Annotated in this window: 444 protein-coding genes, 5 tRNA genes and 3 riboswitches (2 of these 452 running past the window's edge); of the genes, 247 read left to right on the top strand and 202 right to left on the bottom strand. The window is 70.2% G+C overall.

Translation table 11 applies throughout. The annotated features are described in order from the left end of the window. On the bottom strand, positions 1-1,139 hold the 5' portion of the coding sequence (gene metX, locus BLP38_RS08130) for a homoserine O-acetyltransferase MetX (RefSeq protein WP_091355730.1). The gene continues 64 nt to the left of window position 1, outside the view; the window shows 1,139 of its 1,203 coding nt (coding positions 1-1,139); the start codon lies at positions 1,137-1,139; its stop codon lies beyond the left edge, outside the window. A gap of 163 nt (positions 1,140-1,302) precedes the next feature. On the opposite strand from metX, the gene BLP38_RS08125 reads away from it, so the two are divergent. Then, complete coding sequence (locus BLP38_RS08125) at positions 1,303-2,109, top strand: hypothetical protein (protein WP_091355726.1); 807 nt, start codon at positions 1,303-1,305, stop codon at positions 2,107-2,109. Positions 2,110-2,377: 268 nt separating this feature from the next. Here BLP38_RS08125 and BLP38_RS08115 read toward each other — a convergent pair whose 3' ends face one another. Beyond that, positions 2,378-2,851, bottom strand: a complete 474-nt coding sequence (locus BLP38_RS08115; protein WP_231916463.1) for a hypothetical protein — start codon at positions 2,849-2,851, stop codon at positions 2,378-2,380. Positions 2,852-2,937: 86 nt separating this feature from the next. Continuing rightward, positions 2,938-4,260, bottom strand: a complete 1,323-nt coding sequence (locus BLP38_RS08110; protein ID WP_091355720.1) for a bifunctional o-acetylhomoserine/o-acetylserine sulfhydrylase — start codon at positions 4,258-4,260, stop codon at positions 2,938-2,940. 165 nt (positions 4,261-4,425) lie between these two features. Here BLP38_RS08110 and BLP38_RS08105 point away from each other — a divergent pair, with 165 nt between their 5' ends. Continuing rightward, positions 4,426-5,211 carry an SDR family oxidoreductase gene (locus tag BLP38_RS08105; protein WP_172824680.1) on the top strand — a complete coding sequence of 262 codons (786 nt, stop codon included), beginning with the start codon at positions 4,426-4,428 and terminating at the stop codon, positions 5,209-5,211. 6 nt (positions 5,212-5,217) lie between these two features. Here the strand turns inward: BLP38_RS08105 and BLP38_RS08100 are convergent, their stop codons facing one another. Beyond that, entirely contained in the window at positions 5,218-6,663 is a 1,446-nt protein-coding gene (locus BLP38_RS08100; RefSeq protein WP_091359673.1) for an MFS transporter, read from the bottom strand. A 106-nt stretch (positions 6,664-6,769) separates the two neighbouring features. Between BLP38_RS08100 and BLP38_RS08095 the strand changes: the two genes are divergently transcribed. The 3 genes from BLP38_RS08095 to BLP38_RS08085 are packed head-to-tail and all read left to right on the top strand — an operon-like array spanning position 6,770 to position 8,611. Then, positions 6,770-7,288 (top strand): phosphoribosyltransferase, encoded by a 519-nt coding sequence (locus BLP38_RS08095; RefSeq protein WP_231916462.1) that lies wholly within the window; start codon positions 6,770-6,772, stop codon positions 7,286-7,288. Further along, positions 7,285-7,971 carry a uracil-DNA glycosylase gene (locus tag BLP38_RS08090; RefSeq protein WP_091355715.1) on the top strand — a complete coding sequence of 229 codons (687 nt, stop codon included), beginning with the start codon at positions 7,285-7,287 and terminating at the stop codon, positions 7,969-7,971. Before BLP38_RS08095 ends, BLP38_RS08090 begins: the two co-directional genes overlap by 4 nt. A 16-nt stretch (positions 7,972-7,987) precedes the next feature. Continuing rightward, positions 7,988-8,611: a GNAT family N-acetyltransferase gene (locus BLP38_RS08085; RefSeq protein WP_091355711.1), complete on the top strand. Its 624-nt coding sequence runs from the start codon at positions 7,988-7,990 to the stop codon at positions 8,609-8,611. Here the strand turns inward: BLP38_RS08085 and BLP38_RS08080 are convergent. The 8 genes from BLP38_RS08080 to BLP38_RS08045 form a co-directional block, all read right to left on the bottom strand. After that, positions 8,589-8,915 carry a protealysin inhibitor emfourin gene (locus BLP38_RS08080; protein ID WP_091355708.1) on the bottom strand — a complete coding sequence of 109 codons (327 nt, stop codon included), beginning with the start codon at positions 8,913-8,915 and terminating at the stop codon, positions 8,589-8,591. The genes BLP38_RS08085 and BLP38_RS08080 overlap by 23 nt on opposite strands. After that, positions 8,899-9,957, bottom strand: coding sequence for a M4 family metallopeptidase (locus BLP38_RS08075; protein WP_091355704.1), 1,059 nt, complete (start codon positions 9,955-9,957; stop codon positions 8,899-8,901). The genes BLP38_RS08080 and BLP38_RS08075 overlap by 17 nt, the downstream gene beginning before the upstream one ends. A 41-nt stretch (positions 9,958-9,998) precedes the next feature. Beyond that, positions 9,999-10,751: an ABC transporter ATP-binding protein gene (locus BLP38_RS08070; RefSeq protein ID WP_091355700.1), complete on the bottom strand. Its 753-nt coding sequence runs from the start codon at positions 10,749-10,751 to the stop codon at positions 9,999-10,001. 41 nt (positions 10,752-10,792) lie between these two features. Continuing rightward, positions 10,793-11,584 (bottom strand): ABC transporter ATP-binding protein, encoded by a 792-nt coding sequence (locus tag BLP38_RS08065; protein WP_091355697.1) that lies wholly within the window; start codon positions 11,582-11,584, stop codon positions 10,793-10,795. Further along, complete coding sequence (locus BLP38_RS08060) at positions 11,581-12,462, bottom strand: ABC transporter permease (protein ID WP_091355693.1); 882 nt, start codon at positions 12,460-12,462, stop codon at positions 11,581-11,583. Before BLP38_RS08060 ends, BLP38_RS08065 begins: the two co-directional genes overlap by 4 nt. After that, a complete protein-coding gene (locus tag BLP38_RS08055; protein ID WP_091355690.1) occupies positions 12,462-13,412 on the bottom strand; it encodes an ABC transporter permease in 951 nt (316 codons plus the stop codon). The genes BLP38_RS08060 and BLP38_RS08055 overlap by 1 nt, the downstream gene beginning before the upstream one ends. Continuing rightward, positions 13,409-14,917 (bottom strand): ABC transporter substrate-binding protein, encoded by a 1,509-nt coding sequence (locus BLP38_RS08050; RefSeq protein WP_091355687.1) that lies wholly within the window; start codon positions 14,915-14,917, stop codon positions 13,409-13,411. Before BLP38_RS08050 ends, BLP38_RS08055 begins: the two co-directional genes overlap by 4 nt. A gap of 104 nt (positions 14,918-15,021) precedes the next feature. Next, positions 15,022-15,975 (bottom strand): alpha/beta fold hydrolase, encoded by a 954-nt coding sequence (locus BLP38_RS08045; RefSeq protein WP_091355683.1) that lies wholly within the window; start codon positions 15,973-15,975, stop codon positions 15,022-15,024. 43 nt (positions 15,976-16,018) lie between these two features. Here BLP38_RS08045 and BLP38_RS08040 point away from each other — a divergent pair, with 43 nt between their 5' ends. Further along, positions 16,019-16,501 carry a carboxymuconolactone decarboxylase family protein gene (locus BLP38_RS08040; protein ID WP_091355680.1) on the top strand — a complete coding sequence of 161 codons (483 nt, stop codon included), beginning with the start codon at positions 16,019-16,021 and terminating at the stop codon, positions 16,499-16,501. After that, the gene (locus BLP38_RS08035; protein ID WP_091355676.1) at positions 16,498-17,211 is read left to right on the top strand and encodes a tyrosine-protein phosphatase; all 714 of its coding nucleotides are present in this window, start codon (positions 16,498-16,500) and stop codon (positions 17,209-17,211) included. The genes BLP38_RS08040 and BLP38_RS08035 overlap by 4 nt, the downstream gene beginning before the upstream one ends. Before the next feature lie 7 nt (positions 17,212-17,218). Here BLP38_RS08035 and BLP38_RS08030 read toward each other — a convergent pair whose 3' ends face one another. From BLP38_RS08030 to BLP38_RS08015, 4 genes are all read right to left on the bottom strand, one after another. Continuing rightward, positions 17,219-17,662 carry a Fe-S oxidoreductase gene (locus BLP38_RS08030; RefSeq protein ID WP_091355673.1) on the bottom strand — a complete coding sequence of 148 codons (444 nt, stop codon included), beginning with the start codon at positions 17,660-17,662 and terminating at the stop codon, positions 17,219-17,221. After that, on the bottom strand, positions 17,659-18,471 hold the full coding sequence (locus BLP38_RS08025; protein ID WP_091355670.1) for an arginase family protein: 813 nt from the start codon (positions 18,469-18,471) through the stop codon (positions 17,659-17,661). The genes BLP38_RS08030 and BLP38_RS08025 overlap by 4 nt, the downstream gene beginning before the upstream one ends. Before the next feature lie 68 nt (positions 18,472-18,539). Next, a complete protein-coding gene (locus BLP38_RS08020) occupies positions 18,540-19,274 on the bottom strand; it encodes a PspA/IM30 family protein (protein WP_065569950.1) in 735 nt (244 codons plus the stop codon). A 62-nt stretch (positions 19,275-19,336) separates the two neighbouring features. Then, a complete protein-coding gene (locus BLP38_RS08015; protein ID WP_091355666.1) occupies positions 19,337-21,307 on the bottom strand; it encodes a TPM domain-containing protein in 1,971 nt (656 codons plus the stop codon). Positions 21,308-21,472: 165 nt separating this feature from the next. Between BLP38_RS08015 and BLP38_RS08010 the strand changes: the two genes are divergently transcribed. The 5 genes from BLP38_RS08010 to BLP38_RS14325 all read left to right on the top strand — a co-directional run bounded on the left by BLP38_RS08010 (position 21,473) and on the right by BLP38_RS14325 (position 24,773). Beyond that, entirely contained in the window at positions 21,473-22,306 is an 834-nt protein-coding gene (locus BLP38_RS08010; RefSeq protein WP_091355664.1) for a DUF3097 family protein, read from the top strand. 59 nt (positions 22,307-22,365) lie between these two features. After that, the gene (gene trmB, locus BLP38_RS08005; protein WP_091355661.1) at positions 22,366-23,112 is read left to right on the top strand and encodes a tRNA (guanosine(46)-N7)-methyltransferase TrmB; all 747 of its coding nucleotides are present in this window, start codon (positions 22,366-22,368) and stop codon (positions 23,110-23,112) included. After that, positions 23,112-23,963 (top strand): CPBP family intramembrane glutamic endopeptidase, encoded by an 852-nt coding sequence (locus tag BLP38_RS08000; RefSeq protein ID WP_091355658.1) that lies wholly within the window; start codon positions 23,112-23,114, stop codon positions 23,961-23,963. The genes trmB and BLP38_RS08000 overlap by 1 nt, the downstream gene beginning before the upstream one ends. 83 nt (positions 23,964-24,046) lie before the next feature. After that, entirely contained in the window at positions 24,047-24,529 is a 483-nt protein-coding gene (locus BLP38_RS07995; RefSeq protein ID WP_091355655.1) for a pyridoxamine 5'-phosphate oxidase family protein, read from the top strand. An 88-nt stretch (positions 24,530-24,617) separates the two neighbouring features. Beyond that, the gene (locus BLP38_RS14325; RefSeq protein WP_165971374.1) at positions 24,618-24,773 is read left to right on the top strand and encodes a hypothetical protein; all 156 of its coding nucleotides are present in this window, start codon (positions 24,618-24,620) and stop codon (positions 24,771-24,773) included. Positions 24,774-24,784: 11 nt separating this feature from the next. Here the strand turns inward: BLP38_RS14325 and BLP38_RS07990 are convergent, their stop codons facing one another. The 3 genes from BLP38_RS07990 to BLP38_RS07980 are packed head-to-tail and all read right to left on the bottom strand — an operon-like array spanning position 24,785 to position 25,806. Further along, positions 24,785-25,348 (bottom strand): GNAT family N-acetyltransferase, encoded by a 564-nt coding sequence (locus BLP38_RS07990; RefSeq protein WP_091355652.1) that lies wholly within the window; start codon positions 25,346-25,348, stop codon positions 24,785-24,787. A gap of 21 nt (positions 25,349-25,369) precedes the next feature. Then, the gene (locus BLP38_RS07985) at positions 25,370-25,552 is read right to left on the bottom strand and encodes a hypothetical protein (RefSeq protein ID WP_091355649.1); all 183 of its coding nucleotides are present in this window, start codon (positions 25,550-25,552) and stop codon (positions 25,370-25,372) included. A gap of 56 nt (positions 25,553-25,608) precedes the next feature. Then, entirely contained in the window at positions 25,609-25,806 is a 198-nt protein-coding gene (locus BLP38_RS07980; protein WP_091355646.1) for a hypothetical protein, read from the bottom strand. Positions 25,807-25,880: 74 nt separating this feature from the next. Here BLP38_RS07980 and BLP38_RS07975 point away from each other — a divergent pair, with 74 nt between their 5' ends. The 3 genes from BLP38_RS07975 to BLP38_RS14320 all read left to right on the top strand — a co-directional run bounded on the left by BLP38_RS07975 (position 25,881) and on the right by BLP38_RS14320 (position 27,252). Further along, entirely contained in the window at positions 25,881-26,585 is a 705-nt protein-coding gene (locus BLP38_RS07975) for a tyrosine-protein phosphatase (RefSeq protein ID WP_091355643.1), read from the top strand. A 39-nt stretch (positions 26,586-26,624) separates the two neighbouring features. Beyond that, a riboswitch (guanidine-III (ykkC-III) riboswitch) is annotated at positions 26,625-26,689 on the top strand. Positions 26,690-26,701: 12 nt separating this feature from the next. Further along, positions 26,702-27,019: a DMT family transporter gene (locus tag BLP38_RS07970; protein WP_165971383.1), complete on the top strand. Its 318-nt coding sequence runs from the start codon at positions 26,702-26,704 to the stop codon at positions 27,017-27,019. Positions 27,020-27,105: 86 nt separating this feature from the next. Further along, positions 27,106-27,252, top strand: a complete 147-nt coding sequence (locus tag BLP38_RS14320; RefSeq protein WP_172824678.1) for a hypothetical protein — start codon at positions 27,106-27,108, stop codon at positions 27,250-27,252. 57 nt (positions 27,253-27,309) lie between these two features. Here the strand turns inward: BLP38_RS14320 and BLP38_RS07965 are convergent. Then, positions 27,310-27,382 (bottom strand) — tRNA-Arg (locus BLP38_RS07965). Between the two features lie 71 nt (positions 27,383-27,453). Here BLP38_RS07965 and BLP38_RS07960 point away from each other — a divergent pair. Continuing rightward, positions 27,454-28,179, top strand: a complete 726-nt coding sequence (locus tag BLP38_RS07960; protein WP_091355637.1) for an NUDIX hydrolase — start codon at positions 27,454-27,456, stop codon at positions 28,177-28,179. On the opposite strand, the gene BLP38_RS07955 is transcribed toward BLP38_RS07960, so the two are convergent. After that, entirely contained in the window at positions 28,167-29,162 is a 996-nt protein-coding gene (locus BLP38_RS07955) for a DUF2510 domain-containing protein (protein ID WP_091355634.1), read from the bottom strand. The two genes, BLP38_RS07960 and BLP38_RS07955, sit on opposite strands and share 13 nt — an antisense overlap. A 135-nt stretch (positions 29,163-29,297) precedes the next feature. On the opposite strand from BLP38_RS07955, the gene BLP38_RS07950 reads away from it, so the two are divergent. Further along, positions 29,298-29,942: an NAD(P)-dependent oxidoreductase gene (locus BLP38_RS07950; protein WP_091355630.1), complete on the top strand. Its 645-nt coding sequence runs from the start codon at positions 29,298-29,300 to the stop codon at positions 29,940-29,942. Positions 29,943-29,954: 12 nt separating this feature from the next. Here the strand turns inward: BLP38_RS07950 and BLP38_RS07945 are convergent, their stop codons facing one another. Continuing rightward, the gene (locus BLP38_RS07945) at positions 29,955-30,746 is read right to left on the bottom strand and encodes an SGNH/GDSL hydrolase family protein (RefSeq protein ID WP_091355626.1); all 792 of its coding nucleotides are present in this window, start codon (positions 30,744-30,746) and stop codon (positions 29,955-29,957) included. Between the two features lie 100 nt (positions 30,747-30,846). Here BLP38_RS07945 and BLP38_RS07940 point away from each other — a divergent pair, with 100 nt between their 5' ends. From BLP38_RS07940 to prfA, 10 genes are all read left to right on the top strand, one after another. Continuing rightward, positions 30,847-31,671 (top strand): transglutaminase-like domain-containing protein, encoded by an 825-nt coding sequence (locus tag BLP38_RS07940; RefSeq protein ID WP_091355622.1) that lies wholly within the window; start codon positions 30,847-30,849, stop codon positions 31,669-31,671. A 63-nt stretch (positions 31,672-31,734) separates the two neighbouring features. Next, positions 31,735-32,907: a sensor histidine kinase gene (locus BLP38_RS07935; protein ID WP_231916461.1), complete on the top strand. Its 1,173-nt coding sequence runs from the start codon at positions 31,735-31,737 to the stop codon at positions 32,905-32,907. Positions 32,908-32,937: 30 nt separating this feature from the next. Beyond that, complete coding sequence (locus BLP38_RS07930; protein ID WP_091355615.1) at positions 32,938-34,605, top strand: arginine--tRNA ligase; 1,668 nt, start codon at positions 32,938-32,940, stop codon at positions 34,603-34,605. A 1-nt stretch (position 34,606) separates the two neighbouring features. Continuing rightward, complete coding sequence (locus BLP38_RS07925) at positions 34,607-35,383, top strand: LmeA family phospholipid-binding protein (protein WP_091355611.1); 777 nt, start codon at positions 34,607-34,609, stop codon at positions 35,381-35,383. Between the two features lie 108 nt (positions 35,384-35,491). Then, positions 35,492-36,916 (top strand): diaminopimelate decarboxylase, encoded by a 1,425-nt coding sequence (gene lysA, locus BLP38_RS07920; RefSeq protein WP_091355606.1) that lies wholly within the window; start codon positions 35,492-35,494, stop codon positions 36,914-36,916. Then, on the top strand, positions 36,913-38,250 hold the full coding sequence (locus BLP38_RS07915; protein ID WP_091355603.1) for a homoserine dehydrogenase: 1,338 nt from the start codon (positions 36,913-36,915) through the stop codon (positions 38,248-38,250). Before lysA ends, BLP38_RS07915 begins: the two co-directional genes overlap by 4 nt. 1 nt (position 38,251) lies before the next feature. Then, positions 38,252-39,334 (top strand): threonine synthase, encoded by a 1,083-nt coding sequence (thrC, locus tag BLP38_RS07910; RefSeq protein WP_091355600.1) that lies wholly within the window; start codon positions 38,252-38,254, stop codon positions 39,332-39,334. Continuing rightward, positions 39,331-40,263, top strand: a complete 933-nt coding sequence (thrB, locus tag BLP38_RS07905; protein ID WP_091355596.1) for a homoserine kinase — start codon at positions 39,331-39,333, stop codon at positions 40,261-40,263. Before thrC ends, thrB begins: the two co-directional genes overlap by 4 nt. Positions 40,264-40,425: 162 nt before the next feature. Next, complete coding sequence (gene rho / locus BLP38_RS07900; RefSeq protein ID WP_091355592.1) at positions 40,426-42,474, top strand: transcription termination factor Rho; 2,049 nt, start codon at positions 40,426-40,428, stop codon at positions 42,472-42,474. Positions 42,475-42,484: 10 nt separating this feature from the next. Continuing rightward, complete coding sequence (gene prfA, locus BLP38_RS07895) at positions 42,485-43,564, top strand: peptide chain release factor 1 (RefSeq protein ID WP_091355588.1); 1,080 nt, start codon at positions 42,485-42,487, stop codon at positions 43,562-43,564. A gap of 6 nt (positions 43,565-43,570) precedes the next feature. On the opposite strand, the gene epsC is transcribed toward prfA, so the two are convergent. After that, the gene (gene epsC / locus BLP38_RS07890; protein WP_091355583.1) at positions 43,571-44,176 is read right to left on the bottom strand and encodes a serine O-acetyltransferase EpsC; all 606 of its coding nucleotides are present in this window, start codon (positions 44,174-44,176) and stop codon (positions 43,571-43,573) included. A gap of 29 nt (positions 44,177-44,205) precedes the next feature. Further along, complete coding sequence (cysK, locus tag BLP38_RS07885; RefSeq protein ID WP_091355580.1) at positions 44,206-45,141, bottom strand: cysteine synthase A; 936 nt, start codon at positions 45,139-45,141, stop codon at positions 44,206-44,208. A gap of 130 nt (positions 45,142-45,271) precedes the next feature. Here cysK and prmC point away from each other — a divergent pair, with 130 nt between their 5' ends. The 13 genes from prmC (at position 45,272) to BLP38_RS07820 (ending at position 56,348) form a co-directional block, all read left to right on the top strand. Continuing rightward, the gene (gene prmC, locus BLP38_RS07880; protein WP_091355577.1) at positions 45,272-46,162 is read left to right on the top strand and encodes a peptide chain release factor N(5)-glutamine methyltransferase; all 891 of its coding nucleotides are present in this window, start codon (positions 45,272-45,274) and stop codon (positions 46,160-46,162) included. 69 nt (positions 46,163-46,231) lie between these two features. Then, positions 46,232-46,927, top strand: a complete 696-nt coding sequence (locus BLP38_RS07875) for an L-threonylcarbamoyladenylate synthase (protein ID WP_091355574.1) — start codon at positions 46,232-46,234, stop codon at positions 46,925-46,927. Then, positions 46,924-48,084, top strand: a complete 1,161-nt coding sequence (locus BLP38_RS07870) for an MraY family glycosyltransferase (protein WP_091355571.1) — start codon at positions 46,924-46,926, stop codon at positions 48,082-48,084. The genes BLP38_RS07875 and BLP38_RS07870 overlap by 4 nt, the downstream gene beginning before the upstream one ends. Beyond that, on the top strand, positions 48,081-48,575 hold the full coding sequence (locus tag BLP38_RS07865) for a hypothetical protein (RefSeq protein WP_091355567.1): 495 nt from the start codon (positions 48,081-48,083) through the stop codon (positions 48,573-48,575). Before BLP38_RS07870 ends, BLP38_RS07865 begins: the two co-directional genes overlap by 4 nt. Positions 48,576-48,705: 130 nt before the next feature. Further along, complete coding sequence (atpB, locus tag BLP38_RS07860) at positions 48,706-49,497, top strand: F0F1 ATP synthase subunit A (protein WP_091355564.1); 792 nt, start codon at positions 48,706-48,708, stop codon at positions 49,495-49,497. Between the two features lie 46 nt (positions 49,498-49,543). Then, entirely contained in the window at positions 49,544-49,777 is a 234-nt protein-coding gene (gene atpE, locus BLP38_RS07855; RefSeq protein WP_018188628.1) for an ATP synthase F0 subunit C, read from the top strand. 30 nt (positions 49,778-49,807) lie between these two features. After that, entirely contained in the window at positions 49,808-50,362 is a 555-nt protein-coding gene (locus tag BLP38_RS07850) for a F0F1 ATP synthase subunit B (RefSeq protein ID WP_091355561.1), read from the top strand. Further along, positions 50,362-51,150 carry a F0F1 ATP synthase subunit delta gene (locus BLP38_RS07845; protein WP_091355557.1) on the top strand — a complete coding sequence of 263 codons (789 nt, stop codon included), beginning with the start codon at positions 50,362-50,364 and terminating at the stop codon, positions 51,148-51,150. The genes BLP38_RS07850 and BLP38_RS07845 overlap by 1 nt, the downstream gene beginning before the upstream one ends. 74 nt (positions 51,151-51,224) lie before the next feature. Further along, positions 51,225-52,865, top strand: coding sequence for a F0F1 ATP synthase subunit alpha (gene atpA, locus BLP38_RS07840; RefSeq protein WP_091355553.1), 1,641 nt, complete (start codon positions 51,225-51,227; stop codon positions 52,863-52,865). A gap of 23 nt (positions 52,866-52,888) precedes the next feature. Then, the gene (locus BLP38_RS07835; protein ID WP_091355550.1) at positions 52,889-53,785 is read left to right on the top strand and encodes a F0F1 ATP synthase subunit gamma; all 897 of its coding nucleotides are present in this window, start codon (positions 52,889-52,891) and stop codon (positions 53,783-53,785) included. 22 nt (positions 53,786-53,807) lie between these two features. Beyond that, complete coding sequence (atpD, locus tag BLP38_RS07830) at positions 53,808-55,256, top strand: F0F1 ATP synthase subunit beta (protein WP_091355546.1); 1,449 nt, start codon at positions 53,808-53,810, stop codon at positions 55,254-55,256. A gap of 1 nt (position 55,257) precedes the next feature. Continuing rightward, positions 55,258-55,518: a F0F1 ATP synthase subunit epsilon gene (locus BLP38_RS07825; RefSeq protein ID WP_018188622.1), complete on the top strand. Its 261-nt coding sequence runs from the start codon at positions 55,258-55,260 to the stop codon at positions 55,516-55,518. Positions 55,519-55,583: 65 nt separating this feature from the next. Next, positions 55,584-56,348, top strand: coding sequence for a YaaA family protein (locus BLP38_RS07820; RefSeq protein WP_091355539.1), 765 nt, complete (start codon positions 55,584-55,586; stop codon positions 56,346-56,348). Here the strand turns inward: BLP38_RS07820 and BLP38_RS07815 are convergent. Further along, positions 56,338-56,925, bottom strand: coding sequence for a DUF4870 domain-containing protein (locus tag BLP38_RS07815; RefSeq protein ID WP_091355535.1), 588 nt, complete (start codon positions 56,923-56,925; stop codon positions 56,338-56,340). The two genes, BLP38_RS07820 and BLP38_RS07815, sit on opposite strands and share 11 nt — an antisense overlap. Before the next feature lie 176 nt (positions 56,926-57,101). Here BLP38_RS07815 and BLP38_RS07810 point away from each other — a divergent pair, with 176 nt between their 5' ends. Together BLP38_RS07810 and BLP38_RS07805 are read left to right on the top strand one after the other, a co-directional pair. Continuing rightward, a complete protein-coding gene (locus tag BLP38_RS07810; RefSeq protein WP_091355532.1) occupies positions 57,102-57,920 on the top strand; it encodes a PP2C family protein-serine/threonine phosphatase in 819 nt (272 codons plus the stop codon). Between the two features lie 66 nt (positions 57,921-57,986). After that, the gene (locus BLP38_RS07805) at positions 57,987-60,710 is read left to right on the top strand and encodes an FtsK/SpoIIIE domain-containing protein (protein WP_157681082.1); all 2,724 of its coding nucleotides are present in this window, start codon (positions 57,987-57,989) and stop codon (positions 60,708-60,710) included. Between the two features lie 18 nt (positions 60,711-60,728). On the opposite strand, the gene BLP38_RS07800 is transcribed toward BLP38_RS07805, so the two are convergent. Continuing rightward, positions 60,729-61,718: an asparaginase gene (locus BLP38_RS07800; protein ID WP_091355524.1), complete on the bottom strand. Its 990-nt coding sequence runs from the start codon at positions 61,716-61,718 to the stop codon at positions 60,729-60,731. Positions 61,719-61,779: 61 nt separating this feature from the next. Between BLP38_RS07800 and BLP38_RS07795 the strand changes: the two genes are divergently transcribed. Next, positions 61,780-62,250, top strand: coding sequence for an OsmC family protein (locus tag BLP38_RS07795; RefSeq protein WP_091355521.1), 471 nt, complete (start codon positions 61,780-61,782; stop codon positions 62,248-62,250). A 21-nt stretch (positions 62,251-62,271) separates the two neighbouring features. Here BLP38_RS07795 and BLP38_RS07790 read toward each other — a convergent pair whose 3' ends face one another. After that, positions 62,272-63,051: a lysophospholipid acyltransferase family protein gene (locus tag BLP38_RS07790; RefSeq protein WP_091359670.1), complete on the bottom strand. Its 780-nt coding sequence runs from the start codon at positions 63,049-63,051 to the stop codon at positions 62,272-62,274. A gap of 144 nt (positions 63,052-63,195) precedes the next feature. On the opposite strand from BLP38_RS07790, the gene BLP38_RS07785 reads away from it, so the two are divergent. Both BLP38_RS07785 and dxr read left to right on the top strand, forming a co-directional pair. Next, complete coding sequence (locus BLP38_RS07785) at positions 63,196-64,155, top strand: FKBP-type peptidyl-prolyl cis-trans isomerase (protein WP_091355517.1); 960 nt, start codon at positions 63,196-63,198, stop codon at positions 64,153-64,155. A 43-nt stretch (positions 64,156-64,198) separates the two neighbouring features. Further along, positions 64,199-65,281, top strand: a complete 1,083-nt coding sequence (gene dxr, locus BLP38_RS07780; protein ID WP_091355511.1) for a 1-deoxy-D-xylulose-5-phosphate reductoisomerase — start codon at positions 64,199-64,201, stop codon at positions 65,279-65,281. Positions 65,282-65,288: 7 nt separating this feature from the next. On the opposite strand, the gene BLP38_RS07775 is transcribed toward dxr, so the two are convergent. The 3 genes from BLP38_RS07775 to BLP38_RS07765 all read right to left on the bottom strand — a co-directional run bounded on the left by BLP38_RS07775 (position 65,289) and on the right by BLP38_RS07765 (position 68,235). Continuing rightward, positions 65,289-66,863 (bottom strand): Mur ligase family protein, encoded by a 1,575-nt coding sequence (locus tag BLP38_RS07775; protein WP_091355507.1) that lies wholly within the window; start codon positions 66,861-66,863, stop codon positions 65,289-65,291. Between the two features lie 40 nt (positions 66,864-66,903). Continuing rightward, the gene (locus BLP38_RS07770) at positions 66,904-67,578 is read right to left on the bottom strand and encodes a DUF1775 domain-containing protein (protein ID WP_091355503.1); all 675 of its coding nucleotides are present in this window, start codon (positions 67,576-67,578) and stop codon (positions 66,904-66,906) included. A 78-nt stretch (positions 67,579-67,656) separates the two neighbouring features. Then, on the bottom strand, positions 67,657-68,235 hold the full coding sequence (locus tag BLP38_RS07765) for a hypothetical protein (protein WP_091355500.1): 579 nt from the start codon (positions 68,233-68,235) through the stop codon (positions 67,657-67,659). Positions 68,236-68,319: 84 nt separating this feature from the next. Here BLP38_RS07765 and BLP38_RS07760 point away from each other — a divergent pair, with 84 nt between their 5' ends. Then, positions 68,320-69,636, top strand: coding sequence for a M50 family metallopeptidase (locus BLP38_RS07760; RefSeq protein ID WP_091355497.1), 1,317 nt, complete (start codon positions 68,320-68,322; stop codon positions 69,634-69,636). 7 nt (positions 69,637-69,643) lie between these two features. Here the strand turns inward: BLP38_RS07760 and BLP38_RS07755 are convergent, their stop codons facing one another. Next, the gene (locus BLP38_RS07755) at positions 69,644-71,548 is read right to left on the bottom strand and encodes a chorismate-binding protein (protein ID WP_091355494.1); all 1,905 of its coding nucleotides are present in this window, start codon (positions 71,546-71,548) and stop codon (positions 69,644-69,646) included. A gap of 226 nt (positions 71,549-71,774) precedes the next feature. Between BLP38_RS07755 and ispG the strand changes: the two genes are divergently transcribed. Both ispG and BLP38_RS07745 read left to right on the top strand, forming a co-directional pair. Further along, positions 71,775-72,905: a flavodoxin-dependent (E)-4-hydroxy-3-methylbut-2-enyl-diphosphate synthase gene (gene ispG / locus BLP38_RS07750; protein ID WP_091355490.1), complete on the top strand. Its 1,131-nt coding sequence runs from the start codon at positions 71,775-71,777 to the stop codon at positions 72,903-72,905. Between the two features lie 261 nt (positions 72,906-73,166). After that, positions 73,167-74,054 (top strand): hypothetical protein, encoded by an 888-nt coding sequence (locus tag BLP38_RS07745; protein WP_157681081.1) that lies wholly within the window; start codon positions 73,167-73,169, stop codon positions 74,052-74,054. 23 nt (positions 74,055-74,077) lie between these two features. On the opposite strand, the gene BLP38_RS07740 is transcribed toward BLP38_RS07745, so the two are convergent. From BLP38_RS07740 to BLP38_RS07730, 3 genes are read right to left on the bottom strand one after another with little or no spacing between them, the layout of a single operon-like run. Then, positions 74,078-75,097 (bottom strand): 1-aminocyclopropane-1-carboxylate deaminase, encoded by a 1,020-nt coding sequence (locus BLP38_RS07740; RefSeq protein ID WP_091355483.1) that lies wholly within the window; start codon positions 75,095-75,097, stop codon positions 74,078-74,080. Next, positions 75,094-75,756, bottom strand: coding sequence for a GntR family transcriptional regulator (locus tag BLP38_RS07735; protein WP_091355480.1), 663 nt, complete (start codon positions 75,754-75,756; stop codon positions 75,094-75,096). Before BLP38_RS07735 ends, BLP38_RS07740 begins: the two co-directional genes overlap by 4 nt. Positions 75,757-75,803: 47 nt before the next feature. Continuing rightward, the gene (locus BLP38_RS07730) at positions 75,804-77,237 is read right to left on the bottom strand and encodes an RNB domain-containing ribonuclease (RefSeq protein ID WP_231916460.1); all 1,434 of its coding nucleotides are present in this window, start codon (positions 77,235-77,237) and stop codon (positions 75,804-75,806) included. Between the two features lie 89 nt (positions 77,238-77,326). Between BLP38_RS07730 and BLP38_RS07725 the strand changes: the two genes are divergently transcribed. Continuing rightward, entirely contained in the window at positions 77,327-78,217 is an 891-nt protein-coding gene (locus BLP38_RS07725; RefSeq protein ID WP_091355472.1) for a cation-transporting ATPase, read from the top strand. Positions 78,218-78,230: 13 nt separating this feature from the next. Here BLP38_RS07725 and pcp read toward each other — a convergent pair whose 3' ends face one another. Beyond that, positions 78,231-78,866: a pyroglutamyl-peptidase I gene (gene pcp / locus BLP38_RS07720; RefSeq protein WP_172824677.1), complete on the bottom strand. Its 636-nt coding sequence runs from the start codon at positions 78,864-78,866 to the stop codon at positions 78,231-78,233. A 47-nt stretch (positions 78,867-78,913) separates the two neighbouring features. Between pcp and BLP38_RS07715 the strand changes: the two genes are divergently transcribed. After that, on the top strand, positions 78,914-80,707 hold the full coding sequence (locus tag BLP38_RS07715; RefSeq protein WP_091355469.1) for a proline--tRNA ligase: 1,794 nt from the start codon (positions 78,914-78,916) through the stop codon (positions 80,705-80,707). A 72-nt stretch (positions 80,708-80,779) separates the two neighbouring features. Next, complete coding sequence (locus BLP38_RS07710) at positions 80,780-81,859, top strand: TIGR00730 family Rossman fold protein (protein ID WP_091355466.1); 1,080 nt, start codon at positions 80,780-80,782, stop codon at positions 81,857-81,859. A gap of 10 nt (positions 81,860-81,869) precedes the next feature. On the opposite strand, the gene BLP38_RS07705 is transcribed toward BLP38_RS07710, so the two are convergent. Beyond that, positions 81,870-82,670, bottom strand: coding sequence for a DUF1206 domain-containing protein (locus BLP38_RS07705; protein WP_091355463.1), 801 nt, complete (start codon positions 82,668-82,670; stop codon positions 81,870-81,872). Between the two features lie 119 nt (positions 82,671-82,789). Between BLP38_RS07705 and nusA the strand changes: the two genes are divergently transcribed. The 4 genes from nusA to rbfA all read left to right on the top strand — a co-directional run bounded on the left by nusA (position 82,790) and on the right by rbfA (position 87,458). After that, on the top strand, positions 82,790-83,779 hold the full coding sequence (nusA, locus tag BLP38_RS07700) for a transcription termination factor NusA (RefSeq protein WP_091355459.1): 990 nt from the start codon (positions 82,790-82,792) through the stop codon (positions 83,777-83,779). Positions 83,780-83,788: 9 nt separating this feature from the next. Continuing rightward, positions 83,789-84,055, top strand: a complete 267-nt coding sequence (locus BLP38_RS07695; RefSeq protein ID WP_091355455.1) for a YlxR family protein — start codon at positions 83,789-83,791, stop codon at positions 84,053-84,055. Positions 84,056-84,147: 92 nt separating this feature from the next. Next, complete coding sequence (infB, locus tag BLP38_RS07690) at positions 84,148-86,886, top strand: translation initiation factor IF-2 (protein ID WP_172824676.1); 2,739 nt, start codon at positions 84,148-84,150, stop codon at positions 86,884-86,886. Between the two features lie 137 nt (positions 86,887-87,023). After that, complete coding sequence (gene rbfA / locus BLP38_RS07685) at positions 87,024-87,458, top strand: 30S ribosome-binding factor RbfA (protein WP_091355447.1); 435 nt, start codon at positions 87,024-87,026, stop codon at positions 87,456-87,458. Between the two features lie 19 nt (positions 87,459-87,477). On the opposite strand, the gene BLP38_RS07680 is transcribed toward rbfA, so the two are convergent. Further along, positions 87,478-88,344: an adenine glycosylase gene (locus BLP38_RS07680; RefSeq protein WP_091355443.1), complete on the bottom strand. Its 867-nt coding sequence runs from the start codon at positions 88,342-88,344 to the stop codon at positions 87,478-87,480. Between the two features lie 23 nt (positions 88,345-88,367). On the opposite strand from BLP38_RS07680, the gene truB reads away from it, so the two are divergent. From truB to BLP38_RS07660, 4 genes are read left to right on the top strand one after another with little or no spacing between them, the layout of a single operon-like run. After that, positions 88,368-89,264, top strand: a complete 897-nt coding sequence (gene truB, locus BLP38_RS07675) for a tRNA pseudouridine(55) synthase TruB (protein WP_091355440.1) — start codon at positions 88,368-88,370, stop codon at positions 89,262-89,264. After that, positions 89,261-89,629, top strand: a complete 369-nt coding sequence (locus BLP38_RS07670; protein ID WP_091355437.1) for a hypothetical protein — start codon at positions 89,261-89,263, stop codon at positions 89,627-89,629. Before truB ends, BLP38_RS07670 begins: the two co-directional genes overlap by 4 nt. A 58-nt stretch (positions 89,630-89,687) precedes the next feature. After that, positions 89,688-90,152 (top strand): hypothetical protein, encoded by a 465-nt coding sequence (locus tag BLP38_RS07665; protein WP_091355432.1) that lies wholly within the window; start codon positions 89,688-89,690, stop codon positions 90,150-90,152. Further along, positions 90,149-91,108: a bifunctional riboflavin kinase/FAD synthetase gene (locus tag BLP38_RS07660; RefSeq protein WP_091359664.1), complete on the top strand. Its 960-nt coding sequence runs from the start codon at positions 90,149-90,151 to the stop codon at positions 91,106-91,108. The genes BLP38_RS07665 and BLP38_RS07660 overlap by 4 nt, the downstream gene beginning before the upstream one ends. A gap of 30 nt (positions 91,109-91,138) precedes the next feature. On the opposite strand, the gene deoC is transcribed toward BLP38_RS07660, so the two are convergent. Beyond that, the gene (gene deoC / locus BLP38_RS07655) at positions 91,139-91,849 is read right to left on the bottom strand and encodes a deoxyribose-phosphate aldolase (RefSeq protein ID WP_091355429.1); all 711 of its coding nucleotides are present in this window, start codon (positions 91,847-91,849) and stop codon (positions 91,139-91,141) included. 231 nt (positions 91,850-92,080) lie between these two features. Between deoC and BLP38_RS07650 the strand changes: the two genes are divergently transcribed. From BLP38_RS07650 to BLP38_RS07640, 3 genes are all read left to right on the top strand, one after another. Further along, positions 92,081-94,237 carry a DEAD/DEAH box helicase gene (locus BLP38_RS07650; protein ID WP_091355426.1) on the top strand — a complete coding sequence of 719 codons (2,157 nt, stop codon included), beginning with the start codon at positions 92,081-92,083 and terminating at the stop codon, positions 94,235-94,237. Positions 94,238-94,330: 93 nt separating this feature from the next. After that, positions 94,331-95,359: a 6-phosphofructokinase gene (locus BLP38_RS07645; protein ID WP_091355422.1), complete on the top strand. Its 1,029-nt coding sequence runs from the start codon at positions 94,331-94,333 to the stop codon at positions 95,357-95,359. Between the two features lie 9 nt (positions 95,360-95,368). Further along, entirely contained in the window at positions 95,369-96,322 is a 954-nt protein-coding gene (locus BLP38_RS07640) for a DMT family transporter (protein ID WP_091355419.1), read from the top strand. A gap of 13 nt (positions 96,323-96,335) precedes the next feature. Here BLP38_RS07640 and msrB read toward each other — a convergent pair whose 3' ends face one another. Then, positions 96,336-96,746 (bottom strand): peptide-methionine (R)-S-oxide reductase MsrB, encoded by a 411-nt coding sequence (gene msrB / locus BLP38_RS07635; protein WP_091355415.1) that lies wholly within the window; start codon positions 96,744-96,746, stop codon positions 96,336-96,338. A gap of 88 nt (positions 96,747-96,834) precedes the next feature. Between msrB and BLP38_RS07630 the strand changes: the two genes are divergently transcribed. The 5 genes from BLP38_RS07630 (at position 96,835) to BLP38_RS07610 (ending at position 100,576) form a co-directional block, all read left to right on the top strand. After that, positions 96,835-97,095, top strand: a complete 261-nt coding sequence (locus BLP38_RS07630; protein WP_091355412.1) for a DUF3263 domain-containing protein — start codon at positions 96,835-96,837, stop codon at positions 97,093-97,095. 9 nt (positions 97,096-97,104) lie between these two features. Further along, positions 97,105-97,737: a LytR C-terminal domain-containing protein gene (locus BLP38_RS07625; protein ID WP_091355408.1), complete on the top strand. Its 633-nt coding sequence runs from the start codon at positions 97,105-97,107 to the stop codon at positions 97,735-97,737. A 132-nt stretch (positions 97,738-97,869) separates the two neighbouring features. After that, a complete protein-coding gene (locus BLP38_RS07620; RefSeq protein ID WP_036311856.1) occupies positions 97,870-98,073 on the top strand; it encodes a cold-shock protein in 204 nt (67 codons plus the stop codon). Between the two features lie 458 nt (positions 98,074-98,531). Then, a complete protein-coding gene (groL, locus tag BLP38_RS07615) occupies positions 98,532-100,151 on the top strand; it encodes a chaperonin GroEL (protein ID WP_091355405.1) in 1,620 nt (539 codons plus the stop codon). Between the two features lie 227 nt (positions 100,152-100,378). Next, the gene (locus tag BLP38_RS07610) at positions 100,379-100,576 is read left to right on the top strand and encodes a hypothetical protein (RefSeq protein ID WP_091359661.1); all 198 of its coding nucleotides are present in this window, start codon (positions 100,379-100,381) and stop codon (positions 100,574-100,576) included. 71 nt (positions 100,577-100,647) lie between these two features. Here the strand turns inward: BLP38_RS07610 and BLP38_RS07605 are convergent, their stop codons facing one another. From BLP38_RS07605 to BLP38_RS07595, 3 genes are all read right to left on the bottom strand, one after another. Continuing rightward, the gene (locus BLP38_RS07605) at positions 100,648-100,935 is read right to left on the bottom strand and encodes a WXG100 family type VII secretion target (RefSeq protein ID WP_091355402.1); all 288 of its coding nucleotides are present in this window, start codon (positions 100,933-100,935) and stop codon (positions 100,648-100,650) included. A 114-nt stretch (positions 100,936-101,049) separates the two neighbouring features. Beyond that, the gene (locus BLP38_RS07600) at positions 101,050-102,693 is read right to left on the bottom strand and encodes a sensor histidine kinase (RefSeq protein WP_091355398.1); all 1,644 of its coding nucleotides are present in this window, start codon (positions 102,691-102,693) and stop codon (positions 101,050-101,052) included. An 88-nt stretch (positions 102,694-102,781) separates the two neighbouring features. After that, entirely contained in the window at positions 102,782-103,474 is a 693-nt protein-coding gene (locus BLP38_RS07595) for a response regulator transcription factor (RefSeq protein ID WP_091355396.1), read from the bottom strand. Positions 103,475-103,573: 99 nt separating this feature from the next. Between BLP38_RS07595 and BLP38_RS07590 the strand changes: the two genes are divergently transcribed. Further along, a complete protein-coding gene (locus tag BLP38_RS07590; RefSeq protein WP_091355392.1) occupies positions 103,574-105,022 on the top strand; it encodes a CPBP family glutamic-type intramembrane protease in 1,449 nt (482 codons plus the stop codon). A gap of 9 nt (positions 105,023-105,031) precedes the next feature. Here the strand turns inward: BLP38_RS07590 and BLP38_RS07585 are convergent, their stop codons facing one another. The 3 genes from BLP38_RS07585 to BLP38_RS07575 are packed head-to-tail and all read right to left on the bottom strand — an operon-like array spanning position 105,032 to position 108,689. Beyond that, positions 105,032-106,675, bottom strand: a complete 1,644-nt coding sequence (locus BLP38_RS07585) for a DNA repair helicase XPB (RefSeq protein WP_091355389.1) — start codon at positions 106,673-106,675, stop codon at positions 105,032-105,034. Between the two features lie 27 nt (positions 106,676-106,702). Beyond that, positions 106,703-108,409 carry a helicase-associated domain-containing protein gene (locus BLP38_RS07580; RefSeq protein ID WP_091355386.1) on the bottom strand — a complete coding sequence of 569 codons (1,707 nt, stop codon included), beginning with the start codon at positions 108,407-108,409 and terminating at the stop codon, positions 106,703-106,705. Position 108,410: 1 nt separating this feature from the next. Then, positions 108,411-108,689, bottom strand: coding sequence for a multidrug ABC transporter ATPase (locus tag BLP38_RS07575; RefSeq protein WP_091355383.1), 279 nt, complete (start codon positions 108,687-108,689; stop codon positions 108,411-108,413). A 105-nt stretch (positions 108,690-108,794) separates the two neighbouring features. Between BLP38_RS07575 and BLP38_RS07570 the strand changes: the two genes are divergently transcribed. Then, complete coding sequence (locus BLP38_RS07570; RefSeq protein ID WP_065570028.1) at positions 108,795-109,178, top strand: cold-shock protein; 384 nt, start codon at positions 108,795-108,797, stop codon at positions 109,176-109,178. Further along, positions 109,171-109,965 (top strand): DUF3027 domain-containing protein, encoded by a 795-nt coding sequence (locus BLP38_RS07565; RefSeq protein WP_331710073.1) that lies wholly within the window; start codon positions 109,171-109,173, stop codon positions 109,963-109,965. The genes BLP38_RS07570 and BLP38_RS07565 overlap by 8 nt, the downstream gene beginning before the upstream one ends. A gap of 71 nt (positions 109,966-110,036) precedes the next feature. On the opposite strand, the gene serC is transcribed toward BLP38_RS07565, so the two are convergent. Continuing rightward, a complete protein-coding gene (gene serC, locus BLP38_RS07560) occupies positions 110,037-111,155 on the bottom strand; it encodes a phosphoserine transaminase (RefSeq protein ID WP_091355379.1) in 1,119 nt (372 codons plus the stop codon). 108 nt (positions 111,156-111,263) lie between these two features. On the opposite strand from serC, the gene BLP38_RS07555 reads away from it, so the two are divergent. The 3 genes from BLP38_RS07555 (at position 111,264) to BLP38_RS07545 (ending at position 113,870) form a co-directional block, all read left to right on the top strand. Next, positions 111,264-111,968: a metal-dependent transcriptional regulator gene (locus BLP38_RS07555; RefSeq protein WP_091355375.1), complete on the top strand. Its 705-nt coding sequence runs from the start codon at positions 111,264-111,266 to the stop codon at positions 111,966-111,968. Positions 111,969-112,329: 361 nt separating this feature from the next. After that, positions 112,330-113,067, top strand: coding sequence for a M23 family metallopeptidase (locus BLP38_RS07550; RefSeq protein ID WP_307461923.1), 738 nt, complete (start codon positions 112,330-112,332; stop codon positions 113,065-113,067). Between the two features lie 305 nt (positions 113,068-113,372). Continuing rightward, positions 113,373-113,870 carry an HNH endonuclease gene (locus tag BLP38_RS07545; protein WP_065570032.1) on the top strand — a complete coding sequence of 166 codons (498 nt, stop codon included), beginning with the start codon at positions 113,373-113,375 and terminating at the stop codon, positions 113,868-113,870. Positions 113,871-113,894: 24 nt separating this feature from the next. Here BLP38_RS07545 and BLP38_RS07540 read toward each other — a convergent pair whose 3' ends face one another. Beyond that, on the bottom strand, positions 113,895-115,103 hold the full coding sequence (locus BLP38_RS07540) for an MFS transporter (protein WP_091355368.1): 1,209 nt from the start codon (positions 115,101-115,103) through the stop codon (positions 113,895-113,897). A gap of 53 nt (positions 115,104-115,156) precedes the next feature. On the opposite strand from BLP38_RS07540, the gene BLP38_RS07535 reads away from it, so the two are divergent. Then, on the top strand, positions 115,157-115,756 hold the full coding sequence (locus BLP38_RS07535) for a sugar O-acetyltransferase (protein ID WP_091355364.1): 600 nt from the start codon (positions 115,157-115,159) through the stop codon (positions 115,754-115,756). Further along, complete coding sequence (locus BLP38_RS07530) at positions 115,740-116,297, top strand: TetR/AcrR family transcriptional regulator (protein ID WP_091355358.1); 558 nt, start codon at positions 115,740-115,742, stop codon at positions 116,295-116,297. The genes BLP38_RS07535 and BLP38_RS07530 overlap by 17 nt, the downstream gene beginning before the upstream one ends. Here BLP38_RS07530 and cynS read toward each other — a convergent pair whose 3' ends face one another. Further along, positions 116,298-116,768, bottom strand: a complete 471-nt coding sequence (gene cynS / locus BLP38_RS07525; protein ID WP_091355354.1) for a cyanase — start codon at positions 116,766-116,768, stop codon at positions 116,298-116,300. It lies immediately after the preceding gene. Positions 116,769-116,924: 156 nt separating this feature from the next. On the opposite strand from cynS, the gene BLP38_RS07520 reads away from it, so the two are divergent. From BLP38_RS07520 to BLP38_RS07505, 4 genes are all read left to right on the top strand, one after another. Further along, positions 116,925-117,620 carry a helix-turn-helix transcriptional regulator gene (locus tag BLP38_RS07520; RefSeq protein ID WP_091355351.1) on the top strand — a complete coding sequence of 232 codons (696 nt, stop codon included), beginning with the start codon at positions 116,925-116,927 and terminating at the stop codon, positions 117,618-117,620. A gap of 243 nt (positions 117,621-117,863) precedes the next feature. Then, positions 117,864-118,550 carry a hypothetical protein gene (locus tag BLP38_RS07515; RefSeq protein ID WP_091355347.1) on the top strand — a complete coding sequence of 229 codons (687 nt, stop codon included), beginning with the start codon at positions 117,864-117,866 and terminating at the stop codon, positions 118,548-118,550. Then, positions 118,550-120,133 carry a DNA polymerase Y family protein gene (locus BLP38_RS07510; RefSeq protein WP_091355343.1) on the top strand — a complete coding sequence of 528 codons (1,584 nt, stop codon included), beginning with the start codon at positions 118,550-118,552 and terminating at the stop codon, positions 120,131-120,133. Before BLP38_RS07515 ends, BLP38_RS07510 begins: the two co-directional genes overlap by 1 nt. Continuing rightward, positions 120,133-123,543, top strand: a complete 3,411-nt coding sequence (locus BLP38_RS07505) for an error-prone DNA polymerase (RefSeq protein ID WP_091355340.1) — start codon at positions 120,133-120,135, stop codon at positions 123,541-123,543. The genes BLP38_RS07510 and BLP38_RS07505 overlap by 1 nt, the downstream gene beginning before the upstream one ends. Positions 123,544-123,564: 21 nt before the next feature. On the opposite strand, the gene BLP38_RS07500 is transcribed toward BLP38_RS07505, so the two are convergent. Beyond that, positions 123,565-124,599 (bottom strand): GTP-binding protein, encoded by a 1,035-nt coding sequence (locus tag BLP38_RS07500; RefSeq protein WP_091355337.1) that lies wholly within the window; start codon positions 124,597-124,599, stop codon positions 123,565-123,567. Positions 124,600-124,665: 66 nt separating this feature from the next. On the opposite strand from BLP38_RS07500, the gene ykgO reads away from it, so the two are divergent. Then, positions 124,666-124,788, top strand: a complete 123-nt coding sequence (gene ykgO, locus BLP38_RS07495) for a type B 50S ribosomal protein L36 (RefSeq protein ID WP_018188560.1) — start codon at positions 124,666-124,668, stop codon at positions 124,786-124,788. Positions 124,789-124,953: 165 nt separating this feature from the next. Here ykgO and BLP38_RS07490 read toward each other — a convergent pair whose 3' ends face one another. Both BLP38_RS07490 and BLP38_RS07485 read right to left on the bottom strand, forming a co-directional pair. Next, positions 124,954-126,378: a PepSY-associated TM helix domain-containing protein gene (locus BLP38_RS07490; RefSeq protein WP_231916459.1), complete on the bottom strand. Its 1,425-nt coding sequence runs from the start codon at positions 126,376-126,378 to the stop codon at positions 124,954-124,956. Positions 126,379-126,476: 98 nt separating this feature from the next. Next, a complete protein-coding gene (locus tag BLP38_RS07485; RefSeq protein WP_091355330.1) occupies positions 126,477-127,073 on the bottom strand; it encodes a hypothetical protein in 597 nt (198 codons plus the stop codon). Positions 127,074-127,189: 116 nt separating this feature from the next. On the opposite strand from BLP38_RS07485, the gene BLP38_RS07480 reads away from it, so the two are divergent. Next, complete coding sequence (locus BLP38_RS07480; RefSeq protein WP_091355326.1) at positions 127,190-127,474, top strand: hypothetical protein; 285 nt, start codon at positions 127,190-127,192, stop codon at positions 127,472-127,474. Between the two features lie 31 nt (positions 127,475-127,505). Then, a complete protein-coding gene (locus BLP38_RS07475; protein WP_091355323.1) occupies positions 127,506-127,865 on the top strand; it encodes a hypothetical protein in 360 nt (119 codons plus the stop codon). 85 nt (positions 127,866-127,950) lie between these two features. On the opposite strand, the gene BLP38_RS07470 is transcribed toward BLP38_RS07475, so the two are convergent. Next, positions 127,951-128,232 (bottom strand): Fe-S cluster assembly protein HesB, encoded by a 282-nt coding sequence (locus BLP38_RS07470; protein ID WP_091355320.1) that lies wholly within the window; start codon positions 128,230-128,232, stop codon positions 127,951-127,953. Between the two features lie 190 nt (positions 128,233-128,422). On the opposite strand from BLP38_RS07470, the gene BLP38_RS07465 reads away from it, so the two are divergent. Beyond that, positions 128,423-128,860 (top strand): hypothetical protein, encoded by a 438-nt coding sequence (locus tag BLP38_RS07465; protein WP_091355317.1) that lies wholly within the window; start codon positions 128,423-128,425, stop codon positions 128,858-128,860. A 3-nt stretch (positions 128,861-128,863) separates the two neighbouring features. Here BLP38_RS07465 and BLP38_RS07460 read toward each other — a convergent pair whose 3' ends face one another. Further along, positions 128,864-129,754 (bottom strand): AraC family transcriptional regulator, encoded by an 891-nt coding sequence (locus tag BLP38_RS07460; RefSeq protein ID WP_091355314.1) that lies wholly within the window; start codon positions 129,752-129,754, stop codon positions 128,864-128,866. A gap of 120 nt (positions 129,755-129,874) precedes the next feature. Here BLP38_RS07460 and BLP38_RS07455 point away from each other — a divergent pair, with 120 nt between their 5' ends. After that, entirely contained in the window at positions 129,875-130,663 is a 789-nt protein-coding gene (locus tag BLP38_RS07455; protein ID WP_020096879.1) for an SDR family NAD(P)-dependent oxidoreductase, read from the top strand. Here BLP38_RS07455 and BLP38_RS07450 read toward each other — a convergent pair. Then, complete coding sequence (locus BLP38_RS07450) at positions 130,615-131,019, bottom strand: hypothetical protein (protein WP_155900278.1); 405 nt, start codon at positions 131,017-131,019, stop codon at positions 130,615-130,617. The genes BLP38_RS07455 and BLP38_RS07450 overlap by 49 nt on opposite strands. Here BLP38_RS07450 and BLP38_RS07445 point away from each other — a divergent pair. Together BLP38_RS07445 and BLP38_RS07440 are read left to right on the top strand one after the other, a co-directional pair. Further along, entirely contained in the window at positions 131,018-131,311 is a 294-nt protein-coding gene (locus BLP38_RS07445; RefSeq protein ID WP_020096881.1) for a hypothetical protein, read from the top strand. The genes BLP38_RS07450 and BLP38_RS07445 overlap by 2 nt on opposite strands. A 19-nt stretch (positions 131,312-131,330) precedes the next feature. Continuing rightward, a complete protein-coding gene (locus BLP38_RS07440; protein ID WP_091355311.1) occupies positions 131,331-132,227 on the top strand; it encodes a TolB family protein in 897 nt (298 codons plus the stop codon). Positions 132,228-132,233: 6 nt separating this feature from the next. Here the strand turns inward: BLP38_RS07440 and BLP38_RS07435 are convergent, their stop codons facing one another. After that, positions 132,234-132,935, bottom strand: a complete 702-nt coding sequence (locus BLP38_RS07435; protein ID WP_172824675.1) for a hypothetical protein — start codon at positions 132,933-132,935, stop codon at positions 132,234-132,236. A gap of 182 nt (positions 132,936-133,117) precedes the next feature. On the opposite strand from BLP38_RS07435, the gene BLP38_RS07430 reads away from it, so the two are divergent. Both BLP38_RS07430 and BLP38_RS07425 read left to right on the top strand, forming a co-directional pair. Beyond that, the gene (locus BLP38_RS07430) at positions 133,118-133,396 is read left to right on the top strand and encodes an ArsR/SmtB family transcription factor (protein ID WP_091355304.1); all 279 of its coding nucleotides are present in this window, start codon (positions 133,118-133,120) and stop codon (positions 133,394-133,396) included. Beyond that, a complete protein-coding gene (locus tag BLP38_RS07425) occupies positions 133,393-133,779 on the top strand; it encodes a VOC family protein (RefSeq protein WP_091355301.1) in 387 nt (128 codons plus the stop codon). Before BLP38_RS07430 ends, BLP38_RS07425 begins: the two co-directional genes overlap by 4 nt. Positions 133,780-134,089: 310 nt before the next feature. Here BLP38_RS07425 and BLP38_RS07420 read toward each other — a convergent pair whose 3' ends face one another. Genes BLP38_RS07420 through BLP38_RS07405 form a run of 4 tightly spaced genes read right to left on the bottom strand, consistent with a single transcriptional unit; the run spans position 134,090 to position 136,503 of the window. Beyond that, positions 134,090-135,235: a GDSL-type esterase/lipase family protein gene (locus BLP38_RS07420; RefSeq protein WP_091355298.1), complete on the bottom strand. Its 1,146-nt coding sequence runs from the start codon at positions 135,233-135,235 to the stop codon at positions 134,090-134,092. After that, on the bottom strand, positions 135,232-135,789 hold the full coding sequence (locus BLP38_RS07415; RefSeq protein WP_091355296.1) for a TetR/AcrR family transcriptional regulator: 558 nt from the start codon (positions 135,787-135,789) through the stop codon (positions 135,232-135,234). Before BLP38_RS07415 ends, BLP38_RS07420 begins: the two co-directional genes overlap by 4 nt. A gap of 31 nt (positions 135,790-135,820) precedes the next feature. Beyond that, a complete protein-coding gene (locus tag BLP38_RS07410) occupies positions 135,821-136,108 on the bottom strand; it encodes a transcriptional regulator (RefSeq protein ID WP_091355290.1) in 288 nt (95 codons plus the stop codon). Then, a complete protein-coding gene (locus tag BLP38_RS07405; RefSeq protein WP_091355286.1) occupies positions 136,105-136,503 on the bottom strand; it encodes a hypothetical protein in 399 nt (132 codons plus the stop codon). Before BLP38_RS07405 ends, BLP38_RS07410 begins: the two co-directional genes overlap by 4 nt. Before the next feature lie 144 nt (positions 136,504-136,647). Here BLP38_RS07405 and BLP38_RS07400 point away from each other — a divergent pair, with 144 nt between their 5' ends. From BLP38_RS07400 to BLP38_RS07390, 3 genes are all read left to right on the top strand, one after another. Beyond that, on the top strand, positions 136,648-137,328 hold the full coding sequence (locus BLP38_RS07400) for a hypothetical protein (protein WP_157681079.1): 681 nt from the start codon (positions 136,648-136,650) through the stop codon (positions 137,326-137,328). Between the two features lie 25 nt (positions 137,329-137,353). Next, positions 137,354-138,304: a hypothetical protein gene (locus BLP38_RS07395; RefSeq protein ID WP_157681078.1), complete on the top strand. Its 951-nt coding sequence runs from the start codon at positions 137,354-137,356 to the stop codon at positions 138,302-138,304. A gap of 74 nt (positions 138,305-138,378) precedes the next feature. Continuing rightward, entirely contained in the window at positions 138,379-138,615 is a 237-nt protein-coding gene (locus BLP38_RS07390; protein ID WP_091355273.1) for a hypothetical protein, read from the top strand. 5 nt (positions 138,616-138,620) lie between these two features. Here BLP38_RS07390 and BLP38_RS07385 read toward each other — a convergent pair whose 3' ends face one another. The 3 genes from BLP38_RS07385 to BLP38_RS07375 form a co-directional block, all read right to left on the bottom strand. Beyond that, the gene (locus BLP38_RS07385; RefSeq protein ID WP_091355270.1) at positions 138,621-139,592 is read right to left on the bottom strand and encodes a CPBP family intramembrane glutamic endopeptidase; all 972 of its coding nucleotides are present in this window, start codon (positions 139,590-139,592) and stop codon (positions 138,621-138,623) included. A gap of 128 nt (positions 139,593-139,720) precedes the next feature. Continuing rightward, entirely contained in the window at positions 139,721-140,218 is a 498-nt protein-coding gene (locus tag BLP38_RS07380) for a DUF2199 domain-containing protein (RefSeq protein WP_091355267.1), read from the bottom strand. 50 nt (positions 140,219-140,268) lie between these two features. Next, entirely contained in the window at positions 140,269-141,084 is an 816-nt protein-coding gene (locus BLP38_RS07375; protein WP_091355265.1) for an endo alpha-1,4 polygalactosaminidase, read from the bottom strand. A gap of 47 nt (positions 141,085-141,131) precedes the next feature. Between BLP38_RS07375 and BLP38_RS07370 the strand changes: the two genes are divergently transcribed. After that, a tRNA-Arg gene (locus BLP38_RS07370) sits at positions 141,132-141,203 on the top strand. 235 nt (positions 141,204-141,438) lie between these two features. Here the strand turns inward: BLP38_RS07370 and BLP38_RS07365 are convergent. The 4 genes from BLP38_RS07365 to BLP38_RS07350 are packed head-to-tail and all read right to left on the bottom strand — an operon-like array spanning position 141,439 to position 150,539. Further along, positions 141,439-144,588 (bottom strand): restriction endonuclease, encoded by a 3,150-nt coding sequence (locus tag BLP38_RS07365; protein ID WP_091355262.1) that lies wholly within the window; start codon positions 144,586-144,588, stop codon positions 141,439-141,441. A 4-nt stretch (positions 144,589-144,592) separates the two neighbouring features. Next, on the bottom strand, positions 144,593-146,596 hold the full coding sequence (locus BLP38_RS07360; RefSeq protein WP_091355258.1) for a site-specific DNA-methyltransferase: 2,004 nt from the start codon (positions 146,594-146,596) through the stop codon (positions 144,593-144,595). Beyond that, positions 146,593-147,375, bottom strand: coding sequence for a DUF4391 domain-containing protein (locus BLP38_RS07355; RefSeq protein ID WP_157681077.1), 783 nt, complete (start codon positions 147,373-147,375; stop codon positions 146,593-146,595). Before BLP38_RS07355 ends, BLP38_RS07360 begins: the two co-directional genes overlap by 4 nt. Continuing rightward, positions 147,372-150,539: a helicase-related protein gene (locus BLP38_RS07350; RefSeq protein WP_091355250.1), complete on the bottom strand. Its 3,168-nt coding sequence runs from the start codon at positions 150,537-150,539 to the stop codon at positions 147,372-147,374. Before BLP38_RS07350 ends, BLP38_RS07355 begins: the two co-directional genes overlap by 4 nt. Positions 150,540-150,744: 205 nt before the next feature. Between BLP38_RS07350 and BLP38_RS14220 the strand changes: the two genes are divergently transcribed. The 5 genes from BLP38_RS14220 to BLP38_RS07330 all read left to right on the top strand — a co-directional run bounded on the left by BLP38_RS14220 (position 150,745) and on the right by BLP38_RS07330 (position 153,814). Continuing rightward, on the top strand, positions 150,745-151,212 hold the full coding sequence (locus tag BLP38_RS14220) for a hypothetical protein (RefSeq protein ID WP_157681076.1): 468 nt from the start codon (positions 150,745-150,747) through the stop codon (positions 151,210-151,212). 265 nt (positions 151,213-151,477) lie between these two features. After that, positions 151,478-151,786 carry a hypothetical protein gene (locus BLP38_RS07345; protein WP_091355244.1) on the top strand — a complete coding sequence of 103 codons (309 nt, stop codon included), beginning with the start codon at positions 151,478-151,480 and terminating at the stop codon, positions 151,784-151,786. 79 nt (positions 151,787-151,865) lie between these two features. After that, entirely contained in the window at positions 151,866-152,687 is an 822-nt protein-coding gene (locus BLP38_RS07340) for an SDR family NAD(P)-dependent oxidoreductase (protein WP_091355240.1), read from the top strand. Positions 152,688-152,731: 44 nt separating this feature from the next. Then, positions 152,732-153,007 carry a DUF6412 domain-containing protein gene (locus BLP38_RS07335; protein ID WP_091355236.1) on the top strand — a complete coding sequence of 92 codons (276 nt, stop codon included), beginning with the start codon at positions 152,732-152,734 and terminating at the stop codon, positions 153,005-153,007. A gap of 84 nt (positions 153,008-153,091) precedes the next feature. Beyond that, entirely contained in the window at positions 153,092-153,814 is a 723-nt protein-coding gene (locus BLP38_RS07330; RefSeq protein ID WP_091355232.1) for a YidC/Oxa1 family membrane protein insertase, read from the top strand. A gap of 31 nt (positions 153,815-153,845) precedes the next feature. Here the strand turns inward: BLP38_RS07330 and BLP38_RS07325 are convergent, their stop codons facing one another. After that, positions 153,846-154,469, bottom strand: a complete 624-nt coding sequence (locus BLP38_RS07325; protein ID WP_020096907.1) for a cyclodeaminase/cyclohydrolase family protein — start codon at positions 154,467-154,469, stop codon at positions 153,846-153,848. A gap of 122 nt (positions 154,470-154,591) precedes the next feature. Between BLP38_RS07325 and BLP38_RS07320 the strand changes: the two genes are divergently transcribed. The 8 genes from BLP38_RS07320 (at position 154,592) to BLP38_RS07285 (ending at position 162,732) form a co-directional block, all read left to right on the top strand. After that, on the top strand, positions 154,592-156,952 hold the full coding sequence (locus BLP38_RS07320; protein ID WP_231916458.1) for a glycoside hydrolase family 65 protein: 2,361 nt from the start codon (positions 154,592-154,594) through the stop codon (positions 156,950-156,952). A gap of 369 nt (positions 156,953-157,321) precedes the next feature. Continuing rightward, positions 157,322-158,170 carry an Ltp family lipoprotein gene (locus BLP38_RS07315; protein ID WP_157681075.1) on the top strand — a complete coding sequence of 283 codons (849 nt, stop codon included), beginning with the start codon at positions 157,322-157,324 and terminating at the stop codon, positions 158,168-158,170. A gap of 71 nt (positions 158,171-158,241) precedes the next feature. Beyond that, positions 158,242-158,643: a hypothetical protein gene (locus tag BLP38_RS07310; RefSeq protein ID WP_091355221.1), complete on the top strand. Its 402-nt coding sequence runs from the start codon at positions 158,242-158,244 to the stop codon at positions 158,641-158,643. A 44-nt stretch (positions 158,644-158,687) separates the two neighbouring features. Further along, the gene (locus tag BLP38_RS07305; protein ID WP_091355218.1) at positions 158,688-159,590 is read left to right on the top strand and encodes an oxygenase MpaB family protein; all 903 of its coding nucleotides are present in this window, start codon (positions 158,688-158,690) and stop codon (positions 159,588-159,590) included. Between the two features lie 33 nt (positions 159,591-159,623). Then, a complete protein-coding gene (locus BLP38_RS07300) occupies positions 159,624-160,028 on the top strand; it encodes a VOC family protein (protein ID WP_091355215.1) in 405 nt (134 codons plus the stop codon). A gap of 52 nt (positions 160,029-160,080) precedes the next feature. Next, positions 160,081-161,391, top strand: coding sequence for an HNH endonuclease signature motif containing protein (locus BLP38_RS07295; protein ID WP_091355211.1), 1,311 nt, complete (start codon positions 160,081-160,083; stop codon positions 161,389-161,391). A gap of 168 nt (positions 161,392-161,559) precedes the next feature. Beyond that, positions 161,560-162,381, top strand: coding sequence for an SDR family NAD(P)-dependent oxidoreductase (locus tag BLP38_RS07290; RefSeq protein ID WP_091355207.1), 822 nt, complete (start codon positions 161,560-161,562; stop codon positions 162,379-162,381). A 15-nt stretch (positions 162,382-162,396) separates the two neighbouring features. Further along, positions 162,397-162,732 (top strand): YciI family protein, encoded by a 336-nt coding sequence (locus tag BLP38_RS07285; RefSeq protein ID WP_091355204.1) that lies wholly within the window; start codon positions 162,397-162,399, stop codon positions 162,730-162,732. 8 nt (positions 162,733-162,740) lie between these two features. On the opposite strand, the gene BLP38_RS07280 is transcribed toward BLP38_RS07285, so the two are convergent. From BLP38_RS07280 to ribB, 8 genes are all read right to left on the bottom strand, one after another. Next, positions 162,741-163,535, bottom strand: coding sequence for an SDR family NAD(P)-dependent oxidoreductase (locus BLP38_RS07280; protein ID WP_442922924.1), 795 nt, complete (start codon positions 163,533-163,535; stop codon positions 162,741-162,743). A gap of 54 nt (positions 163,536-163,589) precedes the next feature. Then, positions 163,590-164,372 (bottom strand): nuclease-related domain-containing protein, encoded by a 783-nt coding sequence (locus BLP38_RS07275; RefSeq protein ID WP_157681074.1) that lies wholly within the window; start codon positions 164,370-164,372, stop codon positions 163,590-163,592. Between the two features lie 406 nt (positions 164,373-164,778). After that, complete coding sequence (locus BLP38_RS07270) at positions 164,779-165,615, bottom strand: alpha/beta fold hydrolase (protein WP_091355198.1); 837 nt, start codon at positions 165,613-165,615, stop codon at positions 164,779-164,781. A gap of 88 nt (positions 165,616-165,703) precedes the next feature. Further along, complete coding sequence (locus BLP38_RS07265; protein ID WP_157681073.1) at positions 165,704-166,657, bottom strand: MmyB family transcriptional regulator; 954 nt, start codon at positions 166,655-166,657, stop codon at positions 165,704-165,706. Positions 166,658-166,703: 46 nt separating this feature from the next. Further along, positions 166,704-167,117 (bottom strand): SRPBCC family protein, encoded by a 414-nt coding sequence (locus tag BLP38_RS07260; RefSeq protein WP_157681072.1) that lies wholly within the window; start codon positions 167,115-167,117, stop codon positions 166,704-166,706. After that, positions 167,117-167,662, bottom strand: coding sequence for a hypothetical protein (locus BLP38_RS07255; RefSeq protein WP_091355190.1), 546 nt, complete (start codon positions 167,660-167,662; stop codon positions 167,117-167,119). The genes BLP38_RS07260 and BLP38_RS07255 overlap by 1 nt, the downstream gene beginning before the upstream one ends. Continuing rightward, entirely contained in the window at positions 167,659-168,888 is a 1,230-nt protein-coding gene (locus tag BLP38_RS07250) for a 1-acyl-sn-glycerol-3-phosphate acyltransferase (protein WP_091355188.1), read from the bottom strand. Before BLP38_RS07250 ends, BLP38_RS07255 begins: the two co-directional genes overlap by 4 nt. A 1-nt stretch (position 168,889) precedes the next feature. Further along, complete coding sequence (gene ribB / locus BLP38_RS07245) at positions 168,890-169,525, bottom strand: 3,4-dihydroxy-2-butanone-4-phosphate synthase (protein ID WP_165971366.1); 636 nt, start codon at positions 169,523-169,525, stop codon at positions 168,890-168,892. A gap of 229 nt (positions 169,526-169,754) precedes the next feature. Between ribB and BLP38_RS07240 the strand changes: the two genes are divergently transcribed. Both BLP38_RS07240 and BLP38_RS07235 read left to right on the top strand, forming a co-directional pair. Next, positions 169,755-171,938: an MMPL family transporter gene (locus BLP38_RS07240; protein ID WP_172824674.1), complete on the top strand. Its 2,184-nt coding sequence runs from the start codon at positions 169,755-169,757 to the stop codon at positions 171,936-171,938. 112 nt (positions 171,939-172,050) lie between these two features. Next, the gene (locus BLP38_RS07235; protein ID WP_091355182.1) at positions 172,051-172,563 is read left to right on the top strand and encodes a MarR family winged helix-turn-helix transcriptional regulator; all 513 of its coding nucleotides are present in this window, start codon (positions 172,051-172,053) and stop codon (positions 172,561-172,563) included. 6 nt (positions 172,564-172,569) lie between these two features. Here BLP38_RS07235 and BLP38_RS07230 read toward each other — a convergent pair whose 3' ends face one another. After that, the gene (locus tag BLP38_RS07230) at positions 172,570-172,851 is read right to left on the bottom strand and encodes a hypothetical protein (RefSeq protein WP_231916457.1); all 282 of its coding nucleotides are present in this window, start codon (positions 172,849-172,851) and stop codon (positions 172,570-172,572) included. A gap of 66 nt (positions 172,852-172,917) precedes the next feature. After that, complete coding sequence (locus tag BLP38_RS07225; RefSeq protein ID WP_091355179.1) at positions 172,918-173,526, bottom strand: TetR/AcrR family transcriptional regulator; 609 nt, start codon at positions 173,524-173,526, stop codon at positions 172,918-172,920. Between the two features lie 81 nt (positions 173,527-173,607). Here BLP38_RS07225 and BLP38_RS07220 point away from each other — a divergent pair, with 81 nt between their 5' ends. The 4 genes from BLP38_RS07220 to BLP38_RS07205 are packed head-to-tail and all read left to right on the top strand — an operon-like array spanning position 173,608 to position 176,870. Next, positions 173,608-174,981, top strand: a complete 1,374-nt coding sequence (locus BLP38_RS07220; protein ID WP_091355176.1) for a glycoside hydrolase family 30 protein — start codon at positions 173,608-173,610, stop codon at positions 174,979-174,981. Positions 174,982-175,000: 19 nt separating this feature from the next. Further along, a complete protein-coding gene (locus BLP38_RS07215; RefSeq protein WP_091355174.1) occupies positions 175,001-175,393 on the top strand; it encodes a VOC family protein in 393 nt (130 codons plus the stop codon). A gap of 35 nt (positions 175,394-175,428) precedes the next feature. Continuing rightward, the gene (locus BLP38_RS07210; RefSeq protein WP_091355171.1) at positions 175,429-176,472 is read left to right on the top strand and encodes a DUF1266 domain-containing protein; all 1,044 of its coding nucleotides are present in this window, start codon (positions 175,429-175,431) and stop codon (positions 176,470-176,472) included. Continuing rightward, positions 176,469-176,870, top strand: coding sequence for a GNAT family N-acetyltransferase (locus BLP38_RS07205; protein WP_091355168.1), 402 nt, complete (start codon positions 176,469-176,471; stop codon positions 176,868-176,870). Before BLP38_RS07210 ends, BLP38_RS07205 begins: the two co-directional genes overlap by 4 nt. A gap of 35 nt (positions 176,871-176,905) precedes the next feature. Here BLP38_RS07205 and BLP38_RS07200 read toward each other — a convergent pair whose 3' ends face one another. Continuing rightward, positions 176,906-177,202, bottom strand: a complete 297-nt coding sequence (locus BLP38_RS07200; protein WP_020096921.1) for a rhodanese-like domain-containing protein — start codon at positions 177,200-177,202, stop codon at positions 176,906-176,908. 62 nt (positions 177,203-177,264) lie between these two features. On the opposite strand from BLP38_RS07200, the gene BLP38_RS07195 reads away from it, so the two are divergent. Genes BLP38_RS07195 through BLP38_RS07170 form a run of 7 tightly spaced genes read left to right on the top strand, consistent with a single transcriptional unit; the run spans position 177,265 to position 183,488 of the window. Next, on the top strand, positions 177,265-178,143 hold the full coding sequence (locus BLP38_RS07195; RefSeq protein WP_091355165.1) for a hypothetical protein: 879 nt from the start codon (positions 177,265-177,267) through the stop codon (positions 178,141-178,143). 44 nt (positions 178,144-178,187) lie between these two features. Further along, entirely contained in the window at positions 178,188-178,820 is a 633-nt protein-coding gene (locus BLP38_RS07190; protein ID WP_091355161.1) for a LysE family translocator, read from the top strand. 42 nt (positions 178,821-178,862) lie between these two features. Continuing rightward, the gene (locus BLP38_RS07185) at positions 178,863-179,732 is read left to right on the top strand and encodes an aldo/keto reductase (RefSeq protein ID WP_091359647.1); all 870 of its coding nucleotides are present in this window, start codon (positions 178,863-178,865) and stop codon (positions 179,730-179,732) included. A gap of 48 nt (positions 179,733-179,780) precedes the next feature. Next, complete coding sequence (locus BLP38_RS07180) at positions 179,781-180,101, top strand: hypothetical protein (protein WP_231916455.1); 321 nt, start codon at positions 179,781-179,783, stop codon at positions 180,099-180,101. Positions 180,102-180,140: 39 nt separating this feature from the next. Next, on the top strand, positions 180,141-180,305 hold the full coding sequence (locus BLP38_RS14315) for a hypothetical protein (protein ID WP_172824673.1): 165 nt from the start codon (positions 180,141-180,143) through the stop codon (positions 180,303-180,305). A gap of 36 nt (positions 180,306-180,341) precedes the next feature. Further along, a complete protein-coding gene (locus BLP38_RS07175) occupies positions 180,342-181,136 on the top strand; it encodes an MOSC domain-containing protein (RefSeq protein ID WP_091355154.1) in 795 nt (264 codons plus the stop codon). 42 nt (positions 181,137-181,178) lie between these two features. Beyond that, the gene (locus BLP38_RS07170) at positions 181,179-183,488 is read left to right on the top strand and encodes an acyltransferase family protein (RefSeq protein WP_091355151.1); all 2,310 of its coding nucleotides are present in this window, start codon (positions 181,179-181,181) and stop codon (positions 183,486-183,488) included. Between the two features lie 5 nt (positions 183,489-183,493). On the opposite strand, the gene BLP38_RS07165 is transcribed toward BLP38_RS07170, so the two are convergent. Beyond that, a complete protein-coding gene (locus BLP38_RS07165) occupies positions 183,494-185,296 on the bottom strand; it encodes a hypothetical protein (protein ID WP_091355148.1) in 1,803 nt (600 codons plus the stop codon). A 48-nt stretch (positions 185,297-185,344) separates the two neighbouring features. Here BLP38_RS07165 and BLP38_RS07160 point away from each other — a divergent pair, with 48 nt between their 5' ends. Both BLP38_RS07160 and BLP38_RS07155 read left to right on the top strand, forming a co-directional pair. After that, positions 185,345-186,361 carry a Gfo/Idh/MocA family protein gene (locus tag BLP38_RS07160; protein ID WP_091355145.1) on the top strand — a complete coding sequence of 339 codons (1,017 nt, stop codon included), beginning with the start codon at positions 185,345-185,347 and terminating at the stop codon, positions 186,359-186,361. A gap of 35 nt (positions 186,362-186,396) precedes the next feature. Then, the gene (locus tag BLP38_RS07155; protein ID WP_091355142.1) at positions 186,397-186,696 is read left to right on the top strand and encodes a Dabb family protein; all 300 of its coding nucleotides are present in this window, start codon (positions 186,397-186,399) and stop codon (positions 186,694-186,696) included. 18 nt (positions 186,697-186,714) lie between these two features. On the opposite strand, the gene BLP38_RS07150 is transcribed toward BLP38_RS07155, so the two are convergent. The 5 genes from BLP38_RS07150 to BLP38_RS14215 form a co-directional block, all read right to left on the bottom strand. After that, complete coding sequence (locus BLP38_RS07150; protein ID WP_091355138.1) at positions 186,715-187,806, bottom strand: alkene reductase; 1,092 nt, start codon at positions 187,804-187,806, stop codon at positions 186,715-186,717. Between the two features lie 46 nt (positions 187,807-187,852). After that, a complete protein-coding gene (locus tag BLP38_RS07145) occupies positions 187,853-189,892 on the bottom strand; it encodes an ABC transporter ATP-binding protein (RefSeq protein ID WP_091355132.1) in 2,040 nt (679 codons plus the stop codon). After that, positions 189,889-191,616: an ABC transporter ATP-binding protein gene (locus BLP38_RS07140; protein ID WP_091355127.1), complete on the bottom strand. Its 1,728-nt coding sequence runs from the start codon at positions 191,614-191,616 to the stop codon at positions 189,889-189,891. Before BLP38_RS07140 ends, BLP38_RS07145 begins: the two co-directional genes overlap by 4 nt. A gap of 75 nt (positions 191,617-191,691) precedes the next feature. Then, positions 191,692-192,066 carry a response regulator gene (locus BLP38_RS07135; protein ID WP_231916585.1) on the bottom strand — a complete coding sequence of 125 codons (375 nt, stop codon included), beginning with the start codon at positions 192,064-192,066 and terminating at the stop codon, positions 191,692-191,694. Between the two features lie 48 nt (positions 192,067-192,114). Beyond that, positions 192,115-192,585 carry a hypothetical protein gene (locus tag BLP38_RS14215; protein ID WP_157681071.1) on the bottom strand — a complete coding sequence of 157 codons (471 nt, stop codon included), beginning with the start codon at positions 192,583-192,585 and terminating at the stop codon, positions 192,115-192,117. A 129-nt stretch (positions 192,586-192,714) separates the two neighbouring features. Here BLP38_RS14215 and BLP38_RS07130 point away from each other — a divergent pair, with 129 nt between their 5' ends. The 3 genes from BLP38_RS07130 (at position 192,715) to BLP38_RS07120 (ending at position 195,374) form a co-directional block, all read left to right on the top strand. Beyond that, positions 192,715-193,182, top strand: a complete 468-nt coding sequence (locus BLP38_RS07130) for an SRPBCC family protein (RefSeq protein WP_091359644.1) — start codon at positions 192,715-192,717, stop codon at positions 193,180-193,182. Between the two features lie 94 nt (positions 193,183-193,276). Then, entirely contained in the window at positions 193,277-194,977 is a 1,701-nt protein-coding gene (locus BLP38_RS07125; protein ID WP_091355119.1) for an AAA family ATPase, read from the top strand. 7 nt (positions 194,978-194,984) lie between these two features. Next, the gene (locus BLP38_RS07120) at positions 194,985-195,374 is read left to right on the top strand and encodes a hypothetical protein (RefSeq protein ID WP_157681070.1); all 390 of its coding nucleotides are present in this window, start codon (positions 194,985-194,987) and stop codon (positions 195,372-195,374) included. Here BLP38_RS07120 and BLP38_RS07115 read toward each other — a convergent pair whose 3' ends face one another. Further along, positions 195,375-195,548: a DUF1272 domain-containing protein gene (locus BLP38_RS07115; protein WP_231916600.1), complete on the bottom strand. Its 174-nt coding sequence runs from the start codon at positions 195,546-195,548 to the stop codon at positions 195,375-195,377. A 114-nt stretch (positions 195,549-195,662) separates the two neighbouring features. Between BLP38_RS07115 and BLP38_RS07110 the strand changes: the two genes are divergently transcribed. Continuing rightward, positions 195,663-196,505, top strand: a complete 843-nt coding sequence (locus tag BLP38_RS07110; RefSeq protein WP_091355109.1) for a hypothetical protein — start codon at positions 195,663-195,665, stop codon at positions 196,503-196,505. On the opposite strand, the gene BLP38_RS07105 is transcribed toward BLP38_RS07110, so the two are convergent. Next, positions 196,506-196,775: a hypothetical protein gene (locus tag BLP38_RS07105; protein ID WP_091355107.1), complete on the bottom strand. Its 270-nt coding sequence runs from the start codon at positions 196,773-196,775 to the stop codon at positions 196,506-196,508. It lies immediately after the preceding gene. Between the two features lie 105 nt (positions 196,776-196,880). Then, positions 196,881-197,762: a LysR family transcriptional regulator ArgP gene (locus BLP38_RS07100; RefSeq protein WP_331710088.1), complete on the bottom strand. Its 882-nt coding sequence runs from the start codon at positions 197,760-197,762 to the stop codon at positions 196,881-196,883. A gap of 85 nt (positions 197,763-197,847) precedes the next feature. On the opposite strand from BLP38_RS07100, the gene BLP38_RS07095 reads away from it, so the two are divergent. Next, positions 197,848-198,507 carry a LysE/ArgO family amino acid transporter gene (locus tag BLP38_RS07095; RefSeq protein ID WP_172824672.1) on the top strand — a complete coding sequence of 220 codons (660 nt, stop codon included), beginning with the start codon at positions 197,848-197,850 and terminating at the stop codon, positions 198,505-198,507. Between the two features lie 24 nt (positions 198,508-198,531). Here BLP38_RS07095 and BLP38_RS07090 read toward each other — a convergent pair whose 3' ends face one another. Continuing rightward, positions 198,532-198,894 carry a histone-like nucleoid-structuring protein Lsr2 gene (locus BLP38_RS07090; RefSeq protein WP_091355094.1) on the bottom strand — a complete coding sequence of 121 codons (363 nt, stop codon included), beginning with the start codon at positions 198,892-198,894 and terminating at the stop codon, positions 198,532-198,534. A gap of 28 nt (positions 198,895-198,922) precedes the next feature. Continuing rightward, a complete protein-coding gene (locus BLP38_RS07085; protein WP_091355089.1) occupies positions 198,923-199,771 on the bottom strand; it encodes a LuxR C-terminal-related transcriptional regulator in 849 nt (282 codons plus the stop codon). Positions 199,772-199,896: 125 nt separating this feature from the next. Here BLP38_RS07085 and BLP38_RS07080 point away from each other — a divergent pair, with 125 nt between their 5' ends. Together BLP38_RS07080 and BLP38_RS07075 are read left to right on the top strand one after the other, a co-directional pair. Beyond that, positions 199,897-200,247, top strand: coding sequence for a DUF485 domain-containing protein (locus tag BLP38_RS07080; protein WP_172824671.1), 351 nt, complete (start codon positions 199,897-199,899; stop codon positions 200,245-200,247). Then, positions 200,244-201,863: a solute symporter family protein gene (locus tag BLP38_RS07075; protein WP_091355086.1), complete on the top strand. Its 1,620-nt coding sequence runs from the start codon at positions 200,244-200,246 to the stop codon at positions 201,861-201,863. The genes BLP38_RS07080 and BLP38_RS07075 overlap by 4 nt, the downstream gene beginning before the upstream one ends. Before the next feature lie 59 nt (positions 201,864-201,922). On the opposite strand, the gene BLP38_RS07070 is transcribed toward BLP38_RS07075, so the two are convergent. Further along, entirely contained in the window at positions 201,923-202,447 is a 525-nt protein-coding gene (locus BLP38_RS07070; RefSeq protein ID WP_091355084.1) for a methylated-DNA--[protein]-cysteine S-methyltransferase, read from the bottom strand. A 192-nt stretch (positions 202,448-202,639) separates the two neighbouring features. On the opposite strand from BLP38_RS07070, the gene BLP38_RS07065 reads away from it, so the two are divergent. Beyond that, entirely contained in the window at positions 202,640-206,332 is a 3,693-nt protein-coding gene (locus BLP38_RS07065) for an ATP-binding protein (protein WP_091355082.1), read from the top strand. Further along, positions 206,322-206,498, top strand: a complete 177-nt coding sequence (locus BLP38_RS14310) for a hypothetical protein (RefSeq protein WP_172824670.1) — start codon at positions 206,322-206,324, stop codon at positions 206,496-206,498. Before BLP38_RS07065 ends, BLP38_RS14310 begins: the two co-directional genes overlap by 11 nt. A 4-nt stretch (positions 206,499-206,502) precedes the next feature. On the opposite strand, the gene mscL is transcribed toward BLP38_RS14310, so the two are convergent. Genes mscL through BLP38_RS07050 form a run of 3 tightly spaced genes read right to left on the bottom strand, consistent with a single transcriptional unit; the run spans position 206,503 to position 207,875 of the window. Further along, positions 206,503-206,961, bottom strand: coding sequence for a large conductance mechanosensitive channel protein MscL (gene mscL / locus BLP38_RS07060; RefSeq protein WP_091355079.1), 459 nt, complete (start codon positions 206,959-206,961; stop codon positions 206,503-206,505). 36 nt (positions 206,962-206,997) lie between these two features. Beyond that, complete coding sequence (locus BLP38_RS07055) at positions 206,998-207,270, bottom strand: FmdB family zinc ribbon protein (protein ID WP_091355078.1); 273 nt, start codon at positions 207,268-207,270, stop codon at positions 206,998-207,000. 14 nt (positions 207,271-207,284) lie between these two features. Further along, complete coding sequence (locus BLP38_RS07050; RefSeq protein WP_091355075.1) at positions 207,285-207,875, bottom strand: 5-formyltetrahydrofolate cyclo-ligase; 591 nt, start codon at positions 207,873-207,875, stop codon at positions 207,285-207,287. Between the two features lie 76 nt (positions 207,876-207,951). Here BLP38_RS07050 and galU point away from each other — a divergent pair, with 76 nt between their 5' ends. The 5 genes from galU (at position 207,952) to BLP38_RS07025 (ending at position 211,333) form a co-directional block, all read left to right on the top strand. Then, a complete protein-coding gene (gene galU / locus BLP38_RS07045) occupies positions 207,952-208,830 on the top strand; it encodes a UTP--glucose-1-phosphate uridylyltransferase GalU (protein ID WP_091355072.1) in 879 nt (292 codons plus the stop codon). Positions 208,831-208,852: 22 nt separating this feature from the next. After that, a complete protein-coding gene (locus tag BLP38_RS07040; RefSeq protein WP_091359637.1) occupies positions 208,853-209,473 on the top strand; it encodes a GNAT family N-acetyltransferase in 621 nt (206 codons plus the stop codon). Positions 209,474-209,545: 72 nt separating this feature from the next. Next, positions 209,546-210,541 carry a large exoprotein gene (locus BLP38_RS07035; RefSeq protein WP_231916584.1) on the top strand — a complete coding sequence of 332 codons (996 nt, stop codon included), beginning with the start codon at positions 209,546-209,548 and terminating at the stop codon, positions 210,539-210,541. Positions 210,542-210,595: 54 nt separating this feature from the next. Beyond that, positions 210,596-210,671, top strand: a tRNA-Ala gene (locus BLP38_RS07030). 191 nt (positions 210,672-210,862) lie between these two features. Continuing rightward, a complete protein-coding gene (locus BLP38_RS07025) occupies positions 210,863-211,333 on the top strand; it encodes a hypothetical protein (protein WP_157681069.1) in 471 nt (156 codons plus the stop codon). A 7-nt stretch (positions 211,334-211,340) separates the two neighbouring features. On the opposite strand, the gene BLP38_RS07020 is transcribed toward BLP38_RS07025, so the two are convergent. The 4 genes from BLP38_RS07020 to BLP38_RS07005 are packed head-to-tail and all read right to left on the bottom strand — an operon-like array spanning position 211,341 to position 214,822. Beyond that, positions 211,341-211,751, bottom strand: a complete 411-nt coding sequence (locus tag BLP38_RS07020; protein ID WP_157681068.1) for a hypothetical protein — start codon at positions 211,749-211,751, stop codon at positions 211,341-211,343. A gap of 28 nt (positions 211,752-211,779) precedes the next feature. Further along, complete coding sequence (locus BLP38_RS07015; protein ID WP_091355060.1) at positions 211,780-213,342, bottom strand: glycerol-3-phosphate dehydrogenase/oxidase; 1,563 nt, start codon at positions 213,340-213,342, stop codon at positions 211,780-211,782. Beyond that, a complete protein-coding gene (locus tag BLP38_RS07010) occupies positions 213,339-214,151 on the bottom strand; it encodes an aminoglycoside phosphotransferase family protein (protein ID WP_091355056.1) in 813 nt (270 codons plus the stop codon). Before BLP38_RS07010 ends, BLP38_RS07015 begins: the two co-directional genes overlap by 4 nt. Continuing rightward, complete coding sequence (locus BLP38_RS07005) at positions 214,148-214,822, bottom strand: class II aldolase/adducin family protein (protein ID WP_091355051.1); 675 nt, start codon at positions 214,820-214,822, stop codon at positions 214,148-214,150. The genes BLP38_RS07010 and BLP38_RS07005 overlap by 4 nt, the downstream gene beginning before the upstream one ends. Positions 214,823-214,868: 46 nt before the next feature. On the opposite strand from BLP38_RS07005, the gene BLP38_RS07000 reads away from it, so the two are divergent. Then, complete coding sequence (locus BLP38_RS07000; RefSeq protein WP_091355045.1) at positions 214,869-215,507, top strand: TetR/AcrR family transcriptional regulator; 639 nt, start codon at positions 214,869-214,871, stop codon at positions 215,505-215,507. An 84-nt stretch (positions 215,508-215,591) separates the two neighbouring features. Here the strand turns inward: BLP38_RS07000 and BLP38_RS06995 are convergent, their stop codons facing one another. From BLP38_RS06995 to BLP38_RS06975, 5 genes are read right to left on the bottom strand one after another with little or no spacing between them, the layout of a single operon-like run. Further along, positions 215,592-216,749 carry an MFS transporter gene (locus BLP38_RS06995; protein ID WP_091355039.1) on the bottom strand — a complete coding sequence of 386 codons (1,158 nt, stop codon included), beginning with the start codon at positions 216,747-216,749 and terminating at the stop codon, positions 215,592-215,594. Between the two features lies 1 nt (position 216,750). Beyond that, positions 216,751-218,016, bottom strand: a complete 1,266-nt coding sequence (locus tag BLP38_RS06990) for an aminotransferase class III-fold pyridoxal phosphate-dependent enzyme (protein ID WP_091355035.1) — start codon at positions 218,014-218,016, stop codon at positions 216,751-216,753. Next, positions 218,013-218,792: a hypothetical protein gene (locus BLP38_RS06985; protein ID WP_091355031.1), complete on the bottom strand. Its 780-nt coding sequence runs from the start codon at positions 218,790-218,792 to the stop codon at positions 218,013-218,015. The genes BLP38_RS06990 and BLP38_RS06985 overlap by 4 nt, the downstream gene beginning before the upstream one ends. After that, positions 218,773-219,399 (bottom strand): TetR/AcrR family transcriptional regulator, encoded by a 627-nt coding sequence (locus BLP38_RS06980; RefSeq protein WP_091359633.1) that lies wholly within the window; start codon positions 219,397-219,399, stop codon positions 218,773-218,775. The genes BLP38_RS06985 and BLP38_RS06980 overlap by 20 nt, the downstream gene beginning before the upstream one ends. Positions 219,400-219,407: 8 nt before the next feature. Next, a complete protein-coding gene (locus BLP38_RS06975) occupies positions 219,408-220,181 on the bottom strand; it encodes an SDR family NAD(P)-dependent oxidoreductase (RefSeq protein ID WP_091355027.1) in 774 nt (257 codons plus the stop codon). A gap of 122 nt (positions 220,182-220,303) precedes the next feature. On the opposite strand from BLP38_RS06975, the gene BLP38_RS06970 reads away from it, so the two are divergent. Genes BLP38_RS06970 through BLP38_RS06960 form a run of 3 tightly spaced genes read left to right on the top strand, consistent with a single transcriptional unit; the run spans position 220,304 to position 222,633 of the window. Next, positions 220,304-220,666 (top strand): PadR family transcriptional regulator, encoded by a 363-nt coding sequence (locus tag BLP38_RS06970; protein ID WP_091355024.1) that lies wholly within the window; start codon positions 220,304-220,306, stop codon positions 220,664-220,666. Continuing rightward, positions 220,663-222,051, top strand: a complete 1,389-nt coding sequence (locus BLP38_RS06965) for a hypothetical protein (RefSeq protein ID WP_091355020.1) — start codon at positions 220,663-220,665, stop codon at positions 222,049-222,051. Before BLP38_RS06970 ends, BLP38_RS06965 begins: the two co-directional genes overlap by 4 nt. Next, the gene (locus BLP38_RS06960) at positions 222,052-222,633 is read left to right on the top strand and encodes a hypothetical protein (RefSeq protein WP_091355017.1); all 582 of its coding nucleotides are present in this window, start codon (positions 222,052-222,054) and stop codon (positions 222,631-222,633) included. 39 nt (positions 222,634-222,672) lie between these two features. On the opposite strand, the gene BLP38_RS06955 is transcribed toward BLP38_RS06960, so the two are convergent. Further along, positions 222,673-223,746 carry a Glu/Leu/Phe/Val dehydrogenase family protein gene (locus tag BLP38_RS06955; protein ID WP_091355013.1) on the bottom strand — a complete coding sequence of 358 codons (1,074 nt, stop codon included), beginning with the start codon at positions 223,744-223,746 and terminating at the stop codon, positions 222,673-222,675. Positions 223,747-223,855: 109 nt separating this feature from the next. On the opposite strand from BLP38_RS06955, the gene BLP38_RS06950 reads away from it, so the two are divergent. Together BLP38_RS06950 and BLP38_RS06945 are read left to right on the top strand one after the other, a co-directional pair. Then, positions 223,856-224,659, top strand: a complete 804-nt coding sequence (locus tag BLP38_RS06950; protein ID WP_091355009.1) for a methyltransferase domain-containing protein — start codon at positions 223,856-223,858, stop codon at positions 224,657-224,659. Positions 224,660-224,662: 3 nt separating this feature from the next. Further along, entirely contained in the window at positions 224,663-225,139 is a 477-nt protein-coding gene (locus tag BLP38_RS06945) for a YbaK/EbsC family protein (RefSeq protein ID WP_091355006.1), read from the top strand. A 7-nt stretch (positions 225,140-225,146) separates the two neighbouring features. On the opposite strand, the gene BLP38_RS06940 is transcribed toward BLP38_RS06945, so the two are convergent. From BLP38_RS06940 to BLP38_RS06910, 7 genes are read right to left on the bottom strand one after another with little or no spacing between them, the layout of a single operon-like run. Next, on the bottom strand, positions 225,147-225,491 hold the full coding sequence (locus tag BLP38_RS06940) for a UBP-type zinc finger domain-containing protein (protein WP_018188459.1): 345 nt from the start codon (positions 225,489-225,491) through the stop codon (positions 225,147-225,149). Positions 225,492-225,509: 18 nt separating this feature from the next. Further along, positions 225,510-227,135, bottom strand: coding sequence for an FAD-dependent oxidoreductase (locus BLP38_RS06935; RefSeq protein WP_091355001.1), 1,626 nt, complete (start codon positions 227,133-227,135; stop codon positions 225,510-225,512). Positions 227,136-227,166: 31 nt separating this feature from the next. Then, positions 227,167-228,999: a Na+/H+ antiporter NhaA gene (gene nhaA, locus BLP38_RS06930; RefSeq protein WP_091354997.1), complete on the bottom strand. Its 1,833-nt coding sequence runs from the start codon at positions 228,997-228,999 to the stop codon at positions 227,167-227,169. Between the two features lie 57 nt (positions 229,000-229,056). Further along, the gene (locus BLP38_RS06925) at positions 229,057-230,961 is read right to left on the bottom strand and encodes a glycogen debranching N-terminal domain-containing protein (RefSeq protein WP_091354992.1); all 1,905 of its coding nucleotides are present in this window, start codon (positions 230,959-230,961) and stop codon (positions 229,057-229,059) included. Next, positions 230,958-231,872 carry a carbohydrate ABC transporter permease gene (locus tag BLP38_RS06920; protein WP_091354985.1) on the bottom strand — a complete coding sequence of 305 codons (915 nt, stop codon included), beginning with the start codon at positions 231,870-231,872 and terminating at the stop codon, positions 230,958-230,960. Before BLP38_RS06920 ends, BLP38_RS06925 begins: the two co-directional genes overlap by 4 nt. Further along, positions 231,869-232,990: a carbohydrate ABC transporter permease gene (locus BLP38_RS06915; protein ID WP_091354979.1), complete on the bottom strand. Its 1,122-nt coding sequence runs from the start codon at positions 232,988-232,990 to the stop codon at positions 231,869-231,871. The genes BLP38_RS06920 and BLP38_RS06915 overlap by 4 nt, the downstream gene beginning before the upstream one ends. A 1-nt stretch (position 232,991) precedes the next feature. Further along, entirely contained in the window at positions 232,992-234,251 is a 1,260-nt protein-coding gene (locus BLP38_RS06910; RefSeq protein ID WP_091354975.1) for a sugar ABC transporter substrate-binding protein, read from the bottom strand. 137 nt (positions 234,252-234,388) lie between these two features. Here BLP38_RS06910 and BLP38_RS06905 point away from each other — a divergent pair, with 137 nt between their 5' ends. Then, positions 234,389-235,396, top strand: coding sequence for a LacI family DNA-binding transcriptional regulator (locus BLP38_RS06905; protein ID WP_091354973.1), 1,008 nt, complete (start codon positions 234,389-234,391; stop codon positions 235,394-235,396). 309 nt (positions 235,397-235,705) lie between these two features. Here BLP38_RS06905 and BLP38_RS06900 read toward each other — a convergent pair whose 3' ends face one another. Further along, a complete protein-coding gene (locus BLP38_RS06900; protein ID WP_442922941.1) occupies positions 235,706-236,527 on the bottom strand; it encodes an IclR family transcriptional regulator in 822 nt (273 codons plus the stop codon). A gap of 52 nt (positions 236,528-236,579) precedes the next feature. Here BLP38_RS06900 and hutH point away from each other — a divergent pair, with 52 nt between their 5' ends. Genes hutH through hutI form a run of 3 tightly spaced genes read left to right on the top strand, consistent with a single transcriptional unit; the run spans position 236,580 to position 241,115 of the window. Beyond that, entirely contained in the window at positions 236,580-238,220 is a 1,641-nt protein-coding gene (gene hutH / locus BLP38_RS06895; RefSeq protein ID WP_091354970.1) for a histidine ammonia-lyase, read from the top strand. Then, on the top strand, positions 238,217-239,881 hold the full coding sequence (gene hutU, locus BLP38_RS06890) for a urocanate hydratase (RefSeq protein ID WP_091354967.1): 1,665 nt from the start codon (positions 238,217-238,219) through the stop codon (positions 239,879-239,881). The genes hutH and hutU overlap by 4 nt, the downstream gene beginning before the upstream one ends. Position 239,882: 1 nt before the next feature. Next, positions 239,883-241,115, top strand: coding sequence for an imidazolonepropionase (gene hutI / locus BLP38_RS06885; protein WP_091354965.1), 1,233 nt, complete (start codon positions 239,883-239,885; stop codon positions 241,113-241,115). On the opposite strand, the gene BLP38_RS06880 is transcribed toward hutI, so the two are convergent. From BLP38_RS06880 to BLP38_RS06860, 5 genes are read right to left on the bottom strand one after another with little or no spacing between them, the layout of a single operon-like run. Further along, positions 241,102-241,584: a SixA phosphatase family protein gene (locus tag BLP38_RS06880; protein ID WP_091354962.1), complete on the bottom strand. Its 483-nt coding sequence runs from the start codon at positions 241,582-241,584 to the stop codon at positions 241,102-241,104. The two genes, hutI and BLP38_RS06880, sit on opposite strands and share 14 nt — an antisense overlap. Beyond that, on the bottom strand, positions 241,581-242,459 hold the full coding sequence (locus tag BLP38_RS06875; protein WP_172824669.1) for an arginase family protein: 879 nt from the start codon (positions 242,457-242,459) through the stop codon (positions 241,581-241,583). The genes BLP38_RS06880 and BLP38_RS06875 overlap by 4 nt, the downstream gene beginning before the upstream one ends. 2 nt (positions 242,460-242,461) lie before the next feature. Next, positions 242,462-243,733, bottom strand: coding sequence for a DUF445 domain-containing protein (locus BLP38_RS06870; RefSeq protein WP_091354958.1), 1,272 nt, complete (start codon positions 243,731-243,733; stop codon positions 242,462-242,464). A gap of 41 nt (positions 243,734-243,774) precedes the next feature. Then, positions 243,775-244,932 (bottom strand): acyl-CoA dehydrogenase family protein, encoded by a 1,158-nt coding sequence (locus tag BLP38_RS06865; protein WP_172824668.1) that lies wholly within the window; start codon positions 244,930-244,932, stop codon positions 243,775-243,777. Continuing rightward, positions 244,929-245,702 (bottom strand): alpha/beta fold hydrolase, encoded by a 774-nt coding sequence (locus BLP38_RS06860; protein WP_091354951.1) that lies wholly within the window; start codon positions 245,700-245,702, stop codon positions 244,929-244,931. Before BLP38_RS06860 ends, BLP38_RS06865 begins: the two co-directional genes overlap by 4 nt. Positions 245,703-245,754: 52 nt before the next feature. On the opposite strand from BLP38_RS06860, the gene BLP38_RS06855 reads away from it, so the two are divergent. Next, positions 245,755-246,159 carry a pilus assembly protein CpaE gene (locus BLP38_RS06855; protein ID WP_091354948.1) on the top strand — a complete coding sequence of 135 codons (405 nt, stop codon included), beginning with the start codon at positions 245,755-245,757 and terminating at the stop codon, positions 246,157-246,159. Between the two features lie 9 nt (positions 246,160-246,168). Here BLP38_RS06855 and BLP38_RS06850 read toward each other — a convergent pair whose 3' ends face one another. After that, on the bottom strand, positions 246,169-247,374 hold the full coding sequence (locus tag BLP38_RS06850) for an MFS transporter (RefSeq protein ID WP_091354944.1): 1,206 nt from the start codon (positions 247,372-247,374) through the stop codon (positions 246,169-246,171). Between the two features lie 456 nt (positions 247,375-247,830). Between BLP38_RS06850 and nrdH the strand changes: the two genes are divergently transcribed. The 4 genes from nrdH to nrdF are packed head-to-tail and all read left to right on the top strand — an operon-like array spanning position 247,831 to position 251,648. Next, entirely contained in the window at positions 247,831-248,064 is a 234-nt protein-coding gene (gene nrdH, locus BLP38_RS06845) for a glutaredoxin-like protein NrdH (RefSeq protein WP_018188439.1), read from the top strand. Between the two features lie 3 nt (positions 248,065-248,067). Beyond that, on the top strand, positions 248,068-248,505 hold the full coding sequence (nrdI, locus tag BLP38_RS06840) for a class Ib ribonucleoside-diphosphate reductase assembly flavoprotein NrdI (RefSeq protein ID WP_091354941.1): 438 nt from the start codon (positions 248,068-248,070) through the stop codon (positions 248,503-248,505). A 5-nt stretch (positions 248,506-248,510) separates the two neighbouring features. Beyond that, the gene (nrdE, locus tag BLP38_RS06835; RefSeq protein WP_091359623.1) at positions 248,511-250,643 is read left to right on the top strand and encodes a class 1b ribonucleoside-diphosphate reductase subunit alpha; all 2,133 of its coding nucleotides are present in this window, start codon (positions 248,511-248,513) and stop codon (positions 250,641-250,643) included. A 27-nt stretch (positions 250,644-250,670) separates the two neighbouring features. Beyond that, the gene (nrdF, locus tag BLP38_RS06830; protein ID WP_091354938.1) at positions 250,671-251,648 is read left to right on the top strand and encodes a class 1b ribonucleoside-diphosphate reductase subunit beta; all 978 of its coding nucleotides are present in this window, start codon (positions 250,671-250,673) and stop codon (positions 251,646-251,648) included. A gap of 196 nt (positions 251,649-251,844) precedes the next feature. Here nrdF and BLP38_RS06825 read toward each other — a convergent pair whose 3' ends face one another. The 6 genes from BLP38_RS06825 to BLP38_RS06800 form a co-directional block, all read right to left on the bottom strand. Further along, positions 251,845-253,134 carry an RNA polymerase sigma factor gene (locus tag BLP38_RS06825; protein ID WP_231916583.1) on the bottom strand — a complete coding sequence of 430 codons (1,290 nt, stop codon included), beginning with the start codon at positions 253,132-253,134 and terminating at the stop codon, positions 251,845-251,847. Between the two features lie 4 nt (positions 253,135-253,138). Continuing rightward, the gene (locus BLP38_RS06820) at positions 253,139-253,471 is read right to left on the bottom strand and encodes a YciI family protein (protein ID WP_091354933.1); all 333 of its coding nucleotides are present in this window, start codon (positions 253,469-253,471) and stop codon (positions 253,139-253,141) included. A 155-nt stretch (positions 253,472-253,626) separates the two neighbouring features. Then, entirely contained in the window at positions 253,627-254,550 is a 924-nt protein-coding gene (locus BLP38_RS06815; RefSeq protein WP_091354930.1) for a carbohydrate ABC transporter permease, read from the bottom strand. After that, positions 254,547-255,503 carry a carbohydrate ABC transporter permease gene (locus BLP38_RS06810; protein WP_231916582.1) on the bottom strand — a complete coding sequence of 319 codons (957 nt, stop codon included), beginning with the start codon at positions 255,501-255,503 and terminating at the stop codon, positions 254,547-254,549. Before BLP38_RS06810 ends, BLP38_RS06815 begins: the two co-directional genes overlap by 4 nt. A 63-nt stretch (positions 255,504-255,566) precedes the next feature. After that, entirely contained in the window at positions 255,567-256,913 is a 1,347-nt protein-coding gene (locus tag BLP38_RS06805; protein ID WP_172824667.1) for an ABC transporter substrate-binding protein, read from the bottom strand. Positions 256,914-256,943: 30 nt separating this feature from the next. After that, positions 256,944-259,049, bottom strand: coding sequence for a beta-galactosidase (locus tag BLP38_RS06800; protein WP_091354926.1), 2,106 nt, complete (start codon positions 259,047-259,049; stop codon positions 256,944-256,946). A gap of 107 nt (positions 259,050-259,156) precedes the next feature. Here BLP38_RS06800 and BLP38_RS06795 point away from each other — a divergent pair, with 107 nt between their 5' ends. Continuing rightward, the gene (locus BLP38_RS06795; protein WP_091354923.1) at positions 259,157-260,155 is read left to right on the top strand and encodes a LacI family DNA-binding transcriptional regulator; all 999 of its coding nucleotides are present in this window, start codon (positions 259,157-259,159) and stop codon (positions 260,153-260,155) included. Between the two features lie 48 nt (positions 260,156-260,203). Here BLP38_RS06795 and BLP38_RS06790 read toward each other — a convergent pair whose 3' ends face one another. Continuing rightward, complete coding sequence (locus tag BLP38_RS06790) at positions 260,204-260,686, bottom strand: hypothetical protein (protein WP_091354920.1); 483 nt, start codon at positions 260,684-260,686, stop codon at positions 260,204-260,206. Then, positions 260,686-261,858 (bottom strand): hypothetical protein, encoded by a 1,173-nt coding sequence (locus tag BLP38_RS06785; protein ID WP_091354916.1) that lies wholly within the window; start codon positions 261,856-261,858, stop codon positions 260,686-260,688. The genes BLP38_RS06790 and BLP38_RS06785 overlap by 1 nt, the downstream gene beginning before the upstream one ends. A gap of 84 nt (positions 261,859-261,942) precedes the next feature. On the opposite strand from BLP38_RS06785, the gene BLP38_RS06780 reads away from it, so the two are divergent. The 3 genes from BLP38_RS06780 to BLP38_RS06770 are packed head-to-tail and all read left to right on the top strand — an operon-like array spanning position 261,943 to position 263,281. Continuing rightward, positions 261,943-262,368 carry a MarR family winged helix-turn-helix transcriptional regulator gene (locus tag BLP38_RS06780; RefSeq protein WP_231916581.1) on the top strand — a complete coding sequence of 142 codons (426 nt, stop codon included), beginning with the start codon at positions 261,943-261,945 and terminating at the stop codon, positions 262,366-262,368. Continuing rightward, the gene (locus BLP38_RS06775; RefSeq protein WP_091354909.1) at positions 262,365-262,778 is read left to right on the top strand and encodes a DoxX family protein; all 414 of its coding nucleotides are present in this window, start codon (positions 262,365-262,367) and stop codon (positions 262,776-262,778) included. Before BLP38_RS06780 ends, BLP38_RS06775 begins: the two co-directional genes overlap by 4 nt. A gap of 41 nt (positions 262,779-262,819) precedes the next feature. Next, entirely contained in the window at positions 262,820-263,281 is a 462-nt protein-coding gene (locus tag BLP38_RS06770) for a DUF3817 domain-containing protein (protein WP_091354907.1), read from the top strand. A gap of 3 nt (positions 263,282-263,284) precedes the next feature. On the opposite strand, the gene BLP38_RS06765 is transcribed toward BLP38_RS06770, so the two are convergent. Beyond that, on the bottom strand, positions 263,285-264,415 hold the full coding sequence (locus tag BLP38_RS06765) for a class I SAM-dependent methyltransferase (protein ID WP_091354904.1): 1,131 nt from the start codon (positions 264,413-264,415) through the stop codon (positions 263,285-263,287). Between the two features lie 59 nt (positions 264,416-264,474). On the opposite strand from BLP38_RS06765, the gene BLP38_RS06760 reads away from it, so the two are divergent. Next, positions 264,475-264,855 carry a DoxX family protein gene (locus tag BLP38_RS06760; protein WP_172824666.1) on the top strand — a complete coding sequence of 127 codons (381 nt, stop codon included), beginning with the start codon at positions 264,475-264,477 and terminating at the stop codon, positions 264,853-264,855. A 66-nt stretch (positions 264,856-264,921) separates the two neighbouring features. On the opposite strand, the gene BLP38_RS06755 is transcribed toward BLP38_RS06760, so the two are convergent. The 8 genes from BLP38_RS06755 to BLP38_RS06720 form a co-directional block, all read right to left on the bottom strand. Next, positions 264,922-266,190, bottom strand: a complete 1,269-nt coding sequence (locus BLP38_RS06755) for a sugar ABC transporter permease (RefSeq protein WP_091354899.1) — start codon at positions 266,188-266,190, stop codon at positions 264,922-264,924. Beyond that, on the bottom strand, positions 266,187-266,975 hold the full coding sequence (locus BLP38_RS06750) for an ATP-binding cassette domain-containing protein (protein ID WP_091354896.1): 789 nt from the start codon (positions 266,973-266,975) through the stop codon (positions 266,187-266,189). The genes BLP38_RS06755 and BLP38_RS06750 overlap by 4 nt, the downstream gene beginning before the upstream one ends. A gap of 87 nt (positions 266,976-267,062) precedes the next feature. Continuing rightward, on the bottom strand, positions 267,063-268,151 hold the full coding sequence (locus tag BLP38_RS06745; RefSeq protein ID WP_091354893.1) for a sugar ABC transporter substrate-binding protein: 1,089 nt from the start codon (positions 268,149-268,151) through the stop codon (positions 267,063-267,065). Positions 268,152-268,310: 159 nt separating this feature from the next. Continuing rightward, a complete protein-coding gene (locus BLP38_RS06740; protein ID WP_091354889.1) occupies positions 268,311-269,498 on the bottom strand; it encodes a sugar ABC transporter permease in 1,188 nt (395 codons plus the stop codon). After that, entirely contained in the window at positions 269,495-270,334 is an 840-nt protein-coding gene (locus BLP38_RS06735; RefSeq protein ID WP_091354886.1) for an ATP-binding cassette domain-containing protein, read from the bottom strand. The genes BLP38_RS06740 and BLP38_RS06735 overlap by 4 nt, the downstream gene beginning before the upstream one ends. Before the next feature lie 11 nt (positions 270,335-270,345). Beyond that, the gene (locus tag BLP38_RS06730) at positions 270,346-271,398 is read right to left on the bottom strand and encodes a substrate-binding domain-containing protein (protein ID WP_091354882.1); all 1,053 of its coding nucleotides are present in this window, start codon (positions 271,396-271,398) and stop codon (positions 270,346-270,348) included. Then, positions 271,395-272,576, bottom strand: a complete 1,182-nt coding sequence (locus BLP38_RS06725; RefSeq protein ID WP_269457024.1) for an ROK family transcriptional regulator — start codon at positions 272,574-272,576, stop codon at positions 271,395-271,397. Before BLP38_RS06725 ends, BLP38_RS06730 begins: the two co-directional genes overlap by 4 nt. A gap of 59 nt (positions 272,577-272,635) precedes the next feature. After that, a complete protein-coding gene (locus BLP38_RS06720; protein WP_091354875.1) occupies positions 272,636-273,499 on the bottom strand; it encodes an NYN domain-containing protein in 864 nt (287 codons plus the stop codon). A gap of 82 nt (positions 273,500-273,581) precedes the next feature. On the opposite strand from BLP38_RS06720, the gene BLP38_RS06715 reads away from it, so the two are divergent. Continuing rightward, positions 273,582-273,944 (top strand): PLD nuclease N-terminal domain-containing protein, encoded by a 363-nt coding sequence (locus tag BLP38_RS06715; protein WP_091354871.1) that lies wholly within the window; start codon positions 273,582-273,584, stop codon positions 273,942-273,944. A gap of 7 nt (positions 273,945-273,951) precedes the next feature. Here BLP38_RS06715 and BLP38_RS06710 read toward each other — a convergent pair whose 3' ends face one another. Next, positions 273,952-274,932 carry a Gfo/Idh/MocA family protein gene (locus tag BLP38_RS06710; RefSeq protein WP_091354868.1) on the bottom strand — a complete coding sequence of 327 codons (981 nt, stop codon included), beginning with the start codon at positions 274,930-274,932 and terminating at the stop codon, positions 273,952-273,954. Between the two features lie 48 nt (positions 274,933-274,980). Here BLP38_RS06710 and BLP38_RS06705 point away from each other — a divergent pair, with 48 nt between their 5' ends. Then, on the top strand, positions 274,981-276,324 hold the full coding sequence (locus tag BLP38_RS06705) for a M20/M25/M40 family metallo-hydrolase (RefSeq protein WP_091354864.1): 1,344 nt from the start codon (positions 274,981-274,983) through the stop codon (positions 276,322-276,324). Between the two features lies 1 nt (position 276,325). On the opposite strand, the gene hrpA is transcribed toward BLP38_RS06705, so the two are convergent. The 12 genes from hrpA to BLP38_RS06645 all read right to left on the bottom strand — a co-directional run bounded on the left by hrpA (position 276,326) and on the right by BLP38_RS06645 (position 298,349). After that, positions 276,326-280,198 carry an ATP-dependent RNA helicase HrpA gene (gene hrpA / locus BLP38_RS06700; RefSeq protein ID WP_091354861.1) on the bottom strand — a complete coding sequence of 1,291 codons (3,873 nt, stop codon included), beginning with the start codon at positions 280,196-280,198 and terminating at the stop codon, positions 276,326-276,328. Positions 280,199-280,274: 76 nt separating this feature from the next. Then, the gene (locus BLP38_RS06695; RefSeq protein WP_231916579.1) at positions 280,275-281,021 is read right to left on the bottom strand and encodes a hypothetical protein; all 747 of its coding nucleotides are present in this window, start codon (positions 281,019-281,021) and stop codon (positions 280,275-280,277) included. Further along, a complete protein-coding gene (locus BLP38_RS06690; protein WP_091354858.1) occupies positions 281,021-281,563 on the bottom strand; it encodes a hypothetical protein in 543 nt (180 codons plus the stop codon). The genes BLP38_RS06695 and BLP38_RS06690 overlap by 1 nt, the downstream gene beginning before the upstream one ends. Beyond that, on the bottom strand, positions 281,556-282,407 hold the full coding sequence (locus tag BLP38_RS06685) for a PP2C family protein-serine/threonine phosphatase (protein ID WP_091354854.1): 852 nt from the start codon (positions 282,405-282,407) through the stop codon (positions 281,556-281,558). Before BLP38_RS06685 ends, BLP38_RS06690 begins: the two co-directional genes overlap by 8 nt. Further along, entirely contained in the window at positions 282,404-283,621 is a 1,218-nt protein-coding gene (locus BLP38_RS06680) for an FHA domain-containing protein (RefSeq protein WP_091354850.1), read from the bottom strand. Before BLP38_RS06680 ends, BLP38_RS06685 begins: the two co-directional genes overlap by 4 nt. A gap of 48 nt (positions 283,622-283,669) precedes the next feature. Then, positions 283,670-286,147, bottom strand: a complete 2,478-nt coding sequence (locus BLP38_RS06675) for a hypothetical protein (RefSeq protein WP_091354846.1) — start codon at positions 286,145-286,147, stop codon at positions 283,670-283,672. Then, positions 286,144-287,493, bottom strand: coding sequence for a DUF58 domain-containing protein (locus tag BLP38_RS06670; RefSeq protein WP_091354842.1), 1,350 nt, complete (start codon positions 287,491-287,493; stop codon positions 286,144-286,146). Before BLP38_RS06670 ends, BLP38_RS06675 begins: the two co-directional genes overlap by 4 nt. After that, complete coding sequence (locus BLP38_RS06665; RefSeq protein ID WP_091354839.1) at positions 287,490-288,482, bottom strand: AAA family ATPase; 993 nt, start codon at positions 288,480-288,482, stop codon at positions 287,490-287,492. Before BLP38_RS06665 ends, BLP38_RS06670 begins: the two co-directional genes overlap by 4 nt. A 41-nt stretch (positions 288,483-288,523) precedes the next feature. Continuing rightward, positions 288,524-294,424: an Ig-like domain-containing protein gene (locus BLP38_RS06660; RefSeq protein ID WP_157681067.1), complete on the bottom strand. Its 5,901-nt coding sequence runs from the start codon at positions 294,422-294,424 to the stop codon at positions 288,524-288,526. A 30-nt stretch (positions 294,425-294,454) separates the two neighbouring features. Continuing rightward, positions 294,455-295,612, bottom strand: a complete 1,158-nt coding sequence (locus BLP38_RS06655; protein WP_091354834.1) for a serine/threonine-protein kinase — start codon at positions 295,610-295,612, stop codon at positions 294,455-294,457. Further along, entirely contained in the window at positions 295,609-296,730 is a 1,122-nt protein-coding gene (locus BLP38_RS06650) for an FHA domain-containing protein (protein WP_091359608.1), read from the bottom strand. The genes BLP38_RS06655 and BLP38_RS06650 overlap by 4 nt, the downstream gene beginning before the upstream one ends. Before the next feature lie 26 nt (positions 296,731-296,756). Continuing rightward, complete coding sequence (locus BLP38_RS06645) at positions 296,757-298,349, bottom strand: dolichyl-phosphate-mannose--protein mannosyltransferase (protein ID WP_091354831.1); 1,593 nt, start codon at positions 298,347-298,349, stop codon at positions 296,757-296,759. 23 nt (positions 298,350-298,372) lie between these two features. On the opposite strand from BLP38_RS06645, the gene rsmI reads away from it, so the two are divergent. Beyond that, positions 298,373-299,203 (top strand): 16S rRNA (cytidine(1402)-2'-O)-methyltransferase, encoded by an 831-nt coding sequence (gene rsmI, locus BLP38_RS06640; RefSeq protein WP_091354827.1) that lies wholly within the window; start codon positions 298,373-298,375, stop codon positions 299,201-299,203. Here rsmI and BLP38_RS06635 read toward each other — a convergent pair. The 4 genes from BLP38_RS06635 to BLP38_RS06620 form a co-directional block, all read right to left on the bottom strand. Then, positions 299,193-300,122, bottom strand: coding sequence for a sugar ABC transporter permease (locus BLP38_RS06635; protein WP_091354823.1), 930 nt, complete (start codon positions 300,120-300,122; stop codon positions 299,193-299,195). The genes rsmI and BLP38_RS06635 overlap by 11 nt on opposite strands. Further along, positions 300,122-301,729 (bottom strand): ABC transporter permease subunit, encoded by a 1,608-nt coding sequence (locus BLP38_RS06630; protein WP_091354819.1) that lies wholly within the window; start codon positions 301,727-301,729, stop codon positions 300,122-300,124. Before BLP38_RS06630 ends, BLP38_RS06635 begins: the two co-directional genes overlap by 1 nt. A 67-nt stretch (positions 301,730-301,796) precedes the next feature. Further along, complete coding sequence (locus BLP38_RS06625) at positions 301,797-303,044, bottom strand: sugar ABC transporter substrate-binding protein (RefSeq protein ID WP_091354815.1); 1,248 nt, start codon at positions 303,042-303,044, stop codon at positions 301,797-301,799. A 143-nt stretch (positions 303,045-303,187) separates the two neighbouring features. Beyond that, a complete protein-coding gene (locus BLP38_RS06620) occupies positions 303,188-305,209 on the bottom strand; it encodes a beta-galactosidase (RefSeq protein ID WP_091354812.1) in 2,022 nt (673 codons plus the stop codon). A gap of 181 nt (positions 305,210-305,390) precedes the next feature. Between BLP38_RS06620 and BLP38_RS06615 the strand changes: the two genes are divergently transcribed. From BLP38_RS06615 to BLP38_RS06605, 3 genes are all read left to right on the top strand, one after another. Beyond that, positions 305,391-306,404 carry a LacI family DNA-binding transcriptional regulator gene (locus BLP38_RS06615; RefSeq protein WP_091354808.1) on the top strand — a complete coding sequence of 338 codons (1,014 nt, stop codon included), beginning with the start codon at positions 305,391-305,393 and terminating at the stop codon, positions 306,402-306,404. Positions 306,405-306,467: 63 nt separating this feature from the next. After that, a complete protein-coding gene (metG, locus tag BLP38_RS06610) occupies positions 306,468-308,036 on the top strand; it encodes a methionine--tRNA ligase (protein ID WP_091354805.1) in 1,569 nt (522 codons plus the stop codon). Next, positions 308,033-308,935, top strand: a complete 903-nt coding sequence (locus BLP38_RS06605; protein WP_091354801.1) for a TatD family hydrolase — start codon at positions 308,033-308,035, stop codon at positions 308,933-308,935. The genes metG and BLP38_RS06605 overlap by 4 nt, the downstream gene beginning before the upstream one ends. On the opposite strand, the gene BLP38_RS06600 is transcribed toward BLP38_RS06605, so the two are convergent. Then, entirely contained in the window at positions 308,914-309,942 is a 1,029-nt protein-coding gene (locus tag BLP38_RS06600; RefSeq protein ID WP_091354798.1) for a LacI family DNA-binding transcriptional regulator, read from the bottom strand. The genes BLP38_RS06605 and BLP38_RS06600 overlap by 22 nt on opposite strands. Next, positions 309,939-311,210 (bottom strand): glutamyl-tRNA reductase, encoded by a 1,272-nt coding sequence (locus BLP38_RS06595; RefSeq protein WP_091354794.1) that lies wholly within the window; start codon positions 311,208-311,210, stop codon positions 309,939-309,941. Before BLP38_RS06595 ends, BLP38_RS06600 begins: the two co-directional genes overlap by 4 nt. Before the next feature lie 128 nt (positions 311,211-311,338). On the opposite strand from BLP38_RS06595, the gene hemE reads away from it, so the two are divergent. The 8 genes from hemE to hemL are packed head-to-tail and all read left to right on the top strand — an operon-like array spanning position 311,339 to position 319,631. After that, positions 311,339-312,391 carry a uroporphyrinogen decarboxylase gene (hemE, locus tag BLP38_RS06590; RefSeq protein WP_231916599.1) on the top strand — a complete coding sequence of 351 codons (1,053 nt, stop codon included), beginning with the start codon at positions 311,339-311,341 and terminating at the stop codon, positions 312,389-312,391. Beyond that, on the top strand, positions 312,388-313,749 hold the full coding sequence (locus BLP38_RS06585; protein WP_091354791.1) for a protoporphyrinogen/coproporphyrinogen oxidase: 1,362 nt from the start codon (positions 312,388-312,390) through the stop codon (positions 313,747-313,749). The genes hemE and BLP38_RS06585 overlap by 4 nt, the downstream gene beginning before the upstream one ends. Beyond that, positions 313,739-314,422 (top strand): hydrogen peroxide-dependent heme synthase, encoded by a 684-nt coding sequence (hemQ, locus tag BLP38_RS06580; RefSeq protein WP_091354787.1) that lies wholly within the window; start codon positions 313,739-313,741, stop codon positions 314,420-314,422. Before BLP38_RS06585 ends, hemQ begins: the two co-directional genes overlap by 11 nt. Beyond that, positions 314,419-315,657, top strand: coding sequence for a ferrochelatase (locus tag BLP38_RS06575; protein ID WP_091354783.1), 1,239 nt, complete (start codon positions 314,419-314,421; stop codon positions 315,655-315,657). The genes hemQ and BLP38_RS06575 overlap by 4 nt, the downstream gene beginning before the upstream one ends. Beyond that, complete coding sequence (hemC, locus tag BLP38_RS06570) at positions 315,654-316,571, top strand: hydroxymethylbilane synthase (RefSeq protein ID WP_091354780.1); 918 nt, start codon at positions 315,654-315,656, stop codon at positions 316,569-316,571. The genes BLP38_RS06575 and hemC overlap by 4 nt, the downstream gene beginning before the upstream one ends. Next, positions 316,568-317,338, top strand: coding sequence for a uroporphyrinogen-III synthase (locus tag BLP38_RS06565; RefSeq protein ID WP_091354776.1), 771 nt, complete (start codon positions 316,568-316,570; stop codon positions 317,336-317,338). Before hemC ends, BLP38_RS06565 begins: the two co-directional genes overlap by 4 nt. Beyond that, the gene (gene hemB, locus BLP38_RS06560) at positions 317,335-318,330 is read left to right on the top strand and encodes a porphobilinogen synthase (protein WP_091354773.1); all 996 of its coding nucleotides are present in this window, start codon (positions 317,335-317,337) and stop codon (positions 318,328-318,330) included. Before BLP38_RS06565 ends, hemB begins: the two co-directional genes overlap by 4 nt. Then, complete coding sequence (gene hemL, locus BLP38_RS06555) at positions 318,327-319,631, top strand: glutamate-1-semialdehyde 2,1-aminomutase (protein ID WP_091354768.1); 1,305 nt, start codon at positions 318,327-318,329, stop codon at positions 319,629-319,631. The genes hemB and hemL overlap by 4 nt, the downstream gene beginning before the upstream one ends. Positions 319,632-319,724: 93 nt before the next feature. Here hemL and BLP38_RS06550 read toward each other — a convergent pair whose 3' ends face one another. Then, the gene (locus tag BLP38_RS06550) at positions 319,725-320,147 is read right to left on the bottom strand and encodes a YkvA family protein (protein WP_091354765.1); all 423 of its coding nucleotides are present in this window, start codon (positions 320,145-320,147) and stop codon (positions 319,725-319,727) included. A gap of 54 nt (positions 320,148-320,201) precedes the next feature. On the opposite strand from BLP38_RS06550, the gene rsmA reads away from it, so the two are divergent. Beyond that, positions 320,202-321,041: a 16S rRNA (adenine(1518)-N(6)/adenine(1519)-N(6))-dimethyltransferase RsmA gene (rsmA, locus tag BLP38_RS06545; RefSeq protein ID WP_091354761.1), complete on the top strand. Its 840-nt coding sequence runs from the start codon at positions 320,202-320,204 to the stop codon at positions 321,039-321,041. 153 nt (positions 321,042-321,194) lie between these two features. After that, positions 321,195-322,109, top strand: a complete 915-nt coding sequence (locus BLP38_RS06540; protein WP_091354758.1) for a phosphodiesterase — start codon at positions 321,195-321,197, stop codon at positions 322,107-322,109. Here the strand turns inward: BLP38_RS06540 and BLP38_RS06535 are convergent. Further along, positions 322,069-323,637, bottom strand: coding sequence for a stealth conserved region 3 domain-containing protein (locus BLP38_RS06535; protein ID WP_091354755.1), 1,569 nt, complete (start codon positions 323,635-323,637; stop codon positions 322,069-322,071). The two genes, BLP38_RS06540 and BLP38_RS06535, sit on opposite strands and share 41 nt — an antisense overlap. A gap of 93 nt (positions 323,638-323,730) precedes the next feature. Between BLP38_RS06535 and mgrA the strand changes: the two genes are divergently transcribed. Genes mgrA through BLP38_RS06510 form a run of 5 tightly spaced genes read left to right on the top strand, consistent with a single transcriptional unit; the run spans position 323,731 to position 329,209 of the window. Next, complete coding sequence (gene mgrA / locus BLP38_RS06530; RefSeq protein WP_091354752.1) at positions 323,731-324,804, top strand: L-glyceraldehyde 3-phosphate reductase; 1,074 nt, start codon at positions 323,731-323,733, stop codon at positions 324,802-324,804. Then, positions 324,801-325,727, top strand: coding sequence for a 4-(cytidine 5'-diphospho)-2-C-methyl-D-erythritol kinase (locus BLP38_RS06525; protein WP_091359602.1), 927 nt, complete (start codon positions 324,801-324,803; stop codon positions 325,725-325,727). The genes mgrA and BLP38_RS06525 overlap by 4 nt, the downstream gene beginning before the upstream one ends. A gap of 38 nt (positions 325,728-325,765) precedes the next feature. Continuing rightward, the gene (locus BLP38_RS06520) at positions 325,766-327,076 is read left to right on the top strand and encodes a GNAT family N-acetyltransferase (protein WP_091354749.1); all 1,311 of its coding nucleotides are present in this window, start codon (positions 325,766-325,768) and stop codon (positions 327,074-327,076) included. A 2-nt stretch (positions 327,077-327,078) separates the two neighbouring features. Next, positions 327,079-327,390 (top strand): hypothetical protein, encoded by a 312-nt coding sequence (locus BLP38_RS06515; RefSeq protein WP_091354746.1) that lies wholly within the window; start codon positions 327,079-327,081, stop codon positions 327,388-327,390. A 10-nt stretch (positions 327,391-327,400) separates the two neighbouring features. Then, positions 327,401-329,209: an ABC-F family ATP-binding cassette domain-containing protein gene (locus BLP38_RS06510; RefSeq protein ID WP_091354743.1), complete on the top strand. Its 1,809-nt coding sequence runs from the start codon at positions 327,401-327,403 to the stop codon at positions 329,207-329,209. Here the strand turns inward: BLP38_RS06510 and BLP38_RS06505 are convergent, their stop codons facing one another. Then, positions 329,210-330,124 (bottom strand): pseudouridine synthase, encoded by a 915-nt coding sequence (locus BLP38_RS06505; protein WP_231916598.1) that lies wholly within the window; start codon positions 330,122-330,124, stop codon positions 329,210-329,212. It abuts the gene before it with no gap. 13 nt (positions 330,125-330,137) lie between these two features. Then, entirely contained in the window at positions 330,138-330,635 is a 498-nt protein-coding gene (locus BLP38_RS06500) for a MarR family winged helix-turn-helix transcriptional regulator (RefSeq protein ID WP_091354740.1), read from the bottom strand. An 86-nt stretch (positions 330,636-330,721) separates the two neighbouring features. On the opposite strand from BLP38_RS06500, the gene BLP38_RS06495 reads away from it, so the two are divergent. The 7 genes from BLP38_RS06495 to BLP38_RS06465 all read left to right on the top strand — a co-directional run bounded on the left by BLP38_RS06495 (position 330,722) and on the right by BLP38_RS06465 (position 340,021). Continuing rightward, complete coding sequence (locus BLP38_RS06495; RefSeq protein WP_091354737.1) at positions 330,722-334,330, top strand: glycosyl hydrolase 53 family protein; 3,609 nt, start codon at positions 330,722-330,724, stop codon at positions 334,328-334,330. A 68-nt stretch (positions 334,331-334,398) separates the two neighbouring features. Then, positions 334,399-334,470, top strand: a tRNA-Gln gene (locus tag BLP38_RS06490). Position 334,471: 1 nt separating this feature from the next. Further along, entirely contained in the window at positions 334,472-335,944 is a 1,473-nt protein-coding gene (gene glmU / locus BLP38_RS06485; RefSeq protein ID WP_091354733.1) for a bifunctional UDP-N-acetylglucosamine diphosphorylase/glucosamine-1-phosphate N-acetyltransferase GlmU, read from the top strand. Next, on the top strand, positions 335,916-336,953 hold the full coding sequence (locus BLP38_RS06480) for a ribose-phosphate diphosphokinase (protein WP_091354730.1): 1,038 nt from the start codon (positions 335,916-335,918) through the stop codon (positions 336,951-336,953). The genes glmU and BLP38_RS06480 overlap by 29 nt, the downstream gene beginning before the upstream one ends. Before the next feature lie 178 nt (positions 336,954-337,131). Then, positions 337,132-337,608 carry an FMN-binding protein gene (locus tag BLP38_RS06475; RefSeq protein WP_091354726.1) on the top strand — a complete coding sequence of 159 codons (477 nt, stop codon included), beginning with the start codon at positions 337,132-337,134 and terminating at the stop codon, positions 337,606-337,608. After that, on the top strand, positions 337,605-338,471 hold the full coding sequence (locus BLP38_RS06470) for an FAD:protein FMN transferase (protein ID WP_091354723.1): 867 nt from the start codon (positions 337,605-337,607) through the stop codon (positions 338,469-338,471). Before BLP38_RS06475 ends, BLP38_RS06470 begins: the two co-directional genes overlap by 4 nt. Next, entirely contained in the window at positions 338,447-340,021 is a 1,575-nt protein-coding gene (locus tag BLP38_RS06465; RefSeq protein ID WP_231916578.1) for an FAD-dependent oxidoreductase, read from the top strand. The genes BLP38_RS06470 and BLP38_RS06465 overlap by 25 nt, the downstream gene beginning before the upstream one ends. 79 nt (positions 340,022-340,100) lie before the next feature. Here the strand turns inward: BLP38_RS06465 and BLP38_RS06460 are convergent, their stop codons facing one another. The 4 genes from BLP38_RS06460 to gndA all read right to left on the bottom strand — a co-directional run bounded on the left by BLP38_RS06460 (position 340,101) and on the right by gndA (position 344,420). After that, the gene (locus BLP38_RS06460) at positions 340,101-341,579 is read right to left on the bottom strand and encodes a sensor histidine kinase (RefSeq protein WP_091354717.1); all 1,479 of its coding nucleotides are present in this window, start codon (positions 341,577-341,579) and stop codon (positions 340,101-340,103) included. Further along, positions 341,576-342,301 carry a response regulator transcription factor gene (locus tag BLP38_RS06455; RefSeq protein WP_091354714.1) on the bottom strand — a complete coding sequence of 242 codons (726 nt, stop codon included), beginning with the start codon at positions 342,299-342,301 and terminating at the stop codon, positions 341,576-341,578. The genes BLP38_RS06460 and BLP38_RS06455 overlap by 4 nt, the downstream gene beginning before the upstream one ends. A 50-nt stretch (positions 342,302-342,351) precedes the next feature. Further along, positions 342,352-342,738, bottom strand: a complete 387-nt coding sequence (locus BLP38_RS06450) for a VanZ family protein (RefSeq protein ID WP_231916577.1) — start codon at positions 342,736-342,738, stop codon at positions 342,352-342,354. 92 nt (positions 342,739-342,830) lie between these two features. Then, positions 342,831-344,420 (bottom strand): NADP-dependent phosphogluconate dehydrogenase, encoded by a 1,590-nt coding sequence (gndA, locus tag BLP38_RS06445; protein ID WP_091354707.1) that lies wholly within the window; start codon positions 344,418-344,420, stop codon positions 342,831-342,833. Positions 344,421-344,908: 488 nt separating this feature from the next. On the opposite strand from gndA, the gene BLP38_RS06440 reads away from it, so the two are divergent. From BLP38_RS06440 to mfd, 3 genes are all read left to right on the top strand, one after another. Continuing rightward, complete coding sequence (locus tag BLP38_RS06440; protein WP_091354704.1) at positions 344,909-345,538, top strand: 50S ribosomal protein L25/general stress protein Ctc; 630 nt, start codon at positions 344,909-344,911, stop codon at positions 345,536-345,538. Between the two features lie 66 nt (positions 345,539-345,604). Next, entirely contained in the window at positions 345,605-346,189 is a 585-nt protein-coding gene (gene pth, locus BLP38_RS06435) for an aminoacyl-tRNA hydrolase (protein WP_091354701.1), read from the top strand. 54 nt (positions 346,190-346,243) lie between these two features. Then, on the top strand, positions 346,244-349,831 hold the full coding sequence (mfd, locus tag BLP38_RS06430; RefSeq protein WP_172824664.1) for a transcription-repair coupling factor: 3,588 nt from the start codon (positions 346,244-346,246) through the stop codon (positions 349,829-349,831). 78 nt (positions 349,832-349,909) lie between these two features. On the opposite strand, the gene BLP38_RS06425 is transcribed toward mfd, so the two are convergent. Together BLP38_RS06425 and BLP38_RS06420 are read right to left on the bottom strand one after the other, a co-directional pair. Next, positions 349,910-352,582 carry a phosphoenolpyruvate carboxylase gene (locus tag BLP38_RS06425; protein WP_091354694.1) on the bottom strand — a complete coding sequence of 891 codons (2,673 nt, stop codon included), beginning with the start codon at positions 352,580-352,582 and terminating at the stop codon, positions 349,910-349,912. 72 nt (positions 352,583-352,654) lie between these two features. After that, positions 352,655-354,085: a basic amino acid/polyamine antiporter gene (locus tag BLP38_RS06420; RefSeq protein WP_091354691.1), complete on the bottom strand. Its 1,431-nt coding sequence runs from the start codon at positions 354,083-354,085 to the stop codon at positions 352,655-352,657. Between the two features lie 63 nt (positions 354,086-354,148). Here BLP38_RS06420 and BLP38_RS06415 point away from each other — a divergent pair, with 63 nt between their 5' ends. From BLP38_RS06415 to BLP38_RS06400, 4 genes are all read left to right on the top strand, one after another. Beyond that, positions 354,149-354,799: a MazG family protein gene (locus BLP38_RS06415; RefSeq protein WP_091354689.1), complete on the top strand. Its 651-nt coding sequence runs from the start codon at positions 354,149-354,151 to the stop codon at positions 354,797-354,799. Between the two features lie 57 nt (positions 354,800-354,856). Beyond that, a complete protein-coding gene (locus BLP38_RS06410; RefSeq protein WP_231916597.1) occupies positions 354,857-356,113 on the top strand; it encodes a histidine--tRNA ligase in 1,257 nt (418 codons plus the stop codon). Positions 356,114-356,144: 31 nt separating this feature from the next. Next, on the top strand, positions 356,145-356,597 hold the full coding sequence (locus tag BLP38_RS06405; protein WP_091354683.1) for a YdeI/OmpD-associated family protein: 453 nt from the start codon (positions 356,145-356,147) through the stop codon (positions 356,595-356,597). A gap of 77 nt (positions 356,598-356,674) precedes the next feature. Then, positions 356,675-357,553 carry an SGNH/GDSL hydrolase family protein gene (locus tag BLP38_RS06400; RefSeq protein ID WP_231916576.1) on the top strand — a complete coding sequence of 293 codons (879 nt, stop codon included), beginning with the start codon at positions 356,675-356,677 and terminating at the stop codon, positions 357,551-357,553. On the opposite strand, the gene BLP38_RS06395 is transcribed toward BLP38_RS06400, so the two are convergent. Continuing rightward, positions 357,459-358,706 carry an APC family permease gene (locus BLP38_RS06395; RefSeq protein WP_091354675.1) on the bottom strand — a complete coding sequence of 416 codons (1,248 nt, stop codon included), beginning with the start codon at positions 358,704-358,706 and terminating at the stop codon, positions 357,459-357,461. The genes BLP38_RS06400 and BLP38_RS06395 overlap by 95 nt on opposite strands. Positions 358,707-358,768: 62 nt before the next feature. On the opposite strand from BLP38_RS06395, the gene BLP38_RS06390 reads away from it, so the two are divergent. From BLP38_RS06390 to BLP38_RS06350, 9 genes are all read left to right on the top strand, one after another. Next, positions 358,769-359,125: a GntR family transcriptional regulator gene (locus BLP38_RS06390; protein WP_091354672.1), complete on the top strand. Its 357-nt coding sequence runs from the start codon at positions 358,769-358,771 to the stop codon at positions 359,123-359,125. Continuing rightward, a complete protein-coding gene (locus BLP38_RS06385; protein ID WP_091354669.1) occupies positions 359,115-360,125 on the top strand; it encodes a DUF1648 domain-containing protein in 1,011 nt (336 codons plus the stop codon). Before BLP38_RS06390 ends, BLP38_RS06385 begins: the two co-directional genes overlap by 11 nt. A gap of 8 nt (positions 360,126-360,133) precedes the next feature. After that, positions 360,134-360,814 carry an O-methyltransferase gene (locus BLP38_RS06380; protein ID WP_091354666.1) on the top strand — a complete coding sequence of 227 codons (681 nt, stop codon included), beginning with the start codon at positions 360,134-360,136 and terminating at the stop codon, positions 360,812-360,814. Positions 360,815-360,908: 94 nt separating this feature from the next. Beyond that, positions 360,909-362,189, top strand: a complete 1,281-nt coding sequence (gene eno / locus BLP38_RS06375) for a phosphopyruvate hydratase (protein ID WP_091354659.1) — start codon at positions 360,909-360,911, stop codon at positions 362,187-362,189. Positions 362,190-362,231: 42 nt separating this feature from the next. Then, positions 362,232-362,735 carry an FtsB family cell division protein gene (locus BLP38_RS06370; RefSeq protein ID WP_091354655.1) on the top strand — a complete coding sequence of 168 codons (504 nt, stop codon included), beginning with the start codon at positions 362,232-362,234 and terminating at the stop codon, positions 362,733-362,735. A gap of 87 nt (positions 362,736-362,822) precedes the next feature. Further along, complete coding sequence (locus BLP38_RS06365) at positions 362,823-363,293, top strand: DUF501 domain-containing protein (RefSeq protein ID WP_091354650.1); 471 nt, start codon at positions 362,823-362,825, stop codon at positions 363,291-363,293. Next, positions 363,290-364,570: a S8 family serine peptidase gene (locus BLP38_RS06360; RefSeq protein ID WP_091359596.1), complete on the top strand. Its 1,281-nt coding sequence runs from the start codon at positions 363,290-363,292 to the stop codon at positions 364,568-364,570. Before BLP38_RS06365 ends, BLP38_RS06360 begins: the two co-directional genes overlap by 4 nt. A gap of 32 nt (positions 364,571-364,602) precedes the next feature. Further along, positions 364,603-365,997: an NAD(P)/FAD-dependent oxidoreductase gene (locus BLP38_RS06355; protein WP_091354646.1), complete on the top strand. Its 1,395-nt coding sequence runs from the start codon at positions 364,603-364,605 to the stop codon at positions 365,995-365,997. 89 nt (positions 365,998-366,086) lie between these two features. Next, positions 366,087-366,159: transfer RNA gene (locus BLP38_RS06350), tRNA-Leu, on the top strand. A 5-nt stretch (positions 366,160-366,164) separates the two neighbouring features. Here BLP38_RS06350 and BLP38_RS06345 read toward each other — a convergent pair. Next, the gene (locus BLP38_RS06345) at positions 366,165-366,977 is read right to left on the bottom strand and encodes a hypothetical protein (protein ID WP_091354643.1); all 813 of its coding nucleotides are present in this window, start codon (positions 366,975-366,977) and stop codon (positions 366,165-366,167) included. A gap of 110 nt (positions 366,978-367,087) precedes the next feature. On the opposite strand from BLP38_RS06345, the gene BLP38_RS06340 reads away from it, so the two are divergent. Genes BLP38_RS06340 through ilvA form a run of 3 tightly spaced genes read left to right on the top strand, consistent with a single transcriptional unit; the run spans position 367,088 to position 370,138 of the window. After that, a complete protein-coding gene (locus tag BLP38_RS06340; protein WP_091354640.1) occupies positions 367,088-367,654 on the top strand; it encodes a LemA family protein in 567 nt (188 codons plus the stop codon). Between the two features lie 55 nt (positions 367,655-367,709). Continuing rightward, on the top strand, positions 367,710-368,894 hold the full coding sequence (locus BLP38_RS06335) for an AI-2E family transporter (protein ID WP_091354637.1): 1,185 nt from the start codon (positions 367,710-367,712) through the stop codon (positions 368,892-368,894). Further along, positions 368,891-370,138: a threonine ammonia-lyase gene (gene ilvA, locus BLP38_RS06330; protein ID WP_091354634.1), complete on the top strand. Its 1,248-nt coding sequence runs from the start codon at positions 368,891-368,893 to the stop codon at positions 370,136-370,138. Before BLP38_RS06335 ends, ilvA begins: the two co-directional genes overlap by 4 nt. 19 nt (positions 370,139-370,157) lie before the next feature. On the opposite strand, the gene greA is transcribed toward ilvA, so the two are convergent. Together greA and BLP38_RS06320 are read right to left on the bottom strand one after the other, a co-directional pair. After that, entirely contained in the window at positions 370,158-370,637 is a 480-nt protein-coding gene (gene greA / locus BLP38_RS06325) for a transcription elongation factor GreA (RefSeq protein WP_091354631.1), read from the bottom strand. A 71-nt stretch (positions 370,638-370,708) separates the two neighbouring features. Then, positions 370,709-371,113, bottom strand: a complete 405-nt coding sequence (locus tag BLP38_RS06320) for a DUF4307 domain-containing protein (RefSeq protein ID WP_091354628.1) — start codon at positions 371,111-371,113, stop codon at positions 370,709-370,711. Between the two features lie 60 nt (positions 371,114-371,173). Between BLP38_RS06320 and BLP38_RS06315 the strand changes: the two genes are divergently transcribed. After that, positions 371,174-371,464: a hypothetical protein gene (locus tag BLP38_RS06315; protein ID WP_091354624.1), complete on the top strand. Its 291-nt coding sequence runs from the start codon at positions 371,174-371,176 to the stop codon at positions 371,462-371,464. On the opposite strand, the gene trhA is transcribed toward BLP38_RS06315, so the two are convergent. After that, positions 371,436-372,140, bottom strand: coding sequence for a PAQR family membrane homeostasis protein TrhA (gene trhA / locus BLP38_RS06310; RefSeq protein WP_091354621.1), 705 nt, complete (start codon positions 372,138-372,140; stop codon positions 371,436-371,438). The genes BLP38_RS06315 and trhA overlap by 29 nt on opposite strands. 119 nt (positions 372,141-372,259) lie before the next feature. Between trhA and BLP38_RS06305 the strand changes: the two genes are divergently transcribed. The 3 genes from BLP38_RS06305 to BLP38_RS06295 all read left to right on the top strand — a co-directional run bounded on the left by BLP38_RS06305 (position 372,260) and on the right by BLP38_RS06295 (position 375,802). Further along, the gene (locus BLP38_RS06305; protein WP_091354618.1) at positions 372,260-373,045 is read left to right on the top strand and encodes an isoprenyl transferase; all 786 of its coding nucleotides are present in this window, start codon (positions 372,260-372,262) and stop codon (positions 373,043-373,045) included. A gap of 70 nt (positions 373,046-373,115) precedes the next feature. Then, the gene (locus BLP38_RS06300) at positions 373,116-374,264 is read left to right on the top strand and encodes an aminotransferase class V-fold PLP-dependent enzyme (protein WP_091354615.1); all 1,149 of its coding nucleotides are present in this window, start codon (positions 373,116-373,118) and stop codon (positions 374,262-374,264) included. 179 nt (positions 374,265-374,443) lie between these two features. Then, positions 374,444-375,802 (top strand): PhoH family protein, encoded by a 1,359-nt coding sequence (locus tag BLP38_RS06295; protein WP_091354611.1) that lies wholly within the window; start codon positions 374,444-374,446, stop codon positions 375,800-375,802. A gap of 66 nt (positions 375,803-375,868) precedes the next feature. Here BLP38_RS06295 and BLP38_RS06290 read toward each other — a convergent pair whose 3' ends face one another. From BLP38_RS06290 to xseA, 7 genes are read right to left on the bottom strand one after another with little or no spacing between them, the layout of a single operon-like run. Further along, positions 375,869-376,525 (bottom strand): response regulator transcription factor, encoded by a 657-nt coding sequence (locus tag BLP38_RS06290; RefSeq protein ID WP_091354606.1) that lies wholly within the window; start codon positions 376,523-376,525, stop codon positions 375,869-375,871. Continuing rightward, positions 376,522-377,502: a sensor histidine kinase gene (locus BLP38_RS06285; protein ID WP_091354604.1), complete on the bottom strand. Its 981-nt coding sequence runs from the start codon at positions 377,500-377,502 to the stop codon at positions 376,522-376,524. Before BLP38_RS06285 ends, BLP38_RS06290 begins: the two co-directional genes overlap by 4 nt. A 10-nt stretch (positions 377,503-377,512) precedes the next feature. Further along, the gene (locus BLP38_RS06280) at positions 377,513-378,910 is read right to left on the bottom strand and encodes a class II fumarate hydratase (protein WP_091354601.1); all 1,398 of its coding nucleotides are present in this window, start codon (positions 378,908-378,910) and stop codon (positions 377,513-377,515) included. 47 nt (positions 378,911-378,957) lie between these two features. Beyond that, positions 378,958-379,596, bottom strand: a complete 639-nt coding sequence (locus BLP38_RS06275; protein WP_091354600.1) for a carbonic anhydrase — start codon at positions 379,594-379,596, stop codon at positions 378,958-378,960. Next, positions 379,593-380,216, bottom strand: coding sequence for a DUF4245 family protein (locus tag BLP38_RS06270; protein ID WP_091354597.1), 624 nt, complete (start codon positions 380,214-380,216; stop codon positions 379,593-379,595). The genes BLP38_RS06275 and BLP38_RS06270 overlap by 4 nt, the downstream gene beginning before the upstream one ends. Beyond that, positions 380,216-380,437: an exodeoxyribonuclease VII small subunit gene (locus tag BLP38_RS06265; RefSeq protein WP_091359593.1), complete on the bottom strand. Its 222-nt coding sequence runs from the start codon at positions 380,435-380,437 to the stop codon at positions 380,216-380,218. Before BLP38_RS06265 ends, BLP38_RS06270 begins: the two co-directional genes overlap by 1 nt. 10 nt (positions 380,438-380,447) lie before the next feature. Next, positions 380,448-381,737 carry an exodeoxyribonuclease VII large subunit gene (xseA, locus tag BLP38_RS06260; RefSeq protein ID WP_091359590.1) on the bottom strand — a complete coding sequence of 430 codons (1,290 nt, stop codon included), beginning with the start codon at positions 381,735-381,737 and terminating at the stop codon, positions 380,448-380,450. 85 nt (positions 381,738-381,822) lie between these two features. Between xseA and BLP38_RS06255 the strand changes: the two genes are divergently transcribed. From BLP38_RS06255 to BLP38_RS14425, 3 genes are all read left to right on the top strand, one after another. After that, the gene (locus BLP38_RS06255; protein ID WP_091354594.1) at positions 381,823-382,857 is read left to right on the top strand and encodes a 4-hydroxy-3-methylbut-2-enyl diphosphate reductase; all 1,035 of its coding nucleotides are present in this window, start codon (positions 381,823-381,825) and stop codon (positions 382,855-382,857) included. After that, on the top strand, positions 382,854-383,378 hold the full coding sequence (locus BLP38_RS06250; protein WP_091354591.1) for a DUF6264 family protein: 525 nt from the start codon (positions 382,854-382,856) through the stop codon (positions 383,376-383,378). The genes BLP38_RS06255 and BLP38_RS06250 overlap by 4 nt, the downstream gene beginning before the upstream one ends. Positions 383,379-383,487: 109 nt before the next feature. Continuing rightward, a complete protein-coding gene (locus BLP38_RS14425) occupies positions 383,488-384,699 on the top strand; it encodes a peptidoglycan DD-metalloendopeptidase family protein (protein WP_091354587.1) in 1,212 nt (403 codons plus the stop codon). Positions 384,700-384,765: 66 nt separating this feature from the next. Here the strand turns inward: BLP38_RS14425 and fbaA are convergent, their stop codons facing one another. After that, positions 384,766-385,797, bottom strand: a complete 1,032-nt coding sequence (gene fbaA, locus BLP38_RS06240; protein WP_091354584.1) for a class II fructose-bisphosphate aldolase — start codon at positions 385,795-385,797, stop codon at positions 384,766-384,768. 183 nt (positions 385,798-385,980) lie between these two features. On the opposite strand from fbaA, the gene glpX reads away from it, so the two are divergent. Together glpX and BLP38_RS06230 are read left to right on the top strand one after the other, a co-directional pair. Continuing rightward, entirely contained in the window at positions 385,981-386,970 is a 990-nt protein-coding gene (gene glpX, locus BLP38_RS06235; RefSeq protein ID WP_091354581.1) for a class II fructose-bisphosphatase, read from the top strand. A 135-nt stretch (positions 386,971-387,105) separates the two neighbouring features. Further along, a complete protein-coding gene (locus BLP38_RS06230) occupies positions 387,106-387,387 on the top strand; it encodes a hypothetical protein (RefSeq protein WP_091354578.1) in 282 nt (93 codons plus the stop codon). On the opposite strand, the gene BLP38_RS06225 is transcribed toward BLP38_RS06230, so the two are convergent. Together BLP38_RS06225 and BLP38_RS06220 are read right to left on the bottom strand one after the other, a co-directional pair. Next, positions 387,365-388,684, bottom strand: coding sequence for a DNA recombination protein RmuC (locus tag BLP38_RS06225; RefSeq protein ID WP_091354573.1), 1,320 nt, complete (start codon positions 388,682-388,684; stop codon positions 387,365-387,367). The genes BLP38_RS06230 and BLP38_RS06225 overlap by 23 nt on opposite strands. 29 nt (positions 388,685-388,713) lie before the next feature. Then, positions 388,714-389,304 carry a 3'-5' exonuclease gene (locus BLP38_RS06220; protein ID WP_091354569.1) on the bottom strand — a complete coding sequence of 197 codons (591 nt, stop codon included), beginning with the start codon at positions 389,302-389,304 and terminating at the stop codon, positions 388,714-388,716. A 110-nt stretch (positions 389,305-389,414) separates the two neighbouring features. Between BLP38_RS06220 and ychF the strand changes: the two genes are divergently transcribed. Then, the gene (ychF, locus tag BLP38_RS06215; protein ID WP_091354564.1) at positions 389,415-390,488 is read left to right on the top strand and encodes a redox-regulated ATPase YchF; all 1,074 of its coding nucleotides are present in this window, start codon (positions 389,415-389,417) and stop codon (positions 390,486-390,488) included. Positions 390,489-390,497: 9 nt separating this feature from the next. Beyond that, entirely contained in the window at positions 390,498-391,271 is a 774-nt protein-coding gene (locus tag BLP38_RS06210) for an alpha/beta fold hydrolase (RefSeq protein WP_091354559.1), read from the top strand. Between the two features lie 15 nt (positions 391,272-391,286). Here the strand turns inward: BLP38_RS06210 and BLP38_RS06205 are convergent, their stop codons facing one another. Beyond that, positions 391,287-392,219 (bottom strand): helix-turn-helix transcriptional regulator, encoded by a 933-nt coding sequence (locus BLP38_RS06205; RefSeq protein WP_091354555.1) that lies wholly within the window; start codon positions 392,217-392,219, stop codon positions 391,287-391,289. A 17-nt stretch (positions 392,220-392,236) separates the two neighbouring features. Beyond that, on the bottom strand, positions 392,237-392,569 hold the full coding sequence (locus BLP38_RS06200) for a DUF7882 family protein (RefSeq protein ID WP_091354551.1): 333 nt from the start codon (positions 392,567-392,569) through the stop codon (positions 392,237-392,239). 144 nt (positions 392,570-392,713) lie between these two features. Here BLP38_RS06200 and BLP38_RS06195 point away from each other — a divergent pair, with 144 nt between their 5' ends. Then, positions 392,714-393,637 (top strand): helix-turn-helix domain-containing protein, encoded by a 924-nt coding sequence (locus BLP38_RS06195; RefSeq protein ID WP_091354547.1) that lies wholly within the window; start codon positions 392,714-392,716, stop codon positions 393,635-393,637. Between the two features lie 25 nt (positions 393,638-393,662). Here the strand turns inward: BLP38_RS06195 and BLP38_RS06190 are convergent, their stop codons facing one another. Further along, entirely contained in the window at positions 393,663-393,866 is a 204-nt protein-coding gene (locus tag BLP38_RS06190) for a hypothetical protein (RefSeq protein ID WP_091359588.1), read from the bottom strand. A 134-nt stretch (positions 393,867-394,000) separates the two neighbouring features. Here BLP38_RS06190 and BLP38_RS06185 point away from each other — a divergent pair, with 134 nt between their 5' ends. Continuing rightward, positions 394,001-394,567, top strand: a complete 567-nt coding sequence (locus tag BLP38_RS06185) for a copper resistance CopC family protein (RefSeq protein ID WP_091354543.1) — start codon at positions 394,001-394,003, stop codon at positions 394,565-394,567. A 30-nt stretch (positions 394,568-394,597) separates the two neighbouring features. On the opposite strand, the gene BLP38_RS06180 is transcribed toward BLP38_RS06185, so the two are convergent. Then, on the bottom strand, positions 394,598-395,146 hold the full coding sequence (locus BLP38_RS06180) for a type 1 glutamine amidotransferase domain-containing protein (protein WP_091354540.1): 549 nt from the start codon (positions 395,144-395,146) through the stop codon (positions 394,598-394,600). Positions 395,147-395,233: 87 nt separating this feature from the next. Here BLP38_RS06180 and BLP38_RS14300 point away from each other — a divergent pair, with 87 nt between their 5' ends. Beyond that, entirely contained in the window at positions 395,234-395,371 is a 138-nt protein-coding gene (locus BLP38_RS14300) for a hypothetical protein (protein WP_165971348.1), read from the top strand. A gap of 17 nt (positions 395,372-395,388) precedes the next feature. Here the strand turns inward: BLP38_RS14300 and BLP38_RS06175 are convergent, their stop codons facing one another. Continuing rightward, on the bottom strand, positions 395,389-396,861 hold the full coding sequence (locus BLP38_RS06175) for an MDR family MFS transporter (protein ID WP_091354537.1): 1,473 nt from the start codon (positions 396,859-396,861) through the stop codon (positions 395,389-395,391). 143 nt (positions 396,862-397,004) lie between these two features. Between BLP38_RS06175 and BLP38_RS06170 the strand changes: the two genes are divergently transcribed. Beyond that, positions 397,005-398,882, top strand: a complete 1,878-nt coding sequence (locus BLP38_RS06170) for an ABC transporter ATP-binding protein (protein WP_091354533.1) — start codon at positions 397,005-397,007, stop codon at positions 398,880-398,882. A 4-nt stretch (positions 398,883-398,886) separates the two neighbouring features. Here the strand turns inward: BLP38_RS06170 and BLP38_RS06165 are convergent, their stop codons facing one another. Genes BLP38_RS06165 through BLP38_RS06140 form a run of 6 tightly spaced genes read right to left on the bottom strand, consistent with a single transcriptional unit; the run spans position 398,887 to position 405,394 of the window. Then, positions 398,887-399,849 (bottom strand): glycosyltransferase family 2 protein, encoded by a 963-nt coding sequence (locus tag BLP38_RS06165; protein ID WP_091354529.1) that lies wholly within the window; start codon positions 399,847-399,849, stop codon positions 398,887-398,889. Next, positions 399,849-400,988, bottom strand: coding sequence for a cysteine desulfurase family protein (locus BLP38_RS06160; RefSeq protein WP_091354526.1), 1,140 nt, complete (start codon positions 400,986-400,988; stop codon positions 399,849-399,851). The genes BLP38_RS06165 and BLP38_RS06160 overlap by 1 nt, the downstream gene beginning before the upstream one ends. A gap of 1 nt (position 400,989) precedes the next feature. Next, the gene (gene nadC / locus BLP38_RS06155; protein ID WP_091354522.1) at positions 400,990-401,844 is read right to left on the bottom strand and encodes a carboxylating nicotinate-nucleotide diphosphorylase; all 855 of its coding nucleotides are present in this window, start codon (positions 401,842-401,844) and stop codon (positions 400,990-400,992) included. After that, on the bottom strand, positions 401,844-403,376 hold the full coding sequence (nadB, locus tag BLP38_RS06150; RefSeq protein ID WP_091354519.1) for an L-aspartate oxidase: 1,533 nt from the start codon (positions 403,374-403,376) through the stop codon (positions 401,844-401,846). The genes nadC and nadB overlap by 1 nt, the downstream gene beginning before the upstream one ends. Continuing rightward, positions 403,373-404,701 (bottom strand): quinolinate synthase NadA, encoded by a 1,329-nt coding sequence (nadA, locus tag BLP38_RS06145; RefSeq protein ID WP_091354516.1) that lies wholly within the window; start codon positions 404,699-404,701, stop codon positions 403,373-403,375. The genes nadB and nadA overlap by 4 nt, the downstream gene beginning before the upstream one ends. Positions 404,702-404,716: 15 nt before the next feature. Further along, positions 404,717-405,394, bottom strand: coding sequence for an NUDIX hydrolase (locus BLP38_RS06140; protein ID WP_172824663.1), 678 nt, complete (start codon positions 405,392-405,394; stop codon positions 404,717-404,719). A 140-nt stretch (positions 405,395-405,534) separates the two neighbouring features. Between BLP38_RS06140 and BLP38_RS06135 the strand changes: the two genes are divergently transcribed. From BLP38_RS06135 to gcvP, 5 genes are all read left to right on the top strand, one after another. Beyond that, positions 405,535-406,704, top strand: coding sequence for a MarP family serine protease (locus BLP38_RS06135; protein WP_091354510.1), 1,170 nt, complete (start codon positions 405,535-405,537; stop codon positions 406,702-406,704). Positions 406,705-406,766: 62 nt separating this feature from the next. Continuing rightward, positions 406,767-406,852, top strand: a riboswitch (glycine riboswitch). Position 406,853: 1 nt separating this feature from the next. Next, positions 406,854-406,945, top strand: a riboswitch (glycine riboswitch). 74 nt (positions 406,946-407,019) lie between these two features. Beyond that, the gene (locus BLP38_RS06130; protein WP_091354507.1) at positions 407,020-408,384 is read left to right on the top strand and encodes an L-serine ammonia-lyase; all 1,365 of its coding nucleotides are present in this window, start codon (positions 407,020-407,022) and stop codon (positions 408,382-408,384) included. 11 nt (positions 408,385-408,395) lie between these two features. After that, entirely contained in the window at positions 408,396-409,514 is a 1,119-nt protein-coding gene (gene gcvT / locus BLP38_RS06125) for a glycine cleavage system aminomethyltransferase GcvT (protein WP_091354505.1), read from the top strand. After that, the gene (gene gcvH / locus BLP38_RS06120; protein ID WP_091354502.1) at positions 409,511-409,891 is read left to right on the top strand and encodes a glycine cleavage system protein GcvH; all 381 of its coding nucleotides are present in this window, start codon (positions 409,511-409,513) and stop codon (positions 409,889-409,891) included. The genes gcvT and gcvH overlap by 4 nt, the downstream gene beginning before the upstream one ends. A 53-nt stretch (positions 409,892-409,944) precedes the next feature. Then, positions 409,945-412,734, top strand: a complete 2,790-nt coding sequence (gcvP, locus tag BLP38_RS06115; RefSeq protein ID WP_231916596.1) for an aminomethyl-transferring glycine dehydrogenase — start codon at positions 409,945-409,947, stop codon at positions 412,732-412,734. A gap of 255 nt (positions 412,735-412,989) precedes the next feature. On the opposite strand, the gene BLP38_RS06110 is transcribed toward gcvP, so the two are convergent. Further along, on the bottom strand, positions 412,990-414,012 hold the full coding sequence (locus BLP38_RS06110) for a hypothetical protein (RefSeq protein ID WP_091354497.1): 1,023 nt from the start codon (positions 414,010-414,012) through the stop codon (positions 412,990-412,992). A 216-nt stretch (positions 414,013-414,228) separates the two neighbouring features. Further along, complete coding sequence (locus tag BLP38_RS06105) at positions 414,229-415,011, bottom strand: CPBP family intramembrane glutamic endopeptidase (protein WP_091354495.1); 783 nt, start codon at positions 415,009-415,011, stop codon at positions 414,229-414,231. A gap of 208 nt (positions 415,012-415,219) precedes the next feature. Between BLP38_RS06105 and BLP38_RS06100 the strand changes: the two genes are divergently transcribed. The 17 genes from BLP38_RS06100 (at position 415,220) to BLP38_RS06020 (ending at position 434,020) form a co-directional block, all read left to right on the top strand. Beyond that, entirely contained in the window at positions 415,220-416,848 is a 1,629-nt protein-coding gene (locus BLP38_RS06100) for a peptide ABC transporter substrate-binding protein (RefSeq protein ID WP_091354492.1), read from the top strand. Between the two features lie 187 nt (positions 416,849-417,035). After that, positions 417,036-417,965, top strand: a complete 930-nt coding sequence (locus BLP38_RS06095) for an ABC transporter permease (RefSeq protein ID WP_091354488.1) — start codon at positions 417,036-417,038, stop codon at positions 417,963-417,965. Further along, positions 417,955-418,896, top strand: coding sequence for an ABC transporter permease (locus tag BLP38_RS06090; RefSeq protein WP_091354485.1), 942 nt, complete (start codon positions 417,955-417,957; stop codon positions 418,894-418,896). Before BLP38_RS06095 ends, BLP38_RS06090 begins: the two co-directional genes overlap by 11 nt. Next, positions 418,893-420,614: an ABC transporter ATP-binding protein gene (locus BLP38_RS06085; protein ID WP_091354481.1), complete on the top strand. Its 1,722-nt coding sequence runs from the start codon at positions 418,893-418,895 to the stop codon at positions 420,612-420,614. The genes BLP38_RS06090 and BLP38_RS06085 overlap by 4 nt, the downstream gene beginning before the upstream one ends. Continuing rightward, entirely contained in the window at positions 420,611-421,222 is a 612-nt protein-coding gene (locus BLP38_RS06080; protein WP_091354476.1) for a PH domain-containing protein, read from the top strand. Before BLP38_RS06085 ends, BLP38_RS06080 begins: the two co-directional genes overlap by 4 nt. Positions 421,223-421,451: 229 nt before the next feature. Next, the gene (locus BLP38_RS06075) at positions 421,452-422,435 is read left to right on the top strand and encodes an ABC transporter permease (RefSeq protein WP_091354473.1); all 984 of its coding nucleotides are present in this window, start codon (positions 421,452-421,454) and stop codon (positions 422,433-422,435) included. Position 422,436: 1 nt separating this feature from the next. Beyond that, positions 422,437-423,363: an ABC transporter permease gene (locus tag BLP38_RS06070; RefSeq protein ID WP_091354470.1), complete on the top strand. Its 927-nt coding sequence runs from the start codon at positions 422,437-422,439 to the stop codon at positions 423,361-423,363. After that, positions 423,356-425,485 (top strand): ABC transporter ATP-binding protein, encoded by a 2,130-nt coding sequence (locus BLP38_RS06065; RefSeq protein ID WP_091354467.1) that lies wholly within the window; start codon positions 423,356-423,358, stop codon positions 425,483-425,485. Before BLP38_RS06070 ends, BLP38_RS06065 begins: the two co-directional genes overlap by 8 nt. A gap of 65 nt (positions 425,486-425,550) precedes the next feature. Then, positions 425,551-427,236 carry an ABC transporter family substrate-binding protein gene (locus BLP38_RS06060; protein ID WP_197672428.1) on the top strand — a complete coding sequence of 562 codons (1,686 nt, stop codon included), beginning with the start codon at positions 425,551-425,553 and terminating at the stop codon, positions 427,234-427,236. Positions 427,237-427,363: 127 nt separating this feature from the next. Beyond that, entirely contained in the window at positions 427,364-429,277 is a 1,914-nt protein-coding gene (gene typA, locus BLP38_RS06055; RefSeq protein ID WP_091354461.1) for a translational GTPase TypA, read from the top strand. Between the two features lie 2 nt (positions 429,278-429,279). Further along, entirely contained in the window at positions 429,280-429,984 is a 705-nt protein-coding gene (locus tag BLP38_RS06050; RefSeq protein ID WP_091354458.1) for an AzlC family ABC transporter permease, read from the top strand. Continuing rightward, a complete protein-coding gene (locus BLP38_RS06045) occupies positions 429,981-430,295 on the top strand; it encodes a branched-chain amino acid transporter AzlD (protein ID WP_091354454.1) in 315 nt (104 codons plus the stop codon). Before BLP38_RS06050 ends, BLP38_RS06045 begins: the two co-directional genes overlap by 4 nt. 26 nt (positions 430,296-430,321) lie before the next feature. Further along, on the top strand, positions 430,322-430,714 hold the full coding sequence (locus tag BLP38_RS06040; protein ID WP_091354450.1) for a DUF6113 family protein: 393 nt from the start codon (positions 430,322-430,324) through the stop codon (positions 430,712-430,714). A 9-nt stretch (positions 430,715-430,723) separates the two neighbouring features. Further along, entirely contained in the window at positions 430,724-431,044 is a 321-nt protein-coding gene (gene fdxA / locus BLP38_RS06035) for a ferredoxin (RefSeq protein ID WP_018188277.1), read from the top strand. A gap of 7 nt (positions 431,045-431,051) precedes the next feature. After that, positions 431,052-432,164, top strand: coding sequence for a succinyldiaminopimelate transaminase (gene dapC / locus BLP38_RS06030; protein ID WP_091354447.1), 1,113 nt, complete (start codon positions 431,052-431,054; stop codon positions 432,162-432,164). Positions 432,165-432,288: 124 nt separating this feature from the next. Then, positions 432,289-433,560 carry a citrate synthase gene (locus BLP38_RS06025; protein WP_425312248.1) on the top strand — a complete coding sequence of 424 codons (1,272 nt, stop codon included), beginning with the start codon at positions 432,289-432,291 and terminating at the stop codon, positions 433,558-433,560. A gap of 28 nt (positions 433,561-433,588) precedes the next feature. Beyond that, on the top strand, positions 433,589-434,020 hold the full coding sequence (locus tag BLP38_RS06020) for an SHOCT domain-containing protein (protein ID WP_231916575.1): 432 nt from the start codon (positions 433,589-433,591) through the stop codon (positions 434,018-434,020). A 5-nt stretch (positions 434,021-434,025) separates the two neighbouring features. Here the strand turns inward: BLP38_RS06020 and dapD are convergent, their stop codons facing one another. Further along, positions 434,026-434,970, bottom strand: a complete 945-nt coding sequence (dapD, locus tag BLP38_RS06015) for a 2,3,4,5-tetrahydropyridine-2,6-dicarboxylate N-succinyltransferase (protein ID WP_091354442.1) — start codon at positions 434,968-434,970, stop codon at positions 434,026-434,028. 37 nt (positions 434,971-435,007) lie between these two features. On the opposite strand from dapD, the gene dapE reads away from it, so the two are divergent. From dapE to BLP38_RS06000, 3 genes are all read left to right on the top strand, one after another. After that, positions 435,008-436,084 carry a succinyl-diaminopimelate desuccinylase gene (gene dapE / locus BLP38_RS06010; RefSeq protein ID WP_091354439.1) on the top strand — a complete coding sequence of 359 codons (1,077 nt, stop codon included), beginning with the start codon at positions 435,008-435,010 and terminating at the stop codon, positions 436,082-436,084. After that, the gene (locus BLP38_RS06005; RefSeq protein ID WP_091354435.1) at positions 436,066-437,265 is read left to right on the top strand and encodes a hypothetical protein; all 1,200 of its coding nucleotides are present in this window, start codon (positions 436,066-436,068) and stop codon (positions 437,263-437,265) included. Before dapE ends, BLP38_RS06005 begins: the two co-directional genes overlap by 19 nt. Before the next feature lie 93 nt (positions 437,266-437,358). After that, positions 437,359-437,532, top strand: a complete 174-nt coding sequence (locus BLP38_RS06000; protein ID WP_064506455.1) for a DUF3117 domain-containing protein — start codon at positions 437,359-437,361, stop codon at positions 437,530-437,532. Positions 437,533-437,597: 65 nt separating this feature from the next. On the opposite strand, the gene BLP38_RS05995 is transcribed toward BLP38_RS06000, so the two are convergent. Continuing rightward, complete coding sequence (locus BLP38_RS05995) at positions 437,598-438,236, bottom strand: O-methyltransferase (RefSeq protein ID WP_091354430.1); 639 nt, start codon at positions 438,234-438,236, stop codon at positions 437,598-437,600. A 74-nt stretch (positions 438,237-438,310) separates the two neighbouring features. On the opposite strand from BLP38_RS05995, the gene BLP38_RS05990 reads away from it, so the two are divergent. After that, on the top strand, positions 438,311-438,697 hold the full coding sequence (locus BLP38_RS05990) for a Sec-independent protein translocase TatB (protein WP_091354426.1): 387 nt from the start codon (positions 438,311-438,313) through the stop codon (positions 438,695-438,697). Positions 438,698-438,716: 19 nt separating this feature from the next. On the opposite strand, the gene BLP38_RS05985 is transcribed toward BLP38_RS05990, so the two are convergent. The 3 genes from BLP38_RS05985 to BLP38_RS05975 are packed head-to-tail and all read right to left on the bottom strand — an operon-like array spanning position 438,717 to position 441,645. After that, entirely contained in the window at positions 438,717-439,850 is a 1,134-nt protein-coding gene (locus BLP38_RS05985; RefSeq protein WP_091354422.1) for an Mrp/NBP35 family ATP-binding protein, read from the bottom strand. Then, positions 439,847-440,383 (bottom strand): DUF1003 domain-containing protein, encoded by a 537-nt coding sequence (locus tag BLP38_RS05980; protein WP_091354419.1) that lies wholly within the window; start codon positions 440,381-440,383, stop codon positions 439,847-439,849. The genes BLP38_RS05985 and BLP38_RS05980 overlap by 4 nt, the downstream gene beginning before the upstream one ends. Next, positions 440,383-441,645: a magnesium transporter MgtE N-terminal domain-containing protein gene (locus BLP38_RS05975; RefSeq protein WP_091354415.1), complete on the bottom strand. Its 1,263-nt coding sequence runs from the start codon at positions 441,643-441,645 to the stop codon at positions 440,383-440,385. The genes BLP38_RS05980 and BLP38_RS05975 overlap by 1 nt, the downstream gene beginning before the upstream one ends. A gap of 72 nt (positions 441,646-441,717) precedes the next feature. On the opposite strand from BLP38_RS05975, the gene BLP38_RS05970 reads away from it, so the two are divergent. Both BLP38_RS05970 and BLP38_RS05965 read left to right on the top strand, forming a co-directional pair. Continuing rightward, on the top strand, positions 441,718-442,428 hold the full coding sequence (locus BLP38_RS05970; RefSeq protein WP_091354411.1) for a general stress protein: 711 nt from the start codon (positions 441,718-441,720) through the stop codon (positions 442,426-442,428). Further along, positions 442,425-443,096, top strand: coding sequence for an alpha/beta hydrolase family protein (locus tag BLP38_RS05965; protein WP_091354407.1), 672 nt, complete (start codon positions 442,425-442,427; stop codon positions 443,094-443,096). The genes BLP38_RS05970 and BLP38_RS05965 overlap by 4 nt, the downstream gene beginning before the upstream one ends. On the opposite strand, the gene BLP38_RS05960 is transcribed toward BLP38_RS05965, so the two are convergent. From BLP38_RS05960 to BLP38_RS05950, 3 genes are read right to left on the bottom strand one after another with little or no spacing between them, the layout of a single operon-like run. Further along, on the bottom strand, positions 443,078-444,856 hold the full coding sequence (locus tag BLP38_RS05960) for a gamma-glutamyltransferase family protein (RefSeq protein ID WP_091354403.1): 1,779 nt from the start codon (positions 444,854-444,856) through the stop codon (positions 443,078-443,080). The genes BLP38_RS05965 and BLP38_RS05960 overlap by 19 nt on opposite strands. A 10-nt stretch (positions 444,857-444,866) precedes the next feature. After that, positions 444,867-446,285 carry an aminopeptidase P family protein gene (locus tag BLP38_RS05955; RefSeq protein WP_091354399.1) on the bottom strand — a complete coding sequence of 473 codons (1,419 nt, stop codon included), beginning with the start codon at positions 446,283-446,285 and terminating at the stop codon, positions 444,867-444,869. A gap of 31 nt (positions 446,286-446,316) precedes the next feature. Next, a complete protein-coding gene (locus BLP38_RS05950; RefSeq protein ID WP_091354395.1) occupies positions 446,317-447,330 on the bottom strand; it encodes an endonuclease/exonuclease/phosphatase family protein in 1,014 nt (337 codons plus the stop codon). A gap of 56 nt (positions 447,331-447,386) precedes the next feature. Here BLP38_RS05950 and BLP38_RS05945 point away from each other — a divergent pair, with 56 nt between their 5' ends. Next, positions 447,387-448,265 (top strand): PHP domain-containing protein, encoded by an 879-nt coding sequence (locus BLP38_RS05945; protein ID WP_091354392.1) that lies wholly within the window; start codon positions 447,387-447,389, stop codon positions 448,263-448,265. An 11-nt stretch (positions 448,266-448,276) separates the two neighbouring features. Here the strand turns inward: BLP38_RS05945 and BLP38_RS05940 are convergent, their stop codons facing one another. Then, positions 448,277-449,797, bottom strand: coding sequence for a DEAD/DEAH box helicase (locus BLP38_RS05940; RefSeq protein WP_091354387.1), 1,521 nt, complete (start codon positions 449,795-449,797; stop codon positions 448,277-448,279). Between the two features lie 144 nt (positions 449,798-449,941). Between BLP38_RS05940 and BLP38_RS05935 the strand changes: the two genes are divergently transcribed. Then, complete coding sequence (locus BLP38_RS05935) at positions 449,942-450,676, top strand: ferritin-like fold-containing protein (RefSeq protein WP_091354383.1); 735 nt, start codon at positions 449,942-449,944, stop codon at positions 450,674-450,676. A gap of 16 nt (positions 450,677-450,692) precedes the next feature. Here BLP38_RS05935 and BLP38_RS05930 read toward each other — a convergent pair whose 3' ends face one another. Further along, complete coding sequence (locus tag BLP38_RS05930; RefSeq protein ID WP_091354378.1) at positions 450,693-450,983, bottom strand: hypothetical protein; 291 nt, start codon at positions 450,981-450,983, stop codon at positions 450,693-450,695. A gap of 1 nt (position 450,984) precedes the next feature. Next, positions 450,985-451,206 carry a DUF3107 domain-containing protein gene (locus BLP38_RS05925; protein ID WP_091354373.1) on the bottom strand — a complete coding sequence of 74 codons (222 nt, stop codon included), beginning with the start codon at positions 451,204-451,206 and terminating at the stop codon, positions 450,985-450,987. 165 nt (positions 451,207-451,371) lie between these two features. Between BLP38_RS05925 and BLP38_RS05920 the strand changes: the two genes are divergently transcribed. Further along, positions 451,372-452,544 carry the 5' portion of an ATP-dependent helicase gene (locus tag BLP38_RS05920; protein WP_091359580.1) on the top strand. 1,905 nt of this gene lie beyond the right edge of the window, so the window shows 1,173 of its 3,078 coding nt (coding positions 1-1,173); its start codon is at positions 451,372-451,374; its stop codon lies beyond the right edge, outside the window.

The raw sequence follows: 452,544 nt of genomic DNA, 5'->3' as shown, positions 1-452,544 counted from the left end.
TGACCGAAGTCGCTCGAGAGGACGACCGTGTCGTCGTGGATGGTGGTGCGGATGCCGCGGCTGATGCGGTGCTGCCCCTCCACAGGGAACAGGCGGTCGCTGTCGACCCCGAGCACGAGGGTGCGCGCCGTCACCCGGGCGAGGGCCTCCTCGACGCCGCCCCGGTCGCGCCCGACGTCGTGCGAGTTCATCGCCTCGACGAGGGTCAGGTAGGAGTTCGCGTCGAACCGACGGGTGAAGCGGTTGCCGTGGAAGTCGAGGTAGCTCTCGACGGCGTAGCGACCGCCTTCGCCGAAGGGGCTCTTGTCGGACTGCCAGGACCGCTGGAAGCGCTGGTTCAGCTCCGTCGGGGTGCGGTAGTTCAGAAGCGCCATGCGTCGCGCGAGCGAGAGCCCCCGGTGGGGGCCGTCGCCGTCGGGAGCGTCGTAGTAGTTGCCGCCCGCGAAGCGCGGATCCATCTGGATCGCCGCGAGCTGGACGGAGTTCAGTGCGACCTGGTCGGCCGTCGTCGTCGGCGGCGAGCACAGCACGCCGAGACGCTCGACCCGCTCCGGGTGCCCGACCGCCCACTCCAGGGCGTGCATGCCGCCCATCGATCCGCCGATCACTCCCGCCCAGACGTCGATGCCGAAGGCGTCCGTCAGCATGACCTGTGCGGCGACCTGGTCGCGGATCGTGAGGAACGGGAAGCGGGAGGCCCACTCGTAGCCGTCCGGGGCGATGCTCGCGGGACCGGTCGACCCCTGGCATCCGCCCAGCATGTTCGGCGCCACGACGAACCAGCGGTCGGTGTCGATGGCCCTTCCGGGGCCCACGACATCTCCCCACCAGCCGTCGGTCGCGTGACCGGGGACGGCGTCGCCGCGCACGTGGCTGTCGCCGGTGAGGGCGTGCAGGATCAGCACGGCGTTGTCGCGGGCGGGGGAGAGTTCGCCCCACGTCTCGTAGGCGAGACGGATGCCGGGGAGGCTCGCCCCGCTCTCGGTGGTGAACGCGCCGAACCGCGCGAACCTGCGCTCCCCGATCGGGTCGCCGTCACGCCAGGCGCCGGTCGCCGGTGGGCGCCCGAGGAGCGACCGGGCGTCTGCCTCGGTCACCGGAGCCGAGGGCACCGTGTCTTCCGAGGTCTGCCAGTCCATACGACTATTCTCCCGGCCGATGGGGAGGGTCAGCGCAGTGTTACGGGGGCACGGACACCTTCGAAAGTTTCCGCCGAAAGGCGGGCGCGGGACCTTCGGACCCGTCGTTAGCTTCGGGAGATCACCATTCTGTGACCTGATCGCTCCACCGGAAGAGACCCTGATGACACGTTCCTGGCGCCGCACCGCCTCCCTCACGATGGTTACAGCGCTCCTGGCGTCGACCATCGTGGCATCCCCCTCCATCGCATCGGCGGACGACGAGGTCGACGCGGCCTCGATCGCCGTCGCTGCGCAATCACTGGCGAATCTGGATGAGTCACTGCTCCTTGCTGCATCCGATGGAGCCGGGACCGGGACGGTGCAGACCAGCCAGGGCACCATCGGTGTCCCGTCGCGGTTGACGGACGGGGTGTCTATACACTCTCCCGGGCGGTCGCCCTTGACGATCGATCTTCCCGAGGCGGACGCGGCGGGCGATGCCGTCCTCCTCCAGGGTGGGGCGGTGACCTACCCGGGTGAGTCCCTGACCAATTCTGTGATCGTCGGTGACGCGGGTGTGCAGATGCTGACGACGATCACTTCCGCCGACGCGCCGGAGCATCTCGAGTACGACGTCGACCTCGGCGTCGGCGAGTCGTTGCGATCGACCGAGGACGGCGCCGCGGTCGTCGCCGCTGACGGCACTGTCCTCGCCGTGGTCGCGGATGCCTGGGCACTCGACGCGGACGGCGACCCTGTCGCGACGCACTACGAGATCGAGGGCTCCACGCTCATCCAGGTCGTCGATCACCGCGCGGCGGGGGTCGCCTACCCGGTGGTGGCGGATCCGATCTGGATCGCTCCGTGGGTGTTCAAGTGCCTCCTGGGCCTCGGGCTCAAGGGGCCGCAGATCACGCAGGCCTTCGCCACCGGCACGATCTGGGGTGGCCTCGGCGCGGCCGCGCTCGCCTGCGCACTGGGCAAGTGATCGCCGTGCAACCTGAGGAGCTGGCACGGAGGATCGCGAAGGTCGATTCTCAGATCGCGGCGCACCCGCTGTCGAGCGAACGCGTTACGCAGGCGCATGCCGTCATCGAGGCGCACGGGGGCACGGACGACTCCGATGCGATCTCGCGCGAGTTGGCCTCTCGAGGGCTCCCGAGTCTGGTGGAGCTCGGCCGTATCCAGGCGCGGAGCTCGTTCAGCTGGTGGCGGCTCCACCGCAAGCGGCGAGCACTGCTCCGTCGCGCGGATCGCTAGGCGACCCGCGCGCGGCGGACCGAGGAGACGATCGAGTCCAGCACAGCGTTCGACTGACGCAGCAGCGGGCGGGACGCGGCATCCTCGACCAGACGGTCCATGAGCAGCTGGGTCCTCGACACGATGGGATGCCAGTAACCGCCGGGGTGGTGCCGGTCCAGATCCAGGCGCAGTGACCCGTGGTCCGTCGTGAGCACGGCGGTGCCGGGCGCCAGGTCGAGGTCCGGGTCGGTCTGCGTGATCATGACCAGGACGGAACTCCACAGGCCCGAGAACGCGCCGGGGAACGGGAACCGTGTGGTCCTCAGGTCCAAGGCGGCACCCCGGATCTCGGTCCAGTCGACCTGCTGCGTCACGGCGGGTCCATCTCGGTGACTGATGGTGTCCACGCCGAGGACGAGGTGACGCCGACCGGGATCGCCGATCGCGAGCCCGTCAGGCACAGCGTGAAGAGGTCCGTAGCGTTTCATCGTCTCCCCTCGAGCGTATCGGGCCGGACGCGCGACACCCCGCCGCGGTGACCCGGACGGGGTGTCGTTCTCCTGAGGAGGGGAGGTCAGGCGCGCGCGGCCTCGGAGTGGCGGCGCGCGGCGGCGAGGGCCTGGTCGAGGTCGGCCTTCAGGTCTTCGATGTTCTCGAGGCCCACCGACAGGCGGACGAGACCCGGGGTGACGCCCGAGGTGAGCTGCTGCTCCGGTGTCAGCTGCGAGTGCGTCGTGGACGCCGGGTGGATGACGAGCGAGCGGACGTCGCCGATGTTCGCGAGGTGGCTGAACAGGCTCAGCGCGTTGACGAACTCGCGGCCGGCGGAGACACCGCCCTTCAGCTCGAACGACAGGACCGCGCCGACACCCTTCGGGGCGTAGCGGTTCGCCGCGGCGTACCAGGGCGAGGTCGGAAGGCCCGAGTAGTTCACCGAGGCGACGTCGGGGTGGTTCTCGAGCCACTCCGCGATCTCCTGCGCGTTCTGCACGTGACGCTCGATGCGCAGCGACAGCGTCTCGACGCCCTGGATGAGGTTCCACGCGCTCTGCGGCGAGATCGCGGAGCCGAGGTCGCGAAGCAGCTGCACGCGCGCCTTGATGATGTAGGCGAGGGCGTCGCCGACCGCTGCGGTGTAGACGGCGCCGTGGTACGACTCGTCGGGCGTGGTCAGGCCGGGGAAGCGCTCGGAGTGCTCCGACCAGGGGAACGAGCCGCCGTCGACGATGACGCCGCCGATGGTCGTGCCGTGGCCGCCGAGGAACTTGGTCACCGAGTGGACGACGATGTCGGCGCCGTGCTCGAACGGGCGGATCAGGTACGGGGTCGCGATGGTGTTGTCGACGATGAGCGGCACACCGGAGGCGTGGGCGACGTCGGCGACCGTCCGGATGTCGAGGACGTTGATCTGCGGATTGCCGATCGTCTCGGCGAAGAAGAGCTTCGTGTTCGGGCGGACCGCACGGCGCCATTCTTCGGCGTCGTCCTGGTTCTCGACGAACGTCGTCTCGATGCCGAGCTTGGCGAGCGTGTACTTGAAGAGGTTGTAGGTACCGCCGTAGATCGAGCTCGACGAGACGATGTGGTCGCCCGCCTGTGCGATGTTGAGGATGGCGAAGGTCGAGGCCGCCTGGCCGGACGAGACGAGGAGGGCGCCGGTGCCTCCCTCCAGGCCCGCGAGGCGCTGCTCGAGCACATCCTGCGTCGGGTTCTGGATGCGCGTGTAGATGTTGCCGAACTCGGCGAGGGCGAACAGGTTCGCGGCGTGGTCGGCGTTGTCGAAGACGTACGACGTCGTCTGGTAGATCGGCGTGGCGCGGGCCTTCGTCACCGGGTCCGGAGCGGCGCCGGTGTGGATCTGCTTGGTCTCGAAGCGCCAGTTCTCGGGTGCGGACATGACATGGCTCCCTGCGTGGGTGGTCGGGTGGGTGGTCTGCGGCGACGGATGCCGCGGGCCCGACACCGACGTTACGAGCCGCGCCGCGGGAGGACAACGGAAGGGGACACGGAGCGTAACCTGCCGTGGTCCGCCGGCGCCCCGTGAGTCACTACCGTTGAGCGCATGGCGAATCGACGTGCAGTGGTGACCGGTGCGAGCTCGGGGATCGGTGAAGCGGTCGTCCGTGCGCTCCGCGAGAGTGGGTGGGACGTCGTCGGCGTCGCCCGTCGCGCGGCCCGGCTGGAGGCCCTCGACGTCGAGGTCGGGTCCCGGTCCTACGCCGCAGACCTCGCGAGCGAGGCGGATGTCGAAGCGCTCGCCGCGCACCTGGAGGACACCGGACCGGTCCACGCTCTCGTCCACGTCGCCGGCGGTGCGCGCGGAACCCAGCGCGTCGAGGACGGCGACCCGGACGACTGGCGCTGGATGTTCGAGGTCAATGTGCTGTCGGCGCAGCTCGTGACCTCCGCCCTCCTGCCGCACCTGCGCCGTGCGGCCGATGCCGATGGTCACGCCGACGCCGTCTACGTCACCTCGACCGCCGCTCAGACCGCCTACCCCGGCGGGGCCGGGTACAACGCGGCGAAGGCGGGCGAGGCGATGCTCGTGCACGCCCTGCGCCTCGAGCTGAACGGCGAGCCGATCCGCGTCGTCGAGGTCGCACCCGGCATGGTGCACACCGAGGAGTTCTCGCTCAACCGTCTCGGCGGCGACCGCGCGGCTGCCGAGAAGGTCTACGACGGCGTCGATCAGCCGCTGGTGGCCGCGGATGTCGCTGATGTCATCGCGTACGCGCTGAACGCCCCCGGCCACGTCAACCTCGACCTCATCACGATGCGTCCGGTCGCGCAGTCGGCGCAGCACCTGCTGGCCCGCGGGCCGCTGCGCCCGCGCACGGTCGAGAGCTGAGCCGCGTCAGCCTGCAGGGGGCGCGTCCGCGAACGCGACCTTCGGGACGAGGAGCAGCAGGAGAGCGGCGAGGAACCCGCCGGCCGCGCAGACGGCCCACACGGTGAGGTAGCCGCCGAGCGAACTGGCCGTCTGCCCGGCGACGGCACCGGCGCCCGCGGCGAGTACGACGCCGAAGACGGCGGACGAGAACGCGCCGCCGATCGTCTTCGTCGTGTTCGTCATCCCCGATGCCTCGCCCGTCTTGCCGAACGGTGCGGCCGCGGCGGCGGCTGCCGGCATCGCTCCTACAAGGGCGCCGCATCCGATGCCTGCGATCGAGAGGTTCAGCAGCACCTGCCAGACCTCCCCGTGGAACGGCAGGAACAGGGCGTAGCCGACGCCGACGAGCGCGGCCGCGGCGATGAGCGCGACGCGGGGACGCATGCGCCGCGACGTGATCGCGAACAGCACTGCACCCACGATGAGCGAGACGAGGTACAGCCCGATCACGTAGGAGCGTTCGGTGGCGTCGAGGCCCAGACCGTAGCCCAGGGACGAGTCCGTCCCCGCGTAGGTCGAGAGCGGTCCCTGGGCTCCGAGCAGGCTGATGCCGATGAGGAACGCGGTGGCTTGGACGGGCCACATGTCCGGCCGGGCGAGGACGCGCATGTCGATGACGGGATGCCGGTGCCTCAGCTCGTGACGGACGAACCACACGAGCACGCCGACGCCGAGCAGGAACAGTGCGGCGACGCCGAGCCAGGTCCCCGCGCCGAGCCCGAGCTCCCCGATGAGCCTCATCCACGCGAGGGCTCCGGTCACGAGCAGCAGCCCCCAGGCGAGGAGGATCACCCCGACGGTGTCGAGGCGCCGTTCGCCGCTCGGGGTGGACTCGGGCACCCACAGCCAGATGACCACCACGACGAGGGAGACGGCGGCGGCGGGCGCCATGAGGGTGAGCGCGAGGTCGCCGGTCGCCGCGTAGATGCGTCCGGCCGCGAGGGCGCCGACGATGGCCCCCGCTTCGAGCCCGACGACGAGCAGCCCCGCCGCGCGTCGGGTGAGGGAGACGCCGCGGTTCTGCTGCCTGCCGCGCTCGAAGATCAGGGCGACCTCGAGGGGCAGCCACACGACGTAGAAGCCTTGGAGCGACCAGAACAGGAGGAACGTCCAGAACGAGTCCGCGAAGACGAGTCCCCACGAGGCGAGGGCGGTCAGGACCGCGGCGACGAGCAGGATGCGCTTGTGCCCGAACATGTCGCCGAGCTTGGCGAGGATCGGGACGACGAGGGCGCTCAGCAGGAGCTGACCCGCCTCGAACCAGTTCACGTCCGCATCCCGGATCCCGAGGTGGATGACGATGTCGCTGAACAGGGGGACGTAGAACCCCTGCAGAATGCCGCTGACGATCTCGACGACGATGAACCACCCGATGAGTCCCGCCGTGATCCCCGCGGCGGAGGAACGCAGGGCGGACGAGCGCAGCAACGGTGCGGAGGAGGGCGGGATCCCGGTCACGAGCGCGAGCCTAGCGCTGGAGCGGGCCGCCGTCCCGCAGGTCGTAGTCTGAGGATCCATGGACGAAGGGATGCCGGTGGCCGCCGAACGCGAGACGTTGACCTGGGATGATTTCGGCGGGGCGACCCGCGACCTGGCGCGAGGCATCGTCGCGGACGGCTTCGCGCCCGACATCGTCGTCGCGATCGCTCGAGGCGGCCTGCTGCCGGCGGGGGCGGTCGCGTACGGCCTCGGAGTCAAGAGCTGCGGGGCGCTCAACGTCGAGTTCTACACGGGGATCGGGACGGTGCTCGATGCGCCCGAGATCCTGCCTCCCGATCTCGACCTCGGCGCCCTCGACGGCAAGCGCGTCCTCCTGGTCGATGACGTGGCCGACAGCGGCCGGACCCTCGCCCTCGCGGTGCAGCTGATCCGGGACGCCGGTGCCGACGTCCGCTCGGTCTGCATCTACACGAAGCCCGGCTCCGTCGCGTCGCCCGACTACTCGTGGCGTGAGACGGATCTCTGGATCGACTTCCCCTGGTCGTTCCGCGGCTCCGTCGCCGAAGAGGACGCGGGCCTGCCCGCGGGGGCATGAGCGGTCGGTCGCTCGACGAGCTCGCCGCCGGCGGGCTGATACACCCCGAGTGGGCCGAGGCGCTCGCCCCCGTCGCCTCCGACATCGCGGCGCTGGGGGACCGGCTGCGCGCCGACGAGCGCGGCTACCTGCCCGCCGGTGATCACGTGCTGCGCGCGTTCACGCGCCCGCTCTCCGCGGTGCGGGTGCTCATCGTCGGCCAGGACCCCTACCCCACCCCGGGGCATCCGATCGGTCTCTCGTTCGCCGTCGACCGGCACGTGCGTCCGCTGCCGCGGAGCCTCGGCAACATCTACGCCGAGCTGTCGAGCGATCTCGGCATCCCTCCGGCGTCGCACGGCGACCTGTCGGCGTGGACGGAGCAGGGCGTCGTGCTGCTCAACCGCGTCCTGACCGTCGCGCCCGGTGAGGCCGGCTCGCACCGCGGCTGGGGGTGGGAGCGCGTCACGGCGCACGCCATCTCGACACTCGTCGCCCGCCCCGAACCGCTCGTGGCCGTGCTCTGGGGCAAGGATGCCGCGAGCCTCGTCCCGATGCTCGGTGACACCCCGCGCGTCGAGTCGGCGCATCCGTCCCCGCTGTCGGCGCGGCGCGGCTTCTTCGGCTCGCGACCCTTCTCGCGGGTGAACGCGCTGCTCGAGGCGCAGGGGGCCTCTCCCGTCGACTGGCGACTGCCCGCCTGAGCCGTATGCTGGCGGCATGCTGGAGGACGAATACGAGCGCGATCGCCGTCGCCTTCCCCGCCACCTCCGTCGTCGTCCCGAACCCGAGCGGGAGTTCTCGTTCGAACTGCGCCCCGCCGTCCGCACCGACATGGCCGACGTGCGCGAGATCTACAACCACTACGTGGCGAACTCGGTCGTCACCTTCGACGAGAAGCGCTGGTCCCACAAGCAGTGGGTCGAGAAGTTCGACTATCTCTCGAAGCTCGGTCTGCCGTTCCTCGTCGCGGTGTCGCCGACAGGGCAGATCCTCGGCTACGGTCTCGTCTCGCCGTGGGCGGGCAAGAGCGGGTTCCGCTACACCGTCGAGAACTCGATCTATCTGGGACAGGCGGCGACAGGAAAGGGCCTCGGCCGGGCCCTCTTGGAGGGGCTCATCGCCGCGTGCGAGGAGAAGGGCATCCGCGAGATGGTCGCCGTCGTCAGCGACAAGGGAGCCGAAGCCTCCCTCGCCCTGCACGAGCGGCTGGGTTTCGTCGAGGTCGGCCGCATGGGCAAGGTGGGTTTCAAGTTCGGGCGCTCGCTCGGCACGATCTACCTGCAGAAGCACCTGAACCCGAAGAAGAAGGACACGCTCCTCACCCGCCTGCGTTCTCGCTGAGGTCGGCGGGACGCACGGCCGCACCGTCGGCCTGTACGCGGTCGATGAGCGCGCGCCAGGGACCGGTGGCATCGCCCACCACCGCCCGGCGATCCGTGTCGCCGTGGATGGCCGCGACCTCCCACGAGAACCGGTCCGCGCCGGGAGCGGATGCCGGGGGTTCCTCCCACGGGCACGCGTCGACGAGCGGCAGCCAGGCCTCCGCGTCGGTCCCCGCGACCTCGACGCGCCACGCGCGACGGAGTCCGGCGAATCCGCCGGTGCGGACGACGACGATCGTCAGCGGATCAACAGGGTGCAGCATCCTCCACGACTCCGACGCTCGCCCACGCGGTGCGGACGGCGACGGCCTCCTCAGAGTCTTCACCGTACTCCCGCGCCGCCGTCTCGGCAGTGGCGGAGGCGAACTGCGCGAAGGTGGCGGCGGCGGAGAGGGTGCCCGAGACGAGGGTGAGGTACCAGATGCGACCGGCGCGCTCCCAGGCGTAGCCGCCGAGAGCGGTCGCAACGAGGTGGAATGCTTTGTTCGGGATGCCGGAATTGATGTGCACTCCGCCGTTGTCACCAGAGGTCTCGACGAAATCGCGCATGTGCGAGGGCTGCGGGTCCTTGCCGAGCACGTCGTCGTCATACGCGGTGCCGGGGGCGGCGAGGGAGCGGAGGGCGGAGCCCGTGACCGCGTCGGTGAAGATCTCGGCGCCGACGAGCCAGGTGGCGGCATCCGCTGTCTGTCCCTTGTGGTGCTGATCGGTGAGCGCACCGAACACGTCGGCGATCGACTCGTTGAGCGCGCCGGACTGACCCGAGTAATCCAGGCCGCCGGCCGATTCGATGACACCGTGGCCCAACTCGTGCGCGATGACGCTGAGCGAGCGGGTGAAACCGGCGAACACCTCGCCGTCGCCGTCGCCGAACACCATGCGCTCGCCGTCCCAGAACGCGTTGTCGTAGGCGCGACCGTAGTGGACCGTGGCGGCGAGCGAGCCGCTGCGTCCGTCGAGACCGACGCGCTCGAAGGCCTCCCACAGGAACGTGAACGTCGCGCCGAGGCCGTCATAGGCCTCGTCGACCGCCGCGTCGCCGGTCGCGTCCGCCCCCTCGGCGCGGGCGGGCCGGCCCGGCAGTTCCTCGCGGTTCTCGGCGTCGGAGATGAGCCGGTCGGGATCAGGAGCGGCCGAGACGACGAGCGAGTCCCCTTCGACCGACAGATCGAGGTGGCCGCGCATCGGCGCGTAGGCGCGGGGGACCGCGAGGGTCGCGCGGGCGGCGGCGACGGCGTGCGGGAATCGTTCGGCCGGAGCGGCCGCGAGACGGGCGAGCAGGTACGGCGGGACGATGGCGTGCATGTCGCCACGCTAGCGCCCGCCGCCGACAGCGTGACGTCTCGTCACCGGTCCCGCGGGTCGATGACCGGGATCGAGGCGAGCAGCCGGCGCGTGTAGGCGACCTGCGGTTCGAGCAGCACCTTCTCGGTCGGGCCCTCCTCGACGACGCGGCCCTCGGTCATGACGACGACGTCGTCGCAGAGGTTCTGCACCACCCCTATGTCGTGCGAGACCATCACGAGCGTGAGGCCGTCCCTCCGGCGCAGCTCGCGGATGAGGTCGAGGATCTGCGCCCGGACCGTCACGTCGAGGGCGGACAGCGGCTCGTCCCCGACGAGGACGTCGGGGCGGTGGACGAGCGCGCGAGCGAGAGCGATCCGCTGACGCTGACCGCCCGAGAACTCGTGCGGGAACCGCTCGGCGGCATCGGCGGGCAGGCCCACGTCGCTCAGCACCTCGCGGACGCGCGCACGGTGGTCGCCGGCGATCTCGAGTGCGGAGAGAGGCTCTGCGACGATGCGCCCGACGCTCATCCGGGGATCGAGCGACCCGTACGGGTCCTGGAAGACGATGCCGGTGCGCCGGCGCAGCCAGTGGAGCGAGCGGGCCGACGCCGACCCGTCGACGGGACGGCCGTCGAACTCGACGGTTCCGGCGCTCGGTACATCGAGACCCAGGAGCAGGCGCACGAGCGTCGACTTGCCCGAGCCCGACTCGCCGATGATCCCGAGGGCGTTGCCTGCGCGGACGTCGACGTCGACGTCGTCGAGGGCGGTCGTCCACCGAGCCGGCTCGAACGGTCGGGACCGCGGCATCCGGTGTCTGCGCGTCAGTCCGCGCGCTCGCATCAGTTCGCTCATGCGCGGCCTCCCGGTCGCCAGAGGGTGGCGGTCGCGTCGCGGAGCAGTGCCTGGGTGACGGGGGACGCGGGGGAGCGCAGGAGGGTTCGGAGCGGCCCCGACTCGACGACGCGGCCGGTGTCGAGGACGACGGCATGGGTCGCGATCTGGGACAGCACGGCGAGATCGTGCGTGATGAACACGAGCGACATACCGTCCTCGTCGACGAGGTGGTGGAGCAGGTCGAGGATCTCGGCCTGGATCGTGACGTCGAGCGCGGTGGTCGGTTCGTCCGCGATCAGGAGCCGAGGACGGCAGGCGAGGGCCATCGCGATGGCGACGCGCTGCCGCTGCCCGCCCGAGAGCTGGTGCGGGTAGCGGCGGACGATGGCCTCGGGGTCGGGGAGTCTCACCCGACGCGCCTCGTCGACGGCCCGCGCCCACGCCTCGGCGCGCGAGATGCCGCGCTGATGGATGCGGATCGACTCGGCGATCTGCCGGCCCACCGTCCGGATGGGGTTGAGCGCTGTCTGGGGCTCCTGGAACACCATGCCGATCTCGTCGCCGCGCAGCCGCGCGAGGTCGCGATCCGGCATCCCGATCAGCTCCCGGCCGTCCCAGCGGACGCTGCCGCCGACCCGGGCGCCGTCGGGGAGCAGGCCGAGGATCGCGAGGGCCGTCAGGGATTTGCCGGATCCGGACTCGCCGATCAGGCCCACGCGCGCGGCGTCGCCGACCTCGAGGTCGATCCCGTCGACGACGCGACGACCGGCGATGTCGATCGTGAGTCCGGAGAGCGAGAGCGTCATGCCGTCACCGCCGCGGGAGGTTCGGCGCCGCGCGGTGCTGAGCCGCGGGACAGGGTGGGATCCGTGGCGTCGCGGAGCGCGTCGCCGAGGAGGTTGAAGCCGAGGACGGTCAGCGTGATGGCGAGACCCGGCCAGAGAACCGACAGCGGATGGACGCTGATGAAGCGCTGCAGGTCGGCCAGGAGCAGTCCCCAGGACGGCTGGGTCAGCGGCGCGCCGAACCCGAGGTACGAGAGACCGGCTTCGGCGAGCACCGCGACGGCCATGCCCCACGACAACTGCACGATGAAGACGGGGGCGACGTTCGGGAGCAGGTGGCGCCAGAGGTTCTGCGTCGGGGTCAGCCCCGAGGCGCGCCCGGCGAGGACGAAGTCGCTCCGGAGGATGCGACGCAGCTCGGGACGGGTGACGCGGGCGATGTTGACACCGAACCCGATGCCGACCGACACGATGACGACGAGCAGCGATCCGCCCCACACCGCCGAGATCATCATCGCGATCAGCAGCACCGGGAAGGCGATGAGGATGTCCACGATCACCGTGACCCCCTCGCGGACGGGCCGTGGCGTGAGCGCGCCGAGGGCGGCGAGCACGAGTCCGATGACGGTCGCGATGACACCCGCTCCCACGGCGACGAGCACCGTCGTCCGAGCCCCCGCCATCAGGAGGCTCAGGATGTCGCGTCCCGATCCGTCGGTCCCGAGCAGGTGCGCGGCGCCCGGCCCCGCCCAGCGGTTCGCGATGTCGACCCGTTGCGGGTCGAAGGGGGTCCAGAACAGGGAGACGAGCGCCGTCGCGGCGATCACGAGGACCACGATGACCCCGAACCGGCCGGTCCCCGACGCCCAGACGCGCCTCGCCCACTGCAGTCGTCGCATCACTCGGCCTCTCGCTGGCGCGGATCGAGGACGCGGTGCACGAGGTCGACGACGAACCCGATGACGAGGACGAGACCCGTGAGGACGAGGAGTTCGCCCTGCACCTTGACGAGGTCGCGGTTGCCGGTGTCCTCGACGAGCATCCGCCCGATCCCGGGCAGGCTGAACAGCTGCTCGATGACGACGGCGCCGACCATGATCCCGGCGACCTGAACGCCCAGCACCGTGATGACCGACAGGCCGACGCTCGGGAGCCCGTGACGAAGGAGCGCCTGCGTGCGCGTGAGACCCTTGGCGGCGGCGGTCCGCACGAAGTCCTGGCCCATCGCCTGCAGGGTCGCCGAGCGGACGAACCGCAGCAGCACGGCGCCCTCCACGACGCCGATGGTGACGGCGGGGAGGATCAGTGCACGCAAGGCCGCCGCAGGGTCCGCCCAGCCCGCGCGAGGGAAGCCCTGCGCCGGGAGCCACCCCAGGGACACCGCGAAGACGACCACGAGCATCATGCCCGCCCACACGACGGGCACGGCGGCGAGGGCCTGCGCGCCGACCGACACGGCGACGCCGTCCGGACGGTGCCGGCGCACCGCCGCGTGCACGCCGAAGGGGAGTGCGACGAGCAGAGCGATGACGAACGAGAGGATGCCGAGGGGCACCGTCACCTCCGCCTTCTGCAGCAGCTCAGAGACGACGGGCGTGCCGGTGAGCTGGGACTGCCCGAGGTCGCCGGTCAGGACCCCGCCGATCCACTGGCCGTACTGGACGGGGAGCGGCCGATCGAGTCCCAGCCGTTCGCGGATGCCGGCGAGCTGTTCCGGGGTGGAGCCCACCCCGGCGATCAGCTGCGCGATGTCACCCGGCAGGATCCGGAGGGTGGTGAAGATGAGCGCGCTGGCGACGAACAGGCCCAGCACCAGCAGGGCCAGTCGCGTCAGCGCGTAGCGGATCACCCCTCGCTCTTGGCCAGCTCGGCGACGTTCAGGCGCTCGTTCACGTTGACCGTCGGCATCCCGCTGACGTCCGACGCGACGGCGAGGACGGACTGCCCGTTGTAGAGCCAGTCGGCCGCGTCGTCCTCGGAGACGATGCGGGCGGCCTGCGTCAGCAGATCGGCGGCGGCTGCGTCGTCGGTCGAGGCGACGGCCTCGGCGTAGAGCTTCTGCACCTCGGGGTTGTCGTACGTGAAGTAGTAGTCGGGGTTCGCCCAGTTCTCGAAGTCGCGTGCCTCGGTGTGGAGGACGAAGCTCAGCTGGTAGTCCTTGTTCACGTACACGTCGTTGACCCAGGTGGGGAACTCGACCGGGTTCACTTTCAGGGTGATGCCCACGTCGCGCAGGTTCGAGACGAGGATCTGCGGGACCGTCGTGCCGTACGCGGAGGGGATCGTGAGAGTCAGGGACAGGTTCTCGGCCCCCGCCTCGGCGAGGAGCTGCCGTGCGGCCTCGGGGTCGAAGGGAGCGACGGTAGACAGGTCTTCGTAGCCCGGGTCGAGCGAGGGGATCGGACCGTACATCGTCTTCCCCGCGCCGAGAGCCTCGACGATCGAGTTCTTGTCGATGGCCTGCCGGATCGCCTTGCGCACGCGCGCGTCGGCCAGCGGGCCCGAGGCCTGGTTGAAGGCGAGCGTGCCCTTGTCGGTCGAGTCGCCGAGTTCGAGCGAGAAGTCGCCGGTGGCCTCGACCTGATCCTTCAGGTTCGCGTCGAAGCCGCTCAGGACGTCGAACTCGCCGGCGAGGGCGCCGCTGAGCGCGGCCTGGTTGTCGCTCACATACGAGAAGACGACCTCGGCGGCGGACGACGGGGTTCCCCAGTAGTCGGCGAACCGTTCGAAGACGATACTGTCGCCTTCCCGCCAGTCGGCGAGCCGGAACGGGCCGGTACCGTTGGCCGCGGTCTTACGGTCGATGGAGTCGCCCTCCTTGAGGATCAGACCGGCGCGGCCGGTCAGGCTCCAGAGCAGGGTCGAGTCGGGGGCCTTCAGCGTCAGCGTGATCTTCTGACCGTCGGCGGCGACGTCCGAGACGTTCGCCAGGCGCGCCGAGTCGCGGTACGTCGGGGTGTCACGCACCTGCGTCAGCGACCAGACGACGTCCTGCGGGGTGAGCGGCTGACCGTCGTGGAAGGTCACGCCCTCGCGCAGCGTGAAGGTGTAGGTGAGCTTGTCGGCCGAGACCTCGTAGTCGCTGGCGAGCGCGGGCACGATCTCCTGGTCGGGCGTGCGGGAGACGAGGCCCTGGTACACGTTGTCGATCAGGATCTGGTCGAGGGCGGACCCCGCGGTCTCGCGGATGTCGAGGTTGCCGGGCTCGAGCACGAGGCGAACGTTGACGGTCGCGTCGGGGTCGGGGGTTCCCGCCGATCCGGAGGGAGCCGGCTGCGAGCCGGTGCAGCCCGACAGGAGCAGGGCTCCGGCGGCGAGGAGCGCCGTGGCGGCCAAAGCGGTGCGGCGAAGCATGTGAGTGGGGGGTCCTTTCGGCGTCGATGGGCGTCGACGTCGACGCCGGCCCATCGCGGTGCTCGGTGCGCGTTACAGCCTAGAGTCCCGCGCGAGGAGTTCGGTCACGGGCCGTCATGAGTCGACCGCACGAGCGCCGCGAGGTCCTGGGGTCGCTCCTCGTGGACGTTGTGCGCCGTGTCGAGCTCGACGTGGCCGGCCTGGGGAACGCGGCGCAGGAACTCGGCGCGGTCGGCGTCGGTGAGGAATCCTCGGGTTCCCGTGACCAGGGTGAGGGGCGCGGTGACGGCGGCGAGGTCGTCCCAGCCGGCGGACGAGAGCACGCCGGCCTCCGCGCGCTGCGCGGCATCGACCGCGCTCGCCGCGTCGGGGTCGCCGGCGAGCCGGTTCGCGAGGCGGGCGAAGTGATGCTTCCACTCGACGCGGCCGTCGGGGCGGACCCGCGAGTTCAGGAAGACACCCCGGGTGGCCGCCTCGCGCGTGCCGCCGAGGCCGAACGACAACGCGCGGGCGACGAGTTCGTCCCGGTTCGCCCAGTCGGTCGGACCGGCGAAGAACGCCCGGATGGAGGACGCCGCGCCGTTCGGATCGATCCCGGGGGAGATGTCGACGACGACGAGCGAGCGGACGAGGTCCGGATGCCGCGCCGCGAGCGCTGCGGCCGTGAGGCCCCCGAGCGAGTGACCGACGAGGACCTGTCCGCGGCCGTTCGTCCATTCCCGGACGGCGGGCGCGATGTCGGCGGCGATGCTCTCGCCGGTGTACCGCGCGTCGTCCCGCCAGGAGGAGTCGCCGTGGCCCGGCAGGTCGAGGGCCAGTGCGGGCAGGCCCAGGTGCAGGATCGTCGTGTCCCACGTGTGCGCGTTGAGCCCCGCACCGTGCAGGAAGGTGACCTCCGGTGCGGCCTCCGGATCGCCGAAGCGGAGTGCGCTGATCTCACGGCCGTCGGACAAGCGGTGCGTCACACGGTGCGTCGCGGGCACGGGCACGCCGATGTCAGCCGCCTGTGCGGGGAGGAAGGAGAACTCGTCGAAGGCGGCGTCGCTCACGGTCCCCATTGTGACCGATGCCGGGTGCGGATGCCGCGACTAGGGTGACGACATGAGCGATCACCACCGTGTGCACCTCGCCCGGGCCGCGCGCCCGGCGTACGACGCCCTCGAAGCGTTCGCGAAGACCGTCGGGGATCTCGCAGCCGAGGCGGGGATAGATGCCCGGCTGCGCGAGCTCGCGCTCATCCACGCATCCCAGCTCAACGGCTGCGCGTACTGTGTCCGCGTCCACTCCGATCGGGGTGCGAAGGCGGGGCTCACCGTCGACGTCGTCGCGCAGCTCCCGGTGTGGCGCGAGTCCGGTGTCTTCAGCGAGCGTGAGCGCGCGGCGCTCGAGCTGACGGAGTCGTACGTCTTCATCCATGACGACGGCGTCTCGGACGACGTGTACGACCGCGTCGGCGGCATCCTCTCCGAAGAGGAGTACGTCGCGCTCAGCTGGCTGCTCGTCTCGATCAACGCGTTCAATCGCATCGCGATCGCCGGCCGCTACCCGGTTCCCGAGCGCCGCGCCGCGTCGCCGGCTCCGTGAGCGTCCTCGACGTCCCCGGCGCCTTCAACTTCCGCGACGTCGGGGGACTGTCGGCGGGGGAGGGGCGCACCCGGTCCGGCGTGCTGTTCCGCTCCGGCAACCTCGGCCACCTGACGACGGCGGGAAGGGACCGCGTGGCGAGCCTCGGCATCCGTCGCATCGTCGACCTGCGCGACGACGAGGAGCGGCGGTTCGAACCCTCCCAGGTCGACGACCTCGGGATCGAGACCGTGCATCTGCCCATGTTCGCGGGGTCGGCGTCGTCGTTCTTCGCCGACGACCTGTCCCTCGACGACGTGTACCGCGCTCTCGTCGACGGTTCCGCATCGCGGCTGGTCGATGCGGCGCGTGCCGTGCTCGAAGTCCAGCCCGTGCTCGTGCACTGCACCGTCGGCAAGGACCGCACGGGGCTCTCGGTGGCGCTGATCCTCGCGGCCGCCGGCGTGGACGAGGATGCCGTCATCGCCGACTACGCGCGGACCGAAGAGCTGCTCCCCACGGCGCGGAACGAGGGCGTTCTGCGTTATCTCCGGCAGCGGCATCCGAGGGCGCGTCACCTCGAGGATCTCGTGACCCGGTCGCCGGCGCAGGCGATGCGCGCCGTGTTCGACGACCTCCGGCTGCGGTACGGCGGCCCCGTCGAGTACCTGCAGGCGTACGGTCTGACGACCACCGAGACCGCGGAGCTCGGTCGAGTGCTCGTCGCGTGATGGATCGTCAGCGGGGGATGTAGCGTCCGTCGGCGAGACCCGCCTCGATCTCGAACCGGTTCGTCAACGGGTTGCGGCCCGCGAGCAGGTAGAGGACGGGCATGAGCATGCCGTAGCGCCGCCACTGTTCGCGGTGCACGGCTTCGTGGCGCAGCAGGCGGTCGTCGATGCGGCCGTCGCCGGTGAGGAAGCACCCGCCGACGCAGACACCGCCGCGGCCGAACGTGACCCCCGGCATCCCTCGGAACACCCAGAGCCCCGCTCGCCGTTCGATGCGGCCCGTCGACCACAGCGTCCCCCACGCGAAGCCGAACGCCGTCCCGGCGAGGTATCCCAGGCGGCTGAGAGGGGAATCGAGCAGGATGCCGGGGATCCAGCGGTCGAACCGTCGCCCGCGCGCCACGGCGCGCTCCGCTCGCGCCTCCCATCCCGCCGGAGGGACCGGACTCATGCGAGGGCCCCGAGCAGGCGGAGGATCGTGCCGAGATCCTCGACGGCGGCGTCGCGGGTCGCGGGGGCGAAGCCCGACAGCGATGCGCCGACCAGCGGCATCCGCTCGCGCAGTCGGGCGATCGACGCGGTGATGTGTGCAGGGTCCGCACCGAAGGGCACCGGCTCGAGGACTCCCACGACGGCCGCCGGGTCGAGGACGTCGAGGTCGATGTGGACGTAGACGGCGTCGGCGCCGGTCGCGGCGACCGCGTCCGCGAGAGCGGCAGGGTCGGCGAGGGCGCTCGCCGAGACCGTCGCGATCTCGGAGGTCTCCAGGAGGGCGGCCTCGGCGTCGTCGAGGTCACGGGCGCCGACGAGGACGCTGCGGGCGGCGGGGACGAGCGGAGTCGCGACGAAGGGCCCGGCCTCGATCGCGGCGCGCAGCGCCATGCCCGCCAGCGCGCCCGAGAGAGACGACTCCGGGGTGTGCAGGTCGCCGTGCGCGTCGAACCACACGACCGCGACCGACGGATGCCGCTCGGCGGCCGCGGCGATCGCCGGAACCGCGACCGCGCAGTCACCGCCGATGACGACGGCGGGCTCGTCACTGGAGGCGAGGACCTCGGCGAGGGCGTCGCGGACGCGGGTGAGGGTGCTGAAGCGACGGATGCCGGTGCCCACCGCCTCGCCGGCTTCGGCTGGGACCTCGACGCGCGTGAGGGCGGAGCGCGGCAGGTCGTCGGCGATCGCCTCGGCGCCGTCGATGAGGCGCATGGCGCGGGCGGACGGCGAACCCTGCCACTGCGGGACGACGAGGAATCGGGTCATGGGCACCTCCGGGGGAGCACGGCGGCGCCGGACCCTCGGGGTCCGGCGCCGCGTATCGCGTGCGGGTCTCACTGCTCGATTGCGCCGGCGTTGCCGCCGGTCTTCAGCGCGGCCAGGCGCGCCTCGACCTCGGTGAGCTCACCGAGATCCTCGAGCTGGTTGAACTGGGCGTCGATCGTCGAGGCGGCGATCTCGGCCTTTCCGGCGGCGAGGGCCTCTTGGCGGCGGACCTTGTCCTCGAACCGGCCGAGCTCGCTCGTGGGATCGAGCACGTCGATCGACTTCACGGCGTCGTGCACCTTGTTCTGCGCCTCGGCCGTCTTCGCGCGGGCGAGCAGCTCGGAGCGCTTCGAGCGAAGCTGGTCGAGCTTCTGCTTCATACCGTTGAGGCCGTCCTTGAGCTTCTCGACGACCTCGGTCTGCGCGGCGATCGAGGGGGCGATGGCGCGGGCCTCGTTCTCCTCGCTGATCTGACGCTGCAGCGCGATCTTGGCGAGGTTATCGAACTTGTCGGCATCCGTCGTGTTGCCGGCGGAGCGCAGCTCGTCGGCCTTGCGGCTGGCGGCGATGGCCTTGTTGCCCCACTCGGCCGCGGCCTTCACGTCCTCATCGTGGTCGCGTTCGAGCAGGCGCAGGTTGCCGATGGTCTCGGCGATGGCGGTCTCGGCGTCGGCGATGTTGTTGGTGTAGTCGCGGACGAGCTGGTCGAGCATCTTCTGCGGGTCCTCGGCGGAGTCGAGGAGGGCGTTGATGTTCGCCTTCACGAGAGTGGAGATGCGGCCGAAGATGGACTGCTTTGCCATCGGGTTTCCTTTCGATACGAGAGGTCGTGCTGTCGAGGTCTGTGAGGTCCGGCGTCGGAAGATCAGAAGCGACCGCCTCCCCTGCGGGAGCGGGAGCCGCCGCTGCTGCGCCCGATCGATCCGCCGCCGAAGCCGCCGCTGCGGCGGGAGGACGAACCGCCGAAACCGCTGCCGAATCCGCCGGAGGACCGCCTTGATCCGCCCCCGCCACCGAGGAGGGAGCCGAGGATGATGCCGCCCAGCATGCCGCCGAAGTCGCCCCCGCCGCCAGTGTTTCCGCCGCCGGCGAACGATCCGACGTCGCCCTGCGCGCGCTGCATCGCCTCGCCCGCCAGCGCGGTGGAGCGGTGCGCGAGGTCGAGGGCGCGCTCGGGGTCGCTCTGCTGCAGCTGGGTCGCCTGCACGAGAGCGGCGCCGGCCTCGGCCAGGCGGGTGCGGGCCGTCGCTCCGACGGCCCCTCGCCGGGCGCTGATGAAGTCCTCGGCGGCCGACACCTGTGCCTTCGCCTGCAGCAGCGTCTGAGACAGCACGCTGCGCGCGCGGTCGGCGCGCTGCTGGGCGTCGCGCACCTGGCCGAGGGCGCCGTCGATCGCCGTGTTCGCCTTCTCGAGGAGGTCGACGGCCGAGAGGGGATCGCGTGCCTGACCCGTCAGCTTCTCGCGCGCGGCGTCGAGGTTCTGTCGTGTCGAGGCGATGACCGGTGCGAGACGCGATTCGGGGTCGGGCGTCGCGGCGGCGGCCGCCAGGTCGGCATCGAGTTCGGTGACGAGGGCGGCGCCCTCCTGCTCGGCCGCGGACAGGTCGGCGGCGAGCTTCTCGACGGCATCCTGCAGACGGGTCGCCTGGTCGACGGCCTGTTCCGCGGCACGGATGCCGACGGCCGCCCCTGCGCCATCGCCTGCCGCGAGCTCGGTCTGAGCCTCGGACAGCCGGGCGTCGGCGAAGCTGAGGCGATCGCGTGCCTGAACGGGGTTGTCGGCGACGGCGGCGAGGGCCTCGGCGCGGTACGCCGCTCGGAGCTCGCTGAGACGGGCGTCGATTCCGTCGAGACGGGCACCCGCCTCGGCCCGGCGCTGCTGCACGCGGGCGAGGGCTTCCGGAGCGTTCTTCGCGAGATCGCGCAGGGCGTCGAAGGCCTCCGCCTTCTCGGTCAGCGTCTCCTCGGCACTCCGGCAGAGGCTCAGGATCTCCTCGTACCAGGCGCGGCGCTGGTCGGGGGAGTCGGGCGTCTCGTCGTCCATCTGCTGCTGCAGCGAGAACGCGCGCTCAAGCGAGGTGCGCGCCGTCGCGATCGCCTGCTCGAACTCGGCGGTGGCGGCACTTCCGAACTCCGCCGTGGCGAAGCCGAGTTCTTGCGCGCTCGTGGTGATCGCGTCGTCGGTCCGCACGAGTGCGGCACCGGCCTGGCGTTCGAGCTCCTCGAGCGGAACTCGTCGCGTGTCGGCGTTCGTGCCGGCCGCCGCGCGGCGGCCCCGCACGACCGCCCAGACGACGAGCCCGGCGATCGCGGCGACGACGAGGAGGACGACCCAGATGAGGCCGCCGCCCCCACCGGAGCGCGCGTCCTCGAGTCCGTCGGCCGCTGCGACTCCGGCGCCCGCCCAATCGTCCTGTCGCAGGGCGGGGAGCACGCGGTCCTGCTCGATCGCCGTGATGCGGTCGTCCGAGACAGGCCCCGACGAGTCGGAGGAGAGGTAGTAGGCGCGTCCCTCCGTGGCGATCGCGAGGAGGTACTGGTCGGGTCCGAGGTTGTTGAGATTCGCGGTGTCTTCGGCCCACTGCTGGGCGCCGGTCGGATCGGTGAACCTGTCGACGTAGACGACCCAGAGGTCGAGCCCGATGTCGTCGGTGAGGCGCTCGAGGCGAGCGTCGAGGCTGGCCTCCTGCGCGTCTGTCAGGACGTCGACCTGATCCCAGACGCGGCTCTCGCCGAGCGTGACGGGCTCGGTCGCCGAGGCTGGTGCGGCGAGGGTGACAGAGCCGATGGCGACCGCGAGCGAGGCCGCGACGACGGACGTCAGGCGGGATCGCATCGGTGAGTCCTCCGGGAGTCGCTCGGTGGGTCGCTCGGCGGTCGCAACCGCTCGTCGCGAGTCTATGCCGCGGTCCGTATGTCTCGATACCGGGTTGCCGTCGGAGCGCCTGTGCGTTCCCTTTGCGTTGCTCGCTTAGGCTTCCCGAGGTTTCAGGAGGTGCGTGTGGACGATCGGTACGGCAGCGATGTGCTCGCCGCGGGGTGGCGTGACAAGGGACGGCCGACGGTGACGACCGTTCCCGCCGACAGGGGTCTCGTCGTCGAGGTCGCCCTCGACGACTTCGTCGGCGCGGTGACGGGGGTGACCGCCGGCCACGTCGAGCTCGAGGACCGACACGGCCGCGTGCGGCTGTTCCCGATCGGCGGCGGCTTCCTCGTCGACGGCAAGCCCGTCCAGCTCGTCCCGCCGCGCACCGCGGCGCCCGCCGGACGTACGCGCACCGCATCGGGGTCGTTCGCCGACCCGCAGGCCCGTGCCCGCGTCGCCCGTGCGTCCCGCATCCTCGTCGAGGGCCGCCACGACGCCGAGCTCGTCGAGAAGGTGTGGGGCGCCGACCTCCGCATCGAGGGCGTCGTCGTCGAATACCTGCAGGGCGTCGACCTGCTCGAGGACCTGCTCCGCACCGAGCCGCCGAGCGCCGAGCGTCGTTACGGGGTGCTCGTCGACCACCTCGTCCCGGGGTCCAAGGAGACGCGGATCGCCGAGCAGATCCTCCGCGGCCCGCACGGTGCGCACCTCAAGATCGTCGGACACCCGTACATCGACGTGTGGCAGTGCGTGACGCCCCGAGCCCTCGGGATCACGGCATGGCCGGAGGTTCCGCGAGGCATCGAGTGGAAGAAGGGCGCCAGCCGCGCCCTCGGCTGGCCGGCGGAGGATCAGACCGACATCGCCGAGAACTGGCAGCGCATCCTGGGGTCGGTCACGACGTTCCGCGACCTCGACCCCGCCCTCCTCGGCCGCGTCGAGGAACTCATCGATTTCGTGACCTCGTGAGCGGGCGACGCCGAGGCCGGCCCGCGGGGGCCCCGGATGCCGCGGGATACCCTGGTCGCATGCCCGATCCCGACGCGCCCGAGTCCGCGCCGCGCTTCCGTGACAAGCCCGTCTCGTTCGTGCGTCGGAGCGGCCGGATGAGCGATGCGCAGGAGCGTGCCTGGGACGATCTGTCGAGCACGTACCTGCTCGAGGTGGAACGGGATGCCGCGGCCACCAGCATCCGTCCCGGTTCCACGATCGACCCGGTCGCGGAGTTCGGTCGAGAGGCGCCGCTGGTCGTCGAGATCGGCTCGGGGCAGGGGCATGCGATCGTGCACGCCGCCGGGGAGTCGCCGGAGCGCGACTTCATCGCCGTCGAGGTCTTCCGCGCGGGACTCGCCCGCACGATGCTCGACGCGGATCGCGAGGGGGTTCGGAACCTCCGGCTCGTCGAGGCGAACGCACCCGAGGTCCTCGAGCACCTGCTGCCCGAGGCATCCGTCGACGAGGTCTGGATCTTCTTCCCGGATCCGTGGCACAAGACCAAGCACAACAAGCGCCGACTCATCGCCGACGGGTTCCCCGCGCTCGCCGCGCGTGTTCTGCGCGACGGCGGGACGTTGCGGCTGGCGACCGACTGGGAGGACTACGCGCTGCAGATGCGCGACGTGCTTGCGGACGCTGCCGACTTCGCCCCGTCCTTCGAGGGTGAGTGGTCGGACCGCTTCGACGGCCGCATCATGACGGCGTTCGAGCGCAAGGGAATCGCGAAGGGCCGCGACATCCGCGACCTGACCTACCGCCGCCGTCCCCGGTCGGCGTGATGGTCCGCGCGGGCGGCGGGACGCGTCCCGTCCTCGACGTTCGCGTCGTGCCGGCTCTGCTCGTGTGCCTGGCGGCGCCCGCGTTCTTCGTGCTGCTCACGCCCTGGCTCGGCTGGGCGCTGCTGGCGGCAGGACTGGCCGTCGCGGTGATCATCGAACGACGGGATGCCGCGGCATCCGACCCGTCGATCACCCGCGACCTCTCGCTCATTGCCATCGGCCTGCTGATCGTCAGCGTCATCCCGCTGAAGGCGGAGCTCGACAACGCGGCCATGATCCGGTTCACGCTCGCCCTCGGCGGGGCGGTGCTGGTGCCGTACCTCGTGTCGCGCTTCGTCTACCGCGATCATGCGATCCGGTTCCCGTGGCGGGGCGGCGGTCGCTGGACGGCGTGGCAGTGGGCGTGGCTCGTCGCCGTCCTGGTGCTCGGATGGCTGCTGTTGCCGTTCTACTTCATCACGTCGGGCGTCTACGAGAACTGGCCCGTCGTCGACACCCCCGACCTCATCGCGCGCCTGTTCGTCGGGGTCGGGGCCGTCGGCATCTGGGATGAGCTGTTCTTCATCTGCACCTGCTTCGCGCTGCTGCGGCGTCACTTCGCGGACGCGACCGCGAACGTCCTGCAGGCGATCGTGTTCGTCTCGTTCCTGTGGGAGCTGGGCTACCGGGCATGGGGGCCGGCGCTGACGATCCCGTTCGCTCTCCTGCAGGCGATCATCTTCCTGCGGACGAAGTCCCTCGCGTACGTGGTGACCGTTCACCTCCTGTTCGACGCCGTGGTCTTCGGCGTGCTGGTGCATGCGCACAACCCGGGCCTTCTGGACGCGATCTTCCTCGTTCCTTCGCCCTGAGACGCGCGTTCCCGCGACCTGTCAACCCCGACAGCGGATGCCGCGCCCGGTGCGAGCCTGGGGCGGAGACGAAGGAGGGCCCCATGGCCACCGAGAAGGATCCCCACGCGACGCTCATCGACCTCCTGCCGAAGTTCCGCTTCGCGATGGTCACGACCATGAACGAACAGGGGGCGCACGTCGCGCGCCCGTTGACGGTGCAGGACCGCGAGTTCGACGGCGACCTGTGGTTCATCGTCGGTCGCGATTCGTCCGTCGTGGCGCATGTCGCCGCGCAGCCCGCGGTCGGCGTCGCCCTGAGCACGAACGACGCCTGGGTCTCGCTTGCCGGCAACGCCGAGGTGGTCGATGACCTCGAGCGTCTGCGGGAGTACTGGTCGCCCGCCGTCGAGGCGTGGTTCCCCGATGGGCCCGAGGACCCGAACGTGACGCTCCTGAAGATCGACGCCGTGTCGGGCGAGTACTGGAGCAGCCCGGGCGGGGTCGTCGCGTCGATCGTCAGCCTCGTGAAGTCGAAGGTGACGGGTGAGCCCTACGAGGGCCGCAACGACACCGTCGAACTCTGATCCGACGCGACTGTCAAGGCCCTCTGCGCGGCGGGGCAGCATGCGTACCGTCGCCCGCACGTGACCGACAGCGACCGGAAGGACCGCGATGAGCGACACGAACGGCTCGGATGAGCACAACACCCACGGTGTCCCCGACGACCAGGCCGATGCCGACACGGCGTCGGGTGGATCACCCGATGAGAACCCGCCGGTGACCACGAACGAGGACGGGACTCCCATCGAGAACCCCTCGGGGGGCTGAGCCCTCCGAGGTCAGGTCTGCCGTCGCGCGGGGATGTCCGTCCTCAGCGCGACGGCAGTTTCTCGTTCCGGCGGCCGGGGGTCGGTCGCCAGTCGGGCGTGGGTTTCGACGTCGTGACGCTCGTCGCCGTAGCGGAGCTTGTCGCGCTCGACTCCTTCGGCGAGGTACCCGGCAGCGTGAGCGACCCGACAGGATGCCGGGTTGTTCACCCGATGACCGAGCTCGAGCCTGTGCAGCCCGATGCGGAACGCCCAATCGCTGACCCGCGCCAGGGACGCCGCTGCGACGCCACGCCCTCGGGCGGACGGAGCGAGCCAGTACGACATCCACGCGGTCTGGTGTCGGAACTCGATGCCGGTGGCCGCCACATTCCCGACCGCACGGCCGTCGATCTTGATCGCCCAGTTCTTGGCGGCGTCGTCGAAGCGCAGGTGGCGCTCGATCAAGCCCTGCGCCGCAGAGACGCGGGTCAGGTCGGTGCCGCCGAACTGTGGCCCGAGGTCGTCGCCGGCGCGAGCGGCTCGGCTGAGGTCGTCGGCGTCGGCGGGCGTCCAGGGGCGCAGGAGGATGGGCATCTCCGGCATCCTCTCAGGCGGTCAGAAAAGCGAGAGCAGCGACGGGCCGAACGCGACGAGGAGGGCGACGGGAACGACCAGCAGGCTCGTCGCGGCGATGCCGATCGCGAGGACGGTGCCGAGGACCGACAGGACGGCGGCGCGCGTCGTGGTGCCCACGGAGGCGCGGGAGCGTGGGGTGGTGGTCAGGGTCGCGGTAGCCATATCTCGACGCTACGAATCGCGGGAGATCCGCGCGTCAGCCCTGGGGCTGGCGCGTGTCATCCTTCGGGATGATCTCGATCAGAACGGTGGTGGGTCGGTGGTGAACTGCGGATCGCGTCATCCCACAACTCGACGATGCACCGGTACCGCTGCGCGGCGTGGATGGTGGCCATGTCCGCGCCCATCACGACCCAGTCCAGGGTCGTCGGGATCCCCTCGGGAACCTCGTCGATGAAGGGAGCTGAACTGGACATAGTCCCAGACGAGAAGGGGGTTCCGACATCAGTTCCGGCGCCCTGGTACACGAGCGGCGTGGCAGGATCGGGGCATGCAGACGCCTCTCGAGATCGACGGTCTGGCCAATGCTCGAGATCTCGGCGGACTCGAACGGTCCCACGGACCGTCGACCCCGGCGGGGGTCCTCATCCGCGCCGAAGTGCTCGACCGCATCACCGAAGCGGGATGGAACCGCCTGCGCGCATACGGCGTGCGGACCGTCATCGACCTGCGGCGGCCGAGCGAGCGGACGGACTCCGTTCCGAGCGACATCGCCAGCCGGCACATCGACCTCGACGGCGACGAACGGCACTTCTGGCAGTCCCGCGAGCAGGACGGGCAGTGGGGGACCCCGCTGTACTACGTCGACCACGTCACCGAACTTCCGCACCGGCTCGCGGGTGCCCTCGGCGAGATCGCGCGAGCCCGGACCGGCGGCATCCTGTTCCACTGCGGCGCGGGATGGGACCGCACCGGCCTGCTTGCTGCGGTCCTGTTGAAGGCCGTCGGCGTGACGGAGGATGCCGCGACTCGGGACTACCTCTCGTCGTTCGCGAACGCCGAGGGCATGACACGGCTCCACGGACGATCGTTCGACGTCGACGAGCGCCTGACCGTCCTGGGCCGCCTCGGGCACACCCCCGAGTCCGCGTTCCGCGCCGTGTACCGCCGGCTCGACATCGACGCCTGGCTGGCGGCCCACCTCGATGCCGACACCGCGTCTGCGATCAGGACCTGGCGCGGCAGCGTCAGCTGATCTGCACCGGCTCTGCCCAGCGAGCGTCGATAGACTCGCGGCGGGCCCTCGACCGGGCTCCCGGACGAGGGTTCAGTACCCGGTGAGCGACAAGACTGGCCAGGAGGTCAGTCATGCTGTCGTGGATCGTTCTCATCGTCGCCGGGTTGCTCGAAGCCGTCTGGGCCACTGCGCTCGGCCGCTCCGAAGGCTTCACCAAGCTGTGGCCGACCGTCACCTTCGGTATCGCGCTCGTCGCGAGCATGGGAGGGCTGGCCTTCGCGCTCCGTGAGATCCCGACCGGGACCGGGTATGCCGTGTGGGTCGGAATCGGAGCATCCCTCACCGTGGTCTGGGCGATGGTCACCGGCGCGGAGTCGGTGTCGGTCGTGAAGGTCCTCCTGATCCTCGGACTCGTCGGCTGCATCATCGGCCTGAAGCTCGTCTCCGACTGACGGATCCCCCTGTCAACCCCCGGCGGTCGCCCGCACGGCGCAGTACCGTCGCGTGCACACGGACGACACCGATCACGGAGGACGACATGTCAGGTGAGGAACGCGGTACCGACGAGAACGCCTACGAAGGGCCCGACGTCGAACTGCCCACCCATGACGGTGCGGTGCCCGGCGGCATCCCGCCGTTCGGTCACCCCGTGGACCCGGACGGCGACGCCGCGAACGAGGATTGACCCGATCAGGGGACGACGAAGGGGACCCGGCGATGCCGAGTCCCCTTCGTGTACCTGTGCCCCCGGAGGGATTCGAACCCCCGACTTCTGGTACCGGAAACCAACGCTCTATCCCCTGAGCTACGGAGGCGTACCGATCGAGACTATCACCGGTGCAGCCGGTCTCGCGCCCATCCGAAGCCCGTCGCATAGCCTGATCCCATGACCCTGTCTGCGCCCGTCCCCGCCGCCCGGGCACAGCTGCAGCAGCTGGTCGAATCGACCGCGAGCGGTGCGGTCCAGCCCGGTTTCGAGATCCTCCGCGCGCTGCCCGAGGTGCCGGATGCGCGCGCAGCTGCGGTCCTCATCCTCTTCGGGGTCCTCGACGATGTGCCCGCAGATAGGGAGCCTCCCGCGCGCACGGTCTCCCGCGACCTCGACGTGCTGCTGCTGTCGCGGGCCGAGACGCTCCGGTCGCATCCGGGTCAGGTCGCGTTCCCGGGTGGGCGGGTGGATGACGAGGATGCCGACGCGGTCGCGGCATCCCTCCGAGAGGCGCGGGAGGAGACCGGACTCGACGTGGCAGGCGTCGACGTCCTCGGCACTCTCGAGCCCATCCCGCTCGAGTACTCGCGCCACCTCGTCACCCCGGTGCTCGCCTGGTGGCGGCGTCCCTCGCCGGTCCACGTGGTCGACGAGGCGGAGTCGGCGGACGTCTTCCGCGCGCCCGTCGCCGACCTGCTCGATCCGGCGCACCGCGGAGTGACCGTCGTCCGAACCGATCGCGGCGAGTTCCGCGGTCCCGCCTTCCTGATCCCGACGACGCGCGGCGACCGGCTCGTCTGGGGGTTCACCGCGATGATCCTCGACGGCTTGTTCTCACGGCTGGGATGGACCGAGCCGTGGAACCGGGACCGCATCATCCCGCTCCCGGGTCAGAACGCGTAGTAGCTCGCCAGGTCGGTCAGCAGGAATTCGGTCGCGTCTTCCGGGACGAGATACGCCACGATGCCGGTGGCGCTCTCGCCCTCGGCGATCGTCCCCGCATCGCGCAGCAACGTCGTGTCGTCGTTCGGGACGACGAAGGCGTAGGGGTAGACCCCGCCGTCGACCGTCGCGAGAGAGAGGTCGTACGTCGGGAACGATGCGGGCAGGCCCAAGGAGTCCGTGCTCGTGACGGTCATCTCGACGAGGACGTAGCGGTACCCGTCGGTGCCGCCGCCATTGAGCGAGCTCCAGGAGAGCACCTCCTCGGTGGCATCCTCATCGACGATGCGGACCTCCGCGGTGTACTCCGTCCCCGACGCCGTCTCGCGGACGTACGGCAGGGAGAGCGGCTCGTCGATCGATCCCGGGCCCGTTTCGGGGGCGTAGGGCTCGAGCTCGGGGGCGGCCGGCGAGCCGGGGTCCTCCGGTGCCGAGCCGTCATCGTCGCCGCTGTCGTAGCTGTAGTCGTCGGCCGTAGGGCTCCAGACGAACGACAGGACGGAGAACGTCATGAGGCACGCCAGCACCAGGCCGACCCCCGAGAGGATCGTTCCGGTGAGCGCGAGAGGTTTCGGCTGACGGCGGACGAGCGCGATCGCACCGAAGACGGCCCCGGCGAGAGCGATGACGAATCCGAGGAAGGGGATCCAGCCGAGGACGATCGCCGCGATGCCGAGCGAGAGCGCGGTGACGCCGAGAGCCACGGGTCGGGACGGCGGGAGGGATCCCCCGGGGTAGGGCGGGTACCCGTTCGGCGCGCCCGGCGCCGACGCGTACGGCGGCAGCACCGGGCCGGCGGGGGAGGAGGAGGGGATGCCGGGGGCTCCCGGCGTGCCGGCGGGAAGGTACGCGGGTGCCGCATGCCACGCCGTTCCATCCCAGTAGCGCAGCTCGTTCCCCGCGTGCGGAGCCGGATACCACCCGGCCGGAATCGTGTCGCTCACGTCTGTCTTCCCCCTCGTGCGTGTGATCGCGGAAGCGGACCCGAGCCCTCTTCCACGTCGAGGGTACAAGCGCAAGGGCAGGTCGGTCGGCGGTCCGCGGACGTAACGTCGGGTCCCGACGAAAGGAGCCACTTCATGGCGAACATCACGATCATCGGCGGACACGGCAAGGTCGGCCTCCTCCTCGCGCCCCTCCTGGTCGAGGCCGGGCACGACGTGACCTCCGTCATCCGGAACCCCGACCACAGTGACGACATCACGGCCACGGGCGCGACCCCGCTCGTGGCGGACGTCGCGGCATCCACCACCGACGAGATCACCGAACTCCTCGCCGACAGCGATGCGGTCGTCTGGTCGGCCGGAGCCGGCGGCGGATCTGCGGAGCGCACCTACGCGGTCGATCGGGATGCCGCGATCCGCTCGATCGACGCGGCGGTCGCCGCGGAGGCGCGGCGCTACGTGATGGTCTCCTACTTCGGTGCCGGACCCGACCACGGTGTCGACCCGTCCGACGACTTCTTCGCCTACGCGGAGTCCAAGGCGGCCGCGGATGAGCATCTCCGCGCGGCGGAGCTGGACTGGACGATCCTCGCGCCCTCGGCGCTGACCCTCGACGAACCGACCGGACGGATCGATGCGAACGCCGAGAAGGGTTCGTCGGTCTCCCGCGCCGACGTCGCTGCGGTGGTCGCCGCGGTCCTCGCAGACCCGAGCACCATCCGGCGGACGATCTCCTTCAACAACGGCGACGAGCCGATCGCCGACGCGATCCGCGCCTGAGCGCGGTCGCCGTCAGGGGACGACGAGCGCCGGTGCATCCTCGCGGGTCGCACCGGCGTCCGTCGTGACGCTGCGTTCGTGCAGCGCGGCGAGCAGCTTCTCCGCCAGATAGGTGTGACCTCGGTCCGAGGGGTGCTTGCGCCCCTTGCCCGTGTCGATCATCTCGCGGTAATTGGCACGCGTGATCCACTGCTCCTGCAGTGAGGAGATGTACCACCAGTGGCGATCGGCCGCAGCGGCCCTCAGGTCGGAGTCGATGCGGGACGTGCCCTCGTCAACGGGGAACTCGTGGGGCGTCGGGCCGAAGATCACGATCTGCGCCTTCGGGAAGAGCCGCTCGAAGGTGTCCCACGTCGCCTCGACGGCGTCGCGGTATCCGCGCTCGCCCTGCTGCCTGTCGTTGATGGACCCTTGGATGATGATGAGGTCGTAGTCGGCGGTCGGGTCGAGCGTCAGAGCCCGGCGGCGGAAGTCGGGCCCGTCCCACCCGGGCCTCATGTATCCCGAGCCCCGTACACCGTCGACGGTGACGTCCCATCCGCTGAGCCGGCCGAGCTGGTAGGCGTACCCGTCGGTCGGGACTGTGGCGGCGGACCCGTAGGTCCATGAATCGCCGAAGACGAGGACCTTCGCGTCGGCGGGGACGGACAGCGGCTCGATGTCGGCGATCGAGCCGACGGAAGTCGCCGCGTCGACGGTGGGCGTCGTCCGCCATGGCTGCCACGCAGACAGGGCGACGATCGCTGCCACACCGGCGGCGACGACGCCCAGCCCCCAGCTGCGGGCGCGTCGTACAGAACTCATGCGATGAGGGTAAGCGATCCCGGAGAATCCGACCGCACTTGTTCACGCGACCGATACACGGACCCCGCTCGAGGTCTCCGGTGCGTGCGAGGATTGCCCGGTGCAGCGCGTCGTCAGAGCCGAACTCGACCTCCTCGTCGAGGGGGAGCTCGACCTCATCCTCTCCGTTGCCGTCGCCGCAGGAGTCCCCCTCGGGCACGAGCGACTGTCGCTCACGCGAGACGGGCGGGAGCTCGCCCTCACCGAGGTGACGGATGCCGCCGGTTCGCGGCTCCACCGGGTCCGCGTCGACCCGGGGCCGCTGCAGCTCCGGTACGACGCTCTCGTCCGCGGCGGGGCGGAGGTCGTCCCCGCGTCCGATCTGGACACCGCGGTCTATCTGCGGCCCAGCCGGTACGCCCCCTCGGATTCGGTCTTCGCCCAGGCGCGGCGGCAGTTCGGCGGCCGGCGCGGCATCGACCTCCTCGCCGCCGTCGAGGCGTTCGTCGCCGAGACAGTCACCTACTCGCCGGGCCTCTCCCTCGGGACGGACTCTGCCGTGACGACGCTCGCGACGGGTCAGGGCGTCTGCCGCGACTACGCGCACCTCGTCATCGCACTGCTGCGCGCGATGGACGTCCCGGCGCGCTACGTCGCCTGCTACGCGCCGGGACTCGTCCCGATGGACTTCCACGCCGTCGCCGAGGCGTGGATCGACGGCCGCTGGCTGGTCGTCGACGCCACCCGCCTCTCGAACCGTCGCGGCCTCGTCCGGATCGCGACGGGAAGGGATGCCGCCGATTGCGCGTTCCTCAGCTATTACGGCGCGAACCTGTCGCTGCAGCGGATGCTCGTCGATGCGCGAGTCGAAGGTGAGGCCGCGGTCGTGGCCGCGGCATCCGATCCGCTGCAGGATGATCGCGCGTCACCCGTCACGATCGGGTGACGTGCGGCGCGACCCGATGCGTGCAGGGTCATTAGGGTGGGCTAGGAACTCGGGGAGCTGAATGTGAAGACCGCTGACGACGCCATCCGGCGCGCGATCATCGAGGACTACGGCGTGCTCGGTCGGGCGACCGAGCCCGATCTCCAGGGACTCGTCCAACTCGCTGCGACGGTGTGCAGCGTTCCGACCGCGGTCATCAACATCATCGACGACCGGTCCCAGCATCAGATCGCCGCCGTGGGCTTCGAGCCGGCCGTCTGCAGCCGTGAGGACTCGATGTGCGCGGTCGTGTTCCGCGAGCCCGGCCACACCGTGGTGCGGGATGCGACGCTCGACGACCGTTTCGCCGGGAACCCCTTCGTCACCGGTGAGGTGGCCAACGTCAGGTTCTACGCGTCGAGCCCGCTCATCACCCCGTCGGGAGTGCCGATCGGGACGGTCTGCATCTTCGACGAGGAGCCGCGTGAACTGCCCGAGGACGAAAGCGCAGCCCTCGCCCTCATCGCGCATCAGATCGTCGACGTGCTCGAACTGCGCCGCCTGACGCGCGAGCTCGGCGAGTCCAACGCGCAGCTCGAGAACTTCGCCGCGCAGGTGGCGCACGATCTGCGGAACCCGCTGACGGCACTGACGGGCTACATCGAGCTCGCCTCGGAGGTGCCGGAGGTCGCGGAGGTGCCCGCCGCCTCCCGTGCGCTCGCGCGCGCCGAGTCGGTGGCGGACCGGATGTCGGGCATGATCGCCCGCCTGCTCGACTACGCGAGCGTGGGCGGCGCACCCATCCGCCGCTCCGCGGTGGATGTCGGCCCGGTCGTCGCATCGACGATGGAGGACCTGCGCAGCGGAGGTCTCGACAACGGCGCAGACGTGACTGTCGAGGCATCCGTCCCCGTCCCGGCCGATCCCACCCTCCTCGGCGTCCTGATCCAGAACCTCGTCGGCAACGCGGTGAAGTTCGCCGGTGCGGGGGAGCGCACACCCGCCATCACGGTGACGGTCGGCGCCGTCGTCGCGGGGGTGCGCATCACGGTCGATGACAACGGGCCCGGTGTTCCGGCCGCCGAACGCGAGGTCGTCTTCGAGCCCTTGGAGCGCGGCTCGAACGTCGCCGTGCCGGGGTTCGGCATCGGCCTGGCGACCTGCAACCGGATCGTGGAGTCGCACGGTGGCCGCATGGGCATCGACGAGTCGCCCGCCGGCGGTGCTCGCGTGTGGGTCGTCCTCCCGTCGGCGTGAGGACCCCCCGAAACGTAGACTTGACCCGCTATGACTCCAGAAGCCCTTTCCGCAGCCCTTCTCGCCGTCGTCTCCCCGCTCGTGGAGGCGCGACGACCCGGCTCCGCTGAGGCGCTCACGATCGCCGACTTCCCCGTCGAGCGCCCGAAGAACCGCGACCACGGCGACTGGGCGTCCAACGCCGCGCTGAAGCTGTCGAAGCAGGTCGCCGCGAACCCGCGCGAGTTCGCGGCCGAGGTCGCCGACGCGCTCGCCGCCGTCGACGGCATCGCGTCGGTCGAGGTCGCCGGTCCCGGGTTCATCAACATCCGACTGGACGCCGCCGCTGCCGGCGCGCTCGCGAAGACGATCGTCGAGGCGGGCACCGCCTTCGGTCGCGGCCGCAGCCAGGAGGGCAACACGATCAACCTCGAGTTCGTCAGCGCGAACCCGACCGGTCCGATGCACATCGGGCACACGCGCTGGGCGGCGCTCGGCGACGCGATCGCGCGCCTGCTGCTCGCGAGCGGCGCGACCCTCGTCCGCGAGTTCTACATCAACGACGCCGGCGCGCAGATGGATCGCTTCGGCCGCTCGGTGCTGGCACGCATGCAGGGCGAGCCTGCTCCCGAGGACGGCTACGCCGGCGCGTACATCGACGACCTTGCGAAGCGCGTCGCCGAGGCCGAGCCGGGCATCGCCGACCTGCCCGAGGACGAGCGCGTGGCCGCGGCCCGCGACAAGGCCTACGAACTGCAGCTCGCGGAGCTCCAGGGATCCCTCGAGAAGTTCAACGTCCACTTCGACGTCTTCTTCAGTGAGCGGACGCTGCACGCGAAGACGGCGGACGGCGGCCCGAGCCTCGTCGACGAGGCCGTCGACCGCCTGCGTGCTCAGGGACACGTCTTCGACGCCGAGGGCGCCGTCTGGGTGCGGACGACCGACTTCGGCGACGACAAGGACCGCGTCATCCGCCGCTCCAACGGCGAGTACACGTACTTCGCCGCCGACGCCGCGTACTACCTGAACAAGGGCGACCGCGGCTTCGCGCACAAGATCTACCTGCTCGGCGCCGATCACCACGGCTACGTGCATCGCCTCAAGGCGCTCGCCGGCGCCGCCGGCGACGACCCCGAGAAGGACATCGAGGTGCTCATCGGGCAGCTCGTCTCGGTGAACGGGGCGCGACTGTCCAAGCGCGCCGGCAACATCATCGAGCTCGACGACCTGCGCGAATGGCTCGGGACCGATGCGCTCCGTTACTCGCTCGCGCGCTACCCGGCGGATTCGCCGCTGACGCTCGACCCCGAGATCCTGCAGAAGCGCACGAACGACAACCCGGTCTTCTACGTGCAGTACGCCCACGCGCGCACGCACAACGTCGGCCGGAACGCCGCCGACTCCGGCGTCGCCCGCGACGCGTTCGCGCCGGAGCTCCTCACGCACGAGACCGAGTCCGCGCTCCTGGGCGCGCTGCAGGAGTTCCCGCGCCTCGTGGCCTTCGCCGCCGAGCTGCGCGAACCGCACCGCATCGCCCGCTACCTCGAGGAGCTCGCAAGCCTGTACCACCGCTGGTACGACTCGTGCCGCGTCACCCCGCTCGGCGACGAGGAGGTCACGGACGTGCACCGCACGCGCCTGTGGCTGAACGACGCGACGGGCCAGGTCCTCCGCAACGGACTCGACCTGCTCGGCGTGAGCGCGCCCGAACGGATGTGACATGGCGACCGTGACCGGGGCGCGTCGGCGGCCGCGTCGGTGGATCGCCGTCGTGGTGGTCCTGGCCGTCGTCGCGGTCCTGCTGGTCGCGGCCGAGGTCGCCGCGCGCGCGATCGTGCCTCAGGTGGTCCGGTCGCAGATCGTCACCAACCTCGGGCTCGCCCAGGATCAGGAGATCGACGTCCGGATCCCGGGGCTCGTCCTGCCGCAGCTGATCGTCGGTTCGATCCCGCAGATGGATCTCACCGCCGACGACGTCGAGGTGCAAGGCGTCTCGGGAGACGTCCGCGTCGACATCCAGGACGCCCCCGTCTGGGGCGGCGGCGACTGGAGCAGTGCGAAAGCCGTCGTCGATCTCGACGAGAACCAGCTGCGGGCCGTTCTCGGCCGCGTCGACGGCTTCCCGGTCGACGCCGTGACCCTGCGACCGCCCGAGGTTGCCCTCGACACCGAGTTCTCGGTCTTCGGGGTGTCGGTTCCGCTGGGCGTTCAGCTCTCCGCCTCGGCCGAGGACGGCGACCTCGTCCTCTCCCCGACGCAGCTCCGCCTGGGCGGCGTCGACGTGTCCGCCGACGCCCTGCGCCAGCAGGTCGGCCCGCTCGCCGGGTCCTTCGCCGAGAACTGGCGGGTGTGTCTGGCCCAGTATCTGCCGCGCGCCCTGACCCTCACGGGCGTGACGATCGAGGGGCGCCACGTCTCGGCATCCTTCGACATCGACAGTGCCATCCTCCGCGACAAGGGCGCGCAGGAACCCGGTTCCTGCGCCGACGGCCGCTAGTCGTCACGGAGCCGGGTGGCTCCGTCCCGGTGCCCTAGACTGTGGGCACCGTCGGGGCGTGGCCACACCGCCCGACGTACCCGTTCCCACCCCGATTGGTGCCCCTGCGTGTCCACCACCTCCGACCGTCCCGCCGTGCCCGGCTGGCTGACTCAGCCGCATGATGCGAACGCGCTCGTCGAGGCCGTGTGGCCCGAGGGAGCCGCGCGCGACGACGCGGGGGCGATCGTCTTCGGGGGCGTGCCCGCGACGGAGCTCGCCGCGCGCTTCGGGACGCCGCTCTACGTCGTCGACGAGGACGTGGTCCGTGCCCGCGCCCGGGAGGTGCTGACGGCGTTCCAGGATGCCGCGGCTCGCCACGGCGGCACGGCCCGGGTCTACTACGCGGGCAAGGCTCTGCTCACGACCGACGTCGTGCGCTGGGTGACGACGGAAGGCCTCGGCGTTGACGTCGCCAGCGGCGGCGAACTCGCTGTGGCTCTCGCCGCCGGCGCGGATCCGGCGCGACTCGGCCTCCACGGCAACAACAAGCTCCTGCCCGAGATCGCCCGTGCCGTGCGCGTCGGCGTCGGCTCGATCGTCATCGACTCGCTCGTCGAGATCGAGCGGATCGCCGCCGAGGCCGAGACCCAGGGCGTTGTGCAGAGCGTGCTCGTCCGCGTCAACAGCGGCGTCCACGCCGAGACGCACGACTTCCTCGCGACGGCGCACGAGGATCAGAAGTTCGGTTTCACGCTGTCGGATGCCGAGGCTGCCGTCGCCCGCATCCGAGAGCTGCCGTCGCTCCGCTTCGTGGGCCTCCACTGCCACATCGGCTCTCAGATCTTCGGGACCGCCGGCTTCGCCGAGTCCGCCGCGCGCGTCGTCGAGCTGCACGCGCGTCTTCTCGCGGGCGGCGACGTCCCGCTCCTGAACCTCGGCGGCGGCTTCGGGATCGCCTACACGTCGAAGGACGACCCGACCCCGATCGCTGAGCTCGCCGACGGCATCGTCGCGGCCGTCGCTCGCGAGTGCGAGAGCCGCGGCATCCCTCTTCCCGAACTCGCCTTCGAGCCGGGACGCACCATCGTCGGACGCGCCGGCGTGACCCTGTACTCGGTCGGCACCGTGAAGCCGGTGCGCGTCTCGGACGACCTCGAGCGGCTGTACGTGAGCGTGGACGGCGGCATGAGCGACAACGCGCGCACGGCCCTGTACGGCGCGGACTACAGCGCGCGGATTGCGAGCCGCCGCAGCGACGCCGCCCCCGCCCTCACCCGGGTCGTGGGTCGCCACTGCGAGGCCGGCGACATCGTGGTGTCGGACGAGTACCTGCCCGGAGACGTCCAGCCCGGCGACCTCGTCGCCGTCGCCGCGACGGGCGCGTACTGCTTCTCGCTCGCGAGCAACTACAACTACCTGACCCGACCTCCCGTCGTGGCCGTCAGTGCCGGCACCGCCCGGCTGATCGTCCGCGGCGAGGACGAGAACGACCTGCTGGCGCGCGACCTCGGCGTCGCACCGGCATCCCGCACCTCCGAGGAGTCCGCATGATCGAACCCCGCCGCCTGCGCGTCGCGCTGCTGGGAGCCGGCGCCGTCGGTTCCCAGGTCGCCCGCCTTCTGCTGACGCACGCCGACGAGCTCGCCGACCGTGCCGGCGCACCGCTCGACCTCGTGGGGATCGCCGTCCGCGACGTGGACGCCCCGCGCGAGACCGATCTGCCCCGCGACCTGTTCACGACGGATGCCGACACCCTCATCGCCGGCGCCGACATCGTCATCGAGGTCACCGGCGGGCTCGAGCCCGCGCGGACCCGGATCCTCCACGCCCTCTCGTCGGGCGCCGACGTCGTCACGGCGAACAAGGCGCTCCTCGCGACCCACGGCAGCGAGATCTTCGACGCCGCCGACCAGGTCGGTGCCACGGTCGCGTACGAGGCCGCCGTCGCCGGCGCGATCCCGATCATCCGGCCCCTGCGCGACTCGCTCGCCGGCGACCGCGTGCGACGGATCATGGGCATCGTCAACGGCACGACGAACTACATCCTCGACCGGATGGACCGCGAAGGTCTCGGTTTCGACGAGGTGCTCGCCGAAGCGCAGCGGCTCGGGTACGCCGAGGCCGACCCGACGGCGGATGTCGAGGCGTACGACGCCGCCCAGAAGGCGGCGATCCTCGCGAGCCTCGCCTTCCACACGACCGTGCCGCTCGACGCCGTGCACCGCGAGGGCATCACGTCCGTGGATGCCGGCGTCATCGAGGCCGCCCGCAAGGCCGGCTACGTCGTCAAGCTCCTCGCCGTGTGCGAACGGCTCGTCGACCAGCCCGATGCCGCACCGCACGGCGAAGCGATCTCGGTCCGCGTCTACCCGGCCCTCGTTCCCCGTGAGCACCCGCTCGCCTCGGTCCACGGCGCGAACAACGCCGTCTTCGTCGAGGCCGAAGCCGCCGGCGACCTCATGTTCTACGGCGCGGGTGCCGGGGGAGTGCAGACCGCGTCCGCCGTCCTCGGCGATGTCGTCTCGGCCGCCCGGCGTCACGTCGCAGGCGGGCCGGGTGTCGGCGAGTCGACGCGCGGAGGGCTGCCGATCGTCCCGATCGGCCGCATCCGGACAAGCTGCCAGATCACGCTCGAAGTCGATGACCGACCGGGCGTCCTCGCCACCGTCGCCGGCATCCTCAGCGACGGGAACGTGTCGATCGCGACCGTCGAACAGACCACCTCGGGCGGCGCCGTCGCCCAGGGGAGCGGGGATGCCGTCGCGCACCTCGTCATCGGAACCCACACGGCCCGGGAGCAGGACCTGGCCGACACCGTCGAGCGCCTCGCTGCCACCAGCGCGGTGCGTCGGGTGGTCTCGGTCCTGCGGGTAGAAGGAGACTGACATGGCACACGTCTGGCGCGGAGTCCTCCGCGAGTACGCCGACCGACTGGGCGTCACCGACGCCTCGACCGTCGTGACGCTCGGCGAGGGCGGCACCCCGCTCATCCCGGCGGCATCGCTGTCGCGCATCACCGGTGCCGATGTCTACATCAAGTTCGAGGGCATGAACCCGACGGGCTCCTTCAAGGACCGCGGCATGACGGTCGCCCTGTCCCGCGCCGTCGAGCACGGGGCCGAGGCCGTCATCTGCGCCTCGACCGGCAACACCTCGGCATCCGCTGCCGCCTACGCGGCGCATGCCGGCATCACGGCCGCCGTCCTCGTCCCCGAGGGCAAGATCGCGATGGGCAAGCTCAGCCAGGCCGTCGCCCACAATGGCAAGCTCATCCAGATCCGCGGCAACTTCGACGACTGCCTCGAGATCGCGCGCGAGCTCGCCGGCGGCTACAAGGTGCACCTCGTCAACTCGGTCAACCCCGACCGCATCGAAGGTCAGAAGACGGCGGCGTACGAGGTCGTCAGCCAGCTCGGCGACGCCCCCGACTTCCACTTCATCCCCGTCGGCAACGCCGGCAACTACACCGCGTACTCGCGCGGCTACCGCGAAGAGGCCGAGCGCGGCGTCGCGACGCGGGTGCCCCGCATGTTCGGCTTCCAGGCCGAGGGCTCCGCACCGCTCGTGCGCGGCGAGGTCGTCAAGAACCCCGAGACGATCGCCTCCGCCATCCGTATCGGCAACCCCGCCTCGTGGGACCTCGCCCTCGAGGCCCGCGCGGCGACCGACGGCTGGTTCGGCGCGATCGACGACGAGCGCATCCTCGCCGCGCAGAAGCTCCTCGCCGGCACCGTCGGCGTCTTCGTCGAGCCGGCCTCGGCCATCAGCGTGGCCGGTCTGCTCGACCGCGCCGAGGCCGGGGTCATCCCGAAGGGCGCGAAGGTCGTGCTGACGGTCACCGGCCACGGCCTGAAGGACCCGCAGTGGGCGCTCCGCAACCCCGACGGCTCGCAGGTCGAGCCGCTCGTCGTGGACGCGGCGACCAGCGAGGTGGCCTCCGCGCTCGACCTCACCCGCGTGGCGGGATGACGCCCGCGGGGCGCTCCGTCGCCGTTCGCGTCCCGGCGACGAGCGCCAACCTCGGCCCCGGCTTCGACACGCTCGGTCTCGCTCTGAGCGTCCACGACGAACTCGTCGTGACGGCGCTGGACGGTCCGGGCCTCGAGATCGAGGTCTCGGGGGAGGGGGCCGCCGACGTCCCGACGGATGCCTCGCACCTCGTGATCCGCTCGATGGCATATGCGTTCGAGGCGGCCGGCCGGCCGATGCCCGGCATCCGTCTGCGCGCGCACAACGTCATCCCGCACGGCCGGGGGATGGGATCGTCCGGAGCCGCCGTCGTCGCGGGGCTGCTGGCGGCGCAGGGGCTGCTCGAGGGAGACGTCACCCTCGGCCCGGAGACGCTGCTGCGCCTGGCGACCGAGATCGAAGGGCACCCCGACAACGTGGCGCCCGCCCTCTTCGGCGGCCTCACGATCGCGTGGATGGACGAGTCGGCGCCGCAGCACAAGAAGCTCGCCGTCCACCGCGGGGTCTCGCCACTCGTCTTCGTCCCCGAGTTCACGATGTCGACCTCGGTCGCGCGCGGTCTCGCGCCGCTCCACGTCACGCGCGAGGACGCCGTCTTCAACGTGTCGCGGTCGGCCCTCCTCATCGCAGCGCTGACGCAGAGCCCCGAACTGCTGATGGCGGCCACGGAGGACAAGCTCCACCAGTCCTACCGCGCTCAGGCCATGCCGGCGACCGACGCCCTCGTCCGAGGGCTGCGGTCCGCCGGGTTCGCCGCCGTCGTCTCGGGTGCAGGACCCAGCGTCCTCGTCCTCGCCGACGGGCCGGGCCGCCGTCTCGAGGCGGTGGAGTATGCCGCAACGACGACGGACACGCCATGGAAACCTCTTCTGCTGGCCGTCGATGTGCGGGGTGGTACAGTGAGGGATCATACGGAGGATGCCACGTGATCACGTGAATCTGCCCTCCATCGCAATCTGCGAACCACCGCACACCCCTCCTGACGGGCCTGCGCAACTCTGAGCCTGCGCGTACACCCCGCTGAGGAATCGGATCCGTCGTGGACGGAACCACCTGCGGTTATGACTTTCCACATCTGAAAGGGAGAACTCGTGGAGTCCATCTCCGAGATCCAGACCGGCGACGACGTCGCCACCGGCGGCGCCGCTGCCGACGAGACCACCACGGCCGCCGCGCAGGACGCGACGACGGATGCCGCTGCGGACACCGTCGTCGAGGCCGCGCCCGCCGACGACGAGGCCGCGCCCGCCGCCGACGAGGCGACCGCGTCGTCCGACGACGAGGCCGCTGCACCCGCCGCCGAGCCCGTCCGGGCGAAGCGTCCGGCCCGCCGGACGTCCGCGAAGAAGGCCGCTGCTGCTGCCGAGCCCGCCGCCGAAGAGCCCGTCGCCGAGGATGCCGCGCCGGCAGCCGAGGCAGTCACCGGCGAGGCATCTGCCGACGAGAAGCCGGCCAAGGCGCCGCGCAAGCGTGCACCGCGCCGCGCCAAGAGCGGCGACACCCCCGCCGCCGAGGCTGCGCCCGCCGCCGACGCGGAGCCGACCGAGACCGCCGCTGACGCCGCGCCCGCGGACGCTTCGGCAACCGAGACCAGCTCCGCCCCGGCCGCAGCCGAGGCGCCCGCCGAGCAGGCATCCGACGACGCGAACGCCTCTGCGTCGAGCGACGCGAACGCCTCGGCATCCGGAGACGACTCCGAGGGCTCGAGCGAGGGGACTGGACGCAGCCGTTCGCGTAGCCGCAGCCGGAGCCGCAACCGCAACAAGGGCGAGAACGGCCAGAACGGCCAGAACGGCCAGAACGGCCAGAACGGCAGCCAGGGCGGCCAGAACGCCCAGAACGGCCCCGCCGACAAGCCCGCCGCGGAGTCCTCGTCGGACGACGAGCAGGGCCAGGGTCGCGGCCGCCAGCGCAACAAGCGCCGCGGACAGAGCACCGGTGACGAGTTCGACACCGAGATCGGCGAGGACGACGTCCTCATCCCGATCGCCGGCATCCTCGACGTGCTCGACAACTACGCCTTCGTGCGCACCACCGGGTACCTCCCCGGGCAGAGCGACGTCTACGTCTCGCTCGGCCAGGTCAAGAAGTACAACCTGCGCAAGGGCGACGCGGTCGTCGGCGCGATCAAGCAGCCCCGCGAGGGCGAGCAGTCGAGCCGCCAGAAGTACAACGCGCTCGTCAAGGTCGACGCCGTCAACGGCCTCTCGGTCGACGATGCCGCGACGCGTGTCGAGTTCGGCAAGCTGACGCCCCTCTACCCGCAGGAGCGCCTGCGCCTCGAGACGGCCCCCGAGAAGCTCACGCAGCGCATCATCGACCTCGTCGCTCCCATCGGCAAGGGCCAGCGCGGCCTGATCGTCGCGCCGCCCAAGGCCGGCAAGACGATCGTCCTGCAGCAGATCGCGAACGCGATCGCGACGAACAACCCCGAGGTCCACCTCATGGTCGTCCTCGTCGACGAGCGTCCCGAAGAGGTCACCGACATGCAGCGGACGGTCAAGGGCGAGGTCATCGCCTCGACCTTCGACCGCCCCGCCGAGGACCACACGACGGTCGCCGAGCTCGCCATCGAGCGCGCCAAGCGCCTCGTCGAGCTCGGTCGCGACGTCGTGGTCCTGCTGGACTCGATCACCCGTCTCGGCCGCGCCTACAACATCTCGGCGCCGACCTCGGGGCGCGTCCTCACCGGTGGTGTCGACGCCTCGGCGCTCTACCCGCCCAAGCGCTTCTTCGGCGCGGCGCGCAACATCGAGAACGGCGGATCCCTCACGATCCTCGCCACGGCGCTCGTCGAGACCGGCTCCAAGATGGACGACGTCATCTTCGAGGAGTTCAAGGGCACCGGCAACAGCGAGCTGCGCCTGTCTCGTCAGCTCGCCGACAAGCGGATCTTCCCCGCCGTCGACGTCAACGCGTCGAGCACGCGTCGCGAGGAGATGCTCCTCTCGGCCGATGAGGTCAAGATCACGTGGAAGCTGCGTCGCGCCCTCGCCGGGCTCGACCAGCAGCAGGCCCTTGAGGTCGTCCTCGGCAAGCTGAAGGAGACGACGTCCAACGTCGAGTTCCTCGTGCAGATGCAGAAGTCGATGCCGGCCCCCGCCGCCGGCGGCCACGCGCACGAGAACAGCATCCGCTGAGCCTCGAGCCGTGTTCGAATCCGTCCAGACGCTGATCGACGAGCACCGCGCGGTCCAGGAGGAACTCTCCGACCCCGCGGTGCACGCCGACGCGTCGCGCGCCAAGCGCGTCAACCGGCGGTACGCCGAGCTCTCGCGCATCGTCGCCGCGTATGACGCGTGGCGCGGTGCGGAGGAGGACCTCGCTGCGGCGCGGGAGCTCGCGAAGGAGGACGACGCCTTCGCCGAGGAGGTCCCGGCGCTCGAGCAGCGTCTGGCCGACGCGCAGGAGAAGCTCCGACGCCTGCTGATCCCGCGCGACCCCGATGACGCGCGCGACGTGATCCTCGAGATCAAGGCGGGGGAGGGCGGAGCCGAGTCCGCGCTGTTCGCGGCGGACCTGCTGCGCATGTACCTGCAGTACGCGGCATCCCGCGGCTGGAAGACCGAGCTCCTCGAGCGCAACGAATCAGACCTCGGCGGGTACAAAGACGTCCAGATCGCGATCAAGGGCGCCTCGAGCGACCCGGCGCAGGGCGTCTGGGCTCACCTGAAGTACGAGGGCGGTGTGCACCGCGTGCAGCGCGTGCCCGCGACCGAGTCGCAGGGGCGCATCCACACCTCGACGACCGGCGTTCTCGTGTTCCCCGAGGTCGACGAGCCCGAAGAAGTGCAGATCGATCCGAACGACCTCAAGATCGACGTCTTCCGCTCGTCCGGGCCGGGTGGTCAGTCCGTCAACACGACGGACTCCGCCGTCCGCATCACGCACGTGCCGACCGGCATCGTCGTCTCGATGCAGAACGAGAAGAGCCAGCTGCAGAACCGCGAGGCCGGCATGCGGGTCCTCCGCGCGCGCCTGCTCGCCAAGCAGCAGGAGGAGCGGGATGCCGCGGCCTCCGACGCGCGCAAGTCGCAGATCCGCGGCATGGACCGCTCCGAACGGATCCGCACCTACAACTTCCCGGAGAACCGCATCGCGGATCACCGGACCGGGTACAAGGCCTACAACCTCGACCAGGTGATGGACGGTGCGCTCGGTCCCCTCATCGATTCCGCGATCGCCGCGGACGAAGAGGCGCAGCTGGCCGCGGTCGGCTCGGAGGCCTGAGCCGGGTCAGATGTGGTATTCGGGCGCCATGAGGATCGCCCGGGTGTCCTCGCTCGCCGTGCGCCGACGCGCGCGAGCCGGGACGCCCACCAGGACGGAGTCCGCGGGGGCATCCTTCGTCACGACGGCGTTCGCTCCGATCACGGAGTGCGCCCCGATCACGACGGGGCCGAGGATCTTCGCACCCGCGCCGACGGCCACGCCGTCCTCGAGGGTGGGATGCCGCTTGCCCCCGTCCCGGGTCCGGCCGCCCAGCGTCACCCCGTGGTACAGCATGACGTCGTCGCCGACCTCGGCGGTCTCGCCGATGACGACGCCCATGCCGTGATCGATGAAGAACCGGCGCCCGATGCGCGCCCCCGGGTGGATCTCGATGCCGGTCAGCCAACGGGTCACCTGAGAGATCGCCCGCGCGGGGAACCTTCTGCCGCCGCGCCACAGCGCGTGCGCCACCCGGTGGCTCCACACGGCGTGGAGCCCCGGGTACAGCAGAGCGATCTCGACGCCGCCGCGCGCCGCGGGATCGCGCAGCTTCGCGGCGGCGACGTCCTCACGGATCGACCGTGCGGCGGCGGCGAGGCCGCGGACGAGGGAGGAGGCGATGCCGGGCACGGCGGACCTTTCGGGTGTCGGCGTGCGGGTCAGTCGCGGAATTCCTCGAACAGCGCCGTCGACAGGTACCGCTCGCCGAACGAGGGGATGATGACCACGATGTTCTTGCCTTCGGCTTCGGGGCGCGCGGCGACCTGCAGCGCCGCCCAGACGGCCGCACCGGACGAGATGCCGACGAGGATGCCTTCGCTGGTCGCGACCTTCTTGGCGGTCTCGATGGCGTCGTCGAAGGTCACGTCCTGGACCTCGTCGATGACGCCCTGGTCGAGGATCGGGGGGATGAAGTTCGGGCCGATGCCCTGGATCTTGTGGGGTCCCGGCTTGCCCTCGGTCAGCAGCGGCGAGTCCTTGGGCTCGACGGCGACGACCTTCGCGGACGGCACGCGCTCCTTGAGGACCTGGCCCACACCCGTGATGGTGCCGCCGGTGCCGATGCCCGCGACGAAGTAGTCGACGGCGCCGTCGGTGTCGCGCAGGATCTCCTCGGCGGTGGTCTTCCGGTGGATCTCGACGTTGGCCTGGTTGGCGAACTGCTTCGCGAGCACGGCGCCGGGCGTCTCCGCGGCGATGCGCTCCGCCTCGCCGACGGCGCCCTTCATGCCGAGCGAGGGGTCGGTCAGGACGAGCTCGGCGCCGTAGGCGCGCAGCAGCATGCGGCGCTCGGTGGACATCGACGACGGCATCGTCAGGATGACCTTGTAGCCCCGCGCGGCCCCCACCATCGCGAGTGCGATGCCCGTGTTGCCGCTCGTGCCCTCGACGATCGTCCCGCCGGGCTTCAGCTCGCCCGAGGCTTCGGCGGCGTCGACGATGGCGATGCCGAGGCGGTCCTTGACCGAGGATGCCGGGTTGTAGAACTCGAGCTTGGCGAGGATCGTCCCGGGCAGGCCCTCCGATACGCGGTTCAGTCGGACCAGGGGAGTGTTGCCGAATGCGCTGGTGATGTCGGAGTGGATGCCGGTCATGGGATGCCTTCCGTGCGGATGGAATACGTAGGTCGCGGCTCAGGTGCCCGCGATGCGGTTTCAGCCTACGGTCCCGCCGCGGGCCGCGGCCCTGTGTGACGATGCCGGGCACGGTATCCTGGACGTTCCCATGACGATCTCACGGACTTCCGCCGCGCCCGCGGGCAGCGACCTCGCGCCCCTCGTCCGCGCAGCCGGTCAGCGGCTCGCCGACGCCGGCGTCCCCTCGGCCGACGTCGACGCCGAACTCCTCGCCGCCCATGTCCTGGGGGTCGGCCGCGGTGAGCTCGCCGCCGCGATGCTGCGGGGGGATCGGATGCCGGAGCCCGAGGCGACACGGTTCGCCGAGCTCGTCGCGCGCCGAGCCGCCCGCGAGCCTCTCCAGCACCTGACGGGCCGCGCGCCGTTCCGGCACCTCGAACTCCGCGTGGGTCCCGGAGTGTTCGTCCCGCGGCCGGAGACCGAGATGGTCGCGCAGCTCGCCATCGACGCTCTTCGCGAGGCCCCGGGTCCCGACCCCGTCGCCGTCGACCTCGGGACGGGGAGCGGCGCCCTGGCTCTCGCCCTCGCGACGGAGGTGCCGCATGCGCGGGTGCATGCGGCGGAGAACTCGGTCGACGCGTTCATCTGGGCCAAGGAGAACTTCGCCGAGCACGCCCCGCACGCGCGTCTCGCCTTCATCGACCTCGCCGACGCGTTCCCCGAACTCGACGGCACGGTCTCGGTCGTCGTCTCCAACCCGCCCTATGTTCCCGATGACGCCATCCCGCGCGACCCCGAGGTGCGCCATTGGGATCCGCCCGCCGCGCTGTACGGCGGGCCCGACGGCCTCGACGTCGTCCGTGTCCTCTCAGGCGTCGCCCTGCGCCTGCTCCACCCCGGGGGGACGCTCGTCATCGAGCACGGCGAGTGGCAGGGCGCCGGCATCCGCCAGCTCCTCACCGCGGACGGCTGGCGCGGCGCCGCCACGCACCCCGACCTCACCCGGCGCGATCGCGCGACGACCGCCCTTCGCCCGTAACCCGTCCGACGGTCCGTCCCGCCCTTTCGCAGGCGCGGCGAGGCCCTCTCCTCGTAGAATGCTGCGGATATGTCTCCCGTCCTCGACTGTCGTGACGCCGACCAGTTACTGCCTGCTCTCCGTCAGGCGCGCCAGGCCATCGGCCGCGGCGAACTCATCGTGATGCCGACCGACACCGTGTACGGCATCGCCGCCGACGCCTTCAACGCCTCCGCGGTCGCACGTCTCCTCGCGGCGAAGGGGCGCGGACGCCAGTCGCCCCCGCCCGTCCTCGTCTCCGGCCCCGACACGATGCGCGCGCTCGTCGCCGAGGTGCCCGAGGCCGTCGAGCGTCTCGTCGAGCGCTTCTGGCCCGGCGGGCTGACCATCGTGCTGCCCGCTCAGCCGTCGCTGCGCTGGGACCTCGGCGAGACGCGGGGGACTGTCGCGGTGCGCATGCCGGACGACAGGTTCGCCCTCGAACTCCTCGAGGAGACCGGCCCGCTGGCCGTCTCGAGCGCCAACCTGACGGGCAAGCCCGCGGCGATCGAGATCGAGGGTGCGATCTCGATGCTCCGGGACAGCGTGTCGGTCTACCTCGACGGCGGCCTCGTCCCGACCGGCGTCGCCTCGACGATCATCGATGCGACCGGACTCGTCGGTCGCGACCAGCGCCCGGTCGCCGTTCTGCGCGAGGGGGCCGTTTCACGCGCCGACCTGCGCGACGTGCTGGGCGACCTGCTCGAACCCGACCCGATCGAGCCCGACGAATCCGACGCCGCGTGAGGGATTACCTGTTCGCGTTCGTCATCACCGGCGGCCTCACCTTCGTCTTCTCGTGGGTCGTCTGGCGCGTGGCGATGAAGTTCGGGCTCCACCCGGCGATCCGCGAACGGGACGTCCACAAGAACCCCACTCCGCGCCTCGGCGGCGTCGCGATGTTCATCGGGATGCTGGGCTTCTTCGTCCTCTCCTCTCAGCTGCCGGCGTTCGCGATCGTCTGGCAGGAACCGTCGATGGTGTGGTCCCTCCTCGGCGCCGCCGCGCTCATGGTGGTAGTGGGGGTCGCCGACGACCTCTGGGACCTCGACTGGATGATCAAGCTCGGCGCGCAGTTCGTCGCCGCGTGGATCGTCGTCTTCCTCGGCGGCATCCAGATCTTCTATCTGCCCTTCGGACAGCAGGTCGTCGTCTCCAGCTGGGTCAGCATCGGTCTGTCGATTCTTGTGATCGTCATCGTCATGAACGCCGTCAACTTCATCGACGGCCTCGACGGTCTCGTCGCCGGCGTCTGCCTCATCGCCAACGCGGTCTTCTTCGCGTATTCGGCGATGCTCGTGCGCGACTTCGACAACAGCGAGCAGAGCAACACCGGAGTATTCATCGCGATCGTGCTCCTCGGCATGTGCGCGGGCTTCTTGCCGTTCAACTGGAACCCCGCGCGGATGTTCATGGGGGATGCCGGTGCGCTCCTGCTCGGACTGATGATGGCGTCCTCTGCGATCGTCGTCACGGGCAACCTGCCGCCCAATCTCCTGAGCGACAACGACCTCTTCGGTCGCTCTCAGCTCCTCGGAGCGTTCATCCCGGTGATCCTGCCGGTCGTGATTGTCCTCCTCCCGCTCCTCGACTTCGGACTCGCTGTCGTCCGGCGCATGGCGCAGGGCAAGTCGCCCTTCTCGCCGGACCGCAAGCACCTCCACCACCGCATGCTCGACATGGGACACACCGATCGGAACGCCGTCTTCGTGTTCTACGCCTGGACGGCCGTCGTGTCCCTGTCGGTGCTTCTCATGTACATCGGCACGACCAAGGGGTGGCCCGGCCGGTACTGGCCCGGGGTCGCCTTCCTCGTCATCGGGTGCATCGCCTGTGTCATCGTCACCCTCCCCCCTGCCCGACGCGCCCGTGCCGTCGCGCCCGAGCGAAAGGCCCTCTCATGAGCGCCCTGTCCTCCACCCGACTTCTGCGCACCGCTCTGGTGTGGTCCGGCATCGTCGCCCTCATCCTCGCCGTCGCTGGGGGAGTGGTCGGCCTGCTCGTCGCGGGGACCTCCGGGCTCTGGAGCGCCCTGGTGGCCGTTCTCATGGGAGCGGTGTTCCTCGCCTTCACCATCGTCTCGATCCTCATCGCCAACCGCTTCTACGGCGACCCCCTGTTCGTCCCTATCTTCTTCGGAACGGTCATGGGCGGGTGGATCCTGAAGTTCGTCGTCTTCCTGATCGTTCTGTTCGTCCTCCGCGACCAGCCGTGGCTGACTCCCGTGGTCTTCTTCGTCGCGCTTGTCGCGAGCATCGTGGCGTCGCTCGTGGTCGACGTGGTCGTCATGATGCGCATGCGGATGCCGACCGTCAGCGACACGACGCTGCCCACCGCGGCCGACATCGAAGCGGGCGAGCGCCGCCCTGGGGACTCGATCACGCCTGAGGGCTGATAGGCTGTTTCCTGAGCCCGCCTGAACCCCGACGGGAACGTCTGCGGAGTCAGCTCACCGACCATCGTCGCCCGATCTTTAGATCGACGCCCCGAAGCTGGAGCCAGCGCTGTTTACTCAAGCTGCGACCCTGATCGCTACTGCCGCCGAAGAATCCCCTGACGAGTTCCATGGACCGTCGATCTCGGAGTTCTTCCCCGAGGCGGTCTTCACGATCGGCCCCCTCGTCGTCAACCGGATCCACCTGATCCAGATCCTCGCGACGATCGCCATCGTCCTGATCTTCTGGCTCGGCACCCGACGCATGACGGTCGTCCCCGGTCGTTTCCAGAGCGTCGTCGAGATGGGGCTGGACTTCGTCCGGGTCAATATCGCCGAAGACCTGCTCGGCAAGAAGGATGGACGCCGGTTCCTGCCGATCCTCACCACGATCTTCTTCATGGTGCTGTTCATGAACATCACGGGTGTCATCCCGTTCCTGAACATCGCAGGCTCGTCGATCGTCGCGGTGCCTCTGCTCCTCGCGCTCGTCGCGTACGTGACCTTCATCTATGCCGGTATCAAGGCGAGCCCCGGGAACTTCTTCCGCAACTCGCTGATGCCTCCCGGGCTGCCCTGGTTCCTCTACATCCTGATCATCCCGCTCGAGTTCCTCTCGACGTTCATCATCCGCCCCGTCACACTGACGCTGCGACTGCTGATGAACATGATCGTCGGGCACCTCATGCTCGTGCTGTTCTTCGCAGCGACGCAGTTCTTCCTCATCACCCTGGGCGGCTGGTTCTCGGCGCTCGCGGCCGGAACGCTCGCCTTCGGGTTCGCGTTCACGCTGTTCGAGATCTTCGTCGCCTTCCTCCAGGCATACGTCTTCGCCATCCTCACCGCGGTCTACATCCAGCTCGCGGTGGCAGAAGAGCACTAAGCGGTCCGGCGCACGCCGAGCCATCCAACCGAAAGGAAACACCTCCGTGGACGCAACTACGGTTCTCGCCGCCCTCGAGGGCAACGTCGCGACGATGGGTTACGGCCTCGCCGCCATCGGCCCCGCCATCGGTGTGGGCATCGTCGTGGGCAAGACGATCGAGGGCGTGGCCCGTCAGCCTGAGCTGGCCGGTCGCCTGCAGGTCCTGATGTTCATCGGTATCGCCTTCACCGAGGCGCTCGCCTTCATCGGCATCGCGACCTACTTCATCTTCCAGTAAACCGCGACTCAGATCACTAAAGGAGACAGGATGCTGAACGCTCTTGTCGCGTACGCAGCCGAAGAGGGCGGGTCCCACAACCCGCTGATCCCGGCCTGGTACGACATCATCTGGTCCGGGGTCTGCTTCGTCGTGATCCTGTTCATCTTCTGGCGGGTCGCCCTCCCGAAGATGCAGGTCCTGCTCGACCAGCGCGCTGCTGCCATCGAGGGCAACATCGCGAAGGCCGACGAGGCTCAGCGCAAGGCGGAAGCCGCTCTCGAGGAGTACACGGCCCAGCTGGCCGAGGCTCGCAAGGAGGCCGGCGAGATCCGCGAGACTGCCCGCGAGGACGGCAAGAAGATCGTCGCCGAAGCCAAGGACAACGCATCGGCCGAGGCCGCGCGTCTGACCTCTGCCGCGCACAATCAGATCGAGGCCGAACGCCAGACGGCGCTCGTCTCGCTGCGGAGCGAAGTGGGCACGCTCGCCCTCGACCTCGCCGGTGGTGTCATCGGCGAGACGCTCTCCGACGACGCCAAGGCCAAGGCCGTGGTCGACCGTTTCCTTGCCGACCTCGAGTCCTCCGAGAAGGCGGCGAAGTAATGGGTAGCGCGACCACTCAGGCCCTCGGGGCGACGACGTCGGCCCTCACGGCCGCGCCGGGCGTCGACCTCGGTGTCGCCCGCGAGCTCTTCGCCGCGGTGCGCACCCTGGCCGACTCGTCGCAGCTGAGCGGCGCGCTCTCGGATGCCTCGGTGCCCGCCGAAGCTCGACGTGCGCTCGTCTCGCGCGTCTTCGGCGGGTACTCGGCTGCGACGCTGTCGGTCCTCGACGCGGCCGTCGCCGAGCGCTGGTCCTCCGGGGACGACCTGATCTCGGGCATCGAGGAGGCCGGCGTCCGCGCCGCCGCCATCGCCGAGCCGCAGGTCGACCTCGAGGGCGAGCTGTTCTCCGTGGCCCGCACAATCGCCGCGAACTCCGAGCTCGAGCTCGCGCTGGGCAGCAGGCTGGGTGACGCCGCCGCGAAGGGGGCTCTCATCGAGAGCCTGATGAACGGTCGTGCCGCCGAGTCGACGGTCATCGTCGTCTCGTCACTGGTCCAGGTCCCGCGTGAACGCCGCGTCCGTTCGATGCTCAGCCGTGCGCTGCGTGTCGTCGCGGAGCAGCGCGGTCGCGCAGCGGCCACGGTGTACGCGGCCACCGCTCTGACCGAGGACCAGTCGTCGCGTCTGCAGAGCACACTCGCAGCCCGGTACGGCACCGAGGTCTCGCTGAACGTCGTCGTCGACCCCGCGGTCGTCGGCGGTGTCCGCATCGAGATCGGCGACGACGTGATCGACGCCACCGTCTCGTCCCGACTGGGCGATCTCCGCCAGCGCCTGGCGGGCTGATTCTTCCCGCTCCACCGAGGAGCGGACCCGGCAGGCCAGGTGCCCGCCACAAGACCTCACCAAGAAGGAAGACCATGGCAGAACTGTCCATCAGCCCCGACGTCATCCGTGACGCGCTGAAAGACTTCGTCGCCGCCTACGAGCCCACCGGGGCAGCGGCGACCGAGGTCGGCACCGTCGTCGACGCCGCGGACGGCATCGCCCACGTCGAGGGCCTGCCCGGCGTCATGGCGAACGAGCTCGTGCGCTTCGATAACGGCGTCGAGGGCCTCGCGCAGAACCTCGACGAGCACGAGATCGGCGTCGTCGTCCTCGGCGACTTCGCCGGCATCGAAGCCGGCCAGAAGGTCACCCGCTCCGGCGAGGTCCTCTCGGTCGGTGTCGGCGAGGGCTACCTCGGCCGCGTCGTCGACCCGCTCGGCAACCCGATCGACGGTCTCGGCGAGATCGCCACGACCGGCCGCCGTGCCCTCGAGCTCCAAGCGCCCGGCGTCATGCAGCGCAAGTCGGTCCACGAGCCGATGCAGACCGGCATCAAGGCCATCGACGCGATGATCCCCGTCGGCCGCGGCCAGCGTCAGCTAATCATCGGCGACCGCCAGACCGGCAAGACGGCCATCGCGATCGACACGATCATCAACCAGAAGGCCAACTGGGAGTCTGGCGACGTCACGAAGCAGGTCCGCTGCATCTACGTCGCGATCGGCCAGAAGGGCTCGACCATCGCTTCGGTGAAGGGCGCGCTCGAGGACGCCGGTGCCATGGAGTACACGACGATCGTCGCAGCCCCGGCATCCGACCCCGCCGGCTTCAAGTACCTCGCTCCCTACACCGGCTCGGCCATCGGCCAGCACTGGATGTACGAGGGCAAGCACGTCCTGATCATCTTCGACGACCTGTCGAAGCAGGCCGAGGCCTACCGTGCCGTGTCGCTGCTCCTCCGCCGCCCGCCGGGCCGCGAGGCGTACCCCGGTGACGTCTTCTACCTGCACTCGCGTCTGCTCGAGCGTTGCGCGAAGCTGTCCGACGAGCTCGGCGCCGGTTCGATGACGGGTCTGCCGATCATCGAGACCAAGGCCAACGACGTCTCGGCGTACATCCCGACCAACGTCATCTCGATCACCGACGGCCAGATCTTCCTGCAGTCCGACCTCTTCAACGCCAACCAGCGTCCCGCGGTCGACGTGGGTATCTCGGTCTCCCGTGTCGGTGGCGACGCGCAGGTCAAGTCGATCAAGAAGGTCTCGGGAACGCTCAAGCTCGAGCTCGCCCAGTACCGCTCGCTCGAGGCCTTCGCGATGTTCGCGTCCGACCTCGACGCCGCGTCGCGCCGTCAGCTCGCCCGTGGTGCACGTCTGACGGAGCTTCTGAAGCAGCCGCAGTACTCGCCGTACCCCGTCGAGGAGCAGGTCGTCTCGATCTGGGCGGGCACCAACGGCAAGCTCGACACGATCGAGGTGGAGGACGTCCTCCGCTTCGAGCGCGAGCTGCTCGACCACCTGAAGCGCAACACGTCGATCCTCGACACCCTGCGCGAGTCGAACGTCCTCGACGACAACACCGTCGGCGAGCTCGACAAGGCGGTCGACGCCTTCGTCCTCGAGTTCCAGGGCGGCAAGGGTCAGGCACTCGGCACGCCGGGTCACGAAGAGGTCGCTGCTGCGGACGTCGACGACGTGAACCAGGAGAAGATCGTCAAGGGCCGCCGCGGCTGACGCCGACGGGAGACTCATAACCAATGGGCGCACAACTCAGGGTCTACAAGCAGAAGATCTCTTCTGCTCAGACGACCAAGAAGATCACGAAGGCGATGGAACTCATCGCGGCTTCGCGCATCCAGAAGGCGATGGCACGCGTCCGCGCGTCCAACCCCTTCGCGCGTGCCGTGACGCGTGCCGTCTCCGCCGTGTCGACGCACTCGAACGTGCAGCACCCGCTGACCACCGAGCGGGAGCAGATCCGACGGTCCGCCGTCGTCGTCTTCGGCTCGGACCGGGGCCTGGCCGGCGCGTTCAACTCGCAGGTCATCCGCGAAGCGATGCAGCTCGGCGAGCTGCTACGCAGCCAGGGCGTCGAACCCGTCTACTACCTCGTGGGTCGGAAGCCCGTCGGCTTCTTCCAGTTCCGTCGTATCGCGTCGGCGGGGGAGTGGATCGGCGACACCGACACCCCCGCGTTCTCGACGGCCGAGGAGATCGCGGCGGCGCTGATCGCCGCGTACGAGCTCGGCGGCGGTGAGGGCGGCGTCGACGAGATCAACCTCGTCTACAACCGCTTCGTCAGCATGATGACGCAGACGCCCGAGACGACTCGTCTCCTGCCGCTCGAGGTCGTCGAGGCGGAGGACACGGCATCCAGCCAGGTCTACCCGCTCTACGAGTTCGAACCGGATGCCGAGACGGTGCTCGATGCGCTTCTCCCGGTGTACGTGCAGAGCCGCGTCTTCAACGCTCTGCTGCAATCGTCCGCCGCGAAGCAGGCCGCCACGCAGAAGGCGATGAAGTCCGCCAGCGACAACGCCGACAAGCTCATCACCGACTACACCCGCCTGCGCAACAACGCGCGTCAGGCGGAGATCACGCAGCAGATCGCCGAGATCGTCGGCGGCGCCGACGCGCTGGCGTCGGGCAAATAGACCACACGAAAGAAGAGAAGCCATGAGCCTCACCGCTGAGAAGACGGAGACCTCCGTCGTCGGTCGCGTCGCGCGCGTCACCGGCCCGGTCGTCGACATCGAGTTCCCGCACGACTCGATCCCCGAGATCTACAACGCCCTGAAGACCACCATCACGATCGACGGCGAGTCGACCGAGATCACGCTCGAGGTCGCGCAGCACCTCGGCGACGACCTCGTCCGCGCCATCTCGCTGAAGCCCACCGACGGCATGGTCCGCGGCCAGGAGGTGCGCGACACCGGCGGCCCCATCACGGTCCCCGTCGGCGACGTCACCAAGGGCAAGGTCTTCAACGTCACGGGTGACGTCCTGAACGCCGCCCCGGGCGAGACCATCGAGGTCACCGAGCGCTGGGGCATCCACCGCCAGGCGCCGAACTTCGACCAGCTCGAGTCCAAGACGGAGATGTTCGAGACCGGCATCAAGAGCATCGACCTGCTCACCCCGTACGTTCAGGGTGGAAAGATCGGCCTCTTCGGTGGTGCCGGCGTCGGCAAGACCGTCCTCATCCAGGAGATGATCCAGCGCGTCGCGCAGGATCACGGTGGTGTGTCGGTGTTCGCCGGTGTCGGTGAGCGCACCCGTGAGGGCAACGACCTCATCGGCGAGATGGAAGAGGCGGGTGTCTTCGACAAGACGGCCCTCGTGTTCGGCCAGATGGACGAGCCGCCGGGGACGCGTCTGCGCGTCGCCCTGTCGGCGCTGACGATGGCGGAGTACTTCCGCGACGTCCAGAAGCAGGACGTCCTCCTGTTCATCGACAACATCTTCCGCTTCACGCAGGCCGGCTCCGAGGTCTCGACGCTGCTGGGCCGCATGCCCTCCGCCGTCGGTTACCAGCCGAACCTCGCCGACGAGATGGGTGTGCTCCAGGAGCGCATCACGTCGACCCGCGGTCACTCGATCACCTCGCTGCAGGCGATCTACGTCCCCGCCGACGACTACACCGACCCGGCTCCGGCGACCACGTTCGCCCACCTCGACGCGACCACCGAGCTCTCGCGTGAGATCGCATCGAAGGGTCTGTACCCCGCGATCGACCCGCTGACCTCGACGAGCCGCATCCTCGACCCGCGCTACATCGGTGAGGACCACTACCGTGTGGCCACCTCGGTGAAGCAGATCCTGCAGAAGAACAAGGAGCTACAGGAGATCATCGCGATCCTCGGTGTCGACGAGCTCTCCGAAGAGGACAAAATCGTCGTGTCGCGCGCACGTCGCATCCAGCAGTTCCTCTCGCAGAACACCTACATGGCCAAGAAGTTCACCGGTGTCGAGGGCTCCACGGTCCCGATCAAGGAGACCATCGAGTCGTTCGACGCGATCGTCAAGGGTGACTTCGACCACGTCGCCGAGCAGGCCTTCTTCAACGTCGGTGGCATCTCCGACGTCGAAGAGAAGTGGGCGCAGATCCAGAAGGAGAACGGCTGAGATGGCGCTGACCGTCACCCTCGTCTCCGCTGAGGCGGAGGTCTGGCACGGCGAGGCGAGCCTCGTCGTCGCCAAGACGGTCGAGGGCGAGATCGGCTTCATGGCCGGTCACGAGCCCGTGCTCGCCATCCTCGCCGAGGGACAGGTCCGCATCACGCAGTCCAACGGCGAGAAAATCGTCGCGACCGCGGAGGACGGCTTCCTCTCGATGGAGAACGACGAGCTCACCATCGTGGCCGGGAACGCAGCCCTGCAGTCCTGACACCCTTTCACGCAGCGCCGCCCGGTTCGCCGGGCGGCGCTGCGCTTTTCCCTGGAGGTCGCACCGTGCTGATCCTGCTTCCGCCGTCCGAGACGAAGCGCCCGGGTGGCGACGGGCCGCCGTGGCGGGCTGACTCCGTGCGCTTCGGTGGCCTCAGCGCAGAGCGCGAGCGAGTGATCGACGCCCTCGTCGCGCTGAGTGCAGAAGAGCACACCGCGGCCCGCGTGCTGAAACTCTCCGAGCGACAGCGGTCCGAGATCACTGTCAACGCCGCGCTGCGCAGCTCACCGACCCTTCCCGCGGCCGACCGCTACACCGGGGTCCTGTTCGACGCCCTCGACGCACCGTCGCTCGACGCGTCCGCACGGCAGTGGCTCGCATCCCACGTCGCCATCCACTCCGCGCCGTTCGGCATCGTCGGGGCGCTCGACCCGCTGCCCGCCTACCGTCTGGGCGCGGGCATCCGTGTTCCCGGCTTGCCCTCGATGCGATCGGTGTGGGCGGATGCCGTGGGTGCCGCGATCGCCGCGGCATCCCCCTCGTTCGTGCTCGATCTGCGTTCCGAGGCGTATGCGGCCTTGGGTCCGGTACCGACCGGCATCCCGCACGCGTATGTCCGCGTGGTCTCGGAGGGTCCTGACGGTGCGGTCCGTGCGCTCAACCACTTCAACAAACACGCGAAGGGGGAGCTGGTGCGCCGGCTGGCTCTCACCCGGCCGGTCGTGACGGACACCGCCGCGCTCATGCGATGGGCGCAGGACGAAGAGATCGTCCTGCGCCCATCGGCGGTCGGCGAGCTGGAACTCGTCGTGCCGTCGATTACGAGATGAGGCGGAGCGTCACCGGGTAGCGATAGCTCCCGCCGGCGTTCACGCGCACTCCTCCCAGGATCGAGAACACGATGTTGACGACCCAGATGGCGAGGGGGAGGAGCCCGATGATCCATCCGATGACCGGGATCCAGCCCAGCACCAGCGCGGCGATGTTGGCGACGATGATCGCGATGGTGAACGTGATCTGCCAGTTGAGGGCTTCCTTCCCCTCGGTGTTGGTGCGCGGCCCCCGGTCCTTGAAGACCAGCCAGATGATCAGTGCCGGCAGGAACCCGATGATGCCGCCGAAGTGGGCGAAGGATGCCCACTGCTTGTCCTGGTCGGGAGGCAACGGCGCGCCGGCGGGTGCCTGTGCGTACGGCTGCTGGCCGTAGGGCTGCTGGGGCTGCTGGCCATACGGCTGCTGCGGCTGCTGGCCATACGGCTGCTGCGGGGGAGGCTGCTGCCCGTACGGCTGCTGCGGAGGAGGCGGGGCGGAGTATCCACCGGGGCTCTGGCCCGTCGGGGGCGTCGGGGCGCCTGCCGGAGGGGGAGACGCGGGGCCGTCACTCGGCGGCGTGTTCGGGTCTGACATCGATGTGCCCTTCTTTCGGCGACGCCGCTGCGGCGACGTTCAGCGCGTTCGCGCTGGCTCAGCGAAACCGTACTGGGCGTATCGAGTCGATGGCAACGGGTTGTGCCGCATGATGACGGGGGCGCCGTCGACTAGAGTGTGAGGACGCTGCGCCGATCAGGAAGAAGGGTGGGAGCGTGCCCGAAGCCGTCACCTCATCCCGCGTCGTCCGTACGGGCGCGGGTTCCATCGAGGTGCGCTGGGCCGAGGTCACCCATCAGGGGCGTCGTCGCGAGAACAATCAGGATGCCGTGCTGTCGGCGTTCCCGCTGTTCGTCGTCGCCGACGGCATGGGCGGTCACATCGGCGGCGAGATCGCGAGCTCGCGGACGGTCGAGCGCCTGTCCGCGGCGGTCGAGCGGGGCACTGTGTCGCCCGACGTGATCGAGGACGCGCTCGAGCGCGCGGTCGACGACATCGCGTCGCATGCCGAGACGACCGACGACGGTACCGGGACGACGGTCACCGGCGTCTATCTCGACCTCACCGGCGACGAACCGACGTGGGTCACGCTCAACATCGGCGATTCACGCGTATATCTGATGCGTGACGGTGCGCTCGCACAGGTGACGACCGATCACTCCGTGGTCCAAGAACTCATCGCGGCGGGTCGCCTCAGCCCCGAAGAGGCCGAGAACCATCCGTACGGCAACGTCATCACCCGTGCCGTGGGTCCGAGCGACGGAGTGGTCCCCGACTACGTCCGGCTCGAAGTCGTCGACGGCGACCGCTTCGTCGTCTGCAGCGACGGGCTCACGAAGGAGCTGACCGACTATGGCATCCTCCACTTCCTGCTGCAGAACGACGACCCGGCCGCAGCGGTCGATGCGATGCTCGAGGCGGCGCTGGAGAACGGCGGCCGCGACAACGTCACGATCATCGTCGTGAGCGCGCGCGTGCTGTCGGCAGACGACGACACCGCCACGGCCGAGATCTCCTCCCCGGCCGGCACCTGACCGGATCCGTCCACAGGTCGTGGCCTCGCGCAGCGGCCCCCTCGGTACTCCGCGCATCGTGGACGGGTGTCCACCCTCACTCGCGATGACCCGCTGACCCTGCCACGTCGTGCTGCCCCGACACCCCGACCGCCGCTCCCGGTGATGACGGCGGTCGTCCCCGTCATCGGGGCCGTCGTCCTCTGGGCGGTGACCGGCTCCGCCTACGCGCTCCTGTTCGCCGCGCTCGGGCCACTCATCGCGATCGCGTCCGTCGCGGACGCGGCGCGGACGTCCCGCCGCACGGCGCGGAAAGACGCGGTGGCGGTGTCGCGCGAACTGGCGGCGGCCGAGGCTGAGGTGGCCAGACGCCATGACGAGGAGCGCGAGCAGCGGTGGGCGACGCATCCCGACGTCTCACGATTCCTCGCGCGGCCCGAGTCGATCTGGCGCGCTGTCCCCGAGCGCGAACACATGCTCGTCGTCGGCTCCGGGGAGGACACCAGCACGATCCGCGTCTCGGGTGGTGACGGCGACGACGACGCCACTGCGCTCCGACGCAGCGCCGGCGTCGTCGAGGACGTCCCGGTCCTCGTCTCCATCGACACGGGCGTGGCTGTGATCGGCCCACCCGTCCTAACCGCCTCGGTCGTCCGCGCGCTCGCGCTGAACGTTCTGCTGTGTCTGGCGCCGGGCCGCGTGCGCCTGGGCGACGACGGACCCGCATGGACGGATGCCGCGCCCCACCGCTCCGCTGCGATCGGCCCCCTGCTGCAGATCCTCGAGGCGGGAGGTGTCGTGGGCGGCGATGTCGACATCCCGCTCGTCGTCGTCCCCGAGGGCGCCCCGCCCCCGCCTCGGTGCGGCGCCGTGCTCCGGATGACGAGCCCGACGACGGCGCGCCTCGACCTCGAGGGGCGCACCCGCGAGGTGACCGTCGGCCTCGTCGGCGCTACACAGGCTGCCCGTGTGGCACAGCTCCTCGCCGATCGTGCGGCCCGTGCACTCGGACACACGGCCGATGACGCGCTCACGCTCCGCGACGCACTGCAGGCGGCGCCGATCGCCCGAGCGGGGACGCTCCCCGCGGCGTTCGCCGGCGCGGGCGGGGTCGCCTTCCCCATCGATCTCGTCGCCGACGGGCCGCATGCCGTCGTGATCGGGATGACGGGGGCGGGAAAGAGCGAACTGCTCACGTCCTGGGTCGTGGCGCTGTGCGCCGCCCACACGCCCGCCCAGCTCGGGTTCCTCCTCGTCGATTTCAAGGGAGGTCGGACGTTCGACCACCTCGCGCCGTTGCCGCATGTCACCGGGGTGCTGACCGACCTCGACGAGCCGACGACGCTGCGAGCGATCGAGAGTCTTCGCGCCGAAGTGCGGTACCGCGAGCGGACTCTCGCCACCGTCGGCGCACGTGATGTCGACGAGGCGGGCGAGGTCCTCGGGCGCCTCGTGATCGTCGTCGACGAGTACGCCGCGCTCGTCGCCGCACACCCGGTCCTGCACGACGTGTTCGGCGATCTCGCGGCCCGGGGACGCGCCCTCGGCATCCACTTGATCTTGGCGGCGCAGCGTGCGAACGGCGTGTTCCGCGACGCTGTCCTCGCCAACGCCCCCCTGCGGATCGCGCTTCGCGTCGCGGACGGTGCGGACTCCCGCGCCGTGCTCGGCGTCGACGACGCGTGTCGGCTGTCCGGCCGTCCCGAGTCGCGCGGCACGGCTCTCGTCCGCCGGAGTCGAGACACCGCGCCGCACGTGGTGCGCGTCGCGCTGTGCGAGCCCGATATCGTCACGGCGTCCGCGGAACGCCATCGGGGCGCGCGTGCCCGAAAGCCGTGGCTCCCCGCCCTGCCCGCGCACATCCCGCTGGAGTCATCTCAGGCGCGCGACGGCGTCCTGCTCGCCGTGGCGGATGAGCCGGACCAGCAGCGGCAGCAGGAAGTGGTCTGGCGTGATCCTGCGCTGGTGGTGATCGGGGGTCCCGGCAGTGGGCGGACCGGAGTGGTGCGGGCAGTGGCGGCCCAGACGGCCGTGTTGAGGGTGCCTCCGGATCCCGAGGGGGCGTGGGATGCCCTCGTCGCGCTCGAGCGCACTCCGCGCGGCGCGACGGTGGTCGTCGACGACCTCGATGCGGTGCTGTCGGGGCTGCCCGGCGAGTACGGGGCGGCGGCGGCCGATGCGCTGGAGCATGGGCTGCGCGGAGCGCGTGCACGCGGCATCCGGATCGTGATCACGACCCAGCGGGTGGGAGCGGGCGTCGGGCGCCTGCTCGATCTCGTGCCGCGGCGACTGATCCTGGGGACCGCGTCCCGCGCTGATCATGTCGCAGCGGGCGGGGAGGCAGCGGATTATCTTCCGGATCTCCCTCCCGGTCGCGGTCGTCTCGGGCGCACCCTCGTGCAGGTCGTCGATGCGGCGGGAGCTGACGAGGTTCCGCAGGTGCCGACGCCGGCACCGTGGCAGCCGGGTCGGCGTCCGGCTGCCGTCATCCTGCCCACCGGTCCGCGGTCACGCCGGCTGACCGCCGCGTGGGAACGCTTGGGGGTCGCCGTCACACCCGTCGATGCGAGCGCGACCCTCGAGCGTGGCGGTGTGCTGGTCGGTTCACCCGATGCGTGGCTCGCGCAGTGGCGTCTGCTCGCGGCGGCCCGGGCCGATGCGGACCTCGTCATCGACGCCGCGTGCGCGAACGAGTACCGCTCCCTCGTCGGATCCCGAGATCTGCCGCCGTTCGTGCTGCCGAGCGCAGGGCGCGCGTGGCTGCACGCTCCCGAGCGCGCGGTGCGTCGTGTGCTGCTCGAGGACGAGTGACAGTAGCGCCGGCGCGGCTCAGACGGTGGGACGGATGACGCCGACGTCCCGGCCCCCGCCGGCGACGGTCAACGGGAGCTCGCCGAGCGTGCGGGCGACATCCGCGGCCTGCAGAGCGCCCGCGCGGACGAGGAGGGTCAACGCCGTGACGACGCCCGCGCGATTGCTGCCGTCGAGCATCTTGAGTACCACGGTCGTCCCGTCGGGAGCGACCATCGACATGACCCCTTCTGCGCCGTGCTTGGCGAACACGCCCAGCCGTTCCGTCACGATCGAGTCCGGCTGACCGGGGCCTTGGATCACCCACGGGTTCTCACGGACCGCCCGCACGAGGGCGCCGGCGCTGCGGTGCAGAGCGAACGGAGACCGCTCGGAGGAGGCCCCGATGCGGTGCACGGCCCGGGCGAGCGCGGCGAGACTCATCGCGTGCACCGGCGCGCCGCATCCATCGACCGCCGTCGCCGTGATCTTCGTGCCGGTCAACCGTTCCACGACCTCGCGGGTGTGGACCTGAAGCGGATGCTGCGGGTCGAGGTAGGTCGCCATGTCCCAGCCGTTGACGTGGCAGGCCAGCAGCATCGCCGCGTGCTTGCCCGAACAGTTCATCCTCACCCGCTGAGGGCCGAGGAGCTCGCGCGTCATCTCGTCGCGGGCAGCGGCATCACCGGGCCACGAGGGTGGACACAGCAGCGCATCCTCGGCGACACCCGCCGCGCTCAGGATGTCGGTCACGAGCGCGACGTGGCGGTCGGTGCCCGAGTGGCTCGCCGTCGCCACGGCGAGGTGCACCCCTTCGAGGTGAGCTCCCGCCGAGACACTGGCGAGCGCCTGCATCGGCTTGAGCGCGGATCGCGGCAGTATCGCCGCTTCGACGGCGCCGAGAGACGACACGACGCCTCCGTCGGGGTCGAGCACGATCGCCGAACCCGCGTGGCGGGACTCGACGAAGCCGCTCCGCTCGACGACGGCGAGTTCGACGGCATCCGTCACAGCGAAGGTCTCAGGCACCCGCCCAGCCTACCCAGCGCTCTCGGCCCGCCCGCGGTACCGCCCATGCGAGACTGGCCGCGTGCACGACGAACACCACTACCGAGTGAACACACGATGGACCGGAGACCGGGGCACGGGAACAAGCGGATACCGCGACTACGACCGCGACGTCACCCTGCGCGTCGACGGGAAGCCGGAGCTCCTCGGCTCGAGCGATCGACCGTTCCGCGGCGACCGGACGCGGTGGAACCCCGAGGATCTGCTTCTCGCAGCGCTGTCCGAGTGCCACCTGCTGTCCTACCTCCACGCCTGCGTCACGGCGGGCGTCGTCGTCACGTCCTACGAGGACGACGCGACGGGAACCATGGTGCTCGACGGCATGGGCGGGGGCGCCTTCCGCGAGGTCACTCTCCACCCGCGGGTGACCGTCGCCGACGAGGGCATGATCCCCGCGGCCGAAGCCGCCCACCGTCAGGCGAACGAGTGGTGCTTCATCGCGAACTCCGTCAACTTCCCCGTGCGCCACGAAGCGGTCGTCACCGCCGGATGAGCTCCGGCCTTCACCGGCCGCTCAGCGGCGCTCGTGGGGGAGGACCTGCTTGAGGCGTTCGACGGGGTTCTGCGCCGGCACCTCGTTGTACGCGCCTGCGAGCTCCTGACCGGAGAGCGCGTGGATCGCGGACATGATGTCATCGGTCGCCTGACGCCTGGCCCGCCCCGACGCAGCCGAGCCGTGGGACGACAGGTCGATCGGCTCGCCGTACCGGATGGTCACGCGCGGCGACACTCGCGGCCACTTGGCGCCGACCGGCATCGCGTCGTTGGTCCCCACGATCCCGACGGGGACGACCTTCGCCCCGGTCTCGAGCGCGAGGAAGGCGACACCGGTGCGACCCTTGTACAGACGTCCGTCCAGCGAGCGCGTGCCCTCGGGGTAGAGCGCGATGGCCTTTCCCGACTGCAGGATGCGGCGCTGCTGGTCCAGTGCGTCGAGGGCGGCCTGCCCGGCCCCGCGCTGGACGGGCGTGGCGCCGAGAGCGCGGAAGAAGCGGTTGCTGAACCAGCCCTTCACACCGCCGCCGTCGAAGTAGCTCGACTTGGCGAGGAAGTACACGGGGCGCGGTGCGAACAGCGGCAGCACGAACGAGTCGATGAAGCTCAGGTGGTTGCTGGCGAGGATGATCGGGCCGGACCGGGGGATGTTGTTCGCTCCCTCGATGCGGGGGCGGTAGATCAGGCGGGCGAGCGGTCCGATTCCCCAACGTACGAGGTAGTAGAGGCCGCCGGCGCGGGCGAGTTCTTCGGCGGACGACTCGGCGGAGGTCTCGGGGGGAGTCGGCGCTTCGGTCACCACAAGAGGGTACTGCCAAACCCATGCACCTCCCGACATGGCGGATGCGCCGGTCCGCGGACGAATCGGGACCCGACTCACACCCCGGACAAAAGAACCTGAGGGAGGATGGAGCGACTCCCCGTATCTCTGTGAGGTTCTTCCGTGCGTCTTCGTCCCCTTGCCGCCTTGTCCGCCGCCGCTGCGGCCGTCCTCATCCTGGCCGGGTGCGCCTCCGGTCAGGGCTCCGCTCAGCCCACCGGGACTGCGGCTGCCGACCTGTGCGCTGCGGCGGCGCCTTCCGGCTCGGCATCCGACTCCGTCAAGGTCGACGGTGAGGCCGGAAAGCCCTCGAAGGCGACGTTCTCGACCCCGCTGGAGCCGAAGGAGCTCGAGGTCACCGTGCTCGACGAGGGCAAGGGCGCTGCCGTCAAGCCCGGCGAGTTCGTCTCGTACGCGATGACGGCGTACAACGCGAAGACCGGCGAAGAGCTCGCCACCGTCGGTTACACGCCCGGCGAATTCCTCCCGTCGCAGCTGTCGGCCAACTCCGTCCTCGGTCAGGTGTTCGGATGCGGCAAGATCGGCACGCGCGTCGTCGCCACCTTCCCCGCCACGGACAAGGCTCAGGCCGAGGTCTACGTACTCGATCTGCTCGGCACCGTCCCGACGGCGGCATGGGGTGAGCCCCAGGGCGCACCCGCTGGCTTCCCGACGGTGGCTCTCGCCGACAACGGAGCACCGAAGGTCACGATCCCCGAGGGGCAGGATCCGCCCGCGAAGACCGAGGTCGCCGTCCTGAAGAAGGGCGACGGCTACACCGTCAACAAGGGTGACTACGCCCTCATCCAGTACACGGGCGTGCGCTGGTCGAACGGTGCGACGTTCGACTCGACGTGGGAGAAGGGCTCGCCGATCGCGTACCCCACGACGCAGTACGTGCCGGGATTCCAGAAGGCCCTCGAAGGCCAGACCGTGGGTTCCCAGGTCCTCGTCGTGATCCCGCCGGCCGACGGGTACGGCGAGGGCAAGATCAACGAGACCGACCTGAAGGGCGAGACGATCGTGTTCGTGGTCGACATCCTCGGCGCGCAGTCTCCCACCGCGGGTTCGCCCGAGGAGTGATCCATCGGCGGGAGCTTCGGCGCCCGCCGATAGGGTGAGGGCTATGCGACGCATCCTGATCCTGGGTTCCACCGGCTCGATCGGAACGCAGGCACTCGATGTCATCCGCGCGAACCGCGATCGTTTCGAGGTCGTCGGCCTGGCCGCCGGGCGTGATCGCGACGGGATGCAGGCGCAGGCCGACGAGTTCGGGGTCTCCGAGACGGCTCTGGGCTCGGCTGAGGCCGAACGGCTGGTGCGAAGCGTCGAGGCCGACGTCGTCCTCAACGGCATCACCGGATCCGTGGGGCTCGGGCCGACGCTCGCGGCTCTCGAGACCGGAGCGATCCTCGCGCTCGCCAACAAGGAGTCCCTCATCGTCGGCGGGCCGCTCGTGACGAAGCTCGCGGCCCCCGGTCAGATCGTCCCGGTCGACTCCGAGCACTCCGCCATCGCGCAGTGCCTCCGGTCGGGCGATGCCGTGGAGGTGCGCCGGCTCGTCCTCACCGCTTCGGGTGGACCGTTCCGCGGGCGTTCACGCGATCAGCTGCATGGTGTGACGCCCCGCGAGGCCCTTGCGCATCCGACCTGGGACATGGGGCGCGTCGTGACGACCAACTCCGCGACGCTCGTGAACAAGGGGCTCGAGGTCATCGAGGCGCACCTCCTCTTCGACGTCCCCTACGACCGCATCGATGTCACCGTCCACCCGCAGTCGATCGTCCACTCGATGGTGGAGTTCATCGACGGGTCGACGATCGCTCAGGCATCCCCGCCCGACATGCGCCTCCCCATCTCCCTCTCCCTCGATTGGCCGCACCGGGTCGCCGGCGTCGGCGCTCCGCTGGACTGGACGACGGCGTCGACGTGGACCTTCGAGCCCCTCGACGTCGACGCCTTCCCGAGTGTCGCGCTCGCCAAGCAGGTCGGCGTCGCCGGTGCGACCTATCCCGCCGTCTTCAACGCCGCCAACGAGCAGGCCGTCGACGCCTTCCACGAGGGTGCGCTCCCGTTCCTCGGCATCGTCGACACGATCTCCCGCGTCGTCGACGCCCATGAAGCCCCGAGCGAACTGACCCGCGAATCGTTGGCCGACGCCGAGAGGTGGGCCCGGGCGACGGCCGATCGGATGATCGCCGAGCGCTGACCTCGCCTCAGCCGGCGACGGGCCACCCGGCTCGGCGGAGGGCGTCCTGCGCGGCGCCCGTAGCGTCGAACGGCGTCCGTACGCCGCGGATCTCCCGGTAGTGCTGGTGCCCCGGCCCCGCCCACAGGATCGCATCGCCGTCGCCGGCCAGCGAGACGGCCGTCGCGATCGCCTCCTCCGGGGGAGTCACCTCGTGCACGACGACGTCGGGCCTTGCCGCGCGGGCGCCGTCGATGAGGGCACGACGGATCAGGGCGGGATCCTCGGAGCGGGGATGCTGGTCGGTGATGACGAGGATGTCACTCCCGAGGGCCGCGACGGCGCCCATGTCGGCTCGCTTGGTCGTGTCGCGGTCGCCGTTCGCTCCGCAGACCATGATGACGCGACCGGCTGTGACCCGTCGCACCGCGTCGAGCGTCTTGGCGAACGCGTCGGGGGAGTGACCGAAGTCGAGGTAGAGCGCGGGACCGCGGTCGCCGGACAGTCGCTCGATGCGGCCGGGGAGGTGAGCCTCGATGCGACGACCGTGGAGGAGCCCCGTCAGCGCCGTCCACTCCCACCCGGCCTCGAGCAGCATGACGATCGCGAGGCCCGCGTTCGAGGCCATGTGCGGGCCGATGACCGGGACGGTCGTCGTCAGCGCGCCCGAGGGGCCGGTCAGCGTGAAGGTGGTGCCCTCGGGGGTCTCCGAGATGATCTCGACCCGCCAGTCCGCGCCGACGGCCGGGTCTTCCGCGATCGCGGGGGTGAGGACCGTCGTGACAGGGATGCCGGCGGTCGCCGCGATCTCCATTCCCGCCGGCTGGTCGACGCAGATCACGGCCCGCCGCGCGCGTGCCGGCGTGAAGAGCGCGGCTTTTGCCGCGAGGTACTCGGTCATGTCCCCGTAGTCGTCGAGGTGGTCGTGCGAGAGGTTGGTGAAACCCGCGACGTCGAAGTGGAGTCCATCGACGCGATGCCGAGTGAGAGCCTGAGCGCTGACCTCGACGAGGATCGCGTCGACTTCGCGCTCGCGCATGAGCCCGATGAGCGCATGCATCTCGGATGCCTCGGGTGTCGTCAACCGCGACGGGATCACCTCTCCGGCGATGTGGCGCTCCGCCGTCGACGAGAGCCCCGTGACGACGCCGAGGCCCTGCAGCATCCCCTCCATGAGGTGGGTGACGCTGGTCTTGCCGTTCGTGCCCGTCACCGCCAGAAGAGGGGGGAGGGAAGCTCCCGCTCCCGTGCCGTAGACGAGCGAGGACAGGTTGCCGAGGATCGCGCGCGGGTCCTCGACCACGAGGACGGGGACGCCGGGCTCCGGCAGGAGTTCGGCGCCGGCGGCATCCGTCACGATCGCGACGGCGCCCTGCGCGATCGCATCCCCCGCGAACTCGGCCCCGTGGCGGTGCACGCCGCGGACGGCGACGAAGAGCTCGCCGGGGCGGAGGTCCGCCGTGGCGAGCGTCACGCCGCGGACGGCGACACCCTCGACGTCCGCGCGCCGGTCGAGACCCAGATGGGCCGCGACGTCGGCGAGGGGCACGGCCTTCGGAGCCGAGGGCCGGAGGACGGGGGGCGGAGCGGAGGGGTTCTGCATGGTCCCTCCATCATCGCACCCGGCCTCCGGCCGGCCCGGGTCAGACCTTGCGGCGGTTCAGGATCGCGACGACGAGCGCGGCGGCTCCGAGGACGAGGGCTCCGCCGCCGAGCCACGTGGCGATCGGATCCGTGGAGGTCGCCGCCGCCGCCGGTGCGGCGGCGGCGGCGTGGTCATCGTCGTCGTGATCCGACGAAGCCGCGGAGGCGGCGCCGACCGCGACGACGGGGGCGGGCGACTCCAGCGTCTCGGGGTCTTCGCCGTCCTTCACGATCTGGTTCCACTCGGTCTCGCCCGTCGCACACTGCTGCGTGACGGGGAAGGCGACGTCGGTGCCGCCGACCTTGGACGAGAAGAGGGCATCGAACGAGGCCGAGGCCGCGAGGCCGTCCTCGATCGGGGTGATCGCGGTGTAGGTGACCTGGGTGGGCACGTTGTTCTCGCCGAGGACGCGACTGACCTTCCACACGCCGTCGACGACGGGGGTGACGTTGTCGACTCCCTGGGGGATGTCGAAGACGAGGGCGGTGGTCGCCGCGCCGTCGCAGCCGTGGCTGAAGGAGAAGTCCAGCCGCGAGGTCGCGCCGGCGGCGGCACCGTCGGCGTGGACGTGGACGTGGGCGGATGCCGCCATCGGAGCGGCGAGGACGAGGGCGCCGCCGAGGGCGAGGCCGGTGAGGGTGAGCGCCGAACGGCGCGCAGGACGAGTGGTCATGATGGGGGTCTCCCTGAAAGAGGCGGATTCGTGTCCGCCGGTGGATGGTGAGCGTGGGCCGCGGGTGCCGCGGCAGGCTCAGCGGGGAGGCCCGCGTCGGGAGAGGTCGGCGAGGACGAGTCGCGGCCGAAGGCGCAGCGGTTGCGGGAGGGCCGCCGCGGGCGCCGGTATCGGGGAGAGCGGCGCAGGTGCGGTGGGGCGCAGGAGGTGCCGGATGCCGCGGGCTACGGCGCGCAGCATCCGTTCGCCGTGGCACACCGCCACTGCGGTCGCGATGCCCGCGATGACGTGGGCCGCCAGCATGTCGGTGCCGGTCGCCATGCCTGTTCCCGTGGACGGGTCGAGGATCAGCAGGCCGTGGTGGTGCGTCGACGCACCCGCCTGCGGGACCGCGTCCCCCACCAGGGCGAACGCACCGTGCAGGATCGCCTGAGCGGTCACGACCGCCAGGCCCGTACGGAATGCTCCCGGGCGCGAGCCCACGATCGCGAGGGCGACGGGCCAGGCCAGCAGTGCCACGGTGAGCACGAGCCACGGAGCGGGTGGTGTGCCGCCTCCGAGCGTGTGCGCGGCCGATGCGGTGAGCGTCGCGATCGCCGCGGCACCGCCCGCTCGCGCGACGCGTGCGCGGCGAGGGTCGGCGGGGCGGGGGATCACCCCTCCAGCCTAGATCGGTCGCGGGCAGACCTCGGCGGGCGTCGGTCATCGCCGGTTCATAGTGAGCGGGGGTAGCGTCGGCTCGTGACCGTTCTCGCATTCATCATCGGCGTCCTCGTGCTGGTGGTCGGACTCGCCGTGTCGATCGCCCTCCATGAGGTCGGACACCTGGCGCCGGCGAAGGCGTTCGGCGTCCGTGTCGGCCAGTACATGATCGGCTTCGGTCCCCGGATCTTCTCCCGGAGGATCGGCGAGACGGAGTACGGGTTCCGCCTCCTGCCGCTCGGCGGATTCATCTCCATGGCCGGGATGTACCCTCCCTCGAAGGCCGCTGCCGAGGGCGAGCCCGAGACGGGAACCCCCCGTCGCCGCCGGTTGTTCGAGTCGATGATCCAGGACGCCCGCGTCGTCAACGACGAGACGCTCAAGGGCGACGGCGGTGAGCGCGCCTTCTACCGCCTGCCCGTCTACAAGCGGGTCATCATCATGCTGGGCGGACCGGCCATGAACCTCATCCTGGCGATCATCCTGTTCGCGATCATGTTCTCGGGGATCGGTGTGCAGACCGCCACCACGACGGTTGCCGCCGTGAACGAATGCGTCCTCCCCGCCCAGACGTCGAAGACCGCCTGCGCGGCCGGTGATCCGGTGTCGCCGGCGGCGGCCGCCGGCATCCGTCCGGGAGATGTCATCGTCTCGGTCGACGGGACCGCCGTCGACACCTTCGCCGAGGCGTCCGCGATCATCCAGAAGTCTCCCGAGAAGACGCTTCCGATCGTCGTCGACCGCGATGGTGTGCGGCAGACCCTCGAGGTCACCCCGGTCCTCGCGACGCGCGAGGTGCCCGCGGCGGACGGCACCATGGCGACCGCGGAGGTGGGGTTCGTGGGCATGTCCGCCACCGTCGCGTACGTCCCTCAGCCGATCTGGGAGGGGCCGCAGGCAGCGATCGAGCAGACCGGCCGTGTCATGGGCATCATCTGGCAGCTACCCGCCCGCGTGTACCAGACCGCGGTGGACACGTTCACCGGTGCCGGTCGCGACCCGAACGGTCCCCTCTCTGTCGTGGGCGCCGGGCGTCTCGCGGGTGAGGTCGCCGCGACCGACGCACCGATCCTCAACCGCGTCTCGGGCATGCTCGCGCTGCTCGGCTCGTTGAACATCGCCCTGTTCGTCTTCAATCTCGTGCCGCTGCTGCCGCTGGACGGCGGCCACATCGTCGTCGCGCTCTGGGACGGACTCAAGCGCGTGTGGTCGCGGCTGACGGGGCGTCGCGCGCCGCGACCGGTCGACGCCACGAAGCTCATTCCGGTGACCTACATCGTCGTGATCGGTCTCGTCCTCATGGGCGGCACGCTGATCCTCGCCGACATCGTCAACCCGGTCCAGCTGTTCGGCTGACGCCGGTTCAGCCCTCGACGGGGCTGAGGGCGTGCGTGACCAGCCGGTCGAGGGTCGTCAGGCCGTCCCGCGACAGGATCGACTCGAGGTGGCCCTGCACGGACGCGTACCCGGGCCCTCGGAGCGCGTAGACATCGCCCGTCACGGCGTCCGCGGCCACGTCGGTCGCGCCCACCCGGTCGGTCCCCGGCGCGACGCGTGCCGTGAAGGTGTTGTAGAACCCGATGGATGCCGCGGCCCCGAACACGTCGACGGTCTTCTGGAGCCCCTGGTGCGGGCTCGCCAACGGCGCGAGGTCGATGCCCAGCCGGTCGGCGAGGACCTGATGGCTCAGACAGACGGCGAGGAGGGGCGCGCGCGCGTCGAGGCGGGCTCCGACGACCTCGCGCAGGCGCGCGATCCGATCGCTGTCCGCATCGCGGGGGTCGCCGGGCCCGGGGCCCGAGACCACCAGGTCGGCCGCCGCGACGGCATCCGGCGTCGCCTCCGACCAGTGCGCGATCGTCACGGCGAAGCCGAGGTGGCGGAGCTGGTGGGCGAGCATCGTGGTGAAGCGGTCCTCGGCGTCCACCACGAGAGCGGTCCGTCCGGCCAGCGGTCCCCGGCTCGGTTCGCCCTGCGGGTTGAGCCAGAATGCGGCGAGGCGGGCGTTGCGTGAGGCGAGGAGCTCAGCGATCGCCGGGTCCTCGCCGAGAGGCCGGCGCGCCGCGGCGGGTGCATCCTCGTCGACCGGGGAGGCGACGACCGTGTCACGGGGGATGGCGCCGATCGCACCGAGGACCCCGGCGGCCTTGCCGTGCGTCTCGCCCACCTCGCCGTAGGGGTCGGAGTGGCGCACGAGCGTCGCCCCGACCGGGACGCGCAGGCGGCCGTCGACGACGTAGGCGGTGCGGATGAGGATGGGCGCATCGAGGTCGTGACCGCCGTCCGCGCGCGGCGTGAACAGTGCGGCGACCCCGGAGTAGTAGCCGCGGGGGCTCTGCTCGTGCCGCGCGATGACCGTGCAGGCGTTCTGCATCGGCGAACCGGTGACGGTGGGCGCGAACATCGTCTCGCGCAGGATGTCGCGGGGGTCCATCGTGCTCGTGCCGCGCAGCATGTACTCGGTGTGCGTGAGGCGCGACATCTCCTTGAGGTGCGGCCCCGTGATGCGGCCGCCGTCGCTGCAGACGGCCGACATCATCTTCAGTTCCTCGTCGACCACCATGAACAGTTCCTCCGTCTCCTTCGTGGAGGAGAGGAACTCGGTGAGCGTCTCGGCGGTCGCGCCGCCGGCGGGGTGCCGGAAGGTCCCCGAGATGGGGTTCATCGTCACGATGCCGTCCTGGGCGCTCACGTGCGCCTCGGGACTCGCGCCGACGGCGAGGTGGTCCGGCGTCGAGACGAGGAACGTCCAGTACGCGCCCCGTTCGTGCTCGAGGAGTGCGCGGAACCAGGTGAGGCCCGCGGTGAGCGGGTCGCCGTCGACGCCCGCGACGTAGTCGCGGCGGATGACGAAGTTGGCGCCCTCACCGCGGCCGATCTCGTCGGCGATGACGCGGCGGACGATGTCGGCGTACGACTCGTCGTCGATGTCGAAGCCGGCATCTTCGAGCGGGATGCGGGCCGTCGGCAGTTGCGCGAGGGCGTCGGCCAGGGGGAGGGCGCGGCGCTCGCCGACGACGAGACAGCGGAGGGGGGCCTCGTCGTCGTGGCACGCGAATCCGCGCTCGACGACCTGGCGGAACGGCACGAGGGCGAGGACCTCGCGCCCTGCGCCGGCGTCATCGGTGAGGGGGATGTCGGCGAGCAGTTCGACGTCGATGACGTCGCCCGTGAGTACCTCGACGGTTTCGCCATCGCGGGCGAGGAGGGCGAAGGGGACACCGCGGGCGGCGAGGTCGGCGAGGATGATCGGGGCGGTGCCGGTCATGGTGGTTCTTCCGTTCGGGGCGGTCGCCGGTAAAACGAGAAACGACCGCCGGGCGTTCAGCTCAGGCGGTCGTCGAATGCTCGCAGCGTCCGCCTCAGGCGGGGCGCCACCACGTGCGGTTCGCGAACATGGGGCGAACCTACCACAGGCGGCTTTCGCGGCTGCCTACCGTGCCGCGCGCTCCCCAGCGGCTTAGGCTGGAGTCGTGCCAGCAGTCAACATCGGGATGCCCCGCGTGCCGGAGACCCTCGCGCCTCGCCGCAAGAGTCGTCAGATCAAGGTCGGCAAGGTCCTCGTCGGCGGCGACGCCCCCGTCAGCGTCCAGTCGATGACGACGACGCCCACGACGAACATCAACGCCACCCTGCAGCAGATCGCCGAGCTCACGGCCTCCGGCTGCGAGATCGTCCGTGTCGCCGTGCCCCACCAGGCTGACGCCGATGCGCTCAAGATCATCGCGATGAAGAGCCAGATCCCCGTCATCGCCGACATCCACTTCCAGCCGCGGTACATCTACAGCGCGATCGACGCCGGCTGCGGTGCGGTGCGCGTGAACCCCGGCAACATCCGCGAGTTCGACGGTAACGTCGGTCAGATCGCCGCTGCGGCGAAGGCCGCCGGGGTGTCGCTGCGCATCGGTGTCAACGCGGGCTCGCTCGACAAGCGACTGCTCGAGAAGTACGGCAAGGCGACGGCCGAGGCCCTCGTCGAGAGCGCCGTGTGGGAGGCATCCCTCTTCGAAGAGCACGACTTCCACGACTTCAAGATCTCGGTCAAGCACAACGACCCCGTCGTGATGGTGAAGGCCTACCGCATGCTCGCCGAGCGGGGCGACTGGCCGCTCCACCTCGGCGTGACCGAGGCCGGACCCGCGTTCCAGGGCACGATCAAGAGCGCGACGGCCTTCGGCATCCTGCTCGGCGAGGGCATCGGCGACACCATCCGCGTCTCGCTGTCGGCGCCTCCCGCCGAAGAGGTCAAGGTCGGCCACCAGATCCTGCAGTCGCTGAACCTCCGCGAGCGCAAGCTCGAGATCGTCTCGTGCCCGTCCTGCGGTCGCGCGCAGGTCGACGTCTACTCGCTGGCCGACAACGTCACCGAGGGTCTCAAGGACATGACGGTCCCGCTGCGCGTCGCCGTCATGGGATGCGTCGTCAACGGTCCCGGTGAGGCGCGCGACGCCGACCTCGGTGTCGCCTCGGGTAACGGCAAGGGTCAGATCTTCGTCAAGGGCGAGGTCGTCAAGACCGTCCCCGAGGAGGACATCGTCGCGACTCTCATCGCCGAGGCGAACCGTCTCGCCGACGAGATGGGCCCGGACGCTCCGCTGGGAACGGCGCAGGTCGTCACCTCCTGACGTCCGCAGCCGACGACGTATACCGGCCACGAAATGGGCGATGTCCAATCGATGTCGGAACTGACTGCTCCCGTGGGGCACGCCTGACAGGATGTAGCCATGCGTCTGAGCTCGGCCCTGGTAGTCGTCACGCTGTCCTTCTTGACATTGACCGCCTGCGCGGCACCCGAGGCGACGCCGACCGCGCCTCCCATCGAGGTTACGGAACCGGCCGCGACGCCGTCGCCCTCACGGTCGGAGACTGCCAGCCGTACCGAGCCGGTGCGGTATTACGAAGGAGACTGTTCACGTGTCCTCGACGCGACGCAACTCGACGACCTCGTCGGCGAGGGATGGCTGGACGAGGACGAGTTCATAACAAGAACGGGGGCGGACATGTACGTCGACCCGGAGCCCGAGGGAACCCTCGGCGGCCTCTCCTGCCGATGGCTCACGCCGGAAGAGCAGAACCTCACCGTCCTGGTGCTTCCAGAAGCCGAGGTGACGGAACGGCTCGCGGGTGCATTCGATTCCCGCCAGTGCGCCCCTTCCTACGACGCGGTGATCTGCCGCGTCGCGCGGTCGGTCGACGGACGGTGGATCCTCGCCTCTTCGTACGGTCGCTCAGACCTGCTCCCGTCCGAGGATACGTTGCTGCAAGCGATCGATTCGGTCGGTCGGTCGGCGTCATCGGGGGCGGGAACGGCCGAGCCGGTGACGCGGACCGACTCGTGGTGGAACGAGCCCGCGTGCGACGTATTCGCGACCGCCATGCGCTTCGACGAGTTAGCCGAGGGCGGATTCGAGCTCGGCTTCTACGAGGGATCGGAGCAGGCGGAGCAGACGATGTTCGCCGAGGCGGGAGTCGCGCAGCTGTGTCCCTTCTACTCTGCGCATGAGCGGATGGCGCCCGACGAGGAGTTCCGGCTCTTCTCGGTCGTCACATACCCGGGCGGCGGGTGGATGTTCGACGCGCTGGCCAGGTCGCCGCATGTTGAGCCGGTGGACGTTGCGGGCGCGACCGAGGCGGTCATCCATCCGGATGGCGATGCACATGGACTGCTGTATGCGACCGACGGCGTCAACGTGCTCGAGGTGATCGGGGGCCCGGATGACGACTTCTCCCGGGACGTCGCGGAACGTGCCCTCGCCGTGCTCGGTTCGCGCTGAGGCGGAGCCGACCGACCACGTTCTCAGCTCCAGAGCGAGTGGTAGGCGTTGATCGCCGGCTGCCCGCCGAGGTGCGCGTAGAGCACGGTCGAGTCCTTCGGGATGTCGCCGCTCTGCACGAGGTCGATGAGCCCGGCGAGCGACTTGCCCTCGTAGACCGGGTCGGTGATCATCGCCTCGAGCTGTGCTCCGAGCGCCATCGCCGACATCGTCGAGTCGACGGGGATGCCGTAGAGGTCGCCCGCCCAACCTTCCAGCACCTGGATCTCGTCGTCGCGCAGATCCCGGCCGAGCTCGATCAGTTCCGCCGTGTTGCGGGCGATGCGTGCGACCTGGTCGCGCGTCTTCTGCAGCGTGGCGGACGCGTCGATGCCGATGACGCGGCGCCGCACGCCGGTGAGCTCTTCGAGGGCGGCGAAGCCGGCGATCATTCCCGCGTGGGTCGATCCGGTCACGGTGCAGACCACGATCGTGTCGAAGAAGACGCCGAACTGCTTCTCCTGCTCGGCGACCTCGAAGGCCCAGTTCGCGAATCCGAGACCGCCGAGGCGGTGCTCCGACGCGCCGGCGGGGATCGGGTAGGGGGTGCCACCGGCATCCTCCACGTCCTGCAGTGCCTGCTTCCAGGAGTCCCGGATGCCGATGTCGAAGCCGGCGTCGTCGAGGCGGGAGTCCGCGCCCATCATGCGCGACAGCAGGATGTTGCCGACCTTGTCGTTGACCGGCTCGTCCCACGGGACCCACTTCTCCTGCACGAGACGCGCCTTGAGGCCGAGGTGCGCGGCGACGGCCGCGACCTGGCGGGTGTGGTTCGACTGGTAGCCGCCGATCGAGACGATCGTGTCGGCGCCGCTCGCGAGCACGTCGGGCACGATGTACTCGAGCTTGCGCGTCTTGTTGCCGCCGAAGGCCAGGCCGCTCGAGACGTCCTCGCGCTTGGCCCACACCTGCGCGCCGCCGAGGTGCTGCGTCAGTCGCTTCAGATGCTGGAGGGGGCTCGGCCCGAAGGTCAGCGGGTGGCGGGGGAACTGGTCGAGGATCACGGGGTCTCCTGGGGTGTGGTGTCGGTGAGGAGGTCGAGCCAGAGGCCTTCGGCGACGGATGCCGCGGCGTGGGCGTCACGGGCGGTGCAGTGTCGGATGAGGTCGGCGTGTCGGGATGCGGATGCGGATGCGTCGTGAGATCCGAAACGCAGCCGCTCGGCGCGTTCGAGGACGGGGCCGTAAAGCGCGAGGACGGTGCGCACCGCCGCGTTCGACGCACGCTCCACGGCGACGGCGTGGAACGCACGATCCGCAGCGAGGGCTGCGTCGGTGTCACCGGCGGCGTGCGCAGCGACGAAGGCGTCATTGGCCTCCTGCATCCGCTGGATGTCGCCGTCGGTGAGCAGCGGGGTCGCCTCGACGACCGCGACGCGATGCATGGCGGCGACGACCGCGGCGGCGTCCTGCACGTCCCGACCCTCGACGGGGGAGACGACGGTCGACCGCCCGGGGAGCGCCTGGACGAGCCCGGAGCGGGCGAGGTCGAGGAGCGCCTCGCGGACGGGGGTGCGGGAGACGCCGAGCCAGACGGCGAGCTCGGCGTCGCGGAGCTGCTCGCCGGGCGCGAGAGTTCCGTCGACGATGGCTTCACGGAGGCGCGTGCGGACCTCATCGCGCAGCAGCGGGCGCGGCGGCGAAGCAGTGGCAGGGACCGGCATGCAATATATTGCAGCGGGTTCGGGGTCCGAATGCAACTCGGGCCGCCTCAGACCGCCGTGAATTCCGTCGTTCCCGTGGCGATGTCGGTCCGCGTCAGGCGCACCCGCACCAGGCTCCCCGGTGCGCCCTCGACTGCTGCCACCGTCGCCTCGACGGGCGGTTGCGTCAGCGCGACACGCGCGCCGTCGTCACGGCGCCGGAGGACCACGGCCTCGAAGACCTCGCCCTCCCGGCCGTGCAGGAGCGCGGCCTCGACACGATCGACCGCACCGGCGTCCAGACGCCCGGCGAGCTGCGACGACCGCCCCATGATCGAGGGCAGTTCGTCGAGGGTCGACCGCACCTCGTTCGGGACCTCCCGCCTGTTCGCGAGCGCCTCGCACACCAGCAGCGCCCAGCGATCGACGAGACGTCGCAGCGGTGCCGTCACGTGCGCGTACGGGGCGGCGATCGCCGCCTGCTCCGTGAGCTCGGGCAGCTCGCCGTCGAATGCGGCGTAGCCGGCGCCTCGGAACAGCCCCGCGGCGTGCTCGCGGACGACGCGGCCGAGCGGCGTCCGCGGCAGGTCCCGGAGGTAGTCGCCGTACGAGACGCCCTCGGCCCACGGGAGGCCGAATCCGACGGTCTGCGCACGGAAGGCCGCGACGTCCTCATCGGATGCCGGGGGCATCGTCCGGAGGATCCCCACCCGTCCCGCGATCATCAGCTCGGCGGCCGCCATGCCGGTCATGAGCGAGACCTGCGCGTTCGCGTCCTCGAGGGGGACGCCCTCGTCGACGTCGAGCGTGTAGCCGTCCGTCGTCGGGGCGATGCGGGTCTCGGGGAGATTCAGGCTCGCCCCGCCCCGCTCGCTCTCGCGACGCGCTCGCTCCTCCCCGAACCAGACGAGGTGCCTCAGCGTGTCGGGCGCGGTCCCGTCGTCCACCGCGCGCTGGGCGTCGACGTACGACCACTGCGCCCGAGACCGGACGACTGCTCGGGTGAGAGTCGTCGTTGTGGGGCGGGCACCGGCATCCAACTCGAAGCGCCATACGAAGGCGCGGCGGTCGCGGTCCGGCAGGAGGGAAGCGGCGTCTTCGCTCAGGACGGCGGGATGCAGGGGCACGCGGCCGTCCGGGGCGTAGATCGTCTGCCCCCGTCGGCGGGCCTCGGCATCCACCGCGCCCCCGAAGGTGACGTAGGCGGGGACGTCGGCGATCGCGTAGTGCAGGACCGCGCCGTCGCCGGCGCGCTCGATGTGCATCGCCTGGTCGAGGTCGGTAGAGCCCTCCGGGTCGATCGTCAGGAACGGGATGCCGCGCAGGTCGACGAGCCCCGCCGCCGCCGGATCGGTCGGCACGGCGGTCGCTGCGTGCTCGGCTTCGGCCTGCACGTCCGAGGGGAAGGCGTCCGGCAGCGCGAGCTCGTCGCGGAGGGCGCCGAGCGCGTCCTTCAGCTCCGACTGGGCGGGGGAGACGAGGCGAGCACGACGGTGGGGCACGCGGCCAGTGTAGGACTCGGGATGCGATCGGAGGCGATTGAGGTCGTCCGTCCAGCCGGTCCATAACGGGGACGCATACCGTCGTCGGCATGAGCAAGCTCTCTCGACTGATCGGCATGGCCTCGAAGGCTCTCGACAAGACATCCGGCTCGTCCTCCGCAGGCGGCACGTCCGGTGCGTCCGGAGACTGGCGATCGGTCGTCCGGTCCGCCGCAGACGCCATCACGGGCGACGGTCGATCCCAGGGCGCCGCGCCGGCGCAGGGGAACACGTCGCCCGGCTCGCGGGGCGCGTACACCCCGCCGCCCGCGCCGGCGGCATCCGCTTCGCACGGCCGCTACACCCCGCCGCCCGCGCCCGGCTCGGTCGGCGCTCTCGCGCCGGCGGACCGTCAGGCGATCGCGCGGTACGACTACCTCATGCAGACCGCCGACCCGCAGCAGGTCGAGCAGATCCACCGCGAGGCCTTCGGGCGGCTGACCCCGGAGCAGCGAGCGCACGTGCAGGCGCGGATGGCGGCGGAGCTCCCGGCGCACGAGCAGCCGCGTTCCGCCGACCCGACTGATCTGGCGCGCGCCGCCGCGCGGACCGAGGCCTCTCGGCCAGGGATGCTGAAGGGGCTGTTGGCCCGTGCGAGCGGCCGCGGGGGCACCGGTTCCGGCATGGGACGCGTCGCCGGCGGCGCCGCCATCGGTGCGGGCGCAGGCATCCTCGGCGCCGTCGCGGGCGGTGCGATCGTCACCGCCGTCGCGGGGCCGCTGCTCGCGCAGGCCGCCGGGCTCGGGGTCGACTTCGACGCGCTCGCGCAGGGTGTCGACCTCGATGCGCTCGCACAGGGCGCCGATCTGGAGGGCCTCGCGGGGGACGCGCTCTCCGGCGTCGGCGACCACGTCTCGGGTCTCGGCGAGCAGGTCTCGGGCTTCGGCGAGAACCTCGGCGGCTTCGAGATCCCAGGCCTCGGCGACATCTTCGGGCGCTGAGCGCGGCCGCTCGTCAGGACACCGACCCGCCGGGGCCGGTTGCGTCGACCTCGACGTCGAGGCACACGCGGACGGCGATCATGAGGGCGTCGACGATCTCATCGAAGGGGAGCGAAGGCATCCCCTCGGGCGCCGTCTCCGCGGCCCAGGGCACGTGGACGAAGCCCGCGCGCACGGACGTCCCCGCGGTCGCGTGGAGCGCGGCGTACATCGTCGCGTTGCAGACGAACGTGCCGGCGGTGTGCGAGACCGCTGCGGGGATGTCGGCACCGCCGATCGCGGCCCGGATCGCCTTGACGGGGAGGGTGGCGAAGTAGGCCGCCGGGCCGCCCTCGACGACCGGCGCATCCTGCGGACGGGCGCCGGCGTTGTCGGGGAGCCACGCGTCGGCGAGGTTGACCGCGACGCGCTCGGGGGTCACCGCGTGGCGCCCGCCCGCCAGTCCCGTGGCGACCACGACGTCGGGTCGGTGCTCGTCCAGCAGCGCCGCCATGCGGGCAATGGCGCCCTCGAAGGTGACGGGCAGAACGTCCGCGACGAGACGCTCAGAGCCGGTCCAGCGATCCGCGACCACGCGGACGGCGTCACCGGACGGATTGACGGTGTCGCCCGCGAACGGTTCGAATCCGGTCAGCAGCACAGTCGGCATCCCTCCAGTCTAAGCGCGCCCGGCCCGCGCACCTAGACTTGACCCTCGTGGTCACCCGTCTCTCGACATACTTCCTCCGCACGCTCCGCGAAGACCCGGCCGACGCCGAGGTCACCAGCCACCGCCTGCTGGTGCGCGCCGGCTACATCCGCCGCGCCGCGCCCGGCATCTTCACCTGGCTGCCGCTGGGCCTGCGCGTGAAGGCGAAGCTCGAGCAGATCATCCGCGATGAGATGGCGAACGCGGGCGCGTTCGAGGTGCACTTCCCGGCCCTCCTGCCGCGCGACCCCTACGAGGAGTCCGGGCGCTGGACCTCCTACGGCGACGGCATCTTCCGCCTGCAGGACCGCAAGGGCGCCGACTACCTGCTCGCACCCACCCACGAGGAGATGTTCACCCTCCTCGTGAAGGACCTGTACTCGTCGTACAAGGACCTGCCGCTGACGATCTACCAGATCCAGGACAAGTACCGGGACGAGGCGCGCCCCCGCGCGGGCCTGCTGCGCGGCCGCGAGTTCACGATGAAGGACGCCTACTCGTTCGACTACACGGACGCGGGTCAGGATGTGTCGTATCAGTCGCAACGCGACGCCTACGAGCGCATCTTCACGCGGCTGAACATGGAGTACGTCATCGTCGCCGCCGACAACGGCCTCATGGGCGGTGCGCGCAGCGAGGAGTTCCTCCACCCCATCGCGGTCGGCGAGGACACCTTCGTCCGCTCCGCCGGCGGCTACGCCGCCAACGTCGAGGCCTTCACGACCGTCGTCCCCGACGCGCTGCCGATCCCCGAGGGTGCGCCCGTCGTCTTCGACTCGCCCGCCACGCCGACCATCGAGACCCTCGTCGCGCACACGAACGCTCATCTCGAGGCTCCCGCAACCGGCATCGCCGGCCCTGCGACCGACGGTGCGACGCAGTGGACCGCCGCGCACACCCTCAAGAACGTCGTGCTCGCACTGACTCACCTCGACGGCACGCGCGAACTGGTCGTCGTCGGACTCCCGGGCGACCGCGACATCGACGACAAGCGTGTCGAGGTCGCCTTCGCCCCCGCCGAGGTCGAGGCCGCCACCGAGGCGGACTTCGCGAAGCACCCCGGTCTCGTCAAGGGCTACATCGGGCCTTGGTCCGCGAGCGGCGCGGTGCTGGGTGAGGAATCGACCACCGGCATCCGCTACCTCGTCGACCCCCGCGTCGTCGCGGGCACCGCGTGGGTCACGGGCGCCAACGAGCACGAGAAGCACGCCCACTCCGTCGTCTACGGTCGCGACTTCACGGCCGACGGCGTCGTCGACGTCTCGAACGTCCGCGCCGGCGACCCGGCGCCCGACGGGTCGGGCCCCGTGGAGCTCGCCCGCGGCATGGAGATCGGCCACGTCTTCCAGCTGGGACGCTTCTTCGCCGAGAAGCTCGGCCTCAAGGTCCTCGACGAGAACGGCAAGCTCGTCACCGTCACGATGGGCTCGTACGGCATCGGCGTGACACGCATCCTCGCGATCCTCGCCGAGCTCAACAACGACGACCGCGGGCTCGTCTGGCCCGAGTCGATCGCACCGTTCGACGTCCACGTCGTCGCGACGGGACGGGATGCCGCGGCTTTCGACCTCGCTGAGAAGCTCGCCGCCGACCTCGAGTCGGCCGGGCGCGACGTGCTCCTCGACGACCGGCCGAAGGTCTCACCCGGCGTGAAGTTCGGCGATGCCGAGCTCGTCGGCGTGCCGAAGATCCTCATCGTCGGTCGTGGCGCCGCCGAGGGCCAGGTCGAGCTCTGGGACCGCCGGTCGGGCGAGCGCACGACGCTCGCCGCCGCGGAGGCGGTCGCGGCGCTGACCGCCTGAGCGGCGGCATCCGTTACTGGCAGAAACCCTGCCGTTCACCCGTCGGATGCCGGATCGTGACAGCCTGGTGACATGTCGCCGAGCTCCACGTCCTCCCTCGACGGTGACGTCACCGACGCCGTCCGCACCCTGCTGTCCGATGCCGGTGTCGAGGAGGACGTCGACCTCGTCGCCCGCATCCTCATCACGGGAGTGGGACTCGGTGTCGACGACACGGACCGCCTCGACCTGAAGATCGCGTCGGCTGCGCTGTCGGAGATGCGCTCGGCGTTCGCGCTGTTCGCCCCGTACCGGTCGTCGCCGAAGGTCACCATCTTCGGGTCCGCACGCACCCAGCCGCACGACCCCCTATACCTCGCGGCGGCCGACATCGCGCGTGCTCTCGCCGAACGCGGCTGGATGGTCGTGACGGGGGCGGGGCCCGGCATCATGCAGGCCGCCGCCGAGGGCGCGGGACCCGATCGGTCCCTGGGCGTCTCGATCCGGCTGCCCTTCGAGGAGAAGCCGAATGCCGTGATCGCCGAGGCGGACCGCGTCGTCGCGATGAAGTACTTCTTCACGCGCAAGCTGATGCTCGTCAAGGAATCCCGCGGGTTCGTGGCCGTCCCGGGCGGCTTCGGCACCCTCGACGAGCTGTTCGAACTGCTCACGCTGCAGCAGACCGGAAAGGCGGAGCCGACGCCGATCGTGCTCCTCGACGCCCCGGGCGGCACGTTCTGGCGAGGCCTGGAGCGGTTCGCGCAGGAGCAGCTGATCCCCTCCGGCGTCATCTCTCCCGACGATCTGGATCGCGTCCTCATCACGGATTCGGTCGCCGAGGCGGAGTCGGAGATCACCGGGTTCTGGCGGAACTACGACTCCCTGCGCTGGATCGGTTCGCGACTCGTCCTGCGCCTGTGCGCCGAGCCGACCGACGCCGAGGTCGCCGAGCTCTCGCGGCGCTTCTCGCATCTGCTGACCGGCGGTCGGATCGAGCGCACGGCACCCTTGCGACGCGAGCGCCAGGACGAGGACCGACTCGACATGCCGAGGCTGCTCATGGACTTCGACCGTCATCGCGTCGGCGAGCTCCACCACCTCATCCGCGCCGTCAACGCGTTGGCCTCCGCTCCGCCGGCCACCCCGCCGAGCGAACCGCACGCCGTGTCGTGACGGGCTGGCCTCAGAGCTTCGCGTACCGAGCGCGGAGGAAGCTGAAGGCCGCGTAGACGACGAGCCCGAAGCCGATCAGGAACACGAGGAGCGGACCGAGCAGCTGCTCGAGGAGCGCCTCGATGGCGGCGTCGAACCCGCCCGCTGCGGCAGCCTCCTGTTTGACGGCCGCGACGATGAGCAGCACCCCGACGATCGCCACGGACAGGCCCTTGCCGAGGTAGCCGACGACCCCCGTCACGGTGACCGCCGTGCCCATAGCCCCGCGCGGGACGCGGACCTGCTTGTCGAAGGAGCGGCGCACCCCGATCGAGGCGAACACGAGGCCGCCGACGGCGAGTCCGACCCCCGCCGCTGCGACCACGAAGACGCCGCCGGGGGTCTCGAGGAGCCAATGGGTCACCTCCTGCGCGCTGCGGTCGCCGTCGAGCCGAGCGCCGAGCGCGACCGTCACGGCGATCGCCGCCAGGGCGAGGTAGACGACCGCCTGCCCGGCCGCCGACGACCGGCGTCCCCAGGCCGCGGCATCCGTCCCCTTCGCGAGGAAAGCCCGCAGCACCTGGAACAGGCCCAGCGCTCCGAGCAGCAGAGCGAGCAGCCACACGAGCGCGAGCCCGAGCGGTGCGTCGAGGATCGCGCGGAAGACGCCCGCCTGGTCCGATTCGCCGCGCCCGCCGAAGGAGATGACGATGACGATCACCCCGAAGAGCAGGTGCACGACGCCGTTCGCGGCGTACCCGCCGCGGGCCATCCCGCGTGCGATGGGGGAGCGGCGCACGCTCCGCGCGGCGTCCTCCACGGCGTCGGTCATCCCTCGATCTTCTCAGGTCGGGATCCCTTCGATCGGGTAACGTTGACGGGATGCCGCGACGCGCCGGGAGACCGGGTGCGAGCGGCGCCGTGTTGAGCAACTGAAAAAGGGAGGCACCTATGGACATCGACCTGGGGCTGCTGCGGACCGTCGAACGCGAACGGGAGATCCCGTTCGAGGAACTGATCCGGATCATCGAGCAGGCCATCCTGACGGCTTACGCGAAGCACACGTCCCCCGACGGTGAACTCCCCGAGGGCGCGCGCGCCCACCTCGACCGCAAGAGCGGACACGTCGCCGTGTACATCCCGCTGCGCGACGAAGAAGGCGCCGTCATCGGCGAGGAGGAGTCGACACCCGACGACTTCGGCCGCATCGCCGCGTTCGCCGCGAAGCAGGTCATCAGCCAGCGCCTCCGCGACATCGCCGACGACGCCGTGCTCGGCGAGTTCAAGGGCAAGGAAGGCGACATCGTCGCCGGCGTCGTCCAGCAGGGACCGAACCCCCGCATGGTGCACGTCGACCTCGGCACGATCGAGGCGATCCTGCCCCCCGAGGAGCAGGTCCCCGGCGAGGACTACGCGCACGGTTCGCGTCTGCGCGTCTACGTCACCTCGGTCTCGAAGGGTCTCAAGGGGCCGCAGATCACCGTGTCGCGCACCCACCCCGGTCTCGTCCGCAAGCTGTTCGCCCTCGAGGTCCCCGAGATCGCCTCGGGCGTCGTCGAGATCGTCTCGCTCGCCCGCGAAGCCGGTCACCGCACGAAGATCGCCGTCAAGGCGAACGACCCCGCGGTCAACGCGAAGGGCGCCTGCATCGGTGAGCTCGGCCGCCGCGTGCGCGCCGTCACCGAGGAGCTCGGCGGAGAGAAGATCGACATCGTCGACTACGACGAGACGCTGCCGAAGTTCGTGGCGAACGCGCTGTCGCCCGCCAAGGTGACCTCGAGCTTCGTGCTCGACCAGGCCACGAAGGCGGTTCGCGCACTCGTTCCCGACTACCAGCTCTCGCTCGCGATCGGCAAGGAAGGTCAGAACGCCCGGCTCGCGGCGAAATTGACCGGCGCGAAGATCGACATCCAGCCCGACAGCATTCTCGACGAGTCCTGACGCGGTAGGATGGAACCTGTTCGAACGTGTGTGGGATGCCGCACGCGTGCCCCCCGGTCCTCGTTGCTCCGCATCGTGGCCAGGGACGGCGCCCTCGTCATCGACGAGAAGGCCGTCCTCCCGGGTCGGGGCGCGTGGGTGCATGACACGGACCGTTGCGTGAGCACAGCTCTCCAGCGTCGCGCGTTCGGACGAGCACTACGGGTAGCCACTCCGCTGGACACAGCGGCACTGGATGCGCGGACCACCAGAGAATCCCTCCAGCGAAACGGCTGAACGGCTATGGACACAAAGTGAACGGCTCGAAATGAGACCCGTCCGCGAATGACGGTCCGCCCTGTCCGGGGCGGGCCCCAGACAGGAGAATTGTGGCAAAACCACGCGTGCACGAGATCGCTTCCGAGCTCGGCGTCGACAGTAAAGTCGCCCTCGCGAAGCTGAAGGAGCTCGGCGAATTCGTCAAGAGCCCTTCGTCCACCATCGAGCCCCCCGTGGCTCGCAAGCTCCGCGCCGCCCTCGAGGCGGAAGGCGTCAAGGCACCTGCCGCCGCGCCCGCGAAGCCCGCCGCCAAGGCACCGGCATCCGGCGCAACACCCGGACCCCGCCCGTCGGCACCCAAGCCCGCTCCGGCTCCTGAGCCGGCGGCCCCCGAGGCTCCCGCTCAGCCTGCAGCGGAGAAGCCCGCCGCAGCGGCGCCGTCGGCCGCACCCGAATCGGGCGCTCCGAAGCCCGGCGCTCCCGCACCTGCGGCCACGCCCGGCAAGCCCGGCGCTCAGCCGCCGCGTCCCGGTGGCGCGCCGCGCCCCGGCAACAACCCGTTCGCCAGCTCGCAGGGCATGGGGCAGCGCCCCGCCGGCCCCCGTCCGGGTAACAACCCGTTCGCGTCGGCTCAGGGCATGGGTCAGCGGCCCAACCCCGGCAACATCCCGCGTCCCCAGGCTCCGCGTCCCGGTGCCCCTCGCCCCGGCGCTCCGCGTCCCGGCGGCGCGGGTCGTCCCGGTGGCGGTCGTCCCGGCGCACCCTTCCAGCAGCGTCCCGGCGGCCCCGGCCGTCCCGGCGGCGCCGGCGGCTTCGGCGCCGCGCGTCCGGGCGCTCCGGCCGGCGGTTTCGCCGGTCGTCCCGGTGGCGGCGGTGGCCGCGGTCGTGGCCCCGGCGGTGGTACCGCAGGTGCCTTCGGTAAGGGTGGCGGCAAGTCCAAGCAGCGCAAGTCGCGTCGGGCGAAGCGGCAGGAATTCGAGATGCGGTCGGCGCCGGTCGTCGGCGGCGTCAACGTCTCCAAGGGCAACGGCGAGATCATCCGCCTGCGTCGCGGTGCGTCGATCTCGGACTTCGCCGACAAGCTCGAGGCCCTGCGCGGGTACAACGTCCAGCCCGGCACCCTCGTGACGATCCTCTTCAACCTCGGCGAGATGGCCACGGCCACCGAGTCGCTGGATGAGGCGACGTTCGAGATCCTCGGTGAGGAGCTCGGCTACAAGATCCAGATGGTGTCTCCCGAGGACGAGGACAAAGAGCTCCTCGAGGGCTTCGGTCTCGACCTCGAGGCCGAGCTGGAGGCGGAGAGCGAGGACGACCTCGAGATCCGTCCTCCCGTGGTCACCGTCATGGGCCACGTCGACCACGGTAAGACGCGACTGCTCGACGCGATCCGTCAGACCAACGTCGTCGCCGGTGAAGCGGGTGGCATCACCCAGCACATCGGTGCCTACCAGGTGTGGACCGAGCACGAGGGCATCGAGCGTGCGATCACCTTCATCGACACCCCGGGTCACGAGGCGTTCACCGCCATGCGTGCCCGTGGCGCGCAGGTGACCGACCTCGCGATCCTCGTGGTCGCGGCCGACGACGGCATCATGCCGCAGACGGTCGAGGCGCTGAACCACGCTCAGGCGGCGAATGTCCCGATCGTGGTCGCGGTCAACAAGGTCGACAAGCCCGACGCGAACCCCGCGAAGGTCCGTCAGCAGCTCACCGAGTACGGTCTGGTCGCCGAGGAGTACGGCGGCGACGTCATGTTCGTCGACGTGTCGGCTCGCCAGGGCACCAACATCCAGGAACTGCTGGATGCCGTCCTCCTCACCGCCGACGCGGGTCTGGACCTCACGGCCAACCCGAACAAGGCGGCCCGTGGTGTCGCGATCGAAGCGAAGCTCGACAAGGGTCGCGGTTCGGTCGCCACGGTGCTGATCCAGTCCGGAACGCTCCGCGTCGGTGACGCGATCGTCGCAGGCACGGCCTACGGCCGCGTCCGCGCCATGATCGACGAGAACGGCGATGCCGTGGACGAGGCCTACCCGTCGCGCCCCGTGCAGGTGCAGGGTCTGAACTCCGTGCCCCGCGCCGGTGATGTCTTCATCGTCACCGAAGAGGACCGCATGGCCCGCCAGATCGCTGAGAAGCGCGAAGCGGTCGAGCGCAACGCCCAGCTGGCCAAGGCCCGCAAGCGCATCTCGCTCGAGGACTTCACCCGCGCGCTCGAAGAGGGCAAGGTCGAGTCGCTCAACCTCATCATCAAGGGTGACGTCTCGGGTGCCGTCGAGGCCCTCGAGGAATCGCTCCTCAAGATCGAGGTCGACGACAGCGTGCAGCTGCGCATCATCCACCGCGGTGTGGGTGCTGTCACCGAGTCGGACATCAACCTGGCGACGATCGACAACGCGATCGTCATCGGCTTCAACGTCCGGCCCGACACGAAGGCCCGCGAGCGTGCCGCCCGCGAGGGTGTGGACGTCCGGTTCTACTCGGTCATCTACAACGCGATCGACGACGTCGAGCAGTCCCTCCAGGGCATGCTCAAGCCGGAGTTCGAAGAGGTCCAGTCGGGTGTCGCCGAGATCCGCGAGGTGTTCCGCTCCTCGAAGTTCGGCAACATCGCCGGTGTCATCGTCCGTTCGGGAACGATCACGCGAAACGCCAAGGCGCGGGTCATCCGCGACGGCGTCGTGCTCGCCGACGGCCTGGCCATCGAGTCGCTGCGCCGCTTCAAGGACGACGTCACCGAGGTCCGTACGGACTTCGAGGCCGGTATCGGTCTCGGCAAGTACAACGACATCCAGATCGGTGACGAGATCGAGACGACCGAAATGGTGGAGAAGCCGCGCGGCTGATCCTCAGGTTGCTACGGACTCGGATGTCCGTCCTCGGCAAGAGCGGGGCCCCTACCCCGATTGCCTCGGACGGACATCCGAGTCCTCCGCAGTTTCCGGCCCGCCGTATCGCGGGCCGGGTAGAGAAGGAGAAGGACATGGCCGGAGAACGGCAGGCACGGCTGGCGGACCGCATCCGCGTGCTCATCGCGGAGCGCCTCGACAAGGGGCTGCGCGACCCGCGGCTCGGATTCGTCACGATCACCGACGTGCGCGTCACGGGTGACCTGCAGCACGCGTCCGTCTTCTACACGGTCTACGGCGACGACGACGCGCGCACCGACTCGGCCGCTGCCCTCAAGGCGGCGACGGGGATGCTGCGCAGCGAAGTCGGGCGTCAGCTCGGCACGCGTCTGACCCCGACCCTCGAGTTCATCCTCGATGCCCTTCCCGAGAACGCGGGGCACATCGAGGACCTCCTGCGCGAGGCCCGCGAGCGCGACGCGCAGGTCGCGGGGATCGCCGCGTCCGGCACCTACGCCGGTGACGAGGACCCGTACGTGAAGCCCCGCGAAGAGGGCGACGAGGACTGACGTGCCCGCCTGTCGCGCTCTAGCGCGGCAGCTGCAGCATCCCGTCGACGGCCTCGACCAGGCCGTCGACGATGAGTGAGTCGATGGCCCGGTCCCGCTGCTGCGGGTCGGGCCATTCGGCGATCACGGCGGCGGCGGGCGCGACGTGGCCGTCGGCATCCCTCAGCACTTTCATGACGGCGCCGCGCGCTTGGCGGTCGCTGCCCTCGTAGCGTGCCTGCTTTCTGCGGTCGTCGCCCGTGTCGGGGTATCCGGCGGCGCGCCAGGCGCACATCTCCGCCAGGGGGCACGCCTCGCATCGCGGCGCCCGTGCCGTGCAGACGACGGCGCCGAGCTCCATGGCGGCCGCGTTGACGACCGCGGAGTCCTCGTCGTCCTCGGGGAGTATCGCGGCCATCGCGGCGAGGTCGGCCTTCGCCGGAGGCCCCGGCTGCGAGCGTCCCTCGACGGCGCGGGCGAGGACGCGTCGCGTGTTCGTGTCGACGACGGGATGCCGGTCGCCGAACGCGAACACCGCCACCGCTCGGGCGGTGTAGTCGCCGATCCCGGTGAGCGCGAGCAGGGCGTCGACGTCGCGGGGGACGACCCCGTGGTGCCGGTCGCGGATCTCGGTCGCCGCGCGGTGCAGCCAGAGGGCGCGTCGCGGGTAGCCGAGGTTCGCCCAGAGGCGGACCGCGTCGGCCGGGGGAGCGGCGGCGAGGTCGGCCGGTGTCGGCCAGCGTGCGAGCCACTCCTCGAGGCGGGGGATCACCCGGGCGACGGGCGTCTGCTGCAGCATGAACTCGCTCACGAGGGTGCCCCAGGCGCCGAACCCCTCGCGTCGCCACGGCAGGTCCCGGGCGTTCTCGCGGTACCACGCGATCAGCGGTGAGGCGAGGTCGGGCACCGCTCCAGCCTAGGCTGGAAGCCATGCACCAGAGTCAGGCGAGCGGCGGGATCCTCCTCGTCGACAAGCCCGGGGGCGTCACGAGTCACGACATCGTGGCCCGCGCCCGTCGCGCGCTGAACACCCGCAAGATCGGCCACGCCGGCACCCTCGACCCCATGGCGACGGGCCTCCTCGTCCTCGGGATCGGTCACTCCACGCGACTGCTCACCTACGTCGTCGGCCTCGACAAGACGTACGAGGCCACGATCCGCCTCGGCGTGACGACGGACTCCGACGACGCCGACGGCGTCGAGACGTCGCGGACGGATGCCGGTGGTGTCGCCGACGACGCGATCCGCGTCGGCATCCGCTCACTGACGGGACCCATGGCGCAGGTGCCGAGCACCGTGTCGGCGATCAAGGTCGGCGGACGTCGCGCCTACGACCTGGCGCGCGCGGGGGAGCAGGTCGAGCTGAAGGCGCGAGACGTCGTCGTGAGCCGGTTCGAGGTGCGGGGGATCCGCCGCGGCGACGGCGTCATCGACGTCGACGTCATCGTGGACTGCTCGAGCGGCACCTACATCCGGGCGCTCGCGCGGGACCTCGGCGCGGACCTCGGCGTCGGCGGCCACCTGACCGCCCTGCGCCGCACGCGCGTCGGCCCGTTCGACGTCGCCGACGCCGTCGCAGAACTCGCCCCCGAGGTGCCGTTGAAGGATGCCGCCGAGGTCGCGGCATCCCTTCTCGGCGCGTTCCCCGTCACGGTCGACGAGGCGCGAGACCTGCGACACGGCAAGCGTCTGCTGGGTGCGGCGGAGCGCCTCGAGGCGGAGACGCCCGCCGCCATCGCACCGGACGGCGCCCTGGTCGGCATCGTCGGACGCCGCGGGGTCGACGTGAAGAGCCTCATGAACATGCCCGAGGAGCAGCAGCCGTGATCGCCTGGTTCACCGTCGCCGTCATCGCCGTCGCCTGCGCGGCCGGGCTCCTGTGCACCGTCCTGGGCCTCGCGGGTCGACGACCGAGCGACCTGTCGGTCGGGACGCAGGCGCTCATCCTCGTGCTGCTCATCGTTCAGGTTGTGATCTCGATCATCGCGCCCCTCGCCGGCAACCCGCCGTCGGGCGACCTGCTCGAGTTCTGGGTCTACCTCGTGTCTGCCGTGCTGATCCCGCCGGCCGCCGTTATCTGGGCCCTCATCGAGCGGAGCCGGTGGAGCACCGTGGTGATGGGCGTCGCGGCGTTCGCGATCGCGATCATGGTGTGGCGCATGAACGTGATCTGGACCATCCAGGTCGCCTGATCCGCTCACCCGGGTGAGCGGCGAGCTGAGCTCGCGCCGGTCGTAGGATTGAGATGCCATGCCTGAGACCGTGCCGACCTCGACCGCTTCGTCGGCCGCATCCACCCCGCCCCCTCGTCGGATGACCGGTGTCGGCCGGGTCCTCGTCGTGGTCTACGCGATCATGGCGCTCGGAGCCACGGGGCGTTCCTTCGTCCAGATCGTCCGCGAGTTCGACGATGCGCCGCTCGCCTACTCGCTGTCGGCGCTGTCGGCGCTCGTCTACATCCTCGCGACCCTGGCTCTCGTCTTCAGCGCGTCGGAGCGCTGGTACCGCGTTGCGTGGGCGGCGATCGTGTTCGAGCTCGTCGGCGTCCTCGTCGTTGGCACGCTCTCGTTGACCCATCCCGAGCTCTTCGACCACCCGACGGTGTGGTCCGGCTACGGCATCGGATACGTGCTGATCCCGCTCGTGCTGCCGTTCCTCGGCCTCTGGTGGCTCATCGCGCACCGCCGGCGCCGCCCGACGGCGGTGTCGGCATGATCGTCTTCCGCGACCCGGCCGAGATCCCCGGCGGGTTCGGTCCGAGCGTCGTCGCGATCGGCAAGTTCGACGGCGTCCACTCCGGTCACCGCGCCGTCATCGACCGGGCGCGTGTGACCGCGACGGATGCCGGGGCCCGCGTCGTCGCGGTCACGTTCGATCGCAACCCCCTGAGCCTCCTGCGGCCCGAGATCTGCCCCGAGTCGCTCGTGAGCGTCGAGCAGAAGATCGCCCTGCTCCGCGACGCCGGGGTCGACGCCGTCCTCGTGCTCCGTTTCGACGAGGCCCTCGCGGCTCTCGCCCCCGAGACGTTCGTCGAGCGGATCCTCGTGGACGCCCTGGGAGCGGTCCGGGTCATGGTCGGCGCGGATTTCCGCTTCGGTCGCGGGGGAGCCGGCACACCGGAGTTCCTCGTGGACTCCGGCCGATCCCGCGGCTTCACCGTCGACATCGTCGGCGACGTCCAGGGCGGCGGTCGCCGCGTGTCGTCGACGTGGGTGCGCGAGCTGCTCGCCGCGGGCCAGGTCGAGGACGCCGCCCGGTTGCTGGGCCGCCCGCACGCCGTGCGAGCCGAGGTGGTCCACGGACTCAAGCGCGGTCGCGAGCTCGGTTACCCGACGGCGAATCTCGCTACCGACGCCGAGGGGTTCATCCCCGCCGACGGCGTCTACGCCGGCTGGCTGGTCGATGAAGGGACGGATGCGGGCGGCTATGCGCCCGCGACCCGGTACCCCGCCGCGATCTCCATCGGCACGAACCCGACGTTCGACGACGTCCTCGTCCGGCAGGTCGAGGCCTACGTCCTCGACGAGACGGGTCTCGATCTGTACGGACACATCGTTCAGGTGCAGTTCGTCGCGCGTGTCCGCGGCATGGTGGCCTTCGAGGGCATCGAGAAGCTGATCGCGCAGATGGATGCCGACGTCACGGATGTCCGCAGGGCGCTCCGGTCCTGAGGCTGCACCCTCCGCGCGGAGCCCGCAGGCTCAGTACGAGGTGTCGTCGACGGCGCCGGTCGCCGAAGCCCCGGCATCCACTCGTCGTGCCTCGCCGAGGATGACGGCGCTGCCGCTCGTGCCGAGCCGCGTGGCACCGGCCTCGAGCATGGCGAGGGCGTCGGCGTAGCTGCGGACGCCGCCCGAGGCCTTCACCTCGACGCCCGCACCGACCGTGCGACGCATGAGCTCGACGTGGGGGACCGTCGCCCCGCCGCCGGCGAACCCGGTGGAGGTCTTCACGAAGTGCGCGCCGCCGGCCTCGGTGAGGCGGCTGCCGCGCTCGATCTGCTCGTCGTCCAGGAGCGCCGTCTCGAGGATGACCTTGGTGACGCGACCGTCGGCCGCCGCGACGACCGCCCGGATGTCGCTGACGACGACGTCGTCGAACCCGGAACGGAGGGCGGCGATGTTGACGACCATGTCGACCTCCGCGGCGCCATCGGCGATCGCCTGGCGGGTCTCGGCGACCTTGGCCGCCGTCGACGTGGTGCCGTGCGGGAAGCCGATGACGGTGCCGACCGCGACGCCCGTGCCCGCGAGACGCTCGACGGCATGAGGGATGTCGCTCGGCCGCACGCAGACACTGAAGACGCCCCACTCGGCCGCGATGTTGAACTCGGCGTCGACGTCTGCCCGGGTGAGCTCGGGCTTCAGGATCGCGTGGTCGATGGCGGCGGCGAGTTCGCGTTCGGTGGGCATGACACCCAAGCGTACGCGCCCGGATAGGACGCGACGTGTCGCGGGCCCCGGACGCGCTAGACTGGGGGCGAAGGAACCTTCCGTCGCCGCAGCTCGCAGAAGCGAGTGCCCGCAGCCGGGGGATCCGGGGAACACATTCTCACCGCGGCCGTACCGTCGCGGTCCCGTAAGAACGTCGTCATCCATCGACGGCGATCGCCGGCATCCGCCGGTGTCACGCTCAGGAGGAGCATGCCGACCACGGCAGCCACCGCCCCCAAGACCGCCGCTCGGCGTCGTCGGGGATCATCGTCGCGTCGAGACGACGAGGCACCCCTCATCCCGATCCTCGCCCGCAAGGTGCGCGAGGTCGAGGCCAAGGCGCAGCGCGGGAAGCTGGGGCCGACCAACCGGGTGAAGTTCCAGGTCATCGCCTTCCTCGTCCGCGAGGAGCGCGCCCGCGTCAAGGCGGCGACCGACATCGCCGACGGCGCCCGCGCCGAGCTGCTCAAGCGCCTCGACGGCGTCGCGACGATCCTCGCCAAGACCGCCGCCCGCGACACGTCGCTCATCCAGCTGCTCGAGGTCGACCAGGCGACGTCGCCCGTCGCCCGTCGCATGCGGCGCGACTGGCTCATCGAGTCGGGCGCCGACCTGCCCGAGGACGAGCTGATCATCACCGACGCGAAGCCCGCGCAGGCCCCCGTGGTCCCCGAGGGTGTCGCCGACCGCCAGGTCGTGCCGCCGCAGGTCGAGGCGCGCAAGGAATCGAACCCGTTCCTGGCGCCCGACGTCGCGATGCGTGTCGCCGGTCCCACACCGCGCCGCCGCCTCGACGGGTGGGAGCTCATGGGCCCCCTCTACAAGGCGTTCGAGACGGGCGCCGGCGGCGGTGCCGCCTCGATGGACCTGCCCCCGGTTCCCGAGTTCGACCGGCTGTCGCCCAAGAACCTCGAGGTCATGCCGCACCAGTCCCGGTTCCTCGAAGCCGTCCGCGCGGGGCACCGCAGCTTCCTGCTCGCCGACGAGCCGGGTCTCGGCAAGACGGCGCAGTCGGTGCTCGCGGCATCCGTCGCCGACGCCTTCCCGCTCCTGGTCGTCGTCCCCAACGTCGTGAAGATGAACTGGGCCCGCGAGGTCGAGCGGTGGACGCCGCAGCGTCGCGCCACCGTCATCCAGGGCGACGGCGAGACGATGGACGCCTTCGCCGACGTGTTCATCGTCAACTACGAGATCCTCGATCGTCACCTCGCCTGGCTCAGCTCCATCGGGCTGAAGGGCATGGTCGTCGACGAGGCGCACTTCATCAAGAACCTGACCTCGCAGCGTTCCCGGAACGTGCTCGCGCTCGCTTCGCGGATCCGCGAGCAGGTGCGCGATCCGCTCCTGCTGGCGCTCACCGGTACGCCGCTCATCAACGATGTCGAGGACTTCGACGCCATCTGGCGCTTCCTCGGCTGGACCAACGGCGAGAAGCCGGGACCCGAGCTGATGGCGCGCCTCGACGAGACCGGCCTCACCCCGGCCGACAAGGCGTTCTACCCCGAGGCGCGCTCCGCCGTGATCTCGATGGGCATCGTCCGCCGCAAGAAGAAGGACGTGGCCGCCGACCTGCCCGACAAGCTCGTCGCCGACCTCCCCGTCGAGCTCGACGACGAGTACGGCCGGTCGATCCGCGCCGCCGAGCGCGAGCTGGGCGAGCGCCTCGCCGCGAAGTACCGTCGCATCATCGAGGCACGCGGCGACCGCGTGCTGCGGGGCGAGGCGGACGAGGACATCGTGCGCCTGGTCGCCCACGGCGAACTCGAAGAGGCGAAGGCCGCGGCCAGCGGCTCCGAGAACGTCTTCACCATGGTGCGTCGCATCGGTCAGGCCAAGGCGCAGCTCGCCGCCGACTACGCCGTGCAGCTGCAGCGCTCGGTCGGCAAGGTCGTGTTCTTCGCCAAGCACATCGACGTGATGGATGCCGCCGAGGCGCACTTCGCGTCGGCCGGCCTTCGCACGGTCTCGATCCGCGGCGACCAGACGACGCCCGTGCGCCAGCAGGCGATCGACGCCTTCAACGGCGACCCGGACGTCGCGATCGCGGTCTGCTCGCTGACCGCCGCCGGTGTCGGGCTGAACCTGCAGGCGGCGTCGAACGTCGTCCTCGCCGAACTCAGCTGGACGGCCGCCGAGCAGACGCAGGCGATCGACCGCGTGCACCGCATCGGTCAGGACGAGCCGGTCACCGCGTGGCGCATCATCGCCGCGCACACGATCGACACGAAGATCGCCGAGCTCATCGACAGCAAGCAGGGGCTCGCGCAGCGCGCGCTCGACGGCGAGGCCGTCGACCCGACCTCGAGCGACTCGGTGCAGCTGTCGGCGCTGATGCATCTGCTCCGGCAGGCCCTCGGCGCGGCCTGACGCCGCTCCGCTGGCAGGGGATGCCGCCGCGACGCTAGTGTCGTGGAGGCAGCGTCGCCCCCAGCATCAACCCGAATCACCTAAGGACCACCCATGAAGATCGGTATCCTCACGAGCGGCGGCGACTGTCCTGGACTGAACGCCGTCATCCGGGGCATCGTGCTGAAGGGCACGACGACCTACGACATCGAGTTCGTGGGCATCCGCGACGGGTGGCGCGGTGTGGTCGACGGGGACTTCTTCCCCCTGACCCGTCACGAGGTGAAGGGCCTGTCGAAGGTCGGCGGCACGATCCTCGGCACGAGCCGGACGAACCCCTACGAGGGGCCGCGCGGCGGCGCCGAGAACATCTCCAAGACGATGTACGGCCACCGCCTCGACGGCATCGTCGCGATCGGCGGTGAAGGCACGCTCGCAGCGGCCGACCGTCTGCACAAGGACGGCATCAACGTCCTGGGAGTGCCGAAGACGATCGACAACGACCTCCAGGCCACCGACTACTCTTTCGGCTTCGACACGGCCGTCAACATCGCCACCGAGGCCATGGACCGGCTGCGGACGACGGGCGACTCGCACCAGCGCTGCATGGTCGCCGAGGTCATGGGACGTCACGTCGGCTGGATCGCCCTGCACTCGGGCATCGCCGCCGGTGCGCACGTCATCTGCATCCCCGAAGTGCCCATGTCGATCGACGACGTCGCCGAGCAGGTCACCAAAGCGCATGACCGTGGCCGCGCGCCGCTGGTCGTCGTGTCGGAGGGCTTCAAGCTCACCGGCATGGAGGAGGCCTACAGCGACAAGGGTCTCGACGCGTTCAACCGGCCGCGCCTGGGCGGCATCGGCGAGCTCCTCGCGCCCGAGATCGAGCGCATCACGGGCATCGAGACCCGCTCGACGGTGCTCGGTCACATCCAGCGCGGCGGATCGCCCTCGGGCTTCGACCGCGTCCTCGCGACGCGTCTCGGCCTGCACGCCGCCGACGCCATCGTCGACGGCGCCTGGGGTCAGATGGTCGCCATGCAGGGGACCGAGATCGTCCGCGTCCCCTTCGCGGAGGCGCTCGGGTCGCTGCACACGGTGCCCCTGCACCGCTATGAAGAAGCCGCCGCGCTGTTCGGCTGAGCCGGCCGCGTGACGACAGCGAGTCCCTCAGCCCCGGCATCCGTCGCTCCCGCCCTTCTCGCGGCGGTGTCCGTCGGTGTCCTCACCGCCGTCCAGGCCCGCATCAACGGGCAGCTCGGCGTGCGTCTCGAGCACGCGATGGCAGCGGCCGTCGTCTCGTTCGCGAGCGGGCTGGTGCTGATCGCGCTCATCAGCGCATTGACCCCCGCCGGGCGGCGCGGCGCCGCCACCCTGGCGCGCGGCATCCGGGAGCACACGATTCCCTGGTGGATGCTGGTGGGCGGCGCAGCCGGCGCATTCACGGTCGGGACGCAGAGCTTCGCCGTCGGGATCGTGGGGGTGTCGCTGTTCACCGTCGGGATCGTGGCCGGGCAGACCGTGGGCGGGCTCGTGTTCGACCGAATCGGCTTCGGCCCGGGAGGGGTCGTCGCCGTCACGGTGCCGCGGCTGGTCGGGGGAGCGCTCGCGCTCGCCGCCGTGGCGGTCGTGCTGATCGCCGGTGACGGCCTGGCCGGCGTTCCGGTCTGGATGGTGATCCTGCCCGTGTTCGTCGGCGTCGGACTCGCCTGGCAGCAGGCCACGAACGGCCGGCTGCGGGCCCGCGTCGGGACGCCCCTGACGGCGACCCTCGTCAACTTCATCGTCGGCACCGTTATCCTCGCGGTGCTCGCCGTCATCGTCACGCTCGTCAGCGGACCACCCGCGACGCCCCCGGGGGAGCCGTGGCTCTACCTCGGAGGCGTCTTGGGCGTCACCTACATCGTGATGTCCGCCGCGATCGTGGCGCGGACGGGGGTGCTGCTGTTCGGCCTGGCGGCCGTCTCGGGTCAGCTCGTCGCCTCGCTGGTCCTCGACGCCCTCTGGCCCGCGCCTGCCGGTCCCGGACTCCTCGTCGAGGCGATCACCGTCGTGATCGGCCTCGCGTCGGTGTCCGTCGCCGCCTTCTGGCGCGTACGGCGCTGATCGCCGCGGTCGATCAGGCCTCGTCACCCTTCGGGGTGAACGAGAGCGAGAGCGAGTTCATGCAGTAACGGTCGCCGGTCGGGGTGCCGAACCCGTCGGGGAACACGTGCCCCAGGTGCGATCCGCAGTTGGCGCAGCGCACCTCGGTGCGGACCATGCCGTGGCTGTTGTCCTCGATCAGTTCGACCGCCTCGGGGCGGACCGACTCGTAGAAGCTCGGCCACCCGCAGTGCGAGTCGAACTTCGTGCCGCTCTGGAACAGCTCCGACCCGCAGGCGGCGCAGGTGTAGAACCCGGCACGATCCTCATCGAGGAGTTCGCCGGTCCACGCGCGCTCCGTTCCGGACTGACGCAGGACGGCGTACTGCTCGGGCGTCAGCTCCTCGCGCCACTGCTCATCGGTCTTCTCCACGCGATAGCTCATGTGTTTCTTCCTTCCCTCGTCCTATTCAACCGGACGAACCGCCCGGATGTTCCGTGGTGTCGCCCGGTGACGGTCGTACGGTGGGGGAGTGCCCCTCGCCGACCGTGACCGCGACATCCTCGACTTCGAGGCGAGGTGGCACGGTCACTCGGGTGCGAAGGAGGAGGCTGTGCGGGCCGAGCTGTCGCTGACGCCCGCGCGGTACTACCAGCTCCTCGGTCGCATCCTCGAGTCGGCGGATGCCGTCGCCCACGATCCGGTGCTCGTCCACCGGCTCCGGCGGCTCCAGGCGGCGCAGGAGCGCGAGCGGCGCAGCCGCGCCGGAATCCTCCCGGCCTCGGCCCGGTAGGATCCTCGGGTGCCGTCTCCGACCTCCCCGACCGAGCCAGAGCAGCCCGCCCCGACGGATCCTTCCGCTTCGCAGGGCCGGTCCGCCACCACGGATCGCTTCGACGACCTCCCCGCCGGTTCCGCACGCGTGGGTGCGCATCGCGCCGAGGCGCCGCGCCTGCGCGTGGGGGTGATCGCGCTGTGGTCCGTCGTCGCGACGGTGGCGATCGTGGCCGCAGGTGTGTTCGGCACCCTGTACGCCACCGGGCGGTTCGACGCCGCTCCGGTGCCGGCCTCCACCGGCACGGCCGCTGTCGTCGCGCCCCGCGTCGACACCTCCTACCAGGTGCTCGTTCTGAACGCGACGGCGGAGAACGGACTCGGGGCCAAGGTGCGCGACGACGTCGTCGCTGCAGGATGGGATGCCGCGGACGTCGAGGCGAGCAACGCGAGCTCGAACGACTTCCCGACGACGACGGTCTACTACGGTACGGCGACCGACGAGGCCGCCGCCCGAGGGCTCGCGGACGCCATCGGTGGAGCGGACGTCTCCCTCGATGACACGTACCAGGTGGTGGCGCCGCCCGAGACGACGGATGCCGGCGGGACCAGCCGACCGCAGCTGGTGATCGTCGTGGGGCTCGATTTCGGCTCGGAGTGAGCCCCGCGCGACGCGATGTGTTTCGCCGTCGTAAACACTTCGGTGCACGGGTGTCAACAAAGCCCGGAACCGCGGATTCCGGCCTGGGCGCGTGGCTAGCATTTCGATGTCCCACAGCTTCAGGAGATTCGCATGACCCAGGGAACCGTCAAATGGTTCAACGCCGAGAAGGGCTTCGGCTTCATCACCCTCGGTGACGGACAGGACGTCTTCGTCCACTACTCCAACATCGACATGTCGGGCTTCCGCGTTCTCGAGGAGGGCCAGGCTGTCGAGTTCACCGTCGGCAGCGGCCAGAAAGGCCCGCAGGCCGAGTCCGTCCGCGTCGTCGCCTGACGAGTCTCAGCTCTCGTACCGGCGGAGGAACGTTCCGCTCACCTCGGCGGGGTCCAGCTCCGTCGCGGACCTGCTGAAACGCTGCGGACACGGCGTCGAAGTGCTGCCACCCGGCGAATCCGTCGCGCCACTCGGCGGTGTCCCACCGCAGGTAGGCGTCGCATCTCCTCGCGGTTCACGGCATATCCTCGTGCAGCGTTTCGCACGCCGTTGATCCCCGCGATGAAGCGATTTCGACGATCGTCGGCATCCGTTCCTCCGCGCGGTGATCGGGCTGTGCGTGCGGCCTCAGTGCGATGTCGTCACGGTCGCGCGAGTCGGTGTCGCACGGCTTGCACTCGCTATGGTCGAGTGCCAGAATGATTTAGCACTCACTCATCCTGAGTGCCAGAACGATCCCGCTCCCAGTCCCTGGGGGCACGGTACTGAACCTCACGTCCGGGAGGGACGACACACTTATGGCAAAGATCATCGCTTTCGACGAGGAGGCCCGCCGCGGCCTCGAGCGCGGCCTCAACACCCTGGCCGACGCCGTCAAGGTGACGCTCGGCCCCCGCGGCCGCAACGTCGTGCTCGAGAAGAAGTGGGGCGCCCCCACGATCACGAACGACGGCGTGTCGATCGCCAAGGAGATCGAGCTCGACGACCCGTACGAGAAGATCGGCGCGGAGCTCGTCAAGGAGGTCGCCAAGAAGACCGACGACGTCGCCGGTGACGGCACGACGACCGCCACGGTCCTCGCCCAGGCGCTCGTGCGCGAAGGTCTGCGCAACGTCGCAGCCGGCGCCGACCCCATCTCGCTCAAGAAGGGCATCGAGAAGGCCGTCAAGGCTCTCTCCGACGAGCTGCTCGCCGGCGCGAAGGAGATCGAGACCAAGGACCAGATCGCGGCGACGGCATCCATCTCGGCTGCCGACCCCGAGATCGGCGCCCTGATCGCCGAGGCCATCGACAAGGTGGGCAAGGAAGGCGTCGTCACCGTCGAGGAGTCCAACACCTTCGGCACCGAGCTCGAGCTCACCGAGGGTATGCGCTTCGACAAGGGCTACATCAACCCCTACTTCGTCACCGACGCCGACCGTCAGGAAGCCGTCTTCGAGGATCCCTACATCCTCATCGCGAACCAGAAGATCTCGAACATCAAGGACCTTCTCCCCGTCGTCGACAAGGTGATCCAGGAGGGCAAGGAGCTCCTGATCATCGCCGAGGACGTCGAGGGTGAGGCTCTCGCGACGCTCGTGCTCAACAAGATCCGCGGCATCTTCAAGTCGGCTGCCGTCAAGGCTCCCGGCTTCGGCGACCGTCGCAAGGCTCAGCTCCAGGACATCGCGATCCTCACCGGCGGCCAGGTCATCACCGAGGAGGTCGGTCTCAAGCTCGAGAACGCCACCCTCGACCTGCTCGGCCGTGCCCGCAAGGTCATCATCACCAAGGACGAGACCACGGTCGTCGAGGGTGCCGGCGAGGCATCGCAGATCGAGGGTCGCGTGACCCAGATCCGCCGCGAGATCGACAACACCGACAGCGACTACGACCGCGAGAAGCTCCAGGAGCGCCTCGCGAAGCTCGCTGGTGGCGTGGCCGTCATCAAGGCCGGTGCGGCGACCGAGGTCGAGCTCAAGGAGCGCAAGCACCGCATCGAGGACGCCGTCCGCAACGCGAAGGCAGCCGTCGAGGAGGGCATCGTCCCCGGTGGTGGCGTCGCGCTCATCCAGGCCGGCGAGAAGGCGTTCGCCAAGCTCGAGCTCGTCGGTGACGAGGCGACCGGTGCGAACATCGTCAAGGTCGCCATCCAGGCGCCGCTGAAGCAGATCGCCCTCAACGCCGGCCTCGAGCCGGGCGTCGTGTCGAACAAGGTCGCCGAGCTCCCCGCGGGCCAGGGCCTGAACGCCGCGACCGGTGAGTACGTCGACATGTTCGCCGCGGGCATCATCGACCCGGCCAAGGTCACCCGCTCGGCGCTGCAGAACGCCGCGTCGATCGCCGGCCTCTTCCTCACCACCGAGGCAGTCGTCGCCGACAAGCCCGAGAAGGCGGCGGCTCCGGCCGGCGACCCGACCGGCGGCATGGACTTCTGATCCAGCGCTGACAGTCAGCACGAAGGGCCCCTCCTCCGGGAGGGGCCCTTCGTCGTTCCCGGGCGCCGGAGGGCCGCCGCAGCGTCCCGCGCGGAATGTCAAGGGAGCATCCGCTCCGGCGGCAGGAGTCCATTGTGTGCGGTGAGGCGTCGTCCACGCCGTACACGGTGGCCGTCATCGCGCAGCGTCGCACGGGCCTCGTCACATCGATCCGAGGAGAGGTTCCCATGACAGACCACGATGACTCCGCCGTCGTCGGTGACGACGCGCAATCCCCGCAGAACGGTTCGGACAGCGACGGGTCTGAGAAGCCGGGCGGCCTCGGGAAGGACGGCACCATCCCCGCCGATCCTGACGGCGTCGCCGCCGGGCACAGCGACACCCCGTCGCACTTCAACCCGGAGGAAGACGAGGACGCGTCCTGATCCACGCACGTCTGCTCCGCTCGACACGAAGGGCCCTTCCTCTGGGAAGGGCCCTTCGCCGGTCGGACACGTCAGCGGAACATGCCCGCCGCGGCCATCTCGGTCTGCGCGTACTGCTGGCCGACGGCGCCCAGTGCGGTGCTGATGTCGGCGAGGGCGGCATCCAGTTCGCGCTGGGCGGCACGCCAGCGTTCGACGACTCCCTGGAAGGCGACCGAGGCGCTGCCGGTCCACGATCCCTGCAACTGAGTGAGGTGTCCGAGCATCGTGGCGGTCTCGGACTGGACCCGGTCGCCGGTGGCGCGGATCGTGGTGGTCGCGGCGAGGACGGCGTCGCTGTCGACGGTGAAGGCGGTCATGACGGTTCCTTTCGATGGGATGCCGCCACGCTAGGTGCGCGCCCTGTTCCGGCCTCACGCCGCTGCGCAGCGTGGGGAGGACCGACGCTCCCGGTCCGCTGGGGAGGAGTCCGCTCAGTCCTCGGAGCGGGGTGCCCGCGGGAGCGGCTGTGTGGCCAGGTCGACGGCTTCGCCGGCCGTGGCACGGTCCATCGCGAGGGGGAGGGATACCGTGAAGGTCGCGCCGCCGCCGGGGGTGTCGGTGACCTCGATGGTGCCGTGCAGGGTGGCGACGATGGAAGCGACGATCGACAGTCCGAGGCCGGAGCCGCCCGTCTCGCGGGTGCGGGACGAGTCGGCTCGCCAGAAGCGCTGGAAGATCTTGCTGCGGATCTGCTCGGGCACACCCTCGCCGTGGTCGGCGATCGAGATCCACCCGCGGCCGGAATCGAGGTCGGCGCCGACCGTCAGTTCGATGGGCGAGCCCTCGGGCGTGTACCGGCGCGCGTTGCCGAGGAGGTTGGCCACCACCTGGCGGATCCGGTTCTCGTCGCCGAGCACGATGGGGAGGACCACCTGCGGCGCGGGGATCAGAATCGGTTCCGTCTGGAGCGCCGGGGGAGGCGCGGCATCCGTGCGGGGACGACGGCGCAGCAGGCGACCCGCACCGGCGATCGCGCCACCGCGTCGCTTCGGCGTCGGTTCCTGCGCCGTGAAGACCGCGAGCGGGATCGTCGACGTCGGGGTCTGCCCCGAGAACGTGACCTCGCGATCGGGAGAGGCGGCGCGCGCGTCGAGGGCGGCATCCCGGGCGATCGGGCGGAGGTCGACGGGGACGACCGCGACGTCCCGCTGCTCGTCGAGGCGCGCGAGGGCGAGGAGATCCTCGACGAGCGCGCCCATGCGGATCGCCTCTTTCTCGATGCGCTCCATGGCCTGGGCGGTCTGCTCCGGATCCTGGATAGCCCCCATGCGATACAGCTCGGCATACCCGCGCACGGTCACGAGCGGCGTGCGGAGCTCGTGGCTCGCGTCGCCGATGAAACGCCGCATGCGATCGACGGTCGAGTCGCGCTCGCCGAGCGCTTCGTCGATGCGCTCCAACATGACGTTGATCGCCGTCTTCAGTCGGCCGACCTCGGTGCCGGGGGCGATGTCGCTCATGCGTTGGCTGAAGTCGCCCCGGGCGATCGTCATGGCGGTGGATTCGACCTGGCCGAGTCCACGGAAGGCGAGGGTGACGAGTCCGCGCGTCAGGATCGCGCTGCAGACGATCGTGAACAGGGCCAGCACGGTGTAGATGCCGATGTAGTTGGCCACCGTCCGGTTCACGTCGTTGAGAGGCAGTGCGACGAGCTGCGTGTAGTACTCGCGCGATCCTGCGATCGGCAACGTGTCGACGCTCGCGCGGTAGCGAACGGTTCCATCCGCCGACGTGAGGTCGAACGGAGCCGTGCCGTCGAGCACGGTCTGGTCGAGCGAGAACGTCTCCGGGAACTGCGGCGGTGCGAGCGATCCGTCGCCTCCCGCGACCGCCAGGCGTTCGCCCTCGCCCTTGCCGCTGTACACCGCGACCGAGAAGTCCGTCGGCGCCGCCGCGATGGGGGTGAAGGTCGCCCCGCCGTCGTCGAGCGTGACGTTCATCAGACTGCTCGCGATATCGGTCGTGACCGTCTGCGTCAGCGACTGGTCCACAGCGGACAGCTGCGCGTTGCGCAGGAAGATCATCGTTCCCACACCGGCGGCGATCATGCCGAAGGCGAGGATGCTGACGGTCACACCGGTGACTTTGGTGCGCAGGCTGAGGCCGCGCCACCAGGAGGTGACGCGGTCCTGCGATGCCGTCGGGCCCAGGGGGCGCCTCCGTTCAGGCGGTGCGGTCGGCCTTCAGCATGTATCCGAAGCCGCGCTTGGTCTGGATGAGCGGTTCGGAGGAGTGCGGGTCGATCTTGCGGCGGAGGTAGGAGATATAGCTCTCCACGATGCCGGCGTCGCCGTTGAAGTCGTACTCCCACACGTGGTCGAGGATCTGGGCTTTGCTGAGCACCCGGTTCGGGTTGAGCATCAGGTAGCGCAGGAGCTTGAACTCGGTCGGGGAGAGGTCGATCGAGGTGTCGCCCACCTGGACGTCATGCGTGTCCTGGTCCATCGTGATCTCGCCGGCCTTGATGATCGAGTCCTCGTCGGCCTGCATCGTGCGGCGCAGGATGGCCTGGATGCGCGCGACGATCTCATCGAGGCTGAAGGGCTTGGTGACGTAGTCGTCGCCGCCGGAGTTGAGGCCCTCGATCTTGTCCTCGGTGGCGTCCTTCGCCGTCAGAAAGAGGATGGGCGCCGTGTAGCCCGCTCCGCGGAGACGCTTGGTCACGCTGAAGCCGTTCATGTCGGGCAACATGACGTCGAGGATGATCAGGTCGGGTTCTTCTTCGAGGACGGCCGAGATGGTCTGGGCGCCGTTCGCGACGGCACGGACCTGGTATCCGGCGAACCGGAGGCTCGTGACGAGCAGATCCCGGATGTTCGGCTCGTCGTCCACGACGAGGATGCGTGCAGCGGTCATGAGCCCATACTGGCACCGGAATCGATCGGTTTGCTGGACATTCCGATCCCGGGTCGCTCGAGGGTACGATCACGTCCCGCGGTGAGACAGGATGGAACGGTGACTGTTCCGCAGCCCGTCCCCGTTCCCCACCGCGCCGCGCCGGCTCTTCCCGCCGACACCACCGGCCCGGGCGCCGCCTTCCACCGCTTGCTGTTCGCGCGTCAACGCCGAGGCTGGTGGACGCCCCTGGCGACGGGGGCGATCGGCGTCGTGCTGTACCTCATCGTGTCCACGGTGATCGGGTTCGTCTTCGCGCTGACCCTCTTCGCCTCGGACCCGTCCGCGGACGTCTATGCGCTTCTGGATCGGTTGGTGACGATCGACGTCACCGATCCGCTCGGGCTCGCTGTCATCCTGCTGTCGCTCGCGGTGATGTGGCCGATCTACCTGCTGTCGTCGTTCCTCGTGAACGGGCGGCGCGTCGGCTTCCTCTCGTCGGTCGCCGGATCGCTCCGGTGGAGGTGGCTGCTGCTGTGCGCGGGCGCCGCCGTCGTCGTGTACATCGTCATCTCCGCGCTCTCCTTCCTCCTGCCGGCCGAGGAAGGATCGGGGGGCACGCTCGTGCCGCCGCAGGACAATCCCGCCTTCGTGGCATCCCTCGTCATCGTCCTGATCCTCGTCCCGTTCCAGGCGACCGCCGAGGAATACGTCTTCCGCGGGTACCTCATGCAGACGGTCGGACGCTGGCTGAAGCACCCCGCGTGGTCGATCCTGTTGCCGGTGCCGCTGTTCGTGCTGGGGCACGTGTACGACTGGGCCGGACAGGTCAGCGTCGGGGTGTTCGCCATTGCCGCCGGGTGGCTCACGTGGCGGACCGGGGGCCTCGAGGCCGCGATCGCGCTGCACGTCGTCAACAACCTCGCCGCATTCGGATTCTCGGTGTTCGGTCTCAGCGACGCGGCGGCGACCGACACGAGCGTCGTGAGCCTGGTGTCGTCGGTGGTGATGATCGGCGCGTTCGTGGGAGTCGTCGAGTGGCTCTGGCGCCGTGGCGACGGGCGTCGCACCCTGCGGATCACGCCCGCACCCGAACCCGTGCAGGTTCTGCCCGTGTACGCCGGCGCGTACCCTCCGGTGTACGGCCAGCCGCCCGTGTACGGTCAGCCCTCGGTCTACGGTCAGGCGCCCGCGTACGGCCAGCCGCCGGTGTACGGTCAGCCGCCCGTGTACGGTCAGCCCCCGGTGTACGGTCAGGCGCCGGGCTACGGTCAGCCGCCGGTGTACGATCAGGCGCCGGGCTACGGTCAGCCGCCGGGCTACGGTCAGCCGGTGGACCCCGCGCCCGCGCCGACGCCGCCGGCGGCACCGTACGACGGTCCGCCGCTGCAGCCGCATCAGGCGCCCCGGTGGGGCGAGTACGCGCCTGCGCCCGACGCCACACCCGCGCCCGAGCGGTCTGCCACGGCGGACCCGGCACCGTCCGGTCCCGCCGACAGCGGGTCGGCCGGGTCCGGGACGGATGCCGGTGGTTCCGACGGGTCGACCGGCTCGTCCTCGTCGGACTGAGCCGGGCGGTCAGGCCGCCAGCAGGTTGTCGGCGTCGAGGATCGTGTAGCTGTACCCCTGCTCGGCGAGGAACCGCTGGCGGTTCTGCGCGAAGTCCTGGTCGACCGTGTCGCGGGCGATGAGCGTGTAGAAGCTCGCCTTGTGACCGTTCGACTTCGGACGCAGGAGGCGACCGAGTCGCTGCGCCTCTTCCTGTCGGGAGCCGAACGAGCCCGAGACCTGGATGGCGACGGAGGCGTCGGGCAGGTCGATCGAGAAGTTCGCGACCTTCGACACGACGAGCACCGGGATGCGGGCGTGCCGGAAGGCGTCGAACAGCTCCTCGCGCTCGTCCACAGGGGTGGAGCCGGTGATCTTCGGTGCGCCGAGCTCCTCCGAGAGGATGTCGATCTGGTCGAGGTACTGGCCGATCACGAGGATCTGCTCGCCCTCGTGCTTCGCGACGAGGTCGCGGACGACGTCAATCTTCGCGTGCGCGGTCGCCGCGAGGCGGTAGCGCTCGTCGTCGGCCGACGCCGCGTACTCGAGCCGGTCGGATGCCGGCAGGTCGATGCGCACCTCGTAGCAGACGGCGGGGGAGATGAAGCCCTGAGCCTCGATCTCCTTCCACGGGGCGTCGAAGCGCTTGGGTCCGATGAGGCTGAAGACGTCACCCTCGCGGCCGTCCTCTCGGACGAGCGTCGCGGTGAGGCCGAGGCGACGCCGCGCCTGCAGGTCGGCCGTGAGCTTGAAGACCGGCGCGGGGAGCAGATGCACCTCGTCGTACACGATGAGGCCCCAGTCGAGCGCGTCGAGGAGCGCAAGGTGCGCGTACTCGCCTTTCCGCTTCGCCGTGAGGATCTGGTACGTCGCGATCGTGACGGGCTTGACCTCCTTGGACTGACCGGAGTACTCGCCGATCTCCTCGGGAGTGAGCGAGGTGCGCTTGAGCAACTCGTCGCGCCACTGTCGGGCGCTGACGGTATTGGTCACGAGGATGAGGGTCGTCGTCTTCGTGTCGGCCATCGCGGCTGCGCCGACGAGCGTCTTGCCCGCGCCGCAGGGGAGGACCACGACGCCGGAGCCGCCCTCGCTGAAGATGTCGACGGCCTTCCGCTGATACGGGCGCAGCGTCCAGCCGTCCTCGTGCAGCTCGATCTCGTGCGGGGTGCCGGGCGTGAAGCCGGCGTGGTCCTCGGCGGGCCAGCCGATCTTCAGCAGCTCCTGCTTGATCTGGCCTCTCGCCCACGCGTCGATGACGTACGTCTCCGGCGTCGGGTGCGCGATGAGCAGCGGCTGGATCCGGCGGTTCCGGGCGATCTCGGCGAGCACCGGCTTGTCGGTGGAGCGGAGGATCAGCGTCCCCTCGTCGTCGCGTTCGATGACGAGGCGTCCGTAGCGGCCGACGGTCTCACGGATGTCGATCGAGACGGACGGCGGAACCGGGAACTTCGCCCACCGCTCGAGGGTGGCGAGCATGTCCTCCGCGTCATGCCCCGCGGCACGCGCATTCCACAGCCCGAGCCGGGTGATCCGGTAGGTGTGGATGTGTTCGGGCGCGCGCTCGAGTTCGGCGAAGATCGCGAGTTCGTGTCGCGCGTTCTCCGCGTCGGGGTGAGCCACTTCGAGCAGTACCGTGCGGTCGCTCTGGACGATGAGGGGGCCGTTAGCCATAACGGACGAGTCTACCGGCCCCGGCGCCTACACCGGCCGGACGCTCACGATGCTCGACAACGGCAGGGTCCGTTCGACGTCGGCCGCGCGGTCGCGCCCGCGCAGGCGTCCGCCGCCGAGTCCGGCGGCCTCGAGGGTCACGTCGCGGGTGGAGCCGTCGGGCATCCGGATCGTGATGTCGATCGTCGCGCGGGTGCGGACCGCCTGCTCGAGCTCGCGTTCGAGCCAGGCGGCATCCGCGTCGTCGGACAGACTGGCCCGCAGCGTCTCGATCAGCGGACGGTAGCGTTCGGATGCCGAGGTCTCGGGTGTCGTGCTCTCGGCGACGGCGTGGCGGCCGGGCGAGCGAGGCGTGCCATCGGCATCCACCGCGAGAACCGGGTAGCGGGCGTCGGCGAGCATCCAGAACGTGGTGTCGACGCTCGTGCGGGTCACGAGGTCGTCCCCGTCGGCGACGAGTCCGAGGGGTCGCAGAGCCTGGTCGACGTTGATCGCCTCGAGCAGGTCGCGTTGACCCGACAGCCGCGTGTAACCCTGCCGGTCGGGGCCGACGCGCAGGGTGCCGTGGCGGGTCGCGGCGCGCTCGATCTCGTAGGCGAGTGGCTGCGGGACGCCGGTGAGGGACAGTTCGGTGAGGAACGCGGTGAGGGATGCCGCGGTCTCGCCGGCGGCGAAGGCGGCGCCGATCGTCTCGGCGGTGAACCGGTAGGTCGCCGCCTGTGCTCGGGACTCGCGGCGCGCGGAGGTGCGCAGGCGCAGATCGAGGCGGGGCTCGAGCGGGCCGGGCGCGATGGCCGTCAGGTCGTTCTGGAGGTACACCTTGTCGACCTCGTGGGGGAGCAGTGTGCGGAGCGCGTCGGCGTCGGCGTGCGTCCCATCTGCGAGTCCCGCCGCCCACGTGGGCGGCGTCCCGTCGGGGGCGAGCACGGCCCAGTGCACGAGCATCGCGACCAGGCGCCGGACCCGGTCCGGCCAGGCAGGGTCGAAGGGGTACGCCCCTGGCCACTCCGCCAGCGGACGCCACCCTCCGGCGGCGGAGCGCAGGGCGGAGGGCAGCCGGTCGCGCAGGTGCCCGGCGACCTCGAGCCAGCGCTCGACCGTGCGGCTGCCGAGCCACGTCGCCCCGGCGTCGGTGACCGTCCAGCTGCGTTCCGAGCCCGCGAGGAGTCCCGCCTCTTCGGCGATCCCGACGAGGATGTCGGCGTCGTCGGGGCTCGCGGCTGCACCGGCATCGACGAGGCGACGGCGGTCGCCGGCGCTGAGGGCGCCGGAGCCGATCCGCGCGAGCGGAGTGCGCGTGGCGGAGTGGAGGATGTCGGCGAGCGAGGCGGCGGCGTCGAACGCTCGCTCGGCGCTCGCGGCATCCGATTCATCCGTTCCCGTGATCGCCGGTGCGGCGTCGACGGTCGCCGCTGATGAGAGGGCTGCGGCCACCGCGTCGTAGGGGGTTCCGTCTTCGTCCGTCAGTGCGCGTGCGGCGAGGGCGTCGCGCAGCGTCGCGTCCACCGGCGTCCCGGTCTCGAGGGCGTCGCGCAGCGCGGCCGCCTCGACGTCCGAGACCTGGGCGAGGGCGCGGTGCAGCTGGGCAGGGTCGAGCAGTCCGTCGGCGGCGTCGAAGAAGTCCGTCCAGGACGTGTGGGGAGCGACGTGTCGTGCATCGAGCAGAGCGGCCAGGGCATCCGGATCGAGTGTCGCGAGCCGGGTCGCGAGGGCACGAGCGTCGGAGGCGGTCACGTCAACGGCCCTTGTTGGCCCGTCCCCTTCGCGCGAACGTCATGATCAGCAACGCGAGCAGCAGTGCGAAGGCCACTGGCGGTGCGACGTAGACGATGAGGCTCACCACGGGCCAGGCGCCGGTCGCGAAGTCCTCCTGCTTCAGCCCGACGGGGCCGGAGGCGATGATGATCGCGAAGAAGCAGACGACCGAGAGCACCAGAAGACCCAAGGACATGAACGCCAGGATGCGGTCGATGCGTCGAAAGGGAAGGTCGCCGGCCGGGGGCGGAGTGCTCATCCGATCAGAGTAGCGGCTCGCCGCGGTGTCGTAGTCTGGTGGTCGGGGCTGAGACGGTCCCACTTTCCCATGCCCGCACGCGGGCCGAGCAGCGAGGTTCGACACATGCCCACCGGCAAGGTCAGGTTCTACGACGAGGCGAAGGGATTCGGCTTCATCACCGGCGACGACGGTCAGGACGTCTTCCTGCACGCCACCGCGCTCCCCGCCGGGACCACCACGATGAAGCCCGGCACGCGCCTGGAGTTCGGCGTCGCCGACGGCCGCCGTGGGCTGCAGGCGCTCGCCGTTCGGGTGCTCGACGCTCCCGTCAGCCTCAGCAAGCGCAACCGCAAGCCCGCCGACGACATGGCGGTCATCATCGAGGACCTCGTCAAACTGCTCGACGGCATCGGCGGGGACCTCCGCCACGGCCGGTACCCGAGCGGCGCGCACGGCAAGAAGGTCGCCGCTGTGCTCCGCAAGGTCGCTGATGACCTCGATGCCTGAGTCCCCGGAGGACATCGAGTCTGCGGAGCCCGTCGAGGCCGCCGCATCTGCAGCGCCGACGGATGCCGCCGAGGCCGACGACGCCGCTGAGGTGGCCGAGACCGCCGAGGTCGCCGAAACTGCCGAGGGTGTCGAGACCGACGTCACCGGCGAATCGTCCGAGCCGGCGGAAGCGGAGTCCGCTCCGACCGACCCGCGGCTGTTCGAGGCGTACGACCTGGCGCGCGCCGCACTCCTCGAGGTGACTCCCGAGGCGACGGTCGGCGAAGCCGCCGGGTATCTCATCGAAGACGGGGGCGTCGTCTCGCTCCGCTTCTCGAACCGGATGGCGGGGTATCCGGGCTGGTTCTGGACCGTCAGCGTCGCGGTCGTCGACGGATCCGAGCCCACCGTGCTCGAAGTGGAACTCCTGCCCGGCGACGGCGCGCTGCTCGCACCCGAATGGCTGCCGTGGGCTGAACGGCTCGCCGAGTATCAGGCCGCTCAGGCGGCCGCCGAGGAGGACGAATCCGACGACGACGCGGACGACGACGACGCGGACGATGACGACGACGCGGACGATGACGACGACGCGGATGAGGACGACGCCGAGGACCTCGACGCGAGCGACTTCGACAGCGACGGATCGCCGATCCTGCATGCCGGCGACGTGGACGGCGTCGACATCGACGAGCTCGATGAGACTGCGGACGACGATGAGTCGGACGACGAAGAGTCCGACGACGATGACGACGTCGACGCGGACGATGAGTCCGACGATGACGGCGAGTCGCTGCGCGAGTACTGACGCGCGGCATCCGCTCTCACACGAACGCGGCCCCGGGGATCATTCCTCGGGGCCGCGTTCGTCGTGTGGGCTCAGTCGGCGAGGTGCTCGACCGTGTAGTCGATGGCCTTGATGAGCTGACGCACGTCGTCGGGCTCGATCGAGACGAAGGTCGCGACGCGCAGCTGGTTGCGGCCGAGCTTGCGGTACGGCTCGGTGTCGACGATGCCGTTCGCGCGCAGGCTCTTGGCTACGGCGGCGGCATCGACCGAGTCATCGAAGTCGATCGTGACGACGACGGGGGAGCGGTCGGCCGGGTCGGCGACGAACGGGGTCGCGAAGGACGCGGCATCCGCCCACTCGTACAGAGCGCCCGAGGACTCCGCCGTCCGGGCACCGGCCCACGCGAGCCCGCCGTTGCCGTTGATCCACTGCAGTTGCGTGTCGAGCAGCTGCAGTGTCGCGATCGCAGGCGTGTTGAGGGTCTGCTGCAGGCGCGAGTTGTCGAGTGCGTTCTTCAGGCTCAGGAACTCGGGGATGTACCTGCCGGATGCCGCGACCCGCTCGATGCGCTCGATGGCGGCCGGCGACACCGCGGCGTACCAGAGGCCGCCGTCGGAGCCGAGGTTCTTCTGCGGCGCGAAGTAGTAGACGTCAGCCTCGGCGATGTCGATGTCGATGCCGCCGGCGGCGCTCGTGGCGTCGATCACGGTGAGGGCGCCGGCGTCGCCGTGGACGCGCGTGATCGCGGTCGCGACACCCGTGGAGGTCTCGTTGTGCGCCCAGGCGTAGACGTCGACGCCCTCGACGGCCTCGGGCGTCGCGCTCGTGCCGGGCTCGGCGCGGCGCACGTCGGGCGCCTCGAGCCAGGGTGCGGCGGCGGCCGCGGCGAACTTGCCGCCGAACTCGCCGAACACGAGGTTCTGCGCGCGCTTCTCGATGAGGCCGAAGGCCGCGGCATCCCAGAAGGCGGTCGAACCGCCGTTGCCGAGGATGATCTCGTATCCCTCAGGAAGGCGGAACAGCTCGGCGAGCCCCGTACGGGTGCGGGCGACGAGGTCCTTGATCGGTGCCTGGCGGTGGGAGGTGCCGAACAGCGACGCCCCCTGGGTGACGAGCGCTTCGAGCTGCTCGGCACGGACCTTGGACGGGCCGCATCCGAAGCGTCCGTCGACGGGCAGGAACTCGCGGGGGAGGGTCACAGTCGCCATGCCGAGAAGTCTAGGGCGCGGGCCTCGGCGGTTCCGGTCGCATGACGCCCCGCGACCGGATGCCGGATAGGCTGGGGAAGCATTGTCTCCCGCGCGAAAAGGGCTTTGATGACCGACCTCATCGACACCACCGAGATGTATCTGCGCACCATCCTCGAGCTCGAGGAAGAGGGCATCACGCCCCTGCGCGCCCGCATCTCGGAGCGTCTCGGGCACTCCGGGCCGACGGTGTCGCAGACCATCGGGCGCATGGAGCGCGACGGCCTCGTCGTCGTGTCGGAGGACCGCACGCTCGAGCTCACCGACCCGGGACGCCAGAAGGCGGTCGACGTCATGCGCAAGCACCGCCTCGCCGAGCGCCTGCTGTCGGATGTCATCGGCCTCGACTGGGCGTACGTGCACGAAGAGGCGTGTCGCTGGGAGCACGTCATGAGCGAGCTCGTCGAGCGTCGTCTCATCGAGCTGCTCGACCACCCGACCGAATCGCCGTACGGCAATCCGATCCCCGGGCTCGATCAGCTGGGCGATGTCCCCGCCAACGCGTTCGACAACGGAGTCGTCGGTCTCGTGCGTCGGCTCAACGACGCCGGCGGCCCCGTGACGGGCAGCATCCGTCGGCTCGCGGAGCCCATGCAGGTCGATCCGGAACTCCTCACGCAGTTGCGAGACGCCGGCGTCGTGCCGGGTCGCACCGGGTCGTTCCGGTTCAACGAGGGTTACGTCCTGGTCGAGATGGACGACGTCGACGAGGCGCTCGAGCTGCCCGTCGAGGTCGCTTCGCACATCTTCGTCGTGGACGCCCGCGAGATCTGACGGGTCGTCCCATCGCCCTTCCGCAAGGGCGAGAGCGTGACTTATTCGTTACCTTCCGGTAGCCTCGGATGGTCCACCGGCGAGAAGCCCGCCTCGGACCGCTCCGCGAGTTGCCTTTCCGGCTCGTCATTCGCGAAGTGCCCCCTACATCCGTGCCCGACATGGAGTGCCGACGAGCCAGCATCCAGACCCCCCGGATGCGGAGGCGCTGGAGGACAGCTTGGCTGAAGAGTTCCACCCGTCGAACGAGATTTCTGAGGCATCGACGGCCACCCGAAAAGGTCGTCTGAGCAGACGGTTCGCCGCGAAGGCGCCCGCCACCCGTTCGACGGCATCCCGCCCTCACCCCGTCCGCAGTTTCGTGACCGTCGCCGCCGTTGCCGGCATGGTCGCCACCGTGGCCATCCCCGCCTTCGCTGCGGCCGACCGCGGCGACGTCGCCGAGGCTCAGACCCTGCAGCAGGCCTCCGCGGACGACGCGCAGTCGCTCGTCGTCGCCTCGGAGGGGAGCCCCGAGACCCTCGAGCGCGGCGGTTACTCCGCCACGACGCCCGAGGAGATCCAGAAGGCCAAGGCGAAGGAAGCCGCTGAGAAGGCGGCGAAAGCCGCTCTCGCAGCCCGCCTCGCGTCTGCCTCCTCGTCCTCCTCGTCCTCGAATGCGTCGACGTCCTCGAGCTTCTCGAACTCCGTGCCGCTCGTCTCGCCCGGCTCGGGCACGGTCCGCCGTCCGCTCGCGCGCTTCGACAACTTCGGCACCCCGTACGCCGGCCACAAGGGAACCGACTACATGGTCGGCCGCGGTGAGCCGATCTACTCCGTCGCGGACGGCACCGTCGTCGCCTCGTCCGAATCCGGACCGGGCTGGGGCGTGTACGTAAAGATCGCCCACAACATCGGCGGCGTGCGGGTCACCTCGCTGTATGCGCACATGGACTGGGGCACGCGCCGCGTCCAGGTGGGCGACACGGTCTCCGCCGGCCAGCTGATCGGCCAGGTCGGCGACACCGGACGCGCGTTCGGCACCCACCTCCACCTGGAGATCCGCATCAACAACGGATACACCAACGCGGAGTCGTGGCTGCAGGCCAACGCCGGCTGACGACACACAGCTTCTGTTCTGCTGTTGTTCGCCCTGAGGCATCCCGGGGTGTAATACCCTGACCCCGACGCTCGTTCGAGCCGAGGGGAGCCGTATGGACATCCAACCCCGCATTCGCAACCGGAATGCGCTAGGTCGGCATGTGCTGCGGCATCGTGTGCACGATTGCCACGACGTCGGTCGTGCGAAAAAGGCGCTGTCTTCATGACGGCGCCTTTTTTCGTACCCGCACCCCTCTCGACCCGCACCGCGTCGACGACACGGAAGGCCGCTGAAGCCGTCTCGGCCGTTCGAGAGGACACCCTATGCGCACTCTGGTGCTGAATGCAGGCTACGAACCCCTGGCCGTCATCTCCTTCAAGCGAGCCCTGGTGCTCGTCATGACGGAGAAGGCGACCATCATCGAGCGTGTCGAGGAAGACCCCGTCTGGGGCACTCGCGACGTGTACGACCGGCCGGCAGTCATCGTGCTGACCCGGTACGTGCGGATCCCCGCGTCGCGCCGGGTCCCGGTCACCCGCCGGGGGGTGCTCCGCCGCGACGGGAATCGGTGCGCGTACTGCGGCAAGGGTGCGACGACGATCGATCACGTGCTTCCGCGGTCGCGCGGAGGCGCTGATTCGTGGGAGAACCTCGTCGCCGCGTGCCTGCGCTGCAACAACCTGAAGGGTGACCGCACGCCGCAGGAGATGCACTGGGAGCTGCGATGGATGCCGCAACCGCCCCGCGGCGCCGGCTGGCGTGTGCGCGGCGCTGAGCGCGCGGACCCCGCATGGGAGCCGTACCTGGCGCTCGCGGCGTAGCGGTGCGGGCCGCCCCTCGCGACGTCAGGCTGCTGCACCCTCGTGCGCCACGCGGCGCGGGCGCAGGGTGAACGCGAGCAGCAGGATGAACGCGCCCGCGATCGGGTAGACGATCAGCGCGGTCCGCAGGTCGGTCTGCTCGGCGAGCAGGCCGACGGCGGGCGGCGCGAAGAGGAAGCCGAGGCGCATGAGCCAGGCGACGAACGTGAGTCCCGACCCTGAACGCAGGCCCGGCATCTCGTCCGCGGCGTGCATCGCCGCGGGCACGATCGTCGCCGACCCGAAGCCGGCGGCCGCGAGCCCGATGATCGTGCCGGGGATGGTCGGGAAGGCGAGCGCGAGACCGAGGCCGAGCGCGATCAGGATGCCGCCTGCCCGCGCGACGGCCACAGCGCCGAAGCGGTCGGTGAAGCGATCGCCGAGGATCCGTCCGACGAACTGCGCGCCGATGAGGGCGATGTAGCCCGTCGCGGCGATCGCACCGATCGCGCCGAGGGAGTCCGAGAGGTACAGCGTCGACCACGAGCTGCCGAGGTCCTCGACCATGGCGCCTGCGATCGCGATGACGACGAGCGCCGCGAGCAGCGCGACCGTGCGGATGCCGGGTCGCACCGCGGGGACGACGGGCGCCGCGCCGGCGGTGTCGTCGAGCGACCGCTCGCCGGTGCGCGGCAGGCAGAATCGCCACGCGATGAGGGCGGATGCCGAGAACAGCACGCCGGCGATCGCGAGGTGCACGGGCACGGGGACGCCCAGCGCGATGGCGCCGGCCGCCATCGCGCCGCCGAGGACGGCGCCGACGGACCAGATCGCGTGGAGGGAGTTGATGATGGAGCGGCCGAATCTGCGCTGCACCTCGAGGCCATGGGTGTTCTGTCCGACGTCGACGATGGCGTCGAGCGCGCCGCCGAGGAACATCGGGATCGCGAACAGGATCGCGGTGGGCGCGAAGCCCGCAGACAGCAGGGCGATCGCGATGAGGACGGTGCCGACGGCGGCGACGGGGGCGGAGCCGAACCGGCGCATCAGGGGCGCCGCGAGGAGCCCGAGGATGAACGAGCCGAGCGGCCACGCCGCGAGCAGCAGACCGTAGACGGCGGTGTCGACGCCGAGCGTCTCTTTGATCTCCGGCAGCCGAGGGACGATGTTCGCGAAGAGGGCGCCGTTCGTGAGGAACAGGGCGGAGACCGCGAGGCGAGCGCGGTGGACCTCGGGCGGGACGACGGTGGGCATGCGTACGATCGTACACTCCTTGTGTACGATCGTACGCAAGGAATGGAGGGCACATGTCTACCGACTACTTCGCCGGAGATGCGCGCACGAACCGCGAACGGATGCTGGCGGGCGAGCTGTACATCGCCGATGACCCCGAGAGCGCCCGCATCGCGAGAAAGGCCGTGGTGCTCAGCGACGCCTATCACCGCGCGGTCGTCGCCGGAGAGGAGGGGGCCCGTGGCATCCTGAGCGACCTCGTCGGCACCCTCGGGCCGGACGTCGAGATCAAGCCGCCGCTGTTCGTCGACTACGGCGAGAACATCCACGTCGGTGCGCGGACCTTCATCAACTACAACCTGACCGCGCTCGACGTCGCCCCGATCGTGATCGGGGAGGACTGTCAGCTCGGCCCGAACGTGCAGCTGCTCACTCCGACGCACCCGATCGCCCCGCAGCCGCGACGCGACAAGCTCGAGGCGGCGAAGCCGATCACGCTCGGTGACAACGTGTGGCTCGGCGGCGGCGTCATCGTGTGCCCGGGCGTGACGATCGGCGACAACTCCGTGATCGGGGCGGGATCGGTCGTGACGCGCGACATCCCGGCGAACGTCGTCGCGGTCGGCAACCCCGCCCGCGTGATCCGTGAGATCGGCGATGACGACCGCGGCTGATCCCCGGCCGCGCCGGACGGATCCCGAGCGCCGCGACCGCATCGTCGACGCGTGCCTCGAGGTGATCGCGGAATCCGGGGTCGCGGGAGCGTCCGCGAGACGCATCGCCGCGGCGGCCGACGTGCCGCTCGGGTCGGTGACCTATCACTTCGCGACGATGGACGCTCTGCTGCGCGAGGCGTTCACCCGCTTCAGCGAGACCGTCAGCGACCGGTTCGTCGCCCGCATGGCCGAGGCGCAGACGAGGGATGCCGCGGTGACGGCCGTCGTCGAGCTCATCGAGTTCGACGTACTGGCCGACCGCGGTGAACTCGTCCTGACGCACGAGCTCTACACGCTCGCCGCGCACGATCCCGGCTACCGGTCGCTGACGAACGCGTGGATGGCCCGGAGTCGAGCAGCGCTCGAGGCGCACTTCGACGCGGCGACCGCCCGCATCCTGGACGCCCTCATCGAGGGCCTGACGATCCACCGTGCCCTCGACATCGAGGCGCCGCCGGTCGGGACGGCCGCCGACGCGGTGCGCCGGGTGACCGGCTGATCAGCTGCCGGATTCGACCCACGCGTACGGCAGGAACTTGCCGTCGATCGTGATGACGACGCGGTCGCCGTCGGGGTGCGGGACGCGGTCGAGCGAGATGCTGCAGTTGATGGCGCTCATGATGCCGTCGCCGAACCGGTCGTGGATGAGCGCTTTGAGCGCGGGGCCGTAGACCTGCACGAGCTCGTGGAAGCGGTAGATCGTGGGGTCGCTCGACAGGTCGGCCTCGGCCGCACGGTTCGGCTGACGCGTGAGGGCGTGGACGATCTCCTCGTCGAGACCCAGGGCATCGCCGAGGCGTTCCGCTTCGACGTCGGACAGCGCGTGCATGCCGAGGACGGCGGCGGCGGTCCACACCGGCGGACGGCCGATGAGCTCGCTGACGGCGTCCCACGAGAGGCCGCTCGTGCGTCGCGTCTCGTCGATCAGTGCGCCGGCGGTCTGCTTGCTGATGATCTGGGGGAGTGCCATGGGGGCGTCCTCTCGTCGGGGTTCGTCCCATCGGACCAGTCGCGGCGGGTGGCGGGACAGGAAGAACGCGCACGGATGCCGGCGTTCCGCGCACGCGTGACACGGTCGAAACGCGCGCGACGCGGCGGGGCAAAGCCGGGTGTCTAGCGTGGGCGCATGGCGGCGGTGGAGGAGTGGATGCACGCGGTGGTGGATGCCGTGCCGCAGCCGCTGTGGGTGATCGGACCCGGTGGGGCCGTCGCCCACGTGAACGCCGCCGCGGGCCGCCTGCTCGGCTACGCCGATGCCCGCGGGCTCGTCGGCGGGCCGAGTCACGAAGCGCTGCACGGGCATCGCGCGGACGGCTCGGCGTACCCCGCGCACGAGTGCCCGATCGTCCACGCCTCCTCGCACGGCGGCGACCCGCAGGGGTTCGAGGTGTTCATCACGAGCGCGGGCCGGCCGGTCGACGTCGCCTGGCGGGTGGCCGAGCTGCCGCTGCCGGAGCACCGGCTGCTGTCGTTCGCCGCGCAGCCGGGTGTGCCGGCCGCGAGGGGTGTGCCCGCGGCATCCGCTCTGCGTGCGCAGGTCGCGGCGCGCCACCGCGACCCGGAGTTCGGCGTCGACGTGCTCGCGCGCGACGCGCACGTATCGGTGCGGACGGTGCAGGCGGTGCTGGGCCGGGCGGGGGAGAGTCCCGCCGCGCTCATCCGCGAGCACCGGCTGGCGTCTGCGGAAGTGCTGCTGCGCGACGGGATGCCGGTGGCCGCCGCCGGGTACGCCGCGGGCTTCCGCGACCCGGGCACCTTCGCGCGGGCGTTCCGGCGTCGGTTCGGCGTGGCGCCCGGGGCGTTCGCGCGCGCGGCTGGCTGAGGGGCGTCATCCGCTCTGCGGGTTCGGGTGTCATCGGATTCGGAGGATGTCGCCGGATTCGGATCGGAATGCGGTTGCTGATCCGAATCCGACGCTGATCTCCGAATTCGAGAACGGATCTGATGAGGCGCGACGGCGTCTCGGCGCCGGCGCAGGCTCGATGTCGGAACCCGTGCGTATCTTCGAACTCGACCGCTTGAGTCACTCGAACAAAGCTTCTACCATGTCGAGGTGAGATCCATCGTGCGCAACACCGCCACTGCCCAAGAGGTGCAGCGGCTGCGTGCGCAGATGGCGCAGATCCAGGGGCGAAAGCTCGATGCGCCGCCTCTTCCCACCCATCCTGCCCTGGCTGAGCTGCTGCCGGGCGGGGGACTGCGTCCCGGGTCGTCGTACGCGATCGGCGGCTCCATGTCGCTGCTGTTCGGTCTGCTTGCGCAGCCGTCGCAGACCGGCAGCTGGTGCGGGGTGGTGGGGATGCCGGGGTTCGGCGCCGAAGCAGCCGAGAAGGCGGGCGTCGACCTGTCGCACCTCGTGCTGATCCCCGAGCCGGGTCCGCGCTGGCTCGCCGTCACCGCGACGATCGCCGACGTGTTGCCGGTCGTCGCGGTGCGCCCGCCGAGTCGGGCGAAGGATGCCGAGGTCTCGCGGCTTGCGGCCCGCATGCGCGAGCGCGGCGTCGTGCTGCTCGTGCAGGGGCCGTGGCCGCAGACCGAGGCGATGATCGATGTGACGGATGCCCGCTGGTCGGGCCTCGGCGACGGGTACGGCGTGCTGTCGGATCGAGAGCTGACCGTCACGGTCACGAGCCGGCGCTTTCCGGTGCCGCGGTCGTCCCGGATGCTGCTGCCCGCCCCCGACGGGGCGATCGCGGTGCGCGAGCAACCTGTCGCCCCCGTGGTCGACCTGCCGATGCGGGCGGTGAGCTGATGGATCCCGCGCTCGTCGACACCGGCACCGAGCCGGTCCGGAGCCTCGTCGTGTGGGTACCGGACTGGCCGGTCGTCGCGCTCACTCGCGAAGGACTCGCCGAGGCCGAGCAGCCGATCGCCGTCTTCGCGAAGGGGATGGTCGCCGCGACCTCGCCGGCCGCACGCGCCGACGGGGTACGGCGGGGGATGCGGCGCCGCGATGCGCAGGCGCGGTGCCCGCAGCTGAAGGTCGTCGACGCCGACGAGGCGCGCGACTATCGCACGTTCGCGCCGCTCATCGCCCGGCTCGAGGAGATCGCCCCCGGCGTGCAGCTGCGCGAGCCGGGACTGTGCGCGCTGCGGGTGAAGGGACCGGCCCGGTTCTACGGCGGCGAGGCGGGCGCGGCGACGGCGCTCACCGGCGCGCTCGCCGAGCTCGGCCTGCACGACGTGCGCGCGGGGGTGGGTGACGGTCCGTTCACGGCGGAGCAGGCTGCCCGCACCACCGGCACGGACGCCCCGATGCGGATCGTGCCGCCGGGTGCGGCGGCCGCGTTCCTCTCGCCGCTGCCGGTGACGGCGCTCGAAGACGAGGCGGTCGCGAGCCTGTTCGCGCGTCTCGGCATCCACACCCTCGGTCAGCTCGCCGCGCTGCCGCCCGCACGACTCGTCGAACGACTCGGCCCCCGCGGCGCGCGGCTGCACGCGCTCGCGTCGGGGCTCGACTCGCAGCCGGTGCAACCGCGCACGCCGCCGCCCGAGCTCGAGCGCGAGGTGAGCTTCGAGCCGCCGCTCGAGATCGCCGACCAGGTGGCGTTCGGCATCCGACTCGCGGCGGAGCAGTTCATCTCGGGGCTCGGCGCCGTCGACCTCGTCTGCACCGAGCTGCGCGTCGCGCTGACGGGCGACCGCGGCGACCACAGCGAGCGGGTGTGGCTGCATCCGGGCGCGTTCGACGCGGCCGCCGTCGTCGACCGCGTGCGCTGGCAGCTCGCCGAGCGCGGGCTCCGGAGCGCGGTCGCGAAGGTGCGGATCGCGCCCGAGAAGGTGGACGCGGCATCCCATCACGTGACGGGTCTGTTCGGCTCGGGGCCGGAGGAGCGCGTGCACTCGGCGCTCTCGCGCGTGCAGGCGATGCTCGGGCACACCGGCGTCGTCACCCCGCAGGTCGGCGGCGGGCGCTGGCTCGCGGAGCGGCAGGTGCTCGTGCCGTGGGGCGATCGTGCCGTGATCGCCGAGCGGGCGCGGCCGTGGCCGGGGAGCCTCCCCGACCCGCTGCCGGCGACCGTGTTCCCCGAGCCGGTGCCGGTCGCCGTCATCGACCGGGACGACGACATGGTCGCCGTCGACGGCCGCGGCGAGCTGACGGCTGAGCCGGTCGCGCTGATCCTCCCCGGAGCGCCGGACGCGTCGGGGGCGCGCAAGCCCCGGCATCCGCGTCGCATCGCCACGTGGGCAGGGCCGTGGCCCGTCATGGAGCGGGGGTGGGATGCCGCCCGCGCACGCCGCGCGCACCGGTTCCAGGTCGTCGACGAGGCCGAGACCGCGTGGTTGCTCGTGTGCGAAGAGGGCGTCTGGCATGCCGAGGGCAGGTACGACTGATGGGGTGGGGCAACAACCCGTCGGTCTCGTGGTCGGAGATGGAAAGGATCCTCAGCGACCGGCGGCGACCCGAGGGGGCGCCGGCGGGGGCCGACGGCGGCGACAGTCCGGCCTGGTCGCACAAGCGCGGCAAGTACCGCACGCCCGAGATCGAGCGACCGGTCGACGCCGTGCCGTACGCCGAACTGCACGCGCATTCGTCGTTCTCGTTCCTCGACGGGGCATCCTCGCCCGAGGACCTCGTCGAAGAGGCCGAGCGCCTGGGACTGCACGCCCTCGCGATCACCGACCACGACGGGTTCTACGGCATCGTCCGGTTCGCCGAGGCGGCCGAGCACCTGCAGCTGCAGACCGTCTTCGGCGCCGAGCTGTCGCTGGGGCTCCCCGGCCCGCAGAACGGCGAGCCCGATCCGCACGGGCGGCACCTGCTCGTGCTCGCTCGCGGCGAAGAGGGGTACCACCGGCTCGCCGCCGCGATCACGCACGCGCAGTTGTCGGGCGGCGAGAAGGGGCGCCCGGTCTACGACCTGCACGACCTCGCCGATCGTGCCGGCGGGCACTGGCAGGTGCTGACCGGATGCCGCAAGGGCGCCGTCCGGCAGGCGCTCGCCGCCGACGGCCCGGCCGCCGCGGCGTACGAGCTCGACCGGCTCATCGACCTGTTCGGGCCCGAGCGGGTCGACGTCGAGCTCGTCGACCAGGGGGCGCCGACCGACTCGCGCGACAACGACGTGCTGGCTGCGCTCGCCGCCGAGCGGGGGCTGCCGGTCGTCGCATCGAACAACGTGCACTACGCCGTGCCCGAGAAGGTGCATCTCGCGGCGGCGGTCGCGGCGGTGCGGGCGAACCGCGGGCTCGACGAGCTCGACGGGTGGCTGCCCTCGCACGCGAGCGCGCACCTGCGCTCGGGCGCCGAGATGGCGCGGCGGTTCCGGCGGTACCCGGGCGCGGTCGAGCGCACCGTCGAGCTCGCCGACGCGCTCGCGTTCCCGCTTCGCCGCGCGAAGCCCGCCCTGCCGAAGATGCAGGTGCCCGAGGGGCACACGCCGATGACGTGGCTGCGGCACCTGGTGTGGGAGGCGGTGCCCCGCAAGTATCCGGATGCCACCGACGCGAACCGTGCGCGCATCGAGAAGGAACTCGGCGTCATCGAGCAGAAGGACTTCCCGGGGTACTTCCTCATCGTGCACGGCATCGTGCAAGAGGCGCGGCGCCGCGGCATCCTGTGTCAGGGGCGCGGATCCGCCGCGAACAGTGCCGTCTGCTACCTGCTCGACATCACGGCGATCGACTCGATCTTCTACGACCTGCCGTTCGAGCGGTTCCTGTCGGCCCTCCGCGACGAAGAGCCCGACATCGACGTCGACTTCGACTCGGACCGGCGCGAGGAGATCATCCAGTGGGTCTACGAGACGTACGGGCGCGAGCGCGCGGCGCAGGTCGCGAACGTCATCCAGTACCGGCCGAAGAACGCGATCCGCGACATGGCGAAGGCGCTCGGGCACTCGCCGGGGCAGCAGGACGCCTGGTCGAAGCAGGTCGAGCGCTGGGGTGCGACGCTCGACACCCCGCCCGACCACGACATCCCGGATCGGGTAATCGCGTACGCGGGTGAGCTGCTGAAAGCGCCTCGACACCTCGGCATCCACTCCGGCGGAATGGTGCTGACCGATCGCCCCGTCGGCGAGGTCGTGCCGATCGAGCACGCGCGCATGGAGAACCGCACCGTCATCCAGTGGGACAAGGACGACGCCGCGTGGATGGGGCTCGTGAAGTTCGATCTGCTGGGGCTCGGGATGCTCGCCGCCCTGCAGTACTGCTTCGACATGATCGCGGCGGCGACGGGGGAGCAGTGGAGCCTTGATGCGATGCCGAAGGAAGAGGCCGCGGTCTACGACATGCTGTGCCGCGCCGATTCGATCGGGGTGTTCCAGGTCGAGTCCCGGGCGCAGATGGGACTGCTCCCGCGCCTGCAGCCGCGGAAGTTCTACGACCTCGTGGTCGAGATCGCCCTCATCCGGCCTGGGCCGATCCAGGGCGGCGCGGTGCACCCGTTCGTGCGACGCAAGCTCGGCGACGAGCCGATCACGTATGCGCACCCGAAGCTGAAGCCGGTGTTGGAGCGGACGCTCGGCATCCCGGTGTTCCAGGAGCAGCTCATGCAGATGGGCATGGCGATCGGCGACCTGTCGGGGGAGGATGCCGACCTGCTGCGCCGCGCGATGGGGTCGAAGCGGGGCATCGAGCGGATCGACTCGCTGAAGAAGAAGCTGTACGAGGGGATGGCGCGCAACGGCCTGACCGGCAAGGCCGCCGACGACATCTACGTGAAGATCCAGGCGTTCGCGAACTTCGGCTTCGCCGAGAGTCACTCGCTGTCGTTCGGGCTGCTCGTGTACGCGTCGTCGTGGCTGAAGCTGCACTACCCGGCGGCGTTCCTCGCCGCTCTGCTGCGCGCGCAGCCGATGGGCTTCTACTCGCCCGCGACCCTGACCGCCGACGCGCGACGGCACGGGGTCGAGGTGCGCCGTCCCGACTTGCACGCGTCGGGGGTGGATGCCGGGCTGGAACCGGTGACGGAGGGCGAGACGCACCGCCGACCCCCGACGGGCCGGGACTCGTGCGCCGACCGCATCCAGCCGCCCGTGCCGGAGTTCGACCGGACGCTGTCGGACGAGTCCGCGGCGCACCGGCGCGACGGGAACTTCGCGGTGCGGCTGGGGCTCGCGTCGATCACGGGCATCGGGGTGCCGCTGGCGACGAAGATCGTGGCGGAGCGGGAGGCATCCGGTCCGTACCGGGACCTGCGCGACCTCGTGCGGCGCACCGGCGCGACGGCGGCGCAGCTCGAGGCGATGTCGACGGCGGGCGCGTTCGAGAGCCTCGGGATCACGCGGCGCGAGGGCATCTGGTTGGCGGGGGATGCCGCGCAGGACCGGCAGGAGTTCCTCGCGGGCTCGCTGGTGTCGGTGCAGCCGCCGCTGTTCCCCGACCAGTCGAGCTACGACGTGCTCGCCGCAGACCTGTGGGCGACGGGGGTGTCGGCCGACGACCATCCGCTGACGCACTACCGGTCGCAGCTCGATGCGCGCGGGGTGATCACCTCGCGCGGCATGCGCGAGCACGAGGTCGGCCGGCGCATCGAGGTCGCGGGGTTGGTGACGCACCGGCAGCGGCCGGCGACGGCATCCGGGATCACGTTCCTCAACCTCGAGGACGAGCACGGCGTCATGAACGTGATCTGCTCGGTCGGGGTGTGGAACAGGTGCCGCCGCATCCTGCGCGACAGCCCTGCGCTGATCGCGCGCGGCATGCTCGAGCGCTCGCCCGAGGGCGTGACGAACCTCGTCGCCGACGGGTTCGAGGACCTGCGGGTGGGGGTGACGCACCGGTCGAGGGACTTCCAGTGACCTGCCGTCGCCGCCCTGGCATCAGTCGCCGCTGCGGGTGACCTGCCACATCGGGAACGGATCCTCGAAGGCCGCCCAGGCCGAGGGTCCTGCCGCCAGTTCGTCGTCGGTCAGCGCCGTCTCGTCCAGGGCAGCGCGCAGTGCGCGGTGGTGCAGATCCAGCCCGATGATCGCGATGTCCTCGCCGACGGCCAGGAGCCCCTCGGCCTCCGGCATCCCGTCGTCCACCTGGACGGGCGAGAAGGCGATCATCGACCCCACGTGGTCCCATTGCGCGACGATGTTCGAGCGGGTCGCGAAGCGGCAGAAGCCCGCCGAACGGATGACCGAGCCGAACTCCCCGCTCTCGATCCGCTCATCGAGCAGGGCCTGCAGGCGTCCGGGATGCAGCGGGCGCACGTTCTCGTATCGCAGTGCGCTGATCCGAGGGTCGGTCATGTGCGGCGCGAACTCTCCGTTCAGCAGCTGCACCCAGCCGGGCGCGTCCTGGTGGGAGCGGATCGGGATCGGTGCGGTGGGCAGCAGGTCGACGGCCGGCTGATGCAGGCGCAGTCGTGCCGACGGGGCGAGGTGGCTGACCAGCGCCATCGTGATCGAAAGGTCCGGGGTCGACAGTCCCGACCAGTTCACGAGCACGATCGTCGAGGCGTACTCGAGCTGTTGCACCGTGAGCAGCGCGTGAGCCGTGTAGCGGGTGCGCGGCATCCCGCTCTCGTCGACCTCGGCGGATCCCGCGTAGGTCTCGCGTCGGAGGTCGTCGAGCAGATGCGGCGCATCGACGACGCACACGACGCCGCGCAGGCGCGCCCCGCTCCCGCGCTCCGCGAGTGTCCCGATGACGTCGAGGATCGAGGCGTCGGACGGGAACTCCGCGACGACACCACTCCCGACGTCGAGCCACGGGAGGATCGCTGCAGCGCTCGACGCCGGGTCCTGCGGAGCGAGTCGGGATGCCGCGAGGAGCGGTCTCGACGTCGCGCGACTCAACTGGGCCGCGTAACGCGCCCGCTCCGGACCGCATGCTCCCATCACGGCGACCACGTCCGTCTCGGTCATCCGACACCTCATTCCATCGCGGCATGTGTAGCCTTGATGATAACCGTTCTCAATTAGGAGTGTGTCATGAAGGTGCGAGCGTCCCTGAAGTCCCTGAAGAAGCAACCCGGCGCACAGGTCGTCCGCCGACGCGGCCGCGTGTTCGTCATCAACAAGCTGAACCCGCGGTTCAAGGGCCGTCAGGGCTGACGCGGCCGGCGACGCGTGCGCTGCGGCCGAATCACCACCCACGTGCCGAATCACCACCGAATCGCGTGCCGCTGAGCGGTGACTCGGCACTCCGGTGGTGATTCGGCGCGGGAGGAGGGTGCGGCGGCCGCCGGCGCGCGGCGGCTCAGGCGTGCGCGCCGTGGGTCAGGCGGGCGCGTCGCTCGTACGCGTCGCGGCGCGCCGCCGCTGCACCGCGTCGACGATCACGTCCACCACGACGAACGCGGCGAGGGTCCAGCCCACCAGCGGAAGCGCGAGGCCGATCAGCACGCCGCCGACGACGACGGCGGTGACGCCCCACCACGGGGCGCCGTCGAGCACGCCGCGGCGGGGCGGCATCCCGACCCGTGCGGTCTTGGTGGGACGGCGCTTCACCCACATGACGTAGCCGAGAACGACCATCCCGCCGATCGCGACGGCGAGCAGGAACATCACGATCTGGTTCGCGAGGCCGAACATCGTTCCCATATGGATCGAGACGCCCCATGATGCGAGCTTGGCCGGGAGCGAGAAGTCGGCGAAGTCGACGCGGTCGACGGGCTGCAGCGTCGCGCCGTCGATCGCGACGGCGTCGAGGTGGCCCGGGAAGCCGCGGTCGATCTCCTGCACCTTCCACGCCTGATCGGCGGCGGCGGGCGGCGTGATCTGCACGAGGTCGGTGTCGATGTTGACCTCCCGGGCCGCCGCGAGCACGTCGTCGAACGTGTTCGGGTCGACGGTGAGAGCAGCGGATGCCGCACCGTGCCCCGCGTGCTCGTCCCCGCCGCCGGCGGCTCCGCCGAGGCTCGTCGAGACGGCGGGCGTGGTCCAGTCGAGGGCGGCGCGCAGGTTCGTGACGTTCTGTCCGCCGTAGGTCGACCAGGTGATGCCCGTCGCCGAGAGGAACACCGCGCCGAGCGCGATCCAGATGCCGACGGACGTGTGCCAGCTGAAGAAGCGGCGATATCCGGTGTGCTTCCGGGCCGGCCGGATGAAGTCCTTCTTCGTCCGCGCCGTGCGGATGCGGATGACCCACATGACGACGCCGGCGATGACGACGATGCCGAGCCAGGATGCCGCGAGCTCGCTGTACAGGCGGCCGGGGTCGCCGAGCCCGAGACTCCGGTGGATGTTGCTGATCGCGGTGCGCAGCGGCAGCGACCCGCTCGTCCCGTAGACGGTCTCGTCGCCGCGGATCTCGCCGGTGCCGGGATCAACGAACACGGCGCGCGACTCGCTCTCGCCGAGACCGTCCTGCGCGAACATGACGCGCGTCGTGTCGCCGGGCTCGGGAGCGGGGCGGACGGCCGACAGCGTGGCGGCGTCGCCGACGTGCGCCTCGGCGACCTCGACCTGCTGGCCGAGGCTGAGCTGCGTGTCCGTGACCGGCGCGTGCAGCTGTCGCGCGTACACGGTCTGCTCGATCGTCGGTGACAGGGCGTAGAGGGCGCCGCTGAGCGCGGCGACGAGGATGAACGGTCCGACGAGGATGCCGGCGTAGAAGTGCAGGCGTACGAGGAAGGCGCCGAACCAGCCCGGGCGTCGGGCGGGTCGGGCGGTGGCGGGTGGGGTGGGCAGGGTGGCGGTCATGATTGCTTTCGAGAAGAAGGGTGCGGCAAGAGGGCGCGCCGATGACACGGCGCGGCGCACCGCGGCATCCCTCGTCGAGAGCGGACCGGCGGCGCGCGTCAGATCGCGAGTGCGCGCGGGGGACCGCGGCCGGCCGCGACACGGACGGCGACCGATCGCAGCACCGGGACGTCAGCGGACGCGGGTGCCGGAGTCGGACGGTCGACGGCCTCGGGAGCGAGGACGGCGGTGAGGATGCGGCGGCGCACCCACCGGGCGATCTCGGCCGCGACGGCGATCAGGCGCTGCGCCGCGCGCTCGCCGCGGTGCAGCAGCGCGACCGTGAGGACGGCGGCGAGCCCGTGCATGGCCCACATGAGCGGATCGGCGCAGATCGCCGCGGCGGTGCCCCCGGCATCCGTCATCAGGGGCATCCCGTGCTGGTGCGGCGTCGCCGACGGGGTGATCGTGCCGAGCACGAAGAGGGTGTGGAACAGCAGCTGGCTGCCCGTGACCGCGAGCGCCAGGCGGGGGAGCGACAGGCGTCGCCCTGCTAGGGCCGTGCAGACGAAGAGCGACAGGGCGAAGGGGACGGCGATGCCGAGCCAGCCGGGGACCTGACCGCCGCCGGCGACGTGCGACAACAGTGCCGCCCAGGTGGCGACGGATGCCGCGAGTGCACCGCGAGCGACGCGGGAGACTCGGGACGGACGCACGGCTCCATTGTGACAGGGGCAGGCGCCCTTGCGAGGTGGACCGCGCTGCGCAAGCCCTGGGGAGAAGCCGAGGCGCGCGATTACCGTGAGAGGACTTTCACCGGTCGGAGGACATCATGACGAACCAGGCGCAGCGGAACGACGCGGTCCAGCGCAAGCAGATGGGCTCGGGCGCGTTCATCGCGATCTTCATGAGCCTCGTGTTCCTCGTCGTCGCGGCGGGTTTCGCGATCCTCGGAGTGCTGTTCATCACGAACCCGATGCCGGTCATCGTCCTCGGGGTGCTGATGCTGATAGGCGCCGTTGCGGTGCTGCTCCTGTCGGGTGCGTGCATCGCGGCGTCGGTCCGGGCACTGCGGGCGCCGGCGAAGGCTAAGCAGCGCGTCGAGCGCATGGCCTGACGCGCGCGGAGCGACGTGCCATGATCGTCGCATGCTGGCTGAGATCTTCGAGGTACTCGGCGACGCGCTCGTGGCCGTCGGCGATGCTCGGCGGGGTCCGCGGCACGTGCACAGCCGGATCCGGCTGACACGCGGCGAGATCGAGGGTCTGTCGTCGCGGGAGGACGTGGGCGGGGAGGTGGCGATCGACCATCGCACGATCGCCATCAACGACGTGACCCTCACGGGCGTCGCCATCGCGCCGCAGCCGCTTCGCATGTCGTACCTCGACGACATTCAGCAGGGAGCTCAGGTGGTCCGCATCGAGTTCGACGGCGGCGCCGCCGAGTGGACCATCCCCGAATCGACCAACCTCCGAAAGCTGCAGAAGCGCATCGGCGCCTCGTTCTGAGACGCGGGATGCCGGGCGCATCAGGCCCCTGAACGCACGAAAGCCCCGGACCACTCGGGTCCGAGACTTTCGAGAAGCGTCTGTGTCAGACGGCCTGCGCGAGCGCGAAGCCGACCGATCCGTCCTCTTCGAGACGGGCGTCGAGGATGCGGTCGTCGAGCGCGACGCTCGCCGTCGGCGCGACGAACACGCGGGCTCCGTCGCTCTCGACGATGGTGTCGCCGTCGGCCGGAGCGGGAGCGAGGGACAGTGCGTACCCGTTCTGCGGGTCTGCGGCCTCGGCGATCCGGAGTCCACCGGTCTCGGTGGGGATCTGGGTGGCGAGGCTCTTGACGGCGGTGCTGGCGTTCTCGGTGAGAGTGAGCATGATGCTCCCTTCCGTGGATTGCGGGCGTGAGCGGGCAACGATGCCGAGAATCGGATGCCGCCGCAACCGCTGACACACCATTGCCGCGCACTCACACGGCTTACGGAGGTTCAGACGTCATCCCCGCGGCGTACCCCGGATCATCATGCGGGCCGATTCGCCCGTGAGGCCGCGCGGCTTGACTCGAGTCATGACCCACACTCGTCTCCGTCTCGCTGCGGCCGCCGGCCTCGTCGCCCCTCTGCTCGTGCTCGCGCTCGCCGCCTGCAACCCGATGGACACTCTCGAGAAGGTGCACTCCGAAGAGTTCGCCGATCGCGCCGCCGCCGCAAAGGGCTGGGTCGGCGTCGAGATGCCCGCGTGGATCCCCGCAGGCGCGACGTCCGTGAAGAACACCGCGACGACCAACGAGACCAACGCCGTCATCGCGGTCGAGGGCGGAGAACTCGAGGACTGCGCCGAGATGGACCGCCGTGGTCTGCCCTTCGACAGCCGGTACGGCAGCCTCGGCGAGCCGCTGCCGGCGACCGTGTTCGCCTGCGGACCGTACGAGGTCGTGAGGACCGACGCCGGCTGGCTCGGCTGGTTCAACGCGACCGAGAAGGGGCAGACGCCCGCCGACGCGTGAGCGTCAGCTCGCCCGCATCCGCTCCCGCAGGTCGGTCGCATCGGATGCCGGGGAGCGTCCGTACGCGGAGCGGTAGTCGCGCGAGAAGTGCGATGCGCTGACATACCCGACGGCGGCGCCGGCCTGCGCGGCGGTGTCGCCGTCGGTGATCAGCAGGCGTCGTGCCTCGCCGAGGCGCAGCCGCTTCAGGTACCGCATGGGCGTGAGGCCGGTGAGTTCGCGGAAGCGACGGCTCACCGTGGTCGGGCTGGCGCCGACGGATGCCGCGATCGCGTCGAGCGTCCACGGCTCGGCCAGCCGGCGTGTCAGTGTGGTAATCGCCGCGGTGACGATGTCGGCGTTCGCGTGGGTCGCCGCGGCGAGCACGCGCGCGGCCTGGTCGCTCTGCAGGAGGCGGACGATGAGCTCGCGGTTCAGCAGCGGCGCGAGGACGCCGGCTTCGGCGGGGGCGTCGAGGAGCGCGAGCATCCGGTCGACAACGTCGGCGATCTCCGCCGTCATGGTGCCGAGCCGCTCTGGCGCTTCGGGCGCGGCGGGCAGCGGTAACTGTCCGGCGACCTCGGCGACGACGGCGGGGTCGATCCGCCAGTTGACGGAGACGAAGTCGCCCGCCGGCCCGGTCTCGGTCACACGGGCGAACAGGGGCAGGTCGACGGGCGTGATGAGGAAGCGCTCGGGACCCCATTCCTCACCCGCCGCGGAGTCGTCGCCCGAGACCTTGCGCCCCGTGAGGACGACCGAGACGCACGGCTTGTACTGCACGAACATCGTCGGGCTCGGCTGGGTCGTACGACCCAGAATCAGCCCGAGCGACCCGGCCGCGGCGACGCGGTCGATGTGCCGCCGCACGCGGTCCGCGGCGCGGTCGAGGCTCGTCCGGGTCCGCTCGTCCATGTGCCCATTGAAGCGGATGCCGGGCCTCCCGGCTCGGGCAGGGTCGCCGTGACCGGGAACCGGCAAGCATCCGACCGGATCAGGCAACCTGGCCGGGCGCCGGTCCGTCACGGTGGAGGAATGACCACGAACCTCCTCACCCTTCCTCGCGACCAGCGCCTCGCCGGTCGCACCGCCATCGTCACCGGATCCTCGAGCGGCATCGGCGAGGCGATCGCGCATGTGCTCGCCGCGTCGGGCGCGCACGTCGTCGTCCACGGTCGCGACGTCGGTCGTGCCGAAGCCGTGGCCGCGGCCATCGCGGACGGCGGGGGCGCGGCATCCGTCGTCACGGGCGACCTGGCCGACAGTCCCGCCGCCGCGCGGGCGTTCGCGGCGCAGGCGACCGAGGCGTTGGGCGGCCGTGTCGACGTGCTCGTGAACAATGCGGGGATCTTCCCGATCGGTCCGACGCCGGATCTGTCGGACGACGACGTGGCCGCACTCCTCGCGACGAACGTGCGCGTGCCGCACGACCTGGTGGGCGCGCTCGCTCCCGGGATGGTCGCGCAGGGGTCGGGCGTCATCGTGAACATCACCTCGTGGATGGCGCACATCGGCACGCCCAACGTCGGTTTGTATCCGGCGACGAAGGCGGCGCTCGAGCATCTGACGCAGGCGTGGGCGGCGGAGTTCGGGCCCCGCGGCGTGCGGGTCAATGCCGTCGCGCCGGGCGCGATCCTGACCCCCGGCAACGCGGCGGCGCTCGAGATCCTGAAGATGATGACGGCGGTCTCGCCGGCGGGGGAGCCGGGGCGGCCGATCGACATCGCGCACGCCGTGCGCTTTCTCGCGTCGGACGAGTCCGCGTACGTGCACGGTCAGGTGGTCAGCATCGACGGCGGGATCGTGGCGGCGCGGGTGGGGTGATCGGCGGTGCGGTCGTCGGCGGCCCGCCGCGGGTGAGATGGTTGTCCTGTCGACGAGACGGAGGACACCGTGGCACGCAAGACGACTCTGGTGGCGGGTGCGCTGGCGATCGCGGCGCTGATGCTGGCGGGGTGCGCTCCCGAGCCGTCCCCGACGCCGACGATCTCATCGCCGTCGCCGAGTGCGTCGTCGCCGAGCCCGACGGTTCCCAGCCCGACGCCGAGCGGTACACCGACGCCGGGGACCCCGAGTCCGGGCGTCTCGCCGACGACGCCGCCGGCCGGTCCGCCCGCGACGCGTCCCGTCGAACCCCCGAACGGCACCGATCCGGATGGCGATCCGGATGCTGCGGGCATGACCGCAGGCCAGGCCGGGACGCTGTGCGCCAAGGAGCACCGCACGGGTCAGAGCGCGGGTGACACGCAGATCGGCCAGCCGACCGTGTACGAGCGGTCCGTCTCGCCGCACTGGTATGTCACGATCCTCGCCGAGAACGAGTTCGGCCAGTACTACCAGGAGTGCGTGCTCGGCGGGCCCGAGAGCAACCCGGAGTGGTCGCTGACGCAGGGCACGCCGAAGGATCAGATGACGAAGGCGCACATCCAGCAGATGCGCACGCAGAACGAAGAGTTCGACGCCGACCACTGACGGCCGGATACGGTGAGGCATGGCCATCACCGTTTTCCCGCCGCGCGACTTCGCCCTCGACGGGCAGCGATGCCGCGTCCACGTCTACGACGTCGTGACCGGCACCGACCGGGTCATCTTCGAGACCGATGAGGTCCTGCTCGAGGCGCCGAACTGGGCGCCGGAAGGATTGCTGCTGAACGGCGGCGGGCTGCTGTGGTCCATCGACGCGGATGCCGGCGGTGCTGACTTCGTCGAAGTGCCGTTCACCGGCATCCCGCCCATCAACAACGATCACGTGCTGGTGCCGAAGTCGGGCGACATCCTGTTGTCCGCGAATGACGGACAGATCTACCGGGCGCCGCGGACCGGCGGTGAGGGCGTGCGGATCACGAATCCGGACGACCCGTTCATGCACTTCCTGCACGGGGTGAGCCCGGATGGCGCGTGGATCGCGTACACGGCGCTCTCGATCGAGGACGGCGAGGTGCTGTCGGCCGACCTGCGGACCGCGCGGATCGACGGGTCGGAGGATGTGCCGTTGACGACGGGTCAGGTCGCCGACGGCAGCGAGTGGTCGCCGGGCGGATCGTGGATCTACCTGAACACCGAGGAGTTCTCCCAGACGCCGGGGCATGCGCAGATCGCGCGGATGCGGCGCGACCGTTCGGGTCTCGAGCAGCTGACGTTCGACGACCGGGTGAACTGGTTTCCGCACCCGTCGCCGACCGGGCGGGACGCGGTCTACATCAGCTTCCCACCGGAGACGCAGGGGCACCCGGCCGACCTCGAGGTCGAGCTGCGGCTCGTGCGGGGCGGGCGCTGGCGGCAGCCCGAGACCGTCGCGACGGTGTTCGGCGGTCAGGGCACGATCAACGTGAACAGCTGGACTTCGGACGGGTCGCGGTTCGCGTACGTCGATTACCCGGTGGGGTGAGCGAGCTCACTCGACGGGAAGCTCAAGGAATTGCGGCTTGAGTGGGATGACATCGCCGGGGTGGAGAACGGGTGTCTCGTCGGTCCCAGTGAGCGACCACATGAAGTAATAGTCGAAGCAGAATCGGTCCCGGATGCCGCGCCAGGTGTCGTTCGCGGCGACGGTGTAGTCGACGAGGTCGCCCGCGGCATCCGTCCGGACATCGCCCGTCGCGCCCCGAGCGGCGCCCGTGTCGCGTGGCGTGCCCTGGACGCTCGCCCGATACGTCTCGTCCGACTCGTCGTCGGCCCACCAGCTGATCGAGGCGACGAGCGGATTGTCGTTCATGGAGACCGGGCATGCAGGGAAGTTGTACCCCGAGGCTCGGCGTGCGTTGGCGTACGACTCCGGCTGGAGGGCGATGTATTCGTCTGCGATGAGCTCGTCGATGTGGTTGTCCGTGCGCAGCTCGTCCTCGTCGAGGCAGAAGCGAGCGGCGATGTCCTGGAACGTGTCGTTGTACGCGACGGCATAGACAGTGGCGAGGCCGTTCGCGTCCTCCTCGTAGACGTCGCCGTTCGCACCGCTGCGCGGGCCGAGGTCATCGCGCGCCTGGGAGGATGCGCAGGCTTCGGGAAGAGGGACCGGCGCCGGGACCGGATCAGTCTCCTCGACAGTCTCGGTCTCCACGGTCGGCGCGGGCGGCGGAGAGGGTTCGGCGGTGTTCACGGTGCAGCCGGCGAGCGATGCAACTCCGAGGACAGCCAAGAGCGCGGTCGTGCTTCTCGCTGATGCGCAGCGCCGTCCTGACGTGGTCGGGAAAGCGCTCATCCCCGCAGGCTATCGACGAGGGGTGCCACTCACCAGTCGCAGTCTTGATAGGCAAGTAGGTACTTGCCTATACTCGCGGCATGGGCGACGTGTTCAAGGCTCTCGCCGACGAGACGCGTCGGATGATTCTCGACGACCTCGCCGAGCGCGACGGGCAGACGCTCTTCGAGCTGTGCGTGCGGCTGGCCGATCGCGGCGTGACGCACTCGCGGCAGGCGGTGTCGCAGCATCTGGCGGTCCTCGAAGAGGCGGGCCTCGTGCACAGTGAGCGTCGCGGCAAGTTCAAGTTCCACACGATCGACACCCGGCCGCTCGCTCAGATCTCGGAGCGCTGGCCCCTTCCCGAAGGAGAGTCATGAAGATCCAGACCGTGAGCGTGTTCGTCGACGACCAGCAGCGCGCGCTCGAGTTCTACACCGAGAAGCTCGGCTTCGCCGTGGCCGCGGACGTCCCAATGGGCGAGTTCCGGTGGCTGACGGTCGTCGACCCCGCGGCGCCCGAGGGTACCCAGCTGTCGCTGGAGCCCAAGGCCCACCCTGCGGTGCCGCCGTTCGCCGACGCGCTGCTCGAGGACGGCATCCCGTTCTTCGTGCTCGGTGTCGACGACGTGCCGGCCGAGTACGAGCGGCTGCAGGGGCTCGGGGTCGAGTTCACGCAGGCGCCGATCGATCACGGACCGGTGACCACCGCCGTGTTCAGCGATACGGTCGGGAACCTGCTGCAGATCGCTGCGTTCGCCTGAGGGGCGGAGCGCGCGGGCGTGGGGCTGTGTGGGTCGCGACATCGTGCGCCGACGGTCGGCATCCTGCGCCGAGTCACCACCCGGTTGCCGAGTCACCGCCGAACTGCACGCTCTCGGGTGGTGATTCGGCACGCGGGTGTTGAGCCGGGAGCAAGTCGGGCCGCATGGTCGCGTGCGAGTGGAGAGAGTGCCGGTTCGCGGCATCCCGCGTCGAGTCACCACTCGGTTGCCGAGTCACCAGCTGATTGCACGCTTTCGGATGGTGATCCGGCACGCGGGCGTTGATCCGGCGCTGAGCCTCGCGGTCAGCTCACCGCTCGCGCACCCCGCCTGACTGCAACGCGATCGCCGCGAAGCGCTCGCCGATGAGGCGATGCGCCTCGGGGCTCGGGTGCAGCCGGTCGGGGAGCGGGTGGGTGGCGGCATCCGCTTCGCCGTAGAGGGCGAGGCCGTCGATGAGGTGCAGGTTCGGGTCGTCGCGGTGCGCGTACACGTCGGCGAGGGCGTCGCGGATGACGCGGAGCGTGAGGCGTCCGCCGGCGGTGTCGCCGGGGGTGCCGGCGGCGCCGAAGAGGAGGGTGCCGGTGGCAAACGAAGCGGGGTCGATGATGCCGGGGCCGGGGGTGTCTTCGTGGATGCCGCACCAGATCGGCGTGATGAGGTGCAGAGGCGTGTCGGGGTGGCCGTCGCGGATCGTGTCGAGAAAGCCGTGCACCGCCGGCACGAACGCGCGCAGCCGCATGGCGTCGCCGTTGACGACGTTGATGCCGAGCGCGACGCTGATGATGTCGGCGGGGGCGTCGCGGATGACGCGCGCCATGAACGGGTCGACCTGCGCGCTGCCGCCGACGCCGAGGTTGCGGAGGTCGAGTCCGGCGCGGCGGGCGGCGAGCGTGACCCACGTCGAGCTCGGCTGCGTCGCGTTGGAGCCCTGGCTGATCGAGCTGCCGTGATGCACCCAGCGCGGGCGGTCGGTCGTGTCGGCGGATGCGGGCGCGTCGGCGCGCAGCGCGACGAGCTCGATCGTCTCGTTGTGCGGCAGCCAGAGCTCGACGAGCTTGTCGCGCGGGGCGAGTCCGTCGACGGCGATGCGCTGGGCCGGTCCTTCGACGAGCTGACGGATGCCGGTGGTCGGATCGGTGTCGACGGTGTCGCCGCCGTCGAGCTCGACGCTGTCGTGCAGGGCGCCGTCGATGCGGACATCGACGCGTCCGCGCGGGCGGGACAGTCCGCGCAGGGTGGCGCGGGTCGAGTGCAGGTCGAGGTCGAGGCGGGATGCCGCGGTGCGCACCGCGATGCGTGCGCCGGCGGGTTGCGCCTCGACGCCGAGCAGTTGCGGCTCGGGATACTGGGTGCGCACCCATGCGGGCAGGCGGTGCAGCCGCAGGCCGCGGCTGGTGGGTTCGAGTTCGGCGAGTCCGCGGACGGTCGTGGTGTCGAGGGTGTTGTCGATCATGCGGGGTCCTTCGGGGTCCAGGTGCGGAGGGCGCGGTCGAGGGCGTCGAGGGCGCGGTTCCAAGAGGCGTCGGTGGTCTCGTCGCGGTGTGCGAACGACGACGCGGATTCGAGTGCGAGGTAGCCGGCGATGGTCGCGCTCGCGAAGCGCACCGCGTGGACGGTCTCGCTGTCGGGTAGGCCGTAGTCGCCGAGCGAGCCGACGACGAGTGCCGAGATGCGGGATGCCGCCGGCTCGGTGATCTCGTTGCGCTCGACCGGCTGCGAGATCATCGCCCAGCGCGCCGGATGCGCGAACGTGTAGGAGCGCTGCGCGTTCGCGAGGTCGCGGAGGGTGGGGGACTCGCCGATGGTGTCGGCGAGCTCGGTGAAGACGGCGGCCTGGACGGCGCTGCGGAGCGCGGCGAGGTCGCGGACGTGCGCGTAGAGGCTGGCGGTCTGCACGCCGACGCGTCGGGCGAGCGCCGACATCGAGAGCGCGCCCGGTCCGCCGGCGTCGATGAGGTCGAGCGCCGCCCTGGTGAGGGCGTCGGGGGAGAGGTTCGCGCGGGGCACGAGGAGTTAACCTACACCCTTTAGGTTTTGATCAGCTTATCCCGTACTTGCGAAGGCCGTCGAGCAGGTTCCGGAAGGTCCGTACCCCGAGGGGTGTCGCCCGCACGACCGTGTGCGCGTACCGGCCGATACGTTCCTTGCGCACCTGGACGAGTGAGCGATCGTCGAGGAAGCCGACGGCTTTGGAGATGTCGGGGATGCTCAGGCCGGTGAACTCCTCGAGTGACCGGTAGTCGGACTCGTCGACCTGGCACAGGAATCCGAGGACTTTGAACCGCGGCAGCACGAGCAGTTCCCGCTCCGTCGCGGCTTCGGTCATCGGCGACCCCGCCGGATCAGTGCGACGAGCGCGATGAAGAGGGCGACCGGAATGGCGGGCCACAACCACGTCGCGAGCGATGTATGCGGGGCGAACTGGAGGAGGTTCCAGCCGGTCAGAATGGTGACGACTGCGACGAACACGGCGACCGGGGCGGTGTAGGCCGGTACGCGTGGCTGGTTGCGGCGGATCACCCGCAGTGCCTGAAGCGTCACCGTTGCCACAGCCGCGAAGCAGACGAGCACGAATCCGGGTGTCGAGCCGGCTGCGGCAGCGACGCCGCCGATGTAGGCGATCAGAGGGATGCCGACGATCAAAGTGATCTCCGAGGCGGTCCACCGCCAGGCTGGGGCTGAGGGCAGATCTGCGAGGGTCGCCCGCCGTGCGTCATCCATGCATCCTCCTGTCTCCGGCCGTCCGACCACGCTAGGTCGCTACTTGCTGATCTGCAACTATTGTCGCTGACGGCGGCGATCGCCACCGGATCGTGACCCACAGCCGTGACCGTGAGCGCTACGTTCAGCGAAAGGGGGGACCGCATGACGAAACGTCGGTGGCGCTTCATGGCGTCGATCGTGGCGGCGTTGGTCGTCGGTGGGGCGGCTGCCGCGCAGGCGTCGGAGCCGGAGACGCCCGCCGACGTGCGGGCGGCCCTGTCGATCGAGATGGCCGTCGACACCGGCACCCTGCCTGAGCTCGAGGGTGCGGCATCCTTCGGTCCCGTGCACCGGGTGTATCGCTGGAGTGACGCTCTGATCGCCGGAGACGCCGGCGATCCGGTGACGGCGCTCGACGAGTGGGTGGCGCCGGTGCTGTCGTCCTCAGGTGAGGCGCTGGCGATCTACCGGGTGTGGCGTGAGTCTCCGGACAGCGTGGCCGAGTTCGCAGGTGTCGACGGGGATGCTGCGACGGCCGCCGCGATTGTCGATGTCGACGCGGATGCCGCACTGGTCTCGGATCCGACGGTCGCTGCCTGGTACGCGGTGTGGGACGACGTCGTGACACCGGTCGGCTCAGCGACGTTCTCCGACATCCGCGCGGGGACGCCTGTCGGTGAGGTCGCGACGCTGGTCTCGGAGAGGACAGCGCAGGCCGTCCGCGATGCCGCGCCGCCCGCCGGGAGGTCGTTCGCCGGCTGGGTGTGGGGCGGCGTCGGGGTGCTGGCGATCGCGGCGATCGGCGTCTGCGTCGGGGCGCGGCGGCGGGTGCCGGTGGGCTGAGCACCGGTCGTGCAAGCATGGCCGCATGAACCCGGACGACGAGCTCCCGCGTATCGGCCATTCCGCTGTAGATCCTGCAGCTGTCTCCGGCGAGGGTGAAGCCTTCGCAGAGCTCGCCGCCCGGCTTGGAGTGGAGCCCATCGAGGCGCAGGTGTCGGAGGGTTGGCGGGTATTGCGGCAACGTGGCGACGAGGCGGTCGTCGGAGCTCCGCTGGACGCCGAGCGGACATCGTGGTGGGTTGCGTACCTGCGACCGGGGGAGGAGGTGTGGTTCGTCGACAGTCCTGAGCGGCTGCGGGCCAGTCACGCCGAGCGCCGTCGCGGTCTCGCTCTGCGGTGGCCGTCGGTGGCCCGGCCGGATGCCGGTCCGGATGGTTTCGTGATCGATGTCGTCAACACCGGCAGTCAGCGCTGGGAGCCCGACGGTGACTCGTTCCAGGTGGTCGGCTCCGTGACCGGTGCGCACGAGTCGAGGGTGCTCATGACCTGGGCGGCGTCGGGCGGGATGCCGGCGGTGCCGCTCGACCCGGGCGAGTACGCGCGCGTGCCGGTCGATATCGATGAAGACGCGTGGGCGGCGGTCGTGCCGGGCGAGAACACGTTGCATGCCTGGCTGGTTCCGCTTCGGGTGGTGGCCGAGCCGCTGCAGATTCAGGTGTCTGCGGAGTCCGTCAAGGATGCGCAGGCCAACGAGCGTTGGGAGGGATCGGACCAGAACCGGGCGGCTCTGGCGGCGGATCTCCTCGAGCAGCGGGCGATTCTGGATGCCGGCCCTCGCCTCCCCGAGATCGCTTCGGCGATCGCGGGCACGACGACGGAGGAGGATGCGGCCGCGGCGATCGAGTCGCTGCTCGGAGTCGGTGCGAGTGCCGCGGAGGCCGTGTTCCGCCGGGCATCCCTCAGCGATCTGCACGTGTCGTCGGCGGAGTGGCGCCGCGAGCGCATCGCCTACACCGAGCAGAAGCTCGCCGAGTAGCGATCTCCGCCGCGCGGGGGAGGCGTGCCGCCATGCCCGCCGCCTACCGTCGTTGAGGACGGAAGGAGCACGCGATGACTGAACCACAGAACGAGACCCCGGTCGCAGTCTGGTATTTCATCGGCGCGACCTTCGCCGGTGCCCTGCCGAACCTGCTGTTCCCGGGCATGAATGCCTGGGTGCGGGTGCTGTTCATCGTCGTGGCGCTGGTGCTCATCTCCGCCGGGTTCTTGCAATTGCGGCGTGAAACCGGGTGGGGGAAGAAGCGCGAGAGCGACGAGCCGCCGTCGGGATCGTCGCCCGACGCCTGAGCGCGTCAGGCGCCGGTCTGCGGAAGGCGTGACTTCTTGAACTGGCCAAGGGCCAGCAGCAGAAAGATGATGCTGGCGCAGGCGAGCCAGCCCGGCCAGCTCAGCGGGGATGCCGCGAGCGGCTGCAGGTCGGGTGTCGACACCAGGAAGGCGAAGCCCGCGGCGGCGTTGAACGCGCCGTGGCCGAGAACGGCCGGCCACACGTTGCCGGACCGCAGGCGGAGCCAGCCGAGGAGGATGCCAAAGCTGAGGCATCCGATCACCATCAGGCCGACGCCGAGCAGGTTGGGCTCGGCGAAGTTGTAGCCGAGCAGGATGATCGGCGCGTGCCAGAGGCCCCAGATCACGCCGCTGATGAGGAGTGCCGGCCAGGTGCCGAGGGGGCGGAGTGCGGAGAGCAGCCACCCGCGCCAGCCGAGTTCTTCGCCGAACGCGAGGAACGAGTTGATGACGGCGCCGACGGGGATGAAGGCGAGCTGGGTGATGACGAGCGCCGCCACCGGGATCTCGATGTCCGGCGTGCCGGCCGCCTCGAGCTGAGCGTCGAGGGCCGCGGCGAAGCCGGAGAAGTTCACGAGGTCGAGCTGCAGCGCTCCGGTCGCTGCGGCGATGAACGTGGCGAACACCGGCACCACGACGGCGATGGCGAGTCCGATGCCGAGCAGGCCGAAGAAGCGGCCGAGGGGCTTGATCGGGACGAGGGCGAGCATGCGCCAGGACCGCCGTCCGGCGGTGCGGCGCAGGAACAGGGTGACGATGAGCGCGGCGACGGCCGGCGTGAACATCATCACCGGCAGGAGCAGTGGTGCGATGGGGGTGGCGAGGCCGTCACCCGTCCAGAGGGGGAGCGTGACGAGCCAGGCGAGCCCGCAGGCGATGACCGTGAACGCGATGACGGCGATCCACGGGACGGTGGTGGTTCCGCGCGTGTCCGGAGTGGTGGGGGCGGATGCCGCGGGCGTGGGGTCCGTGCTCATGGTGGGCTGGCCTCCTGGTGGCGAGGTGCTTCCGCCGGTGTGGTCGATGGGCGAACGGGGCTCGGCGTAGAGGGTCTGTCCGCTCCTCCAACGTAACTGGATCGCCGCGGGCAGAGGCGCAAGCTAGTTCAGTGCGGCAGGGCGTCCAGCACTTCGCGGTGGTCCCACGTTGCGTGGAGGACGTGTGCCAGCTCGGGGTCCGGGCTGGACACGCACTCCGGGTAGGTGTCCTCGTCTCGCGCCTCGACGTGCACGGGTCTGCCGCCCAAGCCGAACGGAAGGAGGTCATTCGCGAGATAGCCGTCGATGGCGAGACCGACGTAGGCCGGCTCCCGCCATGTCTCGTACGCGTGCTTGAGGTCTTCTTCTCGCACGTTGATCCACACCCCGAACGTGACGGAGTAGCCGCCGGTCAGCTGGACGGGAACCAGAGCCCGGAGAAAGCACCCGACGTGCTGCACCATCAGGAACGATGACTGCATCGGGTCGCCGTCGATTAAGCCCCACGTGTCATCGGCGTATTCGGAACCGGGGTGAGCGAGCACGGGGCCTGGCAGGCGGAAACGAACGTGGCGGTCGTACTCATCGAGCTCGTGCCCGGCCGCGTCGCGCGGGTGCTCGCTCATGAGGTGCTCAGGCGGATGGTCATGGGGTGAGGCTAGCGTTTCAGGGCGCGTCAGCCGCAGGTCTCGAACACGTACCCCGGATCGTCCGGCGTGACGAGCTCTCGATCCCGCAGGACGACGGATGCCGGTGTCTCCGGGTCGCCGCAGACCTCGTCCCACGGGCGGGGGAGGTTGTCGGTGTACTCGATGGCGAGGACGTGGTCGCCGTAGACCTCTGTGTAGGCGGAGCACTCCTCGTAGGCCGCGCACTCCTCGACGACGGCGAAGTCGAAGCCGGCTCGCGAGCGGAGGAATGACGCATCCTCGGCGGCGTTCTTCTGACCGGCAGCGAGTCCGACGTCGTGCGCGGTGTCGACGAGCAGGGTCGCGAGGTCGAGCGCGTCGTCGCGGCTGAGGGCGCCGTCGGTGCGGGTGTAGGTGTCGAGGTTGTCGAACTCGACGGCGTAGAACCCGTCGGACGCGCAGTCGCGGATCCAAGGCCCGACGATCTTGGCGATCTCGTCCGCCTTGCGAGTGTCGAGGATGACCTCGTCTGGCCAGTCCGGGTCGATGACCGGCTCGCCGCCGTCATCGCGGAGCAGGAGATTCTCGGGCCAGGTGTCGAGCTCGCCGGGTTGCGTCTGGAAGCCGTTGACGTAACAGACGGAGTAGAGGCCGTTGACGGATGCCGCGGCCCGGTCGCGGACCACCATCTCGACACCGTCGGGTGGGTCATAGGCGCCGCCCAGCTGATAGTCGAGCTGGCCTCCGACGGGCGGCAACCGCGGTCCGGCGGGCGGATCGTGCGGCGGCGGCGACTGGCCGGCGCATCCGGTGAGCAGCAACACGGTCGCGGCGAGCAGGGTGAGTGCGCGCCGGACGATCATGTCGCGAACCTACCGGACGCCGGGGGATCGGTAGACTCGACGGGCCAGCCTCTGTAGCTCAATGGAAGAGCAGTTCCGTCCTAAGGAAACGGTTGGGGGTTCGAGTCCCTCCAGGGGCACCGATGCGTATTTCTTACGCCGATTTCTCAAATACGTCAGTATCCCGATGCTGCCTTCTGGTCGCTTCGCCGACTGCCTCGGGCTGATTGAACTGTCATCCGAGGTCCCGTCCGGCGTCCGAGAGCACCGAGGATAGGCACTCGGACCGTCTTGCGGTCGGTCGAGATGGGAAGCGTCGTAATTTCGCGCTCAAATGAGAGAAGGCGGAGCTGGCCCCGCCGACAGCGCCACTAGCTAAATAGCGTCCGATCGGATCGCCTCGAGATCGCGGGGGATTGGGCATGCGTTCCCCGCTGTACCATCCTGGGCCGCGCCTTCTAGGTCGTCCATGTGAACCCCTACGGCATACTTCAAATCGACGTAGCCGAGCCGCTCGGCAACGGTCGTGAAGTGCAGGCGCCCAGCGATCGTCTTCGGCTCTTGCAATCCGCCCAGCAGCGCTGTGTTCGACGTTCCCTTCGTCTCGAAGACGATGTGGCGACCCCCATGGGCTGTCTCTATCGTGATCGCCCAGTCCGGATTGTACTTTCCGAAGGGCGTCGGAACTGTGAAGTTCGAGGGGAGCTTCACGAAGGATTTCACATCCTCACGGCGGAGCAGCTCAAGCGCGAAGGCGGACTCGACCCCGGAGTCCGTCACCACATGCGTGTAAGGAGACTTCGCGCTGAAGTCGATCGCGTCGCCGTCGCCGTTAACTACAACGTTGCCCCCGTTGCCCACATAGCCCTGAAGGTCCTCCTGCTCGAGTAGGGAGAGTGGGTACCAGCGCTCACGGTCGGGACGGCCGTCCGCAACGAGGTCGTATGAAAGTCCGTTGACCAGGAACTGCTCTTTCGTCTCATTCAGCAACTTGGACACCCGATCCACGTACGCCTGGGGGTGGCCGCGGAACTGTGACAGGGTCCCCGATTCAGTGAGAACGGACGCGATCGTCGCCCGCGTAAGCTGCGTCCTATCGGCAAGCACCGACAGGATGTCAGGCAAGTCCTCCGAGTCCGCGTAGCTCACATCCGTCCGACGGATGCTCGCGACGTCGGCGGTGAGACCGCTCTGATCGATCCGGTCGACCCGAGACGTCTGCCATTCACCCTTGCGCTTGCGGACGGGCTCCATCTGTCGCAGTTTGTTGATCAGCGTCTCGCGCAGGTCGTCCTCATCGACGTGCAGTCGGTACTCAGTCCGATGCCGAATCCGGCTCCACAGCGCCTCGAACTCCGGGCTCTCGAGACGCTCGCGCACCACGGGCACCACAACACGGTCCGAAGCCTTCTTAATTTCGATCGGCTTCGCCAGCCGCTTGAGCAGCCCGAGCAGCGCGATCTGCGCGGTGTCGCTCTCGACAGCATGCCTGACCAAGGTCTTGAGGCTCTCGCTGTCCTCCGTGATGGCCTTGCGCAACGGCTCCTGAACGGCGCCAGCCTTGTCGACGTAGCCGCCGGCGACGAGGCTCGCGAAGAGGTCCTGCGCCGAGTCGTTGCCGACCGGCACGACTTTGCCGTCCTCGTCGGGATCCTTGAAAGTGAGCCGTGCGAATCCATCGATAGTGACCTTGCCGAACTCCATGCCGAGGTCCTCCGCGAGCTCGTGCTGGAGCCGCTCAGCGAATTCCTCGAAGGACTCGTTGGCGATAACGGTTAGGCGATTCACGCCGAATCCGCGGATCCGGTTGCCGTTGCCGTCCACCGCGAGTCGCAGACCGCGCCCGATGCTCTGACGTCGCCAACGCTCCGAACCCATGTTGCGCAGCACGCACACCTGGAAGACGTTCGGGTTGTCCCAACCCTCCTGGAGAGCCGAGTGGCTGAAGATGAAACGGATCGGAGACCCCGGAGTGGTGAGCCCGACCTTGTCCTTCATGATCTGCTCGTACGCGAACTCGGCCTGCTGCCGACCCGCAGCGGTGTTCTCGGCGGTGTCGACGAGCTTCTCCACGCCGCTCTTCTTGTTGCGGTCGACGGAGAAGTAGCCCTGGTGAGCAGTGCGGGCGACGACCTCGGCCGGCTGCTCCGGGAGGATGGTCGAGAACTCGGCCTCGCGCGAGATCTTCGCGTACTCGTCCTCGAAGATGCGCGCATACTCCCCCGGTTGCGCCACGCCGTCGGCGTCGTACTCGCGGTACTTGGCAACCGTGTCGAGGAAGAACAGGCTCAGCACCTTGATCGGCAGACCAGAGAAGGCGAACTCCCTCTCCTTGCGCAGATGCTGGCGGATAGTCTGCGCGATCATCTGACGCGCCCGCTCACCCAGGCTGACCTCGGCGCCGATCGACTCCCCTGGGTGAAGCGGCTCCGCGACGGTGTCGAAACGGATCCGCTCCGGCGCGACGCTCAGTTCGGTCACGGTCAGGTTCTTATAGAGATCACGACCGGTGACGAACTGGAGGTTGTCGCCGTCGCGCACCGTGACCGTGCGACGGGCCAGTCGCCCGCCTTGCTCGGCGTCCACCTCGATGCGTGCGCTGAACCGGCCAGCAGTCCGCTTCACACTCTTGAGCTGCACGTAGGGCGACGTACCGCTGGACTCGGTCACGAGCGAGTCGACCTCGATCTGCTTCACGAGCTGCTTCTCGTACGCCGCGATGGCGTCGAGGCGATAGACCAGGTTTTCCTTGTCGAACTTGGGATGGGTTGCCGAGTAACGCAAGACAGCGAGCGGATCAAACTTCTCGATCGCGACACGACCAGCGCCCTTGTTCCTGCGCGGATTGCCGTCATCGCCATACACGCTCTGTGGCTCGTCGACGATCACGATGGGCTTCGTCGCCGCGATCAGGTCGATCGGCCGCTCGTCGTCGAGGGCCTCGACCGCCTTGTGGATCGTGTTCGACGCCTTGTTGATCGCCGACACTGTGACGACCATGATCTCGATGCCTGACGAGGTCGCGAACGAGCGCACGCGAGACGGGTTGGATCCGTCGTACTGGAAGTACTGCATCGGTGCGTTGCCGTACAGGGAACCGAAGTGCTCCTTCAGCATCCCGAGGGAAGTCACAACGCCTTCCTTGATGGCAACCGACGGCACCACCACGATGAACTTGGTGAAACCGTACATCTCGTTCAGCTCGTAGATCGTACGGAGGTAGACGTAGGTCTTTCCTGTGCCGGTTTCCATCTCAATCGTGAAGTTCGACGATGCGAGAGTCGGCTCGGGCGCGAAGCCGGAGCTCTCCTGGACGGCGTGGAGGTTCTCGAGGACGGAGTCCTCGTCGAGCACAAGCCGGTTGGCAACACCAGTGTCCGCCATGCCCTGGAACCCCGCGTGAAGAGACGGATGGGCATAAACGTCGAAGGCGCCCGTCATCACCTCTTGGCCGGCAAACAGGCCGGTCACGGCATCGATCGCGGCGCGCTGATAGTCGAGGTCAGCGTCGAAGGAGAACTTCATCGCCTCAGATGCTCCGGAAAGTAGTGAATCCGGCCTGTTTCACCGCGGCGTCCAGGTTCAGCTTCGCGGAAGAGTCGACGAAGCCCGTGTCACGTACGACCATGGTCACGTCCGAATCGACGGGGTTCTCGTCGCGCCACTGCACCAGTGCCCGTGCCACCTCGATAGATTGCTGGGTCGTGACGTGGTCCCCGAAGTACGCATACAACGTGCCACCGCCGAGGTTGTAGAGGGTGCTGCCTCCAACCTCACGAGCCTCGACGGGCGTCGTGAGTTCGATGCCGAGGCGGAGCATCATCTCGACGAGCAGGTCATCCGTCGACCGCCCCTCGACTAGGTTATCGACGGACTCTACGAGGTTCAGCTGGCCAGTTCCATCCCACGGCTTGAGGTTGGACGACCCGAGGCGATAGGAGCGGAAGCCAAGGTCGATGGCCGCGGACTCGAGGGGGAGGTTCTCGGCGATCTTCTGGCCAGCCCGACGGAGGCGTTCGCGCGTGATGTCGGCAATGGTGTCGTAGCCGTCCTTCCCGACCTCCTCGTCGAGTTGCACCAGCATGTACCGGCGGCTGCCACCATCCGCCGCGTTGAGTTCCATGACCGCTTGGCCCGTTGAGCCCGAGCCTGCGAAGAAGTCGAGGACCAGAACATCCCGTCGGTCTTCGGTCACCGCTCTGAGCCAATTGGCTACGACCGATGGGTCCTTTGGAAAGCTGAAGACGTCACTCTCAAGGAGCTCTTCGAGCCGATCGCTAGCCGTCGAGCGCACCTGGAAGAAGACAGGCCTGATTGCCTGGGTCTCAACTTCCCTGAGGTATCGCTTGTATCGAACGGTTGAAGTGTGATCCACCCCAAACAACACCCGACCCTGCGCGATCTTCTCCGCCATGACCTCCTTCGAGTAGCGCCAACCGTTTGCGGGAGTGGGCACCGGCAAGAGCGTCTCCGGATGGAGGACGTCGTACATCAGGTTTGGACGTGGGTTAGGACTACTGATTGGGCTCCGCGTGAATAGCTCACCCGTCTCGTCGATCTCAGAATAGGCCGCGAGCCCCTTCTCAATGTCAGGCTTCTGCCTAAGCCAACGCTTGAACGAAGCCGTCGCAACAGAGGCATCACCGTTCGCTGCGTTCCAGGCCTCGCCAGCTGCTGTGACCACATCGTCGTAGCCGCGCTTTGGCTCAGACCATCTGACATCGCCCTCAACAAGGCGCGCCTTATTCTTCGCGTATATCAGCATGTAATCGACGCCGCCGGACGTGAAGCGAGCATCGTTCTTGCCCACGCCCTGCCAAACGACGTTCGCGGCGAAGTTCTCCGCGCCGAATACGCGGTCAAGAAGCAATTTCAGACGCGAGTGCTCGTTATCGTCGATCGCCGCGATCAGCACGCCCGTCTCCTTGAGCAGCGAGTGCGCCACGAGCAGCCGCGGGTACATCATCGAGAGCCACTTGGCGTGCCTCGCCGAAGCAAGTCGACGTTCCACCGCCCGGTCCGACCCGGCGCCGACCTGGGTGGCACCCTCCGCGTCGCGCAGGCCGGCATCAGCCTCGTGTTCAGACACCGTCGAGACGCGGCTGTCGTCGTAGACGAAGTCGTTTGTGGTGTTGTAGGGCGGGTCGATGTAGATGACGTCGACCTTGTTTGTGTAGCCGCGGCGAAGGAGCCGGAGCACCTCGAGGTTGTCCCCCTCGATCACTATGTTCCGCGTGGAGTCCCAGTGGACGGACTCGTCCGGGCGGGGCAAGAGTGTCCCCGTCGCGGGCAGCGTCGAGAGACGACGCGCCTCGGCCATCCCAGCCCACCGCAGTCCCGACGTTTCGCCACCCGCAGGCTCAGCATCCTCGCCGAGGAGCCCTCGCAGCGCCTCGAGATCGACACGCCCGTCCGTCACCGCGTCGGGGAACAACTCTGCAAGTCGGGCGACGTTGTCGGATGCCTCCCCCCGTCCGCTCAGCTTATCGATCGGGGCATACTCGATGCTGTCGTTGTCTGCGGGGGTCGTCACGGACCCAGCTTAGGGTCCTCGCTGGTACGGGTTCTGACGGACGGCTCTCCGTAGAGCGCGTGTCGGGTCTGGGCTATGCGATCACGAAGGTCGCGTGCCTCGCCATTGTGCTCAATACGCCGCTGCATCGACTTCTCGCGCGTTGCGCTGCGCATGGCGGATTGAAGATCCTCGTCGAGACCCACAAGTCTGTGCCGGAGTTCCACCGCCTCAGCGGCGTCGCGCAGGCTAGGAGCGGGGTGCCCGTCGGCGGCCGCTCGTCGCACCACATCCCGGTAAAGCGAGCCAAGGTCGGTGCGGTCGAGTTCGCCTACGTGTATAGACGCCGCCGCGATCCCGTCGATCGGTACCGTCAGGTGCTCCTCCACGACCGACCTACCTACGTCGGTCTTGCTGAGCCGAGTTAGGGCAAGCGAAAGAACGGGTCCTCCTTCGGGCGAGGACAGCGTAATGACGGCTGGCCGAGGGATCGCGCGGTGCAGTAGCTCGGCGGCGCGGCGCTCGTCCTTCGCCGTGACGTCGCCGGCGATCCGCACCTCGAGCACCGGGATCATGTCCACAGGGCGATCTGCGTCGCGGACGGCAGGCACACCGGTCGTCGCGGGGCTCAGTACGCCCACGATCCTTGCCGAGCTGATCGCCCGCCTGAGGAGTCGGGCGTCGGCAGGGGCTGTGTGCTCCCACTGCTCAACGATGTCCTTCTTGGTGAGTCGATGCGTCTCGCGCGCACGTTCAGGAAGCCCAAGTACTTCGACGAAGTCGACTGACCCAGAAGTCACGGAATGATCGCCATCCATGCCACGACGTCCACCGATTCCAGGCCAGGCGTCGTCGCGTCGGAGCCAAGCAAGGACGGGGCGGTGGAGAAGATGGAGGCGGCTAGCGTCTGCTCGGCGTGGCCTGAGGCAGCTTCCACTGCAACGCTCAGCAGACTCCGATAGTGGTTCATGTCGCGACCGCGCCCGGTCGCTGCTTCGAAGTCGGCGATCGCCGCATCGTCCGGCTTGGTGCGATCTAGGGCATGCCTGCGAAGGACGTCGAGCGCGAGCTTCGGCTCCTCGATTGCGTGGGCGAGCGTTCCATCGTCCCGAACGAAGGCGAGCACGTAGGGTGCGAGCGGATATGCCTGCGAGAAGCCGAACGCATCGTCTCTGACGCGAAGGAGGAAGACGGCCCCGGAAGCGAGCCCGTCAGACTCAAGTGCTGCGTCGAACCTCGCGACACCGAAGAGTGCCAGCGGCCACTCGTCGATCCGCTGGAGTTCCGCTCTGGGCCGCGATGAGGCATCCATGCGGAAGTCGGACAGCGTGAGGTCGGTGATCGACAATCCACCGGCGAGGTCCTCCATCGTCGGCGCAGCCTTCTGGAGCTGCTCAAGCTGGTGGCGCCGGTAGTCGAGGTCGTTCATGTCCGACGAGTCGAGCACGTTCTCCTCGCCGGTCGCGGACACGTCGAGGAGCTTCATCCGGCTTGAGACGCGGCCCTCGAGGTTGATATAGGAGTCCAGGTCATCCGTGGGCCAGAAGTTCACGAGTTGGACCGACGCGTTCGACGAGCTGAGGCGATCGACGCGTCCGAATCGCTGCACGATGCGGACTGGGTTCCAATGGATGTCGTAGTTGACGACGGTGTCGCAGTCCTGAAGGTTCTGCCCTTCAGAGATCGCGTCGGTCGCGATGACGATGTCGATGGCGTCGCCGTCGGGGTCGCCGCCCTTGGAGATCGGTGAGAACGCGGTCAGCACGACGTGCATGTCCTGGCGCTGACCTGTGACGGTGCTCTTCGTCGACTGGCCCGTGATGAGGGCGACATTGACGCCGAGCTCACGGCGGGCCCACTGCCCCACATGCTCATAGAGGTACTGGGCCGTGTCGCTGAATGCGGTGAAGACCAACACCTTGCGATTGCCCGCGTTCGTCGGATTCTCTGCCTTGTTGCGAAGGAACCTCTTGAGTTCGGCCAATTTCGCGTCGCGGGAAGCGTCCACCTTGGTCACTTCAGCGAGGAGCGTGGCGACGGTCTCGCGGTCGGCTTCCAGGTCCTGCCGCCAACCACTGCGGTTCATGTCCTGGAGATACACCTGGACGTTGCTGCCCACCGCATCGTCCAGGTCAGGGTCGTCGAGCCCGAGGTTCGAGGCCGCACCCTCGTCCCGAATAGACGTACCCTGCGCTCCGTCGACCTCAAACTCGTTCAGACGCTCGATCGACGCATCAACCGTGTCGAGGATCTTTCCGAGCGTTAGGCCGAACGACTTCACCGAGGACTCGAGTCGCTTCAGCAGGCCGACTCGTAAGAGGTGCACCACATTGTTCTCACGGTCCGTCTGCACCCACTTGCGGGCGCCACCGGTGCGGAGCGAACGGTCGTATACCTCTGCGTACTTCTCCTTGAGTCCGTCGCGCACGTAGCTGGTGGGTTTGTAGGCAGCGAGGGTGAGCCGCAGGATTGCTCGGTTGATCACGTCCAGCGAGATCATGGTGCCGTCGAGATCGATGCCTGGTGCGAGGTTGATCGGAGCAAGCCGCTCCGGGAATTTGCCCGTGTCCTCGACGCCGTAGTACTTCTCGATGTGCTTACGGGAGCGAGCGATCGTGAGCAGATCCAGTAGCCGGATGTAGTCCATGCCCAGCATCCCGACGAGAGATTTCGCGGTGCGCTGCTCGTCGGGGATCTTCTGCCACGCGTTGAAGCGCGTCTGCGCTTGACGCAGGGTCTGGCCGATGTCCTTTACACCTTCGCGCGCGAGTGCCCGGTCGTCGCCCTCGGTCGCAAAAAGGACCTGGTTGCGCAGGTCAGCGAGGCGAGTGTTGACCGGGGTCGCCGACAACATGAGCACCTTGGTGCGCACGCCGGACTTGATGACCGCATTCATCATCCGTTCGTAGCGCGTGGTGCGGTCGTCTCTCTGGGGGTTGTTCCGGAAGTTGTGCGACTCGTCGATCACCACGAGGTCGTAGTTACCCCACTCCAGGTGGGCAAGGTCGATATCCCCGCTCATGCCGGCTTCGCGAGACAGGTCCGTGTGGTTTAGAACGTCGAAGTTGAAGCGGTCGGCGACCAGTGGGTTGCGAGCGTCATTGGCGCGGTAGAGCGTCCAGTTCTCTCGTAGGCGCTTGGGGGCGAGGACCAACACACGGTCGTTACGGAGTTCGTAGTACTTGATTACGGCGAGCGCCTCGAACGTCTTTCCGAGGCCGACGCTGTCCGCGATGATGCAGCCGTTGTGGCGCTCGAGCTTCTCAATCGCGCCGAGAACTCCGTCCCGCTGGAACTTGTAGAGCTTTTTCCACACTTCGGTGTCGTAGAAGCCGGTGAGGCCACGCCGCTCGGACTCTTCACCCGACTCGTCGACGAAGTCGCTGAAGAGGGACGTCAGGATGCGGAGATAGAGAGACTCTGGAGCACGATTCTCATACAGTGCACGTGCCGCTGCAAAGAAGTCCTCGCGCGCGGTTACGGCTGCCGTGGGGTGGTTCCAGGCGCGCTCGAACTGCTCGGCAATCTGACCCACTTGCGCCTCGTTAGTCGTTCCTAGTGGCATGTGCAAGCTCGGCGAGGCGACCAGGCCAAGACTCTCCGCTTCAAGGCCGGCGCCCTGAACCGCGAGCGGGCTTGCCCCGCGAACGATCGTCGAGGTGTCGCGGGTGCGCTTTGTCAGCGATCGCACCTCGAGCTTGCGCTCAGCCCACGCGACGAATTCCCGGGCGACACGATGCTGGTCAAGGCGAGCTCTGAGGAGGTTCTCCTCCTCGAGGCCGTTCAGTGGGTGGTGCGTAAGGCTATCCCTCCAGAGAAGGAGACGGGCGTCGACTTCAGCGAGGTCATCTTTGAGGGCCTCATGAACGAAGACTGAGAAGGACTCACTGAGCGAGTCAAGCGATGCTGCGCTTGCCAGGTGACTGCGCAGCGCATCAAGTAATCTGCCGTCTTCGGTCTCCATGACTTTCCCCCGCTTCTAGGTACCGTTTGCGTCCACGCGACCGTGGGGCGGACCACTTCGCGATGGTATCCGTTCGGCGCGTAAGCGGGCAGGCTAATAGCGTTCGGATGTGCCTCCGCTGCGCAACCCGCAACAGTTGTCGTGGCTGCTCTCGGAGCTAAGGAGTGTCGTTGCGTAGTTAAGGCTGGCGAGCTGGGGCGATAGTGTGACCGCGGGTCTCACCAAAGGGATCGAAATGGCGGTTGAGGTGCTGATGCTGGACAAGATCGTATTGGCGGGACTGGCGGTTCTCGCCGGCGGCGGACTCGCCAAGGGAATCAAGTCGATGCGCGAAACACAGCGCAGACGCGCGACCGCGCCGGTTTTCGATGATGGCTTCACGGAGAGTGACTTCCGCGCCTCGGTGGATCAAGCCGTCAGGAAGACGCCACGAGTAGTCGAGGCCAGCGTTTCCGGTCTGGTTGTCGCGATTACCGTCAGATCGATCTCGGGGTTGACGAAGTGGTCGGCAGAGATCGATCTCAATGATTATGGGCACCTGACAGGTCGGTACTGGATCAGTTCTGAGAACTCTCAGTCACCGATACCTCAGCACTTCGCTCATGAACTGACGGCAGAAGTGGAACGGCGAAGGAACCCGCGTATTGCGGATCCGACAGTCACTGGCGTCTGACGAGTCGTACGACGCGAGGTCGTCTTCAAATCCGCCTCCGAGCCGGACTATCCGACTCACTTGGCGCCCTGCCTGTGGATAGCGCTTTGGACCGTCGGGACATTCTTTTGCAGGCGTCCTTCCTGCTAGAGCGCCACTGACCCGATTCAGGCCTTTCTGACGCCGTCGACGTCACTCTGCAGTGGTCCGGAAAGTCGCGAACTGTCCGCCCGAGGCGAGCTGGTTCGGGTCCGTACCCCGCGTCGCTTCCCAGCCGCTGTGAGAGATGGACAAGCTCGACGCCTGGATCTCACCGCTCACCGTGGTCCGCGACGGCAACCGCACCCTGCACGCCGTCGGCATCGGCGTGCGTTACCGAGGAGCGGATGCCGACATCCTGCTCGAGACCGTCGACGCACCGCTCCTCGCCCCCGGCGAGGGCAGGCTCCTGACCTTCGACAACCGCCTGCCGGACCTGTCCCTCGGATGGGAGCTGAACCTCCACAACAACGTGTGGGGCACGAACTTCCCGATGTGGTTCGGTGACGACGCGAGGTTCCGGTTCCGCGTCACGGCACGCGCGACGACTCAGTGACGGCTGCCGACGCCCTGCACCCGGCAGCCGTGCCGTCAATGGTTTCGTCGACATCGGCCCCGAATGTGACACACACCCCATGCGCACCATCGTCATCACCGGAGCCAGCGACGGGATCGGGGCCGCGGCATCCCGTCAGCTCGTCGCTCGGGGTCACCGTGTCGTCCTCGTCGGCCGTTCGCCGAAGAAGACGCGGGCTGTCGCGGCTGAGCTCGGCACGCCGTACCACCTCGCCGACTTCTCCGACCTGGCGCAGGTGCGCCGGCTGGCGGGCGAGCTGCTCGAGGCGTACTCGCGTATCGACGTGCTCGCCAACAACGCGGGCGGAGTCTTCGGCAAGCGACAGCTGACCGGCGACGGGTTCGAGCAGACGTTCCAGGTGAATCACCTCGGGCCGTTCCTGCTCACGAACCTGCTGCGCGAGCGGCTGGTCGAAAGCGAGGCATCGATCATTCAGACCGCGAGCGCGGCGGCGCGACTGTTCTCGCGCTTCGACGTCACCGACCTCAACGCCGCGCGCCGGTACTCGGGGTGGCGGGCGTACGGCAACGCGAAGCTCGCGAACATCCTCTTCACGCGCGAGCTGCAGCGCCGGTGGGGGAGCGACGGCGTCTCGGCGGTCGCGTTCCACCCCGGCGTCGTCGCGACGAGCTTCGCCGGCAACACCGCGGGACCGCTGCGCTGGATGTACCACAGCCCCCTCGCACGCCGCCTGCTGACGACGACGGAGGAGGGCGGCAAGCGGCTCGTGTTCCTCGCCGACGGCACCCCGCGCGAGGACTGGCTGCCCGGCGCCTACTACGAGAACGACCGCGTCACGAAAACCCACCGGCTCGCGACCGACCCGCGCCTCGCGCAGGAACTGTGGGAGCGCAGCGCCGAGATGGTGCAGCTCGGGTGAGGCTCCGTTAGCCTGAGGTCCACACAACGCGACGGGAGGCGAGCATGATCCACGACCTGCTGCGCGTCGTCCTCGAGGTCTTCGGGCTCCTCGTCGCCGTCGATCCGTCGCTGAGCGGCTCCGCGCTCACCGTCGCGCTGCTCGCACTCGCCGTCCTGACGCTCGCGCTCCTCGCGACCGCCGTGCATGCGAGCACGCGCGGAGCGGTGCCGCATCCCACCCGTCGCATCGAGCTCACGGCGCCGCTCACGCAGAGCGATCCCGACGCGGCAGGACACGTCCGCCGTCGCGGGCCCGGTCAGGTGACTGCGGCCGCGTAGCGTCGAACAGTCCGGGCAACTCGTGCCCCGGCATCCGTTCGCGGCCGATCAGCCGACCCTGATCGCTCCGACGAACGGAACCCCGTGGACATCACCACCCTGCCTGTTATCTCGACCCTGCTCGACCTCACCGCCCGCTGCCTCATCGGCCTGACCTCGCTGCTCGCCTCGTGGACGGGAGCGTTCGCGGGCGCGCTCGCCATCATGCTCGTGACCCTCGTGGTGCGGGCGGCGCTCATCCCCGCCGGCATCGCCCAAGCCAAAGCCGACCAAGCGCGCATCCGTCTCGCGCCGCGCCTGCGCGAACTCCAGACCCGCTACCGCAGCAACCGGGAGCGCCTGCAACGCGAAACCATGGAGCTCTACCGTTCCGAGGACGTGTCGCCGTTCGCCAGCTGCCTGCCGATCCTCATCCAGGCGCCGATCGTCGGCCTGCTGTACTCCGTGTTCATCCACGCGAGCATCGCCGGGCACGCCAACGAGCTGCTGTCGCAGACGCTGCTCGGCGTGCCGCTCGGCGCGAGTCTGCTCCACGCCGTGTCGACCGGAACCGCTGGCCTTGCGACGTGGCTGGTGATCGGATGCCTCGTGCTCGCCATCGCGGCAGTGGGGGAGATCACGCGGCGGGCGTTCCGGATTACGCCGGTGGAGGGGGTGCCGGGCATTCCGGTGGCGATGCTCGGCGCGCTGCAGTTCATGACCGCGGTCGTGGCGGTGTTCGTGCCGCTCGCGGCGGGGATCTACCTGCTGACGACGGTCACGTGGACGCTGGGGCAGCGGTTGGTGCTCAGACGGGTCTTCGGATGACGCGCGCTCGAACCGGCGCAGACTCCCGGCCCTACTCGGACGACCAGCCCGCCGCGATGCGGGTGCATTCCGCTCGCTTCGCGGCGAGGTCGACGAGGTCCCGTTCGAAAGCCGCGACCTTCGGGTCGAGGTGATCGTCCGCGGTCCGGTGCCTCGCCAAAAGGTCGAGATTGGCTCGCGCCGTGTGGTTCGTGCCCTCGAGCGCCGCCCGCAGAGCCTCCACCGCGACGCGCAGATCCGCCTCGACGTGCGGGTTGCCGATGTCGGCCAGCAGCCTGACCTCCTCGAGAAGGGATGCCGCGACCCGGCCGACGTCCAGTGCCGACGCGACGGCGACGACCGTCGCGTCCCGAACCGCCCGCTCGCGGTCGGGACCCTGGTCCATCGCGAGAGCCGCACCGAAAGCCGCGGACCGGACGCCGTCTTCCTCGGCGGCATCCAGCGCCAGGCGCCGCGTGCGGCTCAATCGTTGCTCGGCCTGTCGAGCCTCGGGGTCATCGTCGGTGTATGCCGCCACCATTCCCAGCAACCCTGCGGCGATGCCCGTCATCACGCCGCAGGCGGCTCCACCACCCGGTGCCCCCTTCGCCTGCGCGAGACGGTCCACCCATTCCGCGACCGGCGTCTCCGCGGGGTCGATGTCATCGCTGGCCATGCGACGACGCTACCCGTGCGGCTCCCGGTGACGAAGCCGGGGGAGGGGCCGGCGAGCATACGTCCGCGGTCGCCCACTGCAACCCTTCGAGGCGAAAAGACACCGTGATCTACCGTGACATCATGACCCGCCCTCTGCCCTTCGACGTCACGCCCTGGGGCATCGGCCTCAGCGGCGTCGATGTCGACCGCCTGCCGCACCGCGAGTCCGTCTTCGCCCTCTCCAACGGGCACATCGGGTGGCGCGGGCTGCTCGACGAGGGGGAGCCCCACGGCGTTCCGGGCAGCTACCTCAACGGCGTCTTCGAAGAGCATCCGATGCCCTACGCCGAAGGCGGCTACGGGTACCCCGAGTCGGGGCAGAGCGTCATCAACGTGCCGAACGGACAGGTCATCCGCCTCACCGTCGACGACGAACCCCTCGACATCCGCGAGGGCACCCTCCACCACCACGAACAGCACCTCGATTTCCGCGCCGGCACCCTCGAACGCACGGTCACCTGGACCTCGCCCGCCGGCAGCACCGTCCGCATCCGCTCGACCCGCATCGTCTCGCTCGCCCACCGCTCCGTCGCGGCTGTCCGGTACGAGGTCGAAGCCGTCGACGATCCGATCACGATCACCCTCCAGTCCGAGCTCGTCGCGAACGAACCCCTGCCGGAGCCGCACCCCGACCCGCGCGTGCAGGACATCCTCGAGACCCCGCTCCGCAGCGCGGGGAGCTTCGTCTTCGACAGCGCTGCGACCCTCGTCCACGAAACCCGCAACAGCGGGATCGGCGTCGCCGTCAGCATGGACCACCTCGTGTCTGGCGCGACCGCCGAGGTGCGCACCGCGGCATCCGACGACCTCGCCCGCACCACCATCCGCGCCCGCCTCGCACCCGGCGAACGGCTCGAGGTCGTCAAGATCGTCGGGCATGCCTGGGCCTCCGGGATCTCGGCGCCCGGCCTTCGCGACCGCGCCGAAGCCGCCGTCGCCGACGCGATGCGGGACGGCTGGACCGGCCTCCTCGCCGCGCAGCGCGAACGGCTCGACGACTTCTGGACCTGCGCCGACGTCCGCGTCGACGGGCAGCCCCGCCTGCAGCAGGCGGTGCGGTTCGCGCTTTTCTCGGTGTTCCAGGCCGCGGCGCGCGCCGAGCAGCGCTCCGTCCCCGGCAAGGGACTGACCGGCGCCGGGTACGCCGGCCATACGTTCTGGGACTTCGAGGCCTACGTTCTGCCCGTCCTCACGGCGACCGCACCGGATGCCGCGAGGGAAGCCCTCCGCTGGCGCCACGCCACCCTCGACCACGCCCGCGACCGGGCGCGCCAGCTGCACTTACAGGGTGCGGCGTTCGCGTGGCGCACCATCGACGGACGCGAGTCGTCGGGATACTGGCCCGCCAGTACGGCCGCGTTCCACATCAACGCCGACATCGCCGCCGCCGTCGTCCACTACGTGCGGGCGACCGGCGACGTCGAGTTCGAACGCGACGCCGGCCTCGAGATCCTCGTCGAGACCGCCCGCCTCTGGCAGTCTCTCGGTCGCACCGACGCCGACGGTCGCTTCCACATCGACGGCGTCACCGGCCCCGACGAGTACACCGCCCTCTACGACGACAACGTCTTCACCAATCTGATGGCCCGCGCGAACCTCGACGCCGCCGCAGATGCCGCGCGTCGGCATCCGGATCTCGCTCGCACTCTCGGGGTCGATGACGGCGAGATCGGCGGCTGGGTGCGCACCGCCGGTGCCATGCACGTGCCCTACGACGAGGAACGCGGCGTGCACCCGCAGGCGGCGCGATTCACAGAACTTGAACGATGGGACTTCGAGACCGACACCCCCGGCGACGAGCTGCTGCAGGAGCGGTACCCGTACGTGCAGCTCTACCGCAAGCAGGTGCTCAAGCAGGCCGACCTTGTGCTCGCCCTGTTCTTCTGCACCGACGCGTTCACGGTAGACGAGAAGGCGCGGGCATTCCGCTACTACGAGGCGTTGACCGTGCGGGACTCGTCGCTGTCGGCGGCGATCCAGGCAGTGGTCGCCGCCGAGGTCGGGCACCTCGGGCTTGCGGCCGACTACCTCGCCGAAGCCGCGACCATCGACCTCGACGACCTGCACGGCAACGCCGAGGACGGCCTGCACATCGCGTCGCTCGGCGGCATCTGGACGGCGCTCGTCGCCGGATTCGGCGGCATGCGCGACACGGCCGACGGACTGCGGTTCGCCCCGCGGCTGCCGGAGCAGCTGACCGGTCTCGCGTTCGGCATCCGCTGGCAGGGCCGTACCTTGCATCTCGAGATCGCACCGGATGCCACGACCTACCGTGTCAGCGCCGGTGAGCCGATGTCGATCCGGCACTTCGGCGAGGCGGTGGAGCTGACGTCCGGCACGGACGTGACGATGCCGACACCGCCGCTGCCTGACCCGGGGGAGCGCCCGACCCAGCCGAAGGGCCGCGAGCCGCGGCCGTTCGCGGAGGCGCTCGCGGAGTGACGCTCGGCTGACGACTCCGCGCGGCGTGGGCCGTCCCCACATGGTCACGCCGCGCGGCATTCGTCAGGAGTGTCACGGCGTGCGTGCCATCCCCCAGAAGAGACGCCGCGACAATCGGGTTTGCCGAACGCTGTCAGCGTAGGGAAGCGCGCTGGGCGGTCGCTATGGGGAGAACTGCCCATAGCGATGCTTCTGACGTCGACCTCAGGGCGGGATGCCGTCTCGGGGTGCGTGCCTCCTATCAGCAGATGAGATTTCTCTAATTGTGTTAGGAATAGACCGGTTCCTACTGGGGTCGGAACCGGCCCGGCATCGCTCCCGAAGCGCTCTGCCCGATCGTCGAAGGCAACGATCTGAGGGTCGATCACCGTGTCAAGCGATGGCGCTTGCGCAATCACAGCAGCCGAAAGGGCAAACATGAGCAACGTCCAACCGCCTCCCTACTCGCCGCCTCCCGTCGCGCACGAGAAAGCGATCAAGCCCTGGTTCAAGAAGAAGCGCATCATCATTCCCGCGGCAGCCCTCGCACTGATCGTCATCGGTGGAGCGGCTGGTGCCGCCAACAAGCCGGCGTCGACCCCCGAAGCAGCGCCCGCCGCGGCGGGCAGCAACTCGGCGCAAAACGCAGACGCGGCTACTGCGATCGAGGTGCCTGACACCATCGGTAAGACCGCTAAGGAGGCAGCTGCACTCCTCGAGAACGCCGGCCTCGAGGTCGACTTCTCGGCCGAGTCCGGCGTGGTTCTCGACCGTGACAACTGGACCGTGCTCCGGACGGCTCCGGCTGCTGGAGAGAAGGCGAAGGATGGCGATACCGTCGTCGTCAGCGTCGAGAAGACTGCTAAGCCTGAAGCAGAGCCCGTGGAGCAGGCCGAAGCGGAGCCTGAAGAGGCGGCGCAGGATGACGCTCCGTCGCTCGCTCACGCGAACGCCCTCGGTTCCGCGGTGATGTATCTGGACTCAATGCCTTTCAGCCGTGCGGGCCTGATCGATCAGCTCACCAGTGAGTACGGCGAGGCGTACCCGAAGGACGTCGCCGAATGGGCCGTCGATAAGGTCGGCGCAGACTGGAACGCGGAGGCGGCCGAGGCCGCTCAGATGTATCTCGACACCATGTCGCTGTCGAAAGACCGCTTGTACGACCAGCTGACAAGCGAGTACGGGTCGCAGTTCACCGCCGAACAGGCGAAGTTCGGCCTCAAGGCTGTCGGCTACTGACACCTCATCCGGGCGTCGCCTGCGCGGCGCCCGGATCCGACCCTAAAACGACGCCCCGCTAGCCTGAGCGCGTGCCCTTCGCGCTCGTGCTCACCGTCATCCTCACCCTGCTTGCGATCTTCCAGATCACGCTCGCGCTCGGTGCCCCGTTGGGGCGGTTCGCGTGGGGAGGTCAGCACCGCGCACTGCCGCTGCGACTCCGTATCGGCAGCCTCGTCTCGGTCCTCATCTACGCGCTGATCGCCGTCCTCGCCTGGGATCGTGCTCGCGCCATCGACGTCGTCCCCGACATCGTCGCCCAGGTCGGCATGTGGACTGTCTTCGTGTACTTCGTGCTCGGCATCCTCATGAACGCCATCTCGCGCAGCAAGCCGGAGCGGAACACGATGGTGCCCGTCACGATCGTGCTGGCCGTGCTCTCGTTCCTCATCGCCATGGGGTACGGGGAGCTCGCGATGGCGGCCCGCGCCTAGCGCCGCACCGCCCCATGCCTCCGAGGCGGTGGCAGGCTGGAACCGTGACGTCCTCCGCTCCTCCGCGTGTGGCGCGGCTGCGCGCCCGGCTGCTCACCGCCCTCGCAGGTGACCCGACCGGGATGGCGCCGTACGTCCGCGCGCTCGCCGACGGCGACGACACCGGCTACTTCGCCGAGGGCGGCCCCGCGTGGACCGTTCACGCCGGCATGGGCACCCTGGTCGCCGGCATCCGTGCCCTTCTCCTTCAGGCTCTGCACCCGGGCGCCCTCGCCGGCGTGCACGACTGGTCGCGCTACCGCGACGATCCAATCGGGCGCCTCACCGGCACCGTCCGCTGGGTCATCACGCTCACCTACGGATCGACGACGCAAGCGGATGCCGAGACGGCCCGCGTCGGGCGCTTCCATCAGCGCGTGCAGGGCGAGTACGTCGGCGGTGACGGTTCCGCGCGGACGTACACCGCCGAAGCCACCGACCTGGTGCGCTGGGTGCACCTCGCCTTCACCGACGCGTTCCTGCGCAGCCACGAGGCGTACGGCGGATCGATCCCGGGCGGCCCCGACGCGTACGTCGCCGACTGGGCAACCGCCGGACGCCTCATGCGCGTGCCCGATCCGCCGCTCACCGAGGCTGCCCTGCGCGCCGAGATCGACGGCTTCCTCGACCGCGGCGAACTGCGCCGCGACGAGCGCGTCGACGACGTCGTGCGGTTCCTGAAGAAGCCCCCGTTCACTGGGCTCATGGGCGTCGCCTACCGCGTGCTGTTCGCCGCGGCGGTCGCGACGTTCCCGCCGCGGATCAGGCGGATGCTGGGCCTGCGCCGCTCGTGGCTGCCGGTGAAGACGGCGACCCGCCTCATCCTGCGCGTGACCGAGCGTGCGCTGGGGTCCGGACCCCGTGCGCAGGACATGGCACGGCTGCGATTGCGCCGGCTCGAGGGCTAGCGCGCGGGCGATCGCGACCTGGAGGATGGCGGCATGGCTCTCTTCGATCACATCGGCATCAGCGTGCGCGACCTGGCGACGTCGACCGCGCAGTTCGACCCCGTCATGAGGCTGCTGGGGTGCACCCGAGAGGATGCCGTCGGCTCCGTCTCGTGGTACCGCGGCGAAGAAGAGCTCATCCTCTACCCGGCCCGCGACGACCACGACGAACCGCATCGCCACGGCCGCATCGGGTGGCAGCATCTGGCGTTCGCGGTGGACTCCCGCAGAGACGTAGACCGCCTGCACGACGCCGCGGTCACTGCAGGCTGGACTCCGGTCCGCGAGCCGAAACCGTACCCGCGGTTCAGCGACCGCTACTACGCCTCATTCGTCGAGGATGACAACGGCGTGCGGCTCGAGTTCATGTTCAACCCGCCCCGGCAGAGCGCCGACTGACCGGCTTCGCGGGCGCAAGAGCGATGTCGGAGGCCCCCACCACAATGGAGGCATGACCTCGCTCGGCACCATCGGCATCCGGGAACGCTTCGCGCCCCTCGCCGACATCGTGCACGAGACCGCCATGGTCGAGAAGCTCATCACCCGGGCTCAGATCGTGCAGCTGCAGGTCCTCGCCCGCGCGGGTGCGCTCGCCGAACAGCAGGCGGCCGAGTCCTCGGTGCACGTGCAGGCGCACGACATGGCGCTCCGTGCGATCGCGGCCGAACTCGGCGGGGTGCTCCGCCTCACCGACCGCACTGTGCAGCGCCGCATCACCCAGGCGCGCACGATCGTCGAGGACTATCAGGCATCCCTCACGGCGTGGGAGGCGGGCATCATCACCCGCGGTCACGTCGATGTGATCGTCGAGGCCGGCGCCGAGCTCCCCGCCGACGTCCGGCCCGCCTTCGAAGCCGTCGCCATTCAGCGGTGCCGCCGTGACACCCCCAACCGGGTGCGCGCCGAGATCGAGATCCTCGCCCTGCAGATGCATCCGCGGTCCTTCACCGAACGCCACCAGGATGCCGCCGCCCACCGCGCCGTGCGCGTGATCCCCGGTCGCGACGGCATGAGCGACCTCGTCGCGACGCTGCCGACCGTCATCGCCGAGGGCATCCACGACCGCCTCACCCGCCAGGCGCGCGCGATCATCGACACGCGGAGCGAGCGCTCCAGCGAGATCGTCGACACCGACGCGCGCACCACCGACCAGGTGCGCGCCGACGTCTTCGCCGACCTGCTGCTCGCCGGCACACCCGCGCTCGACGACACGCGCGACACGACGGCAGGACCTCTCGGCGCGATCCGCGCGCGTGTGCAGATCGTGGTCCCCGCACTCTCCCTCGCCGGCGCTGACGTGCCGTGCGATCTCGTCGGACGCACGCCGATCGACGCCGCCACCGCCCGGCGCCTCGCCGGCGACACACCGTCGTGGGAACGCCTCGTCACCGATCCGATCACCGGCACCGTGCTCGCCGTCGACACGTACCGCGTGCCGAACCCCTTGCGACGGCACCTGCAGGCGCGTGATCAGCACTGCCGATTCCCCGGATGCCGCCTCGCCGCCATCCGCTGCGAGGTCGACCACACCCACGATCACGCGCTCGGCGGCGCGACCGAGGTCGGCAACCTGGCGCATTTGTGCCAGAGACATCACTCGATGAAGCAGTTCACCGCCTGGAGGGTGCGACAACTCGAGGGTGGCGTCCTCGAATGGACCTCACCCCTCGGCAGAACGTATCGCGAAGACGCACCGACACCGGCCGTCGCGTTCACCCCTGCTGAGCGCACCTGGCCCGCGAGCGATCCGCCGCCGTTCTGAGCCCGGGTTCTCACGCCCGGGTTCAGCGCCCCGATTCGGGAGCCCGCGTTCCGACACGAGGTTGCAGGCCCTGCGACGCCTCGGTCCGCGACCGCCCGACCCCGGCCACACCGCGCTCCCATCGTCAAGAGCCGACACGGACATAGCGAAGGGTGTGACACTCGCCTCATGCGAACCATCGTCATCACCGGCGCCAGCGACGGGATCGGAGCCGCGGCATCCCGTCAGCTCGTCGCCCGCGGCCACCAGGTCGTCCTCGTCGGACGCTCGCCCGAGAAGACCCGCGCCGTTGCCGATGAGGTCGGGATGCCGCACCACCTCGCCGACTTCTCCGACCTGGCGCAGGTGCGCCGGCTCGCGGGCGAACTGCTCGCCGCCTACCCGCGCATCGACGTGCTCGCGAACAACGCCGGCGGCATCTTCGGTCCCCGCAAGCTCACCACCGACGGGTTCGAGCAGACGTTCCAGGTGAACCACCTCGGACCGTTCCTGCTGACGAACCTGCTGCGCGAGCGGCTGGTCGAGAGTGAGGCATCCATCATCCAGACCGCCAGCGCCGCCGCCCGCATCTTCTCGCGGTTCGACATCGCCGACCTGAACGGTGCGCGCCGCTACTCCGGACGCGTCGCCTACGGCAACGCGAAGCTCGCGAACATCCTCTTCACCCGTGAACTGCAGCGCCGGTGGGGGAGCGAGGGCATCTCGGGCGGCGCGTTCCACCCCGGCGTCGTCGCGACCGGCTTCGCCGGCAACCTGACCGGACCGTTCCGCTTCATGTACCACAACCCGCTCGCCAAGCGACTGCTGACGACGACCGACGAGGGTGGCAAGCGCCTCGTGTTCCTCGCCGACGGAACCCCCGGCACCGACTGGCTGCCCGGCGCGTACTACGAGAACGACCGGGTCACGAAGACCCATAAGCTCGCGACTGACGAGCAGCTCGCCCGCGAGCTGTGGGACCGCAGCGTCGAGATGGTCAAGCTCGCCTGACAGAAGGATGCCGCCATGCCGCAGTACGCCGTCCTGATCTACACCGACGACTCCGCGCACGCGCTCGACGCGTCGGACGAGCAGCTCGCCGAGCCCAACGCGCACGGCGACGAGCTCGCCCAGTCGGGAGCGCTGCGTGCCGCCTTCGCGTTCACGCCGCGTGAGCTCGCCCGTTCGGTCCGCGTCGACGGCGTCACCGAGGGACCGTTCGTCGACTCGGCGCAGGTCGTCGCAGGCATCTACGTCATCGAAGCGGACGACGAGGACGCGGCGCTCGCGATCGCGGCCACCAATCCCGCCATTCGAGGCGAGGGCGGGGTCGAGGTCAGGCTCATCCACAGCGGCACGTGACGCACAGGTCAGGGCAGGATGCTGTCCACGTACCCGCCGTCGACGCGCAGCGCTCCGCCGGTCGTCGCTGACGCCAGCGGCGAGGCGAGGTAGACGACCATGTTCGCGATCTCCTCGGGCTCGATGAGCCGGCCGATCAGCGACTGTGGGCGCGCGGTGCGCATGAACTCGCGTTGCGCAGCATCCCAGTCGAGCGATCGGTCGACCATCTCGTAGACGAAGTCCTCGACGCCCTCGGTGTGCGTCGGCCCGGCGATCACGGAGTTGACGGTGACGCCCGTTCCGGATGCCGCCTTCGCATACCCGCGTGACATCGCGAGCAGCGCGCTCTTCGACGCGCCGTAGTGGATCATCTCCTCGGGGATGACGATCGCCGAGTCGCTGGCGATGTTGAGCACGCGACCCCATCCACGGTCTGTCATCCCGGGCAATACGAGCCGCGTCAACCGCGCCGCGCTCAGCACGTTCACCTCGAAGAACCGCCGCCACTCGTCGTCGTCGATCTCGAGAGCCGGCGTCGAGCCGAAGATACCGAGGTTGTTCACGAGCACGTCGACGTCACCGGCGGCATCCATCAGCGATTGCGCGCCCTCGGCGGTCGTCACGTCTGCGGCGACGCCGCGTGCGCCCAGTCCGTTCAGCGACTCAACCGCCCGCGCGACGCGCTCCTCGTTGCGGCCGTTGATGACGACCTCGGCTCCGGCCTCGGCCAATCGCCGCGCGATCGCGAGTCCGATGCCCTGCGTCGAGCCGGTCACCACCGCGGTCTTCCCCGTCAGGTCCAGCGTCAGTCCGTCAGTCATGAGTGGTCCTCCTCCGGTCGTTCTTCGATGCTCGCAGACGTCAGGCTGCCATCGTCACCTCGCGAGTATTCCGGCGAGGAGTTCCCCGAACCACGATGGTGCGCTGACCAGCAAGCCGACCATTCCGGCTGCGGCTGCACTCGCCCAAAGCTGACGCCGAACACGAGCGCGCGCCACGTCGGTTCGAAGACGAGCGAACGCGTCGAGGTCGGGCTCGGGCGGGGTGGGCGCACTCCACGTCGAGTATTTTGCGGCAACCGTCGCCACGGCTTCTATGGAATCGACCGACAGCGTCTCCGGGCGGGCGCGCAGCCATCGCGTCGTACGTTCGGCGCTGAGGACAACCACCCGCGCGGGCTTCGACCTTTCGGTGATCCGCTTCGCGCCGACGATGACGAGTAGCGGAACCACATCGATCGCGGATCCCGTTGCGGACGAGAGGAGGCGTGCGGCGCGTTCCGCCTCGTGGCCGGAGTTTCGCAGGTAGTCGGTCCGCTGCCCATCCACCATGAGGCGTCGGTCGCCGACCCACACCGACCTGCCGGCGCGATGTTTTGTGTTGATCGTGAACACGCCCGCCGGGCCGATGACGAGATGATCGATGTCGCTGCCATTCGAGCCGACGGGAACGGAGTGGAACACGCGCCATTCCGATCCGAGGGCGGCGAGAATACGGGCGACCTCTATCTCGCCGATCGCTCCGAGGAACCACGACTCCGCGTCGGGGGCGAGGGGTGACCGGCCGAAGAGTCGGTCGAGTCTGGAGCGAGAAGATGCATTCGCCTGCAGTCGCAGCGCCTCTGCGATGACACCGGATGCCGGAGCGCGGTGAGTCAACGGCGCAGGAGGCAGCCTCGGGATGCCTTCCGGCGCCGAGGTGGAGTCTGCGATCGGCGGAGTCTTCTCGAGCGTGGCAGCTGTGCCGGGTTCTGGGCACGCGATGCACCGGACACTGCGCGTCGTGCTGTCGTGGACAACTCGCGTGCCTACAGCTAAAGGTCGACGGCAGTCACGACAGACCCGGGAGTACCTCAGCGTGCATCGTTTCTCGGTGGACCCCCGAGCTTCAGCACCGCGCGGCGGTGATTCCGAGACGTTAACGGTCGAGTTTTCCCCCATCCGGTCACCGTACCAAGCGGGGTGGGTGGGACTCGGATGCTTCAGCTCCCACCCGTGAGCTGGCTCGCGCCGCCGCACACGAGCGCGGCGTGACCCACCCCAGGGCCACGCCGCGCGGCATCCGTCAGCTCTGGATGAACGCCAGGATGTCGGCGTTCAGCACGTCGGCATGCGTCGTCAGCATGCCGTGCGGGTAGCCCTCGTAGATCTTCAGCGTCGCGTTCGGCAGCAGCTCGGCCTGCGGCAGTGCCGCGCCCTTGTACGGCACGACCTGGTCGTCGTCGCCGTGCAGGACGAGCGTCGGCACCGTGATCGCGCGCAGGTCGTCACGCTGATCCGTCTCGCTGAACGCCTTGATGCCCTCGTAGTGCGCGAGCGCGCTGCCCGTCATGCCCTGCCGCCACCAGTTGTCGATCACCGGCTGCGACGGCTCGACGCCCTCGCGGTTGAAGCCGTAGAACGGACCGGATGCCACGGCCTCGAAGAACTCCGCGCGGTTGGCCGCCAGCGCCTCACGGAACCCGTCGAACACCGACAGGGGAGTGCCCTCCGGGTTCCAGTCCGTCTGCAGCATGATCGGCGGCACCGCCGCCACCAGCACCGCCTTCGCCACGCGGCCCTGCGGTTCGCCGTGCTGTGCGACGTAGCGGGCGACCTGGCCGCCACCCGTCGAGTGCCCGATGTGCACGGCGTTCTGCAGGTCGAGGTGCTCGACGACGGCGCTCACGTCACTCGCGTAATGATCCATGTCGTGTCCGGTTGCGATGTCGGACGACCGGCCGTGACCGCGGCGATCGCTCGCGATCACGCGGAACCCCTTGCTCAGAAAGAAGAGCATCTGCGCGTCCCAGTCGTCGGACGACAGCGGCCACCCGTGGTGGAAGACGATCGGCTGGGCGCTCTTGTCGCCCCAGTCCTTGAAGTAGATCTCGGCGCCGTCGTCGGTGGTGATGAAAGGCATGGGCTTGTTTCCCTCTTTCCGGGGTGAGGTGGATGCCCTCACGCTAAAGCGCTTTCCCCGCCCTCGTCGTGGCCCTCTCAGTACCCGCTTACGCCGCTGTCGTGTCCACCGGCATCCGCTCACGCGCGGCGCCACCGGGACCCGTGCCGCGGTACCGCGCCAGCCTGCTCGCGGACGTCGGCGTCGATGACCCGGCATCCGGGAGCATCATCGTCCCACTGCGCAGCGCGGTCTGCAGATCGAGCAGGGCGCGCTCGCCGACGCTGCCCGGCACGCCGTAGCAGATGACGGTGTAGAGGCCCGGATGCGCCTCGAGGATCTGCCACTTCGTGTCGACCCAACCGTGCTCGGGAAAGTAGTTCGGCGCGACACCGGAGGTCAGCGGCAGCGCCTCGTGCTGCTCCCACAGGTCGCGGAAGTCGTCGTCGTCGAGCAGGAGTCCGGTGATCTCCCGCCAGCGCGGATCGGACGGATTGCCGTAGTAGCGCACCCGTGACACCGAGGAGCGCGCGCCCTCCTGCCACGACGCCAGCTCACGCAGCTCGGGCGGCGCCTCGAACTGCATGAGCACGAGGTTGTTGCCGACCTCCATGTACCCGGGCGCGACCGCGCGGATCAGGTCGTTGACGACCACGATGTCCTGATTGCGGTCGATGATGTACGCCGCCGTGTGATCCCAGTGCGTGATCAGCTGCACGAGGTCGACCGGCGGATCCTCGCCTCGATGCACCTCGAACGGCGCTTCCGAATCCGGCAGCGCAAGGCGCTGCAGATAGGCCGTGCCGGCACGGTCCAGCCGCAGCGCGCGGGCCAACGAGTTGCAGACCTGCAGCGACATCTGATGTCCGCTGCCTTGCTCGAGCCGCCGGTAGTACTCGGCGCTGATGCCCGCCAACCGGGCGACCTCCTCGCGCCGCAGTCCGCGCACGCGGCGACGTGGTTCGGGAGGGATGCCGACGGCATCCGGCGTCAATCCGGCGCGGCGCGCGCGGAGGAAGCTGGCGAGCGCACTCTTGTCCGCGCTCGATCGATCAGATGTCACGCCAGACATCTTGCCCGAGTCGTGTTTCAGGTGGGGGTCGGATGCCTCAGCTCCGCCTCGCGAGCCGGCTTCGAACCTCATCCCGTAGACGTCCGAGCCGCCACCCCGCCACGGGTTCGAACGCCGCAGACATCAGCCGGAGGACGAGCCCCGTGTGCGCGAACCCGTGCCGCACGCGCGTGCGCCCGTCCGGCAGGGGATCGAGCGCCCAGACGCCGTGTTCCGAGACACCCGGACCCTGCATCCGATACGTGATCAGCGCATCACTGATCGTCTCGTACCGGATGGTCGCGGGCACCACGCCGCGGATCCGACTGCGATACCGGCGCCCGGGCTGAGCCCGACCGGTTTCGTTCACGCGACCGAGCGCCGGGTTCCACTCGGCGAGCGCGCCGAGGTCGGTGAGGATGCCCGCGAGCGAACCCGGCGGGGCATCGATCGTGAGGGTCGAGCTGTACATCATGCGCTCCTCCGGGTGATGTCGTCGGTGCTGCGGAGGTAGGCGAGGTACTCCGTGAGCTCGCGTTCCAACCGTGCGCGGGTGACCCCGGCGGACAGGAGTGCGAAGCTCACCTTCCCGGCCGAGAACGGCTCGTCGCCCTCGAGTACCATTGGGGGCCGGAGCAGGGCGGGGAGCACGGCGAAGCGCTCTTGTTGCGCGCGCAGAAAAGCCTCGCCCCGCGCGCGGATCACATCGGGCAGCCAGTCGAAGTGGGGGAGTGACAGCTCGACGACCTCCCCCTCGGCCACCGGGCCGTCCGCCGCCGGCACCTCGTCGCCCAGCGCATACGTCGTGATCGGCTGCGCGTCGGTGAGCACGAGCATGCAGCCACCTCCCTCCAGGTGCTGATCGACGGCGGCGCGCTCCTCCGTGTTCGGCCAGCTCTCCACGAGGAGCCACCGGTCGCCCTGCCCGCGCGACCACCGGATGCGCGAGTCGTCGTCGAACACGATCGCGAGATCGTCGATGACGGTCAGCGGCCCCGCGCGGAGCGCCCCGATCATGCCCCCACCTCCGCGGTCGGCTCGAGCGCCTCGAGCTGCCGCCGCGCCCGATCGACGCGCGCCTCGCCACGGCTCCCGGAGCGTACCGGTGCGCGGGCGATCAGCTCGAGATGCGCCCGTGCCTCGTCGATGCGCCCCGCGGCCAGACACAGCTCGGCCAGACCCGCCAGCGCCCGCGTGTCACCGGGTTCGGCGTTCCTCGCGCTGACGATGAAGGCGGCTTCCGCCCGTACCCGCCCGCCACCGAGTGCGGACGGCATCGCGAGGGACCACCGCCCCAGCAGATAGTTCGCGACCGCATGCTCTGAATCCCGCGCGAGCACGCGATCCAGTCGCGCCCGCATCCGCAACGCCGGCAAGACGCGTAGGGCGGGCGGCAGATTCGAGATCGCCAACCCGCGCAGCCTGATCCGCTGCGTCTCGAGGTGGATCGGGCGACGCTCCATCCGCTGCAGCAGCGACACGACGAACCCGAGCCTTCGGCGGTCGGATGCCGACAGTCGCCCATTCGCGCTCAGCGCCGCCGTGATCAGCTCATCGACGGCGTGCGCGGCACCGACCACGAGGCCGGGACTCTCGGCATCCCGGGCGTTCTTCGCCGCAGCCTCGAGCTGGGCGACGATGGCCGCCCGGGTCGAGAGGGCGAGCTCGCCTGCGGCCCGCTGCTTTCCGGCGGTCAGATCCGGCAGGATGGGCTCGCCGATGACGAGGTGCACGCGCCCGTCATCCCGAAACCGCCGACTGCCCTTGGGGAGGACCGTCTCGGTGCCGACCATTGCGACGGGGATGACCGGCGTCCCCGCCGAGAGTGCGAAGCGGAACGCTCCCGCCTGGAAATGCAGCATCTCGTCGGTCGCGTTCCGGGTTCCCTCGGGGTAGACGCAGAGCACCTCACCTGCAGCGAACACCCGCTGTACCGCTCGCAGCGTCTCGGGGCTCGGCCGGTCTCGATCGACCGGAATGCCGTACCAGGCCCGCGTCCAGAGCCGTGAGACGTAGGCGTCGAAGCTCTCCTTCTTCGTCAGGAACCAAACGGGGCGACCGACGGCCGCGTCGACGAGCAGCTCCATCACGAAGTGATCGAAGTAGCTGCGGTGGTTGGGGACGAGCACGAACGGCCCCGATGTCGGAAGGTGCTGCAGGCCGTCGATGGTGACGAGATGTCGTCGAAGGCGCCGCCGGACGATCGCGCCGGTCAACCGGCGGACAGTGACCTCCCCGCGCACGTCAACGCGCTCCCGCGAGGAAGTGTTCGCGCAGGAGCTCGATGCTGGTCATCAGCAGTCCGTGCTCGTCGGCGAAGCGGCGCAGGGAGTCACGGCGGAGCATCTCGCCGTCGTCACCGATGATCTCCACGATCACCCCGGACGGAGTGCACCCTGCGGCGCGTGCGATGTCGACGGATGCCTCGGTGTGGCCGGTCCGCTCGATGACACCGCCGTCGCGGGCGATCAGCGGGAAGACGTGACCGGGGCGCTGCAGGTCGCCGGCGGCACCCGTCATGGCGACCTGGATCGTCCTCGCCCGTTCGGCCGCGGAGATCCCCGTGGTGACGCCGAATGCGCGCGTGGCGTCGATCGAAACGGTGAACGCCGTCCCCATGTGGTCTTCATTGAACGTCACCATCGGCGGCAGCTCCAGCTGCAGAGCCCGCTCCCGAGTGAGCGACAGGCAGACCAGCCCGCGCCCGTGCGTGATCATGAAGTTGATCACCTGCGGCGTGGCGTGGTCCGCCGCGACGACCAGGTCGCCTTCGTTCTCGCGATCCTCGTCATCCACGATGACGACCATCTCCCCCCGGCGGATCGCTTCGATCGCGTCGACTGCCGCATCCAGCATCGTTGACCCGACGAATGCATCCATTTCCATAGTCATGACTGCCCCCAGTTCTGCCGCTCTCGCGGTGTTCGTGACCAGCATCGACGACGGTTGTCGTCGCATGAATGTCACAACACGGAACGTTAGGGAAGAGAGTGCACATCGTCAATGAATGCGACGCGCAGAGTCGGGGATGTTCACGCGCGAGCAATGTGGTGTATACATGTCATAACACGTATGACGTAACACTTAACTGGGGGAAGCCATGCACCGTGTGACCGCGATATCCATCCGACACCCCCGCGTCGTCCTCGCCGTCTGGGCGACGCTGTTCATCGCCGGCGCGCTGCTCGCCCTGCGGCTAGACGGTGCGCTGAGCGGTGGGGGGTTCACCAACCCGCGAGCCGAAGCGCTGCAGGCGCAAGCCGTTCTCGAGCAGAAGTTCGATGAAGCCCCCAACCAGCTCGTGATCGTCCTCTCCGCAGCCGACCCCGTCGCCGACGCCGCGATCGATGAGGCGGCCGACCTCGCCCGCGAGGCCGGGGCCGAGCGGGTGACCCTGCCGTCGGAACAGGCGGACCTCGCCTCCGACGACGGCCGGACGGTCGCCGTCATCGCCGGCTTCACGGCGGACAGTACGACGGTGCAGAACCTCGTGCCCGAACTCCAGGCATCCCTCGACGAACAGGACATCGCCGATGACGCCTACGTCACCGGTCAACCCGCGCTCGACTACCAGCTCAATGCGCACTCGAAAGCGGATGCGATCCGCGCGGAGCTGATCGTCTTCCCGATACTCATCGTCGTGCTGCTTCTCGTGTTCGGATCCGTCGTCGCGACCATCCTGCCTCTGCTCGTCGCGGGATCGGCTCTGATGATCTCGATGGGCATCGGCACCCTCGCGACCGGGGTCACCGAGATCTCGAACCTCTACACGAACATCGTCTCGATGATCGGGTTGGCCGTCGCCGTCGACTACTCGCTGTTCATCATCAAACGCTTCCGCGAGGAGCTCGCGGCCGGCAGGTCAACGCCCGACGCGATCCACGTGACGATGGCGACCGCCGGCCACTCCGTCCTCTTCAGCGGGTTCGCGGTCGCCCTCGCCCTGTCGGCGCTCTTCGTGCCGCAGATCATGGCGCTCACCAGCATCGCGCTCGGCGGCATCGTCGTCGCGCTGGTCGCGCTCGCCGTGACCATGCTCGTCCTGCCCGCGGGGCTCGCCCTGCTCGGCCCGCGGATTGACGCCGGCCGGCTGCCCTTCTCGTCGCGGCGGAAGAGGCCGGTCTCCGTGGCGGGCTCGGCCCGCATCCGCCGCCCCGGGCTGGTCGGTCTCGCCGGCGCCGCGGTCATGATCATCGCCGCCGTGCCCATCGCCGGACTCTCGCTCCAATCGCCGGTCGCCAGCGCGACCGTGCTCCCCGCGGGCGACCCGGCGCGCGCCGGGCTCGAACTGCTCGAATCCGACATCGGGCAAGAGGGTCTCTTCCCGGTCGACGTCATCCTCACGTTCCCGGAGGGGACCGCAGCCGAGACGGCTCTTGCGGAGACCGGAGAGGCGCGGGACTGGCTGACCGATCATTCCGGCGTCGACGGGGTTCTCGACGTGACGCAGTTCGCCCCGGCGGGAAGTCCGCTCGCCCAGGCGCTGAGTGACGGCACCGTCCCTGGCGAGGTCGAGCGGCTCTGGAACTCGACCGACGGCGCCATCGCCGCACGACTTCTCGTGACGACATCGGACGGGCCGGACACGGTCACCACCCACGCTCTCGTGAAGGACATCCGCGCCGACCTCGCCGGCCGGGTCGACGGGGGAGTGAGCGTGGCCGTGACCGGTGCCACCGCGCAGGGCGTCGACTTCGACGAGACCATCGTCGGCAGCATCCCCGCCATCGCCGCAATCGTGCTCACGCTGACGTTCATCATGCTCGCGCTCGCCTGGCGATCGATCCTGCTCCCACTGCTGGCGCTCGTCTTCAACCTGCTCGTCGTCGGAGCGAGCGTCGGGCTGCTGACCCTCGTGCAGAGAGCCGTCAGCGACGTCCCTCTCAATTCCGTGACGCCCATCCTGCTGTTCGCCGTGATGTTCGGTCTGAGCATGGACTACATGGTGATCATCATGTCCCGCATGAGGGAGCTCTACCGGAACGGACTGGACTACGAGCAGGCGGTCCTGCAGGGTGCGGCACGGACCCGGGGGATGATCAACAGCGCCGCGGTCATCATGATCGCCGTCTTCCTCTCGTTCATGACGGCGCAGATCAGCATCGTGCGCGAGATCGGGATCGGACTCGCGATCGCCGTCGCCCTCGACGCGGTCGTCATCCGGATGCTGGTCATGCCGAGCATCCTTCGTGCGATCGGATCGCGGGCGTTCGGACGACGCGCCGAGCCGGAGCCCGCGTCAGACCCCGACGCGGGCCGGGAGGCACCCACGCGGGAACCGGCGCTCACCTGAGCGGGGATGCCGGCCGGCCGACCTCCTCCCCCCGGACGCCGGCCGGCGTTCCTCACCTGGCACACTGGGTGCAGAGCGACACCCGCGATCGACCCGAACGGCTGGATGAAGCATGACCGACACGGCGCTGACGCCATCTGAGGCGGACCCCGCGACCCTCGCACCCTTCGAGCTGCGCTACCTCGTGCTCGCCGCTCAGCGCGAAGGCAACCGCGCGCTCGGGCGTCAGCTGGCACCCCTCGGCCTCACGTCGTCGCAGTTCGAGATCATCCTGGTGCTCGACCAGTACGGTCCGGTGTCGCTCAAGGAACTCGGTGAGCTCATCGTCTGCGAGACGGGAAGCCCGAGCAGGATCGTCGACACGCTCGTCAAGCGGGGTTACGTCGAACGCACGCCTCACCTGAAGGATCGGCGCGCCCTGGAGTTGAAGCTCACCGACGCCGGACGGCAGATCGTGCCGCACCTGCGCGAGATCGACCGGGCCATCGACGAGGGCGCCCGTCTGCTCCTCGACCCCGCCGACCTCACGGGCCTCGCGACGGCGCTGCGCACGTACCTCACGGGGAGCGAGTCCGGCGCTGTGCTCGAGCGCCGATTCCGCGGCGCTCCGCTCGCGGACGACTGACCAGCGTCAGGCGTTACCGCTGAGCAGCCACATCATGAGGGCGCTCGTCGAGATCAAGCCGGTGACCGCAGCGATCGATCCGAGCGAGCCACCCACCAGCGCCATCACCTTCGACTGGCCGCGCGTGAGGGCGTAGATACCCAGCCCGAAAGCCGTCAGACCGAGGATCAGCCCGAGCCACGGGACGAGCCCGGTGAGGAACGCGGCGATGCCGACGACGAGCGTCGCGATCGCGAGTCGGTTCGACGGTCGCGCGGCGGCGGACTGCCTCGTCGGCGTCTCAGACATCGTTCTCCCACACATCGGCTCGCGGGCTCTGTCGCCCCCGTTCACGCTACCGCGCGGCACCGGCTGTCAGGAGAGGTCGACCGTGGTCAGCAGCTCGAGGTGCTTCCGCAGCGTCTCGGTGACATCGACGGCATCCGGATCGTGCATCCACTGCACCTGCACCCCGTCCCACAGCGCCAGGGTCGACACCGCCGCGAACTCGGGATCGACGCCCGGGCGGAGGAGCCCGGCATCCGCCATCTCGCGGAACGCGGACGCGAACTCGCTGCGCACCCGGGCGTAGCGCAGCACGAAGTACTCGTTGCTCGGGTGGTCCGGCGTCGCCGACTCGGCCGCGAGCAGCGTGTACAGCTCGACGATGCCCGGGATCTTCTCGTTCGCGCGCGCCAGGCGCAGGAACGCCGCGGGGGTGTCTGCGGGACTGGCCGTGCGGTCCGGATCGGCATCCGTCAGACTCCGGGTGTCGCGGTCCTCGAGCACCTTCTGCAGCAGAACGCTCTTGTTCGCGAAGTGGTGCAGGATCGTCGACGCGTCGATGCCGACCCGATCGGCGATCTCCTTCAGTGACCCCGCGCGGTAGCCGTGCGTCGCGAAGACGTCGCCGGCGGCATCCAGGATCTCGCGCTGACGCGCCGCCGTTTTCGCGTACGGACCGCGCTTGCTCGAAGAAGGCATGGGTTCAGCCTACCCGGCAAAGTTCAACACCCATTGGATTTTGCGCTAGCGTGGGCGGACGCGACTCACAGGAGAGAGCACATGGCCGCACCCATCCGCTGGATCAGCACCACTCAGGAACAGCCCTGGCGGGAGCTCGCCGCACCCGCCCTCGGCGAGGTGCGCGCCATGCCCTCGGTGATCCTGCAGACCGACGACCCGCAGCAGGCCGTCGAGGGCTTCGGCGCCTCGTTCAACGAGCTCGGCTGGACATCCCTTGCCCACCTCAGCGAAGAGGACCGGGATGCCGTGATGCGAGAACTCTTCGAACCGGGAACGGGCCTGAACCTCACCCGCTGCCGCATGCCCGTCGGCGCCAACGACTTCTCCACCGACTGGTACAGCTACGACGAGACCCCCGGCGACCTCGCGCTCGACGACTTCTCGATCGAGCACGACCACGCGACGCTCGTGCCCTTCATCCAGGCCGCGCAGCGGCACCAGCCCGACCTCACCCTCTGGGCCTCGCCGTGGAGTCCGCCGACCTGGATGAAGACGAACGGCCACTACGCCGCGGCCAAGGCGAGCCCGCTCGCGGCGGGTGTGGACAACGGCATCCGCGACGACCAGCTCGGCGCCGAGGGCACCGACATGATGCGCCTCGACGACGAGACCCTCGCTGCGTACGCCTCCTACTTCGGCCGGTTCGTCGACGCATATGCCGAGCTCGGCATCCCCGTCACGATGGTGATGCCGCAGAACGAGTTCAACTCGGCGCAGATCTTCCCGAGTTGCACGTGGACCCCCGAGGGACTCGCGGCGTTCGTCCGCCACCTCGGTCCCGAGATGGCGTCGCGCGGCGTGGATGTCTTCCTCGGAACGCTCGAACGCGCGGACGACGGGCTCGTCGAGCGGGTGCTCGCGGACGCGACGGCCGCCGAGTGGATCTCGGGCATCGGCGCGCAGTGGGCGGGCAAGGGGGCCGTGGCTTACCTGCACCGCCATCACCCGGAGCTCGCGATCTACCAGACCGAGCAGGAATGCGGCGACGGCAGTAACGACTGGCGCCTCGCACGCCACGCCTGGTTCGTCATGAAGCACTTCCTGCTCCACGGTGCGACTGCCTATATGTACTGGAACATGTCGCTGCTCGAGGGCGGGGTGAGCCGCTGGGGCTGGGCGCAGAATTCGCTCGTGACGGTCGACCCCGACACCGGCTCGTACGTCTTCACCCACGAGCACTACATGCTCAAACACGTCTCGCACTTCGTGGCCGCTGGAGCTCGCCGCATCCCGACGCTCAGCTACACCGGACACGAGAATCAGCTGGTGTTCCGGAACCCCGATGGCAGCCTCGCCATCGTCGTGCAGAACGACCTGGGCGAGGAGATGCCGATGACGTTCATGATCGACGGGCAGGCGCTCGAGGTCGTCCTGCCGGCGGACTCGCTGAACACGCTCCTCGTTCCCGCCTGACGTCGAGGAGACTCGGTCCATGACCGGTTTTCATCACATCGAACTCTGGGTTGCCGACCTCCCCGTCGCGCAGACCGAATGGGGATGGCTGCTCGCCGAGCTCGGGTTCGCCCGCGACAGCGTGTGGACCGAGGGGGAGTCCTGGTCCGCGGGCGGCGCCTACCTGACCCTCACGACCTCGCCGAACCTGTCGACGACCGTGCACGACCGGCGAGCTCCCGGGGTGAACCACCTCGCTTTCTCGGGCGGATCCCGCGCCGACGTCGACGCGATCATCGCCGCCGCGCCGGACCACGGCTGGCGCCTTTTGTATCAGGAGCGGTATCCGCACGCAGGCGGCCCCGATCATTACGCGGGATGGCTCGAGAACTCGGCCGGAGCGAAAGCCGAGATCGTCGCCGACGCAGCCTGACGCGAACGCGTCCGGAGCGGTGCCAGGATGGTCCGGTGGCCCCTGACGTGAACGCCCTCCAGAACCATCCCGGTGACGTCGAGTACCCCGTCCGAGCCCGCCGGCGCTACGCGCAGGCTCTCGAAGCCAAGCGCAAGGCCGACCCCGCCGAGATGCGCAGGCGTGCCCTGCCCGTCACCCTCATCGCCGCCCCGTTCGGCATAGCCGGCTTCGTGCTCTCGTTCGTCTGGGAGGTCGACGAGGTCATCGTCAATTTCTTCGCCTTCGCCGTCGGCATGGCGTTCGGCCTCCTCGTCGCCTCGATCATCCTCGCGAGAAGGGATGCCGGTGCTCCCCGCCGTGCGCAGCTCGCCTACATCGAGGCATCCGGTCGGCAGCCCCTCACCCCGCGGCAGCAGCAGATCCTCGCGCTCGACGCCGCGAGCGACTTCGCCGTCCGCGGCTGGAACGGCTCTCTCGCCTTCACGCCGACCTTCGCCGAGCTGCCGGGGGAGCTGCGCACGAAGCACCAGGACGGTGAGAAGAGTTCGCCGTGGTTCTCGCTCCCCGTCACACCCCTCAAGCAGCTGCGGGGCGCGCTGGACGAGCAGTTCAAAATCGTCGCGAAGGCCGACGCAGAGCTCCTCGTCGCCGACACGCTCGTCATGGGACTGAACTCGCAGCGCTTCGCCGAGATCGCCCACAGCGACAACGCGGAGCACATGATGTCGCGCGTCGCCGCGCTCACCGAGCTGCCCGTCTTCGATATCCAGGACCTCGCCCGAGGCAGCGAGGAACACCCCGCCCGGCTGCTGCTCGCCGCTGACATCGAGCGTGGCATCGGCGGCATCCGCTACGCCTACGTCGCCGGCTACCTGACCGCCGACGAGACATGGACGCTGCTCGAGCCGCTCGCCGAGAAGGCATTCCGCACGTACGGCAGCTGGGACGAATACTGGCGCGAGGTGCTCATCGCCACCGCGTTCCGCACCGACTCACTGCAGGCCGTGCAGAGTCAGCGCGACGCGCTCACTGAACTGCGCACATCGCCCTGGCCCGCGGCATCCGTCGCCTGGCCGTCGGAGGAGGCACGCGCATGAGGATCACGACCGACCTCGACGAGATCGACCTCGGCGTCGTGCATCGCTGGCTGTCCGAGGGTGCGTACTGGGCGCTCGGCCGACCCCGCGACGTGCTCGAGCGAGCCGCGCAGAACTCCCTCAACTTCTTCGCCGAGGGCGACGACGGCACGCCCCTCGGATACGCCCGCGTCGTCACCGACTCCGCGACCTTCGCATGGCTGTGCGACGTGTACGTCGATCCGGGAGCGCGCGGCAAGGCTGTTGGCAAAGCGCTGGTCGGCGCCGTCATCGAGGTGATCGACTCGCTGGGCTTGAAGCGCACCCTCCTCGCAACCGCCGACGCGCACGGCCTCTACGAGCAGTTCGGGTTCACTCTGCACCCGAACCCCGAGCGGGTCATGCAGCGCGGCGGCTGACGCTCAGTCGAACGCCGCCGCAACACCCGCCCGGGTCACTTCTCGACCTCGCGGCCCTCCGCGATCCAGGAGCCTGTGCCGCCCTCGACGTTCGTCGTCTCGAGACCGTGGTGCTCGAGGAACGCGGCCGCGCGGGCGCTGCGTCCGCCGGCCTGGCAGATGAGATGCAGGTCGTCGAGTTCGCGCAGCTCGTCCACGTGATCGGGGACCGTGGCAAGGGGGATGTTGCGCGCACCGGGCACGTGACCGGCGGCGAACTCGTCGGGTTCGCGCACGTCGATGATGTTCGCGGGGGAGGCCTCGGCGAGCTGCGCCGTCGTGATGGAGTGCATACCTCGATGGTCGCAGATCTCGCGGGCCCCGGCGCGGAGTCGGCGATCGTTACCCTCGGAGTATGCCGATCCGCTCCGCTCTTCGTGCCCTGAACGATTCCACCTCCATCACCCACGGCGTCGTGTCGTCGTGCGTCGTCGGCGCCCTCACCCTCATCGACCCACGCCGTCTCACCGTCGGGCAGCGCCTCGTCTACCGCCTGGCGAACGCGGGGCTCGCCGCCTGGACCGTCGGCGTCGGTCTCCGCAGCAGCGGTCCGAGCGGCGCCGTCCCGCCGGCCGGGCGGGCGGCCCTCGTCGCGGGCACCGCCGGTGCGGCCCTCGGCTTCGCCGATGCAGGCGAAGCGGTGGATGCCCGCGTGCAAGGCGCGATCGCGCGAACCGGCGCGCGGCATCCCCGCCGTTGGCTGGCAGTCGGAGGGGCCATCCTCGCCTTCGGCTCGTGGTGGGCGAGCCGCACCCTCGACACTCCGCAGGACACCCCCGAGGCGCAGGAAATCGCCGTCGACCTGCCGGAGGACGTCCGGGCTCTCGCTGCGCACCTGCTCGCCGCCACCGACCTGTTCGGCGCGCCGGAGCTCCGCGCCCAGCTCGCACATGCGGAGCGTCTCGTCTTCGACGACAGCGACGGCGGGTTCTGGCCGGACGCGCAGCTCCTCGTCGCCGACGATCTGCCGCGGGCCGTTCCGGCGCACGCGACGTTCCCGGTCGTCGGTCGGTTCCGCGCCCTGGGCGATGTCACGTTCGACGTGCGGCTCATGGTGACGGACGGTGTGCTCACGAGTGTCTTCGTCGACGAAGGCGCCGACTGGACGTCCGAGCAGCGCGACGCCTGGTACGAGTCCGGCGGCGACCTCGCAGAGCTCGGCGACTGGCCCGCGCTCGGCGACCTGGAGATGCTCATCGAATCGCCCGCGGGGCTTCGCCCGATCGGCGCCTAGGCGGCACGGTCGGAGACGGATGCCGGGCGCGATAACGTTCCCTCATGATCCCGATCGAGAACCTCGTCGCCTTCGCCTTGGCGTCGATCGTTATCATCGTCATCCCGGGTCCCGGCGTCCTCTTCGTGGTGGGTCGCTCCATTGCGCTCGGGCGCCGCGCGGGCGTCCTCAGCGTGCTCGGAAACTCCCTCGGGAACATCCCGGCGATCCTCCTCGTCGCGTTCGGTGTCGGCGCGATCGTCGCCTCATCCGTCGTCGCGTTCACGGCGATCAAGGTCGTCGGGGCGATCTACCTCGTCTACCTCGGCGTGCAGGCGATCCGGCACCGGAAGCACCGAGCCGAGCGGGACGGGCGCGGATCGGCATCCGTCGTCACCCTTCTGCGACAGGGCTTCATCGTCGGGCTCACCAACCCGAAGACCATCGCGTTCTTCGTCGCCGTCCTGCCGCAGTTCGTCGCGCGGGATGCGGGCCCGATCTGGGCGCAGCTGCTCCTGCTCGGCCTCACCTTCCAGGTGATCGCTCTCATCTGCGACAGCACCTGGGCCGTCGCGGCCGGCACCGCGCGAACCTGGTTCGGGCGCTCGCCGCGGCGGCTGTCCACCCTGTCGGGCGCCGGTGGCGTCCTCATGATCGGGCTCGGCGGCGCACTCGCCCTCACCGGCGCGAAAAGCTGACGAACGGGAATGTTCCGGCGGGCTGATGCGCTGCACCTCCCCATGACGAACAACACGAAGCCTGCACAGTCGTCCGGCACGTTCCGCATCGGCGGAGACCTCGAGGTCAACCGCCTCGGTTACGGCACCATGCAGCTGACCGGCCCCGGCGTCTGGGGTCCGCCGAAGGACCACGACGAGGCCATTCGCGTCCTCCGTCGCAGCGTCGAGCTCGGTGTGAACTTCTTCGACACCGCTGAGTCCTACGGGCCCTACGTCGCCGAGGAGCTCCTCAAGGAGGCGCTGCACCCCTACGCCGACGACGTCGTCATTGCGACCAAGTCCGGCCTCACCCGCACCGGCCCGAACGTGTGGCCCCCGCTCGGACGCCCCGAGTTCCTGCGCCAGGGCGCGGAGATGAGCCTCCGGCGCCTCGGTCTCGAGCGCATCGACCTGTTCCAGCTGCACCGCATCGACCCGAAGGTTCCGCTCGAGGACCAGGTCGGCGAGCTGAAGGCGCTGCAGGACGAGGGGAAGATCCGGCACATCGGCCTGTCCGAGGTCTCGGTCGACGAGGTCAAGGCCGCGCAGGAGATCGCCGAGATCGTCACGGTGCAGAACCTCTACAACCTGCAGCACCGCGACGCCGAGGCGCTCCTCGACTGGTCCGAGGAGCAGGGCATCGGCTTCATCCCGTGGTTCCCGCTCGCGACCGGCGGCCTCACCGGCGCCGACTCGCCGCTGACCGACATCGCCGAGCGCAAGAACGCGACCCCCGCGCAGGTGGCGCTCGCGTGGCTGCTGAAGCGTTCGTCGGTCATGCTCCCGATCCCCGGCACGTCGAGCGTCGCCCACCTCGAGGACAACCTCCAGGGCGCGGTCATCGAGCTCACCGACGAGGAGTTCGCGGAGCTCTCGAAGCTCGGCAGCTGAGCCCCGGCATCCCTGGCGTCACGCGTCCACCTCTGCAAGGGTGGGCGCGTGACGCATTTCAGTGGTCAACCCGTCGTCCGGATGTGGACCGGTGTGGTGCGCGCTGAAGACGCGGACCGCTACATCCGGTACGTGGAGCGCACCGGCATGGATGCGTATAGCGCCACCCCCGGCAACCTCGGAGCGTGGCTGCTGACGCGCGATCTCGGCAACGGCCGCACGGAGATCACGACCCTGTCGCGGTGGGAGAACCTCGCCGTGATCGCTGCCTTCGCCGGCGACGACATCGAACGTGCGGTGTTCTACCCGGAGGACGACGAGTTCCTCATCGAGCGCGACGAGCGGGTGCGTCACTATCAGCAGGCGTGACCGTATCTTCTTCACCCCATCCCGCGTACGGTGAGCACTATGTGGACAGTTCTCATCATCTTGCTGATCATCTGGGTGGTGCTGTCGATCGTCGGTTTCGCGTTCGAGGGTCTCTTCTGGCTCGGCCTCATCGGCATCGTGCTCTTCGTCGGCACCCTCGTGTTCGGCTTCATCCGACGGAGCGCCGCCAGGAAGAAGATCTGACCGGAGCCACGCCTGCGAGTGGTGCACGCTAGAGCCATGGCTGCTGTCTCGTCGCTCTACCGGTATCCGATCAAGGGCTTCACGCCCGAACCTCGCGCCGAACTCGTCGTGCAGGCCGACGGGCGTATCGCCGGCGACCGCGTGCTCGCCTTCCGCTTCGCCGACGCCACGGCTCCCGAGGACGATGACGGCCTCGACTCCTGGCCGAAGAGCCGCGGCCTCGTGCTCATGGACTTCCCGTCCATCGCCCGCCTGCACGTCGAACTCCAAGATGGCGTCGTCCGTATCAGCGAGAACGGCTGCCTGTTGGTCGAAGCGGGGCTCGATGACGCGGGCCGCCGCGAGCTCGAGGATGCCGTCACCGGCTTCGTCGAACGCTCCTCGGACGCGAGGTCCCTGCGGCGCGAGGGCGTCCTGCCCCTCCGACTCATCGGTGACGGCGTCACATCCCGATTCCAGGACCGGGCGCGCGGCTACGTCTCGCTCCACGGCGAGTCGACGGTCGCGCAGGTGGATGCCGCCGTGCCCGCACCCGTCGACGACCGCCGCTTCCGCTCCAACATCGTCGTCTCGGGCACCGCGCCGTGGGAGGAGCTCGACTGGTCGGGCCGCGTCCGCATCGGCGACGTCGAGTTCGAGGTCCAACGCCCCATCGGTCGCTGCGCGGCGATCACCGCGAATCCCGATACGGGCGAGCGCGACGCGCGCCTGCTGCGCGTGCTGACGACCGAGTTCGGTCAGAGCGAGGCGACCCTCGGCATCCTGCTGCTGCCCGTCGGCGACGGCGGCACGGTGCACGTGGGGGACGAGATCGTCGCCGACCGGAACTGACCGCCTGGGAGCGATCCCATAGACTCTTCGTCGGCATTCCCCATGCACTCTCCGATCCACACCCCCGCTCCACCGCGCCGCGACATCCAAGGCCTTCGCGCCCTTGCCGTCCTCGCGGTCATCGGCGCACACGCCGCCGGATGGCCGGCGGGCGGGGTCATGGGGGTCGACGTGTTCTTCGTCATCTCGGGATTCCTCATCACCGGGATGCTGCTGCGCGAAGCGCGTGACACCGGCCGACTCGCGCTCGGCTCGTTCTACGCGCGCCGAGCGCGCCGCCTGCTGCCCGCGGCGCTGACCGTGCTGATCGCCGTGACCGTCGCCGGCTGGTTCCTGTTCAACCGCACCCGCGGCGAGCAGACGCTGTGGGATGCCGCCTGGGCGGCCGTCTTCGCCTCGAACTGGAACTTCGCCGCGCAGGGCACCGACTACTTCGCCGACACCGGCGCCGTCTCGCCGCTGCAGCACTTCTGGTCGCTGTCGGTCGAGGAGCAGTTCTACCTCGTGTGGCCGCTGCTCCTCCTCATCGTCGTCGCCCTCACCGGTCGCACGCGGGTCAGGATCATCGCGGGCGTCCTCGCCGCGACGGTCGTGGCGGGGTCGTTCGTCTGGGCTCTCGTCCAGTCCGATGCGCAGGCGACCGTCGCGTACTTCTCCACCCTGACCCGCGCGTGGGAGCTCGGCCTCGGCGCGCTCGTCGCCGTGCTCGTTCCCCTGCTGCGCCGCATCCCTCGCGCGCTCGGCGGGATGCTGCAGTGGACCGGCGTCGCAGGGATCGCCGCCTCGCTGCTGCTCATCGATCCGACCAGCGGAGGCTTTCCCGCCCCGTGGGCTGCGGCGCCCGTCGCCGCCGCGGCGCTCGCGATCGCGGGAGGTGTCGGGGGAGACCCCCGGCATCGTCACCTCTTCCCGCTCACGAACCCGGTCACCGTCTTCGTCGGTGACGCGTCGTACTCGCTCTACCTCTGGCACTTCCCGGTCGTGGTCTTCGCGGCCGTTCTGCTCCCGGCATCCGAGTGGCATGTCTGGATCGTCCTCGGCGCGAGCGTCGTCCTCGGGCTCGCGTCCTACCTGATCATCGAGCAGCCGCTGCGCTACGCGCCGTTCCTCGGTGGGATGCCGCGCGCCGACGCGCCCGCTTCCGCACCGGACGCCGACCCGGAGCCGGCTCCCGCGCCGGTCGTCGCGGTTGCGACGACCCGTCCTGAGGGGTGGACGCCGGGGACGCGGTATTTCCCGGGATCGTCGCGCCCAGCGGCTCCGCGTATCGAGCCTGCCGCGGTGGTCGCCGCGCCGGTCGTCCCTGTGGCCGCGGTCGACCCCGTCTCCGAGCCGCGCGGGGACGTCATGGCCGTGTGGCGCGAGCGCTTCGCCCCGCAGGTCTTCCTCGCGACTGCGGCGCTCATCGTCGTGGCCCTCGCGGGCACCCTCGGCGTGACGACATCCGGTCACGGTCCGCGGTTCGGCCTCCCCGAGCTCGCCCCGGCAGCCTCGGCGCCGACCGTCTCGGGCGACCCGACCGCCGACCTGCAGGCCGAGCTCGCGTCGGCTGCCGCCGCTGACGCGTGGCCGTCCCTGAGCCCGTCGCTCGACCGGGTGATGGTCGCGTCGTCGGCAGCGAACCCCGCCCACGATTGCTTCTCGCCGGAGGCGACGACCGCCTGCGGGTGGGGGAGCGGTGACGCTCCCGTGCACATCTGGCTCGTCGGCGACTCGACCGCGATGGCGTACGCGCCCGCGTTCCGCCGCATCGCCGACGACAGCGCCGGCGGCATCCGCGTCTCGGCCATGGGCATGTACGGATGCCGCTTCACCGACGTCCTCGTGCAGAACGACGATCCCCGGGTGATGGCGGGATGTCAGGCGCGCAAGGCCGCGGTGCGTGCGGCCATCCTCGCCGACAAGCCGGACCTGGTCGTGATGTCCAACGCGTACACCCTCGGGCGGTCGGTCGACGGCACCGACCTCTCGGCCGAGAACCTCATCGCGGCGCAGCGACGCGAGGCGGACTCGTACGACGTGGGAGAGCGGATGCTGTACCTCGCCCCGCCGCCGCAGGGCGTCAGCCTCGCCGCCTGCTACACGCCGTCGTCGTCCCCGCAGGCGTGCGACAGCACCGTCGACACCACGTGGCGCGAGATGGAGGCCGCGTCCGAGCACGCGGCGAAGACGGCCGGCGACCACGCGATGTCATCGCTGCCGTTCACGTGCGTCGACGGTGTCTGCCCGCCCTTCGCCGGCACGATCCCGACGAAGTACGACCAGACCCACCTGACCGTCGAATACGCGGAGCACATCGCACCCGCGCTGGGTCAGGCGCTCGACGGGGCGGGTCTGCTGACGACGCGCTGAGCGGTTTAGATGCCCGCGTAGCGGGCGATGTAGTCGTCGTCAGGTGTCGACGATCGCCGGCGAACCGTGAAGACACGTCCGAAGCCGCAGTCCCAGTCGGCCCAGGTCGTCGACAGCTCCGGCCCGGCGACCACGGAACCGCCGAAGGAGAGAACCGCGGCCTCGGCGGCGGCCTCCCAGAGATCCTCGTCGATCCCGGCGATGTCGAACGCGACGAGCCGCTCTCGGTGGACGCCGTCGACTTTCACCACGGCGCGTGCCACGGTCGGGTTCGTGTACTGCTGATCACTCTCGTCGAAAAGCTGCGACATCCGGTCGGCGTCACGCGCTCGCTCGATCTCCGGGGAGAACGCTGTGATGATCCCGACCGGTTCATTCTTCCGCCGCAGGACGTCCTGGCCCAGGTGGACGACGAACGCGGCCATGTTCAGATCGGCTGGTCGCGTCCACGACGGCGGGTCCGCGAGCCAAGCTTCGTAGCTGTCGCGTCCTCGTCCGATCAATGACCCCACCACGGCGAGCTCCTCTCCGTTGAGCGTCCGGTCCGAGGCGATGATTGCCCGTGCCGCGGGGAGCGCCCTCATCGACAGAAGCCCGAGGGTCTGTGTCCACCGGAGGACGAAATCCTCACCGCGCGCAGCCAGTTCGCGGTCGAAGCGGTGATAGATCATCACGCCGTCGAAGCGGCCCCTGAAGAGTTCCAGATGAGGCCAGAACTCTACATCTGGCAGCGGTTCCAGCATCGTGGCATCCCGTGACATCGGGCGAGGCGTCGGACTCCACCGATCGACGTTGCCGGCGAACCACGACTCTACGTCAGCCCGTGCCGCGCGGGGGAGCGGCGTGTCCCACAGGAGGAGGGGCCCCGCTGCGTCTCCCGCGAAGGCGCATTGATCGATGAGACGGTCGGTCAGCGGTGGGGCCTTCGTATCGAGGTCGGGCGAGGTCACCCGTATCCAGAAATGCTCCGATCGCGTGCGCGCCGTCCGCGTGAATGTCCGGAGTACGCTGCCCGAGATGGGCCCGCGAAGCGAGTCGTTGGTGTTGTCGATCTCTTCGAAGTCGACCTCCCAGAACGCGGACAGACTCCCTCTGCCCGCGTCGTACTCCTCCTCATCTTCAGCAGCAGCGCGCGTGCGAGCGAGCCCAGGGAGCGCGTTCTCCAGATCGGTCATCGACGGACGCATCCCGCGGTGCTCGCGCAGTTCGATCTCGTCCACATCGCCCATAGAGAGGATGGGCGAGTAGTCGTTCCCTACCACTCCCGGGGTCCACGAGAAGGCTTGCAGACCGCGCAGATGGCGAACGAACTCCAGCGAGTCGACGCTCGTCCTGCCCTCCGTTGCCACGCCGACCTGAAGATCCCGCAACGCTGTCAGCGTGCCGATCGGAGAATAGTCCCGAAGACGCGCGGCCCCCTCGATGCGCAGGGAATGCAGCCGACCGAGCGACATCAGCGGCCGAAGGTCGGTGAGCGAGGTCGCCCACCCGATGTGGAGCTTCTCGAGTTGCCGCAGCGAACCGATCGCCGACAGGTCCGTGTAGCGCCCCCGCTGGACGCGGAGATCGAGCACGTTCGTCTGGGCCGATAAGGCTTCGACCATGCGATCGTTCGACCACCCCGCGAGTTCCAGCTGCACGATGGGTCGCCGCGTGCGGAGGAACGCGATCCACTCCTCGAGCACCGCGAGCTGCTCGGTGCGGCTGTCGGCGCTCGACCACATTCTGATCGAGACCCGGTCCTGCCCGTCGTACTGGTACGGGCGCTCGAGGTAGGGGACGTCATCGTCGAGGGTCCAGTCGTGCACATCGCGAGCCTAGGGTGCGCCGGGCGGACCATGCGCCAAGATGGCGGGATGCCTCTCATCCCCGCGCCGCGCCTGATCGACCCTGCCGCTGTCCCCGCCCTTCGCTGGGGCGTGATCGGCACCGGCATCGCCGACCAGTTCGTGCACGCGATCCACGCGCACACAGTGCAGCGTGCCGTCGCCGTGACGGCGCGCGACGCGGCGAAGACCCGGGCCTTCGCGGAGCGGCACGGCATCGCGCGCGTGCATGCGTCCGTCGACGGCCTCCTCGCCGACGCCGAGGTCGACGTCGTCTACGTCGCGACGCCGCATCCGCTCCACCGCGAGCTCGCGCTCGCCGCGATCGCCGCGGGCAAGCACGTGCTCGTCGAGAAGCCCATCGCGATGTCAGCGGTCGACGCGCGCGAGATCCTCGACGCGGGTCGCGCCGCGGGCGTGCTCGTCATGGAGGCGATGTGGACCCGCTACCTCCCGCAGGCCGACGTCGTCGCCCAGCTGCTCGATGCCGGGACGATCGGCGAGGTCGCCCTCGTGCGCGCCGACTTCGGCTCGCTCGTCGAGTTCGACGCCACGAGCCGCATGTTCGATCCGGCGCTCGGCGGCGGCGCGATGCTCGACCTCGGCGTGTACCCCGTCTCGTTCGCGGCGTCGATCATCGGCGCCCCGAGCGTCGTCCGCGCGGTGGGCACGCTGGCGCCCACCGGCGTCGACGACAGCGCCACGATCGCCCTGCGGACGGATGCCGGGGCCCAGGCCGCGCTCACCGCCGGCTTCCGGGCCGTCACGCCGATCGAGGCGACGATCTTCGGTTCGCAAGGACGCATCGACGTGCTGAGCCCGTTCTTCGGGCCGAGCGGCATCCGCCTCACCCTGCCCGACGGCACCGCCGAGGAGTGGCGCGACGACGCCCTGCCGCAGGTGCACGACGGCCTCAGCTACCAGGCGACAGCGTTCGCGTCGTTCGTGGCAGCCGGGCTCCTCGAGTCGCCGCTGCACCCGCACGACGAGGTCGTGTCGGTCCTCGAGACGATCGACGAGGTCCGTCGCCAGATCGCCGCCGGCTGAGCGACCAGGGCAGCCCGGGGTTAGCCTTGGTCACCATGACCATCCAGCACACCGTCGTCTTCGCCCTGCACCACGCGGAGGAGTCCTCCGAAGAGAAGACCTTCCTGACGGACGCGCAACGGTCCCTCACGGCCATCCCCGGCGTCCAGCAGTTCCGGATCAACCGTCAGATCAGCCCGAAGAGCGATCTCCGTTGGCAGTTCACGATGCTGTTCGACGACCAGGACGCGTACGACGCGTACAACGCCCACCCCGACCACGTCGCCTTCGTCGAGAGCCGCTGGAGCCACGAGGTCCGCGACTTCCAGGAGTTCGACTTCGTCGCCGGCGACTGATCGGGGCGGGCGGCGGGCTCAGCGCTCCGCGCGCACCTCGGCGAGCGACGGGTAGTCCGTGTAGCCCTCTGCTCCGCCGGCGTAGAAGAGCTCCGGGCGCGGCTCGTTGAGCTCGGCGCGCTGCTCCCAGCGGGTCGGCAGATCCGGGTTGGCGATGACGGGACGGCCCACCGCGACGGCATCCGCCCAGCCTTCGAGCACGAGCTCCTCGGCCTCTTCGCGGGACGTGACGACGCCGAAACCCGAGTTGAGGATCGTCGGCGCACCCGCCGCGTGGCGGATGTGCTGAACGAGGTCGCTCTTCGGCTCGGCGTGCAGGATGTCGACGAACGCCAGGCCGAGCGGGGCGAGGCCCTCCGAAAGAGCCGTGTAGGTCGCGCGCGCGTCGGCGTCGTCGCTCTCGAGGACCCCCGGGATCTGATGCTGCGGCGAGAGACGGATGCCGGTGCGCTCCGCCCCGACCGCCTCGGCGACCGCACGGGTCACCTCGACGCCGAACCGCGCGCGGTTCTCGGGCGAGCCGCCGTAGACGTCGCCCCGGACGTTGGACTCGGGGGAGAGGAACTGGTGCACCAGGTAGCTGTTCGCGCCGTGGACCTCCACCCCGTCCATGCCTGCCGCGATCGCATTGCGCGCCGCCTGAACGAACTCCTCGACGACGTCACCGACCTCGGCGGTCGTGAGGGCGTGCGGGACGGGGAGGTCCACCTTCTCACCCGTGACGGTGCGACCCTGCCCCGGCGAGGCGATCGCACTCGGGCCGACGACGAGCTCGACACCGGAGATCTCCGGATGCGAGACCCGGCCGCCGTGCATGAGCTGCATGACGATCGTGCCGCCCTCCGCGTGCACCGCGTCGGCGACCTTGCGCCATCCGGCGATCTGCTCATCGGTCTCGATTCCGGGCTGTCCCGGGTACGACTTCCCGGCGGCGACCGGCCAGGTTCCCTCGGTGATGATGAGGCCCAGGCCCGCACGCTGGCGGTAGTACTCCACCATCACGTCGTTCGGAACGCCGTCCTCCGCAGCCCGCGTGCGGGTGAGCGGTGCCATGACGACACGGTTGGACAGATCGAGGGCGCCGAAGACGGCGGATTCGTACAGGCTCATACCGAGACGTAACCGCTCCGAGCAGCGGTCCTATTCCTGCCGCCTGTCACCCGTCCGACGGAGCGCCCTCCTCGGCCGGTGCCGCCTCGACCAGGTCGTCGTGCGCCTGCTCGAACTGCGAGCGGTAGAGGCGGTAGTAGGCGCCCTGCTGCGAGATCAGCTCCTCGTGCGTGCCCTTCTCGACGATGTCGCCGTGCTCCATCACGAGGATGAGGTCCGCATCGCGGATCGTCGACAACCGGTGCGCGATGACGAACGAGGTCCGTCCCTCACGCAGCGCTGCCATCGCGTGCTGCAGCAGCAGCTCGGTGCGGGTGTCGACGGAGGATGTCGCCTCGTCGAGGATCAGCACCGCCGGCTGTGCGACGAAGGCGCGAGCGATCGTGATGAGCTGCTTCTCTCCGGCGGACACGTTGGAGGCGTCCTCGTCGAGCATCGTGTCGTAGCCATCGGGCAGAGAGCGGACGAACCGGTCCACGCGGGTCGCGACCGCGGCATCCACGATCTCGTCGTCGGTCGCCGATTCGCGGCCGTAACGGATGTTCTCGCGGATCGTCCCGGCGAACAGCCACGGGTCCTGCAGCACCATGCCGGTGCGCGAGCGCACGTCATCGCGCGAGAGCTGCGCGATGTCCTGCCCGTCGAGCAGGATGCGACCACCGTCGAGCTCGTAGAACCGCATGAGCAGGTTCACGAGCGTCGTCTTGCCGGCGCCCGTGGGACCGACGATCGCCACGGTCTGCCCCGGCTCGACCCGGAACGACAGGTCCGTGATGAGTGGGTGCTCGGGCGCGTACGCGAACTTCACATGCTCGAACTCGATGACACCGCGGCCGTCACCACGCGCGGGGGCGTCGGCGGCATCCGGTTCCTGCTCGTCGGCGTCGAGGAGTTCGAACACGCGCTCGGCAGACGCGGTGCCCGACTGGACGACCGCGGCCATGCCGCCGAGCTCCGACAACGGCTGCGTGAACTGCTGCGAGTACTGGATGAACGCCTGCACGTCGCCCAGGCGAAGCTGGCCGCTGGCGACCTGCAGTCCGCCGAGTACGGCGATGCCGACATAGGTGAGGCTGCCGACGAACGTCATGGACGGCATGATCATGCCCGAGAGGAACTGCGCCTTGAACGCGGCCTGATAGAGCTCCTCGTTCTCCTCCTGGAACTTCGCGCGCGCGTCTGCCTCGCGGCCGAACACGCGGACGAGCGAGTGACCCGAGAAGGACTCCTCGACGCGGGCGTTCAGCCGGCCGACCTTGCGCCACTGCACGCCGAAGGCCTTCTGCGACTTCGGGCCGATGACGCCGAAGATGATCGCCATGAGGGGAAGGGCGATGAGCGCCACGATCGCGAGCTGCCACGAGATGGAGAACATCATGACGAGCACGCCCACGACCGTGAGCACGGCCGTCAGTGCTCCCGACAGGGACTGCTGCATCGTCTGCGTGATGTTGTCGATGTCGTTCGTGACGCGCGAGATGAGTTCACCGCGCTGGACGCGGTCGAAGTGCGACAGCGGCAGACGGTTGAGCTTCGCTTCGACGTCCTCGCGCAGACGCCACATGGTGCGCACCATGATGACGTTGATGACGTAGCCCTGCGCCCACGTCAGGATTGCTGAGACCACGTAGATGACGAGCACCCACGTGATGATCACCTTGAGGGCGTCGAAGTCGACGCCCGATCCGGGCGTGTAGCTCTGCATCGCGGCGACGATGTTCGCGAAGTCGTCCTGGCCCTGGCTGCGGAGCGCGTCGACCGTCTCGCTCTGGGTCAGTCCCGCGAAGGCCGGGTTGTCGCCGAGGGTCTTCGACAGGAAGCCCTCGAAGACGATGTTCGTCGCCTCTCCGAGCACCTTCGGAGCGATGACCGCGAGCACCACGCCGATGGCTCCGGCGACGGTGACGAGACCGAACATCCACTTGAACGGAGCCAGCAGCCCGATCATGCGGACGAAGCTCGGACCGAACTGCGACGCTTTGCCGGGCGCGACCGAATCCCACGATCCGCTGTTCAGGCGCGCCTGCTCGGCGAGCTCGGCCTCGAGCTTCTCGTCTTCGGTCATCTGCGTGTCGGGCGAGCTCATGCGTCCACTCCCAGCTGCGATTCGACGATCTCGCGGTACGTCTCGTTGGTCGCGAGGAGTTCGCTGTGCGTGCCCACGCCGACCATGCGGCCGGCGTCGAGGACGACGATCCGGTCGGCGTCCATGATCGTCGACACGCGCTGGGCGACGACGATCTTCGTCACCTCCGGCAATTCACGCCACAGTGCCTGTCGTAGTCGCGCGTCGGTCGAGAGGTCGAGGGCCGAGAACGAGTCGTCGAACACAAGGATGTCGGGGCGGTGCACGATGGCGCGGGCGATCGACAGCCGCTGCCGCTGACCGCCCGAGACGTTCGTACCCCCCTGCGCGATGCGGGCGTCGAGACCGCCCTCCATCTCCTCCACGAAGTCGCGGCCCTGCGCGATCTCCAAGGCGTGCCAGATCTCATCGTCGGTGGCATCCTCACGCCCGAAGCGCAGATTGGACGCAACGGTTCCGGTGAACAGGAAGGCCCGCTGAGGGACCAGGCCGATGCCTTTCCAGAGCTCGTCGAGGTCGGCCTCGCGCACGTCGACGCCGGCGACCCGCACCGAGCCGCCGGTGACGTCGAACAGGCGGGGGATGAGCGAGACGAGCGTCGTCTTCCCCGCGCCGGTCGAGCCGACCACGGCGACCGTCTCGCCGGGGGCGGCGGCGAAAGTCAGGCCTTCGAGCACGGGCGAGTCGGCGCCGGGGTAGGTGAAGGACACATCCTCGAACTCGACGGCACCGGGCCGGGGGAAGTCCCGCACGGGCTGCGCGGGACGGGCGAGTCCGCCGTCGACGGCGAGAACCTCGCCGATGCGGTCTGCCGAGACCGCGGCGCGCGGGATCATGATCGTCATGAAGGTGGCCATCAGGACGCCCATGAGGATCTGGCCGATGTACTGCATGAAGGCGAACAGAGTCCCGATCTGCACGGACCCCTCGTTGACCTCGATGCCGCCGAACCAGATGACGCCGACCACCGTGACGTTGAGCACGAGCATCGCGAGGGGGAACATCAGGACGAACAGCGACCCGACCTTGCGGCCGACGACGAGGATGTCGGTGTTCGCGCCTCGGAAGCGCTCCTCCTCGATCGGCTCGCGCACGAAGGCGCGGACGACGCGCACACCGGTGAGCTGCTCGCGCAGGATCCGGTTCACGGCGTCGAGCTTGGTCTGGTAGCTGCGGAACAACGGCACCATGCGGCTGATGATGAGGATGCCGATCACCAGCAGCGCCGGCACGGATACGCCGATCAGCCAGCTGAGGCCGACGTCCTGCTGCAGGGCCATGATGATCCCGCCGATGGCGAGCAGGGGAGCGGTGACGAGCATCGTCGCGCCCATCATCGCCAGCATCTGCACCTGCTGCACGTCGTTCGTGTTGCGCGTGATGAGCGATCCGGCACCGAACTGCGTCACTTCGCGTTCGGAGAATCCACTGACCCGTTCGAAGACGTCTCGCCGGATGTCGCGGCCGACGGCCATCGCGGCGCGGGCCGCGAAGAAAGTGGCCACGATCGAGGCGACGATCTGGCCGAGTGCGATGGCGAGCATGAGCACGCCGTGCGACCAGATGTAGCCGACGTCGCCCTGGGTGACGCCCTTGTCGATGATGTCGGCGTTCAGCCGAGGGAGGTACAGCGCCGCCATGGCGGAGGCGAACTGGAAGATCAGCACGCCGATCAGCAGCCAGCGGTAGGTCCGGAGGTACCGGACCAGAAGGGTTCCGAGCATGGATCTCAGAGTGCCACTACCTGCCGACATCCGCGTCCCCCCGCGGGTGGATGTCCGCTAACGGCGTAGCCGCCCTCAGCCCGCGAGCTCGAGGAGCTCTTTGACGTGTCCGACGATCTCGCGCGGGCGGAACGGCTTCGCGACGACCTCGTTCACGCCGGCGCGGAGTGCCACCTCGCGGTCGCTGCTGTGGACGCGCGCGGTCAGCATGATGATGTGCGGCTGCCGGATATCGACGCTCCGACGGATTTCCTGAGAAGCCTGGATGCCGTCTGTCCCGGGCATCATCCAGTCCATCAGGACGACCCGCGGACGGTGCTCGCGCACCCGTTCGACCCCCTCGCGTCCGTTGCCCGCCCGAACGACGGAGATGCCGGCACGCTCGAGGCTGGAGACGAGGAGCATGGCGATGTCGTCGTCGTCGTCAACCACCAGCACCGATATCGCCACCCCGGTACTCTGACACGATCCGGGGGTGCGGGGTAATCGCGGGGAGATCTATCCGAACAGCCCGCCGCCACGCTTGTCGGCCTCCAGCAGGTCCTGTTGCGCCCGCTCGTACAGAGCGAGCAAAGCGTTCAGTTTCTTGACGACATCGAGGGTCTTCTTCGACGCGCTCGCCCACCCTGAATTCTTCTTGGCTTCTTGCAGATAGCGCTGGGCGGTGTAGGCAGGTGACTGGACGGACTGCCATCTACTGCCCGCATTCCCCAGCGTGCGGATGAGCTCATCCGCGCGCTTCTTCTTAGCGGTCGTCGTCCCCGCGGCGTGAATCGCAGCATTCCCGCCTCTGATTTTTCCGATCGCTTCTCGCAGCGCATTTATCTCGGCCTGATAGCCGGATGAGGTCAGTCCGCTACGGACGGAAGCGGCAGGGGTCGCCGCAGCGGCGGGAACTGCAATGGCCCCGGAGAGCGACACGCACACGATTCCCACCGCTGCCACTGTCGCGCTGAATGGCTTGTTCATTCCTGAGATCCCCCGTTTCATTCGCGTCGGTCTGGTTCGCGGATCTCGTCGAGCCACTCAACGCGCGCGCCCATGCTATTGGACGCGATCGCCGGGCGGTCGGAGATCGGCGTGGCTAGCCTGGGCAGCATGACCGCCACCTTCACCGAGGTCACTCGGGCGTCCTGCACGCCCGAGGAGCTGTTCGAGCTGTCGCTGTCGATCGACACGCACCTGGAGTCGATGGCGCGGTCCGGCGAGCGTGCGGTCGGGGGTGTCACGAGCGGCACGATCGGCCTGGGTGAGAGCGTCACCTGGCGGGCGCGCCACTTCGGGATCGTCTGGACCATGACGTCCCGGATCATGGCGCTCGAACGACCCCACCTCTTCGTGGACGAGCAGGTACGCGGGCCGTTCCGGTCGTTCCGGCACGAGCACCGATTCGAGCGCGAGGGCGACGGGACGGTCATGACCGACACGATCACCCTGCGCTCGCCATTGCTCGGGTGGATCGTCGAGCCGCTGCTCCTGCGGCCCTATCTGCAGCGGCTCATCCGCTCACGCAACCGCGTCCTCGTCTCCTCGCTGGGACGATCGAGTCCGGATCAGGTGTCCTGAGGTCGTGTTCCTGCCCGTCGACCGGGGATTTCAGCGCCGCTCGCGATAGCGTGGGAGCGGTCCGCCCCCGCGGTCGGACCGTCGAAAGGAACCCATGAGCATTGGCAGCGACCCGGCACGCGCGACTGCGCACGTCACCGGCGGAACCGCACGGTTCACGGCGACCGACGGTGCGGAGGAGATGTTCGAGGCCGCTGACGCGGACGCAGTGCGTCGCCTCGTCGTCGATCGTGTCCGAGCGGATGCCGCGGCGACCGGCACGCCCATCGAACTGCTCACGAGCGGGGACCGCGGCGACCACCGACTCGTCGTCGATCCTGCCGGCGACATCGACGTCGAGCTGGACGACCGCACCGTGACCCGCGCCGAGCTCCGACAGCAGGCGTGGTGGACGACCGATCCGGAGCCGGCGGACCAAGCCGAGCCCGAGGCGGAGCTCGAGGCAGAGCCCGGGTCCGAGGCGGACCCCGAGCCCGAGGCGGACCCGGAGCCGCAGGCGGACCCGGAGCCCGAGGCGGACCCGGAGCCGCACGTCGAACCCGTCCTCGTCGCAGAGGTACCCGCGTTCTTCCCGCCCTCGGCCGGCGACGACGGCGATGACGATGACCTCGACGATCCGACTCCCGCCGGATGGGAACCCGCCCGCGTGACCGAGATCCCTGCTGCGGCACCCGCTCCGGACGATGCGGCGAGCGGTGGGCCGACCACCGGGACCGACCCGGTCGAGGTCGCTCGGGCGTCCTTCGCCGCGGAGGACCAGCCCGCCCCCGTCGAGGTCGCCGCGACCGAGCCCACTGCGCCCGAGGCGTTCACGCCCGAGGTCACGACACCCGACGCGGCGCCCGCAGCCGACACGGCGTTCGAGGCATCCGCTGCTCAGGGTCCGCGCCCGTCGTTCATCGAGCCGCCGAGCGATCATCCCGCCACCGTGACCGGCTGGCGCGCGTTCTTCGTGCGCATCGGCCTTCCCGTGAAGCCGTCGAAGGCAGAGATCGAGCGCGCGGAGCGCGAGAAGGCGGTGTCGCGCCAGTGGGCGGGATGCCGCGCGATCGCGGTCGCGAACGGCAAGGGCGGCGTCGGCAAGACGATGACCACGGCGGTCCTGTCCGCGGTGTTCGCGCGGCACGGCGGCGGCAACGTCCTCGCCTGGGACAACAACGACACCCGCGGCACGCTCGGTTGGCGCACCGAACAGGGCGATTACGACACGACGATCCGCGACCTGCTGCCCGAAGCGCCGCGGCTGCTCGAGGCGACGGCATCCGTCTCGGACATCGCCCGGTTCGTCCATCACCAGTCGGTGGACCGCTACGACGTGCTCCGCTCCAACCCCGAACTGCTCGCCGCGGACCAGCGCATCACGACGGCCGACTTCGATCTGCTCGCGCAGGTCGCGGCCCGGTACTACCGCATGGTGATCTTCGATTCCGGCAACGACGAGTCGGCCGATCGCTGGCTGCGGATGATCGATTCGGCGCACCAGCTCGTCGTTCCGACGCTCGCCGCGCCCGAGTCGGCGGAATCGGCTGCGCTCCTCCTCGACGCTCTCCGCAAGCGCGACGAGCACTCCCGCCGGCTCGCCGACGGCGCCGTCGTCGTCGTCGGGCAGTCCGAGCGTGCGGGGATCGGCGCCGCGCAGCGGATCGCCGCGGGCTTCGAGGGTCACGTCCGTGCGGTCGAGATCATCCCCTTCGACGACTCCCTGAAGGCGGGTCGCATCCGCTACGACGCGCTCCAGCCCCGGACGAAGGACGCCTGGATGCGCGCCGCGGCCGCGGTGGCTCGAGGATTGTAGGTTCCGCGTGCGCGCGGCCACGGGGGTGATGCTCGTCCTCTCCGTGCTGGCCGGACTCGTGCTCGTCGCAGGCCTCTTCCTCGACACGCGCGAGAGCGCTGAGGGGCGATGCTGGAAAGACGACCACCCGCCGGGTGTCTCGGTATCCGAAGTGGCGCTCCTCTCCGCGGAGGCGACGGCGTGGCCCGTGGGACGCCGGTGCACCTGGGCGGCGGAGTCGGGTGACGGCACCGTCGTGACGCAGACGGGGTGGGACAGGACGATCGGCTTCCTGGTCGTGAGTGCGGTTTCGGTGGGCCTGGCGGCCGTAGGCGCGATACGGCGTCGCGCCGGCGCTGTCATCCCCCTCGTCGTCTGCGCCGTCGCGCTCGGGGCCGCTGCGTTCTGGGCGAGATGATCAGGCGCGCATCGATCGAGTCGGCCGGCGCTGGAGGTCGCCGCCGCAGTTCGGGCAGGCGGCATCTGCGAACCCGGCGACGCATGACGCGCACCACGTGCACTCGTACGAGCAGATGAAAGCCTCGCCGCCCGCGGGCAGGGCTCGGTCGCACGATTCGCAGGCGGGTCGCATCTCGAGCATCCTTCGACGATACGAGCGCCGGCACCGTGGGCAGGATCGAACGGATGCCGAAGGTCGGAGGAATCCTGCCGCTCCGAGGCGACGGGCGTGAGAGAGGATGAGCAGATGACCGCTCCGGATCACGACACGCGGCTGATCGAGGTCGCCGCGCGGCTCAGTGTCGCCCCGGCCGGTCATTTCGTCGCCCTCCGCAAAGCCGCTGCGGAGGAGGCGGGCGATCGGGAGCTCGCCGCCGCCATCGGCCGGCTCCGCAAGCCCGTGCTCGCCGCTTGGGTGGTGAACCTCCTCGCGGCGGGCGACCCGCAGGCGCTCGCGCCGGCCGCCGACCTGGCCGACTCCTTCCGCGAAGCGGTGGATGCCGCGGACGGGCGCGCGCTCGCCGAGCTCGCGACCCGGCGGCGCGGCATCCTCCGAGACCTCGTCGACCGTGCCGTCGCTCTCGCCGAGGACCGCGGTACGGACGTCGGCGCGTCCGTCCGTGCGTCGGTCGAGCAGACCCTCGACGCCGCGTTGCGGGATCCGGATGCCGCCGCTGCCGTCGCGAGCGCGCGGCTGCTGCGTCCCATCGAGGCGACTGGCATGGACGCGCCCGACCTGACGGACGCGGTGTCGGGTCCGTTCGACGCCGGCTCCGCCGCACCCGACCGTGGAGACGAACTCGCCGAACGGCGGGCGGCGCGCGAGGCGGAGCGAGCAGCCGCGGAGGCACGTCGTCACGCCGAGAGCGCGGAGAAGGATCTCGCTCGGGCGGAGGAACGCGTCCGGGTGGCACACGCCCGGATCTCGGAACTCGAGGAACGTCTCGCCGAGCTGGAGCGCGAACGTGCGCGCACCTCGAACGATCTCGACGCCGCTCGGGCGGAAGCGGAGCAGCTCACCGAGACGCGTGCCGCAGCCCGTGACGCTGCGCGTCGGGCGAGGAAGGTCGCCGACCGGGCGGCGACGTGATCAGCCGCGCGCGCGGAGCTGATCGAGAGCAGTGGTCGCCGTCGACCAGACGAGAGTCTGAGCGACCTCTTCGGCGCGATCGTAGCGAGGGCCGGTGAGGACGACGTACACGGCCCCGACGACGTCGATGAAACCCGCGACCTCGCCACCGATCCGCACCTCGTAACGACCGTCGGCGATCAGGTCCCACTGGATGCGGGAGGCCCGAGGCGAGGCATCCGCCGGGCGACGGGTCGGCAGCGCACGCAGCGTCTCTGAATCCACATACATGTTCCGCACCTCGTCCCTCGCACCCAGCCGACACTGATCCCAGGTGACCACCATCGCCCGGGCGGTGGCCTCGGCAGAGGGGATTGACGAGGTGCTGTCGGGCGGCTACACGAGGACGGGGGATGCCGCCGCGATGCGCCGGACGGCGTCCGTCACGGTGTCGAGCAGGCCGGAGGAGAGGTTCCACCTCTGCCAGTAGAGCGGCACCTCGACGGTGTCCGCGGTGAGGATCGTCAGCGACCCGTCGGCGACGCCTGAGTCGAACTGGCCCGGAAGGAGCATCCCCCACCCGAGTCCGAGGGTGATCGCCTCCGCGAACTCGGCGGACGCGCTGATGATGTGCCGGGGCGGCTCGCGCCGTGCGCCGTGCCGACGCGCGAAGGAGCTCTGCAGGGTGTCGTGCCGGTCGAAATCGACCCGCGGCGCCGCCTCGAGCCCGGCGCGGTCCACCCCGTCCGGGAACCACCGGTCGGCGAACGTCCGAGTCGCCACCGCCGTGTACCGCATGCGGCCGAGAGGAGAGGAGACGCACCCCGGCACGGCTTCGCGCTGCGACGTCACCGCTGCCATCACCGTGCCCGCGGCGAGCAGCTGCGCGGTCCGCTCCTGGTCCTCGCGGTGCAGTTCGAACGTCACGTCCTGCATGTCGGTCACGGCGGCCAGGGCAGGCAGGAACCAGGTGATGAGGGAATCCGCGTTGACTGCGAGAGGGACGTGCGCAGGCCCGCCATCGTCGCCGAGTGCACTGCGGGTCTCGTGCTCGAGAAGATCGAGCTGACGGGCCAGGCGGACGAGCGGTTCACCGGCCGGCGTCGCGGTCACGGGTTTCGTTCTGCGGAGGACCACTCGTCCGACGCGCTGCTCGATGACGCGGATCCGCTGGCTGACGGCGCTCGGCGTGATGCCCAGCTGTGCGGCTGCACGGTCTAGCGTCCCGGCGTCGACGGCGGCGGCCAGGGTCCGCAGGTGCTCCACCGGAATGTCCACGCAGCCGAGTTTACTGAAGCACCCCTTCATATCGTGAAGAATCATTCGCTGTACTGCATGTCGCATCTTCCGTACGTTCGCTGATGTGCCTCCTGAACTCGTCGCGCTCCTCTCCGGCCTCGGCCTCTGCCTCGGACTCATCGTCTCGATCGGGGCGCAGAACGCGGTCGTCCTCCGGCAGGGACTGCGACGCGAGCACGTCGGCATCGTCGTCCTGGTCTGCGTCGTCAGCGACGCGATCCTGCAGACGATCGGTGTCGCCGGTATCGCCACCGTCGTCACGGCGCACCCGTGGCTCGAGACCGCGGCGCGGTGGGCTGGCGCGATCTTCATCGTCGGGTTCGCGATCGTGAGTGCGCGTCGGGCTCTGCGCGGCGGCGGGAGCCTGGAGGCGGCCGCGGACGAGAAGACGCCGGATGCCGCGCACCCCGGCACGCTGCTGGCCCGTCCCCGCACGGCGACGCGGGCGGCCACGCTTCTGACGATCCTCGCCGTCACCTGGCTGAATCCGCACGCCATCGTGGAGACGACGGTGGTGCTCGGGTCCGTCGCCGCGACCCACGGCGACGCCCGCTGGTTCTTCCTCGCCGGCGGGATCGCCGCGAGCACCCTGTGGTTCGTACTCTTCGGCTACGGCGCGCGGTACCTGGCGCCGCTCCTGCGCACCGAACGTGCGTGGCGGATCCTCGACGGCGGCATCGCCGCCATCATGGTCATCATCGCCGTGACGCTCGTCCTCGGCTAGCGCCGGGGGAGGAGCGTCAGGGGGTCAGTGCGCGGCGTCGTAGGCGTCGAGCACCTGCGCGGGGACGCGCCCGCGCTCCGACACCTGGTAGCCGTTCTTCGCGGCCCACTCCCGGATCGGGGCGTAATCGCGCTGGCCGGAGCGCTTCTGCGTGCGGCTTCCGCCCGAGGACGCCGCGGGGCGGCCCGAGCTCGCGCGGTTCGACACGCGACGGGCGGCCTCGACGTACGGCGCCAGCGCATCGCGGAGCGCGTTCGCGTTGTCGTGAGTGAGATCGATCTCATAAGCGGTGCCGTCGACGGAGAAGAGGACGGTCTCGCCGTCGCCGACCTCGAGGACGGTGCCATCCAGGTCATCGACGAGCTGGTGCACGATTTTGCGGGCCATGCGCTGAGCCTAGTGGTGCAGGCCGCCGCTACGGCAGCAAGCCGGCACGGCGCGCCTTCGCCACGGCAGCGTGGCGGGTGGAGGCATCCAGCTTCGCCATCGCCGCCTGCAGGTACGACTTGACCGTCCCCTCGCGCAGCGACAGCGAGGCGGCGATCTCCGCATTCGTCGCCCCGAGGGCGCAGCACGCCAGGACATCGAGCTCCCTCGGCGAGAGGGCGACGTCGAGCGTCGCGTCGCCGGCGGCCGGACGGCTCATCCCCGTCAGCCTCTTCTCGACGGCGGCGATCCGGTCGCGGAGTGCGGGGTCCGAGACGGATGCCGCGATGCTCCGCAGCTCCGCGTAGCTCTCGCGCAGATCCTCCTGTGCGGCCGCGGGCAGTGCGGGCTCGCTGGGAAGGAGCGCGGCGACCCGTCGGTCGACCTCTTCGCGGACGCGCAACTCGGTCGCGAGCATGTCGGCGGCTTTGAAGGCGGGTCGGCTGACGAGGTCGCCGACGGGGCCGGGGGTCCAGGACCCGCAGTAGACGATGCCGCGGGGACGCCCCGTCACGACGACGGGAACCGCCAGCAGCGTTGAGATGCCTTCGCCGAGAATGGCTCGGTCGTAGTCGTGGGTGATGGTGCGGGCCGTGCGGTAGTCGAGCGCCAGGCGCGGGCGCTTTTCGAGCATCGCGGCTCCGCCGAGCCCGCGACCGGCTTCGACGACGAGTCCCTCGATGCTGCGGGTCCGGGTTCCGGCGATCGCGGTCACATGAACGCGGCCGCCTCGTTCGAGGCCGCCGAAGACGACGGGAAAGCGGGTCTGACGGGCCAGGTCGGACACGGCTCGGGAGACGAGCCGCGTGTCCGCGTCGCTCTCTGCCGACGATCCCACGCGTACCTACTTCCGGGGGTGACGGCACCTCTGCCGCCTTCGTACGGTCGAACCTACCACGCGGCTGATTCCCAGGAACCGCCGGTGAGAGCACCGTCGCTCACCCCATGAGGCAAGGAGGCCACATGTCGTCCCAGTCCCCGCACGGAGGCGTGGAAGGGAGTGCCATCGACTATGTCGCGGTCGAAGAATCGCCGCGCTTCGTCGAACTGAAGAAGAAGCATCGCAGCGTCGTCTTCCCGCTCGCTCTGCTCTTCCTCGTCTGGTACTTCGTCTACGTCCTGCTCTCCTCCTTCGCGCCCGACTTCATGGCGCAGGAGGTCTTCGGTCACATCACCATCGGCCTGCTGCTCGGCCTCGGCCAGTTCGTCACGACGTTCGCGATCACGATGGGCTACGTCGCCTTCGCGAACCGCACGCTCGACCCGATCTCGTCCGAGATCCGCGCCGACCTCGAGAGGCAGGAAGCCCGATGAGTCCGATCCTGCTCGCCGCTGCGCCCGCGGCCGCAGCCGAGAACAACCCCGTCCTCAACATCTCGATCTTCGGCGCCTTCGTCGCGGTGACGCTGTTCATCGTCATCCGGGCGAGCCGCAACAACAAGACCGCCGCCGACTACTACGCGGCCGGTCGCTCGTTCACCGGCCCGCAGAACGGCTTCGCCATCGCCGGCGACTACCTGTCGGCGGCATCCTTCCTCGGCATCGTCGGCGCCATCGCGATCAACGGCTACGACGGCTTCCTGTATTCGATCGGCTTCCTCGTCGCGTGGTTGGTCGCGCTGCTGCTGGTCGCCGAGCTCATGCGCAACACGGGCAAGTTCACGATGGCCGACGTGCTCTCGTTCCGCCTGAAGCAGCGCCCGGTGCGCTTGGCCGCGGCGATCACGACCCTCGCGGTCTGCTTCTTCTACCTGCTCGCGCAGATGGCCGGCGCGGGCGGGCTCGTCTCGCTGCTGCTCGGCATCACCGAGCAGATCGGACAGTCGATCGTCGTCGCCGTCGTCGGCGTGCTGATGATCGTCTACGTGCTGATCGGCGGCATGAAGGGCACGACGTGGGTGCAGATCGTCAAGGCGTTCCTGCTCATCGGCGGGGCCATCGTCATGACGATCTGGGTGCTCGCGATCAACGGCTTCAGCCTCGACTCCCTGCTCGAGGCCGCGGTCCAGAAGTCGACGACCGACCCGCAGGAGGCGATCCTCGGTCCGGGCCTCCAGTACGGCGCCAACCCGTGGGACTTCATCTCCCTCGCGATCGCGCTGGTCCTCGGAACGGCGGGCCTGCCGCACGTGCTGATGCGCTTCTACACGGTCCCGACGGCGAAGGAAGCACGTCGCTCGGTCGTCTGGGCGATCTGGCTGATCGGTCTCTTCTACCTGCTGACCCTCGTCCTCGGCTACGGCGCGGGCGCGATCGTCGGGTCGGAGACGATCAAGGCGGCTCCCGGTGGCGTGAACTCCGCCGCCCCGCTGCTGGCGGCGGCTCTCGGAGGGCCGGTCCTACTCGGCTTCATCTCGGCGGTCGCCTTCGCGACGATCCTCGCGGTGGTCGCGGGGCTGACGATCACGGCGGCGGCGTCCTTCGCCCACGACATCTACGCGAACGTCGTGAAGAAGGGCAACGTCCCGCCGGACGGCGAGGTCAAGGTCGCCCGTCGCACGGTGATCGTGATCGGTGTTCTCGCGATCCTCGGCGGCATCGGCGTGCAGGGGCAGAACGTGGCGTTCCTCGTCGCGCTGGCCTTCGCCGTCGCAGCATCCGCGAACCTGCCGACGATTCTCTACTCGCTCTTCTGGCGGAAGTTCACGACCCGCGGTGCGGTGTGGAGCATGTACGGCGGTCTCGCGACCGCGATCGTCCTGATCGTGCTGTCTCCGGTCTTCTGGGGCACGGAGACGAGCGTCTTCAAGAACGTCGGCACGGCGATCTGGCCGCTCAACAACCCGGGCATCATCTCGATCCCGGTGGGCTTCTTCCTCGGCTGGTTGGGGTCCGTGACCTCGCGCAAGGCGGAGGACGCGAAGAAGGCCGCGGAGATGGAGGTCCGCTCCCTCACGGGGTACGGCGCCGAGAAGGCGGTCGACCACTAAGAGGGCGGATGCCGCGACGAGGCGGGCAGGGACGGCCTACACGTCCCTGCCCGCCTCCGTCATGCGCGGCCCGTCGAACCGGCGACCGACTCCTCGAGATCGAGGAGGAATCGCTTGTGTTCCGGCCGGCCGCCGTACTCGCCGATGGACCCGTCGCTGCGGATCACTCGGTGGGCCGGCAGCACGATCGACCAGGGAGTGCGAGCGCACGCGGTCCCCACCGCGCGATGCGCCCGCGGCGCGCCGGCCGCGATCGCCACCTCGGCGTACGACGCCGTCTGGCCGTACGGCACGTCGACGATCGCCTCGAGAGCCCGTCGGGTGAAGCCCGCCGTCAGTCCCCAGTCCAACGGAACGGTGAACTCCCGACGCTCACCCGCGAAGTACTCGTCCAGTTCCGCTGCCACAGCGGCGGACGGGCCCTCGTCCTCGATGGGAACGGCGTGCAGCAGCATGCTGAGCCGCGCCACCTCGGCATACGCGGGGCCGTCGAGAACCGACAGCGCGGCGAGGCCCGCCTCGGTCGTCACCAGGAGGGCCTCGCCGATCGGTGTCGGGTGCACCGCGTAGGTTGCGTTCGTCATGTCCTCATCTTGGCGCGGCGGCGTCGATCGGGACCGGGGGAGCGAGGAGGCGGGGAGAACCGGCGTCCGGCGTCGGTTGTGGAGGAAACGGGGCGAGTGTGACAGCCGATCTGCGAAACTCGGCCGTCGATCCCGATTTCCCAGCCCGACGCGCCTAATGTTTCTCGTGTGTGGCGAGCAGAGAGCGGTGCTGTGCGCGGCGAGACGGCCGAGCAGGCTCACGCGGTGACCCCGGCGGACGTGACGCTGTCCGACCCCGAGGTCCTCGTCATGCACGCCGCCGTGCCCGAGCGGAAGCGGCTGCGCGAAGAAGCGGCGCAGCTCGGCGGCGCCTCGACGCTGCTGCACTACCGCGACGACGGCGACGCCGGCATCGACATCACCAAGGCGCACCCGGGAAGCCTGCCCCAGTTCATCACGGGGCGTCCGACGCTTCTGTCGAACATGTTCCGGGACGAGGTGGCCCTGCGCACCGCGCGGCTGGCCGCCGAGCGCATCACGTCCAAGGATGTCGAGCTCCGCACCGCCCGTGGCCTCGACACCGTCCACCTCGCGATCGGCATGGCGTCCTGGCGCATCGGCGGGGTCAGCTGCACCGCTCCCGTTCTGCTCCGCCCCCTCTCGATCCGGCGGCACCACGCGGACTTCGACCTGCGGCTCCACGGCACGTTCCACATCAACCCCGAACTCGTCACGGCGGCACGCATCCACTTCGGCGTCGACATCGACGGCGACGCCCTCGCCGCGCTCGCCTACGACGGCGGCGTGTTCCAGCCGCAGCCGGTCATCGATCGCCTCCGTGCCCTCACGGCGCACGTGCAGACCTTCACGGTGCTGCCGCGTCTGGTCGTCTCGACCTTCGCCGACGTGGCCTCCGACATGGAGCGGGATGCCGTCGACCTCGACCACCCCGTCCTCAACGCGCTCGCGGGGCACCCCGCCGACCGAGAGCGCCTCTCGTTCGTCCGTCCGCAGCCCGCAGCCGTCGGCCCCGACGACCGGACTCCCGCCGCGGATCGCCTCCTTCTCGACGCAGACGCCGAGCAGGAGGCCGTGCTCGCCCGCATCACCGAGGGGCAGTCGCTCGCCGTCCACACCCTGCCCGGCACGGGCGGCACGCAGACGGTCATCAACGCGGTCGGCGAACTCGTCCGCTCGGGAAAGCGCGTCCTCGTCGTCAGTGCCCGTCGCTCGACGCTCGACGGCGTGCGGCACCGTCTCGCCGGCATCGGCCTCCCGGGCCTCGCCGTGTCGCCGACTCGCCTGCACCGCGACCTGATCCGTGCGATCGGTCGGAACGAGAAGGCCGAGCAGCCCAAGGTCGCCGAGGTCGATGACGCTCTTGTGCGGCTCCGCACCGTCCTCCGCGACTACCGCTCGGCTCTCACGCAGCGGCACGCGTCGGTCGGGGTCTCGCCCCTCGAAGCGCTCCGCGAACTCACCCGCATCGCCGAACACGAACCGCAGCCGACCGCGACCACGCGGTTCGACCTCGCGACCGTCCAGCGACTCGCGACCCGCCGCGTCGAGGCTGCGGAGGCCCTCGCGGCATCCGCCCGCCTCGGCGAATTCCGCATCGGACCGGACGACTCGCCCTGGTACGGCGTCGCGTTCTCGACGACCGACGAGGCCCGCGCCGCGCACGCTCTGGCGGGCCGCCTGCACCGCACCGAGGTGCCGGGGCTGCTGGAGCGCGGGTATGAGCTCATCGGACAGACCCGCATGCGCCCGTTCTCGTCGATCGCCGAGATGGGCTCGTACGTCCAGCTGCTGCAGGGCATCCGCGCGTCGCTCGACCGCTTCAGCCCCACGATCTTCGAACGGCCGCTGACCGATCTGATCGCAGCGCACTCGTCGCGGCGCGATTCGGCGCAGATGACCCCCGCCAACCGTCGGCGCTTGCGCCGGCTGTCGAAGGAGTACGTGCGCCCCGGCATGCACGTCACCGACATGCACGAAGCGCTGCTGCGGGTGCAGCAGCAGCGCACCTCCTGGCAGCAGCTGGTCGACGCCGGCGTGACACCCGAGATCCCCATCGGTCTCGACGACGTCGCGGCGGCGTGGCAGCGCGCCAACGCGGACCTGGGCGAGCTCGACACGGCGCTCGGTCGCACCGAGAGCCTCGCGTCCCTCCCGATTCCGCAGCTGCTCCGCACGCTCGCGGGGCTGGCCGCGGCATCCGACGTCTTCGACAACCTCGTCGAGCGGGCTGCGCTGCGCAGCGAACTCGCCCAGCTGGGGCTCGAGCCGCTCCTCATGGAACTCTCGACGCGCCACGTGCCCGAATCAGAGGTCGCGAGCGAGTTCGAGTACGCCTGGTGGCGCTCCGCTCTCGAGGCCATGCTGCGGTCGGACCGCGCCCTGCTCGGCGCGAACACGCAGGTGCTGGACCGGCTCGAGCGCGACTTCCGTCTCGTCGACGAAGCGCACGCCTCATCGGCCGGGCCGCTCCTGTCGTCGGAGCTCGCGAAGCGGTGGCGGATCGCCATCGTCGACGAGCCGCGCGAAGCGGCCTCCCTGAAGTCAGCCCTGCGCGGCGGAACCGCCTCGGCCGCAGAGCTCGTCGCCTCGGCCCCCACGCTCATGCGCGTGCTCGCCCCCGTGTGGCTCGCATCGCCCTACGAGGTCCCCAACGTCCCCGATCACCCTGATTTCGACGTCGTGATCATCGCGGATGCCGCGGCCCTCTGCCTCGCCGAGGCGACGCCTGCGCTCCGCCGCGCTCGCCAGATCGTCGTCTTCGGCGACCCCGTCACGCAGAAGCCGACCCCATTCCGGCTCGGGTCGGGACGCGGCGACGATCTCGAGGCGCCCGAGGTGCCGTTCGACGACGCGAGCGTGTTCGGCCGGCTCAGCGAGCTGATCCCGGTCGAGACCCTCACCCGCAGCTACCGGGCGGGCGGCGAGGATCTCGCCGAGCTCGTCAACGACGCCTTCTACGGGGGAGCGATCAGCTCATTGCCGTGGGCGGGTTCGTACCTCGGTCGCGGCAGCCTGAGCGTGGACTACGTCGAGGGCGGCACCGGTGCGCCGGACCCCGACACGGGAGCCGTGGAGAGTCCGGATGCCGAGGTCGCCCGCGTCGTGACCCTCGTCGTCGAACATGCGATCAACCGCCCGGCGGAATCGCTCATGGTGGTCACCGCCTCGTCGCGTCACGCCGATCGCATCCGCGCGGCCGTCGCCAGCGCTTTCGCGGGACGCTCGGACGTCGCGGACTTCGTGGGGCGCGAGACGGCCGAGCCGTTCGCCGTGCTCGGCCTCGAGGAATCCGTGGCGGAGAGCCGCGACCGCGTCATCTTCTCGCTCGGATTCGGCCTGACCAAGCACGGCCGCGTCCTCAGCGACTTCGGCGATCTCTCGACGCCCGACGGTGAGCGGCTGCTGACGGTCGGCATGACGCGTGCGCGCCGCTCCATGGTCATCGTGTCGTCGATCCGTCCCTCCGCGTTCGATGAGGGACGCCTCACGCACGGCGCGGCGACCCTCATGTCGATCCTCGGGCGCATCGCCGCCCGCGGTCGCGACGCGCGTCTCGAGGACCTCGCCGACCCGCTCACGCTCACTCTCGCTCAGCATCTGCGAAGCCTCGGTGTGTCCGTCGACGTCCACTATCGCGGCGGGCAGCTGCCGCTCGTCGCCCAGTACAAGGGCAAGGCCGTCGTCGCCGACCTCGACGGGGAGAGCACTCACGACAGCCTCCGCGAGACCCTCCGCCGCCGTCCGCAGCTGCTGCGACGCCTGGGCTGGCACTACGTCCGCGTGCACGCGTTCGACGTCTACAACGATCCTTCCGCTGTTGCGCTGCGCATCGCCGGCGTCATCGGCGTGCAGCCCGAGACGCCTGCGGCGCCCGGGTCCACTCAGCCGATCGATGTCGACTGAGCGCCAGCGCGTCGAGCGGGTCCCGGGCTCCCGGCGAGCCAGGCTGACGCCCGCGCCCGGGACGGACACGACCCCCGAGACGACGAACGGGCCGGACGCGGGGGAACCCCCGGCATCCGGCCCGAACGACGATCGTCTGCGCAGCGACGTCCCGCCGCACTACTGACGCGTCAGATGGACGGCGACGGCGGTTCGGTCGACCGCGTCGGGGCCGCCGTCGTGCCGCGCTGCTGCTCGAGCAGATCGCGGATCTGGATGAGCAGCTCGGCCTCGGTGGGGAGCTTCGCCGCCTCTTCGACGACCCCGGCCTTCGCCGCCTGACGCTCCTTCCACTTGTTCATCGGGACGACGAATACGAGGTAAACGACGAGGGCGACCGCGAAGAAGCTGATGATGGCGCTGATGAGACCCCCCAGTGGGAAGGTCACGTCATCGCCATGGAGACCTGTGAACGTCGGTCCGATCGCACCCGTCTTCTCGTCGGGCTTGTAGACGAGGGCGATGAGCGGGTTGATGACGCTGGTGACAATCGCCGTCACGAGAGCCGTGAAGGCACCGCCGATGACGACCGCGACCGCGAGGTCGATGACATTGCCGCGCATGATGAAGTCTTTGAAGCCTTTGATCATGGCTGCTCCTTCCTCTCCCGGCGCAGGCGCCGGGTGTTACGAACCCGCGGGGGCGGGCGAAGCGGACGCTCCGGATGATGTCGATGATGTCGAAGAACCCGAGCTCTCGCCAGAGGTCTTCGTTCCGCTCGACGAACGTGAGTCGGTCCGGTAGAAGCCCGAGCCGTTGAAGGTCACGCCGATCGAGCCGTACTGCTTGCGAAGTGCGCCGCCGCATTCGGGGCACTCGGTGAGTGCGGCATCGGAGAACGACTGGACGGCGTCGAAGCGGTGGCCGCACGAGGTGCAGGCATAGGCGTAGGTGGGCATGAGACCTCAGTGGATCAGCGGGTGGGAAGGAGAACGGTGCGGGTGGGGGTGACGACCCCCGAGACGGGCTGGTCGTGGACGTCGCGGGGGACGTCGTCGACGAGCTCGGAGTCGAAGATGACGGCGTAGACCGGCGGGCACTTCTCCATCGACCCGATGGTCTTGTCGAAGTAGCCGCGTCCCCAGCCGAGCCGCATCCCGTGCCGGTCGACGGCGGCCGCCGGGATGACCAGCAGATCGACGTCGTTCACGGCGACGGGGCTGAGGAGCTCGCCCACCGGTTCGGGGAGTCCGAACATGCCCTCGGCCGTGTCGCCTTCTTCTTCGGCGACAGCCCAGTCGAGCAGACCGTCCGCGCGGGTGACGGGCAGGAGGACGCGGATGCCGCGGGCCACGGCCGCGGCGATGAACTCGCGCGTGCCGGGCTCGGTCGGGGTGGAGAGGAAGCAGGACATGGACCGGACGTGGTGCTCGGTGACCAGGGCGTCGAGCTGGGCGCGGACACCGGCCGCGGCCTCGTCGAGGGCGGCGGCGGAGCGCTGCTGGCGACGCTCGCGGAGCTCCGCGCGCAGCGCGCGCTTCTCGGTGTCCAACGGCCCGGTCATGGTCCGATTCTAAAGGGACACGCCCGCTGCCCCGACGTGTGTCCCGCGGGCTCGCGGCATCTGTAGGGTGAGGGGCATGTCTGCTGAGCGCATCAAGGCCGTGATCCCTGCCGCAGGGCTCGGGACCCGCTTCCTGCCCGCCACCAAAGCCATGCCGAAGGAGATGCTGCCGGTCGTCGACAAGCCGGCCATCCAGTACGTGGTCGAGGAGGCCGTCTCGGCCGGGATCGACGACGTCCTCATCATCCTGGGACGCAACAAGAACAACATCTCGAACCACTTCGATTCGGTCCCCGAGCTCGAGTCGAACCTCACCAAGAAGGGCGACCACGAGAAGCTCAAGCGGGTGCAGGACTCCTCGGAGCTCGCCGACATCCACTTCGTCCGTCAGGGTGAGCCGAAGGGCCTCGGCCACGCCGTGCTCCGCGCGCGCTCTCACGTCGGTGACAGCACCTTCGCCGTGCTTCTCGGCGACGACCTGATCGACGCGCGCGACGTCCTCCTCGAGAAGATGCTCGAGCAGAACAAGAAGACGGGCCTCACGGTCGTCGCGCTCATGGAGGTCTCGCCCGACCAGATCCACATGTACGGCGCCGCGGCCGTCGAGGAGACGGACGAGCCCGATGTCGTCAAGGTGACCGGTCTGGTCGAGAAGCCGAAGAAGGAGGATGCGCCCTCCAACTACGCGATCATCGGTCGCTACGTGCTGACCCCGGGTGTCTTCGACGTCCTCGAGCGGACCGAACCCGGCAAGGGTGGCGAGATCCAGCTGACCGACGCGCTCGAGGAGCTCGCGTCGACCGAAGGTGTCCTCGGCGTCGTGTTCCGCGGGCGTCGGTACGACACGGGTGACCGCGCCGACTACATCAAGGCCATCGTGCAGCTCGCCGTCGACCGGGATGATCTGGGAGCGGAGCTGCGTCCGTGGCTGAAGGACTTCGCATCGGGCCTCTGAGCCCGGCGGGACGCTGATGGGCATGGACGGGCCGGTCGTGCGCGCGCACGGTCCGATCTCGATCCGGCTCGTACGTCCCCGTGATGCGAAGCCGTTGCAGACCGAGCTCGAGCAGAATCGTTCGTGGCTGCGGCAGTGGGAGGCGACGAGCCCGGACGGGCCGATCTCGCTCGACATGCGCAGCGGCGTGCGGCGGTTGCTGCAGCAGTACCGTGACGGCTCCGGCGTGCCGTTCGTCATGGAGTACGACGGCGAGGTCGCCGGGCAGCTGAACGTCTGGGGGATCGCCCGCGGGTCGCTGTCGTCGGCAACGATCGGCTACTGGGTGAGCGAGCGCTTCGCAGGTCGCGGCATCACGCCGACGTCGGTGGCGCTCGCGACCGACGTCTGCTTCGAAGACCTGCGCCTCCACCGCATGGAGATCTGCATTCGGCCCGAGAACGCGAAGAGCCTCCGCGTCGTCGAGAAGCTGGGCTTCCGGTACGAGGGGCTTCGCCGCAAGTACATCCACATCGACGGGGACTGGCGCGATCACTACGCGTTCGCTCTCGTCCGCGACGACGTCCGCGAGGGCGTGTTGAACCGCTGGTTGGCGGGGCGCGCGCCGGCGGATGCGGCATCCATCCCTCCCGCCGACCGTTAACCCTCAACCAGAAGTTCAGACACGCCCACCGGATGCCGGTTCTCATCGTCCCGGGAACATACGGTGAGCGACATGGGTGAGCAGGTGATGGGTGGCGGGGTGATCATGCTCGTCGCCGTCCTCTTGTGGCTGGTGTACCTCCTGCCGTCGTGGCACAGCCGGCATCAGTACCAGGCCGCTGAGCGGAACGCCGTGCGCCTGAACCAGGCGCTGCGCGTACTCGCCGAGACGAGCGAGACTCCCGGTGAGGTTCGCCTGGAACTGAACGCCCGCACCGCCCTCGCTCAGCAGAAGCTTGCGCGTCGTGCGCAGGCCGAAAAGGAGAGCGTTGGCCTCGAGGCCGCGCGCGCCGAACTCGCCGCCGCGAAGGTGCAAGCCGCCGTCGACCGCGAACTCGCCAAGGCCGAACGGCGTCAGACTGCCGCCGACGCCGCTGCTCAGCGCGAGAAGGCGCGAGCGGATGCCGCCCTCGCCCGAGAGCGGGCGATCGCCGAAGCCGCCGCAGCCCGAGCCACCCCCGCCGTCCGCCGCGCGCGGGCGCGCCGCCGCGTGCGCCTCACCGCCTCGATCCTCGGTGTCGTGGCGCTTGGTGTCGCCGGTTTCGGCGGCTACCTCGGCGCCGTCGGCGCAGGCTGGAGCCTGCTCGCCGTCGGCGGTGTCGTCGCCGTCTCGAGCCTGCTCGTGCTCGGCCGGATGAACACGATTGCCCGACGCGCGGCATCCCGTTCCGTCGCGGTCGAGATCGTCCGCGAGGCGCGCGCGCTGCAGGACGTGGCGCTCGAATCCGACCGTGCCGAATGGACGCCTCGTACCCTCCCGCGTCCGCTCACCGCATCGGCGGGGTCGCGCGCAGCGGCGGTGCTCGACGCGTCTGACGCCCGTGACGCGCTCCGCCAGGCGGCCGTCGAGGAGGCCCTCCGCGAGCGGGTCGCGCAGGCCGCACCGCCGTCGATCGACACCGCCCGCCGCACTCGTGCGGCCGAGGTCGCTTTCGCGGGACCGGCCGACGATGAGCGCATCGAGGCGCACGTGCGAGACCTCCTCGCACGCCGCGCATCGGGGCAGTAGGAGCCCGCCTCGCGTTCGAGCGGCCCGATCGGTCGTGGTAATGTTGAGGCTTCCGGGCCTGTGGCGCAGTTGGTAGCGCGCTTCGTTCGCAATGAAGAGGTCAGGGGTTCGAATCCCCTCAGGTCCACCACCGGAAAGACCCCCGCTCGCGGGGGTCTCTCTTCGTATCTCCCCGGATTCAGGCGCCGCTGAGGTCGTGCCGGATCGTGTTGCGACGGCGAGCCCGCTCTGCCAGGTTGAAGCGGGGCCATATGTGTCCCCGAGAACCCTGGGGGATGTTCAGTGGGTGCGATATGCAACGATCAGGGTCTCGGCGTGCCGATGACGGCGATCGCGATGGGCGCGCTCCTTCTGGTGTTCGGCACCTGGTTCATCGAACATCTCCGGCACATCAATGAACGAGGGAACCGCGTTGAGCGCCTGTACGCGCGATTCCTGCGCAACTGGCAGGGTTATCTGACAGGCATCCTGTTCGTGGGGATCGGCGGACACCGCTACGCAACGTGGATGCAGTGCAGCGGGTCATCGATTCTGACGGGGGCTCGCATCGCTTTCCACGTGATCGGCTGGTGCCTTGTCGCGGTAGCGGTCGTTGTCGCCTCCGTCGGGCGTGCGCGCGTCGCAGAGGCCGAGCGTCTCGCCGCCGCAGAATCGCCCGCATCGGGTGATGAGTCGAACAGTGCGGGAGCGGAGACGGCGACGATCTCGTGGCGGCCACGGGCCAAGGTCGTCATCGCCGCGGGCTTCGTCGCAGCGGCGGGCGTGATCACCATCCTCGCCAGCGGCTCGTGATCCCGATTCAGCGGGGGAGTGATCTGGTCCTCACGAGCGACTCCGTCAGGGAACCCGCCGCGGCCAGCAGTCCCAGGGTGACCGCGCCGGCTGCAGCGACGGCCGGGACGCCCGCCTCCAACGTGATGTAGCCGAGCACCGCGCACCCTGCGGCGGCCACGACCGCGGCCGCGCCGGTCCAGACAGACCGAGCTCCCCATCGCCGGGCGAGCGCGTGCGCTTCGCGCGTCAGCAGCCAGACCACGACTCCGGCCACCGCGCCGATGCCGGCTCCGATCGGGCCGCCGTAGATCATCAGTCCCCACGGCGTCTCGACCCCAGCGTTGAGACTGGCGACCGCCGTCGCGGCGAGGCCGATTCCCGCTGCCGCGCCGATCGCGCCGCTGAACGCCATGCGTCGAACGGATCCCCCAGTCATCGCTTCACCGTAGCGGGCCTCGTGCTTCTCAGCGGGGGAGTGCGACGGCCGCTCGCGCCGCGTCGAGCTCGATCGCCCGACGTTCGGGAGACCAGTCGAGCTCTGTGCCCGCGATGTCCGCCGCCGCCGACAGGACGTCGTCGCCGGGGTCACCGCGGCGTCCGATGCCGGTGCGGTTCAGCAGGATGTCGGTGAGGTGCACGGCCGCCTCGTGGCGGGCCGCGAACGCGACACCGGCGAGCAGTTCCCCGTCGTCCGTCGCCGGGCGCGAGAGGACGTCGGACTCGGATGCCACGGCCCGGAGGGCACCGGCATCCGATCCGTACAGCCGGGCGATCAGGTCGGTCGTCCCCGTGTCGGTCAGGTCCGTGCCGTCGAGTGGGACGTCGGCTGTGCGGCTCGGCGCGGCGACGCGGCCGATCGAGCGTGCGAGAGCGGGGACGACCTTCTCGGCGAACGCCCGCGCCGTCGTGTACTTGCCTCCGGTCGCGGTCACGATGCCGGGGACGCCGTCCTTCGCGTGGTCGACGAGTTCCGACGCGCGCGAGGCGCGATAGGTGTCGGTCCCGCTCGTCTCCGTCAGAGGGCGCAATCCCCCGTACGCGGCGACGACGTCTGCCGTCGAGAGCTCCACGGGCAGGCGACCGGCGGCGTTGATCTCGGCGAGGAAGCGTTCGATCGACTCCCGCGTCAGCCGCCAATCCGAGACGTCTCCGGTGTAGGGCGTCTCGGTCGGACCGATGAGCGTCCGCCTGCGCCACGGCGCGAAACTGAAGTGGCCGCCCGACGACACGGTGAGCACCATCGTCTCGGTGATCGGCCTGGTGATGAGGTAGATGCCTTCCGAGCGCACCTCGGGGCGCGGGCCGGAGGCGCGCTGCAACAGGCCCTCGGCCGCGAGCACGTCGTACGCCCACGGGCCGCTCGCGTTCACCGTGACGCGCGAACGCACCTCGTGCTCGCTGCCGGTCACGAGGTCCGTCACCCGCGCTCCGCGGACGCGTCCGGCGGCGGAGATCAGGCCGTCGGCCCGCACGTAGTTCGCCACCCTCGCGCCGTGAGCGACGGCGGACCGCACGAACGCGAACGTCAACCGCTCGGGCGAGAGCATCATCGCGTCGTGGAAGAGGATCCCGTGCTCGAGATGGCCCAGCCCTCGCAGCCGCAGTTCCTCGCGACTGAGGCTCCGATGACGCGGGATGCGGTGGCTCGCGGGCACGCGGTTGCGGTCGAACGACAGCACGTCGTACGCCGTGAGGCCGACGTGCTCGACGATCCCGGGGTCGGGGAGCACCATGGCGATGGGGGAGACGAGCCCCGGAGCGATGCGCGACAGGGTCCGCCGCTCCGCGAGCGACTCGCGGACGAGTCCGACTTCGAGGTTCTTCAGGTAGCGGAGCCCGCCGTGGATGAGCTTGCCCGTCGCGGCCGAGGTCGCCGCACCGAAGTCGCCCTTCTCGACGAGCGCGACCGACAGGCCACGGCTCGCCGCCTCGTACGCGATCGCCGCCCCCGTGATGCCGCCCCCGACGACGAGGACGTCGACGACCTCACCGTCGGCGGGAAGGGAGCGGCGGACCGTCGTGGTCATCGGGTGAGCTCCGACCGGATGCCGCGCACCAGGCGCTCGCGCTCGCTCGGGATGTCGAGCATCCCCAGGCGCAGCACGCGCGCCGCGGTCGCCCAGCGGTCGAGGCTCGCCGTCGTCATACCCGTCGCCCGCAGATACTCGGTCAGATACATGCGTCCCATCGCGCCGCGCGCGGCTCCGTAGACGAGCAGTTGCGCCGTCGTCGCGCCCGGGAAGAGTTCGGCCTCGGTGAAGAGCAGTCGCGTCATCGCGACGTCCGCTGCGGGATCGCCGGATGCCGTCGACTGCCAGTCGATCGTCGCGATGCCGCCGCCGTGGCGGAACACGTTCATCGGGTGGAAGTCGAGGTGCAACACGCTGTCGCCGCCAGGAAGGGACGCCAGATGGTCGAGCAACGCCGCCCGCTCGCGAGCGGTGAAGCCTGCGAACGGGGCCGTGCCGACCAGGTCGGCGGCGACATCGCGGACGTCGGGGAAGTGGTCGCTCGCGACCCGATGGACGCGCGCATGCTCCTGCGCGAGCGTGCGGGCGACGCGCCCCATGCGCAGCGGGTTCTTCTCGGCGACCGTCGTCAGGGCGACCCCTTCAATGCGGTCGAAGACGACGGCGCGGCGGCCGTCGGCATCCGTCCTCCCGTGACAGCGGATCGGGGTGAGGCCGAGGTCGAACGCGGCGGTGGCGTCCTCGACTTCGCGGTCGATCGCCTCATTGGGCCAGTCGTCGTGGAAGACCTTCGCGACCGTCGATGTCGTCAGGGAGTGGACGTCTGCCGACCGCCCATGGGCGACGAGTCCGCCGACGGCGGTCACACCGACACCGGTTTCGTGGTGCCGTACCCGAGACGCATCGCGTGGGCGACGACCTCCTGCTGCTGGGCGGCGTCGAGCGCCCGAGGCGTGCCGACGGTTGCGGCACGCAGGTAGAGCTCCGCGAGCCACTCGACGAGGAGGGCGTTCTCGACGGCGGTCTTCAGGTCGGCGCCGAGGGCGACCGCGCCGTGGTTGGCCATCAGTGCGGCGAGACGGCCGTCGAGGGCTGTGCCGACGGCGGCGGCGAGGTCGGGCGTCCCGAACGCGTGGAACGGGGCGACGCGCAGCGACCCGCCCAGGACGAGCTGCTGGTAGTGCACGACGGGCAGCTCGTCGAGGACGAGGGAGAGCGCCGTTGCGCTCGGTGCATGCGTGTGGACGACTGCCGACACCTTCTCGGCCGGCGCGGAGCGCAGGACCCCGAGGTGCAGGGCGAGCTCGGACGTCGGGGCGAGTGCGCCCTTGACCACGGCGCCGCCCAGATCGACGACGATCACATCGTCGGCGGTCGCCTCGCCGAGGACGACGCCCGTCGCCGTGACGGCCACCACGTCGCCCGCGCGAGCACTGACGTTGCCGGCGGTGCCGATGAGCAGACCGTGGCCGGCCAGGGTGCGGGATGCCTCGGCCACGGACGCGCGGAGATCGTGATGGTGCGACGTCGTCGTCATGCTGCTAACGTTGCCGCCGCCCCTAACCAAAGTCAAGTTTGATTCCATGCACACGACGGACGACACCTCTCAGGACTGGACGGACCTCGGCCTGCGCCGGACCCCGACGCAGCAGCGCTCGAGGCAGAAGGTCGTGCAGGCGATCGCGGCCGCCGAGGATCTCGTCGTCCGTGAGGGAGTCGACGTCATCACGCTGCCGCGCGTCGCCGCCGAGGCCGGGGTGAGCGTGGGGGCGTTGTACCAGTACCTGCCCGACCGCGTGGCGATCCTCGCCGCTATCGTCTCGCGGTATCACGACCGCCTCGAGCGCCTGCTCGACGACGCGATCGAGCGACTGCGCGCCGACCCGCGCAGCGAGGACCCTGTCGGAAGCGTCCTGCGCGCTGTCGCCGCCGTCTATCAGGATGAGCAGTCCGCGCGGTCGCTCGGCACGGTTGCGATCTCGGCTGACGCGGATGCCGCACGTCGCCGTCACAAGCGGGCGATGGCCGATCGCGTCCACACGCTGCTCCGCGAAGCGGGAGTGCTCGACGGCGTCGACGACGAGCGGGGCGCCGCCGTCGCTCGGGTCGCGTTCGCGTCGGCTGACGCCGTGCTGCACGACGCCTTCGCCGCGCCCGAACCGGAGCGGGCCGTCCTGCTCACCGAGCTCGAGCGCGCGCTGCGTGCCTCGCTGCGTGTGTGAAGAGCTGGGCGCCTGAAGACCGCGGCGCCTGAAGATCTCGGCGCCTGAAGATCTCGGCGCCTGTGGACCCGTAGCCTGAGCGTGTCAGCCGGCGGTCCGCCGCCACGCCGGGACGGCCGCGACCAGCAGCAGCGCGGGCAGGAGGAAGGCCAGCCCCGAGCCCGTGACGTCGGTGAGCACCCCGACCCCGACGGCCCCGAGGACGGCGCCTGCGTAGTTGAAGAGGTTGACCCGGGCGATGACCTCGTCGCTGCGCGCGGGATGGATGGACCCGGCGAGGCCGAACGCGATGGGAACGAGAGCTCCGACGGCGAGACCGCTCACGGCGAAGGCGATGATGGTGACGACCGGCACCGGGACAGCCGCCACGACGAGGGCTCCGGCGACCCCGAGGATGAGGCCGATCGCGAGCAGTCGCGCCCTGCCGAGGCGGCGGACGACGGCATCCGTCACCATCCTCGCGATGAGCACGCCGCCCTGGTACGCCGCGAGCCCGACGGGTGCGAGCGCCGCAGCGGCACCGATCGCCTCGAGGTGGATCGACCCCCATGAGCTCACCGCCGAGTCGACCGTGTAGGCGGCCAGAATGACGAGCCCGACGACCGTGATGGCGCGTCCATCGAGGCGCGGGCCCCTCGGTACGCCGTCCGTCGAGGGGCGGGCCGCGCGTTCCCGGCTGAGCAGGCGCGCGCCGGAGAGGACGAAGGCGACCTGCAGGATCGCGGCAGCCACGAGGGCGGCGAACGCGGGAGCGCCGGATGCGATGATCCCTGCCATCCCGAGCGCGCCGATGATCGAGCCGGCGGTCAGGGTCGCGAAGAGGCGCCCGAGGAGCGGCGTCGCGCGGCCGCGCTGAGCGAGCACGCCCTGCATGTTCGACGACGCGTCGATGAGACCCAGCCCGAGGCCGTAGACGAGGACGGATGCCGCGAGCATCGCGGTCCCCGGTGAGAACGCCGTCGCGACCAGTCCCAGCGCCTGCAGCGACAAGCCCGTGATGACGCCGTGCCGGCTGCTCGCCCGCCGGGCGATCGCGTCGGCGGCGAGCGAGCCGAGCGCTGCCGTCACGCAGACGCCCAGCAGGATCGCGGCGATCCCCGTCGAATCGAGCCCGGTCCGCTCCTGAAAAGCGGGAAGCGCCGTCACGATGACGGCGTATCCGAGCCCCTGCAGCCCGTAGACGGCCGCGGTGGCGACGACGGTGCGTGTGGTCGTTGCGGGTGATGCCGTGGTGGCGGTCACCTCACACCACCGCGGGGTGGCGCGTCCGGAGGGCCGCGAAGGCGTCCGCCGCGATCTCGACCGTCCAGTCGACGTCCGCTTCGGTGACCGCGGCGTTCAGGAAATGGTTGTGGTGGGACGTGAGATACGCGCCGCGGCGCACGCACTCGGCGATCCAGTCCTGGTGCAGCATGAGCGAGTTCGCCGGATCCGCCACGCGCAGGTAGAAGAGCGCGGGGGCGCCCGAGGCGACGAGGGTGTAGCCCGCGTCCGATGCGACCTCGGTGAGCCCGTCGGTCAGCCGCCGTCCCAGCCGGTCGAACAACGCAGGGGCGTCGAGCTCGCGGAGCTTCCGCTGCGTCGCGATCCCGGCCGCGAAGGGGACGGCGCTCATCCAGTAGCTGCCCGTGTAGGTGATCGAGCTCACCGCTTCCTTCAGCGAGTCCTTGCCGAGGAGCGCCGACACGTTGTACCCGTTCGCGAGGGCTTTGCAGAAGCAGATGAGGTCGGCCTCGAAGCCGAAGTAGTGGTCGCTGCCGGCGAGGTCGAGGCGGAAGCCCGCGCGCACGTCGTCGATGATCAGCACGACGCCGTGTTCGTCGCAGAGCTTCCGCACCGCCTGCCAGTACCCGTCGGCGGGCAGCTGGTTGTCCACGAAGTTGCCGTGCATGTACGGCGTCGAGATGAGGGCGGCGACCTGTCCGCGGTTCTCGGACAGCAGGGTCCGGAGGGCGGCGAGATCGTTCCACGGGACGTAGAGGTTGTTCGCGACGTCCTCCTCGAGGACACCGGGGTAGTCGAGCTTCTGCGTCCACGGCGCGACCCCGTGATAGAAGCCCTTCACGAAGATCACCTTCTTGCGCAGCGTCGCCGCGCGGGCGGTCATGATCGCGAGCGTCGTCGTGTCGCCGCCGTTCTTGGCGAACATCGCCCAGTCGGCGCTGGCGACCTGGTCGACCAACAGTTCGGCGAAGTCGATCATGACGGTGGAGGGCAGCGAGACGACGTCCTCCTTCTTCGCCTGCGCCTGAGCGGCGGCGACGACGTCGGGGTCGTTGTAGCCGAGGACGTTGGGCCCGTAGGCGCACATCCAGTCGATGAACTCGTTGCCGTCGAGGTCCCAGAAGCGGGTGCCCTCGGCTCGGGTCGCGAATTTCGGGAACCCCTCGTTCGGCAGGTGCAGGCCCTCGGTGGGGCCGAGGTGACCCGGGATGCCACCGGGGATCACCTGTTGAGCGCGGCGGAACGCAGCGAGGCTCTTGTCGAAGGTGTACACGGAGGAGCTCACTTTCCGAGGTAGTGGCCGACGCGGTCGAGGATGCGGCTCGTGTTGTCGACGAGCGGGATGTAGCCGCGGATGGCGATGCGCCCGTCGCCGACGCACGCCAGCGCGCTCTCCCGGCCCGCGAGGACGTCGCCGGCTGTCTGCAGGTCGGCGAACCGGAAGACGGCTCGGGGCGAGGCATCCGTCACCGGAACGCGCGAGAGCCGGTGCTCGCGTACGCGCAGTCGGTGGCGGAGCGCGTCGCCGACGGCGATGTCGAGGTCGCCGTCGGACATCTGCGCGGCGCTGAAACGGCCCGACCGGTCGCGGTTCGCGACGATCGCGATCGCCCCCACCGCGACCTCGAGGAGCAGGACGCGGTGCGCGTCGGTGAAGGCCGGATCGGCGAGGTCTTCGTCGCTCGGGCGCAGGTACCGGCCGAGCAGGTCGCTGACCGGGGTGAACACCTGCGTCAGGAACCGGATGCCTGCCGGTCCCGCGATCGGGAGGGGCGACCCCGTGCCGTCGAGGACGGCGTTCAGGTGCGCGGGGGAGCGGAACACGAGCGTCGCTCGGGTCGTCCCGCCGTGCTCGCCCTCGGCGGGACGGATGCCGTCCCGCGCGAACACGAGGCTCATCGACTCGCCGCCGATCACCCGCGCGGTGAGCCGCACGGGCTGCGTCAGTCCCGCGAGCAGTCGCGTTGCGTCGGGCGCGACCTCCGACAGCTTCGGCAGCGCGCCGAGGACGGCGTGCAGGTTCACCGCCGCGAGAACGCGCTCATCGATCTCCGTCAGCATGGGGGCTCCCTTCGGTCGGTGCCTCTAGTGGGGCGGATGCCGCGGCCAGCGCTGCGGCGGCGAACGACGCCGTGCGACGCGCGGCATCCGAATCCCCGTCTGCGAGCCAGGTCGTCGTGATTCCGTCGGCGATGACGACGAGGTGACGTGCGAGGTCGGACAGGGGAGCGGTCCACCGGTTGCCGGTGATCTCGGCGGCGTAGGCGAGCATCTGCTCGGCGGCGTCGTAGTAGGTCCGCCACTGCGCGCGCATCTGCCCCTGCGGGTCGCGCCGGCGGGCGACGAGGGCGAGTTCGAGCAGGGCGATCTCATCGGCGGGGTCCTGCTCGAGCATGTCGATGTAACCCTCGAGGCCCGAGCGGATCGCCGCCGTCAGCGAGGTCGGATCGATCGCCCGCGATTCGGCGGCGAAGCGCTCCTGCGCGATCACCGTGTCGATGACGGCCGTCATCAGCTCGTCCTGCGTGCCGAAGATGTACGTGAAGGCGCCGAGGGGCATGCCGGCTTCGGCGGTGATCGCGCGCGTGGTCGCGGCGGCCACGCCACGCCGGGCGATGACCCGGATCGCGGCGGCGATCAGCTCGTCCCGTCGCTCTTCGGGCGGCATCCGGCGCATCAGGAGTCCCCCACGGCGCGGGCGGCGACGTGCAGGCGGAGTCGCCGGGGCGACACGCGCGCCACCCAGCCCTGCACGCGGTTGGCGGCGCCGACCGTGCGGACGGGGGAGGGGCGGGACGAGTCCAGCGCGTCGAAGGCCTCGTCGAGCACGTCGTCGACGGTCTTCGTCGCGCCGACCTTGAAGGTCTCGGAGCCCGCCGCGGCGAAGAACTCCGTCTCGGTGGGGCCGGGGCACAGGGCGAGGACCCGCAAGCCCGAGCCGCGGGTCTCCTGCCAGATGGCCTCGGTGAGCGAGGTGACGTAGGCCTTCGTCGCGGCGTACACCGCGAGTCCCGGCAGCGGCTGGTGTCCGGCGTTGCTCGACACGTTGACGAGCACGCCGCGCGCGGCGATCAGGTGGGGGAGCAGTTCGCGCGTCAGCAGCGTGAGCGCCGCGACGTTGACCTGCACCTCGGCGGCGACGCGTGCGGAATCCTCGTCGACGAAGGCGGATGCCGTCCCGAATCCTGCGCTGTTGACGAGACCCGCGGGGCGGATGCCGCGCTCGGACAGTTCTCGCGCGATCGCCGCGGGCGCCGCGGGGTCGGCGAGGTCGGCGGCGAGCACGGCGGCCTCGACACGGTGCAGCCCCCGGACCTCTTCGGCGAGAGCCTCGAGCCGCTCGGCGCGTCGGGCGATGAGCACGACGTCGTGACCGCGTGCCGCGAAGCGGCGCGCGAACCCGGCGCCGATCCCCGAGCTCGCTCCCGTGATGACGATCGCGCCGGGCATGAGGCCTCCAGGGAAGTTGTACATATGAACAAGTGCGGGTGGTCCCTCAGTATGGCGAGGCTCCCGTGTCCCGTAAAGAATCAATCGTGGGAATATGCCCGTTGGTGGAGTATGAATGACGCATGGCATCGACACTCGGCCCGACGGGCTTCTGGATCCTCACGGCGCTTGCCGGCGGGCGACGGCACGGCTACGACATCCTGCGCGAGGTGGATGCCGCCTCGTCCGGGCGCGCGGCGATGAAGGTCACGACCCTCTACGCCGCGCTCGAGCGGCTCGAGCGCGAGGGGCTGATCCGTGCAGACGGCGAAGAGGTCGTCGGCGGTCGCGCCCGGCGGTACTTCGCGATCGAGGATGCCGGGAGCGCGGCCCTCGAGGCGGAGATCACCGCGCTCGAGCACCAGGCCCGCGTGGCGCGCGAGCGGCTGCGCGCCGCGGGCCGTCCCGCGATCCAGCCCGGCTTCGGCCGGACGGCGATCGCATGAGCGGGCTCGACGAGCGACGGTTCCGTCGCCTGCTGGCCTGGTACCCCCGTTCGTGGCGCCGCGCTCACGGCGACGTGCTGGTCGCCATGATGCTCGACGAGGCCGAGCGCACCGGGCGAGCGGGACCCACCGGCGCCGAGACGCGTTCCGCGATCGTCCACGGCCTGGGCGCTCGTCTGGGTGCGACAGCCGCGATCGTGGCGGCATCCCTCGCGATCCTCGCGACCGCCGCGGGGCAGATCGGCATCCTGTTCATCACCGGCGGCGGGCAGGCGTTCCACGAGCCGATGCTGTTCGCGATGACGGGTGTGGCGCCTGCGGCGACCGGAATCGCCCTGGTCGCGCTGCTGCGTGCCGTCGCCCTTCTCCGCGACGGTGCGGCGCTGATCGCGATCGTGGCCCTCGCCCTCGCCGGGGTGTGCAGCGGGCTCGCCGGGATCGGGTGGAGTCAGGGATTCGATGCTGCGGACGCAGGGCTCCCCCAGACGGGGCTGGCCGGGATGACGGTGCCGCTCGCGGGCGCCGGCGTCCTGCTGACGACGATCGCGTTCGCCCTGCTCATCGCTCCCGCGCTTCGACGCGTGGGTCTCGGGCGTCCGGCCGGGCTCCTCGCGATCGTCGTGGCGATCATCGCCGCCCCGGTCACGGGGGCGTTCGTCTTCTTCTCGCCCGGGACCACCGCGGTCGTGTCGATCGTCGTGCTCGTCGTCGCGGCCTTGCCCCGCACGCGAGGCGTCCGACGTGACGTACCCGATGCCGTCGCACCGGCGGCGCCCGTGCCGGTGCCCGCCGCACCGCACTCCTCGGTGGGTGGGGCGGCCCTCAGCCGCGTCCTCGCCGGGATCGCGCTCTCCGGTGGTGCGGTGGGGATGGCCTGGGCGTTCGCCGGTGCTGCGTGGTCGTCCACGGCGCGGGGGGACGACACGGTGGCGATGCGGGAGGGCATCGTCATCCTCGCCGTCAGCATGATCCCCGCCCTGGTCGCGCTCGGTGTCGTGCTGCGCCGCTCGCGTCGGCGTCCTGGTCGCGATGTCTGGATACCGGTGGTCGCCGCCGCGACCGGCTTCCTCATCATCGCGACGGAGTATCTGGTCACGTACGGCAACGGCGACATCACGATCGGTTGGGTGGGCGCGGCAGCGGCGATCGGTGTCGCGCTCGCCTGGTGGATCGTCGCGCGGATGCCGCTGAGCACCGGATACGGCTCCGCCACCGGCATCCGCGTCGGTGTGGGTCTTGCCATCGCGCTCGCCTACACGCTCGTCCTGGGCCTGGCGCTCACGCCGATGCTCGCTTTCGCGACGCCTGTGCTGGCGCTGGTCGTCCTCGTGCTGCCGTGGCGTCGGAGCTCAGCGCCCTCGCTCGTCGTGGGTCAGGTGGCGTAAATGGCCCGCCGCGCCTGGGCGTGGGCGACGGTGGCGATCGTCGCGGCATCCCTCGCCCTCGTCGCGTCGATCACCGGTGGCATCGGATGGCTCTCCATCGAGGCACCGGACGCGTTCCTGTTCGTCGCGGGTGGGGTCGCCCCCGCCGCCATCGGCGTCGCGCTCGCGGCCGTCGCCCACCTCGGCGGGCTGGTCGGCGCCCGCAGCACCGGGGCGCTCCTCGTCGCAGCCGTCGTCGCCGGAACGGCCGGAGGTCTCGCTGCCGCCGCGGTCCGGGCGTCCTCCCAGCGGAGCGACGACGGACTGCCCACGGCGACGGTCGACGCGCTCGCCGTCGGCCTGGCCGCGGTCGGTGTCGTCGCGCTCGCCGTCTTCCTCGCCGTCGCCGGGTCCGCGCTCCTGCGCCGCGCCGGCCTCCCGGTGTGGGCGTCGGCGACGCTCGGCGTCATCGGCGGGGCCATCGTCGCGCCCGTCTTCGGCGTCATCGCCGTCACGGTCCACCTGCTGACCGCGGTCGGCGCCGTCGCCCTGATCGGCTGCGCCGTCGAGATGCGGCGACGGATGCCGGTGGTCGCGGTCTGAGAGACCCGGGACCCGCCGCAGCGGGCCCCGGGCGGACAGTCAGACGCTCGCCGGAACGCGGGTACCGGTCGACAGGCGCTCGGCGGCGTAGGCCTCGGCCGCGTCGAGCGGCGAGACGCCGCGGGCGGCCGCATCGTCGAAGAGTCGCCGCATCGTGTCGCCGATGCCGTCGATGCGGGTCGCGATCTCCTCGCGGTGGCCGGGCGTGCGCGCCTCGACGTCGAGGTAGATGACACCGCCCGCGTTCGCGACGAAGTCGGGGGCGTACAGGATGCCCCGCTCCGCCAGGCGGGCTGCGCCGGAGCGGTCTGCGAGCGGGTTGTTCGCGGGGCCGCAGACCGCGGTCGCAGCGAGCACGTCGATGACCTCGTCGGTGAGCACGCCACCGATACCTGCCGGGACGAACACGTCGGCGGGCACCAGGTGCTCGGCACCGGGCTCGACCCACGTCGCACCGAGCTCTGCGGCGAGCGACATCTTCGCGGGATTCACGTCGGTCACCGTGAGGATCGCACCCTCACCCGACAGCCGGACGGCGAGCCGGCTGCCCACCTGACCGAGTCCCGAGATCGTTATGCGGCGACCGGCGACCTCCGGTGAGCCCGCGATGCGCTCGAGCGTCGCCCGGAGCGCCGCGTAGACACCACGGCTCGTGGGGCCGGCGGGCTCGCCCGAGCCGCCCACCGAATCCGGCAGACCCACGACGTGCGCCGTCCGCTCGCTGACGACGAGCATGTCCTCCGTCGTCGACCCGACATCCTCCGCCGTCCGGTACTGGCCGCCGAAGGACTCGACCGCATCGCCGAGATCCAGGAACGCGGCCCGGCGCCGATCGGCGTCGAGGGTGTCCGCCTCGCTCAGGGCGATGACGGACTTGCCGCCGCCGGCATCCAATCCCGCGGTGGCGTTCTTCAGCGTCATCGCCGCCGACAGGCGCAGCGCGTCGCCCATCGCGTCGGACCAGTGCGGGTAACGCCACAGGCGCGCGCCGCCGAGGGCGGGGCCGAGCGTCGACGAGTGCAGGGCGACGGTGACGACGAGGCCGCTCCGCCGACCCGTGATCACCTCCACGCGCTCGTGGGTGAAATCGGGCAGGGGCAGAGAATGCGTCATCGCGATCCTTGTCGACGGGCCTTGTGGGCACTGCGGTGCGGATGCCGCCGATCTGCGGCATCCGTCATCATTCTGCCTCGCATATCGCCCCCCGCCTAGGCTGTGGCCCATGCAGACCGAACGCTATTCCCACGGCCACCACGAGAGCGTCCTGCGGGCGCACACCTGGCGGACGGCGGAGAACTCGGTCGGGTATCTGCTGCCGCACCTTCGCCCCGGCGCGTCTCTCCTCGACGTCGGATCGGGCCCGGGCACCATCACGGTCGACCTGGCGCGCCGGCTGGATCCCGGTCGCGTCGTGGGCCTCGACGCCTCGGCCGACGTCGTCGCGCAGGCACAGGCCCACGCCGCCGCGGAAGGCGTCACGAACGTCGCCTTCCAGACCGCGGACGCCTACGCCGTCGACGCCCCGGACGGCTCCTTCGACATCGTCCACACGCACCAGCTGCTGCAGCACCTCGGCCGGCCCGTCGACGCCCTGCGCGAGTTCCGTCGACTCGCAGGACTAGACGGCCTCGTCGCGGCGCGCGACGTGGACTACGCGGGCATCATCATCCACCCGCACATCCCCGCGCTCGACGAGTGGCTCGACCTGCTGCTGCGCATCGGTCGTAACAATGGCGGCGAGCCGGCCGCCGGTCGGCGCCTCAAGGCGTGGGCCCGCCAGGCCGGCTTCACGGACGTCACCGTGAGCGCGTCGACGTGGCTGTTCGAGACCGACGAGCAGCGCGCGTGGTGGGGCGGGTCGTGGGCCGATCGCGCCCTTCACTCCTCGTACGCCGAGCACGCCGTCGAGCAGGGTCTCGCAGGCCGGGCCGACCTCGAGCGGATATCGGCCGGGTGGCGCGAGTGGGCGGCGGCTCCGGACGGGTGGCTGCTCATGCCGCACGGCGAGATCCTCGCGCGGGGCTGAACGGTGACGGAGAACCTCGGCGCACGCAGCCGCCTCGTTCACGACGCGCTGCGCGCAGCCGGCATCTCGGGAGAGATCGTCGTGCTGCCCGACGCGGCGTCGACCGCGGTGCTCGCGGCCGAGGCCCTCGGAGTCGAGGTCGGCGCGATCGCGAACAGTCTGGTGTTCCAGTGCGACGGGCAGCCGCTGCTCGTGATGACCAGCGGTGCCCACCGCGTCGATACCGCGGCGCTCGCGGCACGGATCGGGCGAGGCAAGATCAGCCGCGCGACCCCCGAGCAGGTGCGTGACGCGACGGGCCAGGCCATCGGCGGGGTCGCCCCCACCGGCCACCCGGCGCCTCTCGAGACCCTCGTCGACGAGGACCTCGCCGGTTACTCCGAGATCTGGGCGGCCGGCGGCACGCCGCACACCGTTTTCCCGATGACGTTCGACGAGCTCGTGCGGCTCACCGGCGGTCGGGTCGTCTCGGTCGTCTGATGCGCGCTCAGGTGTGGATGAGCTCGCGCCAGTTCAGGGGCACGCGGCCGCGCGGGCCGGGAGCGGGCTGATCGGCCGGGTGGCTGGTGGGTTCGGCGAGTTCGGGGCCGGTGAACATGGTCTCGTCGACGTAGTCCCAGAACCAGTCCTCGCCGGGCTCGAAGCTCTGCACGAGGCGGTGCCCGGTCTCGCGGAAGTGCGCCGTCGCGTGCTGCCCGGGTGATGTGTCGCAGCATCCGACGTGTCCGCACGCCGCGCAGCGGCGCAGGTGCACCCAGAACCCGTCCTGCTGATCGCATTCGGCGCAGCCCGCGCCCGAGGGGGCGACGTTGGTGTCGATGTCGGAGCTCATCTCATCCTCCCGATGGGGTCAGTAGGCCAGGGCGCGGTGCACCGAGGCGACGGCGCTCGATCCTTCGCCGACGGCGGCGGCGACGCGCTTCATGGATCCGCGACGGACGTCGCCCGCGGCGAACACGCGCGGCGCGGACGTCTCGAACGGGAACGGCTCCCGCCCGAGGTCTCGCCACTGCGCGATCGACTGCACGGCCACGTCGGTGCCGGTCCGGATGAACCCGTCCGTGTCGCGGTCGATGGCCGGCAGCCACGAGGTCGCGGGGTCCGCCCCGATGAAGCAGAACAGCCCGCGCGCATCGACCGCGCCGGCCGAGTCGATCGTGACGGATTCGAGGGTCCCGTTCCCGTCGAGTGCGGTGACCTGGGATGCCGTGTGCACCTGCACCCGCGGATCATCGGCGAGCCGGTCGGCCAGATAGCTGGACATCCGGGTGCGGAGGTCCGTGCCGCGGATGACGAGGTGCACGGGGGAGCCGTGGGCGGCGAGATAGAGCGCGGCCTGCCCGGCGGAGTTCGCGCCGCCGACGACGACGACCGGCTTGTTCTGCACCTGGCGCAGCTCGAGCGGCGTCGCGGCGTAGTAGACCCCGGAGCGCTCGAAGTCCTCCCACCGGTCGAGGGCGAGTCGGCGGTAGGCCGCCCCCGAGGTGACGATGGCGCTGCGCGCGCGGATGACGCGGTCGTCGGAGAGGGTGACATCGAGCAGATCCGGGCCGACCTGGGCGAGTGCGACCGCCTCGCACGGCGCGTACACGCGGACCCCGAACTTCAGCGCCTGCAGGACGGCCTGACCGATGAGGTCACCGCCGCTCACGCCGAAGGGGAACCCGAGGAAGTTCTCGATGCGGGACGTGGATGCCGCCTGCCCGCCCGGCGCGACGGCGTCGAGCAGTACGGTGCTCAGTCCTTCCGAGGCGCCGTAGATGGCGGCGGCGAGTCCGGCGGGGCCGCCGCCGACCACGACGAGGTCGACGATCTCATCGGACTCCGACCGGTAGCTGAGGCCGAGGCGCTCCGCGACGAGTCCTGGGGTGGCACGGGGGATCGGCTCGCCCTGGACATAGGCGACGGGAAGGTCTGCGGCGGTGACTTCGTGCGCGTCGAGCGTATCGAGGTCGCTCGGCGCGAGGGCGACGGCCTTGTGGACGAGGTCGAGCCGCTCGGCGAAGCGCCGGAGCGACAGGAAGTCGTTCGACGTCGTCGTGCCGACGAACTTGAGCGTCATGGCGGCGGGTCCCGTCCGCAGCGACTCGCGCCGCGCCCACAGCGCGTGCAGGATGAGGTCGCAGAGCTCGTCGTCCTCGCTCATGATCTCCCGGAGCGCGGCGCGGGACAGGCGGTGCACGCGGCCGGCCTTGGTCACCCGGGCCGACAGGAACGCGCTCTGGCCGTTCAGGATGCCGAGCTCCCCGGCGAACCGGCCGGGGCCGACCGTCGTGATGACCGCCTCGCCGATCCAGCGGAGCGCGTCGCGGACGATCTCGATCTCGCCCGACTCGACGACGATGAGGTCGTAGCCCGCTTCGCCGGTGCGGAAGACGTAGTCGCCGACCTCGACGTCCTGGGGCACGGCGGCGGCCACCAGCCGCTGCCAGTGCATGTCGGAGAGGTCGGGCGACATCATCGCGTCCATCGTCATGGGAGCGTTTTCTTGCGCCATGGCGCCCAACCTACCGACCCGCGGGCGAGACCGGTGCGTCGGATTCCGACTGCAACGCCCGGATGAGCGACTGCGCGTCGTACGGGCCGGTGTGACGGCGGCCGTTGACGAAGAACGTCGGCACGGAGTGGATGTTCATCGCCTCGGCGTCGAACATGTCGTCGCGGACGCGACTCGCCACGTCGGGCGCGGTGAGGTCGCGCTCGAACCTCGGCACGTCGAGCCCGAGACGTGCGGCGAGGCGCACGATGTCGGACGGGAGCTGGTTGTCCTGGTCGGCGAACAGCCCCCGCTCGAACTCGAAGAACTTGTCCTGCTTCGCCGCCGCCTCCGAGGCCTCCGCCCCGGCGAGGGCGTTGGGGTGCTGCACCGTGAGGGGAGCGTGGCGCCACACGTAGCGGAGGTTCGGTCCGAGTTCGTCCATGACCTCCTGGATCGACCCCGACGCCTTGAGGCAGAACCCGCATTGGAAGTCGCCGTACTCGACGATCTCGTACGGGGCGTCGGCGGACCCGAAGATGTGGTCGCGCCGCGGGTCGACAGGACGCACGAGCGTCTGGCCGACCTCCTCCTCGGGGCTCCGGGCGTCCGCGATGCGGAACAGGACGGTGCCGAGGGCGAGGGCGATGACGGATGCCGCGAGCACCCCCACGCGCGCCTGGTTCTGCGCGTCGGGGTCCTCGATCGCGAGGTCGATGATGAAGAGCGAGATCGTGAAGCCGATCCCGGCGAGGGCCGCACCGCCGCCGATCCGGTCGAGCGAGAGCCCCGGGCCGAAGTCGCCGATCTTCAGGACTTTGAGGACGGCGGTCGACCCCCAGATCCCGACGAGCTTGCCGGCGACCAGGCCGACGACGACGCCCCAGGTGAGCGGGGAGGTCACGGCGGCCGCGAGGATGTCGGGGCTGAGCGAGACGCCGGCGTTCGCGAGTGCGAACAGCGGCAGGATGACGTAGGCGACATACGGCGCGTACGCGGTCTGCAGCCGTTCGTTGATCGAGATCGACTCGCGGAGGCTGTTCGCCGCGGCGCGGGCGTACTCGGTGCTCGGGGACTGCCGGAAGGTGCGGGCGAGTTCGAGGGCGTGCTCGACGTCGCGGCGGTCGGGCCGGTAGACCGGCACGAGCAGGGCGATGGCGACGCCGGCGAGGGTGGGGTGGACGCCGGAGGCGAGGAACGCGAGCCAGACCACGATGGCGAGGGTCGCGTAGATGGGGCCGCGTCCGGCGCGCACGTAGCGGACGAGGTAGATGCCGGCGAGGCCGACCGCCGCGATCACGAGCGGCATCGGCGTGAACGTCTCGGTGTAGACGAGCGCGATGATGCTGAGCGCTCCGATGTCGTCGACGACGGCGAGAGCGAGGAGGAACACCCGCAGGCGTCCCGAACCGCGCGGACCGATGAGCGCCAAAGCGCCCACGAGGAAGGCCGTGTCGGTGGAGATGACGACGCCCCAGGCATCCGCGTTCCCGCTCGGACCCGCGATGAGGACGAACAGCAGGGCGGGGAGGGCGAGTCCCGCGACGGCCGCCACGACGGGGACGACGGCGCGCGACCAGCTGGTGAGCTCGCCGATGGCGAACTCCCGCCTCACCTCGAGACCGACGGTGAAGAAGAAGATCGCCATCAGCGCGTCGTTGACGAGCGCATGAAGCGTGAAGTCGAGCTGGATGTCGCCGAGCCCGATCATCAGGTGGGTGTCCCAGAACCCGTTGTAGGTCTCGGAGGAGATGTTCGCCCACACGATGGCGGCGGCGGTGGCGATCAGCAGGAGCAGCGCCCCCATCCGGGTGCGGCCCATCCTGCCCACGTGGTCCGCGATCGAAGCGAGTTTGCGCGGCATGCATCCTCCGGTTGGGGGTCGAGTCGGATGCCAGTCTCCACCCCCGCCGGGTCTCTGTCAGCGGGGAGCTGTGAGGATCTCGTGGCAGACGACCGCCGCGGCCGCCGACCAGGCCTGCGGTCGGCAGGCCGCGGGGTAGGGAGCGGGCACGGTGACGTCGCTCGCGGCGTCACCGGCATGGAGCTCCGGCATGCGATACGCGAACGCCTCGGCGGCCGCCAGCATTCCGTCGACGAGCTCGCGAGCCTGGTCCGCGAGGCCCGCGCGCGCCATGCCTCGCGCGACGATGGCCGTGTCGTGCGCCCAGACGCTGCCGCCGTGATAGCTGAGCGGCCAGTACCCCCCGGCATCCGTCGACATCGTGCGCAGGCCGAAGCCCGACGACATCGACGGACCGATGAGCAGATCGGCGACCGTGCGCTCCTCGTCGAGGTCGAGGATGCCCGTGCCCAGCAGGTGACCTGCGTTCGAGGTCAGGGTGTCCACCGCCCGGCCGTCGCGGTCGAGGGCGATCGCCGGGTAGCGACCCTCCGGGGTCTCGACCCAGAAGCGCTCGCGGAAGCGGGTGCGGAGCTCGGCTGCCCACGACCGCAGACGCTCAGCGCCGTCCTCTTCGAGCGAGTCCAGCAGATCGGCGGCACGGACCGCCGCCTCATAGGCGTAGCCCTGCACCTCCGAGAGCGCGATGGGGCCGTTCGCGAGCGACCCGTCGCGCCACTGGATCGAGTCGCCCGAGTCCTTCCAGCCCTGATTCGACAGGCCGTGGCCGGTCTCGTCGACGTAGTCGAGGAAGCCGTCGGCGTTCGCGGACGCGATCACCCAGTCGAGCGCATCGTGCATCGTGGGGAGGAGGTCGCGGACCTCGGCCTCCGGCATCCCGGCCTCGTGCGCTTCGGCGAGGAGGGTGATCCACAGCGGGGTCGCGTCGACGGTGCCGTAGTACAGGGGCGGCAGCGAGATGCCCTCGCCGGGCATCGTGAGGGTGCCGGCGCGCAGCTCGTGGGCGATCTTGCCCGGCTGCTCGGCGGTCGCCGGGTCGGCGGTGGAGCCCTGCAGTCGCCCGAGGACCCGCAGAGTGGATGCCGCCATCCCCGGATCGACGGAGAGGAACAGTCTCGCCGCCCACAGCGAATCCCGCCCGAAGAGGGTGAAGAACCACGGCGCGCCGGCGGCGAAGTACTCGTCGGGATTGCCCGGCAACGTGAGCCGCAGGGCGTCGAGGTCGTCGAGCGCTTGACGGAGCCAGCGGAACAGCCGCGGGTCGATCCCCTCGACCGGTTCGAGCGCCCAGTCGACCTGTCGCGTCGTCCCCCGGACCACGAGCGACGGGTCGTCGAGGTCGACGCGCCACGACACCGTGACGGACGACCGCGGCGGGCAGGTCACGCGCCATGTCAGGGCGAGGTCGTCGCCGGCCTCGGTCACCTCGGCGCCGGGCGCCTGCAGCCGCATCGACGATTCGCCCGCCGTCAGCTCGACGGCGTCGCCCGCGGAGGTCCGCTCGATCGGGGCACCGCCGCCCGTGCCGGATTTGACCAGCTGCATCGGCGTCGCGTCGGGGGTCACGGTGACCTCGATCGCGAGCTCGACCGGTTCCGCCAGATGCGAGAAGAGGGTGAACTCCTCGGTCATCCGTCCGTCGGCGACGACGCGGCGTCGGGTCAGCCGGATCTTCGGGTCCGGCGTGCGGTCGTCGATTCGCCGCAGAAGCGCCTCGAACCGCGCATCGGATGCCGAGTCCGCCGAGCGTGAGATCCATTCCGGCGCGTGGGTCGCGGCATCCGTCCCGTAGCGGACGCGGGTCGCGCGGATGAAGCGCGTGTCGCCGTGGAAGACGCCGTCGATCGATCCGGTGTCGGGGGAGGGGGCGCCGATCTCGCCGTCCGCGCGGGACCACACCTGGGTGGGCGCGCGGAGGACGACGACGGCGTCGGACAGGAAGGGCTGGAGGCCTGCGGTCATCCCTTGACTGCTCCTTCGGAGGTGTTCATGATGCGCTTCTGGAAGATGAAGAAGACCACCGCGACGGGGATAGTCATGAGCGCGGCGGCGGCGAGCTTCAGCGGATACTGCGTGCCCTGACTCAGCTGCCCCGACGACAGGCTCGCCACCCCTCGGGTGAGCGGGAAGAGCTCGGGCGACTGCACCGACACGATGAAGTGGGTCAACTCGTTCCATGATCCCTGGAACGACAGGATCACGATCGTGATCAGCGCCGGCCGCGCCATCGGCAGAACGACGGACCAGTAGACCCGGAAGGTCCCGGCGCCGTCGATGCGCGCCTGCTCCTCGACCGACGGCGGGATCGACTCGAAGAAGTTCTTCATGATGAACACGCCTGCCGCGTCGACCAGGAGCGGCAGGACCATGCCGGCGTACGAGTCGTACATCCCGAGCTGGTTCAGCACGAGGAACCGCGGGATCAACAGAACGACCGAGGGCACCGCCATGACCCCGACCACGAGAGCGAAGATCAGACCGCGCCCGCGGAAGCGCAGCCGGGCGAGCGCGTACCCGGCGAGCGAGACGAAGAACACGCGCCCGAGGGTGACGAGGATCGTGACCACCGCCGAGTTGGCGAACCAGAGCGGGAAGTCGCTGTTGAGGAACAGCCGCTCGTACGCGGCCGTCGTGAAGGTCTGCGGGACCAGCGAGATGGGGTTGGATGCCGCTTCCTGCTCGCTCTTGAACGAGGTCGCCACCTGCACGAGGAACGGGTAGATGTAGACGAGGGCGAGCAGGGCGAGGATGCTGTACAGCGCGATCTGGCCGACACGGGACGCCGGGGTGAGCCGGCTCCGACGCCGCGGCGCGCGGCCGATCGGCTCGTCGGTGAGCGTCTTCGTGCGAGCGAGGGTTCTGCTGTCGGTCACGACCGTGCCCCCTTCGGCGTGTAGGCGCGGATGCGGCGCTTCGAGACGGGTCGCTCCCGCAGGAGCCACCGCTGGAAGAGCGTGAACGCGATGATGATGAGGAACAGGATGAAGGCGATCGCGGCGCCGATGCCCCAGTCCTGATTGCTGAACGCCGACGTGTACGAGAGGTAGGCGGGCGTGATGGTGGTCTTTCCCGGTTGGCCCTTGGTGCCGGTGTAGATCTGGTCGAACACCTGCCAGCAGCCGATGAGTCCGAGCGTGATGACGGTGAAGAGCGTCGGCCGCAACTGGGGGAGCGTGATCCGCCAGAAGCGCTGCCAGGCGCTCGCGCCGTCCATCATCCCCGCCTCCGTCAGCTCGTAGCCGACGTTCTGGAGGGCCGCGATGAACAGCAGCATGAACGTGCCGCTCGTCGTGAACACCGCCATGAGGATGAAGGCGCTCATCGCGACAGAGGGGCCGGCGATCCAGTCCCAGCCCGAGAGACCCAGGAAGCCCGGCTGAGAGATCGCGGCGGGCGCGGCATCCACTCCGAAGGCGCCGAACAGCAGGTGCACGATGCCGCGGGGGTCGTTGAACCAGTTCGGTCCCTTGCCGCCGGTGACGGCCGCGATCAGCGCGTTGACGGGTCCGGCGGCGCTGAAGAGGAAGATCCACAGCACCGTGATCGCGACCGAGCTCGTCACGGACGGGAAGTAGAAGGCGGTGCGGAAGAATCCGCGCGCCCTCATCATCCGGCGGCTGACGAGAACCGCGAGGAACAGCGACAGCGCTGTCTGGAGGGGGACGACGAGGAAGACGTACCAGGCGTTGTTGCGCAGCGCCGTGCCGAAGTCGCGACTGCGCAACCCTTGGCCCGAGGTCAGCTCGCCGTAATTGTCGAGCCCCACGAAGTCGACGTTCGGCGAGAGCGGGCTACCGCGGCCGCCCCAGTCCGAGACGCTCACCCAGAGCGCCATGAGGACGGGGAGGAACAGGAACACCCCGAGGATCACGACGACGGGGGAGACGAACAGCCACCCGGCGACACCCTCGCCGCGACGCAGACCGTGTGAGCGGTGGTCGCGGCGAGGGGTCTTCTCGGGTGCCCGTTCGGTGGTGACGGGCGAGGCCATGTCAGCCGACGATCGCCTCGAGGTTGGACTGGACGCTCTGCAGGATCGTGGCGGGGTCGCCGTCCTTCAGAGTCGCCAGCTGCGCGTTGAAGTCGGTGAAGACGTCGGACACGCCGTCGTTGGTCGGCACGCCCTGGGCGTAGTCCGCGCCGGCGAGGAACGCGGCGAGGTCGGGGTTGTCGGTGGTCCACTGATCGGCGGCGGACTGGACCGACGGCATCGGGCCGAACGCCTTCGAGAACGCGAGCTGCTGCTCGGCGGTCGTCAAGTACTCGACGAGGCTGAGAGCGGCCTCCTGGTTGGGACTGTCGGCGGCCATGCCCCAGCAGTTCGTGAACTGCAGGGTGCCCTTGCCGGCAGGGCCGGCGGGCAGCTCGACGACGAGCGGGTCGACGTCGGGGTAGTCGCCGAGCGCGCCGGTGATCCAGTTGCCCTCGATCGTCATGGCGCCCAGCTGCTTGCCGAACGCCTCACCGCCCCAACCCGCACCGACGTCGGCGGCGTAGGCGAACGTGCCGTCGGCGAGGTGCTCCTTGACGTAGGCGAGGGCGTCGGTGTTCTCCTGACTGTCGGCGACGGCGGTGGCGCCGTCCTCCGAGACCAGTCGGCCGCCGGCCTCTGCCATGAAGGCGCCCACCCGCTGGTACTCGCCGCTGAAGACGAGACCCGTGGTGTCGCCCGAGGTCAGCTTCTTCGCCGCTGCGGCCAGCGAGTCCCAGTCGGTCGGGATGTCGGCATCCGTGAGGCCCGCGTCATCCCACAGGTTCTTGTTGATGATGAGCTGCAGCGTCGAGAAGTCCTTGGGCGCGCAGTAGAACTCGTCGTCGTAGGTGAAGTTGGTGACGAGCGACGGGTAGAAGTCGTCCTTGTTCTCGAGCTGGTCGCCGTAGGCGATCACCGACCCGTTGTCGGCGTACCCGGCGAGCAGTTCGGTCGCGAGGTAGAACAGGTCCGGCGGGTTGCCGCCGGCGAAGCCCTGCGAGAGCTGCTGGGTGAGGTCCGTGGCGGCGATGACCTCGGCGTCGACGCCGGAGTCCTTCGACCAGGCCGCAACGGCCTCCTTGACCGCGGCCGTCTCGGCGTCGCCGGACGAGCCGATCATGATCGTGAGGGCGTCGTCGGATGAGGTGAGCCCGCCGCCGTCGGCGGAGCCGGATGCAGCTGGGCCGTCGTCGAAGCCCGAGCCTCCGCATCCCGCGAGGGCGAGTGTGGCGGCGAGGCCGATGCCGCCGAGCGCCATGAGTCGTCTGCTGTGTCGCATGTCCGTATCTCCTTCGATCCCGGTGCTGCGATCGTTCCGACCGTGCTGATCTCGGTCGACTTTGAACGATCAAATTGTGGAATGCTGACCAACGTAAGAGGGTGGTCCCATCACTGTCAAGGGGGCGGGATGCGTCGATGAGTGAAAAGTCGATAACGATCGAGGACGTCGCCACGGCGGCCGGTGTGTCGCGTCAGACCGTCAGCAACGTCCTCAACTCGCCCGCCATCGTGAAGACCGCGACACGCGAACGCGTGCAGGAGGCGATCTCGCGCCTCGGCTACTCACCGCACGCCTCCGCGCGGCGGCTCCGCACGCAGCGGAGCGCGACCATCGGCATCCACCTCGATCCGTACGCCGGTGGAATCTCCGGCGTTGTGCTCGACCGGTTCGTCCACGCGCTCACCGAGAGCGCCGGCGACCGAGGACTGCGCGTGCTCGTGTATGCGGCATCCGATCAGGACGAGGAGATCCGGCGGATGTCCGACCTCGTCCACGCCGGCGACGTCGAGGCCGTCGTCGTCACGGGCACCCGGTACGACGACCGGCGGATCGCCTGGCTCACCGAGCGCGGTGTGCCCTTCGTGTCGTTCGGCAGGCCGTGGGATGCCGCCTCACCCGACGAGTCCGCGCACCTGTGGGTCGACGTCGACGGCGCATCGGGCACGCGGGCCGCCACCGAGCACGCGCTGACCGTCGGCCCGCGAGTCGCGTTCCTCGGCTGGCCCGCAGGATCGCCGACGGGAGACGACCGCGAGCGCGGGTGGCGCGACGCGATGACGGATGCCGGTGCCCGCCCGGATCTGCGCCTGTCGGTCGAGGAGCGGGTCGCCGACGCGCGCGAGCGGGTCCGCGATCTGCTCGCGACGACCGAGGTCGACGCCGTCGTCTGCGCGAGCGACACCCTCGCCGTCGGAGCCCACGTGGCGGCGGTCGCGGCGCAGCGCCCGGACCTCGCGATCATCGGCTTCGACAACACCCCCGCGGCCGAGGCCCTGGGGCTCGCGAGCGTCGAGCAGCTGCCTGAGCTCGTCGCCGCCGGCGCCCTCGACCTGCTGATGGCCGGCGGCGCCCGCATCGAACGACGCGCCGCGGGCGAGGGTGAGGGGCACGTCCTCGTGCAGCCGCGCCTCGTCGTGCGCTGAAGGAGGCCGGGGCGCGGTTGTCGGCCGAAGCTCGTGCTGCCTCCAGCGCTGTGCCTGCCGCGGACATCCGCGCGACACGCCGTGGGTGTCGGCGTCGCCCTCGGCGCGTCGGCGGGTATCTCCGCTGTTAGTCCGCCGGGTATCGGGCCGGTGCCGCCGCCAGGAGCCCGGGTTGCGAGGAGTGGACCCACGCGCGCCTGCGCGAGGCGCCGGGCAACAACCGCGGAGTTCTCGGTCGTTGCGGGCGGGAACCCGCCTTTTCGCACCGCGAACGACGGAATCTCCGAGGTTGGTGCCGCGTCCATGTGGCTATCGCCGGCCGATGCGGCGGGAGAGTTCGGCCGCCGCGTCCTTCGCGAGCGCGGCGAGGCGGTCGGGGTCGGCGGGCGAGCCGTCCGGCCAGGTGACGGCGATCGCGGCGGCCGGCCAGTCGGCGTGGTCGCGGACGGCGACGCCGACGGAGCGGAAGCCCAGCGTCACCTCGCCGTCCTCGGTCGCATGACCGTCGGCGCGGGCCTGCCGGAGGAGTTCCCGCAGCTCGCCGGGCCGAGCGGGCCCGCGGCCGGTGCGCTGCACAGAGAGGGATGCCGCGTCGGGGAACAATGCGCGGACCTGCTCGCGGGGGAGTGCGGCGAGCATCGCGCGGCCGGTCGCCGTCAGGTGCGCCGGCAGCCGCACGCCGACGTCGGTGATGAGGGCGGGGCGTCGCGGGGCTCGTTCCTCGACGATGTACAGGACGTCGCGCCCGGTCATGACGGCGAGGTGCGCGCTTTCGCCGGCGCGGTCGGCGAGTTGCGCGACGATGGGGCGTCCCAGCCGTGCGAGCGGCTCCTGCCGCGCGTAGCCGCCGGCGAGCTCGAACGCGGCGGTACCGAGTCCCCAGCGGCGGTCGCCGTCGAGGTGCACGACGAACCCGTGCGCCGCCATCGCCGCGAGCAGGTGGTACACCGTCGATCGAGGCAGCTCGAGGTGCGTCGCGATCGTCTGCGCCGCGACGGGCCCGCGCTGGTGCGCAAGGAAGCTCAGGATGCGGAGCGTCTGATCCGCCGCGGGGACCTTGGGCCTGTCGGGGGCCGGCGCCTGCGGCTTGTCTGGGATCGGCGCCCGCGGCTTGTCTGGGATCACAGACACAGGATGCCACGTCCGCCTCCCGCGGACCGTCGCCGCGCGCTGGAATCGACGCATGCCCGTCCTCACCGCCGTCGTCCTCGCGGACGCCCCGCTCACCCCCGCCGAGGTCGTCGCCGTCGCCCGCCACGACGCGCACGTCGTCGTCTCGGACGCGGCGCTCGCCCGCACCGCCGAGACCCGCGCGCTCATCGAGCGGCTCGCCGACGATCCCCACCCGCACTACGGCATCTCGACCGGCTTCGGCGCGCTCGCGACGACGTTCATCGCGACCGACCGGCGCCGCCAGCTGCAGGCGAGCCTCATCCGCTCGCACGCCGCCGGGACCGGACCCGAGGTCGAGCGCGAGGTGGTCCGCGCCCTGCACCTGCTGCGCCTGCAGACCCTCGCGACCGGCCGCACCGGCGTCCGCCCCGTGGTCGTCGAGACGTACGCCGCGATGCTCAACGCCGGGATCACCCCGATCGTGCACGAGTACGGCTCGCTCGGCTGCTCCGGCGATCTCGCCCCGCTCTCGCACATCGCGCTCGCCGCGCTCGGCGAGGGGCCGGTCCGCACGGCGGACGGCACGAAGGTTGACGCCGCCGAGGCGCTCGCGGCCAGCGGCATCCGTCCCCTCGTCCTCGAGGAGAAGGAGGGGCTCGCCCTCATCAACGGCACCGACGGCATGCTCGGGATGCTGTCGCTCGCCCTCGCCGACCTCGACACCCTGCTGGCGACCGCCGACCTGGCCGCCGCCCTGTCGGTCGAGAGTCAGCTCGGCACCGACGCCGTCTTCGCCGCGGACCTCATGGCACTCCGCCCGCAGTCGGGGCAGGCCGTGTCGGCCGCGAACCTGCGCCACGCGCTCGCCGACTCGCCGATCGTCGCGAGCCACCGCGATCCGGCCGTCTGCACCCGCGTGCAGGACGCCTACTCGCTCCGCTGCTCGCCGCAGGTGCACGGCGCCGCGCGCGACACCCTCGACCACGCCCGGATGGTCGCCGAGCGCGAGCTGGCTTCGGCCGTCGACAACCCCGTCGTCACGCCCGACGGTCGCGTCGAGTCGAACGGCAACTTCCACGGAGCGCCGGTCGCGTACGTCCTCGACTTCCTCGCGATCGCCGTGGCCGACGTCGCCTCGATCTCCGAGCGCCGCACTGACCGGGCGCTCGACCGTACGCGCAGCAACGGGCTGCCGCCGTTCCTCGCCGACGAGGTCGGCGTCGACAGCGGCCTGATGATCGCGCAGTACGCCGCGGCGGGCATCGTCTCGGAGCTCAAGCGACTCGCGGTGCCGGCATCCGTCGACTCGATCCCGTCGTCGGCCATGCAGGAGGACCACGTCTCGATGGGGTGGGCCGCCGCCCGCAAGCTCCGCCGCGCGATCGACGGCCTCGCCCGCGTGCTCGCGATCGAGGTGGTGACGGGATGCCGCGCCCTCGACCTGCGCGCCCCGCTGCAGCCTGCGCCGGTCACCGGGGCCGTCCGTGACCTCGTCCGCACGGTCGTCGCGGGGCCCGGGCCCGACCGCTTCGTCGCCCCGGACATCGAGGCCGCGACGCAGCTCGTCGTCTCGGGCGAGGTCGCCCGCACCGCGTTCGGACCCGCCGCGGAGCGGACATCCGCCGCCGCAAGGACGAACCACCCCGAATCCCTCCGCCCGGGCGCAGATCCCCGCCCGAGCGTCCCGCCGTCCGAAGGAGCACCGGCATGACCGACACGACCACGACCCGCAGCGTCCGAGCGGAGCGAGGCGCCGAGAGGACAGCGAAGAGCTGGGGCGCCGAGGCGGCGAAGCGGATGCTGATGAACAACCTCGACCCCGAGGTCGCCGAGCACCCCGAGGACCTCGTCGTCTACGGCGGCACCGGCAAGGCGGCCCGCACGTGGGAGGCGTACGACGCGATCGTCCGCACCCTCGACGAGCTCGAGCCCGACGAGACGCTGCTCGTGCAGTCCGGCAAGCCGGTCGGCGTGTTCCGCACGCACGAGTGGGCGCCCCGGGTGCTCATCGCGAACTCGAACCTCGTCGGGGACTGGGCGACGTGGCCCGAGTTCCGCCGCCTCGAGCACCTCGGCCTGACGATGTACGGGCAGATGACCGCGGGCTCCTGGATCTACATCGGCACGCAGGGCATCCTGCAAGGCACGTACGAGACGTTCGCCGCCGTTGCGCGCTCGCTCGGCCGCGACTCGCTCGCCGGCACGCTCACGCTCACCGGTGGCGCGGGCGGCATGGGTGGCGCGCAGCCGCTCGCCGTCACGATGAACGGGGGAGCGGTGCTCGTCGTCGACGTCGACGAGTCCCGCCTGCGCCGCCGCGTCGAGCACGGCTACCTCGACGAGCACACCGCCGACCTCGACGCCGCGATCGAGCGCGCCGTGGCTGCGAAGGACGCCGGCGAGGCGCGGTCCATCGGCGTCGTGGGGAACGCGGCCGACGTCTTCCCGGAGCTTTTGGCCCGCGGCATCCCGATCGACATCGTGACCGACCAGACGAGCGCGCACGACCCGCTCGCCTACCTCCCCTCGGGCGTCGCATTCGAGGACTGGAAGGGCGCGGCATCCGCCGACCCCGAGGGCTTCACGGAGCGGTCCCGCGCGTCGATGGCGCGGCACGTCGAGGCGATGGTCGGATTCCAGGATGCCGGGGCCGCGGTCTTCGACTACGGCAACTCGATCCGCCGCGAGGCCGAGCTCGGCGGCTACGACCGCGCCTTCGCCTTCCCGGGGTTCGTCCCTGCCTACATCCGGCCGCTGTTCGCGGAGGGCAAGGGACCGTTCCGCTGGGTCGCGCTGTCGGGCGACCCCGAGGACATCGCGAAGACCGACCGCGCCGTCGCGGAGCTCTTCCCCGAGGATGCCGCCCTGCACCGCTGGCTCGGGAAAGCCGCCGAGAAGGTCCGCTTCGAGGGCCTCCCGGCCCGCATCTGCTGGCTCGGGTACCAGGAGCGCCACCTCGCGGGGCTCAAGTTCAACGAGATGGTCGCGTCGGGCGAGCTGTCGGGTCCCATCGTCATCGGCCGCGACCACCTCGACGCGGGCTCCGTCGCGAGCCCCTACCGCGAGACCGAGGCGATGGCCGACGGTTCCGACGCGATCGCCGACTGGCCGCTGCTCAACGCGCTGCTGAACACCGCATCGGGCGCTGCGTGGGTGTCGATCCACCACGGCGGCGGCGTCGGCATCGGGCGTTCCATTCACGCCGGTCAGGTCACCGTCGCCGACGGCACGCCGCTCGCCGCCGAGAAGCTCGCGCGGGTCCTGGTCAACGACCCGGGCACGGGCGTCATGCGCCACGTCGACGCCGGCTACGACCGCGCGAAGGAGGTCGCCCGCGAGCGCGGCCTGACCGTCCCGATGCTGGACGCGTGACGTGGCGACGCTGTTCACCGGCATCGCCGAACTGACGACGAACGCGGATGCCGCGGCCCCCACCGCGACGATCGCCGACGCCGCCCTCCTCGTCGACGGGGGCCGGGTCGCGTGGTCGGGTGCGGCCACTGACGCCGAGACTGCAATCGCGCGCCGAGACAGCGGTCTGCTGCCGACGTCTCGGCCTGCCGCTGCAGTCTCGCGGTCAGAGGCTGAGGTCGCGCGCGTCGACCTCGGCGGCCACGCCGTGATCCCGGGCTTCGTCGACAGTCACACGCACCTCGTGTTCGCCGGCGACCGCGCGGATGAATTCGAGGCGCGGATGACCGGCGTGCCGTATGCCGCGGGCGGCATCCGTCGCACCGTCGCGGCGACACGTGCGGCGACGGACGACGAGCTGCGCGCTCGACTCGCCGCGCTCGTCGCCGAACTGCACGCGCAGGGGACGACGACGTTCGAGGTCAAGACGGGCTACGACCTCACCGTCGACGGCGAGGCGCGGCTCGCGCGACTCGCGGCCGAGGTCACCGACGAGGTGACCTACCTCGGCGCGCACGTCGTGCCCGAGGGGGCGGACCGTGCGGCGTACGTCGACCTCGTGTGCGACGGCATGCTCGCCGCCGCCAGGCCGTACGTGCGCTGGGTCGACGTGTTCTGCGAGCGCGGCGCCTTCACCGAGGCCGAGAGCGAGCGCATCCTCCGCGCGGGAGCGGATGCCGGGCTCGGCGTCCGCGTGCACGGCAATCAGCTCGGCGAGGGGCCTGGCGTGCAGCTGGCGGTGCGGCTGGGTGCGGCATCCGTCGACCACTGCACCCACCTGACGGATGCCGACATCGCGGCGCTCGCGGGATCCGATACCGTCGCGACCCTCCTGCCGGGTGTCGAGTTCTCGACGCGGCAGCCGTACCCCGACGCGCGCCGGCTCATCGACGCCGGTGTGACCGTGGCGCTCGCGAGCGACTGCAACCCCGGGTCGAGCTTCACGAGCTCGATGCCGCTAATGATCGCCCTCGCGGTGCGCGAGATGGCGATGACCGTCGGTGAGGCGGTGTGGGCGGCGACGGCCGGGGGAGCGCGTGCCCTGCGCCGCGGCGACGTCGGTCACCTCGGCCCGGGTGCGCGTGCCGATCTGGTCGTGCTCGACGCGCCGAGCAGGCGCCACCTCGCCTATCGGCCGGGCGTGCCGCTCGTGCGCCGCGTCTACCGCGGCGTCGAGGAGCTCAGTCCGCGCTGACGTCCCGCGGGGTGTCGACGCTCCACCGAGCCGGCGGCACGGACGTCGCGACGTCCCAGTCGTCCGTGTCCCAGGTGAACGTGGCCACCGCGCACGTCGGCATCTCGCCGATGCCGCCGTCCGACAGCTGCTCGGCGAGCACCGTCATCCCTGGATCGTGGGCGACGACGAGGACATCGGTCACGCCGCTCGCCGCGGCCGTCGCGAGCAGACGCGACCCGGGAGCACCGTACAAGCCCTCATCGGTCTCGACCTCGAGTCCGAGCGCGCCGGCGAAGGCCTGCGCCGTCGTCCGGGCCCGCACGGCCGTCGACGACAGGATGCGCGCGGGGCGTACGCCGGTCGCGGCGAGGCGTCGCGCCATCACGGGCGCGTCCCGCCTGCCGCGGTCGTTCAGCGGGCGTTCGTGGTCGTCCTGGCCGGTGCCCCAGTCGCTCTTTGCGTGACGGACGAGGATGAGGGTGATCATGCGAGTGCCCTTCCGGCGAGGAGTTCGAGGACGCAGAGCGCGGCGAGTCTGACGGTGCGGCCGTCTGCGGCATCCGCCGTCGCGTCGACCTCGACGACGTCGGCGCTCACGATGCGCCGGTCGCCGGTCGCCGCGCGAACGAGGGCGCGGAGCTCCCACGCCTCGAGTCCGCCGGGGACGGATGCCGGGCACCCCGGCGCGACGGAGCGGTCGCACACGTCCACATCGATGTCGAGGTGCACGTCGCCCGCGGCTCCGGCGACGGCCAGAGCCTGGATCATGACGTCCTCGGCGCCGCGGCGGCGGACCTCGTCGAGCGTGATGACGGTGATGCCGAGGTCCGCGGCGCGCTGCGCGTACGCGACGGAGTTGGCGAAGTCGGCGATCCCGATCTGAACGATCCGACGGGGGTCGAGACCGTCCTCGACGAGGCGGCGGACAGGGGAGCCGTTGGAGACGCCGTCGCGCAGGTCGAAGTGCGCGTCGAGGGTGATGAGGCCCGAGACGTCCGCGCCCTGCGCGGTCGCATACGTCACCGAGTTGTCGCCGCCGAGCGCGATCACGAGGCCCGCGTCGGCACGCAGTGCGCGGACCCGCTCGCGCACCCGGGCCTCGCCTTCGGGCCCGTCGGGGTCGTCGACGTCACCGGCATCCGCGATCCGGAGCGCGTCGTTCAGGTCGACCGGGGGAGGGCCGAGCAGCGTCGGGCTGAACCGGCGCAACGCCTCGCGGACCGCGGTCGGCGTCGCGTGCGCACCGGTGGGCGACAGCGACGTGCGGAAGGCAGGGAGGCCGAGGATCGCGGCATCCACTCGTCCCTTCGGTGCGGGCCAGTCGCCGGCGCGCGGCCAGAGCGGATCAACGGAGAGCGCCATGGTCAGGGCAGCAGCAGGTGGGCGACGGTGAAGATCGCGAGTCCCGCGAGGGCGCCGACGATCGTGCCGTTCAGGCGGATGTACTGCAGGTCCCGGCCGACCTGCAGCTCGATCTTCTGGCTCGTCTCATCGGCGTCCCACCGCTCGACGGTGTCGGTGATGATCGACGCGATGTCGTGGCGGTAGCGGTCGACGAGGAAGACAGCGGCGTCCGCGATGCGCTTGTCGACGCGCTCCTGCAGCGCGGTGTCGGTCGCGAGCCGGTCGCCCAGGTCGCCGAGGGCGGCGGTGACGCGTCGGCGGAGCGGGCTCTCCTCGTCGGCGAGCGAGCGCAGGAGGCCCGCCTTCGCGGTGTTCCAGGCGTCGGCGGCGAGCGCCCGGACGCGCGGGCTGTCGAAGACCGCGCTCTTCGCGCCCTCGAGGCGGCCGATGGTCTCGGGGTCGTGCTGCAGGTTGTCGGCGAGGCGCTCGAGATACTGGTCGAGCGCCTTCCGGGCCGGGTGCTCCGGGTCGCGCTGCACGGCCGCGACGAACTTCGTGGCCTCGTGATAGACGGTGTCGTCGACGAGGCGCATGGCGACCGACGGCACCCACGACGGCAGGCGTCGTGAGACGAGTCCGTCGAACGCCTCGCGGTTCGCGTCGAGCCAGCGGGCGATGCTGTCGACGCCCAGGTCGACCGCGCCGCGGTGGGCATCGGCGTCCACCACCCGCGACAGCCAGGTGCCGAGCGAAGGACCCCACGAGGGTGAGAGCAGGTGCTCGTGCGCGAGGTCGCTGATGAGGTCCTGCACCTCGTCGTCGCTGAGGGCGGTGAGGATGCCGGAGGCCATCGTCGAGGCCTCGGCCGCGACCGTCTTCGCGTGAGCCGGATCCTGCAGCCACGTGCCTGCGGTGCGGGCGATGTTGGTGGACTCGAGCTTCTGGCGGACGACACCGCCCTCGAGGAAGTTCGTCTCGACGAATTCGCCGAGGGTGCGTCCGATCTCGTCCTTGCGGCGCGGGATGATCGCGGTGTGGGGGATCGGGATGCCGAGGGGGTGCCGGAACAGCGCCGTCACCGCGAACCAGTCCGCGAGGGCGCCGACCATGCCGCCCTCGGCCGCCGCGCGCACGTAGCCCCAGCCCGAGAGGTCCTTCTCGAGGATGAACGCGATGACGAAGACGATCGCCATGAACAGCAGGGCGCCGAGGGCGACCGCCTTCATCGTGCGGAGCCCGCGATACCTCTGCTGGTCAGCGGTGCTCAGCGAGTCGTACGGGATGCGGGCCATTCGGCCATCCTGCCACGGTGGCCGTCAGCGACCCGGGCGACTCACGGTTCGACCGGCCCCAGCCACGCGTTCGCGAGAGCGCTGCGAACCGACTCCGGGTCGGAGGGGTGGAACATCCCGGCGAGCACGTCGCGGTACAGCCGGCTCAGCTCGTTGCGGGTGAAGAAAGACGACCCGCCCGCGACGAGCATCGCCTCGTCGACGACCTGCTTCGCCGTCGTCGCGGCGCGGTGCTTGATCGCGGAGAGCTTCGGGAACCACATCGCGCCGTGGTCCGCGAGACCGTCGACGTCGGCGGCGAGGGTCTCGACCTGCACCGGGAGGGCGTCGTACGCGAGCGCCATGTCGGCCACCCGCCAGCGGATGTCGGGATCCTGGCTGTAGGTGCGACCCGTCTTCTTCGACGTGCGCGAGCGGGCGGTCTCGACGGCCAGGTCGAGCGCGCGACGCGCGATGCCCGTGTATACGGACGCCAGCAGGATCTCGAAGGCGCTGAAGATCCCGAAGACGAGCGGGTCGGGGCTCGGCCCGACCGGCAGCCGGCGGACGATCCGGTCCGCCGGGGCGACGGCGCCGTGCAGCTCGGTCGTCCGGGACTGCGTGCCGCGCATGCCGAGGGTGTCCCAGTCGTCGCGGGTGACGACGGCGTCGCTCCGAGGGACGAACGCGAACACGAGTCGCGGGTCGTCGGGGTCGGACGTGTCGAGGCCGTGGAGCCCCAGGTGCGTCCACACCGGTGCGAGCGAGGTGAAGATCTTGGTGCCCGTGAAGGCGTACGAGCCGTCGGGGCGGGGCGCGGCATCCGTGTCACTGCCGAACAACACGAGGTCGTTGCCCGCTTCGCTGATCCCGAACGCGAAAACCTCGCCGCGGACGGCGCCCTCCTGCACGAAGCGGAGCGCGTCGTCGCCGCGGTCCGACATCACCTTCGCGACGCCGGTCCAGACGAGGTGCATGTTGATCGCGAGGGCCGTCGCGGGAGCGGCGCCGGCGAGCCGCTGCTGCAGGACGGATGCCTCGCGGAGCCCGAGCCCCGCCCCGCCGAGCTCGGTCGGCACGAGGATCGCGAGGTAGCCGGCGTCGCGGAGCTCGGCGAGATCCTCGTCCGGGAAGCGGTTATCGGCGTCGACGGCGGCAGCGCGGGAGCGGATGCGCGCGAGCAGGTCATCCGGCAGGTGCGCGGCGGGATCGAACGTCATGACGGCAACCCCCACGTCCGGGTCGCGTCGAGGAGCGCCTGGGCCGCGGCATCCGGAGCGTCGCGGTGCGGCGAATGCCCCGTGCCCGGCACGACGGACATCGACACCCGGGGATTCTGCAGCACCTCGGCGGCGAGGTCGCCCGTGAAGATCGAGTAGACGGCCGGGTCGCCCGCGATGACGTGGGTGGGGACGGTGAGACGGGATGCCGCCTCCCGCACGTCCCACGGCGTGTTCTGCAGTCCCGTCTGCTCGACGGCGTAGCGGCTCGCCTGCTGGGCGGCGATCGCCTTCAGCTCGATATCCAGCTCGAGCCATTCGGGGTGCGCGGCTCGGACCGCGCCGACCGAGGTGTCGGCGAACGCCTGCTCCTGGCTGGCGCGGACGGCGTCACGATCGACGTCCGCGAGGTGGATCGCAGGATCGACGAGGACGAGATGGCGCGTCCACGAGGGGGTGGATGCGGCGGCCACGGTCGCGGCCGCGCCGCCGAGCGAGTGGCCGAGGACGAGATCCCACGGCGCGTCGTCGGCGGGCTGCGTGTGGGTGAGGTCGACCGCGTACGCGTCGATCGTGTAGTCCAGGCCGCGCGGAGCGGTGCCGTGGCCGCGCAGGTCGACGGCGTCGACACGCCAGCCGGCGTCGGCGAGGGCGACGGCGTAACGCCACATGAGCGCTCCGCTCGACCCGACGCCGTGGACGAGGAGCGCCCGGCGGTCGCTGTGGGGATCTCCCCAGCTCAGGCGGGGGAGGGTGACGGGTGACGGCATGCTCTCAGCCTAGGACGGGCCTCGCCCCTCAGCGCCGGGCCAGGATGGGGGGATGATCTCCACCGACCTGGCACGCGAGCTGCGCGCGAGCGGCCTGATCTGGCATCCCCGTTCCGGCGACCGGTTCCAGCTCGACGAGCCCGAGTTCGAGGCCGACGTCTACACCGTCAGCGACATGACCGTCGAGGCCCGGAGCTACCCGACCGGCGACCTGCTCGCCTTCAACGGGACGACCGAATGGGCGCTCGACTCGGTCGCGCTCGAGGATGCGCTGTGGCTGCCGTCCGAGGCGCAGCTGCGCGAGATGCTCCGCGGCACGTTCCGGTCGCTCCGTCGCCTTCCCGACATCCACGAGGTCGAGATCGAAGTGGATGCCGCGCCCCACCTCTTCCGGCATCCGCAGCCCGCCGACGCGTACGCGCAAGCCGTCCTGTTCCTGCTCCGTCGCGCGGCGTGATGCGCTCGCTCAGGTGATGAGCGGGACGGGCTCCGTGTCGGGTATGGGGCTCGCGTCGCGGCCGCGCAGGTCGGGGAACCCGCGGACGAAGACGGCGGCGACGAGCGCGCCGGCGACGGCGAATCCGGATGCCGCGATGAACGCACCGACCGAGCCGACGCCGTCGATGAGGAAGCCGGCGACCGCAGAACCGGCGGCGGCGCCGATGAGCTGGCCGGTGCCGATCCACCCGTAGGCCTCTGCCGTCTCACTGAAGCGCACGCTGGCGCTCGTGATCGCGAACATGACCGCGAGGGCCGGAGCGATGCCGAGGCCGGCGATGAAGAGCGAGGCGCCCATCCACCAGGCGTTGAGGCTGATCATGACGAGTGAGACGCCGACGGCGACGATCGTCAGGCGACGGGCCATCGCCCACCGGCCGATCGGGATGTGGCCGAAGCCGAGACCGCCGGCGAGGCTGCCGACCGCGAAGACGGCCAGGACGATCCCCGCCTCGAGCCCCTCGTGGCCGAACGACGCGACGACGCCGGCCTCGACGGCCGCGCACGCGCCGATCAGCAGGAAGCCGGTCACGGTGGACAGCAGCACGACCGGCTTGCCGAGGACCCGTCCGAATCCGCGACGGCTGCGGGGGATGCGGACACGCCCCACCTCGGGCGAGGCGATGAACCAGGCGCACCCTCCGATGAGGATGACGACGATCAGGAACAGCGCCGGAACCGTGCCCACCTGCGTCGCGACCAGCGTGATGAGAACGGGCGCGAAGATCCAGATGATCTCCTGCAGGCTCGCGTCGAGCGAGAAGAGCGGCGTCAGTTGGCGCGACGTCACGATCTTGGGATAGATCGTCCGCACGGCGGGCTGCACCGGGGGATTGGCGATGCCGGCGACGAAGCCGAAGACGATGAACCCCGGCATCCCGAATGGATTCACTGCGAGGGCGAGGACCGCGGCCGCGCAGACGGCGGCGGTCAGGGTGAGGACGCGGCGCATACCCCAGACGCCCATCCACCGGCTGGTGACGGGACCGGAGATGGCCTGGCCGATCGAGACGGCGGCGAGGACGATGCCCGCGTAGCCGTAGGACCCGGTCGACTGCTCGACGTGGAGGAGTACCGCCAGGCTGGTCATCCCACTCGGGAAGCGTGCCGTCAGTTGTGCCGCGATGATGCGCGCGACACCCGGTGCGCGCAGGAGTTCCGAGTATCCCGCCACCCTTCCAATCTACCGTCGCCCACGGACATCCCAGATATGGGGGTGCGCCCTCGCGGCGACACGCCGACGACACGCCGGGAAGTCGGATTCGGCCCCGATCCGATGTCGGAGGTTCCTCGTATCGTCCGACCTGTGGACAACCAGCCGAGGGCTTCGCGGTTTCGGCCGGAATCCCGGCCTTTTCGAGCCCGTCCGGAACTTCGCGGATTGGGGATGAATCGGTGGACAACCTGTGTTGTATCTGTGGAGAGATGCGGAAAAACTACACGGATGTAACTACTACCCCTTGTGGTGCTTCCGGGTGTCCGTACCCATATGTAGTATTGAGCTCCCGGCGGCCTTACACCCCCGGGAACCAGGTCGACGGGCGGATCCGGCCCGCATCCTGCAGTCAGATTTTACGAACGAGAAGGACCCCGCACCGGCGGGGGCCAGAGGCAGAGAGAGGGTCGACAGATGGCGATCACCGTGTACACGAAGCCGTCCTGCGTGCAGTGCAACGCGACGTACCGCGCGCTGGACTCCAAGGGCATCGACTACGAGGTCCTCGACCTCTCCGAGGACCCGGCGGCCCTCGAGCACGTCAAGTCGCTCGGGTACCTCCAGGCTCCGGTCGTCGTCACCGACGAGGACCACTGGTCGGGCTTCCGTCCCGACAAGATCGACGAGCTCGCGTCTCGCCTGGTCTGACCGATGAGCGCGGCCGTCATGACGAACGTGCCGCTGCTCGTCTACTTCTCGAGCGTGTCGGGTAACACGGCGCGATTCATCGAGAAGCTCGGGATGCCGGCTCGCCGCATCCCGCTTCACTCCTCCGAACCCGCTCTCCGCATCGAAGAGCCGTACGTCCTGGTCACCCCCACCTACGGGGGAGGCCAGGGCAGGGGAGAAGAGAAGGGCGCGGTCCCCAAGCAGGTCATCCGCTTCCTCAACGACGAGGGCAATCGGAGCCTGCTGCGCGGAGTCATCTCCGCAGGTAACAGCAATTTCGGCGAGGCGTTCTGCCTGGCCGGAGACATCATCAGCCGCAAGTGTCGTGTGCCGCACTTGTACCGGCTCGAAGTATTCGGCACGCCTGAGGACGTCGACCGCGTGAGCGGCGGATTGGAAGACTGGTGGAAGCTGCAGTGACCGACATGGCCTTCAAGACGGAGGTTCGTTTCGAGGGGATGGATTATCACGCCCTCAACGCGATGCTGAACCTGTACGGCGAGGACGGGAAGATCCAGTTCGACGCCGACAAGCGGGCCGCGCGGGAGTACTTCCTGCAGCACGTCAACCAGAACACCGTGTTCTTCCACTCCCTCAAGGAGAAGCTCGACTACCTCGTCGAGAAGGAGTACTACGAGGGTGCCGTCATCGAGGCGTACCCGTTCGAGTTCGTCCAGCAGATCCACGACCGTGCGTACGCGGCGAAGTTCCGCTTCGACACGTTCCTCGGCGCGTTCAAGTACTACACGAGCTACACGCTGAAGACCTTCGACGGCAAGCGCTACCTCGAGCGCTTCGAGGACCGCGTCGTCATGACCGCTCTGGCCCTCGCCGCCGGTGATCAGGACCTCGCGAACAAGCTCGTCGACGAGATCCTCTCGGGCCGCTTCCAGCCCGCCACCCCCACCTTCCTCAACGCAGGCAAGGCGCAGCGCGGCGAGCTCGTCTCGTGCTTCCTCCTGCGCATCGAGGACAACATGGAGTCGATCGCCCGCGGCATCAACTCCGCCCTCCAGCTCTCCAAGCGCGGCGGCGGCGTCGCCCTCCTCCTCTCGAACATCCGCGAGGCGGGCGCCCCGATCAAGCAGATCGAGAACCAGTCGTCGGGCATCATCCCCGTCATGAAGCTCCTCGAAGACAGCTTCAGCTACGCGAACCAGCTCGGCGCGCGTCAGGGCGCCGGTGCCGTGTACCTCTCGGCGCACCACCCCGACATCATGAAGTTCCTCGACACCAAGCGCGAGAACGCGGACGAGAAGATCCGCATCAAGACGCTGTCGCTGGGTGTCGTCGTTCCCGACATCACGTTCGAGCTCGCCAAGAACGACGAGGACATGTACCTCTTCTCGCCGTACGACGTCGAGAAGGTCTACGGCGTGCCCTTCGGTGACATCTCCGTCACCGAGAAGTACCGCGAGATGGTCGACGACGCGCGCATCAAGAAGACGAAGATCAAGGCGCGCGAGTTCTTCCAGACTCTCGCCGAGATCCAGTTCGAGTCGGGCTACCCGTACATCATGTTCGAGGACACGGTGAACAAGGCCAACCCGATCAAGGGCCGGATCAACATGTCCAACCTGTGCTCGGAGATCCTCCAGGTCAACACGCCGACGACGTTCAACGAGGACCTCTCGTACGACCAGATCGGCAAGGACATCTCCTGCAACCTGGGCTCGATGAACATCGCCCTGGCGATGGACGGCCGCAACCTCGCCGGCACGGTCGAGACCAGCATCCGTGCGCTCAGCGCGGTCAGCGACCAGAGCCACATCCGCTCGGTCCGCTCCATCGAGGACGGCAACGACAAGTCGCACGCCATCGGCCTCGGCCAGATGAACCTGCACGGCTACCTCGCCCGCGAGCACGTCCACTACGGCTCGGAGGAGGGTGTCGACTTCACGAACATCTACTTCTACACGGTGCTGTTCCACGCGCTGCAGGCCTCGAACCGGATCGCCATCGAGCGCGGTCAGGTCTTCGACGGCTTCTGGGACTCGAAGTACGCCTCCGGCGAGTTCTTCGACAAGTACACCGAGCAGGAGTGGAAGCCGGCGACGGCCCGCGTCGAGGAGCTCTTCGAGGGCATCCACATCCCGACGCAGGAGGACTGGCTCGAGCTGAAGGCATCCATCCAGAAGCACGGCATCTACAACCAGAACCTGCAGGCCGTCCCGCCGACGGGCTCGATCTCGTACATCAACAACTCGACGAGCTCGATCCACCCGATCGCGTCGAAGATCGAGATCCGCAAGGAAGGCAAGATCGGCCGCGTCTACTACCCGGCGCCGTTCATGACGAACGACAACCTCGAGTACTACGAGGACGCGTACGAGATCGGCTACGAGAAGGTCATCGACACCTACGCCGCCGCCACCCAGCACGTCGACCAGGGCCTGTCGCTGACGCTGTTCTTCAAGGACACCGCCACCACGCGCGACATCAACAAGGCGCAGATCTACGCCTGGCGCAAGGGCATCAAGACGATCTACTACATCCGCCTCCGTCAGATGGCGCTCGAGGGCACCGACATGACCGAGTGCGTCTCCTGCATGCTCTGACCGGCTGAGATTCGAGAGAGAAAAGACATGACCCCCGAACCCCTCAAGCTCCTCGGCTCGGTCCAGGCGATCAACTGGAACCGCATCCAGGACGACAAGGACCTCGAGGTGTGGAACCGCCTCGTCAACAACTTCTGGCTTCCCGAGAAGGTGCCGCTGTCCAACGACATCCAGTCGTGGGCGACGCTCACCCCTGAGGAGCAGCAGACGACGATGCGCGTGTTCACCGGTTTGACGCTGCTGGACACGATCCAGGGCACCGTCGGCGCCGTCTCGCTCATCCCCGACGCGATCACCCCGCACGAGGAGGCCGTCTACACGAACATCGCGTTCATGGAGTCGGTGCACGCGAAGAGCTACTCGTCGATCTTCTCGACACTCGCCTCGACGCCGGAGATCGACGACGCGTTCCGCTGGTCGGTCGAGAACGAGAACCTTCAGAAGAAGGCCCGCATCGTCATGGACTACTACCGTGGCGACGAGCCCCTCAAGCGCAAGGTCGCCTCGACCCTGCTCGAGTCGTTCCTCTTCTACTCGGGCTTCTACCTGCCGCTGTACTGGTCGTCGAAGGCCAAGCTGACGAACACGGCCGACATCATCCGCCTCATCATCCGCGACGAGGCCGTGCACGGTTACTACATTGGCTACAAGTTCCAGCGCGGACTCGAGACGCTCGGTCAGGCCGAGCGCGACGAGCTCAAGGACTACACGTTCTCGCTGCTCTACGAGCTCTACGACAACGAGGTGCAGTACACGCAGGACCTCTACGACGGCATCGGTCAGACCGAGGACGTCAAGAAGTTCCTGCACTACAACGCCAACAAGGCGCTCATGAACCTCGGCTACGAGGCCATGTTCCCGGCGAGCGTCACCAACGTGAACCCGGCGATCCTGTCGGCGCTCTCGCCCAACGCGGACGAGAATCACGACTTCTTCAGCGGGTCGGGTTCGTCGTACGTCATCGGCAAGGCCGTCGCCACCGAGGACGACGACTGGGACTTCTGAGGCGCGGAGCCTCTGAAGAGGGCCCCCGGCACTGCTCGAGAGAGCGGATGCCGGGGGCCTTCCTCGTCCTCGCGACTGCGGGCGGTGACGGATGCAATAGATCGGGCGTGACGCGCCGCCGCGCGGGCGCTGGGAACGGCGTGTCGCGCCGGATCCATTGCATCGGCGCACCTTCAGCGAGGGCGAGTGCCTCGCCTCAGGCGGACTCTGCGGCCCGCCGCCGCAGGAACCGGCGCTCGGCCTCCGTGGGGGCGAGGTCGGCCGCGCGCTCGTAGTGTGCGAGCGCCTCGTCGCTCCGGCCCGCCCGACGCAGGAGGTCCGCGACGGTCGCGTGGAGCAGGTGGTACCCGTCGAGCGTCCCTTCCGGCAACGCGGCGAGAAGTGCGAGGCCCGCATGCGGCCCCTCGGCGAAGCTCACGGCGACGGCGCGGTTGAGTTCCACGATCGGTGACGGCGCCACCCGCGAGAGTCGACCGTAGAGCTCGGCGATGCGCACCACGTCCGTGTGGCCGAGCGACGGCGCGGTCGCATGCAGCGCCGCGATCTCCGCCTGCAGCAGGTAGGGCCCCTCGACGCCGTCGACGAGGCGCCGTGCAGACCGAGCCGCCGCGAGCGCCGCGACACCGTCGGCGATCATCCGCGCATCCCATCGCGCGCGGTCCTGGTCGGCGAGGAGAACCAGGTCGCCCTCGACGTCGAGTCTGACCGCGGTGCGCGAGTGCTGGAAGAGCATGAGGGCGAGCAGCCCTCGCACCTCGGGAAGGTGCGGGGAGTCCACCATGAGGAGATCGAGGAGCCGGACGAGGCGGATCGCCTCATCCGCCAGAGCAGGCCGCACGAGGTCTCCGCCGCCGGAGTACCCCTCCGTGAACAGCGTGTAGAGCACGGCGAGCACGGCATCGGTGCGTGCGGGCAGCTGCTCTCGCGCCGGGACCCGGTACGGGATGCCCGCGTCCCGGATCTTCGCCCGCGCGCGGACGAGCCGCTTCTGCATCGTGGCAGGGGCGACGAGGAAGGCCCGGGCCACCTCCTCCACGTCGAGCCCCACGACGGTGCGGAGCGTGAGAGCCACTCGCGCTTCCATCGAGAGCGCCGGATGGCAGCAGGTGAAGATCAGACGGAGCCGATCATCGCCGACCTCGGTGTGCTCCTCGGGATCTCCCCACGCGGCGGTGCGTGCCTGATCGAAGTCCACCGCGGCTTCGACGGCGGCTCGATGTGCGGTGGCCCGCCGCGTCGACGCCCGGCGGAGACCGTCGACGGCGGCATTCTGCGCGGCCGTCGTGAGCCATGCCGCCGGGTTGCGGGGGATGCCGGTGCGCACCCAGGCGGTGAGGGCGCTGGCTGCGGCATCCTGCATCGCGTCCTCCGCGAGCTCCCAGTCGCCGGTGCGACCGATCAGGCCGGCAACGATCCGCAGGCGCTCGGCGGCGACCGTCTCGGCAAGCGCCCTGCTCACTGCGACGGTCGCCGGATCGCCGGTCACGGGGTCATCCCAACGGCCACACGGGGCGCACCTCGACGCGTCCGAAACGGGCCATCGGATGCCGCGACGCGATCTCGATGGCCTCATCGAGGTCGGCGACGTCGATCAGATCGAAACCCGCGATCCATTCCTTCGTCTCGGTGAAGGGGCCGTCGGTGAGGATGGTGCGACCGTCGCGGACGGTGACGGTCGTCGCATCGGACGGTGGGCGCAGGCGATTGCCGACGCGCGCCGCGCCGCGCCGGTCCAGATCGGCAGCCCAGTCCTCGATGTCGTCCTCCTCCGGCACGTAAGTCGGGGCGGCGGGATCGCTGACGATGAACAGCAGATACTCCATGGTTCTCTCCTTCGAAGGTCGGTGTCTCAGGGACGACGCAGGTGGGGCCCGGACGAGGACACCGTGTGGAAGATCCGGTCGTTCCTGATTACACGACGGATGCCCCGCCGCCCAGAGGACCGCGGGGCATCCGTCGACGTCACGCCGGGCGTCGATCAGCCCTTGACGCTCCCGGTCGCCAGCCCGCTCTGCCAGTACCGCTGGAGGAAGAGGAACGCGATGATCAGCGGCAGGATCGAGACGAACGAGCCCGTGATCACCGTGGAGAACAGCGCCTGCGCGCCGCCGCCGGCGGACGCCGCGGACTGGAGCTGCGCAAGTCCCACCGTGACGGGGTACAGCTCCGACGTGTTCAGCATGATGAGGGGCAGGAAGTAGTTGTTCCACGTCGCCACGAGCGAGAACAGGAACACCGTGACGAGGCCGGGGCCGAGCAGACGCAGCCCGACCTGCCAGAAGATGCGGAACTCGCCCGACCCGTCGACCCGCGCCGCTTCCATGAGCTCCGTCGGAATGGAGTCGGCCGCGTAGACGCGCATCAGGTACACGCCGAAGGGGCTCACGAGTGACGGGACGATGATCGCCCACGGCGTGTCCGTCAGACCCGCGTTCGAGAACAGCAGGTAGGTCGGCAGTGCGAGGGCAGTGAGCGGGATCATGATGGCGCCGAGGGTCGCGCTGAACAGTGCCTTCTTGCCCGGGAAGTCGTACTTCGCGAACGCGTAGCCGGCCATCGCCGAGAGGAGGGTCGCCCCGGCCGCCGACACGACGGCGTACAGCACCGTGTTGACGAGCCAGCGCCAGAAGATCCCGCCGCGCACGGTGAAGAGGGTCGCGAGGTTGTCCCACAGGTGGAAGTCGCCGCTGAACCACAGTCCGAAGGTCGCGAACAGGTCGGAATTGTCCTTCGTCGCCGACACGATCAGCCACCACAGCGGGAGGACGAAGTACGCGGCGCACAGCCACAGCAGCACGGTCAACGGCACGTTCCGCTGACGCCCGCGGTCGTAGGCGCGACGGGCGCCGACTCGGCGTGCAGGCGTGCCGGTCACGACGGCGCGGGTCTCCAGATCGGTCATCGGACGGCCTTCCGTTCGCGACGCTCGCTGCGCTGGCTGGCGAGCTGGACGACGTACGAGACGATCGCGATGAACAGTCCGAGCAGGAACGCGATCGCCGCGGCGTAGTTCAGCTCCTGGTTGATGAACGCGAGGTTGTACGCGTAGTAGTTCGGCGTGTAGGAGTTGGTGATCGCGTCCGGCGCGATGTTGTTGAGCAGGCTCGGCTCGGCGAACAGCTGGAAGGTCCCGATGATCGAGAAGATGACCGTCAGCAGGATGGCGGGGCGGATGGCCGGGATCTTGATGCTCCACGCGACACGGAACTGTCCCGCTCCGTCGATCTCCGCCGCCTCGAACAGGTCGGCGGGAATGGCGCGCAGCGCCGCGTACATGATGATCATGTTGTAGCCGACGAACTCCCACGTGACGATGTTCATCATCGAACCGAGGATGCTGCCGGGCGAGAGGAACTCCGGAGTGCCCCAGCCGATGCCGCGGGCGATCTGCGCGATGGGGCCGAAGTCGGGCCCGTACAGGTAACCCCACATGAGGGTCGCGACGACCGCGGGCACCGCGTACGGCATGAACACCAGCAGGCGGACGCTGCGCGAACCGCGCACCCGGCCGCTGTCGAGGGCCAGCGCGAGGAACAGCGCGAGCCCGAGCATGATCGGCACCTGGATGACGAGAAACAGCCCCATGCGTCCGATGCTCGCGAGGAATGCGGAGTCCTGCAGGGCGCGGACGTAGTTGGCGAGGCCGGCGAACACGTCGCCGCCGATGAGCTTGCTCTGGAAGAGCGAGAGGTAGCCGGAGTAGGCGAGCGGCACGATCAGCATCGCGATGAACACGATGAAGAACGGCAGGATGAAGAGGTAGGCGGCGACGTTCTGTCGGCGGCGGTTCGAGCCGGTGCGACCGCGAGACGCGGCGGGGGAACGCTCAGCGCTGAGCGTCGAGGTGGTGGTCACGGATCCTCCTGGGATCGGATGCGGAGGGGATCGGGGCGCCCCGATGGGACGCCCCGATCGCACTCACTTGACGGTGAAGCCCTGGTCCTTCGCGTAGGAGACGAGCTGGTCCTGCCAGGTGTCCAGCGCCGACGCGATGTCGCCCTTGTCGGCGATGACCGTGCCGAGGGTCTCTTCGTAGCTGGAGTAGACGTACTCCATGAAGGGGAGCCACTGGAAGTTGGTGTCGACCGTCTGGGAGATGTCGGCGAACAGCTTGTTCACCTGCTGGCCGCCGTAGAACTCCGACGTCGCGTCGAGGAACGCGGGGTCTTCGAGCACCGAGTTCTGCGGCGGGAAGAAGAACTGCTCCGTCGCCAGCATCATGGCGGACTCCTCGTCGTGGTTGATGAACTTCGCGAGCTCGGCTGCCGCGATCTTGTTCTCCGACGATGCGAGGACGGCGTCCGAGGACCCGCCCCAGTTGCCCGAGACCTGCGACCCGGCATCCCACTGCGGGAGCGGTGCGGCGCGCCAGAGACCGGACGTGCCCTCGGCGGTGCCCTGCAGGAAAACGGGCCCCCACGCGGCGGTCAGCCATCCGGCGTATTTGCCGCTGGCGAGGCCCTGGTACCACTGGTCGTTGAAATCGACGTCGGTCGAGACGAGGTCGCGCTGGATGAGATCGGTCCAGTAGGCGGCGACCTCCTTGGCCTCGGTGCTGTTGACGTCGATCGACACGGTCTCCTTGCCGTCGTAGCCGAACGGCTTGATGCCGCGCTGCCAGAAGAACCCGATGAGCTGGCCGGCCTGGGTCGCGCCGAGGTTCGAGATGTACGAGCCCGTCTTGGACTTCACCGCCTCCGCGGCCGTCGCGTACTCCTCCCACGTCGTGGGGGCCTCGGTGATGCCGGCCTTCTTCAGGATGTCCTCGCGGTAGAGGTTCCCCATGGGGCCGACGTCCTGCGGGATCGCCCAGACCTCGTTCCCCGGTGAAACCTGATTCCACGCCCATTCGACGTAGTCGCCCGACAGGTCGTCCGCGCCGTACGGCGCGAGGTCGAGCAGGGAGTCGGCCAGGACGAACGACGGGATGTATTGGTATTCGATCTGTGCGACATCGGGCGCCCCCTGGCCGGCTTCGATGGCGCTCCGGAGCTTCTGATAGTGGGGGAGGCCCTGGCCGACGTTCTCGACCGTGACGTCGATCTTCGGGTACTTCTTCTCGAAGAGTGCGACCTCCTTCTCGATGTCGGGCACCCACGTCCAGAACGTGAGCTTGGTGGGGGTGTCCATCGCCTCGTCGATCTGATCCTGCGTGACCGTCTCCTGCGAGGGGCCGTCGGAGGATGCCGGGGCGCAGGCCGCGAGCCCGCCGATGGACATGGCGCCGACTGCCAGCGCCGCTGCTGTCTTGCGTGCCGTTCTCATGTGATCTTCCTTCGTGGTGGGTGGGGTGGTTCAGTTGTCGGGGGTGGAGCTGAGGAAGCAGCGGGTGGCCCACGCTGCGAGGACGAGGTCTGCGCCGGGAGCGAGCTCTTCGCCGGTGACCGCGTCGCGCGCGCCGACGGCGAGCTCGACGGTCTGCGGCGCCCAGCCCCAGTTGAAGACGAACCAGGCCCGACGACCGTCCGGAAGCGAGCCGGACGCGACGGAGACGGGGAGGGCGGCCTTCTGGAGCAGTCCCGCCGAGATCGGTTCGGGGACGGCCCAGCGCACGAGATCGGCCGCGAGGGCGGGTGAGGGCAGCGTGCCGACGACCGTGATCCTGCCGCTGCCGTGCGAGCGCGTCGTGACGGCCGCGAAGTCGCGGAACCGCGGGTGATCGTAGGTCACGAGCGTGTCCGCATCCGTCGGCATCAGTCCGTCGGCCCAGGCCTCCGCGGTCGCGCCGGGCGTCACCTCGAGGGTTCCGACGCCGACCGCGGCCACCGGTCGCTGCAGATTCGAGAACTCCTCGTACGAGACTCCGGCGGGCTCGGCGAGGCGGGCCGGCGCAACCTCGATTCGGGCCCGCGCCTCGTGATCGCCGTAGCCGGTGCGGATGCCGACGATCAGGTGGCCACCGGCATCCGCGTACTCCCGGAGGAACTCCAGAGCACCGTCGTCGGCGACGTAGACACCGGCCGCGATGAGGACGGGGAAGCGTGCCGCGAGTTCGGCTGCGCCGAGATCGCGGGCCTGCGCGACGTGGATGACCCGTGCCTGGGCGCCCGCGTCGAAGACACCCCGGTAGGAGGCGTCGAAGATGCGCTCGTACGACGCGGCGGCAGGTTCGCCCGCGTCGTCCATGAGAGGCGGGAAGAAGTCGAACGCGAACCGGCTGTCGGTGGACCAGAGGAGGGCGACGTCGGCGTCGGGCTCGAAGCCGTCGAGGGTCGGTCCGATGGCTCCGAAGGCCGCGCCGACCTCGGACAGCTCGCGGTACACACGTCCGGGCTCGAGGCTGTGGGGCAGGATGCCGCCCCAATAGGTCTCCGTGCCGTACGGCAGCGTGTGCCAGTGCCAGTACTCGATCATTGCCGCGCCGCGCGAGACGAAGGCGAAGGCGGCCTGGGTCAGCTGGCCCGGGTACGGCGGTAGGTTGAAGGCGGAGCCGCCGATGGACTGAGCGTCGGTCTCGGTGATGAGAAATCGCTCCTGCTTCGAGGAGAACGTGCGGTCCGCCTGGCAGAACATGCTGCTGACGCCCGACGTCGTCCACGGCGTGACCGGGGGGAGTTCCCGGGTCGCGTCGAGGTGGTCCTGCATCGCGTAGTAGGGATTTCCTGCCGTCACGTCGAGCTCGAGTGTCACCGAGCGGTCGTCGAGAGCCGGTCGCGGGTAGGCGATGCAGGTCGTCACGAACTGGTCCGCTGAGGCGTACTCCCGCACGATGGCCGCCTGCCAGGCGATGAATTCCGTCGTGAGGTCGGCCTGGTAGCGCCGCCAGGCCAGGTCGTACTGCGGCAGGCTGTTGCCGTCCGGTGTCCACAGTTCCGACCAGTCCGCGATGCGGTGGGACCAGTAGGTGAGCCCCCACTCGCGGTTGAGCGTCTCGACGTCGCCGTAGGCGGCAGCCAGCCGCCGGACGAATCGCTGGAACGTGCTCCGGTTGTGAGGCAGGAGCATGCCCGGCTCGTTGTCCACCTGATAGCCGATGACGGCAGGGTGATCGGCGTAGCGGGCGACGACGGCGCGGATGATGCGCTCGGCGTAGTGGCGGAAGGCCGGGTGGGAGTAGTCCACTTCCTGACGAGCTCCCCACGGGTGCGGATGGCCGGTGGCGATCTCCGCGGCGATCTCGGGGTGGGCGACCTGAAGCCACGGCGGGACGGCGTAGGTGGGCGTGCCGAGGATGACCGCGATACCCCTGTCGTGCGCACCGTCGAGCACGGGCTGCAGCCAGTCGAGGTCGAACTCGCCGTCACGGGGCTCCCAGGTCGACCAGACCGACTCGCCGACACGGATGACGGTGAACCCCGCCTGCTTCATCAGGTCGAGGTCGAGTTCGGTGCGCTCCGTCCAGTGGTATTCCGCGTAGTACGCGGCGCCGAACAGAAGGTGCGAGGGCAGGGGCGCAGGCATGCAGGGACTCCGTCGTCAGGCTGGATGTTGTCGGAAACATCTCCGATGCGCACCATGATGTTTCCGATAACATCAGATGTCAAGTAACAGTTCGGGGACGAGGGTGCATGGCTGGTCGGAGCACGAAGCCGGCGACGATCTACGACGTCGCCGAGGCGGCCGGTGTCTCGCATCAAACGGTCAGCCGGTACTTGGCGGGGTACGAGGGCATCCGCCCGGCGACCCGGGAACGCGTCGAGCATGCCCTCCACCGGCTCGAGTACCGGCCCAACCTCAGTGCGCGGGGCCTGAAGCTCGGTCGATCGCACATCATCGCCGCCCTCACCCACGAGCTCGGGCAGGTGGGGCCGGCACGCGTTGCCGAGGGTGCCGCGGCCGCAGCCCGCGAGGCCGGGTACGTCCTCGACCTCATCACCCTCGACGTCCACAATCCGCGCGCGATCGAGGAGTCTCTGCGTCTGCTGAATCAGCAGACGCTCGCCGGCGTCCTCGCGCTGTCCTCAACGGACGAGATGAACCGGGTGTTCGCCGGAGCCGACTTCGCCGTGCCCCTTCACGTGCATTCCGAGCCCGACGATGCGACGGGCGCCCACGACACCGGCCTCCCGACGCTCATCGCGCACCTGGCCGCGCTCGGCCACCGTCGCATCGTGCACATCTCCGGCGCGGGCAACTGGCCAGCCAGCCGCAACCGCAGTCGGGCCGTCGCGGCCTCCGCGGCCGCCCACGGGCTCGAGGTGGTCGCGGAGTTCCAGGGCGATTGGTCGGCGGCGTCGGCTCACGCCGCCCTCGCTTCGCTCGAGCGGCTGCCCGCGGCATCCGCCTACGTCGCCTCGAATGACCAGATGGCCCTCGGCGCCATGCTCGCCCTCAAGGAGCGCGGTCTGCGCGTCCCCGAGGACGTCAGCGTCGCGGGTATCGATGACATCCCCGAGGCGGCGTTCTTCGACCCGCCGCTCACCACGCTTCGCGTCGACTTCGCTGCGCGCGGGCGTCAGATCGTCGCCGACATGCTCGACAAGATCGGCGCCCCCGCTCCCTCGAGCCCCGTCGTCGACGTGCCGACGCTGCAGGTCCGCAGGTCTACGGCCCCACCGCCCGACTGAACGGGTGCGGCTGTCGAGCGGAGGGGAACGGCGGCGGCCGGCGACGCGTCACTCGATCCGGCCGCAGGGTGAGACGGCGAGGATGTCGAGCGTCTTCGGGCCATCACCTGCCTGTTCCGTCACGTCCACCGACACTCCGGTTCCCGCCCGGTTCACGCGGACGGTGGCGACGTCGGTGTCGATGCCGACGGGCTCGACGGCCCACTCCTCGCCCAGAGTCGTGGGGAGCTCGGTCAGGACGGCCCCGGTGTCCGCCGTGTCGGGAAGCACCGCCGACCCGTGGAACGTGGCGAAGGCGGTTCCCTCGGGACCGGAGGGGCCCGCGGTGCCGCTGTCGCACGCGGTCGACGTGGGGTCCCCGGTAGGGGTGAACTCGGCTCCGTCGGGCAGGGCGGCGACGACATCGGCGACCGCCTCTTGGGCGTGAGCGCGCACCGATGCGAACGTCGCTCCCTGCGGCGAGGCGCATCCCGCGAGGGCGATGACGAGCAGACCGACGAGCACCGTTGCTGCGGCGGGGCGGGGCGCCATCAGCCGGTTCTCTCGCGAGCGAGGGAGGTGAGGAGGAGGCGGACATCGGCGAGCACGGTTCCGTTGGCCGACGCGTCGCCGCTGAAGAGGCGGTTGTGGAGCGTCAGCCCGCGAGCGAGCATGCCGCCCATCGCCGAGACAGGAACATCCGACAGGCCGGGATCGATGATGGTGATGCCGGGAAATTCCTCGGGTCCGACGCCGTAGCCGATGTCGCCCATCTGGAATCCGGCGTAGAGGCGGTTGATGTCGTCCGTTGCCTGCGCGGCGTAATAGGCCGTCCCGGGGGACGTCGTGTAGCCGTCGGTCGCCCCGACACCTGCCGCGAGGAAGCGGGCGTCGAAATGGGCACCGTCTTCTTCGGCGGCGCTGCCGACCTGCGATCCGGCGCTGTGCTCGTAGCTGAGCGTCGGCAGACCCGGGAAAGCGACGTCGATTCCCTCCACGATACGAGCGTAGCTCGCGCCCGCCGCCGTCGCGATCGTGTTGTTCTGCGGCCCCGAGGCGAGGTCGATCGAGAGCTGCGGCATCGGGGCGGCGAGCACGGTGAAGGCGACGACGGGTGTCGACGGGTCCGCGTGGTCCACCTGCCAATCTGCGAACGCGGTCACCGGGTCGGGCACCATGAAGCTTCGTATCGACGCGTTCGTCCCCGGAACGACCAGGAGGATGCCGGTGGCGGTCGCCGGATCTCCCGTCATCTCGACGAGGGCGCCGCGGTCCGGGGCGAAGAGGTAGAGCTTCACGGCGCCGCTGACGACTCTTGCCAGGTAGGAGTGTTCCTGCCGCAGGGGCTCGAGTTCCGCCTCCGAGGCGGGAGCGGACTCCCGTCGCGCCAGCTTCGTGAGGACCGTTTCGAGCTCGCTGAGTCGTTCTCTCGCCACGACGCGGTTGGCGGCGACACGCACGTCCGCGGGAAGACCGTCCAGAGCACCGATCCGCTCGGGAGCGGACCGGATGAGGGTTTCCCGCGTCGCGGCAGACAGGCCCGACCACCACACCGCGGCGGCGGAGGGGGCGATGTGACCGGCGTGGACGGGTATCGGCGAGTCGGAACCGGCAGCATCGTGAGCGGGCGAACGGTGCGTGCTCCCCGACGATCCGATGTGGGCGAAGAACAGGACGGCGGCAGCAGTCAGCGCGACGGCGGGGTGGGCGAGCGCGCGCAGCATACCGCTGATGATAGGGCTCCGCGGAGACACTCATCTCCCTCTTGAATACTGACCGCGGGCGCGGGTCACTCATAGACTTCTGCCGTGGTAGATACCCCCGCAGAGGACGCACCGCGTTTCAGTCCCGTCATCGCGTTGCTCGCCGTCTCGGCATCGTGGGAGGCCCAGCTCGCGGCAGAGCTTCGGGGCCTCGGTATCTCGACCCGGAAGTTCGGGCTGCTCGGGCACATCGGGGCCGAGCCGGGGATCTCCTTCTCCGAGCTCGCCCGTCGCTCGCGCATCACCGTCCAGTCCGCTCATGCCGCCGTGCACGCTCTGGTGGACGACGGCCTCGTCGCCGACGCGACGGCCCAAGCCGGGGCGGCGAGCGACCTGAGCGTGACCGAACGCGGCGCACAGGTGCTGCGCGACGCTCAGGACCGCCTCGAGCGACTCGACGATGCGCTGTCGCAATCGCACCCCCGTATCGCGGACTCTCTCGGCGGCATCCGCGCGGGCGTGATCGAGTGAGCCCGCGCCGCGGTCGGCCGCCGGCAATCGTCCGCGGCGTCGCGCGGATTCTTCTGGCCGTCCTCCTGACCGGGGCGGGCCTCGGCCACCTGACGGTTCTCCGGCGCGGGTTCCGGGTCGCTGTCCCCGACTGGTCGACCCGCGTGCTGCGGACGGACAAGGACACGATCGTCGTCGCCTCGGGCGTCGTCGAGATCGCGCTCGGTCTCGCCCTCATCGCCCTGCCTCGAGAGCGACGTCGGGTCGGGTTCGCCGTCGCGGCGCTGTTCGTCGCCGTCTTCCCCGGGAACATCCACCACTGGCGCTCGGGACGGGACGTGCCCGGGCTCGACTCGGACGCGAAGCGGTTCGGGCGGCTCTTCCTCCAGCCGGTGCTCGTCGCATGGGCCGTGTGGTCGACGCGGCGCTGACCGCGTTCTCACCGCCCCGCTCCTTCAGGTAGGCTGAAGGCGTGTTCCGCACCCCTCTCTCGATCTTCCGCATCCTCGCCATCGCCGAGGTGTTCTCATGGACCCTGCTCATCGCGGGTCTCATCATCCGTGCCGTGGGAGGACCCGCGCTCGCCGTCACGGTCGGCGGCGGCATCCACGGCTTCGTCTTCCTGTCCTACGGGGCGACCGCGCTCGTCGTCGCCCTCAACAACCGGTGGGGTCTCGGCACGGCGGTGCTGGCGGTGGGATCAGCTGTCGTCCCCTACGCGACGCTCCCCGTGGAGATGTGGCTGCGACGCAGCGGAAGGCTCGACGGCGCGTGGCGAATCGACGAGACGTCGGACCCGCGCGACCGGCGCCCCGTCGACCGGCTGCTGCGCTGGTTCCTGCGGCACGCCGGCATCCTGATCGCGCTCGTCGTGGTCGCGGTCGTCGCCCTCTACGTCGTGCTGCTGATCGTCGGCCCTCCCGGAGGGCGTTGATCGTCAGCGACGCGTCGACACCGTCACGGTGAACTTCGCATCCCTCGCCACCTGACGGGTGGGTCCGACGAGCCGTTCGAGATCGCCGCGGTACCGCATCCCGGAATTCCAGACGCACCAGAGCTCGCCTCCCGGACGCAGGACGCGTGCCGCGTCGGCGAACAGCCGGAGCGCCAGCCGCTCGGTCAGCGCCGCACCGCTGTGGAACGGCGGGTTCAGTGCGACGAACGAGACGGATGCCGCGGCTCGGCTCGCGAGCAGATCATCGCGGATGACCTCGACCCGGTCCGCGACGCCGTTCGCGGCTGCCGTCGCGCGCGCCGAGGCGACCGCTGCCGCGGACTGATCCGAGGCGTAGACGGAGGCTGCGGGATGCCGCTTCGCGAGGTGCGCGGCGACGGCGCCCGTTCCGCACGCCATATCGATCAGCGGATCCTCCGGCGATCCGCCGGCAGGGTGCTCCGGCAGATGTGCGAGGAGGAGTCGGGTGCCGTGGTCGAGGCGCGCGCCCGCGAACGCGCCGCCGAAGGCGCGGATCTCGAGCTCGCTCTCGCGTCCTTCGGCGGGCGCGGGGTCACGGCCGTCCCGGGGTTCCCGCGCGAACAGGACGCGGGACTTCTGTCGGGCGTGCGAGACGTCGATGCGTCCGAAGTGCTCGCCCAGCACGTCGTTCATCGTCGGGGTCATGTGCTTCAGGCGGCCGCCGGCCATCACGACGACGTCGGGGGAGGCGTGGGCGGAGATGAGCCCCGCGACGTCGCGGAGCGCGTCGAGCGCGCGCGGCAGACGCAGGAGCACGACCCGAGCGTCTCGGACGGCGTCGGCGTCGAGCCCGACGACCCGGACGCGATCGCTCAGCCCGAGCTCCTCGGCGTTCCGGGCGATCGCCTGTTCACCGGCCAGGGCATCCTGATGGACGCGGACGTCCCGCGCGCCATCATGCGCGGCGGCCAGGGCGAGAGCGCCGTGGGTATCGCCGATCGCGACGATCGACCCGGCCGGTGCACCGGCGCGGAGGTCGACGGACTCGTCCAGGATGAGCCGGTCGGCGGCATCCGATGCCACCAGATCCGGACCTTCGACGTCGGGGCGACGGGAGAGCCGGTCGAAGGGGAACGGGTCGGGTCGCGTCACCTCACCAGCGTAGGCGAGGGCATCGGCCGGTTCGTCGCCGGGCGGGGGATACTCGGAGGATGAAGACAATCGCTCGCTGGGCTCTCGCCGGCGCCATGGTGTTCGCCGGTCTCAGCCACCTGTTCTGGGCGCGCAAGGAGTTCCAGGCTCAGGTTCCCGACCTCGTGACCGACACCCTCCCGATCGACAAGGACGGTGTCGTCGTCGCCTCCGGCGCCGTCGAGATGATGCTGGGCGCCGCGCTCGTGGTGCTCCCGAAGGAGCGGCGCCGCATCGGCGTCATCCTCGCCGCCTTCTTCGCCGCGATCTTCCCCGGCAACATCGGGCAGGCGCTCGGCAAGCGCGACGGATTCAGCCTCGACAGCGACAAGGCTCGGTGGGGCAGGCTGCTGTTCCAGCCCGTGCTCGTCGCGTGGGCTCTCTGGTCGACGCGCGACTGACCCGATACGCACGCGACGAGGCCCCGACCGGGAATGGTCGGGGCCTCGTGCGGTATCGCTGGACGATCAGGTGCGCATGCCGCCGGTCCGCAGCCGCGACAGGGCGTCGACGGTGGCCGCGAGGATCAGGACGCCGCCCGTGACCAGGAGGTTGAAGCCCGCGTCGAGCTGCAGCAGGCCGAGTCCGTTGATGATGACCGCGATGACCAGTGCTCCGATCGCCGCGTGGATGAGGCGCCCTCGGCCACCGAACAGGCTCACGCCGCCGACGACGGCGGCCGCCACGCCTGAGAGGACGATGTCGCGTCCGACGGCGCCGTCGACCGACCCTACGCGCGCCTGATTGAACAGCAGCGACACGACGGCGAGGCCCGAGGCGGCGACGAAGCACCACCACTTCACCCAGCGCACCTTGATGCCGGCGCGGCGAGCGGCCTCGGCGTTGCCGCCGATGGCGTAGACGTAGCGGCCGAACCGGGTGCGGTCGAGGACGAACGTGCCGATGAAGAGGATCGTCAGCACCACCGGCACGATGATCGGCACGCCCTCGATCGGGATGATCGACTGCGACCGATTGAGGTTCAGCACGAACACGGCCGCTCCACCGAGGATCGTGAGGACCGCGAGCTTGGCCCACACGAGGGCGATGGGACGGTTGGGAACGCCGGCGCGGGTGCGGCGTCGGCGATCCCAGAACGACAGGCCGCCCGAGATCAACAGCATGATCAGAAGCATCACCCAGCCGCCCCAGACGGGCAGACGTCCGTTCTGCAGCGCCAGCAGCTCCGGCGCCTCGATCGGGTAGAGACCGCCCGCGCCGATGATGAGCAGGGCGAGACCCTGGTAGCCGAGGAACAGGCCGAGGGTGACGACGAAGGACGGGATGCCGATCCTCGCCACAAGGAACCCGATCAACGCTCCGGTGGCCAGGCCGACGAGGAAGCCGATCGCGAGGGCGGGCGGCCAGGGGATGTCGAACTTCACGTTCAGCACGACGAACGTGGCGACGCCCACGCCGCCGGTGACACCCGCCGACAGGTCGATCTCGCCCAGGAGGAGGACGAACACGAGCGCCATGCCGAGCACGACGAGGGATGCCGCCTGGCTCATGAGGTTCGCGAAGTTGATGGGGGTGAAGAAGTACTGACTCAGCGTGCTGAACAGGATGACGAGCAGGACGAGGCCGCCGACGGCGGGCAGGGCGCCCATCTCGCCGCCGCGCACGCGCTGGAACCAGGCGCCTATCTGGTCGCCGACGCCGCCTTCGACGCCGCTGCCGATGAGGTCGCTCGCGACGGGGTCGGGTGCCGCCGCGGTCCGGGTAGTGGTGCTCATGCATCGCCTCCGACGGGGATGGTGGATGTGCCGACGAGCTGCACGCCCGGCGGGACCTTGGTTCCGGTGATGTAGCCGACGATCTCGTCTCGGGTCGACTCCGAGGTCGGGACCTGCGCGACCATCTGGCCGAGGTAGAGGACGGCGATGTCGTCGGCGACCGCGAACACGTCGGCCAGATTGTGGCTGATCAGGACCACGGCGACGCCCTGGTCGGCGAGGCGTCGGACGAGGTTCAGCACCTGCTCCGTCTGGGCCACGCCGAGGGCGGCGGTGGGCTCGTCGAGGATGACGACGCGGGCCTTCTTGAGCACGGCGCGCGCGATGGCGACCGTCTGTCGCTGACCGCCGGAGAGGCTCGACACCTTCTGCCGGACGCTCTTGACGGTGCGCACCGACAGGGAGCGCAGCGTGTCCGAGGCATCCTTCTCCATGCGGCCTTCGTCGAACGTGCCGCCGATGACCTCTTCGCGGCCGAGGAACATGTTCTGGACGATGTCGAGGTTGTCGCAGAGGGCGAGGTCCTGATAGACCACCTCGATGCCCAGTGCGCCCGCTTCGCGGGGGGTCCGAAGCGACTGCTCCTGACCGTCGACGAGGATCTCGCCGGTGTCGTAGGGCTGCACGCCGGCGAGGCCCTTGATGAGGGTGGATTTTCCTGCGCCGTTGTCGCCGACGAGGGCGGTCACCATGCCCGGTCGGACTATGAGGTCGACGCCCTTGAGGACGCTGACCGGACCGAAGGACTTCGTGACGCGGCGGAGTTCGATGATGGGTTCGCTCATGCGGGTTCTCCAGGGAGATCGAGGGGTATCGCGCGGACAGGGGGGAGTGGGGATGCCGCGGGTCGCGGCATCCCCACTCCCGTCAGATCACTCGACGCCGAATTCGGTGCACTTGTCGGCGAGGCTGACGCCGGCGATGTCGCCGGTGCAGACGTCCGAGGCGGAGGCGTCACCGGCGGCGACGACGTCCTTGACCTTGTCGGGGCCCACGAGCTGCGGCGTGACCGCGATGTACGGCGTGCCGTCGTCGAGCTTCTGATCTGCCGTCGGGGTCGAGCCGTTCAGGAGGTCCGTGGCGATCTTGATGGCGGCCTCGGCCTCATCCTTGACGGGCTTGTAGACCGTGGCGGTCTGCCATCCGGTCAGGATGTTGCGCAGGCCCTCGACGTTGGCGTCCTGGCCCGAAACGGCGACACCCGTGAGGTCGCGGTCCTGGAGGACCTTGATGACACCGTCGGCGTTGGTGTCGTTGGCGGCCCAGACGCCGTCGACCTTGCCGCCGTTCGCGGTCAGAGCCTGCTCGAAGTTGGTCTGGGTCTTCGCGCCGTCCCAGACTCCCGGGGGCTCGGCGACCGGCTTGATGCCCGCCGCTTCCATGACCTCTTTCGCGCCCTTGAGGAACATGGCCGCGTTGCCGTCGGTGGGGTCGCCGCCCATGTAGTAGACGGCGGCCGTCTTCGGGTCCTTGCCGGCGGCCTTCAGGCCGTCGAGCACGGTCTGCCCCTCGAGCTTGCCGACCTCGACGTTGTCGAAGGAGACGTAGTAGTCCGCACCCTGGAAGGGGCGGTCGTAGGCGATGACCGGGATTCCCTGGGCCTTCGCCTTGGTGGCGACGCCGACGGCTGCGCCGTTGTAGTCGACCAGCATCATGACGCCACAGCCCTTGGTGAGCTGCTGGTCGGCGATCGTCGTGTACTTCGACGTGTCGCCACCCGCGTTCTGGATGTCGACCTCGAAGCCGGCGCCGGTGAGCCCCTCTTCGAGATACTTGCGGTCGAAGTTCTCCCAGCGGGGCGACGACGCGGCGTCGGGCAGGATGACGCAGGCACGGCCGGCCTCAGCGGGGGCGGCGCCACCGCTCGACCCGCCGGGCGCGGGTGTGCTCGTGCTGGAACAGCCTGCGAGCAGGAGTGCGGCGGCCCCGAGGGCTGCGGCAACGGACAGGGACTTCTTCATCGTTCGCCTTTCGACAGTGAAATCGAGCGAGCGCGACTTCGCGCTTGACGACGATCTTGATGTGTTCACGAAATGAAGTCAAGATGTGAACATAACGCTTTCGTCACCGTCGACGGTCGTCCCGAACCCTCTTCGGAAGCGGCGTCCGGCGTGCCTGGATCAGGTCCGGCCGGCCCCGAGCTGCGTGCGTCGCGTGATCGCATCGAGAGCGACGGCGAACACGAGGACGGCGCCGGTCACCATGAACTGGACGGCCGAGCTGAGGTTGATGAGGGTCAGTCCCGACGAGATCGCCTGGATGACGAAGACGCCGAGCAGGGCGGCGAAAGCCGAGCCCCGCCCGCCGAACAGTGAGGCGCCCCCGATGATCGCCGCGGCGATGGCGTTGAGGTTCGTGTCGGCGGCCCCCGTGCTCTGGTTGGCGGCGGCCAGCCGCGCGGCGGCGAGGATGCCGCCGGTCGCCGCCAGCACCGAGCACAGCACGAAGACCGACACGACGATCCGGTTGACGCGGATGCCGGCCCGCCGCGCAGCCTCGATCGAACCGCCGACTGCGAACACCGACCGTCCCCACCGGGTGCGGGTCAGGGCGAAATGGGCGATCACGACGAGAACGACGAACAGGACGAACATGACGCCCACGCCGCGTGACAGGTTGAGGTACCAGGACCCGCCCACGAGTCCGACGAGCAGCAGCCCGCCGCGGATGAGGATGCTGACCGTGCGATCGCTCTCGAGCTCGGCCGCCGTGCGTCGCCGCGCGCGACCGAGCAGGGTGCCGGTGTAGCCGAGGGCCGTGGCCGCTGACAGGACGTAGGACAGCCACGCGGGCAGGTACATCTGCTGCGCGAACTGGACGATCCACGAGTCGAAGGGCAGGTTGATCGACCCCGCGTCGCCGAGGACCCACAGCTGTACGCCCAGGAGGCCCAGCAGGCCCGCCAACGTCACGACGAAGCTCGGGAGACCCAGCGTCGTGCGGAGCAGCCCGTAGACCGCGCCGACGACCGCTCCGGCGGTCAGGGCGGCCCCGATCGCGAGCCCGAGCGGCCATTGCAGCTGCACCGCGCCGACCGTCAGGATCGCGGCGGCCACACCGGACATGGAGCCGACCGAGAGATCTATCTCGCCGATGAGGAGGACGAGCACGATCCCGAGCGAGATGGTCCCCAGGGCGGCGCACTGCATGAGCATGTCGCTCAGGTTCCGGCTGGTGAGGAAGACCGGATTCAGGGCCTGGAAGACGATCGCGATGACGACGAGGGCCAGCACCACCGGCATCCGTCCCACGTCCCCGGAGCGGATCCGCGCGAGAACCCGGGCGAGGATCCCGACATCGCCGTTCACCGGTCGCCGTCCAAACGGCGCCGAGCGCCCGCGAGGGGGATGACCGGAGCGTGCGGCTCCTCGGGAGGAGGCAGGGGACGCGGGGAGTCGAGGGCGCCGGTGATCGCCGCGATCAGCACCTCGCTTGTCGCCGTCTCGGCGTCGAACTCGCCGTTGTTGCGCCCCAGGCGCAGGACCACGATGCGGTCGGCCACGGCGAGGACGTCGGTCAGGTTGTGGCTGATGAGGATCACGCCGTGGCCGCGATCGCGCAGGCGTTCGATGAGGTTCAGGACCTCGGCCGTCTGCGCCACCCCGAGGGCCGCGGTCGGTTCATCGAGGATCACGATGCGCGGCTCGCCGATCAGCGACCGGGCGATCGCGACCGTCTGACGTTGGCCGCCCGACAGCGTCGAGACCGGGACGCGAACGGAGGGGATCTTCGCCGCGAGCTCGCGCAGCAGCATCCACGTCCGCTCCTCCATGCCGACCTCGTCGAGGCGTCCGTGGTCGATGAGCTCGCGACCGAGCCAGAGGTTGGCGACGACGTCGAGGTTCTCGCAGAGGGCGAGGTCCTGGAACACCGTCGCGATGCCGAGGTCCTGCGCGTCGGCGGGGCTCGAGAGCTGCACGAGCTCGCCGTCGAGCTCGATCGTGCCGGCGTCGGCCGGGTGCACGCCTGCGAGGACCTTCACGAGGGTCGACTTGCCCGCGCCGTTGTCGCCGACGAGGGCGACGACCTCGCCCTCGCGCACACGGAAGTCGACCCCGCTGAGCGCGCGCACGGCGCCGAATCGTTTGTCGATGCCGCGCATCGACAGGACGTGGTCGCCGGTGCGACGGGAGGAGACGCTCACGCGGGGTGCTCTCATTCCAGGCCTGCGGCGGCGCAGGCCTCGGCGTAGGGGGGCGTGCAGATGTCCGCGACGGTCCAGAACCCATCGGTGACGACGGTCGAGGCGATGTCCTTCACGGTCACGGCGACCGGGGTCAGCAGGGTCGAGGGGATGCCCTCGACCGTCGTGTCGCCTGTCGGGCGCTTTCCCGCAGCAAGCTCCGTCGCGACGTCGGCGGCGATCGTCGCCTGCTCGCGGATCGCCTTGTAGACGGTCATGTACTGGTCGCCCGAGACGATGCGCTGCAGAGCGGTGAGCTCCGCGTCCTGGCCGGTGACGATCGGGAACGGCGAGACGTCGGCGGCACGCAGCGCTGCGATCGCTCCGCTCGCGGTGCCGTCGTTGGCGGCGTAGACGGCCGCGACGTCGTCGCCGTACTGCGCGAGCTGCCCCGCGACCCACGACTGCGCCTTGTCGGGACTCCAGTCGGGCGTGTCGTATTCGGCGAGGACGCGCAGGCCCGCCTTCTCGATCACACGCCGGGCGCCCTCGCGGAACTGCGCCGCGTTGCTGTCGGTAGGGGCCCCGTGCACCATGAGGATGCCGCCGTCCGAGCGGCCTTCGGCTTTCAGACCGGCGACGAGTGCCTCGGCCTGCAGCTCGCCGACGCGCTCATTGTCGAACGAGACGTAGTACGCGGGCTCTCCGCCCCCGATGATCATCCGGTCGTACGAGATGACCGGCACGCCTTCGGCGGTGGCGGAGGCGAGGATGGATGCCGCGGCCCGCCCGTCGACGGGATCGAGGACGAGCACCGCAGCGCCCGCCGCGAGCGCCGATTCCGCCTGCTGCTGCTGGCGGGCGGCATCCTGGTCGGCGTTCGTGTACAGCACCTGCGCGTCACCGAGCTCGGCGATCCGCTTCTCGAACACGGGGCGATCGAACGTCTCGTAGCGCGCGGTCTTCTTGTCGGGCAGGAGCAGCGCGATCGTCGTCTGTTCGGGGGAGTTGTCGGGAAGGGCGCACCCCGACAGTGCGGCAGCAGAAGCCGCCGCGAGCACGACGGCGGTGACGAGTCGCCTCATGCGGGGAGAGCGACGAGATCGGCGTCGACGGCCACGTGGTCGAGGGCCAGGGCGATCGCACCGCGGGTCTCGGCCCACTCCGCGAAGGCGGACGCGACGATTTCAGGAACCCCGCCGCCGAGGATCGCGCGGTCCAGTGCGTGTCGGAGAGGTGCCAGGAGGATCTCGCCGGCACGCGCCAACTCGCCACCCACGACGATGCGTTCCGGGTCGATGAGGTTGCACAGGCTCGCCGCGGCGATGCCGATGTGGCGGCCGGCATCCGCGATCGTGCGCTGCGCGGCCGGGACACCGTCGCCCGCCGCCGTCACGAGATCACGGAGGCGATGGATGCCGTCGGCTTCGCTGAAGCCGGCCAGGAGGGCGGGACCTGCGGCCACCGTCTCGAGGCAGCCTCGGTTTCCGCAGCGGCACAGCGCACCGTTCTCGTCGATCGTCATGTGCCCGATCTGACCGGTGCGGCCGCTCGCACCGCGGAAGAGCTCACCGTCGACGAGCAGACCCGCGGAGATGGAATGGCCGACCGTGACGTACACCGATGAAGAGGCGCCACGGGCGGCGCCCTCGCGCGCTTCGGCGAGGGCACCGAGGTTCGCTTCGCTGTCCACGTGCACGGGGCGGCCGATCCGCGCGGAGAGGCTGCGTGCTATGTCGACCCCGTCCCATCCGGGCAGGAGGCCGGGCGTCGAGATGACGGATGTGCGCGGATCCACCGGGGCGGGCAGCGCCAAGCCGACGCCGAGCAGATCCGACAGGGACCCGCCGAGCCCGTCGACCATGTCGCCGAGCAGCAGACTCAGCCGGTCGAGTTCGGCGTCGTGCCGGTGGTCGGGGGCGAGCGGGATGGACGTCTCGGCGACGACGGACCGTGTCGCGTCGGCGATCGCGACGTGGAGTTTGCGGGTCGAGAAGTGCGCACCGGCGACGAGCCCGACCTGCCGCGCGAGCGAGACGAGGGTGGCGCGGCGGCCGCTGCGGGACGTGAAGGAGGTGTGGAGCACGCCGGAGGCGGTGAGCTCCTTGACGATGTTCGACACCGTTGCGGGGGAGAGCCCGGTGGCGCCGGCGAGCTCGATCTGCGTCAAGCGCCCATGCCTCTTGAGCGAATCGAGCAATCGTGCACGATTCGCCTCTCGCAGTGAGGACTGCGAGCCGGGCGGAGTTGACCGGCGAGCCACGGGGACACCCTACCGTGCCCGCCGTCGCCCGAGTCGGGATGGCGGCCCGGATCGCGCCGTCAGGAGCCGTCGACGGCGCGCACGCGGACGATATTGGTCGACTCGTCGAGTTCGGCGGCCTTCGGGTGCGCCTTCACGAAGTCCGAGAACGAGCGGTGACCCAGTGCCTTCTCGCTGAAGGAGGGATCCATGCGCTTGAGCAGATTCTTGACCGCCGAGAGGTGCATCCACTCCTCGTCGGTGCGGACCTGCTCGAGGCGCAGCGCGCGGGAGAGGAGCTGCTCGACGGGATCGACGGCCTTTCGGCGGCGGCGTGCCGTCGAGGGCGCGGTCTCCGGGGTGGGCTCGGGCTCGCGGGTCGCGACGCCCGGCAGGGCGTCGTAGGCGTCGAACTGGTCGCACGCGGCGGCGAGCGACTTGGCGGTCGATCCCGCGACGCCGACGGCGACGACGACGCGCCCCAGCCGCTTGCACCGCTGCGCGAGCGGGACGTAGTCGCTGTCGCCGGCGACGATGACGACATGGGTGAGGTCCTCGAGGCGGAACAGGTCCTCGACGGTGTCGACGGCGAGACGGATGTCGGCGCCGTTCTTCGCGTAGGCGGCCGCCGGGAAGAGCTGGACGAGGTCGACCGCGCGGGCGACGAGCTGCTGGCGGTAGAGCGAATTCACCGGCGACGACCAGTCGGCGTACGCGCGGGTGAGGACGAGCGTTCCGAAGGATGCCGCGTAGTCCATGATCGCGCCGACGTCGATCATCGCGGCGGCGAGGCGCTCCGAGATCTCCTTCTCGTCGGGGTCAGCGGCGATCCGCTGGCGGTCCCGCGAGTAGCTGTTGCGACCGTGGACCCGGTCGTACCAACTCATGACGATGTTGTCGAAATCGAGGTAGACCGCGACGCGAGGAGTGGAGGAATCCGGCATCCCCCCAGTCTTACAGCTTGTCCCGCGAGGGTGGTGAGGACGAGGGTGCGCGAAGACATGGCGTACTCATAGACTCTGGCCCATGCCGTACCTCATCTCGTTCGTCGTGCTGGCGGGCATGATCTTCGCGCTGATCGACATCATCACGAGGGATCAGAGCCTCGTGAAGCACATGCCGAAGACGGTGTGGTTGTTCGTTGTCATCCTGCTTCCGTTCCTCGGCACCGTGCTGTGGTTCGCGATCGGTCGGGAGTACCCGCAACGCGAGGTGCGCCGCGCGCCGCAGTTCGCGCCGTGGGCGACCGAGCCGGCGGCCGCGCCGGTGCGCCGATCGGACGCTCGGTCGACCGAGCAGCAGCTCGCCGATCTCGAGCGTGAGATCGAGGAGGAGCGGCTGCGCGCCGAGCTCGCCCGGCGTCGCGGGGAGCTCGGAGACCCGGCCTGAGGCGGACTCAGCTGCGCGGGTAGACGACGCCGATCTGGCGCCGGATCTCGTCGAGGGTGCCCATGATGGCGACGCTCTCGTCCATCGGCAGCAGGTCGCTGTCGGTGCGGCCCTCGGCGATGAGCTGCTCGGCGTAGAGCGCCTGGAACTGCATGCCGCGCCCGTCGATCTCGGCGCGGAACTCTTCGACGACCGCGCCGTCGACGTCGAACACACGGAAAGAGGTCGGCGCGTAGAAGACCCCGTCGATCTCGATGCGTCCTTTCGTCCCGACGATCTGCGCCGCGTTGGCGCCGGCGCCCCGCATGGAGGTGAGGAGCGACGAGACCCCGCCCGACGCGTGGCGCACGGAGATCGCGACGTCGGTGTCGGCGCCGGTCTCGCCGAGCTGCGCCGTCGCCAGGATCTCGGCGGGCGCGCCGAGGACGTCCCAGGCGAACGAGACGGGGTAGATCCCGAGGTCGAGGAGCGCACCGCCGCCGAGCGCGAGCTCGTTGAGCCGGTGATCGGGGTCGGTGGGGAGGTTCTGCGTGTGGTCGGCGCTGAGCACCCGCACCTCGCCGATGACGCCCGCCGCGAGGATCTCCCGCAGGCGCACCATGTGGGGCAGGTACCGCGTCCACATCGCCTCCATCGCCAGCAGGCCGTGATCGGCGGCGAGGTCGCGGATCGCGACGGCCTGGTCGGCGTCGAGGGTCAGGGGCTTCTCGATGAGCACGTGCTTGCCGTGCTCGAGGGCGAGGGCCGCGCACGCGAGGTGGTGGCTGTGGGGCGTCGCGATGTACACGATGTCGACCTCGGGGTCGGCGACGAGCTCGTCGTACGATCCGTAGGAGCGGGGGATGCCGTACTTCGCGGCGAATTCCTGCGCCGACTCGGAGCGGCGCGAGCCCACGGCGGTGACCGTCAGACCCGCCGTCTTCAGGTCGGCGGTGAAGGCGTGCGCGATGCCGCCGGTGGCCAGGATTCCCCATCGAAGTGCGGTCATGTCCCGAGACTATCGGCGGGCGCGGGTGGATCGATCTAAAGTCGGACCGTGGCCCGCACCTCCGATTCCTCCCTCGGCCGCTTCCGCGAACTCCTGCAGATCCCGACGGTCTCCCTGGATCCGGGTGATGCCGACGCCGACGGCACCCACTTCCTCCGTTTCCACGACGCTCTCGTTCGTCTCTACCCGGCCCTGCATGCGGTCCTCGAGCGGGAGGTGGTGGCCGGGTATTCGCTCCTCTATCGCTGGCGCGGGCGGGATGCCGCGTCCCCGCTCGTCCTCATGGCGCACATCGACGTCGTTCCCGTCGTCGCGTCGGAGTGGTCGCATGAGCCGTTCGGCGCCGAGCTCGTCGGCTCCGGGGACACCGCCGAGATCCGTGCGCGCGGCGCCGTCGACGACAAGGGGTCCCTCGTCGCGATCCTCGAGGCCGTGGAATCGCTCGTCGCGGAGGGCGTTGTGCCCGAGCGCGACGTGTACCTGGCCTTCGGGCACAACGAGGAGGTCGCCGGCGACGGTGCGCAGGCGATCGTCGAGGTGCTGCGACAGCGGGGCGTGCGTCCGTCGCTCGTGCTCGACGAGGGCGGCGCCGTCGTCGAGGGAGCGCTGCCGGGGGTGATCGTCCCGACCGCCGTCATCGGCGTCGCCGAACGCGGCGTGATGACGGTGCATCTGACCGCCCGTGAACTCGGCGGGCACGCCTCGACGCCGCCACGCGACCCCGCCACCGCGCGGCTCGCCCGAGCCGTCCTGCGGCTGCACCGGCGCCCGTTCCCTACCCGACTCGTGCCGCCGGTGCGGGCGATGTTCGAGACGGTCGCGCCACACACGTCGGGGCCGCTCCGGCGCGTGTTCGCGAGCATCGGGGTGACCGGCCGGCTCCTCGTCAAGGTCTTCCCGCGCCTCGGGCCCGAGCTCAACGCGCTCGTGCGGACCACCGCGGTCGTCACCGAGCTCTCCGGTGCAGCCGGGGCGAACGTCCTGGCCACGGCGGCACGGGCGAGCGTCAACGTCCGGCTCCTCCCCGGAGACACCGCGACGTCGGCGGAGGCGCGCATTCGCCGTGTCGTCGGCGACCCGCTCGTCGAGGTCGACGTGGTCTCGGCATCCGACCCGTCACCCGTGTCCCCCTGGTCGGGTCCCGCGTGGGACCGTCTCGCGGCGGCGACGCGGTCGGCGCTCGGCGAGGAGGTCCTGCCGACCCCCTACATCCAGCTCGGCGCGAGCGACAGCCGCTGGTTCACCGAGATCAGCGGACACGTGTACCGCTTCACGCCGTTCCACCTGACGCGGGGCGAGCGCGAGGCGCTGCACTCGCACGACGAGCGGATCCGTGTGGGCTCGTGGCTGCGCGGCATCGAGTTCTACCGCGACCTGCTGCGGGCGAGCTGACTCAGCCCGCGAGCGCCTTCGAGATGCGCTGCAGCGAGACGGGCTCGGCTGTGCCGAGGCGTTGCGCGAACAGGCTCACGCGGAACTCCTCGAGCAGCCAGCGAGCGTGTTCGAGTCGCGCGGAGGTGTCGGCGGGCAGCGGGAGGGTGCCCCCGGCATCCGTGAACAGGGCGGCGGCCCGCTCGTACTCGGTCATCCGCTGCCGGTCGCGACCGGGGTTGTCCGAGAGCCCGTCGACCCGCTCCTTCGCTCCCTGCAGGTAGCGGGGGAGGTGCGCGAGGCGCGCGGTGCCGGTGCGCGAGAGGAACCCGGGGTGGATGAGGCCGGCGAGCTGGCCTTTCACATCTCCCAGGGCGGCGAGGAGCGTCATGGAGTTCTGGTTCTTCACCGCCCGCTCGACGTCGCGCTGCAGGGTGAGGATGCGGGCGGCCAGCGACACGGTCTGGAACAGCTCGTCGACGACCCGGGAAGAGAACGCGTCGCGGGCGGCGGTGAACGCTGCTTCGGTCCGGATGACCGCATCGCCCATGACGGCGTCCGCGACGGCGACCCGCGCGTCTTCGATGAGCGCCTTCGCCGACGGATAGGGCGAGGCCGCCAGGGCGAGCTTCTCGGGCGCCGTCAGGTGATCCATGACGTACGCGGTCGGCGAGGGCACGGCGAGCAGCAGCAGTCGCCGGGCGCCGGCGCGGGTGAGCTCGGCGGCGCGTTCGGCGGTCGCCTCGATGCGCAGCGACACCCCGTCCTTCGCGTCGACGAGCGCCGGGTACCCGCGGACGACGCCGCCGGCGACCTTCGTGTCGACGACCTCGGGCAGGTCCCCGACGTCCCACGTCGTGATGCCGGTGCGCTCGATGGGGGCGCTCGCGGCGGCGACGGTCGCGGCGGGGGATGCCGCCGGCTGCGGGCCGCGCTTCGGCGCGAGCGAGCGGGCGACCGATTCGCGGGCACGGCCGGCGAGGCGATCCTGCAGCTCGCGCAGGTCGCGGGACGACCCGACGGTGCGCCCGCGCTGGTCGACGGCGCGGAACGAGACACCCAGGTGGGCGGGGACGCGCTCGAGGTCGAAGTCGCGCTCGGTGACCGGCTGGTGCGCGACGCGCTGGATGCGGGCGGCGAGGGCTGCACGGAGAGTGGACGCCGGGAGTCCGTCGGTGTCCTCGGGGCCCGATCCGCGCAGCTCGTCGCCGAGGGTGCTCGCCCAGTCCGCGGCGGGGACGACGTGGCGGCGGATCGCCTTGGGGAGCGCCTTGATGAGCCCGGTGACGAGCTCGTCGCGCATGCCGGGGACCTGCCAGTCGAACCCGTCGGGGCGCAGCTGAGCGAGGAGGGCTAGGGGTACGACGACGCTGACGCCGTCGTCGGACGCACCGGGCTCGAAGCGATAGGCGAGCGAGAGCACTTGGTCGCCCTGTCGCCAGCGCGTCGGGAAGTCGCGCTCGTCGGTGCGCGCGGACTCGCCGAGGAGGTCGGCCTCGGTCATGTCGAGGAGCTTCGGGGCGGCGGGCTGCGTCTCGCGCCACCATGCCTCGAACGAGCGGACGTCGAACACGTCGTGCGGCACGCGGGCGTCGTAGAAGGCGTACACCGCTTCGTCGCCGACGAGGATGTCGCGGCGGCGCTCCCGCTCCTCGATGCGCTCGAGCTGACGTCGCAGCTCGCCGTTGCGGCGCTCGAACGCCGTGAGCCGCTTGTCGAGGTGCTGGCTGTTCCACTCGCCCTCGACGAGCGCGTGGCGCAGGAACAGCTCCCGAGCGAGGTCGCGGTCGCGGCGGGCGAGCTGCACCCGGCGGCGCGGGATGATCTCGACGCCGAAGAGCGTCACCTTCTCAGCCGCGACGGCAGCGCCGGCATCCTTCGACCAGTGCGGGTCGCTGAGGCTGCGGTGCGCGAGGTCACCGGCGAGGTCCTCGGCCCACGCGGGATCGATCGCGGCGACCGTGCGGCCGAACAGGCGCGAGGTCTCGACGAGCTCGGCAGCCATGACGGCGTCGGGGGAGGCCTTGCGCAGGCCCGAGCCGGGGAACACCGCGAACGAGGCGCCGCGCGCGCCGCGGTACTGCGGCAGAGGCTTCCGAGCGTTCTTCTTCGCGGGATCGGTCGTTACCGAACGCGTGTCGAGGATGCCGATGTGCGAGAGGAGCCCCGACAGGATCGCCCGGTGGAGCGCGTCGGGATCGGCGGCACCCGCGGGCTGACGCGGGGCATCCTTCGGCGAACCGGAACGGGAGAGCGTCGAGAGCTGCCGGTGCACGTCGAACCACTCGCGGACGCGCACGTAGTTCAGGTGCTCGCTGCGGCAGAGGCGCCGGAAGGCGCTCGAGCCGAGCTCGCGCTGCTGCTTGCGCAGGTGGTTCCAGAGGTTCAGCAGGGTGAGGAAGTCGCTCGTCGGGTCGACGAACCGCGCGTGCAGGCGGTCGGCCTCCTCGCGGCGCTCCTCGGGGCGTTCGCGGACGTCCTGGATCGACAGTCCCGACACGATCGCGAGCACGTCGCGCGAGACGCCGAGCTTCTCGGCCTCGAGCAGCATCCGCGCGAACCTCGGGTCGATCGGCAGTCGCGCGATGCGCCGACCGAGGCTCGTCAGTCGCAGCGCGCCCGTGCGCCCTGCGACGGCTCGGAGCTCGGTGAGCAGTTCGACGGCCGCCTTCACGCCGCGGCTGTCGGGCTTGGTGAGGAACGGGAACTCGGTGACGTCGCCGAAGCCGAGCGAGAGCATCTGCAGGATGACCGACGCGAGCGAGGTGCGGAGGATCTCGGGCTCGGTGAACTCGGGCCGCGCGGTGAAGTCGTCCTCGCCGTACAGGCGGATCGCGATGCCCGCCGACGTGCGACCGGCACGCCCGGAGCGCTGCTGCGCCGAGGCCTGCGAGATCGCCTCGATCGGCAGCCGCTGGATCTTCGACCGCACGCTGTAGCGCGAGATGCGCGCCGTGCCGGTGTCGACGACGTAGCGGATGCCGGGGACCGTGAGGCTCGTCTCGGCGACGTTCGTGGCGAGGATGACCCGTCGCCGGACGCCGGCCACCGCGGACGGTTCGAAGACTCGGTGCTGCTCGGCGGACGAGAGCCGTCCGAACAGCGGCAGGACTTCGGTGGGGCGGGCGTCCTTCGCGTACAGGCCGCGGACGGCATCCATCGCGTCGCGGATCTCGGCCTCGCCGGGGAGGAAGACGAGCACGTCGCCGTCGGGCTCCCGGTCGAGTTCGCGGAGCGCCGCGAGCAGGCCGTCGACGTCGTCCTCCGTCTCCTCATCGTGCGCGCGGTAGCGGATCTCGACGGGGTAGGTGCGGCCCGAGACCTCGATGATCGGGGCGGGGACGCGCTCGCCGTCCGGTGCCGTCGCGGCGAAGTGCGCCGCGAAGCTCTCGGGGTCGATCGTCGCCGAGGTGATGATCACCTTCAGATCCGGGCGCTCGGGCAGGATGCGGGCGAGGTAGCCCAGCAGGAAGTCGACGTTGAGGGACCGCTCGTGCGCCTCGTCGACGATGATCGTGTCGTAACGGCGCAGCAGTCGGTCTCGGTGGATCTCGTTGAGCAGGATGCCGTCGGTCATCAGCGTGACCTGCGTGGCGTCGGTCACCTCGTCGGTGAAGCGGACCTTGTAGCCGATGGCGCCGCCGAGGGGCACCTGCACCTCGTGCGCGAGACGCTCGGCGATCGACCGCGCCGCGATGCGTCGGGGCTGCGTGTGCGCGATGCGCGTGCGGCCGAGCTCGAGGCACATCTTCGGCAGCTGGGTCGTCTTTCCCGACCCGGTGGCGCCGGCGACGATGACGACCTGGTGCTCCGCGATGGCGCGCGTGATCTCGTCCCGCGCGGCGCTGACGGGCAGCTCCGGGGGATACGCGAGGACGGGGGCGGGTGCGGACACAGCCTTCGATGCTATCGCGCGGGCGGATGCCGGCGGGCGCCCGCGCGCGTCGCGCCCGGCACCCGCCGGCGCAGGCTCAGCGGTCGGTGTTCTGCGGTTCGTCGAGCAGCGGCAGGTCGGCCGCCGTCACGAGGCGCGAGAGGATCGCGTGCTCGACGAGGCGTGCGCGCCGATTCGTGGCCAGCTTGCCGACGCCGCCGCGGAGCCCCTGGACGCCCTCGCGGTCGAACTTGTCGCACACGTTGTCGAGCTTGCGGTTGAAGGTCGTCAGCGGCCACCCGAGCCGTTCCGCGGCCTTCGCCGACGTCGGGATCTGGCTCGAGCCCATCATCCCGCCGCGCAGGATCGGCTCGCAGAGCGCGATCAGGAGGAGACGCTGACTGGCGGTCAGAGGAACCGCACCGATGGTCGTGCCGCCGTCGGTGCTGTCGCCGTCGAGCCCCGTGATCCGGCCCGTGAACCGCGCGGCTCCGTTGCGGATCGAGAATTCGTACGTGTACGCCCCGGCCGTGAACATGACCATCAATTCGGGGAAGACCAGAGGCACGCGGGTGCCGGGACCGAGCATCGCCTGGTAGGCGCCGTCCGACGTCGCCAGGGCGACGGAGATCGATCGCCCCGTGTTGGTGAGCCACCACATGCCCTGGGAGGACTCGATCTCGAGCAGCCGCCGGTGCAGGTACGGGTTCGTGTCGATCACGAGATCGGCGTCGCGCCCGATCGAGTACGTCTGGCCGGGCGTCGGGTGGAACCACTCTCCGCAGAACTCGATGCCGAGCTCGGCGGCATCCGTCTCGGCTGTCAACTCGATGTCTTCCGTCATCACATGCCCCCTTGAACGATCTGGATGATCCCCCACGCGGCGCCGGCGACGAGCGTCACGCCCACGACCGCGATCGCGATGAAACCACCGCGGCGCGGACGTGCCGCGGGCGCGGGGGTCGTCGCGGTCGGCGGTGCGACCGGAGCGCGGGTGATCGCCGGCGGCGCCTCGCCGCCACGAGGTGCGTACACCGCGCGGGAAGCCAGGGTCCCCGCCGTCGAGGCGGAGCGGGGTGTGTCTGCCCGCCCGTGGACGACACCGCGCCCGGGGGGATCGGATGCCTCCCGCCGTTCGGCCACGCGGGTCTCCTCATCGGCCCGTCGCTCCGCGAGGAGGGTCGCGTCATCGGCCGCACGTCGTTCGGCGAGGAGCGTCTCGTCGTCGGGCGTGTGGCGCGCGGCGAGCCGGGTCTCGTCATCGGGCGAACGCCGCTCAGCCAGACGCGTCCGGTCGTCCGGGTCGTGTCGCGCCGCGAGCAGGGTCTCGTCGTCGGGTTCCTCGTGGTCGGCGCGATGAGTGCGGTCGTCGACCGGATCAGTCATGACGTCTCCGGCGGGAGGGGACCGTCTCGACCTCGATCGTGCCGGACGCGGGCTCGCTCGTGACGAGACCGCCCGTCGTGTCTTCGAGCCGGGGGTGGATGCCGCCGGCCACCACGTCCACGACGATCGCCGTGACGTTGTCGCGCCCGCCGTGAGCCAGGGCCTGCGAGATGAGCGCGCCGGTCGTCTGGGCGGGGGAGGCTCCCGAGAGGAGTCCGGCGCGGATCGCCTCGTCCGTGATCTCGCCGGACAGACCGTCCGAGCAGACGAGCAGGCGCTCGCCGGTGACCACGGGCAGGAGCCAGAAGTCGGCGGGGCTCTGCTCGCCGCCGACGGCTCGTGTGATGACGTTGCGTCCCTCGAACGACGACATGTCCTCGCGGGCCAGCCGGCCGGCATCCACCATCTCCTGCGCGACCGAGTGGTCGACGGTGAGCTGCTCCAGACGCTCGGACAGCAGCCGGTACACGCGGGAGTCGCCGACGTTGACGACGAGCCACCGGTTCTCGCCGTTCTGCTGGACCGCCACGATGCCGGTGAGGGTGGACCCCGCGCCCCGCGTCGTCCGCCGGGAGATCGCACCGACCGACGCATGCGCGGCGTGGACCGCATCGGCGACCTCTTGGGGCGTCACGTCGCCGCGGCCCACGAAGCCGCGGAATGCGTCGATCACGGCTGCAGAAGCCAGATCGCCCGCCTCGTGGCCGCCCATCCCGTCGGCGACGACGAAGACGGGGAAGCTCGCGAGGTGCGAGTCCTCGTTGACGCGACGGCGGAGCCCCGTATCGGTGAGGGCGCCGCTGATGACCTCGAACGGGAGAGGCGAGGGCTCGCGCATCGTCATCGCGCGCCCGCATCGAAGGTGAGTTCGGCGTCGCCGAGAAGGAACCGGCCGGCGAGGGGAGTGGGCGTCCCGACGGGGATCTCGGATTCGCTGTCGCCGACGAGGACGCCGTTCGTGGACGAGAGGTCGGTGATGTTCCAGCCGTCGTCCGTGCGGCGCAGGAGCGCGTGGGTCTTCGAGACCGTACGGGTCGCGTCGTCGATCGCGACGGTCTGCGCCCCCGGCTCGTCCGTCGGCGGTGCGGGGTTGCGGCCCAGCACGATCACGGCAGCGGTGAGCGCGACGGTCTCTCCGGTCGGCAGCCGGAGCGTGGCGCTCGGCCGACGGTGCGCGGCGAGGACGGTGTGCTCCTCGACTCCGGTCTCGGCGGCCGGCGCCGCGTCGAACGGCGGCGCGACGGGCGCGGCGATGATCGGAGCGGCGGCCGGCGTCGCGGGCGCGAGCGGAGGCGGCGACCAGGGATTCGTCGGCACCGGTGCGCCCGGCTGCAGGGGCACCGCAACGGGGGCCGGGGATGCGAGCGACGGCGCGGGAGCGACGGGCGCAGGCGCGGGCGGCGGCGCGAAGGCGGTGGTGTCGGCGGTCGCGGGCGCAGCGACCGGTGCAGCGGGCGGGGCGGCGAACGGAGTCGGGGGGATCCCGCCCCGAGGGACGCCCTGCCAGGTCGCCGAACCCCACCCGATCACCGAGGCCCAGACGGGGAGGAGCAGGGCGCCGAGCACGACGAACCCGCTGCCGCGGCCGAAGCCGCGGTTGAGGGGACCCATCATGCGCAGCATCAGGATCACGGCGGCCGCGGCGAACACCAAGAAGAGGACGACCGGGACGACGGCCGCGGCCAGGAGGGCGCCCGAGGCGTCTCCGCCCCCGCCGAACGCGGCGTTCTGCGCGGACTGCGCGAACAGAGACGACGTCACCGTCGACAGGATGACGGTCAGGATGCCGCCGCCCACCAGGATGGCAGCCCACCAGCCCTTCATCCCCGACAGTTCGAACAGCAGCCAGAGGTTCCACACCGGGACCCAGGCTCGACCCGGCGGTCGGTCCGTCTTGCGGAAGACGGCCGCGAGGGCCATCGACCCCCAGACGTACACGCCGACCGCTGCGATCAGCTGGATCACGACGGCCACGAGTGACACCGCGGCGACACCTGCCAACGATCCGGCGGCGTCTTCGGCGATCGGGAGCACGCTCCCCGTCGTCACGCTCTGCATGTGTCCTCGTCCTCCGTCATGGGTTCCCTCGGTCCCGCATCGCACACCCTATCGGCGCCGGGGCCGTGTGCGCGGCAGCAATGAGCGGAGCGACAGTCGCGCCCGCAGTCGCGCCCAGAAGCCCTTGCCGGCGGCGAACCGGGAACGCTCGGCTGCGACGATCCGCCAGAACTCGTCGTTCTCCTCCGTCGACGGGGGAGCCACATCGAACACCGAGCGGTCGGCCCACGTCGCCAGCCGTGTCCCGGCGCCCCCGTCGGCACCCTGCGCGAAGAGGAGCGCGAGCTCTTGCCGGGTGAGATGCGCCGGTGCGGGGTATCCGTGGTCGACTGCTGTGTCGACGTACTCCTCCCAGCCGCCGCTGAACCGTTCGGCGACATCAGGGCGACGCCGTCGGCCGCGGCGTCGAAGCGCCTTGATCGCGAGAACCGTGACGAGTGGGCCGACGAGGACGACGACGGCGAGCAGGGAGATGCCGCCGATGCGGACCGCCGTCCAGAGCGCGGAGAGGTCGGCCTGTTCGTCCGGCGCATCCTGCGCCGGGCGGTCGCCATCGGCGGGAGAGGCGTCGGCGGGCAGGACCGGCTCGGCCTCGTCCCGTCGGACATCCGTCGGGTTCTCGGGATCGCGTCGCTGTTCGAGGTCGGGGGAGGGGAAGCTCTCGTGCTGCGGTGTCACGTCGATCGGGGTCCACCGGCCGGCGGCATCCTGCACCTCGATCCACGCGGCGAGATCCCCGCCGCGACAGGCGCCCTCGTCGCACACCGGCAGGTCCTCGGCGGACGCGAGGCGGGTGCCGACCACGACGCGGGCGTTGAAGCCGAGCTGATCGGCGATGATCATTCCGGCGACCGCGAACTGCTCGTCGTCGCCCACCGCGGCCACGAGGTCGGCATCGGAACCGCCGGGCGCCTCTGCCTCGCGGTCGAGGAGCTGAGTGAAGAGCGCACCGATCCGGTCTGCGGAGTGGCCCGCTCGCGACGATTGGAAACCGCCCTCGCCGAGGTCCTGCAGCCACGACGGGGTCTGACCCGGGGTCAGCTGCAGCGCGTGGCTCAGGTAGCCGCGCGAGCGCAACCGATCGAGCAGGATCTCGAGCCCGCTCCCTCCCGATCCCGCCTGCTGCGCCTCGATCCACTCCGTCAGCGACGCCGGGACAGCCTCGGCAGGCAGGGACGGTCCGGTCCGCGACGGAACGAGGGATGCCACGGGTGCCGCGGCGGGCTCCGGGACGACTTCGAGCCGGTACGCGTCTCCCGCGGTGAGCCCCGGATCGGCGATCTCGATGGCGCCGCCGGTCGCCGCGTTGTGGAAGAAGCCGTCGGCGAAGTCGGCCGCGCGCGGTCCCTCGAACGCGATCGCCCGGAGCGCGCCGATGGTCGGCACCCAGATGCCGGTGCCGGTGCCCATCCGCACCGTGACGACGGCTGCGCCGGCGGCACTCTCGTCGAGGCTCGAGGGCACTCGGGTGAACGAGGTCATCGGGTCCGCGGCGCCCGTGACCGGGTCGACCGCCCGGACGGTGCGACCGTCGTAGAACGGGAGCGTCGCGAGTCGCACACGATCGAGCCCCGTCGACGCCGTCACGGTGAACAGTGTCTCGTCGTAGCGTTCATCGGTGAACGACGCGCGGTAGGCGGCCAGCGGACTCGGTGCCCGTTCGAGTTCGAGGATCGGGTCGACGACACTCCGCGCGACCGACCGGGGCTGGTCGGCGAGAGCCCACGGGCCCCAGGCAGCGGCGGCCGCGATGGCGACGACGACCATCCCGACCGCCGTCGCAGCGCGCGCCGCGCTGCCCCGTCGGCGGCCACCGGGTCCCCGCACCACTCCGGTTGCAGCGCTCGCCGTCGCGAGCGCCCGACGGCGCTCGTCGGTCGTCCGCCAGATGACGGCGACCAGAGCGGTCACGAGAGCTGCGATACCCACCAGTGTCTCGGGCTGAACCGCCACCGGACCGACGCGCAGGGGCGCGGCGAGCGAGCGGGCGCCGAAGGCGACCCCGAAGACGGCGGGTACCAGCGACACGGCGACCGCAGGCATCCACCATCTCGTTCCCCGCCAGGCGATCGAGAGCGCCGCGACGGCGCTGCCGAGGAAGAGCAGGAGGGTGGGCGCGAGGGTCGCCTGGTAACTGCCGAGCGGCAGTTCGAGGGTCAGGAGGTCCTTCCACCCGGTCACCGGGGCCGTCGCGACGCTCACCAGGGCGCGGAGGGCGGCGTCGGCCGAGGAGAGGGACCCGGCGGCTGCAACGGGCACGCCCAGAGCCAGGTAGGCGCCGAGCGCCGCGAGCGCGACCCACCACCCCGACCACCGCCACCGGACGCCCATGGCCGCCACGACGTGGCCCGCGGCGATGCCCGCCGAGACGACCACAATGAACGCCGTGCTGCGGTAAATGGGCCAGGCAGCGATCGCGCCCACCGCCAGGAGCAGGTCGATGACGACAGCCTGACCGACGTAGAAGCCGGTGCGCGAGGGCGCCGGACGGCGACGGGCGTCGCGACGGGTGGGCGCGGCGGTCATGACTGGCCGCTTCGCGCCAGGAGCTGCCGGAGGTCTTCGAGCAGACCGATCGAGACGACCGTCATGCTCCCGAGTCGCCGGATGCCGGGGGCCGCGGTCGGCGCGCACACGAGGGCGACGACGGCGACCTCGGAGCCGAACGCGAGGGCTGCGCTCTGCAACTGGGTGGGGGTGGGTGCCGAACCGCACACGAGGAAGGCGATCGAGGCATCCGGATGACGTTCCGAGACGAGCGCCGCGACCTCGCGCAGCCGACTCGGGTTCTCGCCGCGTTCGATGCCGGCCAGATCGTCGAGGAGCGTGCGGCTGGAGATGGTCGTGAGGGTGCGGAAGGTCCGCATCCGGCTGCGTGCGAACTCGGGGATCTCCGACCCCGCGACGACGTCCACATCGCGCCCGTCGCGGATGCCGCGGACGCCGATGGATGCCGTGGCGCTGACCGCGAGCTCGAACTCGTCCTCGTCGGCGTATTCGTCGACCCCGAGGGCGAGGACGAGGATCATGCGGGACCGTCGGGTCTCCTCGTACTGACGCACCATCATGGCGCCGGTCTTCGCCGTGGACTTCCAGTGCACCTGGCGGGGGGAGTCTCCGGGGGCGTAGGGGCGCAGCGCGTGGAAGGAGAAGTCCGCGTCGACGATGGTGCGGGAGGGGCTGCCCTCGAGGTCGCGGATGAGGCCGGCCGCAGAACTGCGGAGCGCGGTCGTCACGGGGTGCACGTAGAGCGTGTGCGTGTCCTGCCAGGTCGCTTCGCGGGTGAGGATGCCGAGGGGGTCGCCGCGCACGGTGCGCGCGGGACCGACCGTGATGACGCCACGATGCTGCGTCGGGATGACGACGGTCTCCGAGAGCTCGTGCCCTGGACGCAGAAGCGGCACGTGCACGTCGACGAGGCCGTCTCCGACCGGCAGATCCACCCTGCCGGGGAGCGCCGTGCGCCTGCCGACGTTGGTGACGACGAGAGCGCCTTCCACCGGGGTGCCCGCCACGACGCGGTCATGGGCCAGGCGGAGGGCGACCTGGTAGGCCCGCGCCCCGAAGAGGAACGGGAAGGACAGAGCGAGGAGCAGAAGACCCGCGCCGCCTGCGACGGCGAATTCGAGCAGTCCGAATCCGAGTCCGAAGCCGAGTCCCACGACCGCCACCGCGACGACGACCCAGCCCGCGGGAGCGATGGTCTCAGCGGTGTTCCGCGCGGCACGGGCGACGCCACGGCGGAGCCGCCGCCAGCCCTGGACGCCGCGAACGGCGAGCACGGCCGCCGAACGCTCCGTGCCGTAGCGGGTGCGGGTGTACCCCGTCGTCCCCGAGGTTCGGGTGAGACGGGACTCGGTCGACGAGCTCACACGTTCTCTCGCTGACGACGTTCGTCCGCGCGCTCCTGCTGCGACGGCGGGACGACGTCCAGAAGGACCTGCCCGATCACGGCCTCGGCGGTCACGCCGTCGAACTCGGCCTCGGGATCCAGGATGAGGCGGTGGGCGAGGACGGGGACCGCGAGCGCCTTGATGTCGTCGGGGGTCACGTAGGTGCGCCCGTGGGCCAGTGCCCACGTCCGGGAGGCCTTCGTGAGAGCGAGCGCACCGCGGACGCTCACCCCGAGACGGACCTCGCGGGCAAGACGGGTCGCCTCGACCAGCCGAGCGACGTAGTCCAGGACGAGCGGCGCGAGGTACCCCCCGCGCGCGATGTCGGCCATGCTGACCACGCCCTGCGGGGTGACGACGGGCGCCACGTCGCGGGATGCCTCGCTGGAACCCTCGAGGATTCGCAGGGTCGCGGCGTGATCGGGGTAGCCGAGCGAGGTCTTCATGAGGAAGCGGTCGAGCTGGGCCTCGGGCAGCCGGTACGTTCCGGCCTGCTCCACGGGGTTCTGCGTGGCGACGACGAGGAAGGGGACCCCCACGTCCCGGGTGATGCCGTCGACGGTCACGTGCCCTTCCTCCATCACCTCGAGGAGGGCGGACTGCGTCTTGGGGGACGCTCGGTTGATCTCGTCGGCGAGGACGATGTTGGCGAAGATCGGGCCCTGGTGGAACTCGAACTCGCCGCGGCGCTGGTCGTAGACGGTGATGCCGGTGACATCGCCCGGCAGGAGGTCCGGAGTGAACTGGATGCGGGAGCTCGTCCCCTGGACCGAACGTCCCATCGCGCGCGCCAGCGAGGTCTTGCCCGTGCCGGGGTAGTCCTCGAGGAGCAGGTGACCCTCGGACACCATGGCGGTGAAGGCCAGCTCGATGACGTGGCGCTTACCGAGCACGACCTGCTCGACGTTGTCGACGAGCGAGGTGAAGGTCTCGGCGAACCAGGCGCTCTGCTCCTGGGTGATCGTCATCGTGTTCCTCTCGAAGAACGGGTGATCCGGGCGGGGGCGGTTCAGCCCGCCGGCGCCTCGGGGTCGGGATCGGGCTCCGGCTCGGGATCCGGTGGCGCGATCTGTCGGCAGTCGACGGTGAGACCCGGAGGGCTCTGCAGCTCCGCGAGCGCGCCCGTCCAACGGATCGTATACGTGACCGACACCGGGCCGAGGTCACCGGTGCGCACGTTCGTCTCGACGGTCGCGACATTGCGCCCGATGTCGCGGGGGAACCAGTCCCGTACCGCCTCGTCCGATCGGCAGGAGGGGATGTCGTCGGTGGCGACGTAGACGGGCCAGTCCGCGCTTCCGGACGAGGGCTCGATGGGCGTCTCGCCGGAGCATTCCGCGTCGAACCCGAGGAACGTGTCGCACCAGACGGCGCCCCAGCGGTCGCTGGGCTGGTTGACTCGCGGTGCGAACGCGTCCACGGATCGACCGTTGAGCCGGTAGCGCAGCTGTGCTCCCTCGAACGGCGGCTTTCCCGCGTCGCTGTGCCCGCTCGCCGCATAGGTGAAGCCGGAGCCCTGGTTCCCACTGGGGCTGGAGGAGACGGTGTAGGTCAGGCGTGGGGGTGCGTCGACACTGCCGATCGGCCGCGCGGTGATCTGATCGCTCGTGACACCGAACCCGGCGGCGCCGTTGAACGTGCTTGTCACACAGACGTGGATGGTCTTGCGCTGGAACGCCACCGCGTCGAATCTCTGGCTGGACGAGCGGCTGTTCGGAGTGCAGGCGGGAGTCTCGCTGAATCCGAACAGCGGCTCGGTCCCGGCGCTCTGGCCGGTGACGCGGACCGACACCGTCATCGAACTCGACGTCGTCGTCTCGGACAGCTCGATCGTGGGTGCCCCCACTCCGTGCGCCGACAGCTCCAGCGCCCGTCCCTCGCTGGAGCCGCCGGCGATGGGCGGCAGCTCGAACTCGGTGAGCGGCGTCGCGGTGAGCTGGGTCGGTTCGTTGGAGCCGACGCGATAGCCCGTGAACGTCGCCGTCCCTCCGCTGACCGGCTGCGTCGCGCTTCCCGCGACTCCGCCCGACAGCCGCACCGTCCCCGTCGTGTCGTCCAGGCCTGTCACGGTGATCGTGGCCAGGCCGCCGTCGCGTCCGTTCGGCTCGGGCTGGAACGACGCGGCTCCGGGCCGTGCAGGCGGGCGGTACGACCAGGCCGTCGTCCGGACGGCACCGCGGGACGCGCCGACGTCGTTCGTCGCGCGGGCCTCGTACACGCGCTGCTCGCCGACGGGCGCGGAGATCGGTGCGCACACGCCCGACGCGGGGCAGGTCGCGACCTCGCGGCCGCCCGTCGTGATGCGGTAGCCCTGGACCGCGGGGTAGGAACCGGCATCCGATGTCACTCGGAGGCTCACCGTGTCCTCGCTGTAGGCGGTCCATTCGACGCGCGTCGGGTTCGCGGGGAGCCCCCGCAGGTCCAGGACGATGGAGCCGTTGCGGTCGCCGCTGGACTGTCGGCCCTGGGCGTCCTCGACGACGAAGGTCCCGGCGCAGCGCGCCGCCCCCTCGGCATCCGAACTCCAGCTGGCGCGGACGGCGCGGTCTCCCGCGGGCGCGAAGCGCACGCCGTCGCAGTTGCCCGAGCTCGATGCGCCGACCACGCGCAGCGGCGTCCCAGGGAGGGGATTGACCTCGCCGTCGGCGCCGACGACGTCGATCGTGCAGGAGGTGGTGCCGTCGGCCTGCGAGCACGTCTGCACCGCGGAACCGCCGCGGGGGAGCGTCGAAGGCGACGGACCGACGGTGAGGATGAGGCTCGCGGCGGCGGCGTCGGGATGGCTCGGCAACGAAACCGTGACCTCCTCCTCGCGTCCGGGACGGGCCTCGTCACGCCCGGTCACCGTCACGACGGCATCCTTCTGCGTGACGTCGAACTGGTCGCCGCGGTACGAGATCTCGACGTCGAGGGCACTCTCGTCGGCGGCACCGGCCCATCGCACCATGCGCGTGAGGTCGAAGGTCTGCGTCTGCCCCGGTCGCACCCCGATCGATGCGCTGCGCAGCGACGGCTGCGGGATCTCCGCCTCGATCTGCACGGGCACGGGCAGCACGGTCGGGGTGTCTCCCCCCGCCAACCGCGCCGTCACGATGCACGAATCGGTCCACGGTGCGCCGCGTCCCGCGCTGTAGCGGATGACGGTGCCCGACACGATGCGGCAGGTCGCCTCCGGGCGGGCGCCCCCAGCTTTCGTCCCCGTGCCGTCCAGCACGAGCGTCGCGTCCTCGGGAAGGGCGACGAGCTCGGCGAGATCCGCGTCGACGCTCTCGCCCTCGCGCACACGGAGCGGCTCGGCCCCTGCGCGAAGCGTGAGACGCACCTCGTCCGTCCCGGGGACGCGCAGGAATCCGTACGTCGTGACCTCGGTGCCGTCGAAAGCCGTTCCGGTCACCTCGAAGGGGATGAGGCGGCTCTGCGCGGGCAGCTCGCCCGAGATCTCCCAGCCGGACACGCGCAGATCATCCGGGGCGCCCCACAGGCGCAGCGTCAGTGACGACGGGTCCCCGCCGGTCCAGGCGACCCGTCCGCTCAGGACGTCGACACCGGTCGGGAACTGGTCCCGGTCCTCGATCGTCAGCACCGTGTCCGAGACGACGGGGTGGTCCGGCACCGGGTCCCGCACGACCTTGACGACCAGCAGACCGATCGCGGTGTCGCCGTCGGCATTGGCGACCTCGTACGAATAGGAGAACGTCCCGAGGGCCGTACCCGCCCGGACCGTGACGGCGGGGCCGTCGACGCTGACCCGATCGGCCAGCGCGGCGTATTCGGGACTGTCCGCAGGTGCGTTCGGAACGACGTCGGTGAGTTCGAGAGCGCTGCCGAACGGGTCGACGTCGTTGTCGGCTGGCCGGACGACGACGGTGCTGTCGGCTCCCGCCTGCACCTGGACGTAGTCGCTGAAGGTCACGGGGCTGGGGTCGCTCTGACCGGCGATGACGCCCACGCGGACCTCGCCGACACCGGTGGCGCCACGGGCATCCTTCACCTGGTACCCGAACCGCACCTGCCCCGACGTGGCCTCACTGCTCGTGTAGACGATCGACCGGCCGTCGGCGGAGACGGCGGCCGAACCCTGCTCCGGCTGAGTGGTGATGGTCTCGAGGGCGACGTCGTCGCCGTCGGGGTCGACCGCGTACGGATCGAAGCGAACGGTGACGGACTGTCCTGCGACGACGCGCCCGACGAGGGTGCGCGGCACCGGGGAGCGGTTGTCGTCGCCGCCGGTGACGGTCACGGTCACGCGCGCCGTGTCGACGACCTCGGGGAAGCCCACCCGGTAGATCGTGTAGGTGAGGGCGTAGGTGCCCGCTTCGCGCGGTGCGAGGTAGCGGAGCACGCGTCCCGAGGCGAAGGCGAGACCGCCGCCGGTCTCGTTGACGACGGACCCCGGGTCGATGCCGATGAGTGCACCCGCGGGCGCCCTGTCGTTGTCGAGGACGGGGATGTCGATCTGCGTGCCGCTGCGCACGGTGACGGCGTCGTCGACGGCGATCGGCTGCTCCGCGGAACCCGCCGGCAGCAGGATGACGGTGACCTCGCCCTCGGCGGTCGTCGCGTCTCCACCTCCGTCGGTGAGCGTGTACCGGACGACCCCCAGGCGTCCGGGCCGGCCGTCGCCGGTGGTGCCGCTGACGCGGAGGAGGCTCTGCCCCACGAGGTCGACGCTGAGCGACGCCGTCGGGTCGCTGTCGGGACGGACGTCCTCGAGCAGGAGGACGAGCCCGGCGGGGTTCGCCGCCGCCGACGCGACGTCGATCGTCGCATCCTCGCCGGGGCGGACGAAGGCGGTGAGCGGCGGCGTCGTCACGACGGTGTCCGCGGGTTCGCGGATCGTCACCCGCGCGAGGGCGGATGCCTCGGTCACGCCATCGCGCACGGAGTACTGGACCACGTACGACCCGGCCTCGCGTGCCGCGAAGGTCATGCGCAGGGCCGAGGGCGTGGGCGTCACCGTCGCGCGCTCGGAGTCCAGGGCGACGAGGGATCCGATCGTGAGCGGACCCGACGCTCCGGTGACGTACGGGGTCAGGTCGACGTCCAGCGGTTCGCCGACCACGCCGGTCACCGCGAACGACTCGGCCCGCAGGTCGGGGGCGGGGGTCACCTGTACCGTGACGGACTGCGTGGTCGTGGCGCCGCGCGAGTCCGAAACCACGACCGGGACCGGGATGCTGGCTGCCTCCGTCGCGCTCGGATCGGGATGCTGGTACGTGAACTCCCCCTCGGGGGAGGTCGTGGCCGTCCCCACGGAGGGCGCCCCGTCGATCCCGGCGAGATAGACCGGGTCGCCGTCGGGATCCACCCAGCCCCGGAGGAGGTCGGCAGACACTGTTCCGCCCGGCGCCACCGACAGGACGGGCCAGGTGGCGAGGCACTCGGCGACGCCGCACCAGACGGGAGGCGAGTTCTCCGCCTCGGGAATCACGCGGACGGTGACCGTCGCATACTCCGACAGACGTCCTCCCGACGACGTGCCGTCGGTGACGCGGTACCGGAACGTCGTCGTCCCCGTCGCGTCGGGGGCGACGTCAAGGGCGATCTGCTGTTCGGCGCCGGTGATGCTCGCGCGGCCGAAGGCGGCATCCACTCCGTCGAAGCCGCCGACGTCGATGCTGAGGACGTCCTCGTTCGGATCGTGGTCGTTCAGCAGCACCGGGAGCAGAGCGACGGAGCCGGCGCGGACCCCGAACTCGTCATCGACGGCCACGGGCGGTTTGGGTTCGAGGACCCGCTCGACGTCGTCCTCGGTGTCGGGCGCGGCTTCGCTCGTGTCCTCGGGGCGCCATTGCTGCGACGACGGCACGATCGCGCCGTCGGGCACCCGCCACACCCAGCCCGACCCGCGGTCGTTGACGGCCAGCCTCGATCCGTTGCCGACGAACACCGGGTCGACGCCGTCGCCGATGTCGGCACCGGCGTAGTCGAGGGGAACGGTCGCATCCGGTCGAGCGCTGGACCAGAGGCTGCCGCCGCCGGTGCCGTCCCCGAGCCATGCAGCGTGGACGGTGTTCCCTGACGGCGCAGGGACGGCGGGCGTGCCGAGGCCCGGGGACTCCACCGGGCGGTCCGCGGTGCCCGACTCGATCGGGACGCGCGTCAGGCCGGTCGGGTCGGCGATGTAGGCGGCGTCGCCGCTGGTCGCCGCGCGCTGCAGCACCGCGCCGGGGAGCGGGGCGGTCTCCACCAGGCCGTCCCGGCCGCGGACGGCCACGTCGCCGGTCGTGACGTCGTAGAGGACCCAGCGGCCGCCCACGGCGCTCAGCTGGGCGTCGACCGGGGCGATGGGGGTCTCGTCCTGCCCGACGATGCGTCCGGTGGCGGCGTCGGCGCGGACGATGAGCTTCTCGGCGGCAGAGTAGGCGTAGACGACGCCGTCCGCGTCGACGGAGACAGCGGATGCCGAGAAGCGCGGCGCCTGCTCGTCGTCGTCGCGTTCGACCTCTGCGTAGGGGTCGATGGGGGAGGCTGCGCCGCCGCCGGACAGGGTCGCTCCGAAGACGCCGCCGCCCTCGGTGCGGTAGACGATCGCGTCCCCGGCGGTCACGATCTCGACCGTGCCCGCGGGCGTCGGCGCCGTCGTGTCCTCGTCCTCGCCGGTCAGATCGGCGGGCTGGGCGAGGTCGACGTCGGAGAAGGCGGAGCCGCCCTCGCTGAACACGAACAGGCGGTCGGAGGTCTGCGCGACCTGGGTGCCGTTGACGACCTGCTTGACGGTGTCGATCTCGCGGAGGTCGAGGTTGACGCGCGCGTAGCCGCTGCCGGCGCCGGTCTGCAGCGCCCACACGGTCGGATCCTCGACGGGCGTCTGCTGCGCGTCGTAACCGGGCCAGACGACCGCGAGCGTGCCGACGACGGCGACGACCGCCGTGACGGCGCCCGCGCCGATCCAGGTCGACCTGCGCACGCGCGGTCGCTCGGTGCTCGCGCGCGCCATTCAGCCGGCTCCGCCGAGAAGGACGAACGTCGTGGCAGCAGTCGCCGCGGCGACGAGGACGCCGGCGCCGACGATCAGCGCGATGACCGTGCCGCGCCGCATCCGCGATGCGGGTTCCGCGCCCGCCAGGATCGTGCCCTCGTCGGGCCGGCGTGCGGGCGTACTCCGGCGTCGCTCGGGACGGGACGAGGCGTACTCGACGGCGGGTCGCACCGGGCCGCGTGGCTGGTCGTCGGCGAAGTCGACGGTCGCCCCGGCGGACGCCCACTCGTCCACCGCGACTTCGAGCGGCGTGTGCGGCAGGCCCATCCGGTGCTGGATCAGTTGCAGGTCGTGGGCGAACGCCGCGGCGGAAGGATGTCGCGCGGCGGGGTCGCGGTTCAGGGCCCGCGCGAGGACGGCATCCAGTTCACCCGGGACGTCCGGGCGCCCGATCGGCGTGTAGACGGCCTTGCGGATGCGGGCCTTCAGCTGGTCGCGGGTGTTCTGGCCCCTGCCGGGACGCTCGAAGGGGCTGCGGCCTGCCAGCAGAGAGTAGACGGTGGCGCCGAGGCTCCAGACCTCGGCGGCGATCGATCCGGAGACGCGCTCGTCGACGACCTCGGGTGCGGACCACGGCACCGACATCGCGAAGACCTCCTCCGTGTCGGGGCGGGCTTCGACGGCGGCAGCGATCCCGAAATCGGACAGGACGGGCGATCCGAACGCCGTGATCAGGATGTTCGACGGCTTGATGTCGCGGTGCAGGAGTCCCGCTCGGTGCGCCGTCTCGAGCGCGGAGCCGATCTTGACGCCCAGTTGCAGGACCTCCGCGACGGGGATCTCCTCGCGGCGGTAACGGTGCGTGAGCGAGGTGGGGCAGTACTCCATGACGAGGTACGGCCGCCCGTCGGCCGACACCGACGCTTCGTGGATCGTGAGGATCGACGGATGGGCGCTCAGGCGGGCCATCACATCGGCCTCGGCGTTGAACATCCGCAGCACGTTCTCGTCGACCACGTCCTCCAGCAGCACCTTCACCGCGACGGGGCGCCGAGGGAGGTTCTGCTCGAAGAGGAACACGTCGGCGAAGCCACCCGCGCCCAGCGGACGGACGTACGTGAACCCGGACAGCCCGGGCGGCGAAGAGGGGAGCCTGCTGGACACGCGCTCGATCATCCCGCCGTCGAGGGTTCGAGCGCGTCGAACACGGCGGTGACACCGTCGCCGAGGTCCAGCTCCGTTCCGACCGGCACGCGGGAGGCCGCACCTCCGCGCAGGAGTGCAGCCGCACCGGTGGGCGGGCGCACGATCGTGCCGTTCGTGGAGTCCAGGTCGCGGACCACCAGGGTCGCCCCGTCGAGGATCGCCTCGAGGTGCGTCCCGGAGATCTCCTTGTGCGGCGAGGACACCCGCTCGATGCGGGCGTCGGGGTGCTCGCCCGCGCGCGGCCCGCGACCGAGGACGACGGGCCTGTCGAGCGGGACCGTCCGGCCGCCCGGAAGTCGGAGTCCGTAGGCCGTCGCGGGTGCGGCCGGACGCGAGCCGCGGCGCGAGCCGAACCGCGTGCGCTCGTCGGGAAGATCTCCGCCGCGCGCGTCGTCGCGCAGGAAGTCGGGGAGCTCGAGGTCGTCCTCATCCTCGAAGAGCCGCGCGAAGAGGCTCCGGTCGACCGAGATGGTCTGGAGGACGTCGATCTCCTCATCGCGGGCCACCGGCGCCGGCGCGGGCGGAGCCGGGGCCGCAGGGGCGATCGTGGGGACCGCGACCGTCACGGGCGCGAGGGTCCCCGGGGGAACCTCGCCCGCGGCGGCGGGCGTGACGTCGGCATCCGGTTCGCGGCCGGCGGGGAAAGGGCGGCCCCATGACAGTTCGTGGGCGCGCGTGACACCGAGGCCGAGAGGCAACAGGTCGCCGCCGGCGGGCCCGGTCTCGAGGGCGAGACGGATGCCGACGGCCCCCGCGAGCGCCGTCTCGATCCACGTCCGCGCGTCGGCTCCCGACACGCGCGTTCGGTCGGAGGTCTCGACGATCGCGGCACCGCGCACGGCAACGCGGACGGGCTGCGCATCGTCGTCGGGGAACTCGGCCACGGCGAAGTCTGGAAGGTCGTGGATGCCACCGGCGACGAGCACGCTGAGGACGTCCTCGAGGACGGCGGTCTCTGCCACCGCGGCGTTCCACAACCGTGCGATCACGCCCTCCGTGACGCCCGCACCGAGCAGGATGGCGAAGCGATCACCGGCGATGGCGTACCCCGCCTCGGCGGCGAGCGTCGGGGTGGGGTAACGGAACACGGTCACAGCCTACTGATGGGTGACACTCACACCCATCCGCGAAGCCAGTTGTGCATCCAGTAGAACTCCATCGGCACGCTGATCGCTGCCCACAGCGGATACCAGAACACCGAGACGGCGAGGACGATCGCCGCCGTTGCGAGCACGATCCGCCGGCCCGCGAGCCGCGACCCCGCCGCGTGGCGCCCCGACCCCCAGAGCGTGCGGAGCGCGAAGGCGACGGCCAGCAGCAGGAAGGGGAGGATCAGCACCGTATAGAACTGGAAGATCGTCCGCTCCGGGTAGAACAGCCACGGCACGTAGGTCGACCCGACACCGACGAGCACGATCCCCGCACGCCAGTCGCGGGTGCGGACGCCGTGCACGGCGAGCCACAGGACGGCCAGGACCCCGAGCCACCACAGGATCGGGTTCGGCATCGAGTACAGGATCTCGATGCAGCCGCGCGCACTCACGCACCCGTCGACGCCGTTCGCCGTGTTGCCCACGTACATCGATGTCGGGCGCAGCAGGAGAGGCCACTGCCAGGCGGGACTCGCGTAGGGGTGCGAGGAGGTGATCTGCGCCGTCGCCGTGTAGATCGTCTCGTGGTAGTGCCACAGGTTCTGCAGGGGGAGGGGCACCCACGACCAGAACCCCTGTGCAGGGGTGGCGTCGACCGCGTGCCTGCCGTAGCCGCCGTCGCTCGACAGCCAGCCGATCCAGGTCGACAGGTACACGACGACCGCGACGGGAACGAACACGAGGAAGGTCGCCGCGCCCTGGCGGACGGCATCCATCGGCCAGAAGAAGACGCCGAGCCGCCGCCGGGCCAGGGCGTCGCTGATGACCGCGTAGATCCCCAGCGCACCGAGGACCCACGCGCCCGACCACTTGACGCCGCACGCGGCGCCGCCGGCGATTCCCGCCGCGAGCAGCCACGGACGCCACCAGAGCACCGGCCCCCACCACGGCGCCCGGCGCGCGGCATCCCGTCGCTGCATCGTGCGGGCCAGACGGTCGAGGTGGGCACGGCGGTCCAGCAGCACGAACCAGACCATGAGCAGGACGAAGAGGGTGAGCAGGATGTCGAGGATCGAGACCCGGCTCATGACGATCGCGAGCCCGTCGATCGCCATGAGTCCCGAGGCGACCGTGCTGAAGACGATCGAGCGGCTCAGCTGCCACGCGATCGCGTAGAGGACGAGGACGGCGAGAGTGCCCGCGAGGGCGACCGTGAAACGCCAGCCGAATGACGACGTCGGCCCGAACAGCGCCATCCCCGCACCGATCAGGAACTTCCCGAGCGGCGGGTGGACGGCGAAACTCGGCTCGGTGCCGTAGATGCCGGTCTCACCGTCGGCGAAGCGCTGGTCGGCGCCGTCGGGCCAGGTGGCGGCGTAGCCGAGGTTCCATTGGCTCCAGGCATCCTTCACGTAGTACGTCTCGTCGAAGACGATCGCGTGCGGGTGGCCGAGGTTCCAGAACCGCAGGATGCCGGCGAGGATCGTGACGATCAGCGGCGCGATCCACGACGCGGCCGGGAGAGTGTTCACCCGGCGGAGCAGGGCGTCCGCGCGGACGTCGAGGCGAGGACGGACCGGGAGCGGCGGCAGCAGCGGTTCCGCGGTCGAGCTCACGGCGACCAGCCTATGCTGGGGCGGTGCTGATCCTCGCCGCGACCCCGATCGGAAATCTGGGCGACGCGACCGGGCGCCTGCGGACCGCCCTCGAGGACGCCACGATCGTCGCCGCCGAGGACACCCGCACGACGCAGCGGCTCCTGCAGGCCCTCGGGATCGAGAACCGGCCGAGGCTCATCGCCCTGCACGACCACAACGAGAAGCAGCGCGCCGCGGAGCTCGTCGCCCTCGCTGCGACCGAGGACGTGCTGCTGCTGAGCGATGCCGGGATGCCGACGGTCAGCGACCCCGGCTATGCGGTCGTCGCGGCCGCCGTCGAGCAGGGCGTCGACGTGACGGCTCTCCCGGGTCCCAGCGCCGTGATCACCGCCCTCGCGCTCGCGGGCCTGCCGACCGACCGATTCACCTTCGAGGGGTTCGCGCCCCGCAAGGCGGGGGAGCGGCGGACGATCTTCGGCGCACTCGCCTCCGAGGCGCGCACGATGGTCTTCTTCGAGGCGCCGTCCCGCCTCGCCGACACGCTCGTCGCGATGGGAGAGGCGTTCGGGGCGGACCGTCGCGCGGCCGTCTGCCGCGAGCTCACGAAGCTTCACGAGGAGGTCGTCCGGGGCCCGCTCGGCGAATTGGCGGACTGGGCCGCCCAGGGCGTCCGCGGCGAGATCGTCGTCGTGGTCGAGGGAGCGAGCGTCCGCGCCGTCAGCGAGGACGACGCCGTCGCTCAGGTGCAGGCTCTCGTGGCCTCCGGCATCCGGTTGAAGGATGCCGCCGGCGAGGTCTCGCGAGAGACCGGACTGCCCTCGCGAGACCTCTACCGTGCCGCCGTCGCGGCGAAGAAGCCGCTCAGCCCTTGACGGACCCGGCGGTCAGACCGCCGACGATGTAGCGCTGCAGCGACAGGAACAGCGCCAGCACGGGGATCGAGGCGAGGATCGCCCCGGCGGCGAACAGACCCCAGTTGCTGGCGAGCTGGTTCGAGACCCACTGGAACATGCCGACCGCGAGGGTCCAGTTGTCCTCCGAGACGAGGACGATCTTCGCGATGATGTAGTCGCCGAACGCCGCGATGAAGGCGAGCAGGCCGACGACGGCGAGGATCGGGGTCACGAGCGGCATGATGAGGCGCCAGAAGATCTGGGCGTGCGTCGCGCCGTCGATCTTCGCCGACTCGTCGATCTCCATCGGGATCGTGTTGAAGAACCCGTACATCAGGAACGTGTTCACGCCCAGCGCGCCACCGAGGTAGACGCAGATGAGGGCGATCTTGGAGTTGAGTCCCAGGACCGGGAACACCTCGCCGAGGGTCAGCAGCATGAGGAAGATCGCGACGAAGGCGAGCGCCTGCGGGAACATCTGGACGATGAGGAGCGCCGTCAGGCTGATCCGTCGTCCCGTGAATCGGAAGCGCGAGAACGCGTACGCGGCCGCCGCACCCATGAGGACGGCGCCGGCCGCCGAGGCCCCGCCCACGATGAGCGTGTTCCCGTACCAGGCCCAGTAGCTCGTGCCCGACAGGGCCGTGTAGTTGCCGACGTCGATGACCGAGAACAGCGCGTTCGCCGCCGACAGCGTGCCGTTCGGGTTGAACGACGCCGACAGGATGTAGACGAGCGGGAACATCGCATAGAAGAGGATGCCGGCGGCCACGAGGTACTTCCAGCCGACCTCCAGCACCCAGCGCTTGCGCTGCGCGGGACGGAGGGCGGCGGTGCGTGTCGCGGAGGAACCGGTCGTGATCGTCGCGGTGGTCGCGGCGGTGGAGGGAGCGGACATCACTGGTACTCCTCGAGCTTCTTGGTCTGACGGAACGCGAGGGCCGAGACGACGCCCACGACGATGAACACGAGGATCGACAGGGCGCTGGCGAGGCCGTAGTCGGCTGCGCCGCCCGAGACGCCGGAGATGTCGTAGATCGCCGAGATCAGGATGTCGGTGTATCCGAGCGCGTACGGCGCGCCGGGGATGGCCGGGCCGCCGTTGTTGAACATGTAGATGATCGTGAAGTTGTTGAAGCTGAACGCGAACGACGAGATCAGCAGCGGTGCCGTCGAGACCAGCACGAGCGGGAGGATGATCGCCCGCAGCTGGCGGAACCGGCCCGCCCCGTCGATCGACGCCGCTTCGAGCGCGTCCTGCGGGAGCGCCTGCAGCGCGCCGGTGCACACGAGGAAGTAGTACGGGTACGTGAGCCAGACGTTGACGAACAGCACCGCGGCGCGGGCGAGCCACGGATCACCGAGCCAGTCGATGTTCGCGCCGCCGAAGAAGAACTCGTTGATGACGCCGAACTCGGCGTTGAACATGCCGCGGAACAGCAGTGCCGACATGAACGCCGGGAACGCGTACGGGAGGATGAACAGCGTCCGCAGCACCTTGCGACCGCGTACGCGCGGGTCGTTGAAGATGAGGGCGAACACGAGGCCCATCGCGAACGGGATGAGCACGGACAGGACCGCCCAGACGAAGGTCCACCCCGTCACGAGCCCGAGCGGCTCGAGGATCGCGGGGTTCGTGAACAGCTCGACGAAGTTCGAGAAGCCGACGTTCACGACCCAGCCGGTCGGCAGCGTCGTGCCGTCGTCGGCGACGAAGTTTCCGGTCGGGCTCGCGGTGTAGACGAGGCCGGTCGCGCTGTCGGTGATGGTCTGCGACTCGGCATCCCACGTCATCGTCGAGAGGTAGGTGGCGCCGCTCGACCCGTCGCGGGTGCGGATCGAGCCGTCGTTGGGGTCGTCCGAGACCGGCACGCGGAGGTCGATGACCGCCTGCTGAGTCGCCTGGTCGCCGATGATCTGGTTGCGGGGGACGACGTTCCACCCGGGGACCTCCGTCGCGGCACCGGATGCCGGGGCCGGACCGACCACGCTGAGCGGGTCGTCGGCGGAGCCCGCCAGCAGCTGGCCATCCTCGACGACGGCGAAGCCGAGGTCGCCGTCGCGCTCGACGACGGTGAGGGGGAGCGTGGGAGCACCCTCGACGCGGCGCTCGCCCTGCGCGAGCGAGGCGGCGACCGCCTGCTCCTGCGAGCCGATGTGGCCGGCGCCGTAGTTCGTGAAGGCGATGTACCCGGTGTACAGGAAGATGAACACCTGGAACACGAGCAGGAACGACAGCCCCGGCAGCAGGTACTTGAGGGGGAGCGCGCGTTTCGTGAAGTAGACGACGTCGGCTGCGAGCAGCAGAGCGACGGCGACGCCGAACACGATCCAGGACTCGGCCTGGAACGCGGCGATGATGCCGAGCAGGCCCACCGCATTGATGAGGCCCATCAGGACCAGCTTGACCAGGAATCCCCAACCGAGGCCTGACCAGCGCCGGGCGTGGGACTCCGCCGTCGGCGGTGCCTCTTCCGGCAGGGTGGGGCTCTGCAGAGCCGTCATGTCGTCTCCCTCTCGAGGAAAGTGGTCTCCGGGGGCGGGGCGTGGCCGCCCCGCCCCCGGAAGTGTGTCAGCCGATGGTCTTCTCGAGGTCGGCGACCATGGTGGTCCAGGTCGCCTTGGGGTCGGCGCCCTTGATGATCTGCACCTGCGCGGCGTTCCAGAGGTCCCACACCGATCCCATCTGGGGGATGTTGGGCATCGGAACGCCGTTCTGCGACGAGGCGACGAAGCCGGCGATCACCGGGTCGGACGAGACCTCTTCGGCGAGGTCGGACCAGGCCGGGATGCGCGGGTCGGCCTCGTACAGGGCCTTCTGCGCGTCGTAGGTCGCGAGGTACTTCGTCAGGAACTCCTGAGCGACCAGTGCGTTCTTGCTCTCGGCGCTGATGTAGAAGCCCTGCACGCCGACGAACGGCGACGCGGTCTCGTCACCGGCCGAGGGGATCGGGTTGACCTTGATCTTCGCGCCCTGTGCGGTCAGCGCCTCGACGGCCCACGGACCCTGGATCGTGTACGCGGCCTTGCCCGAGGCGAACAGCTCGTTGTTGGTGTCGTAGTCGATCGTGGTCGAGATGTCGCCCGAGCCCTTCTCGCCGTTCTCGCCGAGCCACTCGGCGAAGGCGTCGCCGGCGTCGCCGCCCATGCCGACCTCGGCCGTGTACGAGCCGGAGTCGTCCTGGACGAAGACCGGGGCGCCGAACGAGGTCTGGAACCCGTACATCGTGTACGCGTCACCGGTCTGACCGGCCGTGTTGATGACGACGGGACGCTCAGCGCCCGCCTCCTTGGCCGCCGCGATCATGTCGTCCCACGTCGCGGGGGCATCCTCGCCGACGAGGTCGGTGTTCTGCACGAGGGCGATCGTCTCGAGCGAGTACGGCAGCGCGTAGGTCTGGCCTTCGTAGGTGAACGCGTCGGTGGCGACCTTCTCGAAGTTCGCCGCGGACTCGCCGAGGTCGACGGTGGCCACGACACCCGCCTGGACGAGGCTCCCCAGCCAGTCGTGCGCACCGATCGTGATGTCGGGGCCCTCGCCGGTCGGGACCTGGTTGGTGAAGTCGTTGCGGATGTCCTCGAAGTTCTTCTGGACGAGCTCGATCTTCGCGCCGGTCTCCTCCTCGAACGTCTTCGCCGCAGCCTCGATGGCGGGCTTGCGGTTCTCGTCGGTCCAGACGGTGAGGGTCACGCCGCTCGCGTCGATCGGAGCCGCGGACTCGGACTGTGCCGGGGCGGTGTTGCCGCTGCCGCCGGCGCAACCGGCCAGCAGCAGGGAGCCGGCCGCCAGTGCGGCGATGCCGATACCCATCTTGCGCATGGATCTTCCTTCCGGATGTGGTCGCTCCGGCGGCCCTCTTGCGAGGTCGCGCCGTCACGACCGGGGTGTGATCGCCGCAGCCGGGTGGCCGCGACGGGTTTTCTCTCAGTGCGTTCGACGGTGTCCCGTCGTGGGGCGATCGGTCATCGATCCCCCCGAGGAGCTGTGTGCGCCAGGCGGACGACGGCGACGTCGCCTCCCGGGAGCACCAGCGTGTCCCGGACCTCGGCCTGCGCCAGCAGGTCGGTTCCGGTGGTCGTGAGCGACACCTCACTGGTGCCGTGGTTGATGGCGACGAGGTAGTCCGCGTCGCGTCCGTGACGGACGATCGTCTCCACGCCGTCGGGCGTCGCCGGGATCTCGAGGCCGGCGTCGGCGTAGACCTCGCGCATGATCGCGCGGAGGCCCTCGGCATCCGGTCGCGTGCTGATGTACCAGCCGACACCCTGACCGTGGACGTTCCGCGTCACGGCGGCCCGGCCCTCCGCAGGGCCGGAGGTGTACGTCCCGCGGACGTCGGCGGTGGTGACGACGAGGTCCTCCTGCCAGACATCGGCGGCGAAGTCCTCGTCGTCGACGCGGATGCCGGTGACGTGTCCTTCTCGCAGGGGCAGGTGCTCCTCGACGCGGACGCCGAGCGCGTCCGCCAGCACGGCGCCGTACCCGCCCGGGTGGACGGCGTCGTTCTCGTCGACGACAGCCGAGAAGAACGAGACGACGAGCGTCCCGCCCTGAGCGACGTAGGCGGTGAGGTTCGCGGCATCCGCTGCGGTCAGCAGATACTGCGACGGGACGACCACCAGGCGGTAGCGCGAGAGGTCGTGACCCGGGAGGGCGAAGTCGACGGTGATGTCGTCGCGCCAGAGCCGCTCGTAGAACGCGCGGATGCGCTCGTCGTGGCTGACGTCCTCGGAGGGGCGCCACTCCAGGTCCTGCGCCCAGAACGACTCGAAGTCCCACAGGACGGCGACGTCGGCCTCGACGCGCGACCCCTGCACCTCGGCCAGGCGGCCGAGCTTCGCGCCGAGGTCCACGACCTCGCGGAACACCCGCGACTCGGTTCCGGCGTGGGGGAGCATCGCGGAGTGGAACTTCTCGGCGCCGGAGCGTCCGGCGCGCCACTGGAAGAAGAGGATGCCGTCGGCTCCGCGACCGACGTGGCTCAGGGAGTTCCGGGCCATCTCGCCGGGGCGCTTCGCGATGTTCCGCGGCTGCCAGTTGACGGCGGAGGTGGAGTGCTCCATGAGGATCCAGGGCTTGCCGCGGCCGACGGAGCGGCTGAGGTCGGCGGCGATCGCGAGCCCGATCTCACCCTCCTCGTCGGCTGCCCACAGATAGTGGTCGTCCGAGATGATGTCGACCTCGTCGGCCCAGGCCCAGAGGTCCACGCCGTGGTGCTGGTTGGCCATGAAGTTCGTCGTGATGGGCTGCGAGGCGTGCGCGCGGATCGCGTCCTTCTCGGTGCGGAAGCACGCGCGGAGCATCTCGTCGGTGAACCGGGCCCAGTCGAGCTTCTGCGCCGGGTTGATCGTCGAGGGGGCGGCGGCGGGCGCGCCGACGTGGTCCCACTGCTCGTAGTGCTGACCCCAGAAGGCGGTGCCCCAGGCGGCGTTGAGCCCCGCGACATCGCCGTACTTCTCCTGCAGCCACAGGCGCCAGGCCCGGACGGAGTGCGGGGAGAAGTCCTCGCCGACGGGCACGCCGTATTCGTTGTGGATGTGCCAGAGGACGACGGCGGGGTGGTCGCCGTACCGCTCCGCGAGGGCTCCGGCGATGCGGGCGATCGCGGTGCGGTACTCGGGAGCGGAGTGCGACACCATGCCGCGCGCGCCGAAGCCCATCGGGACGCCGTCCTTCGTGACGGCGCGGGCGTCGGGGTACTGCGCGAAGAACCAGGCCGGGGGAGAGGCGGTCGGGGTGCCGAGGTCGACGGCGATGCCGTTCGCGTGCAGGAGGTCGATGATCTCGTCGAGCCAGGCGAAGTCGAACTCGCCCTCGCGGATCTCGAGGAGACCCCACGAGAAGATGCCGATGCTCACCATCGTGATGCCGGCTTCGCGCATCAGGCGCACGTCGTCGTTCCAGACCTCGCGGGGCCACTGCTCCGGGTTGTAGTCACCGCCGTAGGCGATGCCGTCCAGTCGCGGCCAGGCGGGGGTCGTCATGCTGCGGTGCCATCCTCATCGATCGAAGCGCTGACCGGTGCCGCGGTGAAGCGACTGGGACCGGTAACAGGTACGTCTGGAAGTGTAAATCGGATGCCGCGTCCCACCGGCCCCCGTTACCGAACTGTGACCGGTCCCAGAAGTGATCGGCGCCGTCGCCGCCGGGGTATAGAGTCAGCGCGTGGTTCTCCCTTCCGAACGCAGACGTCCCACCATCCGCGACGTCGCGGAGGTCGCGGGGGTGTCGCACGGGACGGTGTCGCGCGTCATCAACGGCGGACGCTGGGTGTCGGAGGAATCCCGCCTCGCCGTCGAAGAGGCGATCCACGCGACCGGCTACACCGTCAGCCACGCGGCCCGCTCTCTGGCGACCGGTAGGGCGAACTCCGTCGCGTTCCTCCTGACCGAGCCGCAGCACCTGCTCTTCGCCGATCCCACCTTCGCCCTCCTGCTGCGCGGGGCGACGGAGGCCCTCGCCGCCCGGGACATGACGCTCGTCCTCCTCATCGCGGAGCACCCCTCGCAGTACGCGAACATCGAGCGTTACGTCCGTGCCGGCCACGTCGACGGCGTCCTGCTCATCTCGTCGCACGAGTCCAATCCTCTGCTGGCCGCGCTGACCGAAGCCGGCGTGCCGACGGTGTGCACGGGCGTCCCTCTCGGCGACCGGGCGCACGTGCCCACCGTCTCCGTCGACGAGGAGGCGTCGGCGCGCGCGATGACCCGTCATCTGATCGGCCGCGGTTACGAGCGCATCGCGATCATCACGGGTCCCGACGACACCCCGGGCGGCCGGTACCGGTTGGTCGGCTTCCGAGACGAGATGGGCGAGCGCTTCGACCCCTCACTCGTCGAGCAGGACGTCTACTCCAGTGACGCGGGCGAGGCCGCCATGACGCGACTCCTCCGACGGGCACCCGACATCGACGCCGTGTTCGCGGCATCCGACATCATGGCCGTCGGGGCGATCGCCGCCCTCCGCAAAGCCGGACGACGCGTCCCCGAGGACGTCGCTGTCGCCGGTTTCGACGACTCGGGGCTGGCGGCCACCACCGACCCGCCGCTCACCACGATGCGCCAACCGTGGACGGAGATCTCGCGGCGCATGGTCGAGGTGCTGCTCGAGGTCGTGGACGGCGGTCCCGGCCAGTCCATCGTGCTGCCGACCACGCTCGTACCGCGCGCGAGCGCCTGAGTCGCTCGACGGGGCGCCCGTCATGAACGACGGGGGTCGTCGCGTCGCCCGTAGAATCTCCAGGTGACTTCCGGCGGCTCCTTCTACATCACCACCCCCATCTACTACCCGAGCGATCTGCCCCACATCGGGCACGGGTACACGTCGGTGGCGGTGGACACGCTCGCGCGCTGGCACCGCCAGTCGGGCGACGACACCTGGATGCTCACCGGCACCGACGAGCACGGGCAGAAGATGCTCCGTGCCGCGACGGCGAACGGCGTCACGCCGCAGGAGTGGGTCGACAAGCTCGTCGAGGAGTCCTGGTTCCCGCTGCTGAAGACCCTCGACGTCGCCAACGACGACTTCATCCGCACGACGCAGCCCCGCCACGAGGAGCGCGTCAAGACCTTCGTGCAGGCGCTCTACGACAGCGGGTACATCTACGCGGGTGAGTACGAGGCGCTGTACTGCGTCGGTTGCGAGGAGTTCAAGCCCGAGGCCGAGATCGTCGACGGCACCGGCCCCTTCGAGGGCCTCAAGGTCTGCGCGATCCACTCGAAGCCGCTCGAGCTGCTGCAGGAGAAGAACTACTTCTTCAAGCTCAGCGAGTTCCAGGACCGCCTGCTGGAGCTCTACAAGACGCAGCCCGACTTCGTGCGCCCCGACTCTGCCCGCAACGAGGTCGTCTCCTTCGTCCGCTCGGGCCTCAAGGACCTGTCGATCTCGCGGTCCGCGTTCGACTGGGGCATCCGCGTGCCGTGGGACGATTCGCACGTCATCTACGTGTGGGTCGACGCGCTGCTGAACTACGCGACCGCCGTCGGGTACGGCGACGACCCGGAGCAGTTCGAGCGTCGCTGGCCGGCGTATCACGTCGTCGGCAAGGACATCCTCCGCTTCCACGCCGTCATCTGGCCCGCGATGCTGATGGCCGCGGGTCTCGAGGTGCCGAAGGGGATCTTCGCGCACGGGTGGCTGCTCGTCGGCGGCGAGAAGATGTCGAAGTCGAAGCTCACGGGCATCGCGCCGACCGAGATCACCGACGTGTTCGGATCGGATGCCTACCGGTTCTACTTCCTGTCGGCGATCGCCTTCGGCCAGGACGGCTCGTTCTCGTGGGAGGACCTGTCCGCGCGCTACCAGGCCGAGCTCGCCAACGGGTTCGGCAACCTCGCCTCGCGCACCGTCGCGATGATCGGTCGCTACTTCGACGGCGTCGTGCCGGCTGCGGGTGAGGCCGCCGAGATCGACCTGCGGGTGCAGCGGACCGTGGCGGATGCCGCGACTGCCGCCGACGCCGCGATGACGGCGTTCCGTCCCGACGAGGCGATCGCAGCGATCTGGACGATCGTCGACGAGCTCAACGGTTACATCACCGAGAACGAGCCGTGGGCGCTCGCGAAGGACGAGGACAAGCGCGAGCGGCTGTCGACCGTGCTGTACACGGCGGCGGAAGGACTGCGAGCCCTCGCCGTGCTGCTCTCGCCCGTCATGCCGCAGTCGACGGCGACGCTCTGGGGTGCGCTCGGTGCTCCCGGCGAGCTGACGGCTCAGCCGCTGCGCGACGCCGGGACGTGGGGCCAGCTTCCCGCGGGGAGCCGGGTGGGTACGCTCGCGCCGCTGTTCCCCCGCGTCGAGCAGACCGCATGACGACGGACCGGACGGACCCGACGGACCCGAGCGGCTACGTCCGGCAGCGCGAGCAGTCGGCGCGCGACGTCCGCTGGCCGGACGCGCCCGAGCCCCTGCGTGTAGCTGTCTACGACAACCACACGCACCTCGAGATCGAGGACGGCGACGAGCCGCGCGGCCTCGACGAGCAGCTCGCCCTCGCGGCCGGCGTCGGTGTGGCGGGTGTCGTGCAAGCCGGCGGCGACATCGACTCGTCGCGCTGGTCCGCGTGGGCCGCGGCATCCCACCCGGCGGTGCTGGCAGCCGTCGCCATCCACCCGAACGAGGCACCGGCGTACAAAACGGCCGGGCGCCTCGACGAGGCGATCGCCGTCATCGACGAGCTGGCTGCGCAGCCGCGTGTGCGGGCCGTGGGCGAGACGGGTCTGGACTTCTTCCGCACGGACGCGGATGGCATCCCCGCGCAGGTCGAGAGCTTCGAGGCTCACATCGACATCGCGAAGCGCCATGGCATCGCGATGCAGATCCATGACCGCGACGCCCACGACGCCGTCCTCGAGACCTTGGAGCGGGTCGGAGCGCCCGAGCGCACGGTCTTCCACTGCTTCTCGGGCGACGCGGGCATGGCCCGCTACTGCGCCGACCGCGGCTATTGGCTCAGCTTCGCCGGGAACGTGACGTTCAAGAACGCGCAGAATCTGCGGGATGCCCTCGCGGTCACTCCGCGTGAGCGGATCCTGGTCGAGACCGACGCCCCCTTCCTCACGCCCGTGCCGCACCGCGGGCGCCCGAACGCTCCGTACCTCGTGCCGGTCACGGTGCGATTCCTCGCGGCGGAGCTCGGCATCGACCTCGACGACCTGTGCGCACAGCTGGCGCAGAACACCCTCGAGGTCTACGGAGCCTTCACCGACTGAGCCGCCTGAGCGGCGACGAGGCTCGCCGTGAGAGGCGGGCGCGTCGTCGCTCCGGGGACGAGCTCCCACGGCAGGTCGACGACGCGAGGCCCCTCGTCCAGGAGGGCGGCCGGAAGCGTCTCGAACATCGCCTCGGCGGCGAGGTCGGGACGGATGCAGACATGGGTGACGCCCAGTCGGCGGTTGACGGCGCAGTCGGTCGTGCAGAGGGCCACCAGCTGGACGTCCCGCGGGATCACGAGGCGCATCTCCTCGAGCTGGAGGTAGACGTCGGGCCCGTCTTCGGCGCCCGCGAAGACGGCGTCGGCGCCGTCGGCAAGGGCGTCGGTGAGGAGGCGGGGGAGCGTCCTGCGGGACGGGTCGACGGCGCGCACGAGCGGCTCGCGTCCGCGCACCGAACTCCAGATCTCGTACGCCGCGCGCCCGATCTCGTCGCGGGGCTCCCGCCCCTCCTCTGTCAGGAAGAGGATCCGCTTGGCCCCTGCGCGCTCGAGCTCGTCGAGTCCGGCACGGACGGCGGCGTCGTACCCGGTGCGGATGCTGAGGCCGCGCGAGCCGTCGACGAACTGATCGTCGGCGACGATCGGGATGCCGCGGGCGATGGCCGCCTGGAGCAGAGGCTGATTGCCCCGCGCGTCGGGCACGTAGAGGGCGTCCAGGGTCGTGCCCGAGATCAGATCGGGGTTCGAGTCGGGGAGGACGGTCACGGTGAAGCCGTGGGCGGCGGAGGCGCGGACGAGCGAGATGAGTTTGCGCGCGCGCTGCAGTTCGCCGCGCCGGTCGGTCTCGGCGTCGTCTACCATGACGAACCCGACGGTCATCGTCCGGCCGCTGCGGAGGGCGGTGGCGTGCCGGTTGGGCACGTAGCCGAGTTCGGCGGCGATCGCCTTGATGCGCTCGCGCGTCTCGGGACGCATGCTGCCGCGATCGTTGAGCGCCTGGCTGATGGCCGCCGTCGACACGCCTGCGGCGCGCGCGATGTCCTTCAGCGTGACGCTCGGGCTCACGGCTGTTCGCCCTCGTCCGGCGAGATGCCCTCGCGACCGCCCGGAAGGACCGTGCGGATCGCCTCGGCCCACTCGGTGCCCGCGCCCGAGGAGGCGAGCGTGTGGCCGCGGGCGATGAGCTGGTGCATCAGGACGCCCGAGAAATGGCGCAGGGCCGTCTCGACCTCGGGCGAGTCGCCGCGGCGCCGTGCGCGTGTCAGTTCCTCGTCGAGGACCCCGTGGACGAACCCGCGGAGGTCGACGACCGAGGGTGCGACCTCGTGCACGCGGCGGGCGGCGGCGTGGCGCTGCGCGGCGGCCTGCACGATCTCGCGGGCCTGACCGACGGTCTCGGCCTCGTCGACGGGGGCGTGAAGACGGATGGTCTCGAGGTCGAGCAGTTCGACGCCGGGCAGGAGCGCGACTTCGGGGTCGACGTTGCGGGGCAGACCGAGGTCGATGACGACCTGGGCCCGTGTGCTGCCCGCGCGGGCCGTCGCGTGCGAGAACGCCTCGAGGGCGAAGGTGTCGGTCGTCGCCGTACATGTGACGACGACGTCCGCGCCGGCCGCCTCCGCGGCGTAATCCGCGGTGCTCACGTGGACCAGGTGCTCGCGATTCGCGAACCGCTGGCGTCCGGACCGGGAGTGCACGCGGATGTCGGTGGCGCCGACGGCGCGGAGGGCGGCGAGCGCCGCCGCGGCGTAGCGCCCGGTGCCGACGAGCAGGACGCGCGCGGTGTCCCAGTCGACGCGGGAGCTCACGAGGTCGACGGCGAGACGGACGAGCGAGCGGCCGGATTCGCCGAGGCGCGTCGTGTTCTTGACGGCACGGGAGGTCTCGGTCGCGCGTTGGAAGAGGTGCTCGAGGGGTGCGGTCGTCAGGCCGCGGCCGCGGGCGGCCTCGAGGGCGCGCCGCACCTGTCCGGCGATCTCGTCCTCGCCGACGGCGACCGAATCGAGGCCCGATGCGACGGTGAAGAGGTGGTGGGCGACCTGGTTCCCGTGGGCGAAGTCCACGTTCTCGCGCAGCGACCGGTAGTCCATCTCGGCGGCACCGGCGATCGCCTCCATCGCGGCATCCATCGCGGGGACGGGGGAGGCGAGGTCGGGCTCCTCAGCGAGGTCGAAGTAGGCCTCGAAGCGGTTGCAGGTGGCGAGGACGACGGCGCCGCGCACCGAGTCGTGGACCGCGGACAGGCGCTCGGCGAGGTCGTCGCCGACCGTCGAGAGCCGCTCGAGCGAGTCGAACGGTGTGGAGCGCTGATGCGCGGTCAGGCAGACGAGCACGGTGCGGAGAACCCCCTTGGATCGCGACTAGTATATCGATTAACCGATTCGAGGAGTTCATCATTCCCGGCCTCAGCCACCCTCTCGTCGCCGCACGCACCCGCGAGTCGCGACTCGTCCGTGCACTCCTGGGCGACCGTCCCGACAACACCCCCGTCTGGTTCATGCGCCAGGCGGGTCGTTCGTTGCCGGAGTACCGGGCGCTGCGGTCCCAGGGGACGATGCTCGACGCGTGTCTCGACCCCGCTCTGGCGAGCGAGATCACGATGCAGCCCGTGCGCCGCCACGGCGTCGACGCGGCCATCTTCTTCAGCGACATCATCGTTCCGCTCGCGCTCCTCGGCATCGACGTCGAGATCGCCGCCGGGCGGGGCCCCGTGTTCTCCGAGCCCCTGCGCACCGCCGCCGACATCGCCCGCACGACGGCGATCGACCCGGCGCTCGTGACAGAGCGCGGTGAGGCCATCGCGGATGCCGTCGGTCGCACGACGGCGATGCTCGCCGATCTGTCCGAGGAGCGCGGCGAGCCGCTGCCGCTCATCGGGTTCGCCGGCGCTCCCTTCACCCTTGCGGCCTATCTCGTCGAAGGCGGACCGTCGAAGGATCACCTCGCCGCCCGGCGCCTCATCCACGAGGATCCCGCGGCGTGGCAGGACCTCACGATGTGGCTCGCCGAGGTCACGGGCCGATTCCTCGCCCTCCAGATCGAGGCGGGCGCCAGCGCCGGACAGCTGTTCGACTCGTGGGCGGGTGGCCTGAACCCCGATGACTACCGCGCGTCGGTGCTCCCGGCGTCCGTCGCCGCGCTTCAGCACGCCCGGTCGCTCCCGCTCCCGGAGGGCGTCGACCGCCTGCCGCTCGTGCACTTCGGCGTCGGCACGGGCGAGATCCTCGCCGACATGGCGACGCCCGACATCGACGCGCTCGGCGTGGATTACCGAGTGCGCCTGAGCGACGCGCGTCGCCGCATCGGTCGTGACCTCACGCTGCAGGGCAACCTCGACCCGGCGCTGCTGTTCGCGCCCGAGGCGGTGCGGACGGCGGAGGTGCACCGCATCCTCGAGGATGGCCTGGCCGCCCGCGCCCACGTCTTCAACCTCGGTCACGGCGTGCCCATGGAGGCCGACCCCGACGCCATCTCGGCGGTGGTCCGGACCGTCCACGATTGGCGGGCGCCGTGACCGTCGACGTGACCCACGACGTCGTCATCGTCGGCGGCGGCATCGCCGGCCTGACGATCGCGTGGGAGCTCGCCCGCGCGGGTCGGGACGTCGTCCTCGTCGAGGCGTCCGAGGACGCCGGCGGGATGCTGCGTCGAGGTGCGGTCGCCGGCCTCGACGCCGACCTCGGCGCGGAGTCGTTCGCCACCCGGACGACGGGGGTCGCCGACCTCGTCGCCGACGCGCGCCTTCCCGTCCAGCTCGTCGAGCCCGCACCCGCCGGCGCCCACGTCGCCTTCCGCCGCCGGTCCGGTCGGGTGGACCGGGCGCCCCTGCCCCGCCGCGCTCTCGTCGGGATGCCCGCCGACCCGACGGCCGCCGACGTCGTCCGCATCATCGGCCGCGCCGGCGCTCGGCGCGCGGCGCAGGAACGCTTGATTCCCTGGTCGAGCGGTCCCGAGCCGACGCTCGCCGAGCTCGCCACGAGCCGCTACGGTGCGCGCGTCACGGCCCGCCTCGTCGAGCCGCTCTGCCGAAGCGTCTACTCGCAGGCGGCCGGCAGCGTGCGTCTGTCCGCGCTCCACCCGGTGCTGTGGGAGAGGGCAGAGGCCCTGGGCTCGCTGACGGCGGCGGTCGACGCGCTCGCGCCGGCCGTCCGCGCCGGATCCGCCGTCCGCGGCGTCGAGGGCGGGCTCTGGCGTCTCGCCGCGGAGCTCCACGCCGCAGCGCTCCGCGCGGGCGCCGTCATCCGCACCGGTGCGCCCGCCCACGCCGCCACGGCGACGACCGTCGAACTCGACGGCGAAACCCTCTCCGCGCGCGCCGTGGTCCTCGCGACCGGGCCGACGGCCGCGGCAGGGCTCCTCCACGTCGAGGTCGCTCCCGCGCCGCCGGTCGGACTCATCGTCGCCGAGGTCGTCGCCGACGCCTTCGACGCCTTCCCGGTGGGGTCCGGGGTCATCGCCGCCCCCGACGTCGACAGTGCGGCGAAGGCGCTGACCCACGTCGACGCGAAGTGGGAATGGGCCGCGGCCGCTCTCCCCGCCGGCACTCACCTCGTCCGCCTCTCCGCGCAGGAAGGTCGCCAGGGGGAACTGACGGATGCCGCCGGTGCCGCGACCGCGATCCGCACCCTGACCGGGGTCCGCATCTCGCCCGCCGACGTGCGACGCGTCATCCCGATCGCGTGGCCGGACGCCGTCGCGACCCCGTCCGCCCGCGCGGCGGTCACCGAGGCTGCGGCGACCCGCGGCATCCGACTCGCGGGAGCTGTCGCGGCCGGAACCGGACTCGCCTCGGTCATCCCGCATGCGCGAGCCCTCGCCGCCGCCCTCACGTCCTCTCCCACCCCTTCCGAAGGAGCACGTCATGTCCGCTGACGAGACTGTCCCCGGCCTCGGCTACACCCTCTTCGCGATCCTCGCGGGTCCGCGTCCCCGTGCGGGGACCCCGTCGCCGAGCGATCTCGACGCCCTGCGTGCTGTCGCCGAGGGACTCCCCGCGGACGGCGTCACGCTGCGCGGTCTGTACGACGTCACCGGCATGCGCGCCGAGGCGGACCTCATGGTGTGGCTGCACGGCGAAGATCCCGCCGCTCTCCAGAAGGCTCTGCGGCAGCTGCGTCGGACCTCTCTGCTCGCTTCCTTCACCAACGTGTGGAGTGCGATGGGCGTGCACCGCGAGGCCGAGTTCAACAAGCGTCACGTGCCCGGCTACCTGCGCGGCGAGCACGCGCGAGGCTGGCTGTGCCTCTACCCCTTCGTCCGCAGCTACGAGTGGTACCTGCTCCCCGAGGACGAGCGCTCGCGGATGCTCGCCGAGCACGGCCGCAAGGGCGCCGCGTTCCGCGACGTCGTCGCGAACACGGTCTCGACCTTCGGGCTCAGCGACTACGAGTGGCTGCTGCCGCTCGAGAGCGACGACCCGATCAGCCTCGTCGACATGATGCGGGAGCTCCGGGCCACCGACGCGCGTCGCCATGTGCGCGAGGAGGTCCCGTTCTACACCGGCCGTCGCGTGGAGATCGATGAACTGGCGGAGGTGCTCTCGTGAGCGCACAGAACATCGGCGCAGTGAACCCCGAGTTCCGTCCTAAGCCGCCGCGGGCGAGCGGCGTGGTCGTCGCCGAGGGCGCCGTCATCCCGAACGCGACCGAGGGGGCGCGCGCGGGCGATCCGCACGCGACGATCCCCGTCGACTACGACGGGATCCTGCTGCTCGGCTTCGGCGGACCCGAGGGACAGGACGACGTCATCCCGTTCCTGCGGAACGTCACGGCGGGCCGCGGCATCCCCGACGAACGTCTCGAGGAGGTCGCGCACCACTACCGTCACTTCGGCGGCGTGTCGCCGATCAACGAGCACAACCGCGAGCTGAAGGCGGCGCTCGACGCCGAGCTCGCGTCCCGCGGACTCGACCTGCCCGTCTACTGGGGCAACCGCAACTGGATGCCGTACGTCACCGACGCGATCGACTCCGCCGTTGCGGACGGGCGACGCAAGCTCCTCGCGATCGCGACGAGCGCGTACAGCTCGTACTCGTCGTGCCGGCAGTACCGCGAAGACCTCGCCGATGCCGTCGAGGCCACCGGCCACCAGACCGACGTCCAGATCGACAAGGTCCGGCAGTTCTTCGACCACCCCGGCTTCGTGGCGCCCTTCGTCGACGGCATCCGTGCGGGCATCGCCGAGCTCGCCGAGCGCGGTGTCACCGACCTCGCGAACGAGGTCGAGATCCTCTTCTCGACCCACTCCATCCCGACCTCCGACGCCGATCGTTCCGGCCCGCCCGAGCGCGGATTCGGCCCCGGCGGCGCCTACGTCGCCCAGCACCTCGCCGTCGGCGAGGAGATCATCTCGCGCCTCGGCTTCCCCGGCGCGTGGCAGCTCGTCTTCCAGAGCCGTTCCGGCCCGCCGCAGGTGCCGTGGCTCGAGCCCGACATCAACGACGCGATGCAGGAGCTGCCCGGCCGCGGCCGGAAGGCGGTCCTCATCGTGCCCCTCGGCTTCGTGAGCGACCACATGGAGGTCATGTGGGACCTCGACACCGAGGCGATGGAGACGGCGGAGGAGCTCGGCCTCGTCGCCGTCCGCACCGCGACCCCCAGCACGCACCCGACCTACGTCGCCGGTCTCGTCGACCTCGTCGAGGAGCGCCTGAAGGGCACTCCGGCTGCCGAGCGCCCCGCCGTGACGGGCCTCGGTCCCTGGTACGACGTGTGTCGTCCCGGTTGCTGTGAGAACAAGCGCCTCGGCTTCCAGCCGGCTCTGTCGGGGGTCGCGCCGTGACCGGCGCCTTGCGCCTCGGTACTCGGGCGAGCCTGCTCGCGACGACCCAGTCGCAGCATGTGGCGGATGCCGTGGCCGCGGCATCCGGTCGCGATGTCGAACTCGTGCCGATCACCAGTGAGGGCGATGTCCTCACGGGGCCGCTCGCGCAGATGGGCGGCACGGGCGTCTTCGCGACGGCGCTTCGCGATGCGCTCCTGCGGGACGAGTGCGACTTCCTCGTGCACTCGATGAAGGACCTGCCGACGGCGCCGTTCCCCGGCATCGTGGTGGGCGCCGTGCCGGTGCGCGCGTCGCAGCGCGACATCCTGCACTCCCGCGACGGGCTGACCCTCGATGCGCTGCCCGCCGGCGCCCGTGTCGGCACCGGTTCGCCACGACGCGTGGCCCAGGTGCTCGCGCGCCGCCCCGACCTCGTCGTCGAGGGCATCCGCGGGAACGTCGACAGTCGCCTGCGCAAGGTCGCCGACGGTCAGTACGACGCGATCGTCCTCGCCGAGGCTGGCCTGCGACGCATCGGGCGCGACGCCGCGATCACCGAGGTCCTCGACTGGCCGACCTCGGCCGCGCAGGGCGCGCTGGCCGTCGAGATCCGCGACGGGGATGCCGCCGTGGCCGACGCCGTTCGCCTCATCGAGCACGCCGACACGGCTCTCGCCGCGACCCTCGAGCGCGCCGTGCTGCGCCGGCTCGAGGCCGGCTGCGCCGCGCCCGTCGCGATCGACGCAGAGCACCACGGCGACACGGTGACGCTGGTGGCCCACGTGTACGCCGAGGACGGGCGCCGGTCCGTCGTCGCGTCCCGTCGCCTCGACCCGCACATCGATGCGGATGCTGCTGCTGCCGACGTCGTCGCCGAGCTGCTCGAGGGCGGTGCCGCCGACCTCGCCGATCTCGCGGGGTCGTCGCGATGAGCGGTGCGTTGCACGGCGCACGCGTCCTCGTCCCCCGCGCGGGGGCGTGGGGGGAGCGGGTCCGCGCCGACCTCGCCTCGCGGGGCGCGGAGGCCGTGGTCGCGCCGCTGATCTCGTCTGCGCCGCCGCGCGACACGACGACCCGCGATCGCGCGTTCGCCGCCCTCGCGGACGGTGCGTACGCCTGGCTGTTCGTCACCAGCGCCGCGAGCGTGGAGCAGCTTCGTCAGCACGGTGTGGTGATCCCCGCGACCACCCGGATCGCCGCCGTCGGCCGGGCGACCGCCCGCGCCGTCGCCGACGCCGGGTGGGAGGTCGACTTCGTCCCGGCGGGTGCCTCGTCGGCTGTGGCGCTGGTGACCCAGTGGTGCGCGGCCCGCACGCCCGCCATGACCGGTCGCGCCCTCGTCGTTCGCAGCGACCTCGCGCAGGCCGTCGTGAGCGACGAGCTCGAGGTCCGGGGCTTCGCCGTCGACGTCTGCATCGCGTACCGCACGATCGGCGTCGACCTCGCGCCCGCCGTGGTCGAGTGGCTCCGGTCCGGGCACATCGGCGTCGTCCTGCTCACGTCGCTGAGCGTCGGACGCGAGCTCCGCCGGCAGGTCGGGGGCCTCCCGGCATCCACCCTCGTCGCCTCGATCGGTCCCGGCACGACCCGCGACGCCACCGCCCTCGGGTTCACCGTCGGCCACACCGCCCAGAGCCAGAGCATCGACGCGCTGATCGCCGAGCTCGACGCCCGCGTCCTTTCGGAGAAGTCCTCATGACCTCGTTTCCCACCCGCCGTCTCCGCCGTCTCCGCGGCACGCCCGCCCTGCGCCGCCTCGCCGCCGAGCACCACCTCGTGCCGTCGCAGCTCGTGCTGCCGGTGTTCGTGAAGGAGGGCATCACCGCCTCGCAGCCCATCGCGAGCATGCCGGGGGTGTCGCAGCATCCGATCGACGCGATCGCCGACGTCGTCGACGAGGCCGCCGCCGCGGGCATCGGCGGGATCATGCTCTTTGGCGTTCCCGCCGTCCGCGACGCGGTCGGGAGCGGCGCGACCGACCCGGACGGCATCCTCAATCGCGCGATCGCCGTCGCGGCGCGCGCCGCCGCGGGTCGCCTCACGGTGCAGGCCGACCTGTGCCTCGACGAGTTCACCGACCACGGCCACTGCGGTCTGCTGGCCGCCGACGGCTCGGTCGACAACGACGCGACCCTCGAGGTCTATGCCGAGATGGGCGTCGCGCAGGCCCGCGCCGGCGCCGACGTGCTCGGCCTCTCGGGGATGATGGACGGCCAGGTCGCGGCGGTCCGCGCGGGACTGGATGCCGCCGGCTTCGCGCACGTGGCGATCCTCGCCTACTCCGCGAAGTACGCCTCCGCCTTCTACGGCCCCTTCCGCGACGCCGTCGAGTCGACCCTCCAGGGCGACCGCCGCACGTACCAGATGGACCCCGCGAACGCGCGCGAGGGCGTCGAGGAGGCCCTCGTCGACATCGCCGAGGGCGCCGACGTCGTCATGGTCAAGCCCGCCATGCCCTACCTCGACGTGCTCGCCCGCGTCTCGGACCGCTCGAACGTGCCGGTCTGGGCGTACCAGGTGTCGGGGGAGTACGCGATGATCGAGCACGCCGCCGCGGCCGGTCTCATCGACCGCGAGCGCGCCATCGGCGAGAGCCTGCTCGGCATCCGGCGCGCCGGTGCCGACGTCATCCTCACCTACTGGGCCGTCGAGGTCGCGCACTGGCTGCGCGCCGGGAAGGAACTCGCATGAGCCGCAATCAGGAGCTTTTCGACCGTGCCCGCGGAGTGATCCCCGGCGGTGTCGACTCGCCCGTCCGGGCCTACGGCTCGGTCGGTGGGACGCCGCGCTTCATGGTGTCGGCGCAGGGCGCCTACGTGACGGATGCCGACGGCCGCGACTACGTCGACCTCGTCGCCAGCTGGGGTCCCGCCCTCCTCGGCCACTCGCACCCCGCCGTCGTGGACGCGGTGGTGGCAGCTGCGCGCCGCGGCCTCTCGTTCGGTGCGCCGACGGCCGCCGAGACGGAGCTCGCCGAGGAGATCCGCTCGCGCGTCCCCGCCGCCGAGCGGATCCGCCTCGTCTCGACCGGCACCGAGGCGACGATGACGGCGATCCGTCTCGCACGAGCCGCGACCGGCCGCGACCTGCTGATCAAGTTCGCCGGGCACTACCACGGGCACTCCGACGGCCTGCTCGCGCAGGCGGGCTCGGGCCTCGCGACCCTCGCCCTGCCCGGCTCGGCGGGCGTCCCGGCTCCGATCGCGGCGCAGACCCTCGTCATCGGTTACAACGACCGCGCCGCCGTCGAGGAGGTGTTCCGCGCCCACGAAGGCCGGATCGCCGCGATCATCACCGAGGCCGCCGGCGCGAACATGGGCGTCGTGCCCCCGGCATCCGGCTTCACGGCGTTCCTCTCCGAGATCGCCCGCCGGAACGGGGCGCTCCTCATCAGCGACGAGGTGCTCACCGGGTTCCGGTCATCGCGCTCGGGCTACGCCGGTGTGCTGGATGCGGCGGGGGAGCACGTCGTCCCCGACCTCATCGCGTTCGGCAAGGTCATCGGCGGCGGGCTCCCCGTCGCCGCGGTCGCCGGTCGTGCCGACATCATGGACCTCCTCGCGCCGAGCGGCCCCGTCTACCAGGCCGGCACGCTGTCGGGGAACCCGGTCGCCGTCGCCGCGGGACTCGCGACCCTCTCGAACGCCGACGACGCGGTGTACCGCACGCTCGACTCGGTGGCGCACACGGTCGCGGACGCGGCATCCGCCGCGCTGACGGATGCCGGGGTGCCGCACGTCGTGCAGTGGGCGGGGACGCTGTTCAGCATCTTCTTCGGCGAGTCCGTCGTGAACGGCGTGCCCGACTACGCGACGGCGACGTCGCAGGATGCCGACGCCTACGGACGGTTCTTCCACGCGATGCTCGAGGGCGGCGTCTCGCTGCCGCCGTCGGCCTTCGAGGCGTGGTTCGTCACGGCCGCGCACGACGACGCGGCGATCGGCCGGATCCTCGACGCGCTGCCCGCCGCCGCGAAGGCGGCCGCCGGCTGAACGACCGTTCGGGCGACGACGGCACGACGCGTCGCCCGGACCTCGTCCCGCCCGCCCCTCGGGATCATTCCCGTCCCGGCGGTCGCGCACCCGTCAGCGCCTGCGTAAGCGACCGACGAGAGCGAGCACGCTGTCGAGTCCCGCCGCAGTGCCCGGCCAGTGCCGTTCGAGGGCGTCCCTCCCGGCGTGACGCAGGGCAAAGCGCAGGGCGATGACCACGACGATCGCATCGTCCGCGTACCCGAGCACGGGGATGACGTCGGGCACGAGGTCGATCGGCGACAGCAGGTAGACGAGGAGCCCACCGAGCCACCAGCGGACGGCCCGGGGCACCGTGCCGTCCGCGACCAGGCGGCGGATCAGGCGCACCACGTCGGGGACGAGCCGCACCGCCTCGCGCCAGTCGATCGTGCCCCCGGAACGTCGCACCTGCACCCACAGCACGACGAGCAGGGCGACCCACAAGAGGACGACACCGCCGACGATGCTCGCCGCGATCACCCAGCCGTCCGACATGAGCCCATCATCCCTTGATCGGCGGCACGAGGCCCGGCAACTAGGCTGGAACCCATGCCCGTCACCCTCCTCGGAGCCGCCGAGATCCGCGCCCTCGCCGCCGACCTCGACGTCACCCCGACCAAGAAGCTCGGGCAGAACTTCGTCGTCGACGCCAACACGGTCCGCAAGATCGTCACGGCCGCGCGCGTGACATCGGCCGACCGCGTCGTCGAGGTGGGGCCGGGTCTCGGCTCGCTGACCCTCGCCATCCTCGAGACCGGCGCCCCGGTCACCGCCGTCGAGATCGACCACCGCCTCGCCGAGCGCCTGCCGGCCACAGCCGCGGCGCACGGCGTGCCCGACGGTGCGCTCACCGTCGTGGCCCAGGACGCCCTGCGGGTGAGCGAGCTCCCCGGCGACCCCGACGTCCTCGTCGCGAACCTGCCGTACAACGTCAGCGTCCCGGTGCTCCTGCACTTCATGGAGCACTTCCCGACCATTCAGCGCGGCGTCGTCATGGTGCAGGCCGAGGTCGGCGAACGCCTCGCGGCTCCGTCGGGCTCGAAGATCTACGGTGCTCCGAGCGTCAAGGCCGCCTGGTACGGCACGTGGCGCCTCGCCGGCACCGTCTCGCGTCAGGTGTTCTGGCCCGTCCCCAACGTCGACAGTGTCCTGGTCGGCTTCGAACGGGATGCCGCGGCGCGCGGCACCGAGGAGGAGCGTCTGCGCGCCTTCGCGATCGTCGACGCGGCGTTCCAGCAGCGCCGCAAGATGCTCCGCCAAGCGCTGTCCACCGTGCTCGGCGGCTCGTCCGCCGCGGCCAGCGAGGTGCTCGAGCGCGCCGGCGTGGCACCGACTGCCCGCGGCGAGGAACTCACGATCGAGGACTTCGTCCGCATCGCCCGCGCCTGACCGCTCGGCATCCGTCATCTCCTCCCGACGCGACACACCACCTCGTTCTCAGCGAGTTCGCGCGTCGTTCATCGCGGGTTCCCGAAACATCCCGGTAACGTGACGGAGCAAGGCGGGGGCACCCGAGCTCTCGCACTGACGGAAGAAGTGACCATGCGCCGCGCCGAGCATCCGGCCGCCGAACGGATCCTGCTCCACCTGAGTGACACGCACCTGCGTGGCCCGGGACCCCGTCTGTTCGACAGTGTCGACGGTGAAGCATCGCTGACCGCAGCCCTCGACGCCATCGAAACCAGCGGCATCGCGCCCGACGCGATCGTCTTCACGGGCGACCTCGTCGATCTCGGCGAGGCCGCCGCGTACGACGCGATACGCGCGCTCGTCGAGCCGTTCGCCGAACGGCTCGGGGCGCGTCTGCTGTGGGTCATGGGCAACCATGACGACCGCGGCGCGTTCCGGGAGCACCTGCTCGACGAGACGCCGACCGACCCGACGGCGCCCTACGATCGGGTCGACGAGCTCGACGGGCTCCGCATCGTCACCCTCGACACGAGCGTGCCCGGACACCACCACGGCGAGCTCTCCGACGCCCAGCTCGCGTGGCTGCGCGGCATCCTCGCAACACCCGCGCCGCTCGGCACCGTCCTCGCGATGCACCACCCGCCGGTTCCAAGCGTCCTCCCGCTCGCGGCGAGCGTCGAGCTTCGCGACCAGAACCGGCTGGCAGGCGTCCTGCGCGGCACGGACGTGCGCGCGATCATCGCCGGCCACCTGCACTACTCGACCTTCGCGACGTTCGCGGGGATCCCCGTGTCGGTCGCCTCGTCGACCTGCTACGCGCAGGATCTGACCGTCCCCGTCGGCGGCAGCCGCCCGCAGGACGGCGCGCAGGCCTACAACCTCGTGCACGTCTACGACGACACGGTCGTCCACTCGGTCGTCCCGATCGATGTGCCGCGTCCGCTGGAGTACATCGACCCCGACGAGGCTCAGCGACGCCTGCGCGAGGCGGGCGTCGCCGGCTCCGTCACGCGTGCAGCTCGACCGGGCGTGCCGGCGCTGCGCTGACCGCAGGATCCTCCCACGGCGCGCGCACCGGGAAGAGCCGCTCGAGCAGACCCGTCACGGCACGCACGCGCACCGCTTCGGGCACCTCGAGGTCGCCGCCGTCGTTGAGGCAGAACATGTCCACGTCGCTGCGCTCGGCGAGTCGCTCCATGCGGCGCAGAGACGCCGCCTGCGTCGTCTGGAAGTACCGCACCCGCGGCGCCGTCGACGCGATAGCGCGCCCTGTGAACTGCGCGTAGTAGTGGTACAGGCAGTTGGTCACCGACACGTCGGTGGCTGACCGGAAGCGGGATGCCGCGGTGCGCCGGATCTCCTCGGGGAACTCCTTCTCGAGCTCGACCATCACCGAGCGGCGCAGGGGCGCTGCACAGTGTTCGAGGTCGCGGACGATCGTACGGCCGAAGCGTTCCTGGAGCAGCTCGCGGTTCAGTCGCAGCGCATTGTCGTGGCCGCTGCGGGCGACGCGCCGCGGTCCCGTCCCGATACGCACGTCGCACTCGACGAACGACGAGACGCCTGCGGGCGAGAAGAAGAGCTCGGGCGACAGTGGCCGCCCGAAGAACATGTCGTCGTTCGAGTACAGGAAGTGCTCCGACAGCCCCTCGATGCGGTGCAGCTGCGCTTCCACCGCGTGCGAGTTGTGGGTCGGCAGCACCGAGGTGTCCTCGAAGAACTCCTCGCTGCGGACGATCGTCACCTTCGGGTGGTCGAGCAGCCAGGCGGGGGCGGGGGAGTCGGTCGCGATGAAGATGCGACGCACCCACGGCGCGTACATGTGGACGCTCCGGAGGGCGTACCGCAGCTCGTCGACGTGACGGTAGCGGGCGGGCCCATCGTCGCCGTCACCGACCACGTACTCCGACATCTGCGCCGCGCGCTGGCGCTGGAACTCCGACGACGAGCCGTCGACCCATGAGAAGACCATGTCGATCTCGTGCGTCACGTCGCCCGGGTGCGGGTCGAACATGCCCTGCACGGTCTGCCACGTGCGCCCGTACCGCTCGACAGTCGCCGGCTCGACGTCCTCCGCCGCGAAGACGCGACGCGTGAGGTCATTGGCGTGGGGCGCTTCGACCAGCTCCTCGCCGAAACGCCAGAACTCGAGCCGCACGCCGTGGCCGGCGCCGTAGCGGAGCTCCCCGGCGATGCGCGGACGGAACACCCGCACCGAGGAGGGGCCAGACGCGCGCAGGCGGAGCTCGCCGAGCGGCACGGGCGTACCGCCCTTGGCCTTCGCGTACAGCGGCTCGGTGACGGCCCGATCCGCGAGCACGCTCAGCGCGCGATTGCGGTGGTCGAGGTCGACGACGAGACCCGGCACGGAGCGGGAGTGCCGGATGAGGAGATGCGGGATGCCGGCATCCGAGAGGGAGTCGGCGATCAGCAGCAGGTCGGCGATGCGCGCCTGTTCGGGAGTGGTGTCGTCATGGCGCAGATGCAGCATGCCTCCAATGAGGACGATGTCCTCGCGTTCGAGGAGTGCGGTCCAGGAACCACCCTCGGACGGCAGTGCAGTCAGTCGCGCCATATGTTCTCCTTGTTGTGCATGTTCGGTCGGGCAAGAGTAGATGTCGGTCGTTTCGCCGACGTTTCGGGTGTCCGGCATCGCTAGCCTGGGGTGATGACCGACTACGCGGACCGTTTCCCCTCGTCGCGCAATGGCGACACCCACCGCCCCTATCAGGCGGCATCCTCCCGCTACGATGCGGGGGCCTTCCGCCAGGTCGGCTCGAGCGGCCTGTATCTGCCGGCGATCTCGCTGGGACTCTGGTGGAACTTCGGGGACAACATCCCCTTCGACAACCAGCGTACTCTGCTCCGGCACGCCTTCGACCGGGGCGTCACCCACTTCGACCTGGCGAACAACTACGGCCCGCCGTTCGGTTCGGCGGAGACGAACTTCGGTCGCATGATGCGCGAGGACTTCGCACCGTACCGCGATGAGCTGATCCTCTCGTCCAAGGCCGGCTACGACATGTGGCCGGGCCCGTACGGCAACTACGGATCGCGGAAGTACCTCATCGCGAGCGCCGAGCAGTCGCTCACGCGCATGAGCGTCGACTACGTCGACATCTTCTACTCCCACCGCGCCGACCCCGTGACGCCGATCGAGGAGACCATCGGCGCCCTCGACACGCTCGTGCGTCAGGGCAAAGCCCTCTACGTCGGCATCTCCTCCTACAGTGCGGAGCGCACCGAAGAGGCCGTCGCCGTGGCGAAGAGCCTCGGCACGCCGCTCATCATCCACCAGCCCTCCTACTCGATCCTCAACCGCTGGGTCGAGGACGGTCTGACGGACTCGCTCAAGACGGCCGGCATGGGTGCCATCGCCTTCACCCCACTCGCGCAGGGCCTGCTCACCGACAAGTACCTCGGCGACGGCCGCGCCGAGCGCGCCCAGAGCCGGTTCTCGCTGCCCGACGGCCGGCTCAACGAGAAGGCGCTCGACACTCTCCGCTCACTCAACGACATCGCCCAGCAGCGCGGCCAGACGCTCGCACAGATGGCCATCCAGTGGGTGCTGCGCGACGAGGTGGTCACCTCCGCCCTCATCGGCGCATCGCGTCCGGAGCAGCTGGACCAGAACCTCGCCGCCGTCGACGGGGCGCCGTTCGACGACGACGAACTCGCGCGCATCGACGAGCTGTCGGGTGCGATCGACGTCGACCTGTGGGCCGACTCGGCGAACGCGTGAGTCTGCCCCTCGATACTGCCCGGCGCGTCCACGTGCGCGCGCCGGGCAAGATCAACCTCTTCTTCGAGGTCGGCCCCGTCGGCGACGATGGCTACCACGACGTGGCGTCGGTGTATCAGGCGGTCTCGCTGTTCGAGGACGTGTGGGCGTCGCATGCCGACGTCACGAGTCTCTCCGTGAGCGGTGACGTGGACGTGTCGGGCGTCCCGCTCGACGCCTCGAACCTCGCCCTGCGCGCGGCGCGCCTGGTGACGGGCGCCGTCGGATGGGAGGGCGGCATCCGTCTCGAGATCCACAAGGGCGTCCCCGTCGCCGGCGGCATGGGAGGCGGGTCGGCGGATGCGGCGGCGGCTCTCGTCGCTGTCAACGATCTGATCGACGGCGGTCTCAGCTCGGGCGACCTGCACGCGCTGGGTTCGCAGCTCGGCGCTGACGTCCCGTTCGCGCTCCTGGGCGGCACAGCGGTCGGGACGGGGCGCGGAGACGAGCTCGCTCCGGCTCTCGGTCGCGGTTCCTTCGCGTGGGTCCTCGTCGCGGACGGCGGCGGGCTCTCGACTCCCGAGGTGTACGGCACGCTGGACCGCCTGCGCGCGGACGCCGACATCGCCCCCGACCGGGCGACCCCGTCGGTGGACCCCGCGGTCCTGCGGGCTCTTCGGTCGGGGGATGCCGCGGCCCTGGGCGCGGCGATCCGCAACGACCTCCAGCTCGCCGCGGTCCACCTCCGTCCCGACCTCGCCGTACTCATCGATGAGGGTCTCGCCGCCGGGGCGCTGGGCGGCATCGTGTCAGGGTCGGGCCCGACGGTCGCGTTCCTCGCCTCGAGCGCGGGACACGCCCGCGAGGTCGCGGAGCGTCTGGGGGCGGCGGGTCGGCAGGCCCACGCGGTCTCGGGTCCTGTCGCCGGCGCGAGGCTGGTCTGACCTGGCATCGTGTCGCCACCCCCGCATAGCCTGGGGGCATGAGCTCTCTCGCTGACCAGTTCCATTCGACCGCGCTCGACGAACACCTGGCCTCGACATTCGAGGCCCGGGGCCTCCGGGCTGCTCGCGTCGGAGACGACGATCGTGAAGGCACACGCCGGTGGCAGGATGCCGTCGCCCGTGGCTTCCTGGACGGGGAGCCCACCGAGGTCCAGTACACCGAGTCCTTCGCGCACAACGGATACCGCCGCAAGGTGGGCGTCTACGACGACGGCGGTGTGCAGGCGGACGTCCCGGTCGCGACATTCGCGTCGTGGGGGACGGAGCTCACCCTGCCTGGCGGTTCGGCGATCCCGATGTGCGCTGTCAGTGCCGTCACGGTGGCGCCCACGCACCGGCGTCGCGGCATCCTGAGCACCCTCATGCGAGGCGAGCTGCGCACCGCGGTCTCGCTCGGGTTCCCGATCGCGGGCCTCACCGTCAGCGAGTCCGGCATCTACGGCCGATTCGGCTTCGCGCCCGCGGTCACCGCCACGTCGTGGGAGATCTCCACACGTCGCACCGGGTGGATCGGTCCGGTCGCCCCGGGGCGCATCGACTACGTCACGCGGGAGCAAGGGCGGGATGCTGCGACCGCGCTGTACGAGAGGGTCCGTCTGGATACGCCCGGCGAGATCTCCATGCCCGGCGGCCACTGGGACCGCACGTTCGGAACGCGTCCTGATGTCGAGAAGGCCGACAAGCTGCGCGTCGTGCAGTACCGATCGTCGTCGGGCGAGGTCGAGGGCGTTGCGATCTACAGCATCAGCGAGGACGACGACGACTGGGCTGCCTCGACGGCCACGGTGTCCCGGGTGGTGGCGGGGACGGATGCCGCCTACGCCGGGCTCTGGCGCTTCCTCCTGTCCCTCGATCTGGTGGGTACCGTCCGGGCCAGCGAGCTATCGGTCGACGAGCCGCTCTGGTGGATGATCGACAACAAGCGAGCGGCGCGCATCACCAGCCGCGACCACCACTATCTGCGTGTGCTCGACGTCCCGGCGACGCTGGCCGCGCGCAACTACGACATCGAGGACGTCATCGCGCTGGAGGTGACCGACGCGCTCGGCATTGCGGACGGGACGTTCGTCCTGTCGGCCGGCGAGGCGCCCGGTGTCGACGTGGTCGACGAGGCGCCTCTCGGTGTGCTGCTCGTGCGTCTCGGCGTTGCGGAGCTGTCCGCGATCCTCCTCGGCGGAATCTCGCCGGTGACGCTCGCCCGAGCCGGCCGCATCGAGACGGACGACCCGCACCGCGTCGCGCGGGTCTTCGCCGCGACCACCACGCCGCGTCTGAGCTTCTGGTACTGACCGTGGACACGCTCGCCTGGATAGGGATCCTCCTCGGCGGTGTTCTGCTGGTGTGGTCGCTGTGGGCGACGCTGCGCGCCAACGCCGGTCGCCGCATTCCGATGCTGACGAATGCCGACGTCGTGCCGCCCGGGTCGATCGTGGCGCGCGTCGTCGGCATCGCCGTTTTCGTGTTCTCGTCGTTGAGCCTCGCGGGCCGTTCGGGTGTGTGGCCGGCGGTCATCCTCTTCGCGGGCGCCCTCGTCGGTCTCCTCGCCCTCGCCTCACACAACCGGCGGGCCGCACACGCGGGCCGGTCAGGCGACGCCGCGTAGCCTGGAGGCGATGGCACATCTTCTCGGGGCCGAGGCCCTGCACCTGGAATACCCGACCAAAGTGGTCTTCGACGGCGTCTCGCTCGGCGTCGACGAGGGCGACCGCATCGGCATCGTCGGCCGCAACGGCGACGGCAAGTCGAGCCTCATGGCGATGCTCGCCGGTCGCCGTGACCCCGACTCCGGCCGGGTGACCGTCCGCGGCGGCGTGACGATCGGGGTGCTCGAGCAGAGCGACGTCCTCCCCGACGACCTCACCGTGGGGCGCGCCGTCGTCGGCGACGGCCCCGAGCACGAGTGGGCGCGGGATGCGAAGGTGCGCGACGTCATCGCGGGCCTGCTGTCCGACCTCGACTGGGATGCCGCCATCGGCACGCTCTCCGGTGGTCAGCGTCGTCGTGTCGCCCTCGCGCAGCTGCTGACGGGGGACTGGGACGTGCTCGCGCTGGACGAGCCCACGAACCACCTCGACGTCGAGGGCATCGCCTGGCTTGCCGAGCACTTGAAGCGGCGCTGGTCGCCCTCCTCCGGGGCGCTCATGGTGGTGACCCACGACCGGTGGTTCCTCGACGAGGTCTGCACGAAGACGTGGGAGGTGCACGACCGCATCGTCGAGCCGTTCGACGGCGGCTACGCGGCGTACATCCTGCAGCGCGTCGAGCGCGACCGCCAGGCCGCCTCGATCGAGGCACGGCGGCAGAACCTCGCACGTAAGGAGCTCGCCTGGCTCCGCCGCGGTGCCCCTGCCCGCACGAGCAAGCCGAAGTTCCGCATCGACGCGGCCAACGAGCTCATCGCCGACGTCCCCGAGATTCGCGATCGGGTCTCGCTGCAGTCCCTCGCGGTCGCACGGCTCGGCAAGGACGTCGTCGACCTGCTCGAAGCGGGTGTCGCGTACGACGGCCGTGACATCCTGCGCGGGGTCGAGTGGCGCATCGCGCCGGGGGAGCGCACCGGCATCCTCGGCGTCAACGGCGCCGGCAAGTCAACGCTCCTCGGCCTCGTCTCCGGCGCCGTCCAGCCGACGAGCGGGCGGGTCAAGCACGGCAAGACCGTGAAGGTCGCAACCCTCACGCAGCGGATGGACGAGCTCGATCCGCACCTGCACGAGCCCGTGCGCGTCGTCGTCTCGCGGCTGCGGACGACCTACACGTTCGGTGCCGGTTCGAAGGCTCAGGAACTCACGCCCGGGCAGCTCCTCGAGCGGATGGGCTTCGCCTCGGCGCAGCTCTCCACCCCCGTGAAGGACCTCTCCGGCGGTCAGAAGCGGCGCCTGCAGCTGCTGCTGATCCTCCTCGACCAGCCGAACGTCCTGATCCTCGACGAGCCGACGAACGACCTCGACACCGACATGCTCGCCGCCATCGAGGACCTCCTCGACTCCTGGGCGGGCACCCTCATCGTTGTCTCGCACGACCGCTACTTCATGGAGCGCGTCACCGACCAGCAGTACGCCGTCATGGGGGGCGGGCTCCGACACCTTCCGGGCGGCATCGAGGAATACCTGCGCCTGCGGGCGAGTCAGCCGCAGGCGACGGGTGCGGCGACTCCCGGCGGTCAGAAGGCGGATGCCGCGGCACCGACGGCATCCGCACTCTCAGGTGCGGACCGTCGCACCGCCGAGAAGGAGGTCACGAGCCTCGAGCGCAGGATCGCCAAGCTCTCCGACCAGATCACGAAGGCGCGGACGGCACTCGCCGATCACGACCAGGGCGACTACGTCGGGCTCGGCGAGAAGATGCAGCAGATCACCGCGATGGAGACCGAGGTCGCCGAAGCCGAAGAGCGGTGGTTCGAACTCAGCGAGCAGCTGGGCTGATCAGACGCGACCCGCTTCGCGCAGCGTGAGGCCGGTCGTGAACTCGCGCGTTCGGCCGCTCAGGGGATCTACGAAGCGCAGTTCGCGGGCCAGCAGCTGCAGCGGGTGCTCGGGGTCGTCCGGCGCTTCGTCGAGCAGGTCGGGGTAGAACCGGTCGCCCAGGATGCCGAGGCCGATCCCGGCGAGGTGAGCACGCAGCTGGTGCATGCGGCCCGTCCGCGGATGCAGGCGGAGGTGGGCGGTGGTCTCGCCGATGCGGATCGCCTCGACGAGAGTCTCGGCGTTCGGTTCGCGGTCCTCTTGCACGATGGCCCGGAGGCTTCCGCGGGTGCTCGTGAGGTGCGACCGGACGACGCGGGGGAGCTCCGGCATCCCGTCCGCCGGAATCGCTGTGACCGCTTCGTAGACCTTCTCGACGGCGCGGTCGGCGAACAGGGTCTGGTACGCGCCGCGGGTCGCCGGGCGGACGGAGAACATCACGAGACCGGCCGTCGCCCGGTCGAGTCGGTGGATGGGCGTCAGATCCGGGTTGTCGAACCGCCGGCGCAGGCGCACGAGGGCGGAGTTCATCAGGAACCCGCCGCCCGGTGTCGTCGGCAGGAAGTGCGGCTTGTCCACGACCAGCAGATCGTCGTCGAGGTGGCGCACCGCGACGTCGTACGGGATGTCGGGCTCGTCGGGCGGCTCGCGGTAGTACCAGACGAAGTCCTCGGCCCCCAGCGGCGTCTCCCGCGTGAGCTTCGTGCCGTCGAAGGCGACGACCTCACCGCGGTCGAAGCGACCGAGGAGGATCTCGGAGTCGATGTGCGAGAACCGGCCGGTCACGTAGTCGGCGATCGTCTCCCACGGACCCGTCCGCGGTACCCGCAGCCGGGTGGGACCCACCCCGTCGCGGACGGGGAGCGGAGCTCGCATCGCCATGTCGCGCTCAGGCGTCGAAGCCGAGGCTGAGTTTGCGCAGCAGCCCGGCGAGGCGCTCGCGGTCGGCGCGCGAGAGCTGACCGAGCAGCTCCGCCTCGGCGTCGACGAGTCTCGTGATCGCGGCATCCACTCGGTTCCGGCCCTCTTCGGTCAGGGTCACGAGCACACCGCGGCCGTCACCGGGATCTGCGGCGCGGACGACGAGGCCGCGCTCGACGAGACGGTCGATGCGGTTGGTCATCGTGCCGCTCGAGACGAGGGTCTGCTGCAGGAGCTGCTTCGGGCTCAGCGTGTAGGGCTCGCCGGCGCGGCGGAGCGCGGAGAGCACGTCCCACTCCCACGGCTCCAGGTCGCTGCGGTGGAACGCCTCGCGGCGGGCGCGGTCGAGGTGGCGGGACAGGCGGTCCACGCGCGAGAGGACCTCGAGGGGGGAGAAGTCGAGATCCGGCCGCTGCGCGACCCACGCGCTCACGATCCGGTCGACCTCGTCATGTTCGGGGACCATCCCCTCATCATCGCAGAGCGCCTGCTACTGTGACCGGTAACAGGCGGGCGATGACGTGACCGCCGAGATCGAAGAGGATCCCCTCGATGCCTGCATCGCGCGCCCGGCGGACGACCGCCGTCTCCACCACCACCGCCCTCGTCCTCGGTCTGCTGGGTGCCGGCGCGATCGCCGCGCCCGCCGCTTCGGCCGCGGAGGGACCCGTCGACGCGGGCATCGCCGTCCGCAAGGTCGACGGCCTGCCGGCCGATTTCATCAACGGCGTGGACGTCTCGTCCGTGCTCTCCCTCGAGGCCTCCGGCGTCGTCTTCCGCGACGACGACGGTGAGCCCGCCGACCTGTTCGACGTCCTCGCAGACCACGACGTCACCGATGTCCGCGTCCGCGTCTGGAACGACCCGTTCGACGCCGACGGCAACGGTTACGGCGGCGGTGACGTCGACGTCGACCGCGCCGTCGAGATCGGTAAACGCGCCACCGAGGCGGGGCTGCGCGTCCTCGTCGACTTCCACTACTCGGACTTCTGGGCGGACCCGGCGAAACAGCAGGCGCCGAAGGCGTGGCGGGATCTCAGCGTCGACGAGAAGGCCGGTCGGACCCGGGAGTACACCGCCGACGCCCTCGAAGAGTTCGCCGACGCCGGTGTCGACGTGCACATGGTGCAGGTCGGCAACGAGACGAACAACGCCGTCGCAGGGGTCACCGGGTGGCCGGGGATGTCGAAGATCTTCTCCGCCGGTTCGGCCGCCGTCCGCGACGTGTTCCCCGACGCGCTCGTCGCGGTGCACTTCACCAACCCCGAGACGGCGGGCCGCTACGCCGGTTACGCCGCCAACCTGAAGTCCTACGGCGTCGACTACGACGTCTTCGCGTCGTCCTACTACCCCTTCTGGCACGGGAGCACCGCCAACCTGACCTCCGTCCTCCGGCAGGTGGCCGACACGTACGACAAGAAGGTCATGGTCGCCGAGACGTCGTGGGCGCACACCCTCGACGACGCCGACGGTCACGGCAACGTCATCGACCTCCCCTCCGAGGCGACGCAGTACCCCGTCTCGGTGCAAGGCCAGGCCACCGCGGTGCGGGACGTCATCCAGGCGGTCGTCGACGTGGGCGACGCCGGTATCGGCGTCTTTTACTGGGAGCCGGCCTGGCTCCCGGTCGGCCCGCCCGAGCGGCTCGAGCAGAACAAGGTGCTGTGGGAGCGTGACGGATCAGGCTGGGCGTCGAGCTTCGCGGGCGGGTACGAGCCCGAGGACGCCGGGCACTGGTACGGCGGATCGGCCTGGGACAACCAGGCGCTCTTCGCCGCCGACGGTGTCCCGCTCGAATCGTTGAACGTGTTCTCCTACGCCCGCACCGGCGCCGTCGCCCCGCGCCAGGTCGTCGACGTCGAGGACCCCACGGTCACCCTCACCGACGGGGACGAGATCGTCCTCCCGTCGACGGTCGCCGTCACCTTCAACGACGGTTCCGTCGACGACGAGACGGTCGAGTGGTCGCGGGATGCCGAGTGGATCGGCGGACCGGGCACGTACACACTGGGCGGCACGACCGCATGGGGGCATGCGACGACGGTGACCGTCGTCATCCGTCCGGTGAACGCACTGCGGAACCCCGGATTCGAGGATGCGGATGTGTCGATGTGGCGCGCCACCGGTGCGGGACTGACGCTGCGGTCGACCGATGATCCCCGCACGGGTACGCGGTCGGCGCACTTCTACTCCGGGTCGGCCTACACCTACACGCTCCGTCAGACCGTGACGGGGCTCCCCGCGGGCCGGTACTCCGCATCGGGAGCACTCCAGGGTGACGGGGAGGGCAACGACGGGACCGTCCGGCTGACCGTCTCGTCGGGGGACGCTGCGGCCTCGGCCGACTTCGGGCTCGACGGTTGGCGTGCCTGGTCGACGCCCGCGACGGACGCCGTCACCGTCGTCGAGGGCGGCACCGCGACCATCGAGGTCACGGCATCCCTTCCCGCCGGCGCGTGGGGCACCCTCGACGACCTCGTGCTCACCCGGGCCGCCGACGCGGTCGACACCGCCGACCTCCGGGCGCTCGTCACGCGCGCGGACGACGTCGACCGTGCGGCCGCCACCACGGGATCGATCGAGACGCTCGACGAGGCCGTGCGCATCGCGCGTCTCGTCCTGTCGTCGTCGGCCCCGAGCGCCGACCGCGTCACCGCCGCCGAGACTGCGCTGGAGGCCGCCTTCGAGGGTCTCGTGCTCGTCGGCGAGGCGCCCGCACCCGTCGTGCTGCCGGTCGCCGTGACCGTCCGCGAAGGCGAACCGGTGACCCTGCCCGCCTCCGTGAACGTCCGCGCCTGGGACGGGGCGGTCCGCACCACGCCCGCTACCTGGTCGGACGCGGTCTCGTGGATCACCGGGCCCGGCGAGTACACCGTTCGCGGTCGTGCCGCCGACACGGACGTGACGGCCGCCGTCACCGTCACGGCGGCCGCCTGGGTGCGCGACGGGGGCTTCGAATCATCGGGCGCATCGCCGTGGACCGTGACCGGCACCGGCGCCGCCATCGGAGCGACGACGGATGCCGCGGCCGGCGCTCGTGCCGTGTCGTTCTGGTCCGGGTCCGCGTACCGATTCGCCGTGACGCAGCGCATCGAGGGCGTCACGCCCGGCACGTACGCCGTCTCGGCGACCGCGCAGGGAGACGGAGAGGGGAGCGGTGCCCTTACGGTCACCGCGACCAGCGGAGCTCGCACCGCCGATGCTCCCATCCCGCTGGAGGGCTGGCAGCAGTTCAAAACCGGCACGACCCCCGCCATCACGGTCGGGTCGGACGGGATCCTCACCGTCGGTGTCGCCGCCGATCTGCCCGCCGAAGCGTGGGGCACCGTCGATCAGATCCGCGTCGTCCGCACCGGCGACCGGGTCTCGACCGACGAGCTCGCCGCGCAGATCGCCGAGCTCGCAGAGCTCGACACCGCGCCGTACACGGCGTGGTCGGCGAAGCGGGTCCCGGCGGGGCTTGAGAAGGCCCGCATCGTCGTCGCTGCCACCTGGCCCACCGCGGCCGACGTCGACCGCGCCCGGGCCCTTCTGTCCGACATCCGCGCCGGACTCGTCCGGGCGGACGCCGACACCGCCACGGCGCGGCCGGCGGAGGCGACCCTATCGAACGACAACGGGTACGACACCGGACTGAAGGACGGCGACTTCACGGTCACCATGAACCTCTGGTGGGGTGAGAACGCCTCGTCGGTGCGCTTCTACGAGAACGGCACTCTCCTGAGCACCGTGCCCCTCGCGTACCGGGGTACGCGGGCGCAGACCGCCCGGGTGCCGATCGCGGGACGAGCCGACGGTACGTACCGCTACACCGCCGTGCTGGCGAACACGCGCGGCGAGACGCGCACCGCCGAGATGACGGTCGTCGTGGATGCCGCGGCCCCCGGCATCCCTGTCCTCAGCCACGACGACTACGACGGCGATGGCACCTTCACCGTGACCGCGGACCTGTGGTGGGGCACGAACGCCACGTCCTACCGGGTGTTCGAGGACGGCCGCGTCGTGGCGGAGGGTGACCTGGTGGCGCGTACACCCAAGGCGCAGCGGGCGAGCTACGCGGCATCCGGTCTCAGCCGCGGATCGCACGTGTTCACTGTGGAGTTCCGGAACGCCGCCGGCACGACGACGAGCAAGCCGCTCACGGTGACGGTGCGTCGCTGACGCGCCCGGAGGGACGGCGGTCGCATGGCAGACTTGTCAGGCGGCCGCCGGACCCCGGACGGCTGCGGTCCGCCGTGGTGTAATGGCAGCACGACAGCCTTTGGAGCTGTGAGGTCTAGGTTCGAGTCCTGGCGGCGGAGCATGACCGAGAACCTCGATTCGCGCCTGGCCGTCGTCATCCTCGCCGCTGGACAGGGCACGCGGATGAAGTCCTCTCTCCCCAAGGTCCTGCACCGCATCGGCGGACGACCTCTTCTCGGTCACGTCCTCGACACCGCACTCGACCTCGGGCCCGCGCACGTCGTGGTCGTCGTGCGCCACGAGCGCGACCAGGTCGCCGACGCCGTGCTGGGCGTCGCGCCCAAGGTCGTCGTGGTCGATCAGGATGAGATCCCCGGCACGGGGCGTGCCGTCGAGGTCGCGCTCGGTGCGCTGACCGGCTTCGACGGGGACGTCCTGGTCCTCAGCGGCGATTGCCCGCTGGCCGACTTCGGCACGCTCGACGCCTTCGTCGCCGAGCACCGTGCAACCCGGGCCGACGCGACGCTCATGACCGCCGTCGTCGACGATCCGACCGGGTACGGCCGCATCATCCGCGAGAGCGACGGCAGCGTCGCCCGCATCGTGGAGCAGAAGGATGCCTCGCCCGACGAGGCCGCCGTCACCGAGGTGAACGCCGGGATGTACGTCTTCGCGGCATCGGCCCTCCGCACGCACCTGCCGCAGCTCGGCACCGACAACGCGCAGAGCGAGAAGTACCTCACCGACGTCGTCGCGCTGCTGCGCCGCGCGGAGGGCCGGGTCGCGGCATCCGTCGCCACCGACGTCACCGTCACGTACGGTGTCAACGACCGCGTCCAGCTGTCCGAGGTGGGCCGACTGCTCAACGCCCGCACCGTCCGCCGTTGGCAGCTCGAAGGGGTCACGATCATCGACCCGGCGACGACGTGGATCGACGTCACGGCGACGCTCGCCCCCGACGTGACGGTGCTGCCGAACACGCACGTCCTGCGCGCCACGAGCGTCGCCGAGGGCGCGACCATCGGGCCCGACACGAGCCTGGTCGACTGCGAGGTCGGTGCCGGTGCGACCGTGACGCGCACGGACGCGACCCTCGCCGTCATCGGCGCCGGTGCGACCGTCGGTCCGTTCGCGTATCTGCGCGCGGGAGCCGAACTGGGCGAGCGCGGCAAGGTCGGCACCTTCGTCGAGATCAAGAACTCCGTGATCGGCGAGGGCAGCAAGGTCCCGCACCTGTCCTACATCGGTGACACGACGATCGGACGGGGCGTGAACCTCGGTGCCGGGGCGATCACCGCGAACTACGACGATCTCACCAAGCACCGCACCGAGATCGCAGACGAAGTCCACGCCGGCTCGCACAACGTGTTCGTCGCGCCCGTTAGGATCGGTGAGGGCGCGAAGACGGGTGCAGGAGCCGTGATCCGCAAGGATGTCCCGGCCGGCGCCCTCGCCCTCAGCATCGCCCCCCAGCGGAACATCGCCGGGTGGGTCGAGAACAATCGACCGGGAACGGGAGCGGCAGAAGCCGCCGCTCGCGCCCGGTCCGCACAGGAAGCTGGCGATGGGTCGCAAGAAGCAGCACACGGTTGACCTCGACACCGAGCGCGGAATCGCGCCGGGCCTGGTGGCCAAGACCAAGAAGCGCCTCGTCGTCGCGTCGGGCCGCTCGCACGAGGAACTGTCGACCGACGTCGCCGCAGCCCTCGGCACCCAGCTGGTGCCCACCGAGCACCGCACCTTCGCCTCCGGCGAGATCCTGACCCGTTTCGAGGTGTCGATCCGCGGCTGCGACTTCTTCCTCATCCAGAGCTTCGGCCCGCCGGTCAACGAGTGGCTCATGGAGACGCTCATCATGCTGGATGCCGCCAAGCGCGCATCCGCCAAGCGGATCACCGTCGTCGCGCCCTACTTCCCCTATTCGCGTCAGGACAAGAAGGGCCGCGGCCGCGAGCCGATCAGTGCACGCCTCGTGGCAGATCTCTTCAAGACCGCCGGCGCTGACCGGGTCATGAGCGTCGACCTCCACGCGGCCCAGATCCAGGGCTTCTTCGACGGCCCCGTCGACCACCTGTTCGCCAAGCCCGTCCTCCTCGAGTACTTCGAGAACACGCTCTCGCCGGAGGACCGCGCCAAGCTCACGGTCGTCTCGCCCGACACCGGCCGCGTGCGGGTCGCCGACACTTGGTCCGACAGCCTCGGCGCACCGCTCGCCATCATCCACAAGCGCCGCGACCCCAACGTCGCGAACCAGGTCACGGTCAACGAGATCGTCGGTCAGGTCGACGGCCGCGTCTGCCTCCTCGTCGACGACATGATCGACACCGGCGGCACCATCGTCAAGGCGGCCCAGGCACTCAAAGCGAACGGCGCCGAGCGCGTGATCGTCGCGGCGACGCACGCGATCTTCAGCGACCCCGCCACCGAGCGTCTCCAGGATGCGTCGATCGACGAGGTCGTCGTCACGGACACGGTTCCGCTGCCCCCTGAGAAGCGGTTCGAGAGCCTCACGATCCTGCCGATCGCACCGCTGCTCGCGCGCGCCATCCGCGAGGTCTTCGAGGATGGTTCCGTCACGAGCATGTTCGACGGCGCGGCCTGATCCCAGACCCTCCTGGTGGACAGGAATCCGGCTGTCCGTTAACCTCACGTTCACGTACGGCCGTCGTCTTCAGCCGATGCATAGGCTTCTGCAAGCATCGGCATGTGAGGACTGGCTTTTCTTGAGGTCAACGCCCCGTACCCCAGACCGGGCGGGAACGACACAAGGAGGACCTCTCATGATCCGCACCACCGCCGTACCCCGGCCGATCCGTGTCGGTGCCGCCGCCGCATCCGTTGCAGGACTCGCCCTGCTCGCCGGCTGCGCCGGCCAGACCACGTCCGGATCCACGGACGCCGGCACCTCGTCGCAGAACCCGTCCGCCTCCGCCGACGCGGGGAGCGGTGCGTCCACCGGCACCTACAAGGACGGCACGTACACCGCCAACGGCACGTACCAGACCCCGGAATCGGTCGAGGAGATCTCGGTCACCCTGACCCTCGCGGACGGCACCGTGACCGACGTCGAGGTGACCGGCGAGCCGAAGGCTCGTGAGACGCGGCAGTACCAGGGCGACTTCATCGGCGGCATCCAGGACGAGGTCGTCGGCAAGAAGCTCGACGATCTGTCGGTCGACAAGGTCGGCGGCTCCTCCCTCACCAGCGGTGGGTTCAACGCCGCGGTCAAGGAGATCCGGACCGAAGCCGCGTCATGACCTCGATCGCCCCCCTCGTCCACTCGTGGACGTTCGAGGCGATCGGAACGGTATGGCGTATCGACGCCGCATCACCGCTCGACGATGGCGTCCGTGATCAGATCACGGACGCCATCGTCGCGTTCGACCTGGAGTGGTCGCGCTTCCGCGCCGAGTCGCTCGTGAGTCGGCTGAGGACGGAGGGCGGGGAGGTGCCGGCTCCAGTCGACGCCGTCGCCATGCTCGACGCCTACGATGCTCTCGACACCGCCACTGCCGGGGCCGTGAACCCCCTCGTCGGAGATGCGCTGGCGCGGCGCGGCTACGACGCCGATTACTCGCTCGTCGATCGTGGTGTCGTGTCGGCCCCCCGAAACTGGCGGGACCTCCTCGTATGGTCTCCCGAGACGCTCTCCCTCGCGGAGCCTGCCCTGATCGACGTCGGAGCGCTCGGCAAGGGCCGTCTCGCGGACATCGTGCTGGAGCTCGTCCCGGCGGGCCCCGCGGTCGTGGATGCCGGCGGCGACATCGCCGTTCGCGCGGCGACGCAGCGGATCGCTCTCGAGCATCCGTACGACGCGTCGCGTGCGATCGGGGTCTGGTCGGTGACGGATGCCGCCCTCTGCGCCTCGGCGGTCAACCGGCGGGCGTGGGGCGACGGTCTCCACCACGTGCTCGACGCCCGCACCGGTCAGCCGGTGCGCCGATACGCGGCCACCTGGGCCGCAGCCTCCGACGCGATGACGGCCGATGCCGTCGCGACCGCGTTGTTCTTCGACGGCGGCCCCCGGTTGGCCGCCGAATGGGGAGCCGAATGGGTGCGAATGGGCACCGACGGCTCCGTCGAATGGTCCCCCCGATGCGAAGCGGAGTTGTTCTCGTGATCTCGTCCCTCAGTGCCGGATGGACGCGCCTCATCGGCGCGCTCGGTCGGCTGTCCATGTACCGCCTGGTCCTGCTGGCGCTGTCGGCTCTCGCCGTCATCGCGCTCGTGCTCTCCTTCACCGGTGCGGTATCGGTTGCCCCGCTCGACCTCGTGGTCTCGTTCGCGGTCCTCGCCGCATCGATCATGGTGGTGGATGCCGTCGCCCAGCGGATCGTCCGCAGGCCGTGGCGCATCGAATCGGCGCTCATCACGGCCCTCATCCTGGTGTTCGTTCTCCGTCCGGGAATCGAACCGATGGCGCTCCTGGGGCTCGCCCTGGCCGGGGCGATCGCGTCGGCGTCGAAGTACATCCTCGCCTGGCAGGGGCGCCACATCTTCAATCCCGCAGCGGTGGGTGCGAGTGCCCTCACGATCGTCAGCATCTGGGCGCCGGATCTCGGATTCTCCGCCTGGTGGATCGGCTCTCCCGCGATGACCGTTCCCGTGGTCCTGCTGGGGCTCGCCGTTCTCGTGCGCACCGAGAAGGTGCGCGTGGTGGGTCTGTTCCTCGTCGTCGCGATCGCTGTCGGCCTCGTCCGCACGATCGTGCAGGCGCAGGAAGCGGGCCTCGTCCTCGATCCCGCGATGACGTTCTCGAGCCTCGTCCTGTCGTCGCCGTTCCTGTTCCTCGGCGCGTTCATGCTGTCGGAGCCGCTGACGCTCCCGCCGCGACGGTGGCAGCAGTTCACCGTTGCGGCCGTGGTCGGCATCCTGGCGGGCTGGCCACTCGCGGTCGGCGACATCACCCTCGGCCAGGAGCGCGCGCTGCTCATCGGCAACCTCGTCGCGTTCGTCTTCGCACTCCGGACCGCCGTCCGCCTCACGATCGTCGAGCGCACCGCGGTGACGCCGAGTGTGCGCGAGTACAGCTTCCGCGCGGAGCGGCCGGTGAAGTTCACTCCGGGCCAGTACCTCGAGCTCGAGGTGCCTCATGCGCGACCCGACTCGCGCGGGACGCGGCGCGAGTTCAGCATCCTCTCCTCGCCGGCGGAACTGCCGGTCGTGCGGATCGCGATGCGGGAAGGGTCGCAGTCGAGCTACAAGAAGGCGATCGCGACCGTCGAACCGGGGGACGAGCTGGCCATCACCGGCATCTGGGGCGACTTCGTGCTGCCGCGCAAGACCGAGACGCCCGTCCTCATGGTGGCCGCCGGCATCGGGGTCACGCCGTTCGTGTCGCACCTGCGGCACCTGCGGATGAGTCAGGAGCAGCGCGACGTCGTGTTCGTCTACGTGGCATCGGGGAGCGAGGAGCTTGCCTTCCGCGACGACCTCGAAGCCGCCGGCATCCCGGTCATCGTCGTGACCCGTGACGAACCGACGAACCTGCCCGACGGCTGGACGTGGGGCGGCGGGAACCGGCTCGATGCCGAGAGCCTCGTGCGCCACGTTCCCGACATCGACCGGCGACACGCCTTCGTGTCCGGTCCGCCGGCGCTCATCGCCACGCTGACGCCCGCGCTGAACCGAGCGAAGTCCATCACCACGGACGCCTTCAGCGGCTACTGAGCTGCCTCAACCGCATCGAGGTCCCGATCGGACCGGGTACGCATCGACGTCCTCCGGCCCGATCGGGACCTCGATCAGTTCACTCGGTGGTGGCGTCGGCGGGGGAGTCGGGGCGGGCGGGCAGCCGCACCTCGAACGTGGTCGAGCCGGGCTCGGAGTCCACGACGATCCGGCCGCCGTGTCCGGTGATGATCGCTTTGGCGATCGAGAGCCCGAGTCCGGTACCGCCGGTCTGACGGGCACGCGAGGAATCCGCTCGGCTGAACCGCTCGAACAGTTCGTTCACGACGGAGGGGTTGATTCCGGGGCCGTCGTCGTGCACCCGCAGGATCGCCTCACCGTCCTGGGTCTCGACGGTCGTCGTGACCCGGGTGCCGGCGGGGGTGTGCAGTCGGGCGTTCGCGAGGAGGTTGGCGGCGACCTGGTGCAGGCGCCCAGCGTCACCGGCGACGATCGCCGGGTCGTCGTCGACCTCGAGCACCCAATCGTGATCGGTGCCCGCGACACGGGCGTCCGAGACCGCTTCGACGGCGAGCCGGGTGAGGTCGACGGCGCTGTAGACCAGTTCCGTGCCCTCGTCCAGGCGAGCCAGGAGCAGCAGATCCTCGACGAGCGCCGTCATCCGCAGCGACTGCGCCTGGATGCGCTCCAGGGACTCCTTCGTCGTGTCGGCGACCACCCCGGCGGCGTGAGGGCCGGAGGCCTCCGCCTGACGGATGCCGCGGAGGGAGAGCTCGGAGTATCCGCGGATCGAGGCGAGGGGCGTGCGCAGCTCGTGGCTCGCATCGGCGACGAAGGCCCGCATCCGATCCTCGTTGCGCTGGCGGGCGGCCAGCGAGCTCTCCACGTGATCGAGGAGGGTGTTGAGGGCGTGACCGACCTGTCCGACTTCCGTGTGTGCGTCGGTGTCCTCGTCGGGGACGCGCTCGGTGATCGTGACGGCGCCCTCGGAGAGGGGGAGCGACGCGACACGGGATGCCGTCGCGGCGACCGATCGCAACGGTGCGAGAGCGCGACGGATCAGGAGGGCGATGATCGCGGCGAGGACGAGGAGACCGCCCGTCGTCAGCAGCGCGACCGTGGTGACGATGCGAGCGCTGACGCTCGTCACCTCCGAGGTGGGCAGACCCGTGATGGTCGTGTACGGCCCCGGCTCTTCGTGGACGCGATAGTGGCCGAGGCCGGTGACGGTCGCGTCGGCCCAGCCGTCCTGGTCCGACGGGACGAGCATGATGCGGCTGACATCGAGCGAGCGCACGTTTCCCTCGTCATCGACGTAGGCCGCGGTGATGCCGCTGATGTTGCTGACGACGAGGATCGTGCCCCGCTCCTGACGGCTGCCGCTGAGGATGTCTTCGGCGCGGTTGTTGAGATCGACGTAGATCGAGTCCTGCGCTCGGGTGACTTTCGCGTCGAGGTTCTCCCGCAGGATCGACTCGAGCACCGTCCCCGTGCCGAGCCCGACGGTGATGAGGATCACCGACACGAACGAGACGACGGCGGTGATGAGCCGCGCCTGCAGACTCCAGCGGTGCCGCCGTCGGGGTTTCGTGCTCACTGGCTCGCTTTGATCATGTACCCGACGCCGCGCACGGTGTGGATGAGGGGCTCCTTGCCCGCGTCGATCTTCTTGCGGAGGTAGGAGATGTAGAGCTCGACGACGCTCGAGCGTCCGCCGAAGTCGTAGTTCCAGACGCGATCGAGGATCTGCGCCTTCGACAGCACGCGACGCTGATTGCGCATGAGGTAGCGGAGCAGTTCGAACTCGGTGGCGGTCAGTTCGATCTCGTCGTCGCCGCGGAACACCTCGTGGGAGTCCTCGTTGAGCGTGAGGTCGCCGACGCGGAGGATCGGGTCGGCGGTGTCGGTGGATGCCCCGGCCCGGCGCATCAGCCCGCGCAGGCGTGCCACGACCTCCTCCAGGCTGAACGGCTTCGTGACGTAGTCGTCTCCGCCGGCGGTCAGGCCGGCGACCCGGTCGCTGACCGAGTCCTTCGCGGTGAGGAACAGGACGGGGACGTCGTCCCCGGCCTGGCGCAGACGTTGCAGGACGGCCATGCCGTCGAGGTCGGGCATCATGATGTCGAGCACCATGGCGTCGGGGGCGAACTCGCGCGCCACGTTCAGCGCGTCGAAGCCGGACGCCGCGGTGCGGACTTCCCATCCCTCCATGCGGAGCGCCATCGAGAGCAGATCGGTCAGCATCTGCTCGTCGTCGACGACGAGGACGCGCAGGGGGGAGCCGTCGGGGCGCTGGAGAAGGGGGGCAGGCACCGTCATGTCTCTCATTCTCATGACATTCCTATGCGCACGCTATGCGACGCCTTCGGTCACGCTTCGGATCGCACCGGATGCCGCGGGTTCGGCGGCGAGAGCAGGAATGCCAGGAGGAGCATGAGGCACATACCGATCACTGAGCCGAGGGTATTGGCGACGACGTCCCGCACGTCCGAGACGCGGGTGTCGATGAAGACCGCCTGGAGCACCTCGATCGTCGCGCTCCCGAGGGCGCCGAGGATCGGGGCCGCCCACCATCCCCGCACGCCGAACCACAGGACCGCGATGACCCCGAGGGGGACGAACATCGCCACGTTCGCGCCGAACTCCACCCGGTCGAAGGTGATCCACGCGGTGGAGGGCCGTTCGGCGAACCAGACCAGCAGCCGGTCGAGGGCCGAGCCGATGTCCGATCCGTACGGCGCCGCGCGCAACGTCATCCACGCCACCATCCACGCGTAGAGCGCGGTGAGGATGGCGAGGACGATGCGCGCGGCGACGCGGTGGACGCGAAGCGCCGTGTCGGTGCGACTCAGTGGGTGTCCTCGGCCTCGATCTCACTGCGGTCGCCGGACCACACCGTGTGGAAGGTGCCGTCCTTGTCGATCCGCTTGTACGTGTGTGCGCCGAAGAAGTCGCGCTGCCCCTGGATGAGGGCGGCCGGCAGGCGGTCGGCGCGAAGGCCGTCGTAGTACGCCAGCGACGAGCTGAAGGCGGGAGCCGGGATGCCGGCGGCCGCCGACACGCGGACGATCTCACGCCAGGCATCCTGCGTCCGGCCGAGGGCCTCGACGAAGTAGGGCGCCGTCAGCAGGACGGGCAGGTCGGCCTGCTCGTCGTACGCGTCGGCGATGCGGTTCAGGAACTGCGCACGGATGATGCAGCCGCCGCGCCAGATCTTGCTGACGGCTCCGAGGTCGATGTTCCAGCCGTACTGCGCGGCGCCGGCGCGGATCTCGTCGAAGCCCTGGCTGTAGGCGACGATCTTCGAGGCGTAGAGGGCGAGGCGAACCTGCTCGATGAACGCGTCCGCGTCGGGAACGGTGAAGTCCTCGGAGGACGGTCCGGGGAGCTCGCCCGCGACGTCGCGCTGCTCGCGGTGGCTCGAGAGCGACCGGGCGAAGGTGGCTTCGGCGATGCCGGAGACGGGGACGCCGAGGTCGAGCGCGGTCTGCACCGTCCATGCACCGGTGCCCTTGGCGCCCGCCTGGTCGACGATGACGTCGACGAGGGGCTTGCCGGTGGTGGCATCCGTCTGGCGGAGGACTTCGGCGGTGATCTCGATCAGGTAGGACTCGAGTTCGCCGCGGTTCCATTCGGCGAAGACGTCGGCGATCTCGGCGGGGGACTTGCCGGTGCCGCGACGGATGAGGTCGTACGCCTCGGCGATCAGCTGCATGTCGGCGTACTCGATGCCGTTGTGCACCATCTTCACGAAGTGACCGGCACCGTCGTGGCCGATGTGGGTGACGCAGGGCTCGCCCTCGGCGACCGCAGCGATCGACTTCAGGATGGGACCGAGCGTGACCCAGGCCTCATCGGGGCCGCCGGGCATGAGGGACGGGCCGTTGAGCGCGCCCTCCTCGCCGCCCGAGACGCCCATGCCGACGAAGTTGTACCCGGCTTCGGAGACCGCCTTCTCACGGCGGATCGTGTCGGTGAACAGGCTGTTGCCGCCGTCGATGATGATGTCGCCGGGCTCGAACACGCGCATGAGCTCGTCGATGACGGCATCGGTCGGCTTGCCGGCCTTGACCATGATGATCGCGGTGCGCGGCTTCTGCAGCGACGCGGCGAACTCCTCGTACGTGAACGCGGGGACGAATTCGGCCTCGGGGTGGGCCTCGATCAGCTCGTCGGTCTTCGACCGCGACCGGTTGAAGACGGCGACCGTGTTGCCCTCACGGGAGGCGAGGTTGCGGGCGAGGTTCGACCCCATGACCGCGAGGCCCACGACGCCGATGTTGGCGGACCCGGACTCGGTGCCGGTGGACGCCGCCTCCGGGTGGGTGGGGCGGTCGACCTCTTCGGGCTGCGGCGCCCCCTCGTGCTGCTGCGTGGCTTCGTTCGGAGCCTGGTCCTGGTCGTTGGAATGTCCGGTGGAAGAAGGGGACGACGACATGCGTAGCTCCAGGTCTGCGTGGGGTTCGAGCGGGAGGGAGGGGGATGCCGGGAACCGGCTGAGCCCCATCGGTCACTGTATCGGCTGGGACCGAAGGGGCGATTCCGTGTTGCGCTATCAGTCCTTGTAGCCGCGGCCCATCGAGAAGAATGCGCCGACGACGCAGACGGCGGTTGCGGCGCTCAGCGCTCCGACGAACCAGAGCAGTGCGTGCGACATCCATCCGTAGTCCATGGGTTCCTCCGTCTTTCGGGCGTGGCGGGACTGACGTTCCATCGTATCCATCGCGCTGATAGACTCGGTGCGAACTTCGGCGAGGGATGCACCGCATCCGTGATCGACGCGGTGAGCAGGCTTCGCGGCTTTCCTCACGCGCATGCGTTCGAGTCGAACCACAGACCACGTCGAGGCCGTATCGGCCCCGATGACAGACGAGGCCGTACCGGCCCCGATTGACTGGGCCGCGAAGGCCCGCAAGGAGAACACTCATGTCGACTGAGACCGACACCAAGGTCGTCGCCGAGCTGCGCGAGCAGTTCGGCAAGGGATTCGCCCGCCGTCTGCGCGCCGCCGGCAAGATCCCCGCCGTCATCTACGGCCACGGCACGGACCCCGTGCACGTCGCCCTGCCCGGCCACCAGGTCTCGCTGCTCATCCGCCGCGCCAACGCGCTGCTCGAGCTCGAGATCGACGGCAAGCAGCAGCTCACGCTGGTCAAGGACGTCCAGAAGGACCCCGTGCACCAGATCATCGAGCACATCGACCTCCTCGTCGTGAAGAAGGGCGAGAAGATCGAGGTCGACATCCCCGTCTCCGTCGTCGGCGAGCCGTTCCCGGGCACCATCGCGAACCTCGAGAACACCACGGTGACGCTCGAGGTCGAAGCCACCCACATCCCGCAGAACGTCGAGGTCTCGGTCGAGGGTCTCGAGGACGGTGCGCACATCACCGCGGCTGACCTGACGCTGCCCCGCGGCGCGGTGCTGGTGACCGACCCCGAGACGCTCATCGTCGGTGTCGCGCTGCCGCCGGCGCCCGTCGAGGACGAGGCGGAGGAGTCCGAGGAGGGCGCCGAGGCTTCCTCCGACGAGGCTGCCGCCGAGGAATCCGCCGAGTAAGACACCCGCGTTCGAAGCCCGTCGCCGCATCCGCTGCGACGGGCTTCGTCGTCGAAAGGACCGTTCATGGCCGACACCTGGCTGATCGTGGGACTCGGTAACCCGGGGCCGCGCTACGAGGCGACCCGTCACAACGTCGGGCAGATGGTGATCGACGAGCTCGCGCGGCGCCGGTCCGAGTCGCTGCGATCGCACAAGGCGGGGGCGCGCGTGGCCGAGTCGTGGCTGCGGCCGGGCGGCGCGAAGCTCGTGCTCGCGAAGCCGAACTCGTTCATGAACGTCTCCGGCGGGCCGGTCGCCGGTCTCGCCTCGTTCTACGGCGTGCCCGCCGAACGCGTCGTCGTCGTCCACGACGAGCTCGACATCCCGTTCGATTCGCTCAAGCTCAAGGTCGGTGGCGGGCACGGCGGGCACAACGGCGTCCGCGACGTGGCCAAAGCGCTCGGCACGCCGGACTTCCCCCGCGTGCGCGTCGGGATCGGCCGTCCGCCGGGACGCCAGGACCCGGCCGACTGGGTCCTCGATCCGTTCGGTTCGGCCGAGCGCCAGACGCTGCCGATCATGATCGGGGACGCGGCGGATGCCGTGGAGCAGCTCGTCGACGAGGGGCTCCTCGCCGCCCAGCAGCGCCACCACGCGCCACGCGCCTGAGCGGGCAGCGTCCGCGACGGATCCGATGTCCGATGCGCCGCGTAGACTTCCCCGGTGACAATTCCCGGGATCGTGCGCGCCCTCGAACAGGCTGACAGCTTCCGGGAGGCCCTCGACGGCGCCGCTTCGGACGTCGACTTCTCGGCGGTGACGGGCCTCGACGCCCCGCTCCTCGCTGCTCTCCTCGAGCGGCGCGCCGCGTCGGGACAGCCTCCCGTGCTGCTCCTCGTGGCACCCACGGGGCGCCGCGCCGAGAGCATCGGCGCCGCCCTGCAGTGCCTTCTGCCCCACGCCGCCGTGCGCCACCTGCCCGCATGGGAGACGCTCCCGCACGAGCGCCTCAGTCCCAGCGCCGAGACCGTCGGGCGCCGTCTGAGCGTCCTCCGCGAAGCCGCGGACTGGGATGGTCGCACGCCCCTGGTGGTGACGGCATCCGTCCGCGGCGCGCTGCAGCCGATCGCGGCGGGACTGACGGATGCCGGTGTCGTCCGGCTCGAGCTCGGCTCGCGCGGGCAGGAGCTCGACGACATCGTCCACCGCCTCGTCGACCTCGCCTACCACCGGGTCGACATGGTCTCGCGCCGTGGCGAGTTCGCCGTGCGCGGCGGCATCCTCGACGTCTTCCCGCCGGTCGCCGACCACCCGTACCGCGTCGACTTCTTCGGCGACGAGATCGATCAGATCCGTGCGTTCTCGGTCGCCGACCAGCGCTCGCTGCCCGGTGACGTGCGCGACGTGACCCTGCTCCCGAGTCGCGAACTCCTCCTCACCGACGCCGTCCGCGAACGCGCCGCGGGCCTTCGCGACCGGATGCCGGGGCTCGGCACCATGCTCGAGAAGATGAGCGAGGGCATCCCGGTCGAGGGTATGGAGTCGCTGCTTCCGGCCGTCGCCGACGCGGTGCTGCCGCTCGTGGACTACCTGCCGGAGGGTGCGGCCGTCGCGGTCGTCGACCCCGAACGCGCGGTCACCCGCGCGATGACCCTCTCCGAGACGAACCGCGAGTTCCTCGAAGCCGCGTGGAGCGCGGCAACGGCGGGCGCCGACAGTCCCGTCGACCTCGGTGCCGGGGACTTCCTGACCCTGCCCGAGTTGCGCGACGCGGCATCCGCTCGCGGCGGCGTGTGGTGGAGCCTCAGCACCTTCGACTCCGGTGCGGCGGACGCCGCCGAGGAGGGTCTCGTCGAACGGGCGGCTGCCGCGGTCCGGATCCCCGCGACCGCCGTGCCGTCCTTCCAGGGCAACGTCGAGGGCGCGAGCGAGCACATCGGCAACCTGCTCGGCGCCGGATGGCGCGTCGTCGTCGCCGCCTCCGGTGCGGGACTCGTCGACCGTTCGCGCGATGTGCTGTCCGAACGCGGGCTCGCGGCGCGGACCGCCGACGCGATCACCGAGGTCCCCGACGCGGGCATCGCCGTGTCGACCGTCGCGACGCTCGAGGCGGGATTCCTCTTCGCCGATGCGAAACTCGCCGTGTTCACCGAGAGCGACTTCTACGGGCGCACCATCGGCGGCGACAACCGCGTCGTGAAGAAGCTCGCCTCGCGCCGGCGCAACGTCGTCGACCCGCTGCAGCTGACGCCGGGCGACCACGTCGTCCACTCCACCCACGGCATCGGGAAGTTCGTCGAACTCGTCCAGCGCGAGGTGTCGTCGGGCGGACGGAACGCCGTGAAGAGCAAGCGCGAGTACCTCGTCCTCGAGTACGCGCCCTCCAAGCGCGGCCACCCCGGCGACAAGCTGTACGTGCCCACCGACCAGCTCGACCTGCTGTCGCGATACGTCGGCGGCGAGGCGCCGCAGTTGTCGAAGATGGGCGGGTCGGACTGGGCTGCGGCCAAGGGCAAGGCGCGCAAGGCCGTCCGCGACATCGCGGTGGAGCTCGTGAAGCTCTACTCGGCGCGCATGTCGTCGAAGGGCTACGCCTTCGGTCCCGACACGCCCTGGCAGCGCGAGCTCGAAGAGGCCTTCCCTTTCGCCGAGACGCCCGACCAGCTGCAGACGATCGACGAGATCAAGGCCGACATGGAGAAGCCGATCCCGATGGACCGCCTGCTCTCGGGCGACGTCGGCTTCGGCAAGACCGAGGTCGCCGTCCGGGCCGCCTTCAAGGCGATCCAGGAGGGCAAGCAGGTCGCGATGCTCGTCCCGACGACGCTCCTCGCCAAGCAGCACCTCGAGACGTTCTCCGAGCGGTTCGCCGGCTTCCCCGTCAAGGTGCGCCCGCTGTCGCGATTCCAGACGGCGAAGGAGGCGAAGGACACTCTCGCCGGGCTCGCCGACGGCACGATCGACATGGTCATCGGGACGCACCGCATCCTCACCGAGAAGGTCGTTTTCAAGGACCTCGGCCTCATGATCATCGACGAGGAGCAGCGGTTCGGCGTCGAGCACAAGGACGCCCTGAAGAAGCTCAAGACGAACGTCGACATCCTCGCCATGAGCGCGACCCCCATTCCGCGCACACTCGAGATGGCGGTCACCGGTATCCGCGAGATGTCGACCCTCGCCACGCCGCCGGAGGAGCGGCATCCGATCCTCACCTACGTGGGGCCGCGCAGCGACAAGCAGATCGCCGCGGCCATCCGCCGCGAGTTGCTGCGCGAAGGACAGGTGTTCTTCGTGCACAACCGCGTCTCGTCGATCCAGCGGGTCGCCGCGCAGCTGGCCGAACTCGTCCCCGAGGCGCGCATCGCGGTCGCCCACGGCCAGATGGGCGAGCACGCCCTCGAGCAGGTCGTCGACGACTTCTGGGAGCGCCGGGCAGACGTCCTCGTCTCGACCACCATCATCGAGACCGGTCTCGACATCGCGAACGCGAACACGATGATCATCGACCGCGCCGACAAGTACGGCCTCTCTCAGCTGCACCAGCTGCGCGGGCGCGTCGGTCGTGCCCGCGAGCGTGCGTACGCCTACTTCCTGTACGACGAGAACAAGCCGCTGAGCGAGACCGCCGCCGACCGTCTCGAGACGATCGCGGTCAACAACGACCTGGGGTCGGGCATGCAGGTGGCGCTCAAGGACCTCGAGATCCGCGGTGCCGGAAACCTGCTCGGGGCCGAGCAGGCCGGCCACATCGCCGGCGTCGGTTTCGACCTCTACCTCCGCATGATCGGAGAGGCGGTCGCGACCTTCCGCGGCGAGGACACCGAAGGCCCCACCGAGCTGCGCCTCGAGCTGCCCGTCCAGGCCCGCATCCCCGAGTCGTACATCGACAGCGAGCGGTTGCGTTTGGAGGCCTACCAGAAGCTGTCCGCGGCGGCATCCGTCACGGCGGCGGCCGATGCGATCGACCTCGTCCTCGAAGAGCTCCGTGACCGATACGGCACGCCGCCCGCGGAGGTCGACGGCCTGATCGCGATCGCACGACTGCGTCGCCGCGCCGCGCAGTCGGGGCTCTCCGACGTCGTCGCGATGGGACCGAACCTCCGGATCGCCCCCGCGCACCTCGCGGACTCGATCCGCGTGCGCCTGCAGCGGCTGCACCCGAAATCGAAGGTCGTCTCGGGCGGCGAGGCCATGGTCGTGCCGCTGCCGACCGCCGGGGGAGAGGCGCTCGCGGACGCGGACCTCATCGCGTGGACGAGCACGCTGCTCGATCAGATCTTCCCGCTGCCGACGGGCGACGCCACGGCCTGACACGGCGGCGCGGCCCGACACGCGGAACGCCCCGCCCGACGTCGTGTCGGAGCGGGGCGTTCGCCGCCCGGGCGGGACTCAGCCGGTGTTCTGCAGGCCGGCGGCGACGCCCGACACCGAGAGCAGCAGCAGGCGCTGCAGATCGGGGTCGACCTCGCCGGCCGAGGAGTCGCGGAGGCCGCGGAGCGCCCGCAGCTGGAGGAGCGACAGGGCGTCGACGTACGGGCTCCGCATCTTCACCGCGCGGCCGAGGACCGGACGGTTGGAGAGGAGTTCGGTCCCGCCGGTGAGCGTCACGACCCAGGCGCGCGTGAGCGCCATCTCGTCGCGGACGAGCGCCGCGAGGTCCTCGCGGTCCCCGAGTTCGAGGTAATGGCGGGCGATGCGGTCGTCGGTCTTCGCCAGGCTCATGGCGACGTTGTCGATGAGGGTGCGGAACAGCGGCCACTGCTCGTAGGCCTCGCGGAGCGCATTCTCGTCGCCCACCGCGTCGAGCGCCGTGCCCAGGCCGAACCAGCCGGCCAGGTTGATGCGCGCCTGCGTCCACGCGAACACCCACGGGATGGCGCGGAGGTCCTCGAGGGACTCGACCGACAGTCCGCGACGCGCGGGGCGGGACCCGAGCGCGAGCAGTCCGATCTCCTCCATCGGCGTGACCTGAGCGAACCACGGAGCGAACCCGGGCGCCTTGACGAGGGCGAAGAACCGCTCCCGGGATGCCGCATCCATGACGCGGGCGATGCCGGCGTACCGCTCGGCCGCCGACCGGTTCCGCTCCTCGATCGAGGGTGCCGAGGCGAGCAGCATGGCGCCCGCCACCTGATCGATGTGTCGCATCGCGATCGAGCGGTCGCCGTAGCGGGCGAAGATGACCTCGCCCTGCTCGGTCAGCTTGAATCGGCCGTCGACGGAGTGCGGCGGCTGCGCGAGGATCGCGGAGTTCGCGGGACCGCCGCCGCGCCCGAGCGCACCGCCGCGGCCGTGGAACAGCGTCAGTTCGATGCCCTGTTCGACGGCCCACGCCGAGATCTCGGCCTGGGCCTCGTAGAGCGCGAGGTTCGCGGCAACGGGCCCCACGTCCTTCGACGAGTCGGAGTACCCGAGCATGACCTCGAGCCGCCGGCCGGTCGAGGCGAGGCGCGACGCGAACTGCGGGTGCTCGACGATCTCGCCGAGGATGCCGGGGGCCGCCTGCAGGTCCGCGAACGTCTCGAACAGCGGGATGACGTCGAGCACCGGGGGAGTGCCGTCGGGGCCGACGGCGTGCCGCGCGAGCGTGTGCACGGCGGCGAGATCCTCGGCCGACCGGGTGAAGGACACGATGTAGCGGCCCGCGGCGCGCGGCCCGTAGCGCTCCTGCAGGAACGCGATCGTGCGGAACACCTCGAGGACTTCGTCGGCGAGCTCGGAGCGCCTCGAACCGCCTTCTTCGAGCTCGGCGAGCACTTTCGCGTGCACGGCGGAGTGCTGACGCACCTCGAGCTCGGCCAGGTGGAACCCGAAGGTCTCGACCTGCCAGATGAGCTGCTGCAGGTGGCCGTAGGCCTGACGCGGCGCGCCGGCGTGCACCAGCGCGTCCTGCACGATGCGCAGATCCGCGAGCAGGTGCTCGGGATCGGCGTACGCGAGGTCCGCGTTCCGGGTGCGGGTGGCGGCGATCTTGCGTGCGAGCAGCAGCAGGATGCGGCGGTACGGCTCGTTCGGCGAGCGCTTGGCGATCTCGGCCGCTGCGTCCTCGTCGGCATCCTTCAGCTTCTGCCAGAGGGCGAGCGCGGCGGACGTCGGCGGGGTGGTCGTGGCGTCCAGGGTCAGCGTCCGGCCCACACGGCCCGCGGTCCGCTCGAGGCCGAGGAGGACGTGCTCGCTCGCGATGCCGGCGGCTTTGCGGGTCGTCTTCGCCGTCACGAACGGGTTGCCGTCGCGGTCGCCGCCGACCCAGGAGCCGATGCGGACGAAGGGTTTCACGAGCGGCGGGCGGGCACCGGCATCCTCACCCTGCAGCGCGTCGTCGACGCGGCGGTACACATGCGGGATGGCGGTGTAGAGGGTCTCGTCGAAGACGCCCATGACCGAGCGCACCTCGTCGGTCGGCGAGGGCTTCTCAGCGCGCAGCGGCGCGGTCCGCCACAGGGTGTCGACCTCTTCGAGCATGCGGCGCTCCGCGCGACGACGGTCGGCGCTCTCGGCGTCGGTCGCGTCGCGGTCGGCGAGCAGCTCGGCGAGGCGTCGGATGCTGGAGGACACCGCTCGGCGTCGTGCCTCGGTCGGGTGCGCCGTGAAGACGGGGTGGAACCGGAGGCCCTGAAGGCGCTCGCGGGCGGCGTCCTCACCGATCTCGGATGCCAGGCTCCGGTAGGCCGCGGTGATCGAGTCGCTCGCGTTCTTCTCGTTCCCGCGGCCGCCGCGCTCGCGGAGGATGCGGACACGCTGGTGCTCCTCGGCGAGGTTCACGAGGTGGAAGTAGCACGTGAACGCCCGGGCGACCTCCTCGGCGCGTGCGAGCGTGTAGGACTCGGCGATCGCGGCAGCGCGGGCGAACGCCTCAGGATCGTCGTCGGTGTAGGCCTGGATCGTGGCGATCCGGAGGCGCTCGACGTCCTCGAACAGGCCCGGGGAACCGCTCTCGCGGAGTACTCGGCCCAGGAGCGAGCCGAGAACGCGCACGTCGGCGCGCATCTGTTCCGGGATGTTCTGCTCCGCCTCGTACCGTCCGACGAGGTCGATCGCTTCGGTGTTCGTGAGTTCGTGCACCGTCTCACGCTAGCGGGGGTTCTCGAGGCTTCCTGACACGATGACGGTGCACGGCGCCGCTCCGCGGCCGGATCAGATCGAGATCGCGCCGACGGCGATGAGGATGACGGCGATCACCGCTCCGGCAGCGGCCACGGCGAACAGTCCGGCCTCGACGGGCGTGAACACTCGGGCCCTCTGCTCGCGTCGGCCGATCACGTAGAGGATCGTGCCCGGCACGATGATCACCAGGCACAGCAGCAGGTAGGTGAGCCCCGCAGCCCAGAGCAGGTAGGCCGTGTAGATGGTCGCTGCGGCGGAGATGATCAGTTCGCCGGTGCGGCGCGACGCGCCGTCCTGGATCGCGAGCTTCAGCCCGTAGGCCGCTGAGAGGAAGAACGGGATGAGGACGAGCGCGCTCGTGAGCTCGAGGGCGGCGTCGAACGCGTTCTGCGCGAACAGGACGACGACGAGCATGACTTGCGCCAGCACGGTAGAGAGGGTCAGCGCACCGATGGGCGTGTCGTTCTCGTTGGTGCGGCGCAGGAACGCGGGGAGGTCGCCGGCCTGCGCCGCGGACAGAAGGACCTCCGCGGCCATGAGCGTCCACGCGAGGTACGCGCCGAGGACGGCCACGATGAGGGCCACCGCCACGAACACGGCGCCCCAGCCGCCCACGGCCTGCTCGAGCACGCCGCCCATCGAGGGCTGTCGGAGCGTCGCGAGCTCGGCGCGGGGGAGAACGCCGTAGGACACGATCGTCACGGAGGCGAAGACGGCGAGCACACTCACGAATCCGAGGACGGTCGCCCGTCCGACGTCACTGCGACGGCGGGCGTGACGGGAGTTGACGCTTGCTCCCTCGATGCCGATGAAGACGAAGACCGTGACGAGCATCGTCGCGCGGATCTGCTCGCCGAGACCGGTCATGTCGCCGCCGCCCCAGTTCGCCGCGAAGACGGCGGGGTCGAACACCGTCAGGCAGAGCACCACGAAGACGACGATCGGCAGGACCTTCGCGACCGTCACGATGCGGTTGAGCGAGGCCGCCTGCCGCACGCCGCGGCGGATGAGCAGGAAGAACAGCCAGATCCCGACCGACGAGACGGCCACCGCGAGAAGCGTGTTGCCCTCACCCAGTTCGGGGAAGACGCCGCCGAGGGTGGAGGTGATGAACACCCAGTAGAAGACGTTGCCGACGCACGCACTCGCCCAGTAGCCGAACGCCGCGAAGAAGCCGAGGTAGTTGCCGAAGCCCGCTTTCGCGTAGCTGAAGATCCCCGCATCGAGATCGGGGCGGCGGAGGGCGAGCCGGTGGAAGACGAGCGCGAGCATCAGCATCCCGCCGCCCGCGATCGCCCACGAGATGAGCGCGCCCGCGACACCGGTCGATTCGGCGAAGGTCGAGGGCAGCGAGAACACGCCGGCGCCGATCATCGATCCCACGACGAAGGTCGACAGCGTGAACATCGAGACACGGGTCCCGCCGGCCGCGGGCGTCGCCGTCGAGACAGGGGAGGTCATCGAACCAGGGTACGTCGGCCGTCCCGGATGCCGCGGTCCGGCATCCCTCGTATCGTTGCGGTCATGTCGCAGCCCCTTCCCTCGTCGAGCGACGCTCTTCGTCGCGCCGCCGAGACGATGCACGCCGTCCGCGACCGGTGCGTCTGGACGCAGCGGATCGACCACGACGACCTCGTGCCGTACCTGCAGGAGGAGGCGGCCGAGCTCGTCGACGCCGTCGAGACCGGTACACGCGCAGACCTGAAGGAGGAACTCGGCGACCTGCTGTGGCAGGTGCTCTTCCACGCCGAGATCGCGTCGCGGGACGATCAGGACCCCTTCGACATCGACGACGTCGCCGATGCGCTCGCCGAGAAGATGATCCGCCGGCATCCGCACGTGTTCGGCGACGCGGTCGCCACGACGCCCGAGGAGGTCCTCGTCCACTGGAACGCGGCGAAGGCGGCTGAGAAGCGGACGCGCACGAGCGTGCTCGACGGGGTCTCGACGCACATGCCCTCCCTTGCGCTCGCGCAGAAGATGCTCGGTAAGGCGTCGCAGGTGGGGGTGACGGGGTCGCCGGCACCGGCGGACCCCGCGGACGAGTCCGAGCTCGGCGACGCGCTCCTCGCCCTCGTCGCCCGTGCCCGTTCGGAGGGATGGGACGCCGAGCGCGCCCTGCGGCAGCGACTGCGCGCGCTCGCCGACGAGGTGCGCGCGACCGAGTCCTCCTGAGCGCACGGCGCGGTCTGGAAGAATGGGGCCGTGCCCTCCGTGAACCCGCCGCGCGGTATGCGCGACTTCCTCCCCGCCGACAAGGCCCGCCGCGAGCGCGTCCTCGCCGTCATCCGTGACCGCTACCGCGCCCACGGCTTCGACGAGATCGAGACGCCCGTCGTCGAGGACTACGAGCGGCTGCACGCGGGGATCGGCGGCGACAACGAGAAGCTCGCCTTCAACGTCCTCCGTCGCGGTCTCGACGCCGACGCGATCCGGGACGCCGCGGACGACCCGGCGGCGCTGTCCGACCTCGGTCTGCGCTACGACCTGACGGTGCCGCTCGCGCGGTTCTACGCGACCAACCGCGCTCAGCTCCCGTCCGTGTTCCGCGCGATCCAGATCGCGCCGGTGTGGCGTGCGGAGCGCCCCCAGAAGGGCCGATACCGCCAGTTCGTGCAGTGCGACATCGACATCATCGGCGACGCGACGCCGCGCGCCGAGGTGGAGCTCCTGACCGCGAGTCTCGACGTCCTCGACGCGCTCGGCCTCGAGGGCGGCACGATCCGGATCAACGACCGTCGGGCGCTCGACGCGATGCTCGCGGTCTTCGGCTTCGCCGACGCCGACCGCGCGGGCGTCCTCATCACGATCGACAAGCTCGACAAGGTCGGTCCCGCAGGCGTCGTCGCCGAACTCCGCGACCGGGGAGCCGACGAGGCCGCCGTCGCCGCGCTGGAGGCGTTCCTGACCCGCCCGCAGACCCGCGAGTACCTGCCGTTCGGCGAGGCGCAGATCCGCAAGGCGCTGCCCGCCGGGGTCCCTGATGACGTGGTCGCGCACCTGGTCGGGATCGGCGAGGCGGTCGCCGCCGCGCGCGGCGAGACCGACGTGCCGCTGCGGTTCGATCCCTTCCTCGTGCGCGGCATGGGCTACTACACCGGCACGATCTACGAGCTCGCCCACCCGTCGGTGTCGTACTCGCTCGGCGGCGGCGGTCGCTACGACGGCATGATCGGCCGGTTCCTCGGGCAGGACGTCCCCGCCGTCGGGTTCTCGATCGGCTTCGAGCGCATCGTCGACCTCGTGGGGACGGCGGAGGATGCGGCATCCGCTGCCGTCGTCCTCATCGCCGACCGCGACGTCCCGCTCGCGGAACTGGCGACCCACAAGGCATTCTTCGTCTCGCAGGGTGCCCGTGTGCGCCTCGAGCAGCGCACGAAGAACCTCAAGGGTCTGCTGGAGCGCTCCGCAGCCGACGGGTACACGTCGTTCGCGACCGTGTCGGCCGGCGCGGAATCGTCCTCGCTCCAGACGCGTCCCCTCGGGTGACACGGCAGGGTCCCGCTGCTAGCGTGCGGCCATGACCCTCCACGTCCGAACGGTGCTGCCGAAGAACGGGCCCGCCACCGCGATCGAACTGACCGACGAGCAGGTCGAGGACCTCGGCGGCGGCAAACGCGCCGCAGTCGTCGTCACGATCGACGGGCGTACCGCGCGCCTGCGTCTGGGCGTCATGGGCGGACGCACCCTCATCGGCCTGTCGAAGGCCGCACGCGCCGAGCTCGGCGTCGAAATCGGTGACGAGGTCGACGCGCAGATCGACCTCGACGGCGAGGAGCGTGCCATCGAGGTCCCGGAAGACCTGGGACGCGCCCTGGATGCCGAGCCGCAGGTCCGCGCCGCCTTCGACGCCCTCGCGCCGTCGAGGCGCAAGGAGATGGTGCGCTCCGTCGTCGAGGCCAAGAAGGCGGAGACCCGCGAGAAGCGGATCGCGTCGGCCGTCGATTCGCTGCGCTCGCCCGGGAGCGTCTGAGGGCTCCTCCGTGACGCGTCGCCCGCCCGATACCGGCGCGTCGGATGCCGTTCACCCTCCCGGTGTGCGCTGTCCGCGTGGCACGTACGACGCGGACCCCCCTAGGACTCACCCTGCTCGCCACGGGCGGCGCCGTGGCCGGAGCACTGGCCGTCGGCATCCGTGTCGGGCTCTCGCGCCAAGCAGCGCTCGCGCGGCGACGGATCGGCAAGCCCCTCGGTGAGACTCCGCCCGTGGCCGATCGCGTCTGGCGGTCCGGACTCGGCGGCGAGCCCGTCGACCTGCTGATGCTGGGGGACTCGATCGCCGCGGGACTCGGCGCCCAGCACCGCAAGGAGACCCTCGGCGGCCGGCTCGCGAAGGCGCTCGCGGGGGAGCTCGACCGACCGGTGCGGCTCATGACGGGGGCTGTGGTCGGCGCCGAATCGTCCGATCTGGCGGGTCAGCTCGCCGCGCTGCCGAAGGACTACCGCGCCGACGTCGCGGTGATCATCGTCGGGGGCAACGACGTCACCCACCGCGTTCCGGTCTCCGTGGCGACTGCCCACCTCACGGACGCGGTCCGGCGGCTGCGAGAGATGGGCACCGCCGTCGTCGTGGGGACGTGCCCCGACCTCGGAGCGCTCCGTGCCGTGCCCCAGCCTCTGCGGAGCATCGGCTCGCGTGCCTCGCAGCAGCTCGCCGAGGCGCAGTCCGAGCACGCGCGTTCCGCGGGCGCGGACATCGTGTCGCTGCGCCGGGCCGTTGGACCGTTCTTCCGCATCGATCCCGACGGCATGTTCAGTCTCGACCGATTCCACCCCAGCGCGCTCGGGTACCGGCGGACGGCGGAGGCGCTCCTCCCCGTGGTGAGGGATGCGTTCAGGCGCGCTGACGCCGAAGCCGCAGCATCCGATACCCCACTCCCGCCAGGAGCACCCCGACCCCGACGGGAACAGCCGGCCACGGCAGCGTGACGACGAGCGCGGCGCACCCGGCCGCCCCGACGATCTGCAGGACGCGCGGATAGCGTCGGGCGTCGCCTGTCTGTCGGAAGGCGGCGATGTTGGCGACGAGGTAGTAGAGCAGGACGCCGAAGGACGAGAACCCGATCGCGCCGCGGACGTCCCCCAGGGCGACGATGACGACGACCACCGCGATGACGGCGATCTCCGCATTCCGCGGCACCCGCCACCGCGCATCCACCGTCGCCAGGATTCGCGGGAGGTCGCCCTCCCGAGCCATCGCGAACGAGGTGCGCCCGACCCCGGCTATCAGGGCCAGGAGGGCACCGAGGGATGCCGCCGCCGCACCGATCCGCACGGCCGGGGCAGCGGCATCCCACCCTGCGGCCCGGACGACGTCGACCAGCGGCGCGGAGGACGCCGCGAGCGCGTCGGGCCCCAGGACGCCCAGCGCGACGACGCCGATGAGGGCGTAGACCAGCAGGGCGCCCGAGAAGGCGAGGACGATCGCGCGCGGGATGGTGCGTTCGGGGTCGCGGACCTCCTCACCGAGGGTCGCGATGCGCGCGTACCCCGCGAAGGCGAAGAACAGGATGCCGCCCGCCTGCAGGATTCCGAGAGGTCCCGCTTCGAGGGGGCCGGCGCTCCACCCGCCAGCGGACGGCGCCGCGGAGAACCCCGCCACGGCGACGAGCGCCAGGATCACGAGCACGACCGTGACGAGGATGCGCGCCACCTGGGCGGTGCGGGTGATCCCGAACAGGTTCACGGCGCCGAGGGCGAGGGCGGCGAGCGCCGCGAGGGGGCGTTCCCATCCGTGCGGTGCGACGTAGGCGGCGAAGGTGAGGGCCATCGCGGCGCAGCTCGCTGTCTTGCCGATGACGAAGCCCCAGCCAGCGAGGAATCCCCACCACGGACCGAGCTCCGCGCGACCGTACGCGTAGACCCCTCCCGACGTGGGGTGCACGGCGGCGAGCTGTGCTGTCGAGGTCGCGTTTCCGAAGGCGACGACCGCCGCGATCCCGAGCCCGATGAGGAGCCCGCTGCCGGCTGCCTGCGCCGCGGGGCCGAACGCGGCGAACACCCCCGCACCGATCATGGCTCCGAGACCGATGACGACGGCGTCGCCGACACCGAGGCGACGGGACAGGCCGGGGGAGGACACGGCGCGAGAGTACCGGACGCGAGCAAACGTTCTGATAGTTATAGTTGCGCTATAATTAACGCATGCTGATCCGCGTCGACCCGCAGAGCACGGTGCCGTTGTTCGCGCAGATCGCCGACGCGCTCCGCGCCGATATCACCGGGGGTCGCCTCGCCGCCGGCGAGCGTCTGCCCGCCGCCCGGGACGTGGCCGAGGCGCTGCAGGTGAACCTCCACACCGTGCTGCACGCCTACCAGGACCTCCGCGACGAGGGTCTCGTCGACCTCCGCCGCGGTCGCGGGGCGGTCGTCACCCCCGCCGGTGCGGCGCTCGCCGGCCTTCAGGCCGAGATCGTCGCGCTGGTCGACAAGGCGCGGTCCCTGAACGTCTCGCCCGACACCCTGTCCGCCCTCGTCAAGGAGGCTGCCCGTGACCGCTGACACCCTGAACATCGCCCGCCGCCGGTTCACCCTCGTCGCCCTCATTGTTCCCGCCGTCGCGACGGTCGTCGCGACGGCGGCGCAACTGCTGTTCGTGGCGCGCGTCCCCTCGACGGTCGCGACCCACTGGGGGTGGAGTGGCGCGCCGGACGGTTTCGCTCCCGACTGGACCGTCCCCCTCGCCACGGTGCTCATCGGGATCGGGATGCCCGTCGTCCTGTTCGCCGCCAGCATCGGAGGACTCCGCCGCGGCGACCACGGCGCGGCCTATCGCCTGCTGGGCGCAGTCGCCACGGGTGTCGCCGTCCTGGTCGGTGCGCTCGGCACGGCGACCCTCGGCATCCAGATCGATCGGACGGACCCCGCCGTGACGCTCCCGGTCCTCCTCATCCCGACCGTGATCCTCGCCGCTGTCGCCGCGGGCCTCATCGGGTGGGCGGTCCAGCCCCACGTGCCGTGGCGACCGACTTCGGCGGGCGCGGCGATCGACGTGCCGGTCCGGGCGGGGGAGCGGGTCGTCTGGCTGCAGGGCGTCACGCTCGCACGGGCGGGCGCCGTCATCCTGTGGATCGCCTTCGGGATCGGATGCCTCGCGGTCCTGCCCGTGCTCTTCCTCGGAGACCTCGTCTCGGCGGTCATCGCGGGAATCGTGGTCGTCGTCCTGTTCGTGGTCGTCGCCACGACGCTCCGCTTCCACGTGCGCGTCGACCCGGAGGGACTGACCGCCGTCTCGGCGGCGGGGTGGCCCCGGGTCCACGTCCCGAGCGCCGACATCGTCTCGGCCGAGGTCGTAGAGGTCTCACCCATGGGTGAGTTCGGCGGCTGGGGCATCCGCTGGGCGTCCGGCGGACGTCAGGGAGTCGTCCTCCGCACTGGTGAAGGCGTGCTCGTCCGCCGGCGCGACGGACGCACGCTGACCGTCACCGTCGACGACGCGGCCACCGCTGCCGGGCTCCTCACCGCCTACGCGGCGTTGACGCCCGGGCGCGGGACCGATTGAGTGGCGGCATGGTCCATCCCGCGCCCCTCGATCCCGTGCCCGACCGATGGAACGGCGTCGACGCCTACCTGACCGAGACGCTCGTCGCCCAGGACGACGCGCTCATCGCGACGATCGCGTCACTCGCGGCGGAGGGGATGCCGGAGATCGAGGTGGCGCCGCTGTCGGGCAAATTTCTGCACCTGCTGGCGCGACTCGCGGGTGCCCGGCGCGTCCTCGAGATCGGCACGCTCGGCGCCTACTCGACGATCTGGCTCGCCCGCGCCCTCCCCGAGGACGGACGCGTCGTGACGATCGAGGCGGAGCCCCGCAACGCCGCCGTCGCCCGCCGGAACCTCGAGCGCGCCGGCGTCGCGGGCCGCGTCGACGTGCGGGAGGGGCGCGCCGCGGACGTCCTCCCGACCTTGGTGGGATCCGCGCCGTTCGACCTCGTCTTCATCGACGCTGACAAGGAGTCCAACGTCCTCTACCTCGACTGGGCGGCGAGGCTCGGGCGCTCCGGCGCCGTGGTCGTCGTCGACAACGTCGTGCGATCCGGGCATGTCGTGGAGACGGATGCCGGGTCCCAGGTCGACGGCGTCCGCGCCGGGCTCGAGATGCTCCGCGATGATCCGCGGTTCGAGGCGACGGCGCTCCAGACCCTCGACCGCAAAGGCTGGGACGGCCTCGCGATCGCGCTCCTCGTGTGACACCCGGTCCTGTGCGGCATCCCTCGCCTCACTAGACTCGATGGCGGACCGACGACGCTCCCGTTCCATCCTCCACAAGCAAGGAGAAACCCCCGTGGCATTGATCGAGGCAGTAGGCGCACGCGAGATCCTGGACTCGCGCGGCAACCCGACCGTCGAGGTGGAGGTTCTGCTCGACGACGGCATCGTCCAGCGCGCAGCCGTCCCCTCCGGCGCGTCCACCGGCGCCTTCGAGGCGTACGAACTCCGCGACGGCGACAAGAGCCGCTACGGCGGCAAGGGCGTCCTGAAGGCCGTGAACGCCGTCATCGACGAGCTCGGCCCCGAAATCGAAGGCATCGACGCCAGCGAGCAGCGCATCATCGACGAGGTCCTCATCGCGACCGACGGGACCGAGAACAAGTCGCGCACCGGCGCGAACGCCATCCTCGGTGTCTCGCTCGCCGTCGCCAAGGCCGCCGCCGACAGCGCCGATCTGCCGCTGTACCGCTACCTCGGCGGACCCAACGCGCGCGTCCTGCCCGTGCCGCTGTTCAACGTCATCAACGGCGGCGAGCACGCGGACAACGGCATCGACATGCAGGAGTTCTTCCTCGCGCCCATCGGCGCCGAGACCTTCTCCGAGTCGCTGCGCTGGGGCGCGGAGGTCTACCAGGTCCTCAAGAAGGAACTGCAGGCCGCCGGCTACGCCACGGGCCTGGGCGACGAGGGCGGCTTCGCCCCCGACCTCCCCAGCAACCGCGAGGGCCTCGACTTCCTCGTCAAGGCGATCGAGAAGGCCGGCTTCACCCCCGGGCGCGAGATCGCCCTCGGCCTCGACGTCGCCGCCACCGAGTTCTTCTCCGACGGCGTCTACCGCCTCGAGAACAAGGACTGGTCCGCCGAGCAGCTCGTCGACTACTACGCCGACCTCGTCGACTCGTTCCCGATCGTCACGATCGAGGACGCGCTGGCCGAGGACGACTGGGAGAACTGGACCGCTCTGACCGAGCGCCTCGGCAGCAAGGTGCAGCTGGTCGGCGACGACCTGTTCGTCACCAACCCGCAGCGTCTCGCCGATGGCATCAAGCGCGGGGCCGCGAACTCGCTCCTCGTCAAGGTGAACCAGATCGGCACGCTGAGCGAGACGCTCGACGCCATCGACGTCGCGCACCGCGCGGGGTACACCACGATGCTCTCGCACCGCTCCGGCGAGACCGAGGACACCACCATCGCCGACCTCGCCGTCGCGGTGAACTCGGGTCAGATCAAGTCGGGCGCGCCCGCTCGGAGCGAGCGCGTCGCGAAGTACAATCAGCTTCTGCGCATCGAGGAAGACCTGGGCGAGGCAGCGGAGTTCATCGGCGCCGCCGCGTTCCCGCGCTTCACCGCCTGACCCGCGAGCGCACCGCACCGACATCCACGAGAAGGGGGAGCCATGGACAGACCATCGGCTCCCCCTTCCCGCGTCTCCCGGTCCCGACGCGGCCGGGGTGATGGGGCGTCGGAGCGCCGCGTAAACGTCCGCGACTGGGTCGGCGGCATCCGGATGTCGGGGTTCATGGGCATCATGCTCGGACTCATGGTCCTGGCCTCTCTGGTCCTCGTCCCGACGATCGGGACGTACGTCGATCAGCGTCAGCAGATCGCGGCGCTGCAGCACGACGTGAAGGCGACGCAGGACGAGATCGCCGAGCTGACCGCGGAGCGCGAGCGCTGGCGGGACGAGTCCTACATCGTCGCCCAGGCGCGCGAGCGTCTGTACTACCGGCGTCCGGGCGAGGTGGTCTACCTCGTCGCCGACGACCGGCCCGCCGACGTCATCGAACCCGAGCAGCGCCCGGTGAGCGGAAGCGTCCAGGAGACGCAGCGCGACTGGATGACGCAGTTCCTCCGGTCCGTCACCGAAGCAGGCCTCGCCAAGACCGTCGCGCCTGGCTGACACCCAGCCCCGACGTGCGTCGCCGGGTACCCTTGAGCGGTGCCCCATCCGACACTCTCGCCCGCGTCCGCTGCTGACCACGAGACCATGCGCGAGCAGCTCGGTCGGCCGATGCGAGGCGTCATCGGAATCGCGGCCCGGTGCGCCTGCGGCAATCCGACGGTCGTGGCCACCGAGCCGCGGCTGCCCGACGGCACGCCGTTCCCGACGTTCTACTACCTCACTCATCCGGGTGCGACCGCAGCCATGTCGGCGCTGGAAGCCACCCAGGTCATGCGCGAGATGAACGACGAGCTGGCTGAGGACGACGAGCTCGCCGCCGCATACTCCGCTGCGCACACCGCGTACCTCGCCGACCGAGAGGTCCACGGCACGGTTCCGGAGATCTCCGGAGTGTCCGCCGGCGGGATGCCGACCCGCGTGAAGTGCCTGCACGCCCTCGCCGCGCACGCTCTTGCGGCGGGTCCGGGGGTGAATCCCATCGGCGACATCGCTCTCGCCCGGGGATCGTGGTCGCCGGAGCGCTGCACATGCGCGACACCGAGGACGACCGGATGAGGGCAGTCCGCGCCGTCCTGGCCACCATGCTCGTCGCCGTCACGGCTGCGCTCACGGCCGCTGCGCCCGCGCCCACGCCCACGGCCGCCGTCGACCCTGTCCGCAACATGGAGTACTGGCTCACGGAGTACGGGATCTCCGACGCCTGGAAGACGACCAAGGGCGCGGGGACGACGATCGCGGTCATCGACACCGGCATCGCGAGCGGCCCGAAGGAACTGGACGGAGCCGTCGTCGGCGGCGCGGACTTCTCGGGCGTCGGCAAGGCCGACGGTCGCACCCCGGTGGGTGAAGAGGATCGCAATCACGGCAGCTGGGTCGCGTCCCTGGCCGCAGCCCGCGGAACCGGGGACGACAAGGGCATGATCGGGGTCGCGCCCGAGGCCGACCTCCTCTCGCTGTCGATCGGGTTCGGTGAAGATGCGAGCGTCCCGTTCGTCGATCAGGTCGCCGAGGCGATCCGGTGGGCGGTCGACCACGGCGCGGATGTCATCAACCTCTCCTTCACGACCAACACCCTTGACTGGGACCGGTCGTGGGACGCCGCGTTCCTGTACGCCGCCGACCACGACGTCGTCGTCGTCGTCGCTGCCGGCAACCGCCAGAGCGGAACGGAGGAGGTGGGTGCCCCCGCCACGATCCCGGGAGTCCTCACCGTGGGCGGCGTGGACAAGGAGGGTCGCGCCAGCAGCACGGCATCGACCCAGGGCATCACGATCGGGGTCTCTGCCCCCAGTGAGGAGCTGCTGGGCGTCTCGCCGAACGGCGACCTCGTCATCTGGGACGGCACGAGCGGCGCCGCGCCCATCGTCGCGGGTGTCGCTGCCCTCGTCCGATCCGCCCACCCCGATCTCGACGCGGCCAATGTGATCAACCGCATCGTCCGCACCGCGACGCCGTCCGACCGCGAGAAGAAGGTGCCGAACGCGCTGTACGGGTATGGACTGATCAACGCGGCGAAGGCGGTCGCGGCGCCGGTATCGGCGGTGTCCGTCAACCCGATGGGCGACCTCCGCGAGTGGATCCGGCTGTATCGCCGCGCCGAATCGACGCCGGCCGCCAGTCCCACCCCTACACCCTTCAGTGTCGCGCCGCTGCCCGAGGCCGAGCCTCCCCGTGCGGTCGTCTCACCGCTTCTCCCCAGCAATGAATCACTGCGCTACGGTACGGTGCCGCTGATCGCGCTCAGCCTGGGGACTATACTGGTCGTGCTCGGGGTCACCGCTGCTGCCCGGCGCATCCGATCGGCGCGCACCCCGCGACCGCCGAGCCGTTGAATCAAGGAGTTCTTCCGACTGTGACTACCACTGTGCCCAAGATCCTGGTCGTCGGAGGCGGCTACGCCGGTTTCTACACGGCGTGGAAGCTCGAGAAGCACCTCCGCAAGGGCGAGGCCGAGGTCACCATCGTCGACCCGCTTCCGTACATGACGTACCAGCCCTTCCTCCCCGAGGTCGCGGCCGGTGAGATCGAGCCCCGCCACGTCGTGGTTGGTCTCCGTCGTCACCTGAAGCGCACCCGTGTCGTGATCGCCAAGGTCACCGGGATCGACCATGCGAACAAGACCGCCACCATCACTCCCGAGCTCGGTGAGCCGTGGCAGGAGCAGTACGACCAGATCGTCGTCACCGCAGGTGCCGTCTCGCGGACCTTCCCGATCCCTGGCATCGCGGAGAACGCGATCGGGCTCAAGACGATCGAAGAGGCCGTCGCCATCCGCGACCGCATCCTCACCAACTTCGACCGCGCCGCCAGCCTCCCGCCGGGGCCGGAGCGCGATCGCCTGCTGACGGTCGTCGTCGTGGGGGGCGGCTTCGCGGGCATCGAGGTCTTCGCCGAGACCCGTGCCTTCGCCAGCGCACTGCTGAAGGACTACCCGAACATCACGTTCGAGGAGACCCACTTCCACCTCATCGAGGCCATGGGCCGCATCATGCCCGAGGTGTCGCTGAAGACCAGCGAGTGGGTGCTCAAGGACCTCGCCAAGCGCGGCGCGAACGTGCACCTCGACACGCAGGTGAAGGGCGCCGTCGACGGCAACGTCGAGCTGTCGACCGGTCAGGTCATCCCGACCGACCTCATCATCTGGACCGCCGGTGTCATGGCGAACCCGACCGTCGTCCGCGGCGGCGACCTCCCCGTCGAGGAGCGCGGTCGCCTGCGCGCCCGTGCCGACCTCCGCGTCGGAACCCCCGAGGAGTTCGTCGAGGGCGCCTGGACCGCCGGTGACGTCGCGGCCGTCCCCGACCTCTCGGGCGGCGGCGTGGGCGGGTTCTGCGTGCCCAACGCCCAGCATGCCGTGCGTCAGGGCAAACTGCTCGCGAAGAACGTCGTGGCGGTGCTCCGCGGTGAGGAGCCCAAGGAGTACTTCCACAAGAACCTCGGGGCCGTCGCCGGTCTCGGCCTGTACAACGGCGTCTTCCAGTCCGGCAAGATCGCCCTCAAGGGGTTCGTCGCCTGGATCGCGCACCGCGGCTACCACGGCCTCGCGATGCCGACCTTCGAGCGCAAGTTCCGGGTCGTCGGCGACTGGTGGCAGAACTTCTGGCTCGGCCGCGACAACGTCTCGACCGAGACCCTCCAGAACCCCCGCCAGGTCTTCGAGGAGTTCGCCGCGCGCCCGCGGCCGGCCGCTCCGGAGAACCCCGCGATCGACCCGAAGACGGTCGCCGCGGAGAAGACCGGCAAGGTCGCCGCGAGCTGACGTCACCGCATCGAGCGACCCCCGCGACGGCACCCGCCGAACCGGGGGTCGCTCTGCGTGACCGCTGGGTCGGGATACCCTGGCCGCGGGCCCCCATAGCCCAATGGCAGAGGCAGGCGACTTAAAATCGCTTCAGTCTGGGTTCGAGTCCCAGTGGGGGTACGGTCTCATCCGGCGAGGATGCTGGGCGGATCGGCATCCCGCCACCGCTCGATCGTCTGCGTCGTCCAGAACACGGCGAATGCCGTCAGGGCGACGGTCTCGCCGATGAGCACTCCACCGTCCTCGGGGCGGACGATCGCCGCGACGACGGTCAGCACCAGGGCGATCACGATGACGAGGGCGACGGTCAGGTAGATGAGGCGGTATCGCCTTTCCGTCCGGTCCGCAGAACCGAACGCGGTGATCAGGGGGATCGCCGCGAACATCGCGAAGAAGCACACCGTTGCGACGAGGTGGAGATTCACGCGCCCCGCGAACGGGAACGACTCCGACACCCCCGGTGCGAAGGCGAGTACCGCGAGCGCCGTGGACACCGCGCCCGCGATACCCCCGACGATCGCGACCCGCCGCCAGGCCACCTCGCCCCGCGTCGCGAGGATCACGGCGAGCACGAGGAGGGCGGCGACCATCACGAGGTAGACGCCGACGCCGTTGCGAACGGTCGGCAGCACGTCCGCCGGGACGAACGGCTGGCCGCGGTAGCCGGTGGGGATGATCGCGATGAGTGGCGCGAACACGGCGGCGACATCGAGCATGATCGACTCCGTGTCGCGACCGGACAGCGCCAGCAAGGCGACGGAGGCAGCCGTGAGCCCGCCGACGAACACGCCCCTGGCGGGGGAGTAGAAGTAGTCGCTGATGGACGGCAAGAGGACCCAGCCGTCCTGCGCGAGCTGGATGAGGACGGATGCCGCGATCGCCACCGCGACGGCGACCAGAGCGAGCCGAAGAGAGCGATGCGTGCGCAGACCCGTCACACAGCGACCCTACAAGTGCCGCCCCGTGTGGAACGTCTGAGAAGAGGCATCCTCCATCCGCACGGCGCCACCCGCGTCGTTAGGATGAGGAGGCTATCGATCGGAGATTCATGGAATACCTCATCCCGGTCCTCGTGGTCCTCGCCCTCCTCGTCATCGTCGGCGTCTACCTCTGGGCCACCTACAACTCCCTCGTCGCCCTCGCGGTGCGCGTGGATGAGGCGTGGAGCGACATCACCGTCCAGCTCAAGCGTCGTGCCGACCTCCTGCCGAACCTCATCGAGACGGTGAAGGGCTACGCGGCTCATGAGAAGGCGGTCTTCGAGAACGTCACGCATGCGCGCGCGGAGACGCTCACCGCGACGACGCCCGCTGATGCGGGGGTTGCCGAAGGGCACATGCAGCAGGCGCTGAAGTCGCTGTTCGCCGTGGCCGAGGCCTACCCCCAGCTCCAGGCGAGCCAGAACTTCCTGCAGCTGCAGCAGGCCGTCGTCGACACCGAGGACAAGATCCAGGCCTCGCGACGCTTCTACAACGGCGGCGTGCGGGAGCTGAACACGAAGATCAAAGTGTTCCCCAACAACCTCTTCGCCCGGCGACTCGGCTTCGGGGAACGCGAGTTCTTCGAGGTCGTGGACGGCGCGGCGATCGCCGAACCGCCACGGATCCAGTTCTGACGTGCGCCGAGCGGGGCGGGCGTTCCCTCGAGGCGCCGAGTCCTAGGATGGGCCAGTGAGCGGTACCGACGACAAGCCCCGAGGCGGGTTCTTCGACTCCCTGCGTGCTCGGACGGTGTCCACGGACGTGTCGGGCACGGTTCCGCGCGGTCTGAAGATCGCGACCGCGTACGCCTGGCGGTTCCTCGTCCTGGCGGCGGCGATCGCCGTCGTCGTATGGATCGTCATCCAGCTCCGGCTCCTGATCATCCCGTTGCTGGCCGCCATCCTCGTGACGGCTCTCGTCTGGCCGCTCTTCTCCCTCCTGCTGCGACGCCTGCCGCGCTGGCTGTCGCTCATCATCACCCTGCTTCTCACCGTCTCCGTCATCGCGGGACTCCTCTGGGTGGCGATCTGGCAGATCACACGCGACGCGGCATCCGTTCGGGACCGCACCGTCGCCGGTATCGGTCAGTTCCGGGACTTCCTCATCGAGGGCCCGCTGCATCTGACGGGCGGCCAGATCGACGACGCCGTCCGGCAGGGGTTCGGCATAGTCCAGGAACAGGCGCAACTGCTGTGGTCGGGGGCACTCGCGATCGGGTCGACGCTGGGGCACGTGGCCACCGGCATCCTGCTGACGCTCTTCATCCTCATATGCGTCCTCGCCGACGGTGCGGGGATATGGCGCTGGGTGGTGCGCCTGTTCCCGACCCGCGCCCGTTCCGCTGTGGACGGTGCGGGGCGGGCTGGATGGCGGACGGTCATCACCTACGCGCGTACGCAGCTGCTCGTCGCTACGATCGACGCCATCGGAATCGGGGTCGGCGCGGCCCTCCTCGGCGTTCCGCTGGCGGCACCCATCGGCGTGCTGGTGTTCCTCGGCGCCTTCGTCCCCTTCGTGGGAGCCGTCCTGACGGGCGCTCTCGCCGTCTTCCTCGCGCTCGTCTACAACGGCCCGTGGATCGCCCTCTGGATGCTCGTGATCGTCCTGGGCGTCCAGCAGGTCGAGGGACACATCCTCCAGCCACTCCTCATGGGCGCCGCGGTGAAGGTGCACCCGCTCGCCGTCGTCCTCGCCGTCGCGGGCGGCGCCATGGTCGCAGGTATCGCGGGCGCCGTCTTCGCCGTCCCCCTCGCGGCGTTCGTGAACGTCGTCTGGCTGTATCTGTCCCGACGCGGGTGGGAACGTCCGGTGGATCCCGGGCCGGACGACCTCATCTGGAGCACCGTGCCGCGAGCAAGAAGGACGACCGCGTGAGCGAACAGACGAAGATCATCGCCCCGACCCTGGCCGAGTTCGAGACGGCCGCCGCGGAGCTCGCGGGCGTCGTGTCCCGGACGCCCGTCGAGGATTCCGAGTTCCTGTCCGGCGTTCTCGGAGCGCCGGTCCACCTGAAACTCGAGAACCTGCAGCGCACGGGGTCGTTCAAGATCCGGGGAGCGACGTATCGCCTCTCACGGTTGACGGACGAGGAGCGTTCGCGCGGCGTGGTGGCGGCGTCGGCGGGGAATCACGCGCAGGGAGTCGCTCTCGGCGCCCAGACGCTCGGCATTCCGGCGACGATCTTCATGCCGCTCGGTGTTCCCGTCCCCAAGCTCCTCGCCACGCGCGGGTACGGCGCAGACGTGATCCTCGAGGGGGCGACCGTCGAGACGCCGCTGCGCCTCGCCCAGGAGTTCGCCGAGCGCACGGGAGCGGTCTTCATCCCGCCGTACGACAACCACGACATCATCATCGGGCAGGGCACGCTCGGTCTCGAGCTGATGGACGAGATCCCGGGGCTCGAGACGGTCGTCGTGGGAATCGGCGGGGGAGGCCTCGCTGCAGGCGTGGCCGCCGCCGTCAAGGCCCGCGCCGCAGCGGAGGGTCGCACGATCCGCGTGATCGGTGTGCAGGCTGAGAACTCCGCCGGCTACCCCGGCTCCCTGGTCGCAGGAAAGCCGCTCGACGCCGAGCACGTCTCGCCCACGATCGCCGACGGCATCGCCGTCAAACGGCCGGGGACGATCCCGTTCGACATCATCCGAGACCTCGTGGACGAGGTCGTGACCGTGAGCGACGACGACATCGCACGCGCGATCCTCGTCCTCATCGAACGCGCGAAGCAGGTCGTCGAGCCCGCCGGTGCCGTCGGCGTCGCCGCGATCCTCACGGGCAAGATCAGCGCGTCCGGCCCTACGGCCGCGATCCTGTCCGGCGGGAACATCGATCCGCTGCTGCTGCAACGCGTCGTCGCGCACGGGCTCGCGGCATCCGGTCGCTACATGACCATCCAGGTGCCGCTGCCCGACCGTCCGGGGCAGCTGGCCCGCGTGTCGGAGCTCCTGTCCGTCGTCGGCGCGAACGTCATCGAGGTCCTGCACACACGACACGGTCAGGGACTGCAGATCAGCGAGGTGATCCTGCAGCTGAGCGTCGAAACCCGAGGCGAGGAGCACCGGGCGCAGGTCCTGGCGATCCTGCAGGACGCCGGCTACGCTCCGACGGTCGTCCCGAACTGAGCGTGCCGGCGCCGGCGTGTCACTGACCCGAGTAGGTCTCGACCTTGACGATCTCGACCGAGATCTCCTTGCCGTTCGGCGCGGTGTAGCTCGTCTTCTCGCCCTCGCGCAGGCCCATGATGGCCTCGCCGAGGGGGGATGCCTCGCTGTAGACGTCCAATTCGCTGTTGGCGCCGATCTCGCGGTTGCCGAGGAGGAAGACCTCTTCACCGCCGGCGACGATCGCCGTGACGACCGTGCCTGACAGGACCGTGCCGTCGGACTCCGGTGCGACGCCGACCTTCGCGTCCTTCAGCAGCTGCTGGAGGGTGCGGATGCGCGCCTCCTGCTTGCCCTGCTCGTCCTTCGCCGCGTGGTAGCCGCCGTTCTCTTTGAGGTCGCCCTCTTCGCGCGCGGCTTCGATGCGCTTGGCGATCTCCTCACGGCCCGCCGTCGAGAGCTGCTCGAGCTCGGCGGCGAGGCGGTCGTAGGCCTCCTGGGTCAGGAACGTCTCGGACACGTGATCTCCCGGTGCGGTCGATGGGTAAGCCAAACGCCCCGGCAAGTCACCGGGGCGCGAGAACCCTCAGCTTAGAGGATCCAGCAGGAGCGGACAAAACCCGTCGTCGCCTCTGCGGTGGTCGGGATGCGTTCGGTGAGGGTGCGCGTGTGATCGGTCGAGGGAGCGAGCTCCACGACCTTGAAGCCGACGATCCCGTGATCGGGATCCTGCGCCTCGAGCGCGCACGCGACCTCTGTGTCGGGTCGGATAGACACCTGGAACCGGACCTCGACGGAGTGCTCGTCCACGACGTCGAATCCGGTCGCGTCGGCGTCCACCGAGTTGATCGCGTTCGAGACGGTCGACCACCCCAGCAGCCCGGTGGCGGCGACGGCGACGACACCGACGATCACCCAGGTCAGGCGCCGGGATGCGGACGACCGGGTGCGTCCGTACCGCTCCGCGAGCTTGCGGTCGAGGTCGGTCGGGGTCATGCGGCATCCGTTCTAGGCTGGAATCCCAGGCTATTCGCTCTGGCTGAGGAATGAGGTCACATGCCGGATCTGCGATGGCTCGCCGCCACCCCGTCGCCCACCCCCACCGGTCCGCCGGCCGAGGCGGTGACGCCCGGCGTCGCGGGGTTCATCGCGATCGCGCTCGTCGCCGTCGTGATCGTGCTCCTCGCAATCGACATGCTCCGTCGCATCCGACGCGCGCAGTACCGCTCGGACGTCAACGAGATGCTCGACGCCGAGGAGGCCGCCGCGCGGGAGGGCGACGTTCCCGACGGGAACGACGAGAGCGGCTCGGGCGAGATCAGGCCGGAAGGCCCAACGAAGGGCTGAGCGGCTCGAGCGAGATCAGCAGACACGCGGCCCAGTGGCAGAGGAACGCCAGGACCGTGCAGACGTGGAAGATCTCGTGGAATCCGAAGTGCCCCGGCCACGGGTTGGGGCGCTTGAGGGCGTAGACGATCGCTCCGCCCGTGTACAGCAGACCCCCGACGATCACGAGCACCATCATCGCGACGCTCGCCCGAAGCAGGTCGCCGAGGTACATGACGGCCGCCCAACCGAGGAGCAGATACAGGGCGACGTACAGCCATCGCGGAGCGCCGATCCAGAAGACCCGGAAGAGGATGCCGAGCAGGGCACCGGACCAGACCAGGATGAGCAGCAGCGTGCCCTGCGGGGGCGACAGGGCGAGCGTGGCGATCGGTGTGTAGGTGCCGGCGATAAGCAGCAGGATGTTCGCGTGGTCGATCCGCTTGAGGACGATCTTGGTCCGCGGGCCCCAATCGAAGCGGTGATACAGCGCCGAGTTGCCGAACAGCAGCAGCGACGTCGCCATGAACACGGCAGCCGCCCATTTGGCGGGAGCACCCTGCGCCAGGGTGATCAGCACGATCCCGGCGGCGATCGCGACAGGGAAGGTCCCGGCATGGATCCACCCGCGCCAGGTCGGTCGGATCTCGACCTGGGTGTCGACCGCCGCCGCTTCGAGGAGGGGCAGCTGAGGCATCTCGGCCCCGTCGTCGGAAAGGTGTCGGGTCACAGGGCTGAGCCTACGCGCGCCGTCATACCCACCGCTGAATACGCGGCCATCCCGTCCTGGCGGTGCGGTCGGAGTAGCGTATCCCTGTGACCCGCGCATCCTCGACCCAAGGCCGAGGGCTCCTCTACCGCCTGTACAGCTCGAGGCTGCGGCGGGAGATCGAGGCGGGGACGGTCCCACACCATGTGGCGATGATGATCGACGGCAACCGACGATGGGCGAGGCAGCTCGGTTTCACGACGGTCTCGCACGGTCACCGCGCCGGCGCCGCGAAGATGCACGAATTCCTGCGGTGGTGCGACGAGCTCGGCATCCAGGTCGTGTCGCTGTATCTGCTCTCCACTGACAACCTCGTCAAGCGCGACTCGCAGGAGCTGACCGATCTCATCGAGATCATCGCCGACCTCGCCGAGACCCTCTCGCACGAGCCCGGCTGGCGGGTGAAGCACGTGGGCCGCGCCGAGATCCTGCCGCCCGACCTCGCCGCGGGCCTTCGGACCGCCGAGGAGCGAACACGCGAGAACACGGGACTGCACGTCAACCTCGCGGTCGGCTATGGCGGCAGGGGCGAGATCGTCGATGCCGTCCGAAGCATCATCGCGAAGCACAACGAGAAGGGCGGGTCGCTCACCGAACTCGCCGAGAGCCTCACACCCGAGCAGATCGGCGAGCACCTGTACACCGGCGGTCAGCCGGATCCGGATCTCGTGATCCGCACGTCGGGGGAGCAGCGTCTGAGCGATTTCCTGCTGTGGCAGTCGGCGCACAGCGAGTTCTACTTCGTCGAGGCTCTCGGTCCCGACCTCCGAGAGGTGGACTTCCTCCGCGCGATCCGCGATTTCGGCGACCGGGACCGGCGCTTCGGGAGCTGATTCCCCGAGGCGCTGATTCCGTGAGGCGTTGCGGAGGTCGCACCAGCGGCATCCGTGGGAAAATCTGTCGGTGAGTGATCTGCAGTCCTATCTGGCCGGCTTCGAGGTCGAGACGGGCTACCTCAACTGGGCCTCGTTCGGCCCGCTGTCCGTCGCGGTCCGTGAAGAGGCACGTGCCGACGAGGAGCTCTCGGCGTCGGGACGGCCGTCCGGCATCGACCTCGTCGCGTCGCATGTCGACGAGGCTCGCGCGCTCGTGGCGTCGATGCTGGGCGCGGATGCCGACGAGGTCGCCCTCGCACCCTCGACGACCGACGCGATGTTCCACGCGCTGTTCGGGCTGTCGGGAACCGTCCTCCTCTCCCCGAACGAGTACCCGACGATCCCGGTCGCGGCGCGCCGCGCCGCGGAGCTCCGAGATGTGCTGAGCGTGCGCGAGCTCGATCGAACGATCACGCGTGTGACTCCCGACGCCGTCCGCGCCGCCCTCACCGACGAGGTGACGGCCGTCGCGGTCAGCCTCGTTGACTACCGGACCGGGTACGTCGCCGACCTGCCGGCCCTCCGCGAGGTCGTCGGCGATCGACTGCTGATCGTCGACGCCATCCAGGGCTTCGGCGTCGTCGACACCGACTGGGCGGCGGCGGACGTCGTCGCCGGGCACGGGTACAAGTGGATCCGCGCGGGCCGGGGCACCGGGTTCGCCCGATTCTCGGCCCGCGCCCGCGAACGCATCACTCCCGTCCTGGCCGGAGTCGCCGGCACTGCGGCCGAGCTCGGCGACCTCGAGGTGGGAGAACCCCGCGACGGTGCCGCCGCCTACGCGATCTCCCGCCCCGACCCTCAGGCGGCGGGACGATTGAGCGCCGCGCTCCGGGAGGTGACGGATGCCGGGGTGCCGGCCATCGCCGCGCTCGTCGCCGAGAAGGCTCGCCGCGTGATGGAGATCGCCGACAGCCACGGCATCCCGGTGCTGACCGATCGCGATCGCCACGCGGGGATCGTCGCCCTGACTCCGGAGCCGGAACGCACGGGCGCCATCGCTGCGGAACTGGTCAACGCCGGGATCACCGCGACCGTCCGCGGCGGGATCGTCCGGATCTCGCCGCACGCGGGGACATCGGACGATGCGTTCGGGCTGCTGGATGCCGCGCTGGCGGCGTCACGCGTCGGCCCCGTCGTGACGCCTCCCTCTGTTCCGCTTCCACTCGAGCCCTGACATGGAGAGTTCACGCGTCGGACACATCCGGCGGCGTGTCGCGACCGTGCCGCGTCGCCGGGCGACCCTAGGTTCATCCCAACGGGCAGAGCGCCTGTTCGAGTCGGCCTCTCACGACTCGTGACCCCTGGTCGACTCGTGACTGCCGGGTGGGTTCCCACCCGGGGCGGGAGTGGGTTGTGACTACACGAGCACCTGAGAAGCAGCGTCGCCAGCACGAGTCCGCGGAGGCGGCTCAGGACCAGGAACTCCGCACCTACGTGCTGGACACCTCCGTCCTGCTGAGCGATCCGCGCGCGCTGTTCCGTTTCGCCGAGCATTCCGTCGTGCTGCCGGTCGTCGTCGTCACGGAGTTGGAGCGCAAGCGCCACGACCCCGAAATCGGGTACTTCGCCCGCCAAGCCCTGCGCCACCTGGACGAGCTGCGCGTCGAGCACGGCCGTCTGGACTTCCCGGTCCCCGTCGGTGCCGACGGGACCCTGCGTGTCGAGCTGACGAACACCGACCCCACCGTCCTCCCCGCCGGCATGCGGCTCGGCGACAACGACACGAGGATCCTGTCGGTCGCCATGCACCTCAGCCAGGAGGGGCAGGCCGTCACCGTCGTGTCGAAGGATCTGCCGATGCGGGTGAAGGCCGCGTCGCTCGGCCTCAACGCGGAGGAGTACCTCGCCGAGCAGGCCGTCGACTCGGGGTGGACGGGAATCGCCTCGATCGACCTCTCCGGCGACGAGGTCAGCGACCTCTACGACAGCGAGGTCGGAGTGAGCGAGGATGTGCGGGGTCTTCCGGTCAACACGGGCCTCGTCATCCATTCGGAGCGTGGGTCGGCGCTCGGCCGCGTGACCGGCGACGGGTCGTACAAGCTCGTCCGGGGCGATCGCGACGTCTTCGGTCTGCACGGCCGATCGGCGGAGCAGCGCATCGCCATCGACCTGCTGCTGGACCCGGAGGTCGGGATCGTGTCACTCGGCGGGCGCGCCGGCACGGGGAAGTCGGCTCTCGCGCTCTGCGCGGGGCTCCAGTCGGTCCTCGAGCAGCAGCAGCAGCAGAAGAAGATCATCGTCTTCCGCCCGCTGTTCGCCGTCGGCGGGCAGGAGCTCGGCTACCTCCCGGGCGACGCGCAGGAGAAGATGAACCCGTGGGGTCAGGCGGTGTTCGACACCCTCGGCTCGGTGGTCACGGGCAACGTCCTCGAGGAGGTCGTCGCGCGCGGCATGCTCGAGGTCATGCCGCTCACCCACATCCGCGGACGCTCGCTCCACGATGCGTTCGTGATCGTGGACGAGGCGCAGTCCCTCGAGCGGAACGTGCTCCTCACCGTCCTCAGCCGCATCGGCCAGAACTCCCGGGTCGTGCTGACCCACGACGTCGGCCAGCGCGACAACCTCCGGGTCGGACGCCACGACGGCATCGCCTCCGTCATCGAGACCCTGAAGGGCCACGACCTGTTCGGACACGTCACGCTCGTGCGTTCCGAGCGTTCGGCGATCGCTGCGCTCGTCACGGACCTGCTGGAGGCCGGCGAACTCAGCTGAAGCTCCTCGGACGCAGGACACCCCCGGCCGCGCGGCCGGGGGTGTCCTGCGTCACCGGGTCACTGGTCACTCCCAGAGGTAGCCCTCGCCGCGCACGGTGACGATGTGATCCGCTCCGAGCTTGGCCCTCAGATACCGGACGTAGACGTCCACGACGTTGGATCCCGGGTCGAAATCCAGCCCCCAGACGCGGCTCAGCAGGACCTCGCGGGTGAGGACCTCTCCCGCGTTCCGGACGAACTGCTCGGCCAGAGCGAACTCCCGGCTGGAGAGTTCCACCTCTCGCCCCGCGACGCTCGCTCGACGCGCCAGGATGTCGAGCGTCACATCGCCGCGGGTGAGCGAGGTGGGCGCACTCGCGGCCACGTCCCGCAGGCGTGATCGCACGCGCGCCATGAGCTCGGCCACCGCGAACGGCTTCGGAACGTAGTCGCTCGCCCCGGCATCCAGTCCTTCGATCGTGTCGTCCGTGCCGCTCCGTGCCGTGAGCATGATGACGGGCGTCGTGTGCCCCGCTCCCCGGAGCTCCCGCAGCACCTCGAAACCGTCCATCGTCGGAAGCCCGACGTCGAGCACGATGAGGTCGATGTCGCCGGCGAGGGCGATCTCGAGGGCGTCCGGGCCGTCCTCGACGCCCACCGCCTCGAAGCCCTCGGCGTGGACCGCACGCGAGACGAGCGAGACGATGTGCGGCTCGTCGTCGACGATCAGGATGCGGGTCATTCGGTTGCCTCTCGCTGCAGCAGTACGTCGCCGGCGCGGATGGGGGACGGCAGCGCCCCACGCGTGCCGATCGGTATCTCCAGGGTGAACGTAGCACCGCCGCCGGGGGTGTCCGCGACGGTGCAGTGTCCGCCATGCGCTTTGGCGATGACATCGACGATCGCAAGACCCAGTCCGGACCCGCCGATGTGACGTTTTCCCGCGCCGCGGTCGAAGCGGCGGAAGATCCGGTGACGGACGGCAGGAGGGATGCCGAGGCCGTGATCGCGGACCCAGAGCTGCGCGCCGGCGGCGTTGACCGCACTGCCGATCTCGATCGCCGTCCCGGTGGGGGAGTACTTCGCGGCGTTGTCCGCCAAGGCCACCCACGCCTGCAGGAGGCGATCCCCGTCCGCGCGGATGACGGCGTCCGCCGACTGCTCGACGCGCCAGGCATGGTCGCCGATGACGCCCACCATCTCGAAGACCCGCTGCGTGAGCGCCGCGAGGTCCACGTCGCCGCGCGAGAGCCGTCCGCCCTCGACCGCCGCGAGGACGTCGATGTCGCCGATCAACCGCGTCATCCGGTCGAGCTCCGCGATGCCGAGGGCGCGGATCGACTCGACGTCGTCGGAGTCGGCGGCATCCATCATCTCCAGGTGGCCGCGCACAATCGTGATGGGCGTCTTCAACTCGTGCCGGACGTCGTCCAGCAGTCGCTGCTGGGTCTCGAACGCGCCCTCGATGGAGTCGGCCGTGATCGCCGCGGCGAGGCCGCGCCGCTCGAGCACCGCCCATCCGACGACACCGATGCCCGCGAGCGCCGGTACTGCCGCGACGGTCCACGCCAACGCCGTCCAGCCCGCGGCCTGAGGTGCGACGAGCAGGACGACGACGAACGCCGCCGCACCCACGCCGACGAGGCCCGCTGCGGCGACGGCGAGAAGGATCCCGAGTCCCGGCGTGCCCCGTCGCGGCGGTGCGGCGGCGCTGTTCACGCTCCGATTATCACCCCGGGTGCGTCATCGAGAGGAGGTCGAGCTTCTCGTCGAGCTGCTGCTCGGTGAGCTCGCCCCGCTCGACGTACCCGAGGTCGATGACGGCGTCGCGGACGGTGATGCCCTTGGCGACCGAGTGCTTCGCGATCTTCGCAGCCGCTTCGTAGCCGATCAGCTTGTTGAGCGGCGTCACGATCGAGGGCGACATGCCGGCGTATGCGGCCGCGCGATCCACGTTCGCCTCGAGACCCGACACCGTCTTGTCCGCCAGGACGCGCATCGCGTTGGAGAGCAGGCGGATGGACTCGAGCAGGGCGGTTCCCATCACCGGGATCGCGACGTTCAGTTCGAACGATCCGGATGCCCCGGCCCAGGCGACCGTCGCGTCGTTGCCGATGACGCGCGCCGCGACCATGAGGGTCGCCTCGGGAACGACCGGGTTGACCTTGCCGGGCATGATCGAGGAGCCGGGCTGGAGGTCGGGGATGTGCAGCTCGCCGAGGCCGGTGTTCGGGCCCGAGCCCATCCAGCGGATGTCGTTGTTGATCTTCGTCAGCGACACCGCGATGGTGCGGAGCGCACCGGATGCCTCGACGAGACCGTCGCGGTTGGCCTGAGCCTCGAAGTGGTCCTTCGCCTCGGTGATGGGCAGCTCGGTCTCGGCAGCCAGCAGCTCGATGACCTTCTGCGGGAAGCCGAGGGGCGTGTTGATGCCCGTGCCGACGGCGGTGCCGCCGAGGGGGACCTCGCCCACGCGGGGGAGGACCGACTGGACGCGCTCGATGCCGAGCCGCATCTGCCGGGCGTAGCCGCCGAACTCCTGACCGAGGGTCACCGGGGTTGCATCCATGAGGTGGGTGCGGCCGCTCTTGACGACGCTCTTCCACGCGTCGGCCTTCTCTTCGAGCGCCACGGCGAGGTGGTCGAGCGCCGGGATCAGGTCGTCGATGAGCGCCTGCGTGACCGCGATGTGGACCGAGGTCGGGAAGACGTCGTTCGACGACTGCGACGCGTTGACGTGGTCGTTGGGGTGAACGGGGCCGCCGAGCTTGCGGGTGGCGAGCGTCGCGAGCACCTCGTTCATGTTCATGTTCGACGAGGTGCCCGAGCCGGTCTGGTACGTGTCCACGGGGAAGTGCGCGTCGTAGGCCCCGGTGACGACTTCGTCCGCCGCCCAGGCGATCGCGTCGGCGATCGCTCCGTCGAGCGTGCCGAGGTCCTTGTTGGCGAGCGCTGCGGCCTTCTTGATGCGCGCCAGCGCCGCGATCTGCGTCGACTCGAGGCCGGACCCGGAGATGGGGAAGTTCTCGACCGCTCGCTGGGTCTGCGCGGCGTAGAGGGCGTCCTTGGGTACGCGCACCTCACCCATCGTGTCGTGCTCGATGCGGTAGTCGGTCTCGTCGGTCATGGTGGTCAACGTCCTCGTTTCACGTGTGTGCGGTGGGAAAAGAGTGGTCAGCCGGCTTCGCCGACGACCACGTCGGGGATGGCGGTCCCATCGGCCAGGCGGTAGTTCGCGCCGACGACGGCCAGGCGTCCTTCGGCGACCGCGTCGCTGATGAGCTCGGAAGAGTGCAGGATGCCGGCGATCGTGTCGCGCAGGTGCTCACGACCGACCTCCTCGGCGTCCACCGTGGCGGATGTCGTGCCGGGGGATGCTTGGAGCACGCGACGGACGGCGGGAACGATGGGAGCCACCTGGCGCCAGATCCCCGCCGGGAGTGCCGGAGCATCCGGTGCGGTGGAGTCGATCGCCGCGCGGACGGCGCCGCATTCGTCGTGGCCCAGGACCACGATCAGGGGGACGCCGAGCACGGCGACGGCGTACTCGAGGCTGCCTACGACGGAGTCGGAGATGACCTGCCCCGCGTTGCGGATGACGAACAGGTCGCCGAGCCCCTCGTCGAAGATGATCTCCGCGGCGAGGCGGGAGTCCGAGCATCCGAAAAGCGCGGCCGTCGGGCGCTGCACGTGTGCGAGCTCGTGGCGACGCTCAGCGTCCTGCCGGGGGTGCTCGGGTTCGCCTGCGACGAACCGCCGGTTCCCGGCGAGCATCGAGGACCACACGTCGGACGGGGTCGGGTGTGCGCTCATCGCGCCTCCTCTCGCAGGGTGCGAATCTGGTCGCCGAGGCTCTCGGCGACGGTTGCGGCGGCCGAACGATCAGTGGACTCGGACAAGCCGATGATCACCGTGTCGGAGCCGATGGTGGTGGCCAGCGCGTAGTCGATCTGCTGGACGGGGCTCGGGAGCTCGTACACGTCCCAGTCGACTGCGTCGATCGTGGTCGTACCGGTCGGCGCGAATCCGCCCAGCTCGCGGGAGACCCAGCCGTCCGGAGCGCTGAAGGACTGGGTGACCTCGACATAGCCCCGGGCGGGGGCGTAGACGATGCGCCACTCTCCGCCCTCGACGAGCGCGGAGTTGGCACGCCAGGCATCCGGGACATCGGGGACCACCACGCCGTGCCCCGCGATCTTCTCAGCCTGTGCCGCAGATGCGGCGACGTCGGCTTCGGGGACGTCGGCGGGGGTCCCGCGCGGCACGCCCAGGTAGACGACCGCCATGATCCCCACGCACACGATGAGGGCGGCGATGAGGTTCCGGAAGGTCTTGCTCGACCGGTAGCGCTGAGACGCCGCCGCCTTGCGCGCGGCGGTCTCCGCCGGGGTCTCGGGCCGTCCCAGCTCGGCGACGATGCGCTGCCTCGCCATCAGGACGCGGCCTCGCCATCCGGGCGGGCTTGGTCGAGCCGGCGTTTGGCGCCGAGGAGCCACTCCTCGCAGCGGGCGGCCAGTGCTTCACCGCGGGTCCAGAGGGACAGCGACTCCTCGAGGGTCGGTGCCCCCTGCTCCAGCTTCGCGACGACCTGCACGAGCTCATCGCGGGCCTGTTCGAAGGAGAGGGCCGACACATCCCCGGCGTCGCTCGTCATGTCTCCCATCCTAGATCGCGGAGTCGGCGGCATCCGTCTCCGCCACCTCGCCGGTCGACCGCGCAGCGAACGATCCACGGCCGACGGTGACCACGACGTCCGCGCCTGCCGGCGCCTGCTGTGCGTCGCGGACGATGCCGCCGCCGGGAAGGTGCGCGATGGCATAGCCCCGGTCGAGGGTCGCGCCGGGGGAGAGGGCGCGCAGAGATGCGCGCAGCTCCGCCGTCGTGCGGGCCGCGGCATCCCACCGCCTGGCCATCACGTCGCGACCGCGTGACGAGAGCGCGACGACCTCCTGCGCACGGCTCGTGAGGAGGGACTCGGGATCTCTCAGCACCGGACGCGAGCGCAGCTGCGCGAGAGCGGCGATGTCGTGCGTCACGCGCTGGGTGAGCCGGGTACGCGCTCGGCTGCGCAGCTGCTGGACGAGGGCGCGCTGCTCCGACACGTCGGGGACGACGCGCTTGGCGGCATCGGTGGGCGTCGATGCGCGCAGGTCGGCGACGTCGTCGAGGAGGGGATGGTCGTTCTCGTGCCCGATCGCCGAGACGACGGGGGTGGATGCCGCGGCCACCGCACGGAGCAGTCGCTCGTCGCTGAAGCCCAGCAGTGTCTGCGGGTCGCCGCCCCCTCGGGCGATGACGATGACGTCGACCTCGGGGTCGTCGTCGAGGGTCCGTAGCGCGGCGAGGGTCTCGGGGACGCAGCGGTCGCCCTGGACCGCCGCGTGGATCGTGCGGAAGCGCACGTGCGGCCAGCGCAGCTCGGCGTTGCGATGGACGTCCTTCTCGGCGTCGCTGCGTTCGCCCGTGATGAGGCCGATGACGTGCGGGAGGAAGGGGAGCGGCTTCTTGCGGGCTGCGTCGAACAGGCCCTCCGACCGCAGCGTCGCCCGCAGCCGTTCGAGGCGCTCGAGCTGATCGCCGAGGCCCACGTGGCGCATGGCCGACACGGTGAAGCTGAAGTCGCCGGTCTTGACGAAGTAGTCGGCCTTCACGCAGGCGACGACGCGGTCGCCCACCTTGAGGTCGCCCGGGGCGCGCTGCAGGGTCGAAGACCACATGCGGAACGAGAGCATGCCGTCGGCGTCGGCATCCTTCAGCCGCCCGAACACGTGGCCGCCGCGGAGGTTCCACGCGGTGATCTCACCCTCGACCCAGACCGCGCCCCACTTCTGCACGAAGTCGCGGATCGTCTCGTTGAGCCGGGAGACCGACGTGGGCGTGTCGGGAGAGGAGTCCCGCGGGTGCACCGCATCCGGCGGGGGGACGGCTCCCGCCTCGGTCTGGAAAGTGGTCACGGACACCCATCTTGGCCTACACGTCCCCCACCCAGCCGGGGGTTCGTACAATCGAGGGGTGACCTCACCAGCCGTTTCGCTGCCGATGCCCCGTATCCCGGGAGCCCGCGGGCGGCTCGTCGACCTCCCCGTCCAGGGCGACAAGCGCGTCCTCCTCGCCGCCCCTCGGGGGTACTGCGCCGGCGTCGACCGGGCGGTGATCGCCGTCGAGAAGGCGCTCGAGCGCTACGGCGCACCCGTCTACGTCCGCAAGCAGATCGTCCACAACATCCATGTCGTGACCGAGCTCGAGTCTCTCGGGGCGATCTTCGTCGACGAGGTCGATGAGGTCCCCGAGGGCGCCCATGTCGTCTTCAGCGCCCACGGCGTCTCGCCCGCCGTCGTGAACGCCGCGGCGGACCGCGGTCTCCAGGCCATCGACGCGACCTGCCCCCTCGTGACGAAGGTCCACCGCGAGGCCGTGCGCTTCGCCCGCGATGACTTCGAGATCCTCCTCATCGGACACGACGGTCACGAGGAGGTCGAGGGCACCGCCGGTGAAGCTCCCGAGCACGTGACGATCGTGAACTCTCCGGAGGACGCCGACACGGTCGTGGTGAAGGACCCCGACAAGGTCGTGTGGCTCTCGCAGACGACCCTGTCGGTCGACGAGACGATGGACACCGTCCGGCGCCTCCGCGAACGCTTCCCGAACCTCCAGGACCCGCCGTCGGACGACATCTGCTATGCGACGCAGAACCGTCAGGTCGCGATCAAGAAGGTCGCGCAGGATGCCGACCTCGTCATCGTCGTCGGCTCGGCGAACTCGTCGAACAGCGTCCGCCTCGTCGAGGTCGCGCTCGAGTACGGCGCGAAGGCCGCCTATCGCGTCGACTACTCCCATGAGATCAAGCAGGAGTGGCTCGACGGCGTGCAGACCGTCGGCGTGACCTCCGGTGCGTCGGTTCCCGAGGTGCTCGTGACGGAGGTGCTCGAGGATCTCGCAGGAGCGGGGTACCGCGACGTCGCGGAGGTGAAGACCGCGGAGGAGGACCTCATGTTCTCACTGCCGAAGGAACTGCGGCAGGACCTCGAAGGCCGCCGCGACGAGCGCGCTCTCGGGGGGCGGAACCGCTCGTGAGCGACGAGCCCCGACCGCGACCGCAGTACGGGGAGTACGCGACGCCCGAGGAGCAGCGGGCCGCCATCCGTCAGCCCACGCCGGAGCCTGCGGCACCCGTCGATCCGCCGCATCCGCCGACCGCACCGGCGACGACCGTGGCCGCGCGTCCGACGCGGATGGCCGATCGCGTGATCACCCTCGCGCTCCTCGCGTACGGATTGTTCACGGTGATCGGCGCGATCCCGCAGCTGGTCGACTACGGCTCGTTCGCGAAGACGTGGATGGAGGTCGCCGGCGTCAGCGGCGAGTTCACCAACACGGACCAGGGAGCCCTCTGGGGTGGGATCGGTGCGACGGTGTTCGCGGTGGGGTGGCTGCTGACCGCGATCCTGTCGTGGTGTTCGTTGTCGCGCGGGAGGCTGAGCTGGTGGATCCCACCGGTTGGCGCCATCGTGACGTTCCTCATCGTCAGCGTGTGTCTCGTCGTGCCGCTGTTCGGCGACGCGGATCTCCTGCGGGGGATCGCGCTCGGCTCGTGACCCGCCGTTCCCACCCACGCGGATGAGCGGTAGGAGACCGTTCGCCTGACCTGGTACTTTTACGGCTGGTGCGGGCTCTCCCTCGCGCGTCGGATTCGGGAGGAGAACCGTGACCAGAACCCGGAGGATCGCCTCCCTCTCGATCGCTGCGGCGTCGGCCGTGGCCCTGCTGCTGTCTGCGCCGAGTGCGGCGACCGCAGCGCCCGGGGCACTCTCCCCATCGAGCATCACCGTGGCGCCCGCCGCGACCCAGGCCGCCTTCACGCGGGCCCCCGCACCCACCATCAGCGGTACCGCCGTCGCCGGCAACGTGCTGACGGTCACCGCGGGTTCCTGGCAGCCCGCACCCAGCCGGCTCGACATCCAGTGGCGAGTCGACGGCAACCCCGTCGATGGTGCGACGGGAACCGAGTGGGAGGTTCCGACCGGGGTCGCGGGCCGCTCGGTCTCGGTCTCGGTCTCGGCCAGTCGCGCGGGGTATCAGACGAAGACGACGACCTCGGCGGCTCGCGCCGTCTCGTGGTCGCTCGGATCCGTGATGACGCCGGGAACCATCCTCCGGCCCGGGATGAAGCTGACCTCGCCGGACGGCCGGTACGCCTTCGGCATCCTCGGCGACGGCAATGTCGCGCTCACCCGGGGGACCGCTCTCGTCCGCACCGCGAAGACGACGCTCGTGCTCGACGGCAGGCTGTCCTTCACGAAGGACGGTGAGCTGCTGCTGCTGAATCAGTACGACGTCGCGCTGTGGAGCTCGGGGACCGGCGGACTCGGCGCCACGGGCGCGGTCCTGGGCAACGATGGTGTGCTACGTCTCGTCGACGGCAACAGTGACGACGTGTGGACGAGCGCGAAGATGGCGGCGCAACCGGACGCGACCGCAGCCGCGGCATCCGTCCCCGGTCGTTTCGGTTGGGCCTACCCCTTGCGGCCCTCGGGCACGTTCACGACCTACGCCGGCCACAGCGGCGATGACATATCGGCCTCGACCGGGACACCGATCTACGCGATGCGTGGCGGTACGGTCTCGGTTCGCGAGCTCTGGATCACCTCGGGCTGCCCCTCCTGGGCGCCGAACACCACGAAGCAGAAGGAGGTCGTCGTCACCTCGACCGTCGACGGCCGCCGGCTCGAGCAGGTGTACGCGCACCTCAGCGCCTTCTCGGTCAAGACCGGGCAGAGCGTGACCGCCGGGCAACGCATCGGTTCCGTCGGATCGACGGGCTGCTCGACCGGCCCTCACCTCCACACGGCGTTCACCGTCGACGGGGTGAGGTTCGAGCTCTACCCGCGCGACGTCCTGGGCGGGTCGAGCTACTGACTTCAGACAGCACCGACGACGAAGCCCCGGTCCGATGCGGACCGGGGCTTCGTCGTCGGACGGGTGTCAGACGCCGAGCGACTCGCCCGCCGAGCCGAGCTGCTGCGTCGCGGCGACGACGCGCTGAGCCATGGCGGACTCGGCGACCTTGCCCCAGGCGCGCGGGTCGTACTGCTTCTTGTTGCCCACCTCGCCGTCGAGCTTCAGGACACCCTCGTAGTTCGCGAGCATGAAGCCGGCGACCGAGCGAGTGAAGGCGTACTGGGTGTCCGTGTCGATGTTCATCTTCACGACGCCGTTCTGGACGGCCAGGGCGATCTCCTCGTCGGTCGAACCGCTGCCGCCGTGGAACACGAGGTCGAGGGGCTTCGGGCCGGTGCCGAAGTGCGCGGCGATGCCCTCCTGGATCTCGCCGAGGAGCTCGGGGCGCAGCTTCACGCCGCCCGGCTTGTAGACACCGTGGACGTTGCCGAAGGTGAGGGCCGAGATGTAGCGGCCGTTCTCGCCGAGGCCGAGGGCCTCCACGGCCTTCGTCACGTCTGCGACGGTCGTGTAGAGCGCATCGTTCGAGCCCTCGTGCTGGACCCCGTCCTCTTCGCCGCCGACGACGCCGACCTCGATCTCGAGGATGGCGTTGATGTTCTTCATGCGGGGGAGCAGGTCCTTCGCGATCTCGATGTTCTCGTCGAGGGGAACGGCCGAGCCGTCCCACATGTGCGACTGGAAGATCGGGTTGCGGCCGGCCTTGACCTCGGCCTCCGAGGCCTCGATGAGCGGCAGAACGAAACCGGGGAGCGCGTCCTTCGGGCAGTGGTCGGTGTGGAGGGCGACCGTGATCGGGTAGTTCTTCGCCACCTCGGTGACGTACTTCGCGAACGCGAGGGCACCGGTGGCGCGGCCCTTGACCGTGTGGCCGGCGAAGTAGTCCGCACCGCCGGTGGTGACCTGGAGGATGCCGTCGGAGCCGGCCTCGGTCAGGCCCTGCAGCACAGCGTTGATGGTCTGCGAGCTCGACACGTTGATCGCGGGGTAGGCGAAGCCGCCTGCCTTCGCGCGGTCCAGCATGTCGGCGTACTGGTCGGGTGTGGCGACGGGCATGTCAGCTCCTCAGAGAAGTCGGTGATTCGCTGCAACTCTATCGAAGGGATGCCGCCCCCTCCGGAGCGTGACTGCTGATCGAGAAGGTGCCCTCTCTTCCGGATCGGAAAGAATCCGCATTCCTTCGTCGCCGTGAGGCGAGAAACCGACGGCGGACCAGGCTGGCAGTCCTAGGCTGAGCGCATGGTGAGCCTGACTGCCGATATGAGCCCTCTGCACCCCGACCGGAACCTCGCGCTGGAGCTCGTCCGCGCGACCGAGGCGGCGGCGATCCGCTCCGTTCCCTTCATCGGGCGGGGGAAGAAGGAGCTCGCCGACGGCGCCGCGGTCGACGCGATGCGCGCCTTCCTCACGACCGTCAATTTCGACGGCGTGATCGTCATCGGCGAGGGCGAGAAGGACAACGCGCCGATGCTGTTCAACGGCGAACGCGTCGGCACGGGCAGGGGACCGCAGTGCGACATCGCCGTCGATCCGATCGACGGAACCACACTGACGGCGGAAGGGCGCAACAACGCTCTGTCGGTCATCGCCGTCGCCGACCGAGGCGCGATGCTCGACGCATCCACCGTGTTCTACATGGACAAGATCGTCACCGGACCCGAGGGCGTCGGCGTCGTCGACATCCGCCTCCCGATCGCGGAGAACATCCGTCGTCTCGCGGAGGCTCTCGGCAAACCCGTCGAGGAGCTCGTCGTGTCGGTGTTGAACCGGCCCCGGCACGCTCAGCTCATCGACGAGATCCGGGATGCCGGTGCAGGAACGCGCCTCATGAGCGACGGCGACGTTGCCGGCGGGATCAATGCGGCGCGCCACAACGCGCGCACCGACATGTGCGTCGGCGTCGGCGGGAGCCCCGAGGGCATCGTCACCGCCTGTGCCATCAAGGCACTCGGCGGACACATCCAGGGTCGCCTCTGGGCCCGCGACGACGACGAGAAGCAGCGGGGGATCGACGCGGGCCTGAAGCTCGACGATCACGTGTACGAAGCGGACGACCTCGTGCGGGGGAACAACACGCTGTTCGTGGCGACGGGTGTCACCAACGGCGAGCTCGTCGCGGGGGTGCGCCGTGCCGGCGACTTCGTGTACACCGAGAGCGTGGTGCTTCGTGGGGCCTCGGGCACGCTCCGTCGCATCTCGTCGGAGCACCTGACGTCGAAGTGGCTGTGACCCCATAACGAGCAGCCGGGCCTCTAGCGGACACGCGCGCGGAGCGTCAACCCAGGATCGCGGACGTCCCCTCTGGCACAATGGGCGATGGTGTCAGCGGTCCCCGGCACTCGTCACCGCCCCTCAGGAGTTCCCATGTCCACCGCATCCAGTGACCCGCGCACAGGTCAGCTCTCGCTCACCGGTCACCTGCCCGTCACACCGACGGGGCAGATCCCGATCGTCGGTCAGACGGCAGGCGGCGTACGTCCGGTGACGGCACAGGTCCCTGTGGTCGACGACCCCGCGCGTCGCCCCGACGTGCTGCTGCGTCGCCGCATGCCCCCCGGCCATGAGATCAGTGCGTGGTGGATGATCGGCGCGTTCGTCGCCGTATCCCTCAGCGTCATCGGGCTCATGACGTTCTTCCCGGCCTGACCTCCCCGTCGCGTTCCAGCCTCTCCCGCAGGTCGCCGAGGTCCGCCGGCTGGGGGATGTCGTCGAGGAGTTCCGGCGCGATCAGCCGACGAGTCGTGGACTCGATGGGCTGCGGCGTGGACAGTGTCTCGAGCTGCGTGTCGTCGATTCCGGGGAACCTCCGCGCGCTGACCAGAACCCGCGTCTCCAGAGACCCAGCGAATCGGTTGTAGCTGTCGACGGTCCGTTCGATGGCTCGACGCAGATCGTCCGCGTGCCCGGCGAGCGATCCCAGTCGGTGGTACAGCTCGTTCCCCAGGTCGAAGAGCCGTCGAGCCTCGGTGGACACCTCTTGCTGCGTCCACGTGTAGGCGACCGTCTTCAGGACGGCCCAGAGGTTCACCGGGGAAGCGAGTGCCACCCGCCTCCCGAAGGCGTACTCCAGCAGAGCGGGGTCCTCCTCGAGCGCGGCCGCCAGGAGCGATTCGCTCGGGATGAAGCAGACGACGAACTCTGGGCTCGACGGCATCCCCGCCCAGTACCGCTTCTTCGCGAGGGCGTCGATGTGGGCACGGACGGCAGCCACATGTTTCGCGAGCAGGCGCGATCGGCGTGCCGCTTCTTCTCCGACCGCGGTGACGGGGATCGCGCTCGCTTCGAGGTAGGCGTCGAACGGGGCCTTCGCGTCGACGGCCAGCGCCTTCTGACCGGGGAGGCGGACGATCAGATCGGGTCGTCCGCTCCCGGCATCCGAGGAGATGGATGCCTGCGTGTCGAAGTCGACGTAACGCGTGAGGCCCGCGGACTCGACGATACGGCGCAACTGCGTCTCGCCCCAGACGCCCCGGGTGCCGTTGGAGCGGAGCGCCCCGGCGAGCGATTCGGTCGTCGCGCGCAGGGCCTCGTCGGATTCTGCGGAGCGCCGCAGCTGCTCGGCGAGAGAGCCGAACTGCTCCTGCCGGTCGCGCTCGAGGTGGTCGACCTTCTGCTGCATGGCGGAGAGCGTCTCCTGCACGGGAGCGAGAGCGCGCAGGACGGTCTGCTCGCGTCGTTCGCGTTCATCGCGTGCGGCTTGCTCGGCGTGCACCCGGCTGGTCACGTCGCGATGCAGAGCCCGCTGCTGATCGAGCTGGGTCTGGAGGGCGTCTCTCGCCGCTTCCGCGGCGGACGCGCGCGCCTGCAGGCCGACGCGGCGATTCGCCTCGCGTGCGGCGATGAACGCCCCGGCCGCGAGCGCGCCGACGATGAGGCACACGAGAGCGAGGACGGTGACGAAGGCGGCATCCATGTCGTCCATCGTGGCGGAGGCCACCGACATCGAGGCGCCGCCGCGCGGTCCCGCTCGAGTCAGGCCGCCGAAGCGGGCACCGGGTGCGGGATCTGGGGGATGCGGACGCCGAGCAGCATCGCGAGCTCCACGAGGTCCTCAGCGCCGGCGCGAACGGCGGAGTCGATGACGACCTGGGCGCACGCCAGGGCGTCGGCGGTCGCATCGTGATGCGCGAAATCGAGGTGACCGGCGGCGGCCGCGACGAAGGGCAGTCGGTAGGAGGGCAGATCGTAGGTCTTCCGGGCGACGTGCAGGCTGCAGAGGTAGCGAGCCGGCGGTGCCGCATGACCCGTGACCTCGCACGCGGTGCGGAGCACCCGCATGTCGAAGCCGGCGTTGTGGGCCACCAGGATGTCGTCGCCGACGAAGTCGAGCAGGCGGGGAAGCTGGTCGGCCCACGTGTCTGCGGTCCGAACGTCGTCCGCCTGGATGCCGTGGATGCCGACGTTGATCTCGAAGAACCGGTCGTGACCCGCCGGCGGGCGGATGAGCCATCCCTCAGAGGCCACGACCCGGCCGTCTCTGACCCGGGCGAGTCCCACGGCGCAGGCGGAGGCGTTGGAGGAGTTCGCCGTCTCGAAGTCGATCGCGGTGAAGTCCAGACCCATGTGCTCAGCCTCTCCGCCGGCATCCCGGCTACGGGGGAGGCGCGCCGCGGGTGGTCTCAGCCGGCCTTCGGCGCAGGCTCCGGCCCGCCCGCCGCGTAGAGTGGATGCCCGTGGCTCTCACCATCGGAATCGTCGGACTGCCCAACGTCGGCAAGTCCACCCTCTTCAACGCCCTCACCAAGAACGACGTGCTCGCGGCGAACTACCCGTTCGCGACGATCGAGCCGAACGTCGGCGTGGTGAATCTGCCGGACCCGCGCCTGGACGTGCTCGCCGGGATCTTCTCCTCGGAGCGAATCCTCCCCGCGACGGTCTCGTTCGTCGACATCGCCGGCATCGTCCGCGGTGCGAGCGAGGGTGAGGGCCTCGGCAACAAGTTCCTCGCCAACATCCGCGAAGCCGATGCGATCGCGCAGGTCGTTCGCGGCTTCGCCGACGACGACGTCGTCCACGTCGACGGTGCGGTGAACCCGAAGAACGACATGGAGACGATCAACGCGGAGCTCCAGCTCGCCGACCTCGAGACCCTCGAGAAGGCGATCACCCGCTACGAGAAGGAAGTCCGGGGCAAGAAGCTCGACCCGACGGTCCTCGAGACCGCGAAGGCCGCGCAAGAAGCGCTCCAGCGCGGTGAGCTGCTCGCGGCATCCGGCATCGACCTCGCACCGATCCGCGAGCTCGGCCTCCTCAGCGCGAAGCCGTTCATCTTCGTCTTCAACGTCGACGAGGCCGTGTTGACGGATGCCGCGCGCAAGGCGGAACTCGCCGCGCTCGTCGCGCCCGCCCAGGCCGTCTTCCTCGACGCCAAGATCGAGTCGGAGCTCGCGGAGCTCGACCCGGAGGATGCCGCCGAGATGCTCGCATCGACCGGCCAGGACGAGTCGGGCCTCGACCAGCTCGCCCGCGTCGGCTTCGACACCCTGGGCCTGCAGACCTACCTGACGGCAGGCCCCAAGGAGGCTCGCGCCTGGACGATCGGGAAGGGCTGGAAGGCTCCGCAGGCTGCCGGGGTCATCCACACCGACTTCGAGAAGGGCTTCATCAAGGCAGAGGTCATCTCGTTCGAGGACCTCGTCGCGACGGGGTCCGTCCAGGAGGCACGTGCCAAGGGCAAGGCGCGCCTCGAGGGCAAGGACTACGTCATGCAGGACGGCGACGTCGTCGAGTTCCGCTTCAACAACTGAGGATTTCCCATGACACAGATTCAGCGCCAGGTGTTCGACGCCGAGGCTCGTGCCATCCCGTTCATCGACGAGGGCGACGGCCCTGCCCTCGTCCTCGTTCCGGCGCAGGGGCTCGACGTCGCCTACCTCGGTGGGCTCGCGAGCATCCTCGAGGAGGAGGGCTTCCGGATCGTCCGCATCGGCTCCCGCCGTTCCGGCGAGTCGGTGCCCTCGATGCACGACCTTGCGCAAGACGTCGTCGACGTCCTCGACCACGTCGGCATCGGTTCCGCATGGATCGGGGGCCACGCGTTCGGTGGCGCCGTCGCCCGCACCGTCGCGCTCGACCACCCCGGCCGCGCCAGCGGAGTCCTCCTGCTCGGCGTCGAGGCGGCCCGCGCGCTCGACGACGACGCAGCCCGCGCCCTGCACAGTGCCTTCTCGGCACCCGTCGAGGCCCCGGACACCGACGCGGTTCGCACCCTGGTCGGGCCCGGCATCTCCATCCCCGTCGCCTGGGACGTCTTCGCGCGGTCGCGCGATTTCGATGTCGAGGAGTTGCAGAGCGCCGCCCTCGCCTCGACACCCGTCGCCGAGTGGGCGACCCTCGCCGCGTCGCTGCCGGTCCTCATCATCCAGGGCGCCGAGGACCCGATCACGCCGCCCGCGAACGGCGACGACCTCCAGGCGACGGCGGCCGACCGGACGAGTGTCGTCCGTCTGCCGGATGCCGGACACCTGTTCCCGATGACGCACCCCGGTGAGACGGCGTTCCAGATCGAGGACTACCTCGGCTGGGACTGAGCCCGGGGCGACGCGTCAGCGTCGGAGCGTCGCGTGGGGCTGCTCGCCGAACTCCACGCGATAGTGCTGAGCGAAGCGCGGGAGATGGACGAAGCCCCAGCGTCGGGCGACCTCGGCGACCGTCGTGGCGTCGGCATCCGACCTCACGAGGTCCCGTCGCACGGCCTGCAACCGCTGAGCCCGGACATACGTCGCCGGCGTCACGCCGAGGGTGCGCTGGAAGGCGCTCTGCAGACCTCGGACGCTCAGCTTCGCAGCCGCAGCGATGTCCGCGACGCTCAGCGGGTCGCCGAGGTTGTCGTCGATGAACGCCGTGGCGCGGTGGACGGCGCGTGAGCCGACGGTTGCCTTCTCGGCATCCGCATCGATGCCGAAGGTGCTGATCGTGGCCGCGAACACGGCGTCGACTGCCGCCTGACGGATCAGGTCGTTGTGAAGCAGTGCGGCGTCGTCGAAGATCTGGCCGACGTGGGTGATCGTCGACTCCCAGTGGCGCTGCAGATCCGGCGTGAGCGCGCAGGAGTGCGGAAAGCGCCCGTGGCCGTCGAGGTCCGTGCCGGTGAAGGCTCCGAGCGCGGAGAGCCCGATCCCGACGACCTCGGCGTTGACGGCGGAGGACCAGGTCTCGGCCGAGCCCGGACCGAGCAGGAACGGAGCGTCCACATCCACGCGGGAGCCGTTCGACTCGGCGCGGAGGCCTCCGTCGTCGAGCCGCGCCACGCCGACGTAACCGCGGATGTCGATGTGCGAGTGCAGGAAGCCTGTGGTCTGGAACCGCGTGACCTGCAGCCGCTCGTCGCCCACGATCCGCTGGCGCAACGAAAAGGCATCATCCGACTCGCGGATGGATGCTCCCGCAGCGACCTGTTGCAGCAGAGCGGCGGCGGCGTCGACGTCGAGAGCCTCGCGCGTGACATCGACGACGCGCGACTCCTGTTCACTGGACATGGATCATCTTTAGCGGGTCATTCCATGGCGTCGCTGGGTGTGCGAGTGGCGGATCCCTGCGGTTCCGGGATGACGTAGAGACCTGTCGGCGAGTTCGCGACGTGGCTGAGCGCGTCCAGCCACGCCGGATTCAACGTCGGCTGGCGGCTGCCGAAGTACTGCCAGTTGAGGTCGGCGCCGGGATGCAGCCACACCACCTGTCGACCGTCGCCGAGGCTCTGGTCGTTGCGCCACATGAAGGTGAACGCTTCGCCACGTCGCAGCTTCGTGGTGATCACGAGCTGCAGGTGCGCGAGGAGCCGATCTTCGAACTCGGCCCGGATGCGGTCGTTGTAGATGAACTTGCCCACTGTGTCCTCTCGGGGATCGTAATATCCATTATGCGCACCTCATCCGTATTGCGCAGAATGCCGTCGACCCCCGGCACGCCCGGGAGACGTAGGCTCGGATCAGGTCCCGTCGGACCGCAGCCGACCGGGGAAGAAAGGGACAGCGTGCCTGCGCTTCGTGAGCATTTCCGCTCCGCCGATCTCGGCGAGGCGGAGGCGTACATCAACCGCAGTTACGGGAGCGTCGATCTCGATGCGCAGGACCTCGTGTTCGAGGAGTCCAGCGTGGGCGACGATCGCTTCGGGCTCCGGCGATTGAACATCCGCGGCGGCTACAGCGCGGAGTGCCACCTCGACGCGATCATCGTCGTGCACAGCGACGCGCGCTACGAATGGGAGATCGACGGGGAACGTGGCGACGCGGCGGACCCGGTCCTCTTCCAGCCGGGCTCGACCCTCGCCTGCCGGCTCCAAGACACGCGCGTGCAGGTCGTCGCGCTGCCGATGGACGCTCTCACGGACCTCGCACGGACCGTCTACAACGACGACACCGTCACGGTGCGTTTCGACGGTACGCGTGCCGCCGACCCCGCTCTCCTGCGCGCGTGGCAGTCGGCGTCCGCGATGGCGTTCGCCGCCGAGACAGCCCTCGACAACGACCTCGCGCGGGCGTCGCTCTTCCGCTCGATCGCGGTGTCGACGCTCGAGGCGTTCCCCCTCATCGGTGATCGCGCCGAGCGCAGGGAGACCGTCGCCCAACAGCAGCGGGCTTACCGCGCGGCGGTCGCGTTCTTCGAGCAGAACGCGTCATTGCCGATCACGGTGGACGACGCAGCTGCGGCGGCCGGCGTCGGCAGCGCGGCGCTTCGACGCGCCTTTCGCGCGCACTCGGCTGCCGGACGCACACCGATGGAGCACCTCACCGCCGTGAGGCTCGACGCCGCCCGTGCCGAGATGGTCGGGACGCCCATCGGCTCGGTCGACGACCTGAGCGAGATCGCCTCGCGTTGGGGGTTCTCCGTCGCCGGCCTGCGGCGGCATCACCTCGCGGCGTACGGGAACAGTCCCGAGGATCTGCTCGGCCTCTGAGGCGTCGCCCCGGGCGGGCTCGGCGTCACTCGGCGTCAGCCTCGGGCTGCCCTTGGCCGGGGCCGGGCCGGAAGGTCGCGTCGTCGGCGATGTCCACGCGGGTGACCCCGTCGTGCTCCGTCACGAGGTAGTGCGATTCGGCGGAGGGTGCACCGCGGTCCTCGGGACGCTCGAGGTCGGGGGAGAGGTCCTCCGGATTGGTCTGCGCGTCGCTGTCGTCGATGTCCATGTCGTCGTCCTTCCAGGATGTCGTGACGGCCACGGTAGACGCGGGGGCGACGCGTCCGCCGGGGGTTGCTCGACGGCCGCGCGAGCGGTACGCCGACGCATGAGGTGCACAGCGTCAGATGGCAGGCTGGAGTCATGTCCGCCGCGTCGTCCCGCCCTGCCTCCGTCCGTCCCGCGCTGTCCCGCATCCTGGCGGTCTCCGCCGGTATCGCGGCCCTCCTGGTTCTCGGAGTCGCCACTCCGGCCCTCGCGCACGACGAGCTCATCGGCAGCACCCCATCGCCCGACGAGCAGGTCAGCACAGCGCCCACGTCGGTGGTGCTCACGTACTCGGCCGCGATCATGCCGGAGGGGGCCGAGGTCATCGTGGTGGATGCCGCGGGCAAGGACTGGACCGATGGCGCGCCCGTCATCGACACCAACACCCTGACCGCCCCGCTGGCTTCCGGTATGCCCGAGGCGGGCTACCTCGTGGAATGGCGGGTCGTCTCGAGCGACGGCCACCCGATCAGCGGCACGATCCCCTTCGCCGTCGGGCAGGCATCGCCCCTGCAGTCGTCGCAGGCGACCCCGGACGCGGGTGCTGATGGGATGTCGGCCGTTCCGTTCGTCGTCGGGGGCATCGTCGTCGTGGTCGCCGTCGTGGTGGTGGTCGCCCTCGCGATGGCCCGTCGACGCACGACGCCCCCGACGCGCGACTGAGTCGCGGACGGGGGCGCCGGGTTGCCGGTGTCAGACGGTCTGGGCCGCGTGGGGGCCTTCGGCGATCTCCTCGACCAGCTTCGCGTTGAACGCCGGCAGGTCATCCGGAGTCCGGCTCGAGACGAGTCCGGCGTCGACCACGACCTCTTCGTCCTGCCAGGTGGCGCCCGCGTTGACGAGATCGGTGCGCAGGCTGGGGTAGCTCGTCAGGGTGCGCCCGCCGAGGACGCCGGCCTCGACGAGGAGCCAGGCGGCGTGACAGATCGCGCCGACCGGCTTGTGCTGCGCGAAGAAATCGCGGGCGAAACGCGCGGACGCAGCGTCCAGGCGCAGATCGTCGGCGTTCACGACGCCGCCGGGGAGGACCAGGGCGTCGTACTCGGCGGCTTCAGCATCCGCCGACGTGGCGTCCACGGACTGTTCGTGCCCGTTCTTGCCGGTGATGGTGCCCGCCTCGGGGGCGATCATGACCGCGGTGGCCCCGGCATCCGTCACTGCCTCCCATGGGGAGGTCAGCTCGCTGTCTTCGAATCCGTCGGTCGCGAGGAACGCGACGCGCTTTCCGCTGAGGGTGCTCATGCCGTCGACGGTAGGCGTCGGGCGGCCCGGTCTTCAGGCCCTTGACCACCGCGCCGGTGCGGGTTACGCGGGCGTAACATGGAGACCATGGCCACCTCGAACCTGCCTACCCCGTCCCTGCAGCCGATCTCCACGCTTCAGAACACGACGGAGGAGACGGACGCCGTCGACCTTCTCGACGAGGGCGCGTCGTGCTGCGGCGGAGGATGCTGCAGCACGAAGTGAGCTGTCGCGCCGACTGATCAGTGGGCGAGTGGGGCTCCCTCGTCCGCGGACCCCTCGGCCGGCTTGCGGACGAACAGCGCGAGCACGACCGCGGCGCTCGCCACGATCGCACCGACGAGGAACGCGGCATGTACGCCGCCGGCCTTGGCCAGCACCTCGGTATGCCCGTCGGCCAGTCCGGCCGCCGTCGTCACGGTCATGATGGTGACGAACAGCGCGGTCCCGGCGGCGCCCGCGACCTGCTGCAGGGTTCCCACCGTCGCCGAGCCGTACGGGTAGTAGCGCCGGGGGAGCGAGCCGAGCGCCGACGTCAGCAGCGGCGTGAAGGTGAGACCGAGCCCGAGGTTGAGGGCCAGGTGTACCGCGATCACGAAGGGGACGCCCGTGTTCGCGTCGAACAGGGTCATTCCCCACAGGGCTGCGGCGGCGATGATCATGCCCGGGATGACGAGCGGAGTCGGCCCCACCCGGTCGAAGGCGTTGCCGACGAAGGGCGCCATGGCTCCCATGAGGATCCCGCCGGGAAGCAGCATGAGTCCGATGCCGAGGACGTCGAGTCCCAGCACCTGCTGGAGGTAGATGGGCAGCAGGACGATCGAGCCGAACAGCGCGGCGAACACGACGACCACGAGGACGACCGCGAGCGAGAACGCCCGGGTCTGGAACGTGCGGAGGTCCAGCAGTGCGCTGTCGGTCTTCTGCAGGTGCAGCTGGCGGAGGACGAAGAGCACGAGTGCCAGTGCGCCGACGGCCAGCGGGATCGCGACCGGGACCGGGGCGTGCCCAGACGCCGACTCGCCGATCGCGCTGAAGCCGTAGATGAGGCCGCCGAAACCGAGGGCGGACAGCGGGACGGACAGCACGTCGAAACGCGCGTCCGGGCGGGTCTCGGTGACGTTCTTCACCCACACGGCGCCGAGTGCGATCGCGATGAGGGAGATGGGCAGCATCACCCAAAAGATCGCATGCCAGGTCAGGGTCGAGAGGATCAGGCCCGAGACGGTGGGGCCGATCGCCGGTGCGACGGCGATCACGACGGTGATGGTGCCCATCATCCGGCCGCGGTGCGACGGGGGCACGATGTTGAGGACCGTCGTGAACAGCAGCGGCATCATGATCGCCGTGCCGCTGGCCTGCACGATCCGGCCCGCGAGGAGGAACTCGAAGCCCGGTGCGAGGGCGGCGATCAGCGTTCCGGCCGAGAACAGGGTCATGGCGGCGAAGAAGACGGTCCGCAGCGTGAACCGCTCCAGCAGGTACCCCGTCAGCGGGATGACCACGGCCATCGTCAGCAGGAAGCCGGTCGTCAGCCACTGGCCGGTGGCGACGGTGATGCCGAGGTCGGCGACGATGTCGGTCAGGGCGACACTCATGGTCGTCTCGTTCAGGATGACGACGAAGGCGGCGACGACGAGAAGTGCGATGACCGGACCCGTCCTCGTCGGCGCCGGAGCGGCGGTGGGCGTGGATGCAGTGTCCGAGAGGGGCACGAGAGTCCTTCGAGTGGGAGGGGCGGTCGGCGCGGCGGAGACAGGCACACGCGTCTCGCGAGTCGTTCAGCCTAACGGATCCGGGTTGCGCTTCATTCCCCGGGCCGGCGGGGATCGCGCGGGGTTATGGTGACGAGATGAGCATGGGCGGACCCGGAGGCTTCCGAGGAGGGTTCCGCGGAATCGATGAAGACACGCAGCGGGAGCGGAACGCGTCGGCTCCCCGCATCCCGGATCTCGGCCGGCGTGTGGTCGCCCTCTTCCGCCCGTACCGCCGCCGACTGGTCGTCACCGCGGCGCTCGTGATCCTCGGCGCGGCGGTCGGCGTCATCCCGCCGCTGCTGGTCCAGCGCATCTTCGACGACGCCCTCTTCCCGGTCGACGGCTCGCCTCCCCAGCTCGGGCTCCTGGGTGTCCTGGTGCTCTCGATGATCGGGCTGTTCGTCCTCGGCGCGGCGCTCGGGATCGCGCAGACCTGGCTGACATCGACGGTCGGCAACCGGGTGACGGGCGATCTGCGCGTGCGGATGTTCGCCCATCTGCAGGCGATGGACCTCGGGTTCTTCACGCGGACCAAGACAGGCGTCATCCAGTCGCGGTTGCAGAACGACGTGGGCGGGGTGTCCGGCGTCCTCACCAACACCGTCACGAGCATCCTGGGGAACACCGTCACGGTCATCTCCGCGCTGGTGGCGATGCTCCTCATCGACGTGCGACTCACCCTCATCGCGGTCGTCATGATGCCCGTGCTGATCCTCGTGCAGCGACGGGTCGGTCAGGTGCGCGCCCGTATCGCCGGTCAGACGCAGGAGTCGCTGTCGGAGCTCAGCGCCATCACCCAGGAGACCCTGAGCGTCTCCGGCATCCTGCTGTCGAAGTCCTTCAACCGTCAGCGGGCCGAGTCGGATCGCTACGCCGCCGAGAACCGGACCCAGATCGGTCTGCAGGTGCGGCAGGCGATGAGCGGTCAGGGCTTCTTCGCTGTCGTGCAGATCATCATGTCGTCAGTCCCCGCGATCATCTACCTCGTCGCCGGGTTCTTCATCACGGGGGACGCGGTCCCCATCACGGCGGGGGCGGTCGTCGCGTTCACGACGGTGCAAGCACGGCTGCTCATGCCGCTCATGGGACTGATGCGCGTCGCGCTCGACGTGCAGACCTCGCGCGCGCTGTTCGCCCGCATCTTCGAGTACCTCGATCTGCGCCCCGCGATCGCCGACGCCGCCGACGCGCTCGACGTGGCGGACGCCCCCGGCCCGGTGGGGCGGATCGAGTTCCGGGACGTTTCGTTCCGATACCCGGATGCCGGCCCCGACAGCCCTGCGACCCTCGACGGCGTCTCCTTCGTGGCCGAGCCCGGGCAGCACGTCGCCTTCGTGGGACCCTCCGGCGCCGGAAAGACCACGATCCTGTACCTCGCGCCGCGCCTCTACGAGCCGACCGCGGGGACCGTGCTGTTCGCCGGAGCCGATGTGCGCTCGCTCTCGCAGGCATCGATCATCGACCGGATCGGCATCGTGTCGCAGGAGACCTACCTCTTCCACGCGTCGATCCGCGACAACCTCCGCTACGCGAAGCCCGAAGCGACGGATGCCGAGATCGAGGCCGCCTGCGTCGCGGCGAACATCCACCACGTCATCGCCGGCTTCGAGGACGGCTACGACACCGTCGTCGGCGAGCGGGGGTACCGCTTGTCCGGCGGAGAGAAGCAGCGGATCGCGATCGCGCGCGTACTGCTGAAGGATCCGCCCGTGCTGCTGCTCGACGAGGCGACCTCGGCGCTCGACACCGTCTCGGAGCGGGTCGTGCAGGAGGCCATCGACGAGGCCGCGCGGGGGCGGACGACGCTGTCGATCGCACACCGGCTCTCGACGGTGATCGCCGCCGACGTCATCCACGTCGTCGAGGCGGGGAGCATCGTCGAGTCGGGCACGCACACGGAACTGCTGGCGGCGGGCGGTCTCTACGCCGAACTCGCGGCGCAGCAGGTCGCGGCGGCGCGTATCGACGGCGCCGGCTGAATCCTCACCAGGCCTGTGCGGCGGCCAGCAGGGGAGCGGATGCCTCGTCGAGGACGACGCCCTCGTTCTCGGCGCGATCGAGGAGGTCTCGCGTGAACGCACCCAGAAGCTGCCGATAGGTGTCGTCGGGGTGGTGCTCGGCGACCCTCACGAGGGCGGGGACGTCCATGTCGAGGATGAGGTGGACGCGGGAGCGGGCGGCGTCGTCGAATCCCGCGTCATCGAGGACCGCGAGGCCTCCCCGCATACCGTCGAGGTAGTCCTGCAGGACGGGGACGGCGTGGCGCCGCTGCGTGATCGAGGTGCCGTCTGCTCGCTCGCGCCAGTGCACCACGACGTCGGGGATCACGTCGATGGCTCCGGCCGCCGCATAGAGCTGCTGCGCGACGACCTGATCCTCGTACGCCCGCTCCTCGGTGAAACGCAGACCCTCGCGACGCCACAGGTCGATGCGGCTGACCTTGGACCACGCGACGATGTTCCCCGAGACGTCCGGGTGCTCGGCGAGGGTCGTGCGACGCCGGGCGGGCGAGGTGGATGCCGCGACCCAGGGCTGGACGATGCCGGGGGCGTAGCGACCCGAGGCATCCGCTCGCAATCGGACGTAGGCGCCGACGGCGATGTCGCTGCCGGATTCCTCGAGGCTGCCCACGAGGGTGGCGAGCCCTCCCGGCAGCATGACGTCGTCGGCGTCGAAGAAGCCGACATAGGGGGTGCCCACGAGATCGAGCGCCTCGTTCCGGGAGGCGCCCAGGCCGCGGGCGACGTCGTGGCGCACCACCGTGAAGCGAGGATCAGCGGCGGCCGCCGCGGCGAACACCTCGGCCGTCCGATCGCGTGAGGCGTCGTCGACGAGGATCGCGCGGAAGTCCTCGTGCGTCTGCCCGCGGAGGGAGGCGAGGGCCTCGTCTGCGAACGCGCCGACGTCGCGTCCGGGAACGATGACGGTGACGGTCGGGGTGCTCATCACCGCGATCGTACCGCCGCCACCGAGGCGGCGACGGCGTCGGCGAGGGGGGCGGGGTCGATCGTCGCGTGGTGGCCGAAGCTGAACCGGACCGACGTTTGGGCGACCTCGGGTGCGATGCCGAGCGCCAGGAGCACGTGGGAGGGTTCGTCGCTGCCGGCTGCGCAGGCGGATCCGCTCGAGGAGACGACGCCGCGTCGTTCGAGTTCGAGCAGGACGGCTTCACCGCTGACGCCCGAGAACGTGAAGCTCGCCGTCCCCGGCAGACGGCGGGATGCGTGACCCGTGAGCCGCGCCTCGGCGATCAGCGCGAGAACGCGGGCGACGAACGCGTCGCGCACCGCTGTGACGCGCGCCGTCGCGTCGAGTCGCTCCGCCTCGGCGAGTTCGAGCGCGACGGCGAGGCCCACCGCGCCGGCGACGTTCTCCGTGCCGCTGCGACGATCGCGCTCCTGACCGCCGCCGTGGAGGAGCGGTTCCAGGGGGACGCGTCCGCGGATCGCGAGGGCCCCGATCCCCTGCGGGGCTCCGATCTTGTGGCCCGCGATCGAGAGGGCTTCCGCACCGGTCCCCGCCAGGGGCAGCCACCCCGCTGCCTGGACGGCGTCGAGGTGGAGCGGGACGCGCGCCGCGGTGGAGACGGCCGCGAGTGCGGCGGCATCCTGCACCGTCCCGATCTCGTTGTTCGCGTACCCGAGCGAGACGAGCACGGTGTCCTCCCGAAGGGAGGCCGCGAGGTCGTCGGCGGAGACGAGCCCATCCGCGTCGACCCGCAGCCGGGTCACCGCCATCCCGTGGACGCGCTCCAGGAACTCCGCCGACGCGAGCACCGACTCGTGCTCGATCGCGCTCGTGACGAGGTGTCCGGGCCGGCCGGTGCGCAGGAGTGCTGCGACAGCGACCCCCTTCAGCGCGAGATTGTTCGCCTCGGTCGCCCCGGAGGTGAAGATCACGTCTCCCGGCCGCATCCCGAGGACGGCTGCGACCCGGCGACGCGCGTCGGTGAGGGCGGCGGCGGCATCCTCGCCGACCGTGTGGTGGCTCGACGGGTTGCCGTAGCGCTCGCCGAGGAAGGGGAGCATCGTCTCCCGCACCTCGGGACGGACGGGGCCGGTCGCCGCGTGGTCGAGGTAGAGCACCTCAGGCCTCGATGCGGACGTCGAGTCCCAGGTCGAGCGCCCGCGCCGAATGCGTCAGCGCGCCGACCGAGATGACATCGACACCGGTCTCGGCGATCGCCCGGACGGTGTCGAGGGAGACCCCGCCGGATGCCTCGACGGTCGCCCGTCCCGCCACCTGCGCGACACCCGTCCGGAGGTCCGCGAGCGTGAAGTTGTCGAGCATGATCGTGCCGATGCCCGCGGCGAGCACCGCCTCGATCTGGTCGAGACGGTCGACCTCGATCTCGATGTGCGCGGTGTGGGGCAGGCGTGTCTTGGCGTCGATGATCGCCTCGGTGACCGACAGCCCCGAGCGGGTGAGGACGGCGAGGTGGTTGTCCTTGGCCATCACGGCATCCGACAGCGAATGACGGTGGTTGGCGCCGCCGCCGCTGCGGACGGCGTGACGCTCGAAGGCGCGCAGGCCCGGCGTCGTCTTGCGGGTGTCGGCGATCCGCACGCCCGTCCCGGCCACCGCGTCCGCATAGGCGGCGGTCACGGTCGCGATGCCTGACATCCGCTGGACGAAGTTCAGGCCGATCCGCTCCGCCGTCAGGATCGCGCGGGCGGGGCCCGTCACGACGGCGAGGACGTCGCCCGGTGCGAAGCGGGCTCCGTCCGGCGCGCGCAGATCCGCCTCCACGCGGTCGTCGGTGAGGGCGAACGCGGCGGAGAACACCGCTCCGCCGCTGAACACGCCGGCTTCGCGCGCAACGAGTTCGGCCGTCGCGGTGGCGGATGCCGGGATCAGCGCCTCGCTCGTGATGTCACCCCACGGAGCGTCCTCGAGGAGGGCGGCGCGGACAGTCGCTTCGATGACGGCGGGTGAGAGCATCACGCAGCCCCTTCCAGGTCGGGTCGGATGCGCGCATCGGCGGAGGCCGGATCGTCCGTGCGCTGGTGGGAACCCACCGAGCCGGTCCGCGCGAGCGCGGCGGCGACCATGAGCTCCGCGACGAGCAGGAGGTTCGCGTCCTCGTGCTCCGGCAGGGTCACCGGCGGCGTGGCGGAGCCGCGCCACGCGGCGAGGGTGCGTGCCGCACGGCGAAGACCGTCGCCATCGCGCGTCACGCCGGCATCCGCCCACATGAGCTCCTGCAGTGCGTGCCGGCTGAAGGGCGGGTGCGGGATGCCGTCGGCCGCCGTCTCGCGGACAGTCGGGGCGCCGGCGTGCACGGGCCACGCCGCACCGTCTGTGGCCGCGGCATGACCGGCACGGGCGCCGAAGACGGCGCCCTCGAGCAGGGAGTTCGACGCGAGACGATTCGCCCCGTGGACTCCGGTCCGCGCGACCTCGCCGACCGCGTACAGGCCCGGGACGTCGGTGCGGCCATCGAGGTCGGTGACCACGCCGCCCATCAGGTAGTGGGCGGCCGGTGTGACGGGGATCGGCTCGCGCGCCCAGTCGAGCCCGCGCGAGCGGACGGCGGCGTCGATGGTGGGGAACCGGGCGGCGAGGAACCGTGCTCGCTCGTCGGGGTCGGGGTTGTGGACCGCCGCGGCGTCGAGGAGGACGGGTCGTCCGCCCTGGCGCGCCATGGCGGCCGTGATCGCGCGGGCGACGACGTCGCGGGGCGCCAGTTCGCCGTCCGGGTGGACGTCGACGGCGAATCGGCGTCCGCTCTCGTCGCGGAGGACCGCGCCCTCACCGCGCACGGCCTCCGAGACGAGGAACGCGTCGCCCGTGGCGAGCACCGTGGGGTGGAACTGCACGAACTCGAGGTCCTGGACGGCAGCGCCCGCCCTGGCGGCGAGGGCGATGCCGTCACCGGTCGCCACGGCGGGGTTGGTCGAGTGGGCGAACAGCCGGCCTGCGCCACCCGTCGCGAGGATGACGGCGTCCGCCTCGATGCGCTCGCCGCCGAGGATGTCCACACCGACGACACGTCCGCCCCGGCGGACCAGGTCGGTCACGAAGCAGTGCTCGAGGACACGGATGCCGCTCCGGCGGATCTGCTCGACGAGTGCGCGCTCGATCTCGGCACCGGTGGCATCGCCCCCGGCGTGCAGGATGCGGGGGAACGAGTGCGCTCCCTCGAGTCCCGCGCGGAGCGTGCCGTCAGCGTCCCGATCGAACTGCACGCCGGCGGCGATGAGGTCCCGGATGCGGTCCGGACCTTCCGTGACGAGGACGTCGACGGCGCCCGGATCGGCGAGTCCAGCCCCCGCGACGAGGGTGTCGTGCGCGTGGTCGATCGTCCGGTCGTCGGGGGAGAGCGCGCCCGCGATGCCGCCCTGCGCGTACCGTGTGTTGGCTTCGGCGAGCTCGCTCTTGGTGACGATCGTGACCGTCGAGCCACCGGCATCCGCGTGGAGTGCGGCGGTCAACCCGGCGATGCCCGAGCCGACCACGACGACGCTGGTCACGGCTTGGCCGCCAGCATCCGCTCGAGGGCGACGCGCGCCGGCTGGGCGACGTCGGCCGGCACCGTGATGCGGTTGCGCACCTCGCCGGCGACGAGCCCTTCGAGGATCCAGGCGAGGTAGCCCGGGTGGATCCGGTACATCGTCGAGCACGGGCAGACGACCGGGTCGAGGCAGAAGATCTCGTGTTGCGGGAACTGCGCCGCCAGACGCTGGACGAGGTTGATCTCGGTGCCGATCGCGAATGTCGTGGGCTCGGTGGCCGCGGCGATGGCCTTCCGGATGTCGTCCGTCGAGCCCGCTTCGTCCGCCGCGTCGACGACGTCCATCGGGCATTCGGGGTGCACGATCACCCGGACGCCCGGGTGATCCGTCCGCGCGGCGGCGATCTGGTCGACCGTGAACCGGCGGTGCACCGAGCAGAAGCCGTGCCAGAGGATCACGCGGGCGTCGGCGAGCTCGCTCTCGGTCGATCCGCCGAGCGCTTTTCGCGGATTCCACATCGGCATCTGCTCGAGGGGGACGCCCATGGCCTTCGCCGTGTTGCGGCCGAGGTGCTGATCGGGGAAGAAGAGCACACGACGTCCCCGGGCGAAGGCCCACTCGAGGACGGTCCGTGCATTCGACGAGGTGCAGACGATCCCGCCGTGGCGGCCGACGAAGCCCTTGATCGCGGCGGACGAGTTCATGTACGTCACGGGGATGACCGGGAGCAACCCCTCGGCATCCGGAGTGTCCATGTCGCCGTAGACATCGGCGAGCTGCTCCCAGCACTCCTCGACCTGGTCGATGTCGGCCATGTCGGCCATCGAGCAGCCTGCGGCGAGGTTGGGCAGGATGACCGCCTGTTCGGGGCGGGAGAGGAGATCGGCGGTCTCGGCCATGAAGTGCACGCCGCAGAAGACGATCGCCTCGGCGTCGGGGTGCTCGAGGGCGGCGTTCGCGAGCTGGAAGCTGTCACCGACGTAGTCCGCGTGGGTGACGACCTCTTCGCGCTGGTAGAAGTGCCCGAGTACGACGACGCGCTCGCCGAGGGTCTGTTTCGCCGCGACGATGCGCGCGGCGAGCTCTGACTCGTCCGCCTCGCGGTACTCGGCGGGCAGCTGCCCCTGTCGGGGCGCGCCCGTGGGGATGACGTCGCCCATCGACGAGCCGGGTCCGTAGCCGGGGCGGGTGTCGAAGGTCCAGGGTCCGGCGGCGAGGTCGGTGTTGCACGTCTCGGCGGTGGTCTCGCCGGCGACGATCGCCTGGATCTCGTGATCGACGCTGGGATCTATGGGACGGGGATCGATCGGGCGGGGCTGCAGGGTGACGGGGGTGGCGCTCATGTCGGTTCGGGTCCTTCACTGTGGGAGCGGGCCGCGCTCGGCCAACTCGACGTCCTGGTTGTAGCGGTAGAGGCGGGCGGGCCGGTGGCTGCCGGTGCGGAAGTCATCGGTGGGGATGAGGGTCCCCGAGCCCTCCACCTGGCGGCGGAAGTTCGCGGGGTCGAGACGCCGGCCGAGGATCGCCTCGTAGACCTCGCGGAGTTCGGCGAGGGTGAAGCGGTCGGGGAGGAAGCCGTGGGCGATGCGGCTGTAGCCCACCTTGTTCCGCAGCCGCCACAGGGCGTAGTCGACGATGTGGTTATGGTCGAAGGCCAGCTCCGGCAGGGCCGTGGCGTCGAACCAGGCGACGTTGTGCTGTTGGGTCGCTTCGGTGACGTCCTCGCGCACGAGCGCCCAGTAGACGATCGACACGACGCGGCCGGGGGAGCGCCCGACGTCCCCGAAGGCGTACAGCTGTTCGAGGTAGCTCGGTGCCAGTCCGGTGGTCTCCGCGAGGGTGCGGGATGCCGTCGCCTCGACGTTCTCGGCAGGGTCGACCCACCCGCCCGGCAGGGCCCACTGGCCTTCAGGCGGGTCGCGCGTCCGACGCACGAGCGGCAGCTCTATGCGCGCATCGTCGGCATCCCGCCGCAGGCGGAAGATGACCGTCGACACGGCGACGCCGATGGGGGAGGAAGGCAGTGTTCTTGTCATGATGACCTTAAGTGCTGCTCCGATCTTAGAGTCAAGGTGACAAGAACGGCAACACGAACCGACTTCCCAGGGGGCGCGTCCTACGCTGATCACGAGGAACCGCCGGCTCTCCCGGGCGGACTCGTCAAGGGAGGCCCGCCGTGCTCGTCGTCGACATCATCGTCGTGCTCGTGCTCATCGCGGCACTGTTCGGCGGGCTGCTGCGCGGCCTCGTCGCGACGGCGGGGACCCTCGTCGGCATCATCCTCGGCGCGGTGATCGCGGTCTGGCTCACGCCCGTCATCGCGCCCACCTTCGCCGGCTGGGAGTACCGCAGCCTCGTCCTCGCGATCATCGCCCTCGGGATCGTCGTCATTCTCGCCTCGATCGGAACCGCCGTCGGCGCGCGCCTGCGCCGTGGGGTCGACCGCGCGAAGCTCGCGCCCCTCGATCGGATCCTCGGCGGGCTCGTGAACACGGTCGCCGCCGCCATCGTCCTCCTCCTCGCGAGCGGTGCGATCGTCGGGTCCGGGATGCCGGTGGTCGCTCCCGCCGTGGCGTCCTCCCGCGTGCTGGGCGCCATCGACGCGATCACCCCACCCGCGGTCGATTCCGCGCTCGCCGAGCTCCGCGGCTTCATCGTCGACGAGGGCATCCCGCGCGTCGGCGACCTGCTGGCACCCGAGGTCGAGCCCACGGCGCCCCCGGTGTCGCTCGACGATCCGCAGCTCGAGCGGGCCGCGGCATCCGTCGCCCGCATCAGCGGCAACGCGTACGCCTGCGGAGCGTCGCTGACCGGGTCGGGGTTCGTCGTCGCGAACGACCTCGTCGTCACGAACGCCCACGTCGTGGCGGGCGTCGACACCCCGCTCGTCGAGCTCCCGGGTCGGGATGCCGAGGAGGGACGCGTCGTCTACTTCGATCCGATCGATGACATCGCCGTGATCAGCGTCGCCGGTCTCGACGCGCGGCCACTGCCCATCGTGGGCGACGTCGCGGCCGGCACGCCGGTCGCCGTCCAGGGCTACCCCCTCGGCGGACCCTTCACGAGCACCTCGGCGTACGTCCTCTCGGTGGGGAACGCGATCGTGTCGGACATCTACGAGGACAGCTCGCAGCCCCGTGAGATCTACGCGCTCGAGGCGGACGTGCGCCCGGGCAACTCCGGTGGCCCGCTGCTGACGGCGAAGGGCGAAGTGACCGGCCTCGTCTTCGCGCGGGGGCAGGACGACGCGACGCGCGGGTACGCCATGACGACGGAGGAACTCCAGCCTGCGCTCGAGGTCTCGGCCGACGCGGCGACCGTGTCGTCCGGGAAATGCGCGCGCTGAGGCCGTATCGGCGCTGCGGGGGCCGGTGATAGGCTCGCGCTCACAATCGCACACCGGACCATCGCGTCTGCTCGGGAGAAGCCCTCGTGGCTGCCGAAGGAGCAATCCCTCCCCGGAATCTCTCAGGCCCCCGTACCGAGCCGACATGGTCACTCTGAAAAGCGGCACCTTCGGGTGCCCGCCGACGGGGCAAGCGGGCACCGCCCGTGAAATCTCTCAGGCCGATGACAGAGGGGGAGGAACTCACCCGCATCCCGCTGCGCCGTCAGGAGTTCCGTTGTTCCCACCGTCACACCCACCCGCTCGCTCACCGCGATGACCCCGAGCATCGGCGTCTTCGACCTGTTCACCGTCGGTATCGGGCCCTCCAGCTCGCACACGGTGGGGCCGATGCGGGCCGCAGCGGACTACGTGTCGCGGATCGACGCTCGACGTGCTGCCCGGGTACAGGTCGACCTCTACGGTTCGCTCGCGGCGACCGGCCGCGGGCACGGGACGCTCACGGCCGTGCTCCTCGGGTTGGAGGGGCTCGAGCCCGAGGAGGTTCGGCCCGCCGAGGTGGAGGAGCGGACGGCGGCGATCGCTGACGAGCGTCGGGTTCGCCTCGGCGGTACCGGGGATGTGCCCCTCTGCGAGGACGACATCGTCCTGCATCCCCTCACGATCCTCCCCGGCCACACCAACGGCCTGCGACTGCAGGCGTGGGACGCCGACGGGCTGCTGCTGGACGAGGCCGTGTACTACTCGACCGGCGGTGGGTTCATCGTCCGCGACGGCGAGCAGGCGCAGGTGACGACGGCAACCGCAGTGCCGTTCCCCTTCGAGACGGCGGCCGAGCTCCTGGCCCATTGCGACAGCGAAGGCCTCTCCATGGCCGAGATCCAGCGCCGCAACGAGCTCGCCTCACGCGACGAGGTCGAGATCGAGACCGGCATCCTGCATCTCGCCGACGTCATGAGCGAGAGCGTCGCCTCCGGCGCCGCGCGGGAGGGGATGCTGCCGGGCGGCCTGCGGGTCCCGCGCCGCGCGCCCGCCTGGCGGAACCGGCTTCGCCTCGACGACCCGACGGGCGAGGACCCCGCGCTGTGGCAGGAGTGGGTGAACTTCGTCGCCCTCGCGGTGAACGAGGAGAATGCGTCCGGCGGACGGATCGTGACCGCACCGACGAACGGCGCCGCGGGGATCATCCCCGCCGTCCTGCACTACGCGACCCATTACGCGGCGAAGGGGCGATCTCGCGAGGCGGTCGTCATCCCCTTCCTGCTCACCGCCGCCGCGATCGGCGTCCTCTACAAGGCCCGCGCCTCGATCTCGGGCGCCGAGGTCGGCTGTCAGGGCGAGGTCGGCTCGGCATCCTCGATGGCGGCAGCGGGGCTCGCCGAGGTGCTCGGCGGAACACCGCGACAGGTTGAGAACGCCGCCGAGATCGCGATGGAGCACAACCTCGGCCTCACGTGCGACCCGATCGGCGGTCTCGTCCAGATCCCGTGCATCGAACGCAACGCGATCGCCGCGGCCAAGGCGATCAACGCCGCCAAGATGGCGCTGTGGGGCGACGGCACCCACCGCGTCTCGCTCGACGAGGTCATCGTGACCATGCGCGAGACGGGGCGGGACATGAGCAGCAAGTACAAGGAGACGGCGCTCGGCGGCCTCGCGGTCAGCGTCGTGGAATGTTGAGCGGAGACGGCATGACCGAGACCACGACCGAGCCGCGGCGATCGCCGCTGCACGAGCTGCACGAGCGGCTCGGCGCGTCCTTCACCGACTTCGGCGGCTGGCTCATGCCCGTCCGCTACACGTCGGACCTCGCCGAGCATCATGCGGTGCGCAGCGCCGCCGGGATCTTCGACATCTCGCACATGGCGGAGTTCCGCATCGAAGGGGCGGATGCCGCCGGGTACCTCGACCGGGCACTGGCCGGACGGATCTCCTCGATGAAGGTGGGGAAGGCGAAGTACTCCCTCGTCCTCGCCGCGGATGGCGGCATCGTCGACGACGTCATCGTGTACCGGATCACGGACGACGAGTTCATCGTCATCTCCAACGCCGGCAATCGCGCAGACGTCGCAGCCGCCTTCGCGGCCGTCGACCCGGGCGATGCCCGCATCCAGGACCTCACGGACCGGATGTCGCTCATCGCCGTGCAGGGCCCCGCGGCCCGCGGCATCCTGGAGTCGACCGCGGGGATCGCGGGCGTCGACCCCGCCCTCGCCGACATGACCTACTACTCCTGGGCGCTCGGCTCGTTCCAGGACCGGAGCCTGTTCGTCGCCCGCACCGGGTACACCGGCGAGGACGGCTTCGAGCTCATGGTCCCGAACGAGACCGCCGCGGCTCTCTGGGAGGCCGTCACCGAGGCGGGCGCCGCGCACGGGCTCGTGCCGGCCGGGCTCGCCGCCCGCGACACGCTCCGCCTCGAGGCCGGGATGCCGCTCTACGGCCACGAGCTCTCGCGAGACATCGCCCCCGCACAGGCGGGCCTCGGTCGCGTCGTCGTCACGGACAAGGAGGAGTTCGTCGGCAAGGACGGCCTCGCCGCCCGGGACCTCGACGGCGCTCCAGTCCTCGTGGGGCTCGTCGCGGAGGGCCGCCGCGCCGGACGCGCCGGCTACGCCGTGCTCTCCGGGGACGACACCGTCGGCGAGATCACCTCGGGAGCCCTCAGCCCGACCCTCGGCCATCCCGTCGCGATGGCCCTCATCCACCCCTCGGCATCCGCTGAGGGCACCGAACTGACCATCGACGTCCGGGGGACCCGCATCCCCGCGACCGTCACCGCCCTGCCCTTCTACCGGAGACAGAAATGACCGACCTCACCGCCCTCTCCTACACCGCCGAGCACGAGTGGATCGCCTTCGACGGCGACGTCGCGACCGTCGGCATCACCGATTACGCCGCCGAGAAGCTCGGTGACGTCGTCTTCGTCGAGCTCCCCGCCGTGGGCACCGCTGTCACCGCCGGCGACACCTGCGGCGAGATCGAGTCGACCAAGTCCGTCGGCGAGCTCTACGCGCCGCTGACCGGCGAGGTCGTCGAGATCAACGACGCCGTCGTCGACGACCCGTCCTCGGTCAACGCCGGCGCGTTCGACGCCTGGCTCGTCAAGATCAAGGTCGACGGCGCGCCCACCGGAGACCTCCTCGACCGCGACGCCTACGTCGCGCTGACGGGCGGCGACGCGTGAGCTCGGCCTTCCAGAGCCGCCACATCGGCACGGACGCGGCCGCACAGGCCGAGATGCTCCGCGTCCTCGGGCGCGATTCCGTCGAGGCGCTCGTCGACACGGCCGTCCCCGACGCGATCCACGTCGCCGCGGGCGAGAGCATCATCCCGCCCGCGGCGACCGAGGCCGAGGCCCTCGCCGAGCTCCGCGACCTCGCATCGCAGAACCGTGCGGCGCGCGCGATGATCGGCCTCGGCTACTACGACACGCTGACGCCGTCGGTCATCCAGCGGAACGTCCTGGAGAACCCGTCCTGGTACACGGCCTACACGCCGTACCAGCCCGAGATCTCGCAGGGCCGCCTCGAGGCGCTCATCAACTTCCAGACGATGGTGACCGACCTCACCGGGCTCGCGACGGCGAACGCGTCGATGCTCGACGAGTCCACGGCCGTCGTCGAGGGGATGCTGGTGGCCCGACGCGCCTCGAAGTCCGCGTCGGACGTGTTCCTCGTCGACGCGGATGCGATGCCGCAGACGAAGGCGCTGCTGCACCACCGCGCCGCCGCCGTCGGCGTGGAGATCGTCGAGACCGACTTCAGCGAGGTCCCCGATGCGTTCGGTGCCTTCGTGCAGTACCCCGGCGCGACCGGGCGGGTCTGGGACCCGTCCGAGGTCATCGCCGCCGTGCAGGCGCAGAGGGGCCTCGTCGTCGTCGCGGCGGACCTCCTCGCGCTCACCCTTCTCCGCTCGCCGGGGTCGATGGGCGCCGACGTCGCCGTCGGGACGACGCAGCGCTTCGGTGTGCCGATGGGCTTCGGCGGACCGCACGCCGGCTACATGGCCGTCCGGGCCGGTCTCGAGCGTCAGCTGCCGGGACGCCTGGTCGGAGTGTCGATGGATGCCGCGGGTCAGCCCGCCTACCGCCTGTCGCTGCAGACCCGCGAACAGCACATCCGTCGCGAGAAGGCGACGTCGAACATCTGCACCGCCCAGGTGCTGCTGGCCGTCATGGCCGCGATGTACGCCGTCTATCACGGTCCCGACGGCCTGCGCCGGATCGCCGAGGAGACCACCGCGAAGGCGTCCCTCCTGCGCGACTGGCTGATCGGCTCCGGGGCGGACGTGATGCACGAGGCGTTCTTCGACACGCTCGTGGTCCGCACGCCGGGTCGCGCGGAGGACACGGTCGCCGACGCGCGGCGGCGCGGATACCAGCTGTGGTTCCGCGACAGCGACTCGGTCGGGATCTCGGTCGACGAGACGACGACCGTCGCGGACCTGCAGGCTGTGGCGTCCGTCTTCGGCGTCGACTCGTCGAAGGTGTTCGTGCCGCTGCGGGACCGGAACGCCCACCTGCCCGAGTCGCTCCGGCGCACGGACGAGTACCTGACGCATCCCGTCTTCAACACGCACCGCTCCGAGACCGCCATGATGCGGTACCTGAAGCAGCTCGCCGACCGCGACTATGCGCTCGACCGCGGCATGATCCCGCTCGGGTCCTGCACGATGAAGCTCAACGCGGCGACCGAGATGGCGGCGGTGTCGTGGCCCGAGTTCGCGCGGGTGCACCCGTTCGCGCCGGCCGAGGACGTCGCCGGGTACCTCGTGATGATCGAGCAGCTCGAGGCGTGGCTCGCCGAGGTGACCGGGTACGACGCGGTGTCGCTGCAGCCGAATGCCGGTTCGCAGGGCGAACTCGCGGGCCTGCTCGCCATCCGCGGCTACCACCACTCGCGGGGCGACCTGCACCGCGACGTCTGCCTCATCCCGTCGTCCGCGCATGGCACCAACGCGGCATCCGCCGTCCTCGCCGGGATGCGGGTCGTCGTCGTCGCGTGCGACGAGGCCGGCAACGTCGACCTGTCGGATCTGCGCGCCAAGGTCGAGACGCACGCAGACAGCCTCGCGGCCCTCATGATCACGTACCCGTCGACGCACGGCGTCTACGAGCACGACGTCATGGACATCACCGGCGCGGTGCACGAGGCCGGCGGCCAGGTGTACGTCGACGGTGCGAACCTCAACGCCCTGCTCGGGTTCGCCCGCTTCGGCGACCTCGGCGGCGACGTGTCGCACCTGAACCTGCACAAGACGTTCGCGATCCCGCACGGCGGTGGCGGACCCGGTGTGGGTCCCGTCGCGGCGAAGGCGCACCTCGCGCCGTTCCTGCCGTCGCACCCGATGGCGCAGCGCGCCGAGCATGCCGGTGGCCACGTCTTCGACGGTGGACCGGTCTCGGCCGCGCCCTACGGCTCGGCATCCATCCTGCCGATCTCGTGGGCATATGTGCGGATGATGGGCGCCGACGGACTCCGGCAGGCGACCGCCGCGGCGGTGCTCGCGGCGAACTACGTCGCCCGCCGCCTCGAGGGCCACTACCCGGTGCTATACGCGGGGGAGGGCGGACTCGTCGCGCACGAGTGCATCCTCGACCTGCGTCCGCTCAAGGAGGCCACCGGCATCACGGTCGACGACGTCGCGAAGCGGCTCATCGACTACGGCTTCCACGCCCCGACGATGTCGTTCCCGGTCGCGGGGACGCTCATGGTGGAGCCGACGGAGTCCGAGGACCTCGCCGAGCTCGACCGCTTCGTCGAGGCGATGATCGCGATCCGCGGCGAGGCCGACGCCGTCGCGGCGGGGGAGTGGCCGGCGAACGACAACCCGCTCGTGAACGCGCCGCACTCCGCGGCATCCGTCATCACCAGCGAGTGGGCGCACCCGTACCCACGCGAGACCGCCGTGTACCCCGTGCCGGGCATCGTGCGCACGAAGTATTGGCCGCCCGTCCGCCGCATCGACAACGCCTACGGCGATCGCAACCTCGTCTGCGCCTGCCCCCCGATCGAAGCTTTCGCCTGACGCTGGGCTCGGCCCGGCGGGGCGGGCGTTGCGGGCGCGTCCGTGCCCGGGCGGGCTCGGTCCGCGAGACTGCACGTGGTCGCCGAGACTGGGGTTTGAGACACCGGTCTCGGCGCGTGCGCGCAGTCTCGCGGCGGGGGCGGCACGCGGGCTGGGCGGCTGGACCACGCACCGCGACCGCTCGAGGCGTGGTGGCGAGCCGCCGCGCTCGCCCGACCTTCCGCGAGACTGCACGCGACGCATGAGACTGCGGGGTCAGACCCCGGTCTCGGCGCCGGCGTGCAGTCTCGGGACGGAGTGGCGCGGGGCGAGCGCGATTCGAGCGGTCGCGAGGCGATACGGGTCGGGAAGTGCGATGCGCGGGAGGCCTGCGCCACGGAGGATGCCGTCCAGCGCGTCGGGGTCGACGAGATCCGACCAGCCCCAGTGCGCGACCGAGCGAATGCCTCGCGACCTGAGACGATGATCCCGCTCGCGGCGCGCGCGCAGCAGAGACACGGGATCACCGAACCGGCCGTCGTACTTGAGGTCGCCGTCCGCCTCACCGGCGATCCCCGATCCTGGCCACCAGAAGTCGGTGCGATCGGTCACGGCTGGCCCGCTCCACTCGGTCTGCAGCTCCGGTTCCTCGTAGCCGAGCAACTCGATGATCGCCCGACTCGCGGACTCGAGAGTGGACTCCGCCTCAGCCCTGGCGCGATGCAGGGGCCACCGGGCGATGCGGCGCCCCCGCGAACTCGGTCGCTGCTCATTCTGTTCGACGAGCGATTCCACGGATGCCGCCGGATCCAGACGGAGCGCGGCATCGGCTGCGATGAGCCCCACCACCACATGGCGAGCCCTCGCGAGGTCGACGGCGCAGTCTGACGGCGCGACGGCGGCGAATCCGCCGAGGTCGACGACGTCCCGCGCGCCCGTCGTCGTGTGCAGGCGGAGCCCGGCGTGCAGGCGCGAAGTGCGGGTCGGGTCGCCCAGGGCGTGGACGACGCCGGGGTCGCCGAGCACCGGCATCCCCCAGATCGCCGCGGCCGATTCGTGGCTCAGGACGAGTCCGGGGTGCGTGAGGATCGTGGCGTGGATGCGGGCCAGATAGCGGTCCCACGGGAGGAGGGGTCGCCACGACGCCGTCGGCGAGTAGACCCCGCGCACGACCGACACGAGCTCGCCTCGTGACGCGAGGCGGGCGGCGTGGGGCACGTCCTGCGCGCGCACGAGCTGTACCGGGCAGGCGACAGGAGTGGGGCGGGCGACGGGCAGGAGGTCGGCGTTCGAGGGCATGGCCTCGAGGTTCGCGGCGCGCCGCCAGCCCGTGCACCATCGCGCCCCGCCTGGTGGACTCCGCGCCCGGCGCGCACGCGGTGGAGGAACCGTCGCCCGCACCGCTCCCACCGCGAGACAGCACGCGGCGCACGAGACCGCTGCGCCGCGCCGCAGCCTCGGCGCGCACGTGCAGTCTCGCGGGATCGGAGCCCGAAACCCGGCCCGCGCGTCCGGTTACGCCGGCGGGCCGAACACGCCGGGCCACCAGGCGGCGGCGAGGGGGTAGCCCACAAACGCGATGATGTCGATGAGCACGTGGGCGACGACGAGCGGCATGACCCGGCCCCAACGGGAGTACACCCATCCGAAGACGACGCCCATCGCCATGTTCCCGATGAGCGGACCGAAACCCTGGTACGCGTGATACGCCCCGCGCAGCGCCGCCGTCGACAGGATGATCGTCCACGTGTTCCATCCGAGGAATCGCAGGCGGTCGAAGAGGTAGCCCACCATGACGACCTCCTCCAGAAGGCCCGCGCGGAGTGCCGCGAGGAGGAGGAGCGGAATCGTCCACCAGGACGAATCGAGCGGCGAGGCATCCACCTGCACGGTGATGCCCAGAACGCGGCCGAGCGCATAGAGTCCCAGGCCGGGAACGCCGATGATCAGCACGAGGAGTGCGCCGCCGCCCAGGTTGCGTCCGAATCGTTCGAAAGTCAGGCCGATCTTCGCGAAGCCCGAACGTGCGGGCTCCCACAGCAGGTAGATCGCCAGCGCGACGGGCGCGAACGCGAAGAACGCGTCGAGGAACCGGCCGATGACGTCCCATACGGCCGAGGGCGCCGCCCCGGGGTTCAGGGATGTCTGCTGATCCCCGAGGGGTGCGCGTGTGAGCGCTTCGACGAGAGCGAGCACCGAATAGACCGCAGAACGCCCCAGCGAGAGGGCGAGGACGATTCCGATCTCCCACCACAGCCGCGCGCGGTGTGGGGAGGGGGAGTCCGCGAAAGCTGCCATCCGGTCAGGATGCCACGTCCAGCTCGGCCCCCGGTGCCGATACGCGTGAGCTATCAGACTGCTTCATCCAGAGCTCCCCAAGTAAAGGCTGTGTAACGGTCTTGTGAGGGATTTGTCGCATTGCGCTCAGCCTGCTTAGTGTGCTTCTCATCACGCCCGGGTCTCGAAGCCTCGACCCGGGCTTTCATTAGGTCTCTTGGAGGACACTTTGAAGCGCAACAAGATCGGCGTGGCGGGTCTCGCCCTGCTCGGTGCGACCAGCCTGGTTCTCGCCGGCTGCGCCAGTGGCGGTGGCGACACCAACACGGACGACAACAGCTCCAGCGGTACCACGACCGAGGTCATCTCGACCAACGGCAACGAGCCCCAGAACCCGCTCATCCCGACCAACACCAACGAGGTCGGCGGCGGCAAGATCATCGACTCGATCTTCGCTGGTCTCATCTCCTACAAGGCGGACGGCGCCGTCGAGAACGACGCTGCAGAGTCCATCACCACGGACTCGCCCACGCAGCTGACGGTCAAGATCCGCAAGGGCCTGAAGTTCACCAACGACGAAGAGGTCACCGCTGACAGCTTCATCAAGGCGTGGAACTACGGTGCGCTCGCGTCCAACAAGCAGAACTCCTCGTACTTCTTCGAGGACATCGAGGGCTTCAGCTACGAGAAGGACTCGGAGCTGACCGGCCTGAAGAAGGTCGACGACCACACCTTCACGATCACGCTCAACAAGCCGGCCTCCGACTTCGCGCAGCGCCTGGGCTACTCGGCGTACGCGCCGCTGCCGTCCGTCGCGTTCGATGACATGAAGGCTTTCGGCGAGAACCCGATCGGCAACGGCCCGTACAAGCTGGCCAAGGAAGGCGCGTGGCAGCACAACGTCCGCATCGATCTTGTCGTCAACGAGGACTACGACGGCCCGCGCACGCCGAAGAACGGTGGCCTGGACATCGTCTTCTACCCGAACCCCGACGGTGCCTACACCGACCTCCTCGCCGGTAACCTCGACGTGCTCGACTCGATTCCCGACAGCGCACTCGAGAACTACAAGACCGACCTGGACGACCGTTCGGTCAACCAGCCCGCCGCGATCTTCCAGTCGCTGACGATCCCCGAGTGGCTCGAGGGCTTCCAGACCGACGAAGAGGGCAAGCTGCGCCGCGCGGCGATCTCCCACGCGATCAACCGCGAGCAGATCACCGACGTCATCTTCAAGGGCACCCGCACGCCGGCGAAGGACTTCACGTCGCCGGTCATCGACGGCTGGAGCGACACGGTCCCCGGTAACGACGTCCTCGAGTACGACCCCGAGCTCGCCAAGCAGCTGTGGGACGAGGCGAACGCCATCAAGCCGTACAGCGGCAAGGATTTCACCATCTCCTACAACGCTGACGGTCCCCACCAGGCATGGGTCGACGCTGTGTCGAACTCCGTCTCGAAGGTCCTCGGCATCAAGGCCGTCGGCGAGCCCTTCCCGGACTTCGCTACCTACCTCGACGCCCGTGACAACGAGAAGGTCGACGCCTTCCGCTCCGGCTGGCAGGCCGACTACCCCGGCCTGTACAACTTCCTCGGCCCGCTCTACGCGACCGGCGCCGGCTCGAACGATGGCAAGTACTCGGACAAGAACTTCGACGACCTGCTCGCGAAGGGCATCAGCGAGACCGACGAGGCAGCGCGCAACGCGACGCTCCTCGAGGCTCAGTCGGTTCTCTTCGAGGACCTCCCCGCCATCCCGCTCTGGTACTCGAACGTGAACGGCGGCTGGGCTGACGGCGTTCAGAACGTCGAGTTCGGCTGGAACTCGGTGCCGCTGTACTACAACATCACCAAGTAATCTGCTCTCAGCATCACCTCACACGAGGCGGTGACGGTCACCCGTCACCGCCTCGTGGCGTGACCCGTCCATCTCACCGTTCTTTCAGGAACCGAGGTCGAGGATGGGAAACTCAGGGGCGCCGCGTTGCGGGGCCCTTCTTCGTGCGTGAGCACTGATACGTCTTTTCCCTGAAAGGGGGCCGAGGGTGGCCTATTACATCCTCCGACGGATCCTGCAGGTGATTCCCGTGTTCCTCGGGTCCACTCTGCTGATCTATTTCATGGTCTTCGGTCTGCCCGGAGATCCGGTCGCCGCGTTGTTCGGCGACAAGCAGCCCCCGCAGGCTGTCATCGACTCGCTGCGCGAGCAGTACAAGCTCAACGAGCCGTTCATCGTCCAGTATGCGAACTATCTGGGCGGCATCTTCCGCTTCGATTTCGGCACGACGTTCTCCGGTCAGAGCGTGAACGACGTCCTCGCCCGTACCGTCCCCGTCACGATGCGCCTCGCGATCATGTCGGTCGCGATCGCCTTCGTGCTTGCGCTCGTCGTCGGCGCCCTGTCCGCCATCTGGAAGGGATCGATCTTCGACAACGGCGCGCTCGTCACCGCGCTCATCTTCATCGCGATCCCGATCTTCGTCCTCTGCTTCCTCGCCCAGTACTTCCTCGGCGTGCAGCTCGGGTGGTTCCGACCGACGGTTGGCGGTCGCAACGACTGGGGCGACCTGTGGCTCCCCGCGATCGTGCTCGGTCTGAGCATCTACGCGTCCAGCATGCGGCTGACTCGTGCCTCCATGATCGAGACGCTCGGTCAGGACTGGGTCCGCACGGCCTACTCGAAGGGCCTCTCGCGGCGACGCGTCATCCCCGTGCACGTCCTCCGCAACTCGATGATCCCGATGGTCACCGACACGGCGACCCAGTTCGGCATCCTGATGGTCGGCGCCACGGTCACCGAGGGCATCTTCAACGTGCCCGGCGTGGGCAACACGCTGTTCACGGCGATCACGCAGCGCGAGACGCCGACCGTGGTGTCGTTCGTCACGATCTTCGTCGTGATCTACGTGCTGGTGAACCTGGTCGTCGACCTTCTCTACGGCCTGCTCGACCCGAGGATCCGCTATGTCAAGTAACTCCGCACACTACGTCGCGCCGACGAACACGGAATCGGTCCCCGTCGACCAGCTCCGACTGGGCGAGAAGAAGAGCAATCTCTGGATCGACGCGTGGCGCGACCTGCGCCGGCGTCCCACCTTCTGGATCTCCGTCCTGCTGTGCGCGATCATCGTCGCCATGGCGGTGGCCCCGACGCTCTTCACGTCGGTGGCGCCGTCCGGTGGCGTCTGCAGCCTGGACAACAGCAACGGCGATCCCACCGCGGGGCACCCGCTCGGCTTCGACCGGCAGGGCTGCGACATCTGGTCGCGCGTCGTCCACGGCACCCGCACGTCGATGATCGTCGGTGTGATGGCGACGCTCATCTCCACGGTCATCGGCGTCATCATGGGCGCTCTCGCCGGCTTCTACGGCGGGTTCCTCGACACCGTGCTCTCCCGCGTCGGTGACGTCTTCTTCACCATTCCTTACATCATCGCGGCGGTCGTCGTCATGTCCGTCCTGGCCGACTATCGGAACGAGTTCGTCCTCGCTCTCGCGATCGGCGGGTTCTCGTGGGCCAGCACGGCGCGCATCGCGCGAGCCGAGGTCCTGCGGGTCAAGCAGTCCGATTACGTGACGGCGTCGATCTCGATCGGTCTGTCGCGCTTCCGGACGATGGTCACGCACGTCCTGCCGAATGCGATGGCCCCGGTCATCGTGGTCACGACCCTCAGCCTCGGCACCGCGATCGTCGCGGAGTCGACGCTGTCCTTCCTCGGTGTCGGCCTGGGCGGCTCGACCGTGTCATGGGGTCTGGACATCAGCCAAGCGCAGAACCAGATCCGGTCGGCCCCGATGGCGCTGTTCTGGCCGTCGCTCGCCCTCACCGTTTCGGTGCTCGCCTTCATCACGCTCGGTGAGCTCCTCCGTGACGCCGTCGACCCGAAGTCGAGGGCACAGCGATGAGTGATATCGAGAACCCCACCAGCCGCGCACGCCTGCGCGCCGGCCACAAGGAGAGCGCCGTGTCGCAGCCCCTTCTGCAGATCCGTGACCTGACCGTGTCCTTCGGGACAGGGAAGAAGGCGCGCGAGGTCCTCCACGGTGTCGACCTCGATGTCTTCCCGGGCGAGACGGTCGCGATCGTCGGCGAGTCCGGTTCCGGCAAGTCGACGACCGCAGCTGCCGTCATCAACCTGCTTCCCGGGACGGGCGCCGTGACGGGTGGATCGATCTCGCTCGACGGTGTCGATCTCCTCAGCGCTGGTCGTCGTGAGATGGAATCCATCCGCGGGCGCGACATCGGCTACGTTCCGCAGGACCCGATGTCGAACCTGAACCCGGTCTGGTCGATCGGATTCCAGGTCGAGGAAGCCGTCCGCGCGAACGGGCTGGCATCGACCCGCAGGCAGGCGCGGGAGCGCGCGGTCGAGGTGTTGAAGCAGGCAGGGCTTGCGGATGCCGAGCGTCGCATGCACCAGTTCCCGCACCAATTCTCGGGCGGCATGCGCCAGCGGGCGCTGATCGGAATCGGTCTGGCGGCCGACCCGAAGCTCCTGATCGCCGATGAGCCGACCAGCGCGCTCGACGTGACGGTGCAGCGCGTCATCCTCGATCACCTCGCGTCGCTCACGCGCGAGAAGGGCACCGCTGTGCTCTTCATCACGCACGACCTCGGTCTCGCCGCCGAACGTGCGGACCGCATCATCGTGATGAACCAGGGCGAGATCGTCGAGTCCGGGCCTAGCCGCCTCATCCTCGAAGCGCCGCAGCACCCCTACACGCAGCGCCTCGTCGCTGCCGCTCCGAGCATCGCCTCGCAGCGGATCCAGGCCGTCGTCGAGCGGCGGGGTGTCGAGCACATCGACGACATGGCTGCTGCCACGCCCGTCGTCGAGGTCCGCGACCTCGTCAAGGAGTACAAGATCCGGTCGGGTGGCTTCCGCAGTGAGCCGTTCCGCGCGGTGGACGGAGTGTCCTTCCAGATCCCGCGGGGCAAGACCCTCGCACTGGTGGGGGAGTCCGGCTCGGGCAAGTCCACGGTCGCCAAGATGGTCCTGCAGCTCGAGAAGCCGACGAGCGGCTCGGTTCTGGTGGACGGTGAAGACACCTCGGGCATGAGCCGCAAAGAGGTCTTCGCCCTCCGCAGCCGTATGCAGCCGGTGTTCCAGGATCCCTACGGGTCCCTCGATCCGCTCCGGAGCATCGGCGCCTTGATCGCCGAGCCGCTGCGTGTGCACGGAGTGGGGGATGAGAAGTCGCGTCGCGAGCGCGTGTTCGAGCTCCTCGAGCAGGTGTCGCTTCCGCGCGAGGTCGCCTGGCGGTACCCGAACGAGCTCTCCGGCGGCCAGCGGCAGCGCATCGCCATTGCGCGTGCGCTGGCACTCAAGCCGTCGATCGTCGTCCTCGACGAGGCGGTGTCGGCCCTCGACGTTCTCGTTCAGGATCAGATCCTGCGCCTGCTCGCCGACCTTCAGTCCGAGCTCGACCTGACGTATCTCTTCATCACGCACGACCTCGCGGTCGTCCGTGTCGCCGCGGACATGGTCTGCGTCATGGAGCAGGGGCGCGTCGTCGAGCAGGGAACGGTGGACGAGATCTTCACCACGCCCGCTCAGGACTACACGAAGCGGCTCCTCGCGGCCATCCCCGGGGCGGACATCCCCCTGGGCGGGGCGCGGTGAGCAGCGGCCCTATGAACGGCGAGGCGCGTCCGGGTGATCCCCGGGCGGCCTCGCCGCGGGTCTTCCGGGCTCCCTCGGGGACCGTCGCCCTGATCCTGGCGTCCATCGTGACCCTGTTGCTCCTCGTCGATGCCGTGGTCCGCGCCGGGTGGGGCGAGATGCTCCTGCTGGCTCCCTGGATGCTGCTGGTCCTCTGGTTCATCTACGTCGCCACCTTCGTCTCTCATGTGGCGGTCGATGCCCGCGGTGCGACGGTGCAGAACCTCCTTCGCGTGGTCCGGATTCCGTGGGATCGGGTGAGCGACATCGGCATCCGCTATCAGGTGCGTTTCACGCTGGATGACGGTCGTACCGTCAGTGCCTTCGGCGGACCCGTCGCGGGGCGGCCGCCGCGGCCGGGTCTCCGGCCTGACCCGAGCCCTCGAGCGCGGATCCCTCCCGCGCTCCGCGATCTCGAGCTCATCCGGGAGCAGTGGCTGTCCGCCAGTGAAACCGGTTCCGGTGCGGGTCGTGTCGTCCGTGGCTGGGATCTGCGCGCGATCTTCGCGCTGGTCGTGATCGTCGCCTGGGCACTGAGCGCGGTGATCATCAGCGGCGCCAACGGCTGAGCGTACTGGCCAATTGCGCGGGGTGTTCACAGTCATTTTGCGAGCAAGTCACGCAATGTTACGTTCATACAAAGAGTTCTCCACACGGTCTTGTCAGCGTTGATGAGCGAGTTAGGGTCGTTGAGGCCGGATCCGGTTCCGGTGATCGAACGCAAACGCAAGAGCGCGTAAGCCCGAGAAAGAGCACCACCATGTCTGTGCCAGCGACCCGAACCGCCGGGATTTCCCGGTGACGCTGTACGTCCTCCGCCGGTTCGTCAATTACGCGTTCCTGAGCCTGATCGCCACGTGCATGGCCTACGTCCTGGCCAGCTCGATCTTCCGGCCCGGAGACGCGTTCTACGGCAGGAACCCTCGTCCGCCGCAGGCGTCGATCGATGCCTCCCTCGCCCAGCTGGGCCAAAGCCCCGACGTGCCGGTCATCGCCCGCCTGTGGCACTGGCTCGTCGGCCTCTTCACGCAGGGATCGCTCGGCATCACGATCGGCAAGCAGCCCGTCGTCGAGGAGATCATCGCCCGCTCCGGGGCGAGTCTGCGTCTCCTCCTCATCGGATCGATCATCGGCGCGGTCATCGGCGTCCTGCTCGGAGTCTGGGGTGCAGTCCGCCAGTACCGCGCCAGCGACCAGATCGTCACGTACGGATCGTTCCTCATCTTCGCCACGCCGACGTTCGTGATCGGCGTTCTCCTGATGATCGGTGCGACGGCCCTCAACAACAGCCTGGGCGTACAACTGATCACCTTCACCGGCGAATACAGTGCCGGTATCAGTGGAAGCTGGTGGGATCTGACGCTCGACAGAGCGGTGCACCTCCTGCTGCCGACGTTGGCGCTCATCCTCATGAGCGCGGCGAGCTACTCGCGCTACCAGCGCAGCGTCATGCTCGACGTCCTGGGAGCCGACTACATCCGTACTGCTCGATCAAAGGGTCTCGAGCGCGGACCGGCGCTGTTCCGCCACGGTGTGCGGATCGCGCTCATCCCGATGTCGACCTTTTTCGCGTACAGCTTCGGCACACTCGTCGCGGGCTCCGCCATGCTCGAGATCGTCTTCAGCTGGCGCGGCATGGGCCAGTTCCTGCTGCAGGCCGTCAACACGAACGACGTCAACGCGGCAGCGGGGAGCACCCTGTTCGTCGCCATTCTCGTGCTGCTCTCCTCGACGTTCTCGGAGATCATCTACGCCGCCCTCGACCCCCGTGTGAGGAGCTGACATGGTTATCGCTCAGCAAGAAGCCGTCGAGGTGAGCCTCGACGACGAACAGACCATCACGAAGCAGCGCCGCCCGCTCTCCCGGAACGGTCTCGTCTGGCGTCGACTGCGCGGGATGCCGCGGTTCTGGGTCGGCGCGATCGCTTTCGCCGCCATCGTGCTGCTGTCCATCGTCGGACCGTTCCTGACGCCGTGGTCGATCACCGATCGTGACGTCTACAACATGGGCATGGGGCCCACGCTCCGCCACTGGTTCGGCACCAACAGCATCGGGCAGGACATCTTCGCCCAGACGATGGCGGGGCTGCAGAAGTCCCTCATCATCGGTCTCGTCGCCGGCATCCTCGGGACGCTGCTCGCCGCCGTCATCGGCTCCGTCGCGGGCTACGTCGGGGGAGTGACGGACAAGGTCATCAGCTGGTTCACCCACCTGTTGCTCGTCGTCCCGTCGTTCTTCATCCTGGTGCTGCTCAGCCCGCTGTTCAAAAGCCTGTCGTGGATCGCGCTGACCTTCTTCCTTGCGATCTTCAGCTGGATGATCATGGCGCAAGTGGTCCGCAACCAGACGCGTTCGCTGCGCAATCGCGACTTCGTGCGGGCCGCACGGTACATGGGTCTGCCGACGCGGAAGATCCTGAGCCGCCACATCCTCCCGAACATCGCGTCCTTGCTCATCATCGACGTGACACTCGGGATCGTCTCGATGATCATGTCCGAGACGTCGCTGAGCTACTTCGGCTTCGGCGTGCAGAAGCCGGATGTCTCGCTCGGCACCCTGCTCGCGGACGGCACGTCGGCCGCGCTGACGCGCCCGTGGCTGTTCGTCTTCCCGGCGGGTGTCCTCATCGTCCTTCTATTCGCCATCAGTCTCATCGGCGACGCCCTGCGCGATGCGATCGACCCGACCTCGGGGGCCAACCGTGCCTGAATCCCTTCTCTCGTCGACGCAGTCCCGTCGCACGCCTCTTCTGTCAGTCCGCGACCTCAGCGTCACCTTCCCGCAGCGCGGTTCGGGCGACGTGCAGGCGGTCCGAGGCATCTCGTACGACGTCCACCCGGGGGAGTTCCTCGGCATCGTCGGCGAGTCCGGTTCAGGCAAGTCCGTGTCCTCGCTCGCCGTGATGGGCCTCCTCCCCAGCAACGCGCAGGTGACGGGCGCGATCGAGTTCGAGGGCAAGTCGCTCCTGGGCATGGACGACAAGAAGCTGTCCCGCATCCGTGGCAAGCAGCTGTCCATGGTCTTTCAGGACCCGCTGTCGGCGCTGACTCCGGTCTACACCGTCGGCGACCAGATCGCCGAGGCGCTGCGTCTCCACGATTCGAAGCTCTCGTCTCAGGCGGCGGCCGCGCGGGCCGTCGAATTGCTGAAGACGGTCGGCATACCCGACCCCGACCGGCGCGCCAAAGCCTTCCCGCACGAGTTCTCCGGCGGCATGCGGCAGCGAGCGATGATCGCCATGGCGATCGCGAACGACCCGAAGGTGATCATCGCGGACGAGCCCACGACGGCTCTCGACGTCACCATCCAGGCGCAGATCCTCGAAGTCCTCGAGAAGGCCAAGGAGATCACCGGCGCCGCGGTCGTTCTGATCACCCACGACCTCGGTGTCGTCGCGGGACACGCCGACCGCGTGGGCGTCATGTACGCCGGCAAGCTCGTCGAGCTCGGCACCACGGATCAGGTCTTCCACGAGCCGCAGATGCCGTACTCGATCGGTCTGCTGCGCTCGGTCCCGAACATGCTCACAGCCGGCACCCAGCGGCTCGTCCCTCTTGAGGGCCGCCCGCCGTCCCTCGCATCGCTCCCCAAGGGATGCCCCTTTGCGGCGCGTTGCCCTATCGCGGTCGACGCGTGCCGCGACGTCGAGCCCGATCTGATCGCCCACGACCCGGCGTCCGGTCCCGAGCACGTCGCCGCCTGCATCCGTGGAGGCGAGATCGCCCGCGGTGAGATCGCGCGGAGCGAAGTCTTCACAGTCGCGGATCCGATCATCGACGGCGAGCTCGTGGATTCCGGTGCTGCGCCGGTCGTCGAGGTCACGGACCTGCGCCGTCACTTCCCCCTCATGAAGGGTGCGGTCTTCCCGCGCCGTGTGGGCACGGTCCGCGCCGTCGACGGCGTCTCCTTCTCGCTCAAGCCGGGCCGCACGATGGGTCTCGTGGGGGAGTCGGGCTGCGGCAAAACGACCACGATTCTCGAGATCATGGAGATGACCGCGCCGCAGTCCGGGTCGATCAAGATCAACGGCAAGGACGTCGGCTCGCTCAGCCCGCGCGAACGCCACGCACTTCGCCGCGACGTGCAGATCGTGTTCCAGGATCCTATGGGCGCCATCGACCCCCGTCTTCCGATCAGCGAGGTCATCACCGAGCCGCTCTGGGCGATCGGCGCCAAGAAGACCGACCGCGACAAGCGCGCCCTCGAGCTGCTCGATCTCGTCGGTCTCGACCCGTCGATGGCCGACCGCTATCCGCACGAGTTCTCGGGAGGCCAGCGCCAGCGCATCGGCATCGCCCGAGCCCTCGCGACCAACCCGTCCGTCATCGTGCTCGACGAGCCGGTGTCAGCGCTCGACGTGTCGATCCAAGCCGGCGTCATCAACCTGCTCGAAGATCTCAAGGCTCAGCTGGGACTGTCGTACCTTTTCGTCGCGCACGACCTCGCCGTCGTCCGTCAGATCGCCGACGACGTCGCCGTGATGTATCTCGGTTCCGTCGTGGAGCAGGGGCCGGTGTCCTCGGTATTCGACAACCCGCAGCATCCTTACACCAAGGCCCTCATCTCGGCGGCTCCGATCCCCGACCCGCGCATCGAGCGCGGGCGGGCGCGGGTGCTCCTGCAGGGAGATCTGCCGAGCCCGACGCAGGAGATCAGCGGATGCCGGTTCCGCACACGCTGCCCCCTGTACAAGCTCCTCGACGAGACGCGCCAGGACATGTGCCGTTCCGTCGAGCCGGAGTTGACGCCTCACGGCCGTGCGCGCGTCGCCTGCCACCACGTCGAGGACTCGACGCTGGTCGACGAGGTCGCGCTGTCGGCCGCATCCTGAACCCCCTCCGGCGGGCGCACCATTCCGCCGGTGGTCACCAAAAGGTAAACGAGAGGAACAATCACATGAAGATTCGAGGTGCAAAGCCGTTCGGGTCTTTGGCGCTGCTCGGCGTCGCCGCACTCGTGATCTCTGGTTGTGCTGCCGGAAACACCGGTGCGCCCACCCAGAGCGAGTCGGCAGCCCCGGAGCTCCCCGCCACGGCGTGGACCCGTGCCGATGCGGCCCAGGTCAAGGACGGCGGCACGCTGACCCTCGCGGTCGGATCGCTGCCGGTGCAGTTCAACATCAACCAGGTCGACGGCAATGAGGCGGACACCGTCGACATCGTCGAGGGGACCACCGGCGGGCCCTTCAAGATCAAGGAAGACGGCACGCCCGTCGTCGACGAGAACTACGCGTCGTCGGCGGAGCTCACGAGCGATGACCCGCAGGTCGTCGAGATCAAGCTGAACCCCGATGCGAAGTGGGAGGACGGCACACCGATCACGGCTGCCGATTACATCGCGTACTGGAAGGCGCAGAACGGCTCCAACAAGGAGTTCACCCCCGCCTCCACCGCCGGCTGGGAAGACATCTCTTCGGTCGAGCAGGGTGCGGACGAGTTCGACGTGAAGATCACGTTCTCGAGCATCTACGCGGACTGGCAGGGGCTGTTCACGGGCGGGCTGCTTCCGGCATCCATCTCGAGCGACCCCGCGGCGTACAACGACGGCTACCGCACCAAGGCCGTTCCGTCCTCCGGCCCGTTCAAGATCTCGAAGATCGACACGACCGGCCAGGTCGTCACCCTGGAGCGCAACCCGCAGTGGTGGGGTGCGACTCCGAAGCTCGAAACCGTCCTGTTCCGCGCGGTCAGCCAGGACCAGCAGGGCGCCTCGTTCGCCAACTCAGAGCTCGACGCCCTGTACATCTCGGCCAACGCCGACCTGTACCAGACGGCCAAGACCCGTTCCGACGCGAAGATCGAGACGTCCGGTGGCACCACATGGACGCACGTCACGATGAACGCCAAGGAAGGTCCTCTCTCCGACGTCAACGTCCGCAAGGCCGTCGCGTCGATCGTCAACCGCGAGCAGATCGCCGCCTCGGCGAACACGCCCGTCGACGCTCCTCCGATCACGCAGGGCGATTACATCTTCATGCCCGGCCAGAACGGCTACGAGGACAAGGCGCTCGCGCAGGACAACGCGAAGGCTGCGGAGTACCTCGAGGAAGCCGGCTACGAGGGCAGTGAAGGCGAGTCCTGGACGAAGGACGGCACCGAGCTCAAGCTCACCGTCACGGTTCCCGCCGACACGGCAACGAACATCCAGCGCTCGGAGCAGGTCCAGGCCGACCTGAACGCGTTCGGCATCCCCGTCGAGCTGGTCACGGTTCCCGCCGCGACCTACTTCAGCGACTACGTCATCCCCGGTAACTTCGAGATGGTGTCGTTCTCGTGGGTCGGCACCGCGTTCCCGATCTCCTCGTCGGAGGCGCTTTACTACCCGCTCGACTCCGAGTCGAACTTCACGGGTACGACGGACGACAAGCTGGGCGCTCTGTACGACCAGGCCAACGCCGAGCTCGACCCCGCTAAGCGCATCGAGATCGCCAAGGAGATCAACGATGTGATCTGGAACTACGTCCCCATGTTCCCGATCGCACCGCTCCCCAACGTCTACGCGGTCAAGGACGGTCTCGTGAACTGGGGCGCCACCCAGTTCGAGACCATCGACTGGACGATCGTCGGCTGGGCTGCCGAGTAAGCAGTCCGCACACACAGCACCGGCGGGGCGGGGACCGAAAGGTCCTCGCCCCGTCGGCGTGTCGCCGTCTGCGGTAAAGTGGACTGCCGGCATCCCGGCATCACCCTCTCTGCAAGGAATCCCCTTCATGGCGCACGCCCTTCGTCCTGACCTCCGTAACGTCGCGATCGTCGCGCACGTCGACCACGGCAAGACGACGCTCGTCGATGCCATGCTCCGCCAGACCGGCTCGTTCGGTGAGCACGCGCACGTCGAAGAGCGCGCGATGGACTCGAACGACCTCGAGCGCGAAAAGGGCATCACGATCCTCGCGAAGAACACGACGATCACGTACGCCGGCGCCCACTCCGCCGAGCCCGTCACGATCAACGTGATCGACACCCCCGGGCACGCCGACTTCGGCGGCGAGGTCGAGCGCGGTCTGTCGATGGTCGACGGCGTCGTCCTCCTGGTGGATGCCTCCGAGGGCCCGCTCCCGCAGACCCGCTTCGTCCTGCGCAAGGCGCTCGAGGCCAAGCTCCCGGTCATCCTGCTGGTGAACAAGACCGACCGTCCCGATGCCCGCATCGCCGAGGTCGAGGAAGAGGCGCACGACCTCCTCCTGGGTCTCGCCTCGGACCTCCAGGACGACGTGCCCGACCTCGACGTCGACGCGCTCCTCGACGTTCCCGTCGTCTACGCGTCCGGTCGCGCCGGTGCCGCCTCGCGCAACCGTCCCGACAACGGATCGCTCCCCGACAACGACGACCTCGAGCCGCTCTTCGGTGCGATCCTCGAGCACGTCCCGGCTCCGTCCTACGACGACGAGGCGCCCCTGCAGGCCTGGGTCACGAACCTCGACTCGTCGCCGTTCCTCGGTCGCCTCGCACTCCTGCGCGTGTTCAACGGCACGCTGAAGAAGGGCCAGACGGTCGCCTGGGTCCGCGCCGACGGCTCGACCAGCAACGCCCGCATCACGGAGCTCCTGAAGACCCGCGCCCTCGAGCGCTACCCGGCGGAGTCCGCCGGCCCCGGCGACATCGTCGCCATCGCCGGTTTCGAGAACATCACGATCGGCGAGACGATCGCCGACCCCGAGGACATCCGCCCGCTCCCGGCCATCACGGTCGACGACCCGGCGATCTCGATGACCATCGGCACGAACACATCGCCCCTCATGGGCAAGGTCAAGGGTCACAAGCTGACCGCGCGCATGGTGAAGGACCGCCTCGACCGCGAGCTCATCGGCAACGTGTCGCTCAAGGTCGTCGACATCGGCCAGCCCGACGCGTGGGAGGTCCAGGGCCGCGGCGAGCTGGCTCTCGCGATCCTCGTCGAGAACATGCGCCGCGAGGGCTTCGAGCTCACGGTCGGCAAGCCGCAGGTCGTCACACGTCGCGACGAGAACGGCAAGCTCACCGAGCCGTTCGAGCACCTCACCATCGACGCTCCCGAGGAGCACCTCGGCGCGATCACGCAGCTGATGGCGAGCCGCAAGGGCCGTATGGAGACGATGACCAACCACGGCACCGGCTGGGTGCGCATGGAATTCATCGTCCCGTCGCGCGGCCTCATCGGCTTCCGGAGCGAGTTCCTCACGATCACCCGCGGAACCGGCATCGCCAACGCGATCTCGCACGGCTACGACGAGTGGGCCGGCGCGATCTCGACGCGTCAGAACGGCTCGATCGTCGCCGACCGTTCGGGTGTCGTGACGCCGTTCGCGATGATCGCTCTGCAGGAGCGCATGAGCTTCTTCGTGCAGCCGACCGAAGAGGTCTACGAGGGCATGGTCATCGGCGAGAACTCGCGCGCCGACGACATGGACGTGAACATCACCAAGGAGAAGAAGCTCACGAACATGCGTTCGTCGACCTCCGACTCCTTCGAGTCGATGACGCCGCCGCGTGTGCTCACCCTCGAGGAGAGCCTCGAGTTCGCGCGCGACGACGAATGCGTCGAGGTCACGCCCGAGAAGGTCCGTATCCGCAAGGTCGTCCTCGACGCGACCGAGCGCGGCCGCACGGCATCCCGCCTGAAGCGCCAGGACGCCGGCTCCTGACGGTGACGGGGGAGCAGCCTCCGACTCGTCGGGCCTGGCGTGACTCCCTCGGGGTCGTGCTCGCGACGAGTGCCTACGGCATCTCGTTCGGCGCACTCGCGGTGACGTCGGGTCTCGACGTCTGGCAGACGTGCGTCCTCAGCCTCCTGATGTTCACCGGCGGATCGCAGTTCGCGTTCGTCGGTGTCATCGGGGGAGGCGGACTGCCGGGCGCGGCGATCGCTTCGGCGGGGCTGCTCGGCATCCGCAATGTCGCGTACGGGCTGCGGATGTCCCCGGTCATCGGCGACGGTTTCTGGCGCCGGGCCGCGGCCTCCCACTTCACGATCGACGAATCGACGGCCGTCGCCCTCGCGCAGCCGGATGCCGCGGCTCGCCGCGTCGGCTTCTGGGTGACCGGCATCGGCATCTACCTCGGCTGGAACGTGACGACCCTCGCGGGCGCCCTGCTGGGCGACGTGCTCGGCGACGTGAAGGCGTACGGATTGGATGCCGCGGCCGCCGCCGCCTTCCTCGCCCTGCTCTGGCCGCGCCTGCGTCGACGTCAGGCGATCGCGGTGGGGGTCGCCGCCGCCGTGGTCGCCGTGGTTCTCACCCCCGCGCTCATGCCGGGAGTGCCGGTCCTCGTCGCCGCGCTGGTCGCCATCGTGGTGGGGTGGACCAACTGGTTCGCGTCGCGCACCTCCTCGCCTGGAGCCGCCGCGTGACACTCTGGCATTCCGTTCTCCTGGCCTCCATCGTCTGCGTGGCGCTGAAGACCGCCGGCTACCTCGTCCCGCCCGCCTGGTTCGAGGCGCCTCGGCCGTCGCGGACGATCGACCTGCTCACGGTCGCCCTCCTCTCCGCTCTCGTCGTCGTCCAGACGCTGGGCGTCGGCCAGGCGATCGTGGTGGACGCCCGAGTGCCGGCCGTCGTCGTCGCCGGTGGCCTCTTGGCGCTGCGGGCGCCCTTCCTGGTCGTGGTGCTGGCCGCGGCGGTCGTCGCCGCCCTCCTGCGGCTCTCGGGCATCGCGGCCTGAGAGCACACAGGTCCCGCGCCTAGACTGTGCGGGTGAACGCCCTCCTCGCCCGCATCGCCACCTGGGTGCTCGCCGCCGTCATCGGCGTCGTCTACGGCGTGGCGGGGACGATCGGGCAGGCCGCCGTCTGGGGAGTCATCCCGGTGGGCCTTCTGGTCGCATCCATCGGCTTCATCGCCCTGCTCATCGCCGTCCGTACCCTTACGGGCGAGCGAACGTCCGCTCTCGCCTGCGGCATCGGTGCCATGCTCGCGACGCTCGTCTTCGCCAACGAGGGACCGGGCGGTTCGGTCGTGGTCCCCGCGCCGCCGGAGGGTGCGGCGATCACCCCCGGTCTCATCTGGACGTTCCTGGTCCCGCTGGCCGCTGCGCTCGTCGTCGCGTGGCCGACGGCATCCCGCCTCCGATCCACGAACTAGACTCGTCCTGTGACGTATGTGATCGCTCTCCCGTGCGTGGATGTGAAGGACCGAGCCTGCATCGACGAATGTCCCGTCGACTGCATCTACGAAGGCGAACGCTCTCTCTACATCCACCCCGATGAGTGCGTCGACTGCGGCGCCTGCGAACCGGTGTGCCCCGTCGAGGCCATTTACTACGAAGACGATCTCCCCGCCGAGTGGCAGGACTACTACACGGCGAACGTCGAGTTCTTCGAGGACCTCGGTTCGCCGGGTGGTGCCGCCAAGGTCGGCGTCATCGCCAAGGATCACCCCGTCATCGCCGGGCTGCCGCCGCAGGCGCACTGATCCGTCGATGAGCGTCCACGATCTCGCCGATTACCCGTGGGACGCCGTGGCCCCGTACGCGGAGCGCGCCCGGCAGCATCCCGACGGCATCGTCGACCTCTCGATCGGCTCGCCGGTCGATCCGACCCCGGCGGTCGTCGCCGACGCTCTGCGAAGCGCGACCGATGCGCACTCCTATCCGCAGACGGTCGGCACGCTCGCCCTGCGCGAGGCCATCGCCGGCTGGTACGCCCGCCGCCGAGGCGTCCCGGGGTTGACTCCGGCGCACGTCATCCCGACGGTGGGCTCGAAGGAGCTCGTGGCCCTGCTGCCGCTTCTTCTGGGCGTCGGAGCGGGCGGCACCGTCGTCCACCCGCGCGCCGCGTACCCCTCCTACGAGGTGGGGGCGCGCCTCGTCGGTGCGACCGCTCTCGCCTCGGACGATCCGGACGACTGGCCGGAATCGACGCGTCTGGTGTGGCTGAACACGCCCGGGAACCCCGACGGCCGTGTCCTCGGCGTCGACGAGCTCCGTCGCGCGGCAGCCCGGGCGCGGGAGCTCGGTGCCGTGCTGGCCTCGGACGAGTGCTACGCCGAACTGGGATGGGAAGGTCCGTGGGCGGATGCCGCGGTCCCGAGCATCCTCGATCCGCGGGTCACCGACGGCGACCTGTCGGGCCTGCTGTCGGTCTACTCGCTGAGCAAGCAGTCGAACCTCGCCGGTTACCGTGCCGCCTTCCTCGCCGGCGATCCTGCGATCGTCGCGAGCCTCGTCACCGCGCGGAAGCACCTGGGGCTCATGGTCCCCGGTCCGGTGCAGGCCGCGATGATCGCGGCTCTCGGGGACGATGCGCACGTGGATCACCAGAAGGAGCTCTACCGCGCCCGTCGTGCCGTCCTCAAGCCGGCCGTCGAGGCCGCGGGGTTCCGGGTCGATCGGAGCGAGGGCGGTCTGTATCTCTGGGCCACGGCGGGGGAGGACGCGTGGGCGTCGCTCGGCAGGCTCGCCGAGCTCGGCATCCTGGCTGGCCCCGGACACTTCTACGGCGCCCATTTCCCCGAGCACATTCGCTTCTCTCTGACGGCGACCGACCATCGGATCGCGGAGGCCGCCGCACGATTGACGGCAGCCGCGTCGTAGGTTTCCTCACACGGATCGCTCGATCCATTGGCGCCGTTCGGAGACGCGCTCACACCCCATTAGGCTGTAAAAACCGCCCCGACGACCGCAAGGAGGCTTCGTGACCAACGCGGACACCCCCCAGATGGCCACTGTGACCATCGGTGACAAGACCGCAGAGCTTCCGCTCGTCGCCGGCACCGAAGGCATCCCGAGCGTCGACTTCTCGTCTTTCACGAAGCAGACCGGCCACACGTCGCTCGACTACGGCTTTGTGAACACGGCGTCGACGAAGTCTTCGATCACCTACATCGACGGCGATCAGGGCATCCTGCGCTATCGCGGATACCCGATCGAGCAGCTCGCGCAGCACAGCACGTACCTCGAGGTCGCCTGGCTCCTGCTCTACGGTGAGCTTCCCACGGCCGACGAGCTCGCCGGGTGGGACGAGAAGATCCGTCGCCACACGCTGCTGCACGAGGACCTCAAGCATTTCTTCTCCGCGCTCCCGCACACCGCGCACCCCATGTCGGTGCTGTCGGCGGCCACTGCGGCGCTCTCGACCTACTACGAGGGGCAGAGCGACCCGCACAACCCCGAGCACGTCGAGCTCAACACCATTCGCATGCTCGCGAAGCTCCCCGTCATCGCGGCGTATGCGCACAAGAAGAGCATCGGGCACGCCTTCCTCTACCCCGACAACTCGTTGAGCTTCGTCGACAACTTCCTCAAGCTGAACTTCGGCAACAACGCCGAGCCGTATGAGATCAACCCGGTCATGTCCCGCGCCCTTGAGCGACTGCTCATCCTGCACGCCGACCACGAGCAGAACGCGTCGACCTCGACGGTGCGCCTCGTCGGATCGACCGGAGCGAATCAGTTCTCTTCGATCTCCGCCGGGATCAACGCCCTGTACGGACCGCTCCACGGCGGTGCGAACGAAGCCGTCCTCGACATGCTGGGCCGCATCCGCGACTCCGGTGAGAGCGTGCAGCGCTTCGTCGAGCGGGTCAAGAACAAAGAGGACGGTGTGAAGCTCATGGGCTTCGGACACCGCGTCTACAAGAACTACGACCCGCGCGCGAAGCTCGTGAAGGAGTCCGCGGACGAGGTGCTCCGCGAGCTCGGTGTCGAGGACCCGCTCCTGGCCCTCGCGAACGAACTCGAAGAGATCGCGCTGAGCGACGACTACTTCAAGGAGCGTCGTCTCTACCCGAACGTCGACTTCTACACGGGCGTCATCTACAAGGCGATGGGCTTCCCCACGCGGATGTTCACTCCGCTGTTCGCGATCGGACGCCTGCCGGGCTGGCTCGCCCACTGGCGCGAGATGCAGAACGACCCGCAGACCAAGATCGGCCGCCCGCAGCAGCTGTACACGGGGGCCGCCGAGCGGGAGTACCCGATCTCCCGCTGATCCGCGCCTCGCCCGCTAGGGTGAGCCCATGATGGTCCATGGGGGAGTCGTCGATGCAGTCCGTTCCGCACCGGTGTTGCCGGTGCCGGACGAGGGGGACAGCGGGTTCTTCGATCCCGGGATGCCGGGGCCGGACATGGGTGCGGCCGGAGACGCGTTCGGTGCGGTGTTCGGGCTCGTGGTCGTCGTGATCATCGGCGTCGCCGTGTTCGGGATCGTCGTCGCGGTGCGCAAGCACCGGATTCTGAAGGATGCCGGCGTCGATCCGTTCACGGTGGATGCGGCGATCGCCGCGAAGGTCCTGCGGAGCAACGCGCTCTCCCCGGCGGCACCCACCCCCGAACCCCGGCCCGCGCCGACGATCGAGATGCGTCTCGCCGAGCTCGACGACCTCCGCTCCCGCGGCGTCATCACCGAGGAAGAGCACCGCGACGCACGTGCGGCGGTGTTGCGGGGCTGAATTCCTCAGGCGTGCAGATCGGCGTTCAACGTGACGCCGACGCCGTCGCGGCGCACCGCCTCGACAGCGCCCGTGAGCGAGTTCCGCCGGAACAGGATGCCGTCGTGGCCGGAGAGCTCCGCGCCCTTCGCCGTCGGACGCGTGCCGTCGTGGCGCGCGGACTCACCGGCCAGGATGATCTTGGTACCCGCGGTCACGTAGAGGCCCGCTTCGACGATGCAGTCGTCCCCGAGGGAGATGCCTATGCCGGCGTTCGCGCCGAGCAGCGTGCGCCGGCCGATCGAGACGCGGTGGTCACCGCCTCCGGACAGCGTCCCCATGATGGAGGCGCCCCCGCCGATGTCGCTGCCGTCGCCGACGACGACGCCCTGAGAGATCCGGCCCTCCACCATAGACGCGCCGAGGGTGCCGGCGTTGAAGTTCACGAAGCCCTCGTGCATCACCGTCGTGCCGGGTGCGAGGTGCGCGCCCAGGCGCACCCGGGAGGCATCCGCGATCCGAACTCCCGCCGGCACGACGTAGTCGGTGAGCCGGGGGAACTTGTCGAGACCGCTGACCTGGATCCCGGCGCGCTGCAGCCCCGGACGCAGACGCGTGATGTCGTCGGGGTGGACGGGACCGGCGCTCGTCCAGGCGACGTTCGGCAGGTGACCGAAGACGCCGGTGAGGTTCAGCTCGTTCGGTGCCACCAGGAGGTGGGAGAGGGCGTGGAGACGCAGGTAGGCATCGGACGTGCCGGCGGGTGCGGCGTCGAGGTCGATCTCGACGATGACGACATCGACGGTGACGCCGCGGCGTTCGTCCGGCCCGGCGAAGGCGGCGAGCTCACTCGTGTCGGCGTGGGAGGGTGCGCGGCCCGAGGCGGGAGCCGGGTACCACGTGTCGAGCACCGTGCCGTTCTCGCTCGTCGTCGCCAGACCGATACCCCATACCCACCGCGCGTCGCTCATGATTCCAGGCTATCGGCCCGTCGTTAGACTCGACGTCATGCCCCGGCTCGACCTTCGCTCCAGCGCCGTCGATCTGACGCGCACCATCTGCGACATCCCCAGCGTGTCCGACGATGAGATCGTCCTCGCCGACGCGATCTTCGAGGCCGTCTCGGCACTGCCGCACCTCGAGGTGCACCGCGACGGCGACACGATCGTCGCTCGCACCTCCCTCGGTCGCGCGCAGCGCGTGGCGATCGCCGGGCACATCGACACCGTGCCGATCAACGCGAACGTCCCGACCCGGGACATCGACGTGGACGGCGAGGCCTTCCTGTGGGGCCGCGGCACCGTCGACATGAAGGCAGGCGTCGCGGTGCAACTGAAGCTCGCCGCGGAACTCACCGACCCCCGGGTCGACATCACCTGGATGTGGTACGACCACGAGGAGGTCGCGGCCGATCTGAACGGGCTGAACCGGCTCGCGGCATCCCGCCCCGACCTCTTCGAGGCGGACTTCGCGATCCTCGGCGAGCCCTCGAACGGCGAGGTCGAGGGCGGCTGCAACGGAACGCTCCGCGCCGTCGTGCGCACCTCCGGCGTCCGCGCGCACAGCGCCCGTGCCTGGATCGGTGAGAACGCGATCCATAAGGCCGCGCCCGTCCTCAGTCGGCTCGCGGAGTACCGGCCCCGCGAGATCGAGGTCGACGGGCTCCTGTACCGCGAGGGACTCAACGCAGTCGCGATCCGTGGGGGGATCGCGGGCAATGTGATCCCCGACGCGTGCGAGGTCGACGTCAACTACCGCTTCGCCCCGAACAAGGATGCCGCGGCCGCCGCTGCGCACGTGCGGGACGTCTTCGCCGGATTCGAGGTCGAGATCGTCGATCTCTCCGAGGGCGCCCGTCCGGGGCTCGACGCGCCGCTCGCGCAGGAATTCGTCGCCGCCGTCGGGGCGGTGCCGAAGCCGAAATACGGCTGGACCGACGTCGCCCGGTTCTCGGCGATGGGCGTGCCCGCCGTCAACTACGGCCCCGGTGACCCGTCCCTCGCCCACCACGACGAGGAGCGGGTGCCGCTCTCGCAGATCGAGGACGTCGAGCGGGGTCTGCGGGCATGGCTGAGCGGCGACTGAGGACCGCAGCCTTCGTCGCCGGCACGGTCGCCGCGATCTACATCTCGGCGCGTCTGGTCACCACCCTCTTCTTCTGGACGGCCGCGGAGCTGTCGGGCCCGACCTCGCGATTCGGACCGGATGCCACGATCCCGTCGCTCGCTATGGGATGGGACTCCCAGTGGTACTGGGTCATCGCCGATCGCGGCTACCCGGCCCAGCTCCCGGTGTCGGACACCGGCCAGGTCACCGAGAACGCTTGGGCCTTCATGCCGCTGTACCCGTGGATGGCGCGCGCCCTCGGCACGCTCCTCGGCGGCTATCCCGCGGGCGCCATCGCGCTGGCCGTCGTCGCGGGGTACGCGGCATCCCTCGTCCTGTTCCTCCTGCTCCGCGATCGCATCGGTGACGCGGCGGCTCTGTGGGCGGTGGTGTTCTTCGCCAACGGTCCGCTCGCCGCCCTGTTCCAGATGGGGTACGCGGAATCGCTCCTGCTGCTGTGGCTGTTCCTCGCCCTCTGGGCGCTCGTGCGCCGGCAGTTCGGGTGGATCTATCCGCTCATCGTCGTGATGGGCTTCACGCGGCCCGGGGTGCTGGCTTTCGCGCTGCTCCTCGGGCTGTACGGCATACACCGGTGGGTCCAGCGCAGGCAGGATCCGCTGCCGACGTCGCACATCGTCCACATCATCGCGCTGGGGGCGCTGGCCACCGTCGTCGGCTTCTCCTGGCAGGTGATCGCCGGTGTCGTGACGGGGGACCCCTCTGCATACCTCGACACCGAGCTCGCATGGCGCCGGAGCTGGGTGGGATCGGACGAGCACTTCGTGCCCTTCGCGGGATTCGTCCAGGCAGCGGGCATCTGGTTCGGCATCTGGGGCATCCCCGCCCTGTGGGGGCCCGTCGTGCTCATCCTGCTCGTGGCAGGCGCCGCAGTGTTCCTCCTCCGGTCGCCGCAGGTTCGCAGGCTCGGGCCCGAGATCCGGCTGTGGGGGGCCAGCTATCTGGTGTACCTGCTGGCGGTGTTCTTCCCGCAGTCGAGCGTGTTCCGACTGCTCCTCCCGCTGACTCCCGTCGCGGCGGCCGTCGCGGTGCCCCGGGCGCGCTGGTGGCGGATCGGCGTTCTCGTGCTCTGCCTCGGTGCTCAGTGGCTCTGGATCCACGAGATGCTCGCCCTCGGGGACACGTTCTTCCGGATTCCGTGACGATAAGCGTCCGCTGAGACGCGCGCGCGCCGAAGGCGTTCACCCCATTAGGTAGACTAATGGGGTAGGCCGAAGACGAAAGGGAGCCCCACAATGGCAGCCATGAAGCCGCGCACCGGAGACGGACCTATGGAGGCCGTCAAGGAGGGCCGTCTCATCATCGTGCGTGTTCCGCTCGAGGGGGGCGGTCGACTTGTCGTCTCGGTGAACGATGACGAAGCGAAAGAACTCCACAGCGTTCTCAGCGGGGTCGTCGGCGCCGCCTGACCCCGGTTCGATGCGAAAGGCCGGCCCCTCGGGGCCGGCCTTTTCCGTCGTGCTCCGACGGCGGATCAGTTCGGCTCGGCGACGGTGGTCAGCTGGAGCAGACCCTCACCGACGATCGAGAGTGCGCCGAGGACCGCGGGCGAGGCCTGCGTCTCCTGGATCAGCGACCGATACGCGCTTTCGATGGGTCCTCGCTTGACCGGGTCGGCCACCGCCCCGCCGGCGAGGACGCGCGGCACGAGGACGGTGCCCCCGGCGCGCGCGAGACGCAAGCCGTGCTCCACGTACTCGATGACCCCCTCGGGGTCGGCGTCGATGAGGACGATGTCGTACGACGCCTCGTTCATGCGGGGGAGGACGTCGGCGGCGCGACCGGTGATGAAGCGCACGCGAGCAGGCGGGACGCGGGCATCGGTGAACGCCTTCCGCGCGACCGCGAGGTGCTCGGGCTCCTTGTCGATGGTGGTGAGCGTCGCGCGTGGCGATCCGTGCAGCAACCACAGCCCCGAGACGCCACCGCCGGTCCCGATCTCGACGATGTTCAGCGCGCGGCTGGTCGCGGCGATGACAGCGCACTGCGCGCCCACCTCGGGACTGATCGGGTTCGCGCCGATCTCGAGGGCGTGGGCGCGCGCCCGTGCGATGGCATCGGTCTCGACCGTCGCCTCGGCAGCGAACCGGCGTACCGCCTCGTGATCTCCCATGTCGTGAACCTCCACGCTCAGCCTAGGGGCGTGATCACCGCTGAACCCCCAGGCGCACGGGTAACCTGGGAACCATGTCATTCGGGCTCGATCTGGAGAAGATCCTCCTCATTGGGTTGATCGCCGCCCTCCTGCTCGGGCCCGAGCGTCTGCCTGGCTACGCCGCGTCGCTGGCGCGCCTCACGCGACGGGTCCGCGAATGGCTCGACGGTGCACGGACGCGCGTCAAAGAGGAGATGGGTGACGACTTCGACGAGATCGAATGGCGCAAGCTCGATCCTCGTCAGTACGACCCGCGGCGGATCATCCGCGAGGCCCTCATCGACGATGCCCCGGTGAAGCCGGTGTCGGCCTCGCCCGCCGCTGCCGTCGCGGTCGCCGAGCCGCTCGCCGGCGTCGAGGAGACGGATGACGCGTCGGAGACGCCGTCGACGGTGCCGTTCGACTCCGAGGCGACCTGAGCCGACGCATCCGTTTCCGTCAGGTGCGCGACACCGGCAGAGACCGCCCCGCGAGCGAGCGCCGCGTCGACGTGATGGCGTCGGCGATCCTGGAGATCGCGAGGGCCGCGAGGTCGTCCGGTGCACCCACCACCACGGGGACCCCCGCATCTCCGCCGCGGCGGAGCGCGGGGCTGAGGGGGACCGATCCGAGAAGGGGGACGACGACGTCGTCTGTGGCGAGCGCCGCCGCGACGGCTGCACCGCCGCCCTCACCGAAGAGGTCGACGACGGAGCCGTCGGGCAGAGTGAACGCCGCCATGTTCTCGATGACGCCGAGGATCGACTGACCGGTCTGACGGGCGACGACGCCGCTGCGGACGGCGACCTCGGCTGCGGCCGCCTGCGGTGTCGTCACCACGAGCACCTCCGCGTGCGGCAGCAGCTGTCCCACCGAGATCGCGACATCGCCGGTGCCCGGGGGCATGTCGATGAGCAGGACGTCGAGATCGCCGAAGTGCACGTCCGTGAGGAACTGCTGCACTGTGCGGTGGAGCATCGGTCCGCGCCACGCGACGGCGGGGGAGGCGTCCGGCGGAAGGAACATGCCGATGGAGATCGTCTTCACGCCGTGAGCGACGGGAGGCAGCATGAGGTCGTCGAGCCGCGTGGGCTGTGGTGGCCGACCGTCCGCGTCCGCGAGACCGAGGAGCCCCGGGATCGAGAACCCGTGGACGTCGGCGTCGATGAGGCCCACCGCGAGTCCGCGAGCGGCGAGGGCGACGGCGAGGTTCGCGGTCACGGTGGACTTGCCCACGCCGCCCTTGCCACTCGTGACCGCGATGACCCGGGTCAGGGAGTCGGCGGTGAACGCCATCCGCTTGGTGCCGCGGATGCGCTCGACGAGGGCCGAACGTTCCGCGGGCGTCATGACGCCGACCTCCACGGCGACGTCGCTCACGCCGGCGACGGATGCCGCGGCATCCCGGACGTCCTTCTCGATGCGATCAGCCGCGGGACACCCGACGATGGTCAGCGCGATGCCCACGTGAGCGACGGCACCGTCCACGACGACTCCCCGGACCATGTCGAGCTCGCCGATCGGGCGGCGCAGCTCGGGGTCGATGACCGCGGCCACCGCCCGGCGGACGTCTTCTGCGGCAACGGCGCTCACGAGGTCGGGGAGGCGTCGCCGCGGCGATCGGCGTCGCGCTCGTCGAGGCGGTCCAAGAGCGTTTTGAGCTCCTGGCGGAGGACGTCGCGACTCACCACCTCGTTCTGCATGTCGGTGAGGGCCATGCGGAGGGCCACGACCTCGCGGGCGAGGTACTCGGTGTCGGCGAGGTTGCGCTCGGCCCGCTGGCGGTCCTGCTCGATCTGCACGCGGTCGCGATCGTCCTGACGGTTCTGCGCGAGCAGGATGAGGGGAGCGGCGTACGACGCTTGGAGCGACAGCATGAGCGTGAGGGCCGTGAAGCCCAGGGCGGCGTCGTCGAAGCGGAGCTGATCGGGTGCGGCGGTGTTCCACACGATCCAGGCGACGCAGAACAGCGTGAGGATGAGCAGGAACGCGGGTGTCCCCATGGCCCGAGCGATCCACTCGGTGAAGCGCCCGAAGCGGTCGCGCGAGGGCTGCGGCGCGCGTGTCAGGACGCTCGCCCGCCGCCCGCGCGGAGCCTCGAATCCCGACTTCGGGGCCCGCGCCATCATCGCTGGGCCTCCGGGACGTCGCGGGGCGCATCCTGCGAGCGCCAGTCGTCGGGCAGGAGGTAATCGATGACGTCGTCGACCGTGACCGTGCCGACGAGGTGGCGGGCCTGGTCGACGACCGGCAGCGAGACGAGGTTGTAGCTCGCCAGCAGGCGCGCTACCTCGGCGGCGCTGGCGGCGGTCGTCACGGGCTCCACCGTGTCGTCGATGATCGCGCCGAGGCGCTCATGAGGCGGGTAGCGCAGCATCCGCTGGAAGTGGACCACGCCGAGCAGGCGTCCGGTCGGGGTCTCGTAGGGCGGGAGCGTCACGAACACGGCCGCCGCGAGGGCCGGATGCAGCTCGTGGCGACGGATCAGGGCGAGCGCCTCGGCGACCGTCGCATCGGCGGATAGCACGATCGGCTCGCTCGTCATGAGACCGCCGGCCGTGTCGGGGCCGTGGACGAGGAGGGCGCGGACGTCCTCGGCCTCTTCTGGTTCCATGAGATCGAGCAGCTGCCCGGCGCGCGCGTCGGACAGCTGACCGAGCACGTCGGCGGCGTCGTCCGGCTCCATCGCGTCGAGGACGTCGGCGGCGCGCTCGTCGCCCAGGGCTTCGAGGATGTGCACCTGGTCGTCCTCGGGCATCTCCTCGAGCGCGTCCGCGAGGCGGTCGTCGGGAAGCTCCTCCGCCACCTCGAGCAGCCGCTCCTCGGGCAGGTCGAGGAGCGTGTTGGCGAGGTCTGCGGGCTTCAGTTCAGAGTACGAGGCGACCAGGAGCTCGGCGGATTGCGTCTGGCCGGCGACCTGCTCCTCGCGGACGTCGTCCCACTGCGCGAAGGTCGTAGGGCCCTTGGCGAACGGCGACGCGCTCGTCTTAGGGCGACGCAGGAACAGCTGACCGACGTGCCATTCGCCGAGACGGTCGCGTTCGATGGCGACGTCCTCGATGACGGCCCGACCCGATCCGTCGCTCAGGTGCACGTTCCGGCCGATGAGCTCGGTCATGACCCGGACCTCGCCGCCGCGCTGCTCGAAGCGGCGCACGTTGATGAGTCCCGTGGTGATGACCTGGCCGCTCGCGATCGAGGTGACCCTTCCGATGGAGAGGAAGACGTTGCGTCTGCCGGGGATCTCGACCACCAGGCCGACCACTCGCGGAGGGTCGTCCTTGCGGTAGATGACGACCACGTCGCGGACCCGCCCGAGGCGGTCTCCCGACGGGTCGAAGACGGCGCACCCGGTCAGGCGCGCGACGAAGACCCGCTGCGTACTCACCCGACCAGCGTAGTCGGCGGATCCCTCGCGGTTCCTGCGCCGAGGCAAAGACCACCGTGCGAGACTGAGCGCATGAGCATGATGGGCGGAGCCCCCAAGGAACACGGCGCGACGGTCGCCGAGTACACGGCGTACGAGGCGGCGCAGAAGGCCGTCTCGACCCTGATCGCGGCCGACGTCCCGGCGCAGGACATCGCGATCGTCGGGCGTGGTCTGCGCTCGGTCGAGCGCGTCACGGGTCGTCTCGGCTACGCCACAGCGGCGCGTTCGGGCGCCATCAACGGCGTCCTGCTCGGGCTCCTGTTCGCGGCGATCTTCGTGCTCGGAAGCCCGGGAGCCGTCCTGCAGCTCTTCGTCGGCGTCATGCTCGTCGGTATCGCCCTCGGCATGCTGCTGAGCATCATCAGCTACTCGATCCTCCGGCGTCGGCGCGACTTCACCTCGGTGACCCAGGTGATCGCCGACCACTACGACGTCACCGTGCTGCCGCGCAGCATCGGCCGTGCGAAGCAGCTGCTCGGCGCACCCGCCGCTCCGTCGTCACCGCCGGCGCGGCCCGCCGATCCCTCCGAGCCGCCGCGGTACGGCGAGCGGGTCGATCCCGGCGCGCCGGTGCCGCAGGCGGGCGAACGCGTCGATCCGGTCCCGGCGCCCGTCGCGGGCGAGCGCGTCGACCCGGCGGAGCCGCCGCGGTACGGCGAGCGGGTCGATCCGGCACCGGCGCCGCCCGCGCTGCCTCCGCACGAGGGCGCGAACCCCGCAGGTCCCGACCCGCAGCGATGATCCCGGTCTCCCTGCCCTCGGGCGGGGTCGAGCTCGACGCCTGGATCGATGAGGCCACCGATCCGATCGCCGTGATCGCCCTCGCTCACGGCGCGGGTGCGGGCCACGAGCATCCCTTCCTCGAGGGCGTCGCGCACGCGTGGAGCGCAGCGGGCTTCACCACGGTCCGCTTCGACTTCCCCTATCGGCACGCCGGGCGACGGATGCCGGGTCCCGCCGCGCATGCGATCGAGACCTGGTCGGCTGTCGAGACCTACTGCCGCAGGCTGCGGCCCGGCATCCCGTTCGCGGCAGCAGGCAAGTCCTACGGCGGGCGCATGGCGTCGATGGCGGCCGCGGAGGGGCGGATCGCTCCCGAGGCGCTCGTCTACCTCGGCTACCCGCTGCACCCTCCCGGTCGCCCCGAGAACGCGCGCGCGGCGCATCTGCCGTCGGTGTCCGCACCGCAGCTGTTCCTTGCGGGCACGAAAGATCCGTTCCTGCAGCCGCTCGCCGACCTCGAGGCCGCTGTCGCGTCCTGCCAGGTCGCCGACATTGAATGGTTCGAGGGCGGCGGGCACTCGTTCGAGGTCGCTGGGAGGAAACTGCCCGCGCACGAGGTCGGTGCGGCCACGGCGCGGGCCGCCGTCCCATGGCTCTCTGAGCGGCTTCAGCGTCCCGTCGCGTAGCCCTGCACGCCGCGCGGCTCGGCCGCGCCCCACAGGATGCCGGTGCCCCGATCGACGCCGACCGCCGATAGTCGGCCGAGAGACCAGTCCCCGGCGCGCGTGACGCGGTGACCGCGCTCTGCCAGCCCGTCGAGGACGCTGTCGCCCAGACGGTCCTCGGCGGCGACCCCGGTCGGATCCCACGTCCGCGGCCAGAACGAATCCACCATCGCCGCCGTGTGCAGCGTGGGAGCATCGATCGCCTGCTGCGCCGTGTACCCGCCGACGAACATGCGCAGCAGCATCGGCAGCTGCCACTGATCCTGCTGGTCCCCGCCGGGGGTCCCCAGGGCGATCCTCGTGTCACCGTCGTGGACGAACGTCGGCGACAGCGTGGTCCGCGGACGGTGCCCGGGGCGAAGGGCCGCCGGCGAGTGCTCGTCGAGCCAGCACATCTGCAGACGTGTACCGAGACAGAGCCCGAGCGACGGGACCGTGGGGGAGGACTGCAGCCAGCCTCCTGACGGAGTGACCGAGACGATGTTGCCCCATCGGTCGACGACGTCGATGTGGCACGTGTCCCCACGGGTCTGGCCCGTCCGCGCGACGGTGGGCTCGCCGGTGCCGGCCGCAGCCGCGCCCTCCCGGCGCAGCGGCGGCCGCCAGGGGCGCATACCGGGAGGCTCCGCGGGACGCCACTGCGACGACGCGCGGGCTCCGATCTCGGCGCGCCGCGCCGTGACGACGGAGTCGGCGAGGAGGGGAGCGGCATCCGCACCCTCTCCGAAGTAGGCGTCGCGGTCGGCGAGGACGAGCTTCAGAACCTCGATGAGCGTGTGTGCGCCGTCGGCGGTCGAAGGATCGAGTTGCACGTCCGGGAGCGGCTCGAGGATGCGCAGGGCCTCGAGAAGAGCGGGGCCCTGCGACCAGGCATCCGCTTTGAAGACCGTCCGGCCGCGGAAGCCCACGGACAGCGGAGCCTCGTACCGAGCCGGCGGGTCGACCAGATCGGCCGGGGCGAGGACGCCCGCGTGATCGGTGCCGCTGGAATGCCGGTGAGGACGGGCGAGGAACGCGCAGGCGTCGGCGAGAAGCCGCCGCCACTCCGTGCGCGCCGCGTCGATCCGCGCGGCGCGCACATCGGCGGGGTCGCCGGCGCCGGCGAGGCGGCGCAGGACACCGGCGTAGGCGGGGTTGCGGTGCAGGGAGCCTGCCGCAGGGACGTCGCCACCGGGCAACCACAGGTCCGCCGAGGACGTCCAGTGGTCTCGGAACAGGTCGGCGACGCGGCCGATCGTCGCCGCGGCGGACGGGAGGAGCGGATGCCCTGCTTCGGCGTACTCGATCGCGTATGACACGACGTCGGCGACCGACCACGTGCCGTGGTCGCGGAGCAGGAGCAGCCACGCGTCGACGGCGGCGGGGATCGCCGCGGCCAACCCACCGGCGCCCGGCACGAGATCGAGACCTCGTCCGACGAAATGCTCGATCGTGGCTCCGGCGGGTGCAGCGCCCTGTCCCATGAGCACCGTCGGCGTCTCGGCATCCGCCGGCTGGAACAGCCCCACGAGGTCGCCGCCGGGGCCGTTCAGGTGCGGTTCGACGACGTGCAGCACGAATCCGCCGGCGCAGGCCGCGTCGAACGCGTTGCCGCCGCGCTCGAGGACGGCCTGCGCGACGGCGGTCGCCGTGGCATGGGTGGATGCCGCCATCCCGAACGTCCCCGTCAGTTGAGGGCGCGTCGTGAAGGCGAGCGGCGGCGTGTACCCCGACATCGTCATCGCCGCGACCTCAGGCGCGGGCGCGTGCGATCCAGGCCTCGATCTCATCGGCGGTGCGGGGGATGTCGGCGGACAGGTTGACCGGACCGTCCTCCGTCATGAGGATGTCGTCCTCGATGCGGACGCCGATGCCGCGGTACTCCTCGGGAACCGTCAGATCGTCGATCTGGAAGTAGAGCCCCGGCTCGATCGTGAAGACCATGCCGGGCTCCAGTTCGCCGTCGTAGTACATCTCGCGACGCGCCTGCGCGCAGTCGTGGACGTCGATGCCGAGGTGGTGGCTCGTGCCGTGGACCATGTAGCGACGGTGCTGTCCGCCGCGGTCCGCGTCGAGCGCCTCCTCGGCGGTCACGGGGAGAAGGCCCCATTCGGCCGTCCGCGCCGCGATGACCTCCATCGCGGCTTCGTGGATCGTGCGGAACTTCACGCCCGGGCGTGCGGCGGCGAAGGCCGCATCGGCCGCTTCGCGGACCGTCTCGTAGATCCGCCGCTGGACGGCGGAGAACGTACCCGACACGGGAAGGGTGCGCGTGATGTCGGCCGTGTAGAGACTGTCGACCTCGACGCCCGCGTCGATCAGAACGAGGTCGCCCGGGACGACCGCGCCGTCGTTGCGCGTCCAGTGCAGGTAGCAGGCGTGCGGCCCCGACGCGGCGATCGTGTCGTAGCCCTCGCCGTTGCCGTCGGTGCGTGCGCGAAGGTGGAACACCCCTTCGATCGCCCGCTCGCCGCGCGGCGTGTCGATGATGCGGGGGAGTTCGGCGACGATGTCGTCGAACCCGCGTCCCGTCGCCTCGACGGCGAGACGCATCTGCGCGATCTCGTACCGATCCTTCACGAGACGCATCTCGGACACGAAGCGCGTCAGTTCGTCGTCGACCTCGACCGTCCTGTCGCGATCTGACTCCTGGAACGCATCGACGTGCGCTGTCGGGATGCCGAGCTCGGCGGACACCTCATCGAGCGAGGGACGGGGACCGATCCAGAACTCGCCGATCGCGGCATCCGCGTAGAACTCGGTCGTCGTCCGGTCCGCGCGCTCGCGGAGGTGCAGCGTGACCTCGTGGCCGCCGTCGACCGGGTCGAAGACGAGGACGGAGTCGGGGACCGCATCCGCGCCCCACCCGGTGAGGTGCGAGAACGCCGAGTGCGCGCGGAACGGGTAGTCGGTGTCGTTCGACCGCTGCTTGAACGAGCCGGCGGGGATGACCAGGCGCGTACCCGGGAAAGCGGCGGAGAGGGTCGCTCGGCGGGCGGCGGCGTAAGGTGCCTCGGCGCGCTCCGAGGGACGCGACCCGGGGCGTTCGGCCCAGCCCGTCGAGATCGAGTCGAGGAAGCCGGCGGGGAAGGGCTGCTTGCGATTGGTGGTCGCTGCAGCCGGGGTCTCAGGGGTCTCCGTTGCGATGGTGTCGCGCTCGTCGGTGGTCATCGTCCCAGTCTCGCACCGACCGCCTGAGACGTCAGCCCACCGGCTCCAACTGCACGATGACCGGACGGTGGTCGCTGCCCGACCCGTCGAGCGAGGTCACGACGACCGACCCCGTCGCGCGCCACGCGTCCGTCGCCATGACGTGGTCGATGGGAGCGCCCAGCAGAGCGGGCCAGTCGGTGTCCCACGTGCCGACGGCGCCGTTCCCCGTGACCGATGCCGCATCGTGGCAACGACCGAGCGTTCCGCCACCGGTGCCGAAGCGGCTCATATGGTCGACCGTGGCGTTGAAGTCGCCGGCGAGGATCACATCAGGGCTCGCGCACTGATCCGCGACCCACCGGAGGTCGCTGCGCCAGTGGTCCATGTCGTTCGGCCGCGGCGCGACGGCGTGCACGGCGACGATCGTCGGTCCCTTCCCGTTGACGGGCATCGCCACGACGCTGGGGACGACCGACGTGTTGCGCGTTCCGGAGGAGTCGGACGTCACGACGGCGTAATCGCCGAGCTCGGGGGAGATGAGGAGCGTCGTGTACGTGGCATCCCACCCCTGGTAGTTCTCCTCGTGGACCCACATCGGGTTTCCGCGTTCGCGCATCGCGACCGCGATCGCCTTGCCCGTCTCCTCCGTCGTCTCGGGGAGTGCGACGACGTCGACGTCCATCGCGATGGCCGTCTGCACGATCGCGTCGACGTCGGTCGCCGCCCCGGCGGTGTTCCATGTCATCACACGGATGCTGTCGGCGGTGGGTTCCGGGAGCCCCGGCGTCCCGACGCCGCGGAAGGCGAGGATGCCGACATTCGCCGCACAGGCGAGGATTCCGATCATCGCGATCCCCGCGCCGAAACCGCGGGTGCGGCGGCCGAGGCAGACGAGGAGGCCGAGCAGGGCGACGACGGCGAAGCCCACGGCGACGATGGGGCGGAGCGAGACGAGCTGGGCGATCGGGAAGGTCTGCTCGAGTCGGAAGAACTGCGGCCACGTGAGGATCGCGGCACCGATGGCGGCGGCGATCGTGAAGAGGATCCCCGTCAGTCGCAGCACACCACGACACTAGGCGGGGAGGCTGGGGAGTTTCTGCGCGCGGTACGCTCGTGACCATGTCCGCCGGGTCGCACGCTCCATCGGCCCCCCTCGGGCCGGGTGATCTGCACCTGCACTCGGACCACTCGGACGGGACGGAGCCTCCCGCCGCGGTCATGGCGGCCGCGCATCGCCACGGCATCCGCACCGCCGCCCTCACCGACCACGACACGACGTCGGGGTGGGCCGAAGCCGCGGACGCGGCCGTCTCGCTCGGGATGTCCTTCCTCCCGGGCATGGAGCTGTCCGCGCGGCACGAGTGGCGCAGCGTCCACGTGCTCGCCTACCTCATCGACCCCGAGGATGCGGGTCTGCGCGCATTGACCGATCGCATCCGCGCCTCGCGTCTCACCCGTGCCCGAACCATGGCCGATCGCATCGGCCGCGACTACGACCTGACGTGGGAGGACATCGAGGAGCAGACCGCCGACGGGGCGACGGTGGGACGGCCGCACATCGCGGACGCACTCGTCGCGCGTGGACACGTCCGCGATCGGGGCGAGGCGTTCGGCGGCATCCTGTCACCCGCGAGCGAGTACTACGTCGCGCTGTACGCTCCTGATCCCGTGACGGCCGTCGCCGCGGTCGCGGGGGCCGGCGGCGTGCCCGTCATCGCGCATCCGGCGGGCCGCGCCGGACTGCTGCCCGGCCGGATCGTCCGGGGCATGCTCGACGCGGGCCTCGCTGGATTCGAACTCGGCCACCGTGAGAACGTGGAGCCCGCGCTGAGCGAGCTGCGGCGGCTCGTCGCCGAACGGGGGCTGATCGCCACAGGGTCGAGCGACTACCACGGACGCGGCAAGCCGAACGTGCCGGGGGAGAACACCACGTCCGACGAAGCGATCGCGCGGATCGTCTCCCTCGGGACGGGGAGTTCGCTGGTCACGCCCTCGTAGGGCGCCCGACCTCAGGCGCCGGCGACCGGCGCGCCGGATCCCGACCCGCCGCGGCGGCGACGGCGGCGACGCGCGGGAGCGGGCTTGCCGTCGTGGTGCTCCTTGCCGGCGCCGTCGTGGGTGCCCGCGCCGTCGACGGCGCGGTCGGCGCTGTCGGATGCGGCGGGTACGGCGTCGGCTGCCGACGACTCGCCCTCCGCAGCGAACGTCGAACCGACCTTCGCGTCCGTGCCGCCGGTGCGGCGACGACGGCGACGGCGGGTACCGGCATCCGTCGACTGTTCCGCGGCGGCGTCGGCCGCACGTGCGGGTGCCGTGCTGGTGCGTGCGGGTGCGGCCTTCGGTGCCGTCGCGATCCGACCCTTGGTGCCGACCGGGATGTCGAGGTCCTCGAACAGGTGCGGGCTCGACGAATACGTCTCGAGCGGCTCGGGCTGGCCGAAGTCGAGCGCGCGGTTGATGAGGGCCCACTTGTGCAGGTCGTCCCAGTCGACGAACGTCACCGCGATGCCGGTCTTGCCGGCACGGCCGGTGCGGCCGGCGCGGTGGAGGTACGTCTGCTCGTCGTCGGGGATCGTGTGGTTGATGACGTGGGTCACGTCGTCGACGTCGATGCCGCGGGCGGCGACGTCGGTCGCGATGAGCACGTCGCGCTTGCCCGCCTTGAAGGCGGCCATCGAACGCTCGCGCGCTTCCTGGCTCATGTCGCCGTGCACGGCGCCGGCGCTGAAGCCGCGGTCGCCGAGCTCGTCGACGAGTCGCTGCGCGGCGCGCTTGGTGCGTGTGAAGATGACGGTCTTGCCCCGGCCCTCGGCCTGCAGGATGCGGGCGATGACCTCGTCCTTGTCGAGCGAGTGCGCACGGTAGACGACGTGCTTGATGTTGGCCTGCGTGAGACCCTCGTCCGGGTCGCTCGCGCGGATGTGGATGGGGTTCGACATGAACCGTCGCGCGAGGGCGACGATCGGCCCCGGCATCGTCGCCGAGTAGAGCATGGTGTGACGGACGGGCGCGACCTTCTGGAAGATCTTCTCGATGTCGGGGAGGAAGCCGAGGTCGAGCATCTTGTCGGCCTCGTCGAGGACGACCTCGGTCGCGTGCGACAGGTCGAGCAGGCGCTGGTTGTTGAGGTCGATGAGCCGGCCCGGGGTGCCGACGACGATCTGCGCGCCGGCCTTCAGCTGGTCGATCTGTCCTTCGTAGGCCTTGCCGCCGTAGATGGCGACGACGCTCGTGGCGCGCCCCGAGGTCAGCATGTCCATGTCCTCGTAGACCTGGACGGCGAGCTCTCGCGTCGGGACGACGATGAGGGCCTTGACGCCGGGCTCGGGGTTCAGTCCGAGGCGTTGGACGACGGGGATGCCGAAGCCGAAGGTCTTGCCGGTACCGGTCTTCGCCTGGCCGATGATGTCCTGGCCGGGCAGGCCGAGGGGGATGGTCTGCTCCTGGATCGGGAACGTGTCGACGATCCCCTTGGCGGCGAGGGTGTCGACGATGTCCTGATCGACGCCGAGCTCTGCGAACGTGGTCATGCTTTTCCGTGCCTGTCTGGCGGTGAGATGCCGCCGTGATGAGGGTCCACGCCCTTCACTCAGCCCCAGGCGCGGGGTCCCGATCCGACGCCGGGACGGATCCACCCTACCGGAGGGGTGCCTCCCGCCCCGTAGGCTGGCCCCGTGGTGAGGTGGTTCTGGCAGCGACGGCGACCCCCCGGGCGCATCCTGCGGTTGCGGTCCCGCGATGAGGCGAGCGATGTTCGCCGTGTCGACTTCCAGCAGCTCGCTCCCGACGTGGCGACCTACCTCGGACAGGCGGCCTACCTCCAGCTCGGGTACGCCGAGACCCTGAGCTCGGTCATCGAGCGCAGCCCCGAGCTCTCGCACAAGGAATCGCTCTCCCGGGCGACCGGCGCGGCGCTGCTCAAGCATCAGGCGCTGGTCGAGCTCATCCGCGATCGGGGCGACGACCCGCTCGAGCTGATGCTCCCCTTCCGGGAACCGCTCGACGCCTTCCGGATGGCGACCCACGGAGTTCGTCCGCTCGAGACGATGCTCACCGTGCACGTCACGGCGGGTCTCCTCGACGACTTCTATCTGTCCCTCTCGGGCAGCTACGGCGACACGGGCCGCCGTTCCGCAGCGATCCTCCGCGCGGATGCCGACCGCTCGCCGCTCGTTGCGATCGTCTCCGAGGCGATCGCGACCGACGACGAGCTGCGCTCACTGCTGAGCCTGTGGGGGCGCCGCCTGGTGGGCGACACGCTCCTGGTCGCGAGGGGCGCCCTGCGTTCGAGCACGACGGAGCGTCGCGGCGCTCTCGACCTCGACGACGAGAAGCAGGTCGAGCCCGTGTTCACCCAGCTCCTGGGGGCGCACTCCCGCCGGATGACGAGCATGGGGCTCGACGCCTGATCCGGCCGAGCCGTGCTCAGGCGATGCCGAGCTCGCGCTGCGTCCGAGCGTCGCGCGCGGCGCGGAGGCGAGAGACCACGAGCAGTGCGATCGGGACGACGATCACCGGGACCACGATGCTCAGGAGCCAGATCCAGCCGCTGTCGGGACCCATGCCGGCCCAGGTGAGCGCGGTCCACGTCCCGGTTCCGAGCAGGGCGCCGAGGATCGGTCCCACGGACGCGCCGCGCATCGAGCGGAGCGGAAGCGCGTAGTGCGCGGCTGCTCCGGCGATCGCTCCGAAGACGAGCGCCAGGACGACGAGCATGTCAGGCGACGAAGCCCACGCGGCGGGACTGGTCGGTGCCGACCTCGACGAAGGTGATGCCCGCGGTCGGGATGAGGTAGGTCGCGCCCTTCGCATCGGCGAGGGTCACGTAGTTCGCGCCGCTGTCGAGCGCGGCGCTGACCGTCTGCTTCACAGCCTCGGCGGTCTCGTTCGAATCGAAGCCGAGCTCGCGCGAGTTGGCGATGCCGATGCGGATCTCCACGGTGATGCCTGCCTTTCCCGGCCCGGGTCTCCGGGCGCGTCTCGAGCCTACGACACCGGCCGGGCGCGGGAGGCGGGTGGCCGCTCGCTGTCGGCGAACGAACGCGGGCCCGACGCGCGGGGCGCCGCGCCACGGGTGTCCGCGGTGCCGATTAGCGTGGACGGCATGCCCGCTGTGCCTTCCCGACCCGACCCGGCGCAGCTGGCGGTGATCGCGCTTGACCACACCGCTTCCGGCGTCGTCATCGGGGCGCCCGGAACGGGGAAGACGGCGACCCTCGTGAACCGCGTCGTCGCTCTCATCGACGGGGGGATGACGCCCGAGGAACTGCTCGTGCTGACCCCGACCCGGACGGCGGCGACCGGGTTGCGCGATCGCCTCGCGGTGGGTGTCGGCGTCGCGACGAGCGGTCCGCTCGCCCGGTCGGTGGCTGCCTTCGCCTATCAGGTGGTGCGCGCGCATGCCGTCCACACCGGTGATGAGCCCCCGCAACTCCTGACCGGGCCCGACGAGGACCGCATCATCGGCGACCTGCTCGCCGGCGACGCCGAGGACGAGCAGAACGGGCCGTCCCGGTGGCCGGAGTGGCTCGCCTCCGACATCCGCTCCACTCCGGGCCTGCGCGCGGAGATCCGCGCCTTCCTCGCGGAGATGACGACGCTCGGCATCGAGCCCGGCCGGCTCGCCGAGCGCGCCGACGCGACGGACAGACCGGTGTGGGCGTCGCTGGCGTCGTTCGCCCAGGAGTATCGCGCCGTCCGCGCGCGCATGCGCGGTGCGCACCGGGATGCCGCCGGCCTCGTGCGTGAAGCGGTGGGGCTTCTTCGCGACGCCCCCGCGGGCTCACCCGCTCTGGGGTCGGTCGCCGGCCTCCGTGCGATCCTCGTCGACGACGCCCAGGAGCTGACTCTCGGTGGCGTCGAGCTCCTCGAGGCATGTCGGACCCGCGGCATCGCCGTCCTCGCCTTCGGCGACCCCGACGTCGGATCGGGGTCCTTCCGCGGCGCCCATCCCGAGAACTTCGCGCGACTCGCCACGACGACGCACGTCCTCGACCGCGTGCACCGCGGGACGGCGGCGCAGCGCGACCTCACTGCACAGGTCACCTCGCGCATCGGCGCGGCCGGCCTCGTGGCGCACCGGCATCCACCCGTCGGCCTCGATCCGGATGAGAGCGTCCGCGCATTCACCCTGCGATCGGGAGCCGAGGAGTTCGATGTGATCGCCCGACTCCTGCGGGAGCGCCACGTGCACGACGGGATCCGCTGGGAGGATTGCGCGGTCATCGCCCACGACTCACGCCAGGTCACGGCCCTCGAGGCGGAGCTGTCGGCACGC

The sequence above is a fragment of the Microbacterium sp. LKL04 genome, assembly GCF_900102005.1.
Classification (GTDB): Bacteria; Actinomycetota; Actinomycetes; order Actinomycetales; family Microbacteriaceae; genus Microbacterium.
This window is presented reverse-complemented; position numbering and strand designations above follow the sequence as displayed.

Bases quoted from the DNA above. Each gene is read 5' to 3' on its own strand.
- BLP38_RS08125 (WP_091355726.1), top strand. From the start codon at position 1,303: ATGACACGTTCCTGGCGCCGCACCGCCTCCCTCACGATGGTTACAGCG.
- BLP38_RS08115 (WP_231916463.1), bottom strand. From the start codon at position 2,851: ATGAAACGCTACGGACCTCTTCACGCTGTGCCTGACGGGCTCGCGATC.
- BLP38_RS08110 (WP_091355720.1), bottom strand. From the start codon at position 4,260: ATGTCCGCACCCGAGAACTGGCGCTTCGAGACCAAGCAGATCCACACC.
- BLP38_RS08105 (WP_172824680.1), top strand. From the start codon at position 4,426: ATGGCGAATCGACGTGCAGTGGTGACCGGTGCGAGCTCGGGGATCGGT.
- BLP38_RS08095 (WP_231916462.1), top strand. From the start codon at position 6,770: ATGGACGAAGGGATGCCGGTGGCCGCCGAACGCGAGACGTTGACCTGG.
- BLP38_RS08090 (WP_091355715.1), top strand. From the start codon at position 7,285: ATGAGCGGTCGGTCGCTCGACGAGCTCGCCGCCGGCGGGCTGATACAC.
- BLP38_RS08085 (WP_091355711.1), top strand. From the start codon at position 7,988: ATGCTGGAGGACGAATACGAGCGCGATCGCCGTCGCCTTCCCCGCCAC.
- BLP38_RS08080 (WP_091355708.1), bottom strand. From the start codon at position 8,915: ATGCTGCACCCTGTTGATCCGCTGACGATCGTCGTCGTCCGCACCGGC.
- BLP38_RS08075 (WP_091355704.1), bottom strand. From the start codon at position 9,957: ATGCACGCCATCGTCCCGCCGTACCTGCTCGCCCGTCTCGCGGCCGCT.
- BLP38_RS08070 (WP_091355700.1), bottom strand. From the start codon at position 10,751: ATGCCGCGGTCCCGACCGTTCGAGCCGGCTCGGTGGACGACCGCCCTC.
- BLP38_RS08065 (WP_091355697.1), bottom strand. From the start codon at position 11,584: ATGACGCTCTCGCTCTCCGGACTCACGATCGACATCGCCGGTCGTCGC.
- BLP38_RS08060 (WP_091355693.1), bottom strand. From the start codon at position 12,462: ATGCGACGACTGCAGTGGGCGAGGCGCGTCTGGGCGTCGGGGACCGGC.
- BLP38_RS08050 (WP_091355687.1), bottom strand. From the start codon at position 14,917: ATGCTTCGCCGCACCGCTTTGGCCGCCACGGCGCTCCTCGCCGCCGGA.
- BLP38_RS08045 (WP_091355683.1), bottom strand. From the start codon at position 15,975: ATGGGGACCGTGAGCGACGCCGCCTTCGACGAGTTCTCCTTCCTCCCC.
- BLP38_RS08040 (WP_091355680.1), top strand. From the start codon at position 16,019: ATGAGCGATCACCACCGTGTGCACCTCGCCCGGGCCGCGCGCCCGGCG.
- BLP38_RS08030 (WP_091355673.1), bottom strand. From the start codon at position 17,662: ATGAGTCCGGTCCCTCCGGCGGGATGGGAGGCGCGAGCGGAGCGCGCC.
- BLP38_RS08025 (WP_091355670.1), bottom strand. From the start codon at position 18,471: ATGACCCGATTCCTCGTCGTCCCGCAGTGGCAGGGTTCGCCGTCCGCC.
- BLP38_RS08020 (WP_065569950.1), bottom strand. From the start codon at position 19,274: ATGGCAAAGCAGTCCATCTTCGGCCGCATCTCCACTCTCGTGAAGGCG.
- BLP38_RS08015 (WP_091355666.1), bottom strand. From the start codon at position 21,307: ATGCGATCCCGCCTGACGTCCGTCGTCGCGGCCTCGCTCGCGGTCGCC.
- trmB (WP_091355661.1), top strand. From the start codon at position 22,366: ATGCCCGATCCCGACGCGCCCGAGTCCGCGCCGCGCTTCCGTGACAAG.
- BLP38_RS08000 (WP_091355658.1), top strand. From the start codon at position 23,112: ATGGTCCGCGCGGGCGGCGGGACGCGTCCCGTCCTCGACGTTCGCGTC.
- BLP38_RS07995 (WP_091355655.1), top strand. From the start codon at position 24,047: ATGGCCACCGAGAAGGATCCCCACGCGACGCTCATCGACCTCCTGCCG.
- BLP38_RS14325 (WP_165971374.1), top strand. From the start codon at position 24,618: ATGAGCGACACGAACGGCTCGGATGAGCACAACACCCACGGTGTCCCC.
- BLP38_RS07990 (WP_091355652.1), bottom strand. From the start codon at position 25,348: ATGCCCATCCTCCTGCGCCCCTGGACGCCCGCCGACGCCGACGACCTC.
- BLP38_RS07985 (WP_091355649.1), bottom strand. From the start codon at position 25,552: ATGGCTACCGCGACCCTGACCACCACCCCACGCTCCCGCGCCTCCGTG.
- BLP38_RS07980 (WP_091355646.1), bottom strand. From the start codon at position 25,806: ATGTCCAGTTCAGCTCCCTTCATCGACGAGGTTCCCGAGGGGATCCCG.
- BLP38_RS07975 (WP_091355643.1), top strand. From the start codon at position 25,881: ATGCAGACGCCTCTCGAGATCGACGGTCTGGCCAATGCTCGAGATCTC.
- BLP38_RS14320 (WP_172824678.1), top strand. From the start codon at position 27,106: ATGTCAGGTGAGGAACGCGGTACCGACGAGAACGCCTACGAAGGGCCC.
- BLP38_RS07960 (WP_091355637.1), top strand. From the start codon at position 27,454: ATGACCCTGTCTGCGCCCGTCCCCGCCGCCCGGGCACAGCTGCAGCAG.
- BLP38_RS07950 (WP_091355630.1), top strand. From the start codon at position 29,298: ATGGCGAACATCACGATCATCGGCGGACACGGCAAGGTCGGCCTCCTC.
- BLP38_RS07945 (WP_091355626.1), bottom strand. From the start codon at position 30,746: ATGAGTTCTGTACGACGCGCCCGCAGCTGGGGGCTGGGCGTCGTCGCC.
- BLP38_RS07930 (WP_091355615.1), top strand. From the start codon at position 32,938: ATGACTCCAGAAGCCCTTTCCGCAGCCCTTCTCGCCGTCGTCTCCCCG.
- BLP38_RS07925 (WP_091355611.1), top strand. From the start codon at position 34,607: ATGGCGACCGTGACCGGGGCGCGTCGGCGGCCGCGTCGGTGGATCGCC.
- BLP38_RS07915 (WP_091355603.1), top strand. From the start codon at position 36,913: ATGATCGAACCCCGCCGCCTGCGCGTCGCGCTGCTGGGAGCCGGCGCC.
- thrC (WP_091355600.1), top strand. From the start codon at position 38,252: ATGGCACACGTCTGGCGCGGAGTCCTCCGCGAGTACGCCGACCGACTG.
- thrB (WP_091355596.1), top strand. From the start codon at position 39,331: ATGACGCCCGCGGGGCGCTCCGTCGCCGTTCGCGTCCCGGCGACGAGC.
- cysK (WP_091355580.1), bottom strand. From the start codon at position 45,141: ATGACCGGCATCCACTCCGACATCACCAGCGCATTCGGCAACACTCCC.
- prmC (WP_091355577.1), top strand. From the start codon at position 45,272: ATGACGATCTCACGGACTTCCGCCGCGCCCGCGGGCAGCGACCTCGCG.
- BLP38_RS07875 (WP_091355574.1), top strand. From the start codon at position 46,232: ATGTCTCCCGTCCTCGACTGTCGTGACGCCGACCAGTTACTGCCTGCT.
- BLP38_RS07865 (WP_091355567.1), top strand. From the start codon at position 48,081: ATGAGCGCCCTGTCCTCCACCCGACTTCTGCGCACCGCTCTGGTGTGG.
- BLP38_RS07850 (WP_091355561.1), top strand. From the start codon at position 49,808: ATGCTGAACGCTCTTGTCGCGTACGCAGCCGAAGAGGGCGGGTCCCAC.
- BLP38_RS07845 (WP_091355557.1), top strand. From the start codon at position 50,362: ATGGGTAGCGCGACCACTCAGGCCCTCGGGGCGACGACGTCGGCCCTC.
- atpA (WP_091355553.1), top strand. From the start codon at position 51,225: ATGGCAGAACTGTCCATCAGCCCCGACGTCATCCGTGACGCGCTGAAA.
- BLP38_RS07835 (WP_091355550.1), top strand. From the start codon at position 52,889: ATGGGCGCACAACTCAGGGTCTACAAGCAGAAGATCTCTTCTGCTCAG.
- atpD (WP_091355546.1), top strand. From the start codon at position 53,808: ATGAGCCTCACCGCTGAGAAGACGGAGACCTCCGTCGTCGGTCGCGTC.
- BLP38_RS07825 (WP_018188622.1), top strand. From the start codon at position 55,258: ATGGCGCTGACCGTCACCCTCGTCTCCGCTGAGGCGGAGGTCTGGCAC.
- BLP38_RS07815 (WP_091355535.1), bottom strand. From the start codon at position 56,925: ATGTCAGACCCGAACACGCCGCCGAGTGACGGCCCCGCGTCTCCCCCT.
- dxr (WP_091355511.1), top strand. From the start codon at position 64,199: ATGCGACGCATCCTGATCCTGGGTTCCACCGGCTCGATCGGAACGCAG.
- BLP38_RS07775 (WP_091355507.1), bottom strand. From the start codon at position 66,863: ATGCAGAACCCCTCCGCTCCGCCCCCCGTCCTCCGGCCCTCGGCTCCG.
- BLP38_RS07770 (WP_091355503.1), bottom strand. From the start codon at position 67,578: ATGACCACTCGTCCTGCGCGCCGTTCGGCGCTCACCCTCACCGGCCTC.
- BLP38_RS07755 (WP_091355494.1), bottom strand. From the start codon at position 71,548: ATGACCGGCACCGCCCCGATCATCCTCGCCGACCTCGCCGCCCGCGGT.
- ispG (WP_091355490.1), top strand. From the start codon at position 71,775: ATGCCCCGCGTGCCGGAGACCCTCGCGCCTCGCCGCAAGAGTCGTCAG.
- BLP38_RS07735 (WP_091355480.1), bottom strand. From the start codon at position 75,756: ATGCCGGTCCCTGCCACTGCTTCGCCGCCGCGCCCGCTGCTGCGCGAT.
- BLP38_RS07725 (WP_091355472.1), top strand. From the start codon at position 77,327: ATGAGCAAGCTCTCTCGACTGATCGGCATGGCCTCGAAGGCTCTCGAC.
- pcp (WP_172824677.1), bottom strand. From the start codon at position 78,866: ATGCCGACTGTGCTGCTGACCGGATTCGAACCGTTCGCGGGCGACACC.
- BLP38_RS07710 (WP_091355466.1), top strand. From the start codon at position 80,780: ATGTCGCCGAGCTCCACGTCCTCCCTCGACGGTGACGTCACCGACGCC.
- BLP38_RS07705 (WP_091355463.1), bottom strand. From the start codon at position 82,670: ATGACCGACGCCGTGGAGGACGCCGCGCGGAGCGTGCGCCGCTCCCCC.
- nusA (WP_091355459.1), top strand. From the start codon at position 82,790: ATGGACATCGACCTGGGGCTGCTGCGGACCGTCGAACGCGAACGGGAG.
- BLP38_RS07695 (WP_091355455.1), top strand. From the start codon at position 83,789: ATGGAACCTGTTCGAACGTGTGTGGGATGCCGCACGCGTGCCCCCCGG.
- rbfA (WP_091355447.1), top strand. From the start codon at position 87,024: ATGGCCGGAGAACGGCAGGCACGGCTGGCGGACCGCATCCGCGTGCTC.
- truB (WP_091355440.1), top strand. From the start codon at position 88,368: ATGCACCAGAGTCAGGCGAGCGGCGGGATCCTCCTCGTCGACAAGCCC.
- BLP38_RS07665 (WP_091355432.1), top strand. From the start codon at position 89,688: ATGCCTGAGACCGTGCCGACCTCGACCGCTTCGTCGGCCGCATCCACC.
- BLP38_RS07660 (WP_091359664.1), top strand. From the start codon at position 90,149: ATGATCGTCTTCCGCGACCCGGCCGAGATCCCCGGCGGGTTCGGTCCG.
- deoC (WP_091355429.1), bottom strand. From the start codon at position 91,849: ATGCCCACCGAACGCGAACTCGCCGCCGCCATCGACCACGCGATCCTG.
- BLP38_RS07650 (WP_091355426.1), top strand. From the start codon at position 92,081: ATGCCGACCACGGCAGCCACCGCCCCCAAGACCGCCGCTCGGCGTCGT.
- BLP38_RS07645 (WP_091355422.1), top strand. From the start codon at position 94,331: ATGAAGATCGGTATCCTCACGAGCGGCGGCGACTGTCCTGGACTGAAC.
- msrB (WP_091355415.1), bottom strand. From the start codon at position 96,746: ATGAGCTATCGCGTGGAGAAGACCGATGAGCAGTGGCGCGAGGAGCTG.
- BLP38_RS07620 (WP_036311856.1), top strand. From the start codon at position 97,870: ATGACCCAGGGAACCGTCAAATGGTTCAACGCCGAGAAGGGCTTCGGC.
- groL (WP_091355405.1), top strand. From the start codon at position 98,532: ATGGCAAAGATCATCGCTTTCGACGAGGAGGCCCGCCGCGGCCTCGAG.
- BLP38_RS07610 (WP_091359661.1), top strand. From the start codon at position 100,379: ATGACAGACCACGATGACTCCGCCGTCGTCGGTGACGACGCGCAATCC.
- BLP38_RS07605 (WP_091355402.1), bottom strand. From the start codon at position 100,935: ATGACCGCCTTCACCGTCGACAGCGACGCCGTCCTCGCCGCGACCACC.
- BLP38_RS07595 (WP_091355396.1), bottom strand. From the start codon at position 103,474: ATGACCGCTGCACGCATCCTCGTCGTGGACGACGAGCCGAACATCCGG.
- BLP38_RS07585 (WP_091355389.1), bottom strand. From the start codon at position 106,675: ATGGCTAACGGCCCCCTCATCGTCCAGAGCGACCGCACGGTACTGCTC.
- BLP38_RS07575 (WP_091355383.1), bottom strand. From the start codon at position 108,689: ATGAGCACTCCGCCCCCGGCCGGCGACCTTCCCTTTCGACGCATCGAC.
- BLP38_RS07570 (WP_065570028.1), top strand. From the start codon at position 108,795: ATGCCCACCGGCAAGGTCAGGTTCTACGACGAGGCGAAGGGATTCGGC.
- BLP38_RS07565 (WP_331710073.1), top strand. From the start codon at position 109,171: ATGCCTGAGTCCCCGGAGGACATCGAGTCTGCGGAGCCCGTCGAGGCC.
- serC (WP_091355379.1), bottom strand. From the start codon at position 111,155: ATGGCGACTGTGACCCTCCCCCGCGAGTTCCTGCCCGTCGACGGACGC.
- BLP38_RS07555 (WP_091355375.1), top strand. From the start codon at position 111,264: ATGACCGACCTCATCGACACCACCGAGATGTATCTGCGCACCATCCTC.
- BLP38_RS07545 (WP_065570032.1), top strand. From the start codon at position 113,373: ATGCGCACTCTGGTGCTGAATGCAGGCTACGAACCCCTGGCCGTCATC.
- BLP38_RS07540 (WP_091355368.1), bottom strand. From the start codon at position 115,103: ATGCCCACCGTCGTCCCGCCCGAGGTCCACCGCGCTCGCCTCGCGGTC.
- BLP38_RS07535 (WP_091355364.1), top strand. From the start codon at position 115,157: ATGTCTACCGACTACTTCGCCGGAGATGCGCGCACGAACCGCGAACGG.
- BLP38_RS07530 (WP_091355358.1), top strand. From the start codon at position 115,740: ATGACGACCGCGGCTGATCCCCGGCCGCGCCGGACGGATCCCGAGCGC.
- cynS (WP_091355354.1), bottom strand. From the start codon at position 116,768: ATGGCACTCCCCCAGATCATCAGCAAGCAGACCGCCGGCGCACTGATC.
- BLP38_RS07520 (WP_091355351.1), top strand. From the start codon at position 116,925: ATGGCGGCGGTGGAGGAGTGGATGCACGCGGTGGTGGATGCCGTGCCG.
- BLP38_RS07510 (WP_091355343.1), top strand. From the start codon at position 118,550: ATGGATCCCGCGCTCGTCGACACCGGCACCGAGCCGGTCCGGAGCCTC.
- BLP38_RS07505 (WP_091355340.1), top strand. From the start codon at position 120,133: ATGGGGTGGGGCAACAACCCGTCGGTCTCGTGGTCGGAGATGGAAAGG.
- BLP38_RS07500 (WP_091355337.1), bottom strand. From the start codon at position 124,599: ATGACCGAGACGGACGTGGTCGCCGTGATGGGAGCATGCGGTCCGGAG.
- ykgO (WP_018188560.1), top strand. From the start codon at position 124,666: ATGAAGGTGCGAGCGTCCCTGAAGTCCCTGAAGAAGCAACCCGGCGCA.
- BLP38_RS07490 (WP_231916459.1), bottom strand. From the start codon at position 126,378: ATGACCGCCACCCTGCCCACCCCACCCGCCACCGCCCGACCCGCCCGA.
- BLP38_RS07480 (WP_091355326.1), top strand. From the start codon at position 127,190: ATGACGAACCAGGCGCAGCGGAACGACGCGGTCCAGCGCAAGCAGATG.
- BLP38_RS07475 (WP_091355323.1), top strand. From the start codon at position 127,506: ATGCTGGCTGAGATCTTCGAGGTACTCGGCGACGCGCTCGTGGCCGTC.
- BLP38_RS07470 (WP_091355320.1), bottom strand. From the start codon at position 128,232: ATGCTCACTCTCACCGAGAACGCCAGCACCGCCGTCAAGAGCCTCGCC.
- BLP38_RS07465 (WP_091355317.1), top strand. From the start codon at position 128,423: ATGACCCACACTCGTCTCCGTCTCGCTGCGGCCGCCGGCCTCGTCGCC.
- BLP38_RS07460 (WP_091355314.1), bottom strand. From the start codon at position 129,754: ATGGACGAGCGGACCCGGACGAGCCTCGACCGCGCCGCGGACCGCGTG.
- BLP38_RS07455 (WP_020096879.1), top strand. From the start codon at position 129,875: ATGACCACGAACCTCCTCACCCTTCCTCGCGACCAGCGCCTCGCCGGT.
- BLP38_RS07445 (WP_020096881.1), top strand. From the start codon at position 131,018: ATGACCGCAGGCCAGGCCGGGACGCTGTGCGCCAAGGAGCACCGCACG.
- BLP38_RS07450 (WP_155900278.1), bottom strand. From the start codon at position 131,019: ATGCCCGCAGCATCCGGATCGCCATCCGGATCGGTGCCGTTCGGGGGT.
- BLP38_RS07440 (WP_091355311.1), top strand. From the start codon at position 131,331: ATGGCCATCACCGTTTTCCCGCCGCGCGACTTCGCCCTCGACGGGCAG.
- BLP38_RS07430 (WP_091355304.1), top strand. From the start codon at position 133,118: ATGGGCGACGTGTTCAAGGCTCTCGCCGACGAGACGCGTCGGATGATT.
- BLP38_RS07425 (WP_091355301.1), top strand. From the start codon at position 133,393: ATGAAGATCCAGACCGTGAGCGTGTTCGTCGACGACCAGCAGCGCGCG.
- BLP38_RS07420 (WP_091355298.1), bottom strand. From the start codon at position 135,235: ATGATCGACAACACCCTCGACACCACGACCGTCCGCGGACTCGCCGAA.
- BLP38_RS07410 (WP_091355290.1), bottom strand. From the start codon at position 136,108: ATGACCGAAGCCGCGACGGAGCGGGAACTGCTCGTGCTGCCGCGGTTC.
- BLP38_RS07405 (WP_091355286.1), bottom strand. From the start codon at position 136,503: ATGGATGACGCACGGCGGGCGACCCTCGCAGATCTGCCCTCAGCCCCA.
- BLP38_RS07400 (WP_157681079.1), top strand. From the start codon at position 136,648: ATGACGAAACGTCGGTGGCGCTTCATGGCGTCGATCGTGGCGGCGTTG.
- BLP38_RS07395 (WP_157681078.1), top strand. From the start codon at position 137,354: ATGAACCCGGACGACGAGCTCCCGCGTATCGGCCATTCCGCTGTAGAT.
- BLP38_RS07390 (WP_091355273.1), top strand. From the start codon at position 138,379: ATGACTGAACCACAGAACGAGACCCCGGTCGCAGTCTGGTATTTCATC.
- BLP38_RS07385 (WP_091355270.1), bottom strand. From the start codon at position 139,592: ATGAGCACGGACCCCACGCCCGCGGCATCCGCCCCCACCACTCCGGAC.
- BLP38_RS07380 (WP_091355267.1), bottom strand. From the start codon at position 140,218: ATGAGCGAGCACCCGCGCGACGCGGCCGGGCACGAGCTCGATGAGTAC.
- BLP38_RS07375 (WP_091355265.1), bottom strand. From the start codon at position 141,084: ATGATCGTCCGGCGCGCACTCACCCTGCTCGCCGCGACCGTGTTGCTG.
- BLP38_RS07365 (WP_091355262.1), bottom strand. From the start codon at position 144,588: ATGAAGTTCTCCTTCGACGCTGACCTCGACTATCAGCGCGCCGCGATC.
- BLP38_RS07350 (WP_091355250.1), bottom strand. From the start codon at position 150,539: ATGGAGACCGAAGACGGCAGATTACTTGATGCGCTGCGCAGTCACCTG.
- BLP38_RS07345 (WP_091355244.1), top strand. From the start codon at position 151,478: ATGGACAAGCTCGACGCCTGGATCTCACCGCTCACCGTGGTCCGCGAC.
- BLP38_RS07340 (WP_091355240.1), top strand. From the start codon at position 151,866: ATGCGCACCATCGTCATCACCGGAGCCAGCGACGGGATCGGGGCCGCG.
- BLP38_RS07335 (WP_091355236.1), top strand. From the start codon at position 152,732: ATGATCCACGACCTGCTGCGCGTCGTCCTCGAGGTCTTCGGGCTCCTC.
- BLP38_RS07325 (WP_020096907.1), bottom strand. From the start codon at position 154,469: ATGGCCAGCGATGACATCGACCCCGCGGAGACGCCGGTCGCGGAATGG.
- BLP38_RS07320 (WP_231916458.1), top strand. From the start codon at position 154,592: ATGACCCGCCCTCTGCCCTTCGACGTCACGCCCTGGGGCATCGGCCTC.
- BLP38_RS07300 (WP_091355215.1), top strand. From the start codon at position 159,624: ATGGCTCTCTTCGATCACATCGGCATCAGCGTGCGCGACCTGGCGACG.
- BLP38_RS07295 (WP_091355211.1), top strand. From the start codon at position 160,081: ATGACCTCGCTCGGCACCATCGGCATCCGGGAACGCTTCGCGCCCCTC.
- BLP38_RS07290 (WP_091355207.1), top strand. From the start codon at position 161,560: ATGCGAACCATCGTCATCACCGGCGCCAGCGACGGGATCGGAGCCGCG.
- BLP38_RS07285 (WP_091355204.1), top strand. From the start codon at position 162,397: ATGCCGCAGTACGCCGTCCTGATCTACACCGACGACTCCGCGCACGCG.
- BLP38_RS07280 (WP_442922924.1), bottom strand. From the start codon at position 163,535: ATGACTGACGGACTGACGCTGGACCTGACGGGGAAGACCGCGGTGGTG.
- BLP38_RS07270 (WP_091355198.1), bottom strand. From the start codon at position 165,615: ATGCCTTTCATCACCACCGACGACGGCGCCGAGATCTACTTCAAGGAC.
- BLP38_RS07260 (WP_157681072.1), bottom strand. From the start codon at position 167,117: ATGTACAGCTCGACCCTCACGATCGATGCCCCGCCGGGTTCGCTCGCG.
- BLP38_RS07255 (WP_091355190.1), bottom strand. From the start codon at position 167,662: ATGATCGGGGCGCTCCGCGCGGGGCCGCTGACCGTCATCGACGATCTC.
- ribB (WP_165971366.1), bottom strand. From the start codon at position 169,525: ATGGATGCATTCGTCGGGTCAACGATGCTGGATGCGGCAGTCGACGCG.
- BLP38_RS07235 (WP_091355182.1), top strand. From the start codon at position 172,051: ATGACCGACACGGCGCTGACGCCATCTGAGGCGGACCCCGCGACCCTC.
- BLP38_RS07230 (WP_231916457.1), bottom strand. From the start codon at position 172,851: ATGTCTGAGACGCCGACGAGGCAGTCCGCCGCCGCGCGACCGTCGAAC.
- BLP38_RS07225 (WP_091355179.1), bottom strand. From the start codon at position 173,526: ATGCCTTCTTCGAGCAAGCGCGGTCCGTACGCGAAAACGGCGGCGCGT.
- BLP38_RS07220 (WP_091355176.1), top strand. From the start codon at position 173,608: ATGGCCGCACCCATCCGCTGGATCAGCACCACTCAGGAACAGCCCTGG.
- BLP38_RS07215 (WP_091355174.1), top strand. From the start codon at position 175,001: ATGACCGGTTTTCATCACATCGAACTCTGGGTTGCCGACCTCCCCGTC.
- BLP38_RS07205 (WP_091355168.1), top strand. From the start codon at position 176,469: ATGAGGATCACGACCGACCTCGACGAGATCGACCTCGGCGTCGTGCAT.
- BLP38_RS07200 (WP_020096921.1), bottom strand. From the start codon at position 177,202: ATGCACTCCATCACGACGGCGCAGCTCGCCGAGGCCTCCCCCGCGAAC.
- BLP38_RS07195 (WP_091355165.1), top strand. From the start codon at position 177,265: ATGCCGATCCGCTCCGCTCTTCGTGCCCTGAACGATTCCACCTCCATC.
- BLP38_RS07190 (WP_091355161.1), top strand. From the start codon at position 178,188: ATGATCCCGATCGAGAACCTCGTCGCCTTCGCCTTGGCGTCGATCGTT.
- BLP38_RS07185 (WP_091359647.1), top strand. From the start codon at position 178,863: ATGACGAACAACACGAAGCCTGCACAGTCGTCCGGCACGTTCCGCATC.
- BLP38_RS14315 (WP_172824673.1), top strand. From the start codon at position 180,141: ATGTGGACAGTTCTCATCATCTTGCTGATCATCTGGGTGGTGCTGTCG.
- BLP38_RS07175 (WP_091355154.1), top strand. From the start codon at position 180,342: ATGGCTGCTGTCTCGTCGCTCTACCGGTATCCGATCAAGGGCTTCACG.
- BLP38_RS07170 (WP_091355151.1), top strand. From the start codon at position 181,179: ATGCACTCTCCGATCCACACCCCCGCTCCACCGCGCCGCGACATCCAA.
- BLP38_RS07160 (WP_091355145.1), top strand. From the start codon at position 185,345: ATGCCTCTCATCCCCGCGCCGCGCCTGATCGACCCTGCCGCTGTCCCC.
- BLP38_RS07155 (WP_091355142.1), top strand. From the start codon at position 186,397: ATGACCATCCAGCACACCGTCGTCTTCGCCCTGCACCACGCGGAGGAG.
- BLP38_RS07150 (WP_091355138.1), bottom strand. From the start codon at position 187,806: ATGAGCCTGTACGAATCCGCCGTCTTCGGCGCCCTCGATCTGTCCAAC.
- BLP38_RS07145 (WP_091355132.1), bottom strand. From the start codon at position 189,892: ATGAGCTCGCCCGACACGCAGATGACCGAAGACGAGAAGCTCGAGGCC.
- BLP38_RS07140 (WP_091355127.1), bottom strand. From the start codon at position 191,616: ATGCTCGGAACCCTTCTGGTCCGGTACCTCCGGACCTACCGCTGGCTG.
- BLP38_RS14215 (WP_157681071.1), bottom strand. From the start codon at position 192,585: ATGAACAAGCCATTCAGCGCGACAGTGGCAGCGGTGGGAATCGTGTGC.
- BLP38_RS07130 (WP_091359644.1), top strand. From the start codon at position 192,715: ATGACCGCCACCTTCACCGAGGTCACTCGGGCGTCCTGCACGCCCGAG.
- BLP38_RS07125 (WP_091355119.1), top strand. From the start codon at position 193,277: ATGAGCATTGGCAGCGACCCGGCACGCGCGACTGCGCACGTCACCGGC.
- BLP38_RS07115 (WP_231916600.1), bottom strand. From the start codon at position 195,548: ATGCGACCCGCCTGCGAATCGTGCGACCGAGCCCTGCCCGCGGGCGGC.
- BLP38_RS07110 (WP_091355109.1), top strand. From the start codon at position 195,663: ATGACCGCTCCGGATCACGACACGCGGCTGATCGAGGTCGCCGCGCGG.
- BLP38_RS07105 (WP_091355107.1), bottom strand. From the start codon at position 196,775: ATGTATGTGGATTCAGAGACGCTGCGTGCGCTGCCGACCCGTCGCCCG.
- BLP38_RS07090 (WP_091355094.1), bottom strand. From the start codon at position 198,894: ATGGCCCGCAAAATCGTGCACCAGCTCGTCGATGACCTGGATGGCACC.
- BLP38_RS07080 (WP_172824671.1), top strand. From the start codon at position 199,897: ATGTCGTCCCAGTCCCCGCACGGAGGCGTGGAAGGGAGTGCCATCGAC.
- BLP38_RS07075 (WP_091355086.1), top strand. From the start codon at position 200,244: ATGAGTCCGATCCTGCTCGCCGCTGCGCCCGCGGCCGCAGCCGAGAAC.
- BLP38_RS07070 (WP_091355084.1), bottom strand. From the start codon at position 202,447: ATGACGAACGCAACCTACGCGGTGCACCCGACACCGATCGGCGAGGCC.
- BLP38_RS14310 (WP_172824670.1), top strand. From the start codon at position 206,322: ATGTCGACTGAGCGCCAGCGCGTCGAGCGGGTCCCGGGCTCCCGGCGA.
- mscL (WP_091355079.1), bottom strand. From the start codon at position 206,961: ATGATCAAAGGCTTCAAAGACTTCATCATGCGCGGCAATGTCATCGAC.
- BLP38_RS07055 (WP_091355078.1), bottom strand. From the start codon at position 207,270: ATGCCCACCTACGCCTATGCCTGCACCTCGTGCGGCCACCGCTTCGAC.
- BLP38_RS07050 (WP_091355075.1), bottom strand. From the start codon at position 207,875: ATGACCGGGCCGTTGGACACCGAGAAGCGCGCGCTGCGCGCGGAGCTC.
- galU (WP_091355072.1), top strand. From the start codon at position 207,952: ATGTCTGCTGAGCGCATCAAGGCCGTGATCCCTGCCGCAGGGCTCGGG.
- BLP38_RS07040 (WP_091359637.1), top strand. From the start codon at position 208,853: ATGGACGGGCCGGTCGTGCGCGCGCACGGTCCGATCTCGATCCGGCTC.
- BLP38_RS07035 (WP_231916584.1), top strand. From the start codon at position 209,546: ATGGGTGAGCAGGTGATGGGTGGCGGGGTGATCATGCTCGTCGCCGTC.
- BLP38_RS07025 (WP_157681069.1), top strand. From the start codon at position 210,863: ATGACGGCGATCGCGATGGGCGCGCTCCTTCTGGTGTTCGGCACCTGG.
- BLP38_RS07020 (WP_157681068.1), bottom strand. From the start codon at position 211,751: ATGACTGGGGGATCCGTTCGACGCATGGCGTTCAGCGGCGCGATCGGC.
- BLP38_RS07015 (WP_091355060.1), bottom strand. From the start codon at position 213,342: ATGACCACGACGGTCCGCCGCTCCCTTCCCGCCGACGGTGAGGTCGTC.
- BLP38_RS07005 (WP_091355051.1), bottom strand. From the start codon at position 214,822: ATGACGACGACGTCGCACCATCACGATCTCCGCGCGTCCGTGGCCGAG.
- BLP38_RS07000 (WP_091355045.1), top strand. From the start codon at position 214,869: ATGCACACGACGGACGACACCTCTCAGGACTGGACGGACCTCGGCCTG.
- BLP38_RS06985 (WP_091355031.1), bottom strand. From the start codon at position 218,792: ATGCTGACGGAGATCGATGAGCGCGTTCTCGCGGCGGTGAACCTGCAC.
- BLP38_RS06980 (WP_091359633.1), bottom strand. From the start codon at position 219,399: ATGCCGCCCGAAGAGCGACGGGACGAGCTGATCGCCGCCGCGATCCGG.
- BLP38_RS06975 (WP_091355027.1), bottom strand. From the start codon at position 220,181: ATGCCCGGCGCGATCGTCATCACGGGAGCGAGCTCGGGGATCGGCGCC.
- BLP38_RS06970 (WP_091355024.1), top strand. From the start codon at position 220,304: ATGGCATCGACACTCGGCCCGACGGGCTTCTGGATCCTCACGGCGCTT.
- BLP38_RS06965 (WP_091355020.1), top strand. From the start codon at position 220,663: ATGAGCGGGCTCGACGAGCGACGGTTCCGTCGCCTGCTGGCCTGGTAC.
- BLP38_RS06960 (WP_091355017.1), top strand. From the start codon at position 222,052: ATGGCCCGCCGCGCCTGGGCGTGGGCGACGGTGGCGATCGTCGCGGCA.
- BLP38_RS06955 (WP_091355013.1), bottom strand. From the start codon at position 223,746: ATGACGCATTCTCTGCCCCTGCCCGATTTCACCCACGAGCGCGTGGAG.
- BLP38_RS06950 (WP_091355009.1), top strand. From the start codon at position 223,856: ATGCAGACCGAACGCTATTCCCACGGCCACCACGAGAGCGTCCTGCGG.
- BLP38_RS06940 (WP_018188459.1), bottom strand. From the start codon at position 225,491: ATGAGCTCCGACATCGACACCAACGTCGCCCCCTCGGGCGCGGGCTGC.
- BLP38_RS06935 (WP_091355001.1), bottom strand. From the start codon at position 227,135: ATGACGATGGACGCGATGATGTCGCCCGACCTCTCCGACATGCACTGG.
- nhaA (WP_091354997.1), bottom strand. From the start codon at position 228,999: ATGCCGCGCAAACTCGCTTCGATCGCGGACCACGTGGGCAGGATGGGC.
- BLP38_RS06925 (WP_091354992.1), bottom strand. From the start codon at position 230,961: ATGACCGCAGGCCTCCAGCCCTTCCTGTCCGACGCCGTCGTCGTCCTC.
- BLP38_RS06915 (WP_091354979.1), bottom strand. From the start codon at position 232,990: ATGGCCTCGCCCGTCACCACCGAACGGGCACCCGAGAAGACCCCTCGC.
- BLP38_RS06910 (WP_091354975.1), bottom strand. From the start codon at position 234,251: ATGCGACACAGCAGACGACTCATGGCGCTCGGCGGCATCGGCCTCGCC.
- BLP38_RS06905 (WP_091354973.1), top strand. From the start codon at position 234,389: ATGAGTGAAAAGTCGATAACGATCGAGGACGTCGCCACGGCGGCCGGT.
- hutH (WP_091354970.1), top strand. From the start codon at position 236,580: ATGCCCGTCCTCACCGCCGTCGTCCTCGCGGACGCCCCGCTCACCCCC.
- hutU (WP_091354967.1), top strand. From the start codon at position 238,217: ATGACCGACACGACCACGACCCGCAGCGTCCGAGCGGAGCGAGGCGCC.
- BLP38_RS06880 (WP_091354962.1), bottom strand. From the start codon at position 241,584: ATGATCACCCTCATCCTCGTCCGTCACGCAAAGAGCGACTGGGGCACC.
- BLP38_RS06875 (WP_172824669.1), bottom strand. From the start codon at position 242,459: ATGGCGCTCTCCGTTGATCCGCTCTGGCCGCGCGCCGGCGACTGGCCC.
- BLP38_RS06870 (WP_091354958.1), bottom strand. From the start codon at position 243,733: ATGGCCCGCATCCCGTACGACTCGCTGAGCACCGCTGACCAGCAGAGG.
- BLP38_RS06865 (WP_172824668.1), bottom strand. From the start codon at position 244,932: ATGACGTTCGATCCCGCCGCGCACCTGCCGGATGACCTGCTCGCGCGC.
- BLP38_RS06860 (WP_091354951.1), bottom strand. From the start codon at position 245,702: ATGCCGTCACCCGTCACCCTCCCCCGCCTGAGCTGGGGAGATCCCCAC.
- BLP38_RS06855 (WP_091354948.1), top strand. From the start codon at position 245,755: ATGATCTCCACCGACCTGGCACGCGAGCTGCGCGCGAGCGGCCTGATC.
- nrdH (WP_018188439.1), top strand. From the start codon at position 247,831: ATGGCGATCACCGTGTACACGAAGCCGTCCTGCGTGCAGTGCAACGCG.
- nrdI (WP_091354941.1), top strand. From the start codon at position 248,068: ATGAGCGCGGCCGTCATGACGAACGTGCCGCTGCTCGTCTACTTCTCG.
- nrdE (WP_091359623.1), top strand. From the start codon at position 248,511: ATGGCCTTCAAGACGGAGGTTCGTTTCGAGGGGATGGATTATCACGCC.
- nrdF (WP_091354938.1), top strand. From the start codon at position 250,671: ATGACCCCCGAACCCCTCAAGCTCCTCGGCTCGGTCCAGGCGATCAAC.
- BLP38_RS06820 (WP_091354933.1), bottom strand. From the start codon at position 253,471: ATGGAGTATCTGCTGTTCATCGTCAGCGATCCCGCCGCCCCGACTTAC.
- BLP38_RS06815 (WP_091354930.1), bottom strand. From the start codon at position 254,550: ATGACCGATCTGGAGACCCGCGCCGTCGTGACCGGCACGCCTGCACGC.
- BLP38_RS06805 (WP_172824667.1), bottom strand. From the start codon at position 256,913: ATGAGAACGGCACGCAAGACAGCAGCGGCGCTGGCAGTCGGCGCCATG.
- BLP38_RS06800 (WP_091354926.1), bottom strand. From the start codon at position 259,049: ATGCCTGCGCCCCTGCCCTCGCACCTTCTGTTCGGCGCCGCGTACTAC.
- BLP38_RS06795 (WP_091354923.1), top strand. From the start codon at position 259,157: ATGGCTGGTCGGAGCACGAAGCCGGCGACGATCTACGACGTCGCCGAG.
- BLP38_RS06790 (WP_091354920.1), bottom strand. From the start codon at position 260,686: ATGGCGCCCCGCCCCGCCGCAGCAACGGTGCTCGTCGGTCTGCTCGTC.
- BLP38_RS06785 (WP_091354916.1), bottom strand. From the start codon at position 261,858: ATGCTGCGCGCGCTCGCCCACCCCGCCGTCGCGCTGACTGCTGCCGCC.
- BLP38_RS06760 (WP_172824666.1), top strand. From the start codon at position 264,475: ATGAAGACAATCGCTCGCTGGGCTCTCGCCGGCGCCATGGTGTTCGCC.
- BLP38_RS06755 (WP_091354899.1), bottom strand. From the start codon at position 266,190: ATGAGCACCACTACCCGGACCGCGGCGGCACCCGACCCCGTCGCGAGC.
- BLP38_RS06750 (WP_091354896.1), bottom strand. From the start codon at position 266,975: ATGAGCGAACCCATCATCGAACTCCGCCGCGTCACGAAGTCCTTCGGT.
- BLP38_RS06745 (WP_091354893.1), bottom strand. From the start codon at position 268,151: ATGAAGAAGTCCCTGTCCGTTGCCGCAGCCCTCGGGGCCGCCGCACTC.
- BLP38_RS06730 (WP_091354882.1), bottom strand. From the start codon at position 271,398: ATGAGGCGACTCGTCACCGCCGTCGTGCTCGCGGCGGCTTCTGCTGCC.
- BLP38_RS06720 (WP_091354875.1), bottom strand. From the start codon at position 273,499: ATGCCGGATTCCTCCACTCCTCGCGTCGCGGTCTACCTCGATTTCGAC.
- BLP38_RS06715 (WP_091354871.1), top strand. From the start codon at position 273,582: ATGCCGTACCTCATCTCGTTCGTCGTGCTGGCGGGCATGATCTTCGCG.
- BLP38_RS06710 (WP_091354868.1), bottom strand. From the start codon at position 274,932: ATGACCGCACTTCGATGGGGAATCCTGGCCACCGGCGGCATCGCGCAC.
- BLP38_RS06695 (WP_231916579.1), bottom strand. From the start codon at position 281,021: ATGACGGAAGACATCGAGTTGACAGCCGAGACGGATGCCGCCGAGCTC.
- BLP38_RS06690 (WP_091354858.1), bottom strand. From the start codon at position 281,563: ATGACTGATCCGGTCGACGACCGCACTCATCGCGCCGACCACGAGGAA.
- BLP38_RS06685 (WP_091354854.1), bottom strand. From the start codon at position 282,407: ATGACGATGCGCGAGCCCTCGCCTCTCCCGTTCGAGGTCATCAGCGGC.
- BLP38_RS06680 (WP_091354850.1), bottom strand. From the start codon at position 283,621: ATGCAGAGCGTGACGACGGGGAGCGTGCTCCCGATCGCCGAAGACGCC.
- BLP38_RS06675 (WP_091354846.1), bottom strand. From the start codon at position 286,147: ATGACCGCCGCGCCCACCCGTCGCGACGCCCGTCGCCGTCCGGCGCCC.
- BLP38_RS06665 (WP_091354839.1), bottom strand. From the start codon at position 288,482: ATGACGATCACCCAGGAGCAGAGCGCCTGGTTCGCCGAGACCTTCACC.
- BLP38_RS06655 (WP_091354834.1), bottom strand. From the start codon at position 295,612: ATGATCGAGCGCGTGTCCAGCAGGCTCCCCTCTTCGCCGCCCGGGCTG.
- BLP38_RS06635 (WP_091354823.1), bottom strand. From the start codon at position 300,122: ATGTCCGCTCCCTCCACCGCCGCGACCACCGCGACGATCACGACCGGT.
- BLP38_RS06630 (WP_091354819.1), bottom strand. From the start codon at position 301,729: ATGACGGCTCTGCAGAGCCCCACCCTGCCGGAAGAGGCACCGCCGACG.
- BLP38_RS06625 (WP_091354815.1), bottom strand. From the start codon at position 303,044: ATGCGCAAGATGGGTATCGGCATCGCCGCACTGGCGGCCGGCTCCCTG.
- BLP38_RS06620 (WP_091354812.1), bottom strand. From the start codon at position 305,209: ATGACGACCCCCGCCTGGCCGCGACTGGACGGCATCGCCTACGGCGGT.
- BLP38_RS06605 (WP_091354801.1), top strand. From the start codon at position 308,033: ATGACGACGGACCGGACGGACCCGACGGACCCGAGCGGCTACGTCCGG.
- hemQ (WP_091354787.1), top strand. From the start codon at position 313,739: ATGTCCGCTGACGAGACTGTCCCCGGCCTCGGCTACACCCTCTTCGCG.
- BLP38_RS06565 (WP_091354776.1), top strand. From the start codon at position 316,568: ATGAGCGGTGCGTTGCACGGCGCACGCGTCCTCGTCCCCCGCGCGGGG.
- hemB (WP_091354773.1), top strand. From the start codon at position 317,335: ATGACCTCGTTTCCCACCCGCCGTCTCCGCCGTCTCCGCGGCACGCCC.
- hemL (WP_091354768.1), top strand. From the start codon at position 318,327: ATGAGCCGCAATCAGGAGCTTTTCGACCGTGCCCGCGGAGTGATCCCC.
- BLP38_RS06550 (WP_091354765.1), bottom strand. From the start codon at position 320,147: ATGTCGGACGGCTGGGTGATCGCGGCGAGCATCGTCGGCGGTGTCGTC.
- rsmA (WP_091354761.1), top strand. From the start codon at position 320,202: ATGCCCGTCACCCTCCTCGGAGCCGCCGAGATCCGCGCCCTCGCCGCC.
- BLP38_RS06540 (WP_091354758.1), top strand. From the start codon at position 321,195: ATGCGCCGCGCCGAGCATCCGGCCGCCGAACGGATCCTGCTCCACCTG.
- BLP38_RS06535 (WP_091354755.1), bottom strand. From the start codon at position 323,637: ATGGCGCGACTGACTGCACTGCCGTCCGAGGGTGGTTCCTGGACCGCA.
- mgrA (WP_091354752.1), top strand. From the start codon at position 323,731: ATGACCGACTACGCGGACCGTTTCCCCTCGTCGCGCAATGGCGACACC.
- BLP38_RS06520 (WP_091354749.1), top strand. From the start codon at position 325,766: ATGAGCTCTCTCGCTGACCAGTTCCATTCGACCGCGCTCGACGAACAC.
- BLP38_RS06510 (WP_091354743.1), top strand. From the start codon at position 327,401: ATGGCACATCTTCTCGGGGCCGAGGCCCTGCACCTGGAATACCCGACC.
- BLP38_RS06505 (WP_231916598.1), bottom strand. From the start codon at position 330,124: ATGCGAGCTCCGCTCCCCGTCCGCGACGGGGTGGGTCCCACCCGGCTG.
- BLP38_RS06500 (WP_091354740.1), bottom strand. From the start codon at position 330,635: ATGGTCCCCGAACATGACGAGGTCGACCGGATCGTGAGCGCGTGGGTC.
- BLP38_RS06495 (WP_091354737.1), top strand. From the start codon at position 330,722: ATGCCTGCATCGCGCGCCCGGCGGACGACCGCCGTCTCCACCACCACC.
- glmU (WP_091354733.1), top strand. From the start codon at position 334,472: ATGACCGAGAACCTCGATTCGCGCCTGGCCGTCGTCATCCTCGCCGCT.
- BLP38_RS06480 (WP_091354730.1), top strand. From the start codon at position 335,916: ATGGGTCGCAAGAAGCAGCACACGGTTGACCTCGACACCGAGCGCGGA.
- BLP38_RS06475 (WP_091354726.1), top strand. From the start codon at position 337,132: ATGATCCGCACCACCGCCGTACCCCGGCCGATCCGTGTCGGTGCCGCC.
- BLP38_RS06470 (WP_091354723.1), top strand. From the start codon at position 337,605: ATGACCTCGATCGCCCCCCTCGTCCACTCGTGGACGTTCGAGGCGATC.
- BLP38_RS06465 (WP_231916578.1), top strand. From the start codon at position 338,447: ATGCGAAGCGGAGTTGTTCTCGTGATCTCGTCCCTCAGTGCCGGATGG.
- BLP38_RS06455 (WP_091354714.1), bottom strand. From the start codon at position 342,301: ATGACGGTGCCTGCCCCCCTTCTCCAGCGCCCCGACGGCTCCCCCCTG.
- BLP38_RS06450 (WP_231916577.1), bottom strand. From the start codon at position 342,738: ATGACGTTGCGCGCGGCGCCGTACGGATCGGACATCGGCTCGGCCCTC.
- gndA (WP_091354707.1), bottom strand. From the start codon at position 344,420: ATGTCGTCGTCCCCTTCTTCCACCGGACATTCCAACGACCAGGACCAG.
- BLP38_RS06440 (WP_091354704.1), top strand. From the start codon at position 344,909: ATGTCGACTGAGACCGACACCAAGGTCGTCGCCGAGCTGCGCGAGCAG.
- pth (WP_091354701.1), top strand. From the start codon at position 345,605: ATGGCCGACACCTGGCTGATCGTGGGACTCGGTAACCCGGGGCCGCGC.
- BLP38_RS06420 (WP_091354691.1), bottom strand. From the start codon at position 354,085: ATGACCTCCCCTGTCTCGACGGCGACGCCCGCGGCCGGCGGGACCCGT.
- BLP38_RS06415 (WP_091354689.1), top strand. From the start codon at position 354,149: ATGTCGCAGCCCCTTCCCTCGTCGAGCGACGCTCTTCGTCGCGCCGCC.
- BLP38_RS06410 (WP_231916597.1), top strand. From the start codon at position 354,857: ATGCGCGACTTCCTCCCCGCCGACAAGGCCCGCCGCGAGCGCGTCCTC.
- BLP38_RS06405 (WP_091354683.1), top strand. From the start codon at position 356,145: ATGACCCTCCACGTCCGAACGGTGCTGCCGAAGAACGGGCCCGCCACC.
- BLP38_RS06390 (WP_091354672.1), top strand. From the start codon at position 358,769: ATGCTGATCCGCGTCGACCCGCAGAGCACGGTGCCGTTGTTCGCGCAG.
- BLP38_RS06380 (WP_091354666.1), top strand. From the start codon at position 360,134: ATGGTCCATCCCGCGCCCCTCGATCCCGTGCCCGACCGATGGAACGGC.
- BLP38_RS06370 (WP_091354655.1), top strand. From the start codon at position 362,232: ATGGACAGACCATCGGCTCCCCCTTCCCGCGTCTCCCGGTCCCGACGC.
- BLP38_RS06365 (WP_091354650.1), top strand. From the start codon at position 362,823: ATGCGCGAGCAGCTCGGTCGGCCGATGCGAGGCGTCATCGGAATCGCG.
- BLP38_RS06360 (WP_091359596.1), top strand. From the start codon at position 363,290: ATGAGGGCAGTCCGCGCCGTCCTGGCCACCATGCTCGTCGCCGTCACG.
- BLP38_RS06340 (WP_091354640.1), top strand. From the start codon at position 367,088: ATGGAATACCTCATCCCGGTCCTCGTGGTCCTCGCCCTCCTCGTCATC.
- BLP38_RS06320 (WP_091354628.1), bottom strand. From the start codon at position 371,113: ATGACCCCGACCGACCTCGACCGCAAGCTCGCGGAGCGGTACGGACGC.
- BLP38_RS06315 (WP_091354624.1), top strand. From the start codon at position 371,174: ATGCCGGATCTGCGATGGCTCGCCGCCACCCCGTCGCCCACCCCCACC.
- trhA (WP_091354621.1), bottom strand. From the start codon at position 372,140: ATGCCTCAGCTGCCCCTCCTCGAAGCGGCGGCGGTCGACACCCAGGTC.
- BLP38_RS06290 (WP_091354606.1), bottom strand. From the start codon at position 376,525: ATGACCCGCATCCTGATCGTCGACGACGAGCCGCACATCGTCTCGCTC.
- BLP38_RS06280 (WP_091354601.1), bottom strand. From the start codon at position 378,910: ATGACCGACGAGACCGACTACCGCATCGAGCACGACACGATGGGTGAG.
- BLP38_RS06275 (WP_091354600.1), bottom strand. From the start codon at position 379,596: ATGAGCGCACACCCGACCCCGTCCGACGTGTGGTCCTCGATGCTCGCC.
- BLP38_RS06270 (WP_091354597.1), bottom strand. From the start codon at position 380,216: ATGGCGAGGCAGCGCATCGTCGCCGAGCTGGGACGGCCCGAGACCCCG.
- BLP38_RS06265 (WP_091359593.1), bottom strand. From the start codon at position 380,437: ATGACGAGCGACGCCGGGGATGTGTCGGCCCTCTCCTTCGAACAGGCC.
- BLP38_RS06255 (WP_091354594.1), top strand. From the start codon at position 381,823: ATGCCCCGTATCCCGGGAGCCCGCGGGCGGCTCGTCGACCTCCCCGTC.
- fbaA (WP_091354584.1), bottom strand. From the start codon at position 385,797: ATGCCCGTCGCCACACCCGACCAGTACGCCGACATGCTGGACCGCGCG.
- glpX (WP_091354581.1), top strand. From the start codon at position 385,981: ATGGTGAGCCTGACTGCCGATATGAGCCCTCTGCACCCCGACCGGAAC.
- BLP38_RS06230 (WP_091354578.1), top strand. From the start codon at position 387,106: ATGTCCACCGCATCCAGTGACCCGCGCACAGGTCAGCTCTCGCTCACC.
- BLP38_RS06225 (WP_091354573.1), bottom strand. From the start codon at position 388,684: ATGTCGGTGGCCTCCGCCACGATGGACGACATGGATGCCGCCTTCGTC.
- BLP38_RS06220 (WP_091354569.1), bottom strand. From the start codon at position 389,304: ATGGGTCTGGACTTCACCGCGATCGACTTCGAGACGGCGAACTCCTCC.
- BLP38_RS06210 (WP_091354559.1), top strand. From the start codon at position 390,498: ATGACACAGATTCAGCGCCAGGTGTTCGACGCCGAGGCTCGTGCCATC.
- BLP38_RS06205 (WP_091354555.1), bottom strand. From the start codon at position 392,219: ATGTCCAGTGAACAGGAGTCGCGCGTCGTCGATGTCACGCGCGAGGCT.
- BLP38_RS06190 (WP_091359588.1), bottom strand. From the start codon at position 393,866: ATGGACATCGACGACAGCGACGCGCAGACCAATCCGGAGGACCTCTCC.
- BLP38_RS06185 (WP_091354543.1), top strand. From the start codon at position 394,001: ATGTCCGCCGCGTCGTCCCGCCCTGCCTCCGTCCGTCCCGCGCTGTCC.
- BLP38_RS06180 (WP_091354540.1), bottom strand. From the start codon at position 395,146: ATGAGCACCCTCAGCGGAAAGCGCGTCGCGTTCCTCGCGACCGACGGA.
- BLP38_RS14300 (WP_165971348.1), top strand. From the start codon at position 395,234: ATGGCCACCTCGAACCTGCCTACCCCGTCCCTGCAGCCGATCTCCACG.
- BLP38_RS06170 (WP_091354533.1), top strand. From the start codon at position 397,005: ATGGGCGGACCCGGAGGCTTCCGAGGAGGGTTCCGCGGAATCGATGAA.
- BLP38_RS06165 (WP_091354529.1), bottom strand. From the start codon at position 399,849: ATGAGCACCCCGACCGTCACCGTCATCGTTCCCGGACGCGACGTCGGC.
- nadC (WP_091354522.1), bottom strand. From the start codon at position 401,844: ATGCTCTCACCCGCCGTCATCGAAGCGACTGTCCGCGCCGCCCTCCTC.
- nadA (WP_091354516.1), bottom strand. From the start codon at position 404,701: ATGAGCGCCACCCCCGTCACCCTGCAGCCCCGCCCGATCGATCCCCGT.
- BLP38_RS06140 (WP_172824663.1), bottom strand. From the start codon at position 405,394: ATGACAAGAACACTGCCTTCCTCCCCCATCGGCGTCGCCGTGTCGACG.
- BLP38_RS06130 (WP_091354507.1), top strand. From the start codon at position 407,020: ATGACCCCGAGCATCGGCGTCTTCGACCTGTTCACCGTCGGTATCGGG.
- gcvT (WP_091354505.1), top strand. From the start codon at position 408,396: ATGACCGAGACCACGACCGAGCCGCGGCGATCGCCGCTGCACGAGCTG.
- gcvH (WP_091354502.1), top strand. From the start codon at position 409,511: ATGACCGACCTCACCGCCCTCTCCTACACCGCCGAGCACGAGTGGATC.
- gcvP (WP_231916596.1), top strand. From the start codon at position 409,945: ATGCTCCGCGTCCTCGGGCGCGATTCCGTCGAGGCGCTCGTCGACACG.
- BLP38_RS06110 (WP_091354497.1), bottom strand. From the start codon at position 414,012: ATGCCCTCGAACGCCGACCTCCTGCCCGTCGCCCGCCCCACTCCTGTC.
- BLP38_RS06105 (WP_091354495.1), bottom strand. From the start codon at position 415,011: ATGGCAGCTTTCGCGGACTCCCCCTCCCCACACCGCGCGCGGCTGTGG.
- BLP38_RS06090 (WP_091354485.1), top strand. From the start codon at position 417,955: ATGTCAAGTAACTCCGCACACTACGTCGCGCCGACGAACACGGAATCG.
- BLP38_RS06085 (WP_091354481.1), top strand. From the start codon at position 418,893: ATGAGTGATATCGAGAACCCCACCAGCCGCGCACGCCTGCGCGCCGGC.
- BLP38_RS06070 (WP_091354470.1), top strand. From the start codon at position 422,437: ATGGTTATCGCTCAGCAAGAAGCCGTCGAGGTGAGCCTCGACGACGAA.
- BLP38_RS06060 (WP_197672428.1), top strand. From the start codon at position 425,551: ATGAAGATTCGAGGTGCAAAGCCGTTCGGGTCTTTGGCGCTGCTCGGC.
- typA (WP_091354461.1), top strand. From the start codon at position 427,364: ATGGCGCACGCCCTTCGTCCTGACCTCCGTAACGTCGCGATCGTCGCG.
- dapC (WP_091354447.1), top strand. From the start codon at position 431,052: ATGAGCGTCCACGATCTCGCCGATTACCCGTGGGACGCCGTGGCCCCG.
- BLP38_RS06025 (WP_425312248.1), top strand. From the start codon at position 432,289: ATGGCCACTGTGACCATCGGTGACAAGACCGCAGAGCTTCCGCTCGTC.
- BLP38_RS06020 (WP_231916575.1), top strand. From the start codon at position 433,589: ATGATGGTCCATGGGGGAGTCGTCGATGCAGTCCGTTCCGCACCGGTG.
- dapD (WP_091354442.1), bottom strand. From the start codon at position 434,970: ATGAGCGACGCGCGGTGGGTATGGGGTATCGGTCTGGCGACGACGAGC.
- dapE (WP_091354439.1), top strand. From the start codon at position 435,008: ATGCCCCGGCTCGACCTTCGCTCCAGCGCCGTCGATCTGACGCGCACC.
- BLP38_RS06005 (WP_091354435.1), top strand. From the start codon at position 436,066: ATGGCTGAGCGGCGACTGAGGACCGCAGCCTTCGTCGCCGGCACGGTC.
- BLP38_RS06000 (WP_064506455.1), top strand. From the start codon at position 437,359: ATGGCAGCCATGAAGCCGCGCACCGGAGACGGACCTATGGAGGCCGTC.
- BLP38_RS05995 (WP_091354430.1), bottom strand. From the start codon at position 438,236: ATGGGAGATCACGAGGCGGTACGCCGGTTCGCTGCCGAGGCGACGGTC.
- BLP38_RS05990 (WP_091354426.1), top strand. From the start codon at position 438,311: ATGTCATTCGGGCTCGATCTGGAGAAGATCCTCCTCATTGGGTTGATC.
- BLP38_RS05980 (WP_091354419.1), bottom strand. From the start codon at position 440,383: ATGGCGCGGGCCCCGAAGTCGGGATTCGAGGCTCCGCGCGGGCGGCGG.
- BLP38_RS05970 (WP_091354411.1), top strand. From the start codon at position 441,718: ATGAGCATGATGGGCGGAGCCCCCAAGGAACACGGCGCGACGGTCGCC.
- BLP38_RS05965 (WP_091354407.1), top strand. From the start codon at position 442,425: ATGATCCCGGTCTCCCTGCCCTCGGGCGGGGTCGAGCTCGACGCCTGG.
- BLP38_RS05960 (WP_091354403.1), bottom strand. From the start codon at position 444,856: ATGACGATGTCGGGGTACACGCCGCCGCTCGCCTTCACGACGCGCCCT.
- BLP38_RS05955 (WP_091354399.1), bottom strand. From the start codon at position 446,285: ATGACCACCGACGAGCGCGACACCATCGCAACGGAGACCCCTGAGACC.
- BLP38_RS05945 (WP_091354392.1), top strand. From the start codon at position 447,387: ATGTCCGCCGGGTCGCACGCTCCATCGGCCCCCCTCGGGCCGGGTGAT.
- BLP38_RS05940 (WP_091354387.1), bottom strand. From the start codon at position 449,797: ATGACCACGTTCGCAGAGCTCGGCGTCGATCAGGACATCGTCGACACC.
- BLP38_RS05930 (WP_091354378.1), bottom strand. From the start codon at position 450,983: ATGCTCGTCGTCCTGGCGCTCGTCTTCGGAGCGATCGCCGGAGCAGCC.